The organism is Candidatus Erwinia haradaeae (genome assembly GCF_900698955.1).
GTDB classification, from domain to species: Bacteria; Pseudomonadota; Gammaproteobacteria; order Enterobacterales; family Enterobacteriaceae; genus Erwinia_E; species Erwinia_E haradaeae_G.
In genome coordinates this window covers 403,700-865,072 of the sequence record NZ_LR217720.1, presented here as the reverse complement: position 1 = coordinate 865,072, position 461,373 = coordinate 403,700, and the positions used below count along the sequence as shown (strand labels likewise).

Below are 461,373 nucleotides of genomic sequence, written 5' to 3'. Positions count from 1 at the left end.
ATTATAGAGTTGTATGCAATATTCAGAAGCACTCCATATTGAACGCTTAGGTTTTTTACAATGAGGATATTTTGGGATAAAAGGGAACGTTCTATTACAAAAAATTGATATGAAACTTGTGTGTGTAAATTGCAGACTTTTTAAGTATACCGACATTCAGATCACCAAAAAATTACCTGTCCATTTTACGTGGATGGTTTTGTATGTGTTTTGAATTAAAAAGTAGTTATCACATCATTGTTCACTGGATATGCACTTACACCACAAGATTAACTGCGGTGTAGCGTGGTGTAGTAAAAATACTGTACGAACAGTGGTGATACAGTTATAGACTAAGACGTTAGATATAAGATACAGTAAAAGTACGAAACTATATTTTAATTTTATATAAGTGAAATAAAAACGTATGTGAGTATGAATAGTTTAAATATCATCTGTGCGGGGTGTCGTCTAATTACTCTTGTACTAAGTATTTCGAACGTACGACTATTAAAATCTAGTGTATATGTAGTGACGATAGCATGCGTCGTATGTCCATATACATGCAAAACTGATTCTAATGTGGTCCAATTTTGCTAAGATTGTAGTATAATATCTCGTGTTATTTTCCCAGTAAAAGCATCAGATTGTTTTATATATTATTAATACGATTCATTTTTACTGTGTGTGCAACATGTCCAACTAAAGAGTAGGTGTGTATGAATGTATCATTATAATTTATTTTTCAGTCATAAAAACATCCTAAGGAGATCCTATAATATAAATATTAGGATGATTTTCTAGTTTTGACTAGACGCGTTATCATTGTATTGTTATCCATTTCAGTCATCGGGTAGATTGCAGTACTATAAAGATGAACTATGAAAAGTATGTGGCGTGAATATTGTAAGGTATTTTGAGCGTGTAAAACTTACACCAACAGAATACTGACTATATTATGCGATATATTTTTTGTTGTTGAGTATATTATTGGTGATTAAGCGTTTTAAGTATGTGATATAAATACTTTTCTTAAAATAATAGATTTCTATCTGATTGCAAAGATACCAGAGGAATATCTGAAAACTGAGATCACAGTGGCCGCTAACATACTGCTGTGCAATTGTTACTCATATATCATAGTATAGATTATCAGATCTATTGTATCTTATACGTAGTGTCTTAATATCTCCATTCGTATATTTGATGGAGTCAAGAGCTTTAAATATATGCAGGGATATAAGATAATGATCATTCAATAAAAAATATATTATGCTGGCAGTTTGTTGCTATTTGCTGTGTGAGTTACTCTATTCCATTATGGTAGAACCACTTGGAACATTCTGATGTTGTGAAGTGTGTGTTTGGTGTACTCAAATATGATTTCTTCACATTCTATTTAGATACTGAGGTCAGAGAAATATGTATGATTAGTGATCATGACATGCCTGTATGGGATCTTAAAATATACTATAAATTTCAGAGGGTTAACCATGGACGAATCAATGCGCATCAACCATACGTGAATGACATTCTTCAAAAAATTAAAATATAGCCTTTTGTGAGACATATATTTGCAATGTACTCTGTACTATTTATTATTTTTAACGTACTACACGACTCATCATGAGTGTCCCTTAAATGATATGAGATACACCTCAAGTAGTCGCCCCGTCATTGCTGACGGAGCTAGAGGTAGTATTCAGATTGTAGTCTAGATTACAAGAAGAACATCCATAACAGGATGGGTACAATATTAGATCGCACTGACATTCACTGCAGCAGGACCTTTCTGTCCATCCTGGATTTCGAACTCCACGTTCTGACCTTCAGCAAGTGTTTTAAACCCATTACCCTGAATAGCAGAGAAATGCACAAATACATCTTTACTACCATCTGCAGGAGTAATAAAACCAAAACCTTTAGATTCGTTAAACCACTTAACCTGACCTTTAATCTTTGCCATTTTACACATTCCTTAAAGAGATAATTCGCCCGTAGGCTTGACGTTCAGAAAAACAAGAAACATTACTGCATGAGGCATTAATTAAAGCTCGGCAAGGAAGCGGTATGCAACGTCAACGTCTTTACTCAGATCTTCTTTACTGAAGATGCCACTCATACAAAGAGCTGTATCTCATTTTACTAGGATATTTATCACATATCCGCTGATGAATCGCAAGTCATTTTTCAAAAGGAATAAAGATCTCGCATTATATTGAAGAATATCTATGCATAATTCATACCTTGTAGTAATGGATCGAGTGTTATATTTTCTGTAATTAATAGTTATAAAAGCTACATAACATGTTTTTGATTTTGTAATGTTTCTGACTGTTAGTTTAGAGCATGCATGTAATTTATATGTAATGATTGTAAAGATTTGAGATATATATAACATGTAAAAATATCATTATCACTAATCATACATATTTCTCTGACCTCAGTATCTAAATAGAATGTGAAGAAATCATATTTTAGTACACCAAACACATATCTCACAACATAAAAATATTAAAGATGTGCCTGTGAATAGCTACTGCAGCAGGGGCAGAGTTTGTTGATAGGAGAAGCGCTGACTGCACATATGTGAAATATTATTAGTCGTTTCGTCATATCTATGTATTTTAATTATTTATTTTGCGCGTATATATTGAGATATGTAATGAATAATATCATGGCAATAAATACACCTTATAATAAGATTATGTTGCATAGAATATGATGCATGATCACTAGATATTTTAGCTCTATTGATTGTCATGATGCAGATAACATAAGAAAAGATCAAGAATGGGGTTGTATGGATTTCGAAGAAAAGAGTTATACAAGGTGGTCTAATGTATACGTATGCCATATGTATTAGAAATACATTATACCAGGAACATTATTAAAAATACTTTTTAAGTCATGTTGGGAAAATATTGGCAGTGGTATCGAGAAGATATCTGAGATATTGAGTGTGGGAGTAATATTAGGAATTAATCAAAATCATCATGATTATAGTCAATAGAACTTACATTTATTAAATTTACACTCGTCATATTTAGCAATATCATAGAGCATATATAGTATGATGGTAGGATATATGTATTATATCATGGCATTATGTGTGCAGATTATATAAAATAGCAGCAGTTGTTTGGCGTAACGTAGTTTAACCAAGAGAATCATAGTAGTTGCTATTGTAATTTTTTGCGTTCAGGACGTAGTTATTTCTAACCGAGCAACACGCAATACTCTTACATTATGTTTTATTCATGCCGTACTATACTCATTAATGATGAATCTCATGTATCAACCTCTACTCTTATTTATCAGTTTACGTTATATGCACGGTCTGGGATCTGGATCGAATGGTTTTGGATATTTTATATCTTGGCTTTCAGTTGTAGGTCTTACTATAGGGGTGGCGGTTCTGGTGACTGTTTTATCAGTGATGAATGGTGTAGAACAGCAATTAGAACAAAAAACACTAGGACTTATACCACAGGTATTGATTACAAGTAAACTTGGTTCTATTGATCCGCACACATTTCTTGGAAGTAGTTTGCGCTTTAAGGGCGTGAGTCGTGTGCAACCTCTTACTACGAGCGAGGTAATCCTGCATAGCGCTCGTGGTATGGCTGTTGGTTTATTGCTAGGTATCAATACTCATGATAACGAATCTCTTCTGCCTTACTTGGCGCAGGAACAGAAAAAAGAGCTAAGAAATGGTGAATATAATATGATTATTGGGGCTCGATTAGCCGATTATCTTAGCTTAAAACCTCATTCAACAGTACGCTTGCTGGTACCAACAAGTAGTTGGTGGACACCTTTAGGGCGCATACCAAGTCAGAGAGTCTTTCATGTAATAGGAACTTTTTATACTAATAGTGATGTTGATAATTATCAGATCCTTGTCAATGAACAGGATGCATCACGTCTGATGCGTTATCCTAACGGTCATATTACTGGTTGGCGTCTTTGGCTCAATAAACCACTAGAAGTGGCCTCTATAAAGAAAACAGCTTTACCTCATCAGTTAGTTTGGCATGATTGGCGTGAAAGTAAAGGAGCCTTATTTCAGGCTGTTAAAATAGAAAAAAATATTATGGGGTTGTTAGTTAGCCTCATTATTATGATAGCTGTTTTTAATATTGTTACTTCTCTTTGTCTTCTTATTATGGATAAGAAAGGAGAAGTGGCAATCTTAAAAACCCAGGGGTTGAGGTGTGGACAAATCATGCTGATGTTTGTTATACAGGGTACACTTGTTGGTATAGTGGGATCAATATTAGGAGCCTTTCTGGGAATATTATTATCTAGTCAGATTGGTGATATAATGATCATAGCAGGGCTGTGCGATAAAGAAGTTCTGTTTCCAGTATTCATATCAATGCCGCAAGTGGTGATGATTGCCCTATCATCTACTATGATAGCATTTATATCAGTATTATATCCATCCTATTATGCTGCCACCATTCAACCTGCTAAGGCGCTTTGCTATGAATAAACAAATATTGTTGCAATGTGACAATTTATGTAAAAGCTATAATGAAGGTGGTATCCACACTGATGTTTTACACAACATATCATTCATAGTGCACTTACATGATATGATAGCGGTTACAGGTAGCTCTGGGTCAGGAAAAAGTACGTTGCTACATTTGTTAGGTGGTCTAGATATGCCGACAAAGGGTGATATACGATTTAAGGGGCGGTCTATGAAGATGATGTCATCTACAGAAAAAGCTATATTACGCAATCGGGACTTAGGCTTTGTATATCAGTTTCATCATCTTTTACAAGATTTTAATGCGTTAGAAAATGTGTCTATACCACTTCTTATCGCGAAATGTTCTACAATTTTCGCGAAAGCGAGATCTATGGAGGTGCTTACATTGCTTGGCTTAGAAAAAAGAGCGACTTATCGCCCATCTCAGTTATCTGGTGGCGAAAGACAGCGAGTGGCTATTGCGCGTGCTTTAGTAAATAATCCGCAGCTAGTCTTAGCTGATGAGCCAACGGGAAATCTTGACGTATGCAATACTAATTCTATAATCCATTTACTAAGTCAAATTAACAAAACACACGGTACAGCTTTTTTGATTGTAACACATGATTTGTATTTAGCAAGTCGCTTACACAGAATAGTTAAAATGCAAGATGGTTGCATCATTGACCAAGACATGCTTGTTGGTAGGGGTTGATGAGTACTGCACTTTCTTTTTTTCTTGGTTTTCGTTTTAGTTATGGGCGGTCTCGTGGAGGGATGTTATCTCTTATTTCTGTGATATCTACTCTTGGTATTTCTATTAGTATTGCTGTATTAATTATTAGTCTTAGTGCGATGAATGGTTTTGAGCACGAACTTAATCAGCGTGTGCTGGCAGTGGTGCCTCATTGTGAAATTGAACATATAAATCAGAATTGGGTGCAGTGGCGGATTGCGTTGCCTATGATAGAAAAGGTACCCGGTGTAGCTGCGGCTGCACCTTATATTAATTTCACTGGTTTACTGGAAAGCAGTAGTCATCAGTTAGCAGTACTGCAGATAAGAGGGGTGGATGCATTTCCGGAAAGCCGAATTAGTGCAGTACCATCATATGTTAAAGGAAGTGATTGGAAAGATTTTTTGCCAGACAGGCATCAAATCTTAATGGGAAAAGGGGTAGCGGACCGCTTACACTTAAAGCGTGGCGACTGGATAACAATGATCGTACCTGACCGACAAAGTAAGCGTACATTATTAAAACCGAAATATGTACGGCTTCAAGTCACAGGGATCCTCAATCTTGGTGGTCTACGAGATCATAGTTTAGCGTATATTCCAATCATAGATGCTCAAAAATTATTGAGAATGGGTGATAATATCACAGGTATTGCAATCAAGGCTTACCATCCTTTTCAGGTCGCATCTCTTGCGAAAAGGGTTGGAGATAGTATTAATGCTGATGTCTATCTGCGTAGTTGGATAAGTACTTATGGCTATATGTACCATGATGTACAGATGATCCGTACTATTATATATTTAGCAATCGTTTTAGTTATTGGTGTTGCGTGTTTTAACATTGTGTCTACGCTAATGATGGCAATTAAGGATAAATGTTTCGAGATTGCTATTTTACGCACTCTCGGAGCCAGTGATGGTTTGATTCGATCTATTTTTATTTGGTATGGATTACTACTCGGCGGGGTAGTGGGAAGTTTGATTGGTGTCAGCATGGGTGTGTTATTAGCTTTGAAGATAACTCCCATCGTTCATATTCTAGAAAAATTTACAGGATCTTGTTTCCTTTCCGGTGAAGTTTATTTTATTGATTTTTTACCTTCAGAATTACATTGGTTGGATGTAACTGTTGTGTTACTCACATCTTTGGTTCTGAGCTTAATGGCCACTTGGTATCCGGCTAGACAAGCTAGTCGCCTCCAGCCTGCACAGGTTCTCAGTCGCCAGTAGAGAATAGGAACATATAAAAGTATACAGGCTTTTGGCCTATGGATAGACTTATGGTATGTCAATGTGAAATAATAAAATACAGTAATATTACTATTCAATACATCAGTAATTCCTATGTTAGGGAGGTGAAATCATTTAAAGATTACTGTTTGCATGAAAAGATAAGCTGACATTACTAGATGTAATCTAGTGTAACTTTTTAGTGTATGGGTTATAGTACACTTTAAAAACTTTTTCATAGAAATACATAGATTTCTGAGATTTTATAAACTTGCATATTGAATATATATGATATCGATTTTAGGCGATGGTATATATAAATAATAGTATTTTTGTAGGAAATTAGCGTGGCTATGTAAAAAGTATTCATCATGAATTCAAAGTTAATAATTAAGCTTATATTTTTATAGTTTAGATTCATGTATATTTTGGTTATAAGATTTATATATAGTGTAGAGATGTGTGAATAATATTAACATTATTAAGTAATGCATCAGACACTAACCGGTAAGTGATAATTTGTTAGATGTATCAAGTTGGTTGATTTGCACTTATATAGGCAGAAAATACAACAGGTAGTAATTATAGTAATAATTACTAGTAGTATTACAGGTCTGTACTCTAAATCGTTTATTTGATAGTTAGTCAAGCTTATTATAGGAGTATAGATTTCTTTCGTAGAAAATTTTAGCCTACAATTGCCATTGTGTGACGAGGTTTATTATGCAATTAGAAAAATCGACTATGCTAGATTCAGATAGAGCTATATGGAAAGGATTAACGTTAACTAATCGAGCAGCTAAACACATTCAACATCTCTCATCTCAAGATCCTAATATCAAAGGTTTGCAGATAGATGTGAAATCTTCTGGATGCGCGGGTTTGAGTTATAGCATGAATTTAGTCACGACAAGCTCACAAGATGATTTAATCTTCAGCCACCATGGTGCATGCTTGTTTGTTCCATTGCATGCGATGCCTTATATAGATGGTACAGAAGTAGATTATGTGCATGTAGGTTTAAATCAGATTTTTAAATTTAATAACCCCCGAGCTCAACATGCCTGTGGCTGTGGTGAGAGCTTTGGTGTTGAGTAAACGCCATGGCATATGATAATAATAAATCTGATACATGTAAAGTGACTGACAATATACATCAAAAATATACAGAGGGATTTTTTACTCACTTACATACAGAAGAGTTGGCTCAAGGTATTAATGAAGGTGTTGTACGTGCTATTGCAGCTAAACGTCACGAACCTGATTGGATGCTTAAGTTTCGTCTAGAAGCATATTTCTCTTGGGTAAAAATGGAGGAGCCGCATTGGCTAAAAGCGCATTATAAAAAGCTAGATTATCAAAATTACAGCTATTATTCCGCACCATCTTGTCAAGATTGCAACGACTTTCAGAGCCCAAAAAACGATCCATTACAACCGTCCGACGTGCATAGGAATCAATATCTTACTCAAGAAGTAGAAGGGGCTTTCAATAAACTTGGAGTTCCTGTTCGCGAGGGGCAAAAAGTAGCGGTTGACGCTATTTTTGATTCTGTATCTGTAGCGACCACTTACCGTGATCACTTAGAGCAAGAGGGTATTATATTTTGTTCGCTAAGTGAGGCCATCCAGAATTATCCTGATTTAGTACAGAGATATCTTGGTAGTGTGGTGCCAAATAATGATAATTTTTTTGCTGCACTCAACGCTGCTGTAGCTTCGGATGGGACATTTGTTTATATTTCTGAAGGCGTACATTGTCCCATGGAACTCTCGACATATTTTCGTATTAATGCAGAAAAAACAGGACAATTTGAACGAACAATCCTTATTGCTGATACAGGAAGTGTTGTTAGCTATATTGAAGGTTGCTCTGCGCCTATACGTGATGCCTATCAGTTACACGCAGCTGTTGTTGAAGTAATTGTTCACAAAAACGCTACAGTAAAATATTCTACAGTACAAAATTGGTTTGCTGGTAGAGGAACTAAAGGTGGTATTTTAAATTTTGTCACTAAACGTGCAGTGTGCAAGGGGGAAAGAAGTAAGATGTCTTGGACGCAGTTAGAAACTGGTTCAGCTATTACTTGGAAATACCCTAGTGTTATTTTACGTGGTGATCATTCTATTGGTGAATTTTTTTCAGTAGCATTAACAAATGGCTACCAGCAGGCAGACACAGGGACGAAGATGATCCATATCGGTAAACATACACATTCCACTATTATTTCCAAGGGGATTTCAGCTGCTAATAGCCAAAACACTTATCGTGGTTTAGTGAAGATTATGCCAAGAGCCATTCATGCGCGCAATTATACCCAGTGTGACTCTATGCTTATTGGTTCAGAATGTGGCGCACACACCTTTCCTTGTATTGAATCGAGAAATAATACTGCTCATTTGGAGCATGAAGCCACCACCTCACGCATTGGAGAAGATCAGTTGTTTTACTGTCTACAACGCGGAATTAGCCAAGATAACGCAATTTCAATGATTGTTAATGGTTTTTGCAAAGATGTTTTTTCTGAACTTCCTCTGGAATTTGCAGTGGAGGCACAAAAATTGCTAGCTATTAGTCTAGAACATAGTGTGGGGTAATAATGAATGAAAAAGAATAGCGAATAAGGACCGCTCTATGTTAAAAGTTCAAAATTTGCATGTCAGTGTTGATAATAAGAGGATCCTATGCGGTTTAAATCTTGATATACACCCAGGTGAGATACACGCTATTATGGGACCTAATGGTTCAGGAAAAAGTACTCTTGCTGCTACTTTGGCAGGTCGTAAGGATTACACAGTCGAGCATGGCTCCGTAATGTTTAAAGGTAAAGATTTACTTTGTTTAGCTCCGGAAGAACGTGCAGGTGAAGGTGTTTTTGTGGCTTTTCAATATCCTGTAGAAATTCCTGGTGTTAGTAATCATACGTTTCTACAAACAGCGTTGAACGCTATCCGTGGTTACCGTCAACAAGATACGCTAGATCGGTTTGCTTTTCAGGACTTAATCAAAGATAAAGCCAACCTTTTACAAATGCCGGATGACCTGCTCACTCGCTCTATTAATGTTGGGTTTTCTGGTGGCGAGAAAAAACGTAATGATATCTTACAGATGGCTATTTTGGAACCGGATTTGTGTATTTTAGATGAAACGGATTCTGGTTTAGATATTGATGCACTTAGAGTTGTATCTCGTGGTGTTAATAATTTATATAATGGCAAGCGTTCATTTATTATAATTACACATTATCAGCGTATTCTCGAATATATTCAACCCTCTTTTGTGCATGTATTACATAAAGGTTGTATTATAAAATCAGGAGGTTTTGGGTTGGTGGCGCAGTTGGAGGAATATGGGTATGGTTGGATTATTAACAAAGAATGAAAATATACTTCAGCAATGGAAAAGCATAGTACAGCATAGAAACACTAGACATGATATACAAGCAAATAGAAGCTGGATGGAGGTGTTACGCTTAGGATTACCGACTTCTCAGCAGGAAGGGTGGCGATGCACTCCATTGGACAGAATCTTAGATCATAATTTTACTCTTGCCCCTCCCAGTGAACTAAGTTCTGATATTGTTGAAGAGAGATCGTGCCGTATTGATGCAGTTCGACTGGTTTTTGTAGATGGATTATTTTCACCTGTATTAAGCGATAGTCAGCATGATCCTTTTGATATCCATATCATCTCTTCGGAATCTCCACGCATGCGATTGCAAACTCCTATACACCCTGATTTGTTTTTGCATCTTACTGAGAGTTTAGTAGGACAAATTACTTTTATTCATCTTTCTCGTGAAAAAAAAACGATACGTCCACTGTATCTTTTACATATTACTACTGGCAGCTCTTCTGATAAATTATATACTGCAGGTTACCGTCATTATTTACAACAAGATCCTGGAAGTGAACTAACAGTTATTGAGCACTATGTTACCTTGAATAACTTACCACATTTTACTGCTGCAAGATTTACCGCAAACATCAGTAATTATTCTACATTGAAACATTATTATTTAGCGTTTGAAGATTGCAAGAGCTATCACGTGTCTCATAACGATCTACATCTTGGAAATGGTGCTCGAGCAGAAAGTCATAGCTTTTTACTAGGATCAGGAGTCACCTGTCACCAGACAAGCAGTCAATTTCAAGGGGAAGAATCTCATTTAAGGGTGAATAGTCTTATGTTGCCAATGGATACCGAGATATGTGAAAACCGTACATGGTTGGAACATATAAAAGGTTTATGTCATAGTCATCAATTGCATAAAACTATCGTATGCGACAGCGCTAGAGCCATTTTTAATGGAATGATTAAAGTATATAAACATGCTAATAAAACTTACGGACAGATGAACAATAGAAATTTATTATTAGGTTCTTGCGCAGCGGTAGATACTCAACCTCAGTTGGAAATTTATAATGATGATGTAAAATGTGGGCACGGAGCAACTGTGGAGTACATTAACGAAGAACAGATGTTTTACTTACGATCACGTGGTGTGCATAAAGATATTGCACAGCGTATCATTATTAATGCATTTTTTTCTGAACTGACTGAACTTATACCGGACGTCATTTTAAAAAATACGATAATACAACGCATTCATAATCGTTTTTTAGGAGGCGTTTCATGAGTTTTGATTTAGCGCGTATTCGTGCAGAGTTTCCCTTGTTATCTAGAGAGGTTAATGGGTGTTCATTAGTCTATTTAGATAGTGCAGCTAGTGCACAAAAACCACAGGCAGTGATGGATGCTGAGAGTCAATTTTATAAAAATGGGTATGCGGCAGTACATCGTGGTATTCATACTTTAAGCTCTGAGGCTACTACTCAGATGGAGATTATTCGAGAACAGATAGCTCATTTTCTCAATGCAGCGCATTCAAAAGAGATAGTTTTTGTTAAGGGGGCAACAGAAGCAATTAATTTAGTCGCGAATAGTTGGGGGGGTGCTCACATTCATCCTGGTGATAATATCATAATTACAGAAATGGAGCATCATTCTAATATTGTACCCTGGCAAATGCTTGCTCAGAGAATGAGTGCTGAATTACGTTTTATTCCTCTTACTTTTTCGGGAACATTAGATACGAAACGATTATCATCTCTGATAGATTGCCGTACTCGACTATTGGCAATCACACATGTTTCTAATGTATTAGGTACAAAAAATCCAGTTAAAGCAATAGTAGCTCAAGCTAAATTGTCAGGAGTGGTGACGTTAATAGACGGTGCTCAAGGGATTGTACATGATAAAGTTGATGTTCAGGATCTAGGTTGTGATTTTTATGTATTTTCTGGACATAAAATTTATGGTCCATCTGGTATTGGTATCCTATATGGCCGTAAAGATATTTTAGATGTAATGCCTCCATGGGAAGGTGGCGGGGCTATGATCTCTACGGTTAGTTTAAGTCATGGTACAACTTATGCTTCTGTTCCTTGGATTTTTGAGGCTGGATCACCTAATATTACATCAATCATTGGTTTAGGCGCTGCATTAAAGTGGATCATGGATGTAGGTATGGATTCTATAATCGATCATGAAAAAAAATTAATAGGCTATGCTGTAGAGAGGTTATCATCTATACCAGATATTGTAATTTATAGTCCATTTCAACCTGTTGGGGTAGTTGCTTTTAATCTCTCTACTCATCATGCATTTGATGTTGGTAGCTTTTTAGATCAATACGGTATAGCTATTCGTACCGGTCATCATTGTGCAATGCCTCTAATGCAGTACTATGCTGTATCAGCGATGTGTCGTGCCTCTTTTGCAATATATAATAGTGAAGAAGAAGTAGATCGTCTGGTTTCCGGTTTAATGCGTATTCGTATTTTACTGAGTGGAACTCGTGGTCAAGTATAGAATAATTAGTATTATCATCGCAAGTCTTTCGGGGTTTGATATAGAGTCATTCATGTATATAGTAATTCATGTATGGATGATGAAAGCCATGAGGTATTTTTTAAAAGAATGCGCAAGGATGATATTATATATTTAATTATCTTTAAAAGCAAGGATCTCTCTTCTGGAGAATTGAATATTGACACAAATTATTTTTTCAAATTCATATATTACATGCGTATATTTTTATTATTGATGTATTTATATAAAATAGAAACCATATACAAGCAATATAATAGCTTTATCAAAAAGATAATTGTGATAAAATTATATTTTTAATATTTATCTACGAGATCTTACGATGAGTATTGTTATAATATAGTGACCAAAAAGAATACCGCACTCCTTTTCATTGAATGATTCATCTTTAGTTTTTAGAAATATGATTTCTATCTAAGTATTATTGATATGATAAATAATGATAAAAACGAGGGTATTTTTTAGCTTAAAATATTTCTGTTCGCAGGTGTATTGTACCCTAAGATATGGAATGTACTTACATGTTATCCCTATCTTATGAGAGGGATAGGTGCTATTGATTTAAAGAATGTTAAAAGATTATTGTCGACATAATGCTTCAAGTGAGGAAGAATGTCTATTCTACCGGATAGAGATACACTAGCATGTAATTTTCATCGATGCGCTAATCAAGAAGAAAAGTATCTATATATTATTGAGCTAGGTTCCAAGCTCCCATTGTTTTCTAGCGTTTTACATGAGAATAAAAATATCATTCCTGGTTGTCAGAGTCAGGTGTGGATATTAGTATCTCTGGATATGAAAGGATTAGTTGTGCTAGAGGGAGATAGTGATGCAGCATTGGTGAGGGGGTTAATAGCTGTTGTGTTTAGTTGCTACCAAAAAATGACCCCACAGAATGTTTTTGATTTTGATGCCCGCCCATGGCTTTTAGGTCTTTCTCTTGCACAGCAATTAACACCATCGCGTGCGCATGGTCTTTGGGCTATGCTACATGCTATTCGTCAAAAATCACGGTTATTAATAGAAAAATAACAACAGTAACTAATATGATGTCCAGATTATTGTACGTTTGCAGGCGTATATATGATTATGCTGTATGTATATAGCGTTAATTATTAGTAGAGATCATCCTTTATTATACAATCGCAAAGTTATTTTTAAGAATCAATAGTAATGAGTGCTACATGTTTCCTATAATTTTAGATAAATAACAGGATGGGTAATGGTGTTTTTTGAATGCAATATCATTTTTTGGTAATCTGCAAGCAGATATGAGAACAATAGACAGTATTTCATACTTTTTGTTTGTGTGTTTTCTGGTATCGTTTGTTATCTAAAATTAGGTTATGTGATATTTTCTGCTTTTTGAAAACATCAATATTTTGTATACATGTGTTATGATCATACATATTATTCTGATGTGTATGTCATGTATTTTTATGAGTGGTAGAAAATAGAGTTGCATTCATATACGGGAAATATAGAACATAGCTCTATAACTTGTTTTTTAATAGAATGCTTAATAGATTCGTTATCAGGGTTATCAAGAATATCACTTATCCATTTTGCTACTAAACATACTTCATTTTTTTGAAAACCTCGGCGTGTGACTGCAGCAGACCCAATGCGGATACCAGATGTTACAAATGCACTTTGAGGATCATCAGGTATGCTATTCTTATTGAGAGTAATATTAGCATGACCTAAGATATTTTCTGCTTGTTGTCCTGTGAGTTTTTTTTCCACTAGGTTGAGGAGGAAGAGATGATTGTGAGTACCGCCAGACACAACATTATAGCCACGCTGTAAAAAGACTTCCACCATACATTTTGAGTTTTGAAGAATATTTTTTTGATATAGTGTAAATTCCGGCTCCATGGCTTCTTTAAAGGCTACTGCTTTGCCTGCAATAACATGTAGTAATGGTCCACCTTGTCCACCAGGAAAGACAGAGGCATTAATCTTAGCATATAACTTTTCATCACCACCTGCTGCAAGAATGATTCCTCCACGAGGACCGGCGAGTGTTTTATGAGTTGTAGAGGTGACAATATGGGCATGGGGGATGGGGTTAGGATAAATTTTAGCAGCAATTAAACCGGCAACGTGTGCCATATCAATAACTAGATATGCATTGATACGATCAGCAATTTCACGCATTTTTTTCCAATTGCACAGTCCTGAATAGGAAGAAAAGCCGCCGATTATCATTTTTGGTTGATGTTTTACAGCAAGATCATCAATCTGATTATAATCTATATGACCGGCTTTATCTGTATTATATGAAATAACGTTATAAAGTTTACCCGAGAGATTTACTGAAGAGCCATGGCTTAGGTGACCACCATGCGTTAATTTCATACTTAATACAGTATCTCCATATTCTAGAAGCGCCGCATAGACGGCAAAGTTAGCCTGAGAACCAGAATGTGGCTGGACATTAGCATAGTCAGCCCCAAATAGTTTTTTAGCACGATCAATAGCTAGCTGTTCAATGATGTCTACGTATTGACAACCACCGTAATATCTTTGACCTGGATATCCTTCAGCATATTTATTCGTCAGATAAGAACCTTGTGCCTGCATCACACGAGGGCTGGTATAGTTCTCTGAAGCAATCAGTTCAATATGCTCCTCTTGACGCATTTTTTCCTGTTCCATAGCATTCCATAAGATAGGGTCATAATCTACAATATTCATATTACAATTGAACATTTCTTCTCTCTCAGAGTCACATAAGCTATCAAAGCCAAATGAAGATTTCAAATCTGTATTTGGTATAAGTTGAGTATATTTCGCAAAATATTAGGTGCATAGATCTACATACCATAGCTAGATGACATTACTATTTTATTTAGGTTATACCTGTACCTATCTTTTATATTTTTAACACATTTTAACATATGATCAACTTGAGTGGTGTTTTTGGTATTTCTATATAATGATATGGCAGTATTAGCATTTTGCTCCAAATGATGATGGTGTGTATCATATATTTAGTATGTTTGTATGGTGTATATGCCATACTCAATGCAGGGGCATAACTGATTTTTTTATTCTGCATATTCTTCCTTACTCACGGATATACTTTATATGTACAATTAAGATATATTTTTGTGCATATCTTTTTCATCGGTAAATATTGTATTTATTGTATTTCTTACTTGAAATCTTTTTGTCTAGTCTTATTTAAAGGAGTGTTATTTATTTTTTGATAATAGTATAAGGCTAAGCGCTAGTTTGTCATTTCTTACGGTAGAAGTTATGTCCTCTAAAATTCAGAGCGGCAGGATTGTTATTTTTCTGTTCATGCTATCATGGATGGTCTCTCGATATCATTTAAATAGAGCACTTCATTTTATATTCAGAAACGATAATCATTTTAATGATAGTCATTTAAGCATTCGACATTATTACTATTGTAAGATCAGCGTGAGATAATACCATAATCTTGAGGGAGTATATCTATAATATTTTGATATTTTCATAGCAATCATGTTTTATCTCTACGTACAGTAAGAAAGGTAGAGTAGTGGTATCCGGACGTTTTTCTCAAGTGCATAACACTATCCTTTATATGACGATTGAGCGCGTAATATTATCGTTTTTATATTGGGGCCTGAAGACAGTAATGCATTTATTTATTATTTTGTATACAATCATATTGTCCATGGTGTGTTGCCATTTTTCATATGATAAAGGCATATACGATATGTATCGCGGTTTGTTGCCGCACAGTCGGTTAGCTATCAGGGTATACATCATGTGATGCATTGAATCAATTATCGTGATCTGATGAGGTACATGATATCATATATTATACCCCAGAACATGTATAGAGCAAGAAAACGAGATATGTACATTACGTCAATAATGAAACAGTAGTTCACATAATGAAAATTTTGATTCCTTGCTATCAATAGAGTGGTTTTTATTCTGCCATAAGAGCATCATGTTATACATTGTATGAAGAATCATATATATCCCTTAGTTTACGTACACTGATTTAAGTGATGTGAGTAGTCTATATGCGTTTTACGTACAACAACAAAATTGCTACCGTGGTGGTAAAGATGCTCTTTATTGTATGTTACGGCAATTTTTATAGAGCTATAATAGTAGTGAGCGTCGGTTTTAGTTAATATGTAAATTTCAAAAGGACTACATAATAAGTATTATTGATATGCATCCTATGATGTAAGTTATATCGGATACGATGCACGATTAACACTATATATGCATGATGATAATCACTATGTGCATAGTGGTGTATATGTTAATGCATTTGAGTATTGTGTCTATTGTCTTGGATGCAGTACGCGGGATGTATATTTAGTATTCGGTTTTATCTATCATGAAGACAATTATGCAATCTATATTGCATGAATATTATGTCTTGCAAAGAAGAGTGATGTTATAATTAATATCTTGTTATTCCCTATCGAGTGTGTACAGGGTGATGATTCAAATAATATTGGTCATTCGTCTGTTGCAGTATACTTTAGTTAAGATCAGAGTAACACCACATGAACCATAGCGATACCATCGTAGCCCCAGCCACCCCATCAGGGCGTGGTAGTATAGGGATTTTACGTGTTTCTGGACATCAAGCTGCAGAAGTTGCAAGGCAAGTATTAGGTAAAGTACCTCAGGCGCGTTATGCCGATTATTTACTTTTTTTTGATAAGGATGGTGGTGTGATGGATCGGGGAATTGCACTATGGTTTCCTGCACCACATTCTTTTACTGGTGAAGATGTTTTAGAGTTACAGGGTCATGGTGGTCCTATTATCCTTGATCTTCTTTTAAAGCGTATTCTACTGGTGCCAGGGTTACGTATGGCTTATCCTGGTGAGTTTTCAGAGCGTGCTTTTTTAAATGAGAAATTAGATCTAACGCAAGCAGAAGCGATTGCTGATTTAATTAATGCGAGTTCAGAGGAAGCAGCACGTGCAGCAGTTTGTTCTTTACAAGGTGCTTTTTCTGCACGTGTGAAGATTTTAGTAGAAAAACTAACTCACCTTCGTGTTTATATAGAGGCTATGTTAGATTTTCCAGATGATGAGATAGATAAAACATCTCATAATCATATATCATCTCAGTTAAATCATATTATATTTACCCTCGAGGAAGTACGCAATACAGCATATCTAGGCAGTTTACTGCGAGACGGTAAAAAGGTGGTGATTGCAGGGAAATCAAATGCTGGAAAGTCTAGTTTATTCAATAGAATATGTGGACGAACATCCGCTATTGTGACTGATATTGAAGGAACAACACGGGATATCCTACACGAGTATATCTATATTGATGGGATGCCATTACATATTATTGATACAGCAGGGCTACGAAAAACACGTGATAAAATTGAAAATATAGGTATTGAGTTGGCATTCCAAGAAATGCAAAAAGCTGACCATGTGCTGTTCGTGGTGGATAGCGCCACTACAACATCGATAAACCTGTCTGAGATTTTCGTAGATTTTATCGATAAATTACAAAAGATACCGCCTTTTACAATTATACGTAATAAATCTGATATTACTCATGAGGCACCAGGGGTAATTCAAGCACCAGAGAGTGTAGTAATCTGTCTTTCAGTGCACACTGGCGAAGGTGTTGAACACTTAATGACACACCTAAGAGCTATTGTAAGGGATCATGAAGAGATCGAAGGTGTATTTTTAGCACGTCGTCGACATGTACAGGCTCTTGAGTTAGCAGCTAGATATTTGCAAGATGGCAAAAATAATATTTTATCAGAATGCACCAGCGAGCTACTAGCGGAAGATTTACGCTTAGCACAACTAGTTTTAAGCGAAATCACAGGTGAGTTTAGTTCGACTGAGTTACTAGATAGTATTTTTTCTAGTTTTTGTATTGGAAAATAGATAGTGAATTAGTTAGATAGATGTAGACTACTGATATTACTCAGTAATGTGCATTGAGGTGTCATTAGAACAGTGAACGTTATTGACGTTCATTCTATTAGCGATCATAGTAGTAATAAGGTGTCAAGATTAGTAATGCATAAATGGATATGTGATCCTTTCGTGTGTGGTTCTTATATAGTAAGGAATATCTCTTGACAATAAAATTCACATGATTATTGGTCCATGCACATCTCTTTTGTTGCATGTTTTAAATCTGAAAGCATTAAATGATTCATATCGTATACACACGCGTTTTCACGTAAAGGGCCGATATTTCAAGATTATTTTAGTGATCGATCTCATGAAAAATTATGCGATGATCGTATGATGAATTATCGGTAATTTGTACGTTAGAGGCATGTACAGTAAAAGTATAGCATGCATGACATTGTAGATTATTGTAGGGTGTCATAATGGATAGCGTGTGAATATTCATTGTATCTTAGATACTTTTTTATAGACAAGAAGGGTATTTGTACTTTAAAAATACTTGAGAAAGCATGCGGAATTTTTGTACAGTGGTATTAAGAATGTAACGTAATGAGATAGATAGAAAGAGGACCGATTCTGTGAGGTATGAAGATGCATCAGATTCCGATGACGTTAAAGGGTGCTGAAAAACTACGCAAAGAACTAGAAGAGCTTAAAACTATTAAACGACCTATGATGATCTCTGCCATTGCTAATGCACGTGAACATGGAGATTTAAAAGAAAATGCAGAATACCATGCTGCCCGTGAAGAGCAAAGTTTTTGCGAAGGTCGTATTAAGGAATTAGAATCTAAGTTATCACATGCGCAAGTAATTGATGTCACTAAAATATCTAGCAACGCTAATGGACGAGCCGTTTTTGGATCTACTGTCACTGTGCGCAGTATAGAAACGAATGAGAAATTTACATATTGTATTGTTGGGGACGATGAGGCAAATTTTAAACATAATTTGATTTCTATTAATTCTCCTATGGCTCGTGGATTAATAGGAAAAACCGCTAATGCTTTAACTGTTATACAAACGCCTGGGGGTAATGTTGAATATAAAATTATAAAAGTGGAATATATCTGATAGATGTGATTAATTTGGTTGTGTTTGATGACTGTCTGAGCAATATTAATCATATATACGAGTTTTATTCATGCATATATTGGAGGGGTTAATTTTTCAATAGAGAATAATACATACGTATAAATATGATCACTGTTCATATTGGTACACTCAGATGTATTATGATGACGCCTTTCGACACCTTATGCACGTACATTAATTTTTATTCTTGAACTCATTTATCTGCACACATACTGATATATGTTAGACAGGTGAAAATCGGAAGGGTCATGAGATAACAAAAGCATCTAAAAACATTCTGTGTGAGTAGTATAAAAGCTGCAGCTTTAACACTAACTGCATCTGTAATGCATATTGGATGCGCCATAGCTTTATAGAAATAATTTTTTGGATGCAGTGTGTATGTAAATCACTAATTTTAATGGGAGAGAGTGTACTTTTTCATTTTAAGAAGATGGAACGCGATTAGATATGTGAAATATAGGCGTGTGAGATGTGGTCTTTATTGACCAATACTCGTCCGGAATATGATGGCTTGATACTGCTAGCAGTTTAATGCTGACTTTCAGTTTCTTTAATGCACATATGACATACTCATCTTTATCATTCTTCTGAGCCTCTCTTTTATGGAACATACTTTCATGGAAGTAGACACTCAAAATAAAGAGGTGATGCGAGCGATTAGGAGTTTAGATTACTCGATTTTACATACAGGCAGAATATTATGCATGTATTATAATATGAATATTGATTATTAATGGCATAAGTGTTCATAATCAATACTGATGTGGGGTATATATAATGATATTGATCTGTAGTGTTTGTTTTATAATTAGTTAATATTTACGTTACACTGAATAATAACTGGAAAATCGTATGACTAGCAAAAAGCGTTTTTCTAGCTCTAGACGATGGCTCAAGGAACATTATGAGGATCAATATGTACGCCAAGCACGACAAAAAGGTTTTCGATCACGCTCTTGGTTTAAGCTAGATGAAATACAAAAAAGCGATAACCTACTGAAACATGGGATAACTGTTATTGATTTAGGAGCAGCGCCGGGGGGTTGGTCACAATATATGGCTATGAAAATAGGCTCTACCAGTCATATTATTGCTTGCGATAGGTTATTTATGAAGCCTATTTTTGGTGTAGATTTTTTGCAGGGTGATTTTCGTGAGGAATCGGTTATACAAAAGATACTAGAATGCATAGGGGGTCATAAAGTACAGGTTGTAATGTCTGATATGTCTCCTAATATCACAGGTAATTCTGTAGTGGACATGCGACAATCTATGCACTTGTGTGAACTTGCATTGGAGATGTGTTGCAGAGTCTTAGAACCTGGCGGGCACTTTTTAGTTAAAGTGTTTCATGGAGAGGGTTTTGAGGAATATCTACGCAAAATTCGAGTTCAATTTACGATGATAAAGATTCGTAAACCAGATTCTTCGCGCTCTCGTTCACGTGAAGTGTATATTGTAGCTACAGGTCGAAAACTATAACCAGAATAATGGGATCAGCCGTAAGTACTGCGGTGTTTCACATATGAAGGATATATCGTGGCAGTTAGTACCTTAATGCTATTCGTTAATACTGTTGTAATATGAGGTTAAGCACTTGAGTGATATGGCAAAAAACCTAATTCTCTGGTTAGTTATTGCAGTTGTACTAATGTCTATATTCCAGAGCTTTGGACCTAGTGAGTCAAGTGGCCACAGAGTTGATTATTCCACATTTTTGTCGGAAGTAAATCAGGATAAAATTCGCGAGGTGCGTATTAATGGGCGTGAAATTAATGTAATTAGAAGAAATAGTTATAGGTACACAACGTATATTCCCATAAATGACCCTAGATTATTGGATAATCTTTTAACCAAAAATGTTAGGGTGACTGGAGAACCACCAGATGAACCTAGTCTATTAGTATCAATATTGATCTCATGGTTTCCCATGCTACTACTGATTGGAGTTTGGATTTTCTTCATGCGTCAGATACAGATCGGTGGTGGTAGGGGTGCCATGTCTTTTGGAAGAAGCAAGGCCCGTATGTTAGTAGAAGATCAAATAAAAACTACATTTTCTGATATTGCTGGATGCGATGAAGCAAAAGAAGAAGTTAGTGAGTTAGTAGAGTACCTCCGTGAACCTAGCAGGTTTCAAAAACTTGGTGGTAAAATCCCAAAAGGTTTACTGATGGTTGGCCCTCCAGGTACTGGGAAAACTTTATTAGCCAAGGCAATTGCTGGTGAAGCGAAAGTGCCATTTTTTACCATTTCTGGTTCTGATTTTGTAGAAATGTTTGTCGGGGTAGGTGCTTCTCGCGTTAGGGATATGTTTGAGCAAGCTAAAAAAGCTTCGCCATGTATTATTTTTATCGATGAAATTGATGCAGTGGGTCGACAACGAGGAGCTGGATTGGGCGGGGGTCATGATGAACGCGAGCAGACACTCAACCAGATGCTTGTGGAAATGGATGGGTTTGAAGGCAAAGAAGGTATTATTGTAATCGCTGCCACAAATCGCCCTGATGTACTCGACCCTGCTTTACTACGTCCAGGTCGCTTTGATCGTCAAGTGGTAGTTGGATTGCCAGATGTACGCGGCCGTGAACAAATCCTCAAAGTTCACATGCGTTGTGTTCCATTATCACCTGATATTGATACGACGATTATTGCCAGAGGAACACCAGGGTTTTCTGGTGCGGATTTAGCTAATTTAGTAAATGAAGCAGCGCTCTTCGCTGCACGTCATAATAAAACAATAGTTTCGATGGGAGAATTTGAAAAAGCTAAAGACAAAATTATGATGGGTGCAGAGCGACGATCTATGGTGATGACTGAAAAGCAGAAGGAGGCTACTGCATATCATGAAGCCGGACACGCAATTGTTGGTCGTTTAGTGCCGGAGCATGATCCTGTTCATAAGGTGACAATTATTCCGCGTGGGCGTGCCTTAGGTGTGACTTTCTTTTTACCTGAAGGTGACGCGATTAGCTCCAGTCGACAAAAATTAGAAAGTCAAATCTCTACTTTATACGGTGGTCGTCTTGCGGAAGAAATCATCTATGGTGTTAAAAATGTTTCCACTGGTGCCTCTAATGATATTAAGGTAGCTACGTCTATTGCTCGTAATATGGTGACACAGTGGGGTTTTTCAGAAAAGCTGGGACCGCTTTTATATGTTGAGGAGGAAGGTGAGATATTCCTGGGTCGTTCTTTTTCGAAAACTACGCATATGTCTGATGAAACGTCACGTATTATTGATCAGGAAGTAAAATATTTGGTTGAGATTAATTATCAACGAGCACAGATGCTTTTGCATCAGAACATTGATATCCTGCATGCAATGAAAGAGGCATTAATAAAATACGAAACAATTGATGCCAAGCAGATTGATGATTTAATGTCACGACGTATAGTACGTCCTCCAGAAGAATGGGTGGACCGTAATGGTAGGGATAACATTCCTAATAGTGATACTACGCTCAAAGATTCACCTATGGTTGATGAAGAATAGATATTTACATGCATTGATTCAGGACCATATCCTTTTAGTATGTGGTAACTCACTATACTTTATTTATATTGACCATGAGTTCGCCTCTGTACTTGAACGGTAATGATTGTGATGTATCATGATATAGCCCAGAGAGGTGAGTGATTGTGAAATTATACGCTAGAGACTTAGTTCTTGACTTATCACGCTCTCATGTCATGGGTATTTTAAATATTACTCCAGATTCATTTTTTGATGGTGGTAAATATAACAGGCATACTCAAGCATTGAATCATGTACAGGAGATGATTCATTCCGGTGCAACAATAATTGATGTGGGGGGTGAATCCAGTCGTCCGTATGCCAAGGCAGTTAGCCTCGAACAAGAGTTAGAAAGGGTAATACCAATCATTGAGTCTATTGTGACACGCTTTAATGTGTGGGTCTCGGTGAATACATCTCAACCTAAGATTATGCAAGAAGCTGCTTGTGCGGGTGTGCATATGATTAACGATATACGTTCTTTGCAGATACCTGGTGCATTAAGTATGGCCGCCACATTAGATTTACCTATTTGTCTTACTCATATGCAAGGTGAACCTAATAATATGCAAGATTTACCTTATTATCAGGATGTCTTATGCGACGTAAAAACTTTTTTTGTTCAGCGCATCGCATATTGTAAAAGCTATGGGATAAAAAAATCACAATTATTGTTGGATCCAGGTTTTGGTTTTGGTAAAAATCTTTCTCATAATTATCAATTGCTAGCATATCTAGCAGATTTACATTATTTTAGATTGCCATTATTGGTTGGTTTATCTCGTAAAAGAATGATTGGTCAACTACTGAATTTAAAGGCCTCTCAGTGCTTATTGGGTAGCCTCTCGTGCGCTGTAATTGCTGCGATACAGGGTGCTCATATTCTACGCGTACATGATGTGAGAGAAACCGTAGAAGCACTACGCATTGTTGCGGAGGTAAAATCCGCAAGGGAGTGTAGAGAGCATCATGAGCATGTGTAAATATTTTGGTACAGATGGTATTCGTGGAAAGGTAGGTGAGTCATTTATTACTCCAGATTTTGTTTTAAAGTTAGGATTTGCTGCAGGGAGGGTGTTATCACAACATGGATCTAGGAAAATTATCATTGGTAAAGATACACGTATATCTGGTTACATGCTAGAGTCTGCATTAGCAGCCGGTCTTTCAGCAGCAGGTTTATCTGCAGCATTGACTGGACCTATGCCAACACCGGCAGTAGCATATCTCACGCGTACTTTTCGTGCTGAAGGTGGAATTGTCATTTCTGCTTCACATAACCCCTTTGATGATAATGGAATTAAGTTTTTTTCAACAGAGGGGAGTAAGTTACATAATGAGGTAGAAAAAGCGATTGAAGACACAATGGAAAAAGCATTAATTTGCGTAGACTCTGCTTCATTAGGGCGTGCTAGTCGCATTGTTGACGCTGCGGGACGATATATTGAATTTTGTAAGGGTACCTTTCCTAGTCAGCTCACTCTGAATACATTAAAAATTGTAGTTGATTGTGCTCATGGTGCGACTTATCATATTGCGCCTAATGTTCTCGAGGAATTAGGTGCTACGGTAATTCCTATTGGCGTTCAACCCAACGGTATGAATATTAATAAAAATTGTGGTACCACTGATCTGCGTCTCTTACAGGAGAGAGTGTTAGCAGAAAATGCAGATGTTGGTTTAGCCTATGATGGTGATGGCGATCGTATTATCATGGTTGATCATATGGGTCACAAAGTTGATGGAGATCAAATTTTATATCTCATTGCACGTGAACAGTGGCGTCAGAAATTACTGAGAGGTGGTGTGGTTGGCACTTTTATGACAAACAAGGGAATAGAATTAGCGTTGGCAAATTTGGGTATTCCCTTTGTACGGTCTATGGTTGGTGATCGTTATGTATTAGAGATGTTGAAAAAAAAGGGGTGGCGCATTGGAGCAGAAAATTCTGGGCATATCATTTTATTAGATAAAACTACTACAGGTGACGGGATTATCGCTGGTTTACAGGTACTTACTGCGATGCTTTTGGCGCGTAAGAGCCTGCATGATTTATGTAAAGAGATCATATTATTTCCACAGAGATTAGTGAATATTAAGTTGACTAGTACTAAGAATCCCTTAGAAGATTCTAGGGTAAAAAAAGTAATATCGGAAGCTAAAGAAGAGTTACATGGGACAGGGCGTGTGTTGTTGCGCAAATCTGGAACTGAACCACTAATACGCATTATGGTAGAGGGAGAAGATGAAAATAAGGTTAGTATCTTATCTCACTATCTAGCGAATGTAGTAAAAGAGTGTAATAATGAGAGTGCATAGGTGGTCAGTTGTATATTGTAGCTAAATTTTTGACTGTATGATGTGGTCTCATCGATTATATAGCTTAGTATTAAGAATACTATTTTGTTCGTTGGGATTTTTCTACCACCTAGGTTATCATATTATATAGCCACCCTTGATGGCTTTGATGGGAAATTTATTACATTAAAATGATAATTTACACTTAAATGTGTTTATACTTAATAAACGGAATTTTTTACACAGACTTTTTAGTAGCATACTGCTTGAATTTTTGATTAATATTTACGGAGTATTACTTTAAGGTGCAGCACGTATGGATTTTTTCTTATTTAAGACTTATGTCGATAAGTTAAGTTAGGAGTGATTAGAGAATAAAACCAAAAACCTTTTAACTAGTTAAACTCTTCAATTTATTAAAGAGTATTGGTATAGATTGGTATCTAGTATTTATTTTTGGTAAAGCTTAATAAAAGTCATGCCCATTTTTATCATTCAATGATATATATAATGTATCTGAGGCAGCAATGAATTAACGATAATATTTATGTTATTCAAAGTACAGATGAGTATATATGCATAGTGGTGTATTTTTTGACTATGTATTAAGACTTGATTTGTCTGATGAGTGTTAGGATATTATCTAATATTATAACAAAAATGTAGATGTTAAAGTAGAATAAAATTGCAGTTTTGTAACATTTGTTATAAAATTAATAGCAATATTTTATCAGACGATAAGGGCGAAGTCAAATGAGTTATAGGGTGTAACAATAAGAGATTGTTAATATATGTAATGTGATTTAAAGTAAGCGGTAAGAAAAAATAATACAAATGTATGATGTGTGTAAAGTATCGTATGTGAAATATAAACTCCATTTAGAGATATTTGATAGGGTAAGTATGTATACTGCTATTTTAATAGTGTTTTTAAGTATTGCTATAATCTTAATTAGCCTTATTTTATTACAGCAAGGAAAGGGCTCAATTATGGGGGCATCATTGAGTTCTGGGGCTTCTGGCACGTTATTTGGCTCTCACGGGGTAAATAATTTTATTACGTTTCGGATAATTCCACTATTAGCAATTTTGTTTTTTTTTCTTAGTTTAATTCTAGGTAACTTCAATAGTCATAAAAGCTTAAAAGGAAGTTCAGGGGATCACTTAATACACAGAGTGGATGTGCCAGCAGTAAGTGTTCCACATCATATACCGTCTTAGATCTGATAAGAAAAGCGATGTCTGCCTAATATTGATCTTTATACTATGAACTGCATTTAATAGAGAAATATTTGCTATTACCGTAACGCAACATAAATGTAAGAAGGTAGTATTTTTAATTGCCGTGGTGGTGGAATTGGTAGACACGCTACCTTGAGGTGGTAGTGCCCACAATGGGCTTACGGGTTCAAGTCCCGTCCTCGGTACCAAGTTAAAGTTTTACTTGCTTTTTGCTTGCTAAAATGTACAGGTAATGCGTATAATAAAAAAGCGGGATGGAGCAGTTTGGTAGCTCGTCGGGCTCATAACCCGAAGGTCGTTGGTTCAAATCCGACTCCCGCAACCACTCTCTATACATAAAAGCAGTTGTTAAAGAATAGCTTTTTGCATAAAGAACGCATACCATGTAGTTAAGGCAGAATTTTTTACGTGGCGCAAGATTGCTTTTAACGGGTTATAAGCGTTCATATGCAATAAACCTCGAAAAATTTCGGGGTTTTTTGTTATTCAAAAGAAGGATGATTGGGCTAGCAGCCCTTTTTTTATATCTTCCGATCTACAGAATGTATGTGTCTGCTTTAAAAGTATATGGAATACAGTTGATAGCTACATTCAGAAGTAGTAGTTTGATATTTTGCACTATGCTGCAGTATAACTGTACGATTGAAATTTTTTGAGTGTGATCTTTTTACATAAATGCCTTGTAGATCCTGGTTTTATTTAAAATACAAAAAAAGACATTAAGTGCATTATAGGAATGTGTAATGATCGGCACCTGCAAGATCTTTTGTTTTTGATGGATTTTAGTCTGCCATTTTGTATCTAATACTAGATACACGTTTGTGATTGTAAAGCTGATAAATTTTTTATAACAATCTCGTATTCCAAAAAACGGCAAGGGGTTTGTAAATTGCTTGCAGGCGATATGACGATTGTGTTGATGAAGAGTAACGATAAAGTATGCGCATTAAGTAACATCTAGAAAGAAAACGTGGTTTCCCACTTTTAAAAGTACAGATTGAGGCGTACTAGCATGAACAAAGAAATCTTAGCGGTTGTAGAAGCGGTTTCAAATGAGAAATCGCTTCCACGTGAGAAGATTTTCGAAGCGCTAGAGAGCGCACTGGCTACGGCCACAAAGAAAAAGCATGAACAGGAAATTGATGTACGGGTCAGCATTGATCGCAAAAGTGGTGCCTGTAAGACATTTCGTCGTTGGTTAATTGTGGAAAATGTGACTCAGCCTACCTATGAGATTACATTAGAAGCAGCACGATATGATAATGACGCTGTGTCTATAGGTCAATTCGTTGAAGATCAAGTTGCATCTGTCACTTTTGATCGTATTACGACGCAGACTGCAAAACAGGTGATAGTACAGAAAGTGCGTGAAGCCGAGCGTGCTATGATGATAGCTCAATTTCGTGAATATGAAGGGAAAATTATTACTAGCATAGTTAAGAAAGTGGCTCGGGATAATATCACACTTGAGGTGCGTTTAAATAATGATTCTAACGTGGTGGCAGAAGCAGTAGTTCTACGAGAAGATATGCTCCCTCGAGAAAATTTTCGTGTAGGTGATCGTATACGAGGGGTTTTATATGCCGTGCGCCCTGAGGCCAGGGGGGCACAGTTGTTTGTTAGTCGTTCTCGGCCTGAAATGCTTATTGAGCTGTTTCGTATTGAGGTACCAGAAATTGCTGAAGAGGTATTAGAAATTAAAGTAGCTGTTCGTGATCCTGGGTCACGAGCTAAGATTGCTGTTAAAACTAACGATAAACGTATTGATCCAGTCGGTGCCTGTGTAGGCATGCGAGGGGCACGCGTTCAAGCGGTGTCTAGTGAATTATGTGGTGAGCGTATTGACATTATACTTTGGGATGATAATCCTGCACAGTTTGTTATTAATGCTATGGCACCTGCAGATGTTTCTTCAATTATTGTCGATGAAGATAGTCATACGATGGATATTGCTGTAGAAGCTGGTAATTTAGCTCAGGCTATCGGTCGTAATGGACAAAATGTACGCCTTGCTTCTCAGCTAAGTGGATGGGGTCTCAATGTTATGAAGATTGAGGACTTGCAGGCTAAGAATAAGGCGGAATTATATGCTGCTATTCATACATTTACTAAATACCTCGATATTGATGAGGATTTTGCTACTCTTTTGGTAGAAGAGGGTTTTTCTTCTTTAGAAGAGCTAGCGTATGTTCCTATCCATGAGATATTAGCTATTAATGGTGTCAATATAGAAAGAGCAGAAAAGTTGCGCAACAAAGCTAAAATAGTATTAACTAACTTAGCGCTTTCTAAAACTGAGGATTGTAATGCCATGAAACCTTCTGAGGACTTATTAAACTTAGTCGGGTTAGATAGGGCGACAGCCTTTAAGTTAGCAGAAAAAGGAGTGTGTAATTTGGAAGATCTTGCCGAGCAGGGTGTGGACGATCTGTCAGATATTGATGGATTAACCGATGAGTTGCGGGCTGGTGAGCTAATTATGGCTGCACGCAATATATGTTGGTTCAGTTCCGACGCATAATTAACTGTAGCAGGAAGGAGCAGCATGACAACAGATGTGACTATAAAATCGTTGGCCGCAGAAATTGAGATACCAACAGAGCGCCTGGTGCAGCAATTTGCTGCTGCAGGGATACACAAGTCTGAGACAGATTTGGTAAGTCAGAATGAAAAAGAGACTTTACTAGCCTATTTAAACCATGATAATGGTAGCGGATCTAGTAAGTTCACTTTACAACGAAAGACACGTAGTACTTTAAATATTCTGAGCACCGGAGGAAAAAGTAAATCGGTGCAAATTGAAGTACGTAAAAAACGTACTTATATCAGAGGCATTCTATCTCCTTCTGCAAGTACAGACATAGTATCTGGTCCTGAAGAAGAAACAGTAATACTTCAGAAAGAAAAGAATATAGTAACAGGATTTCCTGATCGTCATGTTGAGAAAAGTGGTCAGAACAGAGCGCATCAGCATACCAAAAATATGTATATAGACACGGTTAAATCCGATTTAGAGCAGGTAGTTCATACTAAAGTGGTTAAAAAAACTAACATTAGTGCACGAGCAACTGATGAGGCTATGTTACGAGTTTCTCAGTCCGAGAAAGCTCGTCGTGCGGCGAAGTCAGCTGAATTAAAACGTAAGTCTGAAGAAGCCACATATAGAAAGATTGAAAAAGAAGCTAAGCGTGTAGCGGAAGCAGCACGTCAGATGGCGGAAGAAAAAGGCGCAGAATGGATGGAGGTCATTAAGGAGGTCGAAGACCCTAATGATTACCATGTCACTACTTCAACCCATGCACGCGCAGCAGAAGATGAAAATGATGCTCAGGTTGAAAGTGATCGCCGCAGCCGCGCTATGCGGATTACTAAAGTTCAGGTGCGCAAGAAAGGAAATAAACACGCGGAAGCTAAAACTGATCGTGAAGAAGCACGTGCACAGGTACGCGGTGGTAAGAGTGGAAAACGTAGACCAAGTTCTTTTCATCAGAGTTTTAATAAACCAGTTCAAGTGATTAATCGAGATGTAGTGATTGGTGAAACAATTACTGTTGCAGAATTAGCGAATAAAATGGCTGTCAAGGGGTCACAAGTTATTAAAGCTATAATGAAATTAGGTGCAATGGCAACTATTAATCAGATTATTGACCAGGACACTGCCCAGTTAGTGGCAGAAGATATGGGTCATAAGGTTATCTTGCGTCATGAGAATGCGTTAGAAGCAGAATTAATTAGTGATCGTGATACAGACTTACATTCAGAATCTCGCGCTCCAGTTGTCACCATCATGGGTCATGTAGATCACGGTAAAACATCACTATTAGACTATATTCGATCTACTAAGGTAGCTCGCGGTGAGATAGGCGGTATTACTCAACATATCGGTGCGTATCATGTAGAAACTGTCAATGGTATGATAACTTTTTTAGATACGCCAGGCCATGCTGCATTTACTGCGATGCGTGCTCGTGGTGCAGAAATCACCGATATTGTGATTCTAGTGGTAGCTGCAGATGATGGTGTTATGCCACAGACTATTGAAGCTATTCAACATGCTAAAGCAGCCAACGTACCGGTTTTAGTTGCAGTCAATAAATGTGATAAGTCAACATCCAATCCAGAGCGCGTGAAAAAGGAATTAACTCAACATGGAATTATTCCAGAAGAATGGGGGGGGGAAAACATATTTATTAATGTTTCTGCTAAAATTGGCAGCGGTATTGATGAACTTCTAAAAGCTATTTTATTGCAAGCAGAAGTGTTAGAGCTCACCGCAGTACGGAAGGGTATGGCAACTGGTGTAGTCATTGAATCATTTCTCGATAAAGGACGTGGCCCCGTGGCTACTGTACTAGTACGTGAAGGTATGCTCAAAAAAGGTGATATTGTTTTATGTGGTTTTGAATATGGTCGTATTCGAGCCATGCGTAATGAATTGGGTCAGGAAGTATTAACTGCAGGACCCTCTATTCCTGTTGCGATTCTTGGGATGTCTGGCATACCGATTGCCGGCGATACCGCCATAGTGGTACGTGACGAGAAAAAGGCACGTGAAGTAGCTCTATATCGCCAGGGTAAATTTCGTGAAATAAAATTAGCTCGACAACAGAAAATAAAATTAGAGAAAATGTTTGATAATATCATGGAAGGTAAGATTTCTGAGATGAATATCGTTTTAAAAGCTGATGTCCAAGGTTCGGTTGAAGCTATTTCCGAAGCATTGATTAAGCTATCTAGCCAGGAATTACAAGTCAAAATTATTGGCTCTGGTGTAGGCGGCATTACTGAAACAGATGCTACTTTAGCAGCCGCATCGAATGCTATTTTAGTTGGGTTTAATGTACGAGCTGATGCTTCAGCAAGACGTATTATTGATACAGAAAATTTAGATCTACGCTATTATTCTGTGATTTATCATCTGATTGACGAAGTAAAATCAGCTATGAATGGCATGTTGTCTCCTGAGTATAAACAGCAGATTATAGGATTAGCAGAGGTGCGTGATGTGTTTAAATCTCCTCGATTTAGTGCTATTGCTGGTTGTATGGTAACCGAGGGTACTATTAAACGTCATAACCCGATCCGTGTCTTACGTGATAATATAGTCATTTATGAAGGTGCCTTAGAATCTCTTCGTCGTTTTAAAGAAGATGTTAGTGAAGTCCGTAATGGTATAGAGTGTGGCATTGGTGTAAAAAATTATAATGATGTCCGTATAGGCGATATGATTGAAGTATTCGAGGTGCTTGAAATTCAACGTACGCTTACTTAGCATATTTGTTATGCAGTCTCTTCGTATAGATTTTATACGATAGCCTTTTCATGCGTTACCTTTCTTTTTAGCATATTGTGTAATTTACTGTGGTAGGGCATAGAAAGTTTATAAAATTACAATTTCCATAATACATATCAGGAAGTGTCTTTGACTGTTTATATGATTATATGGAGATAACTAATTTATGGCAAAAGAATTTACTCGCCTACAACGTGTGGCTCAGGCGATGCAAAAAGAGATTGCGATTATTGTACAATCTGAGATGAATGATCCGCGTTTAGATAAGATAATTACTGTATCGGGTGTCACTCTTTCTCGAGATTTCTCGTATGCAAAAGTATTTGTGACTTTTTTAAATGATAAGGATGAAGTATCTCAGAGCGAGAGCTTACGCATTTTGTCTGGCGCCGCCGGTTACATCCGCAGTGTATTAAGTCAAACTATGCGTTTGCGAATTACGCCTAGACTAAGTTTTTTCCATGATAACTCCTTCAGGGAAGGTGTGCGAATTTCTCACTTGGTTACTAATATCATTCAAAGTGATGAATAAAATTGTATGGTAATAGAAGAAAAGATAATTATATTTTGCGTGCTTATGAAAATAATTACTAATATACGGCGAAGTATTCATGGTGTATTACTTCTAGATAAGGCTTCTGGTACGTCCTCTAATCAGGAATTACAGCAAGTGAAATATTTATATCAAGCAAATCATGCAGGTCATACTGGCTCTCTTGACCCATTGGCGACCGGAATGCTCCCTATTTGCTTTGGTGAGGCCACTAAGTTTTCACAATATCTTTTAGATGCTGATAAAGAGTACCGTGTAATTGCTCGCCTTGGCCAGCGGACAAATACATCAGACGCAGGTGGTGTGCTATTGAGTGAGCGTCCAGTGAGATTTTCTTCTGAGAGACTAAAAGAGGTATTGGATAATTTTCGTGGAGAAATACAGCAAATTCCATCTATGTATTCAGCTATTAAATATCAAGGGCGAAAACTGTACGAATATGCACGAGAAGGAATTCATGTTCCACGTCAGTCACGGAGGGTGAAAGTTCATATACTACGATGCATGCGATATGAAGGGAGTGAACTAGAGTTAGAACTGCGTGTTTCCAAAGGGACATATATTCGTACCATTATTGAGGATATTGGTGAGCAATTAGGATGTGGTGCCCATGTGATTTATTTACGTCGCACACAGGTTTCTCATTATCCCAAAGAGAGAATGATCACCTTAGAATCTCTTCGGTTACTTGTTGATCAAGCACAACAATTTGGTTTTATACAACACTCTTTTATTGATTCACTACTGATGCCGATAGATAGCCCGGTATCTGTATATCCATCTGTTAACCTACAAAATGTTATCGCTAAGAACTTTAAGCAGGGTAAACAAATACGATTAACAGAGCTGTTCACAAATGGATTAGTGCGTGTAACTGAAGGTGAAGAAAGAAAGTTTATTGGTATTGCGAAAATGACTTGTGATGGGCTTTTAGTACCCATAAGGGTGGTTATTTAGTATTTTATAAGGTATGTTGTGTGTAATGTGTATGTATCGATCAGAAAAATCTACAATACAAGTTAGTGAAATATATAGTTGTAGGTTTGGAATGACTACTATCATCTGTGTTTATTTTATTTTTGTGTTCTTTATAGGTTATATGCGGAACAAGAGTCAGGGTTGAGAATGTCTCCTGTGGTATCCACTGTTCCTAAGTTGTAGAAAGAATAAAGTAGCAAAGACGTGAATAGGATAGGGATATATACAGAATTTGAGTGTTTTAATATTACTACTTTCATATTATAATAAATGCTCATAGGTTCTCCATATTAGTTACTTTACCATTTATTCTGAGAGGATTTATTACACTATATAGTGTCTATATTAGCACTATATATCTGCATGAATGATTTGTAAAAAGGGGTTATCTTATGTCTTTAAGCAATACAATAACAGCACAAATTATTTCTGATTTTGGTCGGAATTCTAATGATAGTGGCTCGACAGAAGTGCAGGTAGCTCTTTTAACCGCACATATTAATCACTTACAAGGTCATTTTTCTGTACATACAAAAGATCATCATAGCCGACGCGGTCTTCTGCGCATGGTATCACGGCGTCGTAAACTATTAGATTACCTTAAGCATGAAAAGGTGGTACGTTATACTAATTTAATTGATAGATTGGGTTTACGTCGCTAGCAATAGCCATTATGCTGATTGATGTGCGATGGTAAATTTTTGATATTAGTAGCTTGAATAGATTGATACACGAGGTGTGAGGATGTTTTAGAAAAAGATGAATCGTATGGTGCATGATTATCCAATATGCATACATATTAATACAGATTATAACTATTATAGTATAATTTTTAGTTTTAAAGATACTCGCAATTATAGATTTAGAGGCTGAGATTTACGAGGTAATTTAGGTGCATTATTTTCAAGAGAAAATAACAATGCGAGGCATCAAGACATGTTTTAGTAAAAACAGTAAAATATCTCAGGTTTAACATTAAGGAACTAATTTTGCTTACCCCGATTGTACATAAATTCCAGTATGGCCAGCATATGATTTCAATTGAAACTGGGATAATAGCGCGTCAGGCTACGGCAGCTGTTATGATTAGCATGGACGACACTACAGTTTTTGTAACCGTAGTAGCCCATAAAAAAGCAAAATCAGGTCAAAATTTCTTCCCTTTAACTGTCAACTATCAGGAGCGCACGTATTCTGCTGGCAGAATTCCAGGTAGTTTTTTTCGGCGCGAGGGGCGTCCAAATGAAAACGAAATGCTTACTTCACGTTTGATTGATCGACCTATTCGACCACTTTTTCCAGAGAGATTTTTTAATGAAGTGCAGGTGATTGCTACTGTAGTTTCTATTAATCCGCAAGTGAATCCAGATATTGTGGCAATGATTGGAGTTTCTTCTGCCTTAGCGCTTTCTGGGCTACCATGTAGCGGACCTTTTGGTGCTGCACGTATTGGTTATTTAAATAATCAATATGTTTTAAACCCTACTAGTGATGAAATGAAAGCAAGTAAACTTGATCTTGTGGTTGCTGGTACAAAAAGAGCAGTTTTAATGGTAGAGTCTGAAGCTGAGTTATTAAGTGAAGATCAGATGTTAGGCGCCATAGTTTTTGGACATGATCAACAGCAAATTGTTATTGATAATATTAATATACTAGCAGCGTTAGCGGGAAAAATGCGTTGGGATTGGAAACCAGAAGTATTGAATGATAGATTACGTCTGCATATAGCAAATGTAGCTCAACCTCGTTTAATAGAAGCGTATCATATCACTCAAAAACAAGAACGTTTATCGCAAGTTAATCTGATAAAATCTGAAATTATTGCAGAAATATTAGCAGATCATGATGGATTAGATCCAGAGATGATTAGCGATTGTCTTTATTCTATAGAAAAGAATATAGTACGTAGTCGTATTTTACGCGGCGAACCACGTATTGATGGTCGTGAAAAAGATATGATTCGCGCTTTAGACATACGAACAGGGATATTACCCCGTACTCATGGTTCAGCATTATTTACACGTGGTGAAACTCAAGCGCTGGTGACTGCTACGCTAGGAACTTCCCGTGATGCACAGAATCTTGACGAGCTAATGGGAGAGCGTACTGATAATTTTCTGTTCCACTATAATTTTCCACCATATTCTGTAGGTGAAATCGGTGTAGTTGGGTCACCTAAGCGTCGGGAAATCGGCCACGGCCGCCTTGCTAAGCGCGGCTTGCTTGCTGTGATGCCACAAGGTGATGTTTTTCCATATACGGTACGCGTGGTATCTGAAATCACTGAATCGAATGGTTCATCGTCTATGGCTTCTGTGTGTGGTGCTTCACTAGCATTAATGGATGCAGGTGTACCTATTACAGCTGCAGTAGCTGGCATTGCTATGGGTTTAGTAAAAGATAGCACGCATTTTGTAGTTCTTTCGGACATCCTGGGAGATGAAGATCACCTAGGTGATATGGACTTTAAGGTAGCCGGCAGTCGGGAAGGTATTACTGCACTACAGATGGATATTAAAATTGACGAGGGTATAACCCGTGAGATAATGAATACAGCCTTAACTCAAGCTAAGGGTGCACGGTTGCATATTCTCAGTGTTATGGATCAAGCATTAAGTAGACCTCGTTGTAATTTATCTCAATTTGCACCTCGTATGCATACGATACAGATTAGTATTGATAAAATCAAAGACTTAATTGGTAAAGGGGGTTCCGTTATTCGGGCATTAACTGAAGAAACTGGTACTAGCATTGAAATTAAAGATGATGGTACGATTAAAATTGCAGCTAATAATGACGATAAGGCTAAATATGCCATACGTCGTATTGAAGAGATCACTGCAGAGATTATCGTAGGTCGTATCTATAATGGAAAAGTGACACGAATTGTTGATTTTGGTGCTTTTGTCGCTATTAGTGGCACTAAAGAAGGTTTGGTACATATTTCACAGATTGCTGATAAACGTATTGATAAAGTCGCTGATTATTTACAAGTAGGGCAAGCTATTTTAGTGAAAGTGCTAGAAGTAGATCGGCAGGGTCGTGTACGTTTAAGCATGAAAGAGGCAGGATAATATATCAAGAGAGCTTATTTTGTAGAAATTGATATTAATTTTAAATATAAGCAAAATCACAATTTTCGTGATTAGCACAAAAGTATCATACTATGTATGATGTTGATTATTCGAGAATTGTACGATGATAGTAAAGATTTTTATATCAATTGTCTGACCAATCTGTAGTCTAACGGATAATGATATATGTATAACACCTTCTTCTGCTATATGAGCAATGGCATTTTCATTCTGTTTAGATCGACCGAATAGCGCAAAAGGGTTCCGAGAAAAGCGTGTTATATCTATTTTTATTTCAATCGCTTATATAGAATAATAAATTTATCGTATTAATTTATAGAGGATTGGTAATTTACAATTTTCTAAATCGTTCTATGATTTAGGTAGCTTTTTTATAAAAAGTGCGTAAGTTTTTCTTATGTGCACAATAGCTAAATATTGGAATGTAGAGATTCCTTAATGTCTGATCAAGATATATTCAATAATAGATTGTACTTATTTTGTTTTATTTTGTTTTTTAACACCTAATAGGAGTGCATTAGAACACATAGTTTTATATATGAGGTATATGCTCTCTATGAGATGGATATCTGATTATCTATATAAGAAGCAAGGAATCCAATGCCATTACATAGTAAGTAGTTTTAATAAATAACAGAGTTTAAATGTAATATTTAGCACAGCTAAATAAACACCACATTCTATGTTAAGTATTCGTCCTGTCGTGCAGGGAGCGTAAGGGCTTTTAAAGAAGCGTTGATGTTAATCATTGAATTGATCATAGATATACATCGATTTAGTATTTGTTATATTAGATCGACAAAATAGCATTTTTTAATAAATAATGAACATCACGATTCATAATCGTATTCTTTTTATTTTCCCGCAATTTCGGACAATCAGTATTGTATCGATGAGGGTTTCAGTTTATCAAAATCACTAATTTCAGCCGGTTCACACTTTTTAATGAAAATAACTAATAATTTTCACGACGAGTTATGTAGACTGGCCGATGCAAGTTAAGAGGCATATGTACTACATGACTAACACTTATACTACTTTTTCTTCTCTTGGTCTCAAAGAGGACCTACTTAAAGCTTTAAATGCTATGGGTTATGTTAAACCATCACCTATTCAATCTGAATGCATACCTCATTTGTTAGCAGGCCGAGACGTATTAGGAATGGCACAAACTGGTAGTGGAAAAACTGCAGCATTTGCTTTACCGCTAATACATAATATTATCTTAACCTTAAAGGCGCCTCAAATTTTAGTACTAGCACCCACTCGTGAGCTAGCAGTTCAGGTTTCAGAAGCAATAGCAGAATTCTCTAAACAGCTGAGAGGTCTTCATGTTGTAGCAATATATGGAGGGCAACGTTATGACATTCAGTTACGCGCTCTACGACAGGGTCCACAAGTTGTCGTTGGCACACCTGGTCGCTTACTAGACCACTTAAAACGTGGTACATTAAATTTAGCTAGTTTACACGGTTTGGTATTAGATGAGGCAGATGAAATGCTTCGTATGGGATTTATCGAAGATGTAGAAACTATCATGTCACAGATTCCAGAGAGTCATCAAACTGCATTATTCTCCGCTACAATGCCAGAAGCGATTCGTCGTATTACTAAACGTTTTATGAAAGATCCACAAGAGATACGGATTCCATCCAGCATTACCACACGTCCTGATATTAACCAAAGCTACTGGACTGTCTATGGTCGAAAAACAGATGCATTAACCCGTTTTTTAGAATCGGAAGACTTTGATGCTGTAATTATTTTTGTACGTACTAAGAGTGCTACCTTAGAGGTCGCAGAAGCGCTTGAGAATAATGGTTACAATAGTGCTGCACTGAACGGTGATATGAACCAAGCGTTACGCGAACAGACACTGGAGCGTTTAAAAGATGGACGCTTAGATATACTAATTGCAACTGATGTTGCTGCGCGTGGCTTAGATGTTGAGAGGATTAGTTTAGTTATTAATTATGATATTCCAATGGATGTAGAATCGTATGTACATCGTATTGGACGGACGGGTCGCGCAGGTCGTGCAGGTCGTGCTATTTTATTTGTTGAGAATCGTGAACGTCGTCTACTGCGTAATATTGAACGTAATATGAAGTTACATATTTCTGAGATAGAGCTGCCAAATAGTCAACTTCTTGCGCAGCGTCGCCTGGCAAGCTTCTCTAAAAAAGTAAAAGAACAGCTAGACAGTAGTGATTTAGAGAGTTATCGAATGCTACTTCCAAAAATACAGCCTACAGATAAAAGAGACATGGAAACGATAGCTGCAGCATTACTAAAAATGGCACAAGGTGAACGTCCTTTAATCATTCCTATCGATCCCCCAAAAAATCGTTTACGTCGTGAATATCGTGATCGCAATGATCGTCGGGGCGAGTATTTAGATCGAGTGACCCGGGATATAGAGTACTGTGGTCGTGAGCGTAAAGAAACTAGAGAAATGCAATTATATCGTCTCGATGTAGGACGGGACGATGGTGTTGAAGTACGTCATATCGTGGGTGCTCTAGTGAATGAAGGAGAAATTAGTAGTCGTGACATTGGTCACATTAAATTATTTAGCACGTATGCAACTATTGAATTACCTAAAGATATATCACAGACTGTATTACAGTATATCTCTCGAACATATATTTTAAATAAGCCGATTAATATAAAATTGATTGGGAATACACAATCGCGTTATAGCAATCGCAATAAAGCTCGGGGCACTGAACGTCAACTAGGGCCGTCCACTACCTTTAATAGGTTTCCTGTCTCGACCCACCATAGTAGTAATAGCAGTCGATATCTTTATGAACGTCAGGGTGAGCGTCGTTCTGGTGGTATCAATGAAGGAAGGGGTGCATCGCGTTGTCGTGAAAAACAAATTGACTAAGTAAGTATCAAGTATCGAAATTATACTGATTACACCAAAGTTTTTATAAAAATATTGTGAGTAAAAACTCAGGCGGTAAAAAGGTAATCGCCTGAGGGGTCTCTGATATAAATTAGAGATTTTTAGCGTGAATTAATATAATCAATAGCAGCTTGCACAGTAGTAATTTTTTCAGCTTCTTCATCAGGGATCTCAGTATCAAACTCTTCCTCCAAAGCCATTACAAGTTCGACTGTGTCTAGAGAATCTGCACCCAGATCTTCTACAAAAGAGGCAATATTAATAACTTCTTCTTCTTTTACTCCGAGTTGCTCGCTAATAATTTTCTTAACGCGTTCTTCTATAGTGCTCATATAGTTCCATTTCCTATCAAAACTCGCTTATGCGATGGTTTTTGTAGTGTATAAAATGTTAAAAAAGATGCAACTAAATTTCGGTGAGTTCAGGAAAAATTTTATTTTATTTTCGTACATTGTATGTGAGTAAGAGTGTGATTTTAGACCATTAACATTCCACCATTAACGTGTAGTGTTTCGCCAGTAATATAGGCAGCTTCATCGGATGCTAAAAATGCAACGGCATTAGCAATATCTTGTACTGTCCCAAATCGACCTATAGGAATCTTATCTATTACATCAGCTCGTTTCTTAGGGGTAAGAGAACGCGTCATGTCAGTATCAACAAAACCGGGAGAGACAACATTAACAGTGATACCACGAGAGGCTATTTCTCGTGCCAATGCCTTGCTAAAACCAATTAAACCAGCTTTTGTTGCCGCATAATTAGTTTGACCAATATTACCCATAGTGCCAACTATAGAACCAATAGTAATAATTCGTCCTGTTCGTTTTTTCATCATTGCACGCACTACTGCTTTAGATAAACGGAATACAGAGGTTAAATTCGTATTTAGTACATCATACCATTCATCATTTTGCATACGCATCAGTAGGTTATCACGTGTAATACCTGCATTGTTTACTAATATATCTACCTCTCCAAAATCATTGCGAATTTTTTCTAAAACTCCTTCAATAGAAGATGTAATCGTGACATTCAATAGTAAGCCATTACCATGTTCGCCTAAGTATTTACTAATAGCATCTACACCATTTTGAGTAGTTGCAGTACCTAGTACTTTAGCTCCGTGTGCCACTAAAGTTTCTGTAATAGCACGCCCAATACCTCGGCTAGCACCCGTCACCATTGCAATCTTACCTTCGAAATTCATAGTATGTATCCTTGTGACTGTTTTAACGCTGTAGCTAGAGTATCTGGATCATTTATTGATACTGATTTTAGAGTAGACACAATACGTTTTGTTAGACCTTGTAGAGTTTTCCCTGGGCCCATCTCTAGTAATAAGTTAATTCCCTGCTCTGCGATACACTGGATACTTTCTTCCCAGCGTACTGGTTGATACATTTGACGGATTAGAGCACTACGTATTGCACTCAATGATGTTTCAATCATGACGTCAACGTTATTAACTACTGGGTATATTGGAGTGTTGAACTGTATTGTTTTGAGTGTAATCTCTAGTTTAGCTGCCGCAGATCTCATAAGAGTACAGTGAGATGGTATACTAATCGGTAGTCTCAGTGTGCATTTAGCCCCAGCGGTTTTACAAGCCATACTGGTACGTTCGACAGCGGCTTTATGCCCAGCGATAACTATTTGATTGGGTGCGTTAAAAATTACAGGAGATACAATCTGACCATGTGCAGATTCTTTACATGCTTTTTCTATCACTGCAACATCTAGACCCAATATGACTTGCATAGCACCTTCGTTTTCAGGGTACGGCCTCTTGCATCAGTTTTCCACGCAAATCTACGAGTTTTATTGCGTCAGAAAATGATAGAACTTTTGCACACACCAAAGCACTATATTCACCTAAGCTATGTCCAGCTAATACTGTTGGCATATTTTTACTGTTTTTTTGCCAAATACGAAAAATAGATACGGAAGCTGCTAGTATAGCTGGCTGAGCGTGCCATGTTTGATTTAATTTTTCCGAAGAACCTTTTTGTACTAAATGCCATAGGTTATATCCTAATACTTCTGAGGCTTCATCAAAGGTGCTTTCGACTATATCGTTTTCTTCTGCTAAGTGTGCTAGCATTCCTATAGACTGCGAGCCCTGTCCTGGAAAGACTATTGCTAATTTTATCATGATTGTCCTATTAATTATGATATTTAATAACTAGAATCGTATTAAAGCGGAACCCCAGGTAAATCCACTACCAAATGCTTCAAGTAGCAATAGTTGACCACGTTGAATACGCTGATCTCGCACCGCCTCATCTAGTGCAGATGGAACAGAGGCTGCAGAGGTATTACCATGACGATGAAGAGTGATAATAACTTTATCCATATCTAACCCCAGCTTACAGGCAGTGGCGTTAATAATGCGTAGATTCGCTTGATGCGGTATTAGCCAGTCGATATCAGAACAAACAAGGTTATTCATTTGTAACGTTTCTGTCACGATGTTCGCTAGTTTAGTAACAGCTACTTTAAAAACTTCATATCCAGCCATGTTAATATAACCAGGATTTTTTAGATATTGAGGATTGGAATTAGCTAAAGTTAATAAAGGGCCATATGTGCCATCTGCATGAAGATGCGTAGAGATAATACCTTCTTCTGTGCTCGATCCTAGCACTACAGCACCAGCGCCATCTCCGAACAAAATAAGTGTGCTACGATCGTGTGGATCTAACATGCGAGATAAGACGTCAGCACCAATGACGAGTGCATATTTTACTGCATTGTTTTTAACATACTGATCAGCTACACTTAATGCATAAGTGAAACCAGAACAGGCTGCTGCTAGATCAAAAGATGCTGCATCATTAATCTCTAGCATTTTTTGGATCATACAAGCTGAGCTAGGAAAAGCATGGCTGGAGGATGTAGTCGCCACAATAATTAAATTAATATCATTATTTTTAATTCCAGACATCTCTAATGCGCGACTAGCAGCTTGAAAACCCATAGTGGCTACATTTTCATTAAGACATGCGATGCGTCTTTCACAGATACCAGTACGAGCTTTGATCCACTCGTCTGATGTATCTACCATTTTTTCAAGGTCTGCATTGGTCCGTATTTGTTTTGGCAAATAACTGCCTGTACCGATAATCTTTGTATACATGTACGCTCAGTCACTCTTTGGTAATAATACAGCTTTCAAACACGCAGAAATTCTTTCAGGGGCTTCCTGACGAACGACCTGCTCTGCTTGTTGAATGGCCGCTATGAATGCGCGTTGGTTCGCGGAACCATGGCTTTTTATTACTGTATTGTGAAAACCTAGCAGGCAGGCGCCATTATACTGGTCGGGATGAAGATAAGAGAATTGTTTTACTAAATATTTATGAAGCCCACGCGTTAGTAAACGCTGTTTCCATGTTTTTTCTTTTTCGGTTCTTGGTAGTTTTGATGTTGATAGAAACATTTTTAGTATACCTTCCATAGTTTTTAACATAATATTTCCCACAAAACCATCACAAATTAATACATCTGTATTACCACTCAGAATTTCATTAGCTTCAAGATATCCAATAAAATTAATTGATGTGGAGTGTTGTAGTATCTCTGCAGCTTCTCTAATTGATTTGAATCCTTTGTTGACTTCTGTACCTATATTGATTAGAGCTACACGTGGATATCTAATACCAAGAATATCTTGGGCTGCAACGGAACCCATGATTGCAAACTGCACTAATAAATTAGTATCTGCATGAATGTTAGCTCCTATATCGAGAACGATAGTTTTTCCTTTTTTTTGATTTGGTAACATGGTCATTAATGCGGGGCGTTCCACACCGCTAAGTGGTTTTAATAATAACTTTGCTAATCCTACCATTTCACGTGTATTACCAGCACTAACACATGCACATGCTTTACCTTCTTGAACTTGTTCTAGTGCTTTTCGCATAGAGCTACTATGTTTTCTGCGTAATATGGGTACATATTGATTATTGTTATGTACGTTAGACTTAACACCAATAATTTTCAAACGCTTCTGTAATATTGCATCTGTATTAGAAAGTGATAACAAAATGAGATTAGGGTCGCCTACTAGAAGAATACGTAGGTGTGGATTCGATGAAAGAGCTTGTAATGATGCAGGCACTGTAATACAAGGACCAAAATCTCCACCCATTGCATCTATTGCTAAAGTTAAATGATTCAAAATAACTCGGGAGCGAGTAGAATTAATTTAAGACCATTTTTTTTCCACAGTAGTAGCCATCCGCGGTAATATGGTGTCGACGATGTGTTTCGCTAGATATTTTATCTATAGAAAGTTTTGGTGTTCTGAGAGAATCATGAGAGCGACGCATGCCTCGTTTCGAGCGTGTTGGTTTGTTTTGTTGTACAGCCATAAATTCCTCTCCTCTTTTGTTGTTTGAAGTGAAAGTTGCGAATAGATAATAATCTTATGATATCTAATGTTCTTTTGTATACTATATGAGACTCCTGTATTTTGATATTGTATTTTTCATTTATATCTTTTATTTTAAGCCAGCATAAAGATTGTAGATTATAGTGGATGTGTGCGATCCACGCAGTCTGTACTGAATAGGAATTTCTTTGTATCAGAGATGATCAGGATGCACATATCATTGCACTTTTCATCTATTGCGCTCAGCGCGCTTCAGCATAAGACATATAGCATATGCATAATATTTATTAGATGCTTTTATGGATCAGGTGTAAAATTTTCTTAATTATATTAGATTGTAATCTTCTGATGCTAAGTATATGAGTATAACACATTATACTTTTGGGTTGTTATGGAAGAAAATTTATTGAGTTTCCATCCTGTTACTAAATGTTTATTAGTTTTTTAACCTATCATAAATCAAATGGTCTATCAATAGATAGTAGAAACAATGACGTTACGGAAATGTAAGCATATTGACTGCATGTATTGATTGTCCTTATATTTACGCAGAAACAAGAGTGCAATGATAAATAAGTTTAGTAATTATGTGATTGTCTGACAATATTTTCAGCATGTATATTATATTGACATTTTCATCAAGATATGTGTTTCTATTAAAATTACGAAGGAGTAGTGCACTAAGTTAGTGTACTATGATCAAGACTTACACTCTATAATATCATAGCTTCATCAGTGATGATATTTTTCATAAATTTATATATTTGCATAGAGATAAATATATCTAGTATAGATATAGTGAATAAATCATAGTATATTTTCACGTTGATAGAAGAAGTGATGATATGTCAGTCAATCAATGATTATATGTAAAATATACATTCGTTCTCCTTGTTAGAAAAATACTGAATATGCTACATGACAATATGCACCTATTGATAAGTGCAGGATGTTTATGGTGAGAAACAACAAATCTATTACTGAAGTATCATATAAAAGATGACGAAAAGATTAGATAACGATTCCTGTTGAGAGGAATCGGTAAGGTGTCTATTGATTGATTATTGTCGTTTATAGAAAATAGCGCATTAACTGTTTTAATACCGTCTATTGTAAAAGGTATGATAAAGTTTTTTATCTCTAAGTGTTTACTTTTTAGGCAGGCGCTATCTCTCTATCTATCACGATTTTATAAAAAGACGTGTTCGTTTATATGATATTTATTCTCATAATTCTGCTATTATAGTCTATCAATTATTAGTTGATCCTTTATTTTTATTTAAGTTAATACTAAAGGATATTAGTATATGTACATAACATATATATCTGTATGATGTATCGAGATAGAATATTTTCTATTACGGCAATTTATGATGATGTATCTTCGTAGAAGTAGTGAGTTATATGATACAGTTATTGAAACAGATAATTAAATATTATAATTGAGTCCGCGCCTCTTTGTTACTTGTTGTATAAGTATTTATCATATAAGCATGTTCTTCTACTTTTTCCCTAGTATCTTAATTACTTTTAAAATAACGCATGATATGCATCTCCTCTATGAGATAGAGTAGTGAATCAAGACATACAGAAGAATATTGAGATATATTGCTCAAGACTACATGTAATTATCTTACGTTCTTTTTTATATTTATGGCTAAACAAGCAATCTTTGATCTTTTATTGGAATATTTATATCTTATTAAATCCACACTCAGGATGATGTCACTATATATAGAATATATTTACTATCGTTGTGACTATTATGCGAAATATATCCTATAAAGATTTTTAAAAAATCTAGGACCAAGGACTTATGATTGTCATACCTTCTTATAGTCGCTGCTATTTTTGGTCATACGGCATATGAGTCATATTGGTTCTATCATTTGATTTTTTAGCCAAATTGTGCCATAGGGGTGTAGTGAATATTTTATTTTTTTGAGATATTTAATAGTAAACGAATGATATAAGATGCTTGAGATAGTGGTACTATTTGCTGTTTGCCATTACATAAATTCTTAATAATACAATGATGGTGGGCAATTTCAGATTCCCCAAGTATAAGTACAAAACGTGCTCCATATTTATGCGCCCGAGAAAATTGTTTACGAAAATTTCCACCGCCAAAATTTTGTATTATTTTTAATTCTGGCAGTTCATTCCGTAGATTTTCAGAGAGAAGTAGCATGGCATGTTCCGTGCCTTTACCGACAGCAATCAAATAGAGATCGATGCTTTGAGGTTTTGTTATTTCTGGAAATGTCTTTTGAACTAAAAGAACTAGGCGTTCTAGGCCAATTGCAAACCCAATAGCGGGAGTATGCCGTCCACCTAATAGTTTGACTAAGCAGTCATATCGTCCACCAGCACAGATTGTACCTTGAGCACCAAGACTGTTAGTAACCCACTCAAAAACTGTGTTATTATAGTAGTCGAGACCTCGTACTAAACGTTGATTGACATGATACGAAATACCAGTTATATCTAATAATCGACATAGTTTGTTGAAGTGTTCGTATGATTCATCATCCAAATAGTTCTTGATGGGTGGAATATTATCCAACAATGCTTGTATAGCAGGATTTTTAGTATCCAACACTCTCAGTGGATTAGAATACATACGACGTTTACAGTCTTCATCCAATACTTGTACATTTTTTTCCAGAAGCCTTATGATAGCATGGTTGTAATGTTTTCGTGATTCTAGTGATCCAATAGAGTTTAATTCTAAGTGTATACAGTCGGAAATACCTAATATTTTCCAGAATCTAGCAGTCATCATGATTAAGTCTGCATCAATATCTGGACCCTGTAAACCAAATATTTCAGCACCAATTTGGTAAAATTGTCTATAGCGGCCTTTTTGCGGCCGCTCATAGCGGAACATAGGGCCCATATACCATAGACGTTGTTCTTGGTTATATAGTAGTCCATTCGAGATACCTGCGCGTACACAGCCTGCGGTGCCTTCTGGGCGTAGAGTGACGCTTTTCCCACGACGATCATTAAAGGTGTACATTTCTTTTTCAACAACGTCAGTGATGTCACCTATCGCATGTGTAAATAAGATTGTTGGTTCGATCACAGGGAGGCGAATTTCACTAAAACCATAGCTTAATAATACTTTTTTTATCCTGTTTTCCACATATTGATAGACAGAGGTATCTGATGGTAGATAATCATTCATACCACGAATAGCTTGGATAGTTTTCGTCACTATATATCTTCTCTTGCGATCAAATGGTCTGAAATTTAGGCTCAATGAGAGCACATAGTTGGTTAGCATACAATATAAAAATCATACCTTTTAGTGCTGTTACTATACTTGGACATCAAGAAAGCAGAAAATATTGTTTTTAGCCGTGTTTTTATTTTTTGATATTAATACAAGGAGGTCCCTCTAGAGTCTTGATTTTAGTACGAATACGAGCCTCCAGCTGATCAATAATCAGATTATTATCTAGACGATCCGGTAATTGAATACCATCTTCATATACACCACTACTCTTCTTTCTGCCTGTAACAGCAAGATCTGCAATCTTAGCTTCACCTGGTCCATTAACCATGCATCCCATTATGGCAACATTCATCGGCGTCATTACATCCTCTAGTCGTTCCTCTAATGCGTTGACTGTACCGATGACATCAAATTCTTGACGTGAACATGTTGGGCAAGCAATAAAATTAACGCCCCTTGATCGAATACGTAATGCATGAAGAATGTCAAAACCAACCTTTACTTCTTCAATTGGATGAGCTGCTAGAGAAACGCGTAATGTATCACCAATGCCTTCTAATAGTAGTAAACCAATCGCAATGGCTGATTTTACTGCTCCAGCGCGTGCATTTCCGGCTTCTGTAACACCGAGATGCAGCGGTTGCCTAATCTGTTGTGCGATGAGACGATAGGATTCTATGGCAATAAAAATATCAGATGCTTTAACACTGACTTTAAAAGCATCAAAGTTCAGTTTGTCTAAGTGGTCAATATGGCGTAAAGCTGATTCTAGCAATGCTTGTGGGTTGGGTTCTGGATATTTTTCTTGTATATTTTTTTCTAGTGATCCACCGTTGATCCCAATGCGAATGGGAATATTATGATGTCGTGCGCAATCCACAACTGCACGAATACGAGATTGATTGCCAATATTACCTGGATTAATACGTAGGCAGTCCACCCCATACTCAGCCACCCTGATAGCAATACGATAGTCAAAGTGAATATCTGCAACTATGGGGACTTGAACTTGTTTTTTGATCAAACGGATAGCTTCTGCGGCTTCCATAGTAGGTACTGATACTCGTACAATATCAACACCAAGACGCTCTAGGTCTTTTATTTGCGTGACAGTTGCTGCAACATCAGTGGTAGCAGTATTAGTCATAGATTGAACAGTAATAGGCGCATCGTTACCTACAGGAACCTTTCCAACATAAATACGTGTCGATTGGCGACGGGTAATAGGTTCTATATGATACATATTTTCTCCACAGTAACTTATTACTCGATATAAATGTATGATATGGTTCTTGAGGTTAGATGGGTACAGTTTTTGACTTAAATATATATTATGTCACTTTAGTGGTAGTGATTGCGCTATTAGCACGCTCAATATAGATTGGTTGTGGCTGCAAGTAACATAAATAGGATAACGCGTATATCTAAGCTCGATTTTTCTATTAACATATAATATCATATATAATTTTTCGTTTGTATTGTAATTATAGTTTTATGACAATAAAGTACTGTCAGGTATCAAAAACTCTACTTAATGTGTAATAAATTTTTATGCATAATCTACTTCATTCAGAATATGCGCGCAATATATGTATGTTGTATTGAAGTTATAAGCGAATAGCATTTGATAGTATCATTGTCTGAGTGCGTTCTAGCAGAAGAAGTGCTTTTACTTTTAATAATCAAAAATAATTATGTCTTTACAGACATTGAGCTATAAAATTTCACTTTTTCTCTTTTTTTATATTTGTAATATTTAGGCATAGTATGAGTACATTACATTATTTACTATGGTATCCATGAATGAAAATATTTTATTTTTCTTCGTTAGAGGATGTACATATCACTCGTCAGAGTATAAAAGATATATGATACATTATGTCCAGGTACTGTGATTACCATAACTATTAATGCTTGTGTGTTTTGACTGCCGTGTATGGATCATGTACTAATACTACATTACTTTGATCTGTTATACTATTTTGCCACCACCACATGACAGTTAATCCAATTAAAAATAATAGTATAAACCAGGTAAAAATAAATAAAAGGTTATCTTTTTTATTTTTATTTTTACCCAATGAATAACTTTTCATAATGGCCACTTGTGGATCGGTGATCGGTGTGTTTTGAGCCAACATTGATCTTAATTCTTTTTCTGGAATTCGCACTAAACGAGCATATGAGCGAATATAACCTCGAAGGAAGGTAGATGCTAGTGAGGTAGGCAAGTTATCTTCTTCGATATCGCGAATTATAGATATTTTTAGACAGAGACGATCAGCAATGTTTTTCTGAGTTAGACCTAGATTTTCACGGGCATTGCGCAGGCGTTCCCCTGTGGAATTCATGTTATTATGTATATCTCGAGTTTTTTCAGTATTCATGAGTGAAAAATGCTTCTACTGTATTCATAGTGGAAAAGTTTAAGTTAGTTTGTACATATAGTAAAACATAAAGATCCTTTTTTCGTTCGTGAGGAAGAGTCTTTAGTGAACTATGATAAATTCATTAGGATAGGAATATGACTATATATCTATCGTAGATTTTATTAGCCATCGAACACTCTGTGTTTTATATGTTCTTATTGTATCATAGAGTAATAATCATATGGGTGTGACTATTATGGAGTAACTTGCACAATCATATGCATTATGCTGGTGTAGATATACTAGATACGCTCTAAGCCATTTTACAAGTCTTACATATTATCAGATCAGAATAAAATCAGCAATTTACTATATCGTCTCTATTTGAGAGGATCTTAAACTGTAATTCTAGTGCATTATCTTTGCTCAATCGTGAGATCATGCATTGTCATAACACCTTTACTCAGAATGTAATATTATGTATTAGCTATAAGTTAATATTGCATGTATATTTTATATTTTGTCCATACATGCATTATAATCATATTGATCATAAGGAGTTCCTTGTTTTAGTTACGAGTCTGTTAGTAAATCTATCATATTTTATCATGCTCTATATTTAAGGCTTTTTTCTATACACAAGAACGATTTAGTTCATTATTCTGATATATTTAGTTTTCTAATTAAATTAAATAGGATTATGATACCTCCTATAGAGTCCAAGCATCTGTATTGACATTCGTTTTTATAGTGGTTGCTAGTCATGGATATACTGTCTTTTTCATATCACGTTCAGTATGGTTTATGATACTTCCGGTTAATTGTCCGCAAGCAGCATCAATGTCAGCACCGCGAGTTTGTCGAATTATAGTAGTAAAGCCATATTCCATTAGGATTTGAGCAAAAATATTAGTACAGTTGCTTGAGCTACAGGTATATGATGTTCCAGGAAAGTAGTTCCATGGGATGAGATTAATTTTGCATGGAATATTTTTGAGAAGCTTCGCAAGTTGGTGTGCATTTTCTGTGCTATTATTAATGCTATTTAACATAACATACTCAATTGTTACCTTTCCTTTATTAGCGCGAGATTTTTTAATGTAGCGCTTTACTGATGCAAGTAAATCTTCGATATTATATTTTTTATTAATTGGCATTATTTGGTTACGCAGCTCGTTATTGGGCGCATGCAGGGAAATGGCTAGTGCCACATCTAGATTTTCTCCTAGTTTATCTATTGCTGGAACAACACCTGATGTGGATATAGTCACTCGTCGTTTTGATAAACCAAAACCATAATCATCTAACATAATTTGGATGGCTGATGTGACATTTGCAAAGTTTAATAGTGGTTCGCCCATACCCATCATCACTATATTAGTAAAAGGACGCTTTCTTATACACTGAGTGGTGCCAATGATTTTGGCTGCACGCCATGCTTGACCAATAATTTCCGATACACGTAAATTACGACTAAAGCCTTGCTGTCCTGTAGCGCAAAAGGTACAAGCTATCTTACAACCAACTTGTGAAGATAGACATAGCGTTGCACGATCTTTTTCTGGAATATATACTGTTTCAATCTTCTGGTTACCGACCGTCATGGTCCATTTAATAGTGCCATCTGATGATTTTTGTTCTTCTGTTACTTCAGGTGCGTTAATTTCCGCGATTGTTTTTAATTTATTGCGGAATGGCTTGCTAATATTCGTCATATTATCAAAATTACAGCAGTAAGCGTGGTAGATCCATTGCATGACTTGCTCGGTATGAAAGGATTTTTCACCTAAATGATTAAAAAATTCACGCATTTGTGGACGATTAAGATCTAAAAGATTAATTTTTTCTTTGCTTTGTGTAGTCTGTATATGCAATGGATACCATGGCGTAAGTGTTAGTGTGCGCATAAATAGTGTTCCATATTATATTAACTAGTTATACCGGTAACCGTAATCTACCATCGATGAAAAAGTATAATTTATCGGTAGTGGTCATGCGGAAGATCATGTTATATTTTATATATATAGAATTGATTACGAAAAAATATTTAATAGATATTCATCCTATTTAATTCTTATACATGAGACAGGTTTTGAATAGGCTAGACTAGATTGGTAATTATTGCATAGTATTTGCATCATTATTAAAGACCATGTAATAGATTATAATCGTTATTCCAGCGCTGCAAAGAAATGTTTTGAGTTATAACATCTTAATAATATAACACTTTTTGTAATACCGTCTTTCTTTTCTTTGCAGCTATTAAAGATGTATTATTGAGCACAGTACTTTACTGTTACTTAATTTATTTATATATAAAATATATATTGAAAAATGCTATAGCATATGTAGTTTCATGTGAAAAGGTACTTCTGATAGTAGAGAGAGCGTGTAAAAGTTCATAAATTATATATTATTGGATTAGGAAATCTCTTTTATGTCAGGAGGCATGCAGTCACTAGATCGATATGTGAATTAAAAAGTTTTAAAGAATTTGTGTTCTTTCGTGAATTGATAGAATGCCATGGCACATAGATCTTGCGATTAACGCAATCGTGGCAATATTTCGTGATTTTTAAAGAAATAATTAATTTCGCGGGTAGCTGATATTGCAGAATCAGAACCATGAATGGCATTTTCAGTGATGTTATTTCCATAATCTGCACGGATTGTATCAGAAGCAGCATTTTCTGGATTCGTAGCACCTATGTAGTTTCGAAAATCTTGGATGGCATTATCTTTTTCTAGTATAAAGATTGTAGATGGACCAGAAGTGATAGATTGAATTAAACTTTTAAAGAATGGTCTTTTTTTATGTTCGGCATAAAATTCTATAGCTTGTTCTGGGCTAAAATGCACCATTTTCATAGCAATTATTTTAAATCCCGTGCGTTCTAATCGAGTAAAAATTTCACCAATAACATTTTTTTCTACTGCGTGTGGTTTGATTATCGATAACGTACGTTCCATCATCATACTAACCTCTAGTGGAGTATCATTTATTACTTTCGTATATGTATTATATGTCTTATGGATATATCAAATTAAGTAAGTTAAAATATATTATTTCAGGATCAGAAAAAATATCACAATATAAGGCATAGTAAATATTTTAAAATAAAGATGGAAAGTTTCTGCAACTCTTTTCCTATATAAACAAATATCCATTGATAGATAGTTTGTTATTGCATAGCTGCCCCGTGCTTGGGTATGTGTATTGACATACTATTAAAAATAGAAGATGACACTCATCCATTCCGCGAGTGCTGAGTAAAATATCACATTTGAATAAGATTTTTCATGGTAACAAGCGGATTAGTGCTTTGTGCGTAGTCTACGTTGTCCCAACAAAAACCAAATAATCTCATAAATTCTTTTTTATATCCATGCAGATCAGTTATAGTATGAATGTTTTTATTATTCACACTATACCAAAGTCGAAAAATTTTTTCTTGAATATCGGGGTTTATTTCTTCATAATCTGCCCTAAGACGCCCTGTTGCATCTATTATAGGTGTGGTATTATATACACTATTTTTAAATAATCCATATATTTGTTCAATACAGCCTTCGTGTGTACCTCTTTCTTTCATTATCTTGAAGAGCAGTGATAAATAGAGAGACATCATTGGAATAGCAGCGCTCGCCTGAGTCACTACTGCGCGAAGAACCGCTACACGTGCATCGCCCTGACAATGCTCCGCAAGAGTATGACGAATTAATAGAGCACGCCTATCTAAATCCTTCTTTGCTGCACCAATTGAGCCGTTCCAATAAATATCATGAGTAATTTTCCCACCAAGATAGGTGAATGCAAGAGTTTTAGCCCCTTTTGATAAAGCATCTGCTTGTAGAAGAGAATTAATCCACATTTGCCAATTTTGTCCGCCCATTACAGCTACCGTTCCATCAATTTCTGTTTGTAAAGCGGGCTCCAAGGAAATATCCACTACAGTCTCTGTATCTGTATCTAGTCCCCTTGTTTTTAATATTTTTCCGATTGGTTTTAAAGTAGCGTGAAAAATTTTTCCTGTTTGTGGATGGGTACAGCGTGGTGCAGCTAAACTGTAGATCACCAGATCTACCTGTCCTAAATCTTTTTTAATTATCTCAATAGTTTTATTTTTGACAGAATTTAAATATGCATCTCCATTGATATTAGTTGTGTAGAGGCCTGCTGTATTAGCTAGTTCTTCAAATGTAGCAGCATTGTACCAACCTGCGCTCCCCGGTTTATGCTCTCGACCTGGACGTTCCAAGAAGACCCCTATAGTACTAGCTGCGCATCCAAAAGCAGTCATAATCCGAGAGGATAACCCATATCCTGTGGAAGAACCCACTATGAGCACTCTTTGAGGTCCTGATTTGATTTTTGGTTGAGCTATTACGTATTGAATTTGTTTTTCTACATGAGCTTTACATCCCTTAGGATGCGATGTAGTACAAATAAATCCACGCACACGCGGTTTAATAATCATATTTACCTCCATAAGACATATTGCGGTTTATTTGCATAGTAATAGGATTTTACAAGCATGCATAACGTAAGTTACGTGTTTAATTAATGTTAAGTATCGTAATATCATATAAGAATATTTTTATATATGTATGTATTGCAATTTAACGATTAAACAACGGAGATATTCAGTAGGATACTATACAGTATTATCATACTATTATATTATAAAATTTGGATTTGATACGTGCCACCTTACAGAAGATAAATAAAGTTTTCATTATTGATGAAAAGTTATTAGCAAGTGTATGAAGTATACACATAAGAGTATGACATACCCACATATTAACATATGTAGCGTTTTGTAGCAGAGGGGTGCATTTGTAATATTCTGCAGAAGGAAATTAGGTAATATCGATTAAATCATATTATTGAGAATTAGTTAGTAATAAACATTACCTAGAATTAGGTATGAAGTATAATTCATGTGTAATAATAGATAGATATTTGAATAGTTGTATTAATAATATTTTGTTAGGATATGTAATAAAATTTTTTAAATTTTAAGTGTGGTGACATACACATACAAGATTTTGTGATATATTGATATAGAAAAATTCTTAGTGAGTCTTTTGTGTTGGTAATGGTATGTTCTTTGCTTTATTCCATAGATAAGTATAAGGATTATCTGAGACTACAGCTCAGATAGTGTAAGACTACAGTGCATCTATTGTATATGATGACAAGTGTTTGTAACATTATAATGTTACTTTTGATGTTTTGAATCAGCATTAATAAATTGCAAAAGCAGTAGTTTGTATTTATTTTAATTAATCTGATATTACTTAGTTTGTGAGTAATATGATGACAGCATATTAAAGCTGACTGATAAGCCGGGTTCTGTCGTGGACAGTCATTCATCTAGGCCAGTAATCACTTACTGGCTCAAGCAGCCTACCCGAGCTCTGTACGGGCCATACTTAATGAGCTCCTATTTGGCCTTGCTCCGGATGGAGTTTACCGTACCACATACTGTTACCAGTCGTGTGGTGCGCTCTTACCGCACCATTTCACCCTTACCTCACCTGCTAGTAGACGAAGCATCATCTATACATGCTATCATATAGGTTATTGGCGGTTTTTTTTCTGTTGCACTTGTCGTAGGCTTGCGCCCCCCAGGTGTTACCTGGCATCCATACCCTATGGAGCCCGGACTTTCCTCTCTAGCATAGCTCTTCTGTAACAAGCAGGAGTTACGCTAGAGCGACTGTCTAGTCAGCTTTACAGTAAAGTATAGCGAGTTTTTATGGGTTTGTCACGAACTATAGTCTTTATACTTGGCGTGGCGTTATGAGATGACTGACCTTAGGAATATTTTATTAGATATATAAGGAACACTTATATTATCTTTCACTATATCTATGTCTCTATCTTTTACTATTTTGTATCAATATCATTGACTATATTGATATTGTACTTAAAGGTAGTGAGATGTAAAAAGAAAATCATATTTCTTTTAGAAATGTTATATTGATTGACATAGGGTGTTCTTCATTATCCAATGGTATTTATAAGATATGTTTTTCGCTTAGAGTGGTAAGAGTGTGCTAAGGCTACTATAATATGTAATAGGATAGGTACCTATATATTAAATAGATTTATCCAATCTTATCTTAATACATAAAATTTCATGAGAATTCCCATAATGGTGGATAAATTATCTTCTTTACGGGCAGTGAGTACTATTGTGGCTGATACGGGAGACATATCAGCAGTAACACGTTATCAACCTCAAGATGCAACTACCAATATGTCGCTAATTTTAAGTGCTGTAAGGTCTTCGGTATATAATCATTTAATACATTCTTCTATTATGTGGGCTCGTGCACAAAGTTATAATAAAGAGAAACAGGCGGCATATGCCGTCGAGTATGTAGCTGTACAGCTTGGGGTCGAGATTCTTCAGTATGTGCATGGGTGTGTCTCGACAGCTATCGATGCACGTTTTGCGTATGACACAGAAAATAGTATACTGCAGGCACGGAGATTAGTAACTCTGTATAACGATCACGACATTCCTAATGAGCGAATTTTAATTAAGATACCTGCAACTTGGCAGGGTATTTGTGCTGCGGCTCAATTAGAGCAAGAGGGTATTCGGTGTAATTTGACTTTGCTTTTTTCTTTTTCGCAGGCTCGTGCTTGTGCAGAAGCTGGTGTGTTTTTAATTTCTCCGTTTATAGGTCGCATTCTTGATTGGTATCAGGCTAATACTGCTATTAAAAAGTATACATCTATTACTGATCCTGGTGTGCTATTCGGGAGAAAAATTTATACATATTATAAGCAATATGGATATAAGACCGCAGTCATGTGTGCTAGTTTTCGAAATACCGATGAGATTATTGCTCTTGCAGGGTGTGATCGTTTAACCATTTCCCCTAAGTTTTTAAAGGAATTATCTGAAACTAAAGGATATATCACCCGTACACTTTTTTATAATGGTGTGCGGCAGGATCAGCCTAAACCGATCACTGAAGGTGAATTTTTATGGCAGCATCATCAGGATCCCATGGCGGTAGAAAAATTAGCAGAAGGTATTCGTCATTTTAATATCGACCAAAGAAAGTTAGAAAAGATGTTATTTGATTTAATATAATCTAGCATCGATGTATTATTTTAATATATAAGGATTCTTTTAGATGGTTATGGGTATGTTGTGTTGAACATATATAATTATATATCTTTATGTAATTAAATACTAGATATAATATGGTATAACATATATCACTGGTTAGTGATTGTGTTAGGAATGTTTATATAGCGCATAGAATAAATGATTAATCAAACAGACATGATATAAAAGATGTTACGGTATTGTACGTATACGTATAGCACCAGCACGACCATACTATTCTAGTATTTTCTAGCAAAGATTTAAAGTGGTTAGCTGGGTATATTTTTATGTATTCTATATCTTGTATAATTAGAAGTAAATCATACGCATATTGTCAAAAGATACTCTATCTTTCATAAAGCACTTAATTATTTTATAGTTAACTATTCACTAGCACCATTAAATCCAGTGCTCTATGATAATGAACCTTATAATTTGATGTTTGGATATCATCTTTATGTACTATTTTGGTTCTTAGAAACCTCGATAAGCTTTAAGGGATATCAATAAGGGTGATAGAAAAGAAAATAGCTCTTTAATAGAACACAATACGGAACACTATAGATATTAGAAAATGTTCCATAAAGAAAACATTTATATTAAACACATAGTTGAGATCACTGATATAGTTTATAGTTTTCAGCGTCAGTGACACATGATGTAATCGTAGCTCATCAATATATCATCACAACATTGCAAGAATTCATGTGCGATCTTATACCGGGCCTATTATAAAAGTACTACTTTTCAAGAAAACAACCGTATAATAGTGTTGACTATAATATTTTTTTAAATACAAATTTAACTACAAAAATAGAATTCTTGCATGCATTTAACTGTGTTTTTAGAAAAATTTTTAGTATTTTGCATTCGTTATATAGCAAAACTCTTGTGGTAGACAAGTAAAAATTTGTCATGATCTTACAGTGATATTGCATCACAATAATTTATTGAATCATCGTATCGTATTAGATAACAACTCATTTAAGCATGCATATGAAAGACTGTGATATAAGATTCTCATAAGCATAAATATATATTGCAAATATAAATTAAATTTAATAAAGCTGCGAAAGCCCACAATTATACACTAGAGTTTCTCTCTAATGCTAACACAAAGAAGTAAAAGAGGTATGAAATGAATCGCGCTGTGATTACTGGCTTGGGCATTATTTCTAGTATTGGCAACAACCAAGCAGAAGTGCTAGCATCTTTACGTGCAGGTCGCTCTGGGATTAATTTTTCACAAGAGCTAAAGGATTCTGGGATGCGTAGTCATGTATGGGGTAATATTAAATTATCTAAAAAAGATATCGCATCACGTATTGAGCGTAAATCTTTACGTTTTATGAGCGACGCCTCTATTTATGCCTTTTTGTCTATGCAAGAAGCGATCCAGGATTCTGGATTAAGTGAAGCAGAGTATCAGAATAATACACGTGTGGGGTTAGTGGCTGGTTCAGGCGGAGGTTCTCCATTTTATCAGGTAGCTAGCGTAGATGGCATGAGATCCAAGGGTTTACGAGGAGTAGGTCCATATATGGTAACCAAAGCAATGGCTTCTGGCGTCTCAGCGTGTCTAGCAACACCATTTAAGATTTATGGTGTAAACTACTCTATTAGTTCTGCTTGTGCCACCTCTGCACATTGTATTGGTCATGCTGTTGAGCAGATTCAATTAGGTAAGCAGGATATTGTTTTTGCTGGTGGAGGTGAGGAATTATGTTGGGAGATGTCGTGTGAATTTGATGCCATGGGTGCGCTCTCAACTAAATATAATGAAAAACCAGAAAAAGCATCACGGACGTATGATGTGGGGCGTGATGGTTTTGTCATTGCGGGTGGTGGTGGTATGGTAGTGGTTGAGGAACTCAGTCACGCTATTCGTCGTAATGCTCATATTTATGCGGAGATTATAGGTTATGGCGCGACATCAGATGGACTAGATATGGTGGCTCCTTCCGGAGAAGGAGCAATGCGTTGTATGCGCATGGCTTTACAGGGGGTATCTTCAAGGATTGATTACTTAAATACACACGGAACTTCAACATTGATCGGCGATGTAAAAGAACTAGATGCCATTCGTGCTGTTTTTTCTGAGTATCAACCAGCTATATCTGCTACTAAAGCAATGACCGGTCATTCACTAGGCGCCGCAGGTGTTCAAGAAGCTATTTATGCACTACTCATGCTAGAATATGGTTTTATCGCACCAAGTATTAACATTGATATACTAGATCCAGCAGCGGAGGGGTTAGACATTATTACCTCTACCTCTCAGCGTTTATTAACTACAGTTATGTCTAATAGTTTTGGATTCGGCGGTACTAATGCTACATTGGTGATGTCTAAATTAGATGATATAATGCAAAATTAGTTTGCGTGATGTCATGCAATCAATTCAATGCCTGTGGTCTTTCTTCGATATTAAATAGCTCAAGATCATGAGGAGATTATGCATGATATGTTTGGTCTATATTAAGTGATAAAAACTTTATTGTTTAGATATTATAATGATATTTAGTTCATATAGCAGAGATTGCGGATCAGGTTCTTAATGTGAACTTTACCTACCGTATTAAACTAAAAACATTTTAGGAAGAATTTTTAATATATATTTAGTCTGGTGGCGCTAGTATGTTGGTCAATATTCCATCTTTGATGAATGGATAGTATATTTTTAAGGTGTTATTGAGTTTATATCTCATAGTGATACGTATTAGCTATGTTCTTGATTAATTCTATTTTACAGAAAGATACTAGCGTATATTGCGATTTTTATCGGTATAAAATCTTTTTTAGTTTTGTCAAATACTTTAAGATTATCAGGGATTCTGTACATGTAAGGATTTTATGCGTATTGGTTGTTGTATCTTTTGTGACAAGCATGGTTTTAAAAGATATGAAAGATAAAGATACACGATACAACCATATGTCACAATTTGGTAGGTTGTGGTAGATAGGATTTATCAGTCCGCTATTCTATACATTAGTCACTGTGTCTATCATTAAAAGAATTTAATAAAAAGGTTCTAACATTTAGTCTCTAACACACACTACCAGTGTAGTGCTAATTTTACAATTGTAAAATTTTTCATAAAAGATCAGTTTTTATGTAGTTGTACTCAACATAAAGAAAGAAGAAATATGCTGCGAATTTTTCTGTGAAGTATTATGCATAATCTGAGCTTGATACCGCGATTCATGCATTCTAATAGCGATATCAGCGAGATAATGTAAATATATTTTATTTTATATTTTTTGCAGATATACAGTTTAGAGACTAAAGAAAATATTTTTATATCGCAGAAAGTATAAAATGGTCTTTTTACCACATAGTACTTTCTGATTTTTTATCATGAATAATTTTGATCTAGGTATAGTAATATAATTAATAATTATTGCTAAGTGTTATAGAAGGACGACATATCTTAGAACTGTACTTGTACTGTATATAAGAGGGTAAATAAAAAGCATAAGAGTGAGAGACTTAAAGTGGTAATCTGTATTTAGAGGTATGATATATAATGCATACTACAACAATTCTTAGTACGTGATGTCTTTTTGTTAATTTTTAATGAGATGTTGTGTTTATATTGTATAGAATGCATGTGGAAATTATCATATTACATATGATTCTAGTATGTGCGTGACCAATAAGAATTTAGTGCATTTATTTGCAACAACATTTTATATCTTTCAGAAGGGCACAAAATCATGCTTGCTGTATTGCGCGTTTTTGTTGTGATTATTTATTCAGTGCTGGTGTGTATTTTTGGTTGTATATATTGTTGTTTTTACAAACCTCGAGATCCGCGGCATGTATTCATTTTTAGTCATTTATTTGGTCGCCTGGCACCAGTTTTTGGGCTAGAGGTGCAATTACGTAAACCAGCAGGATTGCAAGATTATCAAAATGCGATTTACATCTGCAATCATCAAAATAATTTTGACCTTATTACCGCATCTAACATGTTGCAACCAATGACTGTTACTGTGGGAAAAGCAAGCTTACTATGGATACCTTTCTTCGGGTTGTTATATTGGTTAAGTGGTAATTTTTTAATTAATAGGAAGAATTACACTAAAGCGTACAGTACTATGATGGGGTTAGTATCTCAATTTCAAAAAAAGAAAATATCGTTCTGGATTTTTCCAGAAGGAACACGTAGCTATGGACGTGGTCTCTTACCATTTAAAATGGGTGCATTTCATGCTGCTATAGTTTCTGGTGTTCCCATTATACCAGTAGTAGTATCTAACACGCATCATAAAATAAAACTTAATCGATTCCGTAATGGTTTAGCGATTGTTGAAATGCTACAGCCAATTGATACAACTAGCTATCATAATTACTCAGCACGTAAGCTGGCCCTACATTGTCGGGAGCTTATGCTAGCCAAGATAGATGCATTAAATGCTGAAGTGACGATATATGAAGCAAATTGGCGTCGCATTCCTTAAATACATTAAAAAGTAATATTCTTAAAGAGATGTATTAATATCAATAAGAGAATTAATATCCCCACCGATTCAATGAAAACTCTATTAATACACACTAGATAACATCGTGCTTTTAAAACATGATCTTTCTATTTTTGTTATAATGAGTCACAGTAGCGCATGCCACAGATCATAATTGGTGATTGTCATATATTGGCAAAACGAAGATTATATAAGTAGAATTTGATCATTGTTGCTTTTTTGCACGAAATAATAGTATACATATTGTATTTTACAAGAAATTGAACTTTTTATACGCAATCAGTATGTATTCAATTAGTAGTAATGTTAATTTATCGTTTTGGTGTAAAGTTTGTATAGAAAAATATTACTACTATATGATTAGGTCAGTACAGGTTATGGAGTATTAATACATTTCTGATATAAATATTTTAGAGTTCTATATATATGATGTATATATAGGTAGCTACATCCTTCTGTAGGAGTTGGATATCTTATGTTTTCAGTGAGATAGAATAGATTCTCACTTGAATAAATCTTTTATTGTTCTAGATCGGAATATTTTATGTACCTAGAGTAGATAAAACTTGTAGTGTGTTAAGTATTTTTAGCTCTATTTTTAGATTGTGAGTCTGTCTAGATACGATTTTTTCATTTTTTCAGTCATATTTGTAATGGATATATTACCTTTTGATCACGATGATATCAATATTTTTTGACACTATTATAAGACGTAATAGTATTTCTTAGTATTCTTTTTGATATCAAATGATTATAATGGTCTTGTTTTTTATATCGATACTAATAGATAAGTTTTTGCATCACTCAGAAGGATCGGTGATATCGCAATATTGCTTCGACTATCGTTGTTATTAATCTATCATCCTTCAATATTTCATGAATAAAAATAAACGAGAAGAGTAGATAAATTATAGTTGAGACATTAGAACAAAACAAGATCATATATTTTTCAAGAAAAAATACTATCGTAAATTTCACAGCTTCGATGCATTTCTCTTTAATGGTATTTAAATGAAAGTATCTATCTAATAGATGCTGGTATTAGAGGTCATCACGAGTGTCTAGTCTGAATACTTTATAAAATATACATTTAGAACAAATATATATTATAGGTAGATGCTAATAAATATCAGGTAATGATTAGAGTTTGTTCATGATTTATTTATGATATTATGATTTATGCTTTTTATTTATATTCTAGAATTTTGTTCTATCTTATAAATACAAATTTAGTATGATGTAGTAGTGACGGCATTACTATGTTAATAGATCCTTGTCTTGCAAGACGCAGAGTATACTTAAATATATATTTTCCAGCTTATTATGCAAATTAATTATTATTATATAATAATATATTTATATATAATAATGGTTATGAGAATAATTATTATTAATACTCTTTAACTAGTATATTTTGTAATTTATACTGTTTTAACATTATTAGAAGCTTTAGTTTATCGTATAATGTGTACGCTTGTTTTTTGGTTTTTAGATTTTTTATATTATAGTACTACTTAGACATAAACTATTATGTAATTAGTAATATTGAAGAATTTTGATTTTTTTAAAAAGTGCCTGTCATTTATGGATAGAGTGTTAAGCATTTTACTTTGAGTAGTAAATTGCATAGGGACATTACCTTGAATAGTAAATAGAGAAAATACATACATACGGTTTTTGTATAAGAGTGGAATTTTAAGACAAGATTTAGAGTTAATAGCAGCATATTATTTAGTGAGTATTTTATTACTGTATGTAGTACACTACATTAGTAGATAGATATCTATTGATATATAATCAATATTAAGCATGTATGAGATAAATAATTTTTTAATTTAGCATTGATTCATATCATTCTGATAAAGAAACGCAGAATCAATAGTATTGATTACATCAAGAATAAAATATTATTTTTATTCGTATATATGACTTTAAGTCATCATCTTTAATTATTACGTATTTTTATTGATTTTCTTTGTACATGATCGGTAAAATATTATCTTATATGACTGATATTGAATAATTTTATACAAAAGTAATTTATATTTTATTTTTATTTAAAGTACTATATTACATGTAACATAAAACTAATAATATTTTATTTTTATTTGGTGTTATATTAAATAATTTTCTTATATTTAATTAAAATCAATTATATAATAGATTATTAATTAGTAATTTATATTTATTGTATTATATATTATGATGATTTTATCAGTTCATAATTTATTCGTATTTTATATCAATGACTATATAGTCATTTACTAGAATTGGTAAAAAATAACAGGTCAAAGTTGTATCAATTATTAAATAATATTTTAGGTATATTTTTCTGTCAAAGAGTAAACGACATCTATAATTTGTTCTACAATATATTACTAATGTATTTATTCTTATAAAGAATATACTAGTATGATCCCAGCATATGTCGCGTTAATGTTTTTAGATGTTAATAAAATTGAGCCGCTTTTTAATAAGGGTAAGAAGAGACCTTTGAATCACTCTATCAATATTTGTATATATTTTATACCTTAAAAGGAAATGTAAGAATAATGAGACAATATCATCCTATACGTCGAGCATTGCTTAGCGTATCTGATAAGGTCGGTATCCTTGAATTTGCCAAAGGGCTCTCTAACCGTGGTATTGAAATATTGTCTACTGGAGGGACCTCTCGTTTACTATCTGCTTCTGGTCTATCGGTTATTGATCTTTCTGATTATACTAATTTTCCAGAAATGATGAATGGACGTTTGAAAACACTGCATCCTAAAGTACACGGTGGTATTTTAGGGCGACGTGATCAAGACCATCGTATCATGACAGAATATGGTATTCTACCTATCGATCTCGTCGTTGTAAATCTTTATCCTTTTCATACGATAACATCACATGATGCTTGTACTCTCAGTGATGCAATAGAAAACATTGATATTGGCGGTCCAACAATGGTGCGTGCGGCTGCTAAAAACTATAAAGATGTTGCTGTGATAATTACCAATCATGATTATAGCCGCATTCTTTTAGAATTAGATCAGAATGATAATGCTCTTACAGAGCATACTCGCTTTCTTTTGGCAAGCAAAGCATTTGAATATACTGCCTTGTATGATCATACGATTTCAGATTACTTCAAAAACATATCTTCAGGACATAAGAAAAAAAGTATGGAATTACCAGAAGAACTACCACATCATCTGCATTTAAATTTTACTAAAAAACAGAATATGCGCTATGGTGAAAATAGTCATCAGTTAGCAGCGTTTTATATACAAGATAACATCGTAGGATCATCAGTATCTTCTGCACAACAAGTACAAGGTAAATCTTTGTCATATAATAATATAATTGATAGTGATGCTGCCTTGGAGTGTGTAAAAGAGTTCAATGACCCCGCTTGTGTTATTGTTAAGCATGCTAATCCTTGCGGTGTTGCTTTAGGTGATACTATTCTGGATGCATATCAGCGTGCCTATCACGCTGATCCAGTTTCTGCTTTTGGGGGTATTATTGCTCTTAATCGTGATTTAGATTTCATTACTGCGAAGAAAATTATCAGCCAACATTTTGTAGAGGTCATTATTGTTCCTTTTGCGAGTGACGCTGCTTTACAAGTGATCGCTACTAAAAAAAACATACGAGTGTTAATTTGTGGAACATTGCAGAAACGTCCGATAGGCTTAGATGTAAGAAGTGTAACAGGAGGGGTGCTAGTACAAGACCTCGATGTTAGGTTGGTAGGTGAAAATCAATTACGTACTGTAAGTCAGCGTGTAGCAAGTAACCAGGAAGTACGTGATGCGCTTTTTTGCTGGACAGTGGTAAAGTTTGTCAAATCTAATGCTATTGTTTATGGATGTAATACCATGACAGTGGGTATAGGTGCAGGTCAAATGAGTCGTATTGATTCAGTACGGATAGCCGCTATCAAAGCGGCTAAAGCAGGATTGGAGATTTCAGGGTCTGTTGTGATGGCGTCGGATGCTTTCTTGCCATTTCGTGATAGCGTTGATGTTGCTGCTGACATGGGGGTAAGATGTATCATCCAGCCAGGCGGCTCTCTTCGTGATAGAGAGATCATAGATGCAGTGAATGAACACAGAATGGCAATGATTTTTACAGGTGTGCGTCATTTTCGGCATTAATAGAGATCTAATAGGTGTTATTTAATAAAAACGCATAATATTTTTATATTGATGTGTTTATATAAAAATATAGCGAGAGATGGTCATGTGAGTAATGTGGAGTCTGTACCACTTTTACTTCAGGCGTATGAGGGTATTTGATAGAATCGTGATAAGTAGTTAATTAGAACAGATTTTAGCATACGCCACTATTCTTAATCTCCATGTAATGTGTTAAAAATATACGATGTTTGCATATACTATAATTCTATATTTGTTACTATCATTCATAATAATTTTTATACACATTAGTTTCAAAAAGTTGATAATCTTTAGCGTGTATTAAGTTCAATGCATGGTACAAAGACAGATATCATCAGAGATGAATGAAGCATCGGCGATGAAAGAGAGAATAGTTGATTAGTAAGACTTTTGCATGATGATATGATCGTATTCACTGGATGAAGTAGAATCATTCTACGCTGTAGAGCTATATAATTACAACGAGTGTAAAATGAAAATTTTAGTAATTGGTAATGGTGGTCGTGAACATGCATTGGCGTGGAAAGTATCTCAATCAAAGTTATCCACAAGTGTATTCGTTGCTCCAGGTAATGCTGGCACTGCGCTCGAGCCCATGATAACGAATATATCTATTCCATGTCATAATATTCCAGCATTATTAGACTTTGCAATGACTAGGCAAATAGATCTCACTATTGTTGGTCAAGAAGTACCATTAGTGAACGGTATAGTAGATGTTTTTGATAATGCTGGATTAAAAATCTTTGGTCCCACTAAATCAGCAGCATTGCTAGAAGGCTCTAAAGTATTTGCTAAGGATTTTTTACTACGACACAATATTCCAACAGCCGAATATCAACATTTTACTGAAGCAGGATTAGCATTAAGTTACATACGTAAAAAGGGTGTACCCATTGTTATTAAGGTAGATGGGTTAGCTTCTGGAAAAGGGGTCGTTGTTGCTAGAACATTAGAGGAAGCAGAAGCTACTATTAAAACTATTTTAGTAGATAATGCATTTGGAAAAGCAGGTCGTCGTATTATAGTAGAAGAATTTCTCGAGGGTGAAGAAGTTAGCTTTATGGTTATGGTAGATGGTAAAAATATTTTACCTATCGCAAGCTGTCGGGATTATAAGCGTGTCAGTAATGGTGATATTGGTCCTAATACTGGTGGCATGGGAGCGTACTCTCCAGTTAAAATAGTGACAGAAATAATGCATCAGCGTATCATGGATGAAATTATCTTTCCCACCATACACGGGATGATTTCTGAAGGTTATGTCTATACTGGGTTTCTTTATGCAGGTTTAATGATTAATACAAATAATCAAATTTATGTGATTGAATTCAACTGTCGTTTAGGCGATCCCGAAAGTCAACCTATGCTGCTACGTTTACGATCTGATTTAGTGGACCTATGTCTGGCGGCGTTAGAGGGAAAACTTAATCAGAAAGAAATCCTTTTAGATCCTCGTCCAGCAATAGGAGTGGTGCTAGCTACTGATGGCTACCCTGGAGTCTATATGAATGGTCATAGGATTCATGGTTTACCACTGTCTCTTCCAGGAGTAGACTGGAAAGTTTTTCATGCAGGTACTGCAATGCAGGATGGAGTGATAGTAACAAATGGTGGTCGTGTAGTATGTGTTACGGCATTAGGAGAAGATTTTACAGCAGCGCAAAACTTTGTTTATAAGTTAGCTAGTAAAATTTCTTGGAGCGGTAAGTTTTTACGTACGGATATTGGGGATAGAGCTATCCAATGTACATAGTACATTAATTCTATCTGTATTTTTTCAACAATGTATCACTACAAAAATGTGATTTATATACGATAATTGTAGAGACAATGTCTTATAGAGAATATTGAGGGTGGTGAAGTGATTTATTTTATAAAATTTATTATCCAATAGATATTTTATTGGCATCTAGAATACAAGAAATATCATATAATTATTTTTTAAAAATAGGATTTTGTCTATGCGATGGCATTGTTATGCCATGTATATTTAATTTCACATATATTAGTAGAAGCTAATACTTCTTAGATATTGTTATATATTGATTAATCAATAAAATTTATATTGTATATAATTTAAGATAAAGACTGCAAGTAGCGACAAAAAATTTACATGTGTTGTACATGCGCATTTATATCTTTATTACTAAACTATCTCGTTATAATCTTTAAATAGATATCACATATAAATGTGATGTTATTATATGCATAAGATAATAAAGTAATATGTTTCATGATAGAATGATGGTGATCATTACATCCCTTCTAAGTGCTAGATTCAATTACAATTGCATAAATATTTACCCCACTTATAGAATGTTGCGACCGTAGTATATTTCGCGCATCTCTTTCCACAATAGATTAGTAATACGTTTGTGTTCTTTTGCACAAAGATCTTCCATTTTGGTATTAAAAAGATAATGCTTAAGGTCAAATTTTTTCAGAATCATTTTTGTATGAAAAATATTTTCTTGGTATAGATTAACATCTAGCATATCATGCATAGCTTTCATATCATCTGACATAAAGTTTTGTATTGAGTTGATTTTATGATCAATAAAATGTTTTATCCCGTGAACATCACGGGTAAATCCACGTATGCGATAATCTATCGTAACAATATCAGATTCGAGTTGATGAATTAAGTAATTTAGTGCTTTTAATGGTGAAATGACACCGCAGGTAGATACTTCAATGTCAGCACGAAAAGTACAGAGTCCGCCTTCAGGATGACTTTCTGGATAAGTATGTACACAGATGTGGCTTTTATCAAGATGTAAAAGAAGTGAGTGCGGTAATGGACCAGGATTTTCAGATATATCAATATCGTGTAGATCTATGAGCTCTTCGCTTACTAACATGGTGACGCTGGCGCCTTGTGGTTCATAGTCTTGACGTGCAATATTTAGTACATTGGCACCGATAATGGTGCAAGTTTTGCTTAGAATTTCTGTTAATCGAGTGGCATTATACTGTTCATCAATATATGCAATATATCCATCGCGTTCTGATGGAGTGTTAGCGTAACATATATCATAGATACAAAAACTCAGGCTTTTGGTTAGGTTATTAAAGCCATGTAGTTGTAACTTTTGCAATTTTATTTTTCCTTAAATCCCAGTGAGTCTTATAGCATATTTAATAAATATTGCGGTAGTGCAAAACTATTGGCATGGATTGCTGGATTATAGTAACGGAATTTTAATTTTTCCTTTGCACAGCGATCTTTTGCAGTTAAGATATCTGTTTGATTGAGATAGGGGTAATTACTGGCTAAAGCAAAGATCATAATACCACCATAGTAAGTTGGGATAGCAGCTTGGTAGAAGTGTACGTTATTAAAAGAATCCTTTAATTTTTGATAGATCTGTATTGTTTCTTTATTTTGTAAAAAAGATACGCCATTTTGTGATGCAAAGATTCCATCATCATTTAAGCATTTTTTACATTCCTTATAAAACTCTATACTAAATAGATTTTTTCCTGGTCCAGTAGGATCAGTAGAGTCAGAGATGATAACATCAAATTTCTGATTAGTTTTTTTCACAAAATTAGCAGCATCATCTAGTATCAGTGTTAAGCGTGCATCTTTATAAGCACCGGCGCTGTGATTTGGTAAGTATTTTTTGCATAGTCTTATTATCTGTTCATCTATTTCAACCATTGTGATTCTTTCGATCATTTTATACCTACTCACTTCACGTAGCACGCCACCATCTCCACCACCAATAATGAGCACACTTTTTGGTGCGCCATGAGTGAGAAGAGGGATATGCGTGAGCATTTCATGATAGATGAATTCATCAGATTCTGTTGTTTGTACTATGCCATCTAGAGCCATAATATGACCTAGGGCATGATTTTTAAAAATGATTAGATCTTGATGTTTTGTTTGAATGTGACATAGGATGTGATCAATCGAAAAATACTGCCCTAATCCAGAATAAAGTTTTTCGTGCCATATATTATTAGCGGCCATTTATAATTTATCCTTATCGTATGAAGAGTATGGAAGGTATTCATTGAGTACTAAGAGTTGAAAATGAATGGATTTATATACATGTTGACTAACATAAGTACGCATGAATGTGTTTTTAATATAAGCAATTTTATTGTTTTGTACCTTGGATCTTATATATCTAAACATTTCTCTTGTGTGTTATTTGTACTAATGGCATTGTAGTAGAAATCTTCACATCTCTTGTATTTTAGCATATGACATTTAATTTTATGCAATACTAAGAGCTATATTTATAACAGTTTATCCTGATCGTTAAATTATACACAAAGATTGTGGGGTTCATAAAGAATGATGCTGCTCTCGCGGGACATTTTGATTTATTTTTCTATAGTTATTGAATTTTATATATTTATTTAGATCATTATAGATGGATAGGAAGGGCTCTTTCTCTACAAGACCACTTTTTTAATTCTCTTTTTGTGTGAAAGACAACACAGTGAACATAAGAGATAATAGATGTTATGTGCATAGAATATGTGATCAACATGCTGTACTCTTGAAAAAAGAGGAATGATAGATATATCAAAAGTATACATTATACAGTACAAATAAATTGTACTTATGTTATGCATATCTACGAGAACATCTATTCATATTTTTTATGGAATGTGATATAGATTACATTTCTGTTATATAGATCCGTATCTCTATTCTTTTTGATATCAGCGCTTATACTACAAATTATAAGTGTGGATGATGTGAGCGTCATATATCGTTCCTACATCCTCAAGTTAGTATATATATACATTGCTAGTATTAGAGGAAGAGAAATATTTATGATAATTCTTAATTACAACATGAACATATTGATAGTCTTTTACTACATATAGGAAAATTTTTATTAATAAAAATTATTTTACACTATATTATAAATCCGTTGTGCTTACTATTATATTACACGCATTCTTTATTTGACTTACTATACTCAACAGTAAGTACAGATATTCTCTTGTCTCGTAGAGTATTACTGGGCGTAATACGATAGCTATCACGCTGATAATCTAAGGTTAGATAGTGTTTTTATATTGTCTATTTCAAGATGGATTGTTAATGGAGTTGAGAACACTGGGAACTTTCTATATTAAAAGTATATTCGTATAATAACCATAAAGTTGGCATAGTACAGTCATACTGACATGCAGCATGAGCTCACTCGCTTGTGTATAATTAACATATGGAAGTTGATCGATCATAATGTTTTCATAAAAAATAACAAGAAGGAACTGGACGGGCGATAATGCTACGAGTGTCCATTCGTATTGCTTCAATAGTTACTTCTATAATGTCTGTGACACGGTAAAGAACTATATTTTTAATTTTTACGACGCCGTGGTCATGACTACATATAAGTTCTTTTCGTATGTGATGTATAAATGAAGATGGAATGAAAGCTACTGCTCCATTTTCTTGCAAACGAATGCGTACGCCGCCTCTAGAGATATCAATCACTTCTGCATTAAATTTTTTTAAACTACCAACTATTTTTTGAAAAAAACGTAAGTATAACCAATCATTGACTTCTCTTTCAGCCATACGATGTTGTCGCCGACGTTCGGATATTTTCAGTGTTAGAGTGTCTGTCGGACAGATACCATCCTCACCTTTGATGATAGCTTTAAGCAAGCGATGGTTTACCATATCACCGTACTTACGGATAGGAGATGTCCAAGTAGCATAAACTTCGAGGCCTAGGCCAAAATGTGGACCTGGGGTAGTTTTTAGTTCCGATAAGAGCTGAAAGCGCCGTATACGACTGCTTAGAAATTGTGTGGGCTGGGAATCTAACTGACGGCGTAAGATACGAAATCCATCTAATGTGGTGATCGTAATTGAATCAGTACTTATACCGTAATTAGCCAGCATTGCAACTGCTTTTGCAGCATGTGTCTGATCAAATCCAAGATGTACATTGTATATACCAAATCCAAATTTATCACGCAATAAGCGAGCAGCGCAGGTATTTGCGAGAATCATAGCTTCTTCAATAATGTGGTTCGCGACACGTCGAGGCTCAGAAATAATATCCAACACTTCACCTTTTTTACCTAATAAAAAACGAAACTCTGGACGCCCTTTACATAACAGGGCGTTTTTTTGTCGCCATTGGTTTCGTGTTATGCATAGGCGGTTTAGAAGAGTCAGCTGTTGAGCAATGATTACATCAGGTGGTTGCCAGTGACTTTTTTGATTATCTTCTAACCAATCAGATACATGGTTATAGACTAGTTGACATCGAGAGGTGATCCATGCAGCAAAGAATTGTACGTTTGTATCAGGTACACCATTAGAAGCGATTATCACGCGGCACGCTAATACAGGTCGTTTTTTTTGTGGGCGCAGAGAACAGAGGTTGTTGGACAATTGGCGTGGCAACATAGAAATATGCAAACCAGGTAAGTAGTTAGTAAAAGAGCGCTCAGAAGCCACTTCATCAATCATACTATCAATAGATATGTAGGCGGTAGGATCTGCAATAGCAACGATGAGTTGGAGACGGCCATTGCCGATATCTTCTATATATAATGCATCATCAATATCTTCAGTATGAGCGCTATCAATAGTAATAAATGGAGTTTCTGTAAGATCGTGACGCACCAGTTGTTCATCGAGCATTTTTTGCGGCGTCTCTAGCTCTGGGTCTGTACGTGCCAGATTATAACGCGCAAGTGTGACCCACCATGGAGCAAAATTATTTGTATTAGTAGTAATAAATTCAGTGATTTCAGCGCAGAATATGTGATTTCCATTAAGGGGGTGATGGTGCATCTCTGCCACTGCCCAGTCTCCCTCTTGTAACGTGGATTGCGTAATATTCTTACTGATATTACATGGAATAGCTTGTTTAAGCATGGGTTGGTCTGGTATGATGAATATCTTTTTGTTTTTTTTCTGGACTTGTCCAATAAAACGTGTTAAGAAGGGTTGGATAATCTTTTCTGGATGGGCAACCTTGCGCTCTTTATCATTCTGTACATGATTTTGAATTACGGCTACCACTCGATCACCGTGCATAACTTTTTTCATACATTGAGGTGGGATAAAGTAACTTTTCTGTGTGTTGACCTCTAGAAAACCAAAACCTTTTTCATTTTTTTTTACTATACCCTCCACATATTCAGTGTGAGAGCGGAGTGTATTTTTTAAATGTATGAGCGCTGGGTTATTTTGTAGCATGATTTTAATATATTTGAGTTATTAGAAAAAGAAAATAGTATTAATTTTTAATTATCGTTAATTATTATCGATTTTTATTTTATATGTATATTATCATATCTTTTATTTCAAGAGTGTAAGAATATATTATTTTTTTGTTTTCTTCATGTCTTGTACAGGGTAAGGCTATTAAAAAAATTTTCATCATCATGTACATTGCAGATAATATGATTAAATTTTTAAATGTAAGGTTATAGAAATAAATGATAGTATGTTTATGTGTTCAATAAAATCGAGTACTTTTAGATAAATAATATTTTGAATATTTTCATATTAGTGGTAAGACTAAGATAGACAATAAAATTAAACACCTTATAATACTACGGATGAGAAATATTATGCTACTTCTAAGATAGTAGTTTGTGATCTCTTTTAGAGTTCACTATGTAGTAGATAAAATATTTTTAGAAAAATTATAGTTAGCACCATCGTGTTTTTGCGTTTTTTTTATTTTAAAAACATTATGTTCAATATAGAAACAAGCAGAAAAAATTATTTATATACATGCTGTGTAGTTGATTTAAGATTAAAAAATTAAAAAGTATAGCTATATTTGTTCGTTAATATTATTTCATGATATCATGAGTATGATTATAAGTATTCAGTATTACGAAGAACCATTATTTCTGTGTACAGTTATGGCACCATCGTACTTCACTTCAATAATGTTCCTTGCCTCAGCGGTTTAAGTGTGACTTATCATGAGGCTAAATCATCCATAGGGAGCTAATCTATGCGTCATTATGAGATCGTTTTCATGGTGCATCCTGATCAAAGTGAACAAGTATTTAGTATGATCGAGCGATATTCAGATATTATTACGTCTGCAAAAGGTCTAATACATAGACTGGAAGATTGGGGTCGTCGTCCACTAGCTTATCCCATTCATAAATTACAGAAAGCTCACTACGTTTTGATGAACGTAGAGGTGTCGCAAGATATTATTGATCATCTAGAAAGTCAATTTCGCTTTAATGACTCCATTATTCGTACTATGGTAATGCGCATGAAGAAAGCAGTGACCGAACCATCACATATGTTAAAAGTAAAAGATGATCGTAGGGAGCGTAGAGAAGATTTTTCTAATGAAATATCTCATGATATAGATATTTGATATACCGAAGAGTAGTAATAGTGTGTGAAAGCTAATTGGAGTATTTTGTCTGGTGTAGTGCATAGAGAACCCAGAAGGATCGTTAGCCCTTCTGGCATCGTACACTGTCAATTTTTACTAGAGCATCATTCGGAAAATATAGAAGCTGGTTGTAATCGGCGAGTTTGGTGTTGGATGCCGGTGGTGATGAGCGTTCCAGTACCACAAGAGATGCCTGAATTTATTATAGTGGGTGCACGGTTAAGGGTTTATGGTTTTCTTTGTTGCCATAAAGGTCGTAATGGATTACATAGAATTGTATTACATGCTAAAAATATTGAACTTATAGAATCTGGAGATATAAATGGCACGTTATTTCCGTCGTCGTAAATTCTGTCGTTTCACTGCTGAAGGAGTTCAAGAGATTGATTATAAAGATATCTCTATGCTCAAAAATTATATTACAGAAAGCGGGAAAATTGTACCAAGTCGAATTACAGGGACACGCGCAAAATATCAACGTCAGCTAGCTCGCGCGATTAAACGAGCGCGTTATTTATCCTTTTTACCATACACTGATCATCATCAATAAATAACTACACCATATATTAGCCCACTTGAAGAGGGAATGTGTTTATGCAAGTGATTTTATTGGATAAAATAGTAAATTTGGGAAGTTTAGGAGATCAAGTGAGTGTCAAAGCGGGATACGCTCGTAATTGTCTAATTCCTCAAGGGAAAGCTGTAGCGGCTACGAAGAAAAATATTGAATTTTTTAAGGCACAACGTACGGAATTAGAAACAAAAGTAAGTAAAGTTTTAAATGCTGCTTATGAGCGCGCTAAGAAAATGAGTGATTTAAAAAGTATTACGATTGTATCTAAAGCTGGCCATGAAGGTAAATTATTCGGCTCTATTGGTACGCGTGATATTGCGGAGGCTATGATACAATCTGGTGTTGCAGTAGAAAAAAGTGAAGTACGTTTATCCAATGGCTTGCTACGTACAGTTGGTGAGCACGAAGTAGGTTTTCAGATTCACAGTGAAGTATTTGTTAAACTTACACTAAATATTATACCTAAAAATTAATTGTATCACACAATGTGCATAATATTTTTTTTCGAATACCTATAAAGTGCAGTAGAAAGCATTTTTATACAAAAAAGAAGTGATACAGTAAAGTAGCAGTACTACTAAAATAGTATAGATAGTAAAAATTTTTACTTTCCGTAATATTCCTTTATTTAATAAAGGAATAAGAAATTGTCGCGCGACAGATTGGACAAAAATTTTAGAATGTATCATGCCACAACTGCAAGAAATAAGAAAATAACATGATATATCATGTATGTCAGATCAGAGCGTATAAACAAGATGTATAGAAAAATTTCTTGATGTTATTTTTGTATTAGTGATGAATGCACATGACAAAACGGCATAATTTAGATGCGATATGATTGCTGCTATATCATGTCTTTATGTATTTAAGATAACTATACTATATGTATAGTGTATCGTAATAGATCCATCACTTATATTTTGTGATAACTATTCCATGTTGTATAGATAGATATCTACTATGGATTTGTTTGCGACTATTGTAGTCATACAGTCCATATCATTTATATTAATACATCATTTATAATTAATACATGGCGGAACGGACGGGGCTCGAACCCGCGACCCCCTGCGTGACAGGCAGGTATTCTAACCAACTGAACTACCGCTCCTTTCTATCTCATACATCATAGGTTGGATTTAGTGTTGCGTCAATAATTTTTATATCAAATCGTTGATTTTTGCATTATTTATAAATATGATGGCATCTATTCTCGTTATCTATCAGTCTAATGTGAACGCATGCTCCGGTATTATAATTTCTGTGTCACATCTTTACGGTCCCACAGGCATAAACCATGTTGTTTTTGGATTAGATTAAGTCGCGTTCTATGTTCTTGTATTTCTTCCTGAGTGGCACGCAGAACATGTATATTAGAGGATGTACGAGCTGTACGATGCGTAATTTCACCATATAGTGAGTTTTGATTTTCTCCTTGCATGGATAAAGTGAGAGTAGTCTGCCCTCCGGTCATGGCCAAAAAAACTTCAGCTAAAATTTCTGCATCGAGGAGTGCACCATGTAGTGTGCGTTTACTACGGTCTATCTGATAACGTGTACATAGTGCATTGAGATTATTTCTTTTGCCAGGAAAAAGCTTACGTGCAATCGATAAGCTATCTGTTATTTTACAGATTTTTTCAATTTTTTCAATTCCACGGTGTAATCTAGAAAATTCATAGTTAATGAATCCAAGATCAAAAGCAGCATTATGCATAACTAGTTCTGAGTCTTTGATGTAAATAAGCAATTCATCAGCAATACATGAAAAAGTTGGTTTATCTTGAAGGAAATGATTAGAAATTCCGTGTATGCGAAAGGCCTCTGCATCAACTTGGCGATCTGGTTTAATATAGGCATGGAAGGTATTTTTAGTGAGACGTCTGTGAATAATTTCTACAGCTCCAATCTCAATAATACGATGTCCCTCATGGGGCAGGCCAACGACATTCATACCAGTCGTTTCAGTATCAAGGATAATTTGGCGCATAACCTTTTCTCTCTATATAGGACATATTGATATTCGCTTTAGCGTGGTACTTTATGGAGTTTACCAGAAATGTGTAAAAAGGTAGAAGTTTTTACTGATGGTTCATGTTTAGGCAATCCGGGGCAAGGTGGTTATAGTGCGATCATACGATATGGAAGTCATGAAAAAATCTTTAGTGCAGGTTTTTATCTCACTACCAATAATCGTATGGAAATAATGGCAGCGATAGTAGGATTAGAAGCGTTAAAAAAACCTTGTGCAGTAGTGCTGAGCACTGACAGTCAGTATGTTAGACAGGGGATTACGCTTTGGATCTATCATTGGAAAAAAAGGGGATGGAAGACTTGTCACAACAAAGAAGTAAAAAATGTGGATCTTTGGCAGCGTTTAGAGAAAGCATTAATTTCACACAGAATGAATTGGCAATGGGTTAAGGGCCATGCCGGTCATAGAGATAATGAGCGATGTGATGAAATAGCCCGCACTGCAGCTGTTAATCCAACTATGCATGATGTAGGTTATCAACCGATATCTATATACTCCGCATTATAAATAATACATAAACATAACGCATAGGTAACGTTAGATGAAAAATTAATAGTTGTGGAAATATATAGTTTTTCCTGGTCTGTATTTACGGTATGATGGGTGTAGCTATAATCTATATTTTATTTATATATATTGAGGAGAAATCTTGAGATTTGATACTATTTTATAATAGTAAATACATGATGATGGTATTGTTGCGCTTGTTATGAATTTACATTTTTACGTTTAGACACCTCTGTATAAACATGAAAATACAGTACATGTTTTGAGTATTTGAAAGCTAAAGATTATTTTATTTTTTTAGAATACTATATACATATATAGTATGGTACTATAAGGCTTATAAGTAAGTATTTACAATTTGTAAAAGAGTATGACATAAAATGTGATTTTAAAGCATGCTTCACAATTTAGGTGTAATCAATCTCACTCCTTCTGCTTAATATAAGATATCAGAGGATCCTGAATAGTATCAAGAGGATTCTTAACTATACCTTAGTGTTATATTATCACCACTGTTTTTCATAAACATTGCAATGGAATATAGACACGTAGTATAGATAGCATCATGCTATAGAGCATGCATGCTTGAGTATTGCATGGTGAACATATCATGAATTCAATGAATATTATCCTTACTAGCATACCTGCTTTGAAGGACAACTATATTTGGTTTTTAAGCAGGAGTGATGGGCAGTGTGTAGTAGTGGATCCTAGTGATGCTGCTTTAGTTCTACAGTTGATAAGAAAAAATAACTGGACACTGCGGGCAATTTTGTTAACACACCACCACTGGGATCATGTAGCAGGTGTTCCTCTGCTATTACAATACTATCCCAATATTGTGGTTTTTGGACCCAAAGAAACACGCCAGTGCGGGTCTAATACGTTTGTGTACAACGGAGACAATATTAATATTTTAGATCTTACTTTTAACATATTTTCGACACCTGGGCATACTTTAGGGCATGTAGCATATTTTTGTCATCCTTACTTATTTTGCGGAGATACACTATTTTCTGCGGGTTGTGGTAGAATATTTGAAGGGACAGCCCAGCAAATGTTTGAATCCTTAAGAAAACTTAATCAATTACCAGGTGATACATTAGTATGTAGTGCACACGAGTATACCTTATTGAATCTTTCTTTTGCTCATCAAATTTATCCGCATGATACAGAAATTACAAAGTACTATCGCTTAGTACAAGCATTACGTGCACAAAATAAAACCACTTTGCCGACACGGTTATCTCATGAACGTAAAGTTAATGTTTTTCTTAGAACACACGATGTTGAATTACAAAACATCATAAATATAGATAAGACTCCATTAACTGAAGATAAAATATTTGCACTATTGCGTAGAAAAAAAGATGTTTTTAAGTGATTAGCATTAATTTTCTGAGGTATAAGAAAGATCTTATGTTATGAGATGAGTGAATGTAGTAAACGTCGGACACGTAATACACAAAATATATCATGGCGCACAACCATAGGGTGGTTGCTATAAGATTACATGCCATATCTATATTATATGGCATATCATCTCAAGAGTGCGATGTTTTATTCTTGATCCCTATATTTTCGTAACAACACTTTCATTTTCCATAAATATTGTGTTTATCGTGTTTATATGATAGAATATTAGTGTTATGATACACCTTTATTTTCTTTATCGCCTATCTTAAAATAGTCATTTTTTTTAAAATCACCTAGTAAGTTACATTATACTATTATAAGTTTTTACTCTTATGATGCTAGATACAATTATATTAGCATGATCGTGATCTATAAAACTACAAATACAATATATACTAAGGATGGTATTACACTTTTTTAGTGTATTTATATGTGTATAGAATTTGTATTAGCGATAGTATCTCTATACAGACTAACAAAAATTGTATCTAGTTATAAAGAGTCATGCGCTTTAAAGCGATGATCATTAAACGGAGTCTATTTTTACACATTACCTCGGAATAATGATGATGTCGAAATGTGATACTTTATTTTCTGAACTTATTCTAGAACCCAAGGATTGGGTATTTGACAAGCGGGTTGTTGATGTTTTTCCAGACATGATCCAACGCTCTATACCTGGTTACAATAATTTGATCTCCATGATTGGAGTTTTAGCTAAAAAGTGCGTGAAAAGTAATTCGCAGGTTTATGATCTAGGTTGTTCTGTGGGTACAACTACCCTAGAAATTTATAAAAATATTACCGTTAAGGGTTGTAAAATTATTGCTATCGATAATTCTTCAGCTATGGTTGAGTGTTTGCGTCATGGTGTCAAGTCTTGTATTAGTAGTGATATTTTAGTAGAGGTTTTTGAGGAAGATATTCGACGGATTTCCATTAAAAATGCTTCATTAGTAATTTTAAATTTTACATTACAGTTTGTAGATCCAAAAGAACGTCAACAATTGATAAATACTATTTGGCAAGGTCTTAATGCAGAAGGGGTGTTGGTTTTATCGGAGAAATTTCGTTATTTGGATTCAAATATTGAGGCTTTATTGGTCAACATGCATGATAGTTTTAAACGCCAAAATGGTTATAGTGATATAGAAATTGAACAGAAACGTCGTATGTTAGCTAAAGTTATGCTTATTGATACTCCGGAAATGCATATAGAACGGCTACAGACTGCTGGTTTTAAGCATTATACGCTATGGTTTCAGTATTTTAATTTTGGCTCTGTAGTAGCAGTAAAATAAGGGTTACGTTAGTGGATTTTTCTCATTTTTATCGTATTGTGGCTAATAGCCCTCTTCAACATTGGTTGAAAACCTTACCAGCATTAGTCGAATCTTGGAAGAATAAATTGTTATCTATAGATTGTAAACTTTGGGAGTGTGTAGTGCACAAGTTGCCTATTATAACCCCAGAGTTTTTAGATCTATTACATGGTATTGTTGCTGACCATACTCAGATTACAATACGTCAGCGTGAAAGCATGGAACAATTACTCCGTATTTTGATACCATGGCGCAAAGGTCCTTTTGTGCTCTACAATATCACTATTGATAGTGAGTGGAGATCCGATTTGAAGTGGGAGAGAGTCTGGCCTCATATTTCCCCCCTCGCTGGACGTATTGTCTTAGATGTAGGTTGTAATAGTGGTTACTATATGTGGCGTATGCTTGGCCGTGGTGCACGCCTCGTAGTAGGCATAGACCCTATGCCTCTTTTTTTATATCAATTCGAAGCAATCCGTAAACTATTAGGTAACGACCAGCGCGCTCATGTAGTACCTCTAAGTATAGAACAGTTACCCCCTCTGCAAGTTTTTGATACTGTGTTTTCAATGGGCGTTCTATGCCATCGTCGTTCTCCACTCGATCATTTGTGTCAACTGAGATCACAATTAGTCAGAGGGGGAGAGTTGGTCTTAGAGACATTGGTAATCAAAGGAGATGAACAGAGGGTTTTAGTGCCTAGTAAGCGTTACGCAAAGATGCGAAATGTATATTTTCTTCCATCTAGTCAGGCGCTTAAGTCTTGGATGGAAAAATGTGGGTTTCATAATGTACGTATTGTTGATTATCATACTACTACTGTCAATGAACAACGGCGTACAAATTGGATGCCAAGAGAATCATTGTCGCAATTTTTAGATCCAGAAGATGATACAAAAACAATAGAAGGTTATCCTGCCCCACAACGTGCCGTATTAATTGCTACTGCAGTTTCATAAAGATTACTACCGCCCTCATCATGAAGAGATATATCAAAATAGTTTTAGTTAAGAATTGTATTAGAGTGGTAAATCTTTTTCATATTGATCGTTCTTATTTGGATTGCACATCAGTATTTACTTTTGCCACATGAAGAATACATAAGATTTTTATATGCAATAGGGTACATGATTAATGCACGACCGCAAAGAATGTATTTTAAATTTCATGGTAGCAGTGGTGTATGATTGTATTTTTTGACATATGATCTAAGGTTATTTACCGAGAAGGTAAGTATGACGTCTCTAAGATCAAAGAGGCGTGGTGATAATAAATTAATAAATGTTCTATTTTAATATATATCATCTGTTAAAAGAGAGATGAGAAGTCGTTTCAGTATAAGCATATCAAAAAATATCAACAATGTTTATACATATTACTTACTGTGTAAGACCACTGTGTGTTATAGATAATCTATATAGTAGGATATATACGTCTTGAGTGTTTCATATATTATACAAGTGTGTGATATATGTACATGTATCACAAAAGAATAGCAGATATGATCTTTTTTAGATTCTGAAGGTATAGAATTATAGTCTTGAGAAATACAATATACAAGAGATTATTTTTAATGGGGATGTTGATATTTCATAGGAAAGTTATCTTTGATAAGTGAAGAATTTCTCATATGGTGTGCTCTAAGAGGTTTGATTTTTGAGGTTTGCGTTGATCTCATATGAGATTTTCTTCAATCATGCACAATGAAGAATCATGTAGGTGCAGAAAACGCAGCAACTTGTTATTAGACCTTCTATGACCAATGCTATTTTTCATTTGTATGATATGAGAGCGTGATATGTGATATGATAATTAATTAGTATACATTATCTAAGAGTGCAGAATATATGGTAGTTTTTGAATTCTTAATTGACTGGCTTCATCACCATACACACGTAACATATGATTTTTTGTGAGATTTTTATTGAGAATAGCTTGTATCCAGATGCTAGAGTGATCTATTTTACACACGGCAAAAATAGTACCTATTCGCCTCCATTGCTCATTCATGTTGATTTCTAGTGTATCGTTAGGCTTTGGAGTGATTTGAGCTGTCCCAGAAAGAGCATATAATGCGCGCTTATTAGTATTGCGAAATGTAGCACGCGCCACTACTTCTTGTCCTATATAGCATCCCTTTTTAAAGTTAATCGCTCCTAGAGCGTGTAGGTTTGTAGCTTGTGGAATAAAGCGACCACAAGTTTCAATATCGATAATAGGCAAGCCTGCTTCAATATCCAATAGCATCCACTGCGTGCTATCATTAAGTTGTGCATGATTTTTAAAAATTTTAATCATTACAGAAGCATGAGCTGGTGTTACTATGAGTATAAATCGCTCAGTAGGTTTCGAAAACCACAGTAGTGTGTGAGATTCATTCTGAATAACTGGTGATGTAGAATTGGGTAGGAAGTCGAAGCAGTTCGATAATGCGTTTCTAGCGTTAGCACCAGCTACACCTAACAGTATAGATTCATTATCTACAGATAATACAACTTTTGAAAAGATTGCATATTTTTGTAGTTCATGGACTTGCTTATCCAGTAAGCTACGGCGTGTAATATATGTTAACTTGTCACCTCTGTGAAATAGACAGAGATTACTCCACATTTTCCCAGAAGGATTACAGTGCGCGGCAAAACTATATTGCGTTGGTAGTAAATTCGTCACATCTGATGTGACTTGACCTTGTAGATAACGCACACGATCATCACCACTAATATTCACTAAAGCCCACGCATCTAGTGATATTAAAGTTAGCGGTAGCCTGTCCGATTCCATTAATGTTTGAGGAGGAAAAGGAAGAGTTAGCATAATTTAATCCTATATTAATCTATGTAGAGTCATGTTTGAGACTACGCTTTTTATTTGTTTTGAATTACCATGCTACATGAGTAATATAGCCTGGATATGCAAGTCATCAAGATCATAACATTGAATTATGCATGGGTCTATTTCAGAATGAAGATGCCATGGCTCTGATATATGTTCTATATTTGTATTCACGGCATGAATATCGTGTATACGAGACATATTGGGATTATATATGTATTTTACATAAGTGAATATATTTAATCATACCGTGAATCAATAATAAGTGCATCCTGATAATAGGTAGGTTTTTCTGCTGCTTTTTATTGGATGCGCTATGAAAGGAGATGGCGCTATATTCATATAAAGATTGTGATATTACCACATGTAAGCACCATCAAGCATTTTGCGATAACTTTCTTCAACGGATAAAATATCTATTTCTTTTAAGTGAGTATTGTTACCTAAGATATAAGTTGTTATATAAAAATCTTAATATACATGAAAGGTAGTTAGGATATATATGTATCGTCACCAGTCATTTTGTTACTAGTAAATTTTTATAGATATTAATGGGATAGACGACTCGGTGCATTTATATATGGGTTTTTGCCCTCTTTGAATTGTAGGCGAATTGCTGTTCCTACCAGCTTTAATGACCGTCTAAAATAGTTTGTTAAATAGCGTTTGTAGCAATCTGGAACGTTTTTCACTTGATTACCGTGTATTATAATAATCAAAGGATTGTATCCTCCAGAATGAGCATATTTTAATTTTATGCGCCGGGCGCGTATCAATGGTGGTTGATGTTCATTCGTTGCTTGATGTAAGATACGAGTCAACCTAGATGTATGAATACGGTGTGTGGCACAGTTATAAGCTTCAATAATAGATGGAAATAAATTTTTTACACCGTGTCCATGTAAGGCAGAAATAAAATGAATACGTATATAATTAATAAAACCTATACGACCCTCTACTATTTTTTTTATCTCTTTACGACGAGATAAGGTGAGGATATCTGATTTGTTCAGTATGACGATTAATGATCTTCCACTGCTCAGAATAAAGCTAAGCAGTGATAGATCTTGATCGGATATTGTTTGCTGTGCGTCAATAACAAGCATAACTACATGAGAATTTTCGATCGATTGTAGTGTCTTAATAACGGAAAATTTTTCAATAGTGTCTTTTGTTTTTCGGCGTTGACGTACTCCTGCGGTATCAATTAAAATATACCGACGGGTATCGCGCTCCATCGCAATATAAATACTATCACGTGTTGTACCTGGAAGTGCGCACACTACTACGCGATCTTCGCCCAGGAGGCAATTAGTGAGTGTTGATTTACCAACATTCGGTTGACCAACAATAGCTATCTTAATTTCCACATCTATGGCATTTAAATATTCTCTTTTTTCTTTTTTAATTAGCTCAAGGCTACTGTTTTTAGGTGTGTATGTTATAAGATCTTTCGGTGTTTTGGAACATTCTTTTTTAGTGACTTTGTGATTTTGTAAATCATGTTGCCCCTCCTGAATTTTATTCATATAAGGCGATAATATTAACTCCATCAGGTTTGATAGACCGTGTCCATGAGACGCGTCAATAGGATAAGGCTTACCTAAGCCTAATGACCAAAATTCCAGTAATGAAGATTCTACATCTAGGCCTGTAATCTTATTAACTACAAGAAATACTAACTTTGTACTCACACGTAGCTGTTGAGAAATTATTACATCTTCTGGAAGTAGACCAGCACGGGCATCGACGATAAAAAATATTATATTTGCGTCTGCAATAGCCATCTGTGACTGTTTCAACATAGAAATAGAGAGATTGCTGGCGTTATTGTATATACCACTAGTATCAATGCAAATAAACCTGCATCCTGACATATTAGCATGACCATATTGGCGATCTCGAGTCAACCCAGGAAAGTTTGCCACTAACGCATCTTGTGTCCGTGTGAGCCGATTAAAAAGAGTGGACTTTCCTACATTTGGGCGCCCAATTAATGCTATTACAGGTACCATATAAAACCTCTATATTTGGATGAGTCTTTAGTTATGCAGATGTTTACGCTATCTAGAGAACTCGTTTCCATTATTATTAGATAATGGTGAAGCAGGGAATGGTTATTACAATTTTTTATTAAGTGCTTATGAAATATATACAGTTCATGAGGATATATATTATATAAAACTCTCAGAGAATGAGAGAGTTCTGAAACCTACTGAGACAATAGAAGAATTTATATAACATATGATATTAATTAAATATTTCATCTGAACAACACACTAAATACTTATATATCACTCTCTGGAGTGTGTTAGCAGGTTTGATATCAAAGATAATATATTGTTATATTGTATGCGGTGTCTATTTTATTTTTTGATATGCACCTATATTCATCGCGATAGCATTATTCTATATATAGAAAGAAATGCGTTTCCACTTTTTGTAATAAATATATTTATGATAATAAGTTAAGATACAACATCACTCTTAGTGAGATAACATTTACGTGTGTATTGTATAAATATTACAGGTATCGAAGATATTTATGTTTTTAATAATACAATAATTTTCGATTTTTTATAATATCTATATCGTACTATATATCGTATCCTATTTAATAATTGATTAATGGTATTTTACAGTGCTATTTAATGGTGGAGTATAGACAATTAGGTGTCTTTTTATGTAGAAAATATTATATTTTTTGATCCACATCATAGATTTTATATAATGTATTGAGGATAAGGATGATGTCTATGCTATCAATATATTAAGTTCATATGAACTGTGCTCGTAATTATTTTTAATAAAATAAACAAGAGCTATTAGATAGTTTTGCCATGGGATATTATTCACTTCATGTTTAAAAATATTTTTTATAAAAACTTCTATAGAAAACTAGTTTTTGACGCACATAATAATCTTAATAAGGGTTTTATATAAACTATGAATGATTGAACGTAATGCATTCCTTTGATCAATCTCAGCATAGAGTACTAATATGTATTATAGAGTACGAATATGTATTATATATATTTAAAAAACTTTAAGTATAGTATACATGATGTCTAAATAATAGATAATTTACTTATTAATAAAATAATGATACAAACGATAATACTGATTAGATTATTTATTTTTATCATTAAGATTCGGTACTTTTTAAAAAATGATACCTGTGTTAGCGTAGTATAGTGATACATGCACCATGATAAGAGAAGGTTTTGTATAGCATAACATGCTATAACTTAATATAATAACACATTACATAACATGTATATTCTGATTTTCTATTGTAATCACAGGATGTACAATCGGAAGCACTAGATTTAATAAACAGTTTTAAAGGAGTGGCCATGCTAATCACGGCAAGTGCATTATACCGTGACACGGGAAATTTTTTCCGACACCAATTACTCAACATTGCGTTAATAGCGGTGTTTACGTCATGTGTGATGATTATAGTAAGTAAAATTTTAATGCCATCTGTTGATGAGATGCAAGTGTTTGGAGATGATTTGTCCGTAGGTGTGACCAGAAGTCTCCTGGATATAGTGCGTAATATGTCTCCGGAGCAACAAAAGATTCTTTTGCGTATTTCAGCTGCTGGAACTTTGTCTTCTCTGATAGGAAATGCATTATTGTTAGGTGGTATGTTAAGTTTAATTAAATTCGTTTCATCTGGCAAACAGGTCAGTGCATTGCATGCTTTTATCGCATCATTGCCAGATTTGATAAATCTGTTACCCCTGACTTTTTTCATGATGCTTCTTATACAGATTGGTTTCATGATCTTAGTCGTACCAGGGGTGCTGCTATCGGTTACTCTAGCTTTATCGCCCATAATTATTACTACTGAAAAGGTTGGAGTTATTACTGCCATATACACTAGTAGCCAGATTTGCTGGAGTCATGTTAAGCTCATCTTTCCGGTTGTTATGATATGGATTCTAGCCAAAATCTTGATTCTAGCATTAGCCTCAGTACTTGTAAGAGTACCCACTGATCTCGCTATATTATTACTTAATATATTAAGTAATTTTGTTTCTGCTGTATTAATTATTTATTTATCGCGTTTATATATGCTATTGCATTGATGTATTTTTATACGTTTGATAAGAGTGATGTTATTTGTGATAAGTAGTACCACTATATATATGCAGGATTACTGAGTTTACCTATGATTGGATAACTTGCATGAAACAATATCTTGATATTTTACCACTTTTTGTGTTTTTTCTTGCCTACAAGACATATGATGTTTTTATTGCATCTGGCGCCTTAATGCTTACCTCTGCTATGGCCATCTGTCTGAAGTTTTTTGTTTATCGAAAGTTAGATAAGATATCTATAATAACTTTTATGTTAGTTATGGTTTTAGGGACCTTAACCATTATTCTTCATAATCCTGATTTTATAAAGTGGAAGGCTACTATTATTTATGGTTGTTTTTCTATATCGCTATTTTTCAGTCATTTCTTTATGTCGTATTCTCTAATCCAAAAGATTGCGCACACAGACGTTCAATTACCAGAAGTTGTGTGGCGTCGTTTGAATATTGCGTGGGCGACGTTTTTTCTTTTCTGTGGTATTGCTAATGTTTATGCGATATTTTATCTTTCACAAGAAAGATGGATAGATTTTAAATTTTTTGGGTTAGGTGGTCTAACATTTCTTTTTGCTTTTTTGAGTGGCCTGTATGTATTGCATTTTATATCTAAAAAGGATGATTAGCAGCACCATATAATAGAATTTTTATTAGGATCCAAACTAAGATATAGAAGTTATTGACAACCTGATCAGGGTATATCATGAAACAAAACTTAAGACAACCATTGGGTGAAATAGTTTTACGGACTTTGGCCATGCCATCAGATACCAATGCCAATGGCGATATTTTTGGTGGATGGCTGATGTCACAAATGGATATTGGCGGTGCTATTTTAGCAAAAGAGATCTCTATGGGACGTGTAGTGACTGCGAGTATTGAGCGTATGACTTTTTTAAAGCCCGTCAGAGTAGGGGACGTTGTCACTTGTTATGCGCATTGCATACGAACTGGTACTACCTCGATTACTCTTCAAGTTGAACTATGGATCAAGAAAGTATCATCCAAACCGTTTGGTAAACATTATTGTAGCACTGAAGCTCTATTTATTTATGTTGCAGTTGATGGTGATGGCATTCCACGGTCTTGGCTAAAAGATAAAAGTAATTTGATGACTTAATAATGTAAATATTATACATCATTGCAGCTTTTATTATGCAATAGGGCATATAATAAATTGTTATAGAACACATGTGGGGATACATTACACGATCTATTTAGGCGCTAACTGTATGCATGCTATGCTCTTCGAGGGATACTGAGATTACATTATTTGTACTGATATCTATTTAAGTATCTTCTAGAAGGGTGGTTAGGGTTTACTATGATAGTAGTGTGGTGTTATGTACGATTATGCTTGGGTATGGCTGCGTACTTAATGCATACATATTTCAAACTGCGGTTATTCAGTTATCTATATTCTGCCAATATCAGTCTCTCATACTTAGAAGTCTTAACCATACGTTGTGATAAGGGTGTGGTAATTATCGAGGAGCATGGATTTGATCTAGTGCAGTTTAGATAGTATCTACGTTACATATACATGATATTTTAAGCAATTTATTCAATTTGGTGCTTTATATATTATATTTGTCTCTTTTTTAACTTATTTGATGGCGCCATTTCGTATCGAGTTGAATATCATTGAAATATTAAACATTTAATTTGAATCTGTGAATTTCTAGGTATTTTATTTTTTATATGACGCTTAATGTTGGATTACTGATACAGATATTCTTATAATTTTTCTAATGAGTCTTTTCGAATATTATTGTATTGTATAATATATTTTATACCAGATATAATTATTATATCCTTTATATATATGCAGTAAGAGCAACACCTTGTGATTAAGATCGATGACTAAGTCTACTTAGTAGATTACGGGGAATATCATCATAGATCGTCTCAGTGATGATGAGTGGAGATAACTTATATAATTTAGTAATTATAATATATGTAAGAATTTGCAAGGATCATTGTAGTGATGTATATAAGAGATAGTGTTTATAATATCTTAAATGCTGCCACTATTCACACTAGAAAGAGTTCAAAATAGGTTAATAATTATAGATTACCCAATGATATACTCACACCATTGAAGTGAGGTGACTCATCGATTCATCTAATGTTTGCATGTGCACAATGAACTATCGACATAGATTTATTTAATATAGTGAGATTATGTATAAATGTTATAAAAATTTATAAATATTTATAGGGATGTGTAGCCATATACTTCATTACGATCTTCAATAGTCTTCATGTATTTTTATCATACTTTATTAAGAGGTGCGTTTCTCATCCATATATTAATGGTATTTAATAATCAATAGTTCATTATTTATAACATAATATTCTTGATAAGAAGACTAACCACAAATAATATTTTATATGGCAGGATAAATGAAAGAATTATCATATGTTATAGAAAAATGTGATGTGATAGAGCAACGTAAAAGCTTAGATCAGGCAGTTAAGATAGCGCTTGAGTTAGTCGAGCATCACTGTGATGAAGCAGATGTTGTTATTTTACAAACTAGTGGGCTTAGCGTGAAAACTAGTTTTGGTACAATAGAAAATATTGTATTTAATAGAGACGTTCAACTTTGCCTTAGGATTCTTAATAAAAATCATGCAGGTTGCGTGTCATCTACTGATATTAGTGTAGCCGCTATTAAAAATGCCGTGCAAAAAGCGTTAAATATTGTGCGTTATACCTCTATGGACCCATATAGTGGGATAGCAGATCGTGATATATTAGCATGGAAAATTCAAGATCTAGACCTATACCACCCAACAGAAATAGATACTGAGTATGCTGTAAAATTAGCTTCTCAAGCAGAGAAAACAGCATTAAAATTCGATCCACGTATTATTAATACTGAGGGTGGTTTTTTTGATAGTCGAGTTAGTGTTAAAGTAGTTGGTAATAGTTACGGTATGTGCCAGGGTTATTGTGCTACTATGTATTCATTAGCGAGTGGTGTGGTAGCTAAAGATAATAAGAGCATGGAGAGAGGTGCTGCGTATACTTCATCGCGGGCAATAGAAGATCTACAGTTACCCGAGTATATTGGCGAAAAGTGTGCACGTCGTGCTTTATCACGTTTATCACCACGAAAAATACCCACAATGACGGTACCTGTAATGTTTTCAGCAGAAGTGGCCGTAGATCTCTTTCATGCATTAGCTATGGCCATTAACGGAGCTTGTGTTTATCGAAAATATACCTTTTTACTCCATTCGCTGGGAAAACAAATCCTACCTAAATGGCTGAGCATTGAAGAGCACCCACATTTATTAAAAGGGATAGGCTCCGCTCCATTTGACAGTGAAGGTGTGGAAACTCAGCGACGCAAGATTATTAAGGATGGTATTTTACAGAGCTGGCTACTCACTAGTTATTCGGCACGTAGACTGGGCTTACAAAGTACTGGTCATGCAGGTGGTATTTATAACTGGCTTATCGTTAGTCATACACTAGATTTTAATGACATGTTACAGCAAATGGGGCGTGGACTTTTTCTTACTGATCTGATGGGATATAGTGTAAATGAGATGACAGGAGATTACTCACGTGGTGCGTCAGGTTTTTGGGTAGATAATGGTGTAGTTCAATACCCAGTTCATGATATCACTATTGCCGGTAATCTTAAAGACATGTGGCGTAATATAGTATCCATTGGTAACGATCTTGAAAAACACAGCAGGATACAGTGCGGATCTGTTTTATTATCTTCTATGAAGATAGGTGGGGAGTAATAGTGTGTGTCTTGATAGCTTAAAAGAATACATGTATTCATGCTTTACGTACTGCATAGAAAGAGATTATATTAGCCATGAATAGTATTAATATGGCAAGTATCACATGCACTGTATACTTATGTATACTGTATACTTATTTTATTTCTTCAAAGATATATCAAAAATTAAATCAATTTTTATTTTAGCGCACAAGATAGGTTGTATTCTTACAAGGCATGTGAATATGTAGCAGCGTATAACATTTCATATGAAATTATTGATATCTATGGAAAAGTGTTATATCACTCAGTGATATATTTTTAATGATTTATGTCTATATCGAAGATAGGGATTCTATTTGGAAAAGTATAGATTATTCGTAGTACGTCACAAGCGAAAGCCGAAAGGGAACAAGGTTAGCGTTCATATTTAGAGTGGTAGCATAGGTGATTGAGTGATTTGCCATATATTCTAAGACTATGCGATAGTATAGTCTATGTGTAGACGGTGAACCATAATTACAGGGCTATGTATGGTGTGAATTAATAGTGCTAGTATTGTGTTGATGGGAGACAGGTTTTTTGTTATTGCGTGTGTTAAGAGCTACTATATCTTATTCGTATCATCTATCAGTAGAGCTAAACAACATGCTGCGTATTTTATGACATTATTTTCATAGACTATATTATAATATAATAATTATAGATCATATATATAATGTATAGAAATATACATAATATTCCATAAAAGTAATTTTACATTTTTCACAAGAATTCTACATTTTTATTTTTTAAGAACTCTATTTTCTATATATCGTCGTACAGGGAAAAGAAGATTACACATGGCATATGCATTGTCTTGGCAAGATACCTTATCGGGTGAGAAAAAAAAAATTATTTTAAGAAACTTATGAATAAGGTGTATTTAGAAAGGAAAAGCGGTAAAATTATCTACCCGTCTGCTGATGTTATTTTTCATGCTTTTCGTTTAACTGATCTATGGAATGTAAAAGTGGTTATCTTAGGACAGGACCCTTATCATAAGCCTAATCAGGCACATGGATTAGCTTTTTCTGTATTACCTGGTGTAGCTATTCCGCCTTCTTTAAAGAACATCTATAAAGAATTGATCAGCGATATTCCCGATTTTCGTCCACCTCAGCATGGTTTTTTAGAAAATTGGGCTCGACAAGGAGTGTTTTTGCTGAATACCATTCTCACTGTAGAAGCCGGAAAGCCCCGTTCCCATGAAAAATTTGGGTGGGCTATATTTACAAATAAAGTGATTTTTATTGTTAACAAGTATTGTGAAAATGTAGTATTTCTTCTCTGGGGTGTTGAGGCTCAGAAAAGGATTAATTTAATTAATCATAGGAATCACTGTGTATTATCTTCTGCACACCCTTCCCCACTGTCTGCCTATCGCGGATTTTTTGGTTGCTCTCATTTTTCTCAAGCGAATAAATTCTTAATGAGTATAGGCAGAAATCCAATTAATTGGACACCTTAGTTTTTTATGACAGTGTGTGAGATGCATTAATATTGCGCGTATCATAAGCAAACGAGTCTTCATAATGGTATATTTATTGAGCTATCGCAGCTCTGAAAAATATTTTTATGGATCTTAATTCACAAATGCCAAACAGTAGCTAAATGATATAGCTACTGTTTTAATAGGTCGCTTAATCACTAATCTATTTATCTCTTTGTGATCAGGACAAACTATTTCTACCTTTAGAGACAGACACCATTGCAGGACGCAAAAGACGACCATTGAGGGTATAGCCTCGTTGCATAATTTGAATTATACAGTTAGGTTCGACATCCTCTGATTCTAGCATAGCCATAGCTTGATGCACTTCTGGATTAAATGGAACGTGAATTTTACTAATAGCCTCGACGCCAAATTTTTCGACTGTGGTGAGTAATGACTTCATGGTTAGATTGATGCCTTCAATCATCGCTTCTAGTGCAGGATTACGTTTGTCAACTATCTCTATTGCTCTTTCAAGATTATCAATTACAGGCAGTAGTTCGTTGATAAACTTTTCTAGGGCAAATTTATGCGCTTTTTCAATATCTACTTTAGCGCGTCGTCGGATATTTTCCATTTCCGCCTGAGCGCGAAGTTGTGTATCACGCGCGCTATTTTTGCATTGAGCTAGTTGAAATTCTAATGCAGAAAGACGTTTATCATGTTCGCTTTCTACTTGTGATGCTTCTTGAAGCTGCTCATCGATTTGTGTATCTACAGGTTTCTCTGAAACAGATGGGTTTTGTATGGTATGTTCTTGACTACTCATGAATTTCTCCGCGTGTATGCATATTCACTTCGTTAGTTCATTTATTATTGGGGTCATCAGCATAGTTTCAAGAGAGCTATAATTGTTAGAGAAGTTTATCTTACAAGGAAAATAAAGAAAATGAATAAATCTTTTAATTGTATTGGTATTATTGGACACCCACATCATCCCACCATGTGTCATACTTATAAGCTTCTTTATCGTTGGTTAGTAGAGGCTGGATGTCAGGTAATTGTTGAGAACAAAGTTGCAAGTGAGTTATCTATGCTAGATAGCATACGAACTGGGACGTTATCGGAAATTGGTTGTACTGCTAATTTAGCAGTGGTAATAGGTGGTGACGGTAGCATGCTAGGTGCTGCACGTAATTTAGCACGATATGATATTAAGGTAATAGGGATCAATCGCGGAAAGCTTGGATTTTTGACAGATCTAGATCCAGATAATTTAAAAACACAGTTATCAGAAGTGTTAGCTGGTAATTATATTGTGGATAAACGATTTTTATTAGAAGGAAATGTTGTACATCCATTAGGTTCTCCGTGTAACGAAATTGCGATGAATGAAATTGTAGTGCATCCTGGTAAGGTAGCTCATATGATCGAATTTGAAGTGTACATTGATGATAATTTTGCATTTTCAGAGCGTTCAGATGGTCTTATTATCTCGACACCCACTGGCTCTACAGCGTATGCTCTGTCTGCCGGAGGTCCTATTATTACACCGTCTTTAGATGCGATAGCTCTTGTACCAATGTTTCCACATAGATTATCAGCGCGTCCATTAGTGATCAGAAATAGTAGTAGTATTGTTTTACGCTTCTCGGATACGTGCAGCAATCTAAAGGTTAGCTTTGATAGTCAAGTAGTCCTACCTGTGTATAAGAACGATCACATATTGATCCATCGTAGTGATTATTTTTTGAATTTAATTCATCCTAAAAATTATAATTATTTTCATATACTTAGTTCGAAGTTAGGATGGTCAAAAAATTTTTTTTAAGATCTCCTTATGTGACGTTTGATTGAGATGTACCAGAAGGAAGCGGAAGACTGATGGCCATGAGGTCGCAAATCCTCCCTGATCATGTGTGCATATATTTATCACGAGAAATACTTGTATTTAGTGTGTGAAGGATGGGTACATAAATTCTTGAAAAGTCAGAAATTTTTCAGTTAATTTTGCTTGCGCTAATATTGCTTCTATTGCTTGCTCCTCCAGAGCAGTGTTACGTATATTTTGCATGAGGTCAGAATTGTTTTTATAAAACGATATAACCTTTTCTTTATTTTCATAAGCAGAAGCTACTTCTTCGATTAACGCATTGACGTGATCTTCGTTAGTTTTTATTTCATAAGAGTGAATGATTTGACCAAAAAGTAACCCTACTAGCATATACTGTTTTGCTTGTTCTACTAATACCTCATGAGGTATTGTTGAGTCTGTTACCATCGCTGTACTACTATTATTATGTGTTATTTTTTGTTTTAATAGATCTAATTTACTATTTACTATATCTGCGGGAATCTCAATATTATTCGCTTTTACTAACCCATTAATGACTTGTAATTTAATAAAGTGACGCACAGCATTTTTCAATTCACGTTGCATATTTGTGTGTATTTCTGCTCGTAAAGCATCCAAAGACCCTTCTTTTATACCAAATTGTTGTATAAATTCTGCAGTTATTTCTGGTAGATGACATACTTCTACTTTTTTTAGTATAATATTAAATTGCACGTTTTTATCTTGTAATTTTATTATTTTATAGTCTTTTGGAAAGGTAACATCAATCATAAAATTCTCGTCTGCTTTGTGTCCAATTATTCCTTCTTCAAAGGAAGGAAGCATATGACCATTTCCTAGTATTAGGATAACATTTAATGCGTTGTTACCAGTAAAATCTTCATGCTCTATCGATCCGACAAAGTCAAATGTCACACGATTATTAATAGCTGCGGCTTCGTGGGTTTCTGTCCAAATAGCTTTTTGCTGACGCAGCATAGATAACATTGCATCAATATCAGCCTCAGTAATGTTAATAATTGGTTTGTCAATTTCTATGCTTTCTAGTCCCTTTAGTTCAATATGTGGATATACGTCAAATGAAACAGAAAAAATAACATCTTTACCCCAGGTATTTTCTTGGATCTCGTATGTTGGGGCGCTAGATGGATGCCACTTCTCTTGTGTTATTGCATCAATAAAGTAGCGTGGCATAAGATCATTAAGGACATCTTGGCGAACAGAAGTGCTATAACGTTGTCGAATAATGTGTATCGGAGCTTTACCTAGACGAAACCCGTCTATGCGTATTTTTTTAGCTATCTTCAGTAGTTCATTTTTTACTGTGTTATCAATTATGTCATGATCAATTTTCAGTATTATATTTTTTTTTAAATTTTGTGTTTTTTCAATTAAAACTTTCATCTGATTACCTCACAAGTAACATGATGTTTTTACTGTAGATACATTTCCCAAATGTAATAGAAGTGACTATACAATAAGAATATTTGTACTATATTCTCTACTAATAACGTACTTTAAATAAGTTAAATATTCTACAATATTTGCATATGATAGATATCAATCTTATATTGGTCAGGCCTTAATGCCTAGCACTAATATAATATTATATATAATACTTTTTTGATATTTAAATACAATTATGATCACATCATGCAAAAAAAACGCTAGGAGACTATCTCATGTAATTAAAGTGATTTTGATATTGAAAATCAATTGATATTATCGTGTTTTGACACAAATATCATATAAATAGGGTATCCATTAATATACATGTATTCTCAATATAATTGCATTTATATAAAGTGTATAAAACTATATGGCGTTTTCTTTTTAATGATATAGCGGATATCAGTAGTTATTTGTATAGAGTGGTTGATGATTTATATGCATGAGATATATAGACTTATCAATATTACAGAGATGTAATTTACACTGTCCAACAGTGTATGAAATGATTTAATCCTCTATGCTAGAGCTAGAGCTACAGTTAGTATTATTGCATGGGTGTCTATCTAATAAGTATTTTGTTGTTGCGATCGATGAGACAGTAGATATTCATTCTATATCTAGGTAATTAGATATTCTAAAATACTTAGAAAGATCTCTTATATTGAACCGCATGGTAAAATGTGTTGTGATGGTGTGTCGGTAAAAATCAATACCCCCTCATGGGGGTATTGATGCAGATATAACTTAATTTGATGATGGAATTCCAACATCTTGTATGTCTTTTACTTCAATTTCTACACGTCTATCTGGTGCTAAACAGACAATTAATGCCTGGCGATCATTCACAGACTCACAAGTATGTGCCGATACAGGGTTAGACTGACCCTCACCGCGTGCAGTAATTTGGTCAGAAGGAATACCTTTTTCAATTAAGTAGTCTACGACTGACTGACTACGTTTTTCAGAAAGTTTTTGATTGTATAAATTAGAGCCAATACGATCACTATAACCAACTACTACTATAGATGCATCTTTAGTATCTAAATTACTCAGCTGATTATATAACTGATCTAAAATCTTTTGACCATCCGCAGTAAGAGTAGTTTGATTAAAGGTAAATAATACATCAGATTTTAAAGTAAAATGATTATTCTCTGAAATGGAAGGTGATCCAGCAGAGACTACTGTGTCTGCTTCATCCTGACCAAAATGATAGGTAATCCCAACGTTCAATAAGCTGTTATCAGGGCGTGCACCCACAGTATTGGCATCTCCAATATTATTAATCCATTGATAATCTAAGTGAGTAGTCCAGTTTTTATTGATCGTGTATTGAATGCCACAACCGACGAGAGGTGAGATCCCAGTGGTCTTCGAATGCATGTGTGGATTGGTTATATTAGTCTGCTTAGATTCTGCATGCCATGCCATGCTACCTAGACGAGTATATACGTCTATGTTGTTAGCCAATTGGTAATTAAACTTAGTTGCTAGTTGAACGCCTTGAGCCTGAAAAGAACCGTGAGTAACAGTACCTTTATTAGGCATACGACCTAACCAATTATATCCAAAATCAAAACTTAGACATGGAGTGGCTTGATAACCAAAAAATACACCAGAGCCGAATTGGCTTTGATGAGTTTTGCCATCATTATTTTGGTAATTATTGCCATAATACTTTGTGTCATCGTAATGAGACAAGCCCATCTGAGCGCCAGTATACCAGGTATTTTCTTTAGGAGTAGCTTGCGCTACTGTAGCGAAACTAGCTAGTGCTACTGCAATTGCGATAGCTGTTTTTTTCATGTTTACGCCTCGTTATTATTAAAAATAGACTATATTCTATTTGTGATCTTTTGCGGTTGAATCTTTTACCGGGTTATTCAGGTTGATGACTAACTTTCCATGGAATGGAAGAAGTTGAGACCCTCACCTACTAAAGTCTACAACGTACTCAAAAACTTACAAGCATGTTATTACATCGCTTGATAAATTAACAGACAAGATACATACGATGGTAACCCCTTAGTTTCATGACCTTGAATAAGTGTACAATGATATTCATGGAATTATTAGCTTATGATGTTAATTATTTTTCTTTTAGTTGAGAGAGTTGTTAGGCGACTTTGTTGTTGAGTAATAATATGTATATTTTTGAGGATATTATAGATGCATATTCTCCTTACGGTAATGCTGGATAGTATATGCACATGATACATTATTTGAGTGGCATACATGCTGTTTTTTATAATATCTCAAGAATGGTGATATACCAGAGAGTAGAAGTATAAATACTCTACGTAATATAATTAGAATATTGAGATTCAACTCATAAAAAATTTTAAAGAGTATATCAGATAAGTGTTTCTAGATCTGTACAGATAGTCATAAAATCATCAGAATATTGATGTTATCATCTATGGTCTTGAGAGGTATTGCTGCTAATATGAGTATCTGATGAAGTTCGAACGGGGTCTAGAACAATCCTCTGTATGACGAGAATAATCATTCTAAGGTAACGTCGATCTTTTCTAGGCAAACCGCAGTCTATAAATGATCATAGTACTGTAGAAGCATGTAACGTAGATTTGATATCCACTACATCACAATTAGATGACAAAAGGCGTGATGGAGATTTTGTATTTTAATAAGGATATAATATTAGTGTAGTATCTAAATAGTGTGTTTTAGGGGCGTGTATAGCAATGTAAGTGTATTTTGTGTTGTATTTTGAGCGCTATGCTTTTTTATAGAGCGTTGACTAGAAACTACATAGTATAATTCGAACAGAGATATATCTCTGTCTGATATATTGTATTGATAAGAGTATATAAAAGAAGGCATTAGACAGAGAGCTGTTTCGTGCTTCCATGATTATGGGTACAATAGTATGTAATCTACGTATCTTCAATCATCACCATGTACTATATGTAAATTTTAAATCAATGAGTGTTATAAATAATCGTAAGATACCTGATGAATGTTTTAATATAGGTAATATAGTATATAAAAATAAAGAGCAGTCAGAATATTGAGTATTCAATGAATAGAATTTTCTCTGAAATATTATTGCGGTTTATTTATATATCATAGTATTTTTATAGCGATATTTTATACAGTTTCTAAGGTATTATACGATATTAGTTATTTGTAACCGCGTAGCTTGTAAAAATCTTGAACTGTAATCACCCTAGAGCATTAGATATATCGTTTTTATAATATATGGGTATATGATCAGCAGATAAATTAAGAGAAACACCCATGCATTCTGCATGATATGGATTGCATTAAGATATCTTTCCACGCTGTTTCTGACTTTACCCTTTTAACTTGAGAATACAGTTATGCTGACTGCATTTAAACTAGATAACAGTCGTCTGTGTCGACTAGTATTGGAGGATCCTCATACCAGAGATAACCTCAATGATTCCATTTGGGTAGACCTCATTGAACCAGAAGAAATTCAACGTGCGCGAGTGCAAAACGTATTAGGTCAGGTTTTAGCTACTAGTCCGGAGTTAGAAGACATAGAAGCTTCAGCGCGTTTTTTTGAAGATGAGGATGGTCTACATATCCATTCTTTTTTCTTGTATGAAGATTTTGATGATCACGCAGGTAATTCTACAGTTGCATTTACTATTCGTGATGGACGTCTCTATACATTGCGTGAACGTGAGCTTCCAGCATTCCGGCTTTACCGTATGCGAGCACGTAATCAAACTTTAACTGATGGTAACGCCTATGAGATCTTGCTAGATTTATTTGAAACTAAAATTGAACAATTAGCCGATGAAATTGAAAATATTTCCAGTCATTTAGAAAAATTCAGTAGAGTGATAATGGAGGGTAAGCAGGGTGATGAATTTGACAATGCACTTTCAGCTTTAGCAGGGCAGGAGGATGTGGGTTGGAAGGTGCGTCTCTGTCTGATGGATACACAACGTGCATTAAATTTTTTAGTACGTAAAACACGCCTTCCGGATCATCAGCTAGAACAGGCGCGTGAAATTTTACGAGATATAGAATCTTTATTGCCACACACTGAGTCATTATTTCAAAAGGTCAATTTTTTAATGCAGGCAGCTATGGGTTTTATTAACATTGAACAAAGTCGTATTATAAAAATTTTCTCAGTAGTATCAGTAGTTTTTTTACCACCAACATTAGTAGCCTCTAGCTATGGGATGAATTTTACGTTTATGCCGGAGCTTCAGTGGAGTTTCGGGTATCCATCTGCCATACTTTTGATGATTCTTGCTGGGTTGGCACCGTATGCATATTTTAAACGTAAAAACTGGTTATAAGATGAAAACGATCTCTTTTTTTTCTTGATATCAGTATGAGATGATGTATAGCTCTTGTGAAGAAAAGTGCTCATTGAACCTCTATCTGTATCCTATGTGGAGGGGGTCTTATTATGCGTTATATTTTTAATGTATTTTCTTCATGGATATAGCTAGATCCTAATGCGTGCAAGAATATTCAAGAAGAACATTTAGTCATCAAGGATAACAGTGATTGCAATTGTTATTATATCGATATGAGAAAAGTATAAAATGTTCACGCGTGTTCGAGAGGGGTAGGTAACAATAATTATGTTAGGTAGCGCAGATTTCAGTGGATACACGTAATTCTTTTGGTATATCAAATATTATATTTTCTTTATGTCCAATAAGCTCAGTGGTACATATACCACCGAGCTGAAGTAGTCTCTGTGTCACGCGCTGTACCAGAATATCGGGTGCGGATGCGCCGGCAGTAACACCAACACAGCTAATATTTCTGAGCCATTCTTCTTGAATATCCTCCGCAGTATTAATTAAATATGCTGTTCTTCCTTGTCGTTGAGCTAGCTCTGCGAGTCGATTAGAATTAGAAGAGTTTTTTGAACCAACTACAAGTATTAAATCCGCATGTTTTGTTAGGTCATTGACCGCTTGTTGACGATTTGTTGTAGCATAACAAATGTCACTTTTACGCGATCCAATAATGTGAGGGAAGCGAGCATTTAAAGCACGAATCATATGGATGCTATCGAAAACTGATAGTGTTGTTTGTGTCATAAAGCGTAAATTATTTTCATTTTTAACACGGAGAGAAGATATATCATCTTTTGTTCCAACTAAATACATTCCACCATGTGGATTGTCATATTGCCCCATGGTACCTTCTACTTCTGGGTGACCAGCGTGTCCAATTAAGATAGCTTCTGCGCCTTCTCGGCTGGCACGAGCAACTTCCGCGTGTACTTTTGTCACTAGTGGGCAAGTAGCATCAAAGATCATTAATAAATTGCGTTGCGTTGCTTGCTTACGGACAGTCTGAGAGACACCGTGTGCCGAAAAAACGAGAATTGACCCTTCTGGAACTTGATCTATCTCTTCAATAAAAATCACTCCTCGTTCTTGTAATTTTTTAACAACGTAAAGGTTATGCACTACTTCATGGCGCACAAAGATGGGTGCACCGTAAAGCTTCAAAATTCGTTCAACAATATTAATAGCGCGATGCACGCCTGCACAAAACCCGCGTGGGTTAGCCAATAAAATTTTCATCGTTTCTCCTTGGTAACGATGATAGGATAGTCCTGAGATATCTTAACATATTCACAACATTAACCTACCTGGTATGGATGAAATTGACGACAGATTATGTGCAATAAGAGATCATCTATTAATGTTTTATTGCATTGTCTCCCGTTAGTTCTACAAATAACTACTTATTCTTCATGCATATCTGTAGATAGTGAACAATGCGGTAATGTAATTTAGTTTCTGGCATATTTCAGAGGGACAGCAAAAATTCTAGTATCTTTTCTTTATTGAGTATACTCTTTTTGAGTATGATTTGGATACTTCAGTAGATTAAGTTAGAGCTTATTCGCCATTTTGTATGTAAGATCTTTTTTATATGAGATATTAGCATATATAGATAGTATTATGTGATCGCATGGGAACATATAGCGCATATTTCTTATACACTTTTTCACAATACTTCATTATTAAAATTACAGTTTGTTGGAGTTGTTATTATGAAATATTTGTACGTTTTATTGCAGAATAAAAGTTGTCATTATCGTTTATTGTAGTGTTATTAGCGGCTATCCGCTATTGCGATTTTCGATTATATGATCATATAAATTTCTCTGTATTTGGAGGTGTACATATTATATTAGTGTATTGTACATACACATATTATTTATATAAATTGTATATTTGAGTAAAAATATTTATTAGCATGATTTTGTATCGTGCACAGAAGAAATGGTACGAAACTTTATCACAACATCTGTAATCTTCTTTATGCATCACCTACATGTTACGCTATAGTGATCTAGATCCTCGATAATATAACTATTCTTTTATTATGGTTTTTATATATGAATACAAGTATTTCTTCTAGTCTGATAACTAATAAACCAACGTATTTTGTACGCGTGTGCATTTTGTACTCAACTAAAAATGTGATTATATAGTATAAACAAGCTCTATAATATCCTGAGATATTCAGAGTAAATCTGAAGAAAGATGTCTTTTAAGATTTTTGATTCTTATCAGCCTTAGGAACTATTACCCCTTTTAGTAGTACAAGGAAAACTCCAATACAAATTGCGATATCAGCAATATTAAAGGTAGCAAAATGCCAATTAGTCATATATAAGTCAATAAAATCAACAACAAAACCACGGTGTATTCGATCGTATAGATTCCCTAATGCTCCACCTATTAATAAGGCATGTGCACAATTATGTAATTTACTCCTAGGTTGACTGTAATACATATTAATCAGTAATATCATCAGAAGAAAGCTAGTGATAGCGGATAAGAACCAGCGTTGCCATCCGTCTTGGTCAGAAAGAAAACTAAAAGCTGCACCAAAATTATGAGCATAATAAAGGTTCACACACGGTATGATAGATATTGATTGATGAAGTAGTAGATGTGTAGTTACCCATTTTTTACTTAGAATATCAAGATTGAGTACTATGAAAGATATCCATAACCAACGCAGTCTACAAGATCTTAAGTCTTTATGTATCATACAAATTTACGTTCCTCACCATGCCCAAATATATTAGCAATGCAGCGGTTACAAATGTCCTTGCATATATGATTATAGCCAATATTTTTGGTATAGTGCCAGCATCGCGGACATTTTTGAGTGTTTAGTTTTTTTAAAACAATTTTGACATGTTTAAAGAGAGTACTTTGATATGCATCTTTCGGTGCATTGGCAATATCTAAGACTTCCGCTCCAGATGTAAGTAAGAGAAAACGTAATTCATCACGGAGGTTCATTAATTTCTCTGCCAACTGTTGATTGACGTAGAGTGTGACGCTGACTTCTAATGCATTTCCTATACGTTTAGCAATACGTTCCTGTTCAATTACTTTATTCACCTCTCCACGTACTGTAATTAATTCATCCCAATACATATTATTCATTATCTCATGATCAGAGAGGCTGAATAATTCATTAAACCATTCTTCAGTAAATACATATTGCGCTCTTTTTCCAGGTAGATAATGCCATATTTCATCTGCTGTAAAAGATATAATCGGTGCTATCCAGCGCACTAAAGCTTCAGAAATATACCATAATGCTGTTTGGCAGCTGCGGCGCGCCAAGCTATCAGCTTTAGCTGTATATTGGCGGTCCTTGATAACATCAAGATAAAAGGCTCCCATTTCAATTGAGCAAAAGTGCATGATGCGCTGTACTACTTCATGAAATTGGTAGGTCTCATAGGAAGTAATAATAGCATTTTGCGCCTCTAAAGCACGTCCGATAGCCCATCGGTCTAATACGAGCATGCTTTCCTGACTGACCCTATGTGTAGTGGGATCAAATCCAGTAAGATTAGCTAGGAGAAAACGTGCAGTATTACGGATACGACGATAGCTATCAATAGAGCGTTGTAAAATTTGCTCAGAAAAAGCAATCTCTCCAGAATAATTAGTAGATGCAACCCATAAACGCAAAATATCCGCACCAACTGTGTCGATAATATCGCGTGGGCTTACAGTATTATTCTGTGATTTTGACATTTTGCGTCCTTGACCATCCACTGTAAATCCATGAGTAAGAACCTGTCGATATGGTGCTATACCTTTCATGGCCGTAGATATAATTAAGGATGACATAAACCACCCACGATGTTGATCGGATCCTTCTAGATAAAGGTCAGGAATATGACCACGATATTCAGGTAATGCATCAAGAACTGAGTAGCTGGTAGAGCCTGAATCAAACCAAACATCTAACGTATCCGATACTTGAATATAGTTTTTAGCATCAGACCCGAGTATTTGAGAAGGATCTAAATCCCACCATGCTTGAATGCCATTCTTTTCAACAAGCTTCGCAACAGTTTCTAGGATGCCTAGGGAATCAGGATGTAGTTTTTCAGTTTGTTGATGAATAAAAAGTGCCATAGGTACACCCCAAGTGCGTTGTCGTGAAATGCACCAGTCTGGACGACTCGTAAGCATTGCATGCATCCGCTTTTGACCCCATCCTGGAATCCAGTATACGTTTTGTATCTGTTGTAAAGATTTTGCGCGTAGCCTGTTTTTGTCCATACTAATAAACCATTGTGGGGTGACACGAAAGATAATGGGACTTTTATGACGCCAGCAATGTGGATAGCTATGCTGAATTTTTTCTAAGTGGAGTAGTGCGTGATTTTTACGTAAAATTTCTAGAATGATGGCATTGGCTTGAAAAACATTTATACCATCTAATTTAGAGAAAATTCCAGACCGATAACAACCGTCTGGTCCTACTGGATTAATAGTTTGTATGGCATATTTTTGACTAACATCGTAGTCATCGATACCATGATCAGGTGCGATATGTACTATTCCTGTACCCGTATCTAAGATGACATTCTCATTTAAAATAACAGAAGGGATGTATGTGAGAAATGGATGTTGGAATTTAATACCTGCAAGGGTTTTTCCTGGTATATTTCCTAGTACCTTCCATGTCGGTATCCCAATACAATTCATAACTTTATCAACCATATCTGTAGCGAGTATGAGCGCCCGGTCTATGATCTGGACTAGTTGATAACTAATTGTTGGATGTACTGAAATAGCACGATTCGCAGGAAGAGTCCATGGAGTGGTAGTCCATATGACTAGTGAAATTGGGCCATCCACACATGCATTATGAAATTTTATTTGTATTTCTTTTTTCTCTATGGCATTAAATAGAACCATGATAGATGGAGATGTTTTATCATAATATTCTATTTCAGCGTCTGCCATAGCAGACCGACAATCTAGACACCACGGTACGGGTTTAGTACCTTTATAAAGGTGACCATTTGCAATAATTTTTCCAAGTGCTCTAATGATATTGGCTTCGGTATGAAAGTTCATTGTTTGATAAGGATGATGCCATTCACCGAGGATTCCAAGTCGGACAAACTCAGATTTTTGTGCGTCTATCTGCTGAGAGGCATATTGACGACATGCAATACGAAATTCTGCTTGACTAATTTGTATTCCAGGTTTACCAGAGGTTTTCTCTACTTTGTGTTCTATTGGTAAACCATGGCAGTCCCAACCAGGTATATAAGGTGCATTATAACCCGAGAGGTTTTTAGATTTAATAATGATATCTTTTAAGATTTTATTAACTGCGTGACCAATATGAATATTGCCATTAGCGTAAGGTGGTCCATCATGTAGTAAAAAGGTTTTTTTACCTTTTTTTGATGCTCGTATCATATCATATAGTTTATCATCATACCAACGTTTCAAAATGCGAGGTTCATGTTTAGATAAACGTCCCCGCATCGGGAAATTTGTTTTTGGTAAATTCAAGGTTGTTTTATAGTCAATCATTAGATTTCATATTCCATCTTAATTAGCATTCTTGAATGACAATTTAACATCAAACGCAAAACGAATATTTTTATATTACAATGGTATCGATAAAATCGTATAGCGATGAATTGTAAGTTATGTGGATGAGATATATTAATATATACAATGTTATTTGAGCGCTGTTGTTTGATCAGCTCTACCATAAAGCGTTATTTGCTTTTTATGAAAATTTATATATGGGACCTATATATTTTCAATAATCTATCTCTGCTTTATTGAGATCATTTGTAATATACTACTTTTATTGCTTTGTGTATGAATTGTATTCAATTTATACATGTTTTGGAAAATATCTTGAAAATTTATCTCTTTGAAAACAACAATAGCAAGATGATACTCATATACTTGTCGCTTACTGTGCATGTATGAAATGTATAAACATACAGTAGTTACAGCATAAATCGCCTAAAAATACAATAGCATATACTATAAAATAGTATACGTTTCTGCCATGACTTGTACTGATTAATCTAAGACAATTCTGAATGCCATAGTTGTCTTATGTTATATCGGGTGAGAATTTGTTTTCATATATTATGCAACTGAGTTAATACAAAAATGATGATGGGAGACAATATGCATACTTACATAGTACATAGTTTATCACAATATATATTCTACGATTAGATCAAATGGCCAGGTCCGTTTATCCAATATAGGTTTTTGTGTCGAGTGGGTAGGTAGTATATAGCCACATAGTGTGGTTATTATGATATTCTAATATCTATAGATCTTGTAAACACAAAACCGCACGAAGATAACATTTCTCTTTATGTTGAATACCGAGACCTAAGTATAGGATGATCATATAGTTAATACACAAAATATACATTAATTTACATTCCTAATGATGATACATAGTCGATGTTATGCAATATTTTTAGATGTTTATTCTGTAGATATGGTAATACATAAATATTTGGACAATATCATTGATAAATGTGTGTATTAACATTTTGCTATTGCAACCGATGTTAATATTATTCGATTGGTAATGCTTTTACTATAACTAGAGTGATGAGAATAGTTTGTCGTTGTTTATATACAGTAGGTTCAATGATTGTGAATAGTTTTTTGTGGCATAATTAATTTTTGATGATTCTGTTGTATGTTTTGTTCTTTTGAGTGCATTTTATTTTGAAAAGAAATGTGATATTTGTCGAATGTGTCATTGTAGTATACGACATGTATCTAAAGGATTGATAAGTAGAAGGCATATAGGTACAATAATCTTCTTGCATGTATTGGACTGATATTTATTGAATGGACAGTAAGGTTTTTCTTATGTTTTTTATTACATCGTGTACTATATGTGTATCTAAATTTATCATGTTGGTGAATTTTAGAAATTTGTTGACAAGGGTTATGATAAAGGAAATAATTTTCTAAAATTTTATCATACATAGTATCAATATTTAGGAGTATAATTTTGGCTAATATTAAGTCAGCTAAAAAACGAGTGATTACGGCTGAAAAACATCGTAAACATAATGCAAGTCATCGCTCAATGATACGTACTTTTATCAAAAAAGTTTATACAGCTATCGTTACCGGTAATCAAGAAGGTGCCAAGAGTGCTTTTCATGCTATGCAGACACTTATAGATCGTCAAGCTTCGAAAGGGCTTATTCATAAAAATAAAGCTGCACGACATAAAGCCAATATTAGTGCGAAGATTAAGAAAATGCCTGTTCTATAAGATGAATGAGATGATGAATGTAGCATGGTTGATTATCAATCTTATATTTTATAACTTCAGTTTTATTTTAGAGTAACAGTTACTTTTCGGTAGTTATATTACTGTATTTGCAAGATTTCATAGTATTTCATTAATGTGCACTTATACCTTTACCGAATATATGCGTCCATATTCTTACAGATTCTTATAATCGGTATATGTTGTATGCATAAAAGATGACTGGATACTTTAACATTCATAAATAATTCACACATGTCTTAAAGGTGAAGTATTACACGAGTATGCATCCTTGATATTAGTAAGTAGATGTTACTAATATATGATGTCACATCAATAACATGATTAACTACTTCTACCTCTCTAAAAAAATCTGCATAGAATATCAATATAATAGATTAGGCATGTGGCGCTATGTAGAATATGACGCATGACATAATATATGATAGTCAATAATATTGGAGTTTTTTAAAAAACAAAGAGAAGTTTTTCTCATCTTACTATTTTGGATACATGACGATATTACGCTCAAACATATTATTTTGTGGTTTTATTGAGAGCCTATGACTTCAGTCGTAAGAAACAAAATCAATGAATTTATTATAAGATACTACATAAATCAATACAAGGGAACGTTCACACAAAATACTGTAATGTTAAGTAATGAGTTGACTTATATAATAAGAATATTTTGCTGCCTCAGGGAAAATTATTAGTGGTTGGTTCAGTGTTGAAAATTATAAATATATGGAATAATTATCTTCCTTTATCATTTATATGATGCATGGGAGAATTTTGTATATCTTTATTTAACCACCTTCCTAGATCTATGAGTTGACAATGTTTTCTACAAAAGAAACGCCAATTATTTTTTGTTCCAGATAACACTTATACAGTAAGTGGGACAATACACTTTTTTATATCATTCATAATGATAGATTGTACGTAGAGTATGGGTATTGACCAGGCGACTGATAATGATTAGTAATGATAGTTTGAGTATTAGCAGAATTTTGTTTTTTCCATATTACAGTTCGTAATATTTTCATCTTAACTCAGAGATTTTCATTCTCATGTTTTAACATTTTGAACTAATATACAGATGCAGACACCATTATGCACCTGTATTATCCTAGATAAATAATGCATTAATATTCTATTATATAAAAATATATACTATTCAATATTATTGAATAGTATATATGGGATAAATACTATTGAAAAGTATCTTTGGGATTCCCTTCAAATAAAAAAGAGATTATAGATTTTTCTTCTTTTCTCGCTGCTCATAACTATTCTATGCCATCTTTGATGGCTATCTATGTCATATATTCGTGTAGTATGCGGTTATATCGTATAATGATACGTACCACCGCACCTTTAAAGATTGCTTTCTTTCTTCTCTTCAGTCATTTTTAAAATTTGTGAAGGATACCAATGCTGTCAATAATATGCGACCATACGTGCATCCAACTGTTTAGTTGCATAGAGAAGAGCTTGAATTATATTTCATATCCTGAATATTCAATATATCCATGGTGCTAATATTATGAGAGAAATCATCAGCTAGTGAAGAAAAATCTGTTATTTTATATACGGTATAATAATGCCATGACTGATTTCGAAATATACTTTCTTACCACAGTGAACCTAGACAATGACTATTTTATAAATAGTAAGCTCCATGACTATCAACGGACGCTTTTATGTATCATGCAGAATTCTGCATTTTATAATCAACATATGACATGTGAACGTACACTAGATTGTAAGATAGATGATATCTTGGAGCGGGAAACGAGACTTGAACTCGCGACCCCGACCTTGGCAAGGTCGTGCTCTACCAACTGAGCTATTCCCGCTGATGTTGTTTGATTATACAATATCATAATTATAATAATAACTACATTATATATAATACAAGCATTATTTTTTTATACAACCTTTTTGTTTCTTTTCCATCTTTTAGGTATCGAGTTATGTCTTATTTGTTGTGCAATATTACATCGTATTACTGATTGGATCAGTAAATATGATTATCCTGTATCACTCTAATCAATTATGGATGCTTAAAAAACTCCTTTGTCGAGAAATCAAAGAGAAGCCTTTGCATAACCCCTTGTGCCCAGAAGTAGTACTAGCACCAAGTTCCAATATTGTTCAATGGTTGAAAATATCGTTTGCTGAAGAATTTGGTATTTCTGCTAATATCGATTTTCCATCATCTGAGAATTTTATATGGGATATGTTGAATCGTGTGTTACCTATGTGCTCCAGGAAGAGTGGTTTCAGTAGACTTAGCATGCGTTGGAAGATGAGAGCTATTTTTTCAAGTTTACTGTTAGATGAGCGCTTTTTTATGCTTCACCACTACCTCATTGATGATAAAGAAAATCATAAATTATTCCAGCTGACATCATGCATGGCATCTTTATTTAAGGAATATCTTGTACATCATCCCCAGTGGTTATATCAATGGGAGCATTTCCAAAGAGAAGCAACGTTAGGAGAGGCTCAGATGTGGCAAGCACCACTATGGATTGCATTAGTGGCATATACTTGTCAGATAACAGGACAAGAATGGGGTTTTGCTGATCTTTTTCAGAAATTTATTTCTATTCTTAAACATTCAATAATTTGTCCGCCTAACCTTCCTGAAAGAGTGTTTATTTTTGGTTTGTCAACACTACCTATATCTTATATAGAGGCGTTAGGCGTACATATAGATGTACATATTTTTTTTGAGAATCCATGTCGTTATTATTGGGGTAATATCAAAGATCATGTATCTTTAACTACAATACAACATCATCACCGTTATCACTATATAGATCATCATCCAATGCCGCAATTTCGTGATGCAGAGAGTGTTTCTTCTTTATTTAACACGGTCGGTGAGCAGAAATTAAGCAATCCTTTATTATCTTCATGGGGTCAAGCAGAGAAAGAGAATCTTTTTTTTGTTGTGCAGAGTGCAGCTAAAGAAGTATGCGCTTTTATCGACATGGATCCCTGTAATCTTTTACAGATTTTAAAGCGTGATATATTAGAACTAGAAGATCACTCACTTCTTGGTTTGAAACGTAATGAGACAATGGATAGTCGCGGGAAGCGTGTGATATCTTTAGATGATTGTTCAATCGAGATCCACTTATGCTGTAGTTTATATCATGAAGTGGAAGTTTTACAGGATCAATTGTTAGCGATGATGGTAGATGATCCAGCACTGACAGTTCGAGATATTATGGTGATGGCTGCAGATATTAATCTTTATGTACCTTTTATTGAAGCTATTTTTAGTCCCGTAGTATCGGGTCGAGGTTTACCATTTTATATTTCCAATAATCAGCTTATCCAAAATAACCCATCCACTAAGGTTTTCCACATCTTATTGCGTCTACCAGAAAGTCAGTTTACAGCTGAAGAAGTGCTGGCTTTACTTGAATTTCCTGCCGTTGCTCAATGTTTTGGTATTAATAAGGAGGGTTTATTATTATTACGTCGCTGGATACCAGAGTCAGGTATACGATGGGGTTTAGATGATCAAAGTATGCACGATTGTGATATAGTTATCACCACTCAGAATACTTGGCAGTTTGGATTAACTCGCATGTTATTAGGTTATGCAATAAATAGTGAAGCAGGCGAGTGGAATGGTATTTTACCTTTTGATGAGTCTAGTGGATTGATTGCAGCACTAGCAGGGAATCTTTCTGAATTTATCATGTGTCTGAAGAAATGGAGAAATCGTTTAATAGAACCGTTAAGTTTAAGCAACTGGTTACCTATATGTCGTCATATTCTTGATGATTTTATAAAGAAAAATGCAGACAACGAACAAGAATTAGCATTTATCGAAGATCACTGGAATAGAGTGATTAATCATGGAATACAAGCTTTGTATCATGACACAGTACCATTATCTCGCCTTCGAGATGAACTTGATCTGTATTTTAACGAACAATCGATAAGAAACCCTTATCTTCCGGGAGCTATCAATTTTTGTACTCTGAGGCCCATGGCCTGCGTTCCCGTTAAAGTAGTATGTTTATTAGGGATGAATGAAGGGGTATATCCACGTACTATATTACCACTGAGTGTGGATTTAACACATGACAAAGGGGTGCATACACACACACAGAAGGATAATAATAGTTATTGGAATAGTGAAAAATACACTTTTTTGGATGCTCTACATAAAGCGAGCAAAAAATTTTATATCAGTTATGTTAATAAATCCATACATGATAACACAGTATGCTATCCATCACTTTTAGTGAGTGAATTAATGGAATACATTAGCTATAGTTTTGTTTTATCTCAGGATATAGAAAAAGATATTGCTAGTAGTTCTGTTGCGCTCACCAAACATTTGCAACATGTACATCATCGCATTCCGATTGCCCATCAGAACTTTTTTGATTGGGGTCAATCATGTGGAGTGTGTTCTCCATGGCTCCTTGTTAGTCAGACAAAAGACCCCCTTTATCATAATTTGAGTCGTATTGCTTTGCAAGAGGCGACCACTAAATTAAGCATAGATACGTTAATAAATTTTTGGCGACATCCAGTACGACGTTTCTTTCAATTGCGTCTTAATACTACTTTTGAGAGAGATACCATCACTGTATCTGATACAGAGCCGTTTGTGGTAGATAATATTACTCGTTACCAGGTAGATAGTCAGTTGTTACAGGCTCTTATGAATCAAAAGGATGAATGGTTGCTGTATAATCGTTTTAAAGCAGCAGGCATACTGCCCTATGGCGCGTGGGGGAAAGTATTTTGGGAAGAAAGAGTCACTGAAATGAGCCATCTGGCTGCCAAAATAGCTCCACATTATGCACCTCTACCAAATAGAGAAATTTTACTAAACATTAATAACTCACTATTACTTACTGGTTACTTAATGCCAGTTCAGGATCATGGATTATTACGCTGGCGTCCTGGAGTCTTAAATTTTAAAGATGCATTAATACTATGGTTAGAACATTTAGTATACTGTGCCACAGGTGGAAGTGGAGTAAGCCTCATGTTAGGTTTAAAAGATAGTTTGTGGCGTTTTTTGCCATTATCTGCCGATGTAGCTACAAAGTATTTACTTCATTATATTAATGGATATCTATTGGGAATATCTGCTCCTTTATTGCTGACGTCTTCCGGAGGTGCATGGCTACAGGCATGTTTTGATAAAGATCGATGTATGATAAAATATGATGAGAATACACAGAATCAGGCACGCAGGAAGTTACTACAATATTGGTATGGCACTGATTACATAGGCGGTGAGAAAGACGATATTTTTCTACAGAGGTTATTACCACACCTAAATGCTACTAATATCAAGGATATGATGCTGGCAGCAGAAAATTGGTTAACTCCTATTCTACAACACCATCAAATAGACTCATGTTAGCATATAACATAATCAATCATTTTCCATATGATATATTGTCATTCATGCCATATAGTTTTTATTATTAGCCCGATGAATTTTTAATCATTGGGCGCATGATTTATATAGCAGGTCTTCTAATAAAGCATACCTAGATTTAAAATATTGTCATTTTGCATGTACGGAGCAAGCGCCCACCTATAGATGGGCCGGTTTTATCGTTCTAAATAATAGCATACCTCTATTTCTTATACTAAAGAGCAGACAGGTAGGTCATTGATGTTTTAGTTTATTAAACACTGTAGTATAGTTCGAATTCCACGGGATGTGGGGTACGGTATACATATTCCATTTCTACCCTGCGTAATTGAATATAAGCTTGTATGGCGTTGTCGGTAAATACATCGCCACGAGTTAAAAATGCATGATCTTTCTGCAAGACAGTAAGAGCTTCGTCTAGTGAACTAGCTACTTTTGGCATGATAATTTCTTCGGAAAATGGTAGCTTATAGAGATTTCTATCCAACGCTTCTCCTGGGTGGATTTTATTCATGATGCCATCTAATCCAGCCATGAGCATCGCAGTAAAACATAAATATGGATTAGCTGCTGGATCAGGAAAGCGTACTTCAATTCTGCATGCTTGCGAGTTGCTAACCACCGGAATACGGACGGAAGCTGAACGATTACGAGAAGAATAAGCAAGTATCACCGGCGCCTCGTAGCCTGGTACTAAACGTTTATACGAGTTTGTAGTTGGGTTAGATAATGCATTAATTGCTTTAGCGTGTGTAATGATTCCGCCAATGTAAAATAGAGCGGTTTCAGATAGTCCGCCGTATTGATTACCAGAGAATATATTAGTATTATTTTTATATAAAGACATGTGACAGTGCATGCCAGAACCATTATCACCAATGATGGGTTTAGGCATAAAAGTAGCAGTTTTCCCATAAGAGTTAGCGACATTGTGTACTACGTACTTATAAATTTGAATTTCATCTGCTTTTTTAGTCATAGTATTAAAGCGGGTAGCTATTTCATTTTGACCTGCGCTAGCTACTTCATGATGATGCGCTTCCACTACTAAACCCATATTTTCCATCATTAAACACATAGTAGAACGGATATCCTGTGATGAATCAACTGGAGGGACAGGAAAATACCCTCCTTTAAGACAAGGACGGTGTCCTTTATTGCCACCGATGTATTTTTTGCCAGTATTCCAGCAAGCTTCAATATCATCAATAGCAACATATGAACCAGAAGCGTTGCATTGAAAACGAATATCGTCAAACAGAAAGAATTCAGGCTCTGGACCAAAAAATACAGCATCTGCAATACCAGTGGTTTTTAAAAAATCCTCAGCGCGTTTAGAAATAGAACGTGGATCGCGGTCATATCCTTGCATAGTGTTTGGTTCTAGAATATTACAACGAAGAATAAGGGTGGGATCTAGAAAGAATGGGTCAAGGACAGCGGTGATAGCATCTGGCATTAAAATCATGTCAGATTCGTTAATATCTTTCCAGCCACTAATAGAAGACCCGTCAAACATTTTCCCTTCTTGAAAGAGGTTCTCATTTACTCGATGGGAAGGGATAGTCATGTGCTGCTCTTTACCTTTAGTGTCAGTAAAACGAAGGTCAACAAATTTAACTTGATGATCTTGAATCATTGACAGAACATATTCAGCTGACATATTTAACTCTCCTAAATTGTGTTAGATTTTGATCTTTTAGGGTCTTACTTGTCTATTTCTACACGTATCACAATTATCATTGTGAATATTACATGGATATCTGTATAGACAATAGAATTCATCCTTGGATAGATTGCATAAAATGCATGCCAATGTTTTTTGGGTCAAGACCTACTATAGTATTTAGTTCCTTTAGAGAAGTTTCATTATTGATTTTGCGTCATTTATCCGTCAATAAAGAGAGTTCATGGTACAACCATCCCTCTTGGAATATATTATGGCCAAGCCACAGATACTTTAGTATATCATTTTGCGGTAATTTTTTGATGAGCGATGATGATCAATATCACTGTGTATACTTGTAACTAGATATTTCTCTATAACTTATGGAGACAAGCACCTGCTTTCCAACTACGGGGTGTAGCAATATTATAGACCTATCTATCTGAAGCATCATCAACTCCTACTTAATAGTCATAGTAATATTGGGAAATCTATGAGTATTTATTCTTGTGTACTTCCAGCAATATCCTCTTGAGGATGTTGCTTGGAATTTAGAAGAATTAGATGTTATATACTCTGTATCCACGAGCCTTGTGTCATTACAAGTAATTACAGAGTATTAGTTTGTTCTTTTTAATGATTGTATTACTCTTCGAGACCAACTGAGTTTATTGACTGTTATTAGAATGTGTACTAAAAGAAAGCATAGATAAATATAATCAACATGAAAAGATATTCTGTATGTAAGAGGGTGGGTTGTTTGTGATGATTCCCGATAGATCGTTTGCATTGACGACGTTAATTGTATTTGTCATAATTTATTGCTAGCTTGTTATAAACATTAACGCATGATTATAAATATATATATCTGATTTTTTTAAATCCACTATATCAATGCATTTTCCTATGGATCAATGAATGATCTCTAAGCGCATATAGTTTTGTGTATATAATGTCTCATTGGATATTTCACTAACTAAAATAGAGATCATTATACTGGGTTTTTGATCTACAACGCTTGCACCTCAAGACATTGATATTATTTGCAGGTGATAAGATAAATCTTATGTATCTTATGAGATACAGTCTGGTAGTATACTTCTTTTTCAAGGCTATCATTTTTAAAATATTAAGAGCAGTTTGCTTCTTGCATATCGGTATGTATATTTTATATAGCTCTATGATGTATGAGATAAATACACTTATGTATGATATAATATCCATATACCGTATATTTGAAGGGTGATCGATTTCTAAAAAAACAAAATATATAATTAGACATTATACTGCATAATCAGACAATGAAAACATTTTTATATTGGTGTTTATTTTATAGAATTTGGCAGTATGTTAAATAATAGGTTAAAACTATTGTATCTAGTTGTAGTGCATAGGAACTAATTATACTTTTGAGGCATGTGAATATAGCATAATATATTACTGCTAATATCTGAGGAAAAGATGTGATTGAGAATTTGCGTAATATTGCTATTATTGCCCATGTTGACCACGGTAAAACTACGTTGGTCGATCAACTCCTTCTACAATCTGGCACTTTTGATGCTAGAACTGAGGTGACTGAGCGTATCATGGACTCCAACACCTTAGAAAAGGAGCGTGGGATTACGATTCTTGCAAAAAATACTGCCATTCAATGGAATGGGTATCGTATTAATATCGTTGATACCCCTGGCCATGCTGATTTTGGGGGTGAGGTTGAACGTGTTATGTCCATGGTTGACTCTGTCCTGTTAGTAGTGGATGCGATTGATGGGCCGATGCCGCAAACACGTTTTGTAACAAAAAAAGCCTTTGAAAATGATCTTAAGCCAATTGTCGTAGTGAATAAAATTGATCGTCCGGGTGCTCGTCCCGATTGGGTCGTAGATCAGGTTTTTGACCTCTTTATTAACTTAAATGCCCATGACGAACAACTGGATTTCCCAGTAGTTTATACGTCTGCTGTAAACGGTACGGCAGCATTAGACCATCGGGATATAGCGGAGAACATGACTCCTTTATATGAATCCATTATTAAGTATGCGCCTCCACCACAGGTGGATGCAGACGCGCCGTTTCAGATGCAAATATCTCAGTTAGATTATAATAACTACGTTGGAGTCATTGGGATTGGTCGCATTACCGGTGGTAATGTGAGACCTAACCAGAATGTTTCTATTATTGATAGTAATGGGAAAACACGTAATGGTAAAGTGAGTAAAATACTGACCCATCTTGGTTTAAAGCGAATAGAAACAAATAAAGCTGAAGCTGGTAATATAATTGCGATTACTGGATTAGGGGAGCTGAATATTTCTGACACCATTTGCGATCCACAGAATATGGTAGCACTACCAGTGTTAAATGTCGATAAGCCAACTGTGAGTATGTATTTTAATGTCAATAAATCTCCATTTTGTGGAAAAGAAGGTAAGTTTTTAACTTCACGTCAAATTTTTAACCGTCTTCAAAAAGAGCTAGTACATAATGTAGCATTAAGAGTAGAAGAAACTGATGACACTGATACATTCCGAGTATCAGGTCGCGGTGAGCTACATTTGTCTGTATTAATTGAAACGATGCGTCGTGAAGGGTTTGAACTATCAGTGTCACGCCCTAAAGTTATTTACCGCAATATAAATGGTGGCATACAGGAACCATTTGAGAGTGTGGTAGTAGACATTGAAGAGCTACATCAGGGAGGTGTGATGAAGGCTCTAGGTGAGCGTAAAGGGGATGTAAGGGGTATGGTTTCTGACGGTAAAGGTCGCATTCGTCTTGATTACTGCATCCCATCTCGTGGTTTAATTGGTTTTCGTACCGAGTTTATGACTTTAACTGCTGGTACAGGTCTTTTGCACTCCACTTTTAGCCATTACGATGATGTTCGTGTAGGTTCAATCGGGCAGCGTCAAAATGGTGTTCTTATCTCGAATGGGCAGGGGAAGGCAGTCGCGTTTGCTTTATTTAATCTTCAGGATCGTGGTAAATTATTTATTGGTCATGGTGCTGAAGTATATGAAGGGCAAATTATAGGTCTACATTCACGCTTAAACGATCTCACAGTAAATTGTTTAACTGGTAAGAAGCTGACCAATATGCGTGCTTCTGGCACCGATGAAGCACCCACTTTAGTACCGGTCATAAAAATGTCTTTAGAGCAAGCTTTGGAGTTCATTGATGATGATGAATTAGTAGAAGTGACGCCACGGTCTGTGCGTCTTCGGAAACGATATTTAACAGAAAGTGACCGTAAACGAGCTAATCGTCAATCTCTGAAAGTTTCATGATATAAGCGGTGAATGATTCTTAATTTTTAGTATCCAATACTACTAATATTTGGATATTCGATATACCATTTAAAGATGATTGCGGTACTATGTACTATAGTACATACTCCATTTATATTTCACGTCAAAGCATCTTTGTTTGGTGATTATCATCATGATGTATCATGCTTCGTATTTAACATGTTTTAGTAGTTTTTCTGGAAGAGCAAATGGTTAGACACAGGAGTTTTTGTAGATCATTAGACATTACAAGAATGTTAACTTTCATCTCTGCTTATCTGATATGATCATATTTCTCTTAGGGAAGACTGTTAGGTATATCGTTTTTTCCAGGTGTGCAATTCTGATGTTTTATATCTTTAAATATCAGAAGCGAGGTATCATGTACTATTACAGGTATACATTGACACTACCTTGGATAACAATAAATAAGAACGCCAAATATTATATGACTAGTATATCTTATAAAAATATTTTAATTATCACGAATTGCATTTAGGCAACTGATGCAAAGGTCTAAGCAGTAGAACCCTTACACCTCTTCTAGTGAACATTTCTTTGATTGAAGTAGTTTTGGATATATGTATTCTATTTTTCAAAAGGATAGAAAATATCACCTTTAGTATGGAACGATACGTATAACACGGTGTGTGGTCCGCTAAGATGCTCATGTTTCTGAATTCTTGCGTGACTGATAGATCATCAGGAAAGACTATACGATATTCTATCGCAGTAGGTTTTAAGTATAGATATGATAGGTTATAATCTTTTTGGGACCTCCAAAACATGAATTATCGTAGCAACGACATATAATATATAAAAATATTAGCTATTTTACTAAATGTGATGTTCTGGTAGAGTATTGATGAGATCATGCATGGATGAAATCCGTGCATGATCTTCAACTTAAGTGATACAATTATTAATGGATGGGAGAAAAAGCATGGCTAGTCGAGGGGTAAATAAAGTCATTTTAGTGGGTAATCTCGGGCAGGATCCGGAAATACGATATATACCTAATGGTAGCGCTGTTACAAATATCACTTTAGCTACTTCTGAAAGCTGGCGAGATAAGCAAACTGGAGAGACAAAAGAAAAAACCGAATGGCACAGAGTAGTGCTCTTCGGTAAATTAGCTGAAGTAGCATGCGAGTATCTTCGTAAAGGCTCTCAAGTCTATATTGAAGGATCCCTACAGACACGTAAGTGGACTGATCAATCTGGTATTGACAAATATACTACGGAAGTAGTGGTGAATGTTGGAGGAACCATGCATATGCTGGGTGGACGTGCCCAAAATAATATAAGCGATAATAGTGGATGGAATCAGACAAAAGGTGTGAATCCATTTAGTAATGATACGACTTCAGCTCGTCTAGTATCACAAAAGTCTCAGAAAGATAATATAAGCACTAATAATGAAGCATTAGTTGATTTTGAAGATGACATCCCTTTCTAGAGAGGCTCAGAGCGGATATATTTGATTATGCAGTAAGTATGATATGAGGGGCTATTATAACCTATATGATAGTCATCACGTGTATATCTAAAAATATTAATTGATAGATACTATATAATACAGTATTTTGACGAAAATATAACACGATACATCATCATATGACACTCAATATAATTATAGTGCATATGTTACGATGTATAGTAGAAGCACAACAGATATATTCACACTTACCGTTTTAAGCATTGAGACCAAAAGGTATTTATATCCCCTTACTAATAAGAAAACACTTTTATTATAATTAAAAGCTGTATATCTTGTATTTAGCATATCTCATTACTATAGTAAAACATATTATGATAGAATATCGTGTAGTCTTTCCTGATGATCTATCAGTCACGCAAGAATTCAGAAACATGAGCATCTTAGCGGACCACACACCGTGTTATATGTGTCGTGTCATACTAAATATTGTGTGTTGCTATTTTAGAAAGGATAAGATGTACATATCACACAATATTTGGATCGAGCAAGTATATTGCTCTATGTATTTTTTACAATGAGTGTTTTTGAGTATCGTATTATTTAATTGGTTTATGCATACCATCATGTAAGGACACAAGATCTGTCAATTACGATGCTGTAGGTGGATTAATTATAACTGAACTAGATTTCTATTATCATTTTGTATTAAGATTGGAATATATTCTTTTTATTTAATGAAGGTAATAGTGTATTATAACAGAATGATTCTGTGTCTTAGCAGAATAAGCGGTAGAAGAATACAATATAATACATATATGAGAGAAAGGAACGACTTGGTATGTACGAACTTATATCTGCGTGTCTTAGTATAAGTGATACCATTCTGCTGATATAAGTGTTGATTTATCATAGTGATCGATGCATGCAGATATGAGATGATAATCTTGGTCATATACGATAGTTGATCTAACGGCAGAAGTCAGATAGAATTATAGGCATAATGATTATACATACTTTATATTGTGAAGAACAAGAATGTATCGATAAACTCTACTAATGTCTATATAGAAGAAATAATATAACTTCATAGAAGTGGACTAAAAAAATAAAATAATCGCTCTACAATGCGCTTCCAATATGCGCGTTGCAACCAGCTATGAGCATCTATTAAACATGATTGAGCGATATACTGATTTTGAATACATGCTAGTTCATTGCCAAATTCATGATTATCAATCACTATGGTAATCTCAAAGTTTAACCATAAACTGCGCATATCCAGATTAACTGTGCCAACTAAGCTTAACTGGCCGTCAATTAAAATACTTTTACTATGTAACAGACCACCCTCAAACTGATATATTTTAACTCCAGCTTCAAGTAGTTCACTAAAAAATGCCCTACTAGCCCATCGGACTAGAAAAGAGTCATTATGACGCGGGATGATAATATTGACATCTACACCACGATAAGAGGCGATACAGATAGCGTGTAATAGATCATCGCTAGGAATTAAATAAGGAGTAGTAATGATTATTTTTTTTCGTGCTGAGAACACTGCGATTAAGATTGCTTGATGGATCATATTTTCTGGTAAACCTGGACCAGATGCAATGACTAGAATAGTATGATCGTGGTTTTTCCGTAAGAATGTAAGGTTATCATTAGGTGGCGGGGGTGAAATGCGTTTTCCAGTTTCCATCTCCCAATCACCAGAATAAATAATCCCCATTGTAGCGGCAATCGGACCTTCCATACGCGCCATTAAGTCTACCCACTGACCAACCCCTGTATGTTTCTTAAAAAATCGAGGATCTACTAGATTCATACTACCGGTATAGGCAATGTAGTTATCAATCAGAACTACTTTACGGTGTTGGCGTAAATCCATTCTTCTCAAGAAAATCCTAAGAAGACTTACCGGTAGTGCTTCAACTACATCAATCCCCGCATTTCGCATGAGATTAGGCCATTCTGTACGGAAAAATTCTACACTACCGGCAGAATCCAGTAATAGACGACAATTCACACCGCGCTGTGCAGCTGCTATGAGCGCCTTTGCAACCTCGTCAGCTTGCCCACCTGGCTGCCAGATATAAAAAACCATTTCAATATTATGACAAGCGTGTTGTACATCATAGACCACCGCGCGTAGTGTATCATGACTATTAGTCAGGAGTTTTAGTTGATTACCTGTAATTCCTGCGATGCCTTGGCGGTTTTCACATAGTTGAAATAGTGGTTGAGCGAGATCACTATTTTTTTTAGAACAAAGGTGTTGGATGGAGTGTAAATTCTTAAATAAAATAACCATCGAAGGCCACATATTACGCGCACGCTCAGATCGGCATTTACCTAAGTGTAATTCTCCTAGGGAGAGATAGGCAATAATCCCTAATAGTGGTAAAATATAAATAATTAGTAGCCAAGTCATAGCAAAAGGCACTGAACGGCGCTTGAGTAAGATACGAAAAGTTATGCCGGCAATTAAGATCCAGTAAGACATTACTAGTAGCCAGCTAAAAATAGTGTAAGAAGTGGTCATCAAATCAATAGTCCTGTTTACGGGCCTATGTTGACTATATGAAATAAACTAGAATTTTTAATAAAGGTGGCCCACAGTAGAATCATTATAACATATACTCAGGGTGTTGTTATTTAGGCTACTTCTTTCATTTCAATCTATATAATATAGTTGTTATCAGGATTCCGTCGCGTTTTGTTGTATATGAGGCACTGTTTATAGTGACTAAATAACCGTGTATATTAGCCATGTAATACGGTAACTGTCATGGGTGTATATGTTGAATATTAGTTGTATCAGTTGATTCATTATAGTGATGCTTAATCTGGTAATAGCTTATGTGTATTGATATTAAGGTTGAATCATCAGTCGTTTCGATCGAATCATGTATGATATTCTAAGCGTTATATAGTGTTTTATGCACAGTGGAAGATTGGTATTCTAGACATGTGCCATTATTGTATTAAGTGAGTGATAACCTATGCTGTAGTAGAAATTATATACAATTAATGGATGTAACAATGATATAAAATATTATATAAGGGTGTCTGTCATTATAGCACTTACTAAAAATATTTAGCCTGATTAATTTTTTTCTGTCACCATTGTGTGTTAGCTTGATAAGAATAAATTATTTTGCCGGTGAATCATATTGAGCATGTTAGTCTATGAAAGACTATTAAAGTACGACTCATTATCTTGGACCTGATTGCAAGATGCAATGTTTTAAAGTCAGACAATAACATGTCTATTATAATTTATGATAGAGGGTTATGATGTGATCATTAGGGCTGTATCTATTAAGATAGTTCTAGTAAAATATTCATTCCTACTTACCACCTCAAAGAGTATAGACGCTCAGTGCTATGGTAGTTATTGATAGGGTGCGCTAATTACATTGTCAGAAAAAGGACAGGTTTTGAAATATTTTCTTATTTTTTTAGTGATAATTGTGATGCTTGTTTTTTCTATTATTTTAGGCGCTCATAATGATCAAGTTATCACTTTTAATTATCTAATTGGTCAAGATGAATTCCATATTGCGACTTTATTAGCTATAGTATTTTCTATAGGATTCTTTCTTAGTTGGATTATTTGTGGCATGTGTTGGTTGCGTGTTCGTGTTTCTTTAGCTCACATGAAGCGTAAAGTAATACGATTACAGAGCCAGCTAGAGGTGAAAGAAAACGCTATACTCACTTCAAAAAATCTATCATTGAGAAATCATAGTTGATGTTAGAAATTTTCTCCCTCTCTCTATATCTTTTCATTTTAGTGTGTAGATCAGCTGTAGTATCGGTATCATTTAGGGATTATAGTATGTCCAAATTGTTTTGTGATATTATGGATGATTATGTATATTGTAAGATTCTCAAGGTCAATCCCTCTATCATGGCAGATGTCATCAAAAATAGTATGAGACTAGAAGGTTTTTTTGCTCTTGAGATATTACATAGTGCGCGTGAAAAGATGAATTATAAAATTTATGGTTAATAGAATGTTTATAACTATTTCTCTCATCATATGAACTTATTGCTTAATGAATGAGCAGAGATCATATGCGCGTAGTCACCGGTGAGTGTCATTTTTGTAGAAGATACATATAACAATCAGGAAAGAAAAAATTTTTACATCAGTGCATTAAGATAGTTTTTATTTATTTTCTAGAAAATTTCAGAGGGGTTGTGTGCTATTGATATAGTAGAAGAATGGGTGTTTTATACAATATTCCGATGTAGGTAGATGTGACAAATATGTACGATAAAAAGCATTCATAGTAAGAGGTAGTTATGATCTTGTTATAGACAAGAATTTATAGCATTAGGCGATCGGTATATATTATTAGGATGCTTAAATATTCATAAGTATTTATGGTCTACATATAGACAACTCTAATATTGTTATTTAATACAGAAAAAATTCTATGTGATTATCAAAAAGATACGGGAGTGGATGGATTGGATCTGAAGTATACTAAAGTATTTTTAGTGAGATGTATCCTCAAAATAGGATAACTATCTTAGATCATTTATAATAATATTTATTCAGGATGGCAATAAACTTTAAAATATTATATGGCTATCTTAGTTACATTTATTGAAGTTTTACGGTCATGACTATTACATTTCTTGTAAAAATTCCAATATGTCTTCTTTATTGCGAATGGGTTTTCAAATATCTGATAGGTGTACCAGTATTGATCAGAAAAGATGTGGACAGTTTTTAACTAGCGTACAATCTATAATTTGATCAGATCAAAACATACATATTCTATTCTTAAATATTAAGTCAACTATTTATTTTAAAATTGATAACTGTAACCTAATAAGATAAAATAGCAAAGCATCAGATGATTGTATGTTTCTGCATGATAGGTGTGGTGTTTGTTCAGTTAGTGATGAATTGGATCATGGACGCATCTTTGATATTTTTGGCTGTTATGCTATATGTGCTTTTATACACTATCGTGTGTTTTTAAAAAGTTTAAATGATAGATATATCTTTATTTTAGGTGATATTTTCCAGGTATTCAACTGCTTGATATTGCATACTTGGTGTATAATTCTAAAAATTATACGTAGTGTTTGAAAAGAGACCTAGGTTGTGTCTTTATTGACGAAATTTAATACTCATTAACATGTTATATATACATCATATAATGATGCTTTTGTGTCTTTTGGAAAAATAACCTATTCTATAGATGCGATAGAATATTGAAGAGTATTGTATCAATATTATTAATGTATATTTTAAATACACATACTGAGAATCTTGATAGTGGAGTGGTGAGATGGAAACATAGAACTTGTCATATGAGAATGCACCTCTAGCTATATGCCTTTTACATAAGGCGTGCATAGATCGTGCATAGATGATAATCTACATACAGTGTACCGGTATGATAAACGATAAATATGATGGAGTATTTTACTGTTTTTAATATGTGTAATGTTTATATAGATGTGCAGATTACAGTTATTTATTAACGGTTCTGTCTTTTTATAATCTATAATAATATCTAGTGTGTGACACACTAGATATTGCGTAATTTACTTTATGGCACTAGAGGTGTTATAGCGCTTCGATAGTACGGAATTTCTGCATGCCATCCATGAAGATTACCTTTTCTTAAGACAGTCAGATTATAGCGCGAGAATTAAATTACTTAATTGTACTTTCTAGTATTGCAGATAGAGAAATTATTTTAATTTAGTGCTTGCTTTTAATAAAAAATGATAGATAATATTTTAGATAGTATTTAATTACGTTTTATGGGGGATGTATGACCCATTCTGCAATGGTAATCTATAAACCCGGTCAGGTCCGGAAGGAAGCAGCCGTAATAGATGATTCATGTGCTAGGATATGGTCAGCACAGCCCCCTCCATCTTACTATATTGGCATAGATCAATATATATTACTATTTTAATTATTATTTCATACAGAAAGATAATCGCTTTATATCTTAAGTGAATACATACATTTCGTATATTACTTTTTAATAGTCGCAGGGCTAATGATTTTATTATACATGAAGCCTCAACTTGAGGTGTATTTATGATGATTTTATCTCATTATTTAATGAATATATTTGACAGTATTCTTCGTATACTAAATATGTTGAGGTGTAACTTTAAAATAACTCTTATTCTGAGTGACGTATATTGTTAGTATATTGTAAGCAAAATGCATCCATCTGTGTGATTTACGTTCTAATAAAACTCAGAAATCTTTATATATTTAAAATAATATGTTCTTATATACATTTACTTAAATTACCAAGATTTTAAAATATCAAACTATTTGTCATGTGCTAGTGTGTATTGTACATGGCCATATCCATTACTGTAAAGAAAATTTGGTATGGATAGGTTTTGTTTTTATAGAGATTTTATCTCAATAGTTAGGACAAAACTGTTTATGTAAGTTACTTTTTACGTTTTATCCGCTTTGTAGGGGGATAAATATATTTATATTATCTGCATCGATTGCTCCCTGTGTTTACATTATTATGTTGATGTGTTCAATACACATCACAGATAAGTAAAATTTATATTCTCTGCAATATATTTATACTCTATCAGTATCAATATACTTTTTAAAAATGTTGTCTTTTGACAGCGTTTATACAATTGTTTGATAGTTTTGTGCAGAGTAGTAACTACCTTCTTTATTTTCTCATCAACGATGAGAGTATCGTATTGTATACACCGTATGCTTTTTTTTACTTGTGTGTAATGAAATGATTCGTGATATTTTGTTTTATGGAATGAACGACAAAAAGATAGTTAATTGCAATACTTAATTACTTCTTCATTTCATGGAGCCTATATAGTCGTTTATCTTTTATTTCAATTTTTTTTTGGAATATCCTAGAGCGTCTTGCTTCATTTATAAAGTGATGGTTGTTTAATATTTCCAGTGCTTCTTGTGATAACTGAGTGCGATATTTTGTAGCTAAAGATAGACCAGTGCTTTTCAGACCTTGTGATTTGAGCTTGTGTAAAAAACGAGCTGAATATGTTAAATCTGGATTCTTAAAGGATGCCTTGAGATGTTGACAGACATGCTGGTAATGAGGTATTTGACTCAGACTATCTAGTGTTTTGGCGATACGATTTAAGTCGTGCAATAGACGATGACCTATTTCTGATATTGAGTATTTCGTTTTGCCATAATCCATATTAATGGTTTGTCCAAATTTACGGCCTTCAGTAATCACTGCATTCCAATTTTGACGCGTAAAAGCTAATCCCATGCTATCTATGGATGGTGAATCAGCAAGTGCACACCAAATCAAAAACATGTCAAGAAAACGTATTTGTTCTGATTCAACCCCGATAGGTGAAAATGGATTAATATCTAGTGAGCGTACTTCTATATACTCAATACCCCTACGTTGTAACGCATCAGATTGAGATTCACCAGATAATGTCATGCGCTTTGGTCGTATCGGTATGTAGAGCTCATCTTCAATCTGCAGTATATTGGTATTTAGCTGTAGCCAGTTACCATTTTTGTCTTTTATTCCCATCGCCACAAATTCTTCTGAAGGAGTTTGAATCGCGGTTTTGAGACTAGATATATACTCTGATAAATTGTTAAAAGTAATGTCTAAGCTACTTTCAGACCGATTTATATATCCTAGATCGCTCAGTCGTAATGAGGTTGCGTATGGTAATGATAACATATCATTTTGACTGCGTTCAAATGGTAATGTACTTTCGCGACCGTTCATAAATGAGGGACAAATTGCTGGAGAGGCGCCAAAAAGATATGGGATGACCCAGCCAAGGCGATAATAGTTACGTATTATCTGTAAATATCCTTCAGAAATGGCTTCTTTGCCATCCTGTAAATTATATACCCCGGCCCATTCTTTCCAGAATGATAGCGGTAGAGAAAAATTGTAATGTATACCTGAAATCATTTGTATTAATGCACCATAGCGATTTTTTAATCCTTGACGGTAATGTGTTTTCATTTGACCAATATATGACGATCCATATTGCGCAAGTTGTATTTTTTGATTTGGGTGTATTTTGCATGGCATACTCATTGGCCACATAAGCTCATCACCTAATTCATTAGAAACATAACGATGTATATCGCGTAAAAAAGTTAATAGATGATCGATATCATTATAAACTGGCGTAATGAATTCTAATAATGCTTCAGCAAAATCGGTGGTAATCCACTGATGAGTTAAGGGTGAACCAAACGATTTTGGGTGCTGTGTGGTTGCAAGAAATCCATCAGGTCTAATACGCAGGGTTTCGCGTTCAATGCCGCGACCTATACCTTTAAGGCAGTTAGGATGAGCCTCTAACCAGAAAAGAGCGTCTGATGCATTTGGGATCACATTGACCTCCCGCTAAGAGAATTTTATTTTAATAAAACATGATATGTATCATACCTAAAATATCATGCATATGATAACGTAATGTACGGTATGACAAATAACTACTAATGATAGTGGTTCGATAATAGGTTGTATTCAATTGTTTAGAGCATTGCGTGTGGTCATACAAGGTATTATGGTTGTGATAATAATGTGATCAAATCATATAGCCTATACGGAAGGGTACCTAATAACTATTTATACAAAGGCAGGATACTGATATGTATTTCGTGATAATACACGAAAATTCATGACCCCAGCAGGCTATTTAATGATCTGACCAACTATATAGTGTATCGGACATGACATGTTGATTGGTCTTAATTTATATTGTTTATGATTATAATCTCTACATGAAGTGCGCCCAGATAAATGATTAAACTATTTCTTTACCTTATACTTCAGTGCATATTTTTTCTATAAAAAGATAAGAAGTGCTGCATAAGATAAAAAGAAAGTAGCGAATGTCTACAGAAAATAAAATCTATCATACATATGTATATGGGATAAAAGATTATGTTTAAAATATCTAGTTTATCACGATAAGACCATATTGGTTTATAATGTAAATCAGTATGTTAGGTTAACTCTATATCATGTCTGATACACGAACCTTAAAAGAATATTTTTATGTATTAAAATTATTTAAATATTATCATTTTTAACATAAAATATAGTTTAATGGGTAAATCTATCTTATAGCACATGATATAGAATGATATTCAATATGTATATTATATTTTGGATGAACTTAGTTAGATTAAAAATAAATCTTACTAGTGTATGCGATCTTCATAACAATATACATTATGTATCTTATGATTTTGCTGATGGTTTATTAATAATATAAAAGAGAAAAGACGCATCCTGTGATATTGTCAACATGTAAAAATAATTCGCATCACAAATATCTTGCACAGTTACCGAAAATTGCGCAATCAGTGATTGGTTTTAATACATTATTTTCACCAGCTGAGTTTTGTCATACCTTGCTGGAGAAAATTTCTTCTGCCACACATCGAATTTATATTGTAGCACTTTATTTGGATAATGATGAAGGAGGTCAGGCGATTTTTTCTGCGCTATATGCAGCAAAAAAAAAGACACCTCATTTAGAGATTTGTATATTAGTAGATTGGCATCGAGCACAACGTTGTCGTTTTGGGGCAAAAGCCGGAATCACTAATGCTGATTGGTATTATGAAATGTCTAATCAGAATCTTCATGGTGCTATCCCTGTCTATGGAATTCCTGTTAATACTAGAGAGGCTCTGGGTGTGTTACACCTGAAAGGGTCTATTATTGATAATACTGTGCTATATACTGGTGCTAGTTTTAACAATGTGTATTTACATCATAAAGATACATATCGATATGATCGATATCAGTTGATTAGAAACAAGGTGTTAGCGGATACAATGTTGCATTGGATTAAAACAGGTCTTTTGCAAGCTCCAGCGGTTCATCGTTTAGATCGGTTAAAACGCCCTCAATATTCTGACATCAAATATATCACTCGAAAATTTCGAAAGGAATTACGCCGGTGTTATTACAAGGTTAGCAGTAGCGGTACTAATGACAATCTTTCTGTGACCCCTCTTCTTGGTTTAGGCAAACACAGCATTTTGAACAAAACTATTCATCATCTTATGCTATCTTCTCAATGTATGCTGATGATTTGTACTCCTTATTTTAATCTTCCAAAGATTTTAGTTCGTAATATTGTCTGTCTTTTACGTCAAGGAAAGATAGTGGAGATTATTGTAGGCGATAAAACTGCTAATGATTTCTATATTCCAGAAGATCAACCATTTACAATGATTGGTACATTGCCGTATTTATATGAGATGCACCTCCGTTGTTTTCTTAGTCGCTTTCAGCATTATATTAATAATGGACAATTAATTGTACGTTTGTGGGCGGATAGAAAAAACAGCTATCACCTTAAAGGGATTTGGGTAGATGATGAATGGATGATGCTTACAGGTAATAATTTAAATCCACGTGCGTGGTGTTTAGATTTAGAAAATGCGGTCATTGTTCATGATCCTATGAGACAACTTTTAGAACAACGCACCAATGAATTAAAGACTATTCGCCAACACACCACTTGTATACAGTGTTTTCAAGATTTAGAGAGTGTCTCAGATTACCCCGACCCGGCACGAAAGTTAATTTGTCTTTTGCGTCGTATGCGTATAGATCGACTTCTTCGCAGAATTCTTTAGAGAGAGTGTTTAGAGATATTGTGATAAAGCAATTGATCTTTTGTTGCTCTATGATGTTGCTGGTAGCATCCTAATAACATGTCATAGAAAGATTAATGACCTCTTCAAATTAAATATGACAGATACCATCTATTTTAATAGATTGATGTATATAGTCTCTTACATGGAATCTACTTAAGTTGTATATGCAGATATGGTTTTTTATGGGTTGTTGACTAATAATGGTTATAAAGATGATGGTGGAAGACATTACTCGTCATCTGCGCAAGCAGAAGAGCATCAAAGGGTCGATTAATATGCCATGAAAATTATTTATTTTTCTTTTCAGAAAAATATTATCTGACGAATACATTGAAAAAGATATGCGTGATTCACGTAGTTTTTTATTTGTTAATCGTGCTGTTTAAAAATATTAGTTAGTATAAATTTTTTATTTCAGTAGAGCGATTGATTAAGAATGATCGAAGGGGTGTTCTTATAATAAATAGATTCTAATGTTTCATTTATATCCTGGTGTTACTATCTAATATATAATGGTTTGTATGCAATGGTATCCATAAAGTAATATACAGTATGTATTTTTTTTGAAATATAATTGTGTAGTGTATAATTGTAGATTTTTTTTAAGGTAGATTGGGGTTGTGTAAGAGGATAACACTGATGTGTTATACAGAGAGCCGCATAGGTACAGATGCATGTATTATTTTTGTTTTTCGGAAGTTTTTAAGAGCTTTGCGCACGTTATTTTCATAAATTATTTTCAGTTAACAGAAATAACTGAATAAGTTATTGATTGATCAGACTGCTAGTATGCGTATGCATTCTTGGTAAAATGAATTATATTTCAGTGCACACATGGAATATACGATACAATGCATCAAAGAGCATACACATATACTGCTAGTTTTAACGATACTATCCAGGATCACAAACACATCTATCTAATAAGATTATTGATACAGCAATATTGCGAATATCATATATATGACATCAAGAAAATGATATAATAGAAATATTCTATTAATATTATCACTACAGTTATGAAAATAGAATATATATTGAGGTTGGATAGTGTTAATAATTACATTATCCCGCATGAGTGAGATGGCGAAAATATAGCGCGGGCATAAGAAGACTGACTATAAGAATCTTACAAGCTGCACATATTCTCTTTGTTGCTTATTAATCATCCCCTGAATAATATTTTTAAAGGAGTGAGTTATTGTGAGTGCAGTGTGTGAGGCGTTTGAGATGATCAATGAGCGTGTAGTGATGCTTATTCATCAGAACTTTGTAGATGTGTTCATACACAGAATCACCATTAGTATATTACAGACAGCCACTTGAACAGATTTTGAATAGTATTTATCATATGCATGCCGTGGTATTTAAAAATAAGATATAAAATAGCAGTGATAATGAGTATATATGTGCAATAGTGATAAAATGTAGTTATATTAACTGAGTTGTTGGTATCAAATATCTAGGTGAATAATGTGCTGGAAAAAATTAAAGTATTGTTTGCTCAAAAGATGCAAACACAGATTTCAGCAGAAGAGTTATTACCAACTATACTTCAAAAAGCAGCATTAATTATTTGTCACTCTTTACTCAATGGTAATAAAATTCTGAGTAGTGGTTCGGGTTTTTCTAGTGTTCATGCGCAATATTTTACAGATCACATGATGCATGGTTTTAAGAATGAGAGACCTAGTTTGCCATCTATTTCTGTTAGTGTGAAGAGCCTATTCTTACCTACAATGAATAATGATCAGGGATTCAATGATATTGAGGCGAAACAGATACGAGCATTAGGTAAGAAAGGTGATGTTTTACTCGCTATTTCTACGTATGGTAATTGCGGAAATATAGTGAAAGCTGTAGAAACTGCAATGAAAAGAGGTATGATCATTGTTGCTCTTACGGGTCATGCGGGAGGTGTTATTGCCAGTCTTTTAGGTCAGCAAGATATTGAAATTCGTATTCCTTCAGATAATCATGCAAGGATTGAGGAAATGCATATGTTTATCGTCCATTGTCTATGTGAACTCATAGAGGACGACTTATTTCCAAAGCACGGATAGCACAGGAAACCACATGAAGACAATATCGATGTGTATATTCATGTTAATTACATTAATATTACCTAGTTGTATAGCGGGGATTCTTGTTAGTGCTGCGGTGGCCACTAAAGCTATTACAGATCCACGTACTTTGGGTACTCAAGTGGATGATGCAACTATAGAGATGCATGTGACGAATGCATTACACGCAGACCCACAGATTCAAAAAAATACACATATAGTCATTACTGTCTATCAGGGTAAAGTATTGCTTACGGGGCAAGCACCAGATATGCTCTTATCAGAGTATGCACAAAATATTGCTACAAGTATTAATGGTGTGCGTGAGGTGTATAACGAAATCCGTATCACAAATCAGATTGATATAAGTCCTGCATCTTCTGATCTTTGGATTACTGCTAAGATACGTTCACAACTATTATATAACGATCAGGTAAAATCCTCACACATTAAAATTCATACTGAAAACAGTGAAGTTTTTCTGCTTGGCATTGTCTCTGATAGAGAAGCTGCAATTTCAGCAGAGATCGCCAGTAGGGTTAGTGGTGTGCAGCACGTTACAACAGCATTTACTATCCTGCAAGAATGATTATCCAATATGATGTATATCAATATACGTGTATGTGCATTACAATGATGCTTATTGATGCATTATGTAATGCAATTTATCATGCAAATGTTCGCATTATTTTCTGCATATTAGCAGCAATATTATACTGCATGTAAGATCAGAATTGTATATGAGATTGATTAATGTACACACCGCTGTTCTAGAGAGAAGAATAGTCGTATTACAGGTTTATGTGTCAATCATAACCACAATATGCTTCTATATAGCCACTTGGATGGGTGCATGATACACGTATATTCGCTAGTTAGCCATTAGTGCGGATAACATATAATACATGAGCGTTTTTAATAATGCTTCGGGTATCCTCTAGATAAATTTTATTTGGTATAGACTCTAATAAAGAGATGTACAATATGTGTAAAAAATATTTTTTATCTATTAGGTAATATTTTCATGCATGAAAATACATAATCTATTATTGTGATATCGATTTACATATTATATTAAGCGCGGATGTAAATAATGTATTCATGCTTTTATTTTTCAATGATTTATTCCGTATAAGAGCATATACACATTGACGTAATATTATAAGATATTTTGTAAAATGGATAGATTGAAAAGATTTTTAATTAATGTTATGCAGCTTATATATCATATTTTATATACACATAACTTTATGAAGATAAAATTAAAGTTTTATATATTTTTACATACTTTTTCTGTCATAGATTACAGATTTTTGTTAAAATAATCGATTATATAGTATCGAAGTCGTGCATCAAAGAAAAATTATTATTCAGTCTCTACTTTATAGAAATGAGTTCATATGTTAAAAGTAGAGTGATCTTAGTGAGATTAATTATGAAATACTGATTTGAGGAATTCTTGTCTACTATCGTTATTAGTCTTAAACAGACCACCAAAAGCAGTTGTAGTGGTCGTACTAGTAGTATCACGAATACCGCGCGCCCTTACACAATAATGGATTGCCTCAATAAATACCGCTACATTCTTTGTATCCAGTATGATCTGTAATGCTACTAGGATTTGCTGGATAAGTCGCTCTTGTACTTGCGGACGAGAAGCAAAGAATTGTACAATACGGTTAATTTTTGACAATCCGATGACATGGTCTTGTGGTATGTATGCCACTGTAGCTTGACCATCAATCATAATAAAATGATGTTCACAAATGCTGGTAAGATTAATATTACGTACTGTGACCACTTCATCTACGTAGATTTTATGTTCGATTAAAGTAATTTTTGGAAAATTAGAATAATCTAGACCGGTAAATATTTCATCAACATACATTTTTGCAATACGAAGTGGTGTTGCTGCAAGACTCGGGTCTTCTAGATTAAGATTCAATACATTCATGATTGCAGTGATGTGTTTAGCGATGATCTTTTTGCGGTTGACATCATTGATTTCGTATTTCTGGGGCTGTAATGGAGTTTCCAGACCACAGGATACTAATCCTTGATATACACGCGTGGCTTCTGGGCTCCAATTATCTCTTTCCATATCTGCATGTTCCGAAAGATGAGAGTGTTATATTTTCATTATTGATGTTATGTGTTTTTTGCATTAGGGTGCCCCATATATTGATAACTCACCTTTCTTCATGCATATGTATAATAAGGTATGCTGATACATAATCTTTGAGTTAAGAAAAATACAAACCATTTTAATGATTCTATGGATGCGCTATTGTGGTACACAAAAAGATATAATCTAGTATATATATGTAATATTATCATCTATACAATACTCAAATGTTTTTACGCACCTTAAGAATAACAAAAGATATTTTCCATAGCAGTACTATATAATCTAGTGCATATAGATTCTGTAGGAGCAATATGCTATTAAATATTTTGGAGAGCATCGTATAATAAATAGTAAAAAGTTAATGGTATTCTGAGAACATTATGTACCGACGATATTACGAATGTATGGAGAACCAATCAGATGGATATTACAGATAAATCACGTATTCACTTGGCCTGCTATCGTGGTATGCGTGAATTGGATCTATTACTTATCCCGTTTTTTCAGCATGAATTTGATTCTTTAAGTATGCATGAAAAAAATCTCTTTGTCTACTTATTAGAGAGAGATGATCCTGAGTTGTGTCATTGGCTGATCAGTTCCAAAACACCAGAGGATGCTAATATAAAAAAAATTGTGGATAGGATTCAAAATAGCAACAAGAAGCGAATGTCGCAAAAATAAATCAGTTATAGCGTTACCATTCTATCTTGCATTTTATATCTTACATTCTATCACTAGTACGTTATGATAATAACGAGATTTAATTGATAGAATTGCATTCTTAAAACGGTTTAAAGAGATCAAGGGATACTCTTATCAGAAGATAAGCTAATTAACATTGTAGCGACAGAATATAGCATTCTAATTCTCATAGTGATTTATGGCTATGACACATTATAATCTATAATCAAGTATATAGTAGATAATGAGAGTCATGCTATGTTTTATAACTACAGAATATTTATAGTCTACAGACTTTACAATATTTCTACCAAGGGGGTGGAATATAGAATACCATGATTTCTATATTTTCACTGCTACTTACTGGTTACTACCTTATTATATCATCATATAAAGTGATATTCGTTTTTGATGTATATATTACCATAAGTATAATCTCATTATTTATGTGGCCGAGCCATCGTAGCAGATTAAGAGATCATCTTGCATGATGACCTAATAAAAATAGTGACTGCTTATAGAACAACCCATATAAGAGCAACTTACTAAAATAAATTACGCTCTGCATGTTGAGGGTATATGTTATTTTTTCCGACATGAATGGGTTGCGGAGTGACTGATGGCCACAAAAGAACAAGGGTTGATGTTGAGCTTCATCTATGCTAAGGAGGTGAGATGACTAGTAGTTAATATCATATCATATAAAAGTATTAATATATTTTAAAGAAAGAGTGTGGTTATGGATAGCGTTCTTTCAGTGCTATGAAGATGCGTGTGTATGATTCATTTTTCACGATAAGGTCGTGCCTAAAGGTAGTAGTTCTTAGCTACACAGTTTAATTTTAATATGGTTTGTCATCTTCGATGTTTAAAGCTTAATGGACTCTTTGTAAAAATTATGTTAGCACGTATTGTGCTTTAACCTGTGGAGATAAATGTATACTGTATGCTCTTAATAAGAAACAAATGGAGGTCTGCTGTTAAAAGATTAGAGAGAAAAACTGATTTGTGTCGAGCACAGTGCATAGTAATCACATGTGTGATCTACAAGTAGATAAGATGTATACAGAAGCTTCATTGAAATTATGTTAATGATAAGATCATATTATGCATGAAATGTTGTACGTACTAAAGTAAATAATATAGTCACCAGTATGCTATGGTCATTAAATTTTGTGATGTTCACCACCATCATTATTGCGCGGGGAAATACTTTTTCAGAAGACATGCTATGTGTAAAATTCAATGGAATATCGATGTTATTGCTATGAGAGTTGTAATATTATTGCTTTTCTGTTCAATCATAATTACTTCATTATCAAGTAAGTTTATAAAAGAAATAAAAAATAATGGTAGGTGGTATATTGTTAATATAATGATGACAGGATGCATTATAGAAAGCATTAAAGACTGCAAGTACTGGAAATACAAGATAAGTGGACATCAGTATTTCTTTTTTTTCCATGGTTTCTAAAAAGTAACAAGCATCAACTTTACTAGTAATAGTATTGGAGAATATATTAGAAAAATTTTTGATCGTTTCTGGGGTTTTTATAAGTAAATTATGATTGAACATAGCGATAACAATTATTACAAAATACGGTTAAAGTATTAAATAACTCATAAAATAAGTAAAATAAGGTGTGGCAAAGGCATGAGATTGAATCTCCTTGAGAAGCTTTTATAAAAATATCATTATATAGGTGTTATAGTTTTTTTTTATCCTACAGTTACATTTATTTTTATAATTTATGAAAATTGTTATATATCGTAGAGTACGGTATTGAAGGAACTTCAATTTACTAACTTGCAAGAACTGTGATAAATCAATTAAATATTCTTCATCATTAAAATAATTAATCTAATAATAGAGTATAATATATCTATAATCGAGTATAATATATTTATTAAAAATTCATCAAAGTAATGTGATATATATGCAATAATGTGTAAGGTCAATGTCTTTATTTTTTGAATAATTAAAGAGAAACATTTTGTATTTTCAGTGAGAATGACCCCGTGATTTATAATAATATTAGAGAATATCACTCTATACGTGATCTATGGCTATTAGTCTTGGTTTTCTTTAAAGATTTCAATCTAGAAAATAGACATATTTATTATGAAGTATCCAAGGCTATTTTTATTATCAGATAACACTAACATAAGATTGCACATATGTTTTATATTAAGCAGAATCATGATATTGAATGTTATTGATATTGATAAGATGTAATATTTAAGATATCTATATAAGATTTGAATATAAGATAGAAACTGTTTATATACCTATATTGCGGTATTGATTCTAACTTTAATAAGTGATTGGATATTTATGCTATAGTCAACAGTATTAGAAAAAATATAAAAATTTTACTCTTGCTAAGAGTGATTAACTTATCCCATTATCTTGGTGGTACAATTTTGGTCGGAGATGCAAGATTTGAATATTGGCAGTATTTGTGTTTGAGCCGCATCACAAGAGATACATAATGTATATATAATATGATATATCAGCTATATGAAAAAATTTTTCAAATTTATCAATGCATCTAAAGATTTGGAGTACATGATTAAGGAGTGATAAAAATATACACTAGCAGTGCTTGTATGCATTTTGTTATCAATAAAAAGAGCGTTTACTCAGATTAAGATGCTATATATTATGACGCAATATATGATTATATTTTGTACAAAGAGATATAAGGCTGATTGTCATCAGCAATCATTTCTATATTTTAGTAAAAAATATCAAAATATGCATTTTGATGTGCACATTCATTTGTAATTAAAAAAGTTTTTTCTCTTGAGAAAAAATATCTTGTATCTCAGACTACTGAGGTAGTGTGCGTCTTGTATAATATTGTCGCTCGTTCCAAGGTGTTACTCTCGAAAATAATTGACTTAATCGAGCCAATTAGCATAATGATGTCACTCAATATCCCAACCTTGATAACTTTATTTCGTGTAATCTTAATTCCATTTTTTGTATTAGTTTTTTATTTACCGTTTCAGTGGGCACCTTTAGTATGTGCGCTAATTTTTATTTGCGCAGCAGTTACTGATTGGTTTGATGGTTTTCTGGCGCGCCGCTGGAAACAAACAACACGATTTGGAGCTTTTTTAGATCCAGTAGCTGATAAAGTCATGGTTGTTATAGCACTAGTATTAATTGATGAGTATTTTCACTCTTGGTGGATTACCTTACCAGTTTCAACTATGATTGCCCGCGAAATTATTATTTCTTCTCTTCGTGAGTGGATGGCAGAAATAGGTAAACGTAATAACGTAGCAGTGTCATGGATAGGTAAAATTAAAACTGCTATGCAGATGTTAGCATTGTTTGCTTTACTCTGGCGCCCTGATCATATAGTCGAGGGAGCAGGCATAACAGCATTATACATTTCAGTAGTACTTACCTGTTGGTCTATGTTACAGTATTTACATACGTCACGAAGTGACTGGTTGAAGCGTGAATCAAAGTAACTTAAAAATTATAACACGTATTTTCATGATGAAAATTGTATTGACTCTTAGCGTAAGACAAGTACAATATCGTGGATTAACTCTACTTTTAATTCTAATAGGGACTCCTATTTGATGATAGATATCGGTGTATCTGTGTCTTTTTAAGAGAGAAGGTTCTGATACTTTGTTATTAGAGTAAAACACGATATATTATCAATATAAGAAGGTCATATTACTACGAAGTATTATACAGATATGCAGGCGCGTTGGCAGAGTGGCCATGCTACGGACTGCAAATCCGTCCACCTCGGTTCGACTCCGAGACGCGCCTCCAGTATATAATCAGCCCGGGTGGTGAAATCGGTAGACACAAGGGACTTAAAATCCCTCGGCTTATAGCTGTGCGGGTTCAAATCCCGCTCCGGGCACCACTTCTAAAAGAAGATCTATAATAAGAAAACGTGTAAGAATACTATAATAATATTACTATATTTAAGAACATAGTAGTATTTATTCTGTTCTAGAACACAAACCCCTATCATCTTATATTTTTGAGGTGTGAGGTGTAGAGACAATGCATGAGACGAAGTCTATTGTATGTTTGAGGAATATTCTGATAGAAGGTATAGGCAGAAAATAATCACTGTGTTTTATATTTTTGTGGATAGCATTGTTTGGTGTGACTTTTGAAAGGTCATTCAATATGATGCATTCTCTCTGAGAAGAAGGGAATTTATTTTAACGTGATTTTTTAATACTTTAATTACAAAGTAGTAAGGGGTATATTTAGAACATTTTATGATGATTTCACTCTACTCAAAGAAGATTAATAAATATTACAATATTAATTTTATTGCAAGATGTGATATAGATTTGTACGATATATGTGTAGGATGATATAATGGTTTTATTACGATACTTCTGTTTGATAAAAAATCACAACAAGTATGTGAGGATGGTTCAGGTATCATCTATTGTTTTATTTTTTATAAAATACCAAAAATGATATTTTATAGAGTCATACTCTAGTACTGAACATTTAGTCCATAAACATAATAGATTATCTAAAAGATCAATTGAATAGAAACGATGTATAACTTTATCTCTCCAGATAACACTAAATACATAGTACAGTATATATGATGTGTGAAAAGTATAATATACCCGTATATTGATAAGATATACTGTCTAAAATAGAGTTTTATCGTTGATATATAATAAATTTACTGAACTTTCTGAAATACGAATAAGGTACATTTCAGAATTTCATAAAGGTTATGTACTATATATTATTCAACAGATAGTACTGTACAATCTTTAGCTAATTTTTAACGCACTATTGACTAGGTCAAACAATTCATATGATATTGAGAACATCAGTCATATACCATATTCTACATACAGAGTTGCCGGTGATCTGCTTGTATTTAATATGCATTGTGCAGTATGTGCTACATGCACCATATGATTTCTTTATCGAAAACCAAGGTGTGCGATGACTAAACGATTGTAGTATATAAATAATTTTACTATGCATGTGTATTTTTTATCATATGATGTTTTGTATCATCATGCATAGAGCCATCAAGGTTTAACATTGGAGTGCAGCAATGATATTTGTTAATAAGGTTTATCACTGGCAAATATAATATGATTTCTAATGGTTATGAATTGTGCATTAGACATTAGAAGACAATATAACTTTATTGATAATGTACCATTCAATGTGCATATTAGGTTTTAGAGTGTTGCCTAATTACAAAAACGTTGACATATAGAAGTTTTTACGGTTAAATTAATTACTATTTAGCCCGAATAGCTCAGTTGGTAGAGCAGTGGACTGAAAATCCCCGTGTCCTTGGTTCGATTCCAAGTTCGGGCATCATTATAATACTTTTAGAACATTTAAGACATTTGTTTTGCAAGATATATTCGTAGAATTTCTAGTAAGATACAGTTATATTTTCTGCATATAACTCATATAATTTTTCTCGAAAAAAAGCATACAAAAATAAAGGAAAATATGTATATTCTTTGTGGTATACCAACATTTTACATTTATATTGTGTGTATATGATGGACATTTTGCAATATGTTATTATGCATATGTTGATTGTTTAGCCTGTCGTATATAGATTACTTTAAAGAAATTTAGTGTCATCAAGATTTATGTGAATGTAACAGGTATAGATTCAAGTAAAAATAGATTAATATTTTATACTATGTTTTTTAACAGATTAGATGAATCTATAGTATATACACAAGGCTTTCTTTGAATATAAATCATAAGACATTGTATGAGTTATAAAGGTAAAATGTTTTTATTTTAAGATATGATTTAATCATTATGACTGATTTAGAATATTTAAGATAGTATCAATACAGTAGCATGTTATTTCATATTAATGATATTAATATAAGCTATAATATTTTCGTAATTTAATGTTTAAGAGACCTCAACATAACAGAGATCTAATATGTTTAGAATTTATGCTGAAAATCGCCAAAAGAAAGGTACAGGTGCAAGTCGTCGCTTACGCAGAGTGGACAAATTACCTGCAATTATATATGGTGGAAAAGAATTGCCCACTAGTATTATACTAGATCAGAATGCTATTATGAATTTACAGCATAAAGGGGTTTTTTATACAACAATTATAAGTATTATTATCGCAGGTACAGAAATTAATGTGAAAGTAAAAGCAGTGCAGAGACATCCATTTAAACCAAAGCTTCATCATATAGATTTTATGCGCATTACATCAACGATGTGCTGATGCAGAATCTCTACATTTACAATAATAGAATACAATTATACAAATTATGTGATTAGAGAAAGTATTGATTATTGTTTGATATACGTAAATATACATAAAGATATGTTTCATATAAAACAGCGACCTGGTTTTCCATATACATTGCTTCTTTTATACCATAAACTATACATGGATGATCGGGAAAGGTTTATATATTGATACTTCTATCCAATAATCTATTATACCATGATTTTTAATGTATATGCCATCACTTAAATTTTAAGTGCTGTGCGATATAGAATTTAAAATATATAGTGATATAACTAAAAAAGTCATTTGGAATGTAATGGATGTTGTATTATTATGCCCTCCTAATTATAAATTAATATTTTAAGTATTGCTATTATATGGCGTTCATAATTGTTGTACTATCAACTTCTATATTTTTTATTAAAAAGATTATAGAGAGGTAATTAATAGAATGAATGTTTACCATGGTGGTGTTCTGTTATATCCTTCACTCCTTTTAACTCTGGAAACTTGTGTAATAATTCTTTTTCTATGTTATTTTTGATAGTAATATTTACCATTGAACAACCATTACACCCCCCGCTAAACTGTAGGATGGCATACCCTGTAGTTGTGATCTTGCTTACAAACACTTTACCGCCATGTTGAGATAATTTGGGATTAATCTCCACTTCCAGCAGGGCGTTCACCCGTTCAATAAGTGGAGCGTTATCATTAATTGTGTGTGTTCTTGCATGAGGCGCCTTGAGTATTAGCTGAGCGTCAAGTTGATTAACAATATAGTCAATTTCAGAATTGTGGAGATAAGGGGCACTGATGGCATCAATAAATACTGATAACTTACTAAATTTTACTTCTGTATCAGTGACTGTTACTTCATAAGGAGCGCAGTAAGTTATACCACATTCTGCATTGTCTGTACCAGGATTGAGAACAAATACACGAATCTGAGTACCGGCTTCCTGTTGAGAAAGCAGTTGTACAAAGTGTTCTTGAGCTGTCTTGGTAATTGCGATCATTATTAAATCTCCATCATAGATTGTCGTCACTATTTATCATATGGATATCATTATATCTCTTAGAATTGATTATACACAGTATATCTTTGTGTGGATTTTAATTAATATTTATAGCCTGGATCAATCTTGATGATTTTATGCTCTCAGTACATGCATTGTTAGTATAAAAACACATTCGAGACCCATGCATATCAATGCTTCCTGTAGAAAAAGAAATAATTTGATGGGATATATATTAAAATAAAAAGATATTGCCTGTATCTCAATAGGAGAGTGCATGTGCAATACGCATGATGTACTCATGCAATACTCTTCTTTCTGACGAAGATGACATCTTCTTGTTCAATCAATCACTTATTATCAATGCAGAGGTAAGGCACATAATTATATGACTCATGTATAGATTATAGACAAATTTTTTGTGACATAGTAATACAGTTACATATTATGAGATATTGCATGAACTATTATAATTATTTTTTTCTTGATTAATTTAAAATAGTTTATAAAAATAAGAACGAAAGAGATTGTATCAGATGGATAACATAGAATGAGTGGAACATATAATAATTAATACAGATCTCGGGGTTACATACATCGATCGTATCTTACGATAGCCTAGAAATAAGCTATTTGACATCAAGTATATAAATATCTTTATAATGGATGAACGGTGAAATTACTCATGACTATCAGTTGATGATCTTTCAAAATTTTTCAAATGGTTGCAGCAATGCGTAAAGAACTATCACGATGTAGTGCGATATACTCGCATATTAAAATGCTTTATTCTGCGAGAAGCATTACATGTGTATATACAGAGACTTTTCCACACAGTATATTAGCCAGTAGTCACTTTGCGTAATATGTAGGTGTAGGTTTTATGTAATACACTAGCTTTTAGATGATCGAAAAATACCAAATATTACTATTCTTGATGGAGGTACATTAATAATATATAGATAGTTTCTAAGACGTTGCAATACACAAGCTGCTATTCAGCATAAGAAGAAAAAAGTTAAAAAAGTCTATTCATACCATTTAAAGCTGCCACCCGATATGCTTCGGCCATTGTCGGGTAGTTAAAGGTAGTATTTACAAAGTACTCCAGTGTATTACCGCCATTTTTTTGTTCCATAATAGCTTGTCCAATATGAATAATTTCAGCGGCTTGTTCACCAAAACAATGAATACCTAAAATCTCTTTAGTTTCCCGATGAAATAGGATTTTTAAACTACCTACATTCATGCCGACGATTTGTGCACGCGCAAGGTTTTTAAACTGTGCTCGTCCTACTTCATATGGTATCTTCATTTCTGTTAGTGCTTGTTCAGTATTCCCAACAGAGCTAATTTCTGGGATAGTATAAATCCCAGTCGGGATATCTTTAATTAAATGTGTTTTGACCGTACCTTTTGTTATAGCTTGTGAAGCTAGACGACCTTGATCATAAGCTGATGAAGCTAGGCTTGGGTACCCAATGAGATCACCTACCGCATATATATTCGGCTGTTCTGTTTGATATAAGTGATTTACTTGTAACATTCCACGAATGTCTGCCTTAAGACCAATGTTTTCAAGTAATAAGGAATTAGTATTACCAGAGCGGCCATTGGCATATAATAAACACTCTGCTTTTAATTTTTTACCTGATTTAAGATGTACAATGACACCATCATCTACTCCTTCAATTTTTGAAAATTCTTCATTTGGGCGAATCACCACCCCATTGTTCCAGAAATGATACGAGAGTGAATCTGACATTTCCCTATCTAAAAAAGCCAGAAGGCGATTGCGTGTGTTAATTAAATCAACTTTTACCGATAAACCTCGAAAAATTGATGCATATTCACAACCAATTACTCCAGCACCGTAGATAATAACGTGTCCAGGTTTATGATGTAAAGTTAGAATAGAGTCACTATCGTAGATACGGGGATGTGTAAAATCAATGTTTGGTGGATGGTAAGGGCGCGAGCCACAAGCTAGAACAAATTTATTAGCTGTTAATCTTTCCGTGCTACCGTCAGGCATAATTAGTTCAATGGTATGTAGATCAAGAAAAGAAGCATCGCCTTGAAAAATATCACAATGATTTCGCTGATAGAAATTCTGGCGCATATGAGCTTGTTGGTTAATCACGTTTGTAGTATGATTTAGAATATCCCTTAAAGAAGAATCTATTAGTCGCATCTGATGGTTATATAGAGGGCTTTGATTAAACTCAATCATTCTACTTACAGCGTGGCGTAGTGCCTTTGAAGGGATCGTGCCCCAGTGTGTGCAACCACCACCAATATTATGATATCGCTCAACTACAGCAATATTAAATCCTTGTTTAACTAATCCCATGGCAGCACCTTCTCCACCTGGACCAGAACCAATCACAATAGTATGGTAATCATAAGGCGTCTTCATACTCACATGTCCTATACTTAGCATTATTATATCATATATCTTAACAGATTGTTAGGAACTTCCTAGCTCTAACTGTATGTGATGCTGTGAGTCACTCATATATCAACTGAATCAAGAGGAAAATTGTATAAGAAAAAAGATGATATAATGAAATTATTTTTTATTAGTGTATGGCTGCATATAATAGAAGAGATATAGAAAGCAACACAATCCTAAGTTTGGTAAATATATGCAGATAATACATATTATAGTGGGGTTACTTATGATTTAAATACAGTTTTCTATATATTTTCAGTGTCAGTTTGAAATTTCCTTTTATCTTAAAATATAGAATTTTTAACATCATTGTATGGTGGTATTTTATATAGTACAACTATAAGGAGTGCGGAGAGATAACAATTGTTTTTTACTATTCAGACTTTTAAGTTTTGATGATTATCTATATTTGCATGATGTAAAAGAATTAAAGGTATTCTTGATATCATTTTTGAGGTATAAATAAGTATTTATATAATTTTTGTGGTTTCTTTTTGATACTTCTTATGTTTTGTAAAAGTCACTTAAAAATAATCTTTGACTCTTATGGGGAGTGATTTTATTAAATGAATAAAATAGAGACTGAATGGAAAATTATATATGCTCTTGCATTAGCATTGTGCTTTATAAAAGAGAGTAGTAATATTAGAATCTTCTATTAATTATAGTATTCTTATTAGTTCATGCTTATCTTGTAAACATACAGCAGAAATTAACCTTTCCTCGTATAAGATAGCATAATTTACTATATAGCAAGCATTTTATAGGCGGACCAATAAAGTGATATGTAAAATATCTTGTTACATAGGGGTTTTAATATAGAGAAAAATCATATAGCATATATTGCTGAAAATTTTGTATACTCAATCGTGCATATTGTTAATTTCTAATAAACTGATCACTTATTTCATCTGTGTTTTATTAACACCAATTGCGATGTTATGTGGATTACAAACGCTTTACTCATCCCAAAAATCATAGAGTTTATCTTCATGTATTATTATTTTTCATTCATGTGATTTGATTATCTTGATAAGAATGATGGGATAGCGTATAGACAAAAGAGTATTCATGATTTATCAACACATATTGCTGTGCACGATAAATCGTATAGTTTTTTTTATTTAAGGCTAGAATCATTTATTTTTTTGAATGTATTATCATTTACATAAAAAGAGTGATGTAGTAAGGCATTTCACTCGAAATATCATGATGCAGTCTGTGTATTTTTTAATAGTTTTTTTTGACGAGATTAAAGGAAAAATATTTGTTATATATATTTAAAGGGTATGATTATCATCATCTCATAGATCTCAACAGTATCATGAATACGTATATATTTTTTGAACAAAACTGCAATATTTTCAAAAAGATGATAGTCAAATGTTAGAGTATAATGTATATGAAATACAGCATCACAGTGTATAAGATACGTACTTGTTTTTTCTTGATATACTGTAATATGATTAGACCATCTCAATAGAGCTCTCGTACATAGAGATGTTTTTAAGAAAATTACGAAAGCGCAGGGTATACGTGAATGTGATGCACGATATCACACATCTGAATAAGAAAAATTTAAAAGAGTGTATAATATAAAGAATATTTTATTAAAAATACATGATATGAGTGAATGGGCGTAATATTATTACTTTTTAGAGTATACCTTAAAATGTATTATTTTCTCATTATCAGTCTTTCAAATTTATACATAGCATACTATGCGATGATATTGTATATATATAAAATAATGGTTTTTGCATTACTATGCGTAGGTTACCGAGAGAACGAAAGATATATTTTGATACATTTCCAAAGATAGCTAATAAATATTTTTCTATCTTCTGATATCATTGATTCATTATCATATTATTAATAACATATTATATGTTGAATATCTGATTTAGGATCATTATTTTAAATGGACTGTAGACAAGTGATGCCATAGGTATGTATATATTGTTCCGAGCAAAAGATATTTATACTCTTATGATAATCAGAGAATACAGACTATAGCAGGTATAATCATTACATATGAAGATGCTTCTTGTGCTCTGATGTATGACATTATCTAGAGTAACTAATCATACATATATTCCACCAGTGTGGGGTTGTCGCGTATGACTGTTTTTGAATATAAAAATGGTATGTACTTCCAATGATACATAGATGACTCGTAGTTAATGCTATATGAGTGAGTTTATAATATAAGAAGAGTTCGATTATAAATAAGTGAGAGCAATTATTTTATGGATGACCATAGGCAAATAACATTATTACACACTGATGTGTCAGAGCAGTTTGAGTAATCAGTGTTTCTTTGTTCTTACCACGGAATGTATTTTCTAACGTAAAGAGTATTATAGATGTTTAACTATACAGATGAATGAGGATCTATGCAAAGAGCCTCGAATTTTGATAGAGAATTAATGCTTCCTCGTTATTGGATTACGTGGTTTGGTATTAGTATTTTGTTTCTTATCGTTTGTCTTCCATATCCACTCTTATATAGGTTTGGAATCTGGATTGGGCGTTGCTCTATGTTTTTTATGAAGCGCCGTGTTTTTATTGTACGTCGTAATTTAGAACTCTGTTTTCCAGATATGGATAAAACTCATTTAGCGCAGAGTGTTAAGAGTAATTTTGAATCTTTAGGTATGGGTTTACTCGAAACTGGTATGGCTTGGTTTTGGTCTGATCGTCGTGTAAAAAAATGGTTTAGTGTTAAAGGGCTTGAGCACTTGATAGCAGCCCACAAACCTAACCGCGGGATTCTCATGATCGGTTTACATTTTATGTCTCTTGAGCTAGGTGGGCGTGCAATGGGTCTATGTCATCCTATGACAGCTATATACCGTCCTCATAATAATAAATTAATGGAGTGGGTGCAAACTAAGGGTAGATTGCGCTCTAATAAGGCTATGATTAATCGACGAAATTTACGGGGTGCCATACATGCATTAAAATCTGGTGAGATTGTATGGTTTGCTCCAGATCAAGATTATGGAGCCAAGGGTACTGTGTTTGCCCCGCTTTTTTCGGTTCCCGACGTAGCTACCACTAGCGGTACGTGGGTTTTAGCTCGCTTAGCTCAACCAGCATTAATGACTGTAGTATTTTTGCGTAAAGAAGATCAAAGCGGGTATGAGTTATTGATTGAAAGAGAGATTCAAGATTACCCGTTAGACGATGAAATGCAAGCGGCTAGATATATCAACAATATAATTGAAAAGGAAATCATGCGTGCTCCCAGTCAATATATGTGGTTACATCGTCGATTTAAAACCCGTCCAGCAGGGATGCATTCGTTATATTAAGTATGTATTTTAGAAATAGTGTCGTTGTATTATTTAGCAGTGTAATATATTGTAGAGTACAATAGCATTGGGGGTGACTTATTTCTCTTTTATTGATGACGCACGGGCTTATAATAATATGTTAACTGCATTAAGAAATAATGGGATATGTATAAATGAGAAAATATTATATAATCATGTCAGGGCTGTAATGCACAGGGTAAGTGATCTTATCAAAGATAGATGCATTATATACGTGAATGTACCATTTCTAATCTTTTATCTTTATGACTTAGGATTCTAGAAAATAGACATCTCCGATAATAATTGTAGACAAAGTCTAATTATTTTATAATTAATCTGATGTAAATGATTTTTAACTTCAAGTTATTCATCATTATATTTTAAGAATGTATAGAAATGTTAATTTGTATAAAAATTATAATCTAATTTATTATTATATTTAACATTATACTCTAAAAAATAAAAGTTATTACAGCATTCTTTTTAATATATATTTTTTATTTCAGTCATCAATTAACATAAGAACGTAGTCACAAATGTTGAGAAAGCTTTAGTAGCTTGGTGTTTGAATTATGTAATTTCTTTAAAAGATTGACGTGTACTATCAGAATATATGTAATATACATTCATAACTTTTGGAGGTATGATCTTTTATAGGAAATGTGGTATGACTTTTAAGTGGTACGATACATATATGGTTCTCACAAATACCCTAGGTGCATAAAGATATGCATAGCATTTTTATATTCTGACTTTAATACATATGAACTGACTAGCCACGGTGTGATAGAGAATAATAGTACGATGTTTAATAAATCCCCTATTACAACGCGTTAGATAGACAAGGAACGAAAAAATATGCAGAAATTATTATATCTATAGGTTGCTAATGTCGATTTTTGGTATCGGGACTGATATTGTCGAGATTGTACGTATAACCACAATCATATCTCGTGTTGGTGATCGATTAGCACAGCGCATACTCAGTCATGCGGAGCTTAGTCAGTATCACTTGCATTTACGGCCTGAGCGTTTGCTTGCTAAGAGTTTTGCGGTGAAGGAAGCGACAGTGAAGGCATTTGGTCTTGGTATGCGCGGTGGCCTTGCATTTAATCAGATTGAAATACATCATGATAGGTTAGGTAAGCCTTATATATGTTTTTTACAACATGCAAAAATTATGGCACAAGATTGTTCTATCAGCAATGTATCCGTTACTCTGGCTGATGAAAGACAATATGTTGTAGCTATGGTTATTATTGAGAATTAAGTACATACACTTAATATACATATGGTTATACAAAATATTCTTTGACGATGACATGCATATTTTATAGAAATTATACGTAGTGATACTTGCCAGTGGCAAGTATGAAGGTTTTTGGATACATACAATTTGTAATATACCTACTGATAATACGTTGCCTTTTCTATGGGTTATTTCATATAATATAAAAAAATAAAGGAAATTTACAGAAGAAGATCTATTATTATGATCTCTATCTATCGTGATATTCTTTATCACTATAGTGTAGTATTTTTTATTTTTATAATCATGAATACGATGATTACTGAATATATATATTTAGATTGGTAATCGTAGTGATATAAATAAAAAAGATTATGTTATTTTTGTGATGATGAAGATTTATTTTTACAATATCTAAATAGTATTTTGTGCATTTAAAAATCTATCAATCTGGTTTTATAACCAACATATGTTCTTTTTATAGGGTGTACATAACACTGTGATCAATCATTTATTATCACTAATGAATACAATACTATATTAATTAAAAATTTTGATTTTTGTCGTGAATAATTTTTGGATCAATCTTTCGTTTGAATTTATACTCACCAACTATCATTCCTATGATAATTAACATACCACCTAGCAAGGCGCGCGATGATAAATATTCTCCCGTGATGTGCCCACATACCCCAGCCCACACTGGTTCACCCGCATAAATGATAGTAGCACGTGTGGGGGATACGCTACACTGAGCCCAGTTCATTGTAATTTGAATAAGCGCACTAGCAATGCCTAACCCAATGGTACTATACAGTAGATAAGGTGTACATGGGGGTATCGGTTCGCTATTCAGGAGCATACAAAGAAAACTAGATAATGAAGCTACTCCCAGTTGTACCACGGTAATGCGCTGTACGTTAACCTGATTAGCATAGGTGCTAATGAGGATAATCTCAGCTGAGATAGCTAATGTACTGAGTAAAGTAGCTACTTCACTTTTATTGAAAACTAGAGGTCCACTATGAGGACTCGATAGTAGAAGCAAACCGCTAAAAGCAAGAAGTACCCCCGTCCAGGATAATAGATGTGGTCTTAATCCAAGAAATATCCATTGTAATAATGGTATTAATGGTACATAAAGTGCAGTGATAAAGGCAGATTTACTACCAGTAATAGTTTGCATACCGTAAGCTTGTAAACTATACCCACATCCTATAGCTATTCCGACTAAAATACCGGCTTTAATTTCTCTCAAAGTGATCATTCTGAGCATGCGCCATGACATCAATACCAGTATAAGTGTTGCTATAGCAAAACGTACTCCGATAAACCAAAACGGTCCACTGATGGTCATGATATGATTGACGATAAGAAAACTACCCCCCCAAATCATAGTAATGAACATTAATACTGCTTCAGGGAGTTTCAGTATAAATTTATAACTTGAGAATACAGATGACATTATCATCCTATTATATTTAAGTGACTGTATTAGATTGTATCAGTAACAATACACATACCATTGCTGATTATTATTTTTAATATATTTTTTCTATCTATCAGAAAGCATACTGAGAAGATTTCTTATTATTTGTGCCTGCTATATTTTTTAATCTGCATAATTAAATATATTATCTATCCGTTTCAGAAATTTCATGTTGTAGTATGTTGTTGGTAGGAGTGTCATCTTATCTCAATTTTTGATTTGTTTTCATAGAATATGCTCCCTAGTTTTTTATCAAATCTAGTAAGTATGCTCATTCTTATGAGGATTTGTACAAAGAATGTATATTCTGCCTGATGAAATCATGGATTGTCTACTTATAATTATATGATTGCTTAGCATCGTGGATGTTATTGAGACGATAGCGACCTTTAGCATCAAAAGCATGATAGATGTTAGTATATATTTTAAGCATACATGATCAGTAGACAACCTATCTTAATATCGAATCATTATAATTATATAAGAGTAATCATTATGTTGATCATATGGTTTCATAGTATCACTCGATGCATTAAAAAATAAATTATTATTGATAATAAATTATTTCTATAATATGTATTATCGTTGGCATTAAGAGAGAGAAGAAGATAAGCCTCATTATCACGCTAATTTTTGAAGTTTTTATCCTACATTCTCTTATAGAGCTCTTTTTAGTACACAATGTTGATTGTTGGATCATCAAATGATTTAGGCAATCAGGATTTATGATAGCCAGAGAGAACCCTATCAACCTAATAGTAACTCCTTATTTATTCGCAGACTATGTAGATGATTTATGGCTTTGAGACGATTTTCCTTTAACCATATTGCAGTACAAGATATAGCTGTATAAATGGCATGATCTATAAATTGTTTTTCTTGTTTTGAGGGCGAGCTAAGTACAAATGTGACTACTTGATTTTGACTTCCAGGATGTCCTATTCCAATGCGTAAACGATGAAAATTTGTGTCATTACCAAGACTTGTAATAATATCTTTAAGGCCGTTATGCCCACCATGGCTACCATTTTGTTTAAATTTAACCACACCTGGTGGGAGATGCAGTTCATCATGAGCAATCAAGATATTCTGAACTGGAATCTTATAAAAGACTGCCATGGAGGACACAGATTTCCCGCTATTATTCATGAAGGTTGTTGGGATTAATAATCTTATATTATGCGTACCTAGTTTGAAAAGTGCAGTATAGCCAAAGAATTTTTTTTCTTTTATTAAGATTTTATTATAACGCTGAGCTAGCATAGAAATATACCAAGATCCAGCATTATGTCGAGTGTTGGCGTACTCCTCTCCAGGATTTGCTAGGCCAACAATTAATCTGATGTTATTCATACTTTAGGGTGCCCTTAAGTGTTATGAACAATGTTGAAGATTATTGTAAATATCAATGATTTATAGATTATTTGTATATACGTTTGGTTTTTACCAGGCACGTTTTCTCTTTTCTTTTTTAGCAATTAGACATTATTGTTCTCTTTCTCAGTGTAGCTAGCATGGTGTAATATATCAATATATATCGATATCTGTCTACATATGCGAATTTAGTATAAAAATGCTATTATGAATGAAAGTCATTACATAAAATATATTTTAATACTTAAAGATTATAAGAAATATACCGGTGCTTTGTGCATTATTATAATCTATACACATTCTGTATTTGACTACAGATATATTTTCTTCATGATATTAAAGTGTTATATGCTATGATCAGGGATATATTATTCGTATGCACTTAAGGAAGCTGTTTACAAAAAAGATATATTGTTGTGTTTTAGTTATAATGTAATAAAATTATGATTGTGAATACACCGGGGTGTATGATCATACATAGATACTAACTATCAATTGTATTAATTAAAGTTATTCATTGGTCTGCAGTAGAATTTTCTATAGTGTAACAATACTTTTAGGTAACATTTTGTTTGATAACATGAATAAAAATTCAGACTAGGCATATCAGTGGGTTGAGCATGTGTGTATGCACACCATGTTCTATCAGATTTTTGTGCATCATATAGAGTTTGCGATTATCAAGGTTTGTAGGTGTACCTTTCGCGATCAAGATGGAGTGATTAATTCACCATGTGCTGTCTGAGTATTTTTGAATCACTGTGTTTGCAACCATTCTTTAAGAACTCTGTGTAGATCTTCGGTCATTTTATTTTGCGATTGAGTGGCGTCAATTTTTTTTATTCTATGATTTGTCTTAACCATAGTTAAATAATAGTTACGAACACAGGTAAAAAAATGCAATGACTCTTCTTCAATACGGTCAAGTTGACCACGTTTTTTGATTCTTTGTAAGCTGATCCTAGGGGTAATATCTAGATATAAGGTTAGGTCTGGGGTAAAGTTACCAATAACTTCTTTTTTTAGGCGGTATATAAAATCATGGCTAATTCCACGACCTTCTCCTTGATATGCCTGGGAGGAGAGATCATGGCGATCTCCAATAACCCATGTGCCACGCGTTAATGCTGGTTTAATGACATTCTCTATTAATTGTATACGTGCGGCATATAGCATTAATAATTCAGTGTAATGTATGATCTTTTCGTTTTTTGTAACCTCTGTTTTTTTGATTAATTGCCGAAGTTTTTCTGCCAGTGGTGTGCTGCCTGGCTCACGAGTGTATATAATTTTATGCACACCGTGTTTTCGTAGTGTAGCAGCGACTGTATGAGACGATGTAGTTTTACCAGCCCCTTCTAAACCTTCAATAACAATAAACTTACCCTTCACGATCTATCTCTTCTTATCTTGGATTTAATCTTGAACGATATCTGTATGATCAATAGCTTCTTTTAACTATATGTCAATATCAATACACTCTCTGTTCTTATGCTGTAATTTTGTAACATAATGTTTAATGTTCTTGCGTGATTATACTATTTATTAAGGAAAAAATAATACTATTATGTTTTTAGCTTCACGAGAAGTATACTGTGATCTATTTTTTGGTATGATTCTGGTGTCTATGTTCACCATCATTAAGATGATTCATCCATGAAATTACCACAAGAAAGATCTATAAGATTCATGGCAATATCATAGTATAAATGTATGGTTTTAGATAGGTGTGGTATGGTGTAATGTGCTTACATTATCATTGGTAAATATAGTATATATTAGTTATTTGTCACAGCGAGCAGGAAGAACGATTCAAATGATCAATATATGATAATTATTCATATCCGTATATCAGATTTTTATGGCACATGGATGTATTGATAGTTTATATATAATAACACAAACTGTATTTTAAAGGGTATACTAATACAGTATATGTACTGTAGCTTATGTGCTAATCTAGTCTCGCATCAGATACACAATGCTGGGTTTTTATTTTATTATTATTCTTAAATATTTCCTGGTCGAAACAGTAACTCGATTTTTTAATATTTCTTGGTCGTTGTGTATTATCTTTCTGAACCATGTCGCGATATTAAGTGCTTAATATCGTTTTTTTCTTAGAGGAAATATGATGGTTAATCTCTATTGCAATACTAATGATAACGACCAGTATTGTGACTGGCAGTTATCTAATACTGGTGATACACTAGAATTACTATTCTAGTGTATCTTACTTATGCTGATCAGTAAGAATAATTAAGATGTATTTTATTTTAGCATTAATTATAGTATCTATAAACTCCTTAATGGATCTATCATTCATGGTAATGATAGCGATCACTTGTCGTGATTATATTATAACCATTTAGAAAGACCTATATGCTATGTATCCTTAATCATAAAAATTTTTTTAGCATCGTTAGGTGATTATGTCATTAGGTATATAGTAACATTCAATAATTTTACGATACTGATGCATTCTTTATATATGATTGCTGCATTTTATTATAAGATATTTTCAGAGTGACTATTTGCAGGAATTATTTATTTTTCAACAGTTATTGCATAATGCTTTTTACGGAAAAAATATAGTGTGGATTCCACGAATTGATGCATATGAACTGATAGTACAAAATTGTTTCCTGATAATGAATGATATAGGCTATAAGTTTTAAAAGAATTCAAAGATATATTATGCATAAAATAATGTATTAGGATGTCATTCATAATTTTATACTCTCCATACAGAACGGTGAACAGAGTTCATCATTTGTTCGCATATGTATAAGACAAGACTACATGATAGATATAAAACACACTGTTGAGATTGTAATTGTTGGTGGCGGTATGATAGGCGCTGCTTTAGCGAGTGGTTTGGCGAAGCACGGGTTTGAGGTGGTGGTGCTTGAGCAAGCACCACCACCGATGTTTGATCCGTTGTCGAACCCAGACTTACGAATATCAGCAATTACTGCCGCCTCAGTGACTTTCCTCAAAAAGCTAGAAGTTTGGCCACGTGTTCTTGTTATGCGTTGTGCACCTTATCGCACACAGGAACTTTGGGAGTATCAAATAGCTCGTGTTAGATTTGATGCTCAGTCACTTGGTTTATCTGAGTTAGGTTATATGGTGGAAAACCATGTATTAAAATACGCATTGTCGCAACAATTACACCATCAATCTGTACCAATTTTTTATAAAACACGTTTAATAGATGTGCAGAAGAGAAAAGATACTTGGAATATCATTTTGGATGATGGTACCAATTTACAGGCACTTCTCGTGGTAGGCGCAGATGGTGCGCATTCACAGGTAAGAAAACTAGTAAACATTGGCTGTTATAGTGGGCAATATACACAATCCTGCATGCTCATTAGTGTGTACTGTAATTATCATCCAGGAGACAGTACGTGGCAACAACTTACACCTCATGGTCCTCGGGCTTTTTTACCACTTTTTGGGTGCTGGGCCTTACTAGTTTGGTATGACCAACCCGCGCGGCTTAACAGCCTACAGGGGCTAACAATGACGCAGTTAAAAAAAGAAATCCAGATACATTTTCCTAGTCGTGTGAGAACCGTCACACCATTGGCGACAACTGTGCTACGATTTTATCGTAGTCATGCTAAGCATTACATATTAGCTGGACTAGCATTAGTGGGCGATGCAGCACATACGTTGCACCCATTGGCAGGGCAGGGTGTTAATCTTGGCTATCGTGATGTCTCTGCGCTCATGGAGGTTCTCAGAGAAGCGCGTCAGAACTCGGATCAGTGGGCTTCTGTAGAGGTATTACAACGCTACCAGGACAAACGAAAAAAGGATAATTACCTGATGCAAAATGGGATAGATCTATTGCATGTTGCTTTTAGTCATAAATGTTTACCATTAAAAATGGTACGTAATGCAGGATTAATAATCGCTGATCGTGCAGGGCAGTTGAAAAAAGATATGTTATCTTATGGGTTAGGGTTGTAATTTGTGGTGATGTATGGATACGTTAAGCAATCAGGGTGAGTCAAAAAGAGACTACACAAGAGTAGATTTTATTAATTGTAAATGATAGATGACTTTTTAGTCAACTGTAGTAAATATTTTTTGGAAAATAAATGATTTTTATTAAGATAAATGTATAATTTGTGTTGCATATTCTATGCGGTTTTTTTAAAATAAGATGTACTAAATGCCGGTTTAGCTCAGTTGGTAGAGCGACTGACTTGTAATCAGTAGGTCACCAGTTCGATTCCGGTAGCCGGCACCATGAAGAGCTCATGAAGATTATTGGTGGGATTCCCGAGCGGCCAAAGGGAGCAGACTGTAAATCTGTCGTCATAGACTTCGAAGGTTCGAATCCTTCTCCCACCACCACTTAACTATGATCTGTACTTAGTATTTATTAGTATAATGTGTTCTATTTCATTTAGTGATATAATATAATATATTGATCTTGGAATACTCTTAGGTTCTATGCCGCAATCTATAATTATATCATATAAAATATGTTTTTTATTCTATAAAGTATAGAATACCCCCATACCACCTAGTGAGCATGAGCTAGATCGTACATAGAAGTTTTTAGATGCGGACATGGTATAATGGACATTACCTCAGCCTTCCAAGCTGATGACACGGGTTCGATTCCCGTTGTCCGCTCCATATGATGCTGATATAGCTCAGTTGGCAGAGCACATCCTTGGTAAGGGTGAGGTCCCCAGTCCGAATCTGGGTATCAGCACCACATAAATACTCCAAAATATTCAAAAATAAATTATATAAATCACGGATATACATATCATGTCTATATGACATTTTGTGACATGTCCTTGTATCCTTCTAGATTTTATAGTTCATAGAAGCTGTAGTATTTTCATGTCATGTTATTCGATAACCTTTTATATTTCATGTTGTTTGGAAAAAATAAAACTCTAGTGCCTATCTACATCAATAGATTAAATGCCAATGTGCAGCTCTAGAAATTCTCATTGTAATTTTCGGTTTTCTAGGAAAATTTACTCTAATAAATAGAGCCTGAATATTTTTTAATTAAGAGTTTTATAAATACTCGTTGAGTATCTGCCCATAGGTGATACAGATACTCTGTTGTAGAGACCACATCTGTGTACTAGATGTTCGGTGTATATAGTATAAAGAGTAAGAGCAGGACTATTTTCATGAAGAAAATAGTCGAAGATCTCTTTTTGTCAATAGATCAGATATCAGAAAAAAGTGAGGTAGAAAGATATCTTTCGCCAGATGAGGGAAGAACGACCACAATATTTTTTGATATAAAGTTTTTTTCTTTTTGTATTTTGAGTGCAGCAGAGAGAGCTGCACCGGAAGATATACCAGCTAAGATGCCTTCTTTGAGCATTAATAGGCGTGCAGTAGAAATCGCTTCTTCATTTGTAACAACTATGACACGATCTACAAGGTTAAGATCAAGATTTTTTGGAATGAAGCCGGCCCCAATACCTTGAATTTTATGTGGACCTGGTTTTATTTCTTTTCCCGCTAATGTTTGAGAAATTACTGCAGAATCAATTGGTTCAACTGCTACTGAAATGAGATCTTTAATTCCTTTAGTGTGTTTTAGGTATCTCGTGACTCCAGTTAGAGTGCCACCGGTACCTACACCAGAAATAAAAACATCTATATTTCCACCGGAATCTTTCCAGATTTCTGGACCTGTGGTTTTTTCATGAATTGCAGGGTTAGCTGGATTATGAAATTGTTGTAGTAAAATACATGCTTCCGGATGATTATCGACAATTTCTTCTGATTTACTGATAGCACCTTTCATTCCTTGGTCACCTGGAGTTAATATTACATTAGCCCCCAATGCTTTTAATAACTTTCTGCGTTCGATACTCATCGTGTCTGGCATAGTTAGCGTTAAGCGATATCCACGTGCGGCTGCTACATAGGCTAGGGCAATACCTGTATTGCCGCTAGTTGGTTCTACTAACTGCATACCCTTTTTAAGAATACCACGATTTTCTGCATCCCAAACCATATTAGCGCCCACGCGACATTTTACACTAAAGCTAGGATTGCGCGATTCAACTTTTACAAGAATTTGTCCATTACCAATGCGGTTCAATCGAACCAGGGGAGTACGACCAATTGTGAAAGAATTATCTAAGTATATATTGCTCATAGTGTATCCATATTATATAAAAATTGATAAGTTATAATAGTTAGCATAGCTGGTTTTATGATTGTTGCAAATGTACACAACGTATGTATTAACAGCAATCAATAACACAAAGATTATTTTTAATGAAAAGATTGTCTTAGCATGCACAGAAATTCTATAATCTACATATTTTAAAAAAGTATATTTTAAGTACAGTTAGCAAAAGATCATTAAGGTTCCGATGACAGCTGCGGATATGCACAAGTTATGCATAGTTTATAGGATACGGGGAGATATGAGACTAACTGATAGCTTCATGCCATCGGATTTTTATTATTCCCTCAATTAATTCTATAGTTTACTAAAAATCAGAGGTAAAAATGTTAGCTTGTATTAAGCTTGCTTTAAATTATATCTTGCCTAAGCAAGCTTTGACTGAATTAGCAGGATGGTGTGCTGCAAAACGTTTTGGGTGGCTTACAAAGGCTGTAATTGATCTATTTATTTGGTATTATAAAGTGGATATGCAGGAATTTCAGAAGACTGATACTGCTATGTACAATACTTTTAATGATTTTTTCGTACGCCGTTTGCGTGATAATTTATATCAAATTAAAAGTGATTCAAATGTACTGGTTTGTCCTGCGAACGGTGTAATTAGTCAAATTGGGTTAATTCAGGGTGATCAAATTCTACAAGCCAAAGAACATTCCTATTCGCTTTTATCTTTACTGGCTGGTAGTTATGCTATGACAAAGTTGTTTCAAGATGGTGTGTTTGTAACTATTTACCTCTCTCCAAAGGACTACCACCGTGTCCATATGCCATGTAATGGAGTATTACGCGAGATGATTTATGTACCTGGCGATCTCTATGCATTAAATCTCTTTATGAGACAACGCATTCCTAATTTATTTGCGCGTAATGAGCGCTTAATTTGTCGTTTTGATACTCCCTTTGGACCCGTAGTACAGGTTTTAGTAGGTGCAACTATCGTTGGTAGTATTGAAACTATTTGGTCAGGTACTGTGACGCCGCCACGTCAGGGCATTATTAAATGTTGGAATTGGCCACTTACTCATATAGACAATGACGTTATAACTTTAAGAAAGGGAGATGAAATGGGTCGATTTAAACTAGGTTCAACCGTTATTACTTTATTATCTTCTGGTAAAATTACACTCGATTCTAGCCTTTGTGCAGGTAGTCAAGTTCGTCTTGGGATGCCTTTAGCTATAAGAAGCGAAAACAGAAAATCTACAGGCGATTAAACTTAACTAATCATGTGATCACTATGCTCTACCTGATTCTTTCTATTTTTTTAGGCTACATCTCTTTTCATCCAGTGCATGATTATAATGCACGAGATGTATTAAAAATACCGCAGGGATATAAGGAGATACAACCTTACATAAATAGTATAGCCCAAAACATATCGCATTATGATACTAGATCTGCATCGTTTTACTCTGTCAAAGAATATATGCAGTGGATAAATATAGCACGAGAATGTCGACAGATAATCGATAGTCTTCCTAGGAAGTCTTATGAATTATATCAGGAGATTTTTACGAAGAAGTTATCATATCATTCAGCATATCGTAAGGTAACTACTGCTGCGTGTCAGAAAGACAGCGTGAAAAAGAGTAACAAAGTCATAGAAGAAGCATGGGAAGTCCGGGAAGATGATAATTGTGCTGACAAGATCAGTTATTTGTTTTTTCACCTCTTAGAAAACCCACTTATAGTACATAAAGTTTTTTACAGACAAAATCGTCCATTATACATACAAACTCCATCAACGAATATAAACAAAAGACTGCCATTCATACAACAACAAAAAGAGTTGAATGCATGTCAAGCCTTGATCGGTGCACTGTATTTAGAGAAATTGTCAGTTTGTCATAGATCAAGACTTGCACGGATGTATTTTGGGGTTCATCTGTGGCAAGTCGATGATCAAGATGGTATGCCGCAAGAATTACGCAACGAGCGGTATAGCTATAAACAGCATGTAGTAAAGACATCTTTAGCTATGTATGAACAGCGAGAAGAAGATGTGCAGGATATGCCAGACGCGATTATTGAGCAATTTCGTATTAATCAAAATCTATTATTAGAACTGAAGCAACAGGCTTTACGTATGGATCTAGTGGCTGCTCAGCAGCGTACTGCCGCTGAAAAAACCATTCAGGTTCGTCAGGCATTACGTACTATTTGTGAACAGTCCCAGTGGCTGGGTGCCTCTAATGTACTTGGTGAAGCATTAAGGGGGTTAGTAGCACGTCTGCCTAAGATTATCAAACCACAGCAATTAGACAGAGAAATGGCTGAGTTACGTGCTAAACGTTTATACTATTCTGATCTATTCGAGCAGAAATTTTCCTTAAAAACAAGCGGGTATCCTACGCTAACAAAAGAACAAGAAAAGATTTTTTCAGTGCAACTTCAGACTCAGCATCAGCTTGTAACTGAACTGTTATCTGGTTCTGATGTTCTTACTTTAGAATTAACTAAATTAAATGTAGCAAATAGTCAATTAGTGGATGCACTGAATGAAGTTAAAGATGCCACCCATCGTTATCTATTTTGGACACCTGATATAAATGCAATAAATTTTAGTTATCCTGGTGCATTGTTAGATGATCTAAGAGTTTTGTTGTCATCAGACACATTAGGTCAGTTAGGTAAAGCGATTTTAATGATGTTCACGAGCCAAAATACACTCCTACCTTTGTGTTTATCTAGCTTATTAGTTTTCTTTAGTTTGAGCTCATATCGTCATTTTCGTTATTTCCTTAAACGTGCATCCAGCAAAGTAGGAAAGGTGACCAAAGACCAATTTAACCTTACAATACGTACTTTATTTTGGTCTATTTTAATTTCATTTCCATTACCGATGCTGTTAGAAGCACTAGGATATGGTCTGCAGAATGCCTGGCCTTACTCTATTGCAGTGGCTATGGGAGACGGTGTTGTTGCTAGCGTACCATTGTTATGGGGCTTAACAATTTGTAATGTTTTTGCGTGTGAAGACGGTCTCTTTACTGTGCATTTTCGCTGGCCAAAAAATCAAGTGGCACTTGCCGTGCGTTGTTGTAAAATATGTATCTGGATGATAGTTCCTTTAATCATAATGTTGATATCTTTTGAGAATTTTTTGGACCATAAATTCTCTCCCACACTTGGTAGAATGTGTTTTATTCTAACTTGTGGACTCTTAAGCATGATAGCAGAAACACTGAAACGCGCCGATATTCCTCTATATTTTAATCATCGTGGGAATATTTCTCATGTCATGAATAATATTATTTGGAATATGATAATTATCATTCCAGTAGTGGCTATATTAGCAACATGTATTGGTTATCTAGATACTGCGCAAGCTTTATTAGACAGATTAGGGACATCACTAGCTATTGGATTTGTTTTTTTAGTTATTTATCATATTATTCGTCGTTGGATGCTTATTCAGAGGCGTCGGATTGCTTTTGATAGAGCGCGCGTACGCCGTGCTGAGATCCTTTCTCAACGTGCTCGTACTGACGACGATGCAGTATTTCTTCATAAGGGTGTTGGTGATCATGTGGAAATTGAAGAACCAAGTATTAATTTAGACTCTATTAGTACACAGTCACTCAAACTAGTACGCTCGTTGCTTACTTTAATTGCTTTAGTTTTTATTCTTGCTTTGTGGTCTGAAATTCATGCTGCTTTTAGTTTTTTAGAAAATATTCATCTTTGGGATGTCAGTAGTATAATGCATGGTATTGATACCGTACAACCTATAACACTTGGTTCAGTCATGCATGCTGTTCTTGTGTTTATCATTACTACTCAATTAGTACGTAATATGCCTTCTTTCTTAGAGTTAGCGCTCTTACAACACTTGAATTTAATGCCAGGTACAGGGTATGCTATCACTACTTCTAGTAAGTATTTGATTATACTGCTTGGCAGTTTAACCGGTTTTTCATTAATCGGTATCGATTGGTCAAAATTACAGTGGCTTGTTGCTGGTTTAAGCTTAGGATTAGGTTTTGGGTTACAGGAAATTTTTGCTAATTTTATTTCAGGTTTAATTATTTTATTTGAAAAACCGATCCGTATCGGTGATACAGTCACTATCCGTAATTTGACTGGAAGTGTAACACGCATCAATACTCGAGCTACTACAATCACGGACTGGGATCGTAAAGAAATTATTGTGCCAAACCGGTCTTTTATTACTGAACAGTTTACTAATTGGTCACTTTCAGACTCTGTGACGAGGGTAGTATTAAGTATTCCGGCATCGCTAAGCGCTAATACTGAGGAAGTGACAAATATTTTACTGAAAGCTGTAGAACGTTGTCGTTTTGTATTAAAAAATCCACCACCAGAAGTTTTTTTAGTAGATTTACAACAAGGTCTGCAATTATTCGAGCTACGTATTCATGCTGCAGAGATGGAACACCGCATGCCATTACGTCATGATTTGCATCGATTAATATTGTTAGGTTTTCAAGAGCATAACATAGATGTGCAATCCCCAGCATTACAGGTACGCATAGAAGGTCTTCGTACTGAAGTAAATGTATGTGTTAAGTAGAATATGATGTATCTCATACGTATTATGCTATTTTGCGTATACTACAAATATAACGCGGTGTGAAATATCATTCATACTGCATCTCATTGATGAATAGAAGCTATTATTTAATATTTTGATATTTTGATATCTAGAGCGTTAGCAACGATCTACTGCAAAGGCAATTACATCACTGATCTGATCCACCTCTAAAGCGAGCATTACTAAGCGATCAACACCTAGTGCCACGCCAGCGCTCTCTGGCATACCATAATCTAGGGCGCCCACTAAATAGGGATCGATAGGTTGCTGTGGTAGCCCAGAGGTAGCGCGTTTATCATTATCTCTTGCGAAACGTTGAAGTTGTTCATTGCTATCTGTTAATTCATGAAACCCATTAGCCAGTTCTATGCCATGAAAATAGACTTCGAAGCGTTCCGCAATGCGGCGATCATATTTATTTATAGTGGAAAGCGCAGCTTGTGCAACAGGAAAATGGTAAATGAATGTTGGGTTTTCTGTGCTGATTTTATTTTCTATTCCACTCACAAAAAGAAGTTCTAACAGCAGATCTCTATCTTCTTCATTTTGAGATACGTTACCAACACCTAATTGATCTGCTTTTTTTTGTAGCTGATGAGTATCTGCTAAGAGCGGATCCAGATTAAGATAACGTAAAAAAACTTCTTGGTATGAAAGAAATTTTGCTGGTTTACACTGCAGTATGTACTGTAACAGTTCGTTTACTTCATCCATTAAACGATACATATCATAGTTTGGCTGATACCATTCTAGCATTGTAAACTCTGGATTATGGTAACGTCCTATTTCTTGATTGCGAAAGCTACGGCACAATTGATAAATTGGGCCACTACCTGCTGCTAATAAGCGTTTCATATGATATTCAGGGCTGGTTGTTAACCAGAGTTTGAGTGCTTGATTTTCTTGCTCTCCCGGTCGTAAAAAATATGTTTGAAAAGAGGAGATATGTACATCAGTGACAGTTGATTGACTAAGTGTAGGAGTTTCTACTTCTAAGACTTTACGGTCAGAAAAGAAACGTCGGATTTTAGCGATAATGCTCGCACGTTGAAATAAATTCACAATTGAAGCATTTGGATGCCAGGTATCCATTTTTCTATATTTACTCCATTTTTGTTTGATTGAATTAGTGTATTTTAAGACTCAAGGGTATGACATCACAAAGCGGTGTCTTAGATTTCGTATAGTGCGGAGTATAATGCATACGATGACGAGTTATCCAATATGGATGATGCTTGTGAAAATATATTACTACATTATTATTGATCGATATGATCTAACAGTAATAGCTATAAGGTTAAAATATTTATTGAGTATGATTGTCACATATCAGATGCAGGCTACTATTGTACGGAATGCTGTATTTTTTCTATAAAACGTACCTAATATTATGATGTTATTTTATAAAATCAAATGAACATAGATGTGTTTTATTTAACATAAAGCAGTGAATAATAATGATTATGCAGTGCATATTTATCTAAAATGTCTTTTTAGAAACAGTTATGCGTGTGATGACGACAATCATATCAGAATATCACTGTTACTTGATTTTTATTTGGAATTCCATGTAAAGATTTATTGTATGACTAATTAGAGATAGACATATTTATATCCCATAATGTTACATTTTATGTAAAAATCTGTAGTAAGAGATATATGATTTTTTTGTGTTTAAATTTCTGAGAATGTAAGATACTTGCAAATACGGTAGTTTCCAAATTGGAATACAATTCAGAAGACATAGAATATTTCCAAAACTATATCAATTTAAATCATATGAGCTTTGACTGAATGAATATGAAGAGAAGGGTATTTATATAAAAGCATTAGCTAGAGAGCTAAGATATTTTTTAGGCATAAATATATTATTATTTTTGTATATAGAATAATTTTCTAGATATGCATGTGTTTAATATAACATATTACATCATTAATACTTACCACAAACTTAGGTATAACATGCTGTGTTATTGATGGAAATGATTTTATAGAAAATCATATAGATGATTATCATCATAATGATGTCATCTTTATGTGCTATATAGCATATGACAATGCATTACAGATGTATCTGTATTTTTATGTGTATAAGTCGATGTAAACACTGTATCATTTGGAATCAGTTTTTTATATGAATAATATGTGCTACCTAGGCGAGATTGAAGGTATTTTGGTTGATTATTTCCATTTATGATAATATTTTACTATGTAAATAATATTGGATATGGGGTCTGAAGGTGTTAATACTGCAGCGTGTTTACTGAAGGGTTTGATTATTATGGGATATGATTTGTCAAATTAGGTGCTAGGTTATTGTCTGTTTTTACAGGCTTACGTATTGTATACTGTACATAGCTCGCGAAGTCTTAATTACATTACTATAGACTGTGTGATTATTACATCTGTTACTATGATATAATAAATATTATTTAGGTGTCACTTTTAATAGCTTTATTTGTATAGTGGGATTATAGGTAGATTATCTCAACTGCGATGCTTAATTAGTGTGGGCAGAAATAGAAAAGTGTACTGGTATGCTTGTTTTTTCTGTAGAAATAATTTTCTATTCATTCGACTGATCTATTATCATATCAAAAATCTCTCTACTTGCATGCTACATACTTACCATAGTGGTTAATTTTCGTTAGAGATACCGCTTCAGGAGTTATTGATTTTAAAAATGATTTTATAATGTATTTTAGTCAATAAATTAAAGAATGATATCAAAGTACAATCACTGGTATGTGACGATTCTATTCTTTTTTTTGTGTTCTTCTCAAGCAGCTGATCTACTAAAGATAGATATTTCTAATAGTAGACGTTTAGCACAGGTGAGACTGGTTTTTTCTACGAAACCAGTCTATGTTATGTTCCCGTTACATCAACCCGATCGTATAGTTTTTGATATTTATCATAGTACTATATTATGTGGGATACCACATATTTTCTCTCAGAAAAATATTCTAAAATGTATACGTGCTAGTGCGCAGAAACATACCCGTAATATACGTCTTGTTTTTAATGTAAGCCACAGTAGGACAATAAAAGTATTGAGTAAGCCTATTGGCACTCGTTATCACGTTTTATGCACTATTTCTCTTCCCCAGCCTGTGCCGAAACAATCTATTCATACTAAGTTTTCAAAGATGTCGATGATTCATAAATTGAGTATTATGCGTCCAAATAAAAAGCATGTTAACTCCCCCCTAAGAAAGATAGATACAATACATCATCCTTCTAGTTTGAATTGTACAAGGAGTAAGATAATAGTTGCTATTGATGCGGGGCACGGTGGACAAGATCCTGGGGCTATTGGAAGGGGGGGGTCAGAAGAAAAAGATATAACTATTTCTATTGCTCGTAAACTAAAAAAATACCTAGATTCCGATCCTATGTTTACAGGGGTTATGACTCGTTATGGGGATAATTTTATTTCTGTTCAAGCGCGTTCGGAAATAGCTCATAAGAAAAAAGCGAACATACTTATATCAATTCACACAGATTCTGCGCGAAATTATACAGCCGCTGGTGCATCCGCATGGGTTTTATCTAATCGTCGCGCGAATCATGAAATGGCAAATTGGTTCAAAAAACACGAGAAGACGTCTCAGGTTGTAGGTAAAACTCACCATTTTCTGCTAAATAATGTTCCAACTGATCGATATTTACATCAGGCTTTACTTGATCTACAGTTTAGTCACTCACAGAGAGTAGGGTATGATGTAGCTGCTATACTTCTTTCTCAGTTACAGAATATTTGTACTTTACATCATCGAAAACCAGCGTATGCCAGTTTTGGTGTATTACGCTCCCCATATATTCCGTCTCTTTTAATTGAAATAGGTTTTATTAGTAACCCAACAGAAGAGAAACTTCTTGGTAGCTTGGCATATCAAAAGAAAATGGCTCAGTCTATATATCAAGGTCTTCATACCTATTTTGTGTTAAACCCACCATTTTGTACAAAAAGAAATAACGTACAACTATTACAACCTATGGCAAGAGGGAGAAAAGGTCAACAGTTAGTAATTATGAAAAAAAAACCTCCTATGACTCACAAATATCACGTCATACAGAATAGTAAATATTTAGTAGGTATAGCTTCTGACCATCAAACGCAGACCGCTAATCATCGATTAATGCAACCTGTAAAACGTTCCGCTCATGTGCACAAGATACAACGTATTAAGTAAAAATACAGAGAGTAATGTATACTTTTAACCAAAGATTCTGAGCCTATCGTTTTCATTTCGTAGAAATTATATGTATGCAATACATGATGCGTATTAAAGAGTGAATAGTATAAGATGATAGGTGATTAGAAGAATTCTTGGAGACCTCATACGTTGTGATGCACCACTCTCTTATAGAGTATAAGAGGATCATTGTTTATTTACTCACCCTGCGTCTTGCAATTAGAATTGAAAATATGTGATAAAATGTACAGTTTATGAACGCTTTTAGAGAGAGGTTAGTCAGTTTTTATATTCTTATACACATGCAGTATTGTTGCTTGATAAAAGCATGCAATAAGTATATATCATTGCTTCCGTAAATATATTGTAGAAGAGCTATAATATTACGTATTAGATGCTATCTAGCACTGCTCCGGTATAGTATTTATTTTTTTTCGTTCAATATTGAGTGGTATATATACTCGATTTATGTGCTAGATAATTATTATAATTACACGTATAGGTTATTATATCGTGATCTTGTTTTTAACTATAATATGCATCCTAGAAAGATATATTCTGTATATAGAGCATCTATGATATGCAATAACAGAAAAGGATAAAAATATTACATGATAGACGATCTAAGCGGAAACTAGAAGTTCTGCTGAGCGTATTACTTTAGTAATTACTGATAAATTATGCATAAGATTTACATGAAAGGCTATATGTAGTGAGAATACTGCGCTTTGTAATTTTTTACAAGTGATATGCATAAAAAGAGCATATTTAATTAGTGATTGTTTTGTTATAACTACTAATCTGTTATGAGCAGCAGTATTTATAATGGTCTTGTGTGGTATAGATAAGAGTACAATAGATGGTCAGTGTATACTTAGAATTCATTTTTCTAGAACATGGGATCTCTATGTTTAGATTTATCATGAATATACAGGATCTACAACTGTTGCGACTCTGTTTGCCACTATGTTATGGGTGTCAAAACAGAAAATGTGCGTAATATGACAGCGATAGCATGAATAATTGCGTAGTTAAGTGTTAAAATTTGAAGGTGCATCTTAATGCTGTACGACTACACTAAGAATTTGTATCTAAAAACTATTTGGAGAACAGTTTCTGTTGTAGCTTTTGATTCTGATGTCACATATATAACGTTATAGCATACATATATTCAATCATTTTCGTGCTGGCGCTTAATCATTCAATAAAACCTGGTAATACAGACTATATAATAATATCTTGTGATGTAAAATGTATAACGTCGCTATATAGCTGCATGTATCTGGTATAAATGTCTCTTTAATAATAAGTAATTTATATTATTTAAGTTAACAATTTTACAGTATGTTACAGAACCTCAATGGCATTGCTCATATTGTATGTACAAGTGCTCAAGAATTAATAAAAAGATGTAAAATATTAAGATAGCCGAATCGGTTATATCCTTTAAATAATAAAAATTAAAAAATGATAAATGTGTTTACCAATGCATAAAAAATTTATCGATGCATCATACCCAATGGCCATTTTTTTAATGGGTCCGACTGCATCGAGTAAAACCAAACTAGCGTTAGCTTTACGTCAGATGGCTCCAGTAGATCTTATTAGTGTAGATTCTGCGTTAATCTACCGAGGTATGGATATTGGAACGGCTAAACCTTCTATGGATAAGGGTTCTCCTATATCTCATCATTTGTTAGATATTCGTGATCCATCAGAGGTGTATTCTGTTGCTGAGTTTCGTCGTGATGCTATAGAAGAAATGCAGAACATTACACAGAAAGGCTGCATTCCTCTACTGGTTGGCGGTAGCATGCTTTACTATAAGACTTTGATGGATGGGCTGTCACCTTTGCCTAGCTCGAATCCAGCAGTACGTCAAAATATTCAGATCACAGCAAAAAAAATAGGCTGGAGAGCATTGCATGATCAATTATGCCATATAGATCCTGTTTCAGCACAACGTATTCATTACAATGATTCACAACGCTTATCTCGCGCACTAGAGGTTTTTTTTATTACTGGTTGCACTCTTACCGAGTTGATAAAAACGCGAAGAGAGCCATTAGCCTATAATATTTCTGCATTTGCCGTGGCACCAAAAGATCGTTTACTTCTTAACCAACGGATTGAAAGACGTTTGAGTCATATGCTGCAATTAGGATTTGAAGAGGAAGTGCGAGTATTGTTTAAACGGGGTGACTTAGACTCTAATATGCCTTCTATGCGATGCGTGGGATATCGTCAAATGTGGTTTTATTTATCCGGGATAATTGACTATCCAACTATGATTTATCAAACTGTCTGCGCCACTCGGCAATTAGCTAAGCGACAGATGACTTGGCTACGTAACTGGGAACAAGAGATACACTGGCTGGACAGTGATAATCTTGATATGGCTTTGAAAACAGTGTTAAAGGTTCTTAATACACAGATAAAAAATAGTGTTTGCGTAAAATAACATAGTGTTTATAAAAGACCACTGTATGATTTTCTGGTGCATCATTAGAGTTTATATATAACAGGTAAATTAAGGAAACGATACAATGTCCAAGGGGCAATTATTGCAAGATCCATTTTTAAATGCACTACGTCGTGAGCGAGTGTTAGTTTCTATTTATTTAGTAAATGGTATAAAATTGCAGGGTCAGATAGAGTCATTTGATCAGTTTGTTATTTTGTTGAAAAATACAGTGAGTCAAATAGTGTATAAACATGCCATTTCTACTGTAGTGCCAGCTCTCTCTATTTCTTACCATCATAATAGATAAAAGAGACCAGTGATCTCATTATTTGAGAGGTATGAAGAGGTCTTCTTATGAAGTCAAAAGAGTATCCTGTGATGGCATAATATACACATTATATACATATATACATTAAATATGTTCTGCAGATACAGAAGTATAATGTTAAATCTATATTAGAACAGAGCAATAAGATATCATAACAACCCAAAATAATTCAGAATAATCGCACATTACTAATGATTATTGATATGTTATGTATATAGTGATCATAGACAATGGACTGCCCGATTCGTACTCTATATTAGAAATCATTTATTTCTATATTGGACTGAAATAGAATAATGTAATTTTATTACACTCAATATTTGGCATAAAAACTTAGTGTTATTGCAATATTACGGCATCATTATAACAAGATGTATGTAAACAAATATACATATGATCTTGTGGCAATAAGGAAGGTATAAGTGATCAGTGGTATTTGTAAAAATACATCTAGTCAATAACTGATAGAGTAATAGTGTATAGATTGTACTAGCCTATTCTACAGGTTTTTATGAAATTTCATTAACCTCAAGTAAAATATATACAAGGTGTGTTAGTATATTTATGCGAGCGATCTATGAATGCTAGATGGTCTGCCTGGTCTAAGACATTATGAGTGATGAACTATGTTATAATGATGTGTATTTAATCTTTGTATTGGGTTCTGTGTATGTAATGTTACATGAGCATAGAAGTATATATTGCACAATTGTATGTATGTACTCAGACATCAAGATGAAAAGAACATGCAAGTAGGTTTTTGCTTCTTATGATGGCATTGTAAGACATTTTATACATTCAAGATAAAGATTCCTGAGTTCAAAAAATTTGGAATATCACGTACTCATGGTTTTGAGTAGGAGTATGCATTTTCCTTAGTTGGCGTCTCAAACTGCAAAAAACAGTTCATTATTGTAGAAGTAATATTTGATTATAGCATTAACCGCATATATATATTTTTTTGAAGCATTGTATTAACTTGATATTTTTCTATCCACAAATATTAATGTATAAAATCATGAAATGGAGTATAAGCATGGCCTGGAATCATCCTGGAGACAACGGACAGGACAATAATCCGTGGGGAGACAGTCATAATACAGGTGGCAATTCTACAGGAAACAATAAAGGAGGGCATGAGAATAAGGCGCTATACTGGGATGGTTTTCTCCGTAAGTTAAGCCATAATATTATCAGGCTTGGGGGCAACAAGAATAAAGGTGATAATAAAGAACCTCCTGTGATTGGAGCAGTAGAGCGTTTTATAGGAGTCATAGTTATAGTTTTATTATTTTTCTGGGTAATGGCTGGATTTTATACTATAAAAGAGGCCGAAAGGGGTGTGATTACGCGATTTGGGAAGTTTAGTCACATAGTGTACCCAGGTTTGAATTGGAAACCAGTTTTTGTGGATAATGTGCAAGCAGTTAATGTTGAGGCTGTGCGTGAACTATCTTCTTCTGGAACTATGCTCACTACAGATGAGAATGTAGTACGTGTAGAAATGAATGTACAGTATCGAGTCACTAATCCAGAACGTTATTTATTTTCTGTAAATAGTGCTGATGATAGTCTTATGCAAGCTACTGATAGCGCTTTGCGTGGTGTTATTGGGCGGTTAACTATGGATCGTATTTTAACAGAAGGTAGAACGGTAGTACGCAGTAAAACACAAAGTGAGTTAGAGGGCACTATTAGTTTATATGATATGGGTATTACTCTCCTTGATGTTAATCTACAAGCCGCGCGTCCCCCGGAAGATGTAAAAGCAGCGTTTGATGATGCTATAGCTGCCCGTGAAAATCGTGAACAGGTGGTGCGTGAAGCTGAAGCGTATGCTAACGATAGATTACCACGTGCGCGTGGTGACGCGCAGGGTATTTTAGAAAAAGCACGTGCTTACAAAACACGTGTAACATTAGAAGCACAGGGTGAGGTTAACAGCTTTGCACGTATTTTACCAGAATACAAAGCAGCACCACAAATTACACGTGAGCGTTTATATATTGAAACCATGGAACGTGTTTTAGGTCATACCCGAAAAGTATTAGTCAATGATCAATCCCATAATCTGATTGTGCTACCTTTAGAGCATTTAGCAACTACACAGACCAACGAAGACAATAATAACATACATCATCAATACAGTAGTAATAAGTGTCAGGAGATGTCGTCTTTAGCAGGGGTAAATAGTAGTAATGGGCAAACTGTCAACAATCATAATAGTACTAAAACCATCCAATCGAACGATGTTATAGATGCTCGTCGAGCGAATTCACACCGTGTACATACTTTGATGAGTAAAAGGGAGGAGTAGTAATGATGCGTAAATCATTGATATTTGTGTTTATATTTTTAATATTAATAGGCTCTTCACTTTGTATTGTACAAGAGGGTCAGCGTGGTATTGTTATGCGATTTGGTAAGGTTTTACGAAACTCTGAGGGCCAACCATTAGTATATATGCCAGGTTTACACTTTAAAATTCCATGTTTAGAATCAATGAAGCTATTAGATGCCCGCATTCAGACTATGGATAACCAAGCAGATCGATTTGTTACTAAAGAGCAAAAAGATCTTATTGTAGACTCATATATTAAATGGCGTGTAAGTGATTTTAGTCGTTACTATCTTGCTACTGGTGGTGGTGATATCTCGCAGGCTGAAATATTACTAAAACGTAAATTTAGTGACAGATTACGTTCGGAAATTGGTCGCCTGGATGTGCAGGCTATTGTTACTGATTCTCATGGTCGATTAACCACTGATGTACGTCATTCCCTGAACACAGGTAGTGCCAGTATAGACAATTCTGAAGAAACCTTGATGTCATCATCTGATGCTACCGCACATCATGAAGTATCTTCTATTAATCCAAATAGTATGGCCGTATTGGGTATTAAGGTTATCGATGTACGTATCAAGCAGATTAACCTTCCTACTGAAGTGTCCGATGCTATTTATGCACGTATGCGCGCCGAACGTGAATCTGTCGCTCGTAGCCAGCGAGCGCAAGGTGCAGAGGAAGCAGCAATAGTCAGGGCGCAAGCAGATTATGCTGTGGCGCGTACTCTTGCAGAAGCGCGTCGTCAAGCTTTAATTACTGAGGGTGAAGGAGACGCAGAATCTGCTAAGCTTTTTTCTGATGCATTTAGTCAAGATCCTGACTTCTATGCTTTTTTACGTAGTTTACGCGCTTATGAAAATAGCTTTAAAACTCAGCAAGATATAGTAGTATTGAGTCCGCAGAGCGATTTTTTTCGTTTCATGAAGCGTCCTGATATTGCAATACGATAGGTGTGTGTCTCCTATCTCTTTTCTTGTTTAAATGATTGAAGTGTTGTTTCGTGTTAAATATTATGCAAGTTTAGTACATCAAGCATATTAAAATAGCCTGCTTTATGAGATTGCAACCATAAAGCTGCTCTTAAAGCACCTTTTACAAACGCTATGCGATTTGACACTTTATGACTAAGCTCAATGCGTTCCCCGATATCTGAAAATAATGCTGTATGTTCACCAACAATATCCCCAGATCTTATTGCAGTGAATCTAATTTTTTGTGCCAAACGTGGAGCCATTGAGTACTCATCAGAATATATTTTATGTTTATTAAAGTCCCAGTTCAATGTTTTCGCAATAGATTCTCCTATTGCTAATGCGGTGCCAGATGGTGCGTCTATCTTATAACGGTGATGTTTTTCTATAATGTCAATATCCGTATGTTCTCCAATTACGTTTGCTACTTTTTCTGCCAGTTTAAGCATTATAGTAGCTCCTATACTGAAATTAGAAGAGCATACAATAGCTATGTCTTTTGCTGTATTTTTTATGATCTCATATTCTGTTTTGTTTAATCCAGTGGTGCCTATTATCATTGCTTTGCGGTATGTTTTACATAATGCAAGATATTTCAAGGTGCCTTTCGGGTGTGTAAAATCAATTAATACATCAAAGTGATCCACTAGTAGATCACTTTGATCAGTGATAATTACACCTGTAATACCACAACCTACAAGCTCACCTGCGTCTCTTCCAATGAGGGGAGAGTGTTTTCTTACTATAGCGGCACCTAGAGTCATATCTGGATTTTGTATAGTGGCTTTAATTAATTTTCGCCCCATGCGTCCATCTGTACCGGTAATAGCAATGCGAATCTTTTTTTGTATAATAATCAAATGCTCCTCCTTAAAGTATGCATATCTTATGAGTGGTTTGTGTTTACAATTGTCCTCTTATTATGAGTCTTGACTACATTTATCAGCAGTACCAGCATTAAGCAATTCAGTTAAACTAGCAGCAGCTGAGTCAGCAGTAATATGCTGTATGTGAGGTGTGTTGTTTATTTTGTTTTTTCGTATACGATCTTTGTGATATGAATATCCAGTACCAGCCGGAATTAGTCTGCCCACAATAACATTTTCTTTTAAACCACGTAGTTCATCATGTTTACCTGCAACAGCTGCCTCAGTAAGCACTCTGGTAGTCTCTTGAAAAGAGGCTGCAGATACAAATGACTCAGTGGCTAAAGAGGCTTTAGTAATACCAAGTAGATTACGTACGAAAGTAGCGGCTGTTTTACCACTAGCTTCTAATGTACGATTTGCAATTCTAACACGAGAGAACTCTAGTTGCTCACCATTTAAAAAGTCAGAATTTCCTGGATGGTGGATGGTGACCTTGCGCAACATTTGACGAATGATGACTTCAATATGCTTATCATTAATTTTCACGCCTTGTAAACGGTATACTTCCTGTACTTCATTAGTAATATAACGCGTTACTTCATGTACGCCCCTTAAACGTAAAATATCATGTGGTGACTCTGGTCCATCTGAAACTACATCTCCACATTCTACATGCTCACCCTCAAAGACATTTAACTGTCTCCATTTTGGAATCATTTCTTCGTATGGGTCATTTCCATTGATTGGTGTAATAACCAGGCGTCTCTTACCTTTTGTTTCCTTACCAAATGAAATAATACCACTAATTTCTGCTAAGATTGCTGGTTCTTTTGGACGGCGTGCTTCAAAGAGGTCCGCGACACGCGGTAGCCCACCAGTAATATCTTTAGTGCCAACCGATTCTTGCGGTACACGCGCTAAAATATCTCCTGCACTAATTTTCATTCCGTCTTCTAACTGAACAATTGCTTTCCCAGGGAGAAAGTATTGAGCAGGTATATCAGAACCTGGGATCATGACATCTTGCTTTCTGCCATCAATCACTTTTAGTGCCGGACGTAAATCTTTACCGCCTGTAGTACGTTCAGCGCTATCAAGTACTACAAGAGAAGATAGACCAGTTAACTCGTCAGTTTGACGAGTAATAGTAAGACCATCCAATATATCTGTAAATCGGATAAAACCGCTGACTTCAGTAATCACCGGCATAATATGCGGATCCCAATTGGCTACTGTTTCTCCTGCAAAAACCTGTTCGTGAGCATTTTTCGCCATGGTTGTTCCATAAGGAATTTTATAACTTTCTTTGGTTCGTCCAAATTCGTCAATTAATTTTAACTCGGTGTTCCGTGAAGTAATAACGAGCTTTCCCTCTGAGTTTGTTACTGATTTGGCATTAATTAATTTTAAGGTTCCTTTATTTTGTACCTGAATACTTGACTCCGCTGCTGCACGTGATGCTGCCCCTCCGATATGGAAGGTGCGCATTGTGAGCTGTGTACCAGGCTCCCCTATAGACTGAGCTGCGATGACACCAATAGCTTCACCTTTATTAATGATATGCCCGCGTGCTAGATCTCTTCCATAGCAATGCGCACATACTCCAAAATCAGTTTCACAACTGACTACTGAACGAACTTTAAGACTATCTACTGAATACTCTTCTAATATGTCGCACTGTTGCTCATGCAACAGAGTATTACGTGGTAACAGGATCGTAAGAGTTCCTGGTTGTAGAACATCTTCTGCAGTTACGCGGCCTAGTACACGTTCTCGTAGTGGTTCTTTTACATCCCCTCCTTCAATGACGGGGGTCATCAGGATTCCTTCGTGTGTACCACAATCATCTTCAGTTATAATCAGATCTTGCGCAACGTCTACTAGGCGACGAGTAAGATATCCGGAGTTAGCGGTTTTCAGCGCTGTATCTGCTAAACCCTTGCGCGCTCCATGTGTAGAAATAAAATATTGTAGTACGTTCAGGCCTTCACGAAAATTAGCAGTAATGGGTGTTTCAATAATTGAGCCATCTGGCTTCGCCATCAACCCTCTCATTCCAGCTAATTGACGAATTTGTGCTGCAGAACCTCGTGCGCCAGAGTCAGCCATCATAAAGATATTATTGAAAGAAGTTTGATGTTCTGCTACACCATGACGATTCATAACCAGTTCAGTAGAAAAGTTTTCCATCATGGCTTGAGCAACGCGTTCATTAGCTGCGGCCCAGATATCAATAACTTTATTATAGCGCTCTCCCGCAGTTACTAAGCCAGATTGAAATTGTTTTTGTATTTCAGCAACTTCAGTTTCTGCCTCATGGATAATATCTACTTTTTTCTTAGGGATAACCATGTCATCAATACCTACAGATGTTCCAGAGCGTGCTGCATAGGTAAATCCAGTATACATAGTTTGATCTGCAAAAATAACTGTTGGTTTTAATCCTAGAATACGATAGCAGGTGTTGAGCATTTTAGAGATAGCTTTTTTACCTAGCGTTTGATTAACAATAGAGAAAGGTAAACCATGAGGGACAATCATCCACAAGATCGCTCGACCAATAGTAGTATCTACTATACTTGTTTTCGGTATAAGTGTATGTTTTTCGTTTTTTTCATATTCAGTAATGCGCACTTTGACGCGAGCATGTAGTGCGGCGAGGCCTGCGCGGTATACACGCTCAGCTTCTTTTGGTCCTCCCAATACCATGCCCTCACCCTTAGTGTTGATACAGTCTCTAGTCATGTAATATAAACCTAGCACAACGTCTTGTGACGGTACAATAATGGGCTCACCGTTTGCAGGCGATAGGATGTTGTTAGTGGACATCATTAGCACACGTGCTTCTAGCTGCGCCTCCATAGTAAGAGGTACATGCACTGCCATTTGATCGCCATCAAAGTCAGCATTGTATGCTGCACAAACTAACGGATGTAACTGTATTGCTTTACCTTCAATCAGTACTGGTTCAAATGCTTGGATACCTAAACGATGCAAAGTTGGTGCGCGATTTAATAACACTGGATGTTCACGGATCACTTCATCTAAGATATCCCAGACCACTGATTCTTCGCGCTCCACCATTTTTTTAGCTGCTTTTATAGTGGTAGCTAGACCACGCAGTTCTAATTTTCCATAGATAAATGGTTTGAATAACTCTAAGGCCATTTTTTTCGGCAAGCCGCATTGATGTAGATGTAAACATGGCCCTACAGTGATGACTGAACGACCAGAATAGTCCACGCGTTTACCAAGCAGGTTTTGACGAAAACGACCTTGCTTACCTTTTATCATATCTGCTAAAGACTTGAGAGGACGTTTATTAGAGCCGGTAATCGCACGACCACGCCGTCCATTATCTAACAATGCATCAACGGCTTCTTGTAACATACGTTTTTCATTACGTACGATAATATCTGGGGCTGCTAGATCTAATAGACGTTTTAGACGATTATTACGGTTAATAACTCGGCGATATAGATCATTTAGATCGGATGTTGCGAAACGTCCACCATCTAATGGTACGAGAGGGCGTAAGTCAGGTGGTAACACTGGTAAGACATTCAGGATCATCCATTCTGGTTTATTACCAGATTGGATAAAAGCCTCAAGAAGTTTAATTCGCTTAGTTAGTTTTTTTCGCTTAGTTTCAGAGTTAGTTTCGTGTAGCTCAATGCGTAGCTGTTCACATTCTTTATTTAAGTGTATATTTTTTAATAAAATTTGGATCGCTGCCGCTCCTATTGTAGCTTCGAATTCATCACCAAACTCTTCTAGGGCATCTAGGTATTGTTCTTCAGTGAGTAATTGGTTTTTTTCTAGATTTGTCATACCACTTTCAGTTACAACATATGATTCAAAGTACAACACCCGTTCGATATCACGTAAAGGCATATCTAATAGCAAACCAATACGCGAGGGAAGTGACTTCAGGAACCAGATATGCGCAGTAGGTGAAGCTAGTTCGATGTGCCCCATTCTTTCACGGCGAACTTTAGTCTGTGTGACTTCCACACCACACTTCTCGCATATTACACCACGGTGTTTTAGACGCTTATATTTACCACATAGACACTCATAGTCTTTTACAGGACCAAAAATTCGCGCACAAAAAAGACCATCTCGTTCAGGTTTAAATGTGCGATAGTTTATCGTTTCTGGTTTTTTTACTTCACCGAAAGACCACAAACGTACGGTATCTGGTGATGCTAAGGCAATTTTGATTGCGTTAAATTCTTCAGTTTGAGTTTGTGTTTTTAGTAATTTTATTAAGTCTTTCACGTATGAGCTCCCATCAGGTAGAACTACTCAGATATGCCTAAAGTTTCCTGAGTACACCGTAACTGGTACAGCAGATTCCAGTTAATTACTCGTCTTCGAGATCAATGTTAATACCTAGAGATCTAATTTCTTGCAAGAGGACGTTAAAAGATTCTGGCATACCTGGTTCCATCTGATGGTTGCCATCAACAATATTTTTATACATTTTTGTACGACCATTAACGTCGTCAGATTTTACAGTAAGCATTTCTTGAAGAGTGTATGCGGCGCCATATGCCTCTAGTGCCCACACTTCCATTTCACCAAAACGTTGACCACCAAATTGTGCTTTACCGCCCAAAGGTTGTTGCGTTACCAAACTATAAGACCCTGTTGAACGTGCATGCATTTTGTCATCAACTAAGTGGTTAAGTTTTAACATATACATATATCCTACAGTAACTTTACGTTCAAATTTTTCACCACTACGACCATCAAACAGAGTAATCTGACCAGAAGAAGGTAGGCCGCCTAGTTTTAAGAGATCTTTAATTTCGCCTTCTTGTGCACCATCAAATACTGGAGTGGAAATCGGCATCCCATTTCGTAGATTTTCTGCTAAGCATAATATTTCTTTATCTGTAAAGGTATTTAAGTTCACCTTTTGTCGTATATTGGTGCCAAGGTTATATGCTTCCTGCATAAATTCACGTAATCGAGAGATCTCTACTTTTTGTTTTAGTAGTAGATTAATATGATTTCCAATCCCTTTTGCAGCCATCCCAAGGTGTGTTTCGAGAATTTGACCAATATTCATACGTGATGGCACGCCGAGTGGGTTCAGTACAATATCCACTGGAATACCATTTTCATCATAAGGCATATCTTCAATTGGGTTAATTTTAGAAATCACACCCTTATTACCGTGACGCCCGGCCATTTTATCACCAGGTTGAATTTGACGTTTAACAGCTAAATATACTTTAACGATTTTTAGTATGCCTGGTGCTAGATCATCTCCTTGCGTAATTTTTCGTCTTTTATCATTTAATTTTTGTTCAAAGTCATTTTTTAGTTCATGATATTGTTTAGTGAGCTTTAGAAACTGCTTATTTTGATCTACGTTTGTAATGCTAAGTTCTAACCATTTAGACTTTGGAAGGTCATTAAGAATATCCTCTGAAATGCCATTAGATAGAAGAAGCCTTTGTATTCTGTAAAAAAGACTGTTTTCTAGTATTTTTATTTTCTCAGAGAGATCTTTTTGTGCATTTTTTAGTTGTATTTCTTCAATATCCAAAGCGCGTCGATCTTTTTCTACACCATCGCGAATGAAAATTTGCACATCTATAACAGTGCCAGACATACCGTTCGGTACGCGCAGTGAAGAGTCCTTAACATCGGATGCTTTTTCGCCAAAAATAGCGCGTAGTAATTTTTCTTCAGGCGTTAATTGAGTTTCGCCTTTTGGTGTTACTTTTCCAACAAGAATGTCTCCACCACTCACTTCAGCCCCAATATATACGATGCCAGATGTATCTAGTTTAGACAGTGCAGCTTCACCTACATTTGGAATATCAGCAGTTATTTCTTCTGGGCCTAGCTTGGTGTCACGTGATACACAGGCTAGTTCTTGAATATGGATGCTAGTAAATCGATCTTCTTGTACTACGCGTTCGGATATTAAAATGGAATCTTCAAAATTATATCCGTTCCATGGCATGAACGCAACACGCATATTTTGACCCAGTGCCAATTCACCTAAATCAGTAGCTGGGCCGTCAGCAAGTACATCACCACGTTGAATGATTTCACCGAGACTCACGCATGGCATCTGGTTAATGCAAGTATTTTGATTGGAGCGAGTATATTTTGTTAAGTTATAAATGTCGATACCAGCTTCGTTCGCATAGATTTCATCTTCATGTACTTTAACCACAATGCGTGAGGCGTCTACGTATTGAATCTTACCACCGCGTTTTGCTACAGCAGTAACGCCAGAGTCAACAGCAACGGCACGCTCCATGCCAGTGCCTACCAGTGGTTTTTCAGATCTTAAAGTTGGTACTGCCTGGCGTTGCATATTAGCACCCATTAATGCACGATTAGCGTCATCGTGTTCTAAAAATGGGATTAATGAAGCACCAACTGAAACTATTTGTTGCGTAGAAACGTCCATATAGTTAATTTGATCGCAGCTAAATAAACTAGATTCCCCATGACTACGGCAAGTGACAAGAGCATCAATAATATGGCCTGAGTCGTTTAGGTTTGTATTGGCTTGTGCGATGACATAATTACCTTCTTCAATGGCCGAGAGATAATGAATTTCATTGGTTACGATGCCATCGCATACTCGACGATACGGGGTTTCAAGGAAACCATATTCATTAGTTTGGGCATATACTGATAAGGAGTTGATGAGGCCAATGTTTGGACCTTCTGGCGTTTCAATGGGACATACACGACCATAGTGGGTGGGGTGAACGTCTCTTACTTCAAAACCTGCACGCTCACGTGTTAGCCCACCAGGTCCAAGAGCGGAAATACGACGTTTATGTGTAATTTCAGATAGCGGGTTATTCTGGTCCATGAATTGAGAGAGCTGACTAGATCCGAAAAATTCTTTAATAGACGCGGAAATTGGTTTAGCATTGATCATATCTTGAGGCATTAAAGTATCTAGATCTCCCAATGAGAGACGTTCTCTTACTGCTCGCTCTACACGTACAAGACCAACACGAAATTGATTTTCAGCCATTTCTCCTACAGAACGAATGCGACGATTACCAAGATGGTCAATGTCATCAATTTCACCGATACCATTACGAATTCCGATGAGTTTTTGTATTACTTGAATAATATCTTCTTTATTCAAAATACTAGAACCTACGAGTTCCTCACGTTTTAAAGAGCGGTTGAATTTCATACGACCTACCGTTGATAGATCATAGCGTTCTTCAGAAAAAAAGAGGTTCTCAAATAAATTATGAGCTGCTTCATGTGTAGGAGGTTCGCCAGGGCGCATCATACGATATATTTCTAATAGAGCACTCATACGATCATACGTAGGATCAATACGCATTACTTCAGATATGTATGGGCCATGATCTAAATCATTTGTAAAAATTGTTTCAAGTTTTTTATGTTCTGCTTTTCGTAATTTTACTAATAAATCTAATGATAAAGGCGTATTGGCTATAATGAGGATCTCACCAGTATTAGTATCAATATAATCTTGAGAAACGATTTTGCCAATGATGTACTCAGGTGGCACGGGAATATAAGTCACACGATCTTTTTCTAAATGACGAATATGACGTGCAGTAATACGGCGTCCTTTTTCCACGTATATTATGCCATTTGATTCAATATCAAAAGATGCTGTTTCGCCGCGTAAACGTTCTGGAATGAGCTCCATTTGTAGTTGATTATCATATATATGATATACTACTTTTTCAAAAAAAAGGTCAAGAATTTGCTCAGTATTATAATCGAGCGCCCTGAGGATAATGGTAGCAGGGAGTTTGCGACGTCGATCAATTCGGACAAATAGATTGTCTCTTGGATCAAATTCAAAGTCTAACCATGAACCACGATAGGGAATAATACGTGCATTATAAAGCACTTTACCAGAGGAGTGTGTTTTACCTTTATCACTATCGAAGAATACACCAGGGCTACGATGAAGCTGCGAAACAATCACTCTTTCTGTACCATTGATGATAAAAGTACCATTATCAGTCATGAGTGGGATTTCACCCATGTATACTTCTTGCTCTTTGATGTCTTTCACGGTACCTTCTGGGGCTTCCCGTTCATAGATAACCAACCGTAGTTTTACGCGTAGCGGGGCAAAGAACGTGATACCTCGAATTTGGCACTCGTTCACATCAAAGATAGGCTCACCTAAACAGTAGCTGACATATTGTAGCTCAGAATGAGCGCTATAGCTTCTGATAGGGAATACAGAACGGAATGCTGCTTCCAAACCATATTGACCTTTCGGATCTTGCTTAATGAATTTCTGGAAAGAGTCAATCTGGATGGAAAGGAGATAAGGAATGTCCAGAACTTGTGGACGCTTACCAAAATCTTTACGAATGCGTTTTTTCTCGGTATAGGAGTAAACCATAGGGTTCCTCAGCTTTCTAAAAATAGAACCTTGTTCTCCATCCATGGGAATAGTTCTTTAATGCTGTTTGAATTATCGAAGTAGTGGATCACTTGTTGTTCATATCTTCTTTTGTTGAGGCTTCAATTATTTATTTTTTGCAATTGAAGTTAAGCTTGCAACAAGGGACAGACAGGAAGATAGCCAACGACTAGTAGCTATAAAGCATCATTGATTGTGCATAGATAAAATATATTGGTGGGTCACACATGATCAATGATAAGTGTGTGTTATATTATGATCTTGTTTCAACCCACAAAGTTATTTTATCTAACTTCTATCACTGCGCCTGTTGATTCTAGTGTTTTCTGTAAGCTTTCAGCTTCATCTTTTGTAATACCTTCTTTTAAAGAAGCAGGTGCAGATTCAACTAGATCTTTAGCTTCTTTCAGTCCTAATCCAGTTGCACTTCTTACTGCTTTAATTACAGCAATTTTATTAACACCAATCGATTTAAGTATGACGTCAAACTCAGTTTTTTCCTCTATCTCTTCAGGATCATTCGTAGGACCTACCACAGGATATGCAGAAGCGGATACTCCAAACTTCTCTTCCATGGTAGAGATTAAGTCAACAATTTCCATTACAGACAGAGCTGCAATGCCTTCAATAATTTGGTCTTTAGTGATTGACATCTCAATATTCCTAAATGCAGAAAGTAATTGATATATTTCAGCAAATGAGCGACATCGCAACATGTGCCTATTTAAGCAGAAGTAGCTTCTCTGTGATTACGCAAAGCAGCTAAAGTGCGAGCCAGTTTTCCAGCAGATGCTTCTTTCATGGTTGCCATAAGGCGTTGAATTGCTTCATTATACGTTGGTAAGGTTGCTAGGCGGTCAATTTGATCCGCACTTATTAGTTCACCTCCAAAAGCTGCACCTTTAATATGAAAGTTAACGTGTGTTTTCGAAAATTCTTTAAAAAGACGAGCAGCAGTACCTGGGTGTTGCATAGAATATGCAATTAAGGTTGGACCAGTTAATGTATGCTGAAGGCATTCAAAGGGAGTGCCTTGCATAGCACGACGTAACAAGGTATTACGAATAATGCGTATATGTACGCCCATTTCGCGGCTGTTTTTTCGTAATTCCGTAATTTTATCTACAGTAATACCACTAAAATTTGCGACCACCGCCGATAGCGCGCCCTTCGCTATTTTACTGGCTTCCGCAACAATCGCTTTTTTATCTTGAAGATTCAAAGTCATTAGCTCGTTCTCCTGGGTTAGGACCGGGATTACCCCAAAACTCATATCTTACCTTATCTGTTCTAAAAAGATAGGCATCGATGCTTTTTGCGAAGAATCAAGCATGTTTTAGATGAAAAGGTTTTGATGTTTTTTCACTGTTGATACAAACGATAAATGTTAAATACAAGCAAGTATATATCTGGTGTTTGCATCTCTTATTATATTATAAGTCCTATAAATTAAGATGATTGTTACTTAAGATACCAGATCTCTATGACTTATACGACACTCCTACGAGTACAGGGTTATCAGTAGAATTATAAAATCAATCACTGTATGTAGGTGAATGACATTGAGACAGATGAACGGAATCTGCCTTACTCTATAATTTTAAATTATTTTATGTATATTAATCAACATAAGTGAATGGTATGAAAATACGACTGATAACACACTCAAATATTAAAATATAGGTTATAGTGCAAAAACATTGGTTTTTTTGAAGCTTAAGATTAAGTCATGCACGCGCTTAGACTGGCTAAATCCACTGCGATACAGGCTCCCATGGTACTTGAAATACTTACTTTTTTAATAAAGACACCTTTTGCTTGAGGTGGTTTGGTTTTTTTTAAAGTAAAAAGAAAGGATTCTAAGTTTTCTTTTAATTGATCTACATCAAAGTTTGCTTTACCAAACGTGATATGCACAATTCCGTTTTTGTCATTCCGATAACGAATCTGACCAGATTTAGCATTTTTTACTGCTTCTGCTATATTTTTAGTAACCGTCCCCACTTTTGGGTTTGGCATCAGACCGCGTGGTCCAAGAATTTGGCCTACTTGGCTTACAAGATGCATTGAATCTGGAGATGCAATAACAACATCAAAATTCATTTTTCCTTTTTTGATCTGCTCTACTAAATCTTCCATACCAATAAGTTCAGCGCCAGCATCTCGCGCGGCTATAGCATGGTCTCGGTTTGCGAACACCGCTACTCGTATAGATTGACCAGTTCCATGAGGAAGCATAGAAGAGCCTCGTATGTTTTGGTCTGATTTGCGTGCATCAATGCTTAAATTGATTGCTACATCGACGCTTTCTATAAATTTAGCGGTTGCTTGCTCTTTTGTGAGAATCAGTGCTTCGCTAATATTGTATAATTTATTTTTATGAATTTGTTCACGTATAGCACGCATACGCCTAGTCAGCTTAGCCATTCTACCCCTCCACCACTAAGCCCATAGAACGAGCAGTACCCTCAATTGAACGAGTCATAGCTTCAATATTAGACCCAGTCATATCTTGTGCTTTTGTTTCTGCTATCATTTGTATTTGAGCATGTGACAAAGTACCAACTTTATCCTTATTGGGTTTACTAGAGCCGGATGTAATACCAGCTGCTTTCTTCAGAAGTATAGCTGAAGGAGGTGTTTTTGTGATAAAACTAAATGAACGATCGGCGTAAACAGTGATCACTACTGGGATTGGTAAGCCTTTTTCGAACGAATCCGTTTTAGCGTTAAATGCTTTGCAAAACTCCATAATATTTACGCCTTTCTGGCCTAGCGCCGGCCCTACTGGTGGGCTCGGGTTTGCCATGCCAGCTGCAACCTGCAGCTTGATATAGGCTTGTACTTTCTTAGCCATCACGAATGCCTCAGATAAGGTGATAATTTTCTTGAATTTGAATTGTTTAAGATTTTATTTGTTATGATCAGATCAGTTATCTCTTAGCTGTCTTAGAAAGCATCTCTAATTTCGATAAAGATGGTCTCTGTCGAGAGTTAAAACATGTTAAGCATATACATAATTTAAGGTATCAATTATCTTGTATTTTAGAAGTAACATAACAACAAATATAAGCAATGTAAAATATTCAGGTAGTATATATTTTATTATGAGGTTTCAAAATACGACGATTGTGACAATATACTATAATTAATTAGTTTAGCACATAGGCAGTTTAAAATTATACACCAATTGTATTGGTGCTCGCAACGCTAATGTTAATTATGATACTCAGAATAAAATTAGTGAGTGTGTAGTCGTGTCTTACGATACCTACATTAGGTGAGTAATTTTATAGTATGCGATCAATAATTATTATCCTTTTTCAACTTGAGCGAAATCTAGCTCGACAGGTGTGGCGCGGCCGAATATAGATACAGAGACTTTTAGGCGACTTTTTTCGTAGTCAACTTCTTCTACAACACCATTAAAATCAGAAAACGGACCGTCATTTACACGTATCATCTCCCCAGGTTCAAATAACGTTTTAGGACGTGGTTTATCTCCAATCTGCTGCAATAATGCAGCAATGGCGTTAACTTCTTTGTTGCTAATTGGTGCTGGATGATCAGAGGTTCCACCGATGAAACCCATAACTCTGGGTACGTTTCGTACAAGATGCCAGCTAGTATCGTGCATAATCATTTGTACTAATACGTACCCTGGAAAGAACTTCCGTTCACTTTTACGACGTTGTCCACGACGGATCTCAACTACTTCTTCAGTAGGTACCATAATATCGCCAAATAATTCTTCCATATTATGTAGTTTAATATGCTCACGTAGTGACTGAGCCACGCGACTTTCAAAACCGGAAAACGCTTGCACGACGTACCAGCGTTTTTGGGGATTTTTTAGCATCTTAAAACCTCAGTCCAGTAATAAATGATACGAGGCGGACTAGGATACCATCCAAACCCCACAAAATCAGCGACATAATCGCAGTAACAACAGTCACGATAAGCGTAGTATGTAAAGTTTCCTGACGAGTAGGCCATATAATTTTACGGACCTCAGTGTACGATTGCTGTACAAAAGTCAAGACTAATTTACCTAGTGTTGTTAACAGAGCTAAACTAGCTGCTGCAATTATTAAGATCATGATACAAAGTATATGCAGTGGTAATGGAATATCATGATACCCAATAGTGCCTGCGACAGCTATTACAAGCAGGATTACTGCCCCTAACCATTGGTATATTTCTGATTTTTTCTTTTTTTTTTGAAATATTTTATAGGAATTCATAAACAAGCCTGTTGTCAATAAACTAAAATAACAATGTATATAAATCAGATATATTCCATCGATCATTGTTGTAATGATTGTATTTCGTGATCTTTTTCACGATATGTAAATGTTTACGGTATGATGCTATCATAATCTGATTTTGCAGTATGATGATACTGTAGTACAAAAAAATAAAATAAACTATTCTAGTTTTTATCTTTTGTCAAATGAATCAAAAATGAAACAGTATTCGAATGGGCGAAGTGAGTCCCCTGTATAAATAGTTATGCTTTCGTGATAAGTAGAATGTTAAGAGTAGGTTAGCGCCAGCATAGATCTGAAGTGGAAAGAGCTTATGATAGCAAGTATTAATATAATATATAGTGAGGTGCTTGTTTCTGTTTTTTGTTTGTGTCGATAGCACGATATAGTATCACGATCATTTCCAGTACGAGTATAGTATTATACTAGAGATCTTACATAAAAATATGTATTATATAGAGATAAGTCTGTCACGAGAATTACATTCTATTGCTAGTTTGAAATATTTCTGATGATTCTGTGGTGTGAGGTCACTGGGAGTATCACCTACATCAACTTGACTTAATTATATTTTAATATATAATATATAATATATATTTTATGATATGTAATGACATAGTTATGAGCATGAAATTATGATTCTGAATAAAATCTATACAGTGTATGTAGTTTATTAATGATTAGTTGAGTAGTTTAGTTGATTGTATTAAATTATCACATGATTATTTTTATGAAAAACATGTGCAACATCCTGGGTTATTATAGTAATTTATATTGAAAACTGGGTTATTATAGTAATTTATATTGAAAACTATGTATTATTATATAATATTTATGCTCTAGGATTTATTTTCAGTATTTGAATATTTTGATAAAATGCTTTTAGAGTATTGCTCACGATACTTGTATAACAATTATATGAAACATGAGGAATCGTGTAATGGTTTATGGAGAATCCAGAATGCACTGCATTGAATTTTATCGTCGGATTATTAGTTAATATATTCGTCCTGTCTGTTAGGAACATAAAAGTTGTATTACGGTATACCCTTCTATGAGATGGTATTTTACGTACAATCATGACACATCCCGCCAATATATTATATTTATTTTTTAAGCTGGACTTTTTCCCTCAAATAGAATACCACAACAGTATGCTTGATAGATAGGTAGTATTTTTCTTAAAATAATCACTGATAAAATATAGCAAGATAAAGGTAAGTTTATGATTTCAGGTATTGTGATATTACCAATGATAAAGTTTGGCAGGGCATTGCTTGTAAAAGAAGAAGAGATAGTCATTACTGAAGAGAAAATTCTTACCGATCAAGTTAATCAGGAAATTCATCGTTTTCTTGATGCTCGTAAAAAGTCTTTTCAACAACTTACAATGATTCAAATGAAAGCTCGTGAAGTCTATGGAGAAGAAAAAGCAGCCATCTTTGAGGGGCATATTATGCTGTTAGAAGATGAGGATATGGAGCATGACGTTGTTTCCTTGATCAGAGATGAATTAGCTACCGCGGATTTAGCGGTTTATACTGTAATTAATTCTCAGGTAAAATCTCTAGAAGAGATAGATGATGAGTATCTAAAAGAGCGTGCGTCTGATGTGCGTGATATTGGCCAACGTCTTCTAAAAAATATTTTGGGTTTAAATATTATTGATTTTAGCTCGATTGATGAGGAAGTTATCATTATTGCTCGAGATCTCACTCCATCAGACATAGCTCAAATGAATGTGAGAAAGGTGCTAGGTTTTATTACCGATATGGGCGGAGCTACTTCCCACACCTCGATTATGGCTCGTGCATTAGAGTTACCAGCTATTGTAGGTACTGGGAATATTACTAGTAAGGTTAAACATGGTGATTTCTTGATTTTAGATGGAATACACAATCAAGTGCATATTAATCCGGATCCAGAAAAAATTTCAGAGCTGAAATTGCTAGAAAAACAGCACAACATCGAGAGACAGGAGTTATTACAACTCACAGGGTTACCAGCAATCACTCTTGACGGTCATATGGTCAAACTCTGCGCAAATATTGGTACGATACGTGATATTGCAGGTATAGGGTATTACGGTGCAGATGGGGTGGGTTTGTATCGTACAGAGTGTTTATTTATGAACCGTCAATCGTTACCTAGTGAAGAGGAGCAGTTTCAAGCTTATAAATCAGTGGTAGAGGCATTGGGTGCTCGTGGTGTCATTATTCGTACGATGGATATCGGTGGGGATAAAAAAATACCATACATGAATCTACCAAGAGAGAATAATCCATTTCTTGGTTGGCGTGCTATTCGTATTTTAATGGATCGCTCTGAGATGTTAAAGTCACAACTACGTGCGATCCTCCGCGCCTCTGCTTTTGGTGTCTTGCGCATCATGTTTCCTATGGTGATTTCTGTGGAGGAAGTGCGCTTTTTAAAAATACAACTTGAAATTGTAAAAGAAGAGCTGTCTAGGGAAGAAAAAGCATTCAATAAAGATATTGAGATCGGTATCATGGTAGAAACTCCAGCTTCTGCGGTGATTGCGCATCACTTAGCCAAAGAAGTTGATTTTTTTAGTATTGGTACTAATGATCTGACGCAGTATACTTTAGCGGTAGATCGTGGTAATGAATTAATATCCCATCTCTATAATCCTCTGTCTCCTCCTGTTATACAGTTAATTAAGACTGTGATTGATGCTGCTCATGCTGAAGGTAAGTGGATAGGCATGTGCGGTGAATTAGCAGGAGATCCGCGTGCTACATTATTATTATTAGGGATGGGACTAGACGAATTTAGCATGAGTGCTATCTCTATTCCACGTATAAAAAAAATTATTCGTAGCTGTGATTTGCACAAGGCTAAAAAATTAGCAGTACAAGCACTAACTCAATCTACGGCAGATGAATTAATGCAATTAATAGATTCTTTTCTTGTAGACAAAAAATAGACTGTATATATGAGATGCCAGTATTATATTAACCAAAAAACAGACATGCAGCCTCTTGTCGTGCACAACAATAATGCATCTAAACTATAATGATTTTTCAGGCATATATATGATATGAGATCTCATATAAGAATCTATCAGTGCTGATGGTATGAAGATTTTTGCAATGTGTTAGATAGTGTATAATATCCAAGTGCATATGTTCACATTAATCTACGCCTGGATATACAATCTGAGCGTAGCGCGGATGTTCTACATTTTGAACAATACTGATGATGGACTTTATTTTATTTCTCTCATTCTTAGCATGTATCATTCATTATATATAGAGATATTTTTTCACAATCATGATATTACGATTAATGATAGGAAAAGAAATGTAAGAAGGTTACAAATAGATCAAAGAATGATGATACTCATCAGTAATCCATTATTTTGTAGTGAATTTAATATAGTGTATTACATCGAATGATTATTAACGAGAAAGAAAATCATCATAGAAGGTCAAATAGTAGTAGTATCTTGTAGATAAGATTTCAGATTGAGAGTGCAACATTTAGTTTATCATAATTTTTCCTTATAATGTTGGGGTATTTAATGAGAGATAGGGGTATAATTCTTAGTTGCTGACGTATTATATACCTGCCAAGTGGCGAAGACCACGAGTGAACAGCCCCTGCCGGTGAATGACCGATTAACTCGCTATTCTGGTTCTTTAATTTTGTCTGTAGGTAAAAAGTTTGTAAGAAGCGTTTAGACCACTTGATGGTACAATAATAATACAGTATATGCACATTAGTATTAGGTTTGAAATATCATGAAAAATATTCTTTCTATTCAGTCCCACACTGTCTTCGGTCATGCAGGTAATGGAGCTGCAGAATTCCCCATGCGACGACTGGGTGCTAATGTTTGGCCACTTAATACTGTTCAATTTTCTAATCATACGCAGTATGGTCATTGGACTGGCTCAGTGATGTCAGGAACTCATTTAATAGATATTGTTCGCGGCATTGACGATATTGATCGCTTAAAAACTTGCGATGCAGTGTTAAGTGGATATCTTGGGTCAGCGGAACAAGGAAAAGCTATACTGGAAATCGTACGTATGGTGAAAGAGGCTAATCCTAATGCATGGTATTTTTGCGATCCTGTAATGGGGCACCCAAAAAAAGGTTGTATTGTTGCAACTGGTGTTTCTGAGTTTCATGCTCATTTATCGTTACAAGAAAGTGATATTGTAGCACCTAATATTTGGGAGCTCGAAGTGCTTAGCGGTAGTGGTGTGCTAGCTAATGTTGAACAAGTTATTGCTGCTGCGCATGCTTTAATAATCAAAGGACCAAAAGTTGTGTTAGTCAAACACCTAGCTAATGCTGGTTATCGCAGAGATAGGTTGGAAATGTTATTAGTAACGGGTGACCAAGTATGGCATATCGATCGACCACTGATAGACTTTGGTGTTCGTCAACCCGTAGGAGTAGGGGATTTAACCAGTGGATTACTTTTAGTAAATCTTCTTAATGGCTTACCTTTACAGGCAGCAGTAGAGCATGTAACAGCCGCTGTGTATGCAGTAATGCTGAAAACCCATCAAATGGGAGAATATGAACTACAGTTAGTCGCTGCACAACAAGCCATGGTGGAACCACAACTACAATTTAGTGCTGTGCAAATCGCATTATTGTGATGTCATCTTGAATGGAAATATATGGCTTAAATATATTGCTGATTCTATACATTACGAACTGAAATATTATTATTCCATTATATAGAATGGTTAAAAAATACGTAAATATGCGTCCTAGGACTCGTTTTATTATGGCATCATATTATGGTGGTAATACCATATAAAGTTATCGGGATATACGATAAGAAAGCAAGATATAAATATACTTTTTATACTTGAGCTGGGTTTATAGATGTTTCTTACATTTGGCAATCTATAGGGATACAGAGTGCCTCTTTATTCTGTCTTCAGTTCAGGTCGTTAAACTATGGCTGACAAGTTGTCACATCATCAATGCGTTATCGTAGGTATCTCAGGTGCGTCCGCTTCAGGGAAAAGTCTAATTGCTAGTACGCTTTATCATGAAGTTCGTGACCGTTTTGGTGATGAAAACATTGGAGTAATTCCTGAGGATGCTTATTATAGAGATCAAGGTCATCTCACAATGGCTGAGAGAGTTCACACTAATTATGACCACCCAAATGCTATGGATCACAGCCTATTGTTACAACACTTACAGATGTTAAAAGCAGGGCTTGCGATTGATTTACCGGTTTATAGCTACACCGAACATACACGGACTCAACAAACACTTCATCTCAAACCGAAAAAGGTTATTATCCTAGAAGGGATTTTATTGCTTACTAGCGCTAAATTGCGTCAGGAGATGAATTTTTCTATCTTTGTAGATACATCGCTTGATATTTGCCTTCTGCGACGCATGCAACGTGATGTTAACGAGAGAGGGCGCTCTATGGATTCAGTAATGGCGCAGTATCAGAAAACAGTACGACCTATGTTCCTACAATTTATTGAACCTTGCAAACAATATGCTGATATTATTGTACCTCGTGGAGGTAAAAATCGCATTGCCATTGATATTCTCAAAGCCAAAATCAATCAGTTTTTTGAGGAATAAAAAAGCATGGTTTTGAATACAAAAAAGATGGGTAATAAAAGCGGGTCAATTATAGATCAAAAGAGTTAACATATCATACCACTATGGTATAGTAAAGTGATTGATGCGATTCTATAGCAGATTTTTTGTGGATGAATTTGTTAATATTTACTCAAGCATAGTTCTAATGCTAGTAGGGAAGTCATGTTCAATGTATGCGATAAATGAACACGAAAAAGGACTGTGTACCTATTGATAGATTTATAATATATTTTGTTTTTATTATGGGTTTTTAGAGAATGTAGACATGTAAGTTTATTTTCCTGGTGTTTAGCAGAAATATATAAACGTCTTTCATCAAACATACCGTTAATGAATAAAAAGTTTAGGATCAGTATCCTACGATCAACAATCGATTTAATAACGTATTTTCCATATCTCCTTAGTGGTGATAACTAATATCGTGTGTGTGGAGAGATCACTCCAATGATCATATCCGAGAAATAAGGATTTTTTGGCTTAGTCGGCGTCACTCAGTACTACTGTTATGTATTACAGTGTGCTGCACCACACGCGTAACGTTATATTTTGATTTTACTGGATGACATCTCTAAACTCTATATTGTGCTATAATTTACAGGATGATGTAAATACATCTGCTTTATATGATAAGAGCTTTACAGGTTATAATATCTATGCATCTGTAAGTATTATTATTGGAATGACTAATGTATTTGTGGTTCGTGAATGTTCTATAGGCTATAATTTCTATTTATGGTAGTTTATGACTACTTAAAGGTACGGGAACAGGAGGGTTTTATATTGTGGTGTGTGTAGCCATATTTTGAAATATTAACTGCATAATCCATTATTAATCGTTGTAAGTAATATCTCAGGTGGTAAGTTATTCCAGATGGTTTTTAAGGAACTGTAGTTACAAGATTATGGTATCGTCTTCAGTCAATCATTTTTTTAAGTGTTTATTTTATTTGTTAATCCAGACGTTTCTAGATATTAGACTGGTTGCTAGTGATTTTTACTGTGTAGAATAAGCAATATTCTCGTATGGATGTGGTAAGTAATACGTGTAGCACACTGTGTACGTGTTTTTTGTATGGATTAATCCATAATAAAAGGACAATAGTATAAGATTGGATTTAATAATGTTAAATAACATATATTATGTACTGTGTATCTATTGTTGAGATGAGTGGTGCGGCATGCTCTTTTCCAACAGAACACAACAACATCTCTGTAAATAGCACCCTATGATAAATTAGAGAAAGCATTCATAATTTTATGAGGCTTGTGAGATGTATAGTATAGAATGTTATTACAAATTATTAATGCATGATGTGACAATAGATGTATTTATGGATATTTATAGCAAATTATAAGCAGGTGAATTTAGTATTAAAACGGTAACTTTTACTGCAATGGTTCACGTGGTTCTTGATTGTTTGTTATTATGTGTAGGTTATCTATATAATAGGTTTAGCAACAGGGTTGTATATAATAATATTATTATCAGCAATATCTAATGGTAGTAGAGAACGACGATTCTTAGAAATCTTTCTTTGATGTAGATATATGTATATCGATTTTTTCTAATAGATTTTTTCGACGATATTTAGTGGACATGCGTGTTATGTAAAATTTTTATGGAATATACGAAATGTGGATAATATAAATAATTTATAGTCGATGGGAATATTGTATTAGGTGGTATTCTATGTATATTGCATAGTGCCAGGAAGTAGTTTTCTTATTAATTTTGCATGTTTGTGGGATTGATGTTATAAGTTACCACATGATTATTTTTCATACCCCTCGGGGAATGTGTTTTATATTTTAATATATTAATAGAAGATATAATCGACCTATATAAACATTAATTTTCATTAAAGTCTAAAGAATACCTCACGAAGACATTCTGCTGTGCTTAAACCTCGCGCCTCATATGAAAAAGCATTAACAAATATTATTAAAACCCTCAGACTGTTAGTTGTTTTAACTTGAAATATAAAATTAAAATGTAAAATATCTGTCAGAGAGTATAGTAAATTTCATAAATATAGTGAGTGCATATTGTTACAAACACAACATGTATTTTTATGATATATATGTATTTCCTAGGAGGTTATTTTAAATATATAGTATTTTAGATGGTTTTACCAAAATACTTTTTGAATAATATAAAGTTAAGATAATAAGCGCATTGAATGTGCACAAAAATGTTGTTGCATATAATCTAGATTTAGTACAAGAGAATATTGATATATTGTAGAAATAATACTTTAGGTTAAAAATAACTTATAGCCTAAAGTATAGTACGGAGTTACCATGAATCATGAGAAATTGTACATAGACAAAGAATTAAGTTGGTTATCTTTTAACGAAAGAGTGTTACAAGAAGCCGCTGATAAGACAAATCCATTACTTGAACGTATGCGTTTTCTAGGTATTTATTCTAATAATTTAGAAGAATTTTATAAAGTTATATTTTCCGATCTAAAGCGTCGAATTCTGATTAGCGAAGAACGATGTATTCCAGAGTCATTGTATCATTTGTTAAAAAAAATAAAAGAACGAGTATTTAAAGCAGATCAGGAGTTTCACGCCCTGTGTAATGATTTATTATTAGAAATGGCACGTAATAAGATATTCCTGATTAATGAACGCCAATTATCTATCAATCAGCAAACTTGGTTACGACATTATTTTAAATATACCTTGCGACAACATATTACTCCTATCTTAATCACGCAGGATACTAATTTAATTAAATTTTTAAAAGACGACTATACGTATTTATCCGTGGAGATTATTCGTGGTGCAGAGATCAACTATGCATTACTTGAAATTCCCTCTGATAAAGTTCCACGCTTTGTCAATTTACCACCCGCACCTCCTCATCGTAGAAAACCTATAATTTTGCTGGATAATATTTTACGTTATTGTTTAGAGGATATTTTTTGTGGTGTTTTTGATTATGATTTTCTCAGAGCCTATTCTATGAAAATGACTCGTGATGCAGAGTATGATTTCTCTATTGAGATGGAATCCAGTTTATTAGAGTTAATGTCGTCAAGTTTAAAACAACGTTTAACCGCTAAACCAGTGCGATTTGTGTATCAGTATGATATGCCAGATGCTATGGTGGAGATTTTGCGTAATAAGTTAAATATTTCTAAATACGACTCTATTCTGCCTGGAGGGCGTTACCATAACTTTAAAGATTTCATGAGTTTTCCAAATCTTGGCAAGGTCAATTTATCTAATAAACCTTTGGTGCAATTGCGCCACTTAAGATTTGATAGTTTTCTAAATGGATTTGATGCTATTCGAACTTGCGATATTCTGCTTTATTATCCTTATCATACATTTGAGCATGTGCTTGAATTATTACACCAAGCTTCTTTTGATCCCGCTGTGTTAGACATAAAAATTAATATTTATCGTGTTGCTAAGGAGTCACGTATTATTAATACTATGATTCATGCTGCTTACAATGGGAAAAAAGTTACAGTGGTAGTAGAGTTACAGGCTCGTTTTGACGAAGAGGCTAACATTCATTGGGCCAAATGTTTAACGGAAGCTGGAGTACATGTTCTTTTTTCAGCGCCTGGCTTGAAGATTCACGCTAAATTATTTTTAATTTCAAGGTGTGAGGGTGGAGAAATTAATCGATATGCACATATCGGTACAGGAAACTTCAATGAAAAGACTGCACAATTGTATACCGATTATTCTCTGCTTACCGCTGATGCACGTATTACTAATGAAGTGCGAGAAGTATTTAATTTTATTGCTAATCCATATCGTTCGGTCAGTTTTAAATATTTAATAGTATCGCCACAGAATTCGCGGTATATGCTATACCAACTTATCGATAATGAGATTACTTATGCGAAACAAGGTATACCTGCTAATATTATTCTAAAACTGAATAATCTAGTGGATAAAGGGTTAGTAGATCGTTTGTATATGGCATCTAGTTGCGGAGTACAGGTAAATCTGATTATCCGAGGTATATGTACACTTGTACCTAATTTACGAGGAGTTAGTGACAATATTTGTGCAATTAGCATTGTTGATCGTTATTTAGAGCACGATCGGGTATATGTTTTTGATCATGGCATGGAAAGAAAAGTTTTTCTTTCTTCCGCGGACTGGATGACACGGAATATTGACGATCGTATTGAAGTAGGTGTTTCTATATTGGACCCTGTCTTACAACAACAAATAATAGATATTATGCAGATCTTGATTAATGATACTCTTAAAGCTCGTGTTATTGATCAAGCATTAAGTAATGGTTATGTGCAGCGAGGTAACCGTCGTAAGGTCCGTTCTCAGGTAGAAATTTATAAATATATCAAGTCTCTTGAAACATTAGAGAAGTCATCGTGAATATTCATTCATATACAAGATAATATTATAGTATTAGATATGTAATAATGCACATTATATCACAATTATCATGCATTAATGTTACTTGTTGGTAATCTTGAGGTGTATGTAATGTTATATCGAGGATATAAAAATATTTTATAGTGGTGTAATTTTTAAAAAATTATGGTATAGGCAATATAGAGTGTATCACTGTTATTTGTTATTTTTAAGGTATATCCATACTGATGTCTTACAAACATTTGTATAAAAAATATTTTAGTGGATATTAAGAGGGTTCTGATCCATTGCATCCAATTATAAAAAGTATCTTTTGTATATAGAAAGATAGATACATATTTTCATATGAGTACATACATCACGTCTCCTTATGATATATAAAATATAAATACGATGTGGGGTTTTGAAGTAGATGAAGTGATTAAACAATCTGTAATTTTGATATCAATATAAAGATTATTACATTTAAATTAAGAATAGGATTAGAATATCTTTTATTGATAGGGGATAATATCTCATGTATGAGATTGAATTATTATGTGGAGTGCATGCATAGACCATCAGTATTACATCTTTTCTTGACAATTTATGCTCAACGCTTAGATATGTTAAATGGTGATAATATCGCACTTCTTTAATGTAATATTATACATATATATTTATTTTTCTCATAAATTATAAAGGAATATAGAGTCCATAAAGTAAAATTTATTGTTATTGATAAAAGTATATAGTATCTTTAGGATGGTTTTAATATATATAGTATTTTAATATAAATATGCATTTTACACTTTATTTATACCTATTATCAATATATATGTATTATTTTTAATACATATCATATACATTATCCTTAATGCATTTTGCGCACTATAGAAGGTATCATTTCATTTTGTAGTTAGGTCTATGGAATATTCTTAAATTTTGTATATAATATTTTTATAAATGTAAGTAATAGTGCTTCTCACTAGACTGGAGGAGAGTAGTAAATAGTATTATTCTATTTATATATTTCTATATTCTTCTTCATTAATTTATCTCTGTTGTCTATAATAGCAGACCAAAAATATATGCATAATATTAATTATATATGTAAAATGTTTGATTTCTTAGTATCATATTGTCATAATTTAAGTATGATAGTAAGTTGTAGATGACTATATACGTATTTTTAAAACAATATTTTAAAGATGTACAGTATGTTTTGTGATCTCCATTATTGTTTAATATGTATCTCTCATACCATCTATGCATCTTAACAATCTTAATTGTCTTATAGTATTGTGGTAATATTGGATAATAAATATCATTATTTATTATTGAGAATATACTATGCCGTTGATATATGATGAAATCATGAATTTTATTTAATTTTATATTTTGTAGAAATATGAGAGAATACTAAAATATAGTGAAATATAATTCATTATTGGGGCAGTAATAAATACAAAAGATTTTATAATATGAGTTTATTATATAATTGATCATATCAAAATCGTTTAATGAGGGGTATAACGATCTTTGGTATATATACTATATATTACAGCATGATCATTATATTTTATAATGTTATGCATAATAGGAGACGTGTGAAAAATTTTTGGAAATATTCTAATATAGATTAATGCAGGTTTTTTCGAAATCATTTGTGATATGTACATAAAGGTATGTGATGTGTTTCGATATTTTTACGATAGCATATCTAAACGGTTTATATACGGTGTATATTGTAAAGTCTAATCTGATGATCACCCATCCAAAGAGCTACTATATATAAGAAGTATTGTTATAAGCACATATTAAGAAAAAATCTTTTCTGTGCTATATTAAAATATATAAAGATATTTATTTAGACATTTATTTTTCTGTGATCCTGGCGGATCATACCGCTTTTTTGTTGTATATGGGTCAACACTAATAGGGTTTCTTGCTCTTATACGTATAATGTATATTGGGCGTTCTTAATTTTTATATCTGTATCAGTCTTTCGATCAAGAATATTATATATATAGTTATAAAAATCTTTCTTGTTGTATGACACACATAAATATCAGGACGTTCAGTTATTAAGATAAAAGGAGCATTAGTATAAACAATACACATATACATTATTGCCTTTGCTACATTTTCAGAAATAACAAGTGCGTTATAAGAATTAGACGTTCTAAAAAATATTTATTGTATAATGACAGTATTCTTATATGGAATGAGCATTCTATAGTATATCATCGTTGATGAAGATATCAGCGTAGCACTTATTATTCAATATTTCTTACAGAGAATAATGAATAGTTAGGCGCTAGAGGATATGAACGCATGATTTATAGTAGGATTAGATGTGCTTGTTATGTTGAATATGCACTATATTACGGGGCAAGGATTTATCTGCATAATTTATTGCAGACTATATATATACAAGAGGTTTTTGTTTTGAGTTTTACAGTATTTACATATGTAAATTAATGCATAATATACATTATGTACTGCATAGTACATAAAAAGTTACTATTTATATTACAATAGAAAAACTGTATTGAGATAGAATTAATAAAGATACATCAGCATTTATGATATATTATGAATTATTTCATATATACACATCGCTTGTATATTAGATATGTTTATGATTGAGTGAAATACTTAAGGCGTTCAATGTGCTTTCTTTATGTTTGCAGAATATATTGTTATATATATTAGATATAGTGTCATAACTCTATATGTCTTTACGCATTCGCTAACAAATTAAGTTGATATTATATCCGATTTGTACCGTGTGTATTATATTTTCTTCCATACTATATATTGCAATTGCCAGCATGCGTATGTCAGTGGACTGCAGACTACAGTGCTAGAATATGTTTACAAATATGACAGATCGTTGATATTAGGCTGGGATTTCAAGATTTTCATATAGCAGTAATATATGCAGATGACAATATATAGTATGTCGTTTTTTTAGACCCTAAAATAAGTGAGGTGTATGGAGATCGAACGATCTCAATTAGAAATAGGATTATAAGGAGGGAAAAGAGAAGGCTAAGCGATCTGTCAATCAGGACGTATTAAATGAAGATGAGTAGCTTTTTCTTTTCGGTTGAGCTTAAAAAGTATATAGGCATACTATGTGGTGTTAGTAAGTACTCACACAGAGTTAGAGAAAATATGGTATTTGCAGGCTTGAATAGTAATTAATTTAGTGATTGTATTATAGATGATAAAATTATCATAGTGGATAAAGCATTCATGCTCCTATTTTTTCTAATGAGGGTGCCTCTAGGGGTATATAATATCGCAAAGAACAGTAGTGAGCTTCCAACAAGCCTATAGTTTTTAGTTTTAGATATGCTGATTCTTTTCTTTTGGTGGGAATTGGTAAAATAGAAAGATGTCGCATAATCATCTTCTTAATGCGTCTGAATAGCAGAGAGATCTGTAACATTTATCAATATGATCAGGTATGAGTAAATAATTTAGTTTATGTTGAGTATGCATATTCTTAATTTCCTATTAGGGGTTATAACAGGGAATATTATTTTACAGGAGATATGATGACAAATATAGAATGCCGTTCTAGATGCATTTTATATACGCTTATATAATGTGAACATCATGGATGCTGACTTGAAAAAAGATTTTATGACTGCGGTGTATACTATATTCACCCTTATCACTTTTCACTAATCGTATAAGGTGTCCACAGAACAGCTTGAAAGGTTTATATGTAAGTAGTATTAGCTTACTTTTTTGAGGTTGTTGTTTATTTACAAGGTTATCATGCGAGCATTTCACGTGTATTGAGATAATAGGAGATTTGTGCTATGTTAAAAAAGTAGAGTATTTTTATTATTTATCCTGACCTTCTTTGAATGTTCAAGAATAGTAGAGAGAATATAAAAAGTTATTGTTAAGGAAGCTCTGTCTTGTAAGATGTAATATGTTGATGATGTAATCTTTAGTACGTGGTTTACATCAAAGGTAAAATAGAAAAATACGCATTGGTTTTTATATCTTGTGTTTCTGGTTCGTTTACCTCTTAGATATCTATGTCATAAATGATAAAATATAGTGTATATATTTTACATCAAGACCCGTGAGTGTGTTATTAGTAATACTAATTAATGTATGCTAAATGATGTAGTCTCATTGCAATTAATAATATTAAATATCTCTGTTTTTCCTGAATGTCAAGCATTATCTATGTTCGATTTTAGACATTTATTAGAGATAAAGATTTTCAAAGTGTATTAAGTATGAGACAGCTTTTACAGAGTTCCATGCTACAACATTTTGCTATAATAAAAAATGATTTTGTCTTGCAAAACCAAAGATGAAAAGGATGAGGTTTGTATAATGTGATATGTTTTATGTGGTGTATATGTTTCTGTTAGTTAGTTAGAATAACCACATTCTTTCCTTTATACATAACGGTGTTATAGATGCAGACCATGAGTCTTTTATGATGTAAATACAACATATTATGAGGTATAGGGATTCTCATTTCTCAAGTAAAATTTTTCATGAGATAGTGGCAGATATCCTTCAGTCTAGTAATCATACTATAGGTATTTTCTTCTTTATTGCTTTTTTTATTTTGGCAGAGAGAGTTTTGATTAGTAGTCCAAATTGGGACATATGATTTTATTGTATCCCGACCGCAAATAAAATGACCTGTTTCATTTACTGGTATGAGTGAAATATTTTCTGGCAGAGTTAAGATTAATGGCCATGGTGTATTATTTTCTAAATAACGCCGATAAATCTGCATAGCACCATGAACACCACATAATGTAGTAGATTTCTGATTATCACGACCGATCCATGTAATCGTTACTTCTTTTCCGTCAATGCCAGCAAACCAATTATCTACTAGATTACTAGTAGTACCAGTTTTACCTGCTAGATGGGCATCAGGGTATAAGATACCCAATTCCCTTGCAGCACCACGTTCTACGACTTTCTGTGTAGCATATAATGTTAGATACGCTGATTGAGGTGTAATAACACGCGCTGCATATGGTAAGCTTTGATAGAGTATGGTACCATTTGCAGAAAGAACGGTACGTAAAGCAGAGAGTGGTGCGCGATTACCACCACTGGCGATAGTTTGAAATGTTTGGGCTACTTCCATAGGGGTCAAGTTTAAGGTACCTTGTAGTATTGAAGGGATAGGTTGGAGTTGTTTTTTCGGGACACCTAATTTTTCCCATGTGTCTAGTACAGGCATAAGTCCTAGTGTCATGCCAAGTTGAATTGCAGGACTATGCATGGAGTTCACAAAGGCATCTATGAGCATGACTTTTCTTCTCAATAATCGAGTATTATTTTGCGGTTTCCATGTTGGATCCTTTTTGTATGAAAGATTTAGTGGATCATTAGCGATCCAAGTATTGAGATGATACGTCTCCGGTTTATTGAATGCAGTTAAATAAATGGCTGGTTTTGCTAGAGAACCTATGGAACGACGTACTTTTAATATGCGATTATGCCCTGGAAATTGCGGATCCCTTCCACAAACCATAGCATGAATTTCACCGGTAAAACGATCAACAACTACTATGGCACCCTCTAGATCTTTAATCTTTTGTTTGTTTCGTAGGATATTCATTTCTTCTATTATGGATCTTTCAGCTGCATCTTGTGATAATGGGTCAAGTGTAGTAAATATTTTCACTCCAGAAAGATCTGGGTGCTTATCACTTAGATTTGCTTGTAATTCAGTATATACTAGCTGTATAAAGGCTTGGCGCGGAGCAATTAGCCCGCTTTTCTTGCATACTCCTAAGGGCCTAGCACTTAATATTAAGCAACACTTCCTATCGATGATACCTTGCTGTTGTAAGAGACGCAAAAGTAAGTTACGACGCTCAAGTACGACCTCTGGATTGCGCCACGGATTGTAAAATGATGCACCTTTGACCATTCCTACTAATAAGGCCTGTTGGTCAAGACTTATTTCATCTATTTGGCGCCCAAAATAATAGAGGCTTGCTAATGGGAAGCCGTGAATCTGATTACTGCCCATCTGGCCGAGATAAACTTCATTGAGATATAACTCAAGAATGCGGTCTTTGTCATATCTTGCATCTAGAATAATAGCCATGTAAGCTTCGGTAACCTTACGCCATATCGAGCGTTGGTTAGTTAAAAAGAGATTTTTTACTAGCTGTTGAGTTAACGTGCTTCCACCTTGTACTGTATGTCCAGCAGAGAGATTGACTAAAAATGCACGGCAAATCGAATAAAGATTAATACCGGCATGATGATAAAAATGACGATCTTCGGTATTAATCAGTATATTAATTAGAGGTTGTGGAAAGTGAGATCTTTTAATAAATAGACGTTGTTCTCCGTCTGGAGAATGCAGAAGGGTGATCAAACAAGGATCGAGGCGAAACGAATCTAGATTATAGTTATATGCCAAATTTTTAATGTTCATTAAGTAATTTTGACTAAAGTTTAGGCGTACGTGTGTTGCCTCTTCTGGCTTATCTGGAAAATCAAAGGGGCGACGAATCATCTCAATACTATGAGCATACACAGTAAATTCACCAGAGTGTAGCATATGTGTTACCTGACGATACCGCATACTTTTCAGTAAAGTAATTATGTCTCTTTGAGTATATGACATGTACGGTTTTAGAGTTACTATACGACTATAAACTGTAGCTGGCAGCTTCCATACGTTGCCATTAATGCGAGATTGAATGTTGCGATCCAACCAATATCCATATGCTATTATCACGCATATCCCTGTAAAAAAACTGTATGCGATGAATATGAAAAATTTTCTATTTTGATATAGTGATTTTTCTTTTTTTGTACTGTGCATTATGAATTACCTCTATATTGATAGCAATGCATTCATTCTTATTAACATTATATGTCTCTTAATTCTATGCAGGGTCAGTGAAAATTAATAGATCATGAGTATAAATAGAGGTTTTGTAGTGTGCAGTAAGTTAGGATTTTGAAGATAAAAGTTATAATATCAGTTTAATACGAGGAATGTTCTTTCTAGAAGAGAATCGGTCTATATTTTTAAAATATTTTGAAGAAGTGATATATATAGTGGATGTATACTATGCGTTGACATATCAATAATTTTGGTATGATGGAATATTTCAGCACTAAGCATGCAGCTTAAATGTTTTTCTATTCATTATGAATTAAAAACTATTAGATGTCATTCAATTACAGAGTAACCTGTATTTTATATGCTATGTGGATAGACTACTATATGTTCTACATATATCACTTAGATATTATAGAGTGTCTTGTCTCCTTACCTAAAGGAGACAAGTTTCTTTATATCGAAAGGAGATGTCCTAATTTATTTGCTTTAGTGTCTAAGTAATTTTTATTTCTTGGATTACGTCCTACAATAAGAGGTACGCGCTCAATGATATTCATCCCAGCTTCAGCCAGTTTCTTGACTTTATCAGGATTATTTGTTAATAACCGTATGTCATTAATGCCTAGTAGTTTAAACATGTCGGAACATATAGTGAAATCACGCTCATCAGCTGAAAACCCTAGCTGATGATTAGCTTCTACCGTATCATAGCCTGCATCCTGCAGGGCATAAGCACGTATTTTATTTAATAGCCCAATATTGCGCCCTTCTTGACGATGATATAGCAGCACGCCACATTTTTGTTCAGTAATTTGTATAATTGCCTCCTCGAGCTGAAAACCGCAATCACACCGTAAGCTAAATAAAGAATCTCCTGTAAGACACTCAGAATGCACACGCGCTAGAATAGCTTCTTTGCCAGAGATATTGCCAAATACTAGGGCAATGTGATCTCTGCGCGTAGATAATTCCTCAAAGCCAACTATAAGGAAATCTCCGAACGGCGTAGGTAGATTGGCTTCTGCTACTCGTTTAAGTTGCATATTAATCCTCATATAATCTCAATATTATACGAATGTATTGCATGAACCAGAAGTGGTGATGCATATATTCTCGACAGGTCACTAGTGTTATGCAATGCAATGTTATGTTATAACAATCAGAGAGAACTTCATATAGAGTGGATTAAGAACAGCGATCGTATTACCGCTCTTGGTATTTACTAGTATGACAAAGTGTATAAATGATTACATTTTTGTTTTTGTATCATATAGCACTTTTGATCTACTATAGTTTTTGGGTAACACACTGCCGGAGTGCAGCGATTACCGTCTTATTATATAATATTGTGGTGTATACTTGCATTACTGATCTGCGTTGGTGTATGTATTGTGTTCTTTTGATTCAAAAACGCAGTAGATTTTTTGTTCCATCTCTTTTGAAAGATACCATGAGTGGTTCTCTGTCATCATTAGTGTTATTCAAAGAGCGTATCTTAGATATTTGTATTCATCGTATGCATTTACCAGTGGTATTGCTAGACTAGCAGTTTTTAGTATAGCTATATGTTATAATAAAATCGCTGGTGTATAATTTCCGGGGCGTAATATATATCCGTAGAACTTTCGATAGTTTTTATTAAATATAAGTATGGAGCCATTGTAATCTTATTACATGTGTTTCTTTCACATATTTCGCTATTTTTAGTAAGCATGTAGTTGAGTGTACATTGATTGAGATAATTGAATTATATAGATATGGTATAATATACAGAGACCTTTGATCTTTTGATCATAGTAGGATTCACAGAAATATATTGTTATTAGTTGGGATTAAATAATATCTGCAGAAGATAATGGGAGTGGTGTATTTTCGATGCTCTTTAGCGCTAAGATTCTTTATTTAGAACTTCTAAAGTCACTTTATTTATGAGTGATGGTTTTATGATGTATAACACACTCTGGATGATATAAGTAAGGTGCGATAAGGAATGGAGCGTGTTTCGTAGGTATGAGTGTATAAGTAATCAATGTAAATTGTAAAATCGTTTTTACTCTGTATTGATATTGAACGTATTGTGGAGTTTAATTTATGCTCTACCTTTGTATAGGTAGGTAGAGATATTATTAAAATATATGCACACTTATATCATGCATACAGTCGATGATATCTGTAGATTACACCGCTCTTAATGAAATTTTATAAGATACAAGCTATCTTTATACACCTTTTGGCGGCGATAAAACGAATGGTCAAAACACTAAAATGTACCACATTCAGCGCATTAATATTATTACTAATACCATTGATTACCATCATCGACGGGTGGCAATGGAAACCTTTTAATATGGGTTATGGAAGTCAGATACTTTTCTTTGTAGCTGAAACTCTCACCTATCCATTTATAGTGTGGACAAATATTATCCTTTTTGTTTTATTGATTTGGCGCCTACGATATCGTGGTAAATCGCTTGTGTTATTATGGGTATTGGTAATGATTGCGTTAGTTGTTGGGCAAAGCGTTAAAATTTTATTAAAAGATCGGGTTCATTCAGCGCGCCCTTTTTATATATGGTGTCAAGAATATTATTCTGTAAATGTTAGCACCTATCATCATAAAGAATTTTTAGATATGAAAGAAACATTGAATAAATGTGTTGTTAGTAATAAACAGTTTCCGCCATGGTTAATGCAACACTGGCTTAACGCCACTCACTTTTCATTTCCATCCGGTCATACTATTTTTTCTGCTACTTGGGCATTATTAGTCGCAGGATTTTTATGGCCACATCGTTGCTACTTTACTGTCATGATAGTAATGATATGGGCTATAGCCGTTATAAGTAGTCGTCTTGTATTGGGTATGCACTGGTCAAGGGATCTTTTTGCTTCAATCATGCTAAGTTGGGTATTAGCGATTTGTACTTGTTTTATAATGCGTTATATAAGAGTTGTGTGCTTTAAAGAATTACAGACCATCGAGAGAAAAAAGATTATATGACATTTCAGTTTTCCATTATAGAATATAATATTGATAGAACATTTAAAAATGTTAATATATATACAGTAACTCCGTAGATCGATATCAGATGTATGTTTATCGTAAGAAGTGGTATGATGGTATTTGCAAGCGGTGAAATGCTAACAGAATGTATTGGTTAAACTCTATTTTCTATAATAACTATATGGATGCACAATAAACCTATATTTACACTGGGTATGTAGACTTTTGTTAGTTTTTTCAATCATATTTTATTGATTTTGTATCTAATTTACTACATATTGTATTGTTTTAAAAGAATAAAAGAATAGATAAACGTATTATTCATCGCTCTTGGGTACGAAGAATAACTGCATAAATATACTAAGTCTTACTGACTGCATACATTATCTATTGCCAATTATGCCGATAATTCTTCTTGAGTACCGTCTCTTATCAACACCCTTGTTTTTATGGAATACCAGAACTATCATGTGATCTGTAAAATATAGTTACCATGCTTCTTTTTAGATTGCATGAAAGAAATGGCAGAGAAATGTTCTCGATATAAAGAATGAGATCTCATATATTTAAACATTAATATTTATACCCGATAATTTTTATCTTGACTATTCATGTGTGTTGATATTGATTTTATAACATAATATTTGCATGGATCATAGAAGTATTTTAGATGTATCGCAAAAGTTTTTGGTAAAAATAATATGAGTATTGAATATTTATATTATGATTGTTTGTAAGTGATGTGGAATAGGTGTGTTGTATATAGACAATCAGAAGTATTATATGCAGGAACGTTATAACATAGGCAGGGCGCTTCTTCGACTTATGTACTCAACAATTATTTTTTTGTTTTTTGAACTTTTCTCCATTAGAGCTCATGGTTGGGTGAGAAGTCAGTGGAATACCTTTAATCCAAGAAAGCATGAATTGATAAGCTACTGCTAGGACTACTGGTCCAATAAATACACCAATCATGCCAAAAGAAAGCACCCCTCCAATAACTCCAGATAAGATTAAGATAATGGGTAAGTCCGCGCCCTTCTTAATGAGCATAGAACGCAATAGAGTCTCTAATGTGCATACTATACCACTCCATATGAGTAAAACGGTACCCCCCGTGTTATCGCCTGCCCAGTATAACCAAATAATCGCTGGAACTAATATAACAAGAGGTCCTATCTGAACTAAGCATGAAAAAATGATGAATACCGTCAGAATAGTAGAAAATGGGATCCCCGAGATACTTAATCCAATACCACCTAATAATCCCTGTACGCAGGCAGTTACAACCACACCGAGCGCTACAGCACGTATAGTTTGCATGGCTAGCAGCACTACTTCTTTGCCGTCATGAGATGCAAGCTTAAAAGCACACTGATGGATAGTTTTACCTATTTTTTCACCATGCCAATAGAGTAATATGCTAAAAGTCAGCATGACTCCTAGATGAATCATAAAAAAACCTAAATGCTCAGCTTGCGTGAAAAAGAATCGAGTAGTACGAACAATATACGGTTGTACCTGGGACAGAAGCGCTACTCCACTGCTGTTAATCAGATGATGATAATATGAGTAACATTTATAGCCTATGATTGGAATAGTTTGTAACCATAGTAGTTCAGGTGCGTGTAAATTATTCGAGTTCAACCAAGTAATTAGTAAGCCACTATTTTCAATTAAACTATTGATCAGGAGAATAATTGGAATAATAAAGACTAGAATTAATAACAGAACCATAACTAAAACTGCTAGAAATCTTTGTTTCCATAATGCATCCTCCATTGTAAGAAGTAGTGGCCAAGTAGCGATGACAATCATACCTGCCCATGTAAATCCGATAATAAATGGTTGAAGGATCCATAGACACATGGTAATCATGAGCCAAATAAATAAAAATGAAAACACAATTGTTGGTATGTCTTTGGTGTTATGAAAATAATTCATCCTTATACCATTGTTGAGTAGCTATCTCTGAGGTTGAGATCACAGCATATCTAATATTATTTTTATAATATTTATGAAGAAAGTAATTTAGTCATCAGTAGTTATGTGTATATTGATTCCTGATTATTAGATATTTCAATCATTAAGAGTTGATTGCCAGCTGTTATTATAGAAGTTTGATATGCGTATAGAATGATCGATATCATTTGGGGTTGTAGATGCAATTTGGTACTTTTTATTATCAGCCTACCTCAACCTTGATGGACCTTCATAGCAGTATGCATATAATGTCGTGAGACCTTGCTGGCATAAAAATATTAACAAAGGTAGAGCTATCTGGATTTATAGAAATATTCTATATCACCCGTCTTGATTTAAATCCTGACAGATGTCACTAATCGTACATACACTTTATGGTAGACAGTGGTCTAAATATGTATCTGAAATGGAGATATTGGTTGTACTATACATTATCTCTTGTCAAAAAATATACATATTAGAAGATATGAAGCGGATAGAATAGTTTTAACGTTTTCAAAGTGTACAGTGTGATTGGAAATATTTTATTCTCAACGGAGGAATAGTGAAGTTTAACTTAGATGTTATTGATGGGCACGCTCGGCGTGGTCGTCTAATTTTTCAGCGTGGCGTAGTAGAAACACCAGCATTTATGCCGGTTGGAACCTATGGAACAGTAAAAGGTATAAGCTCAGAAGAACTTCAGAAAACGGGTGTGCAAATGATTCTTAGTAATGCATTTCATTTATGGTTACGCCCAGGACCAAAGATCATTAAAACGCATGGTGATTTGCATAACTTCATGCAATGGAACGGACCAATTCTGACTGATTCTGGGGGTTTTCAGGTTTTTAGTTTGAAGCGTATGTGCACCATTACCGAACAAGGTGTATCTTTTCAGAGCCCTATTGATGGATCCTTAGTGTTTATTAATCCAGAGAAATCAATAGCAATACAGTATGCTCTGGGTGCAGACATTTCTATGGTATTTGATGAATGCGTGTCCTACCCAGCCTCTTGGGAGTATAGTAAAAAATCAATGGAGATGTCATTGCGTTGGGCCCAACGTAGTCGGCATGCTTTTGATATATCAGGTAATACTAACTCATTATTTGGTATTATTCAGGGTGGTATTTATGAAGATTTAAGAGATTTATCACTGCATAGTTTAGTAGATATTGGTTTTGATGGATATGCTATAGGGGGGCTAGCTGTTGGAGAACCAAAAAAAGAAATGCATCATATTTTAAAGTATATTTGCCATAAACTACCCCAGGATAAACCTAGATATCTTATGGGTGTCGGTAAACCACAAGATTTAGTAGAAGGCGTTTGTCGTGGTGTTGATATGTTTGATTGTGTGATCCCAACACGTAATGCACGTAATGGATGTCTGTTTGTTACTGACGGCGTGATAAAAATACGCAACTCAAAATATAAAGATGATACACGAGCATTAGACGCAGAATGTAATTGCTATACTTGCCGACATTATAGCCGATCTTACTTATATCATCTTGATCGTTGTAATGAAATGCTGGGAGCACGTTTAAATACAATCCATAATCTGTATTATTATCAACATTTAATGTGTAGTTTACGTCAAGCTATTGAATTAGGCACTCTAGAAGACTTCGTTAGTAATTTTTACTATCGCACGGGATATATTAAAGACAATTGATTTTTATGCGTATAGTGTCATGCATTGGTAAATAGGATTTATTTTTAATAAAAATTAATATATAGAAATTTTACTAGATTCATAAGCGCCCAAAAACATTTTTACATAAAATAAAATATTGTATCAAACCTCATTTCAATAATAACTTTAGTGATTTACAAGAAGTAAAAAAGATTGATATTGTTAGAATGTTATGAATAGTAGTTATCTTACTACCTATTTCACTATTTTAATCTTTATCGTCCAACATATAGTATGATAATTTCATGTAAATATTGTTAATAATAGTCAATGTGGCCACTACATTGTATAAAATTATGTAATTTTTTTAAGAAAAACACTAATATGGAATGTTACAATATTGCATTAATACTTGTATTAGTTAGAAAAGGGGTTATGTATCATTTAATCTTATGTATTTTAGAATGTGGGGTCATACGTTCATCATATGTGAGGCATTTCATACGGTAAAAACCTGGTTGTCTGTACAAATATATTTTATGTTATCAAATAGATATCTTACATAGATTATATATATTGGTAATTATCCAGATAATGTTGTCTGGTCACTCTTTCATTCTCTGTCGTGCCAATAAATAGAGATAAATAACTAATACATATTATATAATCAGATGATTTTCAATAAAACTAGCAGTTCTCTAATGTATATCTGTTAGCTGATTACTCCGATGTACATTTATGATAACAGAGTATCATGCTAATATTACTCTGTATGTCTTTAAAATAGAAAAGTCATAGTATTATATTTTCTCTTCTTCAGGGTGCGACTGTGTTAAATCATTATCCTTTATGGAAGTATATAATTCTGATTTTAGTATTATTGCTTGGTTGTTTGTATGCTATACCAAATTTATATGGAGAGGACCCAGCAATTCAAGTGACTGGTACGCACGGTAGGATGATAAATGAAGCCTTATTAATACAGATTAAAAACGCTTTAACGCACGAAGCGGTTCAGAGTAAATCTATTATCTGGCAATCTGGGGAAATCTTAGTGCGTTTTATGAATAACGAATTGCAATTAAAGGCGCGTGAAATAATCCAGAAAGTTGTGGGGCAAAATTATATCGTGGCACTCAATCTTGTTCCAGCAACACCGCATTGGCTATCTTATTTCGCCGCAAAGCCAATGAAACTTGGTTTGGATCTACGGGGAGGTGTACACTTTCTCATTGAGGTAGATACAGATCTCATGATGGATAAGATTCAAAAACAGAATATTGAAACATTACATACATATTTCAATAAAAAAAATATGCCATATGTTGCTATCAATACCAATGATCAGAACAGAATAATATTACGTTTTCGTGATGAGAGTACATGTAAGATAGCGTATCAGTCTTTATCTTCTTATAGCCCCGACATAGTCATTCACAAGAACGCATATAATTGTTTAACGGTTGATATCAGCACTGATAAGGTCTATAAAGTACGTGAAGATGCGGTGAAACAAAACATTCATATTTTGCGTAATCGCGTTACTCAGCTAGGTTTGGCAGATACCTTAGTTAAGAGACAGGGTGATAATTTTATAATAGTAGAACTGCCAGGCATTCAAGATACTGCGCGTGCTAAGGAGATTCTCAGCGCTACTGCAATGTTGGAGTTTCGTTTAGTGCACCTTCAGAGCAATATATATAATAGTATACCAAATGACTTCGATATTAAAGAGACCCCAGAAGGGCAGGCGGTAATCCTAGACAGAAAAGCTATCTTAACTGGTAATCACATTACTAACTCCGTGGCAAACATGGATGAATACAATCAGCCACAAGTGAATATTTCTTTAGATAATATTGGTGGTAATATTATGGCTACTTTCACTAAGAGCCATATTGGGAAAGTAATAGCCACGCTATTGATTGAATATAGAGATAGTGGTAAAAAAGATGCGCGCGGTCATTCTCTTCTAGAAAAACATGAAGAGATTATCAATATTGCCTCTATTCAGTCGCCATTTAGCAATAGTTTTCGTGTTAGTGGTATTAATAATATTAAAGAAGCCCGCCAACTATCATTACTTTTACGTTCTGGGGCTCTCACTGCTCCTATTCGGATTACAGAAGAGCGTATCATTGGTCCGAGTATGGCAGTGCAGAATATTAAAAAGGGTTTAGATGCTTGCATATGGGGTCTGGTATCATCGATTGTTTTTATGGTATTACGATATAAAATTTTTGGATTAATAGCTACTTGTGCGTTATTAGCTAATTTAGTGCTGATTGTTAGTATCATGTCAATATTACCAGGAGTTACTTTAACGATGCCAGGCATTGCTGGTATTGTTTTGACCCTAGTAGTAGCGGTGGATGCTAATATATTAATTAATGAACGCATTAAAGAAGAGTTACGTAATGGGCGATTTGCACAGCAAGCTATTTACGTAGGGTATAAAGAGGCATTTTCTAGTATTCTAGATGCAAATATAACTACACTCATTAAGGTGGTTATTCTATATACAGTTGGTTCAGGATCCATTCAGGGATTTGCAATTACTACTGCAATTGGTATAGCTACCTCTATGTTCACATCCATGGTGGGCACTCGTGCTATGATTAATTTAATATATGGCAGAAAACGAATAGATAGATTATCTATCTGAGGATAGCATGTTAGTTAAAAATAGTAGTATAAAAGATTTACATTACAAACCCACAGTAATTAACTTTATGCAATGGGACAAACTAGTTTTTTTTATTTCTGGAGTGTTATTCAGCATTGCTATAATGATTATTAGTATATGCGGTTTTCATTGGGGACTCGATTTTACAGGAGGAACAGTGATTGAACTTCATGCTAAGAAACCAGTACATCTAGATTTAATTCGCATGAATTTGCAGAAAGTTGGTTTGATGGATATACAGGTACAAAATTTTGATAATAGTCATGATCTTATAGCATATTTTCCTTCTAGGGGAGGAAATCAGGATATACAATGCAGAAATACTATTTTAAACATCATTAATCATACACTTCACGAAAAGACTATAGTTAAACGCATTGAGTTTGTAGGACCAAGGGTGGGTAGTGAACTATTAATCACAGGAGGTATAGCTATTTTATCCGCTTTAATAGCTATTTTTTTATATGTTTCTGTTCGTTTTACATGGCGGTTAGCTTTAGGTACGGTTTTCGCATTAATACATGATTTAGGGATCACTATTGGTTTTCTTTCTTTATGCCATATAGAGATTGATTTAACTATTTTAGCCTCTTTACTATCAGTGGTAGGGTATTCTCTCAACGACAAGATTGTTGTGTCAGATCGTATTCGTGAAAATTTTCGTAAAATTTCTGTCGACTCTTCTTTTGACATTACTAATCTCTCGATAACACAGACATTTAGTCGAACCATCATAACTTCTATGATTACCTTAATGATGGTATTGATTTTATTAATTTTTGGGGGTATCATGTTGCATGGTTTTTCGCTTACTATGCTCATAGGTATCATTATTGGTACTATTTCATCTATTTATGTTTCGTCATCTTTAGCTCTCAAGCTTGGGATGAAAAAAGAACATATGATCCATAAGAAAATTGATATAGCGACAGAAGGTGAGTCATAAGATATTAAAGCTATATAAGTTTTGTTTACTAGTATCTCCCTGCAGTCACACGATCATTACCACTATAATCCTGAGAGGTTTTTATTTGACAAAAGCCATTTTTTTTCATCATGTGTTGAATTTTTGTAGCTTGTTTCCATCCATGCTCCAGTAGCAACCACCCACCAGGTATTAAATATTGTCCTGCTTCTTGAATAATCAATGTAATATCAGTAAAACCATGATTACTAGCAATCAATGCACTTTTTGGTTCAAATCGCAGGTCTCCTGCTAGGAGATGCGGGTCAGCAATATCAATATAAGGCGGATTACTCACAATCATAGAAAATTTTTTACCTTGAATAGTCGAAAACCAGCTTCCTAATATAAAAGAAGCATTAGTTATACCTAATTTTCTTGCATTGTATCTAGCGAGATTGACTGCAGAATTCACACAGTCTATCCCTAAAATTCTACAATCTATGCGTTCGCTGGCTATTGCGAGAGCTATTGCACCGCTTCCGGTACCTAAGTCCAATACAGAACCGCTTTCATTAGAGAGGCGCATTAATGCTTGTTCTACGACTATCTCACTATCTGGACGAGGAATTATTGTATCTGGTGTAACTTTTAATGGAAGCGACCAAAATTCACGCTCTCCAATTAAATATGCTATTGGCTCACCAGTAGCACGTCGTGCTACCAAGTTTGCAAGTCTCATTAAGACGTAAGGTGTAAGAATGCTATCATCAAAAGCCATTATCCAAGCTCTAGATTTTCCCGTAACCATGCCTAAGAGGATCTCTAAGTCTCTTTTCGGGTTTTCAGTATTAATGAGCTGTCTTTTTGTAGCATTTATCCAATCACGTATTTTCATTCATTGTTTTCAGAAAGCGCTGCTAATTGATCAGCCTGGTGTTCTTGTATAATCGGTGCAATGAGGGAATCCATTTTTCCTTCCATAATGTCATTTAAACGGTATATTGTAAGGTCAATCCGATGGTCCGTTATGCGTCCTTGTGGAAAATTATAAGTACGATTTCGATCAGAACGATCACCGCTACCTAAAAGGTTTCGCCGTGTGGATGCTTCGGCCTGCTGACAACGGGTTTTTTCTGCTTCATGTATACGTGAAGCAAGGACTGAGAGTGCTTTTGCTTTGTTTTTATGTTGAGAGCGTTCATCTTGACACTCTACTACTATTCCACTGGGAAGGTGTGTGATGCGAATTGCTGAGTCAGTAGTGTTAACATGTTGACCACCAGCCCCAGAAGAACGAAAAGTATCAATTTTTAAATGATCGGGATTAATTGCTGCAAGTATAAGTTTTGGCAGTTCAGGCATGACTGCTACCGTGCAAGATGACGTGTGAACACGCCCTTGAGACTCTGTTTCTGGTATGCGTTGCACGCGGTGTCCTCCTGATTCAAATTTTAGACGTCCGTACGCTCCGATGCCGATTATTTTAGTTACAATTTCCTTATAACCACCTACCTCTCCTTCATGAGCACTGATAACTGCAATCTTCCAGCATTGAGATTCAGCATAGCGACTATACATACGGAATAAATCACCGGCAAATATTGCTGCTTCATTGCCACCAGTCCCAGCACGAATTTCTAGATAACAATTTCGTTCGTCATGTGGATCTGTTGGTAGCAGTAACATGTATATTTTTTTCTCTAAATCTTGATTAGCTTTACGCAGATTTTGTAACTCTTCTTGAGCTATTTCGCGCATTTCATGGTCATTCAGCATACTTTCAGAGGTTAAGATTTCTTCTTGGTTTTTACGCCATTGATAGAAATACTGACTAATATTATTCAACTGAGCATATTCACGTGAGAGTGTGCAAAAGCGTTCCTGATTAGTAATAATCGTAGGATCACCTAGCATATTTTCAATCTCTATATGTCGTTCCTGCAGTAAGTCTAATTTAGAAATAATCGAACTTTTCATTTTTATTATTTTACCTTAAACAGGTAGTTAGAGCACAATCATTGAGACCATGATAATCAACAATTAACAACAAGATATTATCTATATCTAGTATATTTTACATTATATAATGGTGTTGCATGTCATTCTACACTGATTATCAATTAGTGCGCACGTACCATTATAGTATGGTAATAAAGTAATTTTTCATGGATAATGTTACATCGGAAATCATAATGTTAGTTATATAGTGATTAATGTGACATTATGTTTACTGTGAGCAATATATGTCTACAGAATATTGTTACAATATAACTCCTGTAAGGCGATGATAGCATCTAAAACATTTTATTTTAATGTTTTATATCAACATTATTTTCATTTTTTTCTATCAACACTTCATAATTGCATAGACGTTTCTTTTTTAAAAAATAGCAAAAATCCAATATGCGCATGCAGTATAAGATACTTTCATGAAATTTATAGTTCTTGGTATAATAATATTGCATACTATTTAAGTAATGTGATTGTGAGCCCTTACGGTATTACCATAAATTTCATGGGTTAGAGGGTATTCTGTGCGTGTAATGTTATCTGTATATTTCTAAGTATGTAGAAATGTATGGCGAGCAATATATGTAATCATAACAAATGATACTAAATTAGGTGATGTTAGTATTATGAGCATATCATACACATGAATTTTTATTCTGTATCACGCATGTCTTGTTATGGAAAGTATTTCTAATATACTACCGCTATATTTTTTAGTTATGTGAATATTCTGTAGGTATGATTGGACTGAACTACGCGCTACTATATACATAGACAACTTTTATCTCTTGACAGAAGAGATGATCTAATTTTCAGTAAGTGATAATTATATCATGCGTTGTCTATGAAGTAGCTTTTATAAAGAGTAAGGCACATTTAATATTTTAAGTCACACAGACAGTATTGTCTCTGCACAATATTATCGTGGTTGTATGCAGTGAGCTATAGAGTTGATTCATGCTTTTGAATGAGCAAGAAATAATCAGAAAATTACCTTTTCTTGTCGATTACAAGATGACTTGTACTATATATTGAGTGCAATAGTGCTATGAAATCATATTATTTTCAATATTTTTTGATTGTTATATAATAGTTTGAGTTGATCCCGCAATATATTTTAGGTACAAACATCCAATATCACTATGTCTGCTTAGATATGCCTTTGTCGAAGACAAAGGGATAGGATGATAGTGCATTAGATGAAAAATTATTACCGGCCTCATTAAGCTTGATACGACCGATATATCTCTATCACTATCATCTAGAAAATTGATTATTGGATTTTTATAACCACTTGTTACAGAGTAATAATCTTTTCGCCTTCCTCATTATTTTAATAAACGAAAAAATTAGTCACATGACTTAATATAACTAGTGGTTAGAGTATGTTTTCTCATTAGTTATTCTAAGGAGATAATTTTATGATTTTAGTATTGCATCGTTTTATGGTGCGGTTTATTTTTTTTTTCTAGTATTTTATTAACCGCTTGTAGTCAGAACCCATCAAGGCAACTAACAGATCAGCAGAAGATAATTACGCCGTGGCATATTCACGAGAAGTTGGTACAACGAATTACTAAATATGAAACCCGTGGTACATTATCGTTATTTTCTGATAATCATAAATTGTACGTTCATTTTTACTGGCAACAAAGCTCACCTCATCATTATCAACTTGTTTTTACTAACTTATTTGGTATAACAGAATTACAGTTAATACAGGATGGCACTATAGTAAAATTTATTCATAGAAAAGTGAAATATGTGATTAATGAGCAACGTGCAACATATGTAATATATCAACTAACTGGGATGAAGATTTCACTGGAAAATTTTCGTCAATGGATCATGGGATTACCTGGTGATTGTGCTAATTTTAGATTAGACGAACAAAATCTCCTAAGGGAGGTTTATTGGAATGCAGCCAGTAGACGCTGCTGCATACTCTATATAGAGTATAAAAAAGCATTTGGACTACCATATCTACCTAGTAGCATTGAGGTGCACCAAGATAATCAATGTATTAAGGTAAAGATAGATTAGAAGGAAGGCTATATGATTACTAAGTGGCCCGCCCCAGCAAAACTAAATTTATTTCTCTATATTATTGGTCAGCGATCAGATGGATATCATAACCTTCAAACTTTATTTCAATTACTTGAGTATGGGGATACTCTATCGGTTGAGCACAACAAAAGCGGAGAGTTACAATTATTGACTAAATTGCCAGATGTGGAAGAAGATAAAAATCTCATTATGCGCGCAGCAAAACTTTTACGTGATCAGGCGCAATTATGCGGTACCTTACCAAATAAAGCCGGCGCAACTTTCCAATTAGAAAAACGACTTCCTATTGGTGGGGGAGTTGGCGGAGGTTCTTCAAATGCTGCTACTGTACTAGTAGCGCTTAATTATTTATGGGGTGCCCAGTTTAGTACAGGACAGCTAGCAGCGCTAGGATTACAATTAGGTGCTGATATACCATTTTTTCTTTATGGTTCATCGGCGTTGGCTGAGGGGATTGGAGATCGCCTTATTCCAATTTCATTGAAGGAAAAATGGTATTTAGTTGTGCACCCTGGTATTAATATTAGTACTCTGCAAGTTTTTCATGATCCTTTGCTAACTAGAAATACTCCTCATCGTTATATGAAAGATTTATTATTAGGTACATTTTTTAATGATTGTGAATATGTTGTTAGACATCGTTTTTATGAGGTGGAATACCTTATGTCTTTGTTGGCGCCATATTCTTTACCGCGCTTAACTGGTACAGGTTCATGTGTTTTTGCAGAATTTTATACTGAATCCTCTGCTCGTTCTATCTTAGCAAAAATGCCTGCAGGATTACAGGGTTTTGTAGCTCGAGGGTTAAATGTTTCTCCATTATACAGTGTGTTAAAAAAATACATAATGCAGTAACAGAATTTGAATAACACTCTTAGTATTATTTTTATAATACAATTATCTTAACTCTTTAATGTATAAGCTTTCATATAAAATATGAGGGTATTAATTTGTAGTAATTAGTTCATGATAATGCACAGCTCTCAGTAGTAATAGTTAAGAGAAGATAAATAAAGAGAGGGTTAAGAATCTAGCATTAAGGATACTATCGCCCATGGTTAATAGGACAATATACATTATTTTGCCAGCATGCTATTAGCATTGCATTAGCTGGATGTAAACTACGAGGTTCATCTTGTGCTTAATATGAAGCTTTTTGCTGGTAATGCGATTCCTGAACTAGCGCAACGTGTTGCGGCATGCCTTAACAGCACGCTTTGTGATGCTGCTGTAGGTCGTTTTAGCGATGGTGAAGTAAGTGTACAAATTAATGAGAACGTACGTGGCGGTGATATTTTTATTATCCAGTCTACTTGTGCGCCTACGAATGATAATTTAATGGAATTGGTTGTTATGGTCGATGCTCTACGTCGTGCCTCCGCTGGTCGTATTACTGCAGTGATCCCCTATTTTGGATATGCCCGTCAAGATCGTCGCGTACGCTCTGCTCGCGTTCCTATTACAGCAAAAGTGATTGCTGATTTTTTATCTAGCGTGGGTGTAGATCGGGTATTAACTGTGGATTTGCATGCTGAACAGATCCAGGGTTTTTTTGATGTGCCAGTGGATAATGTTTTCGGCAGTCCGGTGCTATTAGAGGATATGCTGCAAATCGGCTTTGAAAACCCTATTGTTGTCTCTCCAGATATAGGTGGAGTGGTACGCGCACGTGCGATTGCTAAATTACTCCATGATACTGATATGGCTATTATTGATAAACGTCGTCCACGTGCTAATGTTGCTCAAGTGATGAATATTATCGGTGATGTAGCAGGGCGTGACTGTGTATTAGTAGACGATATGATTGATACTGGAGGCACTTTATGCAAAGCAGCAGAAGCGCTAAAGTATAGAGGTGCAAAACGTGTATTTGCATATACCACTCATCCTATTTTTTCAGGAAACGTAGTAAGTAACTTAAAAAACTCAATGCTTGACGAAGTCGTTGTATGTGATACGATTCCTTTGCCGCAAGAAATAAAAGAATTACCTACCGTGCGCATGTTAACCTTATCAGGCATGTTAGCTGAAGCTATTCGTCGTATAAGTAATGATGAATCTATTTCAGCTATGTTTGAGCATTAATCACATGATTAATAATATGTAAGATGCGTCTGTTTTCTGCGTTTAGTCAAATAATGAGAATATCCTTATTATATTTCTTGCTGTTAAGTCACTGCATCCTACTTAGTATTCACCGGATCGCAGGCGATATCTCTATCTCATCCAGATAGTTAAAGATGACTATTTTTAAAATATTACAACTATGTCTCATCAGTGATGGAATCAGGTAGTATATAATGTAGTGGTTTAGGTATGACATACAACTAAGGAGTCATGAAAAATATAATATCATTCACATCAATAGAGTGTTATTAAATATAGTAGAAACGCTCTTAGATCGAGCATCTCTATGAGAGATGGAGTACATCGTATTAAGATAGGGTGCGCGTATCAATGATATATTGTTATACTGTAATTAGATATTATAGAGCATACCTGCAGTTTTTATAAAATATATTTATAGTTTTGAGAGTGTGGGGCGATTTACAGTTTTTTATTACTGCGAGAAAAATATTGTTACATCATGGATTGGCGAAAATATATGTTTATCCTTATATCTACTGAAAGGCATAGAGATTTGTATAATCACTTTGATGTCTACATTACTCTTTTTGATATTGTATGTCATTATCAAACAGTGAACACAGCTATATTGTTAGAGAAAAGTCGTTGAAATCCCAATACTAGTATGAGAATTTTTGTCAAAATTTTAAAAAAATATCTATTTACAATGTAATGCTTCTATTGTAACTATATCACTGTAGTGAAACAAACGAGATGTATATTAGTATGGTTATAGTGATTTACTTATAGTAAGATGTGTCTTTTTAGTAAGTATACACACGTATTATATTTTATGAGTTGATAATAGAATATAGTCTATTAATAGACTAAATAATTTTATATTTATTGTGGATGGTTATTTATAAAAATTGCGGAATATATAGGTTTATAAGTTTTTAGAGTGTGTGTGTATTATTAGAGAGATACAAAAATGTATAATATAAGGTATCTATTATAGACCATATCTGTTTTGTACACCCCTTCTGTAAGACTATACACTGAATAGTGTAAAAGTACTTTTGAGGAGCCACAAGAACTCAAACATAGTTGTTAACTGTATATACATCATTATGATTTTATAAAATAAAATGTTTTGTATCTAATGTAGATTAGATATCTATGCATATATATCTAAGGTGTACAATGCGAGTACGCTTATCTTTTATGTGGAAATATCCTCTATGAATTATCAGCTTACACGTTTAGTATTGCTCGGATTATTAATGACGGGTTGCATTAGTAGTCCAGAGATACATGAAACCAAAGGGGCATATTTAGATCCTTTAGAGAAATTTAATCGTATTATGTTTCACTGGAATTATAATATTATAGATCCGTATATTATACGCCCTTTAGCATTGTTGTGGCGGGATATGATACCCCTTCCCGTCCGTTATGGATTGATAAATTTTACTAGTAATTTAAGTGAACCAAGCTCAGTGGTTAATTATTTACTTGAAGGTAACCCATATCAGGCAGGATTACACTTTAATCGATTTCTTCTTAATACTGTACTAGGAATGGGTGGTTTTATTGATGTTGCAAGTATGGCTAACCCTAAATTAGAAAAACAAGACAGCCGCGTATTTGGTAATACTCTTGGTTATTATAATGTGGGGTATGGTATCTATATGGTTATACCTGGTTACGGAAGGTTTACACCCCGTGAGGATCTTGGTGGTTTAGTAGATTATATGTATTTTCCGTTTAGTTGTTTTACTTGGTGGATGTCTGTAAGTAAATGGTTATTAGAGGGGGTTGAAAATAGAGCACAGCTGTTAGACTATGATATAATGATACAAGAAAACAAAGATCCTTACATGTTTATGCGTACAACTTATTTTCAACATTATGACTTTTTAGCTAGAAAACCTCATTCAACTTCTCAGGATACTATAAATCATATAGTAACGCAGCGTATGATAACTGAGATTGATACAATATAATACAACTACATGAGCATTTATACTATAGATGTTATTTTTCTGAATAGAGCAGTAATGATTTGGAACGGTTTTATATGTTGAAAAATATCGGTTATACACGTCATCAATCTATTTATTGAGTTCAGTGTATTATAGCACCGACTATATTTTGTCATTCTATAAACAGAATTACTTTTTCAATCATACGTAATCATTGCATATAGTTCTATGTGAGTGATTAATAGCAATTAATTATTTTATATATATTGATATTATATTTTATATTCCAATTCATATTGGATGAATAATAGATCATTTATTAAAATGATACTGTCTACTATGAGATCTAATCTTATATTCGAGCAATATGTGGTGAGGAGTGGTACTGTATTCTTATATTAAGAGATATAATTACATACTTTAGTACACATTTGTATTGATGTTGAAACATTTTTAGTATAAGCGGAAATATGAAAGGAATATATTTATCTATGTTGTATCAATGTGGCATGCTGTGTACTCAGAGCGCGAAGTATCGCTATCTTCTATTGTATACCATACAAAATATTTTTAGTATTGTGTGTAACTATATCCATTATTTTTAATATAACAGTCCATATATAGAGGAATCAAGATAATTCTGTTCAATCGATAAAGATGGGAATCGTTATCACCCTCATTACCATCATCATGGTATCTTGCATTTATCAGATACCCATATAGGTTATGTCATATTGTGACTTTGTGTGATAAATTTATGGCATTTTTTTATAACAATCACGACAAGTGTACAGCTCCAGCATGCATATTTATTTTATAAATTGATAATATATTGATTGTAGGATATGCAGTTGCATGTTTTCTCCGTGGAGAAGTAAGAAAGAATGCTTGTGCATCATTGGATACGGATTAGTTATCATCATATTTCCATCTAATGATGCGGTAATTTTTCTTACCGCGGCATAGAAGCGTATACTGCTCAAATAAACGGTCTTTATTGCAAAAAATATATTGACTGTGAGTCTGTAGATTACCGTTTATACTGATTGCTTGAGAGGTAATTAGCTGGCGTGCTTGCCTGCGTGAAGTAGCTAACAAAGTGTTCATGAGTGCTTGTTGTAGATCTTCACCTACCGCTAGTGTAATGGCTGGTATTCCATCTTGTACTAACTGTTTGATATCCTGTTCTGTTAATGCTGTGATAGTACCATGGAACAAACTATCAGTAATGCGACGTGCTGACACCAAACCCTGTTCTCCATGGATTAATTGCGTCATGATTGCAGCTAATACTCTTTGCGCAGACGGCGCTTGATTGCTCTGTTGATCGACCTCCTGAAGTGCGTCAATGTCATTTATACTCATACACGTAAATATTTTTAAAAAATGATATACATCCGAGTCCACAGTGGACATCCAGAATTGATAAAACTGATATGGGCTAGTTTTTTGAGCATCCAACCAAACCGTTCCTCCTTCAGTTTTGCCAAACTTAGTTCCATCAGATTTTGTAAGTAAGGGTAAAGTAAGACCGAAAACTTGTTTCTTATTTAAACGACGAACAAGATCTATACCGGAAGTAATATTCCCCCATTGATCTGATCCACCAATCTGTAGAATAGTATGATAATTTTCATTTAAATATGCAAAGTCATAAGCTTGTAATAGATTGTAGGAAAATTCAGTAAAGGATAATCCTTTATTCGTAGTATGAAGACGCCTCTTTACTATCTCTTTGTTTATCATTTGGTTAACAGAAAAGTGTTTACCAACATGACGCAAGAAATCAATTATATTAGTGCCATGAAACCAATGATAGTTATTGATCAGAAGAGCACTGTTTTCACTACAGTGAAAATCTAAAAACTTGACTATTTGTAAAGAGATATCCTCTACCCATTTGGCTACTATAGTCTCAGTATTAAGTTTACGTTCACCTATTTTAAAACTAGGATCACCTATGAGACCAGTGCCCCCCCCTATTAAGATGATAGGGGTGTGACCAGCATGTTGAAAATGTTTTAGACATATTAATGGCATTAAATGCCCTACGTGTAAGCTATCAGCAGTGGGGTCAAATCCACAATAGAGAACTACTTGTTCGTGTTCTAAAATTTTTTCTAAAGTTTGTTCGTTAGAAATTTGGGCTATTAAGCCTCTTTCTTTTAAGATCTTGATTATATTTTTTTTTGACACCTAAATACTCCATTGATATATTTGCATTAAATGTACCTAATCAATCTATAAAAGAGAATTATTTTTTCTGTGACACGTTTTGTGCTTAGCAAAAAGAAATTATTTTAGGGAAAGTCATTGATAGTATACGTGATAGATGACATATTAATACTAATATGTAGTAGCAAGTCATATTAGGAATTCATAAGAATCTATCTCTATTTGTATATACTATATCATTCATAATAAGTAAGCTTTTCGATATATTCAGTAGTACTGTGGATGATGATGTTATCTAGTTTTATTTTTATTTTGTAGAGTAATCAGTGAATATAATCATAGAGGGTTATTCTCAACTAACTATCTTTAATGAAAGCACTTATTGTACTAAGATTGATAACTATTCTAGAATTTTTCTTCTGCATCAGACATGCAGCAATGAAGAGCGTTTATGGGATATATCTGAGTGTATATGATTGTGCGCTTGCGTCTAGGAATATCTGTTTACACAATAGAATACATATATAAAGGTAATATACGATTCATAAAAAGACAAGCATGAATTATGCAATGATAGAGAAATAATCTTTCTTACCAATTACCTCCCATTATGACACATGTATATGAGTATCTGCTATATATATAAATATTACTTTAATTTTCTTGAGACTTTAGGCTACCAAAATATCAAATTTCTTTGTATAGTATTAGATATACTGAGTGTGGTATTTTATATGTTCATATATTTTTAATATCAAATGCTCTTTATCAGATTATTTGATATTAAAAGCAATTTTTTCTTTGCGTTAATATATCACATGTGATGCATTAATAATTTATTAAAAGTTTTTGTTCCTCTAATATATGAAATAATTAGCTTCCTAAGCGAGGGTGCTCATCTATTGCTACACATAGGTAAATTAATGAAAGACAAAATAGTAAACATTGGTCATATTCAGGTATCTAATCACTTGCCAAGTGTTTTATTTGGGGGTATGAATGTTCTAGAGTCGCGTGATTTAGCGATGACAATTTGTGAGCATTATGTAAGGGTAACAGACAAACTCAAGATTCCTTATGTATTTAAGGCTTCTTTTGATAAAGCGAATCGTTCTTCTGTAAACTCTTATCGTGGTTTAGGATTAGAAGAAGGTATGAAAATTTTCCAGGACATTAAAAAAAGTTTTGCAGTGAAAATTATGACAGACGTACACGACATCAGTCAGGTACAGACAGTAGCAAATGTAGTAGACGTTATTCAGCTACCTGCTTTTCTCGCGCGTCAAACTGATTTAATTGATGCCATGGCAAAAACTGGTTCTATTATTAATGTCAAAAAACCACAGTTTATGAGTCCATGGCAAATAGGAAATATTATTGATAAGTTTGCACAAGGAGGTAACGAAAAGATCCTTTTATGTGATCGTGGTGTCAATTTTGGTTATGATAACCTTGTAGTAGATATGCTAGGTTTTAATGTTATGAAACAAGTATCCAATAATCATCCTATCATCTTTGATGTTACGCATTCTCTGCAGTATCGTCATCCAATGAGTACTGTATCTAGTGGACGTCGTTCGCAGATTAGTGAATTAGCTCGAGCTGGTCTTGCTGTTGGGATTGCAGGTCTTTTTATTGAAGCGCATCCATGCCCATCTCAGGCTAAATGTGACGGTCCTTCAGCATTACCTCTGGATAAATTAGAACCTTTTTTAGTACAGATGCAAGCTATTGATGATTTGGTAAAAAGCTTTCCTGATCTTAATACAAGCTGCTAAGGTGTGATGATATGATGGACAATGGGTACTACTATATATTCGTATACTTATAAGGTATTATTCTACACTTTAAGTATTATCTCACACATTTTTATCCATATGGTGTAGATGTAACCCATAATATTTTCCCGTAGCATATTTTCATGAATGTAGTATAGATACTATCTCCATCATCATGTGATATCAATCTCTTATATCACATATTTTTGAGTAAGCGCCATTAGTGTATGGTATTACACGATGCAGCGTGGATGAACATACAAAGGTATGATAGATAAGTTAATAATATTGATTATACAGCGTTTATTCATCATTGATTATCTGGACGAAGCAATGGAAAGAGTATCACATCACGGATAGTATGCATATTAGTAAAAAGCATTACCATTCTGTCAATTCCAATCCCTACTCCAGCGCAGGGAGGTAGACCATACTCTAGTGCAGTGATATAATCCTCATCATAAAACATGGCTGCTTGATCACCTAGAATATCTTTGGAATGAACTTGCTGTAGAAAACGTTTTTTTTGATCCTCTGAGTCATTTAGCTCCGAAAAACCATTACCAATTTCACGTCCTCCTATAAAAAGTTCAAAACGGTCAGTGATTTCTGGATGCATATCATTACTACGCGCAAGGGGTGATACTTCAGCTGGGTATTCTGTGATAAAAGTAGGTTGAATTAATTTTTCTTCTACTGTTTTTTCAAAAATTTCAGTGATTATACGCCCAACACCCCATGTTTTTTCTACCATGATATCTAAAGAGCTAGCGATTTCTAATGAACTTTCCAAATCATTCAGTGCTAATATATTAACATCTTGATTATATTTAATAATTGCTTCTTTTATTGTCATGCACCGAAACGGTTTTTCAAAACATAGTTTATTATTACCATATTGAATTAGCGTGCTCCCACAGATATCTTGTGCTAGTGTACAGAAGAGAGTTTCAATTAGTTGCATGAGATCTATATAGTCACTATACGACATGTATAGCTCCATCATAGTAAATTCTGGATTATGGCGCGGAGAAGTACCTTCATTACGAAAATTGCGATTGATTTCAAAGATGCGATCAAAACCCCCTACTATTAAGCGTTTAAGATAGAGCTCGGGGGAAATACGTAGATACATATTGACATTTAAAGCATTGTGATACGTGATAAATGGGCGAGCCGCCGCTCCTCCTGGGATGGCTTGCATCATTGGGGTCTCTACTTCTAGAAAATCACGATCTACCATGAATTTTCTTATTCCAGCTATTAGTTTAGAGCGAATTTGAAATGTTTTGCGCACCTCCGGATTAGTAATAAGATCTAAATAACGTTGTCTATAACGAGTTTCTTGATCAACTAGTCCGTGAAATTTATCTGGTAAGGGACGTAGAGCTTTAGTTAAAAGACGCACTTTATTGCAGTATATAGACAACTCACCCGTTTTCGTTTTAAATAAAATTCCATTGGCACCAATAATGTCACCTAAATCAAATATTTTAAAATGTGTAGTGTTGTGGTTTGGGTCTAGTATATTAGTACGTGATAGATATAATTGAATGCGGCCATGAGAATCTTGTAATGTAATAAACGCCGCTTTTCCCATGATACGTCGTGTGATAATTCGTCCTGCAACACTGACTGTGATATTCAGTAATTCTAGTTCTTTTTTCTCTATATGATCAAATCTACTATGCAGTTCTAAAGAATTATTCTTTCTACGAAAGTCATTGGGAAAAGCCACTTCTGTTTGACGCATGTTGGTTAGTTTTTCGCGTCGTTTTTGTAGTTCAGAATGACGATGCGGTGTTTCTTGAATATTTTTGGATTCTGGTGTTGACATGTGTACCCCTAATTATAACCCTGCTTTTAAGCTTGCTTCAATAAAACGATCTAAATAACCGTCTAAAACCTCCTGGGTATTGCGTGTTTCTATATTAGTACGTAGATCTTTAATGCGTGAGTCATCGAGTACGTAAGAACGGATCTGATGTCCCCAGGTAATTTCAGATTTGTTTTCTTCTATTGTTTTTTGATCTATTTTTTTCTTTTGTATTGTATATTCATACAATTTAGCCCGTAGTTGTTTGAACGCTTGATCTTTATTTTTGTGTTGAGACCTGTCACTTTGACACTGTACGACAATATTAGTTGGTAAGTGAGTAATTCGGACCGCTGATTCAGTTTTATTTACATGCTGCCCACCTGCACCAGAAGAACGATATACATCAATACGTAAATCTGCTGGATTAAGGGGTAGTTCAATGTTTTCATCGATGTCCGGATAAATAAACACAGAACTAAATGATGTATGACGTCGTCCGCCTGAATCAAATGGACTTTTTCGCACTAGTCGATGTATACCACTTTCAGTTCTAAACCAACCATATGCGTAGTTTCCAATAATTTTGATTGTGGCCGATTTAGTGCCAGCAATATCACCAAGGGATTCTTCTATTATTTCTGTTTGAAAACCCTTTGCTTCAGCTGATCGTATATACATACGTAGTAACATGCTCGCCCAGTCTTGAGCTTCAATACCGCCAGAACCGGCTTGAATATCAATATAACAGGAGGCATTCATGTGTTTTCCTTGAAACATACACTGAAATTCAAGCAATCGTAATTGTTTATCTAGAGCATTTAGTTCAGTAAGCATGTCATTATAAAGCTCTTGTTCATGAGTTTCTAGTGTGAGTACAAATAAGCTAGAAATTTCTTCTAATTCTTGTTGTATTTGTTGTAAGGTTGAAATGGTTGATAATAATGAAGAACGTTCTTTTCCCAAAGCCTGAGCTCTATCTGGTTGATTCCAGATATCAGAACGCTCTAATTCTGTATGTATTTCTTGAAGGCGTTCTGTTTTCGCAGTATAATGTAAAGTGTTTTTCAGTATGGCGTTACGTTGAATAAGGTTCTGAATATGATTTTTAATTGCATGTATTTCACACATAATATAGATATCTTGTAAGATCAATGAAAGAGACTAATCCAATATTAGAATGTAGTATTCAGTAATACTGTAGAGTACATAGTGTTTAATTATAACACCATATTCGTGGAATAAAGTGATAATAGGGGTGGTTTTTGTACTAAAAATATTCTTTCTTTGAATACACATTGAGTGGCTCGGCAAAAATCTTATGAAAAATCATTTTTTTTTGAGAGATGATTGAGATGTTTTTAATTAGTTGTATCTATGTATTATGTATGTATTTTAGGGATTACACAAACTAAACATTATATGAAGAAGCGCTGGATAGTTCATTGCATAATCATTATATAAGAAGAGATCACATCACGTGATATTGTGATTAGAACATGTATGAATAGTATTTACGATAATTTATGTTTTTATTTTTTGAGTGCTAATGCGGTGGCGTGGATTAAAGAGAAAAAGGTGTGTAAAATATTATTTTATGTATAAGGCTACTCTACTTACGAAAAGAATCTTTACAAAATAAATAATGCTATATAGGTCTTCATACCACTCTTTTATTTTTTTCCTTAAAGTTTATCACGTAAGGTTCCAGTATTTGTTAATATAATCTGCATCTCCTAGCTGCACTCGGGATACCACTTATGTCACACCTTTATTATATTAGAATATCGTAGCAATAGTTTTTTTAGTTCAAATAAAATAATTGCGTGCAGAATTCTAGTTTCTATCATTCACCTAGTGATTCATTTTATATTTTATATGAAGGTATGAGGTACAATATATATTTGTAATCTGGTAAACCATACAGGTAATGGTTATCATAACGCATAATAATACGTTATAGATAATGATCTATATTTTGATACTATTTATTAAGATGACATAATATTTATAGTAAATATTATTGAAGATATTGACATCATCATATGATGATATTCATTGTATTTGTGCATCAAGAGGATTAAGGTTAATTTTTACGATAATGTATGTGTGATATAATAACATATCGTCATATATACATCCATTTATTCGTATACCAGCGTATTATTTCTAATATATTAGCATATCTTGTCGGGGTTTTGATGCTTAAAAAATATTTTAGATATCATTTAATTTTATTACTATAATATTACAATAAATGCTTATAAAATTTTCTCAAAGAGATTGACAAAGTGTGTATACCGGTAAATATTGCTTTTACGGATTATAGACTGTTAAGTTGGATATCAAGAGTTGCGCTACGGAGGACAAGTTGCATGATTCATCCATTAGTCATTGGTAATTGGAAGCTCAACGGAAATCTACACTTTATCAGTACGATGGTCTCCATCTTACGTCAATCCATTGGGAGTATTCAAAACTGTAAAGTAGTAATTGCCCCACCAATGATATATCTTGGGCAGGTAAAACAAGCCATCTACAATAGTGCTATTGAATTATGCGCTCAAAACGTGGATCTTCATATATCCGGTGCGTTTACTGGAGAAGTCTCCTCTAATATGCTAAAAGATATTGGTGCTAAATATGTTATTATTGGGCACTCTGAACGCCGTCTCTGGCATGCTGAAACTGATTATGTTATTGCAAGAAAATTTTATATATTAAAAAAAGAAGGTCTTATACCAGTACTATGCATTGGTGAAACAGAACTTGAACATCAAGAAGGTAGAACAAAGGAAGCATGCGCTCGTCAAATTGATGTAATTTTATCCTTACAAGGCGCAGAAGCCTTTAACGGTGTAGTGATCGCTTATGAGCCGATATGGGCTATTGGAACAGGAAAGTCCGCACATCCAGATAAAGTTCAAGAAGTACACGAATTTATTCGTACTTATATTGCGCAGAAAGATGCAAAAAAGGATTCTTTTGTAACGATACAGTATGGCGGATCCGTAACTAGCAAGAATATAATGGGATTATGTGCACAGCCTGATATTGATGGTGTTTTAGTGGGCAGCGCTTGTTTGAATCCTGAGTCTTTTATAGATATTATTCGCTTAGCGGTAAAACAAAAAAGTAGCAAAATGTTTTGATTTCCGTATAAGAAAGGCGTGTTGTTATCACAACAATGATAAATATGTTTTTATCCACTTTACGAAGCTATCGGTGTGTAGCTTTTACCTAAGTTAAGATTTGAATCGTTCCTGTAGAGTGCACAGTAAAAATTTTGTCATGTGAGTATAGATTACTCGTATTATTGAGTCTTAGCCGAATAGCATTCGAATCAAGTGTGTTCTTATCATAAACGTTATTTTTTCTTTTGAAAATATAGCTATTCATATATATGATATATTAACTTTCAACACCTCGCTTCAATTTATTCATGGGACTAGAAGATTATGATGTACTAGTAAATGCATATTTGTTGATACATGCTGGAAAAGTGGATATGCATACCATGCATAAAAATTGGTATCAATATTAGTATATACCACGATAAAGTTGATTTGTATTCATACAAGAATTATAAGACATCAGATGAGAATCTAGTATAATTTCATTATTGATTGCAGATTTATTACATTCACTAATGTTCAGTGACTTATTATGACTACTATAGATTAACGAGTGTTTACGTCTTTGTTATACAAATTGTATATAGGATGATATCCTATGTAGAATTAGCGCACTAATTCAATGTACTTCGGTGTTTTTCATATCAACTATTCGTTTTTTTAAATTCACATAGATCTTCTATGTGGCATGATTTACATCGCGGTTTGCGTGATAAGCACGTGTAACGACCATGTAAAATAAACCACTGATGACAGTGTATTTGAAATTTTTTTGGTACATATTTTAATAGTTTATTTTCTACTTCTGTGACGTTTCTACCTATTGCGAAACGGGAACGATTACACACGCGAAAAACATGCCTATCAACAGCGATAACTGGCCAGTGAAAACAAGTATTTAATACTACATTCGCAGTTTTACGCCCAACACCCGGCAAATCTTCTAATGCTGCTAGATTAGCGGGCACATCTCCGCCATGTTTTTCTAATAAAATATGGCAGATATTAATAATATTTTTGGCTTTGATATTATATAGGCCAATCGTCTTTATCTGCTCTTTAAGTTTCTCTATGCCAAATTCTAGTAGCATCGGAGCAGTATTAGCTAATGGATACAATCTAGTAGTAACTTTATTTACACTAACATCTGTAGCCTGTGCAGAGAGTACAGTAGCAATAAGGATCTCAAATGGTGAGGTACCATTTAGCTGTGGCATAGGGTGGGGGTTGTTTTTTTGCAAGCGAATTAGGATTTGTTTTCGTATTTTGCGATTCATTCTACACCTGTGATTTTTTATAAAGCAAATAGAATACGTATATTTTATAAATATTTTTATAGTTTTGTTTTTTGATCAATAAGGTATTTGAAGGCAAGAATTAGACCGAGACCAATAAATGCACCTGGAGGTAGCATAGCTAATAAGAAAGGCCAATCTAAATGAATCACTTGTATTCGCATTATTTTAGCCCACGATCCAAGTAATTGATCTGCACCATCAAAAATAGTCCCATTACCGAGAATTTCCCGTATAGAGCCCAATAATACCATCACACTTGTGGCACCAAGACCAATGGTCATCCCATCTAATGCTGATAAATAGACATTTTGTTTCGATGCTATAGCTTCTGCGCGACCCACTACAATACAATTCGTCACAATAAGTGGAATAAAAATACCTAATGATTGGTATAAACTATAAGCATAGGCATTAATTAACATTTCTATACAACTGACAACCGTGGAAATAATGATGACATAAATTGGAATACGAATTGTAGAAGGAATCCAGTGTCTCGATAAGGATATAGCACTGTTGGTAGCAATAAGCACTATTGTAGTAGCTAAACCCAGACCCAGTGCATTAGTAGCATTGGAAGTAACAGCTAATAAAGGACAGAGACCTAAGAGTTGCACTAGTGCTGAGTTATTTTTCCACAGTCCCTTAAGGATGACAGTATACGCTTGGCTCATGAATGTCTCCATACACTTTTATTCAGAAATATATCTGGCTTATCATAAGTAAGATACATAGTATCATTGATCATATGAAATATATGAGTCATGTGTATCTTTTTACATCGAATATTGATATCTATGTCTATAGAGACATAATGTTTCTATCTTTCAGGAAAATATAATGTATGATTTGTAGTGAGCAATGATCGTTAGTATTATGAGTTGTTGCAAAATACAGTAATCTAAATTTACATTATGATATAAAATATAATAATAAAAATAATATTTAAAATGCGTACTTTTTAGAATAACAGAGGATATATATCATGTGTTTATATAATAGTTTATTTAAAAATACACAGATACTGGCCATGAATTAATGTTATTCATTAATTATCATTATTGTTTAAACTAAATATGTATTACTTCTCATATAGGGTTCTAGAAAAACATGATGTCATTATGTTGATATCTATTACGGATGTATCTTTTTATTTATAGTGATTTTACTGATGCACTATATTCGAAGTGTAGCATTTATTTAGGATTAGAGATCGTCAGTATTTCTTTATATGAAAGATCAGCCAGGTAAGAATAGACGAATGGATCTGCTACAAAGCATAGTAAGATGTATTCATCCATACAGATGATTCTTATAGGATTATATGAAATAATTTTATTACAGTATGCACTATAAGTCATAAAGAAATAGTTCTTTCTTGTGTTCAAGAAAAGTTTTGTAGATTATAAAAAAGCTTTTTTAGATCATATACACCCTAAAAGGTGGTGAAGGATTGATATATTGAGGTATTATTTTACTACTTATTGTTAATAATCTATGATATTATGTAATATGATAGTATCAGTATATTGTATTGACGGAATAGAACACAAAACAGCCAGTATATCAGTATTAATTAGTATTATAACTATTAGTTGTAGTGTTTTACATACCCTGTTGAATGAAAAAGTAAATACTACTCACACTAATAAGTATTAGATATATCAATAGGTATATTATATTGAATCGTATGTAATTTATGTTAGGATAAAATCAGTTAACGCGTTATTGGCTGATTTTATTTTACACGAGATATATACTCACCGGAGCGGGTATCTATTTTAATCCATTCGCCAATCTGGAGAAATAATGGGACTTTTACAAAAGCACCAGTAGAAAGAATTGCTGATTTTCCGCTACCACCGGTGGTATCCCCTTTTAGACCTGGATCAGTATCGATAATTTCTAATTCTACAAAATTTTGAGATAAGACCTGTATAGGTTTATTATTCCATAAGGTGACAATGCATTCAGTGTTGCTAACGAGCCATTTCGCTGCTTCGCCTACCGTCGATTTGTCAATACAATATTGCTCAAAGCTCTTGGGATGCATAAAGTAAAAAAAATTACCATCATGATACAGATAATTTAAGTTTGTATCATATATGTGAGCACTTTGAGCCACCTCTGTAGATTTAAATGTCTTGTCTACACGATTACCAGTTAATAAACGACGCATTTTCACTCTAACAAAAGCCTGACCTTTTCCAGGTTTAACAAATTCACTTGATTCAATAGCGTATGGTTCGTCTTCGAAGATAATTTTCAGCCCAGAGCGGAAATCACTACTAGAATAAGCTGTCATATAGGATCCTTTATATTTTATGAGTGGTATTAAGCTGGTTACTAAGATATTCGGTTACATATGAAAAATACCTCAATGTTTCCGAGTCCTTTACAAGAGGAATGGTGGTGTCAATTAAAGAATGTCATTACTAACCTATCTGAATTATTGGCATTTTTAGAACTAACGCACCATACTGATCTGATTGTACAACATTCTGCAAAAGATATGTTTCCTCTTCGTGTGCCACGTTCCTTCGCTGCGCGTATGCGTAAAGGTGATCCACAAGACCCCCTTCTTTTACAAGTGCTCATATCACGACAAGAATTTATTGATGTAGCGGGTTATGAGCTAGATCCACTTCATGAAAAAAGAAGTGCATTTTTTGGGATACTCCATAAATACCATAATCGTGCTTTGTTTTTAGTAAAAGGCCACTGTGCAATTCACTGTCGTTACTGTTTTAGACGTCACTTTCCGTATCAAGAGCACAAGGGAAATAAACAAACATGGCGGAAAGCTATACAGTATATCAAACAACAGAATCATCTAGATGAGGTTATTTTATCTGGAGGGGATCCATTACTAGCTACAGATTACGAGTTAGACTGGTTATTTTCACAATTTGAAGAAATACCACATTTAAAGCGTTTGCGGATACATAGTCGTTTGCTTGTCGTAATTCCACAACGCATTACCAAGACACTTTGTCAACGTCTCAAGTCTTCACGATTACAAGTATTAATAGTAACACATATTAATCATATGCAGGAAATTAATGAAGATTTACGTCATCGGATATATATGTTAAAGTGCGCAGATGTCACCGTATTAAATCAAAGTGTTCTGTTGCGTCATATAAATGATAATGCTGTTACACTTGCAGAATTAAGTAATGCATTATTTGATGCTGGTATTCTACCTTATTACTTACATGTCTTAGATAAAGTGCAGGGAGCAGCGCATTTTTATATAAGCGACGATCAGGCACGTTTTATATTCAGGGATTTTATTACGATGGTTTCGGGCTATATGGTGCCAAAATTAGTGCGAGAAATTTCTGGGGAGTTAAGTAAAACATCGATAGATTTGTACATGTGTCTCTCTATAGATAAAGAAAATATGAAAAATGCTCAGTGATGAATGCAGAGCTATGTATAGCTAGATATTGTGAAAAGATTCACAATATTCCGATGATATAAAATACATAATATATATCACTTATAATATAGGAAGTCTGTACTGTTAAAAAACAGAGTACATCGTAATACATGCTCATGTTAGTCGTATAAGCGCATATATTTTCTCTGATAGAGAATAAGTTTACTTATATGGTAATCATATACCCATGATATTTTTTACATCGTGTATTACATTCTTTGCGTGTGATACTAGATATCAAGATAAATTTATGTATAACTTGTACTAAGTAAGTGACTAGGCACATATATCTAACTTCATGTTAAATATCAGAGAACCTAGTATGTGATGTTCCTTTAAAATTAAAAGTGTTAATTTATTTACTTCTATTTATTTTCATTTTTGAAAAGGACTATTCTATTTCTTATATCATTTGTAGAAATATAGTATTTTACTACATATTATATATTAATTGGAATTTTAAGGTTGTTAAAATGACTAAATATACATAACACCACTAAAAATGTTGTTTATATTTTTATATTGATGTTTTTGTTAAGAAAAAATAGAATGATATTGTAGTGTATTGAGATTTTAACCTATCAAAAATAATTGTAAGCGTGCCATTATAATAGTATGCGATCATTTGTACTTTGCGAAATGTTTTATATTGATAAGTATCACTTACTATGCAGATAATGATGTTATTCTGTAATAGACTGATGCTCTGTTTCTTAAGAGTGTGATGCTTATAGCTTCTAAAAAAATGACAGACGTTATGACACTTAGTGTCAAGATATATATTATATATGCAGATTTCATAATCGGAACGCAGGATGAAAATACACAGTAGATCATCTATAGGATAGTATAACCAGTAGCTCAAGTATAGGGTTCATCTGGTTCTCATAGCATTAGAATAGACTTTGGTTTGATTTAATTAATAACCTGTAGAAACGATTATATATTCATATGTTCTGAATTATATATAAAATATGTGATAAGCATTTGAGCATCATGATGATTAAATATTCTGTATTGTCTTTTTGACAAGAAGCGATATACTATCTGATAGTAAGATACTTTTTGGTATGTTTTTAATGCTTTTTTTTTATGGCTATAAAGATATATACTAGACCCGCGCATGTGCATTTTTACGATGAAATCGTAAAAAGGGATCACGTATTTATGCAGTAATAAAATTGCTATTAATGTTCTATATAATATGTGCAAATAGACTAGAAGATATTATTACACGTCATATTGTATTTCTTTTTTCATTAAATCACAGTGTCATTTAAAGCGCAAGAATGATTTTTCATGTCTAACATATAGGGTAGAAGAGAAAAACTATTTTATTATCAGAATACATCATGATCGAATGATTATTCGATGTTAGTAAGAGATACAAATATAATTAAATTATCTGAATTTAACTTTAAGTAAAATACGTCGTGATAACAGTATGTTAGACATGTTTCTTAAAAACTATTCTTTGTCACTGAGGTCACCACAACATTGTTTATATTTTTTTCCTGAACCACATTGACATGCATTATTTCGTCCTTCTTGGTATCTATTATTCTGGATATATAAAGATTGCGTTACTTCCATGGTAGAACTGCTGTTCTGAAACGTTGTTTTCTCTTTTGTTATCATATCTATCTTTGGGTGATTTAGGTTTTTTTGCGGATGGTCCCACTGGTTTAATATCTGTGATGCCTCGATGCTCTGAAGTGTCTTGACTACTTCATATTTCAGTGATTCCAACATAGAAGCAAACATCATGAAAGATTCTTTTTTATATTCTTGCTTAGGATCTTTTTGGGCGTAACCACGTAGGTGTATGCCCTGTCGTAGGTGGTCCATAGCAGCAAGATGCTCTTTCCATAATGAATCGAGCGTTTGTAGCATCACGCTTTTCTCTATACTACATATTATGTCATAGCCACATAACTCTTTTTTACGTTGATATTGATCTTTAGCTGCATCTATGATACGTACACGGAGTGTTTTATCATCGATATCAGGTTCTTGTGTTAACCATGTAGAAATAGAGAAATGCAGATTAAATTTTTGTGTGAGTTCTTGTTGCAGGTCAACAATATTCCACATATCGCTAATAGATGGTACTGGAATATATTTATCGAGGATCATTGTATACACGTCTTCTTGTATGTGTAAAATGGTATCCGAAATGTTAGATGAATCTAGTAATGTATTACGTTGAGAATAAATCGCACATCTTTGATCATTGGCTACATCATCGTATTCTAATAACTGTTTACGAATATCGAAATTACGGTTTTCGACTTTTCGTTGTGCATTCGAAATGGCTTGAGTGACCCAGGCATGCTGAATAGCTTCACCTTGTTTCATACCTAACTTGCGCATCATATTAATTACGCGATCTGACGTAAAAATACGCATGAGAGGATCGTCCATGGATAAGTAAAAGCGAGAGGAACCTGGGTCGCCTTGACGTCCAGAGCGACCTCGTAGTTGGTTGTCGATACGCCGTGCTTCGTGACGCTCTGTACCAATGATATGAAGGCCACCTGATTCTAATACTAAATCATGGCGTTTTTGCCATAAGATTTTTATGTCTTCGATCGTTTGGTGAGGTATTACTGACTGTGTATTTACTGGATTCTGCCACCTACCGCCAAGCACGATATCTGTGCCCCGACCTGCCATATTCGTTGCGATAGTGACTGAACCTGGTTGACCTGCCTGTGCGATAATAGCAGCTTCACGAGCGTGAAATTTTGCATTAAGCACTGTATGTGGAATACCAGAACGAGTTAGTGCTTGAGAGATAATTTCAGATTTTTCAATCGAAATACTGCCAACTAGTACTGGCTGTCCTTTATTTTGACGATCACGAATATCATCAATCATTGCCGTAATTTTTTCTTGTTCAGTCATATAAACAAGATCTGGTAGATCTATGCGGATCATGGGACGGTTAGTCGGGATGACAATAGTGTTTAAGTTATAAATCGATCTAAATTCAAAGGCTTCAGTATCTGCGGTGCCAGTCATACCGGCTAGTTTAGTGTATAAACGGAAGTAGTTCTGGAAAGTGATAGACGCTAATGTTTGGTTTTCGTTTTGAATAACAACGCCCTCTTTAGCTTCTATAGCCTGATGTAGACCATCAGACCAACGACGCCCAGGCATAGTGCGTCCAGTGTGTTCATCCACAATAAGCACTTCATTATTTTTTACAATATAATCAACATCACACATAAAGAGAGTATGCGCACGTAGTGCAGCGATTACATGATGCATAATAATAATATTACTTTGTGAATAAAGTGACTCTCCTGCCGAAATAACCCCTTCACTTACCATGAGCTGTTCTACCATGGTAAGCCCTCTTTCAGTTAGATGCACTTGTCGAGATTTTTCATCTACTGAAAAATGACCATTGCCTTTGAAGGTTTCAGAATCTTCTTTTTCCTGACGTATCAGCTGAGGGATAATGTCATTAATTTTAATATATAAGTTAGAGTTATTTTCAGTGGGACCAGAGATAATGAGTGGAGTACGTGCTTCATCAATAAGTATAGAATCAACTTCATCAACAAGAGCGTAGTGTAATGTGCGTTGTACTCTTTCGTTTGAGCTAAAAACCATATTATCGCGTAGATAATCAAATCCATACTCATGATTAGTGCCATAAGTAATGTCAGCAGCATAAGCAGCACATTTAGACGCGGTTGACATACCTGGTAAATTTATGCCCACTGTAAGACCTAGAAACTCAAAGGTAGACCGATTATTTTCTGCATCTCGTTTTGCTAAGTAGTCATTGACCGTGACTACGTGGACACCATAACCCGATAGGGCGTTTAGGTACGCAGGAAGAGTGGCGGTTAATGTTTTACCTTCGCCCGTTTGCATCTCAGCAATACATCGATCATGTAGCACTATACCACCCAGTAGTTGTACATCAAAGTGGCGTAGATTACAGACACGTTTGCTAGCCTCTCGTACAGTGGCAAAGGCTTCTGGCATTACATCATTTAACTTCTCGCCTTTTTTAATCCTTGTGCGAAATTCAGTTGTTTTTGTTTTTAACTCACTATCAGTTAATTTAATAAAATCTGGTTCTATTTTGTTAATACGATCTACTATTTTATACATGCGTTGTAGTGTACGATCATTACTACTACCGAAAAATTTCGTTAAGAGTTTGATAAACATAATGAATGATTTCTCATAGAGTCTTTGAAAACATTACATGCTTAAAAAGCCTAGCTTGAATAAGCATATTTAGTTTAAGAGTGCATAGCGTATAATTGCTTAGCATGCATTTTAGAATTTTTAATAAATTATCGCTTAATAATATATATTGGATGGATGCTGTTATGCAGTACCATAATTTATAGCATAAATCACCTAATGTTCTTTTTTGAACTTTGTTAGTCCATAAGTGCATCTCTCTTAGTGTATAGAATGCCATTATCTGATATACTAAGAATGTTACATTGATTATGAGTGTTGCAAGACATAGTGCAATGCACAGGTTTCATATCTTAACTTTAATTGTCATAAAAGGCGTCTATATTTCGTATATATTGCTTGCATACCAGATCTTGCATACTACTACGCCTATATCCTAATAGATTATTCAATGGATATGGGAGCTTTCATCATACTGCGTGGTGCTTATGCATATACATATGATAGAAGCATTAGTATACTATAACGAAGTTTTGAGTAGCTTTAAAACGCATATCCATTAATTTATAGTAATTTTTAGATGAAAAAATATTTTTTCTTTATCTTTTTTAAATATTGAATTTATTTATCACTATGTTATGTTGGAGCTTATGTATGCGCCATGGTCGCCCACATTTAATTAATGATTTTTTTAACCAGGTTCAGAAAAAAAGCGTATTACAACATGTTTATAAGCACGCCACAATGCTTATCCAGGTCAATTATGTACTTCATGAAATGCTCCCTGAAACAATACGTCCCTTTTGTAGCGCGGCTAACTTTCGTCAAGGCACTCTAGTTATTGAAACAGCTCATGCTAATAGTTTAATGTTTCTGCGATGCGAGCAATCTAATTTACTAGCCGCAGTCCAAGAAAACATTCTTCCATCCTTAAGAGAGATTGATATTCGCATTAATCCCGTTATGGCTTCTAAAATAGGTGTACAGTGTGGTCAAGTAACAAGTAGTTTTCATGCAGATATTACACATATTCCATTGAGATTACTGAGTCAGGAAAGTGCAAATAATTTGCGTATTGTGGCAAGTCAGAGTTCTAATAAACTAAAATATACCTTGGAGCGACTAGCATCGTGTGCTAGTGGCAGAAAGAAGATTCATCCATCATAGTGATTCACTTCACTTTATGCAAAAAGAAGATTAGCCTCTCTAAAAGCGAGAGGCAGGGCGTCTTCATTTTCAAATGTTGTCCATTCCCACGCCTCCTTCTGCGATAGTACTGCTTGTAAAAGTTTGTTATTCAATGAATGTCCAGATTTATATGCAGTAAAAGCACCAATTATGTTATGTCCACACATATAGAGATCTCCAATGGCATCCAGTACTTTATGGCGAACGAATTCATCTTCAAAGCGCAGCCCTTCTTTATTTAATACACGATAGTTATCTACTACTATTGCACAATCAAAACTACCTCCTAGGCAAAGACCATGATATTGTAATGTTTTTATGTCGTGTATAAAACCAAAAGTACGTGCTCGACTGATTTGACATGTAAATGCTTCCGTAGAGAAATCCATGTAATAGCGTTGTGTACTTGAATTAATTGCTGGATGCTTAAAGTCAATAGTAAAATCTAATGAAAAACCATGATGAGGTGTAAACTCTGCCCATTTTTCACCCTCCTCGACTCGGACAGGTTGTGTAATGCGTATAAATTTTTTAGCACTACTAAGCTCTACGATACCGGCGTCTAATAGCAAATAAATAAATGGTGCCGCGCTACCATCCATAATAGGAATTTCTGGTGCGTTAACTTCTATTACAATATTATCTATTCCCAATCCAGCTAGAGCGGCATTCAGATGTTCTACCGTCGAAATTCTTACATTATTCTCGTTTACTAAACATGTACATAACATAGTATTACGTACTGATTTTGCATCAGCTAGAAAATCAACGGGGGGGTTTAAGTCAATACGACGGTAGATCACCCCAGTATTAGCCAACGCACAACGCAAGGTCAGCGTAACTTTTTTGCCGGTATGTAGACCGACTCCAGTTGTCTGTACAATGCGTTTTAATGTCCGTTGTTTAATCATTTCGTGATCTCGAAAAATTAGGCATAGTACCATTTACTATATGATATATAAATATCTTATTTATACCTCATGCACTAAATTCTTATACTGTAAACTTAATAAGTCTTAGTCTGCTTGCTGGCGTAGAAAGGCTGGAATATCCAGATAGTCTGGTTCTTTGTTCAATCTTTGTTCCTTTTCGTTTCCTGTTGGTATAGTATTATCTTTTTCTAGGGATAGAGGGGCTAGACCGTGTCTCTGATATCGATGGTCCATAATAGTTTGCATGGACTTTCTATTGTTTACTAAGCTGACATCATTGCCCTTGTTAACACCAATACCAGTAGCTACTACTGTTACGCGTAGTGTATCATTCATCTCAGGATCTAGGGATGTCCCAATGACTACTGTCGCGGTATCTGCAGAAAATGCGCGAATAGTATTACCTATCGTTTCAAATTCATCTAAACGTAAGTCGAACCCTGCAGTGATATTAACTAAGACACCACGAGCTCCAGAGAGATCAATGTCTTCCAGTAATGGGCTAGAAATGGCCATTTCAGACGCTTCTTCTGCACGATCTTCACCACATGCTATCCCAGCCCCCATCATCGCATAGCCCATTTCAGACATCACAGTGCGAACATCAGCAAAATCAACGTTCATTAACCCTGGTCTGGTAATCAGTTCTGCAATGCCTTGTACTGATCCTTTTAATACATCGTTTGCTGCACTAAATGCGTCTAGTAGTGATACACCTCTTCCTAGAACTTTTAGTAATTTATCGTTTGGAATGATAATTAAAGAGTCAACGTATTTAGAAAGTTCAATAATACCTTGTTCAGCAAATAAAATGCGTTTTTTGCCTTCAAAATTAAATGGTTTTGTCACAACCGCTACAGTAAGAATCCCATGCTCTTTTGCTATCTCTGCAACGATAGGGGCGGCACCAGTGCCGGTGCCGCCGCCCATACCTGCTGCGATAAACACCATGTCAGCACCTACTAATATTTGACTCAGTGCTTCACGATCTTCTTCGGCTGCATTTCGTCCTATTTCTGGGTTAGCTCCAGCCCCCAGACCTTTGGTAATAGTGTTACCAATTTGAATTGTCTGGCTAATAGTTGTTTTACGTAATGCTTGTGCATCGGTGTTAATAGCAAAAAATTCTACTCCTTCGATTTTCTCCTGTATCATGTGCTCTACAGCATTTCCACCACCGCCGCCAATTCCAATTACTTTAATGACGGCATTATTTGTTAATTCTAAGGGTTCAAACATAATATTACTCCATTATATGTCGTCCGCTTAGAGATCACCAAATATATAGAATATGACCCCATTGCTAGACAAATTAAAACTCTTTTTTTAGCCACCGGTTCATTTTTTTAAAAAAAGTACTGACAAAAGCTTTTGGCTCTGTGTTTTTTTTGTGATTAAATCGATAATGATGTCCGTAATGTAGCAAGCCTACTACCGTTGAGTAACATGGTCCTTGTGCAGTTTCTACTAATCCAGATATATGTGTTGGGCATCCTATACGTACCTGTGTATGAAAGATGCGTTGAGCACAATCGGTGAGACCGTTAATCTGCGAAGCCCCCCCAGTTAATACAACACCTGCCGCAAGATAATATTTCATGCTATTTTTTGATAATGTTTCCTGGAATTGAAGGATTTCATTATTAACTAGATGTAGTAATTCTGTGTAGCGTGGTTCAATAATTTCCGTGAGTTTTTGGCGATGAAGGCTACGCGGAGGACGCCCTCCTACGCTTGGCACTTCAATAGTTTCATCTTGGCAAATAGTAGGGTCTAGTGTGCAACCCTGATGCACCTTAATATCTTCTGCATCAGCGGGGGGCGTCCCAAAGGCATAAGCGATATCACTAGTGACTATATGTCCGGCATAAGGGATCACTTTACTATAACGTAATGCACCGTTAGTATATATAGCGATATCCATAGTGCCCCCGCCAATATCTACCATACATACTCCTAGTTCACGTTCATCTTCTGTTAAAACTGATAAGCTTGATGCTAAACCTGAAAAAATTAATTGATCTACTTTTAATCCACAGCGTTCTACAACTTTAACAATATTTTTTGCCATGTCATTATGGCATGTAATAAGATGTACTTTTGCCTGCATACGTACACCTGATAAACCCACTGGATTTTTAATACCTTCCTGATAATCAATAGCATATTCTTGTGGAATCACATGTAGGACGCGGTGTTCATCGCGTACACGGACAGATTGAGCTGTATGTACAACAGTATCAACATCTTCTTGTGTTACTTCTTCCTCTGAAATAGGAACCATTCCTATTTCATTTTGACAGCTCACATGTTGTCCAGAGAGAGCTAGATAAACTGATTCAATTTGACAGTCGGCCATTAATTCTGCTTGATCTATGGCTTGTTGGACACATTTTACTACTAATTCAAGGTTATTAACGCCACCTTTATCCATGCCTCGAGATTGGCAGGTTCCAAATCCAATGATACTCAGCGTACTATCAGGTAGAACCTCGCCCACCAAAAGAGAAACTTTGGTTGTTCCTATTTCAAGACCCACTAACAGTTTTCTATCCATGACCTTAATCATTATATTTTAACCTATATTTGAATCTATGATACATTATAGGCCATTGCCTAATAATAAGAACTGTGTGGTAATCCACTATCGAACGGGTTATCATACAGGCATAAATTAACAATTTATGGATTTTCTACCTGCATCTTCGATATGAGAAACTGATATACATGACGCGATCTTTTCAGGTCTAGTATACCTGGATCATAATTTGATGCTATATGAATATACTGATTTCATACTAGAATTTGTGTATATTTTTAGTGATGGATATTTTATTTTTCAGTTAGTGATTGCGATGATATCCGTTTTGTAAAATCATAAATACGATAGGTTACCATCAAGTCTTGATGCTTTCTAGAAAATATCTTCAATATCAATAAGTGATATGATGTATCAGATTGAGGCTCTGTAGACTCGTTATTACGGTATGCATCGTATTTTAGCCTAGTATATATGATTTGCGTATAGAAACATTATTTTAATAATACCAGTTTATAGTATAAGAAAGGTTTAGTGTATTGAAATGATATTTACAATATTTATTTACCATAGGTCATAAGGGTATGCATAAAACTATAAGATCGTTAGTATACTATATGCACTGCATTTTTTTATATATGACTTGTTGTATGACGCAAACACATGCCGTTAAATTAGATGGTTCTAAATTGTATATAATTTTTACATGATTATTAATATTCTATTCTTTTGGATATTAGATGAGCATGTATATCTCTAAGAGTATCCTTAACAATTTGTAAACTTTTTTATATTATACTAGAGTCACCTATGTGAATTTTTATAGAAGACTCAATTAGTACCTGGCGTAAAATACTGACATTTAGAGGGGTATTTGCAAGATAACCTAGATATATCCTTAGGTAAATTAAGGCACAACACTGTATGCAAATTGTTTAGTGAGATAGATTAAGAATGTCTTTTACTAGTGTTGAAAAACTTATCCCTATCTTTTTAGCAGCGCGCGGTATCAAACTATTCTGTGTCATCCCCGGAGATGTATTAACCTCAAGAAGGTAAAATTTTCCATCATTCCCTGTAATGATATCAATGCGTCCACAACCTCTACATCCAAGTGCATTCCATGCACTTAGGCTTAATGATTGTAATTCTGCTTCTTTTTCCAGGCTCAGTCCTGATGGTAATAGATAATGAGTTCCATCGGAAATATATTTAGCATTATAGTTATAGAATTCTTCAGAGTATTGAATACATATTGGCGGTAGACTTTGAGATCCCAGAATCCCCACAGTATATTCTGCACCACTGAGAAATGCTTCTACTAATACTTCTTGATCATAACGAAAGGCTTTTGTCAGCGCCTTTTTTAAATCTGATATTTTATTTACGCGCGAAATACCTATGCTAGACCCCTCACGATTTGGTTTGACAAATACAGGCAGTCCTAGTGTTTCAATTTTTTCTGTTAATTTTTTATCTAGGTCGCCATTTATTTTACTCCATTTTAATGCTACAAAGGGGGCAACTGGCAGACCATATCCTTTCCATATATATTTACTACGTAATTTATCCATACTAATAGCGGAAGCCAATATCCCGCTACCAGTGTAAGGAATCTGGAGATATTCCAGTACACCTTGAATGGTACCATCTTCACCGCCACGTCCATGTAGTGCAATAAAAGCTTTCATAAAACCTTCTTTTTTTAATTGAAGTATTGGAAAATCTCGTATATCTACAGGTTGAGCATCCATTCCGATATCCCGTAGGGCTTGAAAAACTTCTTGACCCGATAATAGAGAAATATTACGTTCTGCAGAGTTTCCACCTAGTAAGACGGCTATTTTTTCAACCATGTACTGCTTCTTTTTTCTCATGATAACTTGCTCTCATGCAGCAGGAAAGATAACATACGGGCAATGGTATCGATATTGCCCGCACCCTGAAATACAATTAGATCATTTCCAGTTAATCTTGGTAGAAGATTGGCGAGTAACGTCTCGTTGTGAGAAATAAAAATAGGATCTATTTTTTTACTACTTCTGATATCACTGCATAGTGTATCACTATTTATTCCCTGTATCGGTGATTCACCAGCAGAATAAACCTCTAGCATGATTAATAGGTCTACTTTTGATAGTATATTTGTAAAATCAGAATATAAATCACGTGTACGAGTATAACGATGTGGTTGAAAAATCATAATAAGATTTCGATCGGGCCAACTAGCGCGTATAGTTTGTATAGTAACATCAATTTCTTTTGGATGATGCCCATAGTCTTCAAGAAGAATGACTGTCCCTACACGGCCAGTAATTTGATATAAGGAATACTCACCTAGGAGATCAAAACGTCTTTCAACTCCTTGAAAATTTTGCAATGCATGTAGGATATTTGGATCATTAATATTATCTTCAGTGGCTACTGCTATGGCTGCTGCAGCATTAAGAGCATTATGTAAGCCTGGGGTGTTAATTCTGACCTTCATTGTAGGCTTGTTGCGACGAATAAGCGTAAAGTATCCTTGTGTTCCATGATGTTGGTAGTGTTGGAGTTGCACATCAGCATCTTTACTGAAGCCATACGTGAGAATCTGACGTTTTATTTTTGGTATTAAATCACGAATCACTGCATCGTCAATACATAGAACAGCTAATCCATAAAAAGGAAGATTGTGTAAAAAATTAAGAAAAGTTTCTTTAAGATTATTAAAATCACCATGGTATGTATCCATGTGATCAGCTTCAATATTAGTGACAATGGTTATTATTGGTTGCAAATGAAGAAAAGAAGCATCACTTTCATCCGCTTCTACAATAAGATAACGACTACTACCAAGTTGAGCATGTGTACCTACTGATTTTACGATTCCACCATTTACAAATGTGGGATTTAGTCCTCCTTTTTCATATATTTCTACAAGCATGGCCGTGGTAGTTGTTTTCCCATGTGTACCCGCAATAGTAATACCATATCGAAAGCGCATTATCTCTGCTAACATTCTTGCGCGATGAACAATCGGAATGCGTAATTTACGGGCTTCAGTGATTTCTGGGTTATCTTGTGATATAGCGCTAGATAGTACTACTACGCCAGCACCAGTGATATTTTTAGAACAGTGATGAAAATAGATGGTTACACCAAGAGTTCTGAGGTGTTGCGTCACTGTATTCGGAACTAATTCTGAACCACTAATCTTATACCCTTCTTTAGCAAGAATCAAAGCAATACCGCTCATTCCTGCACCACCAATACCTACAAAATGAATATGCCGTATCCTGCGCATTTCAGGAGTAATAGCGCATAGTTTATCTAGTTTTTGAGTATGTATCATTGGAGCCTACTAGTCAGTTTTTCATTCTGCACGTTGACACAACCACACTTTTTTGTATCAAATATATAGTCGCGGTATTAGCGGACTGTGTTTTGTATTATTGCAGAGACGCGCTCTGTCGCATTAGGTATAGCCATAGAACGGGTTTGATTAGCCATCTTCAATAATATTTGGCGATCCAAGATCGATAAAGTCTTTACCATTATATCTGCGTTGAATTGTTTTTGTTCACAAATAATCGCGCCACCGACTGTTACTAGCTGTAGCGCATTCCAGTATTGATGACGATCTTTATGTTGGAATGGTATAAAAATAGCTGGTAGACCCACAATGGCCAACTCACTTACAGTCATGGCACCTGATCTACATACCGCTATATCAGCCCAAGAATAAGCATTAGCTATATCATCAATAAATTCTGATACTTTATAATATTTATAGTTTATATTGTGATATTGATCACAAACTGCATTGAGCTTTCCTTTACCAACTTGATGCCATAACTCAATGGTTTGCCCAAGCTTTTCTGCTACTTGTGGCATCGTCTGATTCAATATCTTTGAACCTTGACTGCCACCTAGAACCAATACGCGAATAGGCCCTTGACGTCCGGAAAAACGTACAGATGGTGCGGGTAACGCTAGCAGATCCATGCGTACTGGGTTACCCACCACTTCTGCGGCAGGAAATGCTCCTGGAAATGCTTGTATAACTTTACTGGCAATTTAGCCAACCACTTATTGGTTAATCCAGCAATACTGTTTTGTTCATGCAGAATTAAAGGTACGCCACAACTCAATGCGGCTAAACCGCCTGGACCGGATACATAACCTCCCATGCCTAATACTACGTCTGGAGACCATGATTTTATAACTTTCCGCGCTTGGCGCCAGGCACAAAAAATACGCATTGGTAATGTAAAAGCGGTGAATACGCTGTGACCGCGTAGTCCACGGATATGGATAAATTGAATTTGAATATCATGCTTTGGGACTAAATAAGACTCCATTCTCTCAGAAGTACCTAGCCAAAGCACTTCCCAGTTTAATACTCTTAGATAGTCAGCTATAGCTAACCCTGGAAAAATGTGTCCGCCGGTTCCTCCGGAGATTATCATTATTTTTTTTTTATGCATTTCCTACCCTCTTATAAAAGCTTGAGATTGTGCTAGACGTATTTCATAATCGATGCGTAACAAAATTGCAATAGCTGTTGACATAATGAGAAGACTAGATCCTCCATAGCTAATTAGTGGAAAAGTTAAGCCTTTAGTTGGTAGAATGCCCGTGGCAGCTCCAACATTTACTAGTGTTTGAAAACCAAACCAAACACCAATTGCAGATGCAAGAAATCCTGAAAAACATTGATGAACTGCTAGTGCGTTTTTTCCGATTAACATAGCACGAAAGGAAATAAAGAATAGCATAATCAATCCTATGACTACACCAATGTACCCCAGCTCTTCGCCAATAATAGAAAAGATGAAATCAGTATGTGCTTCTGGTAAATATTCTAGTTTTTGTATTGAGTTACCTAGTCCCTGTCCCCATATCTCTCCTCGACCAAAGGCCATTAAAGATTGAGTCAGTTGATACCCGCTGCCAAACGGATCAGCCCAGGGATTCCAGACAGAAGTGAGACGTTTCATACGATATGGTTCAGTTATAATTAGTAGGCTCACAGTAGAGACACCGACACCAATAAGTGCTAGAAACTGCCATAATTTCGCACCACTGAGAAATAGTATAGCAAGCGTGGTCACAAAAAGAACCACTACAGTGCCTAAGTCTGGTTGCGCTAGTAATAAGATAGCCAATAATAACATAACACCCATAGGTTTTAAGAAACCCCAGAATTTATTACGAACTTCATGAACCTTTCTAACTAAATAGTTAGAAAGATAACAGAACAATGATAATTTAGATAACTCTGCGGGCTGAATGCCAATTGGTCCTAGCGAAATCCAGCGCATTGCACCATTGATTGAGTTACCGATGACTAGCACTAAAAGTAATAACGTGATAGTTATTAGTAACATCAGAGTACTAGATCGTTTCCAGAAATCTACTGGAAGACATAATGTGATGCGCGCCATTCCTAATGACAATAATAAATATAACGCATCGCGCTTAGCAAAAAATAGAGGATCTTTTAATAAGCGCTGACTGATTGGCATAGAGGCTGATGTTACCATGACAAGACCGATGCCGGTTAAACCAAAGGCTAGCCATAATAATGTACGATCATATAGTAATGTTGTTGGTTGTTTAGCATCAGTTTTGAGGTATATTAGCCATTTTCCCCATATGTGCGTTAATCCATGTACTAAGTTTATCGTTGATATTTGCATTATCCAACCTCGCGTGCAAGTTTGGAAAATAACATTCCGCGTTGTTTAAAGCTAGTAAATTGATCTAAACTAGAACAAGCTGGTGTTAATAGAACTAAGTCACCAGGTTTTGTCTGAGCAGAAATTTGCAGTATTGCTTCAGTCATTGTCTCAGTTTGCACTGTTATTTCTGGGCGCAATTTCGATAGAGCTGTGCCATCACGTCCAAAACAATAAAGACGAATATGTGGTTTTTGAAGAAATATTTTCAGAGCTGTAAAATTAGCTAATTTGCCATCCCCTCCTAGTAATAACCATAAAACTCCAGTACACTTTGCGCTTTTGAGCGCCGCTACCGCGCTGTTAACATTAGTAGATTTAGAATCGTTAATCCATCGTACACCATTATTTTTATATACTAACTGAAAGCGATGCTCTAGGCCACGAAATGTCGTTAAGACTAGCTTACTTATTTCTCGTGGTAAATTGATTGAATCTGCTATCGCAAGAGCAGCCAGAGCGTTAGTAAAGTTATGTTGCCCGGTGATCTGCATATCATTAGTATTCAAAATCATACTCCCTTGCGCTTGCAGCCAAGTATTTTTTTTATGGTATTTTAATTGATAATCACCACTTTTTATACCAAAGCTGCGGTAACATGCATGACCATTATACACCGGTATAGTCATTGCATCATCAGCGTTAAAGATACAAGTTTTAGCGTGGTTATAGATACGTTGTTTAGCACAAAAATATTGCTGCATGCCTTGTGGATAGCGGTCCATGTGATCTTCAGTAACGTTTAAGATAACAGCGGTATCTGCTGTCAAGCTGTAAGTGGTTTCAAGCTGAAAGCTAGACAGTTCGAGTATGTACAGCTGTGCTGGGTTTTGTAGTAGCATGAGCGCGGGTAAACCAATATTACCGCCACTTCCTACTCTCCAACCTGCAGTTTGCGCCATTGTGCTAACCAAAGAAGTAACCGTGCTTTTTCCATTAGAGCCAGTTATAGCAACAATAGGTGTTTGTGTTTCACGACAAAAAAGTTCAATATCACCAATAATTTCAATTCCGGCTTTGGCAGCAGTTATAAGAGATGGATGCATGAGGGAGATACCAGGACTGCTGATAATTAAATCAGAACTTAACAACCATTCATCATTCATTCCTCCAACATGGTACTGAATATTTCTAGCTAGTTTATGTAAACCAGGTGGTTTAAGGCGTGTATCTATTAGGCGAGGCATGACACCACGTCTGATAAAAAAATCAACACATGAGAGACCTGTCACACCCAAACCAATAATAATAACTTTTTTCCCTTGATAGTTCGCCATGCTATCGCACCTTTAGACTAATCAGACCTAACAGCACTAGTATGAGTGAAGTGATCCACAATCGCACAATAATTCGCGGTTCAGGGCAACCTTGTAATTCATAATGATGATGTAATGGAGCCATGCGAAAAATACGCTGACCGCGTAATTTAAATGATCCAACCTGTAGGATTACCGAAAGTGTTTCTATAACAAATACGCCGCCCATAATCATTAGTAAAAATTCTTGACACAACAATATTGCTATCACACCAAGTGCAGCACCTAGGGCTAACGAGCCAACATCCCCCATAAAGATTTGTGCAGGATAGGTGTTAAACCATAAAAAACCCAATCCAGCTCCACAAATGGAAGCACAGACCACAACCAGTTCGCTGGCGTATCTGAGATAAGGTATATGCAGATATGTAGCATATCGCATATTACCTGTTGCTAACGCCACGAGTGCAAAACCTGCGGCTATTAATACTGTGGACATAATAGCTAAACCATCTAAACCATCAGTAATATTTACAGCATTACTAGTACCAACAATAACAATATAGGTTAGGAGCAGGTATAAAATACCAGTTTGTGGTATGACATATTTTACAAATGGTATGACTAACGCAGTGGAGTATATATCTCTTCCTGAGATATATATAACAATAAACATTGCTATAGCAATGACTGATTGCAAAGTGTACTTCCAACGCGCAGGTAATCCTACAGTATTATTATGTATTATTTTTCTGTAATCATCTATAAATCCAATAGCACCGTAACTGACTAGAATAAATAGTACACAACAAACGTATGCATTATACATTTTTACCCAAAGCAGTACTGAAAAGATTATAGCGAGGAGGATGATGACCCCTCCCATAGTTGGCGTACCCTTTTTTTGAAAATGAGTTTGTGGGCCATTAATACGTATAACTTGGCTGCAAGCTATTTTTTGAAGGCGAGTAATAATATAAGGTCCCAACCACAAACATATAACAAAAGAAGTGAATAGACTGAGGGTCGCACGAAGTATTAGATCGAACATTACGTCAAATCTTGAATGTAATATACCTATATTTTGCGCTAGATAGATTAACATGCATGGCTCTCCTGCAAAAGTTTTACTATTCTTTCCATATGTGAACCACGTGAACCTTTAACTAATAAAGTAATATCTTGATGTTGTATCAGTAACTCGCGTGCTCTTATACTTAATGTTTCCGGGTCTTTAAAGCATTCGCCTACATGACTTTCACGGGCAATATACTGTCCTAAGGAGCCTATACTTAAGACTTTATTGATCCCAGAATAGCGAATGATACAACCTATTTGACTATGGTATGCAGTGGCATGATCACCCATTTCTTTCATATTACCAACAATCATGACACGATATCCCGGTCTATCTGCAAGTACTTTGACAGCTGTAGTCATGGATCCCATGTTTGCATTATAACTGTCATCTATGAGTAATTTATGTTTTGTAAGTGGTATGGGAAACAGGCGCCCAGGTATTGCTTGTAGATTCTTTAATCCTTGTGGGATTGCATGTAGTGGTGCACCAATAGATAGCGCTAATGCACTTGCAGCCACTGCATTAGAAATATGATGCTGTCCAAAAAACGGTATCATTACTGCTATACAACCCTGCGGTGTATGAAGATTAAAGTGTGTGCTAAGTTGCGTGCGAGTTATACATGATACGTAAAAGTCACACATTTTGATGTGGTTTGATGAGAAGCGCCAAATATTCTTGCCTTTAAGGGCATTTTTCCATATTGGTAAATCATTGCTGTCGTTATTAATAATAGCTGTGCCTTTTGGTGGCAAAGTCTGTAAAACTTCCCCCTTGGCCTTAGATAAGCCTGTGAGAGAGCCAAATCCCTCTAAGTGCGCAGCAGATAGATTATTAATCAAAACGCTTTCTGGTTGTGCTAATGAAGAAATATAGGATAACTCTCCTGGATGGTTAGCACCTAGTTCAATAACAGCGTACTGGTGTGCGCGGCAAAGGCGTAGTAATGTTATTGGTACACCAATATCATTATTGAGAGTATCAGCAGTAGCTAATACATTACCGCAATGATGTAGAATAGAAGCGGTCATTTCTTTTACCGATGTTTTTCCAGACGACCCGGTAATGGCAACAACCTTTGCGTTAGATTGTTGGCGGACCCATTGGGCTATAACACCTAGTGCAATACGTGTATTATTGACTACTACATGCGAGATAGGTAAGTGCAGCCTCTTACTAACTACTAGGCTAGAGCACCCTGCAGAGATAGCAGAGGAGATAAATTTATGTGCATCATGGTTTTTACCCTGTAAGGCCATAAATAAGTTCCCTGCTTGTATTTGACGCGTATCGGTGCTAATATTAAAAACTGTAGTGTCAGAACCATATAAAGTTCCTTTAGTAATCTCCGCTAACTGCTTTAATGTGATTGGAATCAATTTAGTGTCCTTAAAAGATGTAAGACTAAATTTAAGTCAGAGTAGCTAACATTTTGTGTGCTGAAGATTTGATAGTTTTCACTTCCCTTACCTGCAATTAGGACCACATCATGTAATTGTGCTTGTCTTATGGCATAACTTATTGCCTGCGTACGATCTATCATTACGTATGCAGATCCTGGAGTCAGTAGGCCGCTTAATATCTCATCAGTAATGTGATATGGATCTTCATTACGCGGATTATCGCTAGTAATGACTATAATATCAGCAAGCTGTTCAGCAATTTTCCCCATTAAAGGGCGCTTACCTTTATCACGGTCACCACCGCAGCCAAATACACACCATAATGCTCCCTTGCAGTAATGGCGTAGTGCTATTAATACCTTTTCTAATGCATCAGGTGTATGAGCATAATCTACTACTACCTTGGGTTTATTAAGGACACTGAAAGTTTGCATACGACCTGTAATAGGTTGTAATTGTCCAGCAGTATTAATTAGCATATCTAATGGATATTCTAGAGATAGTAACGTAGCTAGACTAATACAGAGATTGCTAATATTAAATGATCCTATGAGATTAGTATCAATACATCCATTCCCCCAACTAGAATTAAAATACACACTAGCACCATCATCGTAGTAGGTAATTTTTATTGCTTGTAACCATTTTTTAAAGCCTTTCACTTTATCACTCTTTGTAGTAACATATACCGCACTTGGTAGCATCTTTAGCCATTTATTCCCAACGGGATTGTCACTGTTGATGATAATTTGTCCCACTTGATGTTGAGAAAAAAGTTTCCACTTGCTATATTCATAGTTTTGCATATTTTCATGATAATCTAGGTGATCATGGCTGAGATTAGTAAAAGCTACTGCTGCAAAATGTATAGCTGCTACACGATGTTGTGTAAGGGCATGTGAAGAAACTTCCATTCCTACAAGTTGTGCGCCATGATTAAAGAGAGAGCGCAGTGTTCGTTGTACATCTACTGCAGAATCAGTGGTATTCTTAGTAAGCCATAGCTTTCCATATAGACCATTACCAAGTGTACCCATAACAGCGCTTGCATAACCTAGAAGTTGTACCCATTGCGCTAATAGATGAGTGGTAGTAGTTTTTCCATTAGTACCAGTGACACCAATGAGCGTAAGTTTTTGACTAGGATTTTGATAAAAACGCCCCGCAATTGCTGATAGGCAATGAGAGAGATTCATTATGTAAATAACAGGGATACCTTGTATGTGATTAATCTTACCGTGATTTCTTTTCTCGGTGGTTTCAGCAATAACTGCCGCCGCACCTTGATTGATGGCCTGTGAAATGAAATGATGTCCATTAGTTGAATGTCCATGAACGGCTACAAATAAATCATCTAACAATACACTACGACTATCTAATCTCATTTCCCGTAATGTACGATGAGGTGTGTGAGGTACCCATGGAGCTAATAGGTAACTCAAATTGCGAGTTTGCATTAAGTTATTCATTCTTTTTATTACCTATTTTGGGATTAAACTCCATTTTCATATCCGGCTCTATATGCATGGTACGTAGTACACCACTCATAATAGTACTAAATATAGGTGCTGAAACCGCGCCACCGTAGTATTGACCGGATTGGGGATCGTTGACTACAACAACTAGCGCAAAACGAGGTTTACTAGCTGGGGCTACTCCAGCAGCATAAGCAATGTATCGGTTAATAAATCTACCGTTGGATCCCACCTTTTTTACTGTGCCTGTTTTGATTGCAATACGATAACCTTTAATAGCTGCTTTAACACCGCTTCCCCCTGGAAGTGAAACACTTTCCATCATATGCAATACTGTACGTACTATCTGTTCAGGGAAAATGCGCTGTCCTTCTACCGGAGAAGCTACTTTAGTGATTGATAACGGACGATAAATGCCATAACTACCGAATGTGGCATATACTCTTGCTAATTGTAATGGTGACACCATTAGTCCATAACCAAAAGAAAACGCAGCTTTTTCTATATCAGACCAGCGTTTTTTTTGAGGGAAGATACCCCTATTTTCTCCAATCAATCCTAAATTTGTTCTTTTGCCTAATCCAAAACTGGAGTAAGTGTCAACTAATGCACGAGGAGGGAGGGCTAATGCTAAACGAGTCACGCCAACGTTAGATGATTTTTGAAGCACCCCTGTGAGGGTGAGTTCATGATAGTATGCTACATCTTGAATGGTATGCCCATGAATTTGGAATGGTTCAGTATTTAATATGCTATCTTCACTAACTATGCTGTTTTTTAGTGCAGCCATGATGACCATAGGCTTCACGGTTGAACCTGGTTCAAACATATCAGTAATTGCTCTATTACGCATCATCTCTTGTGTGGATCGATGTAAATTGTTCGGGTTATAAGCTGGACTATTTGCCATTGCTAAAACCTCCCCAGTATGAATATCAAGAAGCACTGCTGTACCGGATTGAGCTTTATGTAGCGATACCCCTTTATGCAACTCACGATATACCTGTGTTTGAATCTCTTCATCAATGCTTAAAATAAGATTATGTGCTTCGTGACTATCTATAGAAGTAATATCCTCAATAACTTTTCCAAAGCGGTCTTTACGTACTATTCGTGATCCGGGTTGTCCTGTGAGCCATTGATTAAAACTTTTTTCAATACCTTCAATACCTTCTCCGTCAATGTTAGTCACACCAATCAAATGTGAGGTTACTTGTCCAGCAGGATAGTATCTGCGTGATTCTTCACGCAGAAAAATACCTGGGATTTTGAGTTTTTGGATATAGTCACTAATTTCTGAATTAACTTGACGTGCGAGATAGATAAATCGGCTCGTTGGATTAGAATTGATACGATCTGTGATTTGAGAGACTGGGACTGACAGCACATCTGCTAGCGCTTTCCAAGTATCATTGGAGATAAGTTCACCGTTTTTATGCAACTCTTTTGGGTCAGCTAAGATAGCATGTACAGGCACGCTAACTGCTAGAGGACGACCGTGTCGATCACTAATCATACCGCGTAAAGTTGGGATCACCTGTACACGTAGTGATCGTAAGTCCCCCTCATGTACTAGGCGTGCGGGATGCATGACCTGCAACCAGGCCACTCGTAATAGTAATCCCGCCATTCCTAGGAACATACAACTCAATAAAAAAGTAAAACGCCAGCAAGAAAAACTACTTTGTATTTCCCTATGTTTTAACCTCTTATGGTATTGATTGTTTATGCTTTTCATCCTGTGCGCGACGCCTTTATTAGAAACTATGGTTATATAAAACCATGTTATTAATTATAGTGCATCTATTCCTCAATTATGATATAATAAAATTTAATATATGTTTGCGAGTAAAAACTTATAAAGATGTGAGGGATTTGCTAAATATTGATTTTTCATGCATTAGAAATCATTTTATTTTCCCTACTAAATATATATTTTCGTATCTATTTCTAAATAATGCGATCTATATGATTCCATTCTATATTATTTAATAGAGTTAACAGTAGACTCTAATTACAAGAATTGTTGATTTTTATGCGCGAAGGCTATCTTGATGCACATTAAGGTGTTTATCATGACACCTATTATGTCGTAACATAGTATAAATTTATCATGTGATCGATGAGAGTGTTAGAGATTGAATATGTTTGATAGCGATATGCTGTATAAATGATTATCCTGTATTAGGTTTAAGGGGTAAAATCCATGAAAAAGTATAATGTTTGGAAAGGTGCTTATTATTGAATAAAGATATTTTAATTATGTTACAACTATTTTATTTAGCAATCTTTTTATACAGTGCTTTAAAATCAATAATTAATAGATTATATGCAGTATAATAAGTATTATTTTGCTCGTAAAAAATATTGTACATCGTATTAATAAGGCATGGACAGAGCATTTTTTTAATCTGCAATTTCATGCAGATAGTTATTAGTTGTTGGTAAGTATGGCATTTAGAGAAACATCGATTATTGTTAATAAAACTGGCATCTCCAATATACTTTTCATACAACTATTCCATAATATCATCAGATAGAGCTATTCATTGACATATTTTATTGTCAAATATGAGTTAATAGAGTATTTTATGCGTTATTTCGCATAGAAGTCAGAATAAATGCTTGATGTAGTCCAGATAAGATAGAGTCATTGCGATTATTTTATGGAAGTATTTGAGATTGGTCGTGGTAGCATATAATAAGAATATAATATTTTATATCAGTAGAGCAAGTTGAATGACAGTAAAATGAATGCTGATTGGTTGTTTATAATATTCGTCTTGTGATTTTTTAGATCACATGATCATTATTTATTTTAAAAACACACGCAAGATATGATGAATGACTATTAATATAATTATAAGTATCATTATGTATTGAGAGATGAGTAGAAGTGGATAATACGTAAAATGTTGCGCCTATAATTCGAGCTGCAAGTTATTAAAATACAAATTAACACCTCTTCATGTATCAGAACATATTATATATCTATAAAGATTCCATTTGCCCATGAAAACAAACAATAAAAAATATTTTTTAATAGAGAGATCTTTCCAAACGAATATAGAAAAAACATGTGATATTCCTGGAGTTTACCTTAGAATCGACTCAGAGAGACTTATAGATTGGATATATCTTGAAGAAAAGTTAAGAATGGGTATAATTTATACGTATTTTCCTATTATAACGATGGTATGTTATTTTTTGTAAAAGCGCATCAATACATGCATATGCGTAATATTTACACAGTAAATATACTGTATTTTCTTAGCATATGTTAGAATATATAGTTAGCACATGTGCACTATGCAATATCTTTTTATGACAAATACTGTATATGTTAAAATTTAACAGAAATACCAATATTAAAGTTATATATTAATACAACTATCCTTTAGTGCTAAAAGTTAAAACTTTTATTGTATGTTGAAAACAAGATGCTTTACTTACATGTGATATAGAATAGAAGGCATTACGATTCTTTATGTTTTCATTAAGAAATTAATCATATTATACGAGTGCCTCCAGAATTTATCAATAGTACTGACTGTCTTTTGTGCTAAATAATGTTAAACTATATATCTAAGATATCTTATGTAGATTTTAATTAATGGTACTGTATTTTCAAAATACACCTGATAGTATGTAAATCATATCAAATAAGATATATTAATACTTCTGTATTCTGATTAAAACGTTAGGCGTACGTACATAGAAGATACAGTAAATTATTCTTACTCATGTGTGGTGTGACACTATATAACGACACCTATATACTTTTTCTATTCGATGGTGTTTTTTTTCTCGGTACAGTACATTTAAGTATTATTTGTATATAGTTATATGATTGTTTTGTTGAGATGATAGCTGTTTAGAATGCGATTGGGTATACTGGAATCTACATAAACCATAAATGGCTTGGAGTACAACATTGATCGCTAAAAATGTTGATGCATAGAAGTTCTATGTATGTTAAAAGAGTGAAGGTATTGAGACAAATCTTACAGAACATTTTAACTTTACAAGCATGTATCTTTTAGTACACTGTATACATCGCTCATCTTTTATTATCTAGCTCTAAGGTAGTTATCATACTAATGATTGTTTATATATTTTGTTTTTTAATAACACTAAGCATAAAGATTATTGCTGACCCTAAAACCACTGATGGTCCTGCCGGTGCATCATAGAATGCAGAAAAGATTAACCCCAAAGTGACTGATAATGCACCTATAATGACTGCTAATATAGCCATTTGCTCAGGAGAGCTTGCAAATCGACGTGCAGTGGCTGCGGGGATAATTAATAGAGAGGTGATAATTAAGGCGCCTACGAATTTCATAGATATGCCAATTGTTAATGCAGTAATAAGCATTAAAATTATTTTTGTTCTTTGAATATTAATGCCGTCAACATGTGCTAATTCAGAGTGTACTGTAAGTGAAAGCAGTGCACGCCAATTCAAAATCAAAATAGATAAAACAAGCATGACACCGATCATAATGCGCCATAATTCATTATACGTCATAGCTAAAAGATCACCAAAAAGATATGTAATTAAGTCCACACGAATATTAGACATAAGGCTAACTAATACTAATCCTAGTGATAGAGCACTATGAGCTAAGATGCCTAATAATGTGTCAAGCGCTAAATATGAAAAACGTTCAAGCCATACTAATATCAAGGCTAATAATAGCGTTATCATCATCACTGTGTAAAAAGGGTTAATATCTAATAAGAGCCCACACGCTACACCGAGTAGTGAAGTATGCGCTAAGGTGTCACCAAAATAAGACATGCGCCGCCAAATAATAAATGATCCTAATGGTCCAGTTATTGTTGTTAGTAAGATCCCGGTGATCCAGCCAGGAAATAATAGCTCAATCATTATCGATTAACCTCTGTTATGGAATAATAGATCTTTATACATCACGCTGATGAGCGTGGTTTTTATGATGATAAATAGCTAGTTTTCTTGTCCCAAGATGGCCAAACATGGATATAAACTCTGGATGTTGCGATACTGCTTGTGATGTACCAGAGCAACAGATATGCTGATTTAGACAGATCACTTCATCAGTTTTAGCCATCACAAAATGTAGATCATGTGAGACAATCAAAATGCCACATTTTAGTTCATGTCGAAGCTGATCAATTAAATCATATAGTGTAATTTGACAGTTGATGTCGATACCCTGAGTAGGTTCATCAAGCACTAATAGTTTGGGGTGATTTAGTAATGCACGAGCCAGTAATACCCGTTGCATTTCACCTCCGGATAATTTTTGGAGCGGAAATTTCAGTAGATGTTCTGCGCGCACGCGTTTTAATGCAGGAAGAATGTCGCTTTGTTTCACTTCTGGGCGCAAATGCATAAATCGGCCTACGCTCAAAGGAAGAGTAACATCTAGCAACATTTTTTGTGGAACATAACCAATACAAAACTTCGATAATCGTTTTACAGTTCCGGAAGTTGGTGTAATTAGCCCTAACACCACTCGTACTAGTGTTGATTTACCCGCTCCATTTGGCCCGAGTAGTGTTAATATTTTTCCAGATTGTAGGTTGAGTGAAATATTATTCAGTATTAAATTTTGACCAAGCTTCACGGAAACTTGCTTCATTGTAATTAAAGTGGATATATTCATTATAATTATAAAAATTTTACATGTGAGAAGATGATCAGTATAGTCTATTAGAATGGAATGTATCACAATGTTACATGTCAGTTTGCATAAAATATTTATTGTAGTTGGAATGACCATGATAGGATTTGTACCTCTTCCAACTCAGGCGACGATTGTCGCTTCGGTGAAACCAATAGGTTTTATTGCTGCAACTATTGCTGATGGTATTACATCAGTCGCAATCCTTCTACCAGATGGTGCATCTGTACATAACTACGCATTACGTCCCTCAGACGTCAAGAATCTTAAAGAGGCAGAATTAGTTGTTTGGGTTGGGCCTGACATGGAAGCATTTATGCATAAGTCAATGTCACATGCACATACACTACATAATAATATTCAAATAGACCAGATACCAGGTGTGCAATCACTACTTTTAAAGAGCGTATCACATCCAAAATCAGGAAATATACATAGAAATACAATCGAACAAAATAGCTCAGATATCATCAACAAAACAGATTACACTCATCATGGTGAATATAATATGCACCTGTGGATGTCTCCAGAAATTGCGAAAAAAACAGCTATTGCTATCCATGCACGATTATTACAACGAATGCCTATCAATCAAGATAAATTAGATGCTAATTTGCACTATTTTCAATCTACAATATTAGCAGCCAATAATAAAATTTATAAACAACTTGCTCCCTTTAAAGATACAGGATACTTCGTTTTTCATGATGCTTATGCATATTTTGAAAAGTATTATGGTCTTAGTCCTATTGGTTATTTTACTATAAATCCAGAGATTCGACCAGGAGCTAAGCGTTTACATCACATTAAAATGCAAATTGTCGCACACAAAGGAATATGTGTCTTTTCTGAGCCGCAGTTTAAGCCGATGGTCGTTCAAGCTATTTCTCAGAGCACTTATGCTCGTTCGGGTATATTAGATCCTCTTGGAGAAGGAATTGCTCTCAATAAAGATAGTTACGCGCAATTTCTTGTACAGCTATCCAATCAGTATACTAGCTGTTTAAAGGGGGATTAAATCAAGGAAGGGGTACGTGCAGAAACAACTAAAGGCGTTTAGTTTACTATTTTATGAGTTATTTTCTTTTCATCGTATTCTATTGAGTGTGCTCATGTCGGTGCCTCTTAGTATTTCTATCGCTCAGCCGAATCTCGATCTCACTGACCATACAAAGATATCTGCTAAGCCTATCTATGTGAAACAACATCATATTCATGCGTTCCTACCAAAAGATAGTGAACCTATCGATGATAGTAGTCCATCGCCCGATGAAGATGTACTAAAAGATGAAATAGATACTGATATCTCTAATGAAACTAGTACGCATGAACATATAGTTTCTAAAGGAGATGCATTTAGCACTATACTTCACCAATATGATGTGGAACAAGTAGATATTAGGCAATTAATTAAGATTGATATAGAGATGCACCATCTACAAGTTGGGCAAAAATTGTCATGGACACTTAATGAGGGCCATCAGATAGAGCATTTAATATGGGAGCGATCACAGAGTGAAAAGCGTTATTACGATCGCACCAAAGAAGGTTTTAAAGTATCTATATTATTTGGAACTGGTGAGTTGTATCAGAAGATCACAAAAGTGGTTGTGAACGGCAGTTTTATTAATAGTGCCAAATTCTCTGGGTTAAATAGTCAGGAAATCAGAGAAGTAATTACAGCTTTACAATGGCAAATAGATTTTCGAAAATTGCATGATGGAGATTATTTTGAGATATTAACTATGCATGCAACATTAAATGGTGCAAAACAGCATAGTGATTTGTTAGGAGTTAGATTTTGTAATGTAAGTCAGGACTATTATGCTATTCGGGCTGCTGATGGTAAATTCTATGATCGTAATGGATCTGGTTTAACCAGTGGTTTTATGCGTTTTCCAACATTTAGAAAATATCGTGTGTCATCTCCATTTAACCCACGACGTAAAAATCCGATCACTGGTCGTATTGCACCACATAAAGGCGTCGATTTTGCTGTTCCTATTGGCACTCCAGTGTTGTCTATAGGGAATGGTGAGGTGATCGTGTCCACATTTAGCGACACAGCTGGAAATTATATAGCTATACGTCATGGTCGTCAATATATGACGCGTTACATGCATCTTAAGACGTTATTTGTCAAAAAGGGACAGAAAGTTAAACGTGGTGAGTATATTGCACTTTCTGGAAATACTGGACGTTCAACGGGACCGCACATTCATTTTGAGACGTGGATCAATAATCAAGCTGTCAACCCTCTTACAGCTAGGCTACCTTCTATGGCATGTTTAACTGGTAAGGAACTTCTGGTATATTTGACTCGAGTAAAAAAGGTATTATTTCAGTTACATAAAGAGTAATACAACAGCATCATGAGAATTCAGGAAGCTGATAATACATATATATTTATCACTCAGGTAATACTCATTACTACAATATTGCAGATAACCTTGTAATTGTTTTAAATATTTCTTATTACCATAGAGGGCATGTGTTTGCACACCTATTTTATCGATATATTTTTTATTTTTATATATTAATATAATTGATTACACTATATGCACTTTGTGTGATTAATCTGTAATATTTGCAGGATGATATCTATTACTAACCAGAAGGTACTGCATAATTCTCTCTTATGATCGATGTTAAAAAAATATATGTGGATAAGTTTGTTGTAAGGTCATGTTATAGCATGATGCATATGCATATTAATACATAATACATTGAGTTATAGTATCAGTGTGCATCCATGTATATAATAGTAACAATGTTATATGCGTATATGATAGGTTTCATAGTATCACTTGCATATAACCAAAAAGGAGGGTGAGTATTTTTGTCATTCTCTGTGATGTATGTATGTAATCTTATTATAAGGAGGTTCAATCATATAACGGCTAGATATTCTTATGATATTTAGAGTGGTGTGCAATACAAATAAATTTTTACACTATTATTAATATGGCTTATTTTTGTGCTAGGTTTTTATATAATGAATTGTGCAATCTATATCTGATGAATGAGATAAGGCATACATAAATATTTCCTGCTTTTGATAGACAATACATAATAATATCTAGTCATACGTTTTGAAGTAGAATAGAAAAGTGTATTTGGAAAATCAGTAGCTTTAGGCATACTGTGAAATACAATTTGATAATATTTGTTCTTATAATGCTTAACGTCAACGCTAACAAGCATCATTAATATTATTGATGACTATATTCGTATCATAAATACTTCTTATTTAGTGTAGTTATTTACTATTTTCTATAGTTGGCTATTTTATTCATTTATAGGATGAGTTTTATGAAATATATTGGAGCTCATGTTAGTATAGCTGGTGGTTTAGCATATGCAGTGGAACGTGCTGCACAGTTAAAGGCTACAGCTTTGGCATTTTTTACTAAAAATCAACGTCAGTGGCGCTCTCCTCCTCTTACTACTGATACAATTACTCAATTTCATCTTGCTTGTCTTAAGCATAACTATACGTCCGCACAAATAATGCCTCATAGTAGTTATTTGATTAATCTAGGGCATCCTCAATCATATGAATTAGAAAGATCACGCGCTGCTTTATTAGATGAGGTTCTACGATGTCAACAGTTAAACATAAGTCTATTGAACTGTCATCCTGGCAGTCATTTAAAAAAAATAACAGAAAATCAGTGCTTAAAACGTATTGCTGAATCTATTAATATTGTGCTAAATCAAACATCAGGAGTAACAATTGTTATTGAAAATACTGCTGGTCAGGGTAGTAACCTGGGATTTCTATTTGAGCACCTATCTACTATTATAGAGGATGTGGAAGATAAATCCCGTGTTGGCGTGTGTATTGATACTTGTCATGCTTTCGTAAGTGGCTATGATCTGCGTAGTGAAAATGGTTGTATTAAGATATTTTCTGACTTTGAAAAAATTATTGGTTTTCAGTATTTGTGCGGCTTGCATCTTAATGACTCTAAAGGTGAGTTTAATAGTCGGGTGGATCGCCACCACAGTTTAGGTTCTGGAAATATAGGCTTAACAGCATTTAGTTGGTTGATGAAAGATGCACGTTTTAATAGTATGCCTTTGATTCTAGAAACAGTTAACCCAGCTCTTTGGAGCAATGAAATTTCCTGGTTAAAAGCAGAACAGTTATCCAAAGATCATAAAGATTATTTTTGTTAGCGTTAGTCTCTATATCCCTAAATGAGGTCGCTAATTTTTAGGTGTTATGCAAGTACAGTTTTGGAGACGTTGTTATCCGAGTTAAGAGAGATCGATTTCTGTGTGCTTAAAGGTTGCATAAGATAGGCCAGAGATTAGTGTTCCTATAACAATAGCTGTAAGATATCCAACGACCGGAGTAATAACTCCGGGTATTAATAATACAAAGAGACCACCATGTGGAGCTATGAGTTTCGCACCAATAGCCATAGAAATACCTCCAGTTATTGCACCGCCGATAGCACAACACGGGAGTACGCGCATTGGATCTCGTGCTGCAAATGGAATAGCACCTTCAGAGATAAAGCACATTCCTAGCACTATAGCAGTTTTACCCAACTCTTTCTGGCTGCCACTAAACTTATTAGGGGCTATCAGTGTTGCCAGTCCCATTGAAAGGGGGGGTATCATGCCTGCTGCCATAATAGCAGCCATGGGTGTGTAAGTTTGTGAACTAAGGAGCCCTATGCCAAACGCATAGGCTATTTTATTGAGTGGTCCTCCAATATCAATACACATCATACCACCTAAAATAGATCCTAGAAGGATGGCATGAGTGGTTCCAAGATTACTCAATACGCTTGTGAGTTTCAACATGATCTCCGCAATTGGTGTTCCCACCACATATACCATTAGAAGACCTGTAAGAAGACTAGCTATAACTGGGAGAATTACAAGTGGTTTTAATGAATCCATGCTGGGTGGTATTTTTAGGTGCAAGTTAAGATATTTAACGATATAACCAGATATAAATCCAGCCATCATCCCACCCAGAAAACCGGCATTAATTTGAACTGCCAGCATCCCACCAATTAAACCAGGTGCTAAACCTGGACGATCAGAAATGGAAAATGCAATAAATCCTGCCAACACAGGTATCATTAAAGCTAGAGCAGAACCACTTCCAATTTGCATAAGTGTATTGACAAGGAAATATGATTGATCAAAAGAGCTACTAATCGCAAATGATAGGGCAGTAATAAGGCCACCGGTTACGACCATTGGTAGCATATACGAAACACCAGTCATTAAATGACGATAAATAGTATGGCGATTATTACCATATTCATCATTTTGGCATGCCTGAGGTTTGGGAGGTTTATATGGCACGGCTTGCAGGCAGGCATTATCTAGTTCTTGTGCTGTATTTTTTAACGCTAAACAAGTAGACGTTTTATACATGTGCTTTCCGATAAACTTAGATAAATCTACCTCAATATCAGCAGCTATAATGACTAAATCTGCATTAGTAATGTCATTAGTAGTGATAATATTGCTTGCTCCTACTGATCCTCGTGTTTCTACTTTAATCGACCAACCTCTTTTCTTAGCTTCAGTATCAATGGCCTTAGCGGCCATAAAAGTATGTGCCACGCCTGTTGGGCATGCAGTGACTGCGAGTACTTTTTTTATTTTATGTGGGTGCTCTAATTTGTTAGTGTATGTAGTGACTGGCAGACTATACGGTTGAGCATTAACTTGCGCCGCTAATAATATATTAGATACATTTAGCATAAAATGTTTTATATCTATCACATATACAGACTTTCCACTAAGTCGTTCATCTACTGGATATTGCGCACCTAGAATAAGCACTAAGTCAGCTTCTGCTATATCGTTAGTAATTAGAAGATTCATGCGCTCTGCTGCTTCTAAAAAAAGATTTTTAGCTATATGATGTACAGCTAATCCTACTGAAGAGTCAATCATCAGCATATTTTTCATAATACCTCTCCAGTCTTGTGTATTGTATAAGGATATATATCAATGCGCTTCATCATCGCACACAATAATGTGAGATCAGTCATACCAACACTACTTTTATTGACAGTCAGCGCAGCAATAGCTGTAGATAAACGCAGAGTATATTCACTAGATTTTTCCATCAGCAATCCGTACATTAGTCCAGCTACCATAGCATCACCCGCTCCCACAGTGCTTACAACATTACAAGATGGTGGTTTTGCGACCCATGCTCCATTAGAGTTAATTAATATTGCTCCTTCATCACCTAGAGATACAGCTACATGTTCAATACCATCTTGGTGTAAGGTGTAAGCGGTAGTGATCACATCTTCAATGGTAGGTAGAGGGCAGCCAGCTAAAATTTCTAATTCATGTCGATTAGGTTTAATTAGCGATGGTTTTGTGTGTAGTCCTGCTATTAAAGGATCACGACTACTGTCAAATACAATAAATGGACAATGTTTACGCAATTGTTGCATCCAGTCAGTAAAAGAAGACAGGCTAAGACCTGCTGGAAGACTTCCACTAACACATATCATATCAAATTGACTAAAACAATCGATAGACTCTGCAGAAAAACGTTCCCATTCTTTTTGAGTTATCGTCAAGCCTGAAAAATTCAGTTCTGTTAGCTCACCATGTGGTGCAGTTAATTTTACATTAATACGTGTGTGCCCTTCTACTATCTGGAGGCGGTTAATAATACCTGTCATAGTGAAAAGATTGTGAAATCCCTCTTGATTCTCTTTTCCGAGAAATCCAAAGACCGTGACATTCACACCTAATTCTTTGAGTATTTTAGCAACATTTATTCCTTTCCCACCTGCATGTAAGCCCAGAGTACGAATTATATTAGTTTTTCCATATTGCAGATGAGAGGTATACCCAACTAAGTCATAGGCTGGATTGAAAGTGATAGTAGCTACACGTTTATTCATGTTTTTCCTCGCCTAACCTACTTAAAATCGCCTCTTTGACGGCTATAAGCATCTTTTGAGCTTCCTGGCCCCTGGCGGTAAAGCGCAAGCGATGGCCCTTTTTTACGCCTAGTGCGACCATTTTTATTAAACTTCGACCATTAGCTATTTTCTCACTACCATCAAGGTTTATCACGCTAACTGTGCAGTTAAACTTTTTAATTATATTAACTAATACAGCACCTGGACGTGCATGTAATCCATGTTCGTTATGTATCGTAAACTCTTCAGTGATTGTTGGTTCTATATATTCTAATGTATCACTGGTTAACACTTCGAATATATAGGTAGCATTACCACTTAAAAGCTGATGAGCTTTATTCTCAAAAAGTAAATGACTCAAGCGCTTTAATATTGCTAATGGTTGGTCATCAGCCATGGAGACACTTATTAATAAAGAAGTAGTTTGATTTTGAATTGTAAACGGTACTACCACACGACTTATAGCAATCGCACTTACTAAGTTTCCACAACTGCTTTCGTTTATCCAAATTCCTTGCCCTAGATTAGTTGGTCTTTCTATAATAACACGTGCAATAAAAGAATGATCTACCGCATTAGCTTTTTGTAAAAGGCCTGCATTTAATGCTTGCAGTGTCATAATATTGTTAGCTGTCACTTCTGTGGTAATCAGAGAAGTATCGAATTTTAATGATGAAGGAGATGATTCTCCTATCAATATGTTGCGTAAATCTTTTGCTGAGCGGATATTTTGAATTTTTTTATCTAAGTTGGCATCACTTAAGGAATTAGTAAGATGAGTGAGTAAATGCAAATGCTCATCAGATTTAGCTGCAATACCAATAACTATATACGCTGTTTGGTTTTCGCCCCAGTCTACACCTTTTGGAAATTGAAATACCTGTATGCCAGTTTCAAGTATAAGATCTCTAGTATCTACTGTGCCATGTGGTATGGCAATACCATTACCTATATAAGTAGAAATTTGCCTTTCGCGTGCTAACATACCATCTACGTAACTATGACTAACGCTGCCAGCTTTATTTAAAGCTGTGGCCACCTGACAAATAGCGTCTTCTTTGTCGAGAGCCTTAGCTCCTATCGTGATAGCATTAAGTGTTAGCTGCAACATACTTTTCCCTATGGGTTAATGTGAATTGCTTGATCATACTCTAATAGGAGATAATATCATAAAATCTTCGTAGGAAGAAGATCTACCTATATGACTCACAATTGTGATTATCTATGATTCATATAGTACAGTATATTGTTCAGTTTTTCGATGAAATTTATACCAGATTTTGTATTATAGATAATATCTTCAAGGATTTTTGTTTTTAAAATTTTAGGTGCCTTATCTATGTTTGGATAATAATTTATTTTCAGAAGTGGAATATGTAGATAATAGAAATAGATACGACGAGGAAGTTTGTCTTAATAGATGATGCGTGGTGTATGTGGATCCAATATTAGGATTATTCAATTTTTACTGATCATAGACATTGACGCGCCATAGTATCTTAAGATTAACTAGTGATAATGATATTTTCACGATATACATATCCTTAAAGCCATGATACCGACCCTTGATCGATTATTTATGTTCAGCTACTTTTAGATGTAATATTTTTCTTTATTTTAACATGATGTATCACTATCATGATTTTGAGAAATAATATAACGCTCTACACCATGCATGACTATATCAGCATAAATATTTTTCAATTTGAATTAAAACAACCTAAAAGGAGCAAGAATAAGAATAATGCTTTAAAGATACATACATTTATATTAAAATTATGGCCAGAGAACGATTAATATTGAACAATTTGTATTTATAGTGCATCGACTTATAATAATAGTAATATACGATAATTATCAAATGACGACATAGCGGTAGAAAACTTGCTCTTATTTTGAAGTCACTCTAGTGAAACTAAAAATATTACCGTTAATATTACTCATATGTTTACAACATTTTGACAAAATAAATACATGAGAACATTATATTAAATATATACAAAATATTAATGACATCAATAAGTCATAGTAAGATCAAGTGCTGACGTATTCATAAATCTACTATGGTAACTATTTCTTGTGAAGTTAAAATTTATTAAATACTACAATGGATTGTATTAGATTATGAATGTTTTATCAATATTTAAGTACATAAAACTATAAATAGCTATCTGATACATCAATCCATCTATGCAAGATCCTGTTGAAATATTTTTATATATTATAGGAAATTGAATAGGAAATTTATATTATACATTCTTGATTGAATATTCAGAAAAAATGTATATGAGGAGATATGATATTGGGAATTATCAAGTCTTTTGTTCATATATGCTTACGAGAGATACAGTAGCTTTTTATCATAGATAATGCATAAAAACGAGGAATACAATGTTTTTAGATCTGCAAGTTGCCTGTGAAAGTGACAAAGGTTTACCCATAGAATCTGATTTTGTACGCTGGATAGAGGCAGCAATACCCGTGCATCATAAAAAACAAGAAGTTATGATCCGTATAGTCGATGTAGAAGAAATGCAAAGATTGAACTTGATGTTTTGCAAGCAAGATAAACCGACCAATATTCTTTCTTTTCCCTTTACACCCCCCGATTATATAGAGACAGCCCTGCTAGGCGATTTAATTATTTGTCGTCAAATTGTTGAGCTCGAGGCTATTAAACAAAGCAAGTCTCTTCTATCACATTGGGCGCATATGGTTATTCATGGAATGTTACACCTCTTAGGTTATGATCATCATTTGCAGCATACAGCAGACCAAATGGAATCACTAGAGACAAGAATTATGTTTTTCTTAGGTTATCCCGATCCATATGTTATAGAGAAAGAATGTATACAGTAAATCAGTCTTATATATAAACGACACAAAGCAAAGAATTTTTGCACTTTTTCAGTTATTATGAAGCTATATGCAGAATATCATTAATAGTGTGCTGTTCTTTCACCAGAAAATATATTTTGATTGAGTATACTTGAGTGCAGCTATTAATGATCAATGATTCCGAATATTTTTTGTCTAATGAAGCAAGGGATACAGAACTCATGATTCTTGATATGTGATATAAGCATACATACGACAGAAGAGTATGCTTATTAATTCTAAATCTTGCATAACAGTCATCACAGTGATTCCAGAAATACTAGAAAATATCTGATAGACGTGTGTCTGGAATCTATCAATATTGGATTAATAATACATTATTTAAACTATTATTTTTCTTCAATATTTTTAATAACATAGCGTACCTGCATGATATTATTGATTTTTTTACGTAAGAATATTGAATAGAATTATTGAGTATTGAAATTATGTACTACGAGGTGGTGATATCATTCATATAACTGAAGGTGAAGTTATTCAAATGAATAATAATGATCAAGAATATTCGACTGAATCGTTATTTTGAGTTAAAATTGAAAGTATTTTTAACGGAATGGTAGATGGATATTTAGTATAGCAGTATCTTTTATAGGGTTGTAATTTTTATATCCAATGCATGGTATCAATACTATTTATCCAATACATCGGTTAAAGTTTTAAGGTAAATGATGAATCAGATAGATATACTATAATACCATCTCTTTGTAGGTGTGATTCAGTAATGATGAATCATTTTCATAACATATAGTAATAGCTGATGTTACTCAGATAATACCATTTTAAAGCGATACAATGACTGATTCTATGTATGATCTTTTAAATCACTTTTTATCGAAAAATGGACTGAGACTATTATTATATACAGTCTACATATAATGTACAAAATATTAGTCGCAAATTTATTACATAACGTTGCATGAGACATGAAGTATGATATGAATTTACACTAAATATTTTAATAAAATGACGCTTGTTACCGAAAATTATCATCCGTGGTCTCGTGTATGTCTGGCATTTGTTACAGGTGCTGTAGGCATCCTCAGTTTTTCTCCTTATGATTATTGGCTAGCCTCCCTTATTTCATTAAGTGGATTGCAAGCTTTAACGTTAAATTGCACTGCTCGCTATGCTAGTGTTATTGCTTTTACGTGGGGGTTAGGTTTTTTTAGCACTGGAATACACTGGATCTATATTAGCATTAACATGTTTTCTGGATTACCTGCTATAGCTAACATGTTTCTGATGGTAATATTAACGACTTATCTATCTTTATATCCTCTAATTTTTATTAATCTTCTGAATATTCTATGTCCGCAGAGTTTGTTTCTGCGCCTCATTGTTGTATCTCCGGTATTGTGGCAGATTACTGAATTTCTGCGTGGTTGTATTATGACTGGCTTTCCCTGGTTACAGTTTGGTTATACTCAGATTAATGGTCCGTTAAAAGGAATAGCACCTTTAATGGGGGAAGAGGCGATTACTTTTTTGTTAGTGATATTGTCTGGACTAATAGTGTATACAATACAAACACGGCAAATTCTTGCTGCAGTATCTGCGATCATATTAGTATTATTGCAGTGGCCTCTGCATTCAATGACTTGGTTTATATTAGTGCCAGAACGTACGGTAGATGTATCTTTAGTTCAGGGAAATACGCTCCCATTACTTAAATGGGATGGAAATTATTTAAGTAGGACACTGAATACTTACACTAGACTTAGTGCACCGTATGTTGGCAATGTATCAATGATTATATGGCCAGAATCTGCTATTCCAGATTTAGAGGGAAATCAACAGGACTTTCTCAAGGACATAGATGCACAATTGCGTATCTTAGGTACTACTTTAATCACTGGGATAATAGATGCTCGTTTTGAAAATAATAATTATTGTATGTATAATACTATTATCGCGATAGGTAATGGGACTCATCCTTATAGCTATTTAAGCAGAAATCGTTATCGGAAGAGTCATTTAGTACCTTTTGGAGAGTATGTACCGCTTGCCTCCTTTCTACACTCCCTTACATCTTGTTTTAAAGTTCAGATATCGACGTTTAGTCGAGGGGAATATATTCAACCTCATTTACAGGTTGCAGGTTATAACTTAATGCCAGTATTATGCTATGAGGTTATTCTTACACAGAGAATGCGTGATAACTTTCGTCTCGAGACTGATTTTTTACTAACTATGTCTAATGATGCCTGGTTTGGAGATTCAAATGGTCCATGGCAACATCTGCAAATGGCACGAATGCGTGCACTAGAGCTAGGAAGACCATTATTGTATAGTACAAATAATGGTATAACAGCTATTATTAATGCAACTGGGAAAGTGACGCATACAATACCGCAATTCAAATCTGACGTTCTCACCGCAAAGGTCATCCCGACTGCCGGATTAACACCTTATGCGCGTGTTGGTAATTATGGTATATGGGCAGTTACGCTTCTTTTTTCTTTTATTTGGTTAATTAGCATTGCACGTGTATCCATGGGTTACGCGAAAATGTGCAGAAAGGATTTTTAAAACCAAAAGATTAAAATAGTGTACCTTATGCATGAGTTTTTCGATTTTTTGGTATGCAGCAGTTGTGTACCATTCTTATTTTATCATTTTTGATAAATAAAAAATACCTAAGCACATTTTTGCTGTTATGGGTTGACAATCAATGTACCATATATAATAAGGTATACAGTTATAACTTCATATCCTGGAGAAATCGTATCTTTTTTTGCTTTTTGATTATTAGCTGTGCGAAAGGCGATATGTAAAGGATAATCAGATTGAAAATTTTTTTGAAAAAATTGCATTAGATATATATCTTATTGATATTCATCCAGTAGCAATGTAATGCATTTCATGCAAGTAAGCATTGATGCTATCAATAAATATTGATGTACTTTATGTTTTTAAAAGAGTGTAAATGTTGTGTTTTTTATTATGATTATAGAAAGGACTATATTCTGAATGAGATTGTCATTCATTGCGTAATAGTGAATTAAAATACATATTTATGAAATATAGGATAACAAAATAAATTATTGTATTTAACTTCTTACCATTCAGATCATTGGTCAATGACTCACCATATCTACTAAGAGTAAGAGATTATGACAATAAGAACAATTTGTACTTGAATAGAATTGCGTATCATAGAATATGTACCATTGCAAGAGATCATTTGTATTACAGTTGTACTGTATTGTATATAAGATCTTCCGATCTTCTTGTCATACATATATATTAGTCATGACTTTTATTTTTGTATAAAATTAAATGTTACAATATGCCTGCACGTAATCATATTTGTCGATTTACAATATATACATGTTGTTAATACTATTATAAAAGATTGAGATAATACGTGCAATGAAACACATAGTGTGATTCACAAAATATTATGCATAATAAATAAGTTTTTAAAAAATATTTGTGTATAAAGAGTTAATCTATGTAGATTGATACTATTATTGCTTAGTCGTTTCATACATAACATAAAAGATATAAAAGTGTTAATATATTACTGATAATATTGAGTTAGCAACAATCTTTATATTGACATTCTTGTAATAATTTTTTATTATAATGTTTATACCTTATGAATTTTGTCTATTTATTTTTCTGAGTGTTATGCTTTAATGTTTTTTTTAGAAAAAAGAATGATTATTTAATACATAATATGTAATGAATATAATTATTCTTAATACCTACGCAGAATGTGTGATAATCCAGCATTGATGTATAGAGTGTGTATGGTTAAAATCTTTTGGTTGTGTTTTTGAGGTAATATCTGTAGCGATAAGCCCGAAGGCATGTAATGCAGACAGGTTTATTTTAAACCCGTATTTATTATTAGAAAATATTAACTTGCCATTTGTACGCAGCACATTTTTTAGGTTAAATAGTAATTCTAAGTGATCTCTTTGTATATCAAAACTTTTTTTCATTCTTTTAGAATTAGAAAAAGTAGGGGGATGTACAAAGATCAGATCAAATGTTTCTTTAGTGTCATACAACCACGATAAGCAATCAGCTTGTAGCAGTCGATGTTGTTGGCCAGAGAGATTATTTAGTAACATATTTCGTACAGCCCATGCAAGATATGTCCGTGACATATCAATACTGGTAGTACTCTTGGCTCCACCTAAACCAGCATACACACTAGCGCTAGCAGTATACGAAAACAAATTTAAAAAATCTTTATCTTTACTCATGTGACCTAACATTTTACGTACAATCCGGTGATCAAGAAACACACCAGTATCTAGATAATCGGTGAGATTAACCCATAACTTTGTATTAAATTCAGTAACGATAAAAAAATTACCATCTTGGTTTATTTTGTTATACTGTTGAGTTTTTCCTTGTTTTTTTGTGCGAGTTTTTATCACCAATTTATTCGATGGTTGTTTAAGGATATCTATAGTAGTTGCAATGACACTTAATAATTTCTGAGGTAGATTACAGTCATTCATATATTTTAATTGTGTGTAGTCTTGAATTACAATCCAATCTTTATAACGATCCACTGCTATTCTGTGGTCTGGTAGATCACGATCATAAATACGATAGCATTCAATATGTTGTATTTTTGCCCATTTATCTAAGTGTCTTATGTTTTTTTTTAGACGGTTAGCATAATCAACAGAGCATTGATTAAAATAGACTAGTTGTTGATTGGCGGCTATACGGTGGTTTTTTTGAACACTATCTGGTAAACTATAAATCTCTTGAAGCTTATTATTTATGTATTGCTCAGGATATTGTCGTAATTTTTGCATTGTATGCGACAGTGGGGGCAAAGAATTTTTGGAATTATTATTCACGATACACCTTATATTTTTATTATAGACAATAATATTTCATTTATTGCGTCACTATTGTAATGCTGATCGAGGAGTATGACCACATAGATTCTAGAGTAGTGGAATAATAGATATGTGTGTTTACATTAAAGAGCATACAGAGAAGGAGATACACATTAATCATGGAGTGCATTCTTGCTAGAGAATGGGTCTCCGGAAAAACTTTTATCTATAGAGCGTATAAATACTGCAATCATAACTCTTAGGTACGGAGTTATTTGTAAAAATTTTCTGTAATGTAGGTTTTCTGTGTCCTTATGATATGGAATTAACTATCTACTATACTTGTATTGCGTCAAGTGTTTTTAGGTTTTCTGTGTTCTTATATTTTATATGTTTGGTAAATGTAAGACATGTATTATGATGCGACTAATATCATGAGTGATGTGTTTTATGAAAACATATCATTATATGTAGGATACACACCTGCAATTATTTAGAGTAAATAGGTTAATGCAGATTGTGTGGTATGGAATCTATAGTATTAAGGAAATATTTATATACTGCATAATATGAATATATAACACATACGTCATCACTGTATTTATTATTGATGATCAGTAATCCATTTCTAATCAGCCAATTAAGAACGGAATAAAAATCATAGACATATTATGCAATTATGTTATCGATTTTTATCGTCATTAACAGAACCCTTATTAATATAATGTGGATCACTCATAAAAATATAATATACAATATAAAAGGTATTTACATGAGTCTCCATATGGCATAAAGACTAAGTATTATATGAAAGTATGTATCAACAGATCCTTCTTTCAGAGAAGTATTATATAGAAAGCAATTCTATATCAATTTTATGTTTTTTGCACCTTTTATAGTGAAATGTGGTGCATGTTTTAGTGGCGGACAGGGGTAAAAGAATTAAAAATAATTCAATCAGTGCTCATTATATGATATATAGAATCACATGTCATTACTTTCTTTATAATTTGCTCAGATATATATACGATCAGCATCACCTCTAGTCATGTCAGAAATATATGATATAATCTTTATGATTATAGAACATCAGTTAGAGATTTCTATAAGAAAAGCATAGAACAATTATAAAGGATGATAGCATTGGTGGTGAACAATACAGTAATGTACTTTACATGTATAGCGAATGTCAAACAAGATACTTCAATTTATCGTTGATTACATCACTATACTGATAGTATCTTTTATACTTATATAAGTGTCGATTATAATATTTCTATTATACGCCATAATAGAAAATATTTTTTTTCATTATAGTTTAGATTAATAAAATTTTTAGTGGCGTGTAAAATACCATACATATCATGCATATTATGGATCCATACAATTAAATTCTATCTTCACAAAACATATTGTTAATAAATGATATTATCTATCAATCGGGGCTATTGTAGAATAATAGCGGATACTAAATATATTGTCGTATAGCTATGATTTAGCCAGGGATGTACATCTTATTTTAAGATGTAGGTTACAAATAAATGGTATTACTTACATGGAATATAGCTTATATAAAAATAAATGATAGTGTAACATACGATCTCCAAAAGAATTTTATTCTTTCATATTACGCCAGCTGCAGTAAGTATGGAAAGTGTGTTTGCGAAAGTCATATAAATACAGATAATGGTATGATTGGTTAACCGAGATGTCATAGCACATGATGCTCATCCAAATGTTTTTAAATGATAGGCGCATTTTACTATTCCTTATGCTAAACTATATGTTTACTTGAACAAAATCATAGAGGTGAGTAAAAATATTTTATATCCATGTATTGGATTACACAGCTTTCATTCTCAGAATCGCCTCTGAAACGCCATTGTGACATATAGAAATAATAGTATTATATTATTCGTAGAATTACGTATACTCTATTTTCATAGAGCTCATCTGGTAAGGTTAACTGCAATGCTAATGATGATTAGCGAAAGTATCTTTGCTATTTATATCTAAGCACAGCTTCTCATTTTTATTGAGGAATAATAGCACTATATTAGAGCAGGTATCTGTTAATAATGCTGCATAATTAAGTAATTCTATAAAAACTATAGGTACTTACAGATGCGATGCATGCCTTATACTAACAAGTATTCGCAGTAACAATCTTATATTTATAAATTATTTTCTTAATTTTATGGAGGCAACCGCATGATTAGAGGTTTTAGTTATAATCAAGTGAGCACGCTCACGTGTGGGTAAAATATGCGCTTTTAAATTTTGGTAATTAATAGTATACCATATGTTTCTAGCAATATTAGTGGCCTCTGTATCAGATAATTTTGCGTAATGATGAAAAAAAGAATTTGGGTGTATAAAAGACGTGTTACAAAACTTTAAAAAACGACTGATATACCAGTTTTGTAGTAAATCATCTGAGGCATCAACGTAAATAGCAAAATCTACAAAATCTGATACAAAAACTTGATGAGCATAACAATGGTTGTCTGTGTGATTCTGTAAAACATTTAAACCTTCTAATATAAGAATATTAGGTTGTTGGATTATTTTGCTCCAAGCAGGAATGACATCATACATTATATGAGAATAAATAGGTGCGGTAACTTGATAAGAACCTGCTTTAATATCTGATACAAATTGTATTAGACGACTAATATCGTAGGAAAGAGGAAACCCTTTCTGCTGCATTAATCCACGTTCTGTAAGAACAGCATTTGAATATAGAAATCCATCAGTGGTTACTAATTCAACGTATTGATGCTTTGGCCATTGACTGAGTAATGCTTGTAGCACGCGAGCCGTGGTGCTTTTCCCTACCGCAACACTACCAGCAATACTAATAATATAAGGAACTTTTTGGCCGAATCTGCCGAGGAAGTTTGTCACCGTGATTTGGCGCTGTACATAAGCATTAATATAATAGCTAATTAATTGAGCTAGTGGGAGATAAATTTCTTCTACTTCTTTGATAGATAGATCTTCGTTCACTCCTTGCAATCTTGTTATATCTTTCTCTGAAAGAGTCATGGGTATGGAGTCACGACATGCCGTCCATTGCGCACGGTTAAAGTACCAGTAAGGTATAGTTTCCATTGGGTTTATGCTCACAATAGCATCATATTACTATCAATAATTTTCAATAGATGTATGTATAGTCCAATGATACACAGCCCGTTTAAGTCCCTATAAACTTCTTCAATTATCAAAAGTAATTTCATATAACCATGCTTGGCAGAATCTGCCAAAAAAATAAAATGATGAAAAAGTAATAAAATATGGTACATTTTAGAAGATGCTTCCTAACATAGGTATATTGTAAATCACGAAACTCAAAAAACGTATACCACGAAGGAATTCCTGCATAAAATAATCATTCCTCTTTCATATGAGTAAAAATCATAATTATGTAGTAATCGAAAGTAAACTCAGTCAAAAGATATCATATTCTTTAATATATCGTAACAGGAGAATCCATTCTTGTCTTATATTATGTATGAGTACGAAAAATCCTGCGATATAGAAAACCTGTTTTTTCATTTCGTGATGTAAGATACCATGTAGTGTATTTTTAGCCTGATCGATATAACTTTACTTGTATTAATAACACTAATAGTCTACAAGACTATCTTGAGAAGTATGTAGTGATTTTATGCATCTAAAAATCTATCACTAGATTCATATAGTGACCAGAAATATGGATCGAATATTAAGAGTCTTAAAAAGATGTTCTTACTCTTTGTATAAATCTAAGATGATAAATAAAGCGTTATACAATGCTGATATATTGTATACATATTGATATGATAACGATTCAGCATATGATACTGGTTGGTTACTCCAATACATCATAATGCTCTTATAATTTGTTACATGTTCATTGTCACGATAATTCAATAGTTATATGAATATATTCGTGTTATGAATGATTATTTTGATTAATGAGATGCTATATTTCTTATGATTATAGGTAGATTTATACTTCATACAACGAGATGAAAACACGATAAGTAACTGGAGCTATCATTTTATCAGTTTCATGCTCCTTTAGAACACATTAGTAGTGACCTTAATGTTTTCTTGAAAGATCAAACTTTTCTATAAAAGAAATATATTCTTAATGATTATGATGTGTTGACATACTGACGTTTTTTCTATAAAAATAATATTTTAGGATAGTTATAGTAATAAATATTATATAACCCTCGGAGGTATTTGTAGTTAAAAGACAGTATCTTGATATATATAATATAGGCTTGAGAATATCACATATATATGCGTGTTATGCACCATATAAGAAAGATAAATACTCTCAAAATAAGTAAAAATAATGTATAGCTCGTTTTTTCAGCATATATAATATGCACAAATAAGTAAAATTATTAAACTTGTCACCCTATAGTATAGTATTTCGCATGTTTATCAAAAATATCATATTATACTAAAGATAGCGTATGCAATTTACATGTAAGCTACATTACATTCATGTTTTTTAAGATACGAATTCTTAGTAATAGAAAATTCTTGTAAGCATATGATATATTGATAGAATAATGAAGCAGGCAGCCTTGTTGTTTCGAATGTATTGATTACTATCAGTGTAATAATTACTACAAACTTTCTATGGATATATGTTATGAGTGCACAAAATATATTTACTAATAGTATTCCACTAATCTAGAGTTTAGTGAAAGTGGTAATGATGTGTAAGCAGTACTATATATATCACCTAAATGACATAGAAAATATACCTATACCTATACCTATACCTATACCTATACCTATACCTATACCTATATCTATATCTATACTATACCTATACTACATACCAAAATATTTTAGATACAATTAGTAATATATAGTCGCATTATCGATATAGAACAGAACAAAGAGCTGTTTTATGACAGAGAGTACGTATGGTACACATGGAATGCTATCATTCTTGCATTATGTACTAAAGGTTAATACAATAGCGGCACCTACTGGTCTGAGTGATATTTAATTACTCCTGCACATACAAGCTCCTTGAGATATGATGATGATCATGATTTGGTTTTGTCATATATGATTCAATAGAGCAATAAATTTCATAGGTTTGTATTATTCTCACTGAGAATACAAGTGAGGTCCTCATAAATTTGAGTTACGGATTTACTACCATCCAGTTGATGGTATTTCATGTACCCATTTTCTGCTTCTTTACCATAGAAAAGGGTAAGAGGTACGGTCATTTTATGGTATGCAGTTAATCTTTTGTAAACAACTTCTTCTTGATCGTCTTCGCGAATGCTTAATATTTCGCCAGTTATATCATCTCTACCATTTACTTTTGGTGGATTAAAATTTACATGGTAAATACGCCCGGATCGTTCATGAATACGACGCCCAGATATTCGGCGCATAGCTAATTCGTCTGAAAGACACAATTCTAAAACATGGTCAATTTTAACACCAGATGCTTGCAGGGCATGCGCTTGAAGAAGTGTGCGTGGAAAGCCATCTAATAAAAAACCCATACTACAATCTGTTTGACAGATGCGTTCTTTTACTAACGCGATCACTATCTCGTCGCTTACTAGCCTTCCTGCATCCATTATCTTTTTTATTTTTTCTCCATATCGCCAGTTACATTTAACTGCCGTACGTAGCATATCGCCTGTGGATATTTTTGGAATACCATACTTATTCACAATAAATTGAGCTTGAGTTCCCTTTCCTGAACCAGGAGTCCCGAGTAGAATGATACGCATTTATTCTATATCCTTAATTTATGATGTTGAGCATTTTAGTATTTTAGGTAGGATACATCAGAAGATATTGTTACTGCGATCAGTATAAAAGTATTGCTTATGAATGGTTCTTGCTACAGTATTAATAATAAGATCCTATCAATAGAAAATTTCTGTATATTTTATAATATGCATAATCTATTTGTTTTGCAATGCGTTATTTTTTGGTATAGAGTTCTGTGATGGTACTTTTAAATTCATAGAAGATTCAATATTGTAATATACAATGATGTTTCTCACTTAATAAACTCCACGCCCAGTTACTTACTTAAAATTTTAAATATACAAGATATACATATTTCATTAGTGTTTCAAACACAGACAACGCACTTTTATTAAAAATATTACCTATTATAATAATATTATGCATCATACAGGTGCGTATTATAGTACAAATTAATGCATAATTATTTTCATTATTAAATAAAAAGCATCTGAATACACGATATTTTCATATAGTTTTGTGGTGTTGTATTTTATTAAGCAAGTTATGTGAATGTATAAATATTTTATTTTGCGGTATATATTGAATAGCGAATACTGTACTGCAAATGTAAAAAACATAAAACTCTTGTCGCAAAAATTTTCGACTTTTCATGACAATAATTATATACATCTTTAATGAGAGATAGCGCTAGGCAGCGGTGAGAATGGCAGATTTAATTTTCAAGACGAACAGTACGCTTAGGGTTTTAAAATAACATACATCTTGTATTGTTTGTATTTGATGATAATAAAATAATGTTGAATCACAACCTATGAGTTATTATCACCATATCTCATATATCATCATACTCTCATAAAGATATTAACATATAGTCAAGACTACTAGTGAGCGGCCTGATATGGCATCATTTTTATGTATGTTGACTATTTTTATTATTGGTTTCTCTCATTACTTGAGAGACAGTGTAGAAAGAACCAAAAACAAGGATAATATCTTTTATTTTAGCTTGCATGAGCGCATATCTCCATGCGTGAGAGACTGAAGAAAAACATTTTGCCTTTTTCAGATAAGACATCAGATACAAAGCACTACTGCCCCGTGGATGTTTGAGTGAGGCACAGTACCAATAATCAATCTGTGGTATAAGATAGGATAGCGTACCAGCAATATCTTTGTCGTGTAGCATACCAACTATTGCATGTATTCGTGATGCTTGCTTCATATCCATGATTTTTTCTGCTAGGTATTGTGCTGCATGAGGATTATGTGCTACATCTAGGATTACCTTAGGTGCTTCAGAAACGATTTGAAATCGTCCGGGTAAGGTAACCAAATGAAGCGTGCGCTGTATGATGACTTCGTCAATCGGGATAGAGGAGGCACGTATAGCTGCCAGGGCTGTAGCAGCGTTTCCTATAGGTATTTGCGGGAGAGGAAGGTTTTCTATTCTACCTTTTTGATCTTTAAAAATCCAATGGTGATTAATAATAGAATAAAACCAATCATGGTTGCATTGATATAGTGGTGCTTTTTTTTCTTTAGCTACTTCCTTGATCGTATAGGGCATATTTGGTTCGCCAACCACCGCCGGTTTTCCTCTACGAAATATACCAGCTTTCTCGCGACCAATGCTTTCACGGTTTTCCCCTAAGAAAGCTGTATGATCACATGCAATAGTAGTTATAACAGCAATATCGGAATCAATGATATTTGTAGCATCTAAACGCCCACCTAGCCCAACCTCTAATATCACTACATCTAGGTTGGCCTGTTTAAATAACCATAGAGCCGCTAGCGTTCCAAATTCAAAATAAGTTAATGAAGTGGTAGAACGTTCTATGTTAATAACTGAAAATGCTTTAGTATGCTCTAGATCTGCCAGCTCTTTTCCACAAATACGTACACGTTCAGCATAACGTATCAGGTGCGGAGACGTATAAACTCCCACTTTGTATCCCGCTGCTAATAATATCATTTCTATAGCTCGACAAGTAGTACCTTTTCCATTTGTACCAGCAACAGTAAATATAATGGGAGCAGGAGTGAGAAGATTAAGTATATATGCTACATGCTTAACGCGTTTTAGTTCAAGGTCAATTTCTTGAGCATGCAAACATTCAAGATACTGTAACCATGTATTTAGTGGTGATGCAGCTTGAGGTGATTTATCCATTTTTATATTTGTGAAGAATCCAGCGGTTAGAGTACAGTAGATAATGAGATTATATCGTATATAATCATTTTTCAGGCGGTACAACATTATGCATATCTACTGGCGGTGGGGGAATATTCATCATTTTGGAAAGTATGCAAGCTAGTTTAAATCGTATCATAGGGCGACGTAAGATCATATCAATAGCTCCCTTCTCTATAAGAAATTCACTACGTTGGAACCCTGTTGGTAATGTCTCGCGAACAGTTTGTTCGATGACGCGCGGACCTGCAAAACCAATTAGCGCTTTTGGTTCAGCAATATTTAGATCTCCCAGCATTGCAAGACTCGCAGATACTCCACCCATTGTTGGATCTGTAAGCACCGAAATATATGGCAGACCTTTCTCTTGTAACTTTGCTAGAGCTGCACTTGTTTTTGCCATTTGCATTAAAGATATCAATGCTTCCTGCATGCGTGCTCCACCAGATGATGAAAAACATATCATGGGACAATGATCCTTGATAGCTTGCTCCACAGCGCGTACAAATCGTGCTCCCACTACAGAACCCATAGATCCACCCATAAAGAAAAACTCAAATGCTGCTGCAACTACTGGTATACCATGTATCATCCCCTTCATCACTATGAGTGCGTCTTTTTCACTAGTTTTTTGTTGAGCAGATATTAGGCGTTCTTTGTATTTTTTAGAATCGCGGAACTTGAGTATATCCCTGGGTTCTAGTTCAACAGCAAGCTCACTAAGCGATCCTGAATCTAATAGGCTATGCAGCCTATCTCGGCCGTGCATGCGCATGTGATGATCACACTTTGGGCACACTTGTAGATTACGTTCTAGTTCAGCACGATAGAGAACCTGCCCGCAGCTGTTACATTTAGTCCATACGCCTTCAGGAATATGTGTTTTACGTGAAGAAGTTATCTTTTTTTTATGGAACATTCGTTCGATCCAGCTCATGTATAACCTGTTGTGTTGTTTTTCGTAAATGAAATTTACTTCATATGTCGTTCATCAATGTAATAACTACCTTAATAGAAATGTAGCTTTCGTAACGAAATGCTGATCGTCTTTCCACTCATCTTTACTTCCTATCATTTTATCTTGTAGGGTAAGAAGTTATATGTATCTATGTTTTTCTAATGTCTATGCTGTTTTTCACAGACTAAAGATCTCATAGTATATTCACTGATCGATGATGAGAACAATCGTGAGTGCTAAATTTAATACCACATTTGATTTAAAGACCATACTAAGTTCGTGTGATCTTTAAATAAACCGTATGGTGCGCTTTATAACAGATGATTATCTATATTGTTTTATACACTAAGACATGTTAAGTAATATTATAGTCATGTGCTATTATCATGATTTTTTGTAGAGATTTTTATGTATTCGTGATAGATCTATCATGACTTTAATATGACACTAGATGAGTCTCTTAATGTTTAAAATTTTTTAATATCAGTAGTATAAGCATTGTAAACTCTATTGGAACATAGGTCATTGGTTTTTCTTGAAGTAATTAGTATATTACTGGTGTTGCTGTTAGACTAGGCAAGGTACTTAGCTGAACTTTTTTATAAGGGGTATCTTGATGTATCAAGAGATTATTCGTGCAGAACTTGGTCAAGCATTAGAAATACTTAATGTTTTTCTAAACAACCAAAAGAATATCGAGGCAATTGAGTTCGCTGCTGTATTGCTATCTGATGCATTTAAAAAAGGAGGTAAGGTATTATCTTGCGGAAATGGCGGTTCTCATTGTGATGCCATGCATTTTGCAGAAGAATTGACTGGTCGTTATCGTGAAAGTCGTCCAGGATATCCGGCAATTGCTATTTCAGACATTAGCCATTTCTCGTGCGTAAGTAATGACTTTGGCTATGATTACGTTTTCTCTCGTTATATTGAATCTGTAGGAAAGCCAGGAGATATTTTACTTGGAATATCAACCTCCGGGACTTCAAAAAATATACTAAAAGCAGTGCAAGCTGCTTATGTACTGGGAATGAAAATAGTACTGTTGACGGGGAGCGAGACTAGCGATATCAGTAGTATGGCGGATGTAATCATCCGTGTTCCGCATTTTGGTTATGCTGATCGTATTCAGGAAATACATATTAAAGTTATCCATGTACTCATACTTCTTATTGAAAAAGAAATGATGATATGACGTGGTGAGTTCTTCCAAAAAAATTTAGTATCTCAAGAGAGCGCCGAGGATAGGTGCGTTAAAGATATGATAGGAATAGTTATTATGTTACAAGTACATTAATATAGTATTTTAATATAGTAATTAGTTATTGTACCAGCTCCCTCATGCGATTAGTGCGATACTACTTTATGCAAAAGCAAACCAATATTTCCTCATGAAGTATCAATCATTCCTAATAATGTTGTAGCGTAGGCTGTATAACCAATAGAGATTGGTAACAGCAATGTTTTTAGTGATGTTCTTGTACTGCATAGCACAGCACATGTATTCAGTTTTTTTCTAAGATTATTTTTTGAGTTATCTGTCATGCTAATCATCGGTTGATGGGTTGGAATGATGTAGATTTTATCCTAATCATGTGTCATTTTTTTTCATCGTCGTGAAATATTGTACTCGCATGAAGTATTATTACGAATAATCTATTTTATTATTATGAATAATCTATTTTATTATAATGTACATTAGGGAAATGATTTCCTATAACACTTATATATTCATTGTATAAGGGTTCTACATCTTCTCCCATTAACATAAGGAATACAATATATGAGAACAAGGAGAATATCATGTTAGAAGAGTATCGTAAGCATGTTTTAGAACGCGAATTCAAAGGGATTGCTCCAAAAGCTTTAGAGGCACACCAAGTGATTCAATTATCACAATTATTACAGGTACCACCTGTTGGTGAGGAAGCGTTACTACTGGATTTATTAGCAAATAGAGTTCCACCTGGTGTTGATGAAGCAGCATGTATAAAGGCTTCATTTTTAGAATCTATTGCGATAGGTCAAAAAACGTCTCCATTGATTAAGCCTCAAAAAGCGGTAGAGCTACTGGGTACAATGCAGGGTGGATATAACATCCACGCCCTTCTTCGCATACTGGATAATAAAAAATTAGCTATTTTTGCTGTAAAAGCGATGATTCATACCATATTAATATTTGACTTGTTCTATGAAGTAGAAGATAGAGCGAAGAAAGGGAATGTATATGCTCAACAAATTATACATTCTTGGGCACATGCTGAGTGGTTTGTTACACGCCCTGAAGTAGCGAAAAAAATCACCATTACAGTGTTTAAAGTGATTGGTGAAAGTAATACGGATGATCTTTCACCGGCACCGGATGCGTGGTCTCGTCCAGATATCCCATTACATGCATTAGCAATGCTTAAAAATCCTCGTGAAGGAATTCAACCAGATCAGCCAGGTTACAGAGGTCCCATAAAACAAATTCAATCTTTAAAGAAAAAAGGCTTTCCTTTAGCGTATGTTGGTGATGTAGTTGGTACTGGTTCATCACGTAAGTCGGCTGCTAATTCAGTATTATGGTTTATGGGAAATGATATTCCATATTGTCCTAACAAAAGAGCGGGGGGGATATGTCTTGGAAGCAGTATAGCGCCTATTTTCTTTAATACCATGGAAGATTCTGGTGCTTTACCCATTGAGGTTGACGTAGCTGCTCTGAACATGGGTGATATAGTGGATATTTATCCGTATGAAGGTACCATTCGTGATCATTTCACTCATAAAATCCTATCTAATTTTTCATTGAAAACAGAAGTATTATTTGATGCAGTACGTGCTGGTGGTCGTATTGCATTAATTATTGGTCGTGCTTTAACTGCAAAAGCGCGTCTATCCTTATCTTTACCAGATAGCAAAATTTTTTTAAAAGGACCAGTGATCACGGAAACAAAAAACAGCTTTTCGTTAGCACAGAAAATTGTCGGTCGCGCTTGTGGCGTTCAAGGGGTCCACCCTGGTATGTATTGTGAACCTAAAATCACTTCTGTAGGCTCTCAGGATACAACGGGACCCATGACGCGAGATGAGTTAAAAGATCTAGCATGTCTTCACTTTTCAGCAGATCTTGTAATGCAATCTTTTTGTCACACTTCCGCTTACCCTCAGACCATAGATACACTAACCCATAAAACGTTACCGAGATTTATTATGGATCGCGGTGGTATCTCTTTACGCCCCGGAGACGGCATTATACATAGTTGGCTAAACCGTATGCTTTTGCCAGATACAGTTGGTACTGGTGGGGATTCACACACCCGTTTTCCTATAGGTATTTCTTTTCCAGCGGGTTCAGGTTTAGTGGCATTTGCCGCCGCTACTGGGGTAATGCCGCTGGACATGCCGGAATCAGTATTAGTGCGTTTTATCGGAAAAATGCAACCTGGTATTACTTTACGAGATATAGTGCATTCGATTCCATTATATGCCATTAAAGCAGGTCTCTTAACTCTTGATAAGAGAGGTAAGAAAAATATCTTCTCAGGTAGAATTCTCGAGATTGAAGGTCTACCAGATTTGAAAGTAGAACAAGCATTTGAGTTATCGGATGCTTCTGCGGAACGCTCTGCGGCTGGGTGCGTGATTCAGTTGAGCTTAAATCCAATTATTGAGTATTTAAGTTCTAATGTTGTTCTTTTAAAATGGATGATCCGTGAAGGTTATGGTAATGCGTGTGCGATTGAACGCCGCATAAAGCATATGGAAAAATGGTTAGATCACCCAGCCCTTTTGGAAAGTGACAAAGATGCCACATATTTAGAAATCCTAACTATTGACCTGACAGAGATTACAGAACCAATTTTATGCGCGCCTAACGATCCAGATCATGCTTGTTTGCTATCTAATTTTTCGGGAACGATTATAAACGAGGCTTTTATTGGATCATGCATGACTAATATTGGACACTTTCGTGTGGCTGGTAAACTATTGCAGTGCAGTAAAGTAGATTCTCTTCCAACTGATTTATGGATGGCGCCTCCTACAAAAATGGATGCAGAACAGCTTAATCAAGAAGGTTATTATAGTATTTTTAAAAATAGTGGCGTACGTATGGAAATGCCTGGTTGTTCACTATGCATGGGTAATCAAGCTCGTGTATCTGATCGTTCGACAGTGGTTTCAACTTCTACACGCAATTTCCCAAACCGCCTTGGTAATGATGCTCAGGTTTTTCTGGCTTCTGCTGAACTAACTGCGATTGCATCCATTCTAGGAAAACTACCTACAACATCGGAATATCATTATTTTATGCAAAAAGTTAATGTTACTGCCATGGATACTTATCGTTATTTAAACTTTCATCGGATGGGGCAGTATAATGAGAAAAAAAATTCAGTAATTTTTAAAACAAAAATATAAAGTGCTCATACAATTTTATTGTAAATATTTTATGTCGTACAGCATTACTACTATTTTTGTTATATTATGATGTTATATTTTCTTTTCCATTGTGCTGTTATTGAATGTGGCTATCTTTTTCGATCTATCTGTCACCTAACTGTAGATATGTTTTTCAACTATCTGGCTGTAATATTCGACATAATATGTGGTGTAATTTTTTTACAACATATCAAGAAAATGGATACACAATCTATATATAGAATAATTTCTTTCTATATTGTAGCGTAGTACTCAATGCTATCTTAGCCTATTGTTTACTTCATATTTAGTGTACGTCTTAAGGTTAAGTGATTGTCAATGAAATATACTAATCTAACTAGACTCGTTATCTGATTAGAACTAGTCGGTTCAATAACCATGACGTTATGTAGCAGTATAGAATCAGAAAATAATCTTTCATGCTTTGTGTGAGATCACATAAAGGATAGGGTCACATAAATACATTATGTATCTATTACTACATAATGATATCAACATGTGTTGAATATATTTATATGTTGTTATAGGCACGCTAAATGCTAGGTGATTTATACTAGATTATATGCAATTCTTTCAGGTAGTATTAGTCGTGTTAACGATATAACATGCGATAATGAATATGAATATGAATATGAATATGAATATCAGATACTGGTATTTTGAGTAGAACATTGAGAATTTAGAGAGAATCTCTGTATTAGAGATTTGTATTTTGTTCATTATCACAAGATTTTTGCAAGATAGGATCCATTACATTAAAAGTTTTTCTTGTACAGCGCAATGGAGAATCAACCAGTATGTACTTATATTTATCATGAAATGTATCTGTGATATTTTATCTGTAGTTTAATGACTTAAGAGATGATGCATATCATATATGGATTATTGGACCCTTTCCTTATTAATATATTCATTTCTTATCTCTATTGTATTTCGATCTTCAGTTATGAATAACTAGGTATTTTATTCACAGTCACTGCTTTATCAAAAGAATTCATGCGCTAAAAATTGACATTTCTTTTAATCAGATGCGCTTATAAATATTTTTATTGACGTGCAAGACGGCATGTAGTCGGTACAAATTCGGTATTACTGCGCCAAGGGTTAATATCTATCCCCCCTCGTCGCGTGTAACGAAGGTATACGCTAAGTTGATGTGGTTTGCAGTATCGCAATATATCATAAAAAATTCGCTCGGCACATTGTTCGTGAAACTCATTGTGTTGTCGATAGGATACAAGATAATGTAATAATGCTGTGTAATTCATGCGTGGTCCATAATAACTAATTTGTACTGTGGCCCAGTCTGGCTGTCTTGTAATTAAACAATTAGATTTGAATAGATGGCTAATTAATTGCTCTTTAACAATATCTTGAGTTGTAATATTACACAGGTAGTGAGGGTTAACTGTGTAGCTATTAATAGCAATATTCTGCTCATCAATACAAAAACCAGATAAGCCATCAGTAATTACATCTTTTATATCTTTTAGTCGCAATAAGATAACTTTGACTAATCCAATGGCACAATCACTTAAATCGCGTTCTATTGTTTTTTGTACAGCATCTATGTCAGTAAAATGAGTTTGATTCAAGCTATTGAGATATAACTTAAGGCTTTTTGATTCAATTAAATTTATAGTGTGCATACTTAGTATGACGTTTCCAATAGCTACTTGCGGTAATCCTTTTTGGTTTAACCAAGACACTTCATATAATGTCAAAAGGTCTTGTCCTATTAATTTCGTTGGTTGGAAATCCTGGCCTAATAATTCACGGTTCAAGCTACGTGGCACAGCGTGTAACAGTGATGGCTGATAAGTATCATGGTATACTGTTGGTTTACCAAGAAATTTTCCTGCTATAGTGCTAGCATCATGCTTAATAGGTTCAGACATATTGCTTTCCTTATCTATTTGAACATATTCAAATATTTATGCATTGTAACATGCTATAGATAAATTATATATCATCAAAGATGTGATGAAGTATCTTGTAGATAGATGCACGCTACTTATACCAATAAGTGATCTTTAATAGTAAAACATGGGAATGTCACTAGCTTTCTCACCATCTTTTTACTAGATTACCTCGATAAAGAACTAATAATTTTGAGATTATACTATAAAGTAGTAATAATACTCAGAGAGTAAAGAGATATAAATGTGATCTTTCACGTCATGATCATACTTGGCGAAATAGCATATTGATTTGTAGAGACAGACTGTTTTTATATTGATGGTGGCATCATCAATATATATATCAATACACTTTATTTCACTTCCAACAGTTATGAAATCGATATAAACATGTATAACTATTTTCTGTAAGAAAATAGATTGAAGTTACTAAATATATGAATCAATAACGAAAATTTCTTTATACTTTGCAGTACCAATAATTTTTGAAAAAATTTTACGTATGTGTATCGGTATATGTTATATCGGCAAGGCTTCGATAGAATAATCTCATGAGTATGTGTTCAGTGTTATTACATGCTTCTATCAGAGATAGTATAAAATTAATATTTTGTTGTTAGACACCTCTTTTAAAATAATCGTAAGATTATAAAAGTCATTATAATGTAACATTCAGGATCTCTTTATTCTTCGAATAAATACACTAAATAATAAATAGGGCAGTATTTTCAAAAAAAATAAAAGAGACTATTGTCTTTTATCGTATTACGTCATGATTCTGTGATATTCATATTTTATTTCGGGAAAGTGATGCATGTTTTTGATAAAAATGTCATATGAGATATTTTCTGCACTATACTTGCACAAGTGATATCACATTACGGTGATACATTGTCATTCGCACATAGAATTACTCTGTGTTAGCAGCTATTATGCTTGTAACTTGTTTGGCTTCCATGTCTAAATGTAATTGACGATAAGCATTTTCCATTAATGGTAAGGCTTTTTTAGTTGCTTTTGTATCCGGATAATCTGTCAGCATTTTTGCTACACGGTTTACCACTGCCACATAAGCTTGACGTTGTGCGTAAAATTCAGCTACGGATAAATCATATTGAGCTTGACGCTCTTTTAAGTAAATAAGATGATCGCGCGAAGATTTGGCATATCGACTATTTGGATAGTTTCGTATTAATTGCGAGAAACTATCAAATGCAGATAGTCTGTAAAATGGATCACGATCCGATCGATTAATATGAAATAAAGTATGTATTGGATTATGATCCTGTGCCATATATGTAAGACCACGAATATATATGATATAATCCATGTTTGCATAATTTGGATATAGGCGCATAAAGCGATCAATAGCTTCTAATGCTAAAGAGAGATTGCTATTTTTATAATAGGCATACACCAAATCAACCTGAATTTGTTGGGAATAAGGGCTAAAGGGATAACGAGCATAAATTGATTCTAACTGAGTAATAGCTTCTTTCCATCTACCGTCCTTTATTTTTTTTTCAGCAGAAGCAAAAATTTTTATAGGGAACTGATCAGGAGAAGTGTTTATTGATTGAGAGCATCCGCATAACCACACACTCAAGCTTACTGCAGTTAGTAGATATTTTATATTTGTCATGCAGATTTTCTAATCCTCGTAGAGTCATGGATGAGGCGACTTACTAAGCTTCTTTATGTTGTACACTTTCGTTTACACTATTGTATCACTAGATATTATATGAAATGATCTTCATATGATAGTCTAATATATTCATGGAAGACACTATTATTTATGATCGAACAAGTAAAACTTCATGCCACGATCTCAAAACTAGAATTTGGACAACGACTAGATCAATCTTTGACTCAATTATTTCCACAATATTCACGTTCTCATTTACAAAAATGGATTAAGAATCGATGTGTTACTGTTAACGGTGCGATCATTGATAAAGCGAAATACAAAGTATTTAGCGGTGCAGTGATCGAGATTAGTGCAACCTCCGAAGAAAAAGAATGTTGGGAAGCAAAAGATATACCACTAAATATTGTTTATGAAGACGATCATATTCTTTTGCTCAATAAGCCTAGCAAATTAGTTGTACATCCTGGCGCAGGTCATATTAATGATACCCTTTTAAACGCACTGCTATACTACTTACCAACGCTTGTTTCTGTGCCTCGAGCAGGTATTGTGCATCGTTTAGATAAAGATACAACAGGATTAATGGTAATAGCAAAGACTATTCCTGCGTATATTCATCTTCTTGCGGCTTTAAAGAATCGCATCATTACTCGTGAATATGAAGCAATAGTCATTGGATGTATGATCTCTGGTGGAAAAGTGGATGCGCCAATCGGTCGTCACATGACTAAACGCACCCATATGGCAGTCCACGCTATGGGTAAAGCTTCTGTCACACATTATCGTATAATCAGGGCGTTCCGTGGTTACACTTGGATCAGATTACAACTTGAAACGGGTCGCACACATCAGATCCGTGTGCATCTGTCGTATATCTCCCACCCAGTAGTCGGCGATCCTTTATATGCTGGTCGTTGTGGTTTTTCCAAGGGAAATTCAGAACATGTGATAGCCCTTGTACGTGCCTTTAACCGTCAGGCGCTGCATGCGACAATGTTACGTCTCCATCATCCGATATCTGGCGTGCTCATGGAATGGCATGCACCATTACCAGAAGATATATTAGAATTAATTCATGCCATTCAAGCTGATACTGATCACATTAACAACCATTAGAATACACTAGATGTTTGATAAGATCATATATCTAAAAAGATCAGGTAAGGATTTTTTTTAATCATAGTAGTCATGCTGACTAAGCAGCTTTGTTTTGTATGACAGTGTATTTTTAATCACTTGCAATGTCTATTGAAAATTTCATATGCTTTGATAAAAAACTATCGTTCCATTTAGGAGATAGGATAGTTAACTGTTTTCTAGATTTTATATGTTGTTTTCATGTTTCATAGTATGTCCAGAGAAGCTATGCATTTCTTCGCTCTAGTAATATCATCGTTATTGCAGCATATTGTTTAGTGCAGTTTGATGCAGTATACGAATGTCATTCGTACAAAATATTCAGAAAGTTTGAGTATTGATGCGATATATAATACTACGTCGTTATTCTGGAAATTCTATTTAGTATGAAGCGAAAGAGGACATGTATCTTGATGTATACAGCAAGAATGTAAAGAGCGAAGTGTAATAATCGTATATACTAAATATTTTATCTATGAAGACAGGAGGTGAATTATTAATGAGCTTCAACCGATAATAAATATAGGATTTAAAAATCCTAACTCTGTAGAGAAAATATTTTTATTATTAAATTATCTATCTTACATTATCAACATAAAGATAAGATTTTAGTGGTATTATCATATAATAGATATTCTGCCATATTAGATGGTGAGGTATATATAAATTATGTTAATAGAACATAAATATATACAAATATTTTAGTGATGTTCAGAGATGGTAAGTTATTTACGATTTAGTTAGCAGGTGAAGATAAAATATATAAAAATATTTAGGTATTTTATGTCAATATAACCGTGACGTTTTTTCTGTAATCATGCTTATAACCCCTAAATTTTTTGTATATGAGAGCACAAGTATAATTTTTTATCATAAATAATAAAGGTATAGCCTTTATAGCATCTTATCTATTGTCAATTTAAAGATCATATAGATCATTAGAAGTACTTTTTACATGATTCATATAATATTGCAAATGATTATGGAATAGACTTGATGAGCACTGATTTGTCGCCTTAACACCATGAGAGATGATTAGTATATTTCCGATAGTATATTTTTACTGTATACTTGGTGAATTTTTTAGAATTTCAGGTGGTCATTATTGATGATATCATATTAGTGATAAATCTTTATGATGATATCATACGCAATATTCATTCACATTACACGTACTAAGATCGATATTCTCTGTGGCAGAGTCATGTGCTTGTAGCTGGTGTGTAAAAAAATATTGTATGATTGACTATGCGAAAAGTTTATAGATATATATGGTCTATGTACGATAGAATAATAAAAAATATCCATGTTAGTGAAGTACACTATGCATAGTACATCTGTAATCTCCTAAGATTAGAATAGCTATATGGAAGATAACCTATCTCCTAAGTATGCCAAGTGTGTACTGATAGCAATACAGCATGATATATCACAGTTTTGCCCTGATAATACCAAAAGTACTCTTATCTCAAGATGTTTCACCCTACTCTTATAACTATAAATGATTTTCAATCTAAATCTTAATATGAGATCTATCTTTAAGTAAGGTAGAGGAGTAGTCTTTGTTTTTGCAGAAACTGGGTGTTGTTTTAACGCTAATTTTTATTGCACTTTATTTTTCTTATTCTGAGAATAAAAACATTAATACCTTCTGATATGCGCAGGAATATATCTACTCTAGATAATATTTCTAAATATGGTGTTATTGTAGTCGTGCATCGTGAATCTTCTATTCCATTTTCTTACTATGATAATAATCACAAAGTTATCGGATATTCCCAGGATTATTCTCATGCTATTGTCTCTGCCATTAAGAAAAAACTTAACAAACCTAACCTTAAGGTAAAAATGTTACCCATTACTTCACAGAACCGCATTCCTTTTTTACAAAATGGTACATATGACTTTGAATGCGGCTCAACGACACATACCCTGACGAGGGAGAAACAGATCTCTTTCTCAAAAAGTATCTTTATTGTTGGAATTCGTATGTTAGTTAAGAAGAGGGTTTTTCTAAAAGAATTAGAAGACCTTAAAGAAAAAAACGTGGTTGTAACTTCTAGTACTTCTCTGAAGTTCTGCTAAATAAAATGAATGACGCACAGAATATGAAGATGCGGATTATTAGTGCTAAAGATCATAGCGATGCTTTTCGTGTCTTAGAAAGTGGTCGCGCTATAGCATTTGTAATGGATGAGGCCCTATTAGCTGGAGAGCGAGCTAAATTAAAAAACTATCGGATTGGGTAATTATCGGGTTACCGCATGCCATGAAGTTTATTGATGTATGTTGCGTCAAGGCGATGAAGAATTTCAAAACATAATTAATAATACTATTATGCAGATACACGCTTCTGGTATAGCTAAACAATGGTATAAAAAATTGTTCACGGAAGTTATTCCACCAAAAATATTAATATGAATTTTCCAATATCTAAGGATATGGAGAGGTTAGTTCAATATTCCAGTGATCAAGCATTAGAGTAACGTCTGCTCTTGCTATGCAGGAGTCTTTGTAATAAGTTGTATTACTTGCGAGAGACGCGCCATTAGATATCCATCCTATGCAAATAGCGCATCTCAAGATTTACCTCTATGATGATCAACAACATTTCTTCATCGATTATTGTATGTTTACTATGATGAATCTCATAATACTGCTATGTGCTTGTAGTAACGATATCAGTTACCGTAGTTCGTAGTTAGGAAGCGAGATAAGTTGATGTTAGTTTATTACCAGAAGAAGCAATATTAAAATTATGGATAGGGATCAATCTCTGACAAAAGAGGGGTTGTAACAGTTTGATGTAATATTGATTTTTGCGGTAGCAAGCACTGCTATGTATGAGGAACATTGTATGTCTATTATTTCGAACCGGGACATTCTTCTACAGCTCGCATCATTTGATAATACCACATATTTGGGATGGTTAATATCAGGGTTATTTGTCACCGTTAGTGTGTCCATATCTTCTTGGGTCATTGCTTTTACTATCGGTATAACATTAGGTATTTTACGTACTGTTCCAATCTTTTATGTTCTTTTTTGAGTGCAATGTACGTTGAGGTATTTCGAAATATTTCTCTTATTATTCAATTTTTATTTGGTATCGTATTATACCTGCATTATTACCAGATGATTTTGGTATGTGGTTTAAAGCAGAAGTTGATTCGAGTATACAATGTTTTATTTGTTCGGTATTATGTTTAAGTTTATTGACTGCTGCTCGCATTTGCGAGCAGGTAAGAGGGGCGATCCAGTCGTTATCTAAAGAACAAAAAATGCCAGTTTAACTATGGGTTTGACTTTACCACAAACTTATCGGTACGTGTTATTACCAAATATATATCCTCTTCTTTTCCCACCAATGATATCAGAAATGCTAAATTTAGTAAAAAATTCAGCTATTGCTTCCACTATTGGTCTGGCCGATATGTCTGCACAAGCCGGCAAGTTGCTAGATTATTCTGCACAGGATTATGAGTTGTTTACAGCTAGCTATTACTGTCACTTATAATACAATCAACATGTTGATTGTATTGCTTATGCGATGGGCTGAACGTAAAGTTCATCCACTCCATTATGGAGAGAAAGAATAATGCATCTTTTGGATTGGAGTACAATTACTCCTTATCTGTCCTTGCTTTGGAGTGGCAGTATTATAACCTTAACGATTACTCTTGCAGCAATAGCTGGTGGTTTGATGTTAGGTATTATGCTTGCAGCAATGTGTTTTTAATCTTTTAAGATTAAATGTGGTTTGGCTAGACTTTATATTAATTTTGTTCGTTCAGTGCCGTTAGTGATGATATTATTATGGTTCTATATAATTATACCGAATATTTTGTGTCAACTATGTGATATATCACCGCAAATTGATATTCGTTTAGTTTCAGCAATCATAGCTTTTTCGCTCTTTGAAGCAGCGTATTATTCTGAAATAATTCGCGCTGGTATTCTGAGTGTGCGTCAAGGTCAGAAAAATGCAGCATTGGCGTTAGGCATGACTCCGTGTAAGTCAATGAAGTGAATGATTTTACCGCAAGCATTCCGATCTATGATACCTCTTCTTTTTACACAGGGTATTGCATTGTTTCAAGATATCTCCTTAGTATATGTGTTGAATCTTGCTGATTTTTTCCGTACAGCTGAGATTATTGGTATAAATAATGGTACAGAGATCGAAATGATATTATTTGTTGGAATAGTATATTTTATGATTAGCTTAAGTGTAACCTTACTGGTTAGCTATTTAAAAAACAGGACTATAAGATGATTATCTTAAAAAATGTTGCTCAGTGGTATTCTCATTTCCAGGTGCTTATAAATTGCACAACTATAGTCCACAAGGGGAGGTGGTTGTTATTTTTGGTCCTTCTGGTTCTGGGAAATCTACGTTCATTAGAACTATTAATGGTTTAGAGCCGATTCAGAATGGAGTTATTACAGTGAATAATACCATAGTAAATTCTAAAAAACTAATTTATCACAGCTACGTGCTAAAGTTGGTATGGTATTTCAACATTTTGAGTTATTTCCACATTTGTCTATTATAAGGAATCTCACTCTAGCTCAAGTAAAAGTTTTGAAGCGTAATCAGCATGAAGCATATACTAAAGGACTCATGTTTTTAGATCACATGGGTCTGAAAGGCTACTGCAATCAATTTCTCCATCAACTTTCTGGAGGTCAACAGCAACGTGTTGCTGTTGCACGAGCACTGTGCATGGACCCTGTAGCTATGTTATTTGACAAACCCACCTATGCTCTGGATCCAGAAATGATTGCTGAAGTGTTAGACGTGATAGTCAATCTAGCCAATGAAGGTATGACTATGATAGTTGTAACTCACGAAATGGGGTTTGCCCGGAGAGTTTCTAATAGAATATTTTTTATGGACAAAGGAAAAATTATAGAATATTCACCTAAAGATATTTTTTCATTACCCTCAGTCGCAGCGTGCGCAAGCCTTCTTAGGTAAGATATTAAAGTAATGACTTGAATTTTTTTTCGTTTTTAATCTCTACTTAGTTAGAGGCAGAGATTAAAAAATAAAAATTTTCGTTGCTATGGATGTTCTCAAGCTCAATAAATAGAAGACTTTTCAGACAATCTATGTATAGGTAAATATAGCATTGAATATAGTAACATTACATGATATTTATACCGACAGTATTCTTGAGCTCTGTAATGTTGGCTGTCATCTCATAGCTATATAGAGAATAGGAAGAATTTAGAGTATTAAAGTAATATTTTCATAAAAATTAATCACAATTAAAGAGTGAATCCAAGGCAGTCAATGATATGACACAAAAATAACATTTTTTAAAGTATTATTGTTCACATGCTTGAAAATGTTAAGGATCATAATTTTAAAATCATTTCATTATCGAAAAATTCCAAATTAGTGAACAGCCAGAATCGTGATTGCTTCTGTTCTTAAACAGAAAGAAATATTTTTGTATACACACCACATTATGCACATTACTTATATAAGTGACGTAGGTATCTGCTATAGTATCTTGTATTTTTATAGCACACTACTTCATATATACGCATACGTATTATATGTAATTATAAATTTGTTACTATTGTAGCCTGGATGTATAATGATGATTAGGGTGATTAATCATAATTATACATCATAGTAGACATTATACATACATGTTATCGCTCAGATCATCTATGTTATTCATATTGATGGTTACACCTATTTCATTATCAAGCAGTTTATTGTAGTTTGTCCTAACAAAATATATAGATGCTTTCTAATGGATAAATAAACATATCTTTTATATCGGATGTTAGTGTTATTGTACGTACTGATACGTTTCCATGATAACTATGATCAAAATACTACAGATTATACATAATACAAGCATTTTAAATATATGAGAAGATAGTGTTTTTTACGAGAGCATGAAAATTATATAAAGGTTTGAATAGCTCTACAGACTATTAGATATCTATAATAGTAAACACTATAGCATAAAGTGGTAAAAGGACTTTTATATCAATAAAAACTAATAGTCAGACAAGATGATTGCTAATACTTGTTTTTATTATTAATAAAATTTTCATGATATCTATCTACTGCATTATATGCTCTAATCATCATAGAAAATCAGGTTTACTCTTATTAATGTCATATAATGGTATGATACTGATAGATTTTTGAATAAATGAATGCAGTGAATCGGCAATGAGAAGAAGTCATGTTTTATTGTCATCATAAGTACGGCAGAACACAAGCCTACATACTAAATGTTTTTACGCATTAAATACCCATTAATGTTTTCAATCTCATTAGTTCAGCTTGTTATTGCAGTATCATATATATGGCGGCATTCAAGAAATAATTATACTGACTACTTGATTGAATGTGCTATATATAAGATTGTATGGAATATAAGAGTGCGAGAAAGCAGTAACGAAAAATAACATGTAATTACTCTATGTCAATACATGACATTCATAGAATAGTAATAACGTAAGATGGACATAAGAAACAGCATGTATAAACAGAAATGAACACAATAATAATGACTGTGATTAAAGTATAGTACTCGATATTTTTAGTAGTATTATATTAAAGATATGGCAACATTATCAATCATATGTTAATTGTGAACATCAGTGCTATTCTTGTCTGTTGACATGGACAAATGATTATCAACATCTCAGGATAAGTGTATCAGAACACAGTCACTTGTATGATCAATGCATATAACCATCATAAGCATAATTATACTGGCTTATGCGGTGTTTTTATAAAAAGGATAGATTGTATGAAAAGTCAGCGCTGTATTATAAATACATTGTGAAAAAGTATGGTTATATATACCTTATTCCTCAGAAAGATATAACAGTAATACATATTATACTGATAATAGTATTTTACGCTCTCTACAATTCATACTGAAAATAATTTATTTTTCTAGTGATGCTATTTTTAGAACAGTGCATTGATTTTCTATATATGCCTGAATAAAGTATTGTTTGTGACACGCAACAGCGTTGTATAAATATTTTATGAACACACTACCATCATATTTTTATTCTAATATCAGTAGAATATGGATAAGAGCGTTCTGTATAAGATATATGATCTAGCCTGTTTTACTTCATTACTAAAACAATTCTATGAAGCAGGCAAAAATAATACAATGCCGTGATATTTCAATGCACTCATACATTCTTTACGCTAGCATGCATATGCGATGCGTATGTATGGGAGTTAGAGTGACGCAGTGTACATCATACGTATAACCGGGAAGAGTTATGGAAACAACTCAAAATATGACTGTATATCAATAGTTATCCTACGATTTACCTCTTTTGCTCTCTAACATAAGCTACAAAATAAAAAAGTATATATATTGAGCTAAAACAAGTAGGGTAGTAAGACTATTGATTATGTCAAGTAATAGTGATATTTTGCGGCAGTTTGGTACATACCTCGATGATAGTTATATTAAGAAAATGTTTGAATATTATAAACAGGATATATGACCTCCTTGTAAGGATCGAACATTGACATACAACTCACTGCTCTTATTATTTTTTCTACCAGAGTATGTATAACTGTATGCTACAGTAATTACTGTGCATGACTGGAGCAGGAGGCTATTACATAATTATCTCAATATTATTTAATAGATGACGCTCTTTATGTAATTAAAATCAATATAAATGCATATTTAGGTGGATTATTTACATACAGAGTATTTTATATAATAACATTGAAGATACATCCAGTATCCATTCTTATATCCATTCTTAGATTAGAAAGGGGAAACTGATTTAAACAGTCCTACTTTTAAATCATTAGCAGTATAAATGATTTTACCATCCACTAAAACTTCACCATCTGCTACACCCATAGTTAACCTACGTTTTATAATACGTTTAATATGAATAAGATAAGAGATTCTCTTAGAGGTAGGTAAAACTTGCCCGGTAAATTTTACCTCACCAACACCTAATGCTCGGCCCTTCCCTGCGCCTCCTAACCAACCAAGGTAAAAACCCACTAATTGCCACATGGCATCTAGTCCTAAACAACCAGGCATCACTGGATCACCGATAAAATGGCAAGAAAAAAACCACAGATTGGGATGTATATCTAATTCCGCAGACACAAACCCTTTGTGATATTTTCCATCAACCTCGTTTATCTGTGTTACACGATCTAACATTAACATATTTCCAGATGGTAAAGGAGGACCTTCTGAACCAAAAAGTTCGCCACGACTTGAGGCGATCAGATCTTCTTTTGTATAAAATCTATATTTATCCAACATATTTACATGAACCTCGTATATGTATGAAGTTTGGAGCAGCACGTATAAGCATACAGATTTAATGACATTAAGCAGATCCCCTAGATATATGGTTTAGGTAAAGATCAAGAATCTATCATCATAGATATTCTAGCGTAGGCTGCAGGCATTTTTTCACATGGTATATCTGGGTTCTGTACGAGGTAAACCATATACAAGACATTTTATCAGCGTATTGTATATAACATACCATCTCGGTAAAAATATCATCATATATGATTATAATATCGTATGAGATATCATTAATATCTTTAGTTTCTGAAATATATTCAGATTAATGGTGTAGTGAGAGGGTGCGGAGAACATGATTATCAATCATATAAGTTTTTAGATAAAAGCATCGCTATTATATTGTTAATCATACAGAGTATTGAGTCTTATATCTTTATTGGTAGAGTGTATACTCTATATTACCTCTTGACACTATTTTGTATTTAACTAGTCTGATATACAATGGTATTATTAGATATAGTTGATGCCATGGTCATTGCTGATTTAGAAAACTACATGCGCTAAATTATTAAATTTACATGATATTAGGTATAATATCTGTTATATACTATGCTAATGGCATTACCAGTACAATATTATATCTTTGATATGCACATTTTATCACATAGATATTGTTCTATCTCTGTACGTTTTGTGAAACATTATTACTTATATGTCAATGGTAAGCTGAAATATCCATTTTTTTTGGACTGCGTATTTGCATAAATTATATTATTGATATTCATTATGATGGTCATACAAGTAGTCATAAATGTTTGTAGAATATGCAATAGTATACTAGTGATATAGTAGTGTATATGTTATAAAAAATAATACGAGCTGAATCGCTAGCTAACTCATATAGTCATGTAGTAGTATCTCTCTATGCCACATAGAGATTTTATCAATATATTTTTTGATTGATATAATTGCTATAATTGAATTGTTAGTTCATTTTCATAGGGTATACTCTTAATTATGGATGCAATTATCCATCATTATAGAAGAAGATGGTGAACTTCATAGCAGAAAGAACTGTATTGTATGTGTGATTTCGCACGGAAGATAATGATATTTATTTCAGACAACTGAGCCAACGCATGGGCCCTACTCGATGCCGAGTATCTTGCATAGTAAATTTTGCAATACGAGTTTGTATTAAACGCAGAAGAGAATGGCTTTCTGCGTCTTTCCATGCTACCCCAGTCAATAGAAAAATAGCTTCATCCACACTAGATACCGCCCATATGTAAAATTTTTCATTGCGTACGGCATGAATCACATCTTTATGCAATGCTAGATGGCGAATATTTGTAGATGGTATAATAACGCCTTGATTTCCAGTGAGAGTACGTTTGTTACAGATATGGAAAAATCCTTCAATTTTCTCATTAATGCCACCTACGGATTGTACATGACCAAATTGGTCAAGCGAACCTGTGACTGCTATTTTCTGATTAATGGGTTGTAATGATAGTGCGCTAATTAGTGCGCAAAGCGCAGCTAGTGACGCGCTGTCGCCATCTACTTCCGTATATGATTGTTCAAAGACCAGTGATGCAGAAAATGGCATTGGTTGATCTAGTTGTAACACCGACATTAACCACGATTGTATGATCATAAGGCCTTTAGAGTGAATATTTCCACCTAGAGCTACTTTACGCTCAACATCATTCAACTCACCATCACCAGAATGTACCACACAGCTAATACGTAAAGGCTCTCCAAAAGCACGGGGGTGTCCAGGGTATTCTATAATAGATAGTGCATTAATTTGCCCGATAACTGCACCTTTTGTGTCAATGTGAACTTGTTCTTTTATGATATCATTAAGTATATTCTCAGCGAGACACCCTTCCCGCCATATGCGAGCATTCATAGCTTGTTGTAGATTTTCTCCGCTGATGATCTGTCCATCAGAATATAGTATCGCCTCTTGAACTTGTGTACTAATCCAGTCTAGATCTAATGGGAGTGATCTTTGATCACCAGTCCAACGCGTACCTTCATGAATTAACACTGGCCAGAAGGTATGATCTAACATAGGGCACGGTAAACCCTCTACAACGTTTTGCACCCATCTTCTCCAATTGATCAAGCTCATGTCGTTGAATATTTCAATCTTATCCTCAAATTCACTATACAAAGAGATAGAAGATACTTCAGAATCTAAATTCTGAAGTGCTTCTATCATATCGCGCTCACCTAATAGAAGTAAACGTAATTGCATCGGCATAGAAGGAATATCTAGTGGTAGTGGTGCATGCTCATCATGTGAATACCATTCATATTTTTTGTGAATAAGCATTTTTTTTAACCGAAACCATATTAGTGGTTGTTCGAGAAGAGTTCGTATCGAAAGTATTAATACTCCACCGTTAGCACGATGCACTAAACCGGGAGATAAGGATATTTTAGACTGATGAAAACGAACACTACCAAAAAGATGATTATGCTCAATCCATGCTGCCTGATATACGCCACCAGAACTAGAAAAATTATCCTGTATAGTTTTTACAGGATACCAGTGGACTATTTCTTCATTGATTTCATAACGTCCGCCGTAAAGTATAGGGCTCTTATCTTTCGTATGCTCCGTAAGAGAAGATAAGATGCGTTGAAGAAGGGTAAAATATAAAGCTGTCGCAGGGCTTTTAATTATCATTATTGGTACTTGCGCACGTGTTTTTAACAACAAATCTAGTCCATAATAGAGACGTGTTTGTACGGCAGAAAAAGAATCTAAATATGTTACTAGATTATCTAGTGAGACATGCTGAAATCGTGCTATTGCGGGCTGTAAGGCATGCCATTCTAATTTATAGTTTTTCAATCGCATCTAATTATTTTAAAAGAAAAATGAAAGAATATTCAACTAAGTAGATTAATCATTGTCGTGTGAGATATTACTAACAATTTCTGTATAATATCTCGTAGATATATAAATAAATTTCTCTAATGTTTATTAATTATATCTAGATTGTTTATTTTTATTCTCATCTATATTGGTTCTACAAATTAACTAGAATTATATCTGTAATAATATCTACTATCTTAGTATATTTATTTATTTTGAGCCAACTTCCGTCCTATCATGAGATAGGACTATACTAGGAAATAAAAACAAGAGTATCTCTGGATATGTTTTATCCTGAAAATAAATATACGTTGAGTATGATGAGCAATCTACATAGAGTGCAGTGCATTTTAAAAATAATATGAGCATGCTGTATACTTCAATAGTTCTTATATATTCTGATGCTTTGCTAAGATATCAGATATCACTATGCTCTATTGTGCAATAAATCTAGCCACTTTCTTAACTCAAGGTATTCTACCTTATATAGGATGTTTCCTAACATGTATTTCTTTGCGCTTTCTTTTTTTAAATATACAAAGAGCAGCGGGAAATATGTTTTTCAGAGAATCAGTTTTACTTTTTATAGGTGATGTTCTGTGAGAACATACAACCATTTTTTAATCCTTCAGTTGAGCGCTTACGCAGCATATATTTTGTGATATATGTTTCAAACCAGTACTATATTTTTGTGCGACCCATTCTTTTTGTGTATAGCTGGTAATGGATAATGCATGTATACCATTAGATAGTTCTTGTTTTAACACACTATATATCTGACGGTGCCTTGTGAGCAAATTCTGATTATTAAACTGCTCACTAACAATGAACACTTTAAAGTGACTTGCGATATCTATCGATGCACGATGATGAAGAGTACTGTCATTCCGTATATCGATATACGTTGGAGAAAAAGCCATACGTAATTTTTCTTCTATCTTTTTATGGACCATGTTCATTTCGCTCTCCCATGTAGAGAAAAATATATGAATATATTATATAACATGTCATTGTGAGATAGACCATACCACAGAAATTTCTGTATCTGAGATATTTTAGAGAGTGGATAGGATGGTACGTGGTAGATTAAAAACTGCCATTGATAAGTAGCATAACTATATTTATCTTATTATGTTCACCTTGAAATCCCGCTTTGCGCACTGCTCTTCCAAATTCTTGTAGACTATAGCACTTTCTACACATATTTTTCATATTACACAAGGCTTTCCACATTATGATATTTAATTTTGTGGTTATTTGATGTTTTTATTCTGCAATAATAACTGAATAATATGTATGTAGTATGCATATATCAATCTCACTAGATGACTTCTGTGTGGATAATAAGTATGATGTATGTAGTGATGATTGATAAAAAATAAGAGTTATTTTTCTAAAAAATAGTGTACTTGAGGTATGTCTCTCTTATGGAGCGTCTACAAAAGAATGTGTGCATATTTATTATGCTCAAGAGTATATGTAAAACATAAAAATAGTTTTAAAAATACTAAAAGCTTTATGTTTTTCTTTTTATTTATCAATCTCTGTATAGAGTATAATACTCTAATTCATGTATTATTGTATTTTATATTTTAATATAAAATAAGCCGCTAAATTTACAAGTACTTACTATTTTATAAATTAGTTAATAGTCATTAAGAGGATATTGAGTTTTAAAGTTTTCTTTAATGTATTTGCTACTATCTATAGTCATGATGGATGATATAATATCAGTATGGATAATTTTATTATGAATGTATAATTATTTTTGTTTTATGTAAATGTATTACTTGACTTTATGTAAATATATTATTATTTAGTAAATATAATTATTTACAAATATCAATAAATTATGATTGAGTGACTATGAGAAGATTTGTAGATTTTAAGAAGATGTATGATATGTATTATTTATACGAGATATGCATATAGGTTATAATAGCTGGATATCGACATGTTCTTTGTAGTAAGTCTTTTCTTTCTATATTTTATCTTTCTTTAATTCATATCAATGAGATAATGGATATAGTCTATTGATGATAAATTATAATATTAAAGATAGGATGCAAGATCCTAAAGTAATAAACATGGAGGTTTAAATATTTATATTACAATATTAAAATGATTATCACTAATATATGCAATCATCTCTTATTATTTTATGTTTATCATACAATTGAAAGAGAATAATCATTCTACGGTCACAGTATATTTTATGTAAATTTACAAAATGAACCTAACCATGATATCCCTTCAAATATACCTTTATTCGAAGCTGACAATGATGTAGTTAAACTTTAACGTACTTCATGTATATTCTCTCAACAGTGTTGTGATAGATGGACGCATAGAAAAGAAAATAATTCTATTTTTTATAAAAATATATCATGATTTCTGATAGAGGCTTCTAGCGAAGTATAGAATAACGTGATTATAATAAATTTATGATTTGTTTTATTGATACGAAGGGGAGGGTTTAGATTCAATGACTTGTATCATGCCAGTATGGTGAGTATTGATGAAACATGTTTTTTCTAGATTTACACCTTTGACATTACCACTGCGGGGAGAGGTATTAATTGAAGCATCTGCAGGCACCGGAAAAACTTTTACTATTGGATTACTCTACCTACGTCTTTTACTTGGGTTAGGGGGTCATGCAGATTTTATACGACGATTATCAGTTAAAGAAATTTTAGTAGTAACCTTTACTGAATCTTCTACAGCAGAATTGCGTGCACGTATTGGTTCTAATATCCACGAATTACGCATTGCCTGTATTCGCGGTGAAACGTTGAATCCGGCTCTTGCAACATTAATGTCTGAAATTAGTAATATACAGCAGGCTATCTCACATTTATTAATCGCCGAACGTAATATGCATCATGCAGTCATTTGCACTATACACGGTTTTTGTCAGCGCATATTGCATATGAAGGCTTTTGAAGCCGGTATGTTATTTACGCATGACTTTCTAGAAGATGAAACAAGTTTACAGCGCCGGGGTACCATTGATTTTTGGAGACGAGATTTTTACTCATTACCCCTACCTATTGTCCGTATCATTAATAAAATATGGTCTGGACCAGATCAATTATTACAAACATTATCGCCATGGTTACACAGAGAGGAGCTCACGATAAAGGAAGATATACATAGTAATGATACTATTGAGCAGCGACATGGGAGGATTATCGCACGTATTAATATGTTAAAAACAGCATGGCTTCAAATAAAAAATTTACAAGAATTAATTGCGAAATCTGGGGTTAATCGCCGTATTTATAACAGTAAGAATCTACCTACTTGGTTAGATCGTATTACAAAATGGGCGCTTTCTGAAACAGTAGATTACGTGATAGCTCAAGATCTTGTACGTTTTAGTCAGAATATATTAATAGATAACACCATTAAGGGAGAATCACCGTATCATCCTGTTTTTGATCAGATCCAAATCTTTTTGGCGAGTCAGCTGTCGTTGCGTAATCTTATAATTTCTCGCGGATTAAAGAGTATTAGGGCCTATACGAAAAAAGAAAAAAACACAAAATCACAAATTGGATTTTACGATTTACTAACATTTATGAACATTGCATTACAGAAACCATCTGGTAAAATATTAGCTACAGCTATTAGACAAAGTTATCCAGTAGTATTCATAGATGAATTTCAAGATACGGATCTTCAGCAATATCGTATTTTTCAGACTTTATATTACAAGAAACCTAATACTGCGCTTCTACTTATAGGTGATCCTAAGCAAGCAATTTATTCGTTTCGCGGAGCCAGTATTTTTACCTATATGCAAGCCAGTTCTCAAATTAAACAACACTATACGTTAGATGTTAATCAACGTTCATCCAAAAGTATGGTTAATTCGATTAATCATCTATTTACACATCATGCAAATCCGTTTATTTTTACCGCGATACCGTTTATACCTGTACAATCCGCAAAGATAAATCATGATATGTATTTTAGTGTAAGTGATAGAAAGCAACCCGCGTTAACATTTTGGCTACAGCCTGGTAATGGCGTGAGTCTTAGTAACTACCAAGAATACATGGCAAAACAGTGTGCAGTAGAAATTAGTAACTGGTTATCGTTAGCTGAAAAAAATGCGGCTTTTATAGGTAATACTAAAATCCAACATCCGGTAAAAACTTCTGATATTGTCGTATTGGTACGCAATAAAAATGAAGCGGCATTAGTACAACAAGCGCTGGATGTCTTAAATATTCCATCAGTATATCTTTCTAATAGAGAAAGCGTGTTTAATACACTAGCAGCACAAGAGGTGTTATTGCTTTTAAAAGCCATGCTCACACCAGAGAAAGAATCTACTTTTCTCCATTGTTTAATCACTAATCTTTTTGGTATGGATGCTACCACATTGGATATTGTGAAGCATGACGAACCAATGTGGACTACCTTTATAGCAGAGTTCATGGATTATCAGAATTGTTGGAAAAAATACGGAGTGTTACCGATGCTTCGCAGGTTGATTAAACAAAGGAAGATAGAGGAAAAATTATTAACATCTAAACAGGGTGAACGTTATTTAACGGATCTATTGCATATAGGTGAAATTTTACAGGCACGCTTTTCTGATTTCGATAATCACACTGCATTAGTGCGCTGGCTAAGTAAGAAAATTCAGAAAAAGGATGCTGGAATACCCAATCAGCGCCTACGGGTAGAAAGCAATCATAATATAGTAAAAATTATCACAATCTATAAATCAAAGGGATTACAATATCCCTTGGTGTGGATACCTTTTGCTATTTCTTGTCTTCAGGCAAAGCATGCAGTTTACTATGATGACAAAATATGTACTACATTTTTGGATTTAAATCAAGAGCCTAAAAGTATGATTCTCGCTGATCGGGAGAGATTAGCTGAAGATGTACGTTTACTCTATGTTGCACTAACTCGCTCAATCTTTCACTGTAGCGTGGGTATAGCCCCTCTATGTCTCAATATACGCCAAAATACTACAAAGACAGATCTGCATCACAGTGCATTAGGTTATTTAATTCAAAAAGGTAAAGCGATGGATGCTAGTGGTCTTCTAGAAGCACTGGTAGCTTTCGATACAGATAGCACTACAGTCATGATATCATCGGGGGAAAGTGGCGATACATGGCACGGTGCAATTTTGAAGCCTACAATACAAAAGACCGTAAGCAATAGTCTTTTATCATATCCTTTAGAAGATTTCTGGCGGATTACGAGTTATTCAGATTTATACAAACAATATAGTCTGATGCATCTCAAAAAATGGCAGCCCATGCCTGCAAAAGTTTTGGATTTGTATTTTTCTGACGTAATCGAAAGCAACAAGCAGGTATCATCTGCATTACTCACTCCCCATACTTTCCCACGAGGTGTAAAATCAGGGGTATTCCTGCATAAGTTATTAGAAACTTCAGATACTCATCAGTTGTTAAATAAAAGCTGGTTAGAGAGTCAGTTAGTATCTCAAGGTTTTAGTAAAGATTGGGGGCCTGTAATGTATACTTGGATGAAAAATATTGTTCATGCTCCCTTAAATCATATTGGGGTTAGCTTGTCCCAAATACCTCTGCAAGATAAACGAGTCGAAATGCAATTTTATCTACCCATCTCCCCTGTTATGACGGCAGAAAAATTAAATAATATGATCAGACAGGATCCATTATCTGCCAGTTGTTCTCCGCTAAGATTTCAGCAGGTGCGAGGTATGTTACAAGGTTGCATTGATCTAGTATTTTTTTGGCATGGAAAATACTACATTGTAGATTATAAATCTAATTGGTTAGGACCCGATAGCACTTACTACACTCAAGAGATAATGATAGATGTAATACGAGAGCATCGTTATGATTTACAGTATCAATTTTATACATTGGCATTACATCGTTATCTACGTCATCGTCTACTGCACTATAATTACGAGCATCATTTTGGTGGAATAATTTATCTTTTTTTACGTGGTATAGAGGATACAAATTATAACCATGGAATCTATCACGCTGCTTTGAATGTGAATTTTATTGATGCTATGGATGATTTTTTTGCCAACAAGATCTAATTTACTTTAAAGTACAAAATTCAATATTCCAGAATTTTCTATTGACCATTACTGGATTTAACATCATACAGTCAGTTGAATCCTTGACATACTGACACAACATATACAGAGTATACCATGCACATCTTATTTAGACTGTCAATGTGTTATTCTCTCTATACATTGAATATATGTGAGTTATTATAGATTTTTATGTCATGTATGTGTTAAGGAAATACAAAATGAGTAAGGCTCTATCTTGCCAAACTAACTTTATTCGTCAGATTATTGATGAAGATCTGGCACGTGGTGTACATACTATAGTGCGCACTCGTTTCCCACCTGAACCTAATGGTTATCTACATATTGGCCATGCAAAATCTATCTGTTTAAACTTTAATATCGCTATAGACTACCGAGGGCAATGTCATCTGCGCTTTGATGACACCAACCCTGTAAATGAAAATATGGATTTTATTGAATCTATTAAAAATGATGTTACGTGGCTGGGATTTCAGTGGTATGGCACTGTACGCTATGCTTCAGATTTTTTTGAGCAACAATATGAATATGCTGTGGAACTTATCAAGAAGGGTTTAGCGTACGTAGACGAATTATCACCGGATCTTATTCGTGAATATCGTGGGAGTTTAACTGTAGCAGGGCAGGATAGCCCCTATCGTAATCGTAGTGTTGTGGACAATCTTAACCTCTTTTCTCAGATGCGTAATGGATGCTTTTCTGAAGGAGCGGCATGTTTACGTGCTAAAATAAATATGGCCTCTAGCTTTATGATTTTACGAGATCCAGTTCTCTATCGTATAAAATTTTCCGATCATCATCAAACCGGTAGTAAATGGTGTATATATCCGATGTATGATTTTGCTCATTGCATTTCTGATGCCCTTGAGGGGATTACACATTCATTATGTACTCTGGAGTTTCAGGATAATCGTCGTTTATATGATTGGGTACTAAATAATATTACTATTTCTACTCATCCAAAACAGTATGAATTTTCGCGTTTAAACCTTGAATATACGATTTTATCTAAACGCCATTTAAAACGTTTAGTTTCAGAGAAGTTAGTAGAGGGTTGGGATGATCCAAGAATGCTTACTCTTGCTGGTATGCGTCGTAGAGGTTACACTGCAGCATCTATACGTGAATTTTGCCGTCGTATTGGTATTAGTAAACAAGAAGCCATCATTGAAATGACGGCATTAGAAAGTTGTATTCGGGAAGATCTAAATGAAAACGCACCACGAGCGATGGCTGTTCTGAATGCAATTAAAGTTTTTATTATAAATCTTCCTGATGACTATGAAGAGATGCTTAGTATGCCATGCCATCCAAATAAGCACACGATGGGTAGGCGTATCGTGCCATTTACAAAGGAGATCTATATTGATCGTTCTGATTTTTCTGAAGAAACACAAAAGAATTATAAGCGTTTGATGATAGGAAAAGAGGTGCGCTTGCGCCATGCATATGTAATTAAAGCAGAGGGTGTAGAGAAAGATGGCCAAGGTAATATTACTTGCGTATTATGCACTTGTGATATGAATACTTTCAATAAAAATCCACTCGATAGTCGAAAAATCAAAGGTGTGATTCATTGGGTGTCTACTAAATATTCTTTAGCTGCAGAATTTCGTTTATATGAACCATTATTCACATCTCTAAATCCAGCGGCCGCAGAGGATCTCTTAACAACGATTAATCCAAATTCTCTGGTGGTTCAAAAAGGTTTTGTAGAACAAAATATGCAATACGCACAAACATCATCACCTTATCAATTTGAGAGAGAGGGTTATTTTTGTACTGATAGCGTGCATTCTACTCCAAATAAATTAGTATTTAATCGTATTGTTAGTTTACGGCACTCTTTGTTAAAATGTAACGTGTAGTCTTGGCTAGATTAAGCCGTAGTGCGATGGTATATATGTTATAGACCTAGAACTATGTCACAGTAGGATAAATCTTATAGGTATAATATTATTAGTTAGCACCCTGAGATCTTTAGTGTATTACACATACACATATCAGTTTTCTACGCTACTACAATGAGAATTGTAGGAAAAATAAGTCGTTAATAGTACGCGCACTTATTACAATTTGTTTGTAATTTACAAATAGGATGCTTGAATAATCTTTTAAAAAATATATTTTTATAGTTTAGCACCATATTAGTGTTTATCTTCATAAGATTGCTTTAATGATTTATAAGTGATTAGATATAATCTATTTTGAAAGTTCTAGTCTATCTTAAATGCTAATATTAGTGGCGATCAATGGAAATTATTTCATATATAACGATTCTATTTTATAACTTTGAAGTATATATTTCAAATATATTACGATTAATACATTTTTTCTTAGCACCTGTGCTTATTGTTTTTTAATTCTAAAATTCTGGTAAGATAGAACACTATATATACTTTATTTATTCATGTCTCTGTGATCTAACATTTATTCTTTCACTATTCATACGAAAAAAAAGAAAAGAGCGCTATTGAATAATATTTTTTGTTATTTCCTTTCTATAAGGTTATATACAATATTACATTGTAAATATAATCATTATTATTAATGTAAGTGCTTGTTGAAAAAATAGATACAGAAATTTTATTGATTACAGATGTACATCATAGATAACAAATTATGAATATATACTATATACATTGATATACACCATACTCAGTATAGGTACTATAAGTTAATTAAAAATTAAAGTGTTTTGCACAGATATTTTTGGTGACATAAAACATATATTATATATTTAGATGTTATAATAAATAAATTTTTAATGTAACCTTTGTATCTTTTACTCATCTACATAGCGATACTGTGGTGATTGTATAAAATTTAAAATTAGTGACATACTAGTTTTTATCGATAGCGCATGTAATACTAATTTTATTTAAAAAATAAATATAATAATTATGTATATCGTATATATGTTACGCATAGTTTTATTAAACATGTAGTCATTTATAATTACATAAAATAATAATAGTAAATAACACCAGAGGAGTAATCGCATTAATATCTATGCGTTATAAAAACATAGTGAGTAAGATATAGAAAGGAGTATACAATACATTCATCACTGCATTGTTTGTATAATAAATTACAAAAAGAATCGAATGATTACATGATTTTTAAGAGACCGCTGAGGATGTATTCTAGATAAAAACAGATCTGATCTACATAACATAAATAGCGGTTAAAACAATTTGACCGTAGGATACTTGTGTGTTATGACTTAACATATATGTTTTCGAATGCAGATTAAGATAACTAGAATGAATGTGTGTTTTTAAAATTTTATCACCTTACTTAGGTTTCAAAATTAAAGTGTATCGTGAGAAGGCATATATAACATTATCAATACATCGACAAAGAATTTTCATAGATTGGCGGTATATCTGTTACGATGCTAATCATCTACTACGTCGGCCACAGATAAGGCATCAAACAAAAACTACCTTAATATATGAAATAACTTCTATTATATCATGTCATAGAATAAAAAAGATTATGTAGTAAGTTACATGACAGTTATCGTATTCATGTTCATAAATAATTTTTATTTTTATAATATAAAAATTACATCTGCTCTGTTTTTAATATTATAGAGCATACTTTTGTAAAGTATAACTCTCTTCTATGAAAGATTATAAATATTACGTATATTATAGAAGGTTCTATATTCTTTTACCAATGACTTGTGACTATAAGGATAACGGCCGACTAGCATAATATTTTTCAGTACTCATCGATGTAGTTCCCACTGAGCCAGAAGGTTTTATTTTTAAAATCGGAGTATTCATGAAAACTAATCTTATCAATCTTCTTGAATTTCCCACTTTATTTACTTATAAAGTCATCGGTTTTGCACATGCAGATCTACCTGGTAACATAGTCAAAATTGTACAACATCATGCACCTGGTAAGTATATTCCCAATATTAAAGCGAGTCGGAAAAGAAAATATTATTCCATTTCTATTACTATTTCTGCAAGAAATGTCCAGCAAGTGGAAGATTTGTACGATGCATTAAGCCAGATCCCAGCAGTATATATGGTGTTATAACTTCCATAGTAGAAGCGTTCATGAAGAGCTAATAGCTTAATATATTGCATACTAGAGTGACTTATGATGAATTGTTAGACATCATATATGATGAGGAGGTGTAGTGTCTTTAGACATTCTGGTAATTCGACAACTAGGCCTGCAGAATTGGACGTCTGTTTTCTTTGCTATGAAGAATTTTACTCACCAGCGTAATCATATGACACTAGATGAGATTTGGTTAGTAGAACATCCACCAGTATTTACACAAGGACAAACAAGCAAAAAGGAACCTTTATCTGCGCTTAAGAATATTCCAGTTATACAGAGTGATCGAGGAGGTGGAATAACCTATCATGGTCCGGGACAGCAAGTACTGTATGTAATGCTAAATTTGCGAAGACGTCAGCTGAGCATTCATCAGCTTGTGGGTGCTATGGAACGGACAGTACTCGCGACACTTTCTGATTTTTCTGTATATGCACATCTAAGACCTGGTGCACCAGGTGTATATATTAATGGGAAAAAAATATGTTCACTGGGATTACGCATACGCAAGGGGTGTTCATATCATGGTTTAGCGTTTAATATTGATATGGATTTAACACCATTTTTATATATTAACCCTTGTGGTGACCCGCAATTGAAAATGACTCAGTTAATTCAAGAAAAACCAGAAGTCACGATTTCCGACGTGCAGCCAGCCTTAATACGTAATTTTATGTCTCACTTAGCTATTAAAGAGATCTATTGGGGCAACGGCATCCACTTACTTGGACAAACAGTTCAAGAGTAAAATCATTTGACTATATACATGTATTATACAATGAGTTATACATGCAACAATCAATTAACGCTCACCATAATATGGTTACTGATATCAATTGAGTATCCATAAAAGAACAATACAGTGCAAATAATTACAGATCATGAAATGATCAGAAAATACTTGTATTACCACCTTGAATAAATACTAATCTGATTATACTCATATGGTTATTCATACACTGTTATATAGAAGTATTTTGTAACGATGTTATAGATATTTAGTTATTATAGATCATTCATTATTTTCAATAGTATTCAAGAGTACATATCGCTTCGTCTACCCATTAATGTAATGAATTAATGATAGACTACTTACAGAGGATCACATTCATTTTGAATGTATTATATTTCTTTATTTTACTAAAGAATACTGTGAAATATAGATGAATATATATGTACATTATTTGTATATATTATCTTTTATGATAAAATAAAACATTTTAACAAATAAAGTATTTTAACGAAAAATAGCGATTCAGAAAATGTTCTTATATTTTGCATGTTGTCCTGTTTTAATATAGGGCATCCAGCTATATGATTAGATATTTTATTATAATGCATATTACCTCATTTGAAAGTATCTTAATCAGCGGTTATATCTATCATGTAAGTGATGCAATGAAAAAATCAATATGGATATAATACATTTGAGAAATTTCTTTTTAAAGAATAAGCTACCACTTTTTATTAAATAGGATTAGTAGTACGATGAAGGAATTAGTTATAGGCCATAATATCCTAAAAACCAGTAATATCGATGCAACAGATGGCACTCAAGAAAATATTAGGATGAATGAAAATTTAGACATATTACCTAAGCCGAAATGGACGAAGATTAAACTGCCCACTAACTGGAGTAATATTCAGATTCTAAAAGATATAATGCGCAAGTATAGTCTATATTCTGTTTGCGAAGAAGCCTCTTGTCCTAATATTTATGAATGTTTTACACGTGGTGTAGCTACTTTTATGATTTTAGGTGCCACTTGTACTCGTCGTTGTCCTTTTTGTGATGTTAAACATGGCCGTCCCGCTATTCCAGACATAAATGAACCAGATAATCTCGCTAATGCTCTTTATGAAATGTCTATTCAATATGTAGTGATTACTTCAGTAGACCGCGATGATCTGCATGACGGAGGTGCTCAGCACTTTTCTCATTGTATTAGTGCTATTCGTAAAAAAAATCCGTCTATCAAAATTGAAATTTTAGTACCTGATTTTCGTGGATGTATGGAGCGTGCTCTTAAGATAATCAGCCTAACACCACCGAATGTATTCAATCATAATGTAGAAAATGTTCCACGCATCTATAATATTGTGCGTCCTGGTGCGAATTATCAGTATTCATTAAAATTGTTAAAATTATTTAAAGAATTACACCCAGATATCCCCACTAAATCTGGTTTAATGATGGGGCTGGGCGAAATAGATTCTGAGGTGATAGAAGTCATGCATGATCTACGTCAAAGTGGTGTGAGCATGATAACTATTGGACAATATTTACAACCTAGTAATCAGCATTTACCGGTACATAGATATGTTAAACCAGAGACATTTGATCAAATGCAAAAAATGGCTATAGAGATAGGTTTTAGTCATGCCACGTGCGGTCCTTTAGTACGCTCTTCTTATCATGCAGAAAATCAGATACAAGAATTAGAAATGAAATAAGTATCCATAGTATTAAGTATCATGTATCATATTTTCTGATACAACAAGAATCATGATACGATCCATTTCTTAATATCACTGTCTGAGAAAAAATTACTACGACATCAGTCAGCATTAAAGATAAACCCTTAACTTTATAGATACTTTAGTAATTCCTGGTAGTATCAAATCGCAAAAACATCTACATGAAAGATAATAGATTATTCGCTTCGTCCCTTATGTGGATAACAAAAAATTAAAAACGATGATAATATTGGAAATATTATAATACCATTACGAGAATTTAAGGTCGTGGGTAGATGTTGCTACAACTAATAGATTTTGCAATGTATTCTCTTGTCATGAATTAGGGCTATGATTTTATACTACGCAAATAGTACAGATTATAACAACGCAGATGGGGAATATATTTTTTATTTAATCTAGCTTTTTGTCTATATTTAAGCCAGTCATTGACTGATAACTATCGTATGTATATATGCATGATACTATAAACATCTCATACAGAATAGTATATGAAAGTAAAAGGTACCTGAATAATTGGACCGTATCCTCTATGAGAAAATGAATATATATTATCTTCATACAGAATTTGTATCACAAAGCTGAACGATAAAATATTATAATTTATAAATCTATTGTATAATGTACATACTAAAGATTGAAACATTTATAATGTGTATACACTATTTTATAGATATAGTATCGTATACACACCATACATGAAAAAAATTGTAAGACCTTTTTTGGAAACGTATGAGCACACATATAATCCAATTATAATGCACATTTTGATAAAATATTTTATGATTGCGCGATTATTCTTGGAAAGAATCACTGATATTGCAGTAAAAATAGTCGATAAGAAGATGTATATTACGATATTATTTATAATATATTTATCTTTTTCTATTGTGCATCTTGATATACTGAATGTAAATAGGTTTATAGTATAAAAATATATTCATTTAGTAATGAATTGAGTATATATTTTTATGTGTATTATACTAAAGATGATTGATATATGATACTTCAAGATATAGTTTGATTAAAAGTATAATATTACCATTCTTCATTACTTGTATTTTACTCTTGCACTTGTAAAAGACATATTGATAGTCAGTGTCCTTAAGAGCAAACTTTATGGTTTATAAACAGTTGATGATATCAAGCATAAATAGTATCATACTGATATGATGAAACCGTCATCTAAAAAACTTCATGATAATTCAATTTTAGCAGATTGCAAGCTAGATTGATGTAATATAAGTGTTATGCAGTCTATTTATATAGTTAAATAGAAGAATACTAAAAATTTTTAATAGAACACATCTACCGATCAATCAAGAATATTATATGAATCAGATTTCTTTACTGTATCCGCACGACTTTGATGCCGCATTTGACATTGAAAAACGTAGTCATATTTATCCTTGTATTAAAAAGATATTTTTTAGTAACCAAGGTCCGCGGTATGTAAATTTTTGCCTTGTAGTACATGGAGTAATGGCTGCTTTTGCTATCACTCAATTTGTATTGGATGAAGCTACTTTGCTCAACTTTGCAGTAGATCCTAAGTTTCAAAGAAAGGGTTTAGGGCGAGCATTGCTTAATCATTTAATCCATGAGTTACAGAGACGTGATCTTAAGACACTATGACTAGAGGTACGTGCTTCAAATTATCCCGCCATCATTTTTTACAGACACTTAAATTTTAATGAAGTATCTGTACGTCCAGGATATTATCCAACAGTTAATGGAACAGAGGATGCTATTATAATGGCCCTTACTATATCATCGCAACTAGATGAATAGCAGTAAAAGTATATTTGGTATTTTTTAACGCTCATGAGACATTTTTTATTTTGGCATAGGTTGTGACGACTATGATAACTATAAGGTGATACATATACCGCTATGAGAATAATATTACCATGGTGTCATTAAAATATCAGTATTACAAGACAGGTTTTACATATTTTGCGCGTAGGTTAAATATTATCACATATGCGTTAACTACAAATTTACTTCACATGATGGGAGAAATGTATATCCCTCGTTGAGGAGACGAGAATCTTTTAAAGCGAATACAGAATGCGAGTTAACTGCAGTATTATGACTAATGGATTTGCTACATTGCATCAGATATACATCCACTATTTCTTATCGTATTACGTAATATCTTTTTGGTTTTTAAAAAAGCAGCTATGTAATATTCTGCTAAGAATTTTTTGATTTTACTATAACCCGTCTCTGATCCATCACCTAATAATGTTCTGATTGTTGGATACAACCTGGAATAAGGTATGACGTGCGATATCTATTCTGATATTATAATACGCCAGTTCAAGCGTGGTGATTGTAGAAGATATCCTATAAAATGTGCACTCTTGTTAGTAGGCCACCTCTTTACGAAACTTACAAACTGTATTCAACCTCTATGTCATAAACTGTAAGGGAATTTTACTCTCTACATCATATTATTCTAGTAAATATATTGAGTCTGTACTGAAGGAAGAATTTTTTAAAAAACATTATACAGTAAGTGGATACTATGTATTATATACTTCTCGCAATAAGAGTAAAAAGATAAAATTATGTTATAGGAGAGTGGTATTTTAATACGTCATATATGCATAACCTTTAGAATATCATTAATTTTATACCTTTTACGATTTATCGATATGTAAAAGCATAAAGAGAATGATTATTAGAAAGATCAGTGACTTAAAATTTGAATTATAGCACATACTCCATATATGACTATTATATTTTTGTTATTAAAAATTAGTTGACGCAGAGGGCAAAAATTAACATAATACAGTATGTTTCTAACACAGAGGGTGCATAAAACATCAATTTTTATATATCACTATATGAATCGTAAAATTTGAGCGCGGGAGTGGCGAAATTGGTAAACGCACCAGATTTAGGTTCTGGCACCGAAAGGTCTGCGAGTTCAAGTCTCGCCTCCCGCACCACAAATACTTAGAATTCGATACGAATGGGGTATAGCCAAGTGGTAAGGCACCGGTTTTTGATACCGGCATTCCCTGGTTCGAATCCAGGTACCCCAGTCATTTTATAATATGTTTTATGTGTATAGCACATCTCAAAGATAGGCTACTTAGCTCAGCTGGTTAGAGCACAGCACTCATAATGCTGGGGTCACGGGTTCGATTCCCGTAGTAGCCACCAGTTTTTATATGGGGTGTCGCCAAGTGGTAAGGCTCTGGTTTCTGATACCAGCATTCCGGGGTTCGAATCCCTGCACCCCAGCCATAATAATTATTAACATTTTCACGGATCATAGCAATATAGTTCCAATGTATCTATTACATAGAGTCTGGCATACTATATAAAAACATCCATAATCTTTATGCATAATCTATGTAGATTATGATTATAATATTAAGAATAAAATGAAAGATTTATCTATCTTAATGCATACATATGACAGATACGATGTAATAGTTATGCATAGTCCGTGCACACGATTTACTATCTACGTATAATGAATTTTTCATGCGTCTCTTTCAGATCGTTTTCTATAAAAAATTTAGCGATCGATCTATACATCATTCGATTAATAAGAATTATTGACCTATGTCATACACATGGTATAGTGTGCGTATACTATTTATCTTCTTGTAGTGGTAGTATATATCGTAATTATGTTGCATGTGCATAAGATACAATATGCGTATGATCTACATATAATACATATCGTAGTTGTGATTAAAGGATAAAAATTCAGATTAACCATTTAATTCATGTCTATATTTAATATATATTTATAGGATCAATGAGTGCTGTTTTTGCTTGCAAGGAATATGCATCATCATTATAAGGATATATAATCTATAATGATAGATTGTTTCTTCATATAGAAGATAAACGTTATTATACTAGCATATTACCTTTTCATATAATGACGGTTGAGTGCTTTCATAATATCCATGATAATACAATGATTGATATTACAAGGTAGTAGATGCATTTAAGCCTAATATGAGATTAGCGTCATCAACATGTATAAAATATTGGCAAATATAATTGATTACTTTGTTATACATTCATAAAATATGGTGATAGATACTAAGAGACGCAGTAGTTGGAGACTACTATAAGCATTATAAAAATTCTTCAAGAATAATATTCTTGTGCTTTTGTTTGATTTTTAGTACAAAATATTCACTAATCATGAACATTGCAAGCACTTTGAATGTTTATGTAGTATATGGCAATATCCATACCACAAGATTGATTGCACAATATTTGTAGTGCATTAGAAATTCCCCTATGTTTTTGAATGCACTGCTCTTGTAAAGATGACATCTTTATAAGAATATTTTCATCATATGTGCATATTTCTTATGAGAATGGACTAGTCTAGTGACACGCAGATATCATAAGTTCAAATATTTATCATATCACTACCAGCGATGCATGCTACATTGCGAAGTTTTTTATTTTGTATTTACTTATAGCGATGATTTTGCTAACTTTATTAGCTGCCCTTCTGCGAGTAGTAAGATACTAGATCTATCCTGTATAGATTTCAATTCTGTATTGTTAAGATCAAAAAAAATAAATATGTATTGATCTTCTGATTTCTTAAATAGGAGAAGACAACATATTTATTTTCAATAAAAATAACTTCTATTACATAGAAATTTGTTTTATGTGTAATAACAAGTAAAATATTCTACTATATTATTTTTACTATATACTCTGTTAATCTTAACAAAAAGAATATAAGAATAATACTACCATAGGCATTACTAATACTTTGTCATATAACTACCAATGCCACCAATATTATTGTAAAATATTTTCTATCATACATGAATTCTAAAAGCATTTATCGATAAGATATTTTGCATCTGGTGCACGAGGTGTCATATAAATATATATATAATTTAATCCCCAATGCGTACTGATCAGTATGACTTTGCGTCATACTGATCACATTATTTATTTTACAGAAAGAACGTCAGTTAGGATAAAATATGGCTCGAAAGCTCTCTGCATCATTAAATAAAATTTATCGATGAGAAACTAAAAGTTTATGTATATTCTATATATACTTGTTATTTATGTCTCTGTTAAACCTAGTTTTTTTTCCAAATAGTGAATATTAGTTCCACCAATCTGAAAGTTTTCGTCCGACATAATATTCATTTGGAGTTTGATATTAGTTTTTATTCCATCAATAATTAATTCTGTTAATGCATTTTTCATACGTGCAATTGCGACATCACGATTTTCTCCAAATGTAATGAGTTTACCAATCATGGAGTCATAGTATAATGGTACGCTATAACCAGCGTATACATGTGATTCCCAACGTACTCCAAAACCACCAGGTGCGTGAAAGCGGGTAATTTTTCCAGGACTTGGCATAAAAGTTTGAGAATCTTCAGCATTAATACGACACTCTACGGAGTGACCACGAATAATTACCTCATCTTCTTTGATAGACAAAGGATGTCCAGCTGCGATGCGCAGCTGCTCTTTAATTAAATCAATACCAGTGATCATTTCAGTGACAGTGTGCTCAACTTGAATACGTGTATTCATTTCAATAAAATAAAACTTACCATTTTCATAGAGAAACTCAAAGGTTCCAGCGCCACGATAACCAATATCAATACAAGCTTTTGAACAACAATCGCCAATATATTGCCTCATGGTAGAGGTAATTCCAGGGGCGGGTGCTTCTTCTACTACTTTTTGGTGTCGACGTTGCATGGAGCAATCACGTTCAGCAAGATAAATAGCATTACCATGTCCATCAGCTAATACTTGAATTTCAATATGACGTGGATTTTCCAGGTACTTTTCCATATACACCATATCGTTATTAAAAGATGCTTTCGCTTCTGTTTTTGTCATGTTGATTAGCTGTTCTAAGTCTTTAGCCTTATGCACTACATGCATGCCGCGGCCGCCGCCGCCCCCAGAAGCTTTAATCATCACGGGGTACCCAATACGTTTTGCAAAGGCTCTATTCTTTTCCATATCTTCGGTTAAGGGCCCATCAGAACCAGGAACCGTGGGGATGCCTGCTTTTTTCATTACAGTAATTGCTGAAACCTTATCACCCATTAGACGAATGGTATCAGCTTTAGGCCCGATAAAGATAAATCCCGAACGTTCCATTTGCTCAGCGAAGTCTGCGTTTTCTGAAAGGAAGCCATAGCCAGGATGGACAGCTACAGCACCAGTAATCTCTGCTGCAGAAATTAAAGCTGGGATATTCAAGTAACTTTTAACGGATGGTGGTGGACCGATACAGACTGTTTCATCTGCGAGCAACACATGCTTTAGGTCACGATCTACTGTAGAGTGCACTGCCACTGTTTTAATGCCAAGTTCTTTACAAGCACGTAAAATACGCAGCGCAATTTCACCACGGTTAGCAATGATAATTTTATCCAGCATTGTTAGCCTCGTTATTCCATGACGAGCAATGGTTCATCAAATTCAACAGGTTGACCACTTTCCACCAAAATTGCTTTTATAACACCAGACTGTTCTGCTTCAATGTGATTCATCATTTTCATGGCTTCTACAATACATAAAGTATCACCAGGATTGACTGTCTGACCGACTTCGACAAAAGCTTTCGCATCAGAGCTTGGGGTGCGATAAACAGTACCAACCATAGGGGATCGGACAACATACCCTTCTAATTCTTGAGATTGAGATGTAATTAATTTTTCTGGTATAGATGTAGTAATAGACGGTATTTCTTTTCCTAAACATGGCTGTTGTGCCATTGATGTTGTGTGACTGTGCTGAAGAGTAGTATAACTAGCATTCTGTACCGTACGGATAATACGCACCGATTCTTCACTTTCAGTGATCTCTAATTCAGAGATACCTGATTCTTCAACTAATGCAATTAGTTTTTTAATTTTACGAATATCCATTAATTTTATTCCATACTTAGCTTAATCAGAAGGTAGTGGTATCGTACTACGCTTGATCGTTTGATCAAGTTAGGAGGTATCTGTTAAGGATTAGCGTGCGACTCTCATCATACAAGAGGGTTAAATATACGTTTGATATCGAATGCAGACTTACTAGGCCTACATGTATAACAGATGTAAATTAATGTTTTCTACCTACTTCATAGATATCAATTAGTATTTATATGATTATATGACGTGGTTTCATGCATTACGGATGCATGACGATATTACCCATATTGCTTTCACCTCTTCTATACTATGTATTGGAGTTTTCGCTAGGTTTTACTTATTTATATATAGGTTTACTAGGAAGAAAATTATTTATTTGTTGCAGAGATATATCCCTGTACATAATAATATATCATTGTCTTAATGTTCTAATACGTACTATAATAGATTTATTTCAGGTATTTTCCATATCAAATATCATTTTATTGATCATCTGGTTTTGATAATCTACGATCATTCAACTATCGTACAAAATACATGGCTAACTCTATTTTGTCACTCTTTCTGCTAAAATTTACGTATAAGGTACAAAAATATAGATTGTTAATCTATATTTAATTCGACTCTGTCAAATATATCCTGCAAATATTATTATAATGGATAGATAGTGTAATACTTAAGAGAAGGATGCATTAATGTGTTCTTAGGGGGGCAGTAGTATACAATCTGGTGAACCTGCATGTTAATATCAACAATCAAAGAAATACAATAATCATGATGCATCCATAAATATATTAAAATAGCATATACATAATCGCAATATTCCCATACCACCACCCTAGATAGTATATATAGCTATATACGAGTATTTTATGTAATTGTATATAACCCAAAACAGTAATGAAAATTAAAGAGGAGGCAGGTAAAAGATCATAGCCCTGACATTACATATACTATATGTATAAATGCCTAAGAATTAGGCTGTTTTTTGTCTATTAATGCAGTACAATTACACTTATACAATAGAAGCAATACATGATGTATCCATAATGCAAATCATTAAAGTGAGTCATCGGTCAAGGCAGTAAAATTCCTAGTAATATACTGTATCACTTGGTATCTTGTGTCAATAAAACAAGAAAGAGTCTTAAGAATAGTCTATGGATGTAGTACGCTTTTAGTAGGTATAGTAATACTATCATACTTATGTTTAATGATCACACATAATTTTACTCTCCAGTGATGTTATTTGTATATTATTGTAGTCCTGCTAAAAAATTTGTCTAGAGAGTAGTACCTTCAATGTGGTGAAGATTCTGCACCATGATTGGTTTTCTTTATATGGTAGCCTAAAGATTGCATGTGGTGATTATATCTATACTCTTTATTCAATGCATTTATATTTCAATAATATCATGGAGTGTGCAGGATCTCACTCATATATGCTAAAACTAGTATACAATATCATTAACCGAACGTGTATAGTCAGTAAACTAAGCAATTCTTCTAGCATCTTGCGTTAAATCATTTGAAATAGACATTTGAAATAGATGTTATTAATATATCCGATCTCTCTTAAGAAATAAAGTAATGCAAAACACTTAGAGTGTTTTCTCATTGAGAAGCACGAAACGATATATAAAACTGCTACGGTTTTACTGCAATGTATCAATACACTTAACCAATGGCTTTGCTTAGGTATTTGCTTTCTAGGAGGTGTAATGATATTGCCGATGATAAAAAAAATAATAGCCTGTGTATTTATTTTGGTGCTGAGTAGTAGCGTACAGGCGACTGTATTACTTAATAGCTCCTATGATGTTTCACGGGAACTGTTCTCAGCCCTTAATGTTGTCTTTGAAAAACAATGGGCTAAAATGTATCCTAAGGATGTATTAACCATTAAACAGTCGCATGCAGGTTCATCCACGCAAGCACTATCTATCTTACAAGGATTGAAAGCTGATGTGGTTACTTATAATCAAGTTACTGATGTGCAGATCTTATACGACAAAGGTAAACTTATCCCCTCAAACTGGCAAGAACGCTTGCCTGATAACAGCTCACCATTTTATTCTACCATGGCATTTTTGGTACGAAAGGGCAACCCGAAGCATATCAAAGATTGGCAAGATTTAGTCCAAAATAATGTTAAATTAATTTTTTCTAATCCGAAAACCTCTGGTAACGGGCGCTATGCGTGGCTAGCTGCATGGGGTGCGGCTAATCTTATGAATGGAAATAATACATTACAGACTAAAAAGTTTATGACACAGTTACTACGCAACGTGGAAGTATTGGATACAGGTGGGCGCGGGGCTACAACAACATTTGTTAGTCACAGTATAGGGGATGTATTAATTAGTTTTGAATCTGAAGTCAATACTATTCGCGATCGGTATATGCAGAAAGGTTACGAAGTGATCGTCCCAGCTACTAATATTTTAGCAAAGTTCCCAGTTACATGGATTGATAAAAATCTCAGTGAGAATAATACTGAAAAAGCAGCCAAAGCTTATCTGCATTATTTGTATACACCATCTGCCCAAAAAATTATGACGCGCTTTTACTATCGCGTGAACAACCAACAGTTAATGAAACTAAATCAAAACCGCTTTCCATATACGAAATTTTTTACGATAGAGAAAATGTTTGGTGGTTGGGATCGCATAACAAAAATGCATTTTTCTAGCGGTGGAGAACTAGATCAGCTTTTAGCAGAGAGGCATGAGTAATCATGTTAATCACACAAAGAAAAAAAGTATTACCAGGCTTTAGTATAAGCCTGGGTAGCAGCTTATTTTTTGCCTGTCTAATTATATTACTACCTATTAGCGCTTTATTAATGCAGTTATCAAAAATGACTTTAGAACAATACTGGGAGGTGATCACGAATCCACAGGTAATTGCAGCATATAAAGTCACATTAATTTCTGCTGGCGTTGCATCTCTTTTTAATGCAATTTTTGGGATGCTAATGGCCTGGATCTTAACACGATACAATTTTCCTGGACGCATCTTTTTAGATGGTTTAATTGATCTTCCTTTTGCGCTTCCTACTGCTGTTGCTGGTCTGACTTTGACGGAATTATTTTCCAGGAATGGTTGGTATGGGAATTTGTTAGCGCATTTTAATATTCAAGTATCTTACACGTGGTTAGGCATTGCTCTTGCCATGGCATTCACTAGTGCTCCCTTTGTTATACGTACAGTGCAACCAGTATTAGAAGAATTAGGGCCGGAGTATGAAGAAGCAGCTGAAACACTTGGTGCCTCGCCACTGCAAAGTTTTTTCCGTATTATCCTACCAGAAGTAGGGCCTGCATTACTAGCCGGAACCGTTCTTTCTTTTACCCGTAGTTTAGGTGAGTTTGGTGCAGTTATTTTTATAGCTGGAAATATTGCCTGGAAAACTGAGGTGACCTCTCTAATGATCTTTATTCGTCTGCAAGAATATGATTACCCAGCTGCTACCGCAATTGCTTCAGTCATTTTAGTCGCCTCTTTAGTGCTATTATTCACGGTCAACATTTTACAAGGCCGATTTGGTCGAAGAATTGGAGGATATTAATGCCGGAAGCAAGCGAAGTTCTTAGTATGGATCGTTCGTACATGCACCGGTGGGGCCGGTGGGTCCTCATAGGCATAGGAGTAATAATTTCTATATTTTTGCTAGTAGTGCCACTGATGGTAATTTTTCTTACTGCTTTTTCTGAAGGACCAAGTGTTCTCTTTCATAATCTGCAGGATGAAAATATGCTACATGCCATCGGTTTAACCTTGTTAATTGCTTTGATTGTGGTGCCGATTAATTTGATTTTTGGTACATTATTAGCCTGGTTAGTTACACGTTTTACATTTTCTGGCCGACAACTACTGCTAACATTATTTGATATTCCCTTTGCTGTCTCACCTGTTGTGGCAGGGTTAATGTATTTACTATTTTGGGGTATGAACGGGCCATTAGGTGAGTTGTTGAATGCGCGCAATATTCAATTGATGTTTTCATGGAAGGGTATGGTTTTAGTAACAATTTTTGTTACCTGTCCATTCGTTGTACGTGAATTAGTGCCTGTGATGTTGAGTCAGGGTAGACATGAAGATGAAGCAGCAGTATTGCTAGGGGCGCGTGGCTGGAAAATGTTTTGTCGTGTTACTTTGCCAAATATCCGTTGGGCCCTACTATATGGTATCGTTTTAACTAATGCGCGCGCTATTGGCGAATTTGGTGCGGTATCAGTAGTTTCAGGATCAATACGTGGTGAAACCTATACTTTACCGTTGCAAGTGGAAGTATTACATCAGGACTGTAATGATGTTGGTGCTTTTACAGCAGCTGTTCTTTTAACCATTATGGCAATATTTATGTTGTTGATAAAAAGTGCACTGCAATGGCGACTGGACAACCAAATGAAAAGACGCATACGGAAAGAGGGGCGTTATGAGTATTGAGATTGTCAATATTAATAAGTTTTTCGGTCAGACAAAAGTTCTAAATAACATTTCTCTAGATATTAATTCTGGCGAACTCGTAGCATTATTAGGGCCATCTGGTTCAGGTAAGACTACATTACTTAGGATTATTGCAGGATTAGAAAATCAGAACAGTGGTCGTCTGAGTTTTCATGATAAAGACGTTAGCCAGCTACATGCTCGAGATCGTCAAGTAGGTTTTGTTTTTCAGCATTATGCACTATTTCGGCATATGACCGTGTTTAATAACATCGCATTTGGTTTAAACGTTTTACCAAATAGAAAGCGCCCCACTGTTGTGGATATTAATAAAAAAGTCACACGTCTATTAGATATGGTGCAATTAGGACACTTATCTAAGCGTTTTCCATCTCAGCTTTCTGGAGGGCAGAAGCAGCGTGTCGCTTTAGCTCGTGCTTTAGCAGTAGAGCCGCAAATTTTATTATTAGATGAACCTTTTGGGGCTTTAGATGCTCAGGTTCGTAAAGAGTTACGCCGCTGGTTGCGAAAATTACATGAAGAATTGCAATTTACTAGTGTTTTTGTAACTCACGACCAAGAAGAAGCTATGGAGGTTGCAGAACGCATAGTGGTAATGAATCATGGTAGCGTTGAGCAAGTGGGGACGCCTGATGTAGTATGGCGTTTTCCAAAAACTAGATTTGTTCTAGAATTTCTCGGAGAAGTTAATTGTATTCATGGAAAAATTTCTAATTCTCAAATACAGGTTGGAGAATATTATTGGGCGCTAGCTAATCTTTCATCATACGAAGGAGATATTGAGTTATTTCTGCGTCCATGGGAAATAGACATGAGCTCCCAGAGCAGCATGGATACACCTTTTCCTGTACATATACTAGAGGTGAGTCCTCGTGGACATTACTGGCAAGTAGTACTCCAACCTAACGGATGGCAGATTGATCCTCTTAGTGCAATTATACAACATGATCATATTTCTCCACAACGTGGTCAAGCTTTATTTATTGGTTTAAAAAATGCACGACTGTATCATGGTGATACGGCATTATACTGATAATAAGTTTTTAATGTTTGACACTGAACATTCTTTTTCGACAAAAATTTAATTTTTTTAAAGACAAACAAACTCTTTTTATAATCTATTACAGTATATGACTACGATAGGTATTAATGGTTTGTTTGTGCACAAAAAGGATGATTATAAGACTATCTACTAACATATACGATAGTTGTAAGACTGACTGAATTATAAAAAATTAAAAACAATCATTAATGTGATATATGCAATTACTCAAATCATAATTGAAATTTTGATACTACTTAATTTATGAACTTTGAGTTCTCTAACACAGTATTGACAATACATAGGTATTAAAACTTTTTGTGTGAAAACTTTTTCATACATTGAATTTCTTCTGAAATGTAGTGTTTAGGGCAATTTTAACATCAAAATCAATTCTTTTGTATTACAAGATTACACAGATTATATTCTATCATCTCGATGATTGCATGATTGCATGATTGCATGATTGCATGATTGAAGGACGAAATGTTTTCAATGCAAGGTATAATCATATTTGTTTTTACTACTATCAATCAAATCTTTTGTAAAGAATGATATTTTATGTATAGGTATGATCCCCTTATACGATATAATGCGCATATTGTTCTGCACACATCCTTTATAGTTCGTGCATAGATTCACTACGAAGAATGGTGTATAATGATTAACAGGCATTGATTGCAATCTATCAATAAATACCAATATAGTGTTCCTATACAATAAAGAGATCTTTTCTCCGGCACGCTATTAGCACATGCATCTTATGTTTTTAAACATAAAGAATATACCTTATTGGCTAGAGATAAAGAAAAGACATATAGCTTATGTCCTATGTTCTCCTCTGTTGTGTATGCACAAAGATTAGGAGTTAAACAAGGGTATGACTATGCGTACTGAATATTGTGGGCACCTGAATTACGCCCATCTTGGTCAAACAGTGACACTTTGTGGATGGGTGCATCGTTATCGAAATTTAGGTTATTTGATCTTTATAGATATGCGCGATCGTGAAGGGATTGTGCAGATTTTTTTTAATTTAGAAAACAAAAGAGCCTTTTCTCTAGCTTGTGACTTACGTAACGAATTCTGTATTCAAGTAACAGGAAAAGTATGCGAACGCACTGAAAAAAATAAAAACAAAAACTTATTAACAGGTGATATTGAGGTGTGTGCCACACATCTTTCCATTATTAATCGTTCCGAATCATTGCCACTAGATTTTAGCAACAAGAATAGTGAAGAGGTACGCTTAAAATATAGATATCTCGATTTACGGCGTCCAGAGATGATTGATCGCCTAAAAATGCGTGCCAAAATTACTAGCTTAGTACGAACATTTATGGAGGGATCTGGATTTATTGATATCGAAACACCAATATTAACAAATGTGACGCCGGAAGGTGCTCGTAATTATTTAGTACCCAGTCGTTGTCATGAAGGTAAGTTTTATTCTCTACCACAATCACCACAACTCTTTAAGCAAATATTAATGATCTCTGGTTTTGATCGTTATTATCAGATTGTAAAATGTTTTCGCGATGAAGATCTTCGTGCTGATCGTCAACCTGAATTTACGCAAATTGATATAGAAGCGTCATTTATGGCTGGACATCATATAAGAGACCTTATGGAACGCTTGGTTTGTACTTTATGGTTAAAGATTAAATCAATAGAACTAGGTTCGTTTCCTGTTATCACTTATACTGAGTCAAGGCTTCGTTATGGTTCTGATAAACCTGACTTGCGTAATCCCATGGAGTTAGTAGATATCACTGATGTAATAAAAGATATGAAGATTAAAATACTTACGGCACTATCTAATAATAACAGTCGTGTAATAGCACTATGTGTTCCAGGAGGGGCGAGTCTTACTAGAAAAGAAATTAATAATTATATACAATCAGTAAAAAATGATGGTGTAAAGGTGATCTCTTGGATAAAAGTACATCAGATGGATAGGGGTCTGGAGGGTGTTAATGGTCCTTTATCTGCATCAATGGTGGCAAAAGGTGTAGATGTATTATTTCATTGTACAAAAGCGTCTAATGGTGATATCATTTTTATTGCCGCAGATGATCAAGATGTAGTAACGAACGCATTAGGTGTATTGCGTGTACAGTTAGGTAACCATTTAAAAATCACGAACGCATCTACCTTTAAACCAATATGGATAGTAGATTTTCCAATGTTTGAAAAGAACCGTACAGAAGGTTTGACCGCAATGCACCATCCGTTTACTGCACCAAAAGATATTTCAATAGATAACATGAGAGAAAATCCAAGCGCTGCAATTGCCGATGCATATGATCTGGTGATCAATGGTTATGAGGTATGTGGTGGTTCTGTGCGTATTAATAATTTGTGCATGCAGACTGCAGTATTTGATATACTAGGCGTCTCTCAAGAGGACCAAATTCAGAAATTTGGTTTTTTTCTAGATGCCTTGAAGTTTGGAACCCCTCCTCATGCTGGATTAGCTTTTGGTCTTGATCGGTTAGTTATGTTATTAACTGACTCAGATAATATACGAGATGTTATTGCATTTCCCAAGACAAATGCTGCATCTTGTCTTATGACAGAGGCCCCGCATGTAGTTGAGCCTACGTTATTGACAGAACTAGGCATAACATGCACACATAAATTAAATAAGCCACGTTAAAAAATAGAAAATCCATAATTATAACAAAATAAAGTCTGTGCTTCTAATGAACATCTAAAATATACTGTAACCAGTATTATATAATATATGATAAGTCATATTTTGCTACTTAAGACATATTGCAATGATTTATGCGCTGTACATGTATATGATATATAATAGTTATTCTGTAGGATAGATCTTGACTTACACATAACATTTCCATGTAATTTTACTACCAGATTTTTATAGTAAAATACTATGTTTAGTGATATAAGGCGACAAGAGTAGATAGCACATACTTTTTAAATTAGGAAAACCATCTGGTTTCATCATATCAAGAAATAGTTACCTACGATGTATTTTTACTTACTGATTGTGTAAAATTATTAGTAATATAATGCAATTGTAATAGGTGATTGCTTAAATTTATATTAATTACTCTAATAGTTATTTATATTTCCAACGAGTGCCATCTCTAGTATCTTCTAGAAGAACACCCATGTCATACAAACAATGACGTGCAAAATCAGCCTGCTTCCAATCTTCTTTTTGGCGTGCAATATTACGTATGTGAATAAGTTCTTCAATCTGAGATATTGAATAATCTTTCACATTACAACCATGGCCTTTTAAAAATTTCTCTGGATCTTGTTCTAACAAACCTAAAACACGACCCAGTAAACGTAGTTGCACAGCTAAACTATTCGCTATCTGCGGATATGTGTTTTTTTTGCGATTAATTTTGCGTGCTAACTCAAATAATATTGCACAGGCTAGTGGAGTATTAAAATCATCATCCATAGCTTCGCAGAAACGGATTTCAAACTCTACACCTTCGTCACATACCAACGCATTGATGTCTGTTTTATACAGCGCAAGATAAAGGCGCCCCAGTGCGGCGCGCGCTTGTTTCAAGTTAGCTTGATTATAGTGAAGTTGACTGCGATAATGACTCGAGAGTAAAAAATAACGCACAGATTCTGCATCATGACTCTCTAACACTGTGCGTATGGTAACAAAATTATTTAATGATTTCGACATTTTTTCTTGCTCAACATTTACCATGCCAGAATGCATCCAGTAGTTGACATATGGAGTATCATAGGCGCAGGTAGACTGTGCAATTTCATTTTCATGATGAGGAAACAGTAGGTCCGCTCCACCACCATGGATATCAAAATGCTTACCTAAATGGGTGTAATTCATTGCGGAACATTCAATATGCCATCCTGGCCGACCGTCACCCCATGGAGAGGGCCAGAAAGGTTCACCTATTTTTGATCGTTTCCATAACACAAAGTCCATAGGGTTTTTTTTGTTCTTCGAAACTGGTACTAGCCGTGTGCTAGTTTGTAATTGAGTTAAGTCTTGTCGTGAGAGCAAGCCATACGTTGGGTTTCGATCCACAGAAAATAGTACATCGCCATCATGAGAAATATAGGCATATTCGCGATCCATCAGTCTTTTGATTAACGACACCATTTCTGCAATGTACCACGTAGCACGTGGCTCATGATTTGGTGGTAAAATATTTAACTTCGCAAAATCCTGATGCATCTCATAAATGATATTTTTAGTTAGACATGTTATGCTTTGTCCATTATTATCAGCACGTTGAATTATCTTATCATCAATATCAGTAATATTACGTACATAATTCAATTGATAACCAATATATCGTAGGTAACGTGCGATAATATCAAAAGCGATAAAGGTTCTACCATGACCAATATGACAAAGGTTATAAGCAGTCATTCCGCAAACATACATATTCACCATACCAGTATGAATAGGTTGAAATTCCTCTTTAGCACGACTTAGAGTATTAAAAATTTTCAACATAAAGATATTCCATGCTAATGCAATAAAATGAGAGAAAGAACAGCGTATTCAGAGTAATTAAAGCAATCTAACTAATAAGGTGGGCAATAAAATCACAAACATTTACCCCTTAAATCTTTGGTAACGTGTTTTGTTCAACAAACAAACACGTCAAAAATATAATGAATTATCACTACATCAAGTAAACCATAAGAAACACTATGAATGCTTATAGCATATATATTGATTATATAGCAGATATAATAATGACAATTAGAGTACGCATTCGTCCACAAATCAGCGTGTAGTTGTAAAAATTTTTATATTCCCAATAAGTTATTAGATAAATAAACCACTGTTCGTTCGTGCGCATATTTTTTGCTTCTAAAATTAATTTAGACTAGACAGAGATAGTGTGAGCTTTTACATATAACATTATTTTTGGATAGGCGCTAGATATAGTAATCTCAGTATAGGTATTTTATACGATGGTGATGTGGTATAAAAAGAAAGGGTATCACAGTAAAAATATATCATCATATATTTTATCACCCCATCTGATGTCTTTTAACTCAGATAATACTTCATACATGTATTTTGTACTAAAATATATATAGTCTGCGCTAATTGACGTCATAGTATAAAATTATAACTGCAGGTTAACATCATGGTGTGCTTACACAATTATAACGGAATGAATAAACATTTTTTCTAAATTAACAGTAAATCTTTCTTAGAGATTTGTAAATAGCTTGTTATCTATAAACTGTAAATTATCAATAATCTATGTCGAAAACTCTATTTATTTCCGATCTCCATCTCTGTAATAAGTCACCTAAAATTACTGCTGCTTTTTTACACTTCTTACATCATGAAGCTCGGTATGCTGATGCACTATATATTCTTGGTGATCTATTTGATTCGTGGATTGGTGATGATGATATAAATCCGTTGCATGATCATGTGGCCTGCATGCTACGCCAGTTATCCATTCCATGTCACTTTCTTCACGGTAATCGTGATTTTTTATTAGGAAAAAGTTTTGCAAGTCGTGCAGGGATACACATCATCCCAGATGCAAGCATCCTAGAGTTACATGGTCAGCGTTTGTTGATTATGCATGGTGATAAATTATGCACTCGCGATATGACCTATCAAATCTATCGTCAGTACATACACAAGGATTGGCTAAAAAAATTTTTTTTGAGCTTACCAATATATATACGAAAACGTATCGCATTTAAAATAAGGTCCTACAGTCAAGAGACGAATAACAGTAAAAATATAGATATTATGGATGTTAGTTTACATGCAGTGAGTTCTCTTATGTGTCAACATCAGGCATTCATACTTATTCATGGTCATACTCATCGCCCAACTGTACATAAATTTACCATTAACGGACAGTCGGCTCAGAGATGGGTGTTAGGAGATTGGTCTGAGCAAGGCTCAATGATTAGCGTGAGCCATAAAGATATACAGTTTATTACTTTTTCGTTATAAAGAAGAAACATTGTTTCATTGCAGATAACTATTCCTGAATACAGCTATGTATTGTAACTAGCCTAATGTATGTATTTTAAACAATTTTTCATAGTAACGCAATAAATTGCCTTCTATTTTAGAGTACAAAATTCAAATAACAGGAGTGATTTTACGTGTCAACTAAAATAAAAATGAAATCTATTGCAATCATTATGGGTTCTAAAAGTGATTGGTCTACAATGCAGAATACTGCTCACTTTTTAGATAATTTAGACATTTCATTTCATTGTGAAGTGATATCAGCTCATCGTACACCTCAGAAATTATTCACTTTTGCAGAAGAGGCTGAACGTAATGGTTACCAGGTTATTATTGCCGGCGCAGGAGGGGCAGCGCACCTCCCAGGTATGCTAGCGTCTAAAACATTAATTCCAGTATTGGGTGTCCCCATACAGAGTACTGTTTTAAGGGGATTAGATAGTTTATATTCTATTGTACAAATGCCATGCGGTATACCAGTTGGTACATTAGCCATTGGTCCAAATGGGGCAACTAACGCAGCTATTTTAGCAACACAAATACTTGCGCTACATGATCACTCATTAGCTAAAAAATTAGCGAATTGGCGTCAATATCAGACCGATGAAGTTCTCAATCATCCTGATCCAAGAAAGGAATAAATATGAAATTAGTCTATGTCGTAGGAAACGGTCAATTAGGCCGCATGCTACGGCAGGCCGGTGAAAGAATGGGCATAACCGTTTATCCGATAGCGCTAGATACTGACCCAGAAACATTACACATCTCACAATGCGTTATTACTGCCGAAAGAGAACAATGGCCAGCAACAGAATTAACTCGTATGTTGTCTACACATCGTACTTTTGTAAATCGTGATATTTTTCCAATTTTATCAGACCGCTTAACACAAAAACAACTAATAAATCAATTAGGCATAGGAACCACGCCCTGGCAACCACTGCTCTACACCAAGCAATTGGAGCATATATTTTCTGATTTTGGCAAATGTGTGATTGTTAAAAATCGGACAGGTGGATACGATGGGCGAGGTCAGTGGTTGATATGTTCAGGTAAAGAAAGTTCTCTACCTCATTCTTGCTACGGAAGTAGTATTGTCGAAAAAATTGTCCATTTTTCTAGTGAAGTATCTCTTATTGGTGCAAGGGGTTATGATGGCAGTACTGTTTTTTACCCGTTAACTTATAATCTTCATCAGGATGGTATATTACGTGTTAGTGTTATTTTATCGGGTCAACATGCACAACAAAAGACAGCTGAATACATGTTATCAACGATAATGCGTGAATTACATTATATTGGTGTTATGGCTATGGAGTGTTTTATAGTACCAGAAGGTTTACTTGTGAATGAAATAGCACCTCGTGTTCATAATAGCGGACACTGGACACAGAACGCTGCCTCCATTAGTCAATTTGAATTACATTTACGAGCTATTCTTAACCTTCCGTTACCTATTCCAGTTATCAATATGCCAGCGGTAATGCTCAACTTGATTGGAATCAATGCAGATATGGAATGGCTTGCCGAGCCACGCGTATATTTACATTGGTATGATAAAAAGGTGCAACAGGGTCGTAAAGTTGGTCACTTAAACGTAGTGGATGCAAGTACATTATCCATTAGTAAAACATTAAGTACCCTCGTTTCCCTTCTACCATCAGAATATGCAAGAGGTATTAGTTGGGCGCAGGAAAAATTAGAGCAGGGTTAGATGTATTAAAAAAGAAAAGTATTACACAGGATCCACCTTCACATAAGCAGAACTCTAAGGCATACTTTACAGTGAATATTATCAATATGTAGAAGTGGCATTCTGTGTACTACGGAATGTAATAATATTGCGAGTGTTAAAATCATAAATGTATAGATCGGTATGGTACCAAATATGCTGTCGTATTTTCTACTGTAAGAGAACACGCATCTCTAAGAGAGATTAGATACTAACGCATATGCTTCCTGGTCATGTGTTCATAACGCCAACGATCATTAAGATAATGATATGTTATATATGTATGATGATAATACAACTCATGACTGAAAGATGATAAAACAGCCTAAAGAGAAAGCACTGACGGTGTACATCTATATAAGTACTACAGATGTCGATATAGAGTATATGAAAATAGTTTGTCTAATAAATATAGATCATCATGAATATATAACTAATGAAGTTGACTATGTAACAGCTATGCGCATTAAATATACTTCATTTCTTTCGTGTCAAAATATCCACTTATCATTATCGTAATATTACAATGCTTATCTCTACTGAGATATCAGTGATTAATGTTTGTAAGCAATTTAGTTTTTCTAATACCTCATTATTATATCCAACCTATGACGATAGTGCCAAATTAGGTGACAACTTTTGCAAATACGAAAAATATAAGTGTAGTACACTATCAGTTAGCATATAAATTAGGATGTGCTAACCGTTACAAAATGCATCAAATAATTAATTACTGATCAACAGTCATCCTTGTTAAGGTAAAATTATTTAAACAGAAAATACAAGATATAAATTATCTATCATATGATTTTTATGATAATACATACTCTGAACCATCATAAAAACATTACCGTTAAGTATTACTTATTAGCATTATGTATTTCTTAGAAGGCATGTAATCGGATAAAGAGTTATAGTATGATAGTGAGTGTCCATTAATCCTACACTTCTTGCTTCACTGCAATAATCAGAACGGCAGCATTTTTTGTTAGCATATTAAGTTGATACGAAATGCTACATCATAGTGATGATGCAAGTTTGTATTGCATGAGTTAAGCGTAATGGATAACACTGTATATATTTCCATAATACTCATAGTCTTTGTATTTTTATGTACCTAATACTACAGACATCCATCGGTATATATGGATAAGTAACTATTGCAACGTGTGGATATTTAATAAACTTCAATACATTTCAATCTTGCTAAGTAGACACACAATATGTATGTGATTTAGCAAATGTCTTTGTAGTGATATTTGATCACGATTACTATTCTTTAATATGTGATGAATACACATTCGTTTCTTTCGATACGTCTATAGTTAAGACATACTTATAGTATTATAGAGTATAAATATATGCTTATTGAGCTTATTATTCTAGCACATTCTTATGCTCAAGAAAAAAATATAAGAATTTTTATATTGCCACTATTTCATCGTTAATCTTTTACTGTACTGCAGTGTTTTTTTTTGTTGTAGCAATGCAATTTATGTATTCTGAGTCTTTTTTTAAAATATAAGATTTTAGTACAAATATAAAATTAGCTATGCGCAAGTAAATCATGTGTGAATATAATAAACAAGATAAGGAAAATGGCACCGTCCTACACAAACTTAAGAACATAATACAACATCAAATCAGACAGAGTCTTCTCCGATGTATTTATATGTTTGTAATTATGCATACCATGGAGACTATTGTGTTACTTCCTCGTCATATCAGCAGATATATGCCAGCACTTTATGTTCTTTAATATAGTTCATGGTTTTTCTATAGCGATCTGTACCGCATGATATTATCATGTATACGATACAGATATTTATCTCTACTCTTAGTATAACATTAAATATCATTAAAGATGTAAAGCATATAAAAACGTATGATTTTACGATTAAACACATGTTGTGATCTATAGATATTATGCAAACTAATTTTCAGCAGAGATAATGTATTATTATCATCGAGTAATATGGTAGCGGTATCATTATAATCATAAGACTAACACAATAGTTTTATGCAAACACACGATGATTTTCAAAGCTACATTTATCATAGTTTTTATCATTTTAGCGCATCAACCAAACTGAACATTGGAGTGTATAAGAATGGATAATATGGCTATTTCTTTACAATTTACTGATTCTGCGGCAAAAAAAGTTAAAGCATTGCTGTCTCATGAAAAGAATCCTCACTTGAAATTGCGTGTATATATCACAGGTGGTGGTTGTAGTGGCTTTCAATATGGATTTACTTTAGATTCTCAAAGGAATTTCGGTGATATCACGATTGAAAAATTAGGTGTGTTTTTAATAGTAGACCATATGAGCTTACAATATCTGCTTGGGGGTTCCGTTGATTATATTGAAAACCTTGAGGGATCACGTTTTGTTGTTAATAATCCGAATGTAAAAACTACTTGTGGATGTGGCGCTTCTTTTAGTTTTTGACTTAATTATTTTATCCTCATTCTAAATTTCCATGACAATATCAAAGAGTGCCATCAGAACATTAGCATCTTTCATGCGAGTGTGTTGAATTGACTATAAAGATAATGTAAAAATTACATATCATAACAGTATGTTATATAGCAAGGTAACGTGTCTAATATTTCTTTGCTGAGATACATAATATACTATATATGCTATAGGCTAAAATTGTAATATAGGCAGCACTCAGAGTAGTAAGATACTTATATTAAAATAGTAGATCAGAACTCTTTCTTAAGTTTGGAGTCACCGTTAGATCAAGCGCGTCAAAAATACTTAGGAGTACATCAAAGGCTGTATTATGCCATTGATAGGATCAAATCATGGATCTGCAATACGGCGATATATCATCACTTGTATGCAGATAGAATATTACTAAATGATATTATAATCCTAACTTATATGATATTTGCTATTTTATACTACTATAAAAATATACTGTGTGTTATATACTTCTCATCATACTATGTAAATAGCGATGACATTTTATCTGAAAAGAATACTTTTTAGATTAATTTATACACATAGAAATTTCTTCATGTTATACGAAAAGCTTGATGTTATTATTTAAGCGTGCATTCTTAACTCAGAATTACCGTGCTCAAAGATATAAAACTTTTTGGCTTATAGTATAATAACTAATCAGGTAAGAGTGGATATCATCAAATGCGAAAGGTTATTCTTATTGACGCTCTCGTAATACCATGAACTTTCATTTATTAAGCTAATATTGTATATTACAAGATCATAGTAGGACTGCTAATGACACAATTACCAATTGTTTTAAAAGGTAGTAGTTTTACACTTCCAGTGCTATATTTATATGATGCTGATCCCATAGTTATACGAAAAGCACTTGAGGAAAAATTTAGTCATGCTCCTGCTTTTTTCCATCATGCAGCTGTGATAGTCAATGTAGAAGTCTTAACGAGCGAAGTTGATTGGTATCAAATGCAAGAGGCTATTATATCTACAGGTGTTTTTATTGTTGGTATTAGCGGCTGTAAGGATGAACAGTTAAAAACTATGATTATACGTTCTGGTTTGCCTGTACTAAATACAGGTCCGTTGACAACCTCTAGTAAAAATAATTTGATCCCAGTGGTAGTATCATCTCAGATTTCACAGCATAAAACTCGCATGATTTTTTCTCCCGTTCGTTCTGGTCAGCAAATATATGCTAAAAATACTGATTTAGTTGTTATTAATAGCGTTAGCGAAGGGGCCGAGTTAGTTGCGGATGGTAATATCCATATATATGGAATGATGCGTGGCCGCGCTCTTGCTGGGGCTAATGGAGATTATACTTGTCAGATTTTTTGTACTAGTTTATTAGCGGAATTAGTATCCATTGCTGGTCATTACTGGATGATGGATCAAATACCCGCTCATTTTTCTAACAAATCTGCTCGCATCTATCTTAAAGATGATATATTAACTATTCAAAAATTAAACTAAGATCTGATCAGTGATCATTTCTGGTAAGGTCGTAAGGAAAGATGATCTATGTCACGTGTGATTGTTGTTACATCGGGTAAGGGAGGTGTAGGTAAAACCACATCTAGTGCTGCTATTGCAACAGGTTTAGCGCAACAGAATAAAAAAACTGTGGTTATTGATTTTGATATTGGTTTGCGTAATATGGATGTCATCATGGGTTGCGAGCGTCGTGTGGTTTATGATTTTGTAAATGTAATACGTGACGATGTCCCCTTAAATCAAGCTTTAATAAAAGATAAACGCACTAAGGATCTTTTTATTCTGCCTGCATCACAAACTCGTGATAAAGATGTACTGACTCGCTCAGGCGTCGCAAGAGTATTAGATGATCTACAGAAAATGAAGTTTGAATTCATTATTTGCGATTCGCCAGCTGGGATTGAAACTGGTGCCTTAATGGCACTATATTTTGCTGATGAAGCTATTATCACTACTAATCCAGAAGTATCTTCGGTTCGTGATGCTGACAGAATATTAGGTATTCTTGCTTCTAAATCCCACAGAGCAGAGAACGGTGAGGAACCTATTAAAGAACATTTACTCCTCACGCGCTATAACCCAAGTCGCGTTAATCGTGGGGACATGCTGAGTATAGAAGATGTTTTAGATATCCTACAGATTCCACTCACTGGAGTTATTCCAGAAGATCCATCAGTACTACGTGCCTCTAATCAAGGAAAACCAGTGATATTGGATGCTCAATCCAATGCCGGTCAAGCTTATCTTGATACTGTTGATCGTCTTCTTGGTAAAACACGTCCATTTCGCTTCATCAAAGAAGGGAAAAAGAGTTTTCTGAAGCGCTTGTTTAGGGGGTAAACTATGGCCTTGCTTGATTGCTTTATATCCCGAAAAAAAAGGACAGCTAATATAGCAAAAGAGCGTCTACATATCATTGTAGCAGAACGTAGGAAAGGAGACTCTGAACCTCACTACTTACCTCAATTAAAAATTGATTTATTACAAGTGATTGGTAAATATTTTCAGATGCAACCACAGATGTTAAATGTCACTCTTGACCAAAAACATAAGGATATCTCTATTCTTGAGCTCAATATTACGTTCCCGGAAAAAGAAACAGAAAAAGATGTGTGATTGCTTGCTGTATAAGAAATCTTATTACTCTATAAAATTATATTTTAAAGAAACATAATCATTATGTTCTTTTGCAAGAAGAAAGAGTGCTATCTCTTATGGTGCACTACTCTTTAATATATAAAATTACTTTTTTAATAAAAAGCACTAGACAGATTGAGATCCTATCCGTAGGATAGCATATAGTCTGATATTGTGCACCCGTGGCTTAATTGGATAGAGCGTTGCCCTCCGGAGGCAAAGATTACAGGTTCGATTCCTGTCGGGCGCATCATTTGGGTTATGCTTGATATATACACTAATATTGAATATTATCTTTTTCATGTACTAGTATGGTGGCTATAGCTCAGTTGGTAGAGCTCTGGATTGTGATTCCAGCGGTCATGGGTTCGAGCCCCATTAGCCACCCCAAATTATCTATAATTTTACTTTATGATGCGAAGGTGGCGAAATTGGTAGACGCGCTAGCTTCAGGTGTTAGTGTCTAAATAGACGTGAGGGTTCAAATCCCTCTCTTCGCACCAAACTGCTATTTTATTATGTATTTAGTATTAATCGAACTCGGCGAGTAGCGCAGCTTGGTAGCGCAACTGGTTTGGGACCAGTGGGTCGGAGGTTCAAATCCTCTCTCGCCGACCAATGCAGTGGTCTTCTGTAAAAACTTTTGATATCACACAATAACTGCTAATAATACACACGTGCGTCATAATTCACATAACTAATATATATTAAGCAATGATAAGAAGATGATTTGTCTTCACTAAATAATATTTTTATAGTCACAAAACGCAGGAAAATAATATTAATATGAAAGTTGGTATTATTGGTGCCATGGAAGAGGAAGTACAAATTCTTCGTAATAAGATTATAAAAAGAAAAGAGATATCTCTTGCCGGGCGAGCGATAGATACTGGAGAGTTACATGGCGTAGAAATATTTCTTCTGAAATCAGGGATAGGGAAAGTCTCTGCAGCTTTATGGACCACTCTGCTATTATATATCTATACACCAAATATAATTATAAATACTGGTGCGGCTGGTGGGCTTATCTCTAAGCTAAAAATAGGAGATGTTATAATTTCAGACGAAGTGCGTTATTATGATGCCAATCTCACAGCACATGGTTATCAATTAGGGCAGATACCAGGTCATCCTGTAAGTTTTAAAGCGGATAATACTTTAATTAAAGTAGCAGAGTTATGCGTTAACAAACTTAACATGTTTTCAGTACGTGGTTTAGTGATTAGTGGTGATACGTTTATTAACAGCACAAAAAAATTACAGAATATTGTGAATAGTTTTTCTACAGCAATTGCTGTGGATATGGAATCCGCTTCTATTGCTCACGTTTGTCATCAGTTTTCTACGCCATTTATTATTGTGCGTTCTATTTCTGATGCAGCTAATGTAAGCGCACAAGAGAGTTTTGATAATTTTCTGAAAACAGCCGCACAGCGGTCTTCATTAGTTGTTGAAAACATGTTAGCCCATTTATATTAATCAAGTATGGTATGTCACCACTGATTATATATCAAAATGGTTCAATACATTCCTTGTACATTGTATGTCTGCATCAGCATGGTATAATATAAAATCATTGATGATAATTAAAAGACACTCGATCTCTTTTTATTTCCTATACTTAAAATACACCTTAATCCTTATAATAATTTAATATTACATTAGCAAACAATGGTATTGATTTAGATTTATATTTCATATGGTGAAGATAAATGAAAAGTACTGCATGTAAGATCAACATCTTCTTATTACGCCTATCATTTTTATAGTTGCTAGTCTAAAATTGACTATTGCACAAGCATGTTTTCTGATCAATTTCTGATCAATATCCTCATTTCGTTATTTGAGTACTAGCATCGGGAAAAAGTGTATTTATGTTTGATGTGGGAGTTAATTTAACTAGTAAAAAATTTTTAAAAGATCGCGAAAAAGTAGTTCAGCGGGCACGTGCTGTTGGTGTTACTGGTATGGTTATTATTAGCTGCACTTTATCAGATAGCCGTCAAGCAATCATGCTGGCAAAAGAAGGTGAAAATTATTTCTGGTGTACAGTTGGCGTGCATCCTAACTATGCGAATACATGGTCACAAAAAGTTGGGGTCGATATGCGTCCATTAATATACGAACCTTGTGTGGTAGCTATTGGTGAATGTGGGCTCGATTTCCATCGTTCTTTTGCTACAAAGAAAAAACAGATTGACGCTTTTCAAGCTCAGATTGAATTGGCGGTAGAGCTTTCTGTGCCACTTTTTCTTCACTGTCGTAATGCACATAAATGTCTTATGTCTATCCTCAAACCATGGTTACCCCATCTTCCATCGGTGTTTTTGCATTGTTTTACTGGTACTCAAGTAGAACTTGAAGTTTATATAGAACATGGTATCTTTATTGGTGTTACCGGTTGGATATGTGATGTATATAGAGGTAGAGATTTGCGTCAACTCATATCATTAATACCATCTGATCTTTTATTGATAGAGACAGATGCACCTTGGTTGTTGCCTATGGGTATGGATTTAGCACCACCATCAAAACGAAATGAACCATGCTTTTTACCACATATTATACAAACGGTCGCTATATTACGTGGAGATGACATGATAGAACTATCAAAAAAAATAACATTAAATGCCCATAAATTATTTCATTTAATCTGATGGATATCACTACTCATGCTAGTCTATATTGTGTATATAGCGTATATGTTAGGGGAACTTTCTATAATGTGAATATAGTATAAAATCTACAAAATTATATGCAATCTACAACTATGAAAAAAGAAAAAAGAAACTATTTTATGACAGAGTTTTATGCTTTCTGTCATTATTGAATACTGAAAGATATAATATCAATTATATAATATAGCTTTATGCGAGTGTACTCTGTACAAGACATAATACTCTCATAATTCTTGTATAATATATACAGATATACTATATTGCAAATCCATAATACTCCATATATCTTGCGGTATGAGTATCATTAGTATTAAAGTAATAGTTATCAGATGTAACCTCATAGCTGATAGCCATTATGATTAGATATTTATTATCTATGGCAGTGATCATCCGATATGTATTTTATTCTATGTACATAGAATATTCTTCGACTATTTCATTTATGATATTACAAAGTTACAAGTACAAGTGCGATATCTCTCTATCATAACCTTGGTACGTCCGAGCGGATTTGAACCACTGACCCCCACCATGTCGAGGTGGTGCTCTAACCAACTGAGCTACGGACGCTTAGCAAATCTTGGTGGATTACTATCTACACGAATATTTAAACATTACCTTTTTATTTGTCCTATAAGGTTTTCTGATAGTAATGGTGTTATTATCGTGTTCTGTATTGTTTTATATCTACAAGCATGTCTTTACTATCTCAGTAACATAATTATGTCATAGTGTGTTCACTATATGCAATGTTATTGTGTATGCTTTTACGGCACTATGATTAGTAGATAAGAATTAGACATCACAAGCTTATGTTATTGATTATCAAACTGAACATATGTAGTATAAATTTTCATCACAGATCGCGTGAAATCGCAAAAGTTTCAACAGACTACATAAATAATATTATACATTGAATCTCTGAGTTTTTAGGATTTTTCTTTTCATATGAATTGTATTATTCAATATAAAATATAAATAGTATATTGAATTGGATTAGACTTCTTATAAAGTATTAAGATACACGGGTACATTCTGCAGAAAAAATATCCCATGATGAATGAATACTATGCAATTTTTCATGTAAAAACACATTCCATAATGCGATGTATATACCCAGTAGTCTTATGATTGTCAATATAGTGAAATTTTGATTCTTCACATTCTAAAGGTATAGCTAATATCAAGTACATGAGATAATCTATACATAATTATTTTCAAAAGATCTTGTACATAAGTCAGTCCATTTGGTATTAATCGTCATTAAGATACGATAAGAGGAGCGATTCAATTATGTAGTCAGTTTGATTCTCAAAGAGGTCAGTATATTGCATTCAGTATACTGCTTGTTATTCAATATATTTAACATAGTAATGGCATGTCTATATTTAATAGTAACAACTATTACGGTGGATCTTACTTCTACCTCTTTTTTTAAAAACCCGTCTCATATGCATCAGAATAAGGGTGAACATAACCATTTACACTTACCATTAGATAACATCGCTAGAAATGCTATTTTACAGCATTGTAATAACTTAAAAATCATTCTAGAGATTTTTGAATCAACCGGTACCTATGTTATGCTATGGCTGCACAAAAAACTATAATCTATTATAGACCCTAATGTGATTCAAAAATCTCTCTTGGTATAAATACTACAGGCAAATATCGCCTCTAGTTTGAAGGATAATCCTTATCGTATGTTTAAAAAATTTCGCGGCATGTTTTCTAATGATTTGTCCATCGACTTGGGTACCGCCAATACCCTGATATACGTCAAAGGACAAGGTATCGTACTGAATGAACCTTCAGTGGTTGCGATTCGTCAAAATCGTGTCGGTTCTCCCAAGAGTGTAGCAGCAGTAGGCCATGATGCCAAGCAGATGTTGGGACGCACTCCTAGTAATATCGCTGCTATTCGCCCAATGAAAGATGGCGTGATTGCTGATTTTTTTGTCACTGAAAAAATGTTACAGCATTTTATTAAACAAGTACATAGTAACAGCTTTATGCGTCCTAGCCCTCGTGTTCTTGTCTGCGTCCCGGTAGGAGCTACACAGGTAGAACGCCGTGCTATTCGTGAATCCGCACAAGGTGCAGGTGCGCGCGAAGTATTCCTAATTGAGGAACCTATGTCTTCTGCTATTGGTGCAGGACTACCAGTTTCTGAGGCTACTGGTTCTATGGTCATCGACATTGGAGGAGGCACTACTGAAGTAGCTGTTATCTCACTTAATGGTGTAGTGTACTCCTCTTCCGTGCGTATTGGTGGTGATCGATTCGATGAAGCTATTATTAATTATGTTAGACGCAACTATGGTTCTTTAATTGGCGAAGCTACTGCTGAGCGCATTAAACATTGCATTGGCTCTGCCTACCCAGAGGATGAAGTACGTGAAATAGAAGTACGAGGACGTAATTTAGCTGAAGGAGTACCACGTGGTTTTACCTTAAATTCTCCAGAAATTTTAGAAGCTATCCAAGAACCACTAACTGGTATTGTGAGTGCAGTTATGGTGGCTTTAGAGCAATGTCCACCAGAACTGGCATCAGATATCTCTGAACGAGGCATAGTCCTTACTGGAGGAGGAGCTCTTTTACGTAATTTAGATCATTTGTTAATAGCAGAAACGGGAATACCGGTCATTATTGCTGAAGATCCACTTACTTGTGTAGCACGCGGTGGCGGTAAAGCCTTAGAAATGATTGATCTGCATGGTGGTGATTTATTCAGTGAAGAGTAATACGTATAGTCCTAATAAATACCATTTTCAGTAGGATAATTAGTTTATATGGATGTCGGAATGGGTAGGTATATCGTAATAACCCGCCATCTTGCATTAGTGATTTTGTAATAGTGATATTATAACGCATAATATACCTAAATGCTCTTTTAACTATAAACATTTATATCATCTTCTTATATTAATTGGCCTTTAATGTGCGGTACATATACTTTTTCTTCTATACCTTTATGACTAACTAATACGTTATCCACTATATGTATAATCTTATGCGATAGTCAAAAAGCTAGGAGTGATTATATGTAATTATTTTCATATATTAAAGATAACCATTCCAGAGGAGATGCTGAATTTATGCAGTCAATATTTAATAAACGGTCGTCTCTACGCTTACAATTATTATGCTCTATTATTCTGGCAATCACGATCATTGTCACTGATCATAGTTCTAAGTCTTTTTCAACCATCCGCGCTTATATGGATACTGCCGTTAGTCCATTATATTTTCTCTCTAACAGTCCTTGTAAGCTTCTTGACCAGATATCTATAATGTTCTCTTCTCGTGAGAAACTTAGTTTAGAAATAAAAGAATTACACGATCAACTTCTTTTAAAGCATAGTGATCTATTAATACTTGATCATATCAAAAAAGAAAATTCCTTCCTTAGGGCATTACTGAGTTCGCCGATTCGGCAATATGATCATAAAATTCTTACTCAAGTAATATCCGCTCCTTCTGATCCCTACAGTAATCAAGTAATAATTGATAAAGGTAGCATGAATAACGTGTACGAAGGACAACCCGTTGTTAGTGCAAAAGGCGTGATTGGTCAAGTAATAGTAGTTGGTAAAACAACTAGTCGTGTACTTTTACTTTGTGATTTATCTCACGCATTACCTGTACAGGTAATGCGTAATGGTATACGAGCAATTGCCTCTGGTAATGGTTGTAGTGAAGAGCTACAGTTGCAATATATCCCAGACCATACTGATATTCAAGATGGTGATATTTTAGTTACTTCTGGTTTAGATGGTAGATTTTCGGAGGGTTACCCTGTGGCAATTGTCTCTTCTATTCACGAAGACATAACAAGTTCTAATGTGGTGATTCGAGCACACCCAATAGCTAATTTACAATATTTACGATATCTTATTTTGCTTGAAAAAGAGAAGCATGATGTTCGATCTCCAGAAAAATAAAGACGGTTTATTTTATGTGATGTATCATCCATCATTACAAGTCATCTGATGTGAAAACAAATCTATAATCACTAACATACGCACTTATAGCGTTATGCACCATATTTAAATACTCTTTCTTGAGACAAAGAAGTTAAATATTATTATTATTCTAATAATTAGTATAATAGGAGAAAATTGTGTATGGCTACTATAGTCACCGGTACTCAATCATTTGGCTATCTTTCGTATTTGCTATAATAATACAAATTATTCCTTTTCCTGAAAAACTATTATTATTCCGTCCATCGTGGTTATTTCTAGTAATGATTTACTGGATATTAACATTTCCATCTCGGATTAATATTTTTACTGGGTTTAGCATTGGTTTAATAACGGATATGATCTGTGGATCTACATTGGGAATACATGCTTTATCTTTTAGTATAATAGCATACTTAGTAGCGAATCAATGCTATTTTTTTAGAAATTGTGTGTTATGGCAACAAGCCATATTAGTGATTGGTTTATCATGCGTCATGGACGTCATGGTTTTTTGGTCAGAATATTGTTTAATGCGTGTAGTATTTTACCCAGAGCATCTCTGGAGTAGCGTTATCAACGGCATTCTTTGGCCATGGTTGTGCTCCTTTATGAAAAAGATATGTCATAAATGTTCCATAAGATAAATATTCATACCGCATCATATTTTTCTGTGTTTAATACTAGATTGTATTAGGGGTACACTTACTGTGACTACAATTTGTCCAATATAAATTACTACAGAAGTTAGTTGATGTCCATTCCCGGGACATATTCTTATATATTACAAAGGGTGTTTAGTGAGCGTGTATCATAGACTATATAATATACACTTATTGCTGATGAGAAAAGTTCTTTGATGTTCTTTCTCGGAAAAGCTAGGTGTACGTTATATATCATTGATGTTATACGGTTATTAATACTGTTGTATATGATATTATCACCACTCTCTTACGGTAAGCATTTTTATGAAAACAATGATCAATTGATATGTTTGTTAGCAACGTATATATAATATTTATGTGTTTATATATTTTATAGATACTATCTAGTTTTTTAAAAAATTAAACCTGTATTCTTTGTGATATTCACCATAATTATATGAATAAACTACATAATATTTATTGCATACTGTACTACGATGACAGTTGTCTGCAAGAGATATTGCACTCTAAATTTGGCAATCCTTAAATAAATTCTGAACATAATAACTGGCTATATTACGGAAGGTAAGTAATTCTTATGGGTAATATGAGTATTTTAGAAAGTAGAGGTGTGTGTATATCGTAATTTACAGAACAATATCTTATGATATGCTCCCATTAGGTCATCCTTGTGGATTATATTTTGTAATAAAAAACATCGTATCCCGATATTACGACAGATATATTATAATAATAAGTCATCCACAACGTATACTTTTAATCACTAAGTGATCTTACTAAAAGTGAGTATTGTCTCTATGATCTATTGTTAAGAGAGTGATGTGATTGTCTATAAATGCAATCTAAATATGAACAGAGAGTCATTTTAAAGAAATAAAAATATCTTATGCGTTGTTATCCATTAATATATGCGTATAAATTCTATTTTTAAGGCCATTCTCTGATAGTAGATAAATGTTGAACTAGACTGCCTTTACTCCTATTAACTCCCTCCTATTAACTACTCTTACGAATTTTGATTACTAAAAACTCTTAATATTTTGTCAATCTTTTAAGTATGTACTATTTTAAAACATGGGTTGAACTTTTTTTTTAATGGTCTAAGATATTGTAGTAATGTGATGGACTCGTTTTGTTCGAATTGCATTAACGCCTTTCGCATCGATGTGATGATCAGCGCTAATAGATCATTTCTATCTAAAGTAACCCCAGTTTCCTGAAGGTCTATCCAATTTTTTTGAATTAAAGTGTTGCTTGATAATCCCTTCATGGACAAATTAACACCTGCACCAATAATAATCTCCGATTGATTTCTATTATTTCCCTTTTTTTCTACTAAAATACCTGCTAATTTACGATCGCGTAAATAGATATCATTCGGCCATTTCACCTTAATATCTGATACACCTTGTTCTTGAAGAATATTTGCAATAATATGGCTTATAAAAACACCTAAATACATTGTCGCTTCTTGAAGATCTTTTTCCAAAAACCAGTACATTGATAAGTATAAATTAGACCCAAACGGTGAAAACCATTGACTGCCATGTTTCCCGCGTCCTGCCTGTTGATATTCTGCTGTACAAACATCACCTGATTTTAGAATGGCTATGCTATCTAAAAGATATTGATTAGTAGAACCCACGGCAGGAAGAACTATAACACGCCCTCCCGGTAACTCTGCATTCATTTTGCCTTCATTTAAAAAATGTATAGAAGACTCTAATCGATATCCATAATTTTTGACATTAATAACTCTAATCTGCCAACCTTTTAATGTTCGTATATGCTTTTCAAGCTCTAACCGGCCTATCTGCATCTGCTGAGTCAAATGGGATTGTGAACACACCTTCTCATCTGATAACAGCTGAATCAGTTTCATTGGTATAGTATAATCTATCATACAATAACCTCTACAGGATCTATCTCACCCTGAGAAGAAATAAAACATACTTCCGGCTCTAACCAAACATTAAATTCTTCAGCTACACGTCTACGTACGAAACGTGCTAAATTTATAATATCTTGCCCACTAGCGCCTCCAGTATTAATAAGCACTAAAGCTTGCTTGTCGTATACAGCCGCCCCCCCAACCCTATATCCCTTTAGTGCACAATGATCAATTAAACCTCCAGCAGATAACATGATTTCACCATTATTTTTCAAAAAATAAGGTATAGTAGGGTGTTGTGTTAAAAAATCATTAGCAAAGGACATTGTAACTGATGGATTTTTAAAAAAGCTACCAGCATTACCTATATGTTTTGGGTCTGGTATTTTACTGCGACGCATCGCACATACAGTTTGATATACCTCTCTGGGAGTCACTGTTTTAGGATCTAGATGTCGCAACTGACTATAACTTAATACAGGTTGCCAATTCTTTTTTAGTCGTAGGCCTACAGCAGTAATCACATAACCATTTTTATAGGTATTCTTAAAGACGCTCTTACGATATCCGAAACAGCATTCATGAACATACAGACGTTTCTGCGAGTAATCAGTAAGAAACATAATATCTACATACTCACATACTGTCGCAAAATCTACACCATATGCACCAATATTTTGAATAGGAGCTGAACCTACTCGACCTGGAATGAGCGCTAAATTCTCTAGACCCGCTAAACCATGGATTAACGTTTTTCTTACTAATTGATGCCAACTTTCGCCAGCTCCTATGTGTAGTAACCATGCATCCGCTACTTCAGTCACACTGATGCCTTTGATACGGTTAATAAATACGTGTCCATGAAAATCATGCAGAAAAAGAACATTACTTCCTTCGCCTAAAAGAAGAGTAGGTTCATTCTTTTTAACGCTCTGCTTCCATCTACAAGATAGAATAGTATCTATACTATCTGCTATAGTAATATTATTAGCATAAGCGTTAATACCAAAAGTATTCCAAATTTTTAATGAATATTGCCGACAAGACATAAAAACCTTTCTGACCTTAAATCAATACATATATTATTGTTAATAAATGCTATAAATACATCTGATTATTTCTTAGAAATTATATTGTCTGTCTTTATATATAACATATAGCATATCCAACACGAAGTAAGCGTCACAAACAGAACAAACATATCAGTCATATTATTATGAATTTTTGATAAGACAAGCTTATTATTCTTAATACGCATGAAGCAATGACTACGCTATTATAATAAAAATTATTTAATGTCTCCTTTATAGGAGAAAAAAGATATACACCATAATACACTGTCTTTAATACTAAAATATAAATATTTTACGTAAAGTATAGTGTGTATTGTACATCTTTGTACAAGTTCATAAGAACATTAATCATTTTATAATTATTTCTTAAATATTTTGATATTAAAAACATTGGAATAAAATAAAATATTAAATTTATCATTAGTATTTCGAGCGTGCCTCCCTCTAATAAAAATTATCTGATGTATTTTTTATGTGATACCCTTAAATATTGACTTTGTATATTTATATTTCAAATCATTAAAAATGATATTCTAGTAGTTTTGAGTATGATTAAAGGATCATGTACAAATTAAGATTCGTAAGAGAGAGTATAGAATTTCAAGTCTATTCCTCAATATCTAAGATCCATTATAAAATAAAATTATCAATACATCCCATGAAATATTGAATGGTATTTTTATCAAATCGTGCTAAATACATCTAAAATATAATTTTATAAAAATAAATTATAATTTATATATGAGTATAACTATTATTATAAATAGAATGCATAGATATTTTATATTTTATTTATGTTTATTAGATTCTATAGTATTTATAAAATAATAATTTTTAACGATATTAATGAGGATAAGTCAGTTTTAAAAACTTAGAATGTAAGAATTAACACTTTCAACTGATCACTTATATTGTGCCTCATCTCTATATTTTATATATAATTCACTGAATACATATCAGTAGGATGTATAAAAAACTGATACTGTTAACTTCTTGTACATCAGTGTTTAATCAATGTACAGCTAAGGGCAATCATGGTAAAATTATATGCACTACTCGATTGCACCTTAATCCGCAACTGATGTTTTCATTTTTCAGGTATACACAATGCTTATTCTTATGTACAGTACTCTTTATCATTCGATAAACATGAGTTGGATTTCTGATGCACAAAAATAATTTTATTATAGCGAATACGACAGGTAAATTGAAGTTAAAAAAACATTCCCGTAGAGAAATGGCAAATGCCATTCGTGTATTGAGTATGGATGCAGTACAAAAAGCTCAATCTGGTCATCCAGGCACACCTATGGGTATGGCTGATATTGCAGAAGTATTATGGCGTGATTTTTTAAACCATAACCCCTCTAATCCACTCTGGATAAACCGTGATCGTTTTGTGTTATCTAACGGTCATGCTTCGATGTTACTCTATAGCGTACTCCATCTGACAGGATATGACCTTTCAATTAATGATCTCACAAAATTTCGCCAGCTGAATTCTAAAACTCCCGGTCATCCCGAGTATGGTCATACTACCGGCATAGAAACTACCACGGGGCCTCTAGGTCAAGGTATCGCAAATGCAGTTGGTATGGCTATCGCAGAACGTACGCTAATGGCACAGTTTAATCGCCCGAGTTATAAAATCATAGATCATTTCACTTATGTATTTATGGGTGATGGTTGTATGATGGAAGGCGTGTCTCATGAAGCCTGCTCTTTAGCAGGTACGCTACAACTAGGTAAGTTAATTGCTTTCTATGACAACAATGGTATTTCCATTGACGGCAAGATTACAGGTTGGTTTACTGATGATACAGCACGACGTTTTGAGTCTTATGGCTGGCATGTAGTATGTAATGTTGATGGTCATGATGCGCATAGCATTCATCTAGCAATCCAAGAGGCCAAAACAATAGACCAAAAACCTTCCCTTCTTATCTGTCACACTGTCATTGGTTTTGGATCCCCAAATAAAAGTGATACTCACTATGCTCATGGTTCCCCTCTAGGAGAACAAGAAGTGGCCCTAACTCGAATAAAATTAGGTTGGCCTTATCCAGCATTTGAAATTCCACAAGAGCTTTATGCGCACTGGGATGCAAAAGAAATAGGTCAGGAAAAAGAAAATACATGGAATGCACTATTCATGGCTTATAAAAAATCTTTTCCGAAACTGGCGCAAGAACTTATAAGACGAGTCACTCAACAATTACCATACAACTGGGATCTAACATCAAAAAACTTTATTACATATTTACAGGATAATCCATTAAATATCGCTAGTCGTCAAGCATCTCAAAATATTATTGAATTTTTTGGAGAAATGTTGCCAGAATACCTCGGTGGTTCCGCTGATTTAACACCAAGCAATTTAACGACCTGGTCTGGATCAAAAGCTATTAATAAAGATATAGCAGGTAACTACATTCATTTTGGTGTGCGCGAATTTGGAATGACCGCTATCGCTAATGGCATTTCTCTACACGGTGGTTTTCTACCCTATACTGCTACATTTTTAATCTTTTCTGAATATGCACGTAATGCCGTACGTATGGCAGCTTTAATGAAAATCCGTCACATTATGATATATACTCATGATTCTATTGGAGTAGGCGAAGATGGACCTACACACCAACCCATTGAGCAGTTAGCCAGCTTACGTCTAACACCAAATATTAGTACCTGGCGTCCTTGCGACCAGGTAGAATGTGCCATTGCATGGAAATATGCTATAGAAAATTATAATGGCCCCACAGCTTTAATTCTTTCACGTCAAGTATTACCTCAACAATCTCGTACAAAATCGCAGTTAGAAAATATTGCTCGTGGTGCATATATTCTTCACGATTGCATCGGCATACCACAAGCTATTTTAATATCTACTGGGTCTGAAATACAAATAGCAGTAGCTGCCTTTCAATTTCTGACGCAAGAAGGTTATAAAATACGCGTAGTTTCTATGCCATCCACGGATGTTTTTGACAAGCAGGATGTAGATTACCGTGAATGTGTGCTACCAAGTATCATAAGCCATCGAATAGCCATTGAAGCTAGTATATCAGATTATTGGTTAAAATATACCGGCCTAAAAGGCGCTGTAATTGCTATGACTCAATTTGGAGCATCAGGACCAGCGGCACAGTTATTTAAAAAATTTAATTTTACATTAGAGTACGTCATCGAACAAACAAAAAAATTACTTCGATATGATTAACATCATACGAATCTTAACTATAATATTGTGAGAGATTTAATCTTTATATGTACCGACATCCATTTCTTCATCTATATCTTTAATAAAACGATACCATACATGGTATGATATTGTTATATAAAAATCCCCTATGGAAAATTATACAATAATCATATTTAAAATAATAGCATACTCTCTATTTGCTCATAGATTCTTCCATGGAAATCAATAATATAGATTTTTAATCACTACATGTCTTTTTCTTAACCCGCTGATCCCGTATGGGTAATTGTAACATTAAACTCATGAGTGTCATAACAGCATCAGAACTGATTTTATAATGAGTGATAAAAATAGTCATCCTTTATAGATACTAAAATGTAGATATGGATCTATGATGCGCTGTGTATCCATGACATATTAAATTCTATTTCTTGTTACATCTTAAGTTTTATAATAAATACACATATGCCCTCTATTATATATACGAAACAGTGATATTAGAACAAGCAGTGCATCAACGATTAATTCTAAAATTACCAATTTTTAAAATATTACATGCATAAATGGATACTTATGCAGGTAAGTGATCTTCAATATAGAAAAATCATCCATTAATCTAATATAGATAATAGTAATAATTTTCGTTATTCATGTATATCAGTAATGTTATTTATCAAGCTTATTATACAAATGACTTTATTTATATGATATTTATAAGTATAAAAATTTAAAAATTACCCTTGCGATACATAGGTGAATCTATTTATGAAAATATGAAAAATATAATATAATATTGAAAGTGATAGTGCACGTTATATCTCATGCTATACAAATTGTTATAAGGTGATAGATAATATTCTATAAACGATTATAAAATATTGACACAATATTTGTTCACAAATACGTGAATAGTGTTAATAATTAAGAGTGATTACATCAATTCTATCAGAAAATAAGAATTTTTTATTTCCCATTGGTGAATATCTATGATATGTGATTAGCATATAAGAGGTGTATAATGTCTATTATAAACATGCAAGATATAGAGATTTCAGATAAACGCGTGTTGATTCGTTCTGACTTAAACGTACCTATTAAATTAGGAAAAGTGACGTCTGATGCACGAATTTGTGCAGCTCTTCCAACAATTAAAGCAGCATTAGAGAAAGACGCCAGAGTAATAGTGGCCTCTCATCTTGGTCGCCCAATTGAAGGCGAATACAATAAAGATTTCTCTTTATTGCCAGTCGTAAACTATTTAAAAGAACAACTCGGTAAGAACCATGTCACTATGCATGCAGAATATCTTAACGGCATCCATCCAATCACTAGACAACTTACTGTTCTAGAAAATGTTCGTTTTAATACAGGAGAAAAACAAAATAATAGACATCTTTCTCGGCAATATGCTGCATTATGTGATATATTTGTGATGGATGCTTTTGGAACGGCACATCGAGTGCAATCCTCTACATGCGGCGTTAGTCAGTATGCAATGACGGCTTGCGCGGGTCCCCTGTTATTAAATGAAATAACAGCCTTAGAAACAGCCTTAAAAAATCCCTCTCGCCCAATGGTGGCGATAGTCGGTGGCTCTAAGATATCTACGAAGTTTCATGTGCTCCACTCATTAGCAAATATTGCAGATACTGTTATTGTTGGGGGGGGCATTGCCAATACTTTTATTGCCATTAATCATAAAGTAGGCAAATCTCTTTACGAACCAGATTACGTTCATTTAGCAAAAAAATTATGTGATAAATTCTCCATATCCATACCTATAGATGCTCGTGTCGGAAAAGAGTTTGCAGAAAAAACTTCATCTACTGTAAAAACAATATCTGAAATCCAGGATAACGAAGTCATTCTAGATGTTGGAGATCAGACGTCTGTGATCAACGCTCAACTATTAAACAGTGCTAAAACTATTTTATGGAACGGCCCCATGGGTGTATTTGAATGGCCGAATTGTCGGGAAGGTACTAAGGTACTCGCAAAAACTATTGCGAATAGCCCTGCATTTTCTATTGCAGGTGGAGGTGATACACTGGCGGTAATTGATTTATATGGAATTAAAGATCAAATCTCCTACATCTCAACTGGTGGCGGGGCCTTTCTTGCCTTCGTATCTGATAAAGATTTACCCGCGCTATCCGTATTAAAAAATCGTACACAATGTTTATATTAGTAGATAGGGTATATATTGGATCTCCAAGGTATAACTAAAATCCATATACCAGTAAAACATTCGGAGAAGTAAAATGTCTAAAATTTTAGATTACATACAACCAGGTGTTATTACCGGAAAAGATGTACAAACCATTTTTAACATCGCAATACAGAATAAATTTGCATTACCCGCTGTTAACTGCATAGGCACATCTTCTATTAATGCTGTACTAGAGACTGCCGCTAAAGTGCGGGCACCAGTTATTATTCAGTTTTCTTATCATGGCGCACGCTTTATTGCTGGGCATGGTTTGTTATCAAATAACAGTCATGCTGCAACTATATGGGGCAGCATCTCTGGCGCAAACCATATACACCTTATGGCCAAACACTATGGTGTTCCTGTTATATTACACACAGATCACTGTGCAAAAAATATCCTTCCATGGATAAATGGATTACTAGAGGTAGGTGAGGAGAATTTTTCTAATACTGGAAAACCCCTATTCTCGTCTCATATGATTGATTTATCTGCAGAAACTTTAGAAGAGAATATTCAAATCTCTAGTCAATATTTAAAGCGTATGTCAAAAATTGATATGACTTTAGAAATTGAACTGGGATGTACTGGTGGCGAAGAGGATGGTATTAAGCATGATAGTATCGATGAGTCTGCCTTATACACTCGCCCAGAAGATGTTGAGTATGCTTATACCCAACTAAGAAAAATTAGTAAAAATTTTACTATTGCAGCTTCATTTGGTAATACACACGGTGTATACAAACCTGGTAATGTAAAATTAAAACCAATGATATTGCTTCATTCTCAGGAATTAGTGCAGAAAAAATATAACTTACAACATAATCCAATACATTTTGTGTTTCATGGTGGTTCCGGTTCTTCTCTTTCTGACATCAGGGCATCAGTCGAATTTGGGGTAGTAAAAATGAATATCGATACTGATACTCAATGGGCTTGCTGGTCTGGTATTTTAAACTACTATAAAAATTATGCAGAATACTTACAAGAACAGCTTGGTAATCCTTCCGGAAATCATCAGCCAAATAAAAAATTTTACGATCCCCGTACTTGGTTACGTGCATCTCAGTCTGCAATGATCACTCGTTTAGAGCAGGCGTTTGAAGAGTTACATGCTATAAATGTTTTATGATAAAATGAATGATGCTATGTCTGTATATAGTAGTTTATATTATCTTCTATAGAAGATAGAAAGATATATGATCTTATGGAATGAATATCATTATATTTTTTGTTTTGATGCAGAAAAATCTGGATGTATGTATGATCCAATCACTGGTTAGTAAAAATTATAATTGTTAGAGATAAAATATTATTTTTAAATTAACATTTTATTTTACTCATATATTCTTACATATTACATAGATTAGCCATCTTCTTAGGTTGAATAAAACTAAATATTTGCAATTCAAAAACTTTTTTAATATCACTAACATCTCTGTATACAATACAGAGTAATTTACAATACTGGCATCGCATATACTGACTGACATCTATGTACGTATCCTACTCACTTTATATAACATTCATTATTGATGTATATACTATGTAGGGAACATATGTAAAAAGATACTGTCTCTTTTTATTTAAAAATCATTAACTACATATTATTATTTTAAATTTTTTGATAGAAGATATCCAAATTTTAAAAAGAAAATATCACTAAAATTTATCAACAAAATAATACTTTTTGATAAAAAAGAGTTAACAACCATATTTTATATAAATTCATGTTTATATTTTATAATAAAATATCGATATATTGTTATTTCTATAAATTACCATAATAAATAAACATTTTCTATCATTTATTTTTCTATTACAAGTGACAAAATACTCGATATGTATTTTGCAATAGCATGGTGTAAAACATAGGGATGGTATTTAACTCATAGATCATTGGTAATAATGCATCAGACACATGGCACATATATTGATCTGTGCCAAAATATATAAACATATTTTCAGAGCTTTATAAATATAATTTTACAAATATGTTGATGTTCAATATAATATGTTCTATTTTACTTAAAATCTAATATATAGACTAATATATATTCATATAAACATTCTATTGTCTAGTCAATTTAAAAAAATTAACTATCATTATCTCTTAATGTCATTATTACCTCCGATATATATTCTATATAGCTACGAGAACTGCTATTTATCAGAAAAGTGTTTCTTCTCTTTGAGGTATCTATACTAGCTAACGTGTATCATCTTTTGTTTAAAAGGATGAAATTTCATCCATTTTTAAATTAAAAAAAAGGATTATACTAATTTTAATACTTAATTTACCATGTCATAACTTATCGCACATTACCACATCTTATAACTGAAGGTACAGGTAGAAAATATTACTTTTGAACCGGCGGATACCTAGTATATATAGTGGATACTATATATTTCTGTAAATCATCAATCTCATTTTTAGTTACAAAATAACTATATGACTCTTGATCATAAGGAATAATATTTTGTAATATAGTACGTGATTTTTATGTAGCTATACACTGAGACTGTCTAGTCATTAAATGATAATCATCATATGTTAGTCTACGATGAACATCGAGTATCAATCCAGAGGAGTAGTCTGTTGGATTAGGATTTTTTACTACTGTGTCATGTTATTTTATATGCTATATTGAATTCCGCATAGAATATCACTAGAAACATAGTGATCACATTATTTTACATAGCTAGCGTGCTTCCTTTAAATATAGATAGACCCTCTATAAATATGAGTAGCTGGTCCTGTCATATACATAGGATGCCCCTCTCCTTGCCAGGAAATATCCAATGAACCTCCAGATAAATCCACTTGTACTCGATCTGCGAGAATTTGCTTCTGAATACCAATAGCAACTGCTGCACACGCACCACTACCGCATGCTAAAGTTTCACCCACGCCCCGTTCAAAGACACGTAAACGAATATGTTTGCAATGCAGTACTTCCATAAAACCAACATTCACTCCTTCAGGGAAGCGTTCATGTTTTTCTATTGCCGATCCAATTTTTTTAACTTCCGCTCTACTAACATCAGAAACTTGTAATACACAATGTGGATTGCCTATTGAAACGATACCGCAAATGATGGTATGTCCGGTAACACCCATCACGTACAAAGTATCCTGGATGATAGTTTGAAATCGTACCCTGTCTGGTATAAAAAGAGGTTTTCCCATATTTACGCATACCATGTTCTCTGATATAATATGTAAAACAATATAACCCGTTTGTGTGCTCACATAAATATCATTTTTATTTGTCAGGTTATTGAGGCGAACAAAGCGCGCCAAACAACGAGCCCCATTACCGCATTGTGTCACTTCTCTGCCATCAGCATTAAAGATGCGATAATGAAAATCAAGATCAGGATCATAGGGTGGTTCTACAAGTAACAATTGATCGAAACCCACGCCACGATGACGATCAGCTAACTGGCGAATTAAAGTTAGAGAGAGAGAGACATCTTGAGTGATACCATCTATGATCATAAAATCATTACCAAGACCGTGCATTTTTGAAAAGTGCATGTTTTCTCCAGAAAACGCGTAACGATAAAGATATTATATAAATTATACTATACACTTTTATATGCTACAGTTCCTTTCAGAGCATGAAAATATCAATGAAAAAGATGTCTGTGCGGTGTATGCGAAAGTAAATTGCTTTTATGTTGAGAAAAATATAAAGGACCTTTTAAACCGCATCCAATATCACTAGTTATAAGCATGATACATACTAATGTAAGAATAATTTTAATTATTATCGTATGTACTATGTCTCGTCCATTATCTCTATATTTTAGTATGATCATTACCTCTTACAATTAACAGAGCATGAAAAAGTTATATATATGTAGACTGTACAGTAACTTTTATTTGCTACCGATATTCAGCATTTCATATACATTATATTTAGTTACAACATGAATAGAAAGATATTCTAAGGAATATTGGAGATTTTATATAACTATAATATACATTACATATTATAGAATCGTAGATATACTAAGTTACAACAATATTTGATCTAGTCAGTAAGTAGCATAGATATAGCATCTCTACCATCGAAAGTGTTATCCTCTCATTATATTCTATAAAGAATATAGATGTTGATCATCCTCGTAATTGGAATTGCTTCTTATACATAAGACATAATAATTTGTAATTAGTGACTATTTTAATATAAATAATTTTTCATTGTTGAAATGAAATAGCTCTTACATAAGAATAATCTGTATATATACTACTATATGTGAATAGTTTTGTAAAAATAAACTTATTATGGTACCAGTACCACGTAGATTCTCTGTAACATTATGCGCAATTTGCATTAACATATTGTAACATACTGATCATAAATTATATTATATAAAATAACCATTCATCCTTGTTTAATAAAAATGAAGTATTTGATTGTTTGTGTATAGTTAGATATGTGTGTATTATATAATATAAAATTTTCATAGAATCTATAAATATAGAATCTTTAATATGAAGATATAAATAAAAATAATATTAACAGAAAAATCTATTTATTAAAAATAATTTTTTTCTAAATTAAAGAAAACTTAAATGATCTATACGAAGGATAGTGCTTCCTGTATATTACAAAAGCAATAAGAATAAAATAATATTTATTATGAACCTGTATACCGTATATACCTGATAATAAAAAATATTATTTATCTACTGCTTTCATCGTAGAAAACACGCTATACGTCACCTTTTCTATAGCAATTTTTAATATGAGTAAATTTTGTATATCAACAACAACCTCTAATGGATTATAAAACTAAGGTGAAACATATTTATCTTTTATTTGTTAATAATAAACATTCATATGTAATAAATAAAACAAAGGTTTATAAATCATTATGTATAGTGTGACTATTATTTATAATATATAAAATAGTATTTTAAATAACCATCTATTATGTTTGTTAGTATATCTCTATCATTGGTATATATTTTCATTTTACATATAATTATTAATTGATAAATTCATGACATAGTAAATATATCTGTTATATAGTAGAATATGCTTGTTTCACGCTATCCTATCATGTGATTTCTAATTGTTATTTTTATACATCCTATAATTTTACTATATTGTTAGTATGAGTTTATAGATGTAGTAAATATTATTAATTTACGATAGTAGGTTTGCATAGATTACTATAACTATAGTAAAAATTATTGAGATTTGTATTTTTCATTAATTATTATTTATAAATATATTTATTTAATTAATAATATTCTTCTTGCAATTTATATTTACGGTGCTGTACGAACAAATTATACATCTGTATTGTAGATATAAATAAATATTTATACATAAATAAATTATACGATATTAACTATTATAAAATTTCCATAAATATCATAAAAATATAATAACAATATATTTATTAGCATATATCGTAGGATGGTAAAGTTAAATATTTATAAATAAGCAGAAAATTTTTATAAAAAACTAAAGTTGTACGTTTAATACTAGATATATTTAGTCATATTTTATAGTTATATACATCAATACGTAAATAATTTAAAATAACAATGTATTAGAGAGTATTATACAGATAATTTTGCATTTCTATGCAAAGATAAAATGATATTTAGAATAAATAAAATATTTCTGAACCCTCTGCATATATATAGTATATATCACATACATATATTAATACTTTTATATACATTAAAACTATCTATATTTATATGTTGTGAAATTCATGTGTATAATATTTTTTTATAAAACTGAGATATATAATATATAATATGAGTAAAATGTATACAATTATACGATGTATTATATTATTATACTATAATTTTAAATTCAAAAAGTGTGATACTTTGTGGATTACAAGTGTCTTCGATATTATTACTTAAAAAGTATATCGTTCTTAAGATAGGGTATAATTTAAAATAGCAGATTAATGGTCTTAATATTTTTGCAAGTATCATGTAATTGAAAAAAATCGATAATGTTTACCCTACATATATGTCACTCTACGACAACACGCGAAGGCATAATACTTATCTGATCTTGCATTATTGTTCATTGAACATATGACTTCCATCATTGTAGAGCCAATAATGATTCTATGAATTTTATCAAGACAGAGAAATATTTACAGGAATATTTTTCATATTTTAATAAACTATAACAAAGTAATCTCATGCATTATGAATGAGTCTTTTCATATCTGACTGCTTTTCTTATAAATTTTTTTCAGATTTATTGAAAATAAACCTATCCCTTTAGTATGTGTATAATCTTTTCGCATCAAAAACAATGTCGTGATATTCTTTTGCTAAAGTGGTATAAAAATGTCGTATAAAATCATAAAAATTGTTACTAGAAAAAGTCCACTGGCTATATGGCAAGCACAGTTTGTGCGACAAAGATTACTAGCATACTATCCTAACTTGCATGTGGAACTAATACCCATAATGACTCGTGGAGATATGATCCTCGATTCTGCATTAACTACTCTTGGTGGAAAGGGAATATTCGTTAAAGAACTAGAACAGGTGATACTCACCGGGGCTGCTGATATAGCTGTTCATTCTGTCAAGGATATTCCAATAAATTTTCCGAAAGGATTAGGATTGGTGACCATCTGTAAGCGCGAAGATCCTCGTGATGCATTCTTATCAAATAAATATCAATTAATCGACATGCTGCCGCGCGATGCGATTGTTGGCACATCGAGTCTGCGACGTCAGTGTCAACTATATGCTCGTCGTCCAGACGTATTAGTAAATATACTGCGCGGCAATATTGGAACCCGTCTAAGTAAATTAGATTCAGATCACTATGATGCCATTATTTTATCTGTAGCGGGATTGGAAAGATTAAACCTAACCCATCGAATCAGTCAAATCATACCAGTAGAAGAATCACTACCTGCCGTTGGTCAAGGAGCGATTGGTATTGAAGGTCGCCTTGACGATTGGAATACTATAGACTTACTATCTATCTTGCAGCATAATGATACAAACGATCAAATTAGGGCAGAAAGATCTATGAATGCTAGATTAGCAGGTGGTTGTCATGTACCTATAGGTAGCTATGCGATTTTAGAAGGCAGTAATCTCTGGTTGCGTGGGTTGGTTGGTTCATTAGATGGTAGTCAGATAGTACGTGGCGAGTGCCGGGGACTTCGAGAAGATGCTGAAAAAATAGGTATATGTTTAGCCGAATATCTTTTAGGAAATGGCGCTCGTGTCATTCTTAATACAATCTATGCCACTACTATATACTAATGAGTATTTTAGTCACCCGTCCCTCTCCGTTTTCCGATGAGTTAGTGACGGCTCTCCGCCATCAAGGAAGAGTAGCTTGGGCTTTTCCACTGATAGAATTTACTTCGGGCACTCAGTTACATATCCTTCCAAGACGCTTGCACACTCTAGAATCTGAAGATTTAGTCTTTATCCTTTCTCAAAATGTAATCCATTATTCCAAAATGATTTTTGCACGCATCAACATGTCATGGCCTACAAAATTACATTATTATGCCATTGGACGCAGTACTGCACTAGCATTTGAGAATACCAGTGGGCGTGCAGCTTTGTGGCCAAAAGAGAAAGAAACTAGTGAAGTGTTAATTCGCTTATTACCATTACAAGCTATAGAAGGCAAACATGCGCTAATTTTACGTGGTAACGGCGGGCGAAGTTTACTAGAAGATACCCTACTACGCTATGGCGCTAAAGTAGAGATAATTGAATGTTATCAGCGTTGTCAAAAACACTATCATGGTGACAAAGAGGGACTGCGTTGGCGTACAGAAGGTATTCATACACTTGTTGTGACTAGTGGTGAGATGTTAAAACAACTTTACTTATTATTTTCAGTTACTGATAGAGAAGAATGGCTGTTAAAATGTCGTCTGGTTGTTGTTAGTGAACGTTTAAATATGTTGGCTCTCGATCTCGGGTGGACTAAGATTCACATTGCATCTGGAGCGGATAATAAGGCATTATTAGATGCAATATTAATAGATACATAGAAGTATTTAAAACATAATTTAGAAAGAGAAACTTGTAATGTTTGCAACACCATTATTGCCGGTATTTTAAATTATTAACGCATAAAGAACATTATCAGTGATTACGCGCACTAAGATCAGGTTGCATGCTAAGCGATCAGTTTTGCATTTAAACGGTATTATATAATTTTATGATAGAAATTAATACTATAAATGATATTTTGCATTCAATTTCTTGTTTTAAAATTATACGCTACGGTTAAGAGACGCTAAGATAATACCAGTACTCGCATCCTTATTTTATAATGAGTTTGTATCTGTAACCAAATAACTATTACTATTACGGCTATTAGTTGACTCTAGAAAGTACATGAAGGCATGAGATAAATAATTATGATGGAAATTCATAGAACGTATCCCTATACATAAAAATATTTTTTATATTTATATAGATATTATATAAAGTACAATTTTATATATCCTATATATTATATAATATTAAAGTATAAAAATGTATCATTAATTCAATCATATCGATTAGATAATAAATATTAAATATTAATTTACGATTAAAAAGTACGTATTGTTCACAAAATATATTTATATATTCATATATATGAGAAACTCATATATATTATATATAATAATCAATTCTATAAAAATTTTATTATGCGTTGATATATATCATAAAAATATGATATTGAATGTCAATATATGTGAAATAAACACTTTGCAATATAAAATATATACTTTATATACCAATGTATGTTGTAATATATAACATATCAAATAAAAAATATTGTCTAATGACATAATAATAGATCATTATATGATCTATTATTTAATAGCATATGTTAGTGCAATATTCTAGATGCTATCGGTTAGTTGTCAATTACATGTTAATATGCAAACGTAGCATACTTGTATTTTAAGTATTGAATGATTATTGTTATATATCATGGTGGAGTTATATTAATCAAAATTTTTACATTTACATCATTTTGTGTGTTTGCAATATCATATGACTATTGATATATATTAAATAATAATTAAATCTTATCACAATTCAGATTGCGAATATAATTAAAAGTAACATAAAGCGGTAAGGAACGTAGTTCTTTATGAGTGAATTTACAACAAAAATCATTATTATTTTAACGTGTTTTAATATTCTCTTATAATTAATGATTTAATTATATAAACTATAATAACTCATATGTCGCTTAACCATCTTGGTACACTATGTCAGAAATATATTTTCTATGCTAAGAGAACTTCTTCAAAATAAAATACTTGAGATAGTAATACTAAGTTATTACTACTGACTAAATACTGTTTAAGTTAATATCACATAGAATATTTAACATGAATATAATATATAAAATATTATATTACCCATCACATACAGGTTGTAACATATCAGTTTTATAAAGCATAAAACTGATGCCGTACAATAAAAGAATATAAAGGTATTATTATATCTTTTTACATTAGTACTTTTATATGTAGAACTTAAAATAAAATATTGTATTATGTTTCATAAAATTTCTGATATATTAAAGCTTTTAAGCTTTAAATATATACATTCATAATAGAAATGTTTTTATTAAAATTAATTTATTTTATGCTTTCATAAGATGAAAATATAATACTATTAACAATAGTATTATATTTTATTCAAATGATTCAATCAATATTTACTGCTATATATAACAGGACAAAACTGTAGTTTATATACATACTACAGATGTATACTATGATTTTATAAACGTTTATGGTATATAACATTGCTATATTGTGTAATATGCATAGATCTATCAACTTAATAAAAAATATATATTTATAGACCATCTGAGATAATCCGGTGTAAATATCTCTTATTTTAGCATCTGAAAAAAAACAATGCGTAAATGAATGAATATTCACATATTTATTCACGCGGATATCAAAGGGGCTAAGTAGAGTTTCTGTATGAAAACTAAATAAATTACATCCTTGTGTCACAATCATAGTATGATATAAGAAGTCTATGAGACTAGCTGAAACCCTAATAGAATGAAAGTATATCATATTTCACTATCATATAATTTGTTACAAAACCTATGCACTCATATTTCAATTGAGTGCATAGGTTAGGGTGCATTACATATAAAATCACTAGTGTAGCTTATCAAGGTTTAACCAAGTCCTTGTCTTAGGAAAAAGTATTAATGCACGAAAAGCAAATATCACTACAACGTGGATTAAAAAGTCGTCACATTCATCTCATGTCCTTAGGTGGTACAATTGGCACTGGACTGTTTTTAGGTAGTGCGCAGGTAATTCAATCTTCTGGTCCTGGTATTATATTAGGTTATGCAATAGTTGGATGCATTGCTTCTTTCATTACGCGACAAATCTGTGAGATGGCGGTAGCTGAACCAGTAGCAGGTACTTTGAGTTATTTTGCTTATAAATATTACGGTAATTTTGCTGGTTTTGTATCCGGGTGGAACTATTGGGTGCTATACATTCTAGTTGCAATGACTGAACTTACCGCTATAGGTCAGTATATTCAGTTTTGGTACCCAAGTATACCAACATGGATGTCTGCTGCTCTATTCCTTATTTTCATTAATATCGTTAACCTCATGCACGTAAGAGTTTTTGGTGAAATAGAGTTTTGGTTATGTATGATTAAAATCATATCAGTCTTAGGTATGATCTTATTTGGGTTTTTTATGTTGCTTAGTAATTACGCCGGCTCACATGCTACTATAAGCAATTTATGGCAATATGGTGGATTTTTACCGCATGGTTATAATGGATTATTTATCATGATGCCAATCATTATGTTTTCATTTGGAGGGCTAGAGCTTATTGGAATGACTGCAGCCGAAGCTGCTCAACCAAATATTAATATCCCGAGAGCTACAAATCAATTGATATACTGTATCTTATTTTTTTACATTTGTTCTTTAACTATTCTGCTTGCTCTACGACCTTGGTCACAAGTGACAAGTTCTATCAGTCCATTTGTTGTGATCTTTCATCAGTTAGATGATCAAGCTGTAGCGACCATTTTTAATATGATAGTTCTAGCTGCGGCTTTATCGGTATACAATAGTTGCGTGTATTGTAATAGCCGTATGCTATTTAGCTTAGCACAACAAGGAAACGCTCCTAGTTTCCTGTGGAGACTGAATCGTCACGGTGTACCGACAAGATCCATCCTATTTTCTGCTGTAGCTACTACATTGTGTTTGTTGTTGAATTATTATTTACCCAACAAAACTTTTATCTTGTTTATGGCTCTCACAGTTTCTGCTCTAGTACTGAATTGGACAATGATTACTTTAGTGCACATAAAATTTCGACGGACAATCAACCATATATATATAAAAGAGCAATACTTCTTTCGTACATTATTTTATCCATTTAGAAACTGGCTTTGTTTATTATTTATGGTTTGGATTGTCATACAGTTATCTATACAACCAAATATGGTCCTTTCTGTGTGGTTAATTCCAGTTTGGATATGTGTCCTATCTATAGGTTATTGGATTAAAATTTTACATACTACGCGGTATGAGAAAATCACATGAGTACATATATTCGCATTTACACATTACAATTTTAAGAAGAGTATTCTTCTATGTCTACTATGCTTAAAAATATTTCACTGAGGTTAACAATATAAAATGATGTATTTCCTAGTTGACTCGTATAATACAAACATAAATCACTTAAAAAAGCATTTTTATAAATCTTATTTTTTATAATATATCTTTGCATTGTACATATTTTACGTAAAATAAATCAATGTGGTATTATTTATGTAAGAAAAGAGGATGCACTATGATATGTTTTGTTATGAAACATATGTTTTTAAAACTAATAAACTACGACATCACCATTTATGGTGATGTATTTATTTGTTATAAAATATATATCTGTGTCTTACATTAAATACAATACCTATTAATGAAGGGGCCATATCTAAAAATTAACCTCTATTCTATGTTCTGTAAGAACATATCTCTCAGTTAAGAAAACAGAAAGCGTATAAATAGTACATCTATTTTTGGTAAATATGAAATTATGACGTTGATTTTATAGTAGAAGGCTATCGGACATTTAACTTCATGGTGATAGCGAACGAAGTTACTGTATTATGTGTACATGATTTTATTATACGCTTCCGATGAAGCACTCAAAATTTATATCGTCATGATTGTAATCTACAATATAAAATTAGCTTTCTGTAAAACCGCAAATCGACATCATTTACTACATATACGAATTATTTTATTCGTGATTTTATCATCTATAATAGATTGTCTACTCATGCATTACTAGATTTAAATCTATAGATTATATTCATTATATTACATGATGAATCATTCAAATGATAAAAAATGCAATTGTATGTACAGAGAGCGCCGATAAAATATGAGAAACTTCATAGTTCTATATAATATATTAGGTAATATTAAACGCATCTGCAAACATCAGTGATGGTTGAGCATCGCGTTCAGCACAAAAAAATACCCGCGCCTTTCTGACCATACTAACAGGCCCTGCAAGATAGATATAATGCTTGGATAGGCAGCCATAGTCGTCCATTACTGCATTTAAAACAGTGCCATATCGACCCTTAAATCCATCTATTGGATATTCCAGAACTGGATGAACATTTAGATTAGGATAACGTAGTGTTAACAGATTTAGCGCATCTAGTTCATATAGGTGTTTTTTTTCGCGCCCACCCCAATATAGTGAAATTGATCGATCTGCCTGTTCTGCAAGAGCTGTTAAAAGAATGGAACGAATATAAGAAAAACCTGTTCCACCGGCAATTAATATAATTGGAAAATCTTTTTCTTCTCTTAACCAGGCATGGCCATGTGGTATATCAATAATAATATTAGTATTATTCTGAATATGCATGATGGCCGACATCGCATATGAATTATATTCAGACGCTCCGATATGCAACTCAATAATATCTTGTTCTATAGGGGTAGAAGCAACAGAAAACGCACGACGCTCTTGATCTGTTATTTTAAGAATTAAATACTGCCCTGCACGAAAACTAAAATCCGATTTCGGAATTAAACGCACTCGATATATATTAGTAGTAATCTCCTCTAATGAGGAGGTTTTACATATTACGTTTGGCACGTATTCCTCTTTGAAATGATTCTTATCATCATCATTGTACCTTGATTGCACTGAAAACTACATAGATCTCTGAATTCCTAGCTCATTCCAGATTGCATCAATGCGCGCGGTGACTTCAGGATCCTTCTGTATAGGATATCCCCATTTACGCTGAGTTTCACCAGACCATTTATTTGTTGCATCCATACCCATTTTCGATCCTAACCCAGATACTGGTGATGCAAAATCAAGATAATCAATAGGCGTATTCTCTATAAGAACTATGTCACGTGCTGGATCCACACGTGTGGTAATAGCCCAGATTACATCATTCCAATCTCTTGCGTTAATATCATCATCACATACAATAATAAATTTTGTATAAGTAAATTGTCGTAAACACGACCAAATACCCATCATTATAAATTTTGCATGTCCTACATATTGTTTTTTAATAGTGACTATCGCTAGACGGTAAGAGCAGGCCTCTGAAGGAACGTAAAAATCTATTACTTCGGGAAACTGTTTTTGTAACAGGGGGATAAATACTTCGTTCAGAGCTACACCAAGAACTGAAGGTTCATCAGGGGGTCTTCCTGTGTAAGTAGAATGATAAATAGCATCACTGCGTTGTGTTATATGAGTCACAGTAAATACTGGAAACACATCAGATTCATTATAGTATCCAGTATGATCACCATATGGACCCTCCAGCGCTACTTCGTCTGCCTCAATATATCCTTCTAATACAATTTCTGATCTAGCTGGTACCTCTAAGTCATTAGAAATGCACTTTACTACTTCAGTTCTAGTGCCGCGTAACAAACCAGCAAAAGCATATTCTGATAGGGTATCCGGTATGGGTGTGACAGCCCCTAAAATAGTTGCTGGATCAGCACCTAGTGCCACTGATACAGGAAAACGTTTCTCACCAGTTTTATCACCACGCCAAGCTTGAAAATCCAATGCACCACCACGCTGTGGCAGCCATCGCATGATTAATTTATTTTTTCCAATCACCTGTTGGCGATAAATTCCTAAATTCTGTCTTTTTTTGTGTGGACCACGCGTCACCGTGAGACCCCAGGTAACTAATGGTGCGATATCACCTGGCCAGCATTTCATTATTGGAATGCGATCCAAATCTACTTCTTTGTCTTGCCATATGTGTTCTTGACAAAGTGCATGTCGAACCCGTTTAGTAGGCATGTTTAAGACTTGCTTCCACTGCGGAATTTTTTTAAAAAAATTCCGCGCTCCATCTGGGATGGTGGGCTCTTTGAGAAAAGCTAATAAATGTCCTACATCCCGTAGAGAATGTATACTGGTCTGTCCCATGCCCATCGCTATGCGGTCTAATGTGCCAAACAGATTACATAATACTGGCATTTTGTAACCTTTGGGATTCTCAAATAATAAAGCGGGGCCATTCAGATGTAATGTACGATTAGCAATTTCAGTCATTTCAAGATCTGGATTGACTTCTTGCGTAATGCGTTTTAATTTTCCGTTTCTTTCAAGAAGTCCCAGAAAATCTCTTAAATCTACATATTGCATAACTTTCCAATAGAATTACTAACAAGTAAGGAGCTATAGATCGAGTACAGAGTCATAGAGTGATTAGAAAATCTTTTCCTTAATCAGTGATATATGTGGTGTGTACGCTGTAATGAATCTTTTTCTGATCAGTTTTCATCCATTTTATACATGCATGTTACATGATATGCACAGTAATAACGTTTCGTTAGATATCAAAATGATTATTTTGGCGCATCTAATTATTAATAATAATATATCTTATGCCCCAGAAATGAAATTGCATTATACATCATGCGCTTTAGGGTTTACTACGATCCTAAATATCTAAGTTAAAAGCGTACTAAATATACTATCTTAAACCTTAATTACTAACTAAATGATGGTTGTTGACAATCATAGCCTATCTAACTTTCCTGGTATATATGATATATCAGAAAGTTTAGTTAGACGATCTGATAACTCGCTAGAAACACATTATAAAAGAAGAAATAAACGCATGATATTAAAAATAAAAATGCGCTATTCTCTATGAGAATCTCTTATATTTGTTGTATTTTAATTATAGTATTCAAGAGACGCACGTATGGATTTTGTATCACATGTAGATCCTTTATCATGTTGAAGGAAAACCCTTAACTTAACAATAAACTATGAATTCCATGCTATATGCATCTAAAAATACGGAAGGTCTTCTGTGTACTTCAAGGCCATAAACATGAATATTTAGTATTAATATTAGTATGAGTACTATACCACTCAGACATATATAATAATAATATTATTCACATTACATATGCATAATCAGTACACAAGATACAGGTATCTTTATGAATAAAAATTCACACCAATACATAAGGATGTATTCACATTATGCCGTATTATCACATATAAGGCAAAAGAAAATACAGTGATCATAGAATTTCTTATATTGAGAAGCTATCGATTTTATATATCACTTAATTATTTCAGAAATCTTGATTGTGTGGTGTGAGAAATCATTATATGATGCATACGTGTATAATTCTTTCGCGATCACGAACCATATACCTCTATGAGCCACTATCTATTTTAATTACTAGTCAGTTGTCTGTTGAATATCTAATTATAGTTATTTAATAGGAGCATCGTATGTACAATATATAAAATTAAAGACAACAACGATCAACATCCCAGAAGCTCAAAAACAAAACATCTAGTAAAGAATTATAATCAGTAATCTTTAAAAGATTCCGCATATCAGATAATACAATAAATACTAACCATCGCTTCATATTGCTAAGATTTTATCCAATAGAAATCGTCTCTGTATTGAATAAATATATTTAATACACTACGTGGTAAGAATTTTCACTTCTTCACTATGATTAGCGGTGAATGCATGGATGCTATACAGTTACATACATAGCATACTGTATATTTATTCTATTAAGTATATAAATATATAAAAGAACTTAATACAGGGTGTTATTTTGCATACACTAATCATTCTTCCTAAATTTAGTATGCACGACCTCTCTCATTTTTTCATTAACAAAGAAGATTAGTTCTCAAGCATTTTACACAATGAAATACGGGTAAGGAATATACCTATGTCAAAAAATTTACACTATGACGTGGATCCGATGGAAACCAACGAGTGGCTAGAGGCAGTTAAATCAGTGATTCGTGAAGAAGGTATTGAGCGTGCTCAATACCTGATTGATGAGATATCCAAAATTGTGCGTCAAGATGATATGCACAGGGATCTGATTAGATCAAATAATAACTATATTAATTCTATTCCAGTGGACAATGAACCATTATATCCAGGGAATATTCCCTTAGAGCGCCATATCTGTAATGCTGTTCGTTGGAATGCAATAATGATGGTTTTACGCGCTTCAAAAAAAAATCTAGAACTAGGAGGACATATAGCTTCCTTCCAATCTGCAGCTACTATATATGAAGTATGCTTTAATCATTTTTTTCGTGCATCTACCATGAAAGATGGGGGTGATCTAGTGTATTTTCAGGGGCATATTTCTCCAGGAATATATGCTCGTGCTTTTCTTGAAGGCCGGATTACTGAAGAAATGATGAATAATTTCCGACAGGAAGTCGATGGCAATGGATTATCCTCGTACCCACATCCAAAGTTAATGCCAAATTTTTGGCAATTCCCTACTGTTTCCATGGGTTTAGGTCCTATGGGGGCTATCTATCAAGCTAAGTTTTTAAAATATCTCGCACATCGTAATCTGAAGGATACATCTGCTCAAACTGTTTATGCCTTTCTTGGAGACGGGGAAATGGATGAACCAGAATCTAAAGGGGCGATTACTGTTGCCACACGAGATAAACTCAACAATTTAGTTTTTATTATAAACTGTAATTTACAGCGCTTAGATGGACCAGTCATAGGAAATGGTAAGATTATTAATGAACTTGAAGGTATTTTTAGTGGAGCTGGTTGGGAAGTCATTAAAGTTATCTGGGGTAGCCGCTGGGACCCACTCTTTCAAAAAGACGTCAGTGGTAAATTAATCCAGATTATGAATGAAACAGTTGATGGTGATTATCAAACTTTTAAATCCAAAAATGGTGCCTATATACGAAAACATTTCTTCGGAAAATACCCAGAAACTATTGATCTTGTCAAAGACATGACCGACGATGAGATCTGGAGACTAAATCGAGGTGGTCATGATCCAAAGAAAATTTATGCCGCACTCAAAAAAGCGCAGTCTGTTAAAGACAAACCAATTGTAGTTCTTATTCATACTGTAAAAGGTTATGGCATGGGTGAAAGTACTGAAGCTAAGAATATTGCTCATCAAGTAAAAAAAATGAAAATAGAGGACATACGCTATATCCGTGATCGTTTTCATATTCCAGTTCATGATGAATATATAGATACCTTACCGTATATAACTTTTGAAAAAGATTCAGAGGAATATAAGTACCTGCATGCACAACGCAAGAAATTAGGTGGATATCTACCCACACGTACAATGCAGTGTAATGACAAACTCGAGATTCCGTCTCTAGATTATTTCCATAATTTATTAATCAAGCAACATAAAGACATATCAACTACTGTCGCCTTTGTTCGTGCCTTAAATATAATGCTGAAACATCCGGTTCTTAAAGAGCGATTAGTACCAATTATTGCTGATGAAGCACGTACATTTGGTATGGAGGGTTTATTCAGACAGATTGGAATTTACAATCCTCATGGCCAACAGTATCATCCATCAGATCGTGAACAAATTGCTTATTATAGAGAAGACAAACAAGGGCAGATTTTACAAGAAGGTATTAATGAAATTGGTGCAGGCTCTTCGTGGTTAGCAGCAGCTACATCTTATAGTACCAATAATGTATCCATGATCCCTTTTTATATCTATTACTCTATGTTCGGTTTTCAGCGAATTGGTGACTTATTTTGGGCGGCTGGTGATCAACAGGCACGCGGTTTTCTCATCGGTGGAACATCAGGACGTACCACTCTAAATGGCGAAGGACTTCAGCACTCAGATGGTCATAGCCATATTTATGCGTTAACTATTCCCAACTGTATTTCTTGGGATCCAGCGTATGCTTATGAGCTCGCAGTAATCATACATCATGGATTAACCCGTATGTATGGTGATGCACCAGAAAATATTTTTTATTATATTACGACTGTAAATGAAAATTATCATATGCCAAGTATGCCAGTAGGAGTAGAAAATGGTATTCGTAAAGGTATATATAAATTAAGAACTAAGAACGGTAATAGAGGGAAAGTACAACTTCTAGGTTCAGGAGCTATCTTACGTCACGTTTGTCAAGCGGCAGATATCCTTTATGAAAATTATGATATAGGATCTGATATATATAGCGTGACCTCTTTCACAGAACTTGCACGTGATGGTCAACAATGCGCACGATGGAATATGTTGCATCCTACTGCGATACCACGTATTCCATATATTACTCAAATTATGAATGCAGCACCTGCTATAGCCTCCACGGATTATATGAAATTATTTGCTGAACAAGTACGCAACTATGTTCCAAGTAATAATTATCATGTACTGGGTACTGATGGTTTTGGGCTTTCAGATAGTCGTGCTAATTTGCGTAATCACTTTGAAGTCAATGCCTCTTATGTAGTGATTGCTGCATTATCTGCATTAGCTCAAGATAAGATAATTGATATTAAGGAAGTAGATCAAGCTATTACTAACTTAAATGTTAATGCTAATAAAAGGAACCCTTGTTTAACATAACCAGGAGGTCACAAAATGGCTATTTCCATCCAGGTTCCTAATATTGGAACAGATATAGTTGAAGTTACTGAAATATTAGTTAAGATTGGTGATAAAGTAGAATATGAACAATCTTTATTAGTGATTGAAGGCGATAAAGCTTCTATGGAAGTACCATCTCCCCATGCGGGAATTGTACGGGAGATTACTATTAAACCAGGAGATAAAGTTCAATCTGGAAAAGTAATTATGATCTTTGACGCTGTAGACGATATTCACTCTCCGTCTTTTATAGACAATAGACAGGAAAAAGAAAAAATATTACCTTCAGATAATTGCTACAAAAACATTTATGCGCCAAAAATTGTTGGTGACAATGTTACAATTATTGATATTTTAGTTAAGGTTAGCGAAAATATTTCCGCTTCAGATACTATCTTTTTTATTGGAAATTCACAGAGTTCAATAGCCATTGAGACACCTTTTTCTGGGAAAGTACACGATATTACAGTGCAAACCGGAGATCAAGTTAGCACTGGTATGTTACTGATGGTTATAAATACTGAACAAAGCGTACTGCTTTATCACTCTAAGATTGGATTTCATCCATACCAAGAAAAAGAGACACTAACACCCACGAATACGTATGTGCACGCAACCCCCTTAGTTCGCCGTTTAGCACGGATATTTGGAGTCAATCTGAGTATGGTACAAGGCACAGGCAGTAAATCACGCATTCTGCAAGAAGACATACAGAAATACATACAAAATGCTATAAAATATACTGAAAGCGAGAGAAAAAAAAATAATAAATCAGAAGACATCCCTAAATGGCCAAAGGTAAATTATAGCCAGTTTGGTGAAGTGCAAAACGTAGAAATAAGCCGCCTGCAGAGAAAATCGGGTGCCAATTTAAAAAGAAATTGGTCGGTCATTCCACATGTGACTCATTTTGATAAAACAGATATCACTAATCTAGAGGAATTCCGTAAAACACAAAACCATGAAGCGGTAAAAAACCATCTAGATATAAAACTCACTCCATTAATATTTATCATGAAAGCTGTCGCGATGGCATTGGAGAAAATGCCGCGCTTTAATAGTTCTATATCTGAAGATGAACGGTATCTCATTTTAAAAAAATATATTCACATTGGTGTAGCAGTAGATACACCGAATGGGTTAGTAGTTCCTGTCTACAAAAATGTTAATACAAAAGGTATTCTGGAACTTTCACGTGAATTAACTCAACAATCTCAAAATGCTCGTGATGGAAAACTCACTTCATGTGAGATGCAGGGTGGTTGTTTTACTATTTCTAGTATTGGCAACTTAGGTACAACTTATTTTTCACCAATCATTAATGCCCCGGAAGTCGCTATTCTCGGGATCTCTAAAGCAGTTATAGAGCCCGTCTGGAATGGCATAACATTTATACCGCGCCTGATGATGCCTATTTCACTTTCCTTTGATCACCGTGTGATTGATGGTGCCGATGGCGCACGATTTATAACGATCATTAATAAGGTACTATCTGATATTCGCCAGCTCGTGATGTAAGAACATCTCTAATATGGCGTATACTGATCAAAATATATTCCACAGTCAATTGCTTTTCTAAACATTTTATTAACTTGATAAATGAAAAACTTCATTGTATATAGAACTCTATCATTAGATTATCAATTATCGTAAAGAGATTATCATGCGTACTCAAATTAAAACTCAGGTAGTGATACTTGGAGCTGGTCCTGCAGGGTACTCTGCAGCATTTCGTGCCGCAGATTTAGGATTACAAACAATTATAGTCGAACGTTATAAGGAGTTAGGCGGTGTATGTCTGAATGTTGGTTGCATTCCCTCTAAAGCCTTACTACATGTATCTAAAGTTGTAGAAGAAACGAAAGCACTGGAAAATCATGGTGTAGTATTTAGCAATCTTCAGCTCAATCTAGATAAGATTCGTAATTGGAAACAAAAAATCATCTCGAGATTAACCGGTGGATTGGCTGGAATGGCACACAGTCGTAAGGTACAAATAATACAAGGTATCGGTACATTTACTAATTCTCATACACTAGAAGTAATATCGCAAGATGGTCCTACTACTACTATTGCTTTTAACCATGCTATTATCGCAACAGGTTCATCTCCTCTGCCCATACCACTCGCACCATATGAAGACCCACGTATTTGGGATTCTACCACTGCACTAGCATTACAAACAGTCCCAGAACGTTTACTAATCATTGGTGGTGGCATTATAGGCCTTGAAATGGGTTCATTATATCGCACTCTGGGTTCAAAAGTGGACATAGTTGAAATGTCAAATCAACTAATCCCTCCTGCTGACGTAGATATAATACAAGTATTCACAAAATCTATTTCTAAGCGCTTACAAATCATATTAGAAACTCAAGTAACAGCTATGACAACAAAGAACGATGGTGTGTATGTCACTATGGAAAATAAGCATGCATGTGTCAGTATACAGCGTTATGACGCAGTATTGGTGGCAATCGGGCGTACACCTAATGGTAAAAAATGTGGTGCCAATAAAGCTGGTATTAAAATAGATGATTGTGGTTTTATACCTGTCGATAAACAGATGCGTACTAATATTCCACATATTTTTGCCATTGGTGATGTGGTGGGCCAACCAATGTTGGCACATAAAGGTATACATGAGGGTCATATTGCCGCCGAGGTCATTTCTGGTAAAAACTATTATTTTGAACCCATCGTCATTCCATCTATTGCGTATACGGAGCCAGAAGTGGCATGGGTTGGCATGACTGAAAAAGAAGCTCAAAAAAAAGGAATGCATTATAAAACATCCATCTTTCCATGGTCAGCGTCAGGCCGCGCATTGGCTTCTAACTGTGCGAATGGGATAACTAAGATTATCTGCGATAAAATGACACATCGTATAATTGGTGGTGCAGTAGTTGGTACAAATGGCGGTGAGTTATTAGGTGAACTAGCTTTAGCTATTGAAATGGGATGTGATGCGGCAGATGTCGCATTAACTATCCACGCTCATCCTACCTTATATGAATCAATAGGTTTAGCAGCGGAAATCTTTGAGGGAAGTATTACGGATATTCTTAACCCCACAGTCCATAAGATATAATTCGTTGGTAGCGAATAACAACTAATGACTAATAGACATACTGAATTATTCAAAAGATAAAATGATTAACATACAAGATGTTATTTACAAATATTTCATTACTAAATTCTTATATTTTCAAGGTACATCATTTTATGACATAAAACTTTCATGTTAGGCATGTAAAGAAAATCCAAGTATCTACTTTTGTATAATCAAGAGGGTTTTTTAATGCAGAAGGTTAAACATAGTAAATTACTAATTTTAGGTTCTGGTCCTGCGGGATATACTGCAGCGATCTATGCAGCGCGTGCTAACTTACATCCAACATTAGTGACAGGATTAGAAAAAGGTGGGCAATTAACGACCACGACTGAGGTTGAAAACTGGCCAGGAGATGCCTGTCATTTGACAGGTCCAATGTTAATGGATAGAATGCATATGCATGCACTTAAATTCCATACTGAAATCATTGACGATTGTATCGTGAATGTTGATCTAAAAAATAGACCATTTACCTTAAATGGTGATCAAAATCAGTATACTACTGATGCTTTAATCATCGCTACAGGTGCGTCAGCTCGTTATCTTGGACTACCTTCAGAAGAAGAATTTAAAGGACGCGGTGTGTCTGCATGTGCAGTATGTGATGGATTTTTGTATCGAAATCAGAGAGTCGCGGTTGTTGGTGGTGGGAATACCGCAATAGAAGAAGCCTTATACCTTGCGAATATCGCCTCTGAAGTACATCTTATTCACCGTAGAGATTCCTTTCGTGCTGAAAAAATACTTGTGAAGCATCTATATCAAAAAATAAACAATAGAAAAATTATTCTTCATACAAACTCTACACTAGATTTAGTATTAGGCGATCAAAATGGAGTAACCGCGCTACAATTACGATCCACAAAAAACGCAGAAATAAAAAATATAACCGTTGCAGCAGTATTTATCGCCATTGGACACACCCCAAACACTGCATTATTTCATAATCAGCTTATACTGAATAACGGTTATATTCAAGTGCAATCAGGCACGAATGGCAATGCCACGCAAAGCAGCATTCCCGGTGTTTTTGCGGCTGGAGACGTCGCAGATTATATCTATAGACAAGCTATTACTGCCGCGGGGACTGGTTGTATGGCAGCACGTGATGCTGAATATTACCTGGATTCATTTATGTAAAGAACAAAAGCACTCAGCTACTATATATTATACATCGAACTATAAGAGCTGTATAAAAAAATCAAGATTTATTGTGTTTATCTTATCTAGATAGAGTATATAAAAACTAATGTTTTCTTAGCGGAAAACTATTGTATTCATCTATTCTTAGTGCCGCTTCTATTCTTCACTGATAACATTATAGATTACTATATACTGTTAAGTAGTACATATTATTACATCAACATTCTAACTGTGGTGATGCGATGGCGAAAAAAAGTCAGTTGTTTAATAAAAGCGAGATTTTATATTTTTTAAGGAAATCTTTCCAAAATACCTATCGTCTATTATTAATTTGTGTTATCAACATTGCATCAAAATGATGCCATATACGCGTACGCGTCTACAAATCTATTTATTACATAGTTATAAATACTTATTTTAATGATTATTGTAGTGCATGCCTCATATAGAATGAAAAATTAATTACATTAATCCATTCTATATGAGAAACTAAGATTATTGTAAGTGACTAACTCCTTTAAGAAAAAGTAATATACTAGAATACTCTTATGATCTGCTATTACAAGAGTGTCTCATAGACATATATGCATTAATAGATGAAGGTGAAAAAGTGAATATACAGAATTTCCTCATACAGCATATTTCTCAAGCTATGGTTTTAGCAGGTGCCCCAGTACATTATCAAGCTCAAGTTCGTAAATCAGAAAAATCAAAATTTGGTGATTACCAGGTTAATGGTGTAATGGCATTAGCTAAAACTCTAAATATAGCGCCACAAAAACTCGCTCAACGCGTTCTGCAGAATCTAAATTTGCATGATATCGCGAAAAAAGTAGAAATTATGAGTCCAGGGTTTCTTAATATTTTCCTTGACTCTAAGTGGTTATCTGTACAAATTGACCATGCATTGACAACAGAAAAACTTGGCGTTTCGGTTATTCAACAAAAAACCATAGTTGTAGATTACTCCTCACCAAATGTCGCGAAAGAAATGCATGTTGGCCATTTACGTTCTACGATTATTGGTGATGCCATCGTACGAACTTTAGAGTTTCTCGGTCATAATGTCATTCGTGCTAATCACATTGGTGATTGGGGTACTCACTTTGGTATGCTCATTGCATTTTTAGAAAAAAAAAATATTACAGACTATCAAGAAATTAGTCTTACGCACCTAGAAACTTTATATCGTGAGGCTAAAAAAAATTATGATAATGATATTGAATTTGCTAAACGTGCGCGTAGCTATGTTGTTAAACTTCAAAGTGGAAATAAATATTACCGAAAACTCTGGAGTCAGTTAGTTGATATCACTATGAAAAAAAATCAACTATTGTATGATCGTATGAATGTAACACTTAAACCTACAGATACTATGGGAGAAAGCTTATATCAGCATATGATGGAAGATATCGTATCTGATTTAAAATATAAGAATCTTGCTGTATCCAGCCACGGCGCCACCGTCGTATTCCTGGATGAACACCGCAATCAATTAGGAGATCATGTAGGCGTCATTATTCAGAAAAAAGATGGTGGATATCTATATACCACTACAGATATAGCTTGTGCTAAATATCGATATGAAGTATTGCACGCTGATCGCATAATCTATTATATAGATTCCCGTCAAAATAAACATCTTACACAAGCATGGACTATTGCACGTAAAGCTGGATATATACCAAAAGATTTACAGTTAGAACATCATATGCTTGGTATGGTTTTAGGTAAGGACGGTAAGCCTTTCAAAACACGTACCGGTGATACTATTAAGCTATCTCATTTATTAGATGAAGCAGTCCATCGTGCTTCTCAGCTTATAGTAGAGAAAAATCCACACATCTCACACAATGAACTACAGAAGTTAGCAATAATTATAGGTATTGGTGCTGTGAAATACGCCGATCTTTCCAAACATCGCACTACTGACTATATATTTGATTGGGATAATATGTTATCATTTAAAGGTAATACAGCGCCATATATGCAATATGCATATACTCGTGTGGTATCAATCTTTCGTAAGTCTGGAATCGATCCAAATAGAGATATTATCGGATCCACATATCTTTTAAATAATATCTCAGTAGAACTAGCTATCAGTTTACTACAGTTTGAAGAAACAATCAGCAAGGTTGCCTGTGATGGCTTACCGCATATCATGTGTTCTTATTTATATAATGTCGCATCTATCTTCTCTCAGTTCTATGAGAGCTGTCAAATTCTAGAAGAAAAAGACCAAAAGAAAAAAACAACCTATCTAAAATTGGCATTATTAACAGCAAAAACTCTAAAATGTGGATTAAATACTTTAGGTATTGACACTGTGGAGCGTATGTAATAAAACGCATAAAAAGATAACAAATAAGAATTTTGATCTTTGAACAAAGATTCTATAAAAACATATGACAAAAAAATCGTAGAAAAAAGATACTTTACACACTATTTTATCTCACCATACCATGCATATGGTGATTGTACTGGTGATATAAAAAAGAAAAAATATACTGTACCCGCGCTGATACTACAACTACACACTGTGCTTCCTTGCTCATCTTACTTTTATGATCTACCTATTTAAGACTAACAATATTGAATTGTAGAAGATTATATCTTCTTATTACCCTCTATAATCATGATTGCCATCATTAGCATTGCATTTGACGCACCGCATTGATTGCAGGAGATCGCCTCGTTCAATCATTACACCCACTTGTTGAGTTTGCGGCACTGCATTTGGTTTACTCACTTTTACCCGAACCCATAAAGAAGAAAATTGATTCAGAAGACAGGCTGCAACCTCCTCTGCTACACGTTCAATTAAATTAAAGTGCCTTCGACTAACGAGGGATATAATTGCCTCTACTATCTCAGTGTAATTTAAACAATATTGAATATCATCACTCGCAGAGGCAGCACGCTGATCCTGTGCTATTTCAATATCTAATAATAATTTTTGTGGAAACTTTTTCTCCCAATTATAAATACCAATAGTTGTAATAATAGTTAATTGATTAATAAATAGAGTATCCATGTTATATCTCTGTGATTTTTGCAGGCTCCATAAACACTATATCATATGTTTTTATCTATTGAAGCCAATCAGTGCGACATTTATTTTCCAATATTTCTGATGCAGTATAAGTATACTCATACTTGTTATCAATCTATACCGACACACGAATAACTTTTGCTTAGACATATAACGTTGTTATCTTTGTGTGTATACAAAAAATTGAAATATATTTATCGGAATTTTGAAATTTAGATAACAATTAGAATGCAACTCTAACAATATGTAAAATATGATACAAATGTACATATATGGTGAGTAAAAATACTATCAGGATTCATGTATACTGCTTTCTCTTTAAGTAAAATGTTTTGCAGTAATTTTTTAATCAAATAAAGAGATGCATCAAAAATCCTCTACTTTCCATAACATGCACATAATCTAACATTCGTAAAATACGGCTTCTGATTCTAAAATCATTGTTGTATTTCAATATCTAAGTATCGTGTAAATTTACATGAGAGTCATTCGGATCTATGTGTGTAATGTTATTACGCTCTACCACAAAAATCTCCATTTTTCGCACTTTTTCTCCTCTATCTAATATAATAGAATATGATAAAAAATAATCTATGATGAAAGCGCACAGTAGGTAGATATTGCATACTGCTATTTTAATATATCATAAATCAATAGATACAGATTTATTCTTTACCTTATAGCGTATTTAACTCGGATAGAGGCCACCGTGGACGCACTGTAATGCTCAGTGGATTATCTCCGTTTAGTTGAAGGCGCATCATGCCTGTATAGGCAATCATCGCTCCATTATCAGTGCAAAACTCAGGACGAGCATAAAATACCTTGCCATCTCTTTGTATCATTAAGTCTTTTAGTTTCCTGCGTAGCAAACAGTTAGACCCAACACCTCCTGCGAGTACTAAAGATTTAAAACCACTATAATTTAAAGCACGTCTACACTTAATAACCAATGTATCTACTACTGCATCCTCAAAAGCACGAGCAATATCTGCACGGATTTGTAAAGTATTATGATTATTATAAATTGTATTTGCTGCAAAAGTTTTGAGTCCAGAAAAACTAAAATCGAACCCGGGACGGTCAGTCATAGGACGTGGAAACCTAAAGCGCTCTCTTAGCCCTTTTTTAGCTAGTGCAGATAATGCTGGGCCACCAGGATAACTCAGTCCTAGTAGTTTAGCAGTTTTATCGAATGCTTCACCTGCTGCGTCATCAAGCGACTCACCCATTAAGGTATATGCACCAATGCCAGTAGCACTAATCAATTGAGTATGTCCACCTGATACTAGTAAAGCCACAAATGGAAAATTTGGCGGATCATCTTCTAGCATTGGTGACAGAAGATGCCCTTCCATATGATTAATAGCAACTGAAGGAATGTTTAGAGAGAAAGCGAGAGAGCGTCCAATGCAGGAGCCTACTAATAAAGATCCCACGAGACCGGGACCTGCTGTATAAGCTATTGCATTAATATCCTGCATCCTTAGCTGAGATTCTTGTAGTGCGGCTTCAATTAGCAGCACTGTTTTTTGCATATGGCTCCGTGAAGCTAACTCGGGAACCACTCCACCATAGTGAGCATGGGTTGTGATCTGACTATGCAATTGATTGGAAAGTAAGCCTGCAGTAGAATCATAAATGGCCACACCAGTTTCGTCACAGGATGTTTCAATACCAAGAACACGCATCGATAAAACCTCATTTGACAAAATTTTATAAAACATAAAAATCGTGTGTTTTATAAAAAGAGAAATAAAGTTTAGTATACAAAAATTATGAATACAATAATGTAAAAATAATGAAGCGTTACGAGATCTAGTGATACTAATATTAAGCATGCTAGTTATTGCAGTGATTTTATTTTATGATAACTGCAATCCATGTAGAGAATAACGATCTACTGATTTTTATAGTATAAAGTAGACTGATCTATTTTGATCTCATGATATAGTACTATACAATCTATACTCTTTTAGAGTAAAATTAAAAATTTTTTTAAAATTGCCGAAAGGCTAACATAAAAACAAATGCCTTAACGAGAGGATTGCATGCCAGTAATTAAAGTACGTGAAAATGAACCATTTGATGTAGCACTACGTCGCTTTAAGCGTTCATGTGAGAAAGCGGGTGTTTTAGCTGAAGTGCGTCGTCGTGAATTTTATGAAAAACCCACCACTGAACGTAAGCGTGCTAAAGCATCTGCTGTTAAGCGCCACGCAAAGAAATTAGTACGAGAAAATGCACGCCGCACTCGCCTATACTAGGTATATCAAGTTGTGTTCTCGATAGGAAGAATACACGCACCTATTTATCCGGCCGTGCTTCTACAGGAAAGCACGGCTTATTTTGTTAGGGATGTATATACAATGACAGAGCTATTATAATTTAAATACTCAGATTACCGATAGTAAGAGGATGGTATGACACAACGTATTCCATTGGTATTCATTAAAGAATTAATCGGACGTACGGATATCGTAAACCTCATAAACATACGTCTTAAATTAACAAAGAAAGGTAACAATTATCATACATGGTGTCCTTTTCATAAAGAAAAAACTCCTTCTTTCACTGTAAATAATGAGAAGCAATTCTATCACTGCTTTGGTTGCGGTGCTCATGGAAACGCTATTGATTTTCTCATGAATTATGATCATTTAACATTTATTGAAAGCATTAAAGAACTCGCTAGTTTATATTGTCTAGAAATACCACATCAAGACAAGAATAGTTCCATTCTTTTCCAGTATCCTCAGCGTAATCTTCTATATAAATTTATGAACGACTTGTGTATTTTTTATCGGCAATGTCTAACACAAAAAGAAGCCTTTATGGCCAATGATTATCTTTTAAAACGCGGAGTTAGTAGGGAGATTATTGAGCGTTTTTCTATTGGATTTGCTCCACCTGGATGGGATAATCTGTTGAAAAATTTCGGACTTCGTTCGACTTATCGCAAACTCTTAATCGATTCTGGCATGGTAATTACAAATCACAATGGATATAGTTATGATCGATTTCGCGCACGAATTATGTTTCCTATTCATGATCAATATGGACATGTGCTTGGATTTGGCGGACGCATGCTAAACAATGCAGTTCCAAAATACCTTAATTCACCGGAAACAGCCATTTTTCACAAAGGGTCTCAACTATACGGTTTGCATGAAGTGCTAAAAATCAATGCTCAACCTTCTAAATTATTACTTGTAGAAGGTTATATGGATGTTCTAGCATTAAATCAGTTTGGAGTAGATTATTCTGTAGCATCTCTTGGTACTGCTACAACAGCTAAACACATTCAGTTGCTATTTCGCCTAACTAAACAAGTCATTTTCTGCTATGATGGCGATCATGCGGGTCGAACTGCTGCATGGCGTACATTAGAAACCGCTTTACCTTATATACATGATGGTTATCAGATAAATTTTATGTTTCTTCCGGAGACTGAAGACCCTGATACCATGGTACGTCAAGAAGGAAAAGAAGCATTTCACATCCGTATCAAAAACGCTATGCCTCTCTCAGTGTTTCTCCTTAAAACACTTATGCTGCAAGTAGATCTGTGTTGTGCGGAGGGCCGAGCCAAACTAAGTGCTTTGGCGTTACCCCTTATTCGTCGCGTACCTGGTGAAATGTTACGCATGTACTTATGTCATGAACTAGGTAATAAATTAGGCATACTAGATGAAGGGCAATTTAATAAATTTTTATTACAAAAAACGAATCATCAAGAAACATTCAATCATACAGCAGTAAAAAATACTACTATGCGTATACTAATTGGACTGTTAGTTCAAAATCCTTTTCTAGCTCATATACTCCCACCACTCAATGAATGTGAAATGTTTGAAGAACCCGGTTTCTCACTGTTTAGTAATCTAGTTAATACCTCAATTAAACATCATTCTTTAACCACTGGACAGTTACTAGAGTTATACCGTGGTACAAAATTTAGCAAACACCTTGAAAGATTAGCAATATGGAACCACATGATTGTAGATGATAAAATACAAACAATGTTTCTCGATGCATTTTCTAATCTCTGCGTCTGTAATAAAGAGCGCAAACTAGAACATCTAATTGCTCTGGAACGTATTAAGGGTCTAAGCAATCAAGAACGACGCACAATATGGACATTGAGCAAAGCTATTAAATATCATAAATAACACATTTTTTGGAGGACATAGATTTATTTACCAATATAAAAGATTTTATATTGGTAAAAGTTAATGATATACAGTCAGTGCTAAGAATAATACATATAATTATTATAAGATAAAAACTCTACTATCTTATGCAGTATACGTATTCGCTGATATTGATAGTTTTTATCACAGGCTATAAAATTAATCGCAAGACCCTAATACTTTACTCTTGGCTATATATGTCCAAGACCCATCTAATTTTAAGAAGTGTGGATACTGTCTTATGGATCAAAACCCACAGTCACAACTGAAGTTGCTAGTTACACGTGGTAAGGAGCAGGGCTATCTAACCTATGCTGAGATAAATGATAATCTACCAGATGATATCATAGACTCTGATCAAATAGAAGACATCATCCAAATGATTAATAATATGGGTATTCAGGTTGTAGAAGAAGCGCCTGATGCTGATGATTTAATGCTCAACGAAAATAGCGGTGATACTGATGAGGATGCTGTTGAAGCAGCTGCTCAGGTGTTATCTAGTGTCGAATCTGAAATAGGGCGTACAACTGATCCAGTTCGTATGTACATGCGTGAGATGGGTACAGTAGAGCTCTTAACCCGTGAAGGCGAAATCGATATTGCTAAGCGTATTGAAGATGGTATTAATCAGGTGCAATGCTCAGTTGCTGAGTATCCTGAAGCAATTACGTATCTTTTGGAGCAATATGAGCGAGTACAATTAGACGCAGCTCGTTTATCTGATTTAATAACTGGTTTTGTAGATCCTTATGCAGAAGAGGAGATTACACCTACTGCCACTCACATTGGTTCGGATATACCCTCAGAAGAACATGAGGAAGATGAAGATGAAGATGCTGAAGAAAATAATGAAGAAGATGAACACAGTATTGATTCTGAATTGGCGCATGAAAAATTCAGCGCCTTAAGAAAACAATATGAAATTACTCGGACTGTTATTAAATCTAGAAGCCGTAACCACGCTAACGCTCTTGTGGAAATCCAAAATTTATCTGATGTATTTAAACAATTTAGACTTGTTCCTAAACAATTTGAATTACTCGTAGACAATATGCGTATCATGATGGATCGGGTTAGAGTACAAGAACGTCTTATTATGAAGCTATGCGTGGAATGGTGTAAAATGCCAAAAAAAATCTTTATAAGTTTATTTAGCGGTAATGAAACAAACATAGACTGGTTTTACACTGCGATTACAATGAATAAAAGATGGTCAGAGAAACTCAAAGATGTTAAACATGATGTAGAACTCAGTCTGCAAAAACTTCAAAAAATTGAAGAGGAAACTGGTCTTACTATTGAGCAAGTCAAGGATATTAATCGTCGAATGTCTATCGGTGAATCACAAGCACGCCGTGCAAAAAAAGAGATGGTTGAAGCAAATCTTAGGCTTGTCATTTCTATTGCTAAAAAATACACTAATCGTGGTCTACAATTTCTAGACCTGATTCAAGAGGGAAACATTGGTTTAATGAAAGCAGTAGATAAATTTGAATATCGACGTGGTTATAAATTTTCAACTTATGCAACTTGGTGGATTCGCCAGGCTATTACTCGCTCGATTGCTGATCAAGCACGTACCATTCGTATCCCAGTACACATGATTGAGACAATTAATAAGCTTAATCGTATTTCACGGCAAATATTACAAGAGATAGGTCGTGAACCAACACCCGAAGAACTATCTGAGCGTATGTTTATCCCAGAAGATAAAATACGTAAAGTCATGAAAATTGCTAAAGAACCGATCTCTATGGAAACCCCTGTCGGGGATGATGAAGACTCACACCTAGGAGACTTTATTGAAGACACTACTCTAGAGTTACCCTTAGATTCTGCTACTTCTGAAAGCCTTCGTTCGGCTACACACTCGGTACTAGAGGGCTTGACTGCACGCGAAGCAAAAGTTTTACGCATGCGTTTTGGTATTGATATGAATACAGATCATACATTAGAAGAAGTTGGAAAACAATTTGAAGTTACACGAGAGCGAATTCGTCAAATTGAAGCAAAAGCGCTGCGTAAATTGCGTCACCCAAGCCGATCTGAAGTATTGCGTAGTTTTTTAGATGACTAAGTATCTTATAAGCGTCTCTTTGTTAGACGCTCATCTTGATAATAAGTTAGACTCATAATGTTACATCACAATACAATACTCATTTTATATTAGAGATGACTTCTTTAAACAGCGCTTATTTAATATAATATAGATGATATACATAGTTTATTTTAATACTGATTATTTTATATCGTACAGATATAAAAGAAGAGATAATCTGCAATACTCAGTGATATACATGAAGTATGCAATTATATCGTATGCATCTTGTGCCAAAATACATCAGATACTTGTAATAAAATATTTTAACTAATACTCAATATTCACCACATATGGTGAATATTGCTTATAATATTTTTATATATCGATTGACCTATATAGATACAGGAGGGGGTATTTTAAATTCTAGAGATAAATCGAGCACCTCTTCGATGCATTTTACAGCATCAATATTCAAACCAGCTATAACATTTTCCGGTATTTCTTCCAGATCACGTTTATTGTCATCAGGTATTAAAACTGTTTTAATACCCCCTCTTCTTGCTGCTAAGAGTTTATCTTTGAGGCCGCCGATGGGTAAAACTTGACCACACAAGGTGATCTCACCAGTCATGGCAACATTAGCACGCACTGGATTGCCAGTTAAACAAGAAACTAGTGCAGTGCACATAGCAATGCCTGCGCTTGGACCATCTTTTGGTGTGGCACCTTCAGGAACATGGACATGAATATCTCGTGTTTCATAGAAATCGCTCTTAATACCTAATTTCTCTGCTCGAGCACGTACAACAGTTAATGCAGCCTGAATAGATTCCTGCATGACTTCACCTAGCGATCCGGTATATGTTAGTTTACCTTTACCTGGAACACAAGCTGTTTCAATATTTAATAAATCACCACCAAAATGTGTCCATGCAAGACCAGTGACCTGACCTATATGATTTTTATTGTCCACGCATCCATATTTATACTGCTTGACGCCAAGATACTCTTTTAAGTTATCCGCATGAATGATGATTTGTTTTATTGTTTTGTCCATAAGCAAGCGCTTCACCGCTTTGCGGCACAGTTTTGATAACTCACGATCCAGACTCCGTACACCAGCTTCATGCGTATAATAACGAATAATACTAATCAACGCACTTTCGTGAACAATTAATTCATTTTCTTGCAAGGCATTACGCTTAATTTGTTTTGATAATAAATATCTTTTAGCAATATTTAGTTTTTCATCTTCTGTGTAACCAGAAAGCCGAATAACCTCCATACGATCTAGTAGCGCTGCTGGAATATTTGTCGAATTAGATGTAGCAAGAAACATGACATCGGAAAGATCATAATCCACTTCTAGATAATGGTCATTAAAAGCCATGTTGTGTTCTGGATCTAGTACTTCCAAAAGAGCTGCAGCAGGATCTCCCCGCATGTCATATGACATTTTATCAATCTCATCTAATAAAAATAATGGATTTTTAACGCCCACTTTAGCCATTTTTTGAATTAATTTTCCTGGCATAGAACCAATATAAGTTCGACGATGGCCACGGATTTCTGCTTCATCACGTACACCACCTAACGCCATACGTATATACTTTCTACCGGTAGCTTTAGCTATAGATTGCCCTAATGAAGTCTTACCGACACCAGGTGGCCCCATCAGACAAAGAATAGGTCCTTTTATTTTACTAACCCGGCTTTGTACAGCTAAGTATTCAAGTATTCTGTCTTTAACAAGTTTTAAACCAAAGTGATCAGTATCTAGTATTTCTTGTGCTTTTTGTAAATCTTTTTTCATTTTACTTCGTGCATACCAAGGAACCTGAACCATCCATTCAATGTACCCTCGTACGACAGCAGATTCTGCTGACATAGGTGACATCATTTTTAACTTGTGTAATTCAGATTCCGTTTTTTTCCGTGCCGCTTTCGGCATTCTAGATATCTCAATTTTGCGTTTTAATGCCTCATTTTCATCTGGGACATTATCCATCTCACCAAGCTCTTTTTGAATAGCTTTCATCTGTTCATTTAAGTAATACTCACGCTGACTCTTTTCCATTTGTTTTTTAACGCGAGTACGAATACGTTTTTCAACCTGTAGTAATTCTATTCCTGATTCCATCATAGCCATTAAATATTCTAAACGTTTACTGACATCTGACATCTCAAGGACTAACTGTTTATCTGATAATGTTAATGGCATATGTGCAGCTATTGTATCAGCAAGACGTGCGGCATCATCAATATTATTAATAGACGTTAAAATTTCAGGAGGAATTTTTTTATTAAGTTTAATATATCCTTCAAACTGATTAATGGTAGCACTAATTAAAACTGCCTGTTCTTTTTCTTCTATTGTAGGTGACGTTAGATATTGAGCTTTAGCTGTACAGTAATGACCATTATCGGACAATGTCGTAATATGTACACGTTGTAATCCTTCAACTAATACTTTAACAGTACCATCTGGTAACTTCAACATTTGTAAGACAGAGGAAACAGTTCCAACTAAGAAAAGGTCCTGAATACTAGGTTCATCCGTTGAGGCCTCTCGTTGAGCAACAAGAATAATCTTGTTATCGTAATCAATAGCAGCTTCTAAGCAGCGAATGGATTTCTCACGACCTACAAATAACGGAATTACCATATGCGGATACACCACCACGTCCCGTAACGGTAACACAGGGATTTCAATATATTCAGCACACTCAGAATTCATAAAACTCTCTCTTAGTTTAATTTAAGCCTAACTTCATGAGACCGTATAATCTTGCAATATGTACGGTGTGAGTAACTCGTAATTCTGTAATATATACATATTCATATGTATCATATAGATTGAATAAATCAATAAAAATCTGATATACGAACCACTAGTAGTACTATTATTCGGTATCATACAACAGCCTGTACACTGATAAATTAATCTGATCAAATATCATCGTGTATTACTATACTCGTATTTCGATACTATATTATCAATTCTTTTACTTATTAAGATTAACTTATATTCTCTCTATAAAAACACAAAAACTCAAGTACACAAGATTATTATTCCTCTGCATTGAGGTGTCGATATTAATCATATTGAAAGTGTATCGTCCAATCCTTCTAAATAATCATCCGTTATTATGATCTGAAATTTATATCATCACTGAATGTCAGTACAAAACAATCTAATATAGACATGATGATCATCAATCTCTATCTCGTACAAAAAATACGATTTTCTATACCTGCACTATACTATAAGTTAGTATTGCACTGGTATGTATTTAACGGATACGTATGCCTACACCGTACATACGAATGTAAATAAATAAACATTTTTCTTCATAATCATTTATGAAGATCTATAGATGATGATCTATATATGAGGGTTGTGGATATTTTAATGCGTACAATCAATATTCTATCATATGAAATTACTCGCATGACGAGATAATGTATAATGCAGTGTTAATATCAATATAACAGGTCTCACGCTTTCATGTAGTTACATATGAAGATTATATTTTTATATGTACTATAGACTTATAGTGCTATCTATGCTAGATATATGGTACTAAAATACAGCCAATTATACCCGATTGTACATATGATTCTATCATCTATAATCCTAGCATGTTTGGCATATGTGGCATGAAAATATCTTTTTTCCTTACAATAACCGCATTATTTAGTGTTGTATTAGCGATTATGAACGCCTTTTCTCCTTATGACCCCTGCCAGTGTACAATTATGATTTTATCATAAGTAATAAATTGATGTACTCTAATACATAGTATCACAATTGTAAGATTTGCCATCTTTATAAAACTATAGCTATATAACTATTTTTATTAGAAGTTAAGGTATTTATATATTGTATACTTGCCATTCTTGAATAAAAAACTATGTTGTAATAGACGGCTAGTACGGCAAAATATATATAAAGCTTCCTTGAGCATAGATCAATAGTTTACATGCGTTATATTTATACTATCCGCTTATCTATAGGCCTAATCATCAAGAAGATAGGATCAATAGTGGAGGATATTTCAGGCTCGATATCAATTACTCCGGCCTTTAATGTAGCTATCTCGTACATGTTCGCTTACCGTACAAAATTTTAGGTAACATACAAGTAGTGATTCTGTTTATCTAGTAATGAACAGAAGTATCCATAATGAGAAAACTACACCCATCATCATAGCTAATGGCGCCTCTTTTCTACCACTCTGTATAGCACTCAATTAGTTATAGATAATACATCACTATATCACTCAATAGTTTCAACTAAAATCACGTGGTAAAAGTGTACCACTACTACTATGTGAGTATTGATGTCCACCAACAGAAGAAGATGAACATCTTCTTAATATTCAAGCATGAAAAATAAAAAAGATATACTGAAAAAGAAGTCGACTAGGGCTGATTTTTCACGCACGCATAATATACTGTGCAAGTACAATAATTTCATACGTGCAGTGATATAATGATGTTTTTGGCGTTAGAGCAGCGGATGAGTTGCATTGATCGATGAAAGTGACGCGACATTATGTTAAATAGATGATATCTTTAAAGTGCGCACCCATCAAGCAGCTCTAGCTATTGATATGCAAACATCGCCATAACACTATACAAAATTCTCATATATTCATCAATTGATAGATCTGAAAAACACACTATTCTATAGAAGAACCAATGACCTCTCTCGTAAAAATCTATCTAAGAGTTTCCACATTTGATATTATCAATAGATATAATACTAGGCTAACAAACACCGCTTAATCAGCTAAATTAAATAAAAAAAGAAATTCTATTCTAAAACACAACCAATTAACTACTACTGTTTTGACTCAACTGATTCTCTGGATCATCTTAGCATCTTGCATAAATGTTTTTTTTCTTCTTTACTACAGAGAACTATATTATTTATAGTATAGATCATTATTTTCCATCACTACTTCATATAGAAAAAACAATGTGGAAATAATTTTTAGAAGTACTAATATGAGATCCAAAAGTACTTCAGGAATCCATTGATTTATTCTCGACTCTAGATCTATAGACAACTTCTTAGCCCTCCATGATCATCTCTCTGGCAATTACTCTCAATTATACATTAAATTTAAATGACATCTTTTTTCGCTTGTTACTAGTTTAGTAACATCATTTAAATATCCATATCGCAAATTAATTGATGACTGAAATATGCTCTTTAATAGATGTTAAATAGATTATTATAGCTACAGTATATAAACCAGTGCAAATTATCCCGTCTGTGCGCTATCATAAGTCCAAAAACTAATTGCAATGCCAAAAAAGATTTTTGAAGCAGTATCACAAATCAATATAAATATAACCTGGTATGGTTGATCAAAACTTCTTGAAGGTATTATCTTCCGGGTGATTCTAGGTGTCTAGATAAATTACAAAGAAAATTTTAATTTCATGCTATGAAGAATGTCATTAGAGTATTAATGGGGTCATCATGTGACCCTTTCCTTTAATCTAATAGTATATATCAGCGTAAAATGCTATACTCATAAAGATATTTTTTTGAAACAAGTGAACTGAAATAGGCCACAAACATGATCGATATATACAATATGCGTACTGGTAATTACAGCAGTATGGATATAAATAACTGACTGCATGCCATGTATGTTTGTGTATGTTCAGCGCCACCACATTATACATGTATGATTTTCTGTACATCTATCATTATTTTTATCTGTAAAGCTCATTTCTGATCTTTTGTGTAACCAGCCACATCTATAGTCATTACTAAATTCTATAATCATCACCATACTGAATCAGTCTGTATCAATACCAAACATTCAATGTCATCTTTTTAAGATGCCTATGATGTACTGTGTGTTATCTGATGCGATCAGATCGCAAATAAACAAGTTAATATTATTACTTTATCACACTATTGTCTATTACCTTTTTTGTATTTTTATATGATGACCTATGACCAATGAATACCAAATCTTTCTACTAAAAGCCTAATAACTTTATAGTTATTTTCTTCATTAAAGAAAGTTTTTATATTACTTGCTGTCGCTCTTCCTACACCATCTACTTCTTGTAAGGTAGTTAGGTTAGCTTTCATAAGCGAATCTATGGTACCAAAATGCTCTGCAAGATTTTCTGCAGTCACCGTTCCAATCTCGCGAATACCTAAAGAATATAAAAATCTAGCAAAAGTAGTTCTCTTTGACTTAGTAAGTGCACCTAAAATATTTTGTGCTGATTTGAGACATATGTGATCTAAACTTGTTAATTGCTGCAGCGTGAGACTAAAGAGATCTGCTGGATTTTGTACGTACCCTTTATTTACTAACTGATTTAGTATTTGTCCGCCCACCCCATGAATATTTAACGCTTTACGTGACACGAAATGTTTTAACGCCCCTAGACGTTGTGCTGCGCAAATCAAACCACCCGTACAACGCGCTATGACCTCTTGAGGCATCTGTTTTATTTTTGAACCGCATACTGGGCACTTAGTGGGGAAAATAATGTCATGTACGTTCAGATTCGCATAAGGCCTTGTCTTTATTACGCTCATAATTTTCGGAATAACATCTCCTGCTCTGCGAACAATAACATGATGTCCAATCTTTAGTCCTAATCGATTAATTTCAGCATGATTATGCAACGTCGCACTACTGACCATCACTCCAGAAATCAAAATGGGCTCTAGTTTTGCTACTGGTGTAATAGCCCCAGTACGACTAACCTGAAATTCTACACTATGTACGCGTGTTATTTTTTCCTGTGCCGGGAATTTAAACGCTACAGCCCATCGCGGAGCGCGCGAAGTAGAGCCCAATCTTTCTTGTAGGGATAAGTTATCTACTTTAATAACTATGCCATCAATATCAAAAGCCAGAGATGAACGATGCTTTTCAATATAATGATAAAAGTCTAGCACTTCTCTCGGATGACGACAAAGGCGTAAGTAGTCACTCACAGGTATTCCTAAAGTGCTTAAATATTGTAAACATGCCATATGACTACACGGAAGAATACCATCTGTGAGTAAACCAAAACCATAAGACACAAATGCAAGAGGACGCATGGCAGTGACACGTGGATCTCGATGACGTAAGGAGCCTGCTGCAGCATTACGAGAGTTTGCAAATATCTTTTTTCCATCTTGAGACGCTTGTGTATTTAGTTTTTCAAACCCTGCATGTGGCATAAATACCTCTCCACGCACTTCTAAGTAATCCGGAATAGGGTTATTACTGTCTAAGCACTGCGGGATGGCTTGAATAGTCCTGATATTATCACTGATGTCTTCTCCAGTGGTTCCATCACCACGCGTTGAGGCCTGTACTAAGTCACCATGAACATATAACAAAGTCACTGCAAGACCATCAACTTTCAGATCACAACAAACAGTAATATCATCATCAATTTTTAGACTTTCCTGTAGACGTTGATAAAATTTAATATAACTCACATCGTGAGAAATATTATCTAAAGATAACATCGGTGTTTTATGAGTAACCTTCTGCAATACACTACCTAGAACAGATCCGCCTACACACTGAGTGGGTGAATCTAAGGTTATAAAATTAGGATAATTTACTTCTAACTGATGTAAGGTGTCTATCAACTTATCATATTCTGCATCTGGGATTTCCGGTGAGTCCATAATATAATATTTATATTGATGATGATGGATGAGAGCTTTTAAATTAATAATTTTATCTTTTATAGATTGCATAGTGTAGAGCCATATAGAGGTCAATGTCTAAAGGTCGATTAATAAAGACAGCATGAAGTATTATTATAGATGGGCAATGCAATACATATCAGAAAACAATATGATATATCGCATATGTTGATACACTAGCATTATCTATAACATTGCGCTATAGCTATAATTTATTAGTATTAAAATTTCAGAAATACAATATATTACATGCTACAACCTATGTCGCGAAAATGTTCTGTGCTGAATCAATAATTAAAGCGCGATCATTAACTGCGAGGGCTATATAATTAGCAATAAATATAGCTATTTAATAATAAATTCACTCTCGTTAAATAAAGCGAATTACTCATTTTGCCTTACCATCTATAAATTCTAAAAGTATTATATAGGCCACCTATAAATACTATGAATCATTTTATGATACTACAGTTTATTTCTGTTTTTCCAATAAGTAATCAGATCTCACTCTACCACAGGGAATCTACTAGAATATAGGTTCTTGTAAAACTTTAGAATTCACTAATAACACTTGAGTGCCGGTCCCATATAAGAAATAAAAATTCTACCCTAGAGTCAATATTGGGAGTGACTGTATAAGAGATATCAAAAATATCTCATAGTGGAAGAACTACTACATATGAATATCTGCTCTATAGAAATTTAGAGAGCATAGCATGCGTTACTGTATTCTCAATAAAATATGCAGACTGCAATAAAATAAAAAGTACACTTAAAATATTATACGCACAGATACTGGTTACCAATAAATCTATTGAGAAATCTATAATCTCAATTCTACATGTATTACTTTTCATGTTTTCTGTATTTTTTTACTATGTCTACAATACTTATACCTATTCGTGAAAATAACAACTAGTTACTTTTACAAGTTAAGAGCTCATATATTATGAATTCGTGCAAAAAACAAAAATTTAATGAATAAAATCTACAATTTTTTTGATATACCGGCATCTAAAAGTCTGTTATTTTACTGACTAAAAATCTATTAAAGGGTTATATAACGAATCTTATAGATCAATAGTATAATAGCAAACCCATTCTACATCACACCTAATACGATCTCTCTGATTGGAATGATATGACTATTTATCGATTTTTGTATCGCATAGTGATCACTAATACAATACCTTCAGTATTAGGTCACATATTTATTAATACATATGATTGTTTTATGAGTAGTATAACCGAAACCTATATACTGAAGTGTATGTACCTCTGATCAGTGAGATTTACTATAGTATGCTTCATTTATACACACATTTTCATAAAGGACCATGAGCTCCATGAAAGAGCAATATGATCATAAAGAGATAGAATCTCGTGTTCAAAAACACTGGGAAATACATCAAACATTCCAAGTCACTGAAGAAAAAGATAAAGAAAAATATTACTGCCTCTCCATGATACCTTACCCTTCTGGCCATCTACATATGGGACATGTAAGAAATTATACTATTGGTGACGTCTTGTCGCGTTATCAACGCATGCTAGGTAAAAATGTATTACAGCCAATCGGATGGGATGCTTTTGGGTTACCAGCGGAAACCGCAGCATTGGAAAATAATACCGCCCCTGCATCCTGGACTTATTCCAATATTCAATACATGAAGAATCAGTTAAAATTGCTTGGTTTTAGCTATGATTGGAGCCGTGAGATAACCACCTGTCATCCAGAATATTACCTATGGGAACAGTTGTTTTTTACTCAATTATATCAGAAAGGCTTAGTTTATAAAAAAACATCACCAGTAAATTGGTGTCCACATGACATGACTATATTAGCTAATGAACAAGTCGTTAATGGTTGTTGCTGGCGCTGTCACTCTGTAGTCGAAAACAAGGAAATACCACAGTGGTTTATTAAAATCACAGATTATGCCGATGAATTACTGAACGATCTTGATACACTAGTAGGGTGGCCTGAAAACGTAAAAACTATGCAAAAAAACTGGATTGGTAGATCAGAAGGAATAGAAATTAATTGTAAAATTCTACACAGTAAAAAAACAATTAGTATATATACTACTCGCCCTGATACTCTCATGGGTGCTACTTATATTGCAGTAGCAGCTAATCATCCAATACTACATCAAGATGCTACCAAAAATCCTCTTTTACACCAATTTATACAAACATGTTATAAAAGAAAAATATCTGAAGCTGAACTAACAAAAATAGAAACAAAAGGTATATTAACAAGTCTTTTGATCAAACATCCACTGACAGGGGAGAGATTATCTGTCTGGGCAACTAATTATGTGATGATGGAGTATGGTACAGGTTCTATTCTTGGTGTACCAGCTCATAATCAAAAGGATTGGGAATTTGCTAAAAAATATCAAATACCCATTAAACCTGTAATTCTTAATGCTAACGGCAGTGTACCTGATCTCAGTAAGGGTGCAATGACTGATAAAGGCATCACTTTTAATTCAGGTGCATTCAATGGCCTATCATATGAAAAAGCTTTGATTGCTATTACGACTCAACTAGCTAAGGATGATATAGGTAAACGTGCGGTATATTATCGTCTAAGAGATTGGGGAGTATCTCGTCAGAGATATTGGGGAGTGCCTATCCCAATGCTTACTCTAGAAGATGGCAGAACAATTACTGTGCCAGAAGACAAGCTACCGGTGCTGTTACCAGAAAATAATTTAACAAATAGAGTGTCAGTACCCCTAAATACCGATACAGAATGGGCTAAAGTTATTGTGAATGGCCAACCAGCACTACGTGAAACTGATACCTTTGACACCTTTATGGAATCTGCATGGTATTATGCACGTTATAGTTGCCCAGATTATAAAAATGGAATGTTAGATCCAGCTGCGGCTAACTATTGGCTTCCAGTTGATCAATATGTAGGAGGTATTGAACATGCTATTATGCATCTTCTGTATTTCCGTTTTTTTCATAAGCTACTACGTGATGCAGGGTTAGTTCATTCTGACGAACCCGTGAAACGCCTGCTATGTCAAGGAATGGTTTTATCTGACGCGTTCTATGTAACTGGCAATAACGGTGAGTGTCACTGGGTAGCACCGGATAACCTGATCATCCAACGTGACCATAAAGGACGTATTATACATGCAACGGATCCATCTGGAAAGAAAGTATATTATGCTGGTATGATGAAAATGTCAAAATCAAAAAAAAATGGTATCGATACGCAAATCATGGTAGACCGTTATGGTGCAGATACCGTAAGGCTCTTTATGATGTTCGCTGCTCCATTAGATGCAACATTAGAATGGCAAGAATCAGGTGTGGAAGGAGCGTATCGATTCTTGAAAAGAATATGGAAGCTAGTCTGGCAACACACTCACACCCGTATTGCACTTATTAGTGCCAGTAATAGCACTGACCATGAACTGACAGCCTTGCGTCATCATTTAAATAAAACTATTTATAAAGTATCACGTGATATTGAACACCGGCAGACATTCCATACAGCGATTGCAGCAATAATGACACTCACAAACAAACTGATCCAAGCACCGCGTAATACAACTGAGGCTCAAATCTTTATGCAAGAAGCATTAACGGCTATTGTGCGCATGCTTCATCCATTCACTCCACATATAAGCTTTGTCTTATGGAAAGCTTTGGGTGGAAAGGGGGAAATAGATTATGCTCCGTGGCCTCAAGTCGATAAGACTGCGATGGTGGAGGAAAAAGTTCTAGTGGTAATTCAGATAAATGGTAGAGTACGTGGAAAAATTATGGTAGCAGCCAATAGTCATCAAGATCATATTCGATCTCTGGCACAAAAAGATCCTACTATTTGGAAATATCTTCGTCACACTAAAGTTCAAAAGGTAATTTATGTGCCAGGTAAGTTACTTAACTTAGTCGTTAGTGCATAAGAAGGCAATATTCGTGCAAAAACTGTTACTGCCTCTTTTATTTTCTATTATGACATTATGTACGGATGGATGTGGCTATCACCCATACCCTATTTTCCGTATACCTGATATCATGCAAACGCTTATAGTAGATACTACAGATCCATATGGTCCTCTCGCGACTGCGGTATATGAAGAGTTGCAACATCACAGTGTACGTATTATTGACACCCCTACCACACATACAAATATTACATCTCTTCGCTTACAAGAAGAGACTGTTAGTCGTGATATAACAGCAACGTTCCCAAATGGTAAAACTTCCGAGTATGTAATCATGATGACTATTCATGCAGAGGTTGTCATACCAGATCAAGGTGTCTATCCAATAACGTCTGCAGTATCGCGTTCTTTTTTTGATCATCCACAGGCCGCTTTGGCAAAAGATACTGAACAAAATATCATTATTGATGATATGCGGCAGCAAGCTGTAGAGGATTTAATACGTCAATTTGCAATTTTAGACGGTGCAGAAAAGAATATATTGTATCAATATGATAACGATCATTAATTCTTAGAAAGTAACAATATTTTAAATAAGAAACACTCTAACATAAATACTCCATATAAAAATAATGATAAGAATCTACCCCGAACAACTTAGTAGTACACTAGAACGTGAGTTACGAGCCTGTTATGTACTACATGGCAATGAACCGCTTCTTCTAGAAGAAGCGCAGAATACCATTTTTAGTATTGCGCAAGAACATGGGTTTACCGAGCATTTTATCATCACTCTTAATTATAAAACTGATTGGCAATGTATTTTTTCTAACTGTCAGTCTTTAAGTCTATTCGGTGCTCGTCAAATATTTCTACTCATTTTACCAGAACAAGGTCCTACTTCTGTGATGAGTACACAACTCGTAACTTTATCTACTTTTCTTCATAGAGATATTCTTCTCATATTAAAAATGACATCACTCACGAAAATATACGAAAAAAGTAATTGGTACCAAGCTCTCTGCATGAATGGAGTGGAAGTTCCATGCCAAAAATTGAACCACAAGCAATTATCTTTGTGGATTACTTCCAGAGCAAAATTATTGAATATAGATATAGATAATGCGGCAAATCAACTATTGTGCTACTATTATGAAGGCAATCTATTAGCATTGTCACAAGTATTAGAACAAATTTGTATCGTCTTCCCAAATCGCCCACTCATGCGACAGCATATTGAGAAAATAGTAAATGATGCAGCGCATTTTAATGTATTTCAATGGATTGATGCTTTATTATTAGGGGATAGTCAGCGTGCGATACATATCTTACATCAGATATCCGCTGAAGATAGCACACCTATTACGCTATTACTGCGTATGCTTCAACGGGATATCTTATTACTGATTACTATCATACCACAGATGGATACAATTCCATTGTATGCTCTATTTAAGAAGTATGGCGTATTAGAAAAACGTCGTACGTTGTTAAGCATAGCTCTGAAGCGCCTGGCATATGAACGGTGGTTTCAAATCTGTAGACTGCTCACGCACATAGAAATCACAATCAAGCAGCATGATGACCACTCAGTCTGGTTGGAACTAGAAATGCTAACTCTAATGTTTTGTCACACAAATTGTTCGTTAAGTATTGATGATATTGATCCATGATATCGATTCAAACTCTAGATAAGATCGCAAGAGCTTTTCTACTTCTCATAGAAATAAAATATTTATTTTTTTGTGTTATCCGTGAAATAGTCTCTATAATAGATGTCTACACATACCACCCAGTTATCATATATTATAAAATGAGCAGATGAAATATAAAACATGATAGAGCCTATGCATCAGATAGAAAATATTCCCTGCTTGTTCATTAAATATGTTATATGAACGATATTCCTATATGCTCTTCTAAAACAATATAAATAATCAAACATTATATGACTGTATTTTTAAAAATATATTTATAGAATATATCTATTGATACGAAACATACTACAAATCGTTAATATATGTCTCTATCAAGTATAGATATCATGTTTATATACTCTTGTGTGTAGATTTTATGAAAAATATTACAACTCATAATCTCATTATATCTAGCAAATATTATAGGTATAAAAATTATAATCTATATTATATCTCTTCTACAATTATATCATGATAAAATTAATATATACTGCCAATGATACACATGATATGTACATGAGATGGTGTAGATTCTATCTTTTATTATTTTTATAGTTCATAAACTTCTCTTTCTTACACGATATAGACGAACTAGATTGCGTATTTCTATATTTTTTTAGATTGATTCTCTTTAAATCTATATAGACTCTAAATAAAATTCCTATTAGCAGAACCACTCCAAGTAACCAAAAGTATTTCTGAATTAATATCATTTAACTATAACCTATTTCAGTAAAATATTTTCCATAATGCGTTGATATATTCTGCTCAGAAGTGGTAGATCAGAGACTTTGGCACACTCATTGATTTGATGAATAGTAGTATTGACTAACCCCAACTCTACCACATGTGCTCCAATTGCATTAAAAAAACATCCGTCGGATGTTCCACCCGTAGTCAATAATTGAGGACTATAATTCGTACAACACTCTACAGCGTGTATTACTTCATCTACAAAATAACCTCGTGATGTGAGAAATGGCTGACGAAACACGGTCCATGTAATATGATATTGTAAATGATGTCGATCAAGAACTGCCTTAACACGTTCTTGAAGTATTAGATCTGTAAGTTGATTATTAAAACGAAAGTTAAACTCTATAAAACACTCATATGGGGTAATGTTACTGGTACTAGAACCTGCCTTTATATGATACATTTGCATGTAGGTTGGTGAAAAGAATGTATTGCCTGTATCCCATTTTATTAACATGAGCTCATGGAGAGCTGGTATGACTCGATGTATAGGATTATCAGTAAGATGCGGATAGGCAATATGACCCTGTATACCGTGGACATGTAAATGAGCACTCATAGACCCCCGACGACCATGCTTTACTACATCACCTATGAACGCTGTACTAGTTGGCTCTCCAATGAGGCAATATTCTAAGCGTTCATTACGTTGAAGTAATCTTTCTATAACTTTCATAGTTCCATGAGCACCGCTTTTTTCTTCATCTGATGTAATTAAAAACGCTAAGCGTCCTTTGTAGCATGAATGAATGCTCACAAAACGCTCGACGGCTACAATCATGGATGCAAGCGCGCCTTTCATGTCAGCTATTCCTCGCCCAAATGCAACTCCGTTCTGAACAGTAAGTTGAAATGGTGGATGCATCCACAAAGTAGGATCACCGGTTGGTACTACATCAGTATGGCCGGCAAAAACCAATGTCTTTCCGTGTCCACGCCATGCCCAAAAATTTAAAGTATCACCAATATGCATTACTTCAATTGTAAAGCCTATTTTTTGCAGACGAGCAATCAAAATATCTTGACACCCAGCGTCATATGGGCTAATAGAAGGGCAAGACACCAGTTGTTGCGTTAATAAAAAAATTGGACAATCAATTATCATGCTAATTTCCTAAAGAAGAGATAGAGTGGTGAGTTCATCTGTATTAACTGATTATCCAAAGATCAAAACCATTTGATTTTATTGCGCTGGCTATAAGAAATCCAGAGGTGTAGTGCATTAGTACGACATATCAATCATATATTGCTATATTGATAGTTATTCTGGATTGATCTGATGTTTTTTCAGAGACTTTTGATAGATACCAATAGTATGTACTCAACAGTATGAGTAGTAGAAATAGACCTATAAATAAATGCGTCCTTGGAATCATTAGACCTACAAGTCATTTACCCCCTCTAAGGGTACATTAGATAGGGCAGACACTGTCAATAAAGTGAACAAAATATACAATATTAAAAACACCTGAAGATTTAACTAATTTTTTATCATGCCAATTTTTTCAAAATTCATTGTTTTTCAAGAAAATTGAACACAGTTTCTCGTGTCACTACAAAAATTTTAATAATATACATGCATGTATAATCCATTTATACTAAAGTTGTGTACTACATTTTATGTTTATTAGATACACATCATGCAGGCACGCCTCCTTAGTTGGGAACCTTATATATACGATATAAAATCGTTTTACAGATATGGATCGCAAAAACAGTCATACATTATAGATACTTATCCGTATCTTTATTTTACTGTGATATCATATGTAGAGGCAGGTAATATCTGGTGCACACTATCATTGATATTTATATTCAATAACTTATGGATATTATCCATTTCTAAGAGTGCAGATAATGTTTAACCTCGTTAAAAAATATATACAATATCTACAAATATACTTATATAGCAATAAATGATACTGATCCAATACTTTAAAAATACTTACATGCTATAGTATTTTATAAAAATTTTCTGCTACACGTATGTAGTGGGTATATGCTCATAGTATAACGTTTAAGACGCTTGTATATATTTATAAAATCTGCATAGACTTAACAAATAGAGTTCTCCTGCATCCAGTAATCACTGATATCGGAATTGTTAATACCATTGTAATATCTTCATAAAAATCTAAATACATTTATAATATCATAATATAAACACTATTTCATAAAAAATATTTCACAAAAAATATAGTTCTGTGTGCTTTATTTACAAAATACTCCTCTAGTATAGAGTATCGTATCAATATATAAATATACACTTACCCCTTGTGCTATATAATATATATCTCTTGTAAGGAATAAAGAGATATCCTTTAAAATATAGTATTTTTAATATATACATAGTTATTAAAAATGAATACATACATAGCATGACCTAATGAATATTAATATCACCTCACTTTTTAGTGGAAGTGATTATTTTATTTTAATTTCTACCATGTATCATAACAGCATAATATGTATTATAATACTTATTAAAGGACATACTATGTCTTCATGTATAGTAAATCAAGTGTAGCACTATTTATCTTCTTGGGTATAATTCTTGCCGAGAATAAGGTTCTTGATCGCCTGGCCGACGTGTTTTTAATAGTTTTAATATCCAAGTGTATTGCTCCGGATTTGGACGCACAAACACTTCCACTTCTGCATTTAAGCGTCTTGCTTGAACAGAACTGTCAGTCACAATATCATCTTCAATCAATGGTGAACGCAGATAAATATCTAGAGAATGAGTTTTGCTGTTATATACTGGAAATAACGGTACAATTTTTGCACGACATACCTTCATCATCCTTCCCACAATAGGCAATGTGGCTTTATAGGTGGCAAAGAAATCTGCAAATTCACTATGCTGTTCTCCGTGGTCTTGATCAGGAAGGTAATAGCCCCAATAACCCTGTCGAATAGAACTAATAAAAGGTCGAATACCATCATTGCGAGCATGCATTCTAGCACCACATCTATATCTTGCGAAATTCCAGGCATAATCAATCAATAGGTTACTTTGATTATGAAACATCGCCGCCATTCTTTGGCCGTCAGCTGCTAGTAACATTGCAGGTAGATCGACCGCCCAACTATGAGGCGCCAATAATATCACATTATGCCCACTATCACGCAATGTATCGAGAATGTCTTTTCTATGCCAATGAATGCGAGTTTTTACTACATGCGGCCTCAGCGCTAATTCAGCCATCATAGCTATTGACTGCAACATGGTTGCAAACATAGCATCTACGATTTTCTCACGCTCCGACTCAGATTTTTCTGGTAAGCAATATAGCAAATTAATCAGTGCTCTGCGTCGAGCGTTTATGGCAAATTTTCCAGCTATGCGTCCTACAACACCCAACATTGGATCACGTAAGCGTGCTGGTATTAAAGTTATTGCAGCTAGCGTGGTAATTCCTAACCATATACCCCAGTATCGTGGTAATAAAAAAGATTTTTGGAAGAGCGGTATAGATTCAACGTGAGTCTGTTTGCTATTTGCCATGCACTAACCTTATATAATAACCAAGGTATAATATATTTATACATAGTAATCACTGGAAAAAATATAGCAGAAAGAATAAAAATTTGACAAAATGAATATGACAACCTGATCATAACAATACTTTTTGTATATACTCTATACTATAAGTAAAGAACATATAAGTACACACTCTGTTTATAGTTTAAAATTTAATAAAGTTATACATTTTTATATAATACTGTTATAAACCATAGAAGGTATGTAGAACATATCTCACAATGATGTATTTATTCATCTTGATTAAGAGAAATATCCTCTATCTTTCCGGTAGAACTAGATCCTTAAACATTTCTTCAGCGTCTGCACTAGAACGTAATGCAACTGCTGCATCAACAATGTTACGCACTAAGTGCGGAGCAAAGTTCTGGATAAAATCGTACATATAACTACGTAAAAACGTGCTACGTCGAAATCCAATTTTTGTTGTACTGGCAGTAAATACATCTTCGATTGAAATCCTTACTAAATCAGGATCAGAGATCGGATCTACTGCCATACTAGCAATAACTCCAACACCCAATCCAAGCCTCACATAGGTCTTAATAACATCTGCATCCGTGGCAGTAAACACAATACGAGGTGTAAGTCCAGATCGATTAAATGCCATATCAAGTTCTGAGCATCCTGTAAAACCAAACGTATAAGTAACTAATGGGTATTGCGATAGCTCTTCAATCGATATGGAACGATATTTAGCAAGAGGGTGATTTGATGTAACAATAATCGTGCGTTTCCAGTGATAACACGGTAGCATAATTAAATCATCATATAAATGTAAAGCTTCAGTAGCGATAGCAAAATCAGCATGACCCTTAGAAACTGCTTCAGCTATCTGCGTCGGAGAGCCCTGATGCATATGTAAAGATACACCAGGATACCGATCAAGAAATTTTTTAATAGTCATGGGTAATGCATAACGTGCTTGGGTGTGTGTGGTAGCAATATACAAAGAACCTTTATTAGGACAAGTATATTCACCAGCCACTGATTTAATCGCATCAATTTTTGACATCACATCACGAGCAATACGGATTACATCTCGTCCCGCTGGGGTAATTTTAGTTAAGTGTTTTCCGCTACGAGTAAAAATTTGAATGCCAAGCTCATCTTCTAGCATGCGCACTTGCTTGCTAATACCAGGTTGAGAGGTATAAAGACCTTCTGCGGTTGAAGACACATTAAGATTATGATTAACAACTTCAACTATATAGCGCAGTTGCTGCAATTTCATTTTGTTTTCCATCTTGTTTTAAACAACACGAAGAGGCACTTACAGATATTCCATTGAACCACGGAAACACTATTTAATAACCGGGAAAACGTTAAGATACACTATAGGATGTTTACGGTGTGTGTAGCCTCGTATAGCATACTAAGTCAGGAACGCTCACCGGACTGTATATTATAGTATATCATCAAGATCCCTAAAGATTAGTAAGTGATCTTCAGCCAATAATACAAATATTTAATAACTTTCATAACATATAATATAGAACATTATTCTCGCTGCTAGCGCTATATGCATCATTGAAAGAGAGATGTTAAAGAACCATTCTTATACTGGACTTAATCACAGTAATCTAACTCTAATATTCTAAGCAATACCGCATATCATACTACTTAATATCATAGATATCCCTTATGTTCTTAATATGAATCCTATTAATATAATTGGAATGCATCTCAAAAAAGAAAAATGATTCTGATTTGTGTTCACACCATCACTTAAAATATATTATACATACGATATTCTTTACATCCTTGCATAGATGTTTCAATATTATATGCTTTATATCATCATTTACATTTTATTATTATACTGATACATAATTTAGAGTCATGCCTAACTCTAACTGTAGGAAGTAATGCAAAATATTTCATTTTATCTATATAAAAACCATCGTATATCTATAAATATTATCCAGTAAATAGATTTTATATAACCCCTGTTGTTTAGAATCTGAATCCAAAATGCTTGACGATCAATGATAGATTAAAAAACCACTCCCGTGAAAATGATCATAAAAGTGTTGAATAGCAATATAGGTGTATCTAAATACATACCTAATTCTCGTGTAATTCTAAATGATAGCGTAGATTATAGCTTATAGAATGCTAGAAATGAATACATGTACAGGTTTATACAACACAACTTGATTATGCACCTAGATATCACTATACTGTACATATATTTATCAATGTAGACTTTTAATGTACGCTTCATATCCTTCACTAAAAACGTATTTGGTTATCTTCATCAAGAATACGCATAAGGTATATGGAATTATTTTTGTAACTCTTCCCATTGACCGTTGATAAAATATGCACACCAACCAGTTTTTTTACCATTTTTTCTGGTGCTTACATATTGTTTTTTTGTTTTACGACTAAAATGTACTGTTGATTTATTACCCTCTGCATCCATTGTAGGTGCGTTAGTTAAATAGTGCCATTGTTGTGGTAACAGATCACGGTAACGCTGTAGCTCTTCGACCTGTGGAGCTCTTGTCTCGCGCGATTTTGGAAAGGTATGGGCTGCAAGAAATAATCCAGAAGCGCCATCACGTAAAACAAAATATGCATCTGATTGTGTACATATTAATTCTGGTAAAGGCACTGGATCTATTTTTACTGGTGCAATATTTCCATTACGCATAATTTTTCGTGTATTTTTACAATCATGATTAGTGCAGGCTATGTATTTGCCAAAACGCCCTATCTTAATTGGCATGTCTGCGCCGCATTTTTCACACTGTATGACTTGACCTGTATACCCTTTTAGTTTAAACTCACCATATTCAATTTCATACCCAATACACTCAGGATTCCTTGCACAAATATACAATTTACGTTGATGATCTATAAAATAAACGTCCATAGTAAGACCACACAATTTGCAGTAACATTGTGGTCGTGAACTATAAGCATCCATACTATTACATTCCAAAATATTTAATACCGTATTCTCTGGAATCAAATTTACGGTCTTTTTACAGCGTTTTTTTGAATTTAAAGTATAAGAAACACATCCTAAAAACACTCCAGTTCTAGCGGTACGAATACCCATATTTTGTTGACATGTAGGACATTCAATCGATGTACTTACCATCTGGTTGGGTCGCATACCACCCTCATGGTAGTCCTTTTCTGCTATGCTCACTTTCTCACTAAACTGAATAAAGAAATTATCTAGAATAAATTTCCACCCTATAGTATTATTGGCTATCTGATCGAGATTATCCTCCATTTTAGCAGTAAAATCATAGCTCATTAAATCTGGGAAATTATTGATTAAACGATCAGTAACAATTTCGCCTATTTTCTCCGCATAAAAACGACGATCGTGCATTTTAACATATCCACGATCCTGAATAGTAGAAATAATAGAAGAGTAAGTTGATGGACGACCAATACCTCGCTTCTCCAGTTCACGTACTAACAAAGACTCATTAAAACGGAATGGAGGCTTTGTAAAATGCTGACTTTTTAAAATATTCTCTAGTATTAACTCACTCCCCACTACTAATTTTGGTAGTTTACAGTTATCCTTACCTTCATTAAGCGGTTGCATCACCCTTGTCCAACCATCAAAAAATAGAATACGTTCTTTGGTTTTAAGTTTAAAACCTCCTGCGTCTACCATTAAGGTACGAGAATGATATTGTGCTGGCCTCATCTGACATGCTACGAACTGGCGCCAAATAAGAGTATATAACTTTTTCGCATCTTCTTGCATATTATGTAATTGATCAGAGATCACATGCACATCTGATGGACGAATAGCTTCGTGTGCTTCATGTCGAGTATCTAGAGCGGTATACACATACTCTTTTGATGGTAAATATTTCTCGCCAAATTCACGTTTAATATAACGACGCACCATGATGATGGAATCCTGACTTAAATTTTTAGAATCGGTGCGTATATAAGTAATATAACCTGCTTCATACAATTTTTGAGCTATAATCATTGTTTGATGCACGCTAAAACCAAGACGTATACTAGCTGTCTGTTGTAATGTAGAGGTAATAAAGGGCTCTCTAGGCTGAACGTTTATCACTTTATCAGTAAAATTTTCTACAACAAAGCGCGCTTGTGATAGACGAGTAACAGCAGTATGGATTTTTTGTTCATTGACAGGACAGAAGGATTTTTTCATATGATGTGTGACTTGCATCCGTATATTCACACCATCTACCGTTTTAAGAGCAGCATGTAGCGCCCAGTATTCCCTAGGAATAAAAGATTTTATTTCACGTTCACGCTCAACTATTAAGCGTACCGCTACTGACTGCACACGTCCAGCAGATAATCCTCGTGCAACTTTTTTCCACAGAATCGGTGAAATCATGTAACCCACTATACGATCCATGAAACGACGTGCTTGCTGCGCATGCACGCGATTTATATTTAACGCACCTGGGTTCTTGAAGGCCTCATCAATAGCAGATTGAGTAATTTCATTAAATACAACACGACTATACCGTGAAATATCCCCGCCAATTACTTCTGCAAGATGCCAAGCGATAGCCTCTCCTTCTCGATCTAAGTCAGTCGCAAGATACACATGATCTGCTTGAGCAGCCAACGCTTTTATCTCAGATACCACTTTTGCTTTACCTGGCAAAATATAATAAGTAGCTTCCCAACTATTAAATGGATTCACTCCCATGCGATAAAATAAAGAGATTTTTTGATTTTTTTTGATTCTATTAGTAGTTCTAAGAGTGACACCCTTCATCCTATCCTGAGGCAATGTACTACCAGTAGGTAAATCACGAATGTGTCCCAGACTAGATTTTACTATATAGTCGTCTCCAAGGTATTTATTAATTGTTTTAGCTTTTGCCGGGGACTCCACTATTACTAAAGCCTTACCCATAATTTCCTTTGCTCAATGAGAACCCCCTAAAGTAAACTTTTATTTTATAAAATCATGATGCTATGATGTGTATTCGATACATCACTTATATCATCTACATCCATCGGATATGTTATAATTGTCTATATTACTCTAAATATTATAATATCTCTGATTGAAAATATAAGATACACAGTTATGTCCTGATTACATAAGGCATATACTACTCAGTGATAATTTGTAATACAGTAATATACTATTATTGCAACCAATCTAGATTCTATACTATTTGCAAGATAAAGTGAAAAATTTTCATCATGTACTCTTACACAGTAAGAGTATTATTTTTATTCATCATATCTCTTTCTTATTAAGATCTTTTTATTAATTGCATGAATATTTAAAAAATAATATGCATGTATTATAATTTAAATATTATCTATCTCTCTTAAGACAAGATGCATATGCACGAATTAAATTTTTGGTTCACTCCATATGCTATAGAGCTATTTCTATAGTAATAGTAAATCACAATAGTGAATAACTATAATATTAAAGAAATTTGACATAAACATAAATGTATGTCGCACCCATTATTAAGTTTTGCTATTATATATTTTGCTAGTATATATAATATATAGACGATGATAAGGGATAACATACACATTTTTATAACTGAGTTTTGTGATAAAATGTTTCATAATAAAATTATAAATATATGATTTGCACTTTGGCTATGAGGTTATTCACAATATATCTTCCGATATGTGTCATCACTGAAAAAATGCTTTTATTATGAAAAATTACTAGTAAAATTACTTTATTTTTGATTATGCTAAAAGACTTTTCCTTTACTATCTATTACAATTCTACGCAAGATACGCTAGTATTAAAATCATTCTTGATGCACTATAAAAATTAGTAATAAGGTATTAAGGACTTATCAGTACATAAAAAATATTAACTTTATATATTTCGTAATAATCTGTCTTTAATATAAAAATTATACATGCATGGACTGTTATTCCTTATGGATAAGTATTCTTTTACTGGAACTACACTGTGTAATACATAAATTATCCACACTGCCTGTATATAATAAAAATAGAATAAAAATAACATCACGGGAGAATTAAATAAAAACAAAAATACTCTTCGTCTTTTACACCCCTGTAAGTCTTATGATATAGCATACAATAAGTGATTATGGCGACTATGGTAGAAGAATATATTTGTTATCTAATTCTCGTAATTATATCTAACTTATATTGATAAATTTGCTTCCATAGAGATCGTTTTGCATCGTAGTTATGATACAACTCATGTAAAGTAGGTGAGATAATCCGGATTCCTGTAAATATTTTTGGAACTTTGGCCCCTAAAAACCACCAACAGAAATCATTAGAAAAACATGGTAATGTATGTAGATGTTGTAAGGTTAAAATCTGTACTTGTAAATAGTTTATGTGTAATGTATGTAAGACATCATCTACTAGTGGATCAGTGAGAGCTAACATATCATCTGATATTATAACTAATCGAATCTCAGACGATAACCCAATGACCGTCTGCTCCTTGAGAGCATATGGCTGACGTAGTGTATATTGAGTAATACCCATTTTCTGTAATACTTGATCGCGTCTATAAGACATGATATACACCTCATTTTCCATCAATTCCTGAAGTTTGATTCTCAAACTATCATGAATAGACAATAAAAATATACAGCATGCTGTAACGTGAGTTCTGCAAATCGGAACAAAAGACTCGTTGGAGTATCAATAAATAAAATTCAATACTGTTTTATGCCATTCTTAGGAATGATATAGAGGATTTATTGATACATTCAGTAATGGATTGTATTTTTATCAGATATATATCATTCACTAATTTTCTCGCTTTGACATAATAGCAACTATGATTACTTAGGATTTTTTATAGATGTCTATCCTTACCCCAGAAAGCAATATGCTTTTACGAAATCGTGATCAATTTACTCACAGAAATGTCTTATTCTCTGGCGATCTCCAAGATACCCTATCAGCATACATAGAAACACAAACACGGTGCATATATACACAGCAGTATCTTCACTGGAAGATCTTAAAGGAAATACTGGGAAAAAACACTTATTTCGGTGTTATAATGACATCAAACATGTTAAATAAGTGTGATACCCTTATTTATTATTGGCCTAAAAATAAACAGAAAGCACAATTTCAGTTGCAAAATCTATTATCATTACTTCCATGTGGAAGTGAAATTTTTATTGTCGGAGAACATCGTAGCGGTGTCCGTAGTGCTACAAATTGTATAAAAAATTGGGTAGAACTAAGAAAGATTGATAGCGCGCGTCATTGTGGTTTATATCATGGATATCTGGAAAAACAACCATATTTTAATCTGAATACATTCTGGCATGAATATTTGGTAGGATCTCTAACAATTCAAAGCTTACCTGGTGTTTTTGGGTACAATGGTCTAGACCGTGGAACACAATTATTGCTCTCTACCTTGATTGATAATAACATAAGAGGGAGAATCCTAGACGTTGGTTGTGGTACAGGTATTCTTGCTGCAATGTTAGCGAGTTATTCGCAAGCAACCCATTTGACACTAACGGATGTTAATGCCGCAGCCCTTTCTTCTAGTCAAGCCACATTTTCATGTAACACTTTGCGGGGTACAATATTACCTAGTAATGTGTACTCGAATATAACGGGACGTTTTGATGTCATTATTTCAAATCCACCATTCCATGACAGGTTCAAAAGAAATCTAGATATTACGCGTGTATTAATTCAGAAAGCACCGGATTATTTATATATAGGTGGCGAACTACGCATTGTTGCTAACTCTTTTTTACCTTACAAAAAAATATTCAATGAAACTTTTGATTACCATGAAGTGCTGATTAGTAATGGAGATTTTAAGGTTTATCGTGCTATTAAAACTAAGTAAACTATCTCTAGAATTACTGATTCTGTTCATTACATCTTAATATGAACTGACATAAATTCTATAGCATTTATGATTTTTGTGAAGATGAGTAAAGTTTTTATTTTTTTTCTGAAAAAGCTAGGTGTATATTTTACATAACTGATATTATACGGTTATTAATACTATTTCATATAACACTATCAATAATCTCTTATAGCAATCATTTTTATGAAAATAATGATTGAGGGATCACTATATGCTATGTTTTGTGTCTCCATTGGATATGAATTTTTCATGTATCACATGCATTAGACGAGTTAAATACAACCGTTTATTATGCTCATAATACAATAAAATTGTAATGATATTAATGCCTACAAGACAGAATCACGAAAAATAAAAAATATAAAAGTAATATATGTATTCTTCTGAGATTACTTTGTACCATCAGATTTTCTAATCTATGATGTGCTAAATCAGTATATGTTAATATACAATAATAAATGTTCTATGATACTGTTGAAGACTTATTGTGGATAATATACCTTCGGCATAGATATATAAGAACTGCCTTTATTTTTATAATATTATGATCTTCTCATGAAAAACAAACTTGTAATGTTCTTGTGATCGCTTTGTTCTTTGTTAGTATTAGTGCTACTTTATTTTATCTGAATTATAATGTATAATATAAATATTATCAAAGCGCCAGTCATCCACTGATGATATGATTTAATCACTATATACGTAATTATTTATATTGCTTATATTATTTAGATGGCTGACATTGATGCGATACATCTTATCAATCATCCATCTAATGTAGCAGTGTTCCGCAATAGAAACCATAGAATCTCATAAATACTCATAACATCTGATTACATTCAGCTAATATTAAACTCTGCCATCATAGCCAGCGTATTTTCATACATCATAATCTATCTAATCTCTTATAAAAATTATGCTTTAAAAGAAAGCATGCATACACTAAGTATATTATATCTATACATCGATAAAATGTACCATCGAGATGCATGCGAGATAAAAAAGAAGAATATAAATCTGCCTAGAATGATGTTAATCAGATAAATAATTCTGTGTATTAATGTTAAAAATATCTAATGCCTATCATTTAGTAATAATTCTTTTTGCAGGCGAAAATTTAAATATTTCTCTCACATCATGTCTTTCATAACAGTCTTTATCATAAAAAATCCTGGAATGCAGAAATTATTCCTTGCACTACACGTTTATACGTAGTATTAGATAACAAATGACATTCATGCATAGAAAAATATTGAAGGTAGCGCTATAAAACATACTAAAGACATAAAAATTACGAGCTATTTAAACAAACAGAGAAAAAAACTGATGTTTGATATTGTTGATAACCATAAAATATATATATTAATATGATTTGACATTTAATAATGACTATCGCACATAATATAGCCTAATACGTAGGTGTGTTATAATTAGTGGATATAAATATTATTAGTCGGCCTCTTTTGAATAATGTTGCCAATCATTTAATACTATACTCTGACGTCGTGATAATTCATCGCCTATGTGTCTTCCTATAAATCCAGAGTCTATGACTTCTTGCACTGATATACTATTGACAACTTTCCATGCATTACATAAATATGCGCTTTTGATGTTAGCACCATGTTTCGATGATGAGCATGCACCGAAGTCAGCATCAAGAATTATAGAAATCTGCTCAATACGCAAAGGTTTCCTCCAAGCATCGATCTGATTAAAAAAATATATTAATTGCTCAGGAGAAGCATGCTGAATATTCTGTATAGTATCATAAAATTCCATCACTAATAAGGCTAAATCACGCAATGCACGTGGTGCATGTAAGCGCTGACATAACTTCGCAATTGTTTTGAAGTTTAATAAGGCATCATACTTACCGTGCGGAGTGTACAGATGTATCTGTGACATAAGGGCGTGGCGAAAACTATAGAAAAAGGCTGCAAAGCGAATTGCAAGGTTTGCACTATGCTTAGATATTCCTGAGAATGTCGTTAAAACCTGATCAATGCTAATATTAAAAACATTCATAATGCTATCCAATTCTGGAAACAAAGCCTTAAAAGCCCCGCAATCATATAATGCCTTAAAAAATATATGAGGATGATTGGTTTGAAGGGCACTTTCTATCTCTTTCCATATGCGTGGGGCAGTTAAGAACTGTAGTTCACCGCTATGCACCATACCCTTCATTATTTTCAAGGTTTCATCAGCAATGTGAAAGTTTAGGTGAGCAAAATATGCAGAAAAACGAGCTACGCGTAACACACGTAATGGATCTTCATTAAAAGAAGGGGAAATATGACGCAATTGACGTTGATGTAGATCAACAAAACCGCCATATGGATCATAATACATACCATATTGATCCTGGGCAATAGCATTAATTGTCAAATCACGACGCGCCAAATCTTGCTTAAGGGTAACATCCGGCGCGTAATAACATACAAATCCACTATACCCATGCCCTTCTTTTCTTTCAGTGCGGGCCAGTGCATACTCTTCATGTGTCTTTGGGTGCAGAAACACAGGAAAATGACGACCAACCTTTTGATAACCCAAATCAAGCATTGTCTGAGGAGAGCCACCAACGACTACCCAATCTCTATCTTTCAATGGTAGGTTTAATAATTTGTCACGGACGGCGCCACCAACTAGGTATATTTCCACGTAATGACCCAGTGTATAAGTGATTCATATAATCTAATCAAATATGTAAGTGCTATGTATGCATCAGGCATCTATTTTTAAGTGATAAACACTAGGTGGTGATGAATGATATTAAGAATAATTGGACATATAATAGCATTTTACATGAATTTTTGATGCATTGTCTCAGTCAATAACCATTTCAAAAGCATTAAAATTTAAGTATCATCAGTTATTACGGCATAACAAAGAGGGCCATATTAATCATAATTAAGAAGTATCGTAAAAGTTTAGTAAAAGTAATATGAGACAAATCAAATTCATCGAGATTAATTTTACGACGCTTGTGGTATTAAGTGTATCAATCACGCATCTCTAGTGCTATTGATCGGTCTGTCTTACTTATGAAGCGCTACCCCTGCTAAGTATGAGCATACAAATATAATAAAATTATAGCACCTTATAAAACTATTTTATATGAGCTAATTTTGCTTTTCTGCTCCTATGTCTGCATACCATGATCGCACATGCGCCATTACTACTATACACAGTGCTAGAGATACCATCAATATTACAAGTACTTCCAATCATCTCGATACATCTGGATGTTTTGAGAATACAATTTATCGATTTTGTGCATCAAAAATAACACTTGAATAAATAAGAAAATTAGCCATAATTGGCAATTATATAAAATAAATCTCCCTTAATTCACTACGATACATACATCAAATCACATGATTCCATTATCAAAATCATCTATATGATTAATCTGATTTTACGTTATGTATCTGCAAGTGACTCCCATATTCAGCACATGGTCGTCTAAAGGTACGAACCATCAAAAAAAACGCTACAAAATAACTGTTATTATACTAAGTGATTAGTAATCTTAGCCATAACTACTAATACAGTGATATTTTCATTACATTATTATATAATATTGATACATGCTTCAAATATTTTACTATATAAAATATGATAAGATAAGTCTGTTAATTTTATCGATCACTGTATAAATATCGCATACTGATCTGACAGAATGACAAGTGTTGCGTGTAATGAAAATACTTTTTTTCTGGTGTTAGAACAACCACTAGGGTTCTTATAAAATTAACTAAATAAACTATATGATAATAATATAATTAATGATCGTTCGTAGAACCTTCTAAGCGATTATGATACTTTTGTAAAAATCAATATATTGAAAACATAACGAAAGTAGATAATAGGTCTACTCTTATGGAAACTCACTTCTATTCTTGATAGAATAACAGAAAAGAGATGACTTGACGTCAAGGTGACGATAAACTAGATTTATTTATAAATATAATTTAAGGCGGATGCAGTGGATCTACTTTCTTTTTATGGACTCTTTCTTGCTAAAACAATTACTATTATGATAGCTCTAACAATGTTAATGCTTATAATTCCTACTATCAAAAAGCGTCATAATTCTAGATCTGGAAGGCTAATGTTAATACGATTAGATAAGTATTATCATGAAGTACAAAATAAAATACATTTAGAACAAATGAACCCTTTGCAACAAAAATTATGGAAAAAAGAACATAAAAAGAAAGAACAAAAAGAAGCAAAATATACTAAAAAACAAACTAAATTAGTACAAAACAAAAAAAAACCAACATTATATGTCATTAACTTCAAAGGTAGTATGGATGCTAGAGAAGTCTCTTCCCTTCGAAAAGAGGTATCGGCGATTGTTTCTGCAGCAGAAACAGGTGATGAAGTACTGTTGCGTCTTGAAAGCCCTGGGGGTGTAGTACATGGTTACGGGTTAGCTGCATCGCAACTGCAACGTTTGCGAAAAAATGGTATTACTCTGATAATATCTGTAGATAAAATTGCAACTAGTGGCGGTTATATGATGGCTTGTGTGGCTAATTGCATCATTGCAGCTCCTTTCGCACTAGTTGGTTCTATTGGGGTAGTAGGGCAGATCCCTAATTTTCATCGTTTTTTAAAGCACAATAAAATTGATCTGGAGCTTTATACCGCAGGGGAATATAAACGTACATTAACACTGTTTGGTGAAAATACCGCAGAGGGACGTGAAAAATTTCGTGATAACTTAAATCAAACACATATTCTTTTTAAGCAGTTTGTGCATCAAATGCGGCCAAAGTTATATATAGATCAAGTAGCCAATGGTGAATATTGGTACGGTACTCAAGCATTAGAAAAAGGTTTAATAGATATTATTAGTACTAGCGATGATTGGATCATGGAGAAGATTTCTACACATCAGGTAATCGAAGTACGCTATCTTTATAGTAAAAGTATGTTAGATCGTTTAAATCATAAAATTTCGTATAGTATCAGTAAATTACTTGAGCGCATTATAGCACAATAAGTACATTATTACTGATTTTGAAGTTCATAAGATGTCGTAAGGTAAAAACTCACAATATATGTGATACTAAAACTCAATGAAAAGGATCTCTGTGTCATATCTTCTTACGAAGCATCTAAAAGATATGCATGAGAATTAGTGAGCATTCGTTAACTAAGAAAATTTTATTGATAAATATATTATTAGAGTTGTCTTAAAGAATTTATTATTCTTGTGGATGTATATTAGTCCTCGTATCCATTTTTTGAAAAAAATCAAATGTGTTTTGTTATACTTGTTACGATAACGCTTTGATACACACAATCAGTCAATATCTAGATCTGGTTTTTAAAGTATCCAATAGTGATTAACCTGCAATATAATTTTATAAAAATATTGCAGATACGATATTTATACTATTGGATGAAAAATCACAGATTGTACTGTACAATACATTTTGAGATTGTAATGATATGGACATCATATAATCATATTACTAAATAAAAGAAACTTACTTCGCTCACTGTATAAAATATATTTCATTGATGTTTAGCATATTTTAAATTATAGTTATCTAGAAATAAAAATAATATTTTACTAATAATCTTTAGTACACTGCATCAGTAGTTGTCTCTAGAAAACTACTATAAATGCACAGTACATGTCTTTCTAGTGATGGATGCATTGAATAAAATATTTACGATAGTAGAGGAGTTCTAATACAGAATCATGAACATCCTCTAAAGCTTGATGCATTCCTTTCTTATTTAAACCCAGCAAAATATCGGGTTTCCAACGACGTACTAATTCTTTTATAGTGCTAACATCTATATGACGATAGTGGAAGTAAGCCTCTAGATCCGGCATATATTTAAATAAAAAACGACGATCCTGTGTAATACTATTTCCACACATCGGTGAACTCCGAGCAGGCACCCATAATTTTAAAAAATCTAAGATGGCTATTTCAGCATCATGCTCATTAGTTTTACTGACATTTACCCGATCGATTAAACCACTACAAGTATGGGTGTGCATATTCCACTCATCCATCATTGCTAACTGTAATATAGGTTGATGTATTGCAAATACTAGCCCTTCGGTAAGAATGTTTAAATTAGAATCTGTGAGTAGTATAGCAATTTCTAAAATACGATCTCTCTCTGGGTTTAAACCAGTCATTTCAAGATCAATCCATATAAGATGATTCGCATTTAAAGCCATAGTGTATCCTGCTATAAGCACGGCATTGTCAATGACAATATACATATATTCTTTACATAAACAGCTTTTATTAAAAAGCATTGACTGAATCTATTTGATGTTTTTAACAAAAGCGTTTTACATATTATCTGTTTCTTACGCAATTTATATTTCTCGCTATCATAGCGAAATATGAAGCCATGCGTATGGTTCAAAAACTTATATCTAATATACAAATACTACTACGTATAGCTATAAGCACTAACTCCATATTTACTATCTATCGGTAATCAGAAAGAATACGTAAAGCATTAATAGCATTCTACACACGTCAAGATACAGATCGAATGTATTGTCAATCTACTAATATCATATAATGATATATACATACTTCATGCATTACTATACGAATGACGCATAAAATAAACATATATTTAGTAATATTAATAGAGAAAATTTAGATGACATGGATAACTTATGCAATCTATCGATCTACTAATATAAGTTATCTAAAGCAATCAGCATCGAGAGTAGACTATTAATTAATAAAGGCAAGAATGTACGATATATAGCAATCATCTACCACAGTAGACTACTTGTTGTATTATATAGACACTTATGCAATAATACATAGCAGTATTTCTGTATTTGTTTTACACATAATATATCAAGCTTCTATCAACCATCCTATGTATTTTCTCTCCATAAGAAAAAATCCGATACAGACTTAGACTCTCGTATTTTTCTATTAGAATCCTATAAATAACCATGTGCGTATTATATAAAAAGAGAAAATTATTGTTCCTGTTGAACTCTCATATATCTACACAATACACTCTTAATTAGACACTAGAGTATTGTACAATACCAATATCCACCTGAGAGATAATCCAAACTCGATCCGTCCTAAAATTTTCTATGATAGGAAATATCATCCTTTTTCTATTTAATTGTACAATTTATTATCATAGATATCATATGTGTATCGGGGTATAAATGTCAAAACGATGATTTATAGTATTTATATAATTATCTGTTTTTATACCCGCTAATGATTGAGCATATCGTGAACGCTTAACGACTACGCGTTTTTTTGCAAGTAGTCGCGCGCACTCTAACAACTGATCTGCATCCTGATCGACTCCTATTAAACACTGCAGCATACGCATTTCTTTCTTTACTAATGCACTTTTTTTTTATTTGGATACATGGGATCCAGGTAGATCACATCTGGTTTGGGGGTAATATTACTTAAACAAAATAGACTAGGGGTATGTAATAATATTAGACGTACACGTAGCCAGAAACCAATTTCATGATCAGAATATCCACGTCGTAGTCCGTCTTCAAGTAGTGCTGAAATAATAGGATTACGCTCTAACATTCGTACTCGACAACCACATGACGCTAGAACAAAAGCATCACGGGCCAACCCTGCGGTCGCATCTAGTACGTCTGGAAAATAATTTCCCTTTATACCTACTGCCTTGGCTATTGCTTCATGCCGTCCGCCACCAAATTTACGTCTATAAGTAGCTTGCTTAGAAGAAAAATTCACTGAAACGCCTCCAAGTAAAGGCTCATCTCTTTTGCGCAGTTCAAGATATGATGGCTTGATAACTAATGCCAGTAATGCATTTTTATCATGTTTCAGCTGCAATCGAGTTGCTAATATAGACGCACTATGACTCCCTATTTCACCTGATTCATCTAACAAGCAAATTTGCATCAATATATTACCTTTCGTCACTTATTAATGGAATTCCATATTGATTGAGCATAGCGTCTATCTTTGGTGCCCTTCCCAGGAACCTATAAAATAAAGTCATTGGCTGCTCAGCGCCACCCTGTGTAAGAATATTATCAAGAAATGACTGCCCAGTTTTCCGGTTAAAAATTCCTTCCATCTTAAAACGAGACCAAGCATCTGCGGCTAGAATATTAGCCCATAAATAACTATAATATCCTGCTGCATAACCACCAGAAAAGATATGGTTAAAGGTATGAGGGAAACGACTCCATTCTGGTTCTTGTATCTTAGAAATACGATGTTGTATCTCCTTAAACATCACTAAAACTTGTAAATCGTCATTGGGATTTCTCTCAGAATGTAAACACAGATCAAATAAAGACAAGACGAGCTGTCTCTGTATGTACAATGCGCTCTGATAATTTTTTGCTGATACAATTTTATGAACAAATTCTTGAGGTAATGGTGCGTGCGTTTTGTAATGCCCAGACAGTAATACTAACACCTCTGGTTCCCAACACCAGTTTTCCATAAGTTGACTCGGTAATTCTACTGCATCCCACGGTACCCCATTAATTCCCGATACTCCGCATATTTCAATTTCTGTTAACATATGATGTAATCCATGCCCAAACTCATGAAAAAGAGTAATTATTTCCTCATGAGTAAATAGCGCTATTTTACCGCCAGCGGGGCGATGAAAATTACAAGTGATATAAGCTACTGGCTTTTGAAGCCTACCATCTGACATGCGCATCTGGCCGATACATTCATCCATCCATGCCCCGCTGCACTTATTATCCCGTGTATATAAGTCAAGAAAAAAACTTCCACGGAGCGTGTTAGTTTCATCAAATAGCTCAAAAAAACGCACATCTTCATGATAAACCTCAACATCATGACGTTCTGTAGTATTAACACCATAAACGCGGTTGAGTATTATGAATAGTCCATTTAATACGCGATGCTCTGGAAAATAAGGACGTATCTTTTCATCAGAAAGATGAAATAAATGCTGTTTTTGTTTTTCACTCACAAATGCCATATCCCATGGTTCTAAAATATGCATTTTATACATTTCTTTCGCAAAAGCATATAACTGAGTGGTTTCTTTTTCTGCCTGTGATTGTACACATTTTTCTATATCATACAAAAAATGCATAACTTGAGATACATTTTCTGCCATTTTAGTTGAAAGAGATTGAGCAGCATAAGACTCAAAACCAAGAATCTGAGATAATTCATGACGCAATGCTAATATTTCAGACATTATCTCTGTATTATCCCATTTCCCAGCATTCGGACCTTGATCAGAGGCACGTGTAGCATATGCATAATATACTTCTTCTCGTATAGATCGATTATTACAATATGTCATCACTGCTAGATAGCTTGGTAAATCTAAAGTCAAAAGCCACCCATGCTGCCCCTTCTGTACTGCTTGCGCTTTCATATCTTCTATCATACGTTCTGGGATACCCTCCAGATCACTTTGATCTGTAATTAATTTACTCCAACCCATGGTAGCATCGAGAACATTATTGCTATATATGGAAGATAATATGGATAAACGGATAGAAATCTCTTTATAACGATCTTGTTGTTCTTTTTGTAGTCCAATACCAGCAAATTTAAAATCACGTAAAATATTATCGACAACTTTTTTTTGTGCAATGCTTAGAGATTCATAGCTATCACCTTCCTCTTTAAGGTTACAGTACGCTTTATATAGCCCTTCATGTTGTCCAATCCAAGTACTATACTCAGAAATAATAGGTAATATTTTCTCATATTCTGTACGTAATGAAGGGGTATTTTTTACTAAATGTAAATGGCTTACTGGTGAAAGTGCACGGCTCATCTTGTTATCAACTTCCAAAAAAGGCTGGACAAAATTATTCCAGTTGTATGGCCTATCTTGAGATAGCATGTTATTTACGGTATCTTGACATTCATGTAAAATTTGTGTTATCGCTGGCACTATATGTATAGCATTAATAGAATGAAAAGGAGGAAGAGTAAAAGAAGCAAGTAATGGATTATCCATGATGTAGTCCTTTTATAAAAGAAGTCAAACAGACTGCACTAAAAAATAGTATTTAATAAATTTAGTAAAAGTAGCGCTTATGATAAAAAATTTCTTTGTCATAATTATGAAGTTGTAAATATTTATGGATATAAAATGGTTGGACGGTACTAATATGTATCAAGAATCACAACGCTTGATCAGCGATCATATTGTTTATATATCCTATGTCAATCCACATATATTGTTACAAAAAACGGTGCGATCATTGTGAAATTAATATAATATACATTGATGAATCTTTAAAAATGATTTGTAAAGATTCATCAATGTATAAAACTTCTAGCGTACCTTACGCCACAGATATGTATTGTGCTATCGCCACAAAAAAATCTATCTATAGCTTGCATCCTTTATAATAGTATATTTTAAACATAAACGATGAATGAAAATATATCTCTCTATTGTCAATAGAGAGTGTTCTTCTCTATAAGAAGCGCTTTTATTTCGCAAACATCGTTTATAATATTTTTCTCTAATATTTACTGCATATCTAGTGAGATTGAAAAAATACTATACATATCCTAGGTGGAGCTCATCATAATTCCTATCTTTAATGCAGTAGCTCTATTGTGAGCTATAAAAATATAGTTAAATTTATAGTTATAGTGAATACTTATATATTCTATGTAGCGATGTTATATATAGTATCAGTAAACCTTCTGAAGAAATATATATACTGTAATCTATAAAGCAATAGAATCTACTTCCTCCCTCTTGTTTTTTCGTTATCTGCTACATCTAATTTTCTTGTATTATGCGATAATATTTTAAAAATCGATAATTATCCGATATGAAGATACCTCTATGATCACACCTATTACTATAGAATAATCGTAATATATAAAATATCTTGCTTACCCTTATAACAAAAAATTTATAAAAATATTTACATGACTCAAAGTATCAACTTTACATACTACATTGGTTTTAAATAGAATATCAATATACAAATATTAATAGAAACGAGTGGTTTATTTATGCACATGTATTTTATTACAATACAATGCATACAGATCTTATAAACTGCATTATTTAAATCTATCACTATTTTCAGATTTCTGAAAGCATAAATGAATACGATACAATCGCGCTTTACCACTTCCAGTGAAACTATCTTTCTGGATATGGTGGCTAATCATTACATACAAAATTTCTATCATTCAAAAATTTACGTGGAAATATTAGAAATATTGCATCTATAAAAATATGGTGACAGAGATTGTCATCATGCAATAAGCAAAAATGATATCAGTTAACTAATGCGTGAAATAATTTCTTCAATAATCTTACTAGTACTAATCCCTTCTTCAAAATTTAACACCCTGACATCCCCTCCGTTTTCTAACACCTCTTTTCTACCTGCAATATCTTCAGATTTATTTTGATAATCTCCGCCTTTCACTAAAATATCAGGAAGAACCGCCTTAATAATCCGTTGCGGAATATCTTCGTCAAAACTAATAACCCAGTCTACTGTTTTAAGAGCATTTAAAACTCTAATGCGATTTATGAGAGAATTAATTGGCCGTGTTACTCCCTTCAACCGACGCGTAGATACGTCACTATTGACTGCTACAATTAATCGATCTCCTAACTTACGTGCATTAGCAAGATAAGAAACATGTCCGGCATGTAGGAGATCAAATACCCCATTAGTCATGACAATCTTCTCACCACGTTCTCTAGCTTTTTGTACCATAAAAAGCAATTGTTCTTCGTTTATTTCTCCTGAATCTGTCTCTGAAAAACCTATTACTGCTCTCTCTATCTCTATTGGAGATACGGTTGCAGTTCCAATTTTACCCACTACTATACCTGCAGCTATATTAGCAAAAAAACAACTTGCCGCCAGTGTTTCTCCCGCCGCTAAAGCACTTGCTATTACGCCGATCACTGTATCGCCTGCGCCAGTCACATCAAAAACTTCTTTTGCTTGTGTCGGCAGATACAGAGGTGATTTTCCTGGTTGCAATAACGTCATACCGTTCTCCGAACGTGTAATCAATAGTGCAGAAAATGCATACTTTTCTATTAACGCTAAGCCTCGTGCAATAATATCATCTTCACTGTAACACTTCCCTACTACCTCTTCAAATTCATGTAAGGTTGGCGTCAGAAGAGTTGCACCATAATAACGAGAGAAATCTTTTCCTTTTGGATCTACTAAAATAGAAATGTTTTCTTTACGTGCTAAAGATATGATATCTTTTATACGGGAGAGAGCTCCTTTAGCATAATCGGATAATACTAAAACTCTCACCTGTGAGAGTAAATTCTGCATTCTATGATATATTTTCTCAGCATTCACCTCTTCAAATCTTTTCTCAAAATCCAGACGTATCAGCTGCTGGTTACGTGAGAGTATGCGTAGTTTAATAATTGTAGGATGAGTGGATGTAGCCACTAAGTCACACTGTACCTGACGATCCCGCAAGATATTCATAAGAATATCTGCTGCATCATCTATCCCAATTAAACCAACTAAATAAGCCTTAGAGCCTAATGCAGCGATATTCATAGCTACATTAGCTGCCCCACCTGGGTGTTCCTCTACTGTATACACGTTTACAACTGGCACTGGTGCTTCAGGAGACATTCGAGTAGCAGTACCACACCAATAGCGATCTAACATTACATCCCCTATGATCAATACGCTTGCATTCGTAAAATCAGGAAGGGTAAGCTTCATTCGTAATCACTCCATACTCAATTAAAATTGATGTTGGTGAATAATAGAACAAATGTAATATATTGTATGACGTTCAAAAATATTGCGACACTATCAACATAACCTATGTAGGTTAGTGATAAGAACTCCATTATTGTAAATACTTTTAAGTCAGGTTTTTTCGAACATAACATGTAGCGCACATTTGACACCATACGCACAAAAATGCAATGGTAACTTCACTTATTCTATGAAATTGACAGTAATATAAAGCATGATTACGATTAATTATAAGAAATCCACATGAGTATCATATAAACAATACGTCCCATATGCATATATATCTTTAGTAATATAGATCAGAATCATCTAGAATTAAAAAGTACTAGACACGTTAAATAACGTTATGTACTCCTGCACACTTCGATGATTTTTATTTTATGAAATATATTGAGCTTATCTATATGATCAGATTTACAGTGAGATAACACTCTGCTAATAATTAGTTATGCGTTTATGATATTAATCAATATCCATTTTATTTGAATTGAATTACGAAGTTTTATCAAAATAATATATATCGTACACTCACTATAAAAAGAAGCGCTTGTGCTATGTATATCCTGTACATTATAGATATATAAAATATTTATGAAAATATTTCAATACTTGTAAGTACGCCACTACAAACTGCAAATACAGCACAATGCAGATTCATGATTGATAGGATCTTGATGTACTGAACTACATTTGTGTTATGAAATAATTCTTGATATTCTTACTATATTTCATAACCTTAGGAGGTTCAATAATATATTTTTAGCACAGCTAAATATCTAAAAAAATATAAGCATTCTAGATACAGTTTTTTCATATAAAATGGTGTAATGCAGAAATTTTCTCGCTATGATACATGCTTCATATTAAAGATATGCCAGTATTTTTAACAACATTCACAAAGTAACGTTATAACTGTCACACCAAGGTCTTGGATTTTTTGTAAGGCATGATAAATAAGTAACCACTCTCTTTATAGTCAGTAACCGTCATACATGTAATAGGGTAGTATGATGTGGATATATCTATCATCATAATTTAGTCTTTTAATAGAAAGACGAATTTAGTAAATATACCAGCAAGTTAGTCAGATATATAAGTATTTAAAGACACTGCACAGGTTTTGGAAGACCAGCAATTTTAGTTGCTTGCTTAGCTGGACCTTTGGGAAAAAGGCGGAAAAGATAACGACTATTTCCATGCTCTTTTCCGTGTCTTTGTTCTATTGCTTTAACTAACATACGTATTGTTGGTGAAATATTAAATTCTAAATAGAAGTGACGTACAAGATATATAATTTCCCAATGTGCCAGACTGAGTTCGATGCCTTCCTCTTTTGCTAGCTCTTTAGCAACATGCTCACTCCAATTTTCAAAAAAAATTAAGTAACCATGTAAGTCACGTACTGTTATAGAAGTGCTTTCTGATCTATAATTCTTCATTTATAACATACTCAATTATTCATAGAAACAAGCGATACACTTGATATGAATCTAATATTATATAATATATCTGATATTTTATACACTGCAGCTCACACACTCATCCTTATACAAAAAACACGCATCATATGTATACATTTTATCCAAATATAAAAGTGTACCAATATAAAGTGTTGTGATTTTACCAGAATGTATTATTCTTGTGTTTCCAAACGATCAAGGAACTTAATATAAACCATTGGAGCATTATCACCCAGTCGAAAACCGCATTTTAATATTTGTGTATAACCACCTTGACGGTGCGCAAATTGCGGGCCAAGTTTAGTAAATAATTTCGCTACTACTTCGTTGTTGCGAATACGAGCAAATACTAGGCGACGATTAGCTACACTATCCACCTTAGACAGTGTAATCAATGGCTCAATGATACGGCGTAATTCTTTTGCTTTTGGTAAGGTGGTTTTAATTACCTCATGATGCACCAAAGAAATAGCGATATTACGGAACAGAGCCTGACGATGGCTACTATTACGGTTGAGTTTGCGACCAATTTTACGATGTCGCATATACTTCTCCTCCTTACGAAAAGCTTAACCTACGATTAGATTATTAATTAGTACAGCTGGCGGCCAATTTTCTAAGCGCATTCCAAGAGATAAGCTACGAGCTGCTAGCACATCTTTAATCTCAGTAAGAGATTTTTTACCTAGATTAGGTGTCTTCAGAAGCTCTACCTCAGTACGCTGTACTAGATCACCAATATAGTGAATAGCCTCTGCTTTAAGACAATTAGCAGAACGCACAGTTAATTCTAGATCATCCACCGGACGTAATAAAATGGGATCAAATTCTGGTTTTTCTTCTTTAATTTCAGGCTGACGTACATCTCTTAAATCAATGAATGCCTCTAATTGTTCTGATAAAATAGTAGCTGCTCTTCGGATGGCCTCCTCAGGATCAATAGTGCCGTTTGTTTCAATCTCTATCACCAATTTATCTAAATCAGTTCTCTGCTCTACACGCGCTGACTCAACATTATAGGCAATACGCTCTATGGGACTGTAACAAGCGTCAATTAACAATGTACCGACCGCACGCTCATCTAATACAGCATTCACTCTCGAAGAAGCTGGCACATAACCGCGACCACGCTGTACTTTGATACGCATACTAATACTAGCGTTTTCGTTCGTTAGGTGACATAGTAAATGTGTTTTTTGCATAATCTCAACATCGGCATTATAAGTAATGTCCCCTGCCATTACCGGACCTACACCAGTTTTATGCAACGAAAGAGTTACTTCATCTTTCCCATAAAGTATAATTGCTAACCCTTTTATATTCAAAAGAATTTCTAAAATGTCCTCTTTAACGCCCTCTTTAGTACTGTACTCATGTAAAACACCATCAATCTCAACTTCAGTCACAGCACAGCCTGGCATCGATGATAACAAAATACGGCGTAATGCATTCCCTAGAGTATGGCCAAATCCACGCTCTAAAGGCTCAAGAGTCACTTTCGCACATCTCGAGCTTATTTGATCAATATCCACTAAGCGCGGTTTTAAAAATTTAGTAACAGAACCCTGCATTATGTCCTCTCTTGAATCCTACTTTATTTAGAGTAAAGCTCGACGATCAGGTGTTCATTAATATCTGCAGTAAGGTCAGTACGTCCAGGAACATATTTAAAGATCCCTTCCATTTTATTCACATCTACAGTTAACCATGTTGGATGTTCACGCTGGTTAGCTAACTCTAAAGCAGCTTGTACACGAGATTGCTTTTTTGCTTTTGCTCTAATACTGATAACATCATTCAACGCTACCTGGTAAGAAGCAATATTAACTACTCGACGATTTACCATAATGGATTTATGACTCACTAACTGACGTGCTTCTGCACGTGTAGCCCCAAAACCCATACGATAAACTACATTATCTAGACGCCCTTCGAGCAACGATAACAAATTATCTCCCGTATTACCTCTTAAGCGTGTTGCTGTTTTATAATAATTATGAAATTGACGCTCTAGTATTCCATACATACGACGAACTTTCTGTTTTTCTCGTAATTGTACTCCGTAATCAGATAAGCGCATCTTGCGCGCTCCATGCTGACCAGGAGATTTGTCTAATTTACATTTAGTATCAATTGCACGAATACCAGACTTAAGAAATAGATCCGTACCTTCACGACGACTTATTTTTAGTGTTGGCCCCAGATATCTTGCCATGTTTTTCTCCAAGATTCCTCAAAACGAAATGTTACACGCGACGTTTTTTGGGTGGACGACAACCGTTATGTGGGATTGGAGTCACATCGGTAATATTCGTAATGCGAAAACCAGCAGCATTTAAAGCACGAATAGTTGACTCACGACCTGGACCAGGACCTTTGACCATCACTTCCAAGTTTTTAATACCATAATCTTTTACAGATTCAGCACAATGCTCGGCAGCAACCTGTGCAGCAAATGGAGTAGATTTACGAGAACCACGGAAACCGGATCCTCCGGCAGTCGCCCACCCTAATGCATTACCCTGACGGTCAGTAATTGTCACGATAGTATTATTAAATGATGCATGAATATGAGCTACACCATCAGACAATTGTTTTTTTACGCGCTTACGTGAACGAATTGGTGCCTTTACCATTATTTAATCACCTACATTATTTCTTGATCGGTTTACGGGGGCCTTTGCGTGTCCTGGCGTTAGTTTTAGTGCGTTGACCGCGCACTGGCAAACCACGACGATGGCGCAATCCACGATAACAACCAAGATCCATTAAACGCTTAATACTGAGAGTAACTTCACGACGTAAATCACCTTCAACGACAAATTTTGTTACTGCATCGCGAAGCATGTCCATTTGTTCTTCTAGTAGATCACTGATCTTAACCTCTTCGGCGATACCCGTTAACCCACAGATAGACTGTGCACGACTTTTGCCAATACCGAATATCGCAGTTAATGCAATGACGGTGTGTTTATGATCAGGAATGTTAATCCCTGCTATACGGGCCACTATGCACTCCTATATATTGATAACTAGTACTGTTATGATACCGTTTATATCCAAAAGCCCTTTAGGATACTTCTATTAGTAGACATAGTCAATACACAGAAAATGAAAGTCGGTCTGATCACACCTGAAATATGAGACCACATTAGCCTTGTCGCTGCTTATGTTTAGGCTCTGTGCTGCAAATTACTCGCACAACACCTTTTCTACGAATAACCTTACAATTGCGACAAAATTTTCTTACCGAGGCACATACTTTCACTTTTGCTCTCCACCCACTAAGGACTATAATTTTTCAAATTTGCTTTATTTAAAACAGACTCGTATTGACTTGACATTAATAGAATCTGCACTTGTGATATAAAGTCCATAATCACAACAACTACAATGAGTAAAGATGTACCACCAAAATAAAATGGAACTTTCATTGCATTGCGTAAAAACTCTGGAATAAGACAAATAAAAGTAATATATAAAGCACCAATGAACGTCAGTCGAGTCATAACTTTATTAATATACTTTGCTGTTTGTTCTCCTGGACGAATGCCTAAAATAAATGCACCACATTTTTTTAGGTTATCTGCTGTTTCACGCGGGTTAAAAACCAAAGAAGTATAAAAGAAAGAAAAAAATATAATTGCTATAGTATATAGTATCACATAAAATGGTTGGCCAGGCTGCAGTGAGAACGAAAGAGTGGTTAACCATCCTAAATTTTTCTCACCCCCAAACCAAGATGTAATAGTGGCTGGCAGTAAGATTACGCTAGAAGCAAAAATAGCAGGAATAACTCCAGACATATTAACTTTTAGCGGTAAATGCGTGTGATGTGCCGCATATATGCGTCGACCTTGCTGACGTTTCGCGTAATGTACGATAATTCTTCTTTGACCGCGCTCAATAAATACAACAAATAAGGTTACTGCAAACACTAAAGACGCCACACAAAGCAATAAGATAAAGTTTAGATCCCCTTGTCTTGCTTGTTCGATAGTATGTACAATCGCAGGCGGTAAACCTGCAACAATACCTGCAAAAATTATTATGGAGATACCATTGCCAATCCCTCTCTCCGTAATTTGTTCACCTAGCCACATCAGAAACATAGTCCCAGTCACTAAGCTAATCACGGCAGTAATATAAAATCCATATCCTGGATCTAATACCAAACCTTTCATACCTGGTATATTTGGTAAACCTACTGCTATACCGATAGACTGACACACACCTAATAATAGCGTACCATAGCGAGTATATTGATTAATTTTTTGACGGCCCGTCTCACCTTCTTTTTTTAGTTCAGATAATTTCGGATGTATCATGGATATTATCTGCACTATAATAGATGAGGAGATATAAGGCATAATGCCTAAAGCAAAGATAGATGCACGACTCAAGGCGCCACCAGAGAACATATTAAATACTTCAATAATGGTTCCGCGCTGATGTTCTAATAGGTTGGAAACAATAGTAACATCAATACCTGGTATCGGAATGAAAGAACCAATACGAAAAATAGTAAGAGCCAAAACCACAAATATTAGTCTTGTCTTGAGCTCACGTAAACCACTTTTTGCGCTCTGGAAATTTATTCCTGATTGCTTAGTCATCTAAAACTCACGCCTCAATTATACCACCAGCAGCGAGTATTGCAGAACGAGCACCTCTTGTAATACGAAGGCCTCGGATCGTAATTGCTCGAGTGATGTCACCACATAGAATTATTTTTACAAATGCAATCTTCATACCAATTAAACGTGCTGCTTTAAGCGTTTTTAGATCAACGATAGTACCTTCAATTTTATTCAGATCAGATAAACGTACTTGTGAGGTCACAATGGCCTTATGGGAAATAAAACCAAATTTTGGTAAACGCCGATACAAAGGCATCTGCCCTCCTTCGAATCCACGATGTGCGCCACTACCAGCGCGTGACTTTTGGCCTTTATGACCCCGCCCAGCAGTTTTCCCGAAGCCAGAACCCAAACCACGTCCTAAGCGTTTTGTTACATGCTTTGACCCATGAGCAGGCGAAAGAGTATTTAGATGCACCGATTACTCCTCCTCTACTTTAATCATATACGAAATCACATTAATCATACCTCGAATAGAAGGAGTGTCCTCACGATATACAGTATGGTGTATTCGACGGAGGCCTAAGCCAATCAGTGTAGCTTTATGTTTTGGTAAGCAGCCAATTGCACTACGTATTTGAGTAATCTTAATTGTATTAACCATTGCGAATACCCTCAAGAATATTTTCAACGGATTTTCCACGCTTAGCGGCAACACTTTCTGGTGATTTCATATTCATAAGACCCGCTAAAGTAGCACGTACTACATTAATAGGATTAGTAGATCCGTAGGCTTTTGCCAAGACATCATGGATACCAGTAACTTCTAAGACAGCTCGCATCGCGCCTCCGGCAATAATTCCAGTGCCCTCTGAGGCTGGCTTCATAAATACACGAGAGCCAGTATGGCATCCTGTAACAGGATGCTGCAGCGTACCTTTGTTTAGCGAAAAATAGCTCATATTTCTCCGAGCCTTTTCCATTGCTTTTTGAATTGCTGCTGGAACCTCCCGTGCCTTACCATAACCGAAGCCCATGCGCCCATTACCATCTCCTACAACAGTTAATGCTGTAAACGAAAAAATACGACCACCTTTTACAGTTTTAGAAACGCGATTCACTGCAATGAGTTTTTCTTGTAGTTCGCCAGCTTGTTTGTCGATATTTGCCATCTTACACCTTATACCTTAGAACTGTAGGCCAGCATCACGAGCTGCGTCTGCCAATGCCTGAACCCGACCATGATATTGAAAGCCAGAGCGATCAAAAGAAACATGTGTAATACCTTTTCCAATTGCACGTTCAGCAACTGCCTTACCAACAGTAATCGCAGCATCTTTATTACCCGTGTATTTTAGTTGCGTATAAATTACTTTTTCTATTGTCGAGGCAGTCACTAAAGTTTTAGAACCATTAGGAGAAATGATTTGTGCATATATATGACGTGAAGTACGGTGTATCACCAAACGAATAGCACCAAGATCTTTTAGTTGACAACGTAAGCGAGTTGCTCGTCTGAGACGAGAAGCTTTTTTATCCATAATGTTACCCTATTTTTTCTTAGCCTCTTTGCGACGTACGACTTCATGAGCATAACGTACTCCTTTACCTTTATAAGGTTCAGGAAGGCGATAAGATCGTAAATCAGCGGCAACTTGACCTAGTAGTTGTTTATCAGCACTTCTTAGTGTAATATCAGTTTGACTAATGCACGTAGCGGTAATTCCTTGGGGTAGCGTATGATTGATGGGATGAGATAAGCCTAAGGATAAAGTTAACTTGTTATCTGCTAGCGTAGCGCGATAGCCGACTCCTACCAGCTGTATCTTTTTAATAAAACCTTCTGTTACACCAATAATCATAGCGTACACTAAAGCGCGAGCAGTACCTGCTTGAGCCCATCCATCAATAAAACCTTTTTTTGGAAAGAAAACAAGAGTATTATCTACTTTTTTAACTATCACGGCTTGATGTAAAGTACGACGTAACTGCTCATTTTTACCTATAACAGAAATTATCTGACCGTTCACGCTTACCTGTACATGTATAGGAATACTAACGGGTGTTTTAGCCACACGAGACATTTCCCCTCCAATTTTAAGCTATGTAACAGATAATTTCGCCACCTAAACCTGTTTGACGAGCCGTACGATCAGTCATAACACCCTTAGAAGTAGACACTACAGAAATACCTAGACCAGCCATAACTTTAGGTAATTGATGTTTTCTCTTGTAGATCCTTAAACCTGGACGACTAACACGTTCAATGCTCTCAACAACAGATTTACCATTGAAATACTTTAAAATTAATTCTAACTCCGACTTAACATCCTGTGTTTTTTTATATGCTGTAATGTAGCCTTCCTCTTTCAGAACATGCGCAATGGCTAATTTTATTTTAGAAGAGGGCATCTTGACTGAAACTTTATTTGCAGATTGGCCGTTACGGATACGAGTCAGCATATCTGCAATCGGATCTTGCATGCTCATCTATCTTTACTCCTAGTATGTAATTTGTGATTACCAGCTTGCTTTTTTCAAACCAGGCACCTCACCCCGCATGGCGGCTTCACGCAACTTAATCCGACTCAATCCAAATTTTCCTACATAACCATGTGGACGACCAGTTTGACGGCAGCGGTTACGCTGACGTGATGGACTTGCATCACGAGGTATAGTCTGCAACTTAAGAACTGCATTCCAGCGATCTTCAGAAGATGAGTGCAGGCTCGAAATAATCAATTTTAATGCTTCGCGTTGCGAACGATATTTTTGTGCCATCCGAACGCGAACAACTTCACGTGCTTTTAGTGCTTTTTTAGCCATCAGGCAGACCTCCCTCTTACTTTCGAAATGGGAAATGAAATGCATTCAATAGCGCTAAGCCTTCATCATCCGATCTGGCAGTGGTGGTAATACTAATATCCATTCCGCGAATACGATCGACGCGATCATAATTAATTTCTGGGAAAATAATTTGTTCACGGACTCCTATGCTATAATTTCCATGTCCATCAAAAGATGCAGGCGACAAACCCCTGAAATCACGAATACGTGGAACAGCAATAGAAATTAGACGCTCAAAAAACTCCCACATCCGTTCACCGCGCAGAGTAACTTTACAACCGATTGGGTAACCTTGACGTATTTTAAAGCTTGCAATTGATTTACGCGCGTTAGTGATGACCGGTTTTTGGCCAGAAATGGCTATTAAATCAGCTACCGCATTATCCAGTAATTTCTTATCACCACTCGCTCCACCCACGCCCATATTAAGAGTGATCTTCTCAATACGAGGAACCTGCATCATAGAGTGATATTTTAAATCATGCATTAAATTTTTTACCACTTCTTCTTTATAAAAATCGTGCAATCTCGACATTGTACTACCCCAGACTACTTAATCGTTTTTTTATTAGATTTAAAAAAACGGACTTTTTGGCCTTCTTCAAATCTAAATCCTACTCTATCAGACTTACCAGTTTCTGAATTAAAAATAGCAACATTAGAAATATGTATTGCTGCTTCTTTTTTCATAATGCCACCTGAGTTATGCATAGATGGAACAGGTTTTTGATGTTTTGTAACTAAATTAATACCTTCCACAAAAACTTTTCCGGACAGTAATACTTTTTGTATTTTACCACGTTTACCTTTATCCTTACCTGTAAGAATAATCACTTCATCTTTGCGCTTGATTTTTGCTGCCATTCTTATTCCTTAGAGCACCTCTGGTGCCAAAGAGATAATCTTCATGAACTTTTCACTACGTAATTCACGGGTCACCGGCCCAAAAATTCTTGTTCCGATTGGCTGTTCGTTATTATTATTCAAGATTACACATGCATTCCTATCAAAGCGAATGGCAGAACCATCTGGGCGACGCACGACTTGTTTTGTACGCACGACTACTGCCTTCAGTACATCACCTTTTCTTACCTTACCACGAGGAATTGCCTCTTTAATAGTAATTTTGATGATATCACCTATACTGGCATATCGCCGATGCGAACCACCCAGAACCTTGATACACATTACGCGACGTGCTCCGGAATTATCGGCGACAGTCAACATAGTCTGTTCTTGGATCATTTTAGTACTCCGCTGATGCTTATTATAACTCTCTATAATTATAGAAGAGACTCCAGCATGCTAATACCTATTCCACTATGTGAATAGATAGAAGATAAACGGTTCCTGCAGGAACCGTTTATCTTCTATGCATATGCCGAGCACTAAGAGAGGGTTACTTTTTTTACAATGTTAACAAAAGTCCAAGATTTCGTCTTGGATAATGGACGACATTCTCTGATACTTACTATATCGCCAATCTCACATTGGTTATACTCATCATGTACATGTAATTTTGTGGTACGTTTAATAAATTTTCCATATATTGGATGTTTTACAAAACGCTCAATAGAAACAACAATAGATTTCTCCATTTTATTACTAATTACGCGACCTTGAAGAGTCCGGATGTTATCGGTCATGATATTTTTGCCTTTTGAGTTAATACAGTCTTTACGCGCGCAATATCACGACGAACCTGCTTAAAAATATGAGTTTTTTTAAACTGACTAGATCTTGCCCGCATACGCAAATTGAACTGTTCACGCAAAAGGTTAAGAAGCTGAATCTGAAGATCTTGTATAGTTTGTTCACACAGCTCTGTTGCTTTCATTACATTACCATTTTAGTGACAAAGGTAGTTTTAATAGATAATTTTGCTGCTGCTAACTTAAATGCCTCGCGTGCAACCTCTTCTGGTACACCGTCAATTTCATATAAAACTTTCCCTGGCTGAATCAGGGCGACCCAATACTCAACGTTACCTTTACCTTTACCCATACGTACTTCTAATGGTTTTTCAGTAATGGGCTTATCGGGGAAAATACGTATCCATATTTTACCTTGTCGCTTCATGGCGCGGGTTATAGCACGACGTGCCGCTTCTATCTGACGTGCAGTTAAACGACCACGATCCACAGCTTTTAAGCCAAAAACACCGAAGCTAATATCCGTACCTTGCGCTAGACCACGATTGCGACCTTTTTGCATTTTACGGAATTTTGTACGCCTTGGTTGCAACATCAGCGGTTCTCCTTACTTACGGCTTTTACGCTGCTTTTTTTTAGGCTGCGAAGGTTGTTGCTCTGGCGGTTCGCCTATATTCATACCACCTAGGATCTCGCCTTTAAATATCCACACCTTTACGCCGATGACACCATAAGTAGTATGAGCCTCAGATGTATTGTAGTCAATATCTGCTCGTAGAGTGTGTAAAGGAACACGACCCTCGCGATACCATTCAGTACGTGCAATTTCTGCACCACCTAAACGACCACTCACTTCTACTTTTATCCCTTTAGCGCCTAAACGCATTGCGTTCTGCACTGCCCGTTTCATGGCTCGACGAAACATTACACGACGTTCTAACTGTGAAGTTATATTATCAGAAACTAATTTTGCGTCTAATTCTGGCTTACGCACCTCAGAGATATTAATTTGCGCCGGTACACCAGAGATCTTTGCAACGACCTGCCGAAGTTTTTCTACATCTTCGCCTTTTTTACCGATCACGATACCAGGACGAGCAGTATGAATTGTGACTCGTATGCTCTTAGCGGGTCTTTCTATAACGATGCGAGAAACTGAAGCTTTAGACAGTTCTTTCATGAGGAACTGACGTACTTTAAAATCACTGTCTAAATTATCAGCAAATTCTTTGGTATTAGCGAACCACGTTGAGTTCCAAGATTTCACTATACCCAATCTAATACCATTTGGATGTACTTTTTGACCCATTGCTACTCTCCACAGTCTGAGCGATCGGATACAGCTAGAGTAATATGGCTTGTGCGCTTGAGAATTCGATCTGCACGACCTTTTGCACGTGGCATAATACGCTTCATGCTCGGACCTTCATCAATAAAGATCTTTGTAATTCTTAACTTGTCAATATCTGCACCATCATTATGCTCAGCATTAGCAATGGCAGATTCCAGAACTTTTTGAACCAATACCGCTGCTTTTTTGTTGGTATACCTTAAAATATCTAGGGCTTTTGACACTTTCTTACCCCGTATAAGATTAGCCACTAAGCGAATCTTTTGTGCAGAAGAATGAGCGTGTCGTTGTCTTGCAAAAGTTTCCATCTCTAGCTCCTAGCTCATCGTTTTTTAGCTTTTTTGTCAGCAGTGTGGCCACGATAGGTACGCGTAGGAGCAAATTCACCTAATTTATGACCAACCATATCTTCAGATACAAAAACAGGAACATGCTGACGACCATTATGAATGGCAATAGTTAAACCAATCATATTTGGAAAAATTGTTGAACGACGTGACCAGGTACGTACAGGTTTCCTTTCTCCGCTTTCTAAAGCTTTTTCTACCTTATTTAGCAAGTGCAGGTCAATAAAGGGACCCTTCTTGAGAGAACGCGGCATAGCTTATCCTCTAAAATTATTTACTACGGCGGCGTATGATAAATTTATCAGTACGTTTATTTCGACGAGTCTTCTTACCCTTTGTTTGTAACCCCCACGGAGACACTGGATGCTTTCCAAAGTTACGGCCTTCGCCACCGCCGTGCGGATGATCTACTGGATTCATTGCAGTACCGCGAACAGTTGGACGAATACCTCGCCAACGTGAAGCACCAGCTTTACCTAACACACGCAACATATGCGTTTCATTTCCAACTGAACCTAAAGTAGCACGACAATCTAACTCAACCTTACGAATCTCACCGGAACGTAAACGTAATGTCACATAAGCACCTTCACGCGCAACAATCTGTACATAGGTACCTGCAGCACGTGCAATTTGTCCACCTTTTCCTGGTTTAAGCTCCACATTATGCACCGTAGATCCAACTGGAATATAGCGCATAGGAAGTGTATTGCCGGTTTTAATAGAAGCGTCAATACCAGATTGAATCTCATCGCCAGATTTGAGACCTTTGGCCGCTAAGATATAACGACGGACACCATCTTTATAAATAACCAATGCAATATTAGCAGAGCGATTTGGATCATATTCAAGACGTTCAATATATGCTGGGATTCCATCTTTATTGCGTTTGCAATCAATAACACGGTAAGCCTGTTTATGCCCTCCACCAATATGTCGAGTAGTGATGCGACCCTTGTTATTACGACCGCCAGTTTTACTCTTTTTTTCTACTAGGGAGGCAAACGGTTTTCCTTGATATAATTCTGAATTGAGCACTTTTACTACATGACGACGACCCGGAGATGTCGGGTTACATTGTATAATTGTCATGATTTTTATACCACTCCTGCTTTATTCACTACTACCAACCAAATCTATTATCTTGTGCCCTTCTTTCAGAGTAATATACGCTTTTTTCCAGTCTTTGCGACGACCCAGACGTTTTTTATGACGCTTAGTCTTTCCTTTAACTAATAGTGTATTCACGGATTTTACTTCTGCTTTAAAAATTTTATTTATAGCAGATTTAATGTCAAATTTACTAGCATCCATGGTTACTTTAAGCACAATGGTATGATTTTTTTCCATCAAGCGAGATGCTTTTTCAGAAACATGCGGGGCTCGCAGTATTTTGAGTAAACGCTCTTCCCATTTCATGCGAGCATTTCCTCCAATTTCTTCACTGCATCAGAAGTAATAATTACAGTATTAAATGCAATTAATTGCACAGGATTCATACTTGTTGTATGGCACACATGTACATTATACAAATTACGCACCGCAAGGAATAAGTTTTCTTCTATAGAAGAAGTGATAATAAGGGCTTTTTCTATGTGCATCTCTCGCAGTTTTTGGGTAAGCAATCTCGTTTTCGGCGCTTCTAAAGAAAAATTCTTAACAACAATCAATCTATTTTGACGTATCAGCTCAGAAAATATACTTTTTATCGCACCTCTATACATCTTTTTATTCACTTTTTGAGCATGATCTTGTGGTTTTGCAGCAAAAGTAATTCCTCCAGAACGCCAAAGCGGACTTTTAACAGAACCCGCACGTGCGCGCCCAGTACCTTTCTGACGCCATGGTTTTTTACCTGATCCAATAACTTCAGCACGCGTTTTCTGTGCACGTGTTCCCTGGCGCGAGCCAGCTGCATACGCAACTACAACCTGATGTACCAGCGCTTCATTAAAATTACAATTAAAGGTGGCATTAGAAACAGTTAGCGCCCCTTGTGCGTCTTTTAATGCTAATTCCATTCCTTTACCTTTTTACCCCTTAACAGCTTGTTTAATTATAAGATCGCTACCAGTAGCACCAGGTACGGCTCCTTTAACTAGAAGCAGGTTTTGATCAATATCAATTTGTATTATTTTCAAATTCTGAATTGTCACACGCTGATTGCCCATCTGCCCTGCCATTTTCTTACCTTTAAAAACTTTACCAGGAGTTTGGTTTTGACCGATAGAACCTGGCACTCGATGAGATAAAGAGTTCCCGTGTGTTGAGTCTTGAGTCCGAAAATTCCAACGTTTTACTGTGCCAGAAAAACCCTTACCTTTAGATGTTCCAGATATATCAACTTTTTTAGCATGTAATAAAACATCAATATTCACACTTTGACCTACATTAAACGATGTAACTTCGGGCAGTCTAAACTCCCATAAACCTCGTCCTGCTGAAGTACCAGATTTAATAAAATGACCGGCCTGAGGCTTAGTCATACGCTGTGATCTTTGTACACCAGTAGTTACTTGTATCGCAGTGTAACCATCTGTTTCGCGTTTTTTCACCTGAATGACGCGATTTTCTTCCAGCTTGATTACAGTCACTGGAACAGATATACCCTCTTCTGTGAAGATTCGAGTCATACCCACTTTTTTACCGACTAAACCAATCATTTTCACTCCGCACCTAATGAATGAGCAGATTAACCTAGACTGATCTGCACATCTACACCAGCAGCTAGATCTAGGCGCATCAACGCATCAACTGTTTTTTCGGTTGGTTCAACGATGTCGACTAAACGCTTATGCGTACGAATCTCGTACTGATCCCGCGCGTCTTTATTAACGTGAGGAGAAATTAAGACAGTAAAACGTTCTTTACGAGTCGGTAATGGAATAGGACCATGTACCTGCGCGCCAGTTCGCTTAGCGGTCTCTACAATTTCTAGCGTAGATCGATCAATTAAACGATGATCAAATGCTTTTAGACGGATACGGATTCTTTGGTTCTGCATAATACCAGAACTCCAATTATTTATAAACAAAAAAAATACTATATCCAATCTTAAATGATTGGTATACGCACGCAATCGTTCATTCTACACAGGCAGGTACAAGATATATATGTACGAGTAATTCATCATCTCATGCATTAACCGATAGTATCATATATTATAATTTCTCTATATTTTGAATCACCTGTATATAATTTTTATTATATATGATCTATTGAGTTAAATCAACTGTAATCTTTCTGATATCAATGATATATGAATGTATTAAAGAGCATCCAAGACTAAAAGAGCGCTTTAGCGCTCTTTTAGTCTTGGATGCATAATTATAGATAAAGTGTCTTCACGTTACGCGATGACTTTAGCAACAACACCTGCCCCTACAGTGCGACCCCCTTCACGAATAGCAAAACGTAAACCTTCATCCATAGCAATAGGGTGGATGAGGGTTACTACCATTTTGATGTTATCGCCTGGCATCACCATCTCAATACCTTCTGGTAATTCTATAGAACCTGTTACATCAGTTGTGCGAAAATAAAATTGAGGTCTGTATCCCTTAAAAAACGGGGTATGACGCCCACCTTCTTCTTTAGATAATACATACACTTCAGATTCAAATTTAGTATGTGGCTTAATAGTGCCAGGTTTGGCTAGTACTTGCCCTCTTTGGATATCTTCCCTCTTAATACCGCGTAATAAAATTCCACAATTTTCACCTGCACGCCCTTCGTCTAAAAGCTTACGAAACATTTCAACCCCAGTGCAAATGGATTTTACAGTATCCTTAATACCCACAATCTCAACTTCCTCACTTACTTTAATAACACCACGTTCTACTCTACCCGTCACCACAGTCCCGCGACCAGAGATGGAGAAAACATCTTCAATTGGTAGTAAAAATGCCTGATCAATTGCACGCTCTGGTTGTGGAATATAATTATCTAGATGATTCGCTAGCTCGATAATTTTTGATTCCCACAAGGGGTCACCTTCCAAGGCTTTAAGCGCAGAACCGTAAACAATGGGTGTAAGATCACCAGGGAAGTCATACTGAGATAAAAGATCTCGCACTTCCATTTCTACAAGCTCGAGAAGCTCTTCATCATCAACCATATCACATTTGTTTAGGAAGACAATAATATAAGGTACACCAACTTGACGCCCCAGAAGAATATGCTCACGAGTTTGAGGCATAGGACCATCAGTCGCTGCAACCACTAAAATCGCCCCGTCCATTTGAGCAGCCCCAGTGATCATATTTTTAATGTAATCAGCATGCCCTGGACAATCTACATGTGCATAATGTCGTGTTTTAGTATCGTATTCTACATGCGAGGTGTTAATCGTTATACCACGTGCTTTCTCTTCTGGCGCATTATCTATCTGATCAAATGCACGCGCAGTACCGCCATACGTTTTAGCCAGTACAGTAGTAATGGCTGCAGTTAAAGTGGTTTTACCATGATCCACATGACCAATAGTACCGACATTAATATGGGGTTTAGAACGTTCAAATTTTTCTTTAGCCACGATGATATTCCTTACTTTCTTTACTCACACTGTAGTCGGTGAGCATTGGTAAATAATATAAACCCAAAAACTTATTTACTGCGAGCTTCAATAACAGCCTGAGCCACATAACTCGGCGCTTCAGCATACTTCAAGAACTCCATAGAGTACGAAGCACGACCTTGAGTCTGTGAACGTAGATCAGTGGCATAACCAAACATCACAGATAAAGGCACCTGCGCACGAATGGTCTTACCAGTAGTGGTTTCATCCATACCTTCAATGAGACCGCGGCGACGATTCAGATCACCAATGACATCACCCATATACTCTTCTGGTGTTTCAACTGAAACCTGCATGATTGGTTCTAGTAACACAGGTTTTGCTTGATTAAATGCAGATTTAAAAGCTAACGAAGCGGCTATCTTAAAAGCTAATTCAGAAGAGTCAACATCATGATATGAACCATAATGTAAACGCACCTGGATATTCACAACAGGATACCCGGCCAATGGCCCAGACTTGAGTTGTTCTTGGATCCCTTTATCCACAGCAGGGATAAATTCTTTAGGAATCACGCCTCCAACAATATCATTAATAAACTCATAACCTAAACCTTCATCCTCTAGAGGACTCATATCAATTACAATATGAGCAAATTGCCCACGTCCGCCTGATTGCTTAATATATTTACTCTCAATATCAGTCACACGCTGACGAATAGTTTCACGGTAGGCTACCTGTGGTTTTCCCACATTTGCTTCAACATTAAACTCACGCTTCATCCGATCCACTAAAATCTCTAAATGCAGTTCTCCCATCCCAGCAATGATTGTTTGAGAAGATTCTTCATCAGTCCAGACGCGGAATGAAGGGTCTTCTTTCGCCAATCTCCCCAGAGCCATACCCATTCTTTCTTGGTCCACTTTAGTTTTTGGCTCTACTGCTACAGAAATAACTGGCTCAGGAAATTCCATGCGCTCTAGAATAATGATATTATTGATATCACATAAAGTATCTCCTGTTGTCACGTCTTTTAAGCCAATAGCTGCAGCAATGTCGCCCGCATATACTTCTTTAATCTCTTCACGTTTATTAGCATGCATTTGCACAATACGACCTAAACGCTCACGTTGTGACTTAACTGCATTCATTACTGTATCGCCAGATTTAACCACCCCCGAATAGACACGAAAAAAGGTTAAATTACCCACAAAGGGGTCAGTAGCAATTTTAAATGCAAGTGCAGAAAATGGCTCACTATCATCCGAATAACGTATTGCTGATGTATCTGCGCCATCATTTAATACACCTTTAATTGCAGGAACATTAGTTGGTGCTGGTAGGTATTCAATTACCGCATCTAACATTGCCTGAACGCCTTTATTTTTAAAAGCAGATCCGCATGTCACTAAAATTACTTCATTACTTAAAACGCGCTGCCGCAGAGCATCTTTTATTTCTTCCTCAGTAAGAGTTTGACCATTTAAATATTTATCCATCAAATCTTCAGAAGCCTCAACAGCAGATTCAAGTAATTTTTGATGCCATTCTTCAGCTATATTTTTCATATCGTGAGGAATGTTCTCATATGTAAACGTAACACCTTGATCAGCATCATTCCAATTAAGAGCTTTCATTTTTACTAAGTCAATCACACCAGTAAATTTCTCTTCTGCGCCAATAGGCAACTGAATTGGCACTGGATTGGCTAAAAGCCGTGCTTTAATTTGCTGCACCACTTTTAGGAAATTCGCTCCCATGCGGTCCATTTTATTAATAAATGCAATACGCGGCACTATATATTTATTAGCCTGACGCCATACAGTTTCAGACTGTGGTTGTACACCACCCACGGCGCAATAAATCATTACTGCGCCATCTAGAACACGCATTGAACGCTCTACCTCAATAGTAAAATCAACGTGTCCAGGGGTATCAATAATATTAATACGATGAGGCTCAAACTGTTTAGCCATACCAGACCAAAAAGCAGTGGTTGCTGCAGAGGTTATGGTAATACCACGCTCCTGCTCTTGCTCCATCCAGTCCATAGTCGCCGCACCATCATGCACTTCACCAATTTTATGATTTACGCCAGTATAAAATAATATACGCTCAGTAGTGGTTGTCTTACCTGCGTCGATATGTGCGCTGATACCAATATTACGATAGCGCGTTATAGGTGTGCTACGAGCCATGTGATTCCTCTGAACCTCAGATATCCTAAGTGCGCCGATTTGCATTAGATTAGATACTATAACCCTATTCTGTTCTACTCGGTCTATAGCAGGTGTATGTCTGTTACCAGCGATAATGAGCGAAGGCTTTGTTAGCTTCAGCCATACGATGAACATCTTCACGTTTTTTTACTGCAGCACCTCTACTTTCTGCAGCATCAGCCAATTCATTTGCTAAACGTAATGCCATAGACTTATCACCGCGTTTGCGGGCAGATTCAACAATCCAGCGCATTGCTAATGCATTACGCCGAATTGGTCGAACTTCAACAGGTACCTGATATGTTGAACCCCCTACACGCCGAGATTTCACTTCTACAATGGGTCGAACATTATCCAAAGAGGTTTCAAAAACTTCTAACCCATTTTTACTAAAACGCTTAGTTAAGGCTTCTAATGCATGATAAACGATAGATTCAGCGATAGATTTTTTGCCATCAACCATTAGAATATTAATAAATTTCGCTAGTAACTCCGATCCAAATTTAGGATCGGGCAAAATTTTACGCTGACCTATAATCCGACGACGTGGCATGTAGTACTCCGTTATAAATTCAGAATGCCCCAAAACGATACGAGTATCTCTCATTCATATAAGAGATGTTTCACCCTCTAGTGAAAGGTTTGGTCTTACTTAACCTTAACAGAAACTTATCAAGCCTTCGGTTTTTTCACACCATACTTCGATCGTGCTTGTTTACAATCTTTAACACCGGAACAGTCCAGTGCACCCCGTACGGTATGATACCGTACGCCTGGTAAATCTTTTACACGACCACCACGAATTAAGATTACAGAATGTTCCTGAAGGTTATGCCCTTCCCCTCCAATATAGGAGGTAACTTCAAATCCGTTTGTTAAACGCACACGACATACCTTACGTAAAGCTGAATTCGGTTTTTTAGGGGTAGTAGTGTATACTCGAGTACATACTCCACGTTTTTGAGGACACCCCTCCAACGCAGGCACATTACTTTTTGAAGTCTTACGCACGCGTGGTTTACGAACCAGTTGGTTAACTGTTGCCATAACTGCACTCCTTGGTTCTAATCCTTTTTGATTTCTCATCCTGCTTGCTAAGGAGATTATATTGTCCTAACATCAATTATTACTCTTATGTGATATAATAAGATTATACCACATAAGAGTCAATAAATCAGAAAATCCTATAGAGTATTCACCATGATATTTGTTGGGGATGTTCTATTGTAAGATTTATAAATTCATTATAGGTTATCACTGTTGCCTGTGGTGAAATATAAATAAGGAGACCTCTTGCGATCAGATCCACCTTTAAAATATACACATGCTGTGTACTATTACAAAGTGCCGGAAAAGTAATCCCGCTCTCGATTCCCATAATCACTCCATCACCTAATAATAACACATCATCACCAGGAGATATGAGACGTAAAATAGCTCGAAAGTCACACTGAAATGGAGAATGGGTTATCATGTGCAACATACACTACCTCAAAAAGTCATCACTCGATCATACTTATGTAATATCACTCGTAATTCTTCTGAAGATAATACTTTGACTGGTAAGATAAATTTATGATCATAGGGTATACCCCTTTCCAGTAACGATTCTGAGCACACATAAAACTGTCTAGCATCATATAGAGGCAGTACACTAAACGTAAGACTATAATTACGCGTTAAGATAACGTCACTGCTCTGGTCTCTTATTAATTGTAGAGCACCATCACTTAAAAAAAATAAACCAACATTATTTCTCAATGTTAGTGTTGCTAAAACAGCATCTAAACCTTCACGTCCAGCGCTAGATCCATGTGGACTCTTTGTAAAAACAAAAGCTATAGAATGCATCAGAATTGTACGATACGATCGGAGGTCAGTATTGCTATGGCTAACTCTCCTAAACCAGTAAGCTGAAAACCTGTGGCTACATTAGATGAAATGCGATTAATATCGCGTGATTCTTTGTGATCACATATGCCACGCCGTAATGCTGCAGAAATACAGAGATTTAATTTAACTCCGTAAGTTGTGTGCAAATCCTGCCAAAGACTAGTTAAATTTACCTCATCATTCGCGGCTGTATTAAGAAAATTGGCATTAAGAACACCTTCTCTATAAAAAAAGACGCTATCTAAAGTATGCTCTGTGGCTACTATAGAACTGGCAAATAACCAAGCACTACTAGCCTGCTGTGTTCCATAAGCAGGCCCGGTTACCATTAAACAAAAACGCATTTTGCACCCTTGAGACAAAAATCATATCCAAAAATATTATATTAAGTATCTATGTTATGTATCATATACTTATCACCTAAGAAAACTTAGAGCTATATAATATTGTATCTATGAAGATCATGCATAGATGCATACTCATTTATCTATGCAAGGTCAGCAACATGTACCCTTGATGTACCTATACATTATGATAGATAATACCAATTATTCTGTTAAAGTGGTTATATTACTAATAATGATGACATCATCAATCCATGTGATAGCAGTGAAAAATCCTAAAAATTTTAGTCAAATGACTCTCTGCTGAGAATCCGCTTAGCGCAGTTAATGCATAATAGCTACATGCATACTGTCATATGCCAATATAGTATTACATTAAGCGTTATGATTCACTCTTTTAGATGGGGTAATCTCACTATTATTAATTGCTCTATACACATTCATTGTTCTATACGTAACACACAACAACTATATAATGTTGCCATATCATTATATCACTTCACTGCACATCTCTATCTTTCTCTCATGCATATGCCATACTCATATGGAAATTTCATAGAGAATACGTACTTTTAAGGAAGATTATAGCATTAAACTCGAGTTCCTCTCAACTGTATAAAATATTTTCCACTATACTAATCTTATCTTTTTATTTTCATACTGTATGAAGAACAATCTTTTATAATAACTTGATAACAGTGCCATCGGCAAAAATAAATTAGGGTAAAAATATACATCAAAGAAAATAACGATACGCAATCCATACAATGTGTGCATAAAAACACACTACCTCTCAAGATATCCGCTAAAGATACTATTTAGTTTATTCAAAAGATGATACTGCATGAGCACAAAAAACTGTAGAGTGACACAGGGAATACCATATAGTTTCTGTCATGATACCTAAGTGTTAATTAAGTTTTTGATGATCAAAAAAAGATCGCGCATCAATGACATCACGCTGAATTTGCTCTTTTAAAGACAAAAGAGAAGAGAAATATTTTTCATCACGTATTTTATGTAAAAAAATCACTTCAATATACTGACCGTAAAGATCAATAGTTATGTCTAAAAGATGCACTTCAAGTTGTTTTTGTACCCGCTTTAAAGTAGGTCGTATACCAATATTTGCGACACCTAATAATACTTGCAGTCCTGCTCCCTTCACGTACACCACATATACTCCTGTGATTGGTGTCGAAATACGAAATAAAGGTATATTGGCAGTCGGAAAACCAATAGAACGACCCAAAGAATCACCATAAATAACTCGGCCAGACATACTAAATGGACGCCCCAGCAACATCGCAGCCAATCGTAGATCATCTACAGACAATGCTTCACGTATAGCAGTACTGCTGATTCGTTGGTTATTATCTAATAATGTCTGTGTGCTTAAGACATTAAAACTATAATGCATGCTCGCTTGTTCTAGCAAACAAAAGTTACCACGTCGACCTGCACCAAAACGAAAATCATCACCAACAGCTAATAATTTTATTCTTAGTTTATTGACAAGTAATTCAGTAATAAAATCTCGCGCGCTATATGAGGCAAAATGGTAATTAAAACGAATACATAATACAGCATCTACCCCCGCTTTTTTTAAATAAACCAACTTTTCATGTAATCGAGTTAAGCGAGCAGGTGCATTTTTTGCTCTTAAAACTTCTAGCGGATGCGGTTCAAAAAGCATAACCATTACAGGAGCATTATATTTGCTTCCTTCTATGCGCAGTTTTGTTAGCAATGCTTGATGCCCACGATGAACACCATCAAAATTACCTATAGTTAACGCATAACCACAATGTTCTGTTCTCAGATTATGTATGCCACGTATCAACATCATACTCAACTCAAATTCAATGGCAAAAAACTATACCTTAACTTTCATATAAAGTATTCATGCACAATCATTTCGTTTGATAAGGCATGATAACTAATTACATGCTAATGAATCTCATAGGAGACGAGGAAGGCTACCCTGCTAAAAATAAGGTAACCTTCAGCTGCTTGCGATACCTTGGTGTAGTCCAAGGCAGTACGTAATCAGCCACCAATACGAAGAGATTTCTTTCTAAGTTTCATGCTGTTAAAATATACAAAAAGTTATTTCCTATACCAATAATCAGAATGCAAGTATTACAGTTTATCTTGGTTTTGAGATAAATACTTAGATATACCTTCAGATGAGGCCTCTATGCCATCCATCCCTTTTCGCCACTGTGCTGGACAAACTTCTCCATTTGTTTCATGGAATTGTAATGCATCCACCATCCGTAACAACTCATCAACATTACGACCTAATGGTAAATCGTTGACCACTTGATGCCTAACAACACCACATTTATCTATTAAGAAAGAAGCACGAAGTGCTACGCCAGATTCTGCGTGCTCAATACCCCAGGATTGTTGAACTTCACGTTTTATATCTGCAACCATTACGTACTGTACATTACCAATACCACCTGCATTGATAGGTGTTTTACGCCATGCGTTATGAACAAATGCTGAATCAAATGATACACCGATAACCTCTACACCACGTTTCTGAAATTCTATATATCGCTTATCAAAAGCAATAAGTTCAGAAGGACACACAAATGTAAAATCCATAGGCCAGAAAAAAACCACACTCATTTTATCAATAGTGTATTCCTTAAAATTAAACCGTTCAATGATTTCACCATTCCCTAAAACAGCCGGAGCAGTGAAATCCGGGGCTAAACGAGTTACTAAAACCATTACCAAACTCCTATCAAAATTATAAAATTTCACGTATGCTTGATATAAAAACAAACCTCAAAAAACACTGAGAACATTACATACAATTAATAGCTCTCATTTATTATCATGTTTATTATGATATAATCAACTATCGTATGACAGGACAAAGAAAACCAGCGCTCAATGTAAAACATATCAACTAAGCTGAGATGTTTTTAACCAGACACTTCATACCATCTTTAAGAATATTAACGCGGATATCGCTTTTGAAATCCTTTATTAAAACCACAACAAGAAAATTGGATGCCGTAATCTCATGTTCTAATGTTTTTCTTAGAACTCGAAGAAATACACAACGATTATACTCTGTGTATTACATGAAATTCATCGTGATCACACAATTAAAATAAAATGTGTACGATCTTTCATTTTTCACCTTCAATATCTCTAATATATCAAGAACATTATGTCCAGCAACCATGTATCAATTGGCATAAAAAGCTACGCTTAATATTTCGTTACAAATGGCAATGAAAAAAGAAAGTATAATCCACCTTTTAAATAAATCACGACAACGAGATGTTAAAGGGACTACACCAGTATTACATATAGAAAACTATTACATATAGATAGAAAAAGTATAGTATGAGTATGAAATATTCGTGTGTATTATAAAAATATATCACAAAAAGATTGTACCTGATAGTCTCGTGCACTGATAATCAAGCAGTACATATCGCGAGTATAACTAATCATACAACCATCGCCAATCAAAAACTTCATAAAGCGATACGGTGAAAAAATATAAAACATAGCATAATCATCTTTAATACTCATGGGAGACACACATGGCAATAACTCGTACGGAACAAGATTCAATGGGATCTATTGAGGTACCTGCAGAGCAACTCTGGGGCGCACAAACACAACGTTCATTGAAATATTTTCGCATATCTACTGAAAAAATGCCAGTAGATCTCTTATATGCACTAGCACTAACTAAACGTGCAGCAGCGAAAGTCAATCAAGATCTAGGGATACTGGAATCTACTCGTGCCACAGCGATTATAGATGCTATCGATGAAGTGCTGGCTAAAAAACATACAAATCAGTTTCCACTCTCAATATGGCAAACTGGTTCGGGGACCCAGACTAATATGAACATGAATGAAGTACTGGCTAATCGCGCTAGTGAGATTCTCGGTGGAGAACGTGGCATGAATCGTCTAGTACATCCGCATGATGATGTAAATCAGAGCCAAAGCTCTAATGATGTTTTTCCAACTGCAATGCATATTGCAGCGGTCTTAGCGGTACATCAACGTCTTATTCCAGCACTTAACATGCTACAAAAAACACTAAAGGATAAATCCATAACATTTCGAGACATTATTAAAATTGGCCGCACCCATCTACAAGATGCCACACCACTAACACTTGGCCAAGAGATGTCGGCTTGGGTCGCTATGTTACAACATAATTTACAACACATTCAGAATACCATGAGTCATCTTTTAGAGTTAGCAATAGGAGGGACAGCTGTAGGAAATGGTCTGAATACTCATCCTCAGTATACGGCTAGAGTAGTTGAAGAAGTTATCTCGCTTACTGGGGAAAAATTTACGCCCGCACCAAATAAGTTTGAAGCATTAGCAACATGTGATGCCATAGTCCACACACATGGTGCACTGAAAGGTTTAGCAGTTTCTCTAATGAAAATTGCTAACGATATTCGATGGCTGACCTCTGGACCGCGCTGTGGTATCGGAGAGTTGACGATCCCTGCAAATGAACCAGGTAGTTCTATCATGCCAGGAAAGGTCAACCCCACTCAATGTGAGGCGATAACCATGATTTGTTGTCAGGTAATCGGTAATGATGTCGCCATTAATATAGGAGGAGCTTCGGGTAACTTTGAGTTAAATGTTTATAGACCTATGATCATCTATAATTTTTTACAATCCGTACGCCTGCTATCTGATGGCATGAATAGTTTTAACACCCACTGTGCTACGGGTATTGAACCAAATAAGTATCGTATTGCTAAATTACTAAATGAATCATTAATGTTAGTCACTGCCCTTAATCCACATATTGGTTACGATAAAGCAGCAGAAGTCGCTAAAAAAGCCAATATAGAAGGATTGACGTTAAAAGAATCTGCAATACAACTGGGTTATCTCACCGCTATGCAATTTGACGATTGGGTCAAACCTGAAAACATGGTAGGCGTGCTAAAATATGAGTATGAAGATTAAATGACTATATTTAAATTCTATACATTCATATAAATTATTCTTTCGAAAGATATCAATATTATCCCGCATAGCACGGTGTATCATGAGATGATAATTCGTGGAGGTATGAGATTATCTCGTACTATAATAGATAGTTTCAAAAAAACTATTCTACGGTTACTGATTTAGCTAAATTTCGCGGTTTATCTAAGTCTGTCCCTTTCCTCACAGCCACATAATAACTCAACAACTGTAGTGGTAGAACATAAACAATAGGAGCGATCACATCTTTGAGGTGAGGTAAAAAAATAATACGTACTCTTTCACTATTTACAAAACCAGAGTTAGTATCAGTCAAAATATATAAAAGACCACCTCGCGCTCGTACTTCTTCAATATTAGATTTTAACTTTGGTAATAATGTATTATTGGGTGCTAAAATAATTACAGGTATATTAGTATCAATCAATGCTAGCGGACCATGCTTTAATTCACCTGCCGCATATGCTTCAGCGTGAATATAAGAAATCTCTTTTAACTTAAGGGCACCCTCCATAGCAATAGGATAGTGATCACCACGTCCAAGAAATACAACATGGTTTTTCTCAGACAATTCTTTCGCTAATTCCGAAAACAGTATATCTTGTAATAATACCTGTGTCATGTAGGTTGGTAATTTTTCTAAAGATTCCAGCGTGTCTTGTTCTACTAGTGATTGTTTATCTTTTAGACTACAGAACTTTGTAACCAAAAGTAATAATAGTACCAGCTGAGTGGTAAAAGATTTCGTAGAAGCCACACTCACTTCTATCCCAGCATTAGTCATTAATGCAAAGTCTGATTCCCGCACTAAAGAAGAAGACGCTACATTACAGATAGACAGCGATCCCAGGTAACCAAGTTGCTTTGACAAACGCAATGCTGCTAGTGTATCAGCAGTTTCGCCTGACTGAGATAAAGTGATCAATAAGCTATTTTCGCGTACAACAGATTGTCTATATCGAAATTCAGAAGCAATTTCAACATCACATGATACTTTTGCTAAGGATTCCCACCAATAATGCGCAACCATAGCCGAGTGATAAGAAGTACCACAAGCGACAATCTTAATATGCTGAGCTTTTTTCAAAAGAGCGTAGGCGGAGTCATCTAACTCATCAAAAGAAATAAGACCATTTTTACAACGATAAGCAAGGATATTCTGAATCACCTGAGGTTGTTCATAAATCTCTTTCTGCATATAATGAGTATAAACACCTTTATCATACGAGTCATATTCTAAGTGCGATTCTATTTTACGCCGCTGTACAACATTACTGTGTCGATCAATTATGATGATATCATTACAGCTAATTTGTGCAATATCTCCTTCTTCTAAATACAAAAAGAAACGCGTTAATGGAAATAGTGCCATCGGATCTGAAACAATAAAATTTTCACCTCTTCCGCAACCAATTACTAGGGGACTACCAGAGCGAGCAGCAATTAAAATACCAGGAAAATAGATATCTAATATCACCATTCCATAGGTACCGTGCAAATGTAGTACAACACGCTGCACAACTTCTAATAAGGAGCCGCCTTTTTTTTGCTCCCAATTCACAAGATGTGCTATAACCTCTGTATCAGTTTCTGATACAAAAGTATAACCTTCATCTTGTAGATTTTTGCGTAATAACTCATGATTTTCAATAATCCCATTATGTACTACAGCAATATTAGTAGATACATGTGGATGCGCATTGATTTCTTCTGGTTGACCATGAGTAGCCCACCGTGTATGTGCAATTCCGGTCTCCCCTAGGAGCATAGTTTTTGCTGCTGCACAAACGAGATTACTTACTTTTCCGACACGTCGCAAGCGACTGGATTGTCCTTGACTATTGACCACAATAAGACCAGCAGAGTCATATCCACGATATTCAAGACAACGCAGCCCTGCAAGCAATACATCTACAACATCCCTCTGGGCCACAGCACCAATAATTCCACACATAGTAATGTAGTTTTCCTAATATGAGAAACAATCAGTTTTTCGTATATCAGCTGATTGCATCTTCAGCATACCCCAGTTTTGACTTCATTTATATCAAACATCCATTTTCATGCATTTACGAGTAGTAGTATGCTATGTATAATACTCTGCGACGGTTTATTCTGTATCTTTATTTTCCTTTTTGGATCGGCACCAATGATGATTAATCATTTGTTTTTTTTGATCATAAACCAAACCTCCCGAAGAAACATCTCTCATAATCGTAGTACCAGCGGCAATAGTAACCCCTGATGACACTTTTACTGGAGCAATTAGGTGAGTACCAGAACCAATAAAAACATCATCACCAATTATAGTTTTATATTTTTTAGCACCATCGTAGTTACAAGTCACAGTTCCCGCACCAATATTTACCTTTCTTCCAATCTCTGCATCTCCAATATAACTGAGGTGTCCCGCTTTACTCTCCGCCCCGAGACGGGAATTCTTAATCTCAACAAAATTTCCCACATGTGTATTTTCTTCTAATACACTACTGGGTCGCAAATGGGCAAATGGTCCAACTCTACACCTAGGACCTAAGTGAGAATTTTCAATTATACTATAAGGATAAATAATACTATCATCAGAAATAACACTATTCTTAATAATACATCCGCTACAAATGGTAACCCGATCTCCAATGACAACATGACCCTCAATAATCACATTAGCATCAATGATCATATCACATCCATGCTTGAGCTTCCCTCGAATATCCACACGAGTGAGATCCTGTAATGTTGCTCCAGCAAGTAGTAATTGCTTAGCCTGCTCTATTTGATAGAAGCGTTCAAGTTGCGCGAGTTCAAGAAGATTGTTCACCCCCCTAGCTTCAATATTATTTAAAGGATGAATAGCGATGATTGGACACTTTTGGTTATGCGCAAGCGCAATGATATCTGTAACATAGTACTCTGCTTTTGCCTCATTACTAGTGATCGTTCTTAACCAGCCTTTAAGATCTGCACCGCTAGCTAATAAGATACCTGTATTAATTTCATTCAGCATCAACTGTGCCTGCGTCGCATCCTTCTGTTCTACAATGGCCACTATATCTCCGTGTTGTCGTATAATACGACCGTAGCCACACGGGATATCTAAATGCATAGTCAGTAAAGCGATACCTCTGTCTGCCTTTGCCAAACGAAGACGACGTAGTGTATCACTAGAAATTAAAGGTACATCACCATACAAGAGCAAAATATCTTCATCGTCATCAAAATACGACGCGGATTGCTGCATGGCATGGCCTGTGCCTAACTGCTCTGACTGAAATATCCAATTTAGCGGTTCATCTTTCAGATTTTTTTTTAAAAGTTCACCTCTATAGCCATAGACAAAATGAATGATCCTTGCGTTCATTTCTTTAGCGGTGTCTATGACATATTGAACCATAGGCTTTCCTGCCAGTAAATGCAGGACTTTCGGAAGGCTAGAGTGCATACGAGTTCCCTTGCCAGCAGCAAGGATTACTACGCTTATAGAACGATTTAACATAGACATACTAACTCATTATTCATTCCATATGACAAATGATAACACTAAGTATAGTGCTTAATATTTTGATTCCACAAGTACTAAAAATATACGTAAATGTGTAACTCACATAATTGATAGAAGGGACGTATGTAATCATGAGAAATATCAGGGATCTCGTATGAATTATTACATATTGTAATGCACTATCTGCTGCGATGATCTTGGAATAGATACACCCACGTCATACTAAAGACTATTCTTAATATGCAAGATTTCGCTGTACGATAAAATCTCAACCTCTTTAGTGTTTCATTAACAATATCTGATACAGGATATGACACAAAAAAGATTATACATATGAATATATCTAGTTATTAATAAAAAGCAATCGCAAACTAGCATGTTACAAGCTAAGAATAATCACGAAAACTTTTTGAAAAATTCCGGCGTCTAGGACGTCTGTAGCAGTAATAAATGCTGCTTAGCATTATATGAAAATATATACATGCTATTTATGATAATAGTAGGATAAAGTGATTCTGTATACCCTTCGTTGAATCCACCCTCATTACAGTGCGAAAAATACATAAATTATATTTCATACCCTACGACTATAAGAAATTTACAAAAATCATATACATGTCATGATAAAACAAATAAATTTATCTTAATCACCATGTGACTCCCTCACCCTTCTGCAAAACTGACACTTTTAGTAATCTTCATAATCTTTGTTCATGTTCATACTAAACAATGTCTGCACACAACACTATATATCTTTACGCCCTCATTGCATCAATATACGTATATGATGTGCTATATCCTCTATTTTCGAATCTGTAGAATGGATGACATAGTGTTAATAGCATGTTCATTGCCGATATAATAACGCATGATTCTTTTACTTTTATAATTAGAGGTAACTCTGTATGAATATATAGTACATACATAGAGTACACAGAAAAATAATATTCAATGATGTAGAAGTTTAAAAGAAAAATATTTCTTGAATCCAAGTACAGCATGCATCACTGTGATATGTACTGCAATCTCTTGTGAATACAAATCTGCATGCGTCATCCTAAATGTTTGTTATATACAATATTATAATATAAATATATGAATATATAGAATACCACCAAGAAGATCAATAGACAGGTCATCTATGTATCTAGCGAATAAAATGTACTCTATTTCTCTATCAACTATATTTGATCTGCGAGACAGTAAACTAAATAACTGTAGTTCTGTACACTCAGTGCTATAAAAAGAAAACTTGGAGATATATGTTCAATCCCTACTCTGTAGTCAGTATAAAAAATAATAGACGTATCTTGAAATATTACTATTATTTAAGTAATGTCATTACTGACAAATGAAAAAGAATGCTATCATTATTCTAAACATAAAAATATAAACACACTAATAGTACAACCATATACTAATAGTAAAAATTGTCGCTAGAGAATACGTAAGAGTATCTTGTACTATCATCATACATATAAAAATTATATATCGCATGCTAATGCATGTATAGAAAGTAAAGTCCTGCACCAATCATGATTACGCCTTCATATCTATCGAATAGCACACACCTTCCAGTAAGATACAAATAATATTGATCGAGTCCTTTTGTCCATCTCAAATGCATTCAATCTTCTATGGCGCTTGGTATGCACTTCTTAATATTATAATTCTAATCAGAATTATAATGATAACTTGTAGTACATTCATCGATGGTTGTTTTAATTAGTGTAACCATAAGGCTATAAGTATCAGAGCTATATTACGTAATGATAAAATCACACGATTATGCAGTTCCCGCCGGAATAGGAAACAAAACAATACTGCAATCCAAATATATTATCTATCTTCACAATAAATATCTCATGTCATCTGAACATATTCTAGTTTTAATAAAAATAAAAAATTTTACAATAGATAAATAGGTTTGATGTGCTCATGGTACATGCTGTAACAGCATAGCACTTTAGTAAAATGATATGATATTAAAACGTTATGTATATGAAATAGTGTATTAAAAAGGCCCTGATTCTTAATCATTAATACACAGAGAAGGACAATAAAAGATCACATACAATATAGAGTTATATATCTTTTTGAGGAGTCGTTTATTTTTAATAAAACCCACGTTCCTGTTCCAAAAATCAGCGCTATACTACAAGAGATCTAAAAAGTAAAATATTAATATTATATTAGTGTTAATTACAATATAATCTTATACACCAGTCTATTAAAGACGTACATCGCTCTACAGATTGAAATCAATATTTAATTAATAACAAATATAAACAAAAGGGTCACTATATTTAAATACGAATGTACAAAATAAATGAATACTATCCATAAATACCTCTGAATGCCTAGTATTTGGCACCCATATCAGAATATTTCTCTGACAAAATACCTACAAAAAAATAAAGAACATAGCGCATATTTCAAAAATATAACCTTATTAAATTATAAAGAACATTTCTTATCGAATATAAAATGTATTACGTCCCGATAAAGGATTTATTTTCTACGAAAATACTGAAAAACGTGATATTTATGAGTGTAATAGCATTCTCGAATGCACAATCCAAGAGATTATATACGCAAGATATTAATGGAATCTTGCGCTTCTCGCAATCATGAGTATACCTAGATTTTTATTTTTTCTTTCTACAGTATTTGCAGTGTAATATAATTTATACATAAATCAATCTTGTATGATGTTTCTAAAACAAAAAACTTTAAAAGTTGTTCGTAAGTACAGTAATAAAAAATTAAGCTTTAGTGTATTACACTATATTTAATCAAATATCGTATATTTCATTAATATATTCTTTAATATTAAGTACGATGTGATATCTCTAAATAGATATTTTATCTAATATGTACATTAGTGTATATAACATATTGGATTAGTATCATAAAATACACATCAGTATGATACTTTTAATGAAAGTTGATTATATGTTCTTAATATGCAGTAAAATCGTATTCTTTCTAGAATTATGTTAATCAAATATTTAGCCTGTATGTATTATCGTATCTAGTACGATAGTCATCTTTCTTTATATATCTTATATACCTTATCTATTATCGCATATGAATATAATCGAAAAGATTAGTACATTTTAAATCTTATGACTACTCAATATTGACCATTCTTGTTCTGGGAACATATATTAAAATTATAATTAATAATAATACCATCGAATATTCATCACCTCTATACACCTTAGGTTATCGTAACTTTAAATATCATGTTATCACAGTATATCCTAAAGTCAGTATTCACAGTGTAGAAGTTACAATAGAATTATATCACGTGTATAGACAGTCATGTCATACATTGACATCTAACATCTCGCAATTATGCTCGTATCTAGTATAAAATTACAATGATGAAATATATTTTTCATACAGACCATGCTAGTATTATACTAAATATATACTCTTTATTTCATATAAAAAATAAAAGATACAAAATATCAGTATAACATTGCATTTATATTGATAAGGTAATATTAGTACACATATTATGGTATAAAATATAAAAACTATTAAAAATTCAGATACCTATCTTCTTATAAGATATACTATTTTATTAGTATATTAATTCGATATGCAGCTAGATAAGTATGATACAGGTATCATTAATACTTAATGAATAAATATACTACACTTCAGTATATATATTATTTTTAATACCGTGTATTATACGTACACATTATAAATGATAAATTACATTGATAAGATGAGACTTTATAAT

General features: G+C 34.5%; 276 protein-coding genes, 20 tRNA genes, 2 other RNA genes and 13 pseudogenes. 155 read left to right on the top strand and 156 right to left on the bottom strand.

Features of this window, described 5'->3' with window-relative positions; genetic code table 11:
* Positions 1 to 1,735: 1,735 nt before the first annotated feature.
* A complete protein-coding gene (gene cspE, locus ERCILAFE3058_RS02775) occupies positions 1,736 to 1,945 on the bottom strand; it encodes a transcription antiterminator/RNA stability regulator CspE (protein WP_157988644.1) in 210 nt (69 codons plus the stop codon).
* 81 nt (positions 1,946 to 2,026) lie between these two features.
* On the bottom strand, positions 2,027 to 2,101 hold the full coding sequence (locus ERCILAFE3058_RS03560; RefSeq protein ID WP_157988803.1) for a DUF2627 domain-containing protein: 75 nt from the start codon (positions 2,099 to 2,101) through the stop codon (positions 2,027 to 2,029).
* A 1,170-nt stretch (positions 2,102 to 3,271) separates the two neighbouring features.
* On the opposite strand from ERCILAFE3058_RS03560, the gene lolC reads away from it, so the two are divergent.
* The 9 genes from lolC (at position 3,272) to sufE (ending at position 13,351) form a co-directional block, all read left to right on the top strand.
* On the top strand, positions 3,272 to 4,477 hold the full coding sequence (lolC, locus tag ERCILAFE3058_RS02765) for a lipoprotein-releasing ABC transporter permease subunit LolC (RefSeq protein WP_157989921.1): 1,206 nt from the start codon (positions 3,272 to 3,274) through the stop codon (positions 4,475 to 4,477).
* The gene (gene lolD / locus ERCILAFE3058_RS02760) at positions 4,470 to 5,174 is read left to right on the top strand and encodes a lipoprotein-releasing ABC transporter ATP-binding protein LolD (RefSeq protein WP_157989920.1); all 705 of its coding nucleotides are present in this window, start codon (positions 4,470 to 4,472) and stop codon (positions 5,172 to 5,174) included. Before lolC ends, lolD begins: the two co-directional genes overlap by 8 nt.
* Positions 5,174 to 6,424, top strand: coding sequence for a lipoprotein-releasing ABC transporter permease subunit LolE (gene lolE / locus ERCILAFE3058_RS02755; protein ID WP_157989919.1), 1,251 nt, complete (start codon positions 5,174 to 5,176; stop codon positions 6,422 to 6,424). The genes lolD and lolE overlap by 1 nt, the downstream gene beginning before the upstream one ends.
* Positions 6,425 to 7,147: 723 nt before the next feature.
* Complete coding sequence (gene sufA / locus ERCILAFE3058_RS02750; RefSeq protein WP_157989918.1) at positions 7,148 to 7,522, top strand: Fe-S cluster assembly scaffold SufA; 375 nt, start codon at positions 7,148 to 7,150, stop codon at positions 7,520 to 7,522.
* A 41-nt stretch (positions 7,523 to 7,563) separates the two neighbouring features.
* Positions 7,564 to 9,021, top strand: coding sequence for a Fe-S cluster assembly protein SufB (gene sufB / locus ERCILAFE3058_RS02745; RefSeq protein ID WP_414973851.1), 1,458 nt, complete (start codon positions 7,564 to 7,566; stop codon positions 9,019 to 9,021).
* Between the two features lie 37 nt (positions 9,022 to 9,058).
* On the top strand, positions 9,059 to 9,805 hold the full coding sequence (gene sufC / locus ERCILAFE3058_RS02740) for a Fe-S cluster assembly ATPase SufC (protein ID WP_157989916.1): 747 nt from the start codon (positions 9,059 to 9,061) through the stop codon (positions 9,803 to 9,805).
* Positions 9,780 to 11,063: a Fe-S cluster assembly protein SufD gene (gene sufD / locus ERCILAFE3058_RS02735; protein ID WP_157989915.1), complete on the top strand. Its 1,284-nt coding sequence runs from the start codon at positions 9,780 to 9,782 to the stop codon at positions 11,061 to 11,063. Before sufC ends, sufD begins: the two co-directional genes overlap by 26 nt.
* Entirely contained in the window at positions 11,060 to 12,298 is a 1,239-nt protein-coding gene (gene sufS, locus ERCILAFE3058_RS02730) for a cysteine desulfurase SufS (protein WP_157989914.1), read from the top strand. The genes sufD and sufS overlap by 4 nt, the downstream gene beginning before the upstream one ends.
* Before the next feature lie 630 nt (positions 12,299 to 12,928).
* Positions 12,929 to 13,351 (top strand): cysteine desulfuration protein SufE, encoded by a 423-nt coding sequence (gene sufE / locus ERCILAFE3058_RS02725; RefSeq protein WP_157989913.1) that lies wholly within the window; start codon positions 12,929 to 12,931, stop codon positions 13,349 to 13,351.
* 405 nt (positions 13,352 to 13,756) lie between these two features.
* On the opposite strand, the gene glyA is transcribed toward sufE, so the two are convergent.
* Positions 13,757 to 15,034 carry a serine hydroxymethyltransferase gene (glyA, locus tag ERCILAFE3058_RS02720; protein WP_232037574.1) on the bottom strand — a complete coding sequence of 426 codons (1,278 nt, stop codon included), beginning with the start codon at positions 15,032 to 15,034 and terminating at the stop codon, positions 13,757 to 13,759.
* A 1,811-nt stretch (positions 15,035 to 16,845) separates the two neighbouring features.
* On the opposite strand from glyA, the gene mnmE reads away from it, so the two are divergent.
* The 17 genes from mnmE to ERCILAFE3058_RS02635 all read left to right on the top strand — a co-directional run bounded on the left by mnmE (position 16,846) and on the right by ERCILAFE3058_RS02635 (position 39,210).
* The gene (gene mnmE / locus ERCILAFE3058_RS02715; RefSeq protein WP_157989911.1) at positions 16,846 to 18,210 is read left to right on the top strand and encodes a tRNA uridine-5-carboxymethylaminomethyl(34) synthesis GTPase MnmE; all 1,365 of its coding nucleotides are present in this window, start codon (positions 16,846 to 16,848) and stop codon (positions 18,208 to 18,210) included.
* 624 nt (positions 18,211 to 18,834) lie between these two features.
* Positions 18,835 to 19,317 carry a transcription elongation factor GreA gene (greA, locus tag ERCILAFE3058_RS02710; protein WP_157989910.1) on the top strand — a complete coding sequence of 161 codons (483 nt, stop codon included), beginning with the start codon at positions 18,835 to 18,837 and terminating at the stop codon, positions 19,315 to 19,317.
* An 876-nt stretch (positions 19,318 to 20,193) separates the two neighbouring features.
* On the top strand, positions 20,194 to 20,823 hold the full coding sequence (rlmE, locus tag ERCILAFE3058_RS02705; RefSeq protein WP_157989909.1) for a 23S rRNA (uridine(2552)-2'-O)-methyltransferase RlmE: 630 nt from the start codon (positions 20,194 to 20,196) through the stop codon (positions 20,821 to 20,823).
* Between the two features lie 115 nt (positions 20,824 to 20,938).
* Positions 20,939 to 22,837 carry an ATP-dependent zinc metalloprotease FtsH gene (ftsH, locus tag ERCILAFE3058_RS02700; RefSeq protein ID WP_174232767.1) on the top strand — a complete coding sequence of 633 codons (1,899 nt, stop codon included), beginning with the start codon at positions 20,939 to 20,941 and terminating at the stop codon, positions 22,835 to 22,837.
* A 146-nt stretch (positions 22,838 to 22,983) separates the two neighbouring features.
* The gene (gene folP, locus ERCILAFE3058_RS02695) at positions 22,984 to 23,841 is read left to right on the top strand and encodes a dihydropteroate synthase (RefSeq protein ID WP_157989907.1); all 858 of its coding nucleotides are present in this window, start codon (positions 22,984 to 22,986) and stop codon (positions 23,839 to 23,841) included.
* Complete coding sequence (gene glmM / locus ERCILAFE3058_RS02690) at positions 23,828 to 25,177, top strand: phosphoglucosamine mutase (protein ID WP_157989906.1); 1,350 nt, start codon at positions 23,828 to 23,830, stop codon at positions 25,175 to 25,177. Before folP ends, glmM begins: the two co-directional genes overlap by 14 nt.
* Before the next feature lie 882 nt (positions 25,178 to 26,059).
* On the top strand, positions 26,060 to 26,377 hold the full coding sequence (secG, locus tag ERCILAFE3058_RS02685; protein WP_157989905.1) for a preprotein translocase subunit SecG: 318 nt from the start codon (positions 26,060 to 26,062) through the stop codon (positions 26,375 to 26,377).
* Positions 26,378 to 26,498: 121 nt separating this feature from the next.
* Positions 26,499 to 26,586, top strand: a tRNA-Leu gene (locus tag ERCILAFE3058_RS02680).
* Positions 26,587 to 26,646: 60 nt separating this feature from the next.
* Positions 26,647 to 26,723: transfer RNA gene (locus tag ERCILAFE3058_RS02675), tRNA-Met, on the top strand.
* 687 nt (positions 26,724 to 27,410) lie between these two features.
* Entirely contained in the window at positions 27,411 to 28,919 is a 1,509-nt protein-coding gene (gene nusA / locus ERCILAFE3058_RS02670) for a transcription termination factor NusA (protein ID WP_157989904.1), read from the top strand.
* Between the two features lie 24 nt (positions 28,920 to 28,943).
* Positions 28,944 to 31,670, top strand: a complete 2,727-nt coding sequence (gene infB / locus ERCILAFE3058_RS02665) for a translation initiation factor IF-2 (RefSeq protein WP_157989903.1) — start codon at positions 28,944 to 28,946, stop codon at positions 31,668 to 31,670.
* A 187-nt stretch (positions 31,671 to 31,857) separates the two neighbouring features.
* Entirely contained in the window at positions 31,858 to 32,223 is a 366-nt protein-coding gene (rbfA, locus tag ERCILAFE3058_RS02660) for a 30S ribosome-binding factor RbfA (RefSeq protein WP_157989902.1), read from the top strand.
* A 45-nt stretch (positions 32,224 to 32,268) separates the two neighbouring features.
* Entirely contained in the window at positions 32,269 to 33,201 is a 933-nt protein-coding gene (gene truB, locus ERCILAFE3058_RS02655) for a tRNA pseudouridine(55) synthase TruB (RefSeq protein WP_157989901.1), read from the top strand.
* A gap of 413 nt (positions 33,202 to 33,614) precedes the next feature.
* On the top strand, positions 33,615 to 33,884 hold the full coding sequence (rpsO, locus tag ERCILAFE3058_RS02650) for a 30S ribosomal protein S15 (RefSeq protein ID WP_157989900.1): 270 nt from the start codon (positions 33,615 to 33,617) through the stop codon (positions 33,882 to 33,884).
* Positions 33,885 to 34,211: 327 nt separating this feature from the next.
* Positions 34,212 to 36,296 (top strand): polyribonucleotide nucleotidyltransferase, encoded by a 2,085-nt coding sequence (pnp, locus tag ERCILAFE3058_RS02645; RefSeq protein ID WP_157989899.1) that lies wholly within the window; start codon positions 34,212 to 34,214, stop codon positions 36,294 to 36,296.
* A gap of 966 nt (positions 36,297 to 37,262) precedes the next feature.
* On the top strand, positions 37,263 to 37,319 hold the full coding sequence (gene yrbN / locus ERCILAFE3058_RS03555; RefSeq protein WP_157990077.1) for a protein YrbN: 57 nt from the start codon (positions 37,263 to 37,265) through the stop codon (positions 37,317 to 37,319).
* A 16-nt stretch (positions 37,320 to 37,335) separates the two neighbouring features.
* Positions 37,336 to 39,210: a DEAD/DEAH family ATP-dependent RNA helicase gene (locus ERCILAFE3058_RS02635; protein ID WP_157989898.1), complete on the top strand. Its 1,875-nt coding sequence runs from the start codon at positions 37,336 to 37,338 to the stop codon at positions 39,208 to 39,210.
* A gap of 122 nt (positions 39,211 to 39,332) precedes the next feature.
* Here the strand turns inward: ERCILAFE3058_RS02635 and acpP are convergent, their stop codons facing one another.
* The 13 genes and pseudogenes from acpP to rnpB form a co-directional block, all read right to left on the bottom strand.
* A complete protein-coding gene (gene acpP / locus ERCILAFE3058_RS02630; protein WP_157989897.1) occupies positions 39,333 to 39,563 on the bottom strand; it encodes an acyl carrier protein in 231 nt (76 codons plus the stop codon).
* 143 nt (positions 39,564 to 39,706) lie between these two features.
* Positions 39,707 to 40,441, bottom strand: a complete 735-nt coding sequence (gene fabG / locus ERCILAFE3058_RS02625; protein ID WP_157989896.1) for a 3-oxoacyl-ACP reductase FabG — start codon at positions 40,439 to 40,441, stop codon at positions 39,707 to 39,709.
* Positions 40,438 to 41,386: pseudogene (gene fabD, locus ERCILAFE3058_RS02620) on the bottom strand (ACP S-malonyltransferase). Before fabD ends, fabG begins: the two are co-directional and overlap by 4 nt.
* A gap of 30 nt (positions 41,387 to 41,416) precedes the next feature.
* Positions 41,417 to 42,370, bottom strand: coding sequence for a beta-ketoacyl-ACP synthase III (locus ERCILAFE3058_RS02615; RefSeq protein ID WP_157989895.1), 954 nt, complete (start codon positions 42,368 to 42,370; stop codon positions 41,417 to 41,419).
* A 6-nt stretch (positions 42,371 to 42,376) separates the two neighbouring features.
* Positions 42,377 to 43,414 (bottom strand): phosphate acyltransferase PlsX, encoded by a 1,038-nt coding sequence (plsX, locus tag ERCILAFE3058_RS02610; RefSeq protein ID WP_157989894.1) that lies wholly within the window; start codon positions 43,412 to 43,414, stop codon positions 42,377 to 42,379.
* A gap of 22 nt (positions 43,415 to 43,436) precedes the next feature.
* Positions 43,437 to 43,607 carry a 50S ribosomal protein L32 gene (gene rpmF / locus ERCILAFE3058_RS02605; protein ID WP_157989893.1) on the bottom strand — a complete coding sequence of 57 codons (171 nt, stop codon included), beginning with the start codon at positions 43,605 to 43,607 and terminating at the stop codon, positions 43,437 to 43,439.
* Between the two features lie 1,953 nt (positions 43,608 to 45,560).
* A complete protein-coding gene (gene hisS, locus ERCILAFE3058_RS02600) occupies positions 45,561 to 46,847 on the bottom strand; it encodes a histidine--tRNA ligase (protein ID WP_157989892.1) in 1,287 nt (428 codons plus the stop codon).
* A gap of 151 nt (positions 46,848 to 46,998) precedes the next feature.
* Positions 46,999 to 48,111 (bottom strand): flavodoxin-dependent (E)-4-hydroxy-3-methylbut-2-enyl-diphosphate synthase, encoded by a 1,113-nt coding sequence (gene ispG, locus ERCILAFE3058_RS02595; protein ID WP_157989891.1) that lies wholly within the window; start codon positions 48,109 to 48,111, stop codon positions 46,999 to 47,001.
* A 664-nt stretch (positions 48,112 to 48,775) separates the two neighbouring features.
* A complete protein-coding gene (gene rodZ / locus ERCILAFE3058_RS02590) occupies positions 48,776 to 49,255 on the bottom strand; it encodes a cytoskeleton protein RodZ (RefSeq protein ID WP_157989890.1) in 480 nt (159 codons plus the stop codon).
* 743 nt (positions 49,256 to 49,998) lie between these two features.
* On the bottom strand, positions 49,999 to 51,144 hold the full coding sequence (gene rlmN, locus ERCILAFE3058_RS02585) for a dual-specificity RNA methyltransferase RlmN (protein ID WP_157989889.1): 1,146 nt from the start codon (positions 51,142 to 51,144) through the stop codon (positions 49,999 to 50,001).
* 637 nt (positions 51,145 to 51,781) lie between these two features.
* Positions 51,782 to 52,213: a nucleoside-diphosphate kinase gene (ndk, locus tag ERCILAFE3058_RS02580; protein WP_157989888.1), complete on the bottom strand. Its 432-nt coding sequence runs from the start codon at positions 52,211 to 52,213 to the stop codon at positions 51,782 to 51,784.
* Positions 52,214 to 52,515: 302 nt separating this feature from the next.
* A complete protein-coding gene (gene fabV / locus ERCILAFE3058_RS02575) occupies positions 52,516 to 53,715 on the bottom strand; it encodes an enoyl-ACP reductase FabV (RefSeq protein ID WP_157989887.1) in 1,200 nt (399 codons plus the stop codon).
* An 851-nt stretch (positions 53,716 to 54,566) separates the two neighbouring features.
* Positions 54,567 to 54,976, bottom strand: an RNA gene (rnpB, locus tag ERCILAFE3058_RS02570) — RNase P RNA component class A.
* A 422-nt stretch (positions 54,977 to 55,398) separates the two neighbouring features.
* Here rnpB and tal point away from each other — a divergent pair.
* The 5 genes from tal to purD all read left to right on the top strand — a co-directional run bounded on the left by tal (position 55,399) and on the right by purD (position 66,777).
* Positions 55,399 to 56,352, top strand: coding sequence for a transaldolase (tal, locus tag ERCILAFE3058_RS02565; protein ID WP_157989886.1), 954 nt, complete (start codon positions 55,399 to 55,401; stop codon positions 56,350 to 56,352).
* A gap of 1,156 nt (positions 56,353 to 57,508) precedes the next feature.
* Complete coding sequence (gene fabB, locus ERCILAFE3058_RS02560) at positions 57,509 to 58,747, top strand: beta-ketoacyl-ACP synthase I (RefSeq protein ID WP_157989885.1); 1,239 nt, start codon at positions 57,509 to 57,511, stop codon at positions 58,745 to 58,747.
* Positions 58,748 to 60,087: 1,340 nt separating this feature from the next.
* A complete protein-coding gene (locus tag ERCILAFE3058_RS02555; RefSeq protein ID WP_157989884.1) occupies positions 60,088 to 60,834 on the top strand; it encodes a 1-acylglycerol-3-phosphate O-acyltransferase in 747 nt (248 codons plus the stop codon).
* A gap of 2,573 nt (positions 60,835 to 63,407) precedes the next feature.
* Positions 63,408 to 65,000 carry a bifunctional phosphoribosylaminoimidazolecarboxamide formyltransferase/IMP cyclohydrolase gene (purH, locus tag ERCILAFE3058_RS02550; RefSeq protein WP_157989883.1) on the top strand — a complete coding sequence of 531 codons (1,593 nt, stop codon included), beginning with the start codon at positions 63,408 to 63,410 and terminating at the stop codon, positions 64,998 to 65,000.
* A gap of 493 nt (positions 65,001 to 65,493) precedes the next feature.
* Positions 65,494 to 66,777, top strand: a complete 1,284-nt coding sequence (purD, locus tag ERCILAFE3058_RS02545; RefSeq protein WP_157989882.1) for a phosphoribosylamine--glycine ligase — start codon at positions 65,494 to 65,496, stop codon at positions 66,775 to 66,777.
* Positions 66,778 to 67,333: 556 nt separating this feature from the next.
* Here the strand turns inward: purD and speD are convergent.
* From speD to ERCILAFE3058_RS02530, 3 genes are all read right to left on the bottom strand, one after another.
* On the bottom strand, positions 67,334 to 68,122 hold the full coding sequence (speD, locus tag ERCILAFE3058_RS02540) for an adenosylmethionine decarboxylase (protein WP_157989881.1): 789 nt from the start codon (positions 68,120 to 68,122) through the stop codon (positions 67,334 to 67,336).
* Positions 68,123 to 68,151: 29 nt separating this feature from the next.
* Positions 68,152 to 69,003, bottom strand: a complete 852-nt coding sequence (gene speE, locus ERCILAFE3058_RS02535; RefSeq protein WP_157989880.1) for a polyamine aminopropyltransferase — start codon at positions 69,001 to 69,003, stop codon at positions 68,152 to 68,154.
* Positions 69,004 to 70,245: 1,242 nt separating this feature from the next.
* Complete coding sequence (locus ERCILAFE3058_RS02530) at positions 70,246 to 72,219, bottom strand: exoribonuclease II (RefSeq protein ID WP_157989879.1); 1,974 nt, start codon at positions 72,217 to 72,219, stop codon at positions 70,246 to 70,248.
* 772 nt (positions 72,220 to 72,991) lie between these two features.
* Here ERCILAFE3058_RS02530 and rpsF point away from each other — a divergent pair.
* The 4 genes from rpsF to rplI are packed head-to-tail and all read left to right on the top strand — an operon-like array spanning position 72,992 to position 74,440.
* The gene (gene rpsF, locus ERCILAFE3058_RS02525; protein ID WP_157989878.1) at positions 72,992 to 73,372 is read left to right on the top strand and encodes a 30S ribosomal protein S6; all 381 of its coding nucleotides are present in this window, start codon (positions 72,992 to 72,994) and stop codon (positions 73,370 to 73,372) included.
* Between the two features lie 24 nt (positions 73,373 to 73,396).
* Positions 73,397 to 73,741: a primosomal replication protein N gene (gene priB / locus ERCILAFE3058_RS02520; RefSeq protein ID WP_157989877.1), complete on the top strand. Its 345-nt coding sequence runs from the start codon at positions 73,397 to 73,399 to the stop codon at positions 73,739 to 73,741.
* Positions 73,716 to 73,943, top strand: a complete 228-nt coding sequence (gene rpsR, locus ERCILAFE3058_RS02515) for a 30S ribosomal protein S18 (protein WP_157989876.1) — start codon at positions 73,716 to 73,718, stop codon at positions 73,941 to 73,943. Before priB ends, rpsR begins: the two co-directional genes overlap by 26 nt.
* 44 nt (positions 73,944 to 73,987) lie before the next feature.
* Positions 73,988 to 74,440: a 50S ribosomal protein L9 gene (rplI, locus tag ERCILAFE3058_RS02510; RefSeq protein ID WP_157989875.1), complete on the top strand. Its 453-nt coding sequence runs from the start codon at positions 73,988 to 73,990 to the stop codon at positions 74,438 to 74,440.
* A 564-nt stretch (positions 74,441 to 75,004) separates the two neighbouring features.
* Here the strand turns inward: rplI and ERCILAFE3058_RS02505 are convergent.
* Both ERCILAFE3058_RS02505 and dnaQ read right to left on the bottom strand, forming a co-directional pair.
* Positions 75,005 to 75,081, bottom strand: a tRNA-Asp gene (locus ERCILAFE3058_RS02505).
* 141 nt (positions 75,082 to 75,222) lie between these two features.
* A complete protein-coding gene (gene dnaQ / locus ERCILAFE3058_RS02500) occupies positions 75,223 to 75,960 on the bottom strand; it encodes a DNA polymerase III subunit epsilon (RefSeq protein ID WP_157989874.1) in 738 nt (245 codons plus the stop codon).
* A 69-nt stretch (positions 75,961 to 76,029) separates the two neighbouring features.
* Between dnaQ and rnhA the strand changes: the two genes are divergently transcribed.
* The 4 genes from rnhA to cmoB all read left to right on the top strand — a co-directional run bounded on the left by rnhA (position 76,030) and on the right by cmoB (position 80,209).
* Entirely contained in the window at positions 76,030 to 76,512 is a 483-nt protein-coding gene (rnhA, locus tag ERCILAFE3058_RS02495; protein ID WP_157989873.1) for a ribonuclease HI, read from the top strand.
* 625 nt (positions 76,513 to 77,137) lie between these two features.
* Complete coding sequence (gloB, locus tag ERCILAFE3058_RS02490; protein ID WP_414973856.1) at positions 77,138 to 77,896, top strand: hydroxyacylglutathione hydrolase; 759 nt, start codon at positions 77,138 to 77,140, stop codon at positions 77,894 to 77,896.
* A 601-nt stretch (positions 77,897 to 78,497) separates the two neighbouring features.
* Complete coding sequence (gene cmoA / locus ERCILAFE3058_RS02485) at positions 78,498 to 79,229, top strand: carboxy-S-adenosyl-L-methionine synthase CmoA (RefSeq protein ID WP_157989872.1); 732 nt, start codon at positions 78,498 to 78,500, stop codon at positions 79,227 to 79,229.
* Positions 79,230 to 79,240: 11 nt separating this feature from the next.
* The gene (gene cmoB / locus ERCILAFE3058_RS02480; RefSeq protein ID WP_157989871.1) at positions 79,241 to 80,209 is read left to right on the top strand and encodes a tRNA 5-methoxyuridine(34)/uridine 5-oxyacetic acid(34) synthase CmoB; all 969 of its coding nucleotides are present in this window, start codon (positions 79,241 to 79,243) and stop codon (positions 80,207 to 80,209) included.
* An 871-nt stretch (positions 80,210 to 81,080) separates the two neighbouring features.
* Here cmoB and ygfZ read toward each other — a convergent pair.
* Together ygfZ and der are read right to left on the bottom strand one after the other, a co-directional pair.
* A complete protein-coding gene (gene ygfZ, locus ERCILAFE3058_RS02475) occupies positions 81,081 to 82,064 on the bottom strand; it encodes a tRNA-modifying protein YgfZ (protein ID WP_157989870.1) in 984 nt (327 codons plus the stop codon).
* A 566-nt stretch (positions 82,065 to 82,630) separates the two neighbouring features.
* Positions 82,631 to 84,097, bottom strand: a complete 1,467-nt coding sequence (gene der, locus ERCILAFE3058_RS02470; RefSeq protein WP_157989869.1) for a ribosome biogenesis GTPase Der — start codon at positions 84,095 to 84,097, stop codon at positions 82,631 to 82,633.
* 1,341 nt (positions 84,098 to 85,438) lie between these two features.
* Here der and ERCILAFE3058_RS02465 point away from each other — a divergent pair.
* The 5 genes and pseudogenes from ERCILAFE3058_RS02465 (at position 85,439) to ung (ending at position 91,446) form a co-directional block, all read left to right on the top strand.
* Positions 85,439 to 86,179, top strand: a complete 741-nt coding sequence (locus tag ERCILAFE3058_RS02465; RefSeq protein ID WP_157989868.1) for a YciC family protein — start codon at positions 85,439 to 85,441, stop codon at positions 86,177 to 86,179.
* Between the two features lie 100 nt (positions 86,180 to 86,279).
* Positions 86,280 to 86,816: a septation protein A gene (locus ERCILAFE3058_RS02460; RefSeq protein ID WP_157989867.1), complete on the top strand. Its 537-nt coding sequence runs from the start codon at positions 86,280 to 86,282 to the stop codon at positions 86,814 to 86,816.
* 77 nt (positions 86,817 to 86,893) lie between these two features.
* Positions 86,894 to 87,310 carry an acyl-CoA thioester hydrolase YciA gene (gene yciA / locus ERCILAFE3058_RS02455; protein ID WP_157989866.1) on the top strand — a complete coding sequence of 139 codons (417 nt, stop codon included), beginning with the start codon at positions 86,894 to 86,896 and terminating at the stop codon, positions 87,308 to 87,310.
* Between the two features lie 1,286 nt (positions 87,311 to 88,596).
* On the top strand, positions 88,597 to 89,955 hold the full coding sequence (gene pmbA, locus ERCILAFE3058_RS02450; RefSeq protein WP_157989865.1) for a metalloprotease PmbA: 1,359 nt from the start codon (positions 88,597 to 88,599) through the stop codon (positions 89,953 to 89,955).
* Positions 89,956 to 90,778: 823 nt separating this feature from the next.
* A pseudogene (ung, locus tag ERCILAFE3058_RS02445) lies at positions 90,779 to 91,446 on the top strand (uracil-DNA glycosylase).
* Positions 91,447 to 91,648: 202 nt separating this feature from the next.
* Here the strand turns inward: ung and grpE are convergent.
* Positions 91,649 to 92,239: a nucleotide exchange factor GrpE gene (gene grpE, locus ERCILAFE3058_RS02440; protein WP_157989864.1), complete on the bottom strand. Its 591-nt coding sequence runs from the start codon at positions 92,237 to 92,239 to the stop codon at positions 91,649 to 91,651.
* Between the two features lie 120 nt (positions 92,240 to 92,359).
* Between grpE and nadK the strand changes: the two genes are divergently transcribed.
* Positions 92,360 to 93,241 carry an NAD(+) kinase gene (gene nadK / locus ERCILAFE3058_RS02435; RefSeq protein WP_157989863.1) on the top strand — a complete coding sequence of 294 codons (882 nt, stop codon included), beginning with the start codon at positions 92,360 to 92,362 and terminating at the stop codon, positions 93,239 to 93,241.
* A gap of 120 nt (positions 93,242 to 93,361) precedes the next feature.
* On the opposite strand, the gene tig is transcribed toward nadK, so the two are convergent.
* Both tig and ompA read right to left on the bottom strand, forming a co-directional pair.
* Entirely contained in the window at positions 93,362 to 94,669 is a 1,308-nt protein-coding gene (tig, locus tag ERCILAFE3058_RS02430; RefSeq protein WP_157989862.1) for a trigger factor, read from the bottom strand.
* 792 nt (positions 94,670 to 95,461) lie between these two features.
* On the bottom strand, positions 95,462 to 96,523 hold the full coding sequence (ompA, locus tag ERCILAFE3058_RS02425) for a porin OmpA (RefSeq protein ID WP_157989861.1): 1,062 nt from the start codon (positions 96,521 to 96,523) through the stop codon (positions 95,462 to 95,464).
* 1,538 nt (positions 96,524 to 98,061) lie between these two features.
* Between ompA and corA the strand changes: the two genes are divergently transcribed.
* Entirely contained in the window at positions 98,062 to 99,021 is a 960-nt protein-coding gene (gene corA, locus ERCILAFE3058_RS02420; protein WP_157989860.1) for a magnesium/cobalt transporter CorA, read from the top strand.
* 294 nt (positions 99,022 to 99,315) lie between these two features.
* Here corA and ispH read toward each other — a convergent pair whose 3' ends face one another.
* The 3 genes from ispH to ileS form a co-directional block, all read right to left on the bottom strand.
* Positions 99,316 to 100,272, bottom strand: a complete 957-nt coding sequence (gene ispH / locus ERCILAFE3058_RS02415; RefSeq protein ID WP_157989859.1) for a 4-hydroxy-3-methylbut-2-enyl diphosphate reductase — start codon at positions 100,270 to 100,272, stop codon at positions 99,316 to 99,318.
* Between the two features lie 979 nt (positions 100,273 to 101,251).
* The gene (gene lspA, locus ERCILAFE3058_RS02410) at positions 101,252 to 101,758 is read right to left on the bottom strand and encodes a signal peptidase II (RefSeq protein WP_157989858.1); all 507 of its coding nucleotides are present in this window, start codon (positions 101,756 to 101,758) and stop codon (positions 101,252 to 101,254) included.
* Positions 101,755 to 104,571, bottom strand: coding sequence for an isoleucine--tRNA ligase (gene ileS / locus ERCILAFE3058_RS02405; protein ID WP_157989857.1), 2,817 nt, complete (start codon positions 104,569 to 104,571; stop codon positions 101,755 to 101,757). Before ileS ends, lspA begins: the two co-directional genes overlap by 4 nt.
* 1,471 nt (positions 104,572 to 106,042) lie before the next feature.
* Between ileS and rpsT the strand changes: the two genes are divergently transcribed.
* Entirely contained in the window at positions 106,043 to 106,312 is a 270-nt protein-coding gene (gene rpsT / locus ERCILAFE3058_RS02400) for a 30S ribosomal protein S20 (RefSeq protein ID WP_157989856.1), read from the top strand.
* 753 nt (positions 106,313 to 107,065) lie between these two features.
* Here the strand turns inward: rpsT and yacG are convergent.
* Both yacG and ERCILAFE3058_RS02390 read right to left on the bottom strand, forming a co-directional pair.
* Positions 107,066 to 107,197 (bottom strand): DNA gyrase inhibitor YacG, encoded by a 132-nt coding sequence (gene yacG / locus ERCILAFE3058_RS03550; protein WP_157989855.1) that lies wholly within the window; start codon positions 107,195 to 107,197, stop codon positions 107,066 to 107,068.
* Positions 107,198 to 108,095: 898 nt separating this feature from the next.
* Positions 108,096 to 108,171, bottom strand: a tRNA-Gly gene (locus ERCILAFE3058_RS02390).
* 170 nt (positions 108,172 to 108,341) lie between these two features.
* Between ERCILAFE3058_RS02390 and recC the strand changes: the two genes are divergently transcribed.
* A complete protein-coding gene (gene recC, locus ERCILAFE3058_RS02385; RefSeq protein ID WP_157989854.1) occupies positions 108,342 to 111,725 on the top strand; it encodes an exodeoxyribonuclease V subunit gamma in 3,384 nt (1,127 codons plus the stop codon).
* Between the two features lie 271 nt (positions 111,726 to 111,996).
* Here recC and glnA read toward each other — a convergent pair whose 3' ends face one another.
* A complete protein-coding gene (glnA, locus tag ERCILAFE3058_RS02380) occupies positions 111,997 to 113,406 on the bottom strand; it encodes a glutamate--ammonia ligase (RefSeq protein ID WP_157989853.1) in 1,410 nt (469 codons plus the stop codon).
* 1,466 nt (positions 113,407 to 114,872) lie between these two features.
* On the opposite strand from glnA, the gene typA reads away from it, so the two are divergent.
* Together typA and ERCILAFE3058_RS02370 are read left to right on the top strand one after the other, a co-directional pair.
* Positions 114,873 to 116,699: a translational GTPase TypA gene (typA, locus tag ERCILAFE3058_RS02375; RefSeq protein WP_157989852.1), complete on the top strand. Its 1,827-nt coding sequence runs from the start codon at positions 114,873 to 114,875 to the stop codon at positions 116,697 to 116,699.
* A 943-nt stretch (positions 116,700 to 117,642) separates the two neighbouring features.
* Positions 117,643 to 118,158 carry a single-stranded DNA-binding protein gene (locus ERCILAFE3058_RS02370; RefSeq protein ID WP_157989851.1) on the top strand — a complete coding sequence of 172 codons (516 nt, stop codon included), beginning with the start codon at positions 117,643 to 117,645 and terminating at the stop codon, positions 118,156 to 118,158.
* A gap of 1,066 nt (positions 118,159 to 119,224) precedes the next feature.
* Here the strand turns inward: ERCILAFE3058_RS02370 and cls are convergent.
* Positions 119,225 to 120,685: a cardiolipin synthase gene (cls, locus tag ERCILAFE3058_RS02365; protein ID WP_157989850.1), complete on the bottom strand. Its 1,461-nt coding sequence runs from the start codon at positions 120,683 to 120,685 to the stop codon at positions 119,225 to 119,227.
* Positions 120,686 to 121,583: 898 nt separating this feature from the next.
* On the opposite strand from cls, the gene ERCILAFE3058_RS02360 reads away from it, so the two are divergent.
* Positions 121,584 to 121,898: a LapA family protein gene (locus tag ERCILAFE3058_RS02360; protein ID WP_157989849.1), complete on the top strand. Its 315-nt coding sequence runs from the start codon at positions 121,584 to 121,586 to the stop codon at positions 121,896 to 121,898.
* 2,047 nt (positions 121,899 to 123,945) lie between these two features.
* An RNA gene (ffs, locus tag ERCILAFE3058_RS02355) (signal recognition particle sRNA small type) lies at positions 123,946 to 124,043 on the top strand.
* Positions 124,044 to 124,970: 927 nt separating this feature from the next.
* On the opposite strand, the gene gshA is transcribed toward ffs, so the two are convergent.
* Positions 124,971 to 126,527 (bottom strand): glutamate--cysteine ligase, encoded by a 1,557-nt coding sequence (gene gshA, locus ERCILAFE3058_RS02350; RefSeq protein ID WP_157989848.1) that lies wholly within the window; start codon positions 126,525 to 126,527, stop codon positions 124,971 to 124,973.
* A 911-nt stretch (positions 126,528 to 127,438) separates the two neighbouring features.
* Here gshA and pssA point away from each other — a divergent pair.
* From pssA to dolP, 3 genes are all read left to right on the top strand, one after another.
* Positions 127,439 to 128,794, top strand: a complete 1,356-nt coding sequence (pssA, locus tag ERCILAFE3058_RS02345) for a CDP-diacylglycerol--serine O-phosphatidyltransferase (protein WP_157990075.1) — start codon at positions 127,439 to 127,441, stop codon at positions 128,792 to 128,794.
* Positions 128,795 to 130,290: 1,496 nt separating this feature from the next.
* Positions 130,291 to 130,878, top strand: coding sequence for an SIS domain-containing protein (locus ERCILAFE3058_RS02340; protein WP_157989847.1), 588 nt, complete (start codon positions 130,291 to 130,293; stop codon positions 130,876 to 130,878).
* Positions 130,879 to 130,891: 13 nt separating this feature from the next.
* Positions 130,892 to 131,467 (top strand): division/outer membrane stress-associated lipid-binding lipoprotein, encoded by a 576-nt coding sequence (gene dolP / locus ERCILAFE3058_RS02335; RefSeq protein WP_157989846.1) that lies wholly within the window; start codon positions 130,892 to 130,894, stop codon positions 131,465 to 131,467.
* Between the two features lie 840 nt (positions 131,468 to 132,307).
* On the opposite strand, the gene folE is transcribed toward dolP, so the two are convergent.
* Positions 132,308 to 132,979: a GTP cyclohydrolase I FolE gene (folE, locus tag ERCILAFE3058_RS02330; protein ID WP_157989845.1), complete on the bottom strand. Its 672-nt coding sequence runs from the start codon at positions 132,977 to 132,979 to the stop codon at positions 132,308 to 132,310.
* Between the two features lie 447 nt (positions 132,980 to 133,426).
* Between folE and ERCILAFE3058_RS02325 the strand changes: the two genes are divergently transcribed.
* The 6 genes from ERCILAFE3058_RS02325 (at position 133,427) to rplY (ending at position 139,935) form a co-directional block, all read left to right on the top strand.
* Entirely contained in the window at positions 133,427 to 133,690 is a 264-nt protein-coding gene (locus tag ERCILAFE3058_RS02325) for an FAD assembly factor SdhE (protein ID WP_157989844.1), read from the top strand.
* Positions 133,691 to 136,618: 2,928 nt separating this feature from the next.
* A complete protein-coding gene (pgsA, locus tag ERCILAFE3058_RS02320; RefSeq protein ID WP_157990074.1) occupies positions 136,619 to 137,176 on the top strand; it encodes a CDP-diacylglycerol--glycerol-3-phosphate 3-phosphatidyltransferase in 558 nt (185 codons plus the stop codon).
* Between the two features lie 242 nt (positions 137,177 to 137,418).
* Positions 137,419 to 137,492, top strand: a tRNA-Cys gene (locus tag ERCILAFE3058_RS02315).
* 11 nt (positions 137,493 to 137,503) lie between these two features.
* Positions 137,504 to 137,589 (top strand) — tRNA-Leu (locus ERCILAFE3058_RS02310).
* A 1,378-nt stretch (positions 137,590 to 138,967) separates the two neighbouring features.
* A tRNA-Phe gene (locus ERCILAFE3058_RS02305) sits at positions 138,968 to 139,040 on the top strand.
* Positions 139,041 to 139,635: 595 nt separating this feature from the next.
* Entirely contained in the window at positions 139,636 to 139,935 is a 300-nt protein-coding gene (gene rplY, locus ERCILAFE3058_RS02300; protein WP_157989843.1) for a 50S ribosomal protein L25, read from the top strand.
* A 452-nt stretch (positions 139,936 to 140,387) separates the two neighbouring features.
* Here rplY and nfuA read toward each other — a convergent pair whose 3' ends face one another.
* Both nfuA and sthA read right to left on the bottom strand, forming a co-directional pair.
* The gene (nfuA, locus tag ERCILAFE3058_RS02295) at positions 140,388 to 140,963 is read right to left on the bottom strand and encodes a Fe-S biogenesis protein NfuA (protein WP_157989842.1); all 576 of its coding nucleotides are present in this window, start codon (positions 140,961 to 140,963) and stop codon (positions 140,388 to 140,390) included.
* Positions 140,964 to 141,981: 1,018 nt separating this feature from the next.
* Positions 141,982 to 143,382 carry a Si-specific NAD(P)(+) transhydrogenase gene (gene sthA / locus ERCILAFE3058_RS02290; protein ID WP_157989841.1) on the bottom strand — a complete coding sequence of 467 codons (1,401 nt, stop codon included), beginning with the start codon at positions 143,380 to 143,382 and terminating at the stop codon, positions 141,982 to 141,984.
* 2,432 nt (positions 143,383 to 145,814) lie between these two features.
* Here sthA and lpxP point away from each other — a divergent pair.
* Both lpxP and acpS read left to right on the top strand, forming a co-directional pair.
* Positions 145,815 to 146,735, top strand: coding sequence for a kdo(2)-lipid IV(A) palmitoleoyltransferase (gene lpxP, locus ERCILAFE3058_RS02285; protein ID WP_157989840.1), 921 nt, complete (start codon positions 145,815 to 145,817; stop codon positions 146,733 to 146,735).
* Positions 146,736 to 147,627: 892 nt separating this feature from the next.
* Complete coding sequence (gene acpS, locus ERCILAFE3058_RS02280) at positions 147,628 to 148,008, top strand: holo-ACP synthase (RefSeq protein WP_157989839.1); 381 nt, start codon at positions 147,628 to 147,630, stop codon at positions 148,006 to 148,008.
* 523 nt (positions 148,009 to 148,531) lie between these two features.
* Here the strand turns inward: acpS and ERCILAFE3058_RS02275 are convergent.
* The 3 genes from ERCILAFE3058_RS02275 to tmk form a co-directional block, all read right to left on the bottom strand.
* On the bottom strand, positions 148,532 to 149,452 hold the full coding sequence (locus ERCILAFE3058_RS02275; RefSeq protein WP_157989838.1) for a DMT family transporter: 921 nt from the start codon (positions 149,450 to 149,452) through the stop codon (positions 148,532 to 148,534).
* A 771-nt stretch (positions 149,453 to 150,223) separates the two neighbouring features.
* On the bottom strand, positions 150,224 to 150,829 hold the full coding sequence (gene pth, locus ERCILAFE3058_RS02270; RefSeq protein ID WP_157989837.1) for an aminoacyl-tRNA hydrolase: 606 nt from the start codon (positions 150,827 to 150,829) through the stop codon (positions 150,224 to 150,226).
* Between the two features lie 777 nt (positions 150,830 to 151,606).
* A complete protein-coding gene (tmk, locus tag ERCILAFE3058_RS02265) occupies positions 151,607 to 152,242 on the bottom strand; it encodes a dTMP kinase (RefSeq protein WP_157989836.1) in 636 nt (211 codons plus the stop codon).
* A gap of 1,410 nt (positions 152,243 to 153,652) precedes the next feature.
* On the opposite strand from tmk, the gene ERCILAFE3058_RS02260 reads away from it, so the two are divergent.
* The 5 genes from ERCILAFE3058_RS02260 (at position 153,653) to ERCILAFE3058_RS02240 (ending at position 155,591) form a co-directional block, all read left to right on the top strand.
* Entirely contained in the window at positions 153,653 to 154,831 is a 1,179-nt protein-coding gene (locus tag ERCILAFE3058_RS02260) for an FAD-dependent monooxygenase (RefSeq protein ID WP_157989835.1), read from the top strand.
* 207 nt (positions 154,832 to 155,038) lie between these two features.
* Positions 155,039 to 155,114: transfer RNA gene (locus tag ERCILAFE3058_RS02255), tRNA-Thr, on the top strand.
* A gap of 22 nt (positions 155,115 to 155,136) precedes the next feature.
* Positions 155,137 to 155,221: transfer RNA gene (locus tag ERCILAFE3058_RS02250), tRNA-Tyr, on the top strand.
* 213 nt (positions 155,222 to 155,434) lie between these two features.
* Positions 155,435 to 155,509 (top strand) — tRNA-Gly (locus tag ERCILAFE3058_RS02245).
* Positions 155,510 to 155,515: 6 nt separating this feature from the next.
* Positions 155,516 to 155,591: transfer RNA gene (locus ERCILAFE3058_RS02240), tRNA-Thr, on the top strand.
* 471 nt (positions 155,592 to 156,062) lie between these two features.
* Here the strand turns inward: ERCILAFE3058_RS02240 and cysK are convergent.
* Positions 156,063 to 157,010, bottom strand: coding sequence for a cysteine synthase A (gene cysK / locus ERCILAFE3058_RS02235; protein ID WP_157989834.1), 948 nt, complete (start codon positions 157,008 to 157,010; stop codon positions 156,063 to 156,065).
* Positions 157,011 to 157,369: 359 nt separating this feature from the next.
* Here cysK and asd point away from each other — a divergent pair, with 359 nt between their 5' ends.
* Positions 157,370 to 158,260, top strand: a complete 891-nt coding sequence (asd, locus tag ERCILAFE3058_RS02230; RefSeq protein WP_157989833.1) for an archaetidylserine decarboxylase — start codon at positions 157,370 to 157,372, stop codon at positions 158,258 to 158,260.
* Between the two features lie 23 nt (positions 158,261 to 158,283).
* On the top strand, positions 158,284 to 161,580 hold the full coding sequence (mscM, locus tag ERCILAFE3058_RS02225; protein ID WP_157989832.1) for a miniconductance mechanosensitive channel MscM: 3,297 nt from the start codon (positions 158,284 to 158,286) through the stop codon (positions 161,578 to 161,580).
* 138 nt (positions 161,581 to 161,718) lie between these two features.
* Here mscM and epmA read toward each other — a convergent pair whose 3' ends face one another.
* Positions 161,719 to 162,723 carry an elongation factor P--(R)-beta-lysine ligase gene (gene epmA / locus ERCILAFE3058_RS02220; RefSeq protein WP_269472441.1) on the bottom strand — a complete coding sequence of 335 codons (1,005 nt, stop codon included), beginning with the start codon at positions 162,721 to 162,723 and terminating at the stop codon, positions 161,719 to 161,721.
* A 1,646-nt stretch (positions 162,724 to 164,369) separates the two neighbouring features.
* On the opposite strand from epmA, the gene ERCILAFE3058_RS02215 reads away from it, so the two are divergent.
* The 5 genes and pseudogenes from ERCILAFE3058_RS02215 (at position 164,370) to hflC (ending at position 171,889) form a co-directional block, all read left to right on the top strand.
* Positions 164,370 to 165,797: an N-acetylmuramoyl-L-alanine amidase gene (locus ERCILAFE3058_RS02215; RefSeq protein WP_157989830.1), complete on the top strand. Its 1,428-nt coding sequence runs from the start codon at positions 164,370 to 164,372 to the stop codon at positions 165,795 to 165,797.
* Between the two features lie 1,489 nt (positions 165,798 to 167,286).
* Positions 167,287 to 168,261 carry a tRNA (adenosine(37)-N6)-dimethylallyltransferase MiaA gene (miaA, locus tag ERCILAFE3058_RS02210; RefSeq protein WP_157989829.1) on the top strand — a complete coding sequence of 325 codons (975 nt, stop codon included), beginning with the start codon at positions 167,287 to 167,289 and terminating at the stop codon, positions 168,259 to 168,261.
* An 85-nt stretch (positions 168,262 to 168,346) separates the two neighbouring features.
* Positions 168,347 to 168,565, top strand: a pseudogene (hfq, locus tag ERCILAFE3058_RS02205) (RNA chaperone Hfq); the annotation flags it as partial.
* A gap of 1,063 nt (positions 168,566 to 169,628) precedes the next feature.
* The gene (gene hflK / locus ERCILAFE3058_RS02200) at positions 169,629 to 170,909 is read left to right on the top strand and encodes an FtsH protease activity modulator HflK (RefSeq protein WP_157989827.1); all 1,281 of its coding nucleotides are present in this window, start codon (positions 169,629 to 169,631) and stop codon (positions 170,907 to 170,909) included.
* Between the two features lie 5 nt (positions 170,910 to 170,914).
* The gene (gene hflC, locus ERCILAFE3058_RS02195; protein WP_157990073.1) at positions 170,915 to 171,889 is read left to right on the top strand and encodes a protease modulator HflC; all 975 of its coding nucleotides are present in this window, start codon (positions 170,915 to 170,917) and stop codon (positions 171,887 to 171,889) included.
* A 53-nt stretch (positions 171,890 to 171,942) separates the two neighbouring features.
* Here hflC and dapB read toward each other — a convergent pair whose 3' ends face one another.
* From dapB to secE, 9 genes are all read right to left on the bottom strand, one after another.
* Complete coding sequence (gene dapB / locus ERCILAFE3058_RS02190; protein ID WP_157990072.1) at positions 171,943 to 172,764, bottom strand: 4-hydroxy-tetrahydrodipicolinate reductase; 822 nt, start codon at positions 172,762 to 172,764, stop codon at positions 171,943 to 171,945.
* A 66-nt stretch (positions 172,765 to 172,830) separates the two neighbouring features.
* On the bottom strand, positions 172,831 to 177,060 hold the full coding sequence (gene rpoC, locus ERCILAFE3058_RS02185; RefSeq protein WP_157989826.1) for a DNA-directed RNA polymerase subunit beta': 4,230 nt from the start codon (positions 177,058 to 177,060) through the stop codon (positions 172,831 to 172,833).
* An 85-nt stretch (positions 177,061 to 177,145) separates the two neighbouring features.
* Positions 177,146 to 181,174 (bottom strand): DNA-directed RNA polymerase subunit beta, encoded by a 4,029-nt coding sequence (gene rpoB / locus ERCILAFE3058_RS02180; protein WP_157990071.1) that lies wholly within the window; start codon positions 181,172 to 181,174, stop codon positions 177,146 to 177,148.
* Positions 181,175 to 181,479: 305 nt separating this feature from the next.
* Positions 181,480 to 181,848 carry a 50S ribosomal protein L7/L12 gene (gene rplL, locus ERCILAFE3058_RS02175; protein WP_157989825.1) on the bottom strand — a complete coding sequence of 123 codons (369 nt, stop codon included), beginning with the start codon at positions 181,846 to 181,848 and terminating at the stop codon, positions 181,480 to 181,482.
* 71 nt (positions 181,849 to 181,919) lie between these two features.
* Positions 181,920 to 182,423 (bottom strand): 50S ribosomal protein L10, encoded by a 504-nt coding sequence (rplJ, locus tag ERCILAFE3058_RS02170; RefSeq protein WP_157989824.1) that lies wholly within the window; start codon positions 182,421 to 182,423, stop codon positions 181,920 to 181,922.
* A gap of 494 nt (positions 182,424 to 182,917) precedes the next feature.
* Positions 182,918 to 183,622, bottom strand: a complete 705-nt coding sequence (rplA, locus tag ERCILAFE3058_RS02165; protein ID WP_157989823.1) for a 50S ribosomal protein L1 — start codon at positions 183,620 to 183,622, stop codon at positions 182,918 to 182,920.
* A gap of 1 nt (position 183,623) precedes the next feature.
* On the bottom strand, positions 183,624 to 184,052 hold the full coding sequence (gene rplK, locus ERCILAFE3058_RS02160; protein WP_157989822.1) for a 50S ribosomal protein L11: 429 nt from the start codon (positions 184,050 to 184,052) through the stop codon (positions 183,624 to 183,626).
* A 456-nt stretch (positions 184,053 to 184,508) separates the two neighbouring features.
* Entirely contained in the window at positions 184,509 to 185,054 is a 546-nt protein-coding gene (gene nusG / locus ERCILAFE3058_RS02155; protein ID WP_157989821.1) for a transcription termination/antitermination protein NusG, read from the bottom strand.
* 1 nt (position 185,055) lies between these two features.
* Positions 185,056 to 185,439 carry a preprotein translocase subunit SecE gene (gene secE, locus ERCILAFE3058_RS02150; RefSeq protein WP_157989820.1) on the bottom strand — a complete coding sequence of 128 codons (384 nt, stop codon included), beginning with the start codon at positions 185,437 to 185,439 and terminating at the stop codon, positions 185,056 to 185,058.
* Positions 185,440 to 186,688: 1,249 nt separating this feature from the next.
* On the opposite strand from secE, the gene ptsI reads away from it, so the two are divergent.
* From ptsI to ppk1, 4 genes are all read left to right on the top strand, one after another.
* The gene (gene ptsI / locus ERCILAFE3058_RS02145) at positions 186,689 to 188,410 is read left to right on the top strand and encodes a phosphoenolpyruvate-protein phosphotransferase PtsI (RefSeq protein WP_157989819.1); all 1,722 of its coding nucleotides are present in this window, start codon (positions 186,689 to 186,691) and stop codon (positions 188,408 to 188,410) included.
* Between the two features lie 817 nt (positions 188,411 to 189,227).
* Positions 189,228 to 190,100, top strand: a complete 873-nt coding sequence (gene pdxY, locus ERCILAFE3058_RS02140) for a pyridoxal kinase PdxY (RefSeq protein WP_157989818.1) — start codon at positions 189,228 to 189,230, stop codon at positions 190,098 to 190,100.
* 307 nt (positions 190,101 to 190,407) lie between these two features.
* Entirely contained in the window at positions 190,408 to 191,058 is a 651-nt protein-coding gene (gene udk / locus ERCILAFE3058_RS02135) for a uridine kinase (RefSeq protein ID WP_157989817.1), read from the top strand.
* Between the two features lie 2,322 nt (positions 191,059 to 193,380).
* The gene (gene ppk1 / locus ERCILAFE3058_RS02130; RefSeq protein WP_157989816.1) at positions 193,381 to 195,450 is read left to right on the top strand and encodes a polyphosphate kinase 1; all 2,070 of its coding nucleotides are present in this window, start codon (positions 193,381 to 193,383) and stop codon (positions 195,448 to 195,450) included.
* Positions 195,451 to 198,691: 3,241 nt separating this feature from the next.
* On the opposite strand, the gene ERCILAFE3058_RS02125 is transcribed toward ppk1, so the two are convergent.
* The 3 genes and pseudogenes from ERCILAFE3058_RS02125 to ribA all read right to left on the bottom strand — a co-directional run bounded on the left by ERCILAFE3058_RS02125 (position 198,692) and on the right by ribA (position 203,346).
* Positions 198,692 to 198,844, bottom strand: coding sequence for a hypothetical protein (locus tag ERCILAFE3058_RS02125; protein WP_157989815.1), 153 nt, complete (start codon positions 198,842 to 198,844; stop codon positions 198,692 to 198,694).
* 1,173 nt (positions 198,845 to 200,017) lie between these two features.
* Positions 200,018 to 202,279, bottom strand: a pseudogene (gene mrcB, locus ERCILAFE3058_RS02120) (bifunctional glycosyl transferase/transpeptidase); the annotation flags it as partial.
* A 476-nt stretch (positions 202,280 to 202,755) separates the two neighbouring features.
* On the bottom strand, positions 202,756 to 203,346 hold the full coding sequence (ribA, locus tag ERCILAFE3058_RS02115; protein WP_157989813.1) for a GTP cyclohydrolase II: 591 nt from the start codon (positions 203,344 to 203,346) through the stop codon (positions 202,756 to 202,758).
* A gap of 1,148 nt (positions 203,347 to 204,494) precedes the next feature.
* Between ribA and ERCILAFE3058_RS02110 the strand changes: the two genes are divergently transcribed.
* Positions 204,495 to 205,304, top strand: a complete 810-nt coding sequence (locus ERCILAFE3058_RS02110) for a phosphatase PAP2 family protein (RefSeq protein ID WP_157989812.1) — start codon at positions 204,495 to 204,497, stop codon at positions 205,302 to 205,304.
* An 834-nt stretch (positions 205,305 to 206,138) separates the two neighbouring features.
* Here the strand turns inward: ERCILAFE3058_RS02110 and ydiK are convergent.
* On the bottom strand, positions 206,139 to 207,251 hold the full coding sequence (ydiK, locus tag ERCILAFE3058_RS02105; RefSeq protein WP_157989811.1) for an AI-2E family transporter YdiK: 1,113 nt from the start codon (positions 207,249 to 207,251) through the stop codon (positions 206,139 to 206,141).
* Positions 207,252 to 207,834: 583 nt separating this feature from the next.
* Between ydiK and tgt the strand changes: the two genes are divergently transcribed.
* The 3 genes from tgt to secF all read left to right on the top strand — a co-directional run bounded on the left by tgt (position 207,835) and on the right by secF (position 212,543).
* On the top strand, positions 207,835 to 208,950 hold the full coding sequence (tgt, locus tag ERCILAFE3058_RS02100; protein ID WP_157989810.1) for a tRNA guanosine(34) transglycosylase Tgt: 1,116 nt from the start codon (positions 207,835 to 207,837) through the stop codon (positions 208,948 to 208,950).
* Between the two features lie 790 nt (positions 208,951 to 209,740).
* The gene (secD, locus tag ERCILAFE3058_RS02095; protein WP_157989809.1) at positions 209,741 to 211,576 is read left to right on the top strand and encodes a protein translocase subunit SecD; all 1,836 of its coding nucleotides are present in this window, start codon (positions 209,741 to 209,743) and stop codon (positions 211,574 to 211,576) included.
* A gap of 7 nt (positions 211,577 to 211,583) precedes the next feature.
* Positions 211,584 to 212,543 (top strand): protein translocase subunit SecF, encoded by a 960-nt coding sequence (gene secF / locus ERCILAFE3058_RS02090; RefSeq protein ID WP_157989808.1) that lies wholly within the window; start codon positions 211,584 to 211,586, stop codon positions 212,541 to 212,543.
* A 28-nt stretch (positions 212,544 to 212,571) separates the two neighbouring features.
* Here secF and prmC read toward each other — a convergent pair whose 3' ends face one another.
* Both prmC and prfA read right to left on the bottom strand, forming a co-directional pair.
* Positions 212,572 to 213,399 (bottom strand): peptide chain release factor N(5)-glutamine methyltransferase, encoded by an 828-nt coding sequence (gene prmC / locus ERCILAFE3058_RS02085; RefSeq protein ID WP_157989807.1) that lies wholly within the window; start codon positions 213,397 to 213,399, stop codon positions 212,572 to 212,574.
* Positions 213,396 to 214,481, bottom strand: coding sequence for a peptide chain release factor 1 (prfA, locus tag ERCILAFE3058_RS02080; RefSeq protein ID WP_157989806.1), 1,086 nt, complete (start codon positions 214,479 to 214,481; stop codon positions 213,396 to 213,398). The genes prmC and prfA overlap by 4 nt, the downstream gene beginning before the upstream one ends.
* A 1,470-nt stretch (positions 214,482 to 215,951) precedes the next feature.
* Between prfA and lolB the strand changes: the two genes are divergently transcribed.
* The 4 genes from lolB to ERCILAFE3058_RS02060 all read left to right on the top strand — a co-directional run bounded on the left by lolB (position 215,952) and on the right by ERCILAFE3058_RS02060 (position 220,654).
* Complete coding sequence (gene lolB / locus ERCILAFE3058_RS02075) at positions 215,952 to 216,557, top strand: lipoprotein insertase outer membrane protein LolB (RefSeq protein ID WP_157990070.1); 606 nt, start codon at positions 215,952 to 215,954, stop codon at positions 216,555 to 216,557.
* 12 nt (positions 216,558 to 216,569) lie between these two features.
* Positions 216,570 to 217,436 carry a 4-(cytidine 5'-diphospho)-2-C-methyl-D-erythritol kinase gene (gene ispE, locus ERCILAFE3058_RS02070; RefSeq protein ID WP_157989805.1) on the top strand — a complete coding sequence of 289 codons (867 nt, stop codon included), beginning with the start codon at positions 216,570 to 216,572 and terminating at the stop codon, positions 217,434 to 217,436.
* 282 nt (positions 217,437 to 217,718) lie between these two features.
* Complete coding sequence (locus ERCILAFE3058_RS02065; protein ID WP_157989804.1) at positions 217,719 to 218,666, top strand: ribose-phosphate pyrophosphokinase; 948 nt, start codon at positions 217,719 to 217,721, stop codon at positions 218,664 to 218,666.
* A gap of 1,223 nt (positions 218,667 to 219,889) precedes the next feature.
* The gene (locus ERCILAFE3058_RS02060; RefSeq protein WP_157989803.1) at positions 219,890 to 220,654 is read left to right on the top strand and encodes an MlaA family lipoprotein; all 765 of its coding nucleotides are present in this window, start codon (positions 219,890 to 219,892) and stop codon (positions 220,652 to 220,654) included.
* A gap of 888 nt (positions 220,655 to 221,542) precedes the next feature.
* Here ERCILAFE3058_RS02060 and tyrS read toward each other — a convergent pair.
* Positions 221,543 to 222,829 (bottom strand): tyrosine--tRNA ligase, encoded by a 1,287-nt coding sequence (gene tyrS, locus ERCILAFE3058_RS02055; protein WP_157989802.1) that lies wholly within the window; start codon positions 222,827 to 222,829, stop codon positions 221,543 to 221,545.
* Positions 222,830 to 223,731: 902 nt separating this feature from the next.
* On the opposite strand from tyrS, the gene kdsA reads away from it, so the two are divergent.
* On the top strand, positions 223,732 to 224,586 hold the full coding sequence (kdsA, locus tag ERCILAFE3058_RS02050) for a 3-deoxy-8-phosphooctulonate synthase (protein WP_157989801.1): 855 nt from the start codon (positions 223,732 to 223,734) through the stop codon (positions 224,584 to 224,586).
* A 310-nt stretch (positions 224,587 to 224,896) separates the two neighbouring features.
* Here the strand turns inward: kdsA and lysS are convergent, their stop codons facing one another.
* Positions 224,897 to 226,423, bottom strand: coding sequence for a lysine--tRNA ligase (gene lysS / locus ERCILAFE3058_RS02045; protein WP_157989800.1), 1,527 nt, complete (start codon positions 226,421 to 226,423; stop codon positions 224,897 to 224,899).
* 12 nt (positions 226,424 to 226,435) lie between these two features.
* Positions 226,436 to 227,533: a peptide chain release factor 2 gene (gene prfB, locus ERCILAFE3058_RS02040; RefSeq protein ID WP_157989799.1), complete on the bottom strand. Its 1,098-nt coding sequence runs from the start codon at positions 227,531 to 227,533 to the stop codon at positions 226,436 to 226,438.
* 1,244 nt (positions 227,534 to 228,777) lie between these two features.
* On the opposite strand from prfB, the gene tpiA reads away from it, so the two are divergent.
* Complete coding sequence (tpiA, locus tag ERCILAFE3058_RS02035; RefSeq protein ID WP_157989798.1) at positions 228,778 to 229,554, top strand: triose-phosphate isomerase; 777 nt, start codon at positions 228,778 to 228,780, stop codon at positions 229,552 to 229,554.
* A gap of 626 nt (positions 229,555 to 230,180) precedes the next feature.
* Here tpiA and nth read toward each other — a convergent pair.
* From nth to efp, 3 genes are all read right to left on the bottom strand, one after another.
* Positions 230,181 to 230,813, bottom strand: coding sequence for an endonuclease III (gene nth, locus ERCILAFE3058_RS02030; RefSeq protein ID WP_157989797.1), 633 nt, complete (start codon positions 230,811 to 230,813; stop codon positions 230,181 to 230,183).
* A 56-nt stretch (positions 230,814 to 230,869) separates the two neighbouring features.
* A complete protein-coding gene (locus tag ERCILAFE3058_RS02025; RefSeq protein WP_157989796.1) occupies positions 230,870 to 231,508 on the bottom strand; it encodes an electron transport complex subunit E in 639 nt (212 codons plus the stop codon).
* Between the two features lie 1,064 nt (positions 231,509 to 232,572).
* Positions 232,573 to 233,139, bottom strand: coding sequence for an elongation factor P (gene efp, locus ERCILAFE3058_RS02020; protein ID WP_157989795.1), 567 nt, complete (start codon positions 233,137 to 233,139; stop codon positions 232,573 to 232,575).
* Between the two features lie 60 nt (positions 233,140 to 233,199).
* Between efp and epmB the strand changes: the two genes are divergently transcribed.
* Complete coding sequence (epmB, locus tag ERCILAFE3058_RS02015; RefSeq protein ID WP_157989794.1) at positions 233,200 to 234,258, top strand: EF-P beta-lysylation protein EpmB; 1,059 nt, start codon at positions 233,200 to 233,202, stop codon at positions 234,256 to 234,258.
* Between the two features lie 1,488 nt (positions 234,259 to 235,746).
* Here the strand turns inward: epmB and ERCILAFE3058_RS03545 are convergent.
* Both ERCILAFE3058_RS03545 and secA read right to left on the bottom strand, forming a co-directional pair.
* Positions 235,747 to 235,872: an SEC-C metal-binding domain-containing protein gene (locus tag ERCILAFE3058_RS03545; protein ID WP_414973855.1), complete on the bottom strand. Its 126-nt coding sequence runs from the start codon at positions 235,870 to 235,872 to the stop codon at positions 235,747 to 235,749.
* Between the two features lie 119 nt (positions 235,873 to 235,991).
* Positions 235,992 to 238,470, bottom strand: a pseudogene (secA, locus tag ERCILAFE3058_RS02010) (preprotein translocase subunit SecA); the annotation flags it as partial.
* A 633-nt stretch (positions 238,471 to 239,103) separates the two neighbouring features.
* Between secA and ERCILAFE3058_RS02005 the strand changes: the two are divergent.
* Positions 239,104 to 239,616 carry a DUF721 domain-containing protein gene (locus tag ERCILAFE3058_RS02005; protein WP_157989792.1) on the top strand — a complete coding sequence of 171 codons (513 nt, stop codon included), beginning with the start codon at positions 239,104 to 239,106 and terminating at the stop codon, positions 239,614 to 239,616.
* Positions 239,617 to 239,630: 14 nt separating this feature from the next.
* On the opposite strand, the gene lpxC is transcribed toward ERCILAFE3058_RS02005, so the two are convergent.
* The 14 genes and pseudogenes from lpxC to znuC form a co-directional block, all read right to left on the bottom strand.
* Positions 239,631 to 240,548 (bottom strand): UDP-3-O-acyl-N-acetylglucosamine deacetylase, encoded by a 918-nt coding sequence (lpxC, locus tag ERCILAFE3058_RS02000; RefSeq protein ID WP_157989791.1) that lies wholly within the window; start codon positions 240,546 to 240,548, stop codon positions 239,631 to 239,633.
* A gap of 105 nt (positions 240,549 to 240,653) precedes the next feature.
* Complete coding sequence (ftsZ, locus tag ERCILAFE3058_RS01995; protein ID WP_157989790.1) at positions 240,654 to 241,808, bottom strand: cell division protein FtsZ; 1,155 nt, start codon at positions 241,806 to 241,808, stop codon at positions 240,654 to 240,656.
* 73 nt (positions 241,809 to 241,881) lie between these two features.
* Entirely contained in the window at positions 241,882 to 243,138 is a 1,257-nt protein-coding gene (ftsA, locus tag ERCILAFE3058_RS01990) for a cell division protein FtsA (RefSeq protein ID WP_157989789.1), read from the bottom strand.
* A gap of 905 nt (positions 243,139 to 244,043) precedes the next feature.
* Entirely contained in the window at positions 244,044 to 244,964 is a 921-nt protein-coding gene (locus ERCILAFE3058_RS01985) for a D-alanine--D-alanine ligase (RefSeq protein WP_157989788.1), read from the bottom strand.
* Positions 244,965 to 244,981: 17 nt separating this feature from the next.
* Positions 244,982 to 246,439 carry a UDP-N-acetylmuramate--L-alanine ligase gene (gene murC / locus ERCILAFE3058_RS01980; protein WP_157990069.1) on the bottom strand — a complete coding sequence of 486 codons (1,458 nt, stop codon included), beginning with the start codon at positions 246,437 to 246,439 and terminating at the stop codon, positions 244,982 to 244,984.
* A gap of 80 nt (positions 246,440 to 246,519) precedes the next feature.
* Positions 246,520 to 247,577: pseudogene (gene murG, locus ERCILAFE3058_RS01975) on the bottom strand (undecaprenyldiphospho-muramoylpentapeptide beta-N-acetylglucosaminyltransferase).
* A 3-nt stretch (positions 247,578 to 247,580) separates the two neighbouring features.
* Positions 247,581 to 248,792, bottom strand: coding sequence for a cell division protein FtsW (gene ftsW, locus ERCILAFE3058_RS01970; RefSeq protein ID WP_157989787.1), 1,212 nt, complete (start codon positions 248,790 to 248,792; stop codon positions 247,581 to 247,583).
* A complete protein-coding gene (gene murD, locus ERCILAFE3058_RS01965; RefSeq protein WP_157989786.1) occupies positions 248,792 to 250,108 on the bottom strand; it encodes a UDP-N-acetylmuramoyl-L-alanine--D-glutamate ligase in 1,317 nt (438 codons plus the stop codon). Before murD ends, ftsW begins: the two co-directional genes overlap by 1 nt.
* A gap of 1 nt (position 250,109) precedes the next feature.
* Complete coding sequence (gene mraY, locus ERCILAFE3058_RS01960; protein WP_157989785.1) at positions 250,110 to 251,192, bottom strand: phospho-N-acetylmuramoyl-pentapeptide-transferase; 1,083 nt, start codon at positions 251,190 to 251,192, stop codon at positions 250,110 to 250,112.
* On the bottom strand, positions 251,186 to 252,547 hold the full coding sequence (gene murF, locus ERCILAFE3058_RS01955; protein WP_157989784.1) for a UDP-N-acetylmuramoyl-tripeptide--D-alanyl-D-alanine ligase: 1,362 nt from the start codon (positions 252,545 to 252,547) through the stop codon (positions 251,186 to 251,188). Before murF ends, mraY begins: the two co-directional genes overlap by 7 nt.
* Positions 252,544 to 254,028 carry a UDP-N-acetylmuramoyl-L-alanyl-D-glutamate--2,6-diaminopimelate ligase gene (gene murE / locus ERCILAFE3058_RS01950; RefSeq protein WP_157990068.1) on the bottom strand — a complete coding sequence of 495 codons (1,485 nt, stop codon included), beginning with the start codon at positions 254,026 to 254,028 and terminating at the stop codon, positions 252,544 to 252,546. Before murE ends, murF begins: the two co-directional genes overlap by 4 nt.
* A 4-nt stretch (positions 254,029 to 254,032) precedes the next feature.
* Entirely contained in the window at positions 254,033 to 255,784 is a 1,752-nt protein-coding gene (gene ftsI / locus ERCILAFE3058_RS01945) for a peptidoglycan glycosyltransferase FtsI (protein WP_157989783.1), read from the bottom strand.
* 2,370 nt (positions 255,785 to 258,154) lie between these two features.
* Positions 258,155 to 258,940 (bottom strand): zinc ABC transporter permease subunit ZnuB, encoded by a 786-nt coding sequence (znuB, locus tag ERCILAFE3058_RS01940; protein WP_157989782.1) that lies wholly within the window; start codon positions 258,938 to 258,940, stop codon positions 258,155 to 258,157.
* A gap of 34 nt (positions 258,941 to 258,974) precedes the next feature.
* Positions 258,975 to 259,694 (bottom strand): zinc ABC transporter ATP-binding protein ZnuC, encoded by a 720-nt coding sequence (znuC, locus tag ERCILAFE3058_RS01935; RefSeq protein ID WP_157990067.1) that lies wholly within the window; start codon positions 259,692 to 259,694, stop codon positions 258,975 to 258,977.
* Positions 259,695 to 259,767: 73 nt separating this feature from the next.
* Between znuC and znuA the strand changes: the two genes are divergently transcribed.
* The 3 genes from znuA to nfo all read left to right on the top strand — a co-directional run bounded on the left by znuA (position 259,768) and on the right by nfo (position 263,900).
* Positions 259,768 to 260,736 (top strand): zinc ABC transporter substrate-binding protein ZnuA, encoded by a 969-nt coding sequence (gene znuA / locus ERCILAFE3058_RS01930; RefSeq protein ID WP_157989781.1) that lies wholly within the window; start codon positions 259,768 to 259,770, stop codon positions 260,734 to 260,736.
* A 16-nt stretch (positions 260,737 to 260,752) separates the two neighbouring features.
* Complete coding sequence (mepM, locus tag ERCILAFE3058_RS01925; RefSeq protein ID WP_157989780.1) at positions 260,753 to 262,078, top strand: murein DD-endopeptidase MepM; 1,326 nt, start codon at positions 260,753 to 260,755, stop codon at positions 262,076 to 262,078.
* Between the two features lie 952 nt (positions 262,079 to 263,030).
* Positions 263,031 to 263,900 carry a deoxyribonuclease IV gene (nfo, locus tag ERCILAFE3058_RS01920; RefSeq protein WP_157989779.1) on the top strand — a complete coding sequence of 290 codons (870 nt, stop codon included), beginning with the start codon at positions 263,031 to 263,033 and terminating at the stop codon, positions 263,898 to 263,900.
* Between the two features lie 81 nt (positions 263,901 to 263,981).
* Here the strand turns inward: nfo and fruA are convergent, their stop codons facing one another.
* Genes fruA through fruB form a run of 3 tightly spaced genes read right to left on the bottom strand, consistent with a single transcriptional unit; the run spans position 263,982 to position 267,755 of the window.
* The gene (gene fruA / locus ERCILAFE3058_RS01915) at positions 263,982 to 265,664 is read right to left on the bottom strand and encodes a PTS fructose transporter subunit IIBC (protein ID WP_157989778.1); all 1,683 of its coding nucleotides are present in this window, start codon (positions 265,662 to 265,664) and stop codon (positions 263,982 to 263,984) included.
* Positions 265,661 to 266,623: a 1-phosphofructokinase gene (gene fruK, locus ERCILAFE3058_RS01910; protein ID WP_157989777.1), complete on the bottom strand. Its 963-nt coding sequence runs from the start codon at positions 266,621 to 266,623 to the stop codon at positions 265,661 to 265,663. Before fruK ends, fruA begins: the two co-directional genes overlap by 4 nt.
* Complete coding sequence (gene fruB / locus ERCILAFE3058_RS01905; RefSeq protein ID WP_157989776.1) at positions 266,616 to 267,755, bottom strand: fused PTS fructose transporter subunit IIA/HPr protein; 1,140 nt, start codon at positions 267,753 to 267,755, stop codon at positions 266,616 to 266,618. The genes fruK and fruB overlap by 8 nt, the downstream gene beginning before the upstream one ends.
* 1,280 nt (positions 267,756 to 269,035) lie before the next feature.
* On the opposite strand from fruB, the gene ybeY reads away from it, so the two are divergent.
* Together ybeY and lnt are read left to right on the top strand one after the other, a co-directional pair.
* Entirely contained in the window at positions 269,036 to 269,503 is a 468-nt protein-coding gene (gene ybeY / locus ERCILAFE3058_RS01900) for an rRNA maturation RNase YbeY (protein ID WP_157989775.1), read from the top strand.
* Positions 269,504 to 270,505: 1,002 nt separating this feature from the next.
* Positions 270,506 to 272,071: an apolipoprotein N-acyltransferase gene (gene lnt, locus ERCILAFE3058_RS01895; RefSeq protein ID WP_157989774.1), complete on the top strand. Its 1,566-nt coding sequence runs from the start codon at positions 270,506 to 270,508 to the stop codon at positions 272,069 to 272,071.
* A gap of 125 nt (positions 272,072 to 272,196) precedes the next feature.
* Here the strand turns inward: lnt and ERCILAFE3058_RS01890 are convergent, their stop codons facing one another.
* The 6 genes and pseudogenes from ERCILAFE3058_RS01890 to accD form a co-directional block, all read right to left on the bottom strand.
* Positions 272,197 to 272,355, bottom strand: a complete 159-nt coding sequence (locus tag ERCILAFE3058_RS01890; RefSeq protein ID WP_157989773.1) for a hypothetical protein — start codon at positions 272,353 to 272,355, stop codon at positions 272,197 to 272,199.
* A gap of 897 nt (positions 272,356 to 273,252) precedes the next feature.
* A pseudogene (locus tag ERCILAFE3058_RS01885) lies at positions 273,253 to 274,257 on the bottom strand (class I SAM-dependent methyltransferase); the annotation flags it as partial.
* Between the two features lie 2,277 nt (positions 274,258 to 276,534).
* Positions 276,535 to 277,467 carry a type I pantothenate kinase gene (gene coaA / locus ERCILAFE3058_RS01880; RefSeq protein WP_157990065.1) on the bottom strand — a complete coding sequence of 311 codons (933 nt, stop codon included), beginning with the start codon at positions 277,465 to 277,467 and terminating at the stop codon, positions 276,535 to 276,537.
* A gap of 1,991 nt (positions 277,468 to 279,458) precedes the next feature.
* Positions 279,459 to 280,121, bottom strand: a complete 663-nt coding sequence (gene adk, locus ERCILAFE3058_RS01875) for an adenylate kinase (RefSeq protein WP_157989772.1) — start codon at positions 280,119 to 280,121, stop codon at positions 279,459 to 279,461.
* Positions 280,122 to 281,017: 896 nt separating this feature from the next.
* Complete coding sequence (folC, locus tag ERCILAFE3058_RS01870) at positions 281,018 to 282,280, bottom strand: bifunctional tetrahydrofolate synthase/dihydrofolate synthase (protein WP_157989771.1); 1,263 nt, start codon at positions 282,278 to 282,280, stop codon at positions 281,018 to 281,020.
* A gap of 64 nt (positions 282,281 to 282,344) precedes the next feature.
* Complete coding sequence (gene accD, locus ERCILAFE3058_RS01865) at positions 282,345 to 283,238, bottom strand: acetyl-CoA carboxylase, carboxyltransferase subunit beta (protein WP_157989770.1); 894 nt, start codon at positions 283,236 to 283,238, stop codon at positions 282,345 to 282,347.
* 637 nt (positions 283,239 to 283,875) lie between these two features.
* On the opposite strand from accD, the gene lpcA reads away from it, so the two are divergent.
* Positions 283,876 to 284,454 carry a D-sedoheptulose 7-phosphate isomerase gene (lpcA, locus tag ERCILAFE3058_RS01860; RefSeq protein WP_157989769.1) on the top strand — a complete coding sequence of 193 codons (579 nt, stop codon included), beginning with the start codon at positions 283,876 to 283,878 and terminating at the stop codon, positions 284,452 to 284,454.
* 608 nt (positions 284,455 to 285,062) lie between these two features.
* Positions 285,063 to 287,663, top strand: coding sequence for a bifunctional aconitate hydratase 2/2-methylisocitrate dehydratase (gene acnB / locus ERCILAFE3058_RS01855; RefSeq protein ID WP_157989768.1), 2,601 nt, complete (start codon positions 285,063 to 285,065; stop codon positions 287,661 to 287,663).
* Between the two features lie 1,067 nt (positions 287,664 to 288,730).
* On the opposite strand, the gene queF is transcribed toward acnB, so the two are convergent.
* The gene (queF, locus tag ERCILAFE3058_RS01850) at positions 288,731 to 289,582 is read right to left on the bottom strand and encodes an NADPH-dependent 7-cyano-7-deazaguanine reductase QueF (protein ID WP_157989767.1); all 852 of its coding nucleotides are present in this window, start codon (positions 289,580 to 289,582) and stop codon (positions 288,731 to 288,733) included.
* A 931-nt stretch (positions 289,583 to 290,513) separates the two neighbouring features.
* A complete protein-coding gene (gene bamD / locus ERCILAFE3058_RS01845) occupies positions 290,514 to 291,245 on the bottom strand; it encodes an outer membrane protein assembly factor BamD (RefSeq protein WP_157989766.1) in 732 nt (243 codons plus the stop codon).
* A 153-nt stretch (positions 291,246 to 291,398) separates the two neighbouring features.
* On the opposite strand from bamD, the gene rluD reads away from it, so the two are divergent.
* The 5 genes and pseudogenes from rluD (at position 291,399) to ERCILAFE3058_RS01820 (ending at position 297,382) form a co-directional block, all read left to right on the top strand.
* Complete coding sequence (rluD, locus tag ERCILAFE3058_RS01840; RefSeq protein ID WP_157989765.1) at positions 291,399 to 292,367, top strand: 23S rRNA pseudouridine(1911/1915/1917) synthase RluD; 969 nt, start codon at positions 291,399 to 291,401, stop codon at positions 292,365 to 292,367.
* Positions 292,368 to 294,044: 1,677 nt separating this feature from the next.
* Positions 294,045 to 294,874: pseudogene (locus ERCILAFE3058_RS01835) on the top strand (glutamate/aspartate ABC transporter substrate-binding protein).
* Positions 294,875 to 295,245: 371 nt separating this feature from the next.
* Positions 295,246 to 295,987: pseudogene (locus ERCILAFE3058_RS01830) on the top strand (amino acid ABC transporter permease).
* Positions 295,987 to 296,664, top strand: a pseudogene (locus tag ERCILAFE3058_RS01825) (ABC transporter permease subunit). The pseudogenes ERCILAFE3058_RS01830 and ERCILAFE3058_RS01825 overlap by 1 nt, the downstream one beginning before the upstream one ends.
* Positions 296,661 to 297,382 (top strand): annotated as a pseudogene (locus tag ERCILAFE3058_RS01820) (amino acid ABC transporter ATP-binding protein). Before ERCILAFE3058_RS01825 ends, ERCILAFE3058_RS01820 begins: the two co-directional pseudogenes overlap by 4 nt.
* Before the next feature lie 2,790 nt (positions 297,383 to 300,172).
* Here ERCILAFE3058_RS01820 and fabA read toward each other — a convergent pair.
* From fabA to ERCILAFE3058_RS01805, 3 genes are all read right to left on the bottom strand, one after another.
* Positions 300,173 to 300,691, bottom strand: a complete 519-nt coding sequence (fabA, locus tag ERCILAFE3058_RS01815; RefSeq protein WP_157989764.1) for a bifunctional 3-hydroxydecanoyl-ACP dehydratase/trans-2-decenoyl-ACP isomerase — start codon at positions 300,689 to 300,691, stop codon at positions 300,173 to 300,175.
* 1,105 nt (positions 300,692 to 301,796) lie between these two features.
* Entirely contained in the window at positions 301,797 to 303,554 is a 1,758-nt protein-coding gene (locus tag ERCILAFE3058_RS01810; protein ID WP_157989763.1) for an AAA family ATPase, read from the bottom strand.
* A gap of 644 nt (positions 303,555 to 304,198) precedes the next feature.
* Positions 304,199 to 304,531, bottom strand: coding sequence for a BolA family protein (locus ERCILAFE3058_RS01805; RefSeq protein ID WP_157989762.1), 333 nt, complete (start codon positions 304,529 to 304,531; stop codon positions 304,199 to 304,201).
* A gap of 1,565 nt (positions 304,532 to 306,096) precedes the next feature.
* On the opposite strand from ERCILAFE3058_RS01805, the gene recB reads away from it, so the two are divergent.
* The 10 genes and pseudogenes from recB to ERCILAFE3058_RS01755 all read left to right on the top strand — a co-directional run bounded on the left by recB (position 306,097) and on the right by ERCILAFE3058_RS01755 (position 319,491).
* Positions 306,097 to 309,651 (top strand): exodeoxyribonuclease V subunit beta, encoded by a 3,555-nt coding sequence (gene recB / locus ERCILAFE3058_RS01800; RefSeq protein WP_157989761.1) that lies wholly within the window; start codon positions 306,097 to 306,099, stop codon positions 309,649 to 309,651.
* 221 nt (positions 309,652 to 309,872) lie between these two features.
* Positions 309,873 to 311,540: a glutamine--tRNA ligase gene (gene glnS, locus ERCILAFE3058_RS01795; protein WP_157989760.1), complete on the top strand. Its 1,668-nt coding sequence runs from the start codon at positions 309,873 to 309,875 to the stop codon at positions 311,538 to 311,540.
* 1,924 nt (positions 311,541 to 313,464) lie between these two features.
* Positions 313,465 to 313,728: a DUF493 family protein YbeD gene (gene ybeD, locus ERCILAFE3058_RS01790; RefSeq protein WP_157989759.1), complete on the top strand. Its 264-nt coding sequence runs from the start codon at positions 313,465 to 313,467 to the stop codon at positions 313,726 to 313,728.
* Between the two features lie 103 nt (positions 313,729 to 313,831).
* Positions 313,832 to 314,503, top strand: coding sequence for a lipoyl(octanoyl) transferase LipB (gene lipB / locus ERCILAFE3058_RS01785; protein ID WP_157989758.1), 672 nt, complete (start codon positions 313,832 to 313,834; stop codon positions 314,501 to 314,503).
* 740 nt (positions 314,504 to 315,243) lie between these two features.
* Complete coding sequence (gene lipA / locus ERCILAFE3058_RS01780) at positions 315,244 to 316,209, top strand: lipoyl synthase (RefSeq protein ID WP_157989757.1); 966 nt, start codon at positions 315,244 to 315,246, stop codon at positions 316,207 to 316,209.
* A gap of 1,356 nt (positions 316,210 to 317,565) precedes the next feature.
* Positions 317,566 to 318,024, top strand: a pseudogene (gene rimI, locus ERCILAFE3058_RS01775) (ribosomal protein S18-alanine N-acetyltransferase).
* 1,081 nt (positions 318,025 to 319,105) lie between these two features.
* Positions 319,106 to 319,190: transfer RNA gene (locus ERCILAFE3058_RS01770), tRNA-Leu, on the top strand.
* Positions 319,191 to 319,214: 24 nt separating this feature from the next.
* A tRNA-Gln gene (locus tag ERCILAFE3058_RS01765) sits at positions 319,215 to 319,286 on the top strand.
* 44 nt (positions 319,287 to 319,330) lie between these two features.
* Positions 319,331 to 319,407: transfer RNA gene (locus ERCILAFE3058_RS01760), tRNA-Met, on the top strand.
* Between the two features lie 9 nt (positions 319,408 to 319,416).
* A tRNA-Gln gene (locus ERCILAFE3058_RS01755) sits at positions 319,417 to 319,491 on the top strand.
* 1,815 nt (positions 319,492 to 321,306) lie between these two features.
* Here the strand turns inward: ERCILAFE3058_RS01755 and accC are convergent.
* The gene (accC, locus tag ERCILAFE3058_RS01750) at positions 321,307 to 322,656 is read right to left on the bottom strand and encodes an acetyl-CoA carboxylase biotin carboxylase subunit (protein WP_157989756.1); all 1,350 of its coding nucleotides are present in this window, start codon (positions 322,654 to 322,656) and stop codon (positions 321,307 to 321,309) included.
* An 11-nt stretch (positions 322,657 to 322,667) separates the two neighbouring features.
* The gene (gene accB / locus ERCILAFE3058_RS01745; RefSeq protein ID WP_157989755.1) at positions 322,668 to 323,147 is read right to left on the bottom strand and encodes an acetyl-CoA carboxylase biotin carboxyl carrier protein; all 480 of its coding nucleotides are present in this window, start codon (positions 323,145 to 323,147) and stop codon (positions 322,668 to 322,670) included.
* Between the two features lie 1,712 nt (positions 323,148 to 324,859).
* Between accB and cysP the strand changes: the two genes are divergently transcribed.
* The 5 genes from cysP to aspS all read left to right on the top strand — a co-directional run bounded on the left by cysP (position 324,860) and on the right by aspS (position 331,312).
* On the top strand, positions 324,860 to 325,873 hold the full coding sequence (gene cysP / locus ERCILAFE3058_RS01740; protein ID WP_157989754.1) for a thiosulfate ABC transporter substrate-binding protein CysP: 1,014 nt from the start codon (positions 324,860 to 324,862) through the stop codon (positions 325,871 to 325,873).
* Positions 325,874 to 325,875: 2 nt separating this feature from the next.
* Complete coding sequence (cysT, locus tag ERCILAFE3058_RS01735; RefSeq protein ID WP_157989753.1) at positions 325,876 to 326,709, top strand: sulfate/thiosulfate ABC transporter permease CysT; 834 nt, start codon at positions 325,876 to 325,878, stop codon at positions 326,707 to 326,709.
* Complete coding sequence (gene cysW, locus ERCILAFE3058_RS01730; protein ID WP_157989752.1) at positions 326,709 to 327,590, top strand: sulfate/thiosulfate ABC transporter permease CysW; 882 nt, start codon at positions 326,709 to 326,711, stop codon at positions 327,588 to 327,590. Before cysT ends, cysW begins: the two co-directional genes overlap by 1 nt.
* The gene (gene cysA, locus ERCILAFE3058_RS01725) at positions 327,580 to 328,644 is read left to right on the top strand and encodes a sulfate/thiosulfate ABC transporter ATP-binding protein CysA (RefSeq protein ID WP_157989751.1); all 1,065 of its coding nucleotides are present in this window, start codon (positions 327,580 to 327,582) and stop codon (positions 328,642 to 328,644) included. Before cysW ends, cysA begins: the two co-directional genes overlap by 11 nt.
* 895 nt (positions 328,645 to 329,539) lie before the next feature.
* Entirely contained in the window at positions 329,540 to 331,312 is a 1,773-nt protein-coding gene (aspS, locus tag ERCILAFE3058_RS01720) for an aspartate--tRNA ligase (protein WP_157990064.1), read from the top strand.
* Positions 331,313 to 331,741: 429 nt separating this feature from the next.
* On the opposite strand, the gene cysS is transcribed toward aspS, so the two are convergent.
* Positions 331,742 to 333,136 carry a cysteine--tRNA ligase gene (gene cysS, locus ERCILAFE3058_RS01715; protein WP_157989750.1) on the bottom strand — a complete coding sequence of 465 codons (1,395 nt, stop codon included), beginning with the start codon at positions 333,134 to 333,136 and terminating at the stop codon, positions 331,742 to 331,744.
* 765 nt (positions 333,137 to 333,901) lie between these two features.
* Between cysS and ERCILAFE3058_RS01710 the strand changes: the two genes are divergently transcribed.
* The 13 genes from ERCILAFE3058_RS01710 to ERCILAFE3058_RS01650 all read left to right on the top strand — a co-directional run bounded on the left by ERCILAFE3058_RS01710 (position 333,902) and on the right by ERCILAFE3058_RS01650 (position 344,136).
* Positions 333,902 to 334,618 carry a UDP-2,3-diacylglucosamine diphosphatase gene (locus ERCILAFE3058_RS01710; RefSeq protein ID WP_157989749.1) on the top strand — a complete coding sequence of 239 codons (717 nt, stop codon included), beginning with the start codon at positions 333,902 to 333,904 and terminating at the stop codon, positions 334,616 to 334,618.
* A gap of 173 nt (positions 334,619 to 334,791) precedes the next feature.
* On the top strand, positions 334,792 to 335,280 hold the full coding sequence (gene purE, locus ERCILAFE3058_RS01705) for a 5-(carboxyamino)imidazole ribonucleotide mutase (RefSeq protein WP_157990063.1): 489 nt from the start codon (positions 334,792 to 334,794) through the stop codon (positions 335,278 to 335,280).
* Between the two features lie 2 nt (positions 335,281 to 335,282).
* Positions 335,283 to 336,353, top strand: coding sequence for a 5-(carboxyamino)imidazole ribonucleotide synthase (purK, locus tag ERCILAFE3058_RS01700; protein WP_157989748.1), 1,071 nt, complete (start codon positions 335,283 to 335,285; stop codon positions 336,351 to 336,353).
* A gap of 2,129 nt (positions 336,354 to 338,482) precedes the next feature.
* Entirely contained in the window at positions 338,483 to 338,824 is a 342-nt protein-coding gene (gene erpA, locus ERCILAFE3058_RS01695) for an iron-sulfur cluster insertion protein ErpA (protein ID WP_232037573.1), read from the top strand.
* Positions 338,825 to 339,625: 801 nt separating this feature from the next.
* Positions 339,626 to 340,321, top strand: coding sequence for a septum site-determining protein MinC (gene minC, locus ERCILAFE3058_RS01690; protein WP_157989746.1), 696 nt, complete (start codon positions 339,626 to 339,628; stop codon positions 340,319 to 340,321).
* A gap of 48 nt (positions 340,322 to 340,369) precedes the next feature.
* Positions 340,370 to 341,182 carry a septum site-determining protein MinD gene (minD, locus tag ERCILAFE3058_RS01685; protein ID WP_157989745.1) on the top strand — a complete coding sequence of 271 codons (813 nt, stop codon included), beginning with the start codon at positions 340,370 to 340,372 and terminating at the stop codon, positions 341,180 to 341,182.
* A 3-nt stretch (positions 341,183 to 341,185) separates the two neighbouring features.
* Entirely contained in the window at positions 341,186 to 341,458 is a 273-nt protein-coding gene (minE, locus tag ERCILAFE3058_RS01680; RefSeq protein ID WP_157989744.1) for a cell division topological specificity factor MinE, read from the top strand.
* A 197-nt stretch (positions 341,459 to 341,655) separates the two neighbouring features.
* Positions 341,656 to 341,729: transfer RNA gene (locus tag ERCILAFE3058_RS01675), tRNA-Arg, on the top strand.
* Between the two features lie 64 nt (positions 341,730 to 341,793).
* Positions 341,794 to 341,869: transfer RNA gene (locus ERCILAFE3058_RS01670), tRNA-His, on the top strand.
* Between the two features lie 26 nt (positions 341,870 to 341,895).
* Positions 341,896 to 341,982, top strand: a tRNA-Leu gene (locus ERCILAFE3058_RS01665).
* A 38-nt stretch (positions 341,983 to 342,020) separates the two neighbouring features.
* Positions 342,021 to 342,097 (top strand) — tRNA-Pro (locus tag ERCILAFE3058_RS01660).
* Positions 342,098 to 342,265: 168 nt separating this feature from the next.
* A complete protein-coding gene (mtnN, locus tag ERCILAFE3058_RS01655; protein WP_157989743.1) occupies positions 342,266 to 342,958 on the top strand; it encodes a 5'-methylthioadenosine/S-adenosylhomocysteine nucleosidase in 693 nt (230 codons plus the stop codon).
* Between the two features lie 395 nt (positions 342,959 to 343,353).
* Positions 343,354 to 344,136, top strand: coding sequence for a TatD family hydrolase (locus ERCILAFE3058_RS01650; RefSeq protein WP_157989742.1), 783 nt, complete (start codon positions 343,354 to 343,356; stop codon positions 344,134 to 344,136).
* 514 nt (positions 344,137 to 344,650) lie between these two features.
* Here ERCILAFE3058_RS01650 and ERCILAFE3058_RS01645 read toward each other — a convergent pair.
* Positions 344,651 to 344,727, bottom strand: a tRNA-Val gene (locus ERCILAFE3058_RS01645).
* Positions 344,728 to 345,530: 803 nt separating this feature from the next.
* Between ERCILAFE3058_RS01645 and ERCILAFE3058_RS01640 the strand changes: the two genes are divergently transcribed.
* From ERCILAFE3058_RS01640 to mreD, 4 genes are all read left to right on the top strand, one after another.
* Entirely contained in the window at positions 345,531 to 345,767 is a 237-nt protein-coding gene (locus tag ERCILAFE3058_RS01640; RefSeq protein WP_157989741.1) for a hypothetical protein, read from the top strand.
* 93 nt (positions 345,768 to 345,860) lie between these two features.
* Entirely contained in the window at positions 345,861 to 346,904 is a 1,044-nt protein-coding gene (mreB, locus tag ERCILAFE3058_RS01635) for a rod shape-determining protein MreB (protein ID WP_157989740.1), read from the top strand.
* 354 nt (positions 346,905 to 347,258) lie between these two features.
* Positions 347,259 to 348,104: a rod shape-determining protein MreC gene (gene mreC / locus ERCILAFE3058_RS01630; protein WP_157989739.1), complete on the top strand. Its 846-nt coding sequence runs from the start codon at positions 347,259 to 347,261 to the stop codon at positions 348,102 to 348,104.
* Between the two features lie 179 nt (positions 348,105 to 348,283).
* Positions 348,284 to 348,772 (top strand): rod shape-determining protein MreD, encoded by a 489-nt coding sequence (gene mreD, locus ERCILAFE3058_RS01625; RefSeq protein WP_157989738.1) that lies wholly within the window; start codon positions 348,284 to 348,286, stop codon positions 348,770 to 348,772.
* Between the two features lie 1,069 nt (positions 348,773 to 349,841).
* On the opposite strand, the gene ERCILAFE3058_RS01620 is transcribed toward mreD, so the two are convergent.
* Both ERCILAFE3058_RS01620 and murB read right to left on the bottom strand, forming a co-directional pair.
* Positions 349,842 to 350,693 carry a biotin--[acetyl-CoA-carboxylase] ligase gene (locus tag ERCILAFE3058_RS01620; protein ID WP_157989737.1) on the bottom strand — a complete coding sequence of 284 codons (852 nt, stop codon included), beginning with the start codon at positions 350,691 to 350,693 and terminating at the stop codon, positions 349,842 to 349,844.
* Positions 350,690 to 351,730 (bottom strand): UDP-N-acetylmuramate dehydrogenase, encoded by a 1,041-nt coding sequence (murB, locus tag ERCILAFE3058_RS01615; RefSeq protein ID WP_157989736.1) that lies wholly within the window; start codon positions 351,728 to 351,730, stop codon positions 350,690 to 350,692. The genes ERCILAFE3058_RS01620 and murB overlap by 4 nt, the downstream gene beginning before the upstream one ends.
* Before the next feature lie 1,189 nt (positions 351,731 to 352,919).
* Between murB and tkt the strand changes: the two genes are divergently transcribed.
* From tkt to fbaA, 3 genes are all read left to right on the top strand, one after another.
* Positions 352,920 to 354,974, top strand: a complete 2,055-nt coding sequence (gene tkt, locus ERCILAFE3058_RS01610; RefSeq protein ID WP_157989735.1) for a transketolase — start codon at positions 352,920 to 352,922, stop codon at positions 354,972 to 354,974.
* A 1,000-nt stretch (positions 354,975 to 355,974) separates the two neighbouring features.
* On the top strand, positions 355,975 to 357,144 hold the full coding sequence (locus ERCILAFE3058_RS01605) for a phosphoglycerate kinase (RefSeq protein ID WP_157989734.1): 1,170 nt from the start codon (positions 355,975 to 355,977) through the stop codon (positions 357,142 to 357,144).
* Between the two features lie 73 nt (positions 357,145 to 357,217).
* Positions 357,218 to 358,297, top strand: coding sequence for a class II fructose-bisphosphate aldolase (gene fbaA, locus ERCILAFE3058_RS01600; RefSeq protein ID WP_157989733.1), 1,080 nt, complete (start codon positions 357,218 to 357,220; stop codon positions 358,295 to 358,297).
* 1,584 nt (positions 358,298 to 359,881) lie between these two features.
* Here fbaA and dapF read toward each other — a convergent pair.
* On the bottom strand, positions 359,882 to 360,706 hold the full coding sequence (dapF, locus tag ERCILAFE3058_RS01595) for a diaminopimelate epimerase (protein ID WP_157989732.1): 825 nt from the start codon (positions 360,704 to 360,706) through the stop codon (positions 359,882 to 359,884).
* A 2,799-nt stretch (positions 360,707 to 363,505) separates the two neighbouring features.
* Here dapF and hemC point away from each other — a divergent pair.
* From hemC to ERCILAFE3058_RS01580, 3 genes are all read left to right on the top strand, one after another.
* Positions 363,506 to 364,444 (top strand): hydroxymethylbilane synthase, encoded by a 939-nt coding sequence (gene hemC, locus ERCILAFE3058_RS01590; RefSeq protein ID WP_157989731.1) that lies wholly within the window; start codon positions 363,506 to 363,508, stop codon positions 364,442 to 364,444.
* Positions 364,444 to 365,193, top strand: a complete 750-nt coding sequence (hemD, locus tag ERCILAFE3058_RS01585; RefSeq protein ID WP_157989730.1) for a uroporphyrinogen-III synthase — start codon at positions 364,444 to 364,446, stop codon at positions 365,191 to 365,193. Before hemC ends, hemD begins: the two co-directional genes overlap by 1 nt.
* A gap of 2,189 nt (positions 365,194 to 367,382) precedes the next feature.
* A complete protein-coding gene (locus ERCILAFE3058_RS01580; protein ID WP_157989729.1) occupies positions 367,383 to 368,756 on the top strand; it encodes an amino acid permease in 1,374 nt (457 codons plus the stop codon).
* A gap of 877 nt (positions 368,757 to 369,633) precedes the next feature.
* Here the strand turns inward: ERCILAFE3058_RS01580 and fre are convergent.
* Positions 369,634 to 370,335 carry an NAD(P)H-flavin reductase gene (gene fre, locus ERCILAFE3058_RS01575; RefSeq protein ID WP_157989728.1) on the bottom strand — a complete coding sequence of 234 codons (702 nt, stop codon included), beginning with the start codon at positions 370,333 to 370,335 and terminating at the stop codon, positions 369,634 to 369,636.
* Positions 370,336 to 370,392: 57 nt separating this feature from the next.
* Positions 370,393 to 371,871, bottom strand: a complete 1,479-nt coding sequence (ubiD, locus tag ERCILAFE3058_RS01570; protein ID WP_157989727.1) for a 4-hydroxy-3-polyprenylbenzoate decarboxylase — start codon at positions 371,869 to 371,871, stop codon at positions 370,393 to 370,395.
* 1,571 nt (positions 371,872 to 373,442) lie between these two features.
* Here ubiD and aceE point away from each other — a divergent pair.
* From aceE to argS, 5 genes are all read left to right on the top strand, one after another.
* Positions 373,443 to 376,106, top strand: coding sequence for a pyruvate dehydrogenase (acetyl-transferring), homodimeric type (aceE, locus tag ERCILAFE3058_RS01565; RefSeq protein ID WP_157989726.1), 2,664 nt, complete (start codon positions 373,443 to 373,445; stop codon positions 376,104 to 376,106).
* 15 nt (positions 376,107 to 376,121) lie between these two features.
* Positions 376,122 to 377,645: a 2-oxo acid dehydrogenase subunit E2 gene (locus ERCILAFE3058_RS01560; RefSeq protein WP_157989725.1), complete on the top strand. Its 1,524-nt coding sequence runs from the start codon at positions 376,122 to 376,124 to the stop codon at positions 377,643 to 377,645.
* A 142-nt stretch (positions 377,646 to 377,787) separates the two neighbouring features.
* Positions 377,788 to 379,218, top strand: coding sequence for a dihydrolipoyl dehydrogenase (gene lpdA / locus ERCILAFE3058_RS01555; RefSeq protein ID WP_232037583.1), 1,431 nt, complete (start codon positions 377,788 to 377,790; stop codon positions 379,216 to 379,218).
* A 210-nt stretch (positions 379,219 to 379,428) separates the two neighbouring features.
* On the top strand, positions 379,429 to 380,382 hold the full coding sequence (gene trxB, locus ERCILAFE3058_RS01550) for a thioredoxin-disulfide reductase (protein ID WP_157989723.1): 954 nt from the start codon (positions 379,429 to 379,431) through the stop codon (positions 380,380 to 380,382).
* A 613-nt stretch (positions 380,383 to 380,995) separates the two neighbouring features.
* Positions 380,996 to 382,729, top strand: coding sequence for an arginine--tRNA ligase (gene argS / locus ERCILAFE3058_RS01545; protein ID WP_157989722.1), 1,734 nt, complete (start codon positions 380,996 to 380,998; stop codon positions 382,727 to 382,729).
* 279 nt (positions 382,730 to 383,008) lie between these two features.
* On the opposite strand, the gene folB is transcribed toward argS, so the two are convergent.
* Both folB and tsaD read right to left on the bottom strand, forming a co-directional pair.
* Positions 383,009 to 383,422, bottom strand: a complete 414-nt coding sequence (gene folB, locus ERCILAFE3058_RS01540; RefSeq protein WP_157989721.1) for a dihydroneopterin aldolase — start codon at positions 383,420 to 383,422, stop codon at positions 383,009 to 383,011.
* 695 nt (positions 383,423 to 384,117) lie between these two features.
* Positions 384,118 to 385,131, bottom strand: a complete 1,014-nt coding sequence (gene tsaD, locus ERCILAFE3058_RS01535; protein ID WP_157990062.1) for a tRNA (adenosine(37)-N6)-threonylcarbamoyltransferase complex transferase subunit TsaD — start codon at positions 385,129 to 385,131, stop codon at positions 384,118 to 384,120.
* 360 nt (positions 385,132 to 385,491) lie between these two features.
* Here tsaD and rpsU point away from each other — a divergent pair, with 360 nt between their 5' ends.
* The 3 genes from rpsU (at position 385,492) to rpoD (ending at position 389,713) form a co-directional block, all read left to right on the top strand.
* Positions 385,492 to 385,707, top strand: coding sequence for a 30S ribosomal protein S21 (rpsU, locus tag ERCILAFE3058_RS01530; protein WP_157988459.1), 216 nt, complete (start codon positions 385,492 to 385,494; stop codon positions 385,705 to 385,707).
* A gap of 156 nt (positions 385,708 to 385,863) precedes the next feature.
* Entirely contained in the window at positions 385,864 to 387,612 is a 1,749-nt protein-coding gene (gene dnaG, locus ERCILAFE3058_RS01525; RefSeq protein WP_157989720.1) for a DNA primase, read from the top strand.
* A 262-nt stretch (positions 387,613 to 387,874) separates the two neighbouring features.
* The gene (gene rpoD / locus ERCILAFE3058_RS01520) at positions 387,875 to 389,713 is read left to right on the top strand and encodes an RNA polymerase sigma factor RpoD (RefSeq protein ID WP_157989719.1); all 1,839 of its coding nucleotides are present in this window, start codon (positions 387,875 to 387,877) and stop codon (positions 389,711 to 389,713) included.
* Between the two features lie 355 nt (positions 389,714 to 390,068).
* Here the strand turns inward: rpoD and lon are convergent, their stop codons facing one another.
* Positions 390,069 to 392,414, bottom strand: coding sequence for an endopeptidase La (gene lon / locus ERCILAFE3058_RS01515; protein WP_157989718.1), 2,346 nt, complete (start codon positions 392,412 to 392,414; stop codon positions 390,069 to 390,071).
* Positions 392,415 to 395,654: 3,240 nt separating this feature from the next.
* Positions 395,655 to 397,424, bottom strand: a complete 1,770-nt coding sequence (gene ligA / locus ERCILAFE3058_RS01510; protein ID WP_157989717.1) for an NAD-dependent DNA ligase LigA — start codon at positions 397,422 to 397,424, stop codon at positions 395,655 to 395,657.
* 1,295 nt (positions 397,425 to 398,719) lie between these two features.
* On the opposite strand from ligA, the gene leuS reads away from it, so the two are divergent.
* From leuS to holA, 3 genes are all read left to right on the top strand, one after another.
* Positions 398,720 to 401,305, top strand: a complete 2,586-nt coding sequence (gene leuS / locus ERCILAFE3058_RS01505; protein WP_157989716.1) for a leucine--tRNA ligase — start codon at positions 398,720 to 398,722, stop codon at positions 401,303 to 401,305.
* Positions 401,306 to 401,318: 13 nt separating this feature from the next.
* On the top strand, positions 401,319 to 401,855 hold the full coding sequence (lptE, locus tag ERCILAFE3058_RS01500; RefSeq protein WP_157989715.1) for an LPS assembly lipoprotein LptE: 537 nt from the start codon (positions 401,319 to 401,321) through the stop codon (positions 401,853 to 401,855).
* Positions 401,856 to 401,919: 64 nt separating this feature from the next.
* On the top strand, positions 401,920 to 402,960 hold the full coding sequence (gene holA, locus ERCILAFE3058_RS01495; protein WP_157989714.1) for a DNA polymerase III subunit delta: 1,041 nt from the start codon (positions 401,920 to 401,922) through the stop codon (positions 402,958 to 402,960).
* Positions 402,961 to 403,708: 748 nt separating this feature from the next.
* Here holA and dapE read toward each other — a convergent pair.
* From dapE to ERCILAFE3058_RS01470, 5 genes are all read right to left on the bottom strand, one after another.
* The gene (dapE, locus tag ERCILAFE3058_RS01490) at positions 403,709 to 404,839 is read right to left on the bottom strand and encodes a succinyl-diaminopimelate desuccinylase (protein WP_157990061.1); all 1,131 of its coding nucleotides are present in this window, start codon (positions 404,837 to 404,839) and stop codon (positions 403,709 to 403,711) included.
* A 1,434-nt stretch (positions 404,840 to 406,273) separates the two neighbouring features.
* Positions 406,274 to 407,248, bottom strand: a complete 975-nt coding sequence (lpxM, locus tag ERCILAFE3058_RS01485; RefSeq protein WP_157989713.1) for a lauroyl-Kdo(2)-lipid IV(A) myristoyltransferase — start codon at positions 407,246 to 407,248, stop codon at positions 406,274 to 406,276.
* A gap of 295 nt (positions 407,249 to 407,543) precedes the next feature.
* Positions 407,544 to 408,518 (bottom strand): HTH-type transcriptional regulator CysB, encoded by a 975-nt coding sequence (gene cysB / locus ERCILAFE3058_RS01480; RefSeq protein WP_157989712.1) that lies wholly within the window; start codon positions 408,516 to 408,518, stop codon positions 407,544 to 407,546.
* A 1,053-nt stretch (positions 408,519 to 409,571) separates the two neighbouring features.
* The gene (topA, locus tag ERCILAFE3058_RS01475) at positions 409,572 to 412,169 is read right to left on the bottom strand and encodes a type I DNA topoisomerase (protein WP_157989711.1); all 2,598 of its coding nucleotides are present in this window, start codon (positions 412,167 to 412,169) and stop codon (positions 409,572 to 409,574) included.
* Between the two features lie 1,214 nt (positions 412,170 to 413,383).
* Positions 413,384 to 413,800, bottom strand: a complete 417-nt coding sequence (locus ERCILAFE3058_RS01470; protein WP_232037572.1) for a DNA polymerase III subunit psi — start codon at positions 413,798 to 413,800, stop codon at positions 413,384 to 413,386.
* 289 nt (positions 413,801 to 414,089) lie between these two features.
* Between ERCILAFE3058_RS01470 and rsmC the strand changes: the two genes are divergently transcribed.
* Positions 414,090 to 415,109 (top strand): 16S rRNA (guanine(1207)-N(2))-methyltransferase RsmC, encoded by a 1,020-nt coding sequence (gene rsmC / locus ERCILAFE3058_RS01465; RefSeq protein ID WP_157989710.1) that lies wholly within the window; start codon positions 414,090 to 414,092, stop codon positions 415,107 to 415,109.
* A 1,473-nt stretch (positions 415,110 to 416,582) separates the two neighbouring features.
* Here the strand turns inward: rsmC and ERCILAFE3058_RS01460 are convergent.
* A complete protein-coding gene (locus tag ERCILAFE3058_RS01460) occupies positions 416,583 to 417,800 on the bottom strand; it encodes a multifunctional CCA addition/repair protein (protein WP_157989709.1) in 1,218 nt (405 codons plus the stop codon).
* A 1,327-nt stretch (positions 417,801 to 419,127) separates the two neighbouring features.
* Between ERCILAFE3058_RS01460 and sohB the strand changes: the two genes are divergently transcribed.
* The gene (gene sohB, locus ERCILAFE3058_RS01455; RefSeq protein ID WP_157989708.1) at positions 419,128 to 420,153 is read left to right on the top strand and encodes a protease SohB; all 1,026 of its coding nucleotides are present in this window, start codon (positions 419,128 to 419,130) and stop codon (positions 420,151 to 420,153) included.
* Between the two features lie 648 nt (positions 420,154 to 420,801).
* Here the strand turns inward: sohB and orn are convergent.
* The 42 genes and pseudogenes from orn to ERCILAFE3058_RS01245 form a co-directional block, all read right to left on the bottom strand.
* A complete protein-coding gene (orn, locus tag ERCILAFE3058_RS01450) occupies positions 420,802 to 421,356 on the bottom strand; it encodes an oligoribonuclease (RefSeq protein WP_157989707.1) in 555 nt (184 codons plus the stop codon).
* A gap of 953 nt (positions 421,357 to 422,309) precedes the next feature.
* A pseudogene (locus ERCILAFE3058_RS01445) lies at positions 422,310 to 423,064 on the bottom strand (class I SAM-dependent methyltransferase).
* Positions 423,065 to 423,071: 7 nt separating this feature from the next.
* On the bottom strand, positions 423,072 to 425,132 hold the full coding sequence (prlC, locus tag ERCILAFE3058_RS01440) for an oligopeptidase A (RefSeq protein ID WP_157989706.1): 2,061 nt from the start codon (positions 425,130 to 425,132) through the stop codon (positions 423,072 to 423,074).
* A gap of 1,294 nt (positions 425,133 to 426,426) precedes the next feature.
* Positions 426,427 to 427,863 carry a bifunctional D-glycero-beta-D-manno-heptose-7-phosphate kinase/D-glycero-beta-D-manno-heptose 1-phosphate adenylyltransferase HldE gene (hldE, locus tag ERCILAFE3058_RS01435; RefSeq protein WP_157989705.1) on the bottom strand — a complete coding sequence of 479 codons (1,437 nt, stop codon included), beginning with the start codon at positions 427,861 to 427,863 and terminating at the stop codon, positions 426,427 to 426,429.
* Between the two features lie 1,139 nt (positions 427,864 to 429,002).
* Positions 429,003 to 429,341, bottom strand: a complete 339-nt coding sequence (locus ERCILAFE3058_RS01430; protein ID WP_157989704.1) for a TusE/DsrC/DsvC family sulfur relay protein — start codon at positions 429,339 to 429,341, stop codon at positions 429,003 to 429,005.
* A gap of 194 nt (positions 429,342 to 429,535) precedes the next feature.
* On the bottom strand, positions 429,536 to 429,907 hold the full coding sequence (gene rplQ, locus ERCILAFE3058_RS01425; RefSeq protein ID WP_157989703.1) for a 50S ribosomal protein L17: 372 nt from the start codon (positions 429,905 to 429,907) through the stop codon (positions 429,536 to 429,538).
* Between the two features lie 24 nt (positions 429,908 to 429,931).
* Complete coding sequence (locus ERCILAFE3058_RS01420) at positions 429,932 to 430,933, bottom strand: DNA-directed RNA polymerase subunit alpha (RefSeq protein ID WP_157989702.1); 1,002 nt, start codon at positions 430,931 to 430,933, stop codon at positions 429,932 to 429,934.
* 23 nt (positions 430,934 to 430,956) lie between these two features.
* Complete coding sequence (gene rpsD, locus ERCILAFE3058_RS01415; protein ID WP_157989701.1) at positions 430,957 to 431,577, bottom strand: 30S ribosomal protein S4; 621 nt, start codon at positions 431,575 to 431,577, stop codon at positions 430,957 to 430,959.
* Positions 431,578 to 431,608: 31 nt separating this feature from the next.
* Positions 431,609 to 431,998 carry a 30S ribosomal protein S11 gene (gene rpsK, locus ERCILAFE3058_RS01410; protein WP_157989700.1) on the bottom strand — a complete coding sequence of 130 codons (390 nt, stop codon included), beginning with the start codon at positions 431,996 to 431,998 and terminating at the stop codon, positions 431,609 to 431,611.
* Between the two features lie 16 nt (positions 431,999 to 432,014).
* On the bottom strand, positions 432,015 to 432,371 hold the full coding sequence (rpsM, locus tag ERCILAFE3058_RS01405; protein ID WP_157989699.1) for a 30S ribosomal protein S13: 357 nt from the start codon (positions 432,369 to 432,371) through the stop codon (positions 432,015 to 432,017).
* A gap of 142 nt (positions 432,372 to 432,513) precedes the next feature.
* Positions 432,514 to 432,630 (bottom strand): 50S ribosomal protein L36, encoded by a 117-nt coding sequence (rpmJ, locus tag ERCILAFE3058_RS01400; RefSeq protein ID WP_157989698.1) that lies wholly within the window; start codon positions 432,628 to 432,630, stop codon positions 432,514 to 432,516.
* Between the two features lie 16 nt (positions 432,631 to 432,646).
* Positions 432,647 to 433,978 (bottom strand): preprotein translocase subunit SecY, encoded by a 1,332-nt coding sequence (gene secY / locus ERCILAFE3058_RS01395; RefSeq protein WP_157989697.1) that lies wholly within the window; start codon positions 433,976 to 433,978, stop codon positions 432,647 to 432,649.
* Positions 433,979 to 433,985: 7 nt separating this feature from the next.
* Positions 433,986 to 434,420, bottom strand: a complete 435-nt coding sequence (gene rplO, locus ERCILAFE3058_RS01390; RefSeq protein WP_157989696.1) for a 50S ribosomal protein L15 — start codon at positions 434,418 to 434,420, stop codon at positions 433,986 to 433,988.
* A gap of 3 nt (positions 434,421 to 434,423) precedes the next feature.
* On the bottom strand, positions 434,424 to 434,606 hold the full coding sequence (gene rpmD, locus ERCILAFE3058_RS01385) for a 50S ribosomal protein L30 (protein WP_157989695.1): 183 nt from the start codon (positions 434,604 to 434,606) through the stop codon (positions 434,424 to 434,426).
* A complete protein-coding gene (rpsE, locus tag ERCILAFE3058_RS01380; RefSeq protein ID WP_157989694.1) occupies positions 434,599 to 435,114 on the bottom strand; it encodes a 30S ribosomal protein S5 in 516 nt (171 codons plus the stop codon). Before rpsE ends, rpmD begins: the two co-directional genes overlap by 8 nt.
* A gap of 15 nt (positions 435,115 to 435,129) precedes the next feature.
* Positions 435,130 to 435,483, bottom strand: a complete 354-nt coding sequence (gene rplR / locus ERCILAFE3058_RS01375) for a 50S ribosomal protein L18 (RefSeq protein ID WP_157989693.1) — start codon at positions 435,481 to 435,483, stop codon at positions 435,130 to 435,132.
* 9 nt (positions 435,484 to 435,492) lie between these two features.
* The gene (rplF, locus tag ERCILAFE3058_RS01370; protein ID WP_157989692.1) at positions 435,493 to 436,026 is read right to left on the bottom strand and encodes a 50S ribosomal protein L6; all 534 of its coding nucleotides are present in this window, start codon (positions 436,024 to 436,026) and stop codon (positions 435,493 to 435,495) included.
* 13 nt (positions 436,027 to 436,039) lie between these two features.
* Positions 436,040 to 436,432 carry a 30S ribosomal protein S8 gene (rpsH, locus tag ERCILAFE3058_RS01365; RefSeq protein ID WP_157989691.1) on the bottom strand — a complete coding sequence of 131 codons (393 nt, stop codon included), beginning with the start codon at positions 436,430 to 436,432 and terminating at the stop codon, positions 436,040 to 436,042.
* A gap of 30 nt (positions 436,433 to 436,462) precedes the next feature.
* Positions 436,463 to 436,768 carry a 30S ribosomal protein S14 gene (gene rpsN, locus ERCILAFE3058_RS01360; RefSeq protein WP_157989690.1) on the bottom strand — a complete coding sequence of 102 codons (306 nt, stop codon included), beginning with the start codon at positions 436,766 to 436,768 and terminating at the stop codon, positions 436,463 to 436,465.
* A 16-nt stretch (positions 436,769 to 436,784) separates the two neighbouring features.
* Positions 436,785 to 437,324 (bottom strand): 50S ribosomal protein L5, encoded by a 540-nt coding sequence (gene rplE / locus ERCILAFE3058_RS01355; protein WP_157989689.1) that lies wholly within the window; start codon positions 437,322 to 437,324, stop codon positions 436,785 to 436,787.
* A gap of 14 nt (positions 437,325 to 437,338) precedes the next feature.
* Positions 437,339 to 437,653 carry a 50S ribosomal protein L24 gene (gene rplX / locus ERCILAFE3058_RS01350; RefSeq protein ID WP_157989688.1) on the bottom strand — a complete coding sequence of 105 codons (315 nt, stop codon included), beginning with the start codon at positions 437,651 to 437,653 and terminating at the stop codon, positions 437,339 to 437,341.
* A gap of 9 nt (positions 437,654 to 437,662) precedes the next feature.
* Positions 437,663 to 438,034 (bottom strand): 50S ribosomal protein L14, encoded by a 372-nt coding sequence (gene rplN / locus ERCILAFE3058_RS01345; protein ID WP_157989687.1) that lies wholly within the window; start codon positions 438,032 to 438,034, stop codon positions 437,663 to 437,665.
* A 143-nt stretch (positions 438,035 to 438,177) separates the two neighbouring features.
* Positions 438,178 to 438,435 carry a 30S ribosomal protein S17 gene (rpsQ, locus tag ERCILAFE3058_RS01340; protein WP_157989686.1) on the bottom strand — a complete coding sequence of 86 codons (258 nt, stop codon included), beginning with the start codon at positions 438,433 to 438,435 and terminating at the stop codon, positions 438,178 to 438,180.
* Positions 438,432 to 438,626, bottom strand: a complete 195-nt coding sequence (gene rpmC, locus ERCILAFE3058_RS01335) for a 50S ribosomal protein L29 (protein WP_157989685.1) — start codon at positions 438,624 to 438,626, stop codon at positions 438,432 to 438,434. The genes rpsQ and rpmC overlap by 4 nt, the downstream gene beginning before the upstream one ends.
* Positions 438,626 to 439,036, bottom strand: coding sequence for a 50S ribosomal protein L16 (gene rplP, locus ERCILAFE3058_RS01330; RefSeq protein ID WP_157989684.1), 411 nt, complete (start codon positions 439,034 to 439,036; stop codon positions 438,626 to 438,628). Before rplP ends, rpmC begins: the two co-directional genes overlap by 1 nt.
* Positions 439,037 to 439,048: 12 nt before the next feature.
* Positions 439,049 to 439,750 (bottom strand): 30S ribosomal protein S3, encoded by a 702-nt coding sequence (gene rpsC, locus ERCILAFE3058_RS01325; protein ID WP_157989683.1) that lies wholly within the window; start codon positions 439,748 to 439,750, stop codon positions 439,049 to 439,051.
* Positions 439,751 to 439,752: 2 nt separating this feature from the next.
* Complete coding sequence (rplV, locus tag ERCILAFE3058_RS01320; protein ID WP_157989682.1) at positions 439,753 to 440,100, bottom strand: 50S ribosomal protein L22; 348 nt, start codon at positions 440,098 to 440,100, stop codon at positions 439,753 to 439,755.
* A gap of 14 nt (positions 440,101 to 440,114) precedes the next feature.
* Positions 440,115 to 440,393, bottom strand: coding sequence for a 30S ribosomal protein S19 (rpsS, locus tag ERCILAFE3058_RS01315; protein WP_157989681.1), 279 nt, complete (start codon positions 440,391 to 440,393; stop codon positions 440,115 to 440,117).
* A 16-nt stretch (positions 440,394 to 440,409) separates the two neighbouring features.
* Positions 440,410 to 441,231 (bottom strand): 50S ribosomal protein L2, encoded by an 822-nt coding sequence (gene rplB, locus ERCILAFE3058_RS01310; RefSeq protein ID WP_157989680.1) that lies wholly within the window; start codon positions 441,229 to 441,231, stop codon positions 440,410 to 440,412.
* Between the two features lie 21 nt (positions 441,232 to 441,252).
* Complete coding sequence (gene rplW, locus ERCILAFE3058_RS01305) at positions 441,253 to 441,558, bottom strand: 50S ribosomal protein L23 (RefSeq protein WP_157989679.1); 306 nt, start codon at positions 441,556 to 441,558, stop codon at positions 441,253 to 441,255.
* On the bottom strand, positions 441,555 to 442,160 hold the full coding sequence (rplD, locus tag ERCILAFE3058_RS01300) for a 50S ribosomal protein L4 (protein WP_157989678.1): 606 nt from the start codon (positions 442,158 to 442,160) through the stop codon (positions 441,555 to 441,557). The genes rplW and rplD overlap by 4 nt, the downstream gene beginning before the upstream one ends.
* 12 nt (positions 442,161 to 442,172) lie before the next feature.
* The gene (gene rplC / locus ERCILAFE3058_RS01295) at positions 442,173 to 442,802 is read right to left on the bottom strand and encodes a 50S ribosomal protein L3 (RefSeq protein ID WP_157989677.1); all 630 of its coding nucleotides are present in this window, start codon (positions 442,800 to 442,802) and stop codon (positions 442,173 to 442,175) included.
* Between the two features lie 29 nt (positions 442,803 to 442,831).
* A complete protein-coding gene (gene rpsJ / locus ERCILAFE3058_RS01290; RefSeq protein WP_072666160.1) occupies positions 442,832 to 443,143 on the bottom strand; it encodes a 30S ribosomal protein S10 in 312 nt (103 codons plus the stop codon).
* 345 nt (positions 443,144 to 443,488) lie between these two features.
* Positions 443,489 to 444,673: an elongation factor Tu gene (tuf, locus tag ERCILAFE3058_RS01285; RefSeq protein WP_157989676.1), complete on the bottom strand. Its 1,185-nt coding sequence runs from the start codon at positions 444,671 to 444,673 to the stop codon at positions 443,489 to 443,491.
* A gap of 71 nt (positions 444,674 to 444,744) precedes the next feature.
* On the bottom strand, positions 444,745 to 446,853 hold the full coding sequence (gene fusA / locus ERCILAFE3058_RS01280; RefSeq protein WP_157989675.1) for an elongation factor G: 2,109 nt from the start codon (positions 446,851 to 446,853) through the stop codon (positions 444,745 to 444,747).
* 103 nt (positions 446,854 to 446,956) lie between these two features.
* Positions 446,957 to 447,427 carry a 30S ribosomal protein S7 gene (gene rpsG, locus ERCILAFE3058_RS01275; RefSeq protein ID WP_157989674.1) on the bottom strand — a complete coding sequence of 157 codons (471 nt, stop codon included), beginning with the start codon at positions 447,425 to 447,427 and terminating at the stop codon, positions 446,957 to 446,959.
* 119 nt (positions 447,428 to 447,546) lie between these two features.
* Positions 447,547 to 447,921 (bottom strand): 30S ribosomal protein S12, encoded by a 375-nt coding sequence (rpsL, locus tag ERCILAFE3058_RS01270; protein ID WP_157990059.1) that lies wholly within the window; start codon positions 447,919 to 447,921, stop codon positions 447,547 to 447,549.
* A gap of 148 nt (positions 447,922 to 448,069) precedes the next feature.
* Positions 448,070 to 448,348, bottom strand: a complete 279-nt coding sequence (gene tusB, locus ERCILAFE3058_RS01265; protein ID WP_232037571.1) for a sulfurtransferase complex subunit TusB — start codon at positions 448,346 to 448,348, stop codon at positions 448,070 to 448,072.
* A gap of 17 nt (positions 448,349 to 448,365) precedes the next feature.
* Positions 448,366 to 448,725 carry a sulfurtransferase complex subunit TusC gene (gene tusC / locus ERCILAFE3058_RS01260; protein WP_157989672.1) on the bottom strand — a complete coding sequence of 120 codons (360 nt, stop codon included), beginning with the start codon at positions 448,723 to 448,725 and terminating at the stop codon, positions 448,366 to 448,368.
* Positions 448,725 to 449,111, bottom strand: a complete 387-nt coding sequence (tusD, locus tag ERCILAFE3058_RS01255; RefSeq protein ID WP_157990058.1) for a sulfurtransferase complex subunit TusD — start codon at positions 449,109 to 449,111, stop codon at positions 448,725 to 448,727. Before tusD ends, tusC begins: the two co-directional genes overlap by 1 nt.
* Positions 449,112 to 450,021: 910 nt before the next feature.
* Positions 450,022 to 450,960 (bottom strand): bifunctional riboflavin kinase/FAD synthetase, encoded by a 939-nt coding sequence (gene ribF / locus ERCILAFE3058_RS01250; protein WP_157989671.1) that lies wholly within the window; start codon positions 450,958 to 450,960, stop codon positions 450,022 to 450,024.
* Between the two features lie 293 nt (positions 450,961 to 451,253).
* Positions 451,254 to 451,856 carry a peroxiredoxin C gene (locus ERCILAFE3058_RS01245; RefSeq protein WP_157989670.1) on the bottom strand — a complete coding sequence of 201 codons (603 nt, stop codon included), beginning with the start codon at positions 451,854 to 451,856 and terminating at the stop codon, positions 451,254 to 451,256.
* 830 nt (positions 451,857 to 452,686) lie between these two features.
* Between ERCILAFE3058_RS01245 and fumC the strand changes: the two genes are divergently transcribed.
* Positions 452,687 to 454,096: a class II fumarate hydratase gene (gene fumC, locus ERCILAFE3058_RS01240; protein WP_157989669.1), complete on the top strand. Its 1,410-nt coding sequence runs from the start codon at positions 452,687 to 452,689 to the stop codon at positions 454,094 to 454,096.
* Positions 454,097 to 454,241: 145 nt separating this feature from the next.
* Here fumC and glmS read toward each other — a convergent pair whose 3' ends face one another.
* Both glmS and glmU read right to left on the bottom strand, forming a co-directional pair.
* Positions 454,242 to 456,071 (bottom strand): glutamine--fructose-6-phosphate transaminase (isomerizing), encoded by a 1,830-nt coding sequence (glmS, locus tag ERCILAFE3058_RS01235; RefSeq protein WP_157989668.1) that lies wholly within the window; start codon positions 456,069 to 456,071, stop codon positions 454,242 to 454,244.
* Positions 456,072 to 456,227: 156 nt separating this feature from the next.
* Entirely contained in the window at positions 456,228 to 457,610 is a 1,383-nt protein-coding gene (gene glmU, locus ERCILAFE3058_RS01230) for a bifunctional UDP-N-acetylglucosamine diphosphorylase/glucosamine-1-phosphate N-acetyltransferase GlmU (protein ID WP_157990057.1), read from the bottom strand.
* Between the last annotated feature and the right edge of the window lie 3,763 nt (positions 457,611 to 461,373).

Bases quoted from the DNA above. Each gene is read 5' to 3' on its own strand.
- cspE (WP_157988644.1), bottom strand. From the start codon at position 1,945: ATGGCAAAGATTAAAGGTCAGGTTAAGTGGTTTAACGAATCTAAAGGT.
- lolC (WP_157989921.1), top strand. From the start codon at position 3,272: ATGTATCAACCTCTACTCTTATTTATCAGTTTACGTTATATGCACGGT.
- lolD (WP_157989920.1), top strand. From the start codon at position 4,470: ATGAATAAACAAATATTGTTGCAATGTGACAATTTATGTAAAAGCTAT.
- lolE (WP_157989919.1), top strand. From the start codon at position 5,174: ATGAGTACTGCACTTTCTTTTTTTCTTGGTTTTCGTTTTAGTTATGGG.
- sufA (WP_157989918.1), top strand. From the start codon at position 7,148: ATGCAATTAGAAAAATCGACTATGCTAGATTCAGATAGAGCTATATGG.
- sufC (WP_157989916.1), top strand. From the start codon at position 9,059: ATGTTAAAAGTTCAAAATTTGCATGTCAGTGTTGATAATAAGAGGATC.
- sufD (WP_157989915.1), top strand. From the start codon at position 9,780: ATGGTTGGATTATTAACAAAGAATGAAAATATACTTCAGCAATGGAAA.
- sufS (WP_157989914.1), top strand. From the start codon at position 11,060: ATGAGTTTTGATTTAGCGCGTATTCGTGCAGAGTTTCCCTTGTTATCT.
- sufE (WP_157989913.1), top strand. From the start codon at position 12,929: ATGTCTATTCTACCGGATAGAGATACACTAGCATGTAATTTTCATCGA.
- glyA (WP_232037574.1), bottom strand. From the start codon at position 15,034: ATGTTCAATTGTAATATGAATATTGTAGATTATGACCCTATCTTATGG.
- mnmE (WP_157989911.1), top strand. From the start codon at position 16,846: ATGAACCATAGCGATACCATCGTAGCCCCAGCCACCCCATCAGGGCGT.
- greA (WP_157989910.1), top strand. From the start codon at position 18,835: ATGCATCAGATTCCGATGACGTTAAAGGGTGCTGAAAAACTACGCAAA.
- rlmE (WP_157989909.1), top strand. From the start codon at position 20,194: ATGACTAGCAAAAAGCGTTTTTCTAGCTCTAGACGATGGCTCAAGGAA.
- glmM (WP_157989906.1), top strand. From the start codon at position 23,828: ATGAGCATGTGTAAATATTTTGGTACAGATGGTATTCGTGGAAAGGTA.
- secG (WP_157989905.1), top strand. From the start codon at position 26,060: ATGTATACTGCTATTTTAATAGTGTTTTTAAGTATTGCTATAATCTTA.
- nusA (WP_157989904.1), top strand. From the start codon at position 27,411: ATGAACAAAGAAATCTTAGCGGTTGTAGAAGCGGTTTCAAATGAGAAA.
- infB (WP_157989903.1), top strand. From the start codon at position 28,944: ATGACAACAGATGTGACTATAAAATCGTTGGCCGCAGAAATTGAGATA.
- rbfA (WP_157989902.1), top strand. From the start codon at position 31,858: ATGGCAAAAGAATTTACTCGCCTACAACGTGTGGCTCAGGCGATGCAA.
- truB (WP_157989901.1), top strand. From the start codon at position 32,269: ATGAAAATAATTACTAATATACGGCGAAGTATTCATGGTGTATTACTT.
- rpsO (WP_157989900.1), top strand. From the start codon at position 33,615: ATGTCTTTAAGCAATACAATAACAGCACAAATTATTTCTGATTTTGGT.
- ERCILAFE3058_RS02635 (WP_157989898.1), top strand. From the start codon at position 37,336: ATGACTAACACTTATACTACTTTTTCTTCTCTTGGTCTCAAAGAGGAC.
- acpP (WP_157989897.1), bottom strand. From the start codon at position 39,563: ATGAGCACTATAGAAGAACGCGTTAAGAAAATTATTAGCGAGCAACTC.
- fabG (WP_157989896.1), bottom strand. From the start codon at position 40,441: ATGAATTTCGAAGGTAAGATTGCAATGGTGACGGGTGCTAGCCGAGGT.
- ERCILAFE3058_RS02615 (WP_157989895.1), bottom strand. From the start codon at position 42,370: ATGTATACAAAGATTATCGGTACAGGCAGTTATTTGCCAAAACAAATA.
- rpmF (WP_157989893.1), bottom strand. From the start codon at position 43,607: ATGGCTGTACAACAAAACAAACCAACACGCTCGAAACGAGGCATGCGT.
- ispG (WP_157989891.1), bottom strand. From the start codon at position 48,111: ATGTATCATATAGAACCTATTACCCGTCGCCAATCGACACGTATTTAT.
- rodZ (WP_157989890.1), bottom strand. From the start codon at position 49,255: ATGAATACTGAAAAAACTCGAGATATACATAATAACATGAATTCCACA.
- rlmN (WP_157989889.1), bottom strand. From the start codon at position 51,144: ATGCGCACACTAACACTTACGCCATGGTATCCATTGCATATACAGACT.
- ndk (WP_157989888.1), bottom strand. From the start codon at position 52,213: ATGATGATGGAACGTACGTTATCGATAATCAAACCACACGCAGTAGAA.
- fabV (WP_157989887.1), bottom strand. From the start codon at position 53,715: ATGATTATTAAACCGCGTGTGCGTGGATTTATTTGTACTACATCGCAT.
- tal (WP_157989886.1), top strand. From the start codon at position 55,399: ATGGTGGATAAATTATCTTCTTTACGGGCAGTGAGTACTATTGTGGCT.
- fabB (WP_157989885.1), top strand. From the start codon at position 57,509: ATGAATCGCGCTGTGATTACTGGCTTGGGCATTATTTCTAGTATTGGC.
- ERCILAFE3058_RS02555 (WP_157989884.1), top strand. From the start codon at position 60,088: ATGCTTGCTGTATTGCGCGTTTTTGTTGTGATTATTTATTCAGTGCTG.
- purH (WP_157989883.1), top strand. From the start codon at position 63,408: ATGAGACAATATCATCCTATACGTCGAGCATTGCTTAGCGTATCTGAT.
- purD (WP_157989882.1), top strand. From the start codon at position 65,494: ATGAAAATTTTAGTAATTGGTAATGGTGGTCGTGAACATGCATTGGCG.
- speE (WP_157989880.1), bottom strand. From the start codon at position 69,003: ATGGCCGCTAATAATATATGGCACGAAAAACTTTATTCTGGATTAGGG.
- ERCILAFE3058_RS02530 (WP_157989879.1), bottom strand. From the start codon at position 72,219: ATGCTACAAAATAACCCAGCGCTCATACATTTAAAAAATACACTCCGC.
- rpsF (WP_157989878.1), top strand. From the start codon at position 72,992: ATGCGTCATTATGAGATCGTTTTCATGGTGCATCCTGATCAAAGTGAA.
- rpsR (WP_157989876.1), top strand. From the start codon at position 73,716: ATGGCACGTTATTTCCGTCGTCGTAAATTCTGTCGTTTCACTGCTGAA.
- rplI (WP_157989875.1), top strand. From the start codon at position 73,988: ATGCAAGTGATTTTATTGGATAAAATAGTAAATTTGGGAAGTTTAGGA.
- dnaQ (WP_157989874.1), bottom strand. From the start codon at position 75,960: ATGCGCCAAATTATCCTTGATACTGAAACGACTGGTATGAATGTCGTT.
- rnhA (WP_157989873.1), top strand. From the start codon at position 76,030: ATGTGTAAAAAGGTAGAAGTTTTTACTGATGGTTCATGTTTAGGCAAT.
- cmoA (WP_157989872.1), top strand. From the start codon at position 78,498: ATGTCGAAATGTGATACTTTATTTTCTGAACTTATTCTAGAACCCAAG.
- ygfZ (WP_157989870.1), bottom strand. From the start codon at position 82,064: ATGCTAACTCTTCCTTTTCCTCCTCAAACATTAATGGAATCGGACAGG.
- der (WP_157989869.1), bottom strand. From the start codon at position 84,097: ATGGTACCTGTAATAGCATTAATTGGGCGCCCAAATGTAGGAAAGTCC.
- ERCILAFE3058_RS02465 (WP_157989868.1), top strand. From the start codon at position 85,439: ATGCTAATCACGGCAAGTGCATTATACCGTGACACGGGAAATTTTTTC.
- ERCILAFE3058_RS02460 (WP_157989867.1), top strand. From the start codon at position 86,280: ATGAAACAATATCTTGATATTTTACCACTTTTTGTGTTTTTTCTTGCC.
- yciA (WP_157989866.1), top strand. From the start codon at position 86,894: ATGAAACAAAACTTAAGACAACCATTGGGTGAAATAGTTTTACGGACT.
- pmbA (WP_157989865.1), top strand. From the start codon at position 88,597: ATGAAAGAATTATCATATGTTATAGAAAAATGTGATGTGATAGAGCAA.
- grpE (WP_157989864.1), bottom strand. From the start codon at position 92,239: ATGAGTAGTCAAGAACATACCATACAAAACCCATCTGTTTCAGAGAAA.
- nadK (WP_157989863.1), top strand. From the start codon at position 92,360: ATGAATAAATCTTTTAATTGTATTGGTATTATTGGACACCCACATCAT.
- tig (WP_157989862.1), bottom strand. From the start codon at position 94,669: ATGAAAGTTTTAATTGAAAAAACACAAAATTTAAAAAAAAATATAATA.
- ompA (WP_157989861.1), bottom strand. From the start codon at position 96,523: ATGAAAAAAACAGCTATCGCAATTGCAGTAGCACTAGCTAGTTTCGCT.
- corA (WP_157989860.1), top strand. From the start codon at position 98,062: ATGCTGACTGCATTTAAACTAGATAACAGTCGTCTGTGTCGACTAGTA.
- ispH (WP_157989859.1), bottom strand. From the start codon at position 100,272: ATGAAAATTTTATTGGCTAACCCACGCGGGTTTTGTGCAGGCGTGCAT.
- lspA (WP_157989858.1), bottom strand. From the start codon at position 101,758: ATGATACATAAAGACTTAAGATCTTGTAGACTGCGTTGGTTATGGATA.
- ileS (WP_157989857.1), bottom strand. From the start codon at position 104,571: ATGATTGACTATAAAACAACCTTGAATTTACCAAAAACAAATTTCCCG.
- recC (WP_157989854.1), top strand. From the start codon at position 108,342: ATGATTATCCTGTATCACTCTAATCAATTATGGATGCTTAAAAAACTC.
- glnA (WP_157989853.1), bottom strand. From the start codon at position 113,406: ATGTCAGCTGAATATGTTCTGTCAATGATTCAAGATCATCAAGTTAAA.
- ERCILAFE3058_RS02370 (WP_157989851.1), top strand. From the start codon at position 117,643: ATGGCTAGTCGAGGGGTAAATAAAGTCATTTTAGTGGGTAATCTCGGG.
- cls (WP_157989850.1), bottom strand. From the start codon at position 120,685: ATGACCACTTCTTACACTATTTTTAGCTGGCTACTAGTAATGTCTTAC.
- dolP (WP_157989846.1), top strand. From the start codon at position 130,892: ATGAAGACAATATCGATGTGTATATTCATGTTAATTACATTAATATTA.
- folE (WP_157989845.1), bottom strand. From the start codon at position 132,979: ATGGAAAGAGATAATTGGAGCCCAGAAGCCACGCGTGTATATCAAGGA.
- ERCILAFE3058_RS02325 (WP_157989844.1), top strand. From the start codon at position 133,427: ATGGATATTACAGATAAATCACGTATTCACTTGGCCTGCTATCGTGGT.
- pgsA (WP_157990074.1), top strand. From the start codon at position 136,619: ATGTCACTCAATATCCCAACCTTGATAACTTTATTTCGTGTAATCTTA.
- rplY (WP_157989843.1), top strand. From the start codon at position 139,636: ATGTTTAGAATTTATGCTGAAAATCGCCAAAAGAAAGGTACAGGTGCA.
- nfuA (WP_157989842.1), bottom strand. From the start codon at position 140,963: ATGATCGCAATTACCAAGACAGCTCAAGAACACTTTGTACAACTGCTT.
- sthA (WP_157989841.1), bottom strand. From the start codon at position 143,382: ATGAAGACGCCTTATGATTACCATACTATTGTGATTGGTTCTGGTCCA.
- lpxP (WP_157989840.1), top strand. From the start codon at position 145,815: ATGCAAAGAGCCTCGAATTTTGATAGAGAATTAATGCTTCCTCGTTAT.
- acpS (WP_157989839.1), top strand. From the start codon at position 147,628: ATGTCGATTTTTGGTATCGGGACTGATATTGTCGAGATTGTACGTATA.
- ERCILAFE3058_RS02275 (WP_157989838.1), bottom strand. From the start codon at position 149,452: ATGTCATCTGTATTCTCAAGTTATAAATTTATACTGAAACTCCCTGAA.
- pth (WP_157989837.1), bottom strand. From the start codon at position 150,829: ATGAATAACATCAGATTAATTGTTGGCCTAGCAAATCCTGGAGAGGAG.
- ERCILAFE3058_RS02260 (WP_157989835.1), top strand. From the start codon at position 153,653: ATGATAGATATAAAACACACTGTTGAGATTGTAATTGTTGGTGGCGGT.
- cysK (WP_157989834.1), bottom strand. From the start codon at position 157,010: ATGAGCAATATATACTTAGATAATTCTTTCACAATTGGTCGTACTCCC.
- asd (WP_157989833.1), top strand. From the start codon at position 157,370: ATGTTAGCTTGTATTAAGCTTGCTTTAAATTATATCTTGCCTAAGCAA.
- mscM (WP_157989832.1), top strand. From the start codon at position 158,284: ATGCTCTACCTGATTCTTTCTATTTTTTTAGGCTACATCTCTTTTCAT.
- miaA (WP_157989829.1), top strand. From the start codon at position 167,287: ATGCATAAAAAATTTATCGATGCATCATACCCAATGGCCATTTTTTTA.
- hflK (WP_157989827.1), top strand. From the start codon at position 169,629: ATGGCCTGGAATCATCCTGGAGACAACGGACAGGACAATAATCCGTGG.
- hflC (WP_157990073.1), top strand. From the start codon at position 170,915: ATGCGTAAATCATTGATATTTGTGTTTATATTTTTAATATTAATAGGC.
- rpoB (WP_157990071.1), bottom strand. From the start codon at position 181,174: ATGGTTTACTCCTATACCGAGAAAAAACGCATTCGTAAAGATTTTGGT.
- rplL (WP_157989825.1), bottom strand. From the start codon at position 181,848: ATGTCAATCACTAAAGACCAAATTATTGAAGGCATTGCAGCTCTGTCT.
- rplJ (WP_157989824.1), bottom strand. From the start codon at position 182,423: ATGACTTTGAATCTTCAAGATAAAAAAGCGATTGTTGCGGAAGCCAGT.
- rplA (WP_157989823.1), bottom strand. From the start codon at position 183,622: ATGGCTAAGCTGACTAGGCGTATGCGTGCTATACGTGAACAAATTCAT.
- rplK (WP_157989822.1), bottom strand. From the start codon at position 184,052: ATGGCTAAGAAAGTACAAGCCTATATCAAGCTGCAGGTTGCAGCTGGC.
- nusG (WP_157989821.1), bottom strand. From the start codon at position 185,054: ATGCTAAAAAATCCCCAAAAACGCTGGTACGTCGTGCAAGCGTTTTCC.
- secE (WP_157989820.1), bottom strand. From the start codon at position 185,439: ATGAATTCCTATAAAATATTTCAAAAAAAAAAGAAAAAATCAGAAATA.
- ptsI (WP_157989819.1), top strand. From the start codon at position 186,689: ATGATTTCAGGTATTGTGATATTACCAATGATAAAGTTTGGCAGGGCA.
- pdxY (WP_157989818.1), top strand. From the start codon at position 189,228: ATGAAAAATATTCTTTCTATTCAGTCCCACACTGTCTTCGGTCATGCA.
- udk (WP_157989817.1), top strand. From the start codon at position 190,408: ATGGCTGACAAGTTGTCACATCATCAATGCGTTATCGTAGGTATCTCA.
- ppk1 (WP_157989816.1), top strand. From the start codon at position 193,381: ATGAATCATGAGAAATTGTACATAGACAAAGAATTAAGTTGGTTATCT.
- ERCILAFE3058_RS02125 (WP_157989815.1), bottom strand. From the start codon at position 198,844: ATGCGACATCTTTCTATTTTACCAATTCCCACCAAAAGAAAAGAATCA.
- ribA (WP_157989813.1), bottom strand. From the start codon at position 203,346: ATGCAACTTAAACGAGTAGCAGAAGCCAATCTACCTACGCCGTTCGGA.
- ERCILAFE3058_RS02110 (WP_157989812.1), top strand. From the start codon at position 204,495: ATGAAATTTTATAAGATACAAGCTATCTTTATACACCTTTTGGCGGCG.
- ydiK (WP_157989811.1), bottom strand. From the start codon at position 207,251: ATGAATTATTTTCATAACACCAAAGACATACCAACAATTGTGTTTTCA.
- secF (WP_157989808.1), top strand. From the start codon at position 211,584: ATGTTAGTTAAAAATAGTAGTATAAAAGATTTACATTACAAACCCACA.
- prmC (WP_157989807.1), bottom strand. From the start codon at position 213,399: ATGAAAATACGTGATTGGATAAATGCTACAAAAAGACAGCTCATTAAT.
- prfA (WP_157989806.1), bottom strand. From the start codon at position 214,481: ATGAAAAGTTCGATTATTTCTAAATTAGACTTACTGCAGGAACGACAT.
- ispE (WP_157989805.1), top strand. From the start codon at position 216,570: ATGATTACTAAGTGGCCCGCCCCAGCAAAACTAAATTTATTTCTCTAT.
- ERCILAFE3058_RS02060 (WP_157989803.1), top strand. From the start codon at position 219,890: ATGAATTATCAGCTTACACGTTTAGTATTGCTCGGATTATTAATGACG.
- kdsA (WP_157989801.1), top strand. From the start codon at position 223,732: ATGAAAGACAAAATAGTAAACATTGGTCATATTCAGGTATCTAATCAC.
- lysS (WP_157989800.1), bottom strand. From the start codon at position 226,423: ATGTCAACACCAGAATCCAAAAATATTCAAGAAACACCGCATCGTCAT.
- prfB (WP_157989799.1), bottom strand. From the start codon at position 227,533: ATGTGTGAAATACATGCAATTAAAAATCATATTCAGAACCTTATTCAA.
- tpiA (WP_157989798.1), top strand. From the start codon at position 228,778: ATGATTCATCCATTAGTCATTGGTAATTGGAAGCTCAACGGAAATCTA.
- nth (WP_157989797.1), bottom strand. From the start codon at position 230,813: ATGAATCGCAAAATACGAAAACAAATCCTAATTCGCTTGCAAAAAAAC.
- ERCILAFE3058_RS02025 (WP_157989796.1), bottom strand. From the start codon at position 231,508: ATGAGCCAAGCGTATACTGTCATCCTTAAGGGACTGTGGAAAAATAAC.
- efp (WP_157989795.1), bottom strand. From the start codon at position 233,139: ATGACAGCTTATTCTAGTAGTGATTTCCGCTCTGGGCTGAAAATTATC.
- epmB (WP_157989794.1), top strand. From the start codon at position 233,200: ATGAAAAATACCTCAATGTTTCCGAGTCCTTTACAAGAGGAATGGTGG.
- ERCILAFE3058_RS03545 (WP_414973855.1), bottom strand. From the start codon at position 235,872: ATGGAAGTAACGCAATCTTTATATATCCAGAATAATAGATACCAAGAA.
- ERCILAFE3058_RS02005 (WP_157989792.1), top strand. From the start codon at position 239,104: ATGCGCCATGGTCGCCCACATTTAATTAATGATTTTTTTAACCAGGTT.
- lpxC (WP_157989791.1), bottom strand. From the start codon at position 240,548: ATGATTAAACAACGGACATTAAAACGCATTGTACAGACAACTGGAGTC.
- ftsZ (WP_157989790.1), bottom strand. From the start codon at position 241,808: ATGTTTGAACCCTTAGAATTAACAAATAATGCCGTCATTAAAGTAATT.
- ftsA (WP_157989789.1), bottom strand. From the start codon at position 243,138: ATGATTAAGGTCATGGATAGAAAACTGTTAGTGGGTCTTGAAATAGGA.
- ERCILAFE3058_RS01985 (WP_157989788.1), bottom strand. From the start codon at position 244,964: ATGGTTGAAAAAATAGCCGTCTTACTAGGTGGAAACTCTGCAGAACGT.
- ftsW (WP_157989787.1), bottom strand. From the start codon at position 248,792: ATGCAAATATCAACGATAAACTTAGTACATGGATTAACGCACATATGG.
- murD (WP_157989786.1), bottom strand. From the start codon at position 250,108: ATGGCGAACTATCAAGGGAAAAAAGTTATTATTATTGGTTTGGGTGTG.
- mraY (WP_157989785.1), bottom strand. From the start codon at position 251,192: ATGTTAATCTATCTAGCGCAAAATATAGGTATATTACATTCAAGATTT.
- murE (WP_157990068.1), bottom strand. From the start codon at position 254,028: ATGCAAACTCGCAATTTGAGTTACCTATTAGCTCCATGGGTACCTCAC.
- ftsI (WP_157989783.1), bottom strand. From the start codon at position 255,784: ATGAAAAGCATAAACAATCAATACCATAAGAGGTTAAAACATAGGGAA.
- znuB (WP_157989782.1), bottom strand. From the start codon at position 258,940: ATGATTGAGCTATTATTTCCTGGCTGGATCACCGGGATCTTACTAACA.
- znuA (WP_157989781.1), top strand. From the start codon at position 259,768: ATGTTACATGTCAGTTTGCATAAAATATTTATTGTAGTTGGAATGACC.
- nfo (WP_157989779.1), top strand. From the start codon at position 263,031: ATGAAATATATTGGAGCTCATGTTAGTATAGCTGGTGGTTTAGCATAT.
- fruA (WP_157989778.1), bottom strand. From the start codon at position 265,664: ATGAAAAATATGCTGATGATTGACTCTTCAGTAGGATTAGCTGTACAT.
- fruK (WP_157989777.1), bottom strand. From the start codon at position 266,623: ATGAATAAACGTGTAGCTACTATCACTTTCAATCCAGCCTATGACTTA.
- fruB (WP_157989776.1), bottom strand. From the start codon at position 267,755: ATGTTGCAGCTAACACTTAATGCTATCACGATAGGAGCTAAGGCTCTC.
- ybeY (WP_157989775.1), top strand. From the start codon at position 269,036: ATGTTTTTAGATCTGCAAGTTGCCTGTGAAAGTGACAAAGGTTTACCC.
- lnt (WP_157989774.1), top strand. From the start codon at position 270,506: ATGACGCTTGTTACCGAAAATTATCATCCGTGGTCTCGTGTATGTCTG.
- ERCILAFE3058_RS01890 (WP_157989773.1), bottom strand. From the start codon at position 272,355: ATGCAATTTTTTCAAAAAAATTTTCAATCTGATTATCCTTTACATATC.
- coaA (WP_157990065.1), bottom strand. From the start codon at position 277,467: ATGGAAACTATACCTTACTGGTACTTTAACCGTGCGCAATGGACGGCA.
- adk (WP_157989772.1), bottom strand. From the start codon at position 280,121: ATGCGTATCATTCTACTCGGGACTCCTGGTTCAGGAAAGGGAACTCAA.
- folC (WP_157989771.1), bottom strand. From the start codon at position 282,280: ATGGATAAATCACCTCAAGCTGCATCACCACTAAATACATGGTTACAG.
- accD (WP_157989770.1), bottom strand. From the start codon at position 283,238: ATGAGCTGGATCGAACGAATGTTCCATAAAAAAAAGATAACTTCTTCA.
- lpcA (WP_157989769.1), top strand. From the start codon at position 283,876: ATGTATCAAGAGATTATTCGTGCAGAACTTGGTCAAGCATTAGAAATA.
- acnB (WP_157989768.1), top strand. From the start codon at position 285,063: ATGTTAGAAGAGTATCGTAAGCATGTTTTAGAACGCGAATTCAAAGGG.
- queF (WP_157989767.1), bottom strand. From the start codon at position 289,582: ATGTCTGAACCTATTAAGCATGATGCTAGCACTATAGCAGGAAAATTT.
- bamD (WP_157989766.1), bottom strand. From the start codon at position 291,245: ATGACAAATATAAAATATCTACTAACTGCAGTAAGCTTGAGTGTGTGG.
- rluD (WP_157989765.1), top strand. From the start codon at position 291,399: ATGATCGAACAAGTAAAACTTCATGCCACGATCTCAAAACTAGAATTT.
- fabA (WP_157989764.1), bottom strand. From the start codon at position 300,691: ATGTTGGATAAATATAGATTTTATACAAAAGAAGATCTGATCGCCTCA.
- ERCILAFE3058_RS01805 (WP_157989762.1), bottom strand. From the start codon at position 304,531: ATGGTCCATAAAAAGATAGAAGAAAAATTACGTATGGCTTTTTCTCCA.
- recB (WP_157989761.1), top strand. From the start codon at position 306,097: ATGAAACATGTTTTTTCTAGATTTACACCTTTGACATTACCACTGCGG.
- glnS (WP_157989760.1), top strand. From the start codon at position 309,873: ATGAGTAAGGCTCTATCTTGCCAAACTAACTTTATTCGTCAGATTATT.
- ybeD (WP_157989759.1), top strand. From the start codon at position 313,465: ATGAAAACTAATCTTATCAATCTTCTTGAATTTCCCACTTTATTTACT.
- lipA (WP_157989757.1), top strand. From the start codon at position 315,244: ATGAAGGAATTAGTTATAGGCCATAATATCCTAAAAACCAGTAATATC.
- accC (WP_157989756.1), bottom strand. From the start codon at position 322,656: ATGCTGGATAAAATTATCATTGCTAACCGTGGTGAAATTGCGCTGCGT.
- accB (WP_157989755.1), bottom strand. From the start codon at position 323,147: ATGGATATTCGTAAAATTAAAAAACTAATTGCATTAGTTGAAGAATCA.
- cysP (WP_157989754.1), top strand. From the start codon at position 324,860: ATGATATTGCCGATGATAAAAAAAATAATAGCCTGTGTATTTATTTTG.
- cysT (WP_157989753.1), top strand. From the start codon at position 325,876: ATGTTAATCACACAAAGAAAAAAAGTATTACCAGGCTTTAGTATAAGC.
- cysW (WP_157989752.1), top strand. From the start codon at position 326,709: ATGCCGGAAGCAAGCGAAGTTCTTAGTATGGATCGTTCGTACATGCAC.
- cysA (WP_157989751.1), top strand. From the start codon at position 327,580: ATGAGTATTGAGATTGTCAATATTAATAAGTTTTTCGGTCAGACAAAA.
- aspS (WP_157990064.1), top strand. From the start codon at position 329,540: ATGCGTACTGAATATTGTGGGCACCTGAATTACGCCCATCTTGGTCAA.
- cysS (WP_157989750.1), bottom strand. From the start codon at position 333,136: ATGTTGAAAATTTTTAATACTCTAAGTCGTGCTAAAGAGGAATTTCAA.
- ERCILAFE3058_RS01710 (WP_157989749.1), top strand. From the start codon at position 333,902: ATGTCGAAAACTCTATTTATTTCCGATCTCCATCTCTGTAATAAGTCA.
- purE (WP_157990063.1), top strand. From the start codon at position 334,792: ATGAAATCTATTGCAATCATTATGGGTTCTAAAAGTGATTGGTCTACA.
- purK (WP_157989748.1), top strand. From the start codon at position 335,283: ATGAAATTAGTCTATGTCGTAGGAAACGGTCAATTAGGCCGCATGCTA.
- erpA (WP_232037573.1), top strand. From the start codon at position 338,483: ATGGATAATATGGCTATTTCTTTACAATTTACTGATTCTGCGGCAAAA.
- minC (WP_157989746.1), top strand. From the start codon at position 339,626: ATGACACAATTACCAATTGTTTTAAAAGGTAGTAGTTTTACACTTCCA.
- minD (WP_157989745.1), top strand. From the start codon at position 340,370: ATGTCACGTGTGATTGTTGTTACATCGGGTAAGGGAGGTGTAGGTAAA.
- minE (WP_157989744.1), top strand. From the start codon at position 341,186: ATGGCCTTGCTTGATTGCTTTATATCCCGAAAAAAAAGGACAGCTAAT.
- mtnN (WP_157989743.1), top strand. From the start codon at position 342,266: ATGAAAGTTGGTATTATTGGTGCCATGGAAGAGGAAGTACAAATTCTT.
- ERCILAFE3058_RS01650 (WP_157989742.1), top strand. From the start codon at position 343,354: ATGTTTGATGTGGGAGTTAATTTAACTAGTAAAAAATTTTTAAAAGAT.
- ERCILAFE3058_RS01640 (WP_157989741.1), top strand. From the start codon at position 345,531: ATGGCATGTCTATATTTAATAGTAACAACTATTACGGTGGATCTTACT.
- mreB (WP_157989740.1), top strand. From the start codon at position 345,861: ATGTTTAAAAAATTTCGCGGCATGTTTTCTAATGATTTGTCCATCGAC.
- mreC (WP_157989739.1), top strand. From the start codon at position 347,259: ATGCAGTCAATATTTAATAAACGGTCGTCTCTACGCTTACAATTATTA.
- ERCILAFE3058_RS01620 (WP_157989737.1), bottom strand. From the start codon at position 350,693: ATGATAGATTATACTATACCAATGAAACTGATTCAGCTGTTATCAGAT.
- murB (WP_157989736.1), bottom strand. From the start codon at position 351,730: ATGTCTTGTCGGCAATATTCATTAAAAATTTGGAATACTTTTGGTATT.
- tkt (WP_157989735.1), top strand. From the start codon at position 352,920: ATGCACAAAAATAATTTTATTATAGCGAATACGACAGGTAAATTGAAG.
- ERCILAFE3058_RS01605 (WP_157989734.1), top strand. From the start codon at position 355,975: ATGTCTATTATAAACATGCAAGATATAGAGATTTCAGATAAACGCGTG.
- fbaA (WP_157989733.1), top strand. From the start codon at position 357,218: ATGTCTAAAATTTTAGATTACATACAACCAGGTGTTATTACCGGAAAA.
- dapF (WP_157989732.1), bottom strand. From the start codon at position 360,706: ATGCACTTTTCAAAAATGCACGGTCTTGGTAATGATTTTATGATCATA.
- hemC (WP_157989731.1), top strand. From the start codon at position 363,506: ATGTCGTATAAAATCATAAAAATTGTTACTAGAAAAAGTCCACTGGCT.
- hemD (WP_157989730.1), top strand. From the start codon at position 364,444: ATGAGTATTTTAGTCACCCGTCCCTCTCCGTTTTCCGATGAGTTAGTG.
- ERCILAFE3058_RS01580 (WP_157989729.1), top strand. From the start codon at position 367,383: ATGCACGAAAAGCAAATATCACTACAACGTGGATTAAAAAGTCGTCAC.
- ubiD (WP_157989727.1), bottom strand. From the start codon at position 371,871: ATGCAATATGTAGATTTAAGAGATTTTCTGGGACTTCTTGAAAGAAAC.
- aceE (WP_157989726.1), top strand. From the start codon at position 373,443: ATGTCAAAAAATTTACACTATGACGTGGATCCGATGGAAACCAACGAG.
- ERCILAFE3058_RS01560 (WP_157989725.1), top strand. From the start codon at position 376,122: ATGGCTATTTCCATCCAGGTTCCTAATATTGGAACAGATATAGTTGAA.
- trxB (WP_157989723.1), top strand. From the start codon at position 379,429: ATGCAGAAGGTTAAACATAGTAAATTACTAATTTTAGGTTCTGGTCCT.
- folB (WP_157989721.1), bottom strand. From the start codon at position 383,422: ATGGATACTCTATTTATTAATCAATTAACTATTATTACAACTATTGGT.
- tsaD (WP_157990062.1), bottom strand. From the start codon at position 385,131: ATGCGTGTTCTTGGTATTGAAACATCCTGTGACGAAACTGGTGTGGCC.
- rpsU (WP_157988459.1), top strand. From the start codon at position 385,492: ATGCCAGTAATTAAAGTACGTGAAAATGAACCATTTGATGTAGCACTA.
- dnaG (WP_157989720.1), top strand. From the start codon at position 385,864: ATGACACAACGTATTCCATTGGTATTCATTAAAGAATTAATCGGACGT.
- rpoD (WP_157989719.1), top strand. From the start codon at position 387,875: ATGGATCAAAACCCACAGTCACAACTGAAGTTGCTAGTTACACGTGGT.
- lon (WP_157989718.1), bottom strand. From the start codon at position 392,414: ATGAATTCTGAGTGTGCTGAATATATTGAAATCCCTGTGTTACCGTTA.
- ligA (WP_157989717.1), bottom strand. From the start codon at position 397,424: ATGCAATCTATAAAAGATAAAATTATTAATTTAAAAGCTCTCATCCAT.
- leuS (WP_157989716.1), top strand. From the start codon at position 398,720: ATGAAAGAGCAATATGATCATAAAGAGATAGAATCTCGTGTTCAAAAA.
- holA (WP_157989714.1), top strand. From the start codon at position 401,920: ATGATAAGAATCTACCCCGAACAACTTAGTAGTACACTAGAACGTGAG.
- lpxM (WP_157989713.1), bottom strand. From the start codon at position 407,248: ATGGCAAATAGCAAACAGACTCACGTTGAATCTATACCGCTCTTCCAA.
- cysB (WP_157989712.1), bottom strand. From the start codon at position 408,518: ATGAAATTGCAGCAACTGCGCTATATAGTTGAAGTTGTTAATCATAAT.
- topA (WP_157989711.1), bottom strand. From the start codon at position 412,169: ATGGGTAAGGCTTTAGTAATAGTGGAGTCCCCGGCAAAAGCTAAAACA.
- ERCILAFE3058_RS01470 (WP_232037572.1), bottom strand. From the start codon at position 413,800: ATGTCTTATAGACGCGATCAAGTATTACAGAAAATGGGTATTACTCAA.
- rsmC (WP_157989710.1), top strand. From the start codon at position 414,090: ATGTCTATCCTTACCCCAGAAAGCAATATGCTTTTACGAAATCGTGAT.
- orn (WP_157989707.1), bottom strand. From the start codon at position 421,356: ATGGCTTTAAATGCGAATCATCTTATATGGATTGATCTTGAAATGACT.
- prlC (WP_157989706.1), bottom strand. From the start codon at position 425,132: ATGGATAATCCATTACTTGCTTCTTTTACTCTTCCTCCTTTTCATTCT.
- hldE (WP_157989705.1), bottom strand. From the start codon at position 427,863: ATGAAGCTTACCCTTCCTGATTTTACGAATGCAAGCGTATTGATCATA.
- ERCILAFE3058_RS01430 (WP_157989704.1), bottom strand. From the start codon at position 429,341: ATGAAGAATTATAGATCAGAAAGCACTTCTATAACAGTACGTGACTTA.
- rplQ (WP_157989703.1), bottom strand. From the start codon at position 429,907: ATGCGACATCGTAAAATTGGTCGCAAACTCAACCGTAATAGTAGCCAT.
- ERCILAFE3058_RS01420 (WP_157989702.1), bottom strand. From the start codon at position 430,933: ATGCAGGGTTCTGTTACTAAATTTTTAAAACCGCGCTTAGTGGATATT.
- rpsD (WP_157989701.1), bottom strand. From the start codon at position 431,577: ATGGCAAGATATCTGGGGCCAACACTAAAAATAAGTCGTCGTGAAGGT.
- rpsK (WP_157989700.1), bottom strand. From the start codon at position 431,998: ATGGTAAAGGCACCAATTCGTTCACGTAAGCGCGTAAAAAAACAATTG.
- secY (WP_157989697.1), bottom strand. From the start codon at position 433,978: ATGACTAAGCAATCAGGAATAAATTTCCAGAGCGCAAAAAGTGGTTTA.
- rpmD (WP_157989695.1), bottom strand. From the start codon at position 434,606: ATGGTTAATACAATTAAGATTACTCAAATACGTAGTGCAATTGGCTGC.
- rpsE (WP_157989694.1), bottom strand. From the start codon at position 435,114: ATGGCAAATATCGACAAACAAGCTGGCGAACTACAAGAAAAACTCATT.
- rplR (WP_157989693.1), bottom strand. From the start codon at position 435,483: ATGGATAAAAAAGCTTCTCGTCTCAGACGAGCAACTCGCTTACGTTGT.
- rplF (WP_157989692.1), bottom strand. From the start codon at position 436,026: ATGTCTCGTGTGGCTAAAACACCCGTTAGTATTCCTATACATGTACAG.
- rpsH (WP_157989691.1), bottom strand. From the start codon at position 436,432: ATGAGCATGCAAGATCCGATTGCAGATATGCTGACTCGTATCCGTAAC.
- rpsN (WP_157989690.1), bottom strand. From the start codon at position 436,768: ATGGCTAAAAAAGCACTAAAAGCACGTGAAGTTGTTCGCGTTCGGATG.
- rplE (WP_157989689.1), bottom strand. From the start codon at position 437,324: ATGTCGAGATTGCACGATTTTTATAAAGAAGAAGTGGTAAAAAATTTA.
- rplX (WP_157989688.1), bottom strand. From the start codon at position 437,653: ATGGCAGCAAAAATCAAGCGCAAAGATGAAGTGATTATTCTTACAGGT.
- rplN (WP_157989687.1), bottom strand. From the start codon at position 438,034: ATGATCCAAGAACAGACTATGTTGACTGTCGCCGATAATTCCGGAGCA.
- rpsQ (WP_157989686.1), bottom strand. From the start codon at position 438,435: ATGACCGATAACATCCGGACTCTTCAAGGTCGCGTAATTAGTAATAAA.
- rpmC (WP_157989685.1), bottom strand. From the start codon at position 438,626: ATGAAAGCAACAGAGCTGTGTGAACAAACTATACAAGATCTTCAGATT.
- rplP (WP_157989684.1), bottom strand. From the start codon at position 439,036: ATGTTGCAACCAAGGCGTACAAAATTCCGTAAAATGCAAAAAGGTCGC.
- rpsC (WP_157989683.1), bottom strand. From the start codon at position 439,750: ATGGGTCAAAAAGTACATCCAAATGGTATTAGATTGGGTATAGTGAAA.
- rplV (WP_157989682.1), bottom strand. From the start codon at position 440,100: ATGGAAACTTTTGCAAGACAACGACACGCTCATTCTTCTGCACAAAAG.
- rpsS (WP_157989681.1), bottom strand. From the start codon at position 440,393: ATGCCGCGTTCTCTCAAGAAGGGTCCCTTTATTGACCTGCACTTGCTA.
- rplB (WP_157989680.1), bottom strand. From the start codon at position 441,231: ATGACAATTATACAATGTAACCCGACATCTCCGGGTCGTCGTCATGTA.
- rplW (WP_157989679.1), bottom strand. From the start codon at position 441,558: ATGAAATGGGAAGAGCGTTTACTCAAAATACTGCGAGCCCCGCATGTT.
- rplD (WP_157989678.1), bottom strand. From the start codon at position 442,160: ATGGAATTAGCATTAAAAGACGCACAAGGGGCGCTAACTGTTTCTAAT.
- rplC (WP_157989677.1), bottom strand. From the start codon at position 442,802: ATGATTGGTTTAGTCGGTAAAAAAGTGGGTATGACTCGAATCTTCACA.
- rpsJ (WP_072666160.1), bottom strand. From the start codon at position 443,143: ATGCAGAACCAAAGAATCCGTATCCGTCTAAAAGCATTTGATCATCGT.
- fusA (WP_157989675.1), bottom strand. From the start codon at position 446,853: ATGGCTCGTAGCACACCTATAACGCGCTATCGTAATATTGGTATCAGC.
- rpsG (WP_157989674.1), bottom strand. From the start codon at position 447,427: ATGCCACGTCGTCGGATTATAGGTCAGCGTAAAATTTTGCCCGATCCT.
- rpsL (WP_157990059.1), bottom strand. From the start codon at position 447,921: ATGGCAACAGTTAACCAACTGGTTCGTAAACCACGCGTGCGTAAGACT.
- tusB (WP_232037571.1), bottom strand. From the start codon at position 448,348: ATGATAACCCATTCTCCATTTCAGTGTGACTTTCGAGCTATTTTACGT.
- tusC (WP_157989672.1), bottom strand. From the start codon at position 448,725: ATGCATTCTATAGCTTTTGTTTTTACAAAGAGTCCACATGGATCTAGC.
- tusD (WP_157990058.1), bottom strand. From the start codon at position 449,111: ATGCGTTTTTGTTTAATGGTAACCGGGCCTGCTTATGGAACACAGCAG.
- ribF (WP_157989671.1), bottom strand. From the start codon at position 450,960: ATGATGTTGATACGTGGCATACATAATCTGAGAACAGAACATTGTGGT.
- ERCILAFE3058_RS01245 (WP_157989670.1), bottom strand. From the start codon at position 451,856: ATGGTTTTAGTAACTCGTTTAGCCCCGGATTTCACTGCTCCGGCTGTT.
- fumC (WP_157989669.1), top strand. From the start codon at position 452,687: ATGGCAATAACTCGTACGGAACAAGATTCAATGGGATCTATTGAGGTA.
- glmS (WP_157989668.1), bottom strand. From the start codon at position 456,071: ATGTGTGGAATTATTGGTGCTGTGGCCCAGAGGGATGTTGTAGATGTA.
- glmU (WP_157990057.1), bottom strand. From the start codon at position 457,610: ATGTTAAATCGTTCTATAAGCGTAGTAATCCTTGCTGCTGGCAAGGGA.